Origin of the sequence: Bacillus sp. FSL H8-0516, from assembly GCF_038635285.1 — a bacterium.
Classification (GTDB): Bacteria; Bacillota; Bacilli; order Bacillales; family Bacillaceae; genus Bacillus; species Bacillus safensis.
Map to the genome: position 1 here is coordinate 170424 of NZ_CP152051.1, position 461373 is coordinate 631796.

At 42.5% G+C, this 461373-nt stretch carries 403 protein-coding genes, 18 tRNA genes, 6 rRNA genes, 5 pseudogenes, 6 riboswitches and 1 other annotated feature (2 of these 439 running past the window's edge); of the genes and pseudogenes, 304 read left to right on the top strand and 128 right to left on the bottom strand.

Translation table 11 applies throughout. The features are described 5' to 3' along the window. Positions 1-15: the 5' portion of a polysaccharide deacetylase family sporulation protein PdaB gene (gene pdaB / locus MHB67_RS00980; protein ID WP_024425619.1), read on the bottom strand. Its footprint begins 750 nt before the window's first position; 15 of the gene's 765 nt are visible here — the first part of the coding sequence; the start codon lies at positions 13-15; its stop codon lies off the left edge, out of view. 375 nt (positions 16-390) lie between these two features. Here pdaB and MHB67_RS00985 point away from each other — a divergent pair. The 7 genes from MHB67_RS00985 (at position 391) to MHB67_RS01015 (ending at position 8243) form a co-directional block, all read left to right on the top strand. Further along, positions 391-1939: ribosomal RNA gene (locus tag MHB67_RS00985) — 16S ribosomal RNA — on the top strand. 182 nt (positions 1940-2121) lie between these two features. Then, positions 2122-5052, top strand: a 23S ribosomal RNA gene (locus tag MHB67_RS00990). Positions 5053-5113: 61 nt separating this feature from the next. After that, positions 5114-5229, top strand: a 5S ribosomal RNA gene (gene rrf / locus MHB67_RS00995). Together the 16S, 23S and 5S rRNA genes with 2 tRNA genes alongside form the textbook arrangement of a ribosomal RNA operon. Before the next feature lie 42 nt (positions 5230-5271). Further along, positions 5272-5346, top strand: a tRNA-Asn gene (locus tag MHB67_RS01000). Position 5347: 1 nt separating this feature from the next. Next, a tRNA-Thr gene (locus tag MHB67_RS01005) sits at positions 5348-5420 on the top strand. 355 nt (positions 5421-5775) lie between these two features. Further along, on the top strand, positions 5776-7215 hold the full coding sequence (locus tag MHB67_RS01010) for a SulP family inorganic anion transporter (protein WP_268423631.1): 1440 nt from the start codon (positions 5776-5778) through the stop codon (positions 7213-7215). 62 nt (positions 7216-7277) lie between these two features. Continuing rightward, positions 7278-8243, top strand: coding sequence for a bile acid:sodium symporter family protein (locus MHB67_RS01015; RefSeq protein ID WP_024424456.1), 966 nt, complete (start codon positions 7278-7280; stop codon positions 8241-8243). 42 nt (positions 8244-8285) lie between these two features. On the opposite strand, the gene MHB67_RS01020 is transcribed toward MHB67_RS01015, so the two are convergent. Genes MHB67_RS01020 through murQ form a run of 6 tightly spaced genes read right to left on the bottom strand, consistent with a single transcriptional unit; the run spans position 8286 to position 16015 of the window. After that, positions 8286-9530 (bottom strand): DUF1343 domain-containing protein, encoded by a 1245-nt coding sequence (locus tag MHB67_RS01020; RefSeq protein ID WP_342492721.1) that lies wholly within the window; start codon positions 9528-9530, stop codon positions 8286-8288. An 11-nt stretch (positions 9531-9541) separates the two neighbouring features. Then, positions 9542-11461 (bottom strand): glycoside hydrolase family 3 protein, encoded by a 1920-nt coding sequence (locus tag MHB67_RS01025; protein WP_171463888.1) that lies wholly within the window; start codon positions 11459-11461, stop codon positions 9542-9544. Between the two features lie 13 nt (positions 11462-11474). Next, complete coding sequence (gene pbp4b / locus MHB67_RS01030; RefSeq protein WP_342492722.1) at positions 11475-12830, bottom strand: penicillin binding protein PBP4B; 1356 nt, start codon at positions 12828-12830, stop codon at positions 11475-11477. Positions 12831-12843: 13 nt separating this feature from the next. Beyond that, positions 12844-14223, bottom strand: a complete 1380-nt coding sequence (locus MHB67_RS01035; RefSeq protein WP_024424453.1) for a PTS transporter subunit EIIC — start codon at positions 14221-14223, stop codon at positions 12844-12846. Continuing rightward, positions 14220-15089 (bottom strand): MurR/RpiR family transcriptional regulator, encoded by an 870-nt coding sequence (locus MHB67_RS01040; protein WP_025093532.1) that lies wholly within the window; start codon positions 15087-15089, stop codon positions 14220-14222. Before MHB67_RS01040 ends, MHB67_RS01035 begins: the two co-directional genes overlap by 4 nt. A gap of 14 nt (positions 15090-15103) precedes the next feature. After that, positions 15104-16015 carry an N-acetylmuramic acid 6-phosphate etherase gene (gene murQ, locus MHB67_RS01045; RefSeq protein ID WP_342492723.1) on the bottom strand — a complete coding sequence of 304 codons (912 nt, stop codon included), beginning with the start codon at positions 16013-16015 and terminating at the stop codon, positions 15104-15106. A 220-nt stretch (positions 16016-16235) separates the two neighbouring features. On the opposite strand from murQ, the gene MHB67_RS01050 reads away from it, so the two are divergent. The 27 genes from MHB67_RS01050 (at position 16236) to MHB67_RS01180 (ending at position 36925) form a co-directional block, all read left to right on the top strand. Next, positions 16236-16310, top strand: a tRNA-Glu gene (locus MHB67_RS01050). A gap of 6 nt (positions 16311-16316) precedes the next feature. Continuing rightward, positions 16317-16392 (top strand) — tRNA-Val (locus MHB67_RS01055). Positions 16393-16395: 3 nt separating this feature from the next. Further along, a tRNA-Thr gene (locus tag MHB67_RS01060) sits at positions 16396-16468 on the top strand. A gap of 28 nt (positions 16469-16496) precedes the next feature. After that, a tRNA-Tyr gene (locus MHB67_RS01065) sits at positions 16497-16581 on the top strand. 4 nt (positions 16582-16585) lie between these two features. Beyond that, a tRNA-Gln gene (locus MHB67_RS01070) sits at positions 16586-16657 on the top strand. Between the two features lie 136 nt (positions 16658-16793). After that, the gene (rocF, locus tag MHB67_RS01075) at positions 16794-17705 is read left to right on the top strand and encodes an arginase (protein ID WP_024424450.1); all 912 of its coding nucleotides are present in this window, start codon (positions 16794-16796) and stop codon (positions 17703-17705) included. Positions 17706-17890: 185 nt separating this feature from the next. Continuing rightward, positions 17891-18454, top strand: a complete 564-nt coding sequence (sigW, locus tag MHB67_RS01080; RefSeq protein WP_024424449.1) for an RNA polymerase sigma factor SigW — start codon at positions 17891-17893, stop codon at positions 18452-18454. A gap of 14 nt (positions 18455-18468) precedes the next feature. Beyond that, on the top strand, positions 18469-19095 hold the full coding sequence (rsiW, locus tag MHB67_RS01085) for an anti-sigma-W factor RsiW (RefSeq protein WP_024424448.1): 627 nt from the start codon (positions 18469-18471) through the stop codon (positions 19093-19095). Between the two features lie 217 nt (positions 19096-19312). Further along, the gene (cdaA, locus tag MHB67_RS01090) at positions 19313-20134 is read left to right on the top strand and encodes a diadenylate cyclase CdaA (protein WP_008344027.1); all 822 of its coding nucleotides are present in this window, start codon (positions 19313-19315) and stop codon (positions 20132-20134) included. Then, on the top strand, positions 20127-21554 hold the full coding sequence (locus tag MHB67_RS01095; protein WP_185854041.1) for a YbbR-like domain-containing protein: 1428 nt from the start codon (positions 20127-20129) through the stop codon (positions 21552-21554). Before cdaA ends, MHB67_RS01095 begins: the two co-directional genes overlap by 8 nt. A gap of 24 nt (positions 21555-21578) precedes the next feature. Further along, a complete protein-coding gene (gene glmM, locus MHB67_RS01100; protein WP_342492724.1) occupies positions 21579-22925 on the top strand; it encodes a phosphoglucosamine mutase in 1347 nt (448 codons plus the stop codon). A 574-nt stretch (positions 22926-23499) separates the two neighbouring features. After that, positions 23500-25302 (top strand): glutamine--fructose-6-phosphate transaminase (isomerizing), encoded by a 1803-nt coding sequence (gene glmS, locus MHB67_RS01105; RefSeq protein WP_024424445.1) that lies wholly within the window; start codon positions 23500-23502, stop codon positions 25300-25302. Positions 25303-25363: 61 nt separating this feature from the next. Beyond that, positions 25364-25702, top strand: a complete 339-nt coding sequence (locus tag MHB67_RS01110) for a hypothetical protein (protein ID WP_234107534.1) — start codon at positions 25364-25366, stop codon at positions 25700-25702. 105 nt (positions 25703-25807) lie between these two features. Further along, a complete protein-coding gene (locus tag MHB67_RS01115) occupies positions 25808-26164 on the top strand; it encodes a DUF2200 domain-containing protein (RefSeq protein ID WP_234107535.1) in 357 nt (118 codons plus the stop codon). A 153-nt stretch (positions 26165-26317) separates the two neighbouring features. After that, the gene (locus MHB67_RS01120; RefSeq protein WP_103132661.1) at positions 26318-26509 is read left to right on the top strand and encodes a PLD nuclease N-terminal domain-containing protein; all 192 of its coding nucleotides are present in this window, start codon (positions 26318-26320) and stop codon (positions 26507-26509) included. 14 nt (positions 26510-26523) lie between these two features. Beyond that, on the top strand, positions 26524-27441 hold the full coding sequence (locus MHB67_RS01125; RefSeq protein WP_103132660.1) for an ABC transporter ATP-binding protein: 918 nt from the start codon (positions 26524-26526) through the stop codon (positions 27439-27441). Next, entirely contained in the window at positions 27438-28202 is a 765-nt protein-coding gene (locus MHB67_RS01130) for an ABC transporter permease subunit (RefSeq protein WP_103132659.1), read from the top strand. The genes MHB67_RS01125 and MHB67_RS01130 overlap by 4 nt, the downstream gene beginning before the upstream one ends. 102 nt (positions 28203-28304) lie before the next feature. Beyond that, positions 28305-28715, top strand: coding sequence for a RidA family protein (locus tag MHB67_RS01135; RefSeq protein WP_103132658.1), 411 nt, complete (start codon positions 28305-28307; stop codon positions 28713-28715). A 225-nt stretch (positions 28716-28940) separates the two neighbouring features. Then, positions 28941-29663 carry an ABC transporter ATP-binding protein gene (locus MHB67_RS01140; RefSeq protein WP_103132657.1) on the top strand — a complete coding sequence of 241 codons (723 nt, stop codon included), beginning with the start codon at positions 28941-28943 and terminating at the stop codon, positions 29661-29663. Further along, entirely contained in the window at positions 29656-31077 is a 1422-nt protein-coding gene (gene skfF, locus MHB67_RS01145; RefSeq protein ID WP_103132656.1) for a sporulation killing factor system integral membrane protein, read from the top strand. Before MHB67_RS01140 ends, skfF begins: the two co-directional genes overlap by 8 nt. Before the next feature lie 19 nt (positions 31078-31096). Then, entirely contained in the window at positions 31097-31612 is a 516-nt protein-coding gene (locus MHB67_RS01150) for a HEAT repeat domain-containing protein (RefSeq protein ID WP_103132655.1), read from the top strand. A gap of 76 nt (positions 31613-31688) precedes the next feature. Continuing rightward, a complete protein-coding gene (locus MHB67_RS01155) occupies positions 31689-31970 on the top strand; it encodes a hypothetical protein (protein ID WP_258011209.1) in 282 nt (93 codons plus the stop codon). 140 nt (positions 31971-32110) lie between these two features. Beyond that, positions 32111-33238 (top strand): DUF418 domain-containing protein, encoded by a 1128-nt coding sequence (locus MHB67_RS01160; RefSeq protein ID WP_342492725.1) that lies wholly within the window; start codon positions 32111-32113, stop codon positions 33236-33238. A gap of 170 nt (positions 33239-33408) precedes the next feature. Then, positions 33409-33780: a GntR family transcriptional regulator gene (locus MHB67_RS01165; RefSeq protein WP_003217079.1), complete on the top strand. Its 372-nt coding sequence runs from the start codon at positions 33409-33411 to the stop codon at positions 33778-33780. Between the two features lie 5 nt (positions 33781-33785). Continuing rightward, on the top strand, positions 33786-34661 hold the full coding sequence (locus MHB67_RS01170; RefSeq protein ID WP_151040754.1) for an ABC transporter ATP-binding protein: 876 nt from the start codon (positions 33786-33788) through the stop codon (positions 34659-34661). Beyond that, complete coding sequence (locus MHB67_RS01175; protein WP_122631567.1) at positions 34645-35250, top strand: ABC-2 transporter permease; 606 nt, start codon at positions 34645-34647, stop codon at positions 35248-35250. The genes MHB67_RS01170 and MHB67_RS01175 overlap by 17 nt, the downstream gene beginning before the upstream one ends. A gap of 286 nt (positions 35251-35536) precedes the next feature. Continuing rightward, positions 35537-36925 carry an amino acid permease gene (locus tag MHB67_RS01180; RefSeq protein WP_025092487.1) on the top strand — a complete coding sequence of 463 codons (1389 nt, stop codon included), beginning with the start codon at positions 35537-35539 and terminating at the stop codon, positions 36923-36925. A 39-nt stretch (positions 36926-36964) separates the two neighbouring features. Here the strand turns inward: MHB67_RS01180 and MHB67_RS01185 are convergent, their stop codons facing one another. The 5 genes from MHB67_RS01185 to fabF form a co-directional block, all read right to left on the bottom strand. Beyond that, the gene (locus MHB67_RS01185) at positions 36965-37846 is read right to left on the bottom strand and encodes a glycerophosphodiester phosphodiesterase (RefSeq protein WP_151040756.1); all 882 of its coding nucleotides are present in this window, start codon (positions 37844-37846) and stop codon (positions 36965-36967) included. A 92-nt stretch (positions 37847-37938) separates the two neighbouring features. Continuing rightward, complete coding sequence (gene glpT, locus MHB67_RS01190; protein ID WP_024424430.1) at positions 37939-39273, bottom strand: glycerol-3-phosphate transporter; 1335 nt, start codon at positions 39271-39273, stop codon at positions 37939-37941. 224 nt (positions 39274-39497) lie between these two features. Then, on the bottom strand, positions 39498-40268 hold the full coding sequence (locus tag MHB67_RS01195; RefSeq protein WP_103132648.1) for a SurA N-terminal domain-containing protein: 771 nt from the start codon (positions 40266-40268) through the stop codon (positions 39498-39500). Between the two features lie 152 nt (positions 40269-40420). Continuing rightward, positions 40421-42484 (bottom strand): thioredoxin domain-containing protein, encoded by a 2064-nt coding sequence (locus MHB67_RS01200; RefSeq protein WP_103132647.1) that lies wholly within the window; start codon positions 42482-42484, stop codon positions 40421-40423. A 139-nt stretch (positions 42485-42623) separates the two neighbouring features. Further along, positions 42624-43856 carry a beta-ketoacyl-ACP synthase II gene (gene fabF / locus MHB67_RS01205; protein ID WP_073203570.1) on the bottom strand — a complete coding sequence of 411 codons (1233 nt, stop codon included), beginning with the start codon at positions 43854-43856 and terminating at the stop codon, positions 42624-42626. Between the two features lie 103 nt (positions 43857-43959). Here fabF and MHB67_RS01210 point away from each other — a divergent pair, with 103 nt between their 5' ends. Further along, positions 43960-44796, top strand: coding sequence for a helix-turn-helix transcriptional regulator (locus tag MHB67_RS01210; RefSeq protein WP_073203573.1), 837 nt, complete (start codon positions 43960-43962; stop codon positions 44794-44796). A gap of 137 nt (positions 44797-44933) precedes the next feature. On the opposite strand, the gene MHB67_RS01215 is transcribed toward MHB67_RS01210, so the two are convergent. Both MHB67_RS01215 and MHB67_RS01220 read right to left on the bottom strand, forming a co-directional pair. Continuing rightward, positions 44934-45542: a transglutaminase family protein gene (locus MHB67_RS01215; RefSeq protein ID WP_073203576.1), complete on the bottom strand. Its 609-nt coding sequence runs from the start codon at positions 45540-45542 to the stop codon at positions 44934-44936. 40 nt (positions 45543-45582) lie between these two features. Continuing rightward, positions 45583-46089 (bottom strand): hypothetical protein, encoded by a 507-nt coding sequence (locus tag MHB67_RS01220; RefSeq protein ID WP_073203579.1) that lies wholly within the window; start codon positions 46087-46089, stop codon positions 45583-45585. Positions 46090-46272: 183 nt separating this feature from the next. Between MHB67_RS01220 and MHB67_RS01225 the strand changes: the two genes are divergently transcribed. From MHB67_RS01225 to MHB67_RS01255, 7 genes are all read left to right on the top strand, one after another. Then, positions 46273-46533 carry a metal-sensitive transcriptional regulator gene (locus MHB67_RS01225; RefSeq protein WP_003217059.1) on the top strand — a complete coding sequence of 87 codons (261 nt, stop codon included), beginning with the start codon at positions 46273-46275 and terminating at the stop codon, positions 46531-46533. Positions 46534-46656: 123 nt separating this feature from the next. Further along, entirely contained in the window at positions 46657-47139 is a 483-nt protein-coding gene (locus MHB67_RS01230; protein ID WP_103132646.1) for a DsrE/DsrF/DrsH-like family protein, read from the top strand. Positions 47140-47151: 12 nt separating this feature from the next. Beyond that, positions 47152-47505: a rhodanese-like domain-containing protein gene (locus MHB67_RS01235; RefSeq protein WP_103132645.1), complete on the top strand. Its 354-nt coding sequence runs from the start codon at positions 47152-47154 to the stop codon at positions 47503-47505. A 47-nt stretch (positions 47506-47552) separates the two neighbouring features. After that, on the top strand, positions 47553-48107 hold the full coding sequence (locus tag MHB67_RS01240; protein WP_024427454.1) for a sulfurtransferase TusA family protein: 555 nt from the start codon (positions 47553-47555) through the stop codon (positions 48105-48107). 14 nt (positions 48108-48121) lie between these two features. After that, a complete protein-coding gene (locus MHB67_RS01245; RefSeq protein ID WP_133744690.1) occupies positions 48122-49249 on the top strand; it encodes an MBL fold metallo-hydrolase in 1128 nt (375 codons plus the stop codon). Positions 49250-49282: 33 nt separating this feature from the next. Further along, positions 49283-49513 (top strand): sulfurtransferase TusA family protein, encoded by a 231-nt coding sequence (locus MHB67_RS01250; RefSeq protein WP_041106141.1) that lies wholly within the window; start codon positions 49283-49285, stop codon positions 49511-49513. 58 nt (positions 49514-49571) lie between these two features. Continuing rightward, entirely contained in the window at positions 49572-50348 is a 777-nt protein-coding gene (locus MHB67_RS01255) for a sulfite exporter TauE/SafE family protein (protein ID WP_342492726.1), read from the top strand. Between the two features lie 35 nt (positions 50349-50383). On the opposite strand, the gene MHB67_RS01260 is transcribed toward MHB67_RS01255, so the two are convergent. Further along, the gene (locus MHB67_RS01260; protein ID WP_162860209.1) at positions 50384-50560 is read right to left on the bottom strand and encodes a hypothetical protein; all 177 of its coding nucleotides are present in this window, start codon (positions 50558-50560) and stop codon (positions 50384-50386) included. A gap of 144 nt (positions 50561-50704) precedes the next feature. Then, entirely contained in the window at positions 50705-52138 is a 1434-nt protein-coding gene (gene proS, locus MHB67_RS01265) for a proline--tRNA ligase (protein ID WP_133744692.1), read from the bottom strand. Positions 52139-52525: 387 nt separating this feature from the next. Next, positions 52526-52625: riboswitch (purine riboswitch) on the top strand. Between the two features lie 77 nt (positions 52626-52702). On the opposite strand from proS, the gene MHB67_RS01270 reads away from it, so the two are divergent. Beyond that, positions 52703-53890, top strand: coding sequence for an MFS transporter (locus MHB67_RS01270; protein ID WP_103132640.1), 1188 nt, complete (start codon positions 52703-52705; stop codon positions 53888-53890). 96 nt (positions 53891-53986) lie between these two features. On the opposite strand, the gene MHB67_RS01275 is transcribed toward MHB67_RS01270, so the two are convergent. Then, positions 53987-54754 carry a GNAT family N-acetyltransferase gene (locus MHB67_RS01275; protein ID WP_103132639.1) on the bottom strand — a complete coding sequence of 256 codons (768 nt, stop codon included), beginning with the start codon at positions 54752-54754 and terminating at the stop codon, positions 53987-53989. A gap of 201 nt (positions 54755-54955) precedes the next feature. Here MHB67_RS01275 and MHB67_RS01280 point away from each other — a divergent pair, with 201 nt between their 5' ends. From MHB67_RS01280 to MHB67_RS01300, 5 genes are all read left to right on the top strand, one after another. Further along, positions 54956-55414, top strand: coding sequence for a MarR family transcriptional regulator (locus tag MHB67_RS01280; protein ID WP_041106150.1), 459 nt, complete (start codon positions 54956-54958; stop codon positions 55412-55414). Positions 55415-55524: 110 nt separating this feature from the next. Next, positions 55525-55755: a hypothetical protein gene (locus MHB67_RS01285; protein ID WP_125587565.1), complete on the top strand. Its 231-nt coding sequence runs from the start codon at positions 55525-55527 to the stop codon at positions 55753-55755. Continuing rightward, on the top strand, positions 55752-56195 hold the full coding sequence (locus MHB67_RS01290; RefSeq protein ID WP_283859797.1) for a DUF523 domain-containing protein: 444 nt from the start codon (positions 55752-55754) through the stop codon (positions 56193-56195). The genes MHB67_RS01285 and MHB67_RS01290 overlap by 4 nt, the downstream gene beginning before the upstream one ends. A 47-nt stretch (positions 56196-56242) precedes the next feature. After that, positions 56243-56659 (top strand): DUF5301 domain-containing protein, encoded by a 417-nt coding sequence (locus tag MHB67_RS01295; protein WP_185854053.1) that lies wholly within the window; start codon positions 56243-56245, stop codon positions 56657-56659. 81 nt (positions 56660-56740) lie between these two features. Beyond that, positions 56741-57568, top strand: coding sequence for an aldo/keto reductase (locus MHB67_RS01300; RefSeq protein WP_034283114.1), 828 nt, complete (start codon positions 56741-56743; stop codon positions 57566-57568). 35 nt (positions 57569-57603) lie between these two features. On the opposite strand, the gene MHB67_RS01305 is transcribed toward MHB67_RS01300, so the two are convergent. Beyond that, on the bottom strand, positions 57604-58701 hold the full coding sequence (locus MHB67_RS01305; RefSeq protein ID WP_103132637.1) for an iron-containing alcohol dehydrogenase family protein: 1098 nt from the start codon (positions 58699-58701) through the stop codon (positions 57604-57606). 191 nt (positions 58702-58892) lie between these two features. Between MHB67_RS01305 and MHB67_RS01310 the strand changes: the two genes are divergently transcribed. Both MHB67_RS01310 and MHB67_RS01315 read left to right on the top strand, forming a co-directional pair. Further along, the gene (locus MHB67_RS01310) at positions 58893-59861 is read left to right on the top strand and encodes a rhodanese-related sulfurtransferase (protein WP_039176148.1); all 969 of its coding nucleotides are present in this window, start codon (positions 58893-58895) and stop codon (positions 59859-59861) included. Positions 59862-60203: 342 nt separating this feature from the next. Beyond that, positions 60204-61823 (top strand): APC family permease, encoded by a 1620-nt coding sequence (locus MHB67_RS01315; RefSeq protein WP_163114449.1) that lies wholly within the window; start codon positions 60204-60206, stop codon positions 61821-61823. A 35-nt stretch (positions 61824-61858) separates the two neighbouring features. On the opposite strand, the gene MHB67_RS01320 is transcribed toward MHB67_RS01315, so the two are convergent. Then, complete coding sequence (locus tag MHB67_RS01320) at positions 61859-62059, bottom strand: hypothetical protein (protein WP_103132634.1); 201 nt, start codon at positions 62057-62059, stop codon at positions 61859-61861. 185 nt (positions 62060-62244) lie between these two features. Between MHB67_RS01320 and MHB67_RS01325 the strand changes: the two genes are divergently transcribed. The 4 genes from MHB67_RS01325 to MHB67_RS01340 all read left to right on the top strand — a co-directional run bounded on the left by MHB67_RS01325 (position 62245) and on the right by MHB67_RS01340 (position 67972). After that, on the top strand, positions 62245-63081 hold the full coding sequence (locus MHB67_RS01325) for a PRD domain-containing protein (RefSeq protein WP_024424409.1): 837 nt from the start codon (positions 62245-62247) through the stop codon (positions 63079-63081). Positions 63082-63315: 234 nt separating this feature from the next. Then, positions 63316-65175 carry a beta-glucoside-specific PTS transporter subunit IIABC gene (locus MHB67_RS01330; RefSeq protein ID WP_342492727.1) on the top strand — a complete coding sequence of 620 codons (1860 nt, stop codon included), beginning with the start codon at positions 63316-63318 and terminating at the stop codon, positions 65173-65175. A 19-nt stretch (positions 65176-65194) separates the two neighbouring features. Beyond that, positions 65195-66616 (top strand): glycoside hydrolase family 1 protein, encoded by a 1422-nt coding sequence (locus tag MHB67_RS01335; protein WP_024424407.1) that lies wholly within the window; start codon positions 65195-65197, stop codon positions 66614-66616. Positions 66617-67234: 618 nt separating this feature from the next. Further along, positions 67235-67972, top strand: coding sequence for a hypothetical protein (locus tag MHB67_RS01340; protein WP_103132631.1), 738 nt, complete (start codon positions 67235-67237; stop codon positions 67970-67972). 15 nt (positions 67973-67987) lie between these two features. Here MHB67_RS01340 and MHB67_RS01345 read toward each other — a convergent pair whose 3' ends face one another. Continuing rightward, a complete protein-coding gene (locus tag MHB67_RS01345) occupies positions 67988-68323 on the bottom strand; it encodes a hypothetical protein (protein ID WP_248351649.1) in 336 nt (111 codons plus the stop codon). A gap of 25 nt (positions 68324-68348) precedes the next feature. After that, positions 68349-68457 (bottom strand): annotated as a pseudogene (locus tag MHB67_RS01350) (replication protein); the annotation flags it as partial. A 272-nt stretch (positions 68458-68729) separates the two neighbouring features. Here MHB67_RS01350 and arr point away from each other — a divergent pair. Beyond that, on the top strand, positions 68730-69146 hold the full coding sequence (gene arr, locus MHB67_RS01355; protein ID WP_044333465.1) for an NAD(+)--rifampin ADP-ribosyltransferase: 417 nt from the start codon (positions 68730-68732) through the stop codon (positions 69144-69146). Positions 69147-69203: 57 nt separating this feature from the next. Here the strand turns inward: arr and MHB67_RS01360 are convergent, their stop codons facing one another. The 6 genes from MHB67_RS01360 to MHB67_RS01385 are packed head-to-tail and all read right to left on the bottom strand — an operon-like array spanning position 69204 to position 76754. Continuing rightward, positions 69204-71123 carry a PTS sugar transporter subunit IIA gene (locus MHB67_RS01360; RefSeq protein WP_342492728.1) on the bottom strand — a complete coding sequence of 640 codons (1920 nt, stop codon included), beginning with the start codon at positions 71121-71123 and terminating at the stop codon, positions 69204-69206. Next, a complete protein-coding gene (locus tag MHB67_RS01365) occupies positions 71120-72004 on the bottom strand; it encodes an ROK family protein (protein WP_342492729.1) in 885 nt (294 codons plus the stop codon). The genes MHB67_RS01360 and MHB67_RS01365 overlap by 4 nt, the downstream gene beginning before the upstream one ends. A gap of 56 nt (positions 72005-72060) precedes the next feature. After that, on the bottom strand, positions 72061-74724 hold the full coding sequence (gene mngB, locus MHB67_RS01370; RefSeq protein ID WP_342492730.1) for a mannosylglycerate hydrolase: 2664 nt from the start codon (positions 74722-74724) through the stop codon (positions 72061-72063). 28 nt (positions 74725-74752) lie between these two features. Continuing rightward, entirely contained in the window at positions 74753-75871 is a 1119-nt protein-coding gene (locus tag MHB67_RS01375; RefSeq protein ID WP_024424401.1) for a PTS fructose transporter subunit IIC, read from the bottom strand. Between the two features lie 35 nt (positions 75872-75906). Next, positions 75907-76236 (bottom strand): fructose PTS transporter subunit IIB, encoded by a 330-nt coding sequence (locus MHB67_RS01380; protein ID WP_024424400.1) that lies wholly within the window; start codon positions 76234-76236, stop codon positions 75907-75909. Continuing rightward, positions 76233-76754 carry a PTS sugar transporter subunit IIA gene (locus MHB67_RS01385; RefSeq protein WP_226340863.1) on the bottom strand — a complete coding sequence of 174 codons (522 nt, stop codon included), beginning with the start codon at positions 76752-76754 and terminating at the stop codon, positions 76233-76235. Before MHB67_RS01385 ends, MHB67_RS01380 begins: the two co-directional genes overlap by 4 nt. A gap of 179 nt (positions 76755-76933) precedes the next feature. Between MHB67_RS01385 and MHB67_RS01390 the strand changes: the two genes are divergently transcribed. Together MHB67_RS01390 and MHB67_RS01395 are read left to right on the top strand one after the other, a co-directional pair. Next, a complete protein-coding gene (locus MHB67_RS01390) occupies positions 76934-79600 on the top strand; it encodes a S8 family peptidase (RefSeq protein ID WP_122631545.1) in 2667 nt (888 codons plus the stop codon). Positions 79601-79708: 108 nt separating this feature from the next. Next, on the top strand, positions 79709-80191 hold the full coding sequence (locus MHB67_RS01395; RefSeq protein WP_044333477.1) for an Ig-like domain-containing protein: 483 nt from the start codon (positions 79709-79711) through the stop codon (positions 80189-80191). Between the two features lie 139 nt (positions 80192-80330). Here the strand turns inward: MHB67_RS01395 and mmuP are convergent, their stop codons facing one another. Together mmuP and mmuM are read right to left on the bottom strand one after the other, a co-directional pair. After that, complete coding sequence (gene mmuP, locus MHB67_RS01400; protein WP_133744700.1) at positions 80331-81734, bottom strand: S-methylmethionine permease; 1404 nt, start codon at positions 81732-81734, stop codon at positions 80331-80333. A gap of 46 nt (positions 81735-81780) precedes the next feature. After that, entirely contained in the window at positions 81781-82719 is a 939-nt protein-coding gene (gene mmuM, locus MHB67_RS01405; protein WP_034621712.1) for a homocysteine S-methyltransferase, read from the bottom strand. Positions 82720-83057: 338 nt separating this feature from the next. Here mmuM and MHB67_RS01410 point away from each other — a divergent pair, with 338 nt between their 5' ends. The 4 genes from MHB67_RS01410 to MHB67_RS01425 all read left to right on the top strand — a co-directional run bounded on the left by MHB67_RS01410 (position 83058) and on the right by MHB67_RS01425 (position 85050). Then, complete coding sequence (locus MHB67_RS01410; protein WP_024424393.1) at positions 83058-83888, top strand: YitT family protein; 831 nt, start codon at positions 83058-83060, stop codon at positions 83886-83888. A 97-nt stretch (positions 83889-83985) separates the two neighbouring features. After that, positions 83986-84303 (top strand): PadR family transcriptional regulator, encoded by a 318-nt coding sequence (locus tag MHB67_RS01415; protein WP_024424392.1) that lies wholly within the window; start codon positions 83986-83988, stop codon positions 84301-84303. Then, positions 84296-84883 (top strand): DUF1700 domain-containing protein, encoded by a 588-nt coding sequence (locus MHB67_RS01420; protein WP_234107546.1) that lies wholly within the window; start codon positions 84296-84298, stop codon positions 84881-84883. The genes MHB67_RS01415 and MHB67_RS01420 overlap by 8 nt, the downstream gene beginning before the upstream one ends. Further along, the gene (locus tag MHB67_RS01425) at positions 84880-85050 is read left to right on the top strand and encodes a hypothetical protein (RefSeq protein WP_165585035.1); all 171 of its coding nucleotides are present in this window, start codon (positions 84880-84882) and stop codon (positions 85048-85050) included. Before MHB67_RS01420 ends, MHB67_RS01425 begins: the two co-directional genes overlap by 4 nt. A gap of 213 nt (positions 85051-85263) precedes the next feature. On the opposite strand, the gene MHB67_RS01430 is transcribed toward MHB67_RS01425, so the two are convergent. Beyond that, the gene (locus tag MHB67_RS01430; protein ID WP_044333487.1) at positions 85264-86481 is read right to left on the bottom strand and encodes a multidrug effflux MFS transporter; all 1218 of its coding nucleotides are present in this window, start codon (positions 86479-86481) and stop codon (positions 85264-85266) included. A 213-nt stretch (positions 86482-86694) separates the two neighbouring features. Here MHB67_RS01430 and MHB67_RS01435 point away from each other — a divergent pair, with 213 nt between their 5' ends. Further along, the gene (locus tag MHB67_RS01435) at positions 86695-87231 is read left to right on the top strand and encodes a GNAT family N-acetyltransferase (RefSeq protein ID WP_024427428.1); all 537 of its coding nucleotides are present in this window, start codon (positions 86695-86697) and stop codon (positions 87229-87231) included. Between the two features lie 58 nt (positions 87232-87289). Here the strand turns inward: MHB67_RS01435 and MHB67_RS01440 are convergent, their stop codons facing one another. Then, positions 87290-87493, bottom strand: a complete 204-nt coding sequence (locus tag MHB67_RS01440) for a hypothetical protein (protein ID WP_034621634.1) — start codon at positions 87491-87493, stop codon at positions 87290-87292. Positions 87494-87604: 111 nt separating this feature from the next. On the opposite strand from MHB67_RS01440, the gene MHB67_RS01445 reads away from it, so the two are divergent. Then, positions 87605-88144: a DUF402 domain-containing protein gene (locus MHB67_RS01445; protein WP_073203632.1), complete on the top strand. Its 540-nt coding sequence runs from the start codon at positions 87605-87607 to the stop codon at positions 88142-88144. 40 nt (positions 88145-88184) lie between these two features. Here MHB67_RS01445 and MHB67_RS01450 read toward each other — a convergent pair whose 3' ends face one another. Next, positions 88185-89798, bottom strand: a complete 1614-nt coding sequence (locus MHB67_RS01450; RefSeq protein WP_073203635.1) for a S8 family peptidase — start codon at positions 89796-89798, stop codon at positions 88185-88187. A 187-nt stretch (positions 89799-89985) separates the two neighbouring features. Here MHB67_RS01450 and MHB67_RS01455 point away from each other — a divergent pair, with 187 nt between their 5' ends. The 4 genes from MHB67_RS01455 to MHB67_RS01470 all read left to right on the top strand — a co-directional run bounded on the left by MHB67_RS01455 (position 89986) and on the right by MHB67_RS01470 (position 94472). Next, positions 89986-91467, top strand: coding sequence for an amidase (locus tag MHB67_RS01455; protein ID WP_342492731.1), 1482 nt, complete (start codon positions 89986-89988; stop codon positions 91465-91467). Between the two features lie 37 nt (positions 91468-91504). After that, positions 91505-92077 (top strand): TetR/AcrR family transcriptional regulator, encoded by a 573-nt coding sequence (locus MHB67_RS01460; protein WP_024424384.1) that lies wholly within the window; start codon positions 91505-91507, stop codon positions 92075-92077. 80 nt (positions 92078-92157) lie between these two features. Beyond that, positions 92158-93180, top strand: coding sequence for a quercetin 2,3-dioxygenase (locus tag MHB67_RS01465; protein ID WP_073203637.1), 1023 nt, complete (start codon positions 92158-92160; stop codon positions 93178-93180). 158 nt (positions 93181-93338) lie between these two features. Beyond that, positions 93339-94472 (top strand): zinc-dependent alcohol dehydrogenase, encoded by a 1134-nt coding sequence (locus MHB67_RS01470; RefSeq protein WP_073203639.1) that lies wholly within the window; start codon positions 93339-93341, stop codon positions 94470-94472. 208 nt (positions 94473-94680) lie between these two features. Here MHB67_RS01470 and MHB67_RS01475 read toward each other — a convergent pair whose 3' ends face one another. After that, positions 94681-95118, bottom strand: coding sequence for a MarR family transcriptional regulator (locus tag MHB67_RS01475; protein WP_012008812.1), 438 nt, complete (start codon positions 95116-95118; stop codon positions 94681-94683). Positions 95119-95380: 262 nt separating this feature from the next. Here MHB67_RS01475 and MHB67_RS01480 point away from each other — a divergent pair, with 262 nt between their 5' ends. The 4 genes from MHB67_RS01480 to MHB67_RS01495 all read left to right on the top strand — a co-directional run bounded on the left by MHB67_RS01480 (position 95381) and on the right by MHB67_RS01495 (position 99777). Beyond that, positions 95381-96889, top strand: a complete 1509-nt coding sequence (locus MHB67_RS01480; protein WP_056764962.1) for an AMP-binding protein — start codon at positions 95381-95383, stop codon at positions 96887-96889. A gap of 66 nt (positions 96890-96955) precedes the next feature. Further along, positions 96956-98335 (top strand): amino acid permease, encoded by a 1380-nt coding sequence (locus MHB67_RS01485; RefSeq protein ID WP_122631538.1) that lies wholly within the window; start codon positions 96956-96958, stop codon positions 98333-98335. A 103-nt stretch (positions 98336-98438) separates the two neighbouring features. Then, positions 98439-98804, top strand: a complete 366-nt coding sequence (locus MHB67_RS01490; RefSeq protein ID WP_025092526.1) for a VOC family protein — start codon at positions 98439-98441, stop codon at positions 98802-98804. Positions 98805-98916: 112 nt separating this feature from the next. Beyond that, positions 98917-99777, top strand: coding sequence for an alpha/beta hydrolase (locus tag MHB67_RS01495; RefSeq protein WP_024427419.1), 861 nt, complete (start codon positions 98917-98919; stop codon positions 99775-99777). Positions 99778-99816: 39 nt separating this feature from the next. Here MHB67_RS01495 and MHB67_RS01500 read toward each other — a convergent pair whose 3' ends face one another. Together MHB67_RS01500 and MHB67_RS01505 are read right to left on the bottom strand one after the other, a co-directional pair. Next, positions 99817-101244, bottom strand: coding sequence for an alanine/glycine:cation symporter family protein (locus MHB67_RS01500; protein WP_044333604.1), 1428 nt, complete (start codon positions 101242-101244; stop codon positions 99817-99819). 33 nt (positions 101245-101277) lie between these two features. Next, on the bottom strand, positions 101278-102258 hold the full coding sequence (locus tag MHB67_RS01505; RefSeq protein ID WP_044333602.1) for a glutaminase: 981 nt from the start codon (positions 102256-102258) through the stop codon (positions 101278-101280). A gap of 517 nt (positions 102259-102775) precedes the next feature. Between MHB67_RS01505 and MHB67_RS01510 the strand changes: the two genes are divergently transcribed. The 3 genes from MHB67_RS01510 (at position 102776) to MHB67_RS01520 (ending at position 106282) form a co-directional block, all read left to right on the top strand. Further along, positions 102776-104062, top strand: coding sequence for a sensor histidine kinase (locus MHB67_RS01510; protein ID WP_342492732.1), 1287 nt, complete (start codon positions 102776-102778; stop codon positions 104060-104062). A 4-nt stretch (positions 104063-104066) separates the two neighbouring features. Continuing rightward, positions 104067-105005 (top strand): response regulator, encoded by a 939-nt coding sequence (locus tag MHB67_RS01515; protein WP_206534127.1) that lies wholly within the window; start codon positions 104067-104069, stop codon positions 105003-105005. A 191-nt stretch (positions 105006-105196) separates the two neighbouring features. Then, entirely contained in the window at positions 105197-106282 is a 1086-nt protein-coding gene (locus MHB67_RS01520) for an SEC-C metal-binding domain-containing protein (RefSeq protein ID WP_342492733.1), read from the top strand. A gap of 48 nt (positions 106283-106330) precedes the next feature. Here MHB67_RS01520 and MHB67_RS01525 read toward each other — a convergent pair whose 3' ends face one another. The 4 genes from MHB67_RS01525 to MHB67_RS01540 all read right to left on the bottom strand — a co-directional run bounded on the left by MHB67_RS01525 (position 106331) and on the right by MHB67_RS01540 (position 110035). Further along, a complete protein-coding gene (locus MHB67_RS01525) occupies positions 106331-107371 on the bottom strand; it encodes a DUF4352 domain-containing protein (protein ID WP_133744708.1) in 1041 nt (346 codons plus the stop codon). Between the two features lie 313 nt (positions 107372-107684). Beyond that, positions 107685-108341 (bottom strand): response regulator transcription factor, encoded by a 657-nt coding sequence (locus tag MHB67_RS01530; protein ID WP_044333593.1) that lies wholly within the window; start codon positions 108339-108341, stop codon positions 107685-107687. Continuing rightward, positions 108338-109552, bottom strand: coding sequence for a sensor histidine kinase (locus tag MHB67_RS01535; RefSeq protein WP_149126031.1), 1215 nt, complete (start codon positions 109550-109552; stop codon positions 108338-108340). Before MHB67_RS01535 ends, MHB67_RS01530 begins: the two co-directional genes overlap by 4 nt. A gap of 18 nt (positions 109553-109570) precedes the next feature. Next, positions 109571-110035, bottom strand: a complete 465-nt coding sequence (locus MHB67_RS01540; protein WP_225315555.1) for a DUF1453 domain-containing protein — start codon at positions 110033-110035, stop codon at positions 109571-109573. A gap of 158 nt (positions 110036-110193) precedes the next feature. Between MHB67_RS01540 and MHB67_RS01545 the strand changes: the two genes are divergently transcribed. Continuing rightward, a complete protein-coding gene (locus MHB67_RS01545; protein WP_342492734.1) occupies positions 110194-111123 on the top strand; it encodes an aldo/keto reductase in 930 nt (309 codons plus the stop codon). 33 nt (positions 111124-111156) lie between these two features. On the opposite strand, the gene MHB67_RS01550 is transcribed toward MHB67_RS01545, so the two are convergent. After that, entirely contained in the window at positions 111157-112122 is a 966-nt protein-coding gene (locus tag MHB67_RS01550; protein WP_342492735.1) for a GHKL domain-containing protein, read from the bottom strand. A gap of 11 nt (positions 112123-112133) precedes the next feature. Beyond that, positions 112134-112835 (bottom strand): LytTR family DNA-binding domain-containing protein, encoded by a 702-nt coding sequence (locus MHB67_RS01555; protein ID WP_206534124.1) that lies wholly within the window; start codon positions 112833-112835, stop codon positions 112134-112136. Between the two features lie 161 nt (positions 112836-112996). On the opposite strand from MHB67_RS01555, the gene MHB67_RS01560 reads away from it, so the two are divergent. The 3 genes from MHB67_RS01560 to MHB67_RS01570 all read left to right on the top strand — a co-directional run bounded on the left by MHB67_RS01560 (position 112997) and on the right by MHB67_RS01570 (position 115230). Then, positions 112997-113737, top strand: coding sequence for an ATP-binding cassette domain-containing protein (locus MHB67_RS01560; RefSeq protein WP_025092774.1), 741 nt, complete (start codon positions 112997-112999; stop codon positions 113735-113737). Next, on the top strand, positions 113737-114912 hold the full coding sequence (locus MHB67_RS01565; RefSeq protein ID WP_342492736.1) for an ABC transporter permease: 1176 nt from the start codon (positions 113737-113739) through the stop codon (positions 114910-114912). The genes MHB67_RS01560 and MHB67_RS01565 overlap by 1 nt, the downstream gene beginning before the upstream one ends. Before the next feature lie 129 nt (positions 114913-115041). After that, entirely contained in the window at positions 115042-115230 is a 189-nt protein-coding gene (locus tag MHB67_RS01570; protein ID WP_342492737.1) for a hypothetical protein, read from the top strand. A gap of 337 nt (positions 115231-115567) precedes the next feature. Here the strand turns inward: MHB67_RS01570 and MHB67_RS01575 are convergent, their stop codons facing one another. After that, complete coding sequence (locus MHB67_RS01575; RefSeq protein ID WP_024424362.1) at positions 115568-116629, bottom strand: DUF4352 domain-containing protein; 1062 nt, start codon at positions 116627-116629, stop codon at positions 115568-115570. Between the two features lie 527 nt (positions 116630-117156). Between MHB67_RS01575 and MHB67_RS01580 the strand changes: the two genes are divergently transcribed. Together MHB67_RS01580 and MHB67_RS01585 are read left to right on the top strand one after the other, a co-directional pair. Next, positions 117157-117585: a cell wall hydrolase gene (locus MHB67_RS01580; protein ID WP_024424361.1), complete on the top strand. Its 429-nt coding sequence runs from the start codon at positions 117157-117159 to the stop codon at positions 117583-117585. A 119-nt stretch (positions 117586-117704) separates the two neighbouring features. Continuing rightward, positions 117705-118484, top strand: a complete 780-nt coding sequence (locus MHB67_RS01585; RefSeq protein ID WP_133744713.1) for a glucose 1-dehydrogenase — start codon at positions 117705-117707, stop codon at positions 118482-118484. Positions 118485-118504: 20 nt separating this feature from the next. Here the strand turns inward: MHB67_RS01585 and MHB67_RS01590 are convergent, their stop codons facing one another. Together MHB67_RS01590 and MHB67_RS01595 are read right to left on the bottom strand one after the other, a co-directional pair. Continuing rightward, positions 118505-119545, bottom strand: a complete 1041-nt coding sequence (locus MHB67_RS01590; RefSeq protein ID WP_122631529.1) for an acyltransferase family protein — start codon at positions 119543-119545, stop codon at positions 118505-118507. A 210-nt stretch (positions 119546-119755) separates the two neighbouring features. Further along, positions 119756-120748 (bottom strand): LLM class flavin-dependent oxidoreductase, encoded by a 993-nt coding sequence (locus MHB67_RS01595; RefSeq protein WP_341080279.1) that lies wholly within the window; start codon positions 120746-120748, stop codon positions 119756-119758. Between the two features lie 405 nt (positions 120749-121153). On the opposite strand from MHB67_RS01595, the gene MHB67_RS01600 reads away from it, so the two are divergent. The 15 genes from MHB67_RS01600 to MHB67_RS01670 all read left to right on the top strand — a co-directional run bounded on the left by MHB67_RS01600 (position 121154) and on the right by MHB67_RS01670 (position 136311). Continuing rightward, entirely contained in the window at positions 121154-121756 is a 603-nt protein-coding gene (locus MHB67_RS01600; RefSeq protein WP_024427228.1) for a TerD family protein, read from the top strand. A gap of 20 nt (positions 121757-121776) precedes the next feature. Then, positions 121777-122358 carry a TerD family protein gene (locus MHB67_RS01605; protein WP_044333579.1) on the top strand — a complete coding sequence of 194 codons (582 nt, stop codon included), beginning with the start codon at positions 121777-121779 and terminating at the stop codon, positions 122356-122358. 41 nt (positions 122359-122399) lie between these two features. After that, the gene (locus tag MHB67_RS01610; protein WP_007498343.1) at positions 122400-122978 is read left to right on the top strand and encodes a TerD family protein; all 579 of its coding nucleotides are present in this window, start codon (positions 122400-122402) and stop codon (positions 122976-122978) included. A gap of 140 nt (positions 122979-123118) precedes the next feature. Continuing rightward, positions 123119-123898, top strand: coding sequence for a TerC family protein (locus tag MHB67_RS01615; RefSeq protein WP_024424355.1), 780 nt, complete (start codon positions 123119-123121; stop codon positions 123896-123898). Positions 123899-123997: 99 nt separating this feature from the next. Further along, positions 123998-125185 carry an HpcH/HpaI aldolase/citrate lyase family protein gene (locus MHB67_RS01620; RefSeq protein ID WP_025092779.1) on the top strand — a complete coding sequence of 396 codons (1188 nt, stop codon included), beginning with the start codon at positions 123998-124000 and terminating at the stop codon, positions 125183-125185. Then, entirely contained in the window at positions 125175-126506 is a 1332-nt protein-coding gene (locus MHB67_RS01625) for a phosphoribosyltransferase family protein (protein WP_342492915.1), read from the top strand. The genes MHB67_RS01620 and MHB67_RS01625 overlap by 11 nt, the downstream gene beginning before the upstream one ends. Then, a complete protein-coding gene (locus MHB67_RS01630) occupies positions 126499-127608 on the top strand; it encodes a cysteine protease StiP family protein (RefSeq protein WP_342492738.1) in 1110 nt (369 codons plus the stop codon). The genes MHB67_RS01625 and MHB67_RS01630 overlap by 8 nt, the downstream gene beginning before the upstream one ends. Further along, entirely contained in the window at positions 127605-128420 is an 816-nt protein-coding gene (locus MHB67_RS01635; RefSeq protein WP_342492739.1) for an HAD family hydrolase, read from the top strand. Before MHB67_RS01630 ends, MHB67_RS01635 begins: the two co-directional genes overlap by 4 nt. A 70-nt stretch (positions 128421-128490) precedes the next feature. Continuing rightward, entirely contained in the window at positions 128491-130107 is a 1617-nt protein-coding gene (locus MHB67_RS01640; RefSeq protein WP_342492740.1) for a YceG family protein, read from the top strand. Between the two features lie 14 nt (positions 130108-130121). Continuing rightward, the gene (locus MHB67_RS01645) at positions 130122-131216 is read left to right on the top strand and encodes a toxic anion resistance protein (RefSeq protein ID WP_024427234.1); all 1095 of its coding nucleotides are present in this window, start codon (positions 130122-130124) and stop codon (positions 131214-131216) included. Between the two features lie 399 nt (positions 131217-131615). Next, on the top strand, positions 131616-132881 hold the full coding sequence (gene opuAA, locus MHB67_RS01650; protein WP_024424349.1) for a glycine/proline betaine ABC transporter ATP-binding protein OpuAA: 1266 nt from the start codon (positions 131616-131618) through the stop codon (positions 132879-132881). Between the two features lie 10 nt (positions 132882-132891). Further along, positions 132892-133737 carry a glycine/proline betaine ABC transporter permease subunit OpuAB gene (gene opuAB, locus MHB67_RS01655; protein WP_024424348.1) on the top strand — a complete coding sequence of 282 codons (846 nt, stop codon included), beginning with the start codon at positions 132892-132894 and terminating at the stop codon, positions 133735-133737. Next, entirely contained in the window at positions 133737-134618 is an 882-nt protein-coding gene (locus tag MHB67_RS01660; RefSeq protein WP_341080285.1) for a glycine betaine ABC transporter substrate-binding protein, read from the top strand. Before opuAB ends, MHB67_RS01660 begins: the two co-directional genes overlap by 1 nt. A gap of 107 nt (positions 134619-134725) precedes the next feature. Next, the gene (locus MHB67_RS01665) at positions 134726-135478 is read left to right on the top strand and encodes an alpha/beta hydrolase (protein ID WP_024424346.1); all 753 of its coding nucleotides are present in this window, start codon (positions 134726-134728) and stop codon (positions 135476-135478) included. 110 nt (positions 135479-135588) lie between these two features. Continuing rightward, on the top strand, positions 135589-136311 hold the full coding sequence (locus MHB67_RS01670) for an SDR family oxidoreductase (RefSeq protein WP_044333557.1): 723 nt from the start codon (positions 135589-135591) through the stop codon (positions 136309-136311). A 47-nt stretch (positions 136312-136358) separates the two neighbouring features. On the opposite strand, the gene MHB67_RS01675 is transcribed toward MHB67_RS01670, so the two are convergent. Then, the gene (locus tag MHB67_RS01675; RefSeq protein ID WP_034623963.1) at positions 136359-137486 is read right to left on the bottom strand and encodes a M20 peptidase aminoacylase family protein; all 1128 of its coding nucleotides are present in this window, start codon (positions 137484-137486) and stop codon (positions 136359-136361) included. A gap of 153 nt (positions 137487-137639) precedes the next feature. Between MHB67_RS01675 and MHB67_RS01680 the strand changes: the two genes are divergently transcribed. The 3 genes from MHB67_RS01680 (at position 137640) to MHB67_RS01690 (ending at position 141901) form a co-directional block, all read left to right on the top strand. Further along, positions 137640-139070, top strand: a complete 1431-nt coding sequence (locus MHB67_RS01680; protein WP_024424344.1) for a YfcC family protein — start codon at positions 137640-137642, stop codon at positions 139068-139070. A 217-nt stretch (positions 139071-139287) separates the two neighbouring features. Next, the gene (locus tag MHB67_RS01685; RefSeq protein WP_122631524.1) at positions 139288-140235 is read left to right on the top strand and encodes an L-lactate dehydrogenase; all 948 of its coding nucleotides are present in this window, start codon (positions 139288-139290) and stop codon (positions 140233-140235) included. 43 nt (positions 140236-140278) lie between these two features. Beyond that, positions 140279-141901, top strand: a complete 1623-nt coding sequence (locus MHB67_RS01690) for an L-lactate permease (protein ID WP_103132604.1) — start codon at positions 140279-140281, stop codon at positions 141899-141901. Positions 141902-142150: 249 nt separating this feature from the next. Here MHB67_RS01690 and MHB67_RS01695 read toward each other — a convergent pair whose 3' ends face one another. Beyond that, positions 142151-143140, bottom strand: a complete 990-nt coding sequence (locus tag MHB67_RS01695) for a LacI family DNA-binding transcriptional regulator (protein WP_341080294.1) — start codon at positions 143138-143140, stop codon at positions 142151-142153. A 109-nt stretch (positions 143141-143249) separates the two neighbouring features. Here MHB67_RS01695 and MHB67_RS01700 point away from each other — a divergent pair, with 109 nt between their 5' ends. The 7 genes and pseudogenes from MHB67_RS01700 (at position 143250) to MHB67_RS01730 (ending at position 149822) form a co-directional block, all read left to right on the top strand. Further along, positions 143250-144575: a DegT/DnrJ/EryC1/StrS family aminotransferase gene (locus MHB67_RS01700; protein WP_341080296.1), complete on the top strand. Its 1326-nt coding sequence runs from the start codon at positions 143250-143252 to the stop codon at positions 144573-144575. After that, a complete protein-coding gene (locus MHB67_RS01705; RefSeq protein WP_073203693.1) occupies positions 144550-145416 on the top strand; it encodes an HAD-IIB family hydrolase in 867 nt (288 codons plus the stop codon). The genes MHB67_RS01700 and MHB67_RS01705 overlap by 26 nt, the downstream gene beginning before the upstream one ends. After that, positions 145413-146459 carry a Gfo/Idh/MocA family oxidoreductase gene (locus MHB67_RS01710; RefSeq protein WP_024424339.1) on the top strand — a complete coding sequence of 349 codons (1047 nt, stop codon included), beginning with the start codon at positions 145413-145415 and terminating at the stop codon, positions 146457-146459. The genes MHB67_RS01705 and MHB67_RS01710 overlap by 4 nt, the downstream gene beginning before the upstream one ends. Before the next feature lie 54 nt (positions 146460-146513). Then, positions 146514-147704, top strand: a complete 1191-nt coding sequence (locus tag MHB67_RS01715; RefSeq protein WP_268415553.1) for an MFS transporter — start codon at positions 146514-146516, stop codon at positions 147702-147704. 92 nt (positions 147705-147796) lie between these two features. Then, positions 147797-148426: a LysE family translocator gene (locus MHB67_RS01720; protein ID WP_024424337.1), complete on the top strand. Its 630-nt coding sequence runs from the start codon at positions 147797-147799 to the stop codon at positions 148424-148426. A gap of 104 nt (positions 148427-148530) precedes the next feature. Then, positions 148531-148915, top strand: a pseudogene (locus tag MHB67_RS01725) (UPF0715 family protein). 148 nt (positions 148916-149063) lie between these two features. Continuing rightward, a complete protein-coding gene (locus MHB67_RS01730; protein WP_133744721.1) occupies positions 149064-149822 on the top strand; it encodes a YqcI/YcgG family protein in 759 nt (252 codons plus the stop codon). Here MHB67_RS01730 and MHB67_RS01735 read toward each other — a convergent pair. Beyond that, on the bottom strand, positions 149817-151133 hold the full coding sequence (locus MHB67_RS01735; RefSeq protein ID WP_029706583.1) for an amino acid permease: 1317 nt from the start codon (positions 151131-151133) through the stop codon (positions 149817-149819). The two genes, MHB67_RS01730 and MHB67_RS01735, sit on opposite strands and share 6 nt — an antisense overlap. Before the next feature lie 112 nt (positions 151134-151245). On the opposite strand from MHB67_RS01735, the gene MHB67_RS01740 reads away from it, so the two are divergent. The 9 genes from MHB67_RS01740 to MHB67_RS01780 all read left to right on the top strand — a co-directional run bounded on the left by MHB67_RS01740 (position 151246) and on the right by MHB67_RS01780 (position 161135). Next, positions 151246-151842 carry an urea carboxylase-associated family protein gene (locus tag MHB67_RS01740; protein ID WP_247721740.1) on the top strand — a complete coding sequence of 199 codons (597 nt, stop codon included), beginning with the start codon at positions 151246-151248 and terminating at the stop codon, positions 151840-151842. A 198-nt stretch (positions 151843-152040) separates the two neighbouring features. After that, a complete protein-coding gene (gene nadE / locus MHB67_RS01745; RefSeq protein ID WP_024424335.1) occupies positions 152041-152862 on the top strand; it encodes an ammonia-dependent NAD(+) synthetase in 822 nt (273 codons plus the stop codon). A gap of 312 nt (positions 152863-153174) precedes the next feature. Beyond that, a complete protein-coding gene (locus tag MHB67_RS01750) occupies positions 153175-154032 on the top strand; it encodes a citryl-CoA lyase (RefSeq protein ID WP_197172468.1) in 858 nt (285 codons plus the stop codon). Beyond that, on the top strand, positions 154029-155462 hold the full coding sequence (locus MHB67_RS01755; protein ID WP_342492741.1) for an aldehyde dehydrogenase family protein: 1434 nt from the start codon (positions 154029-154031) through the stop codon (positions 155460-155462). The genes MHB67_RS01750 and MHB67_RS01755 overlap by 4 nt, the downstream gene beginning before the upstream one ends. A gap of 9 nt (positions 155463-155471) precedes the next feature. Beyond that, the gene (aroD, locus tag MHB67_RS01760; RefSeq protein ID WP_065215357.1) at positions 155472-156245 is read left to right on the top strand and encodes a type I 3-dehydroquinate dehydratase; all 774 of its coding nucleotides are present in this window, start codon (positions 155472-155474) and stop codon (positions 156243-156245) included. 38 nt (positions 156246-156283) lie between these two features. After that, on the top strand, positions 156284-158044 hold the full coding sequence (locus MHB67_RS01765; RefSeq protein ID WP_342492742.1) for a thiamine pyrophosphate-binding protein: 1761 nt from the start codon (positions 156284-156286) through the stop codon (positions 158042-158044). 23 nt (positions 158045-158067) lie between these two features. Further along, a complete protein-coding gene (locus MHB67_RS01770) occupies positions 158068-158448 on the top strand; it encodes a cupin domain-containing protein (protein WP_024424330.1) in 381 nt (126 codons plus the stop codon). 125 nt (positions 158449-158573) lie between these two features. Beyond that, positions 158574-159776 carry a CoA transferase gene (locus tag MHB67_RS01775; RefSeq protein WP_024427254.1) on the top strand — a complete coding sequence of 401 codons (1203 nt, stop codon included), beginning with the start codon at positions 158574-158576 and terminating at the stop codon, positions 159774-159776. 45 nt (positions 159777-159821) lie between these two features. Beyond that, complete coding sequence (locus MHB67_RS01780; RefSeq protein ID WP_025092799.1) at positions 159822-161135, top strand: MFS transporter; 1314 nt, start codon at positions 159822-159824, stop codon at positions 161133-161135. A 244-nt stretch (positions 161136-161379) separates the two neighbouring features. Here MHB67_RS01780 and MHB67_RS01785 read toward each other — a convergent pair whose 3' ends face one another. Further along, the gene (locus MHB67_RS01785) at positions 161380-162738 is read right to left on the bottom strand and encodes a hypothetical protein (RefSeq protein ID WP_342492743.1); all 1359 of its coding nucleotides are present in this window, start codon (positions 162736-162738) and stop codon (positions 161380-161382) included. 148 nt (positions 162739-162886) lie between these two features. Between MHB67_RS01785 and MHB67_RS01790 the strand changes: the two genes are divergently transcribed. Continuing rightward, positions 162887-163660 (top strand): IclR family transcriptional regulator, encoded by a 774-nt coding sequence (locus MHB67_RS01790; RefSeq protein ID WP_149126016.1) that lies wholly within the window; start codon positions 162887-162889, stop codon positions 163658-163660. Between the two features lie 85 nt (positions 163661-163745). After that, the gene (locus MHB67_RS01795) at positions 163746-164303 is read left to right on the top strand and encodes a shikimate kinase (protein WP_003214270.1); all 558 of its coding nucleotides are present in this window, start codon (positions 163746-163748) and stop codon (positions 164301-164303) included. A gap of 38 nt (positions 164304-164341) precedes the next feature. Here the strand turns inward: MHB67_RS01795 and MHB67_RS01800 are convergent, their stop codons facing one another. Then, positions 164342-165115, bottom strand: coding sequence for a class I SAM-dependent methyltransferase (locus tag MHB67_RS01800; protein WP_133744728.1), 774 nt, complete (start codon positions 165113-165115; stop codon positions 164342-164344). 116 nt (positions 165116-165231) lie between these two features. On the opposite strand from MHB67_RS01800, the gene MHB67_RS01805 reads away from it, so the two are divergent. Continuing rightward, positions 165232-166149 carry a LysR substrate-binding domain-containing protein gene (locus MHB67_RS01805; RefSeq protein WP_342492916.1) on the top strand — a complete coding sequence of 306 codons (918 nt, stop codon included), beginning with the start codon at positions 165232-165234 and terminating at the stop codon, positions 166147-166149. A 243-nt stretch (positions 166150-166392) separates the two neighbouring features. Here the strand turns inward: MHB67_RS01805 and MHB67_RS01810 are convergent, their stop codons facing one another. Further along, positions 166393-167178 carry a carbon-nitrogen family hydrolase gene (locus MHB67_RS01810; RefSeq protein WP_213404987.1) on the bottom strand — a complete coding sequence of 262 codons (786 nt, stop codon included), beginning with the start codon at positions 167176-167178 and terminating at the stop codon, positions 166393-166395. Positions 167179-167389: 211 nt separating this feature from the next. Between MHB67_RS01810 and MHB67_RS01815 the strand changes: the two genes are divergently transcribed. Beyond that, entirely contained in the window at positions 167390-168346 is a 957-nt protein-coding gene (locus MHB67_RS01815; RefSeq protein WP_133744729.1) for an acetylxylan esterase, read from the top strand. A gap of 35 nt (positions 168347-168381) precedes the next feature. On the opposite strand, the gene MHB67_RS01820 is transcribed toward MHB67_RS01815, so the two are convergent. Next, entirely contained in the window at positions 168382-168696 is a 315-nt protein-coding gene (locus MHB67_RS01820; RefSeq protein WP_024424319.1) for a hypothetical protein, read from the bottom strand. 92 nt (positions 168697-168788) lie between these two features. Here MHB67_RS01820 and MHB67_RS01825 point away from each other — a divergent pair, with 92 nt between their 5' ends. The 5 genes from MHB67_RS01825 (at position 168789) to MHB67_RS01845 (ending at position 174999) form a co-directional block, all read left to right on the top strand. After that, positions 168789-169559 carry a nucleotidyltransferase domain-containing protein gene (locus MHB67_RS01825; RefSeq protein WP_133744730.1) on the top strand — a complete coding sequence of 257 codons (771 nt, stop codon included), beginning with the start codon at positions 168789-168791 and terminating at the stop codon, positions 169557-169559. A gap of 161 nt (positions 169560-169720) precedes the next feature. Beyond that, positions 169721-170638: a proline dehydrogenase gene (locus MHB67_RS01830; RefSeq protein WP_133744731.1), complete on the top strand. Its 918-nt coding sequence runs from the start codon at positions 169721-169723 to the stop codon at positions 170636-170638. A gap of 23 nt (positions 170639-170661) precedes the next feature. Continuing rightward, positions 170662-172209, top strand: coding sequence for an L-glutamate gamma-semialdehyde dehydrogenase (gene pruA / locus MHB67_RS01835; RefSeq protein WP_024424316.1), 1548 nt, complete (start codon positions 170662-170664; stop codon positions 172207-172209). 126 nt (positions 172210-172335) lie between these two features. Then, a complete protein-coding gene (locus MHB67_RS01840) occupies positions 172336-173568 on the top strand; it encodes a helix-turn-helix domain-containing protein (RefSeq protein WP_024424315.1) in 1233 nt (410 codons plus the stop codon). Positions 173569-173700: 132 nt separating this feature from the next. Further along, positions 173701-174999 (top strand): arsenic transporter, encoded by a 1299-nt coding sequence (locus tag MHB67_RS01845; RefSeq protein ID WP_342492744.1) that lies wholly within the window; start codon positions 173701-173703, stop codon positions 174997-174999. 117 nt (positions 175000-175116) lie between these two features. Here the strand turns inward: MHB67_RS01845 and MHB67_RS01850 are convergent, their stop codons facing one another. Both MHB67_RS01850 and MHB67_RS01855 read right to left on the bottom strand, forming a co-directional pair. Continuing rightward, positions 175117-175794 carry an amino acid ABC transporter permease gene (locus MHB67_RS01850; protein WP_034283291.1) on the bottom strand — a complete coding sequence of 226 codons (678 nt, stop codon included), beginning with the start codon at positions 175792-175794 and terminating at the stop codon, positions 175117-175119. Between the two features lie 12 nt (positions 175795-175806). Continuing rightward, the gene (locus tag MHB67_RS01855) at positions 175807-176679 is read right to left on the bottom strand and encodes a transporter substrate-binding domain-containing protein (RefSeq protein WP_024424312.1); all 873 of its coding nucleotides are present in this window, start codon (positions 176677-176679) and stop codon (positions 175807-175809) included. Between the two features lie 182 nt (positions 176680-176861). On the opposite strand from MHB67_RS01855, the gene MHB67_RS01860 reads away from it, so the two are divergent. Next, on the top strand, positions 176862-177191 hold the full coding sequence (locus MHB67_RS01860; RefSeq protein WP_024424311.1) for a YckD family protein: 330 nt from the start codon (positions 176862-176864) through the stop codon (positions 177189-177191). A gap of 43 nt (positions 177192-177234) precedes the next feature. Here the strand turns inward: MHB67_RS01860 and MHB67_RS01865 are convergent, their stop codons facing one another. Then, on the bottom strand, positions 177235-177999 hold the full coding sequence (locus MHB67_RS01865) for an MBL fold metallo-hydrolase (RefSeq protein ID WP_213404990.1): 765 nt from the start codon (positions 177997-177999) through the stop codon (positions 177235-177237). 115 nt (positions 178000-178114) lie between these two features. Here MHB67_RS01865 and MHB67_RS01870 point away from each other — a divergent pair, with 115 nt between their 5' ends. Both MHB67_RS01870 and MHB67_RS01875 read left to right on the top strand, forming a co-directional pair. Next, positions 178115-178531, top strand: a complete 417-nt coding sequence (locus tag MHB67_RS01870; RefSeq protein ID WP_025092811.1) for an Lrp/AsnC family transcriptional regulator — start codon at positions 178115-178117, stop codon at positions 178529-178531. Between the two features lie 28 nt (positions 178532-178559). After that, positions 178560-179366 carry an AAC(3) family N-acetyltransferase gene (locus MHB67_RS01875; protein WP_024424308.1) on the top strand — a complete coding sequence of 269 codons (807 nt, stop codon included), beginning with the start codon at positions 178560-178562 and terminating at the stop codon, positions 179364-179366. Position 179367: 1 nt separating this feature from the next. On the opposite strand, the gene MHB67_RS01880 is transcribed toward MHB67_RS01875, so the two are convergent. From MHB67_RS01880 to MHB67_RS01890, 3 genes are all read right to left on the bottom strand, one after another. Then, on the bottom strand, positions 179368-179754 hold the full coding sequence (locus MHB67_RS01880; RefSeq protein ID WP_024424307.1) for a competence protein ComJ: 387 nt from the start codon (positions 179752-179754) through the stop codon (positions 179368-179370). A gap of 118 nt (positions 179755-179872) precedes the next feature. Further along, positions 179873-181570, bottom strand: a complete 1698-nt coding sequence (locus MHB67_RS01885) for a methyl-accepting chemotaxis protein (protein ID WP_342492745.1) — start codon at positions 181568-181570, stop codon at positions 179873-179875. Positions 181571-181697: 127 nt separating this feature from the next. Continuing rightward, positions 181698-182126: a NucA/NucB deoxyribonuclease domain-containing protein gene (locus MHB67_RS01890; protein WP_024424305.1), complete on the bottom strand. Its 429-nt coding sequence runs from the start codon at positions 182124-182126 to the stop codon at positions 181698-181700. 367 nt (positions 182127-182493) lie between these two features. On the opposite strand from MHB67_RS01890, the gene MHB67_RS01895 reads away from it, so the two are divergent. The 12 genes from MHB67_RS01895 to MHB67_RS01950 all read left to right on the top strand — a co-directional run bounded on the left by MHB67_RS01895 (position 182494) and on the right by MHB67_RS01950 (position 235455). Continuing rightward, positions 182494-184563: a hydantoinase/oxoprolinase family protein gene (locus tag MHB67_RS01895; protein ID WP_024427271.1), complete on the top strand. Its 2070-nt coding sequence runs from the start codon at positions 182494-182496 to the stop codon at positions 184561-184563. Next, positions 184553-186541 carry a hydantoinase B/oxoprolinase family protein gene (locus tag MHB67_RS01900; protein ID WP_044332682.1) on the top strand — a complete coding sequence of 663 codons (1989 nt, stop codon included), beginning with the start codon at positions 184553-184555 and terminating at the stop codon, positions 186539-186541. The genes MHB67_RS01895 and MHB67_RS01900 overlap by 11 nt, the downstream gene beginning before the upstream one ends. Beyond that, positions 186538-187623 (top strand): ABC transporter substrate-binding protein, encoded by a 1086-nt coding sequence (locus tag MHB67_RS01905; RefSeq protein WP_024427273.1) that lies wholly within the window; start codon positions 186538-186540, stop codon positions 187621-187623. The genes MHB67_RS01900 and MHB67_RS01905 overlap by 4 nt, the downstream gene beginning before the upstream one ends. Positions 187624-187631: 8 nt before the next feature. Beyond that, positions 187632-188723 carry an ABC transporter ATP-binding protein gene (locus MHB67_RS01910; RefSeq protein WP_342492746.1) on the top strand — a complete coding sequence of 364 codons (1092 nt, stop codon included), beginning with the start codon at positions 187632-187634 and terminating at the stop codon, positions 188721-188723. Beyond that, on the top strand, positions 188723-189592 hold the full coding sequence (locus MHB67_RS01915) for an ABC transporter permease (protein ID WP_342492747.1): 870 nt from the start codon (positions 188723-188725) through the stop codon (positions 189590-189592). Before MHB67_RS01910 ends, MHB67_RS01915 begins: the two co-directional genes overlap by 1 nt. Beyond that, a complete protein-coding gene (locus tag MHB67_RS01920; RefSeq protein WP_024424298.1) occupies positions 189585-190388 on the top strand; it encodes an ABC transporter permease in 804 nt (267 codons plus the stop codon). The genes MHB67_RS01915 and MHB67_RS01920 overlap by 8 nt, the downstream gene beginning before the upstream one ends. 368 nt (positions 190389-190756) lie before the next feature. Next, positions 190757-190850, top strand: a riboswitch (cyclic di-GMP riboswitch). Between the two features lie 145 nt (positions 190851-190995). After that, positions 190996-201702 (top strand): amino acid adenylation domain-containing protein, encoded by a 10707-nt coding sequence (locus MHB67_RS01925; RefSeq protein WP_342492748.1) that lies wholly within the window; start codon positions 190996-190998, stop codon positions 201700-201702. A gap of 22 nt (positions 201703-201724) precedes the next feature. Continuing rightward, on the top strand, positions 201725-212425 hold the full coding sequence (locus MHB67_RS01930; protein ID WP_342492749.1) for an amino acid adenylation domain-containing protein: 10701 nt from the start codon (positions 201725-201727) through the stop codon (positions 212423-212425). A gap of 43 nt (positions 212426-212468) precedes the next feature. Then, a complete protein-coding gene (locus MHB67_RS01935; protein ID WP_342492750.1) occupies positions 212469-216302 on the top strand; it encodes an amino acid adenylation domain-containing protein in 3834 nt (1277 codons plus the stop codon). A gap of 63 nt (positions 216303-216365) precedes the next feature. Continuing rightward, entirely contained in the window at positions 216366-226499 is a 10134-nt protein-coding gene (locus MHB67_RS01940) for an amino acid adenylation domain-containing protein (protein ID WP_342492751.1), read from the top strand. 13 nt (positions 226500-226512) lie between these two features. Beyond that, the gene (locus MHB67_RS01945; protein ID WP_257802898.1) at positions 226513-234708 is read left to right on the top strand and encodes a non-ribosomal peptide synthetase; all 8196 of its coding nucleotides are present in this window, start codon (positions 226513-226515) and stop codon (positions 234706-234708) included. 6 nt (positions 234709-234714) lie between these two features. Beyond that, entirely contained in the window at positions 234715-235455 is a 741-nt protein-coding gene (locus MHB67_RS01950; RefSeq protein WP_257802899.1) for an alpha/beta fold hydrolase, read from the top strand. Positions 235456-235492: 37 nt separating this feature from the next. Here MHB67_RS01950 and MHB67_RS01955 read toward each other — a convergent pair whose 3' ends face one another. After that, on the bottom strand, positions 235493-236407 hold the full coding sequence (locus tag MHB67_RS01955; RefSeq protein WP_044332660.1) for a DMT family transporter: 915 nt from the start codon (positions 236405-236407) through the stop codon (positions 235493-235495). 130 nt (positions 236408-236537) lie between these two features. Between MHB67_RS01955 and MHB67_RS01960 the strand changes: the two genes are divergently transcribed. Further along, positions 236538-237875 carry a PLP-dependent aminotransferase family protein gene (locus tag MHB67_RS01960; protein ID WP_073203760.1) on the top strand — a complete coding sequence of 446 codons (1338 nt, stop codon included), beginning with the start codon at positions 236538-236540 and terminating at the stop codon, positions 237873-237875. On the opposite strand, the gene MHB67_RS01965 is transcribed toward MHB67_RS01960, so the two are convergent. The 6 genes from MHB67_RS01965 to tcyA form a co-directional block, all read right to left on the bottom strand. Then, positions 237872-238564 carry a 4'-phosphopantetheinyl transferase superfamily protein gene (locus tag MHB67_RS01965; protein WP_073203763.1) on the bottom strand — a complete coding sequence of 231 codons (693 nt, stop codon included), beginning with the start codon at positions 238562-238564 and terminating at the stop codon, positions 237872-237874. The genes MHB67_RS01960 and MHB67_RS01965 overlap by 4 nt on opposite strands. Positions 238565-238656: 92 nt before the next feature. Next, positions 238657-239247, bottom strand: coding sequence for a hypothetical protein (locus MHB67_RS01970; protein ID WP_073203766.1), 591 nt, complete (start codon positions 239245-239247; stop codon positions 238657-238659). Between the two features lie 82 nt (positions 239248-239329). Further along, the gene (locus tag MHB67_RS01975; protein WP_024427289.1) at positions 239330-239974 is read right to left on the bottom strand and encodes a YitT family protein; all 645 of its coding nucleotides are present in this window, start codon (positions 239972-239974) and stop codon (positions 239330-239332) included. A 144-nt stretch (positions 239975-240118) separates the two neighbouring features. Next, the gene (locus MHB67_RS01980; RefSeq protein WP_024424287.1) at positions 240119-240862 is read right to left on the bottom strand and encodes an amino acid ABC transporter ATP-binding protein; all 744 of its coding nucleotides are present in this window, start codon (positions 240860-240862) and stop codon (positions 240119-240121) included. Between the two features lie 12 nt (positions 240863-240874). Then, positions 240875-241567 (bottom strand): amino acid ABC transporter permease, encoded by a 693-nt coding sequence (locus MHB67_RS01985; RefSeq protein ID WP_342492917.1) that lies wholly within the window; start codon positions 241565-241567, stop codon positions 240875-240877. Further along, positions 241554-242369 (bottom strand): cystine ABC transporter substrate-binding lipoprotein TcyA, encoded by an 816-nt coding sequence (gene tcyA / locus MHB67_RS01990; RefSeq protein WP_024424285.1) that lies wholly within the window; start codon positions 242367-242369, stop codon positions 241554-241556. The genes MHB67_RS01985 and tcyA overlap by 14 nt, the downstream gene beginning before the upstream one ends. A gap of 587 nt (positions 242370-242956) precedes the next feature. Between tcyA and MHB67_RS01995 the strand changes: the two genes are divergently transcribed. Further along, on the top strand, positions 242957-244348 hold the full coding sequence (locus tag MHB67_RS01995) for an amino acid permease (RefSeq protein ID WP_051149986.1): 1392 nt from the start codon (positions 242957-242959) through the stop codon (positions 244346-244348). 144 nt (positions 244349-244492) lie between these two features. On the opposite strand, the gene MHB67_RS02000 is transcribed toward MHB67_RS01995, so the two are convergent. From MHB67_RS02000 to MHB67_RS02015, 4 genes are all read right to left on the bottom strand, one after another. After that, positions 244493-246043, bottom strand: coding sequence for an MFS transporter (locus MHB67_RS02000; RefSeq protein WP_342492752.1), 1551 nt, complete (start codon positions 246041-246043; stop codon positions 244493-244495). A gap of 84 nt (positions 246044-246127) precedes the next feature. Next, positions 246128-246982, bottom strand: a complete 855-nt coding sequence (locus MHB67_RS02005; protein ID WP_342492753.1) for an SDR family oxidoreductase — start codon at positions 246980-246982, stop codon at positions 246128-246130. After that, complete coding sequence (uxuA, locus tag MHB67_RS02010; protein WP_198457093.1) at positions 246976-248073, bottom strand: mannonate dehydratase; 1098 nt, start codon at positions 248071-248073, stop codon at positions 246976-246978. Before uxuA ends, MHB67_RS02005 begins: the two co-directional genes overlap by 7 nt. Positions 248074-248091: 18 nt before the next feature. Next, positions 248092-248769, bottom strand: a complete 678-nt coding sequence (locus MHB67_RS02015; RefSeq protein WP_073203778.1) for a GntR family transcriptional regulator — start codon at positions 248767-248769, stop codon at positions 248092-248094. Positions 248770-249119: 350 nt separating this feature from the next. On the opposite strand from MHB67_RS02015, the gene MHB67_RS02020 reads away from it, so the two are divergent. The 3 genes from MHB67_RS02020 to uxaC all read left to right on the top strand — a co-directional run bounded on the left by MHB67_RS02020 (position 249120) and on the right by uxaC (position 252987). Further along, positions 249120-250286 carry a Gfo/Idh/MocA family oxidoreductase gene (locus MHB67_RS02020; protein WP_073203781.1) on the top strand — a complete coding sequence of 389 codons (1167 nt, stop codon included), beginning with the start codon at positions 249120-249122 and terminating at the stop codon, positions 250284-250286. Between the two features lie 58 nt (positions 250287-250344). Then, positions 250345-251442, top strand: coding sequence for a Gfo/Idh/MocA family oxidoreductase (locus MHB67_RS02025; RefSeq protein ID WP_073203784.1), 1098 nt, complete (start codon positions 250345-250347; stop codon positions 251440-251442). A gap of 108 nt (positions 251443-251550) precedes the next feature. Next, positions 251551-252987 (top strand): glucuronate isomerase, encoded by a 1437-nt coding sequence (gene uxaC, locus MHB67_RS02030; RefSeq protein WP_103132454.1) that lies wholly within the window; start codon positions 251551-251553, stop codon positions 252985-252987. Positions 252988-253054: 67 nt separating this feature from the next. Here uxaC and MHB67_RS02035 read toward each other — a convergent pair whose 3' ends face one another. Then, positions 253055-254548, bottom strand: a complete 1494-nt coding sequence (locus MHB67_RS02035) for a peptide MFS transporter (protein ID WP_024425520.1) — start codon at positions 254546-254548, stop codon at positions 253055-253057. Between the two features lie 262 nt (positions 254549-254810). Between MHB67_RS02035 and MHB67_RS02040 the strand changes: the two genes are divergently transcribed. From MHB67_RS02040 to MHB67_RS02085, 10 genes are all read left to right on the top strand, one after another. Further along, positions 254811-256598 (top strand): right-handed parallel beta-helix repeat-containing protein, encoded by a 1788-nt coding sequence (locus MHB67_RS02040; protein ID WP_103132453.1) that lies wholly within the window; start codon positions 254811-254813, stop codon positions 256596-256598. A gap of 198 nt (positions 256599-256796) precedes the next feature. Next, entirely contained in the window at positions 256797-258122 is a 1326-nt protein-coding gene (locus tag MHB67_RS02045; RefSeq protein ID WP_073203789.1) for an LLM class flavin-dependent oxidoreductase, read from the top strand. Between the two features lie 17 nt (positions 258123-258139). Beyond that, positions 258140-258643 carry a GNAT family N-acetyltransferase gene (locus MHB67_RS02050; RefSeq protein WP_024425523.1) on the top strand — a complete coding sequence of 168 codons (504 nt, stop codon included), beginning with the start codon at positions 258140-258142 and terminating at the stop codon, positions 258641-258643. A 21-nt stretch (positions 258644-258664) separates the two neighbouring features. Continuing rightward, positions 258665-259459 carry an amino acid ABC transporter substrate-binding protein gene (locus tag MHB67_RS02055; RefSeq protein WP_073203792.1) on the top strand — a complete coding sequence of 265 codons (795 nt, stop codon included), beginning with the start codon at positions 258665-258667 and terminating at the stop codon, positions 259457-259459. A gap of 24 nt (positions 259460-259483) precedes the next feature. Next, positions 259484-260158 carry an amino acid ABC transporter permease gene (locus tag MHB67_RS02060; protein ID WP_024425525.1) on the top strand — a complete coding sequence of 225 codons (675 nt, stop codon included), beginning with the start codon at positions 259484-259486 and terminating at the stop codon, positions 260156-260158. Positions 260159-260170: 12 nt separating this feature from the next. Then, a complete protein-coding gene (locus tag MHB67_RS02065; RefSeq protein WP_024425526.1) occupies positions 260171-260917 on the top strand; it encodes an amino acid ABC transporter ATP-binding protein in 747 nt (248 codons plus the stop codon). 34 nt (positions 260918-260951) lie between these two features. Further along, positions 260952-262109 (top strand): amidohydrolase, encoded by a 1158-nt coding sequence (locus tag MHB67_RS02070; protein WP_283859843.1) that lies wholly within the window; start codon positions 260952-260954, stop codon positions 262107-262109. Next, positions 262100-263434, top strand: a complete 1335-nt coding sequence (locus MHB67_RS02075; RefSeq protein WP_283859845.1) for an MmgE/PrpD family protein — start codon at positions 262100-262102, stop codon at positions 263432-263434. The genes MHB67_RS02070 and MHB67_RS02075 overlap by 10 nt, the downstream gene beginning before the upstream one ends. Before the next feature lie 312 nt (positions 263435-263746). Next, positions 263747-264439 (top strand): response regulator transcription factor, encoded by a 693-nt coding sequence (locus MHB67_RS02080; protein ID WP_024425529.1) that lies wholly within the window; start codon positions 263747-263749, stop codon positions 264437-264439. After that, complete coding sequence (locus MHB67_RS02085) at positions 264429-265856, top strand: HAMP domain-containing sensor histidine kinase (RefSeq protein ID WP_283859847.1); 1428 nt, start codon at positions 264429-264431, stop codon at positions 265854-265856. Before MHB67_RS02080 ends, MHB67_RS02085 begins: the two co-directional genes overlap by 11 nt. A 38-nt stretch (positions 265857-265894) precedes the next feature. On the opposite strand, the gene MHB67_RS02090 is transcribed toward MHB67_RS02085, so the two are convergent. The 5 genes from MHB67_RS02090 to MHB67_RS02110 form a co-directional block, all read right to left on the bottom strand. After that, a complete protein-coding gene (locus tag MHB67_RS02090) occupies positions 265895-266740 on the bottom strand; it encodes a GAF domain-containing protein (RefSeq protein WP_198457088.1) in 846 nt (281 codons plus the stop codon). Between the two features lie 164 nt (positions 266741-266904). Then, entirely contained in the window at positions 266905-268281 is a 1377-nt protein-coding gene (locus tag MHB67_RS02095) for an aspartate kinase (protein ID WP_024425532.1), read from the bottom strand. A gap of 174 nt (positions 268282-268455) precedes the next feature. Next, a complete protein-coding gene (locus MHB67_RS02100) occupies positions 268456-269892 on the bottom strand; it encodes an MDR family MFS transporter (RefSeq protein ID WP_024425533.1) in 1437 nt (478 codons plus the stop codon). A gap of 16 nt (positions 269893-269908) precedes the next feature. Further along, the gene (locus MHB67_RS02105) at positions 269909-270775 is read right to left on the bottom strand and encodes a TetR/AcrR family transcriptional regulator (protein WP_225315557.1); all 867 of its coding nucleotides are present in this window, start codon (positions 270773-270775) and stop codon (positions 269909-269911) included. A 139-nt stretch (positions 270776-270914) separates the two neighbouring features. Continuing rightward, the gene (locus MHB67_RS02110; protein ID WP_122631475.1) at positions 270915-271289 is read right to left on the bottom strand and encodes a hypothetical protein; all 375 of its coding nucleotides are present in this window, start codon (positions 271287-271289) and stop codon (positions 270915-270917) included. Positions 271290-271415: 126 nt separating this feature from the next. Between MHB67_RS02110 and MHB67_RS02115 the strand changes: the two genes are divergently transcribed. After that, positions 271416-271727: a metalloregulator ArsR/SmtB family transcription factor gene (locus MHB67_RS02115; protein ID WP_171463959.1), complete on the top strand. Its 312-nt coding sequence runs from the start codon at positions 271416-271418 to the stop codon at positions 271725-271727. Between the two features lie 31 nt (positions 271728-271758). Here MHB67_RS02115 and MHB67_RS02120 read toward each other — a convergent pair whose 3' ends face one another. Next, complete coding sequence (locus tag MHB67_RS02120; RefSeq protein ID WP_342492754.1) at positions 271759-273183, bottom strand: PLP-dependent aminotransferase family protein; 1425 nt, start codon at positions 273181-273183, stop codon at positions 271759-271761. Positions 273184-273292: 109 nt separating this feature from the next. On the opposite strand from MHB67_RS02120, the gene gabT reads away from it, so the two are divergent. From gabT to MHB67_RS02135, 3 genes are read left to right on the top strand one after another with little or no spacing between them, the layout of a single operon-like run. After that, positions 273293-274609: a 4-aminobutyrate--2-oxoglutarate transaminase gene (gene gabT, locus MHB67_RS02125; protein ID WP_171463961.1), complete on the top strand. Its 1317-nt coding sequence runs from the start codon at positions 273293-273295 to the stop codon at positions 274607-274609. Positions 274610-274630: 21 nt separating this feature from the next. Then, entirely contained in the window at positions 274631-276019 is a 1389-nt protein-coding gene (locus MHB67_RS02130) for an APC family permease (protein WP_044335515.1), read from the top strand. Continuing rightward, entirely contained in the window at positions 275994-277388 is a 1395-nt protein-coding gene (locus MHB67_RS02135; protein ID WP_342492755.1) for an NAD-dependent succinate-semialdehyde dehydrogenase, read from the top strand. The genes MHB67_RS02130 and MHB67_RS02135 overlap by 26 nt, the downstream gene beginning before the upstream one ends. A 44-nt stretch (positions 277389-277432) precedes the next feature. Here MHB67_RS02135 and MHB67_RS02140 read toward each other — a convergent pair whose 3' ends face one another. The 3 genes from MHB67_RS02140 to MHB67_RS02150 all read right to left on the bottom strand — a co-directional run bounded on the left by MHB67_RS02140 (position 277433) and on the right by MHB67_RS02150 (position 280473). Further along, positions 277433-278029 carry an NAD(P)H-dependent oxidoreductase gene (locus MHB67_RS02140; protein ID WP_342492756.1) on the bottom strand — a complete coding sequence of 199 codons (597 nt, stop codon included), beginning with the start codon at positions 278027-278029 and terminating at the stop codon, positions 277433-277435. Between the two features lie 178 nt (positions 278030-278207). After that, complete coding sequence (locus tag MHB67_RS02145; RefSeq protein ID WP_024425541.1) at positions 278208-278822, bottom strand: DUF1775 domain-containing protein; 615 nt, start codon at positions 278820-278822, stop codon at positions 278208-278210. Between the two features lie 16 nt (positions 278823-278838). After that, positions 278839-280473, bottom strand: coding sequence for a copper resistance CopC/CopD family protein (locus MHB67_RS02150; RefSeq protein WP_342492757.1), 1635 nt, complete (start codon positions 280471-280473; stop codon positions 278839-278841). A gap of 507 nt (positions 280474-280980) precedes the next feature. Between MHB67_RS02150 and MHB67_RS02155 the strand changes: the two genes are divergently transcribed. From MHB67_RS02155 to MHB67_RS02185, 7 genes and pseudogenes are all read left to right on the top strand, one after another. Next, entirely contained in the window at positions 280981-282423 is a 1443-nt protein-coding gene (locus MHB67_RS02155; protein ID WP_044335505.1) for a PTS mannitol transporter subunit IICB, read from the top strand. 94 nt (positions 282424-282517) lie between these two features. Further along, a complete protein-coding gene (locus tag MHB67_RS02160) occupies positions 282518-282952 on the top strand; it encodes a PTS sugar transporter subunit IIA (protein ID WP_012008933.1) in 435 nt (144 codons plus the stop codon). 1 nt (position 282953) lies between these two features. Further along, entirely contained in the window at positions 282954-284075 is a 1122-nt protein-coding gene (locus tag MHB67_RS02165) for a mannitol-1-phosphate 5-dehydrogenase (protein WP_342492758.1), read from the top strand. Positions 284076-284174: 99 nt separating this feature from the next. After that, positions 284175-285923: a methyl-accepting chemotaxis protein gene (locus MHB67_RS02170; protein ID WP_073203833.1), complete on the top strand. Its 1749-nt coding sequence runs from the start codon at positions 284175-284177 to the stop codon at positions 285921-285923. Between the two features lie 246 nt (positions 285924-286169). Then, positions 286170-286400 (top strand): annotated as a pseudogene (locus MHB67_RS02175) (RidA family protein); the annotation flags it as partial. A gap of 181 nt (positions 286401-286581) precedes the next feature. Further along, positions 286582-287424: an SDR family NAD(P)-dependent oxidoreductase gene (locus MHB67_RS02180; protein WP_024425546.1), complete on the top strand. Its 843-nt coding sequence runs from the start codon at positions 286582-286584 to the stop codon at positions 287422-287424. 43 nt (positions 287425-287467) lie between these two features. Continuing rightward, a complete protein-coding gene (locus MHB67_RS02185) occupies positions 287468-287863 on the top strand; it encodes a MerR family transcriptional regulator (protein WP_073203836.1) in 396 nt (131 codons plus the stop codon). Between the two features lie 322 nt (positions 287864-288185). On the opposite strand, the gene MHB67_RS02190 is transcribed toward MHB67_RS02185, so the two are convergent. The 3 genes from MHB67_RS02190 to MHB67_RS02200 are packed head-to-tail and all read right to left on the bottom strand — an operon-like array spanning position 288186 to position 289141. Further along, positions 288186-288419: a DUF2651 family protein gene (locus MHB67_RS02190; RefSeq protein ID WP_073203838.1), complete on the bottom strand. Its 234-nt coding sequence runs from the start codon at positions 288417-288419 to the stop codon at positions 288186-288188. A 25-nt stretch (positions 288420-288444) separates the two neighbouring features. Beyond that, positions 288445-288738, bottom strand: coding sequence for a DUF5316 family protein (locus MHB67_RS02195; protein WP_073203842.1), 294 nt, complete (start codon positions 288736-288738; stop codon positions 288445-288447). 25 nt (positions 288739-288763) lie between these two features. Continuing rightward, positions 288764-289141, bottom strand: a complete 378-nt coding sequence (locus MHB67_RS02200; protein ID WP_073203845.1) for a VOC family protein — start codon at positions 289139-289141, stop codon at positions 288764-288766. Positions 289142-289325: 184 nt separating this feature from the next. Here MHB67_RS02200 and MHB67_RS02205 point away from each other — a divergent pair, with 184 nt between their 5' ends. From MHB67_RS02205 to MHB67_RS02240, 8 genes are all read left to right on the top strand, one after another. Then, entirely contained in the window at positions 289326-289595 is a 270-nt protein-coding gene (locus MHB67_RS02205) for an excalibur calcium-binding domain-containing protein (RefSeq protein ID WP_080652949.1), read from the top strand. Between the two features lie 128 nt (positions 289596-289723). Beyond that, positions 289724-290479 carry a Cof-type HAD-IIB family hydrolase gene (locus tag MHB67_RS02210; RefSeq protein WP_024425552.1) on the top strand — a complete coding sequence of 252 codons (756 nt, stop codon included), beginning with the start codon at positions 289724-289726 and terminating at the stop codon, positions 290477-290479. A 181-nt stretch (positions 290480-290660) separates the two neighbouring features. Continuing rightward, positions 290661-291419 (top strand): 5-oxoprolinase subunit PxpA, encoded by a 759-nt coding sequence (locus tag MHB67_RS02215; protein ID WP_283859874.1) that lies wholly within the window; start codon positions 290661-290663, stop codon positions 291417-291419. A 26-nt stretch (positions 291420-291445) separates the two neighbouring features. Beyond that, a complete protein-coding gene (locus tag MHB67_RS02220) occupies positions 291446-292663 on the top strand; it encodes an NRAMP family divalent metal transporter (RefSeq protein WP_103132442.1) in 1218 nt (405 codons plus the stop codon). 5 nt (positions 292664-292668) lie between these two features. Continuing rightward, the gene (locus MHB67_RS02225) at positions 292669-293460 is read left to right on the top strand and encodes a putative hydro-lyase (protein ID WP_122631468.1); all 792 of its coding nucleotides are present in this window, start codon (positions 292669-292671) and stop codon (positions 293458-293460) included. Positions 293461-293478: 18 nt separating this feature from the next. Further along, a complete protein-coding gene (pxpB, locus tag MHB67_RS02230) occupies positions 293479-294225 on the top strand; it encodes a 5-oxoprolinase subunit PxpB (protein WP_212052575.1) in 747 nt (248 codons plus the stop codon). After that, a complete protein-coding gene (locus tag MHB67_RS02235) occupies positions 294222-295268 on the top strand; it encodes a biotin-dependent carboxyltransferase family protein (protein WP_103132440.1) in 1047 nt (348 codons plus the stop codon). The genes pxpB and MHB67_RS02235 overlap by 4 nt, the downstream gene beginning before the upstream one ends. Then, positions 295252-296022 carry an IclR family transcriptional regulator gene (locus MHB67_RS02240; RefSeq protein ID WP_342492759.1) on the top strand — a complete coding sequence of 257 codons (771 nt, stop codon included), beginning with the start codon at positions 295252-295254 and terminating at the stop codon, positions 296020-296022. The genes MHB67_RS02235 and MHB67_RS02240 overlap by 17 nt, the downstream gene beginning before the upstream one ends. 34 nt (positions 296023-296056) lie before the next feature. Here MHB67_RS02240 and MHB67_RS02245 read toward each other — a convergent pair whose 3' ends face one another. After that, on the bottom strand, positions 296057-296692 hold the full coding sequence (locus MHB67_RS02245; RefSeq protein ID WP_024425558.1) for an FMN-dependent NADH-azoreductase: 636 nt from the start codon (positions 296690-296692) through the stop codon (positions 296057-296059). A 406-nt stretch (positions 296693-297098) separates the two neighbouring features. Between MHB67_RS02245 and MHB67_RS02250 the strand changes: the two genes are divergently transcribed. The 3 genes from MHB67_RS02250 to MHB67_RS02260 all read left to right on the top strand — a co-directional run bounded on the left by MHB67_RS02250 (position 297099) and on the right by MHB67_RS02260 (position 301121). Then, a complete protein-coding gene (locus MHB67_RS02250; RefSeq protein ID WP_103132438.1) occupies positions 297099-297731 on the top strand; it encodes a GDSL-type esterase/lipase family protein in 633 nt (210 codons plus the stop codon). 89 nt (positions 297732-297820) lie between these two features. Continuing rightward, positions 297821-298903 carry a C45 family peptidase gene (locus tag MHB67_RS02255; RefSeq protein WP_342492760.1) on the top strand — a complete coding sequence of 361 codons (1083 nt, stop codon included), beginning with the start codon at positions 297821-297823 and terminating at the stop codon, positions 298901-298903. Positions 298904-299033: 130 nt separating this feature from the next. After that, entirely contained in the window at positions 299034-301121 is a 2088-nt protein-coding gene (locus tag MHB67_RS02260; protein WP_341080537.1) for a PRD domain-containing protein, read from the top strand. A gap of 16 nt (positions 301122-301137) precedes the next feature. Here MHB67_RS02260 and MHB67_RS02265 read toward each other — a convergent pair whose 3' ends face one another. Further along, positions 301138-301773 carry a class I SAM-dependent methyltransferase gene (locus tag MHB67_RS02265; protein WP_341080540.1) on the bottom strand — a complete coding sequence of 212 codons (636 nt, stop codon included), beginning with the start codon at positions 301771-301773 and terminating at the stop codon, positions 301138-301140. A gap of 129 nt (positions 301774-301902) precedes the next feature. Here MHB67_RS02265 and MHB67_RS02270 point away from each other — a divergent pair, with 129 nt between their 5' ends. Then, positions 301903-302772, top strand: coding sequence for an SDR family oxidoreductase (locus MHB67_RS02270; RefSeq protein ID WP_024425561.1), 870 nt, complete (start codon positions 301903-301905; stop codon positions 302770-302772). 294 nt (positions 302773-303066) lie between these two features. Then, positions 303067-303489, top strand: a complete 423-nt coding sequence (locus MHB67_RS02275; protein WP_073203869.1) for a pyridoxamine 5'-phosphate oxidase family protein — start codon at positions 303067-303069, stop codon at positions 303487-303489. Between the two features lie 612 nt (positions 303490-304101). Here the strand turns inward: MHB67_RS02275 and MHB67_RS02280 are convergent. Together MHB67_RS02280 and MHB67_RS02285 are read right to left on the bottom strand one after the other, a co-directional pair. Continuing rightward, the gene (locus tag MHB67_RS02280; protein WP_172881211.1) at positions 304102-304284 is read right to left on the bottom strand and encodes a hypothetical protein; all 183 of its coding nucleotides are present in this window, start codon (positions 304282-304284) and stop codon (positions 304102-304104) included. Between the two features lie 13 nt (positions 304285-304297). Beyond that, a complete protein-coding gene (locus MHB67_RS02285) occupies positions 304298-304516 on the bottom strand; it encodes a hypothetical protein (protein WP_034283837.1) in 219 nt (72 codons plus the stop codon). A 158-nt stretch (positions 304517-304674) separates the two neighbouring features. On the opposite strand from MHB67_RS02285, the gene MHB67_RS02290 reads away from it, so the two are divergent. Then, on the top strand, positions 304675-306927 hold the full coding sequence (locus MHB67_RS02290) for a hypothetical protein (protein WP_342492761.1): 2253 nt from the start codon (positions 304675-304677) through the stop codon (positions 306925-306927). Between the two features lie 176 nt (positions 306928-307103). On the opposite strand, the gene MHB67_RS02295 is transcribed toward MHB67_RS02290, so the two are convergent. After that, the gene (locus tag MHB67_RS02295) at positions 307104-307400 is read right to left on the bottom strand and encodes a DUF3817 domain-containing protein (protein WP_008347156.1); all 297 of its coding nucleotides are present in this window, start codon (positions 307398-307400) and stop codon (positions 307104-307106) included. A 108-nt stretch (positions 307401-307508) separates the two neighbouring features. After that, on the bottom strand, positions 307509-308690 hold the full coding sequence (locus tag MHB67_RS02300) for a hypothetical protein (protein WP_103132433.1): 1182 nt from the start codon (positions 308688-308690) through the stop codon (positions 307509-307511). A gap of 151 nt (positions 308691-308841) precedes the next feature. Between MHB67_RS02300 and MHB67_RS02305 the strand changes: the two genes are divergently transcribed. The 13 genes and pseudogenes from MHB67_RS02305 to MHB67_RS02365 all read left to right on the top strand — a co-directional run bounded on the left by MHB67_RS02305 (position 308842) and on the right by MHB67_RS02365 (position 326845). Continuing rightward, positions 308842-311028, top strand: a complete 2187-nt coding sequence (locus MHB67_RS02305; protein ID WP_103132432.1) for a DNA topoisomerase III — start codon at positions 308842-308844, stop codon at positions 311026-311028. A 197-nt stretch (positions 311029-311225) separates the two neighbouring features. Further along, positions 311226-312308 carry a glycosyl hydrolase family 8 gene (locus tag MHB67_RS02310; RefSeq protein WP_103132431.1) on the top strand — a complete coding sequence of 361 codons (1083 nt, stop codon included), beginning with the start codon at positions 311226-311228 and terminating at the stop codon, positions 312306-312308. Further along, positions 312289-313140 carry a GGDEF domain-containing protein gene (locus tag MHB67_RS02315; RefSeq protein ID WP_103132430.1) on the top strand — a complete coding sequence of 284 codons (852 nt, stop codon included), beginning with the start codon at positions 312289-312291 and terminating at the stop codon, positions 313138-313140. Before MHB67_RS02310 ends, MHB67_RS02315 begins: the two co-directional genes overlap by 20 nt. Next, positions 313130-314842, top strand: a complete 1713-nt coding sequence (locus MHB67_RS02320) for a DUF2334 domain-containing protein (protein WP_103132429.1) — start codon at positions 313130-313132, stop codon at positions 314840-314842. The genes MHB67_RS02315 and MHB67_RS02320 overlap by 11 nt, the downstream gene beginning before the upstream one ends. Then, positions 314835-316103 carry a glycosyltransferase gene (locus MHB67_RS02325; RefSeq protein ID WP_024427352.1) on the top strand — a complete coding sequence of 423 codons (1269 nt, stop codon included), beginning with the start codon at positions 314835-314837 and terminating at the stop codon, positions 316101-316103. Before MHB67_RS02320 ends, MHB67_RS02325 begins: the two co-directional genes overlap by 8 nt. A 4-nt stretch (positions 316104-316107) precedes the next feature. Continuing rightward, entirely contained in the window at positions 316108-318195 is a 2088-nt protein-coding gene (locus tag MHB67_RS02330; protein ID WP_103132428.1) for a cellulose biosynthesis cyclic di-GMP-binding regulatory protein BcsB, read from the top strand. Positions 318196-318264: 69 nt separating this feature from the next. Further along, positions 318265-318409, top strand: a riboswitch (cyclic di-AMP (ydaO/yuaA leader). 112 nt (positions 318410-318521) lie between these two features. Further along, a complete protein-coding gene (locus MHB67_RS02335) occupies positions 318522-320348 on the top strand; it encodes an APC family permease (RefSeq protein WP_103132427.1) in 1827 nt (608 codons plus the stop codon). Between the two features lie 67 nt (positions 320349-320415). Continuing rightward, positions 320416-322137, top strand: coding sequence for a pyruvate oxidase (locus MHB67_RS02340; protein ID WP_024425577.1), 1722 nt, complete (start codon positions 320416-320418; stop codon positions 322135-322137). A 192-nt stretch (positions 322138-322329) separates the two neighbouring features. After that, on the top strand, positions 322330-323922 hold the full coding sequence (locus tag MHB67_RS02345) for a T7SS effector LXG polymorphic toxin (protein ID WP_342492918.1): 1593 nt from the start codon (positions 322330-322332) through the stop codon (positions 323920-323922). Positions 323923-323943: 21 nt separating this feature from the next. Next, positions 323944-324261 carry a hypothetical protein gene (locus MHB67_RS02350; protein WP_025093598.1) on the top strand — a complete coding sequence of 106 codons (318 nt, stop codon included), beginning with the start codon at positions 323944-323946 and terminating at the stop codon, positions 324259-324261. A gap of 563 nt (positions 324262-324824) precedes the next feature. Beyond that, a pseudogene (locus MHB67_RS02355) lies at positions 324825-325787 on the top strand (pre-toxin TG domain-containing protein); the annotation flags it as partial. Between the two features lie 4 nt (positions 325788-325791). Next, complete coding sequence (locus MHB67_RS02360; protein WP_342492762.1) at positions 325792-326268, top strand: DUF2247 family protein; 477 nt, start codon at positions 325792-325794, stop codon at positions 326266-326268. Positions 326269-326620: 352 nt separating this feature from the next. Then, the gene (locus MHB67_RS02365; protein WP_073203917.1) at positions 326621-326845 is read left to right on the top strand and encodes a hypothetical protein; all 225 of its coding nucleotides are present in this window, start codon (positions 326621-326623) and stop codon (positions 326843-326845) included. Positions 326846-326885: 40 nt separating this feature from the next. On the opposite strand, the gene MHB67_RS02370 is transcribed toward MHB67_RS02365, so the two are convergent. From MHB67_RS02370 to MHB67_RS02385, 4 genes are all read right to left on the bottom strand, one after another. After that, positions 326886-327149 carry a hypothetical protein gene (locus MHB67_RS02370; RefSeq protein ID WP_008346966.1) on the bottom strand — a complete coding sequence of 88 codons (264 nt, stop codon included), beginning with the start codon at positions 327147-327149 and terminating at the stop codon, positions 326886-326888. Positions 327150-327247: 98 nt separating this feature from the next. Beyond that, complete coding sequence (locus tag MHB67_RS02375) at positions 327248-327817, bottom strand: GNAT family protein (protein WP_024427358.1); 570 nt, start codon at positions 327815-327817, stop codon at positions 327248-327250. 71 nt (positions 327818-327888) lie between these two features. Further along, complete coding sequence (locus MHB67_RS02380; RefSeq protein ID WP_122631451.1) at positions 327889-329166, bottom strand: Nramp family divalent metal transporter; 1278 nt, start codon at positions 329164-329166, stop codon at positions 327889-327891. A 222-nt stretch (positions 329167-329388) separates the two neighbouring features. After that, positions 329389-329649, bottom strand: coding sequence for a GlsB/YeaQ/YmgE family stress response membrane protein (locus MHB67_RS02385; protein WP_003214275.1), 261 nt, complete (start codon positions 329647-329649; stop codon positions 329389-329391). 156 nt (positions 329650-329805) lie between these two features. On the opposite strand from MHB67_RS02385, the gene MHB67_RS02390 reads away from it, so the two are divergent. Next, positions 329806-330636: an EcsC family protein gene (locus MHB67_RS02390; protein ID WP_073203922.1), complete on the top strand. Its 831-nt coding sequence runs from the start codon at positions 329806-329808 to the stop codon at positions 330634-330636. A gap of 25 nt (positions 330637-330661) precedes the next feature. Here the strand turns inward: MHB67_RS02390 and MHB67_RS02395 are convergent, their stop codons facing one another. Beyond that, a complete protein-coding gene (locus MHB67_RS02395; protein WP_133744979.1) occupies positions 330662-331759 on the bottom strand; it encodes a DctP family TRAP transporter solute-binding subunit in 1098 nt (365 codons plus the stop codon). Between the two features lie 82 nt (positions 331760-331841). Here MHB67_RS02395 and MHB67_RS02400 point away from each other — a divergent pair, with 82 nt between their 5' ends. The 8 genes from MHB67_RS02400 (at position 331842) to MHB67_RS02435 (ending at position 340505) form a co-directional block, all read left to right on the top strand. Further along, positions 331842-333446 (top strand): sensor histidine kinase, encoded by a 1605-nt coding sequence (locus MHB67_RS02400; RefSeq protein ID WP_342492919.1) that lies wholly within the window; start codon positions 331842-331844, stop codon positions 333444-333446. Continuing rightward, complete coding sequence (locus tag MHB67_RS02405; protein WP_341319916.1) at positions 333443-334126, top strand: response regulator; 684 nt, start codon at positions 333443-333445, stop codon at positions 334124-334126. Before MHB67_RS02400 ends, MHB67_RS02405 begins: the two co-directional genes overlap by 4 nt. Positions 334127-334249: 123 nt before the next feature. Continuing rightward, positions 334250-335518 (top strand): C4-dicarboxylate transporter DctP, encoded by a 1269-nt coding sequence (gene dctP / locus MHB67_RS02410; RefSeq protein ID WP_073203933.1) that lies wholly within the window; start codon positions 334250-334252, stop codon positions 335516-335518. A 197-nt stretch (positions 335519-335715) separates the two neighbouring features. Further along, positions 335716-336738, top strand: a complete 1023-nt coding sequence (locus tag MHB67_RS02415; protein WP_024425375.1) for an AI-2E family transporter — start codon at positions 335716-335718, stop codon at positions 336736-336738. A gap of 63 nt (positions 336739-336801) precedes the next feature. Further along, positions 336802-336935, top strand: a riboswitch (cyclic di-AMP (ydaO/yuaA leader). 77 nt (positions 336936-337012) lie between these two features. Beyond that, positions 337013-338254, top strand: a complete 1242-nt coding sequence (locus MHB67_RS02420; RefSeq protein ID WP_225315573.1) for a dicarboxylate/amino acid:cation symporter — start codon at positions 337013-337015, stop codon at positions 338252-338254. A gap of 126 nt (positions 338255-338380) precedes the next feature. After that, the gene (locus tag MHB67_RS02425; RefSeq protein WP_151040829.1) at positions 338381-339292 is read left to right on the top strand and encodes an ABC transporter ATP-binding protein; all 912 of its coding nucleotides are present in this window, start codon (positions 338381-338383) and stop codon (positions 339290-339292) included. After that, positions 339285-340052, top strand: coding sequence for an ABC transporter permease (locus MHB67_RS02430; protein ID WP_151040827.1), 768 nt, complete (start codon positions 339285-339287; stop codon positions 340050-340052). The genes MHB67_RS02425 and MHB67_RS02430 overlap by 8 nt, the downstream gene beginning before the upstream one ends. A gap of 117 nt (positions 340053-340169) precedes the next feature. Further along, positions 340170-340505 carry a hypothetical protein gene (locus MHB67_RS02435; RefSeq protein WP_017366657.1) on the top strand — a complete coding sequence of 112 codons (336 nt, stop codon included), beginning with the start codon at positions 340170-340172 and terminating at the stop codon, positions 340503-340505. Positions 340506-340602: 97 nt separating this feature from the next. On the opposite strand, the gene fbpB is transcribed toward MHB67_RS02435, so the two are convergent. Beyond that, positions 340603-340752, bottom strand: coding sequence for a Fur-regulated basic protein FbpB (gene fbpB, locus MHB67_RS02440; RefSeq protein WP_065215285.1), 150 nt, complete (start codon positions 340750-340752; stop codon positions 340603-340605). Between the two features lie 315 nt (positions 340753-341067). Beyond that, positions 341068-341388, bottom strand: a complete 321-nt coding sequence (locus tag MHB67_RS02445; RefSeq protein WP_012008983.1) for a thioredoxin family protein — start codon at positions 341386-341388, stop codon at positions 341068-341070. Positions 341389-341572: 184 nt separating this feature from the next. Here MHB67_RS02445 and MHB67_RS02450 point away from each other — a divergent pair, with 184 nt between their 5' ends. The 7 genes from MHB67_RS02450 to MHB67_RS02480 all read left to right on the top strand — a co-directional run bounded on the left by MHB67_RS02450 (position 341573) and on the right by MHB67_RS02480 (position 349023). Then, entirely contained in the window at positions 341573-342655 is a 1083-nt protein-coding gene (locus tag MHB67_RS02450) for a D-alanine--D-alanine ligase (RefSeq protein ID WP_024425379.1), read from the top strand. Positions 342656-342735: 80 nt separating this feature from the next. Next, positions 342736-344100, top strand: a complete 1365-nt coding sequence (murF, locus tag MHB67_RS02455) for a UDP-N-acetylmuramoyl-tripeptide--D-alanyl-D-alanine ligase (RefSeq protein ID WP_135033051.1) — start codon at positions 342736-342738, stop codon at positions 344098-344100. An 18-nt stretch (positions 344101-344118) separates the two neighbouring features. Beyond that, the gene (locus MHB67_RS02460; protein ID WP_268414709.1) at positions 344119-344811 is read left to right on the top strand and encodes an alpha/beta fold hydrolase; all 693 of its coding nucleotides are present in this window, start codon (positions 344119-344121) and stop codon (positions 344809-344811) included. 127 nt (positions 344812-344938) lie between these two features. After that, entirely contained in the window at positions 344939-345277 is a 339-nt protein-coding gene (locus tag MHB67_RS02465; RefSeq protein WP_103132678.1) for a n-acetylglutamate synthase, read from the top strand. 165 nt (positions 345278-345442) lie between these two features. Further along, the gene (locus MHB67_RS02470) at positions 345443-346942 is read left to right on the top strand and encodes a DEAD/DEAH box helicase (protein WP_024425382.1); all 1500 of its coding nucleotides are present in this window, start codon (positions 345443-345445) and stop codon (positions 346940-346942) included. Positions 346943-347057: 115 nt separating this feature from the next. Continuing rightward, positions 347058-347537 (top strand): PH domain-containing protein, encoded by a 480-nt coding sequence (locus MHB67_RS02475; RefSeq protein WP_024425383.1) that lies wholly within the window; start codon positions 347058-347060, stop codon positions 347535-347537. Beyond that, positions 347527-349023, top strand: a complete 1497-nt coding sequence (locus MHB67_RS02480; protein WP_034622599.1) for a PH domain-containing protein — start codon at positions 347527-347529, stop codon at positions 349021-349023. The genes MHB67_RS02475 and MHB67_RS02480 overlap by 11 nt, the downstream gene beginning before the upstream one ends. Before the next feature lie 53 nt (positions 349024-349076). Here MHB67_RS02480 and MHB67_RS02485 read toward each other — a convergent pair whose 3' ends face one another. Beyond that, entirely contained in the window at positions 349077-349682 is a 606-nt protein-coding gene (locus tag MHB67_RS02485; protein ID WP_024425384.1) for a rhomboid family intramembrane serine protease, read from the bottom strand. Between the two features lie 94 nt (positions 349683-349776). On the opposite strand from MHB67_RS02485, the gene acpS reads away from it, so the two are divergent. From acpS to MHB67_RS02555, 14 genes are all read left to right on the top strand, one after another. Beyond that, complete coding sequence (acpS, locus tag MHB67_RS02490; RefSeq protein ID WP_024425385.1) at positions 349777-350142, top strand: holo-ACP synthase; 366 nt, start codon at positions 349777-349779, stop codon at positions 350140-350142. 160 nt (positions 350143-350302) lie between these two features. After that, positions 350303-351319, top strand: coding sequence for an outer membrane lipoprotein-sorting protein (locus tag MHB67_RS02495; protein WP_087975235.1), 1017 nt, complete (start codon positions 350303-350305; stop codon positions 351317-351319). Between the two features lie 141 nt (positions 351320-351460). Next, a complete protein-coding gene (gene alr, locus MHB67_RS02500) occupies positions 351461-352642 on the top strand; it encodes an alanine racemase (RefSeq protein WP_342492763.1) in 1182 nt (393 codons plus the stop codon). 294 nt (positions 352643-352936) lie between these two features. Continuing rightward, on the top strand, positions 352937-353218 hold the full coding sequence (locus MHB67_RS02505) for a hypothetical protein (RefSeq protein WP_003214273.1): 282 nt from the start codon (positions 352937-352939) through the stop codon (positions 353216-353218). A gap of 4 nt (positions 353219-353222) precedes the next feature. After that, the gene (gene ndoA / locus MHB67_RS02510) at positions 353223-353573 is read left to right on the top strand and encodes a type II toxin-antitoxin system endoribonuclease NdoA (RefSeq protein WP_024425388.1); all 351 of its coding nucleotides are present in this window, start codon (positions 353223-353225) and stop codon (positions 353571-353573) included. 116 nt (positions 353574-353689) lie between these two features. Further along, positions 353690-354520 carry an RsbT co-antagonist protein RsbRA gene (locus MHB67_RS02515; RefSeq protein WP_044334717.1) on the top strand — a complete coding sequence of 277 codons (831 nt, stop codon included), beginning with the start codon at positions 353690-353692 and terminating at the stop codon, positions 354518-354520. A 4-nt stretch (positions 354521-354524) separates the two neighbouring features. Then, entirely contained in the window at positions 354525-354893 is a 369-nt protein-coding gene (rsbS, locus tag MHB67_RS02520) for an RsbT antagonist protein RsbS (RefSeq protein ID WP_003214235.1), read from the top strand. 2 nt (positions 354894-354895) lie between these two features. Continuing rightward, positions 354896-355297 carry an anti-sigma regulatory factor gene (locus tag MHB67_RS02525; protein WP_073203956.1) on the top strand — a complete coding sequence of 134 codons (402 nt, stop codon included), beginning with the start codon at positions 354896-354898 and terminating at the stop codon, positions 355295-355297. Positions 355298-355307: 10 nt separating this feature from the next. Then, positions 355308-356315, top strand: a complete 1008-nt coding sequence (locus tag MHB67_RS02530) for a PP2C family protein-serine/threonine phosphatase (protein WP_024425391.1) — start codon at positions 355308-355310, stop codon at positions 356313-356315. Between the two features lie 59 nt (positions 356316-356374). Further along, positions 356375-356704, top strand: a complete 330-nt coding sequence (locus MHB67_RS02535; RefSeq protein WP_024425392.1) for an anti-sigma factor antagonist — start codon at positions 356375-356377, stop codon at positions 356702-356704. Further along, on the top strand, positions 356701-357189 hold the full coding sequence (gene rsbW / locus MHB67_RS02540; RefSeq protein ID WP_024425393.1) for an anti-sigma B factor RsbW: 489 nt from the start codon (positions 356701-356703) through the stop codon (positions 357187-357189). The genes MHB67_RS02535 and rsbW overlap by 4 nt, the downstream gene beginning before the upstream one ends. Further along, positions 357155-357943 carry an RNA polymerase sigma factor SigB gene (gene sigB / locus MHB67_RS02545; RefSeq protein WP_024425394.1) on the top strand — a complete coding sequence of 263 codons (789 nt, stop codon included), beginning with the start codon at positions 357155-357157 and terminating at the stop codon, positions 357941-357943. Before rsbW ends, sigB begins: the two co-directional genes overlap by 35 nt. Continuing rightward, positions 357943-358542 (top strand): PP2C family serine/threonine-protein phosphatase, encoded by a 600-nt coding sequence (locus MHB67_RS02550; protein WP_024425395.1) that lies wholly within the window; start codon positions 357943-357945, stop codon positions 358540-358542. The genes sigB and MHB67_RS02550 overlap by 1 nt, the downstream gene beginning before the upstream one ends. A 76-nt stretch (positions 358543-358618) precedes the next feature. Then, the gene (locus tag MHB67_RS02555; protein WP_103132681.1) at positions 358619-360778 is read left to right on the top strand and encodes a Tex family protein; all 2160 of its coding nucleotides are present in this window, start codon (positions 358619-358621) and stop codon (positions 360776-360778) included. 19 nt (positions 360779-360797) lie between these two features. Here the strand turns inward: MHB67_RS02555 and cmpA are convergent, their stop codons facing one another. Beyond that, positions 360798-360932: a cortex morphogenetic protein CmpA gene (gene cmpA, locus MHB67_RS02560; RefSeq protein WP_008346893.1), complete on the bottom strand. Its 135-nt coding sequence runs from the start codon at positions 360930-360932 to the stop codon at positions 360798-360800. Positions 360933-361031: 99 nt separating this feature from the next. Here cmpA and MHB67_RS02565 point away from each other — a divergent pair, with 99 nt between their 5' ends. From MHB67_RS02565 to MHB67_RS02625, 13 genes are all read left to right on the top strand, one after another. Then, complete coding sequence (locus MHB67_RS02565; protein WP_073203962.1) at positions 361032-361505, top strand: SprT family protein; 474 nt, start codon at positions 361032-361034, stop codon at positions 361503-361505. A 199-nt stretch (positions 361506-361704) separates the two neighbouring features. After that, on the top strand, positions 361705-362682 hold the full coding sequence (locus MHB67_RS02570) for a thiamine pyrophosphate-dependent dehydrogenase E1 component subunit alpha (protein ID WP_073203964.1): 978 nt from the start codon (positions 361705-361707) through the stop codon (positions 362680-362682). 19 nt (positions 362683-362701) lie between these two features. Further along, a complete protein-coding gene (locus MHB67_RS02575; RefSeq protein WP_008346887.1) occupies positions 362702-363739 on the top strand; it encodes an alpha-ketoacid dehydrogenase subunit beta in 1038 nt (345 codons plus the stop codon). A gap of 17 nt (positions 363740-363756) precedes the next feature. Beyond that, the gene (locus tag MHB67_RS02580) at positions 363757-364887 is read left to right on the top strand and encodes a dihydrolipoamide acetyltransferase family protein (RefSeq protein WP_122631445.1); all 1131 of its coding nucleotides are present in this window, start codon (positions 363757-363759) and stop codon (positions 364885-364887) included. 16 nt (positions 364888-364903) lie between these two features. Further along, the gene (gene lpdA / locus MHB67_RS02585; RefSeq protein ID WP_122631444.1) at positions 364904-366283 is read left to right on the top strand and encodes a dihydrolipoyl dehydrogenase; all 1380 of its coding nucleotides are present in this window, start codon (positions 364904-364906) and stop codon (positions 366281-366283) included. Between the two features lie 103 nt (positions 366284-366386). After that, positions 366387-368234: a sigma-54-dependent Fis family transcriptional regulator gene (locus MHB67_RS02590; protein WP_073203975.1), complete on the top strand. Its 1848-nt coding sequence runs from the start codon at positions 366387-366389 to the stop codon at positions 368232-368234. 223 nt (positions 368235-368457) lie between these two features. Next, positions 368458-368532 (top strand) — tRNA-Asn (locus MHB67_RS02595). Positions 368533-368536: 4 nt separating this feature from the next. After that, positions 368537-368627, top strand: a tRNA-Ser gene (locus MHB67_RS02600). A 9-nt stretch (positions 368628-368636) separates the two neighbouring features. Continuing rightward, positions 368637-368708, top strand: a tRNA-Glu gene (locus tag MHB67_RS02605). A gap of 20 nt (positions 368709-368728) precedes the next feature. Next, positions 368729-368803 (top strand) — tRNA-Gln (locus tag MHB67_RS02610). 31 nt (positions 368804-368834) lie between these two features. Further along, positions 368835-368910 (top strand) — tRNA-Lys (locus tag MHB67_RS02615). A gap of 7 nt (positions 368911-368917) precedes the next feature. Beyond that, a tRNA-Leu gene (locus tag MHB67_RS02620) sits at positions 368918-369000 on the top strand. A 48-nt stretch (positions 369001-369048) separates the two neighbouring features. After that, positions 369049-369132 (top strand) — tRNA-Leu (locus MHB67_RS02625). 1272 nt (positions 369133-370404) lie between these two features. Here MHB67_RS02625 and MHB67_RS02630 read toward each other — a convergent pair. Next, positions 370405-371301 (bottom strand): DUF2935 domain-containing protein, encoded by an 897-nt coding sequence (locus MHB67_RS02630; protein ID WP_044335098.1) that lies wholly within the window; start codon positions 371299-371301, stop codon positions 370405-370407. A gap of 385 nt (positions 371302-371686) precedes the next feature. On the opposite strand from MHB67_RS02630, the gene MHB67_RS02635 reads away from it, so the two are divergent. The 5 genes from MHB67_RS02635 (at position 371687) to MHB67_RS02655 (ending at position 375986) form a co-directional block, all read left to right on the top strand. Further along, complete coding sequence (locus MHB67_RS02635) at positions 371687-372481, top strand: alpha/beta hydrolase (RefSeq protein ID WP_073203978.1); 795 nt, start codon at positions 371687-371689, stop codon at positions 372479-372481. A gap of 200 nt (positions 372482-372681) precedes the next feature. After that, positions 372682-373194, top strand: a complete 513-nt coding sequence (locus MHB67_RS02640) for a GrpB family protein (RefSeq protein ID WP_008346767.1) — start codon at positions 372682-372684, stop codon at positions 373192-373194. Between the two features lie 223 nt (positions 373195-373417). Further along, positions 373418-373621 carry a cold shock protein CspC gene (cspC, locus tag MHB67_RS02645; RefSeq protein WP_008346765.1) on the top strand — a complete coding sequence of 68 codons (204 nt, stop codon included), beginning with the start codon at positions 373418-373420 and terminating at the stop codon, positions 373619-373621. Between the two features lie 333 nt (positions 373622-373954). Next, positions 373955-375568 carry a PPC domain-containing protein gene (locus tag MHB67_RS02650; protein ID WP_240503411.1) on the top strand — a complete coding sequence of 538 codons (1614 nt, stop codon included), beginning with the start codon at positions 373955-373957 and terminating at the stop codon, positions 375566-375568. Positions 375569-375602: 34 nt separating this feature from the next. Continuing rightward, positions 375603-375986, top strand: a complete 384-nt coding sequence (locus MHB67_RS02655) for a hypothetical protein (RefSeq protein WP_073203983.1) — start codon at positions 375603-375605, stop codon at positions 375984-375986. Positions 375987-376107: 121 nt separating this feature from the next. Here MHB67_RS02655 and MHB67_RS02660 read toward each other — a convergent pair whose 3' ends face one another. Further along, the gene (locus MHB67_RS02660; protein ID WP_073203987.1) at positions 376108-377157 is read right to left on the bottom strand and encodes an NAD(P)-dependent alcohol dehydrogenase; all 1050 of its coding nucleotides are present in this window, start codon (positions 377155-377157) and stop codon (positions 376108-376110) included. Between the two features lie 195 nt (positions 377158-377352). On the opposite strand from MHB67_RS02660, the gene MHB67_RS02665 reads away from it, so the two are divergent. After that, positions 377353-377754 carry a MerR family transcriptional regulator gene (locus MHB67_RS02665; RefSeq protein ID WP_073203989.1) on the top strand — a complete coding sequence of 134 codons (402 nt, stop codon included), beginning with the start codon at positions 377353-377355 and terminating at the stop codon, positions 377752-377754. A gap of 43 nt (positions 377755-377797) precedes the next feature. Here the strand turns inward: MHB67_RS02665 and MHB67_RS02670 are convergent, their stop codons facing one another. Together MHB67_RS02670 and MHB67_RS02675 are read right to left on the bottom strand one after the other, a co-directional pair. After that, entirely contained in the window at positions 377798-378529 is a 732-nt protein-coding gene (locus MHB67_RS02670) for a glycoside hydrolase family 16 protein (RefSeq protein ID WP_073203991.1), read from the bottom strand. 252 nt (positions 378530-378781) lie between these two features. Continuing rightward, a complete protein-coding gene (locus MHB67_RS02675) occupies positions 378782-379492 on the bottom strand; it encodes an alpha/beta fold hydrolase (protein ID WP_103132686.1) in 711 nt (236 codons plus the stop codon). Between the two features lie 205 nt (positions 379493-379697). On the opposite strand from MHB67_RS02675, the gene MHB67_RS02680 reads away from it, so the two are divergent. The 7 genes and pseudogenes from MHB67_RS02680 to MHB67_RS02710 all read left to right on the top strand — a co-directional run bounded on the left by MHB67_RS02680 (position 379698) and on the right by MHB67_RS02710 (position 386059). Next, positions 379698-380270 carry a TetR/AcrR family transcriptional regulator gene (locus MHB67_RS02680; protein WP_103132703.1) on the top strand — a complete coding sequence of 191 codons (573 nt, stop codon included), beginning with the start codon at positions 379698-379700 and terminating at the stop codon, positions 380268-380270. Between the two features lie 79 nt (positions 380271-380349). Next, complete coding sequence (locus tag MHB67_RS02685; RefSeq protein ID WP_034622733.1) at positions 380350-381789, top strand: DHA2 family efflux MFS transporter permease subunit; 1440 nt, start codon at positions 380350-380352, stop codon at positions 381787-381789. A gap of 193 nt (positions 381790-381982) precedes the next feature. Next, positions 381983-382876: an alpha/beta hydrolase gene (locus MHB67_RS02690; protein ID WP_103132687.1), complete on the top strand. Its 894-nt coding sequence runs from the start codon at positions 381983-381985 to the stop codon at positions 382874-382876. Positions 382877-382978: 102 nt separating this feature from the next. Further along, positions 382979-383107, top strand: a pseudogene (locus MHB67_RS02695) (MmcQ/YjbR family DNA-binding protein); the annotation flags it as partial. Between the two features lie 167 nt (positions 383108-383274). Then, positions 383275-384036, top strand: a complete 762-nt coding sequence (locus MHB67_RS02700; RefSeq protein ID WP_103132688.1) for an SDR family NAD(P)-dependent oxidoreductase — start codon at positions 383275-383277, stop codon at positions 384034-384036. Positions 384037-384121: 85 nt separating this feature from the next. Next, positions 384122-384268, top strand: a complete 147-nt coding sequence (locus tag MHB67_RS02705) for a hypothetical protein (RefSeq protein ID WP_180992606.1) — start codon at positions 384122-384124, stop codon at positions 384266-384268. Between the two features lie 642 nt (positions 384269-384910). Next, positions 384911-386059 carry a type II asparaginase gene (locus tag MHB67_RS02710; RefSeq protein WP_044335118.1) on the top strand — a complete coding sequence of 383 codons (1149 nt, stop codon included), beginning with the start codon at positions 384911-384913 and terminating at the stop codon, positions 386057-386059. Between the two features lie 35 nt (positions 386060-386094). On the opposite strand, the gene MHB67_RS02715 is transcribed toward MHB67_RS02710, so the two are convergent. Together MHB67_RS02715 and MHB67_RS02720 are read right to left on the bottom strand one after the other, a co-directional pair. Further along, entirely contained in the window at positions 386095-386988 is an 894-nt protein-coding gene (locus MHB67_RS02715; RefSeq protein WP_044335120.1) for an alpha/beta hydrolase, read from the bottom strand. Positions 386989-387044: 56 nt separating this feature from the next. Beyond that, a complete protein-coding gene (locus MHB67_RS02720) occupies positions 387045-387497 on the bottom strand; it encodes a helix-turn-helix domain-containing protein (protein ID WP_044335122.1) in 453 nt (150 codons plus the stop codon). A 422-nt stretch (positions 387498-387919) separates the two neighbouring features. Here MHB67_RS02720 and MHB67_RS02725 point away from each other — a divergent pair, with 422 nt between their 5' ends. From MHB67_RS02725 to MHB67_RS02740, 4 genes are all read left to right on the top strand, one after another. After that, entirely contained in the window at positions 387920-388525 is a 606-nt protein-coding gene (locus tag MHB67_RS02725; RefSeq protein ID WP_024427803.1) for a TetR/AcrR family transcriptional regulator, read from the top strand. Between the two features lie 31 nt (positions 388526-388556). Continuing rightward, complete coding sequence (locus MHB67_RS02730) at positions 388557-389753, top strand: MFS transporter (protein WP_103132691.1); 1197 nt, start codon at positions 388557-388559, stop codon at positions 389751-389753. A gap of 138 nt (positions 389754-389891) precedes the next feature. Beyond that, entirely contained in the window at positions 389892-390920 is a 1029-nt protein-coding gene (locus tag MHB67_RS02735) for an acyltransferase family protein (RefSeq protein WP_103132692.1), read from the top strand. Positions 390921-391109: 189 nt separating this feature from the next. After that, a complete protein-coding gene (locus tag MHB67_RS02740) occupies positions 391110-391898 on the top strand; it encodes a GNAT family N-acetyltransferase (protein WP_342492764.1) in 789 nt (262 codons plus the stop codon). On the opposite strand, the gene MHB67_RS02745 is transcribed toward MHB67_RS02740, so the two are convergent. Further along, entirely contained in the window at positions 391890-392363 is a 474-nt protein-coding gene (locus tag MHB67_RS02745; RefSeq protein WP_024427799.1) for a GNAT family N-acetyltransferase, read from the bottom strand. The two genes, MHB67_RS02740 and MHB67_RS02745, sit on opposite strands and share 9 nt — an antisense overlap. Before the next feature lie 41 nt (positions 392364-392404). On the opposite strand from MHB67_RS02745, the gene MHB67_RS02750 reads away from it, so the two are divergent. Next, complete coding sequence (locus MHB67_RS02750; protein WP_024425418.1) at positions 392405-392674, top strand: YesK-like family protein; 270 nt, start codon at positions 392405-392407, stop codon at positions 392672-392674. Here the strand turns inward: MHB67_RS02750 and MHB67_RS02755 are convergent. From MHB67_RS02755 to MHB67_RS02765, 3 genes are all read right to left on the bottom strand, one after another. After that, a complete protein-coding gene (locus MHB67_RS02755) occupies positions 392671-393210 on the bottom strand; it encodes a GNAT family protein (RefSeq protein WP_342492765.1) in 540 nt (179 codons plus the stop codon). The two genes, MHB67_RS02750 and MHB67_RS02755, sit on opposite strands and share 4 nt — an antisense overlap. After that, the gene (locus MHB67_RS02760) at positions 393207-393602 is read right to left on the bottom strand and encodes a VOC family protein (RefSeq protein WP_342492766.1); all 396 of its coding nucleotides are present in this window, start codon (positions 393600-393602) and stop codon (positions 393207-393209) included. The genes MHB67_RS02755 and MHB67_RS02760 overlap by 4 nt, the downstream gene beginning before the upstream one ends. 68 nt (positions 393603-393670) lie before the next feature. Further along, on the bottom strand, positions 393671-394294 hold the full coding sequence (locus tag MHB67_RS02765) for a GNAT family N-acetyltransferase (RefSeq protein ID WP_073204022.1): 624 nt from the start codon (positions 394292-394294) through the stop codon (positions 393671-393673). 149 nt (positions 394295-394443) lie between these two features. Here MHB67_RS02765 and MHB67_RS02770 point away from each other — a divergent pair, with 149 nt between their 5' ends. From MHB67_RS02770 to MHB67_RS02795, 6 genes are all read left to right on the top strand, one after another. Beyond that, positions 394444-394995: a TetR/AcrR family transcriptional regulator gene (locus MHB67_RS02770; RefSeq protein ID WP_024425422.1), complete on the top strand. Its 552-nt coding sequence runs from the start codon at positions 394444-394446 to the stop codon at positions 394993-394995. Positions 394996-395072: 77 nt separating this feature from the next. Then, complete coding sequence (locus MHB67_RS02775) at positions 395073-395615, top strand: dihydrofolate reductase family protein (protein WP_024427796.1); 543 nt, start codon at positions 395073-395075, stop codon at positions 395613-395615. Positions 395616-395723: 108 nt separating this feature from the next. After that, on the top strand, positions 395724-396197 hold the full coding sequence (locus MHB67_RS02780) for a MarR family transcriptional regulator (protein ID WP_041116800.1): 474 nt from the start codon (positions 395724-395726) through the stop codon (positions 396195-396197). Then, positions 396181-396804: a nitroreductase family protein gene (locus MHB67_RS02785; RefSeq protein WP_283859901.1), complete on the top strand. Its 624-nt coding sequence runs from the start codon at positions 396181-396183 to the stop codon at positions 396802-396804. Before MHB67_RS02780 ends, MHB67_RS02785 begins: the two co-directional genes overlap by 17 nt. A gap of 17 nt (positions 396805-396821) precedes the next feature. Beyond that, positions 396822-397874: an LLM class flavin-dependent oxidoreductase gene (locus MHB67_RS02790; RefSeq protein WP_024425426.1), complete on the top strand. Its 1053-nt coding sequence runs from the start codon at positions 396822-396824 to the stop codon at positions 397872-397874. A 350-nt stretch (positions 397875-398224) separates the two neighbouring features. Then, a complete protein-coding gene (locus tag MHB67_RS02795; protein WP_270125915.1) occupies positions 398225-398518 on the top strand; it encodes a hypothetical protein in 294 nt (97 codons plus the stop codon). 32 nt (positions 398519-398550) lie between these two features. On the opposite strand, the gene MHB67_RS02800 is transcribed toward MHB67_RS02795, so the two are convergent. Next, complete coding sequence (locus MHB67_RS02800) at positions 398551-399114, bottom strand: XRE family transcriptional regulator (protein WP_024425428.1); 564 nt, start codon at positions 399112-399114, stop codon at positions 398551-398553. Positions 399115-399224: 110 nt separating this feature from the next. Between MHB67_RS02800 and MHB67_RS02805 the strand changes: the two genes are divergently transcribed. After that, positions 399225-399812 (top strand): LysE family transporter, encoded by a 588-nt coding sequence (locus tag MHB67_RS02805; protein ID WP_234107604.1) that lies wholly within the window; start codon positions 399225-399227, stop codon positions 399810-399812. A 4-nt stretch (positions 399813-399816) separates the two neighbouring features. On the opposite strand, the gene MHB67_RS02810 is transcribed toward MHB67_RS02805, so the two are convergent. Next, the gene (locus tag MHB67_RS02810; protein ID WP_342492767.1) at positions 399817-400368 is read right to left on the bottom strand and encodes a GNAT family N-acetyltransferase; all 552 of its coding nucleotides are present in this window, start codon (positions 400366-400368) and stop codon (positions 399817-399819) included. Positions 400369-400494: 126 nt separating this feature from the next. Between MHB67_RS02810 and MHB67_RS02815 the strand changes: the two genes are divergently transcribed. Then, on the top strand, positions 400495-400680 hold the full coding sequence (locus MHB67_RS02815) for a CsbD family protein (RefSeq protein ID WP_024427790.1): 186 nt from the start codon (positions 400495-400497) through the stop codon (positions 400678-400680). Between the two features lie 148 nt (positions 400681-400828). Continuing rightward, positions 400829-401491 carry an O-methyltransferase gene (locus MHB67_RS02820; protein WP_342492768.1) on the top strand — a complete coding sequence of 221 codons (663 nt, stop codon included), beginning with the start codon at positions 400829-400831 and terminating at the stop codon, positions 401489-401491. 36 nt (positions 401492-401527) lie between these two features. On the opposite strand, the gene MHB67_RS02825 is transcribed toward MHB67_RS02820, so the two are convergent. Then, positions 401528-401854, bottom strand: coding sequence for an AzlD domain-containing protein (locus MHB67_RS02825; protein ID WP_075610950.1), 327 nt, complete (start codon positions 401852-401854; stop codon positions 401528-401530). Beyond that, the gene (locus MHB67_RS02830) at positions 401851-402576 is read right to left on the bottom strand and encodes an AzlC family ABC transporter permease (protein ID WP_024427788.1); all 726 of its coding nucleotides are present in this window, start codon (positions 402574-402576) and stop codon (positions 401851-401853) included. The genes MHB67_RS02825 and MHB67_RS02830 overlap by 4 nt, the downstream gene beginning before the upstream one ends. A gap of 297 nt (positions 402577-402873) precedes the next feature. Here MHB67_RS02830 and MHB67_RS02835 point away from each other — a divergent pair, with 297 nt between their 5' ends. Both MHB67_RS02835 and MHB67_RS02840 read left to right on the top strand, forming a co-directional pair. Beyond that, positions 402874-403749 (top strand): DMT family transporter, encoded by an 876-nt coding sequence (locus tag MHB67_RS02835; RefSeq protein WP_024425435.1) that lies wholly within the window; start codon positions 402874-402876, stop codon positions 403747-403749. Positions 403750-403825: 76 nt separating this feature from the next. Beyond that, positions 403826-404845 (top strand): S66 peptidase family protein, encoded by a 1020-nt coding sequence (locus MHB67_RS02840; RefSeq protein ID WP_342492769.1) that lies wholly within the window; start codon positions 403826-403828, stop codon positions 404843-404845. A gap of 35 nt (positions 404846-404880) precedes the next feature. Here MHB67_RS02840 and gltP read toward each other — a convergent pair whose 3' ends face one another. Then, positions 404881-406131, bottom strand: a complete 1251-nt coding sequence (gltP, locus tag MHB67_RS02845; protein ID WP_133744981.1) for a glutamate-aspartate/proton symporter GltP — start codon at positions 406129-406131, stop codon at positions 404881-404883. Positions 406132-406500: 369 nt separating this feature from the next. On the opposite strand from gltP, the gene MHB67_RS02850 reads away from it, so the two are divergent. The 12 genes from MHB67_RS02850 (at position 406501) to tsaD (ending at position 415695) form a co-directional block, all read left to right on the top strand. Then, positions 406501-406577, top strand: a tRNA-Arg gene (locus MHB67_RS02850). An 11-nt stretch (positions 406578-406588) separates the two neighbouring features. Beyond that, positions 406589-406662: transfer RNA gene (locus MHB67_RS02855), tRNA-Gly, on the top strand. Positions 406663-406795: 133 nt separating this feature from the next. Further along, positions 406796-408344 (top strand): 16S ribosomal RNA (locus MHB67_RS02860). A gap of 182 nt (positions 408345-408526) precedes the next feature. After that, positions 408527-411457: ribosomal RNA gene (locus MHB67_RS02865) — 23S ribosomal RNA — on the top strand. Between the two features lie 61 nt (positions 411458-411518). Further along, positions 411519-411634, top strand: a 5S ribosomal RNA gene (gene rrf, locus MHB67_RS02870). Positions 411635-411652: 18 nt separating this feature from the next. Beyond that, positions 411653-411729, top strand: a tRNA-Met gene (locus MHB67_RS02875). 4 nt (positions 411730-411733) lie between these two features. Next, a tRNA-Asp gene (locus MHB67_RS02880) sits at positions 411734-411810 on the top strand. A 272-nt stretch (positions 411811-412082) separates the two neighbouring features. Then, positions 412083-413060, top strand: a complete 978-nt coding sequence (gene thiL / locus MHB67_RS02885; RefSeq protein ID WP_133744795.1) for a thiamine-phosphate kinase — start codon at positions 412083-412085, stop codon at positions 413058-413060. 13 nt (positions 413061-413073) lie between these two features. Then, positions 413074-413550 carry a tRNA (adenosine(37)-N6)-threonylcarbamoyltransferase complex ATPase subunit type 1 TsaE gene (gene tsaE / locus MHB67_RS02890; protein WP_034622161.1) on the top strand — a complete coding sequence of 159 codons (477 nt, stop codon included), beginning with the start codon at positions 413074-413076 and terminating at the stop codon, positions 413548-413550. Next, entirely contained in the window at positions 413531-414220 is a 690-nt protein-coding gene (gene tsaB / locus MHB67_RS02895) for a tRNA (adenosine(37)-N6)-threonylcarbamoyltransferase complex dimerization subunit type 1 TsaB (RefSeq protein ID WP_151040341.1), read from the top strand. Before tsaE ends, tsaB begins: the two co-directional genes overlap by 20 nt. A gap of 25 nt (positions 414221-414245) precedes the next feature. Next, on the top strand, positions 414246-414674 hold the full coding sequence (gene rimI, locus MHB67_RS02900; RefSeq protein ID WP_024424460.1) for a ribosomal protein S18-alanine N-acetyltransferase: 429 nt from the start codon (positions 414246-414248) through the stop codon (positions 414672-414674). Next, entirely contained in the window at positions 414667-415695 is a 1029-nt protein-coding gene (tsaD, locus tag MHB67_RS02905) for a tRNA (adenosine(37)-N6)-threonylcarbamoyltransferase complex transferase subunit TsaD (protein ID WP_151040339.1), read from the top strand. Before rimI ends, tsaD begins: the two co-directional genes overlap by 8 nt. Before the next feature lie 269 nt (positions 415696-415964). Here the strand turns inward: tsaD and MHB67_RS02910 are convergent, their stop codons facing one another. Next, positions 415965-417887 (bottom strand): ABC-F family ATP-binding cassette domain-containing protein, encoded by a 1923-nt coding sequence (locus MHB67_RS02910; RefSeq protein WP_151040337.1) that lies wholly within the window; start codon positions 417885-417887, stop codon positions 415965-415967. A gap of 138 nt (positions 417888-418025) precedes the next feature. Between MHB67_RS02910 and moaC the strand changes: the two genes are divergently transcribed. The 4 genes from moaC to tatC are packed head-to-tail and all read left to right on the top strand — an operon-like array spanning position 418026 to position 420158. After that, entirely contained in the window at positions 418026-418517 is a 492-nt protein-coding gene (gene moaC, locus MHB67_RS02915) for a cyclic pyranopterin monophosphate synthase MoaC (RefSeq protein ID WP_122631705.1), read from the top strand. A gap of 15 nt (positions 418518-418532) precedes the next feature. Then, complete coding sequence (locus tag MHB67_RS02920) at positions 418533-419186, top strand: redox-sensing transcriptional repressor Rex (protein WP_008355687.1); 654 nt, start codon at positions 418533-418535, stop codon at positions 419184-419186. A gap of 27 nt (positions 419187-419213) precedes the next feature. Further along, positions 419214-419393: a twin-arginine translocase TatA/TatE family subunit gene (locus MHB67_RS02925; protein WP_008355689.1), complete on the top strand. Its 180-nt coding sequence runs from the start codon at positions 419214-419216 to the stop codon at positions 419391-419393. Positions 419394-419399: 6 nt separating this feature from the next. Next, on the top strand, positions 419400-420158 hold the full coding sequence (gene tatC, locus MHB67_RS02930) for a twin-arginine translocase subunit TatC (RefSeq protein WP_073204051.1): 759 nt from the start codon (positions 419400-419402) through the stop codon (positions 420156-420158). 39 nt (positions 420159-420197) lie between these two features. Here tatC and MHB67_RS02935 read toward each other — a convergent pair whose 3' ends face one another. From MHB67_RS02935 to MHB67_RS02945, 3 genes are read right to left on the bottom strand one after another with little or no spacing between them, the layout of a single operon-like run. Then, positions 420198-420824, bottom strand: coding sequence for an NUDIX domain-containing protein (locus MHB67_RS02935; RefSeq protein WP_133744798.1), 627 nt, complete (start codon positions 420822-420824; stop codon positions 420198-420200). Between the two features lie 56 nt (positions 420825-420880). Then, positions 420881-421075, bottom strand: coding sequence for a YdiK family protein (locus MHB67_RS02940; RefSeq protein ID WP_003213897.1), 195 nt, complete (start codon positions 421073-421075; stop codon positions 420881-420883). Further along, positions 421072-421806 carry a CPBP family intramembrane glutamic endopeptidase gene (locus MHB67_RS02945; protein WP_283859907.1) on the bottom strand — a complete coding sequence of 245 codons (735 nt, stop codon included), beginning with the start codon at positions 421804-421806 and terminating at the stop codon, positions 421072-421074. Before MHB67_RS02945 ends, MHB67_RS02940 begins: the two co-directional genes overlap by 4 nt. Before the next feature lie 229 nt (positions 421807-422035). Here MHB67_RS02945 and groES point away from each other — a divergent pair, with 229 nt between their 5' ends. The 6 genes from groES to MHB67_RS02975 all read left to right on the top strand — a co-directional run bounded on the left by groES (position 422036) and on the right by MHB67_RS02975 (position 426627). Then, positions 422036-422320 (top strand): co-chaperone GroES, encoded by a 285-nt coding sequence (groES, locus tag MHB67_RS02950; protein WP_024426730.1) that lies wholly within the window; start codon positions 422036-422038, stop codon positions 422318-422320. A gap of 55 nt (positions 422321-422375) precedes the next feature. Continuing rightward, positions 422376-424010: a chaperonin GroEL gene (groL, locus tag MHB67_RS02955; protein WP_024424467.1), complete on the top strand. Its 1635-nt coding sequence runs from the start codon at positions 422376-422378 to the stop codon at positions 424008-424010. A 386-nt stretch (positions 424011-424396) separates the two neighbouring features. Continuing rightward, positions 424397-424849 (top strand): MarR family transcriptional regulator, encoded by a 453-nt coding sequence (locus tag MHB67_RS02960; RefSeq protein ID WP_073204057.1) that lies wholly within the window; start codon positions 424397-424399, stop codon positions 424847-424849. A 21-nt stretch (positions 424850-424870) separates the two neighbouring features. Next, on the top strand, positions 424871-425389 hold the full coding sequence (locus MHB67_RS02965) for a GNAT family N-acetyltransferase (protein ID WP_073204059.1): 519 nt from the start codon (positions 424871-424873) through the stop codon (positions 425387-425389). A 20-nt stretch (positions 425390-425409) separates the two neighbouring features. Continuing rightward, positions 425410-426012 (top strand): FMN-binding negative transcriptional regulator, encoded by a 603-nt coding sequence (locus MHB67_RS02970; protein ID WP_103132249.1) that lies wholly within the window; start codon positions 425410-425412, stop codon positions 426010-426012. 177 nt (positions 426013-426189) lie between these two features. Further along, positions 426190-426627 carry a hypothetical protein gene (locus MHB67_RS02975; protein WP_103132250.1) on the top strand — a complete coding sequence of 146 codons (438 nt, stop codon included), beginning with the start codon at positions 426190-426192 and terminating at the stop codon, positions 426625-426627. Between the two features lie 48 nt (positions 426628-426675). On the opposite strand, the gene MHB67_RS02980 is transcribed toward MHB67_RS02975, so the two are convergent. Then, the gene (locus MHB67_RS02980; protein WP_103132251.1) at positions 426676-427143 is read right to left on the bottom strand and encodes a hypothetical protein; all 468 of its coding nucleotides are present in this window, start codon (positions 427141-427143) and stop codon (positions 426676-426678) included. A gap of 124 nt (positions 427144-427267) precedes the next feature. Beyond that, a complete protein-coding gene (locus MHB67_RS02985; protein WP_103132252.1) occupies positions 427268-427942 on the bottom strand; it encodes a hypothetical protein in 675 nt (224 codons plus the stop codon). A gap of 209 nt (positions 427943-428151) precedes the next feature. On the opposite strand from MHB67_RS02985, the gene MHB67_RS02990 reads away from it, so the two are divergent. Both MHB67_RS02990 and MHB67_RS02995 read left to right on the top strand, forming a co-directional pair. After that, positions 428152-428520 (top strand): RlpA-like double-psi beta-barrel domain-containing protein, encoded by a 369-nt coding sequence (locus MHB67_RS02990; protein ID WP_024424478.1) that lies wholly within the window; start codon positions 428152-428154, stop codon positions 428518-428520. A gap of 73 nt (positions 428521-428593) precedes the next feature. Further along, a complete protein-coding gene (locus MHB67_RS02995; protein ID WP_263905533.1) occupies positions 428594-429643 on the top strand; it encodes a hypothetical protein in 1050 nt (349 codons plus the stop codon). A gap of 214 nt (positions 429644-429857) precedes the next feature. Here MHB67_RS02995 and MHB67_RS03000 read toward each other — a convergent pair whose 3' ends face one another. The 3 genes from MHB67_RS03000 to gabP all read right to left on the bottom strand — a co-directional run bounded on the left by MHB67_RS03000 (position 429858) and on the right by gabP (position 433517). Further along, positions 429858-430226 (bottom strand): carboxymuconolactone decarboxylase family protein, encoded by a 369-nt coding sequence (locus MHB67_RS03000; protein ID WP_206534047.1) that lies wholly within the window; start codon positions 430224-430226, stop codon positions 429858-429860. 272 nt (positions 430227-430498) lie between these two features. Beyond that, positions 430499-432031 (bottom strand): multicopper oxidase domain-containing protein, encoded by a 1533-nt coding sequence (locus tag MHB67_RS03005; RefSeq protein WP_216100125.1) that lies wholly within the window; start codon positions 432029-432031, stop codon positions 430499-430501. A 97-nt stretch (positions 432032-432128) separates the two neighbouring features. Then, entirely contained in the window at positions 432129-433517 is a 1389-nt protein-coding gene (gene gabP / locus MHB67_RS03010; protein ID WP_024424482.1) for a GABA permease, read from the bottom strand. Between the two features lie 482 nt (positions 433518-433999). Here gabP and MHB67_RS03015 point away from each other — a divergent pair, with 482 nt between their 5' ends. The 5 genes from MHB67_RS03015 (at position 434000) to guaA (ending at position 441093) form a co-directional block, all read left to right on the top strand. Next, complete coding sequence (locus MHB67_RS03015; protein ID WP_024426719.1) at positions 434000-434899, top strand: cation diffusion facilitator family transporter; 900 nt, start codon at positions 434000-434002, stop codon at positions 434897-434899. Between the two features lie 102 nt (positions 434900-435001). After that, positions 435002-435964: a MoxR family ATPase gene (locus MHB67_RS03020; protein WP_212048664.1), complete on the top strand. Its 963-nt coding sequence runs from the start codon at positions 435002-435004 to the stop codon at positions 435962-435964. A gap of 101 nt (positions 435965-436065) precedes the next feature. Beyond that, a complete protein-coding gene (locus MHB67_RS03025) occupies positions 436066-437151 on the top strand; it encodes a DUF58 domain-containing protein (protein ID WP_235566801.1) in 1086 nt (361 codons plus the stop codon). A 9-nt stretch (positions 437152-437160) separates the two neighbouring features. Beyond that, positions 437161-439365: a transglutaminase domain-containing protein gene (locus MHB67_RS03030; protein WP_342492770.1), complete on the top strand. Its 2205-nt coding sequence runs from the start codon at positions 437161-437163 to the stop codon at positions 439363-439365. Between the two features lie 186 nt (positions 439366-439551). Beyond that, positions 439552-441093 (top strand): glutamine-hydrolyzing GMP synthase, encoded by a 1542-nt coding sequence (guaA, locus tag MHB67_RS03035; protein WP_024426715.1) that lies wholly within the window; start codon positions 439552-439554, stop codon positions 441091-441093. Positions 441094-441172: 79 nt separating this feature from the next. Here guaA and MHB67_RS03040 read toward each other — a convergent pair whose 3' ends face one another. From MHB67_RS03040 to MHB67_RS03070, 7 genes are all read right to left on the bottom strand, one after another. Next, on the bottom strand, positions 441173-441658 hold the full coding sequence (locus MHB67_RS03040) for a YbaK/EbsC family protein (RefSeq protein WP_342492771.1): 486 nt from the start codon (positions 441656-441658) through the stop codon (positions 441173-441175). An 18-nt stretch (positions 441659-441676) separates the two neighbouring features. Then, positions 441677-442732, bottom strand: coding sequence for an AraC family transcriptional regulator (locus tag MHB67_RS03045; protein ID WP_342492772.1), 1056 nt, complete (start codon positions 442730-442732; stop codon positions 441677-441679). Next, positions 442733-444394 (bottom strand): 2-isopropylmalate synthase, encoded by a 1662-nt coding sequence (locus MHB67_RS03050; RefSeq protein ID WP_342492773.1) that lies wholly within the window; start codon positions 444392-444394, stop codon positions 442733-442735. A 55-nt stretch (positions 444395-444449) separates the two neighbouring features. Next, positions 444450-444713, bottom strand: a binding site (T-box leader). 224 nt (positions 444714-444937) lie between these two features. Continuing rightward, positions 444938-445825 carry an AraC family transcriptional regulator gene (locus MHB67_RS03055; RefSeq protein WP_103132260.1) on the bottom strand — a complete coding sequence of 296 codons (888 nt, stop codon included), beginning with the start codon at positions 445823-445825 and terminating at the stop codon, positions 444938-444940. A gap of 518 nt (positions 445826-446343) precedes the next feature. Beyond that, positions 446344-447429 (bottom strand): hypothetical protein, encoded by a 1086-nt coding sequence (locus MHB67_RS03060; RefSeq protein WP_103132261.1) that lies wholly within the window; start codon positions 447427-447429, stop codon positions 446344-446346. A 258-nt stretch (positions 447430-447687) separates the two neighbouring features. Then, entirely contained in the window at positions 447688-449091 is a 1404-nt protein-coding gene (locus MHB67_RS03065) for a reverse transcriptase domain-containing protein (protein ID WP_103132262.1), read from the bottom strand. Between the two features lie 439 nt (positions 449092-449530). After that, positions 449531-450103 carry a GNAT family N-acetyltransferase gene (locus tag MHB67_RS03070; protein ID WP_342492774.1) on the bottom strand — a complete coding sequence of 191 codons (573 nt, stop codon included), beginning with the start codon at positions 450101-450103 and terminating at the stop codon, positions 449531-449533. Positions 450104-450244: 141 nt separating this feature from the next. Between MHB67_RS03070 and MHB67_RS03075 the strand changes: the two genes are divergently transcribed. Continuing rightward, positions 450245-450814 (top strand): hypothetical protein, encoded by a 570-nt coding sequence (locus tag MHB67_RS03075; protein ID WP_103132264.1) that lies wholly within the window; start codon positions 450245-450247, stop codon positions 450812-450814. A 236-nt stretch (positions 450815-451050) separates the two neighbouring features. On the opposite strand, the gene MHB67_RS03080 is transcribed toward MHB67_RS03075, so the two are convergent. After that, positions 451051-452235 carry an MFS transporter gene (locus tag MHB67_RS03080; protein WP_342492775.1) on the bottom strand — a complete coding sequence of 395 codons (1185 nt, stop codon included), beginning with the start codon at positions 452233-452235 and terminating at the stop codon, positions 451051-451053. 100 nt (positions 452236-452335) lie between these two features. Here MHB67_RS03080 and MHB67_RS03085 point away from each other — a divergent pair, with 100 nt between their 5' ends. The 11 genes from MHB67_RS03085 to purC all read left to right on the top strand — a co-directional run. After that, positions 452336-453232: a LysR family transcriptional regulator gene (locus MHB67_RS03085; RefSeq protein ID WP_103132266.1), complete on the top strand. Its 897-nt coding sequence runs from the start codon at positions 452336-452338 to the stop codon at positions 453230-453232. Between the two features lie 115 nt (positions 453233-453347). Further along, positions 453348-453449: riboswitch (purine riboswitch) on the top strand. Positions 453450-453593: 144 nt separating this feature from the next. After that, positions 453594-454919, top strand: a complete 1326-nt coding sequence (locus MHB67_RS03090) for an NCS2 family permease (protein ID WP_056767517.1) — start codon at positions 453594-453596, stop codon at positions 454917-454919. Positions 454920-455126: 207 nt separating this feature from the next. Beyond that, positions 455127-455288 carry a hypothetical protein gene (locus MHB67_RS03095; RefSeq protein ID WP_166644707.1) on the top strand — a complete coding sequence of 54 codons (162 nt, stop codon included), beginning with the start codon at positions 455127-455129 and terminating at the stop codon, positions 455286-455288. Between the two features lie 11 nt (positions 455289-455299). Further along, a complete protein-coding gene (locus MHB67_RS03100) occupies positions 455300-455482 on the top strand; it encodes a YezD family protein (protein WP_234107621.1) in 183 nt (60 codons plus the stop codon). Positions 455483-455700: 218 nt separating this feature from the next. Then, positions 455701-456492, top strand: a complete 792-nt coding sequence (locus MHB67_RS03105; protein ID WP_103132267.1) for a hypothetical protein — start codon at positions 455701-455703, stop codon at positions 456490-456492. Positions 456493-456696: 204 nt separating this feature from the next. Further along, on the top strand, positions 456697-457251 hold the full coding sequence (locus MHB67_RS03110; RefSeq protein ID WP_024424505.1) for a DUF2179 domain-containing protein: 555 nt from the start codon (positions 456697-456699) through the stop codon (positions 457249-457251). Beyond that, positions 457248-457448: an NETI motif-containing protein gene (locus MHB67_RS03115; RefSeq protein ID WP_012009137.1), complete on the top strand. Its 201-nt coding sequence runs from the start codon at positions 457248-457250 to the stop codon at positions 457446-457448. Before MHB67_RS03110 ends, MHB67_RS03115 begins: the two co-directional genes overlap by 4 nt. A gap of 79 nt (positions 457449-457527) precedes the next feature. After that, a riboswitch (purine riboswitch) is annotated at positions 457528-457629 on the top strand. 169 nt (positions 457630-457798) lie between these two features. Further along, complete coding sequence (purE, locus tag MHB67_RS03120; RefSeq protein ID WP_073204107.1) at positions 457799-458287, top strand: 5-(carboxyamino)imidazole ribonucleotide mutase; 489 nt, start codon at positions 457799-457801, stop codon at positions 458285-458287. Next, positions 458280-459422, top strand: coding sequence for a 5-(carboxyamino)imidazole ribonucleotide synthase (gene purK, locus MHB67_RS03125; RefSeq protein ID WP_248351194.1), 1143 nt, complete (start codon positions 458280-458282; stop codon positions 459420-459422). The genes purE and purK overlap by 8 nt, the downstream gene beginning before the upstream one ends. Then, positions 459419-460714: an adenylosuccinate lyase gene (purB, locus tag MHB67_RS03130; RefSeq protein WP_024426701.1), complete on the top strand. Its 1296-nt coding sequence runs from the start codon at positions 459419-459421 to the stop codon at positions 460712-460714. Before purK ends, purB begins: the two co-directional genes overlap by 4 nt. A 72-nt stretch (positions 460715-460786) precedes the next feature. Next, a protein-coding gene (purC, locus tag MHB67_RS03135; RefSeq protein WP_073204110.1) for a phosphoribosylaminoimidazolesuccinocarboxamide synthase crosses the window boundary here: on the top strand, positions 460787-461373 show its 5' portion. Its footprint extends 136 nt past the window's final position; only the first 587 of its 723 coding nucleotides appear in the window; its start codon is at positions 460787-460789; the stop codon falls past the right edge of the window.

Consider the following 461373-nt stretch of genomic DNA (forward strand, 5'->3'; position numbering starts at 1 on the left):
ATATAATCGACTCAATTCAAACACTCCTGCCTTGTCCAAGATTGTTACTTGATTGTATGCAGGACAAGGATTTAAGATGCTTAATAAAACTATTTCAAAAAAAGTTTTGAAAAGACATTGACCAAGAGAATGTTTTCGTGATATATTATTAATCGTCGCTGACACACAGTGACAAACACAAAACGCTTCGGGAAATAAACTTGAAAAAAGTTGTTGACATAAGATGAAGCGAAATGTTATATTATTAAAGCCGCTAAGAACGGCGGAGATGATCTTTGAAAACTAAACAAGACAAAACGTACCTGTTAATTCGAGTTTTTATAAAAAATCCTATGATACTTCATAGGTAGTCAGTCAAACTGGCGAAAAGCAAAACTTCGGTTTTGTACTTTTTCGGAGAGTTTGATCCTGGCTCAGGACGAACGCTGGCGGCGTGCCTAATACATGCAAGTCGAGCGGACAGAAGGGAGCTTGCTCCCGGATGTTAGCGGCGGACGGGTGAGTAACACGTGGGTAACCTGCCTGTAAGACTGGGATAACTCCGGGAAACCGGAGCTAATACCGGATAGTTCCTTGAACCGCATGGTTCAAGGATGAAAGACGGTTTCGGCTGTCACTTACAGATGGACCCGCGGCGCATTAGCTAGTTGGTGGGGTAATGGCTCACCAAGGCGACGATGCGTAGCCGACCTGAGAGGGTGATCGGCCACACTGGGACTGAGACACGGCCCAGACTCCTACGGGAGGCAGCAGTAGGGAATCTTCCGCAATGGACGAAAGTCTGACGGAGCAACGCCGCGTGAGTGATGAAGGTTTTCGGATCGTAAAGCTCTGTTGTTAGGGAAGAACAAGTGCGAGAGTAACTGCTCGCACCTTGACGGTACCTAACCAGAAAGCCACGGCTAACTACGTGCCAGCAGCCGCGGTAATACGTAGGTGGCAAGCGTTGTCCGGAATTATTGGGCGTAAAGGGCTCGCAGGCGGTTTCTTAAGTCTGATGTGAAAGCCCCCGGCTCAACCGGGGAGGGTCATTGGAAACTGGGAAACTTGAGTGCAGAAGAGGAGAGTGGAATTCCACGTGTAGCGGTGAAATGCGTAGAGATGTGGAGGAACACCAGTGGCGAAGGCGACTCTCTGGTCTGTAACTGACGCTGAGGAGCGAAAGCGTGGGGAGCGAACAGGATTAGATACCCTGGTAGTCCACGCCGTAAACGATGAGTGCTAAGTGTTAGGGGGTTTCCGCCCCTTAGTGCTGCAGCTAACGCATTAAGCACTCCGCCTGGGGAGTACGGTCGCAAGACTGAAACTCAAAGGAATTGACGGGGGCCCGCACAAGCGGTGGAGCATGTGGTTTAATTCGAAGCAACGCGAAGAACCTTACCAGGTCTTGACATCCTCTGACAACCCTAGAGATAGGGCTTTCCCTTCGGGGACAGAGTGACAGGTGGTGCATGGTTGTCGTCAGCTCGTGTCGTGAGATGTTGGGTTAAGTCCCGCAACGAGCGCAACCCTTGATCTTAGTTGCCAGCATTCAGTTGGGCACTCTAAGGTGACTGCCGGTGACAAACCGGAGGAAGGTGGGGATGACGTCAAATCATCATGCCCCTTATGACCTGGGCTACACACGTGCTACAATGGACAGAACAAAGGGCTGCAAGACCGCAAGGTTTAGCCAATCCCATAAATCTGTTCTCAGTTCGGATCGCAGTCTGCAACTCGACTGCGTGAAGCTGGAATCGCTAGTAATCGCGGATCAGCATGCCGCGGTGAATACGTTCCCGGGCCTTGTACACACCGCCCGTCACACCACGAGAGTTTGCAACACCCGAAGTCGGTGAGGTAACCTTTATGGAGCCAGCCGCCGAAGGTGGGGCAGATGATTGGGGTGAAGTCGTAACAAGGTAGCCGTATCGGAAGGTGCGGCTGGATCACCTCCTTTCTAAGGATATATGGAGCAGCGTACGTTTTCGTCTTGTTTAGTTTTGAAGGATCATTCCTTCAAAACATGTCTCTAGCGAGACAGGATTGTTCTTTGAAAACTAGATAACAATAAGTAATACATTCACATTGAATGCAATGCAAAGTTCATCACACATAGTGATTCTTTCTAAAGTAAGAAATGGTTAAGTTAGAAAGGGCGCACGGTGGATGCCTTGGCACTAGGAGCCGATGAAGGACGGGACGAACACCGATATGCTTCGGGGAGCTGTAAGCAAGCTTTGATCCGGAGATTTCCGAATGGGGAAACCCACTGCTCGTAATGGAGTAGTATCCATACTTGAATACATAGAGTATGAGAAGGCATACCCGGGGAACTGAAACATCTAAGTACCCGGAGGAAGAGAAAGCAAATGCGATTCCCTGAGTAGCGGCGAGCGAAACGGGAACAGCCCAAACCAAGAGGCTTGCCTCTTGGGGTTGTAGGACACTCTATACGGAGTTACAAAGGAATGATATAAGCGAAGAGGTCTGGAAAGGCCCGCCAAAGAAGGTAACAGCCCTGTAACTGAAATGTCGTTCTCTCCAGAGTGGATCCTGAGTACGGCGGAACACGTGAAATTCCGTCGGAATCCGGGAGGACCATCTCCCAAGGCTAAATACTCCCTAGTGACCGATAGTGAACCAGTACCGTGAGGGAAAGGTGAAAAGCACCCCGGAAGGGGAGTGAAATAGATCCTGAAACCGTGTGCCTACAAGTAGTCAGAGCCCGTTAACGGGTGATGGCGTGCCTTTTGTAGAATGAACCGGCGAGTTACGATCCCGTGCAAGGTTAAGCAGAAGATGCGGAGCCGCAGCGAAAGCGAGTCTGAATAGGGCGCATGAGTACGTGGTCGTAGACCCGAAACCAGGTGATCTACCCATGTCCAGGGTGAAGTTCAGGTAACACTGAATGGAGGCCCGAACCCACGCACGTTGAAAAGTGCGGGGATGAGGTGTGGGTAGGGGTGAAATGCCAATCGAACCTGGAGATAGCTGGTTCTCTCCGAAATAGCTTTAGGGCTAGCCTCAAGGTAAGAGTCTCGGAGGTAGAGCACTGATTGGACTAGGGGCCCCTACCGGGTTACCGAATTCAGTCAAACTCCGAATGCCGATGACTTATCCTTGGGAGTCAGACTGCGAGTGATAAGATCCGTAGTCGAAAGGGAAACAGCCCAGACCGCCAGCTAAGGTCCCAAAGTATACGTTAAGTGGAAAAGGATGTGGAGTTGCTTAGACAACCAGGATGTTGGCTTAGAAGCAGCCACCATTTAAAGAGTGCGTAATAGCTCACTGGTCGAGTGACTCTGCGCCGAAAATGTACCGGGGCTAAACGTATCACCGAAGCTGCGGACTGTTCTTACGAACAGTGGTAGGAGAGCGTTCTAAGGGCTGTGAAGCCAGACCGGAAGGACTGGTGGAGCGCTTAGAAGTGAGAATGCCGGTATGAGTAGCGAAAGACGGGTGAGAATCCCGTCCACCGAATGCCTAAGGTTTCCTGAGGAAGGCTCGTCCGCTCAGGGTTAGTCGGGACCTAAGCCGAGGCCGAAAGGCGTAGGCGATGGACAACAGGTTGATATTCCTGTACCACCTCCTCACCATTTGAGCAATGGGGGGACGCAGGAGGATAGGGTAAGCGCGGTATTGGATATCCGCGTCCAAGCAGTTAGGCTGGGAAATAGGCAAATCCGTTTCCCGTGAAGGCTGAGCTGTGATGGCGAGCGAAATTTAGTAGCGAAGTTCCTGATTCCACACTGCCAAGAAAAGCCTCTAGCGAGGTGAGAGGTGCCCGTACCGCAAACCGACACAGGTAGGCGAGGAGAGAATCCTAAGGTGATCGAGAGAACTCTCGTTAAGGAACTCGGCAAAATGACCCCGTAACTTCGGGAGAAGGGGTGCTTCTTAGGGTGTTAAAGCCCCGAGAAGCCGCAGTGAATAGGCCCAGGCGACTGTTTAGCAAAAACACAGGTCTCTGCGAAGCCGTAAGGCGAAGTATAGGGGCTGACGCCTGCCCGGTGCTGGAAGGTTAAGAGGAGCGCTTAGCGTAAGCGAAGGTGCGAATTGAAGCCCCAGTAAACGGCGGCCGTAACTATAACGGTCCTAAGGTAGCGAAATTCCTTGTCGGGTAAGTTCCGACCCGCACGAAAGGCGCAACGATCTGGGCACTGTCTCAACGAGAGACTCGGTGAAATTATAGTACCTGTGAAGATGCAGGTTACCCGCGACAGGACGGAAAGACCCCGTGGAGCTTTACTGCAGCCTGATATTGAATGTTGGTACAGCTTGTACAGGATAGGTAGGAGCCTTGGAAACCGGAGCGCTAGCTTCGGTGGAGGCATCGGTGGGATACTACCCTGGCTGTATTGACCTTCTAACCCGCTGCCCTTATCGGGCAGGGAGACAGTGTCAGGTGGGCAGTTTGACTGGGGCGGTCGCCTCCTAAAATGTAACGGAGGCGCCCAAAGGTTCCCTCAGAATGGTTGGAAATCATTCGCAGAGTGTAAAGGCACAAGGGAGCTTGACTGCGAGACCTACAAGTCGAGCAGGGACGAAAGTCGGGCTTAGTGATCCGGTGGTTCCGCATGGAAGGGCCATCGCTCAACGGATAAAAGCTACCCCGGGGATAACAGGCTTATCTCCCCCAAGAGTCCACATCGACGGGGAGGTTTGGCACCTCGATGTCGGCTCATCGCATCCTGGGGCTGTAGTCGGTCCCAAGGGTTGGGCTGTTCGCCCATTAAAGCGGTACGCGAGCTGGGTTCAGAACGTCGTGAGACAGTTCGGTCCCTATCCGTCGCGGGCGCAGGAAATTTGAGAGGAGCTGTCCTTAGTACGAGAGGACCGGGATGGACGCACCGCTGGTGTACCAGTTGTTCTGCCAAGGGCATCGCTGGGTAGCTATGTGCGGACGGGATAAGTGCTGAAAGCATCTAAGCATGAAGCCCCCCTCAAGATGAGATTTCCCATTCCGCAAGGAAGTAAGATCCCTGAAAGATGATCAGGTTGATAGGTCTGAGGTGGAAGCGTGGTGACACGTGGAGCTGACAGATACTAATAGATCGAGGACTTAACCTATATTCTAATGTGAAGCATGAACATTGTTATCTAGTTTTGAGAGAACATTCTCTCCATCAGGTTTGGTGGCGATAGCGAAGAGGTCACACCCGTTCCCATACCGAACACGGAAGTTAAGCTCTTCAGCGCCGATGGTAGTTGGGGGTTTCCCCCTGTGAGAGTAGGACGCCGCCAAGCTTTTTGTTTATATCCTTCCAATGGAAGAAGTTACTTTATCATTCCGCAGTAGCTCAGTGGTAGAGCTATCGGCTGTTAACCGATCGGTCGTAGGTTCGAGTCCTACCTGCGGAGCCATGCTTCCATAGCTCAGTAGGTAGAGCACTTCCATGGTAAGGAAGAGGTCAGCGGTTCGAGCCCGCTTGGAAGCTTTCCTCTATATGTTGATATGACAAGGTTTCTCGATGATGAGAAGGCTTTTTTTGTTTGTTTACATATATATTGAACTGCTCGATGATCAGTAGACTGAAGACATTAGGAAAGAGAATAAAACGGCTTGCACAGAAGTGTTGCATCGATTTTTTACTTATCTCCTTCTTTTTGTTCTTGATTCTTCATTCTCTTTCTTTTATTCTTACTAAAGTGATATCCTCTATATTAAAAGACTCTGTACGTTCCTCTTTTCCCCCGAAAGTGAAGTATCGTTTGTTTTCCCTTTCTTTATCTCCAGGTATAGTTGATCTTCTTTTTCCATGTACGGTATGTATATAAAAAGGAGTAGATGGTTTGAAAGATTTATTTGTAAAGCAAGAATGGTTTGGACATGTACGTCAGGACGTGCTTGCGGGTATATTAGTCGCACTGGCTTTAATTCCTGAGGCAATTGCGTTTTCGATTATTGCGGGCGTTGATCCGAAGGTCGGCTTGTATGCATCATTTTGTATCGCGATTGTGATTTCGTTTGTTGGTGGACGCCCAGGCATGATTTCGGCTGCAACAGGGGCTATGGCTCTTGTCATGGTTAACTTGGTCGCTGATTATGGGTTGCAATATTTGTTTGCAGCTACGATTTTGACGGGTTTGATTCAAATTGTGTTTGGATTGTGCCGAGTGTCTCGTTTGATGAAATTTATTCCGAGGTCCGTCATGGTTGGCTTTGTCAATGCGTTGGCTATTATGATCTTCATGGCTCAGCTTCCACATTTCGTTGGGGAATCAATGGCTATGTATATGATGACAGGGGGCGCCTTGCTGATCATTTATTTATTGCCTATGGTGATAAAGGTGATACCTTCCCCACTCATTGCCATTATTGTAATGACGATATTGGCCGTATTTGGACATATTGATGTTAGAACAGTTGGAGATATGGGAGAGCTTCCTAGTTCTTTGCCTGTTTTTCTGATACCTCAAGTTCCGTTTAACTGGGAAACACTTGCTATCATTTTTCCTTATTCTTTAGCACTTGCGATGGTTGGTTTACTTGAGTCTCTTTTAACCGCACAGATTGTCGATGATATGACAGAGACGTCTAGTAATAAGAACAAAGAAGCGAGAGGTCAAGGGATTGCCAATGTGGTTGCTGGATTCTTTGGTGGTATGGCTGGCTGTGCGATGATTGGCCAATCTGTGATTAATACGAAGGCAGGAGGACGAGGCCGGCTTTCTACCTTTGTAACGGGTGCTTTTTTAATGGTGCTGATTTTTGTACTAGGTGATGTCGTGGTTCAAATTCCGATGGCTGCTCTAGTGGCTGTGATGTTCATGGTCTCCATTGGCACATTTGATTGGAGTTCCTTTCAGCAGCTAAAAAAGAATCCGAAAACAGATTCTATTGTGATGGTTGTCACGGTCGTGACGGTGGTGTTGACTCATGATTTATCAAAAGGCGTTTTTGCAGGTGTACTGCTTAGTGCGGTATTCTTTGTCGCGAAGATATCGAAGCTTCATATTACGTCTAAAGAAAGCCAGGCAGGTACTTGGGAATATCGAGTTAAAGGACAAATTTTTTTTGCTTCTGTCACTGATTTGATCCAAGCTTTCCATCAGGGGAAAGAACTCCAATCTGTTGTGATTGATTTGTCTGAAGCACGTATATGGGATGAATCAGGCGTAGCAGCGATAGAACGTATAAAGGAAAGGTATCAATCAAATGGCGTCCAGGTGGACGTAGTTGGAATGGATACATCAAGTCAAAAGCTTGTGAAACAAGTGAATGGTTCTTAAAAAGACCTTTCTGTCTGTTACAATAGAAAAGGTAAGAAAGTGAAGGGATGGAGGTGGCCGGCATGCTTGTGCGTTTGAATCAAGTGCTCGGCCGGATGATGCCGCTCATTACACCTTTTAGTGTGTTACTCGGTGTTTTGTTGGCGGCCTATTTAAAGGATTTTACGTTTTTGGTGCCATGGGTATTTGCTGTGATGACCTTTGCAGGGAGTTTGTCTTCTACTTTTTCGGCTTTAAAGCATACGGTGATGCACCCATTGCCTTTGATTTTATCGTTTATGATTTTACACGTATTGATGCCTCTTTATGCTTGGTCAGCGGGACATCTCATATTTGCGGGTGATGCCATGACGATCACCGGTTTGACACTTGCAATGGTGATTCCCACAGGAGTTTCTAGTTTAATATGGGCGGCAATGTATAAGGGGAATGTTGGGTTAACGTTATCCATTATTTTAATTGATACATTGCTTTCGCCATTGATTGTGCCAGCCAGTTTGTCACTTTTAGCCGGTACACAGGTTCATATGGACATGGTCGCGATCATGAAAGGACTGTTTGGGATGGTGGTGCTTCCATCTATTTTAGGGATGCTCGTTCGTCACTATGCAAAGCCTGCTGTGACGAAAATGATCAGTCAGACACTGTCACCTTTTTCAAAAATAGGCTTGTTTGTAGTGGTGTCGATTAACAGTTCTGTTGTTGCGCCATACTTGCGTGAACTGGATGCCGCATTTTTTAGCAAGGCAGCGACTGTGTTTCTCATTGCGATGAGCGGATATGCGTTTGCATGGTTGATTGGAAAGACGATGAAATGTACTCAAGGAGAGATTGTGGCCATCGTGTATACGGGCGGTATGAGAAACATTAGTGCGGGGGCTGTGCTTGCCATTAGCTTTTTCCCGCCAGCTGTCGCTGTTCCTGTGGTGATCGGCATGCTGTTTCAGCAAGTGCTTGCTGCCTTGTTTGGTTTCTTACTCAATCGTTTTGAGCTGAAAGCACCTGCTGTGACCAAATCTTTCTCATGAAAAAACCTCCATCCTTTGATAGATGGAGGTTTTTTCTGTGATTTAATAGATGAGATATTTTTTTCGCTTCTTTTCGAATGTTTTGAGGTCGTGATGATAGCGTTTCATAATGTGTTTGACGGAAGTTCCTTTATTGATCTCTTCTTTCATCCAGCCATTCCCAATGAGTTTGTCAAAGCTGCCTGTTTGAAGGAACTGAAAGTCATTAGGGTATAAATCATGTATTGCTTTGATAATGGATAACCCCGTTTTCACCGCTTCGAAGGATGAGCGGTCTGTGACGTATAACTGCACACCATGAGATAGTGTACCGGCATGTTTAGAAAATGTGGGGGTGAATGACACAGGTCTAAATTGAACGCCTTTTAGTTTTAGCTGATTTAAGTGATCTGCCAGCTCGCTGCTATTGATATATGGTGCACCAATGAGCTCAAATGGTTTAGTCGTTCCTCTGCCTTCAGAGACATTTGTGCCTTCAATTAATCCTGTGGCAGGATATACAAAGGTACTATCCACTGTTGGCATGTTAGGAGAAGGAAGGACGAACGGCAGCTTTGTGTCATCAAATGTCATGGACCGCTTCCAATTTTTCATTTTTACGACTGTTACATCAGCATTGATATGAAACTCTTTGTTAAACAGTTTTGCAAGTTCACCAGTGGTCATTCCATGTCTTAATGGGATTGGATAGAGCCCTACAAATGAGGCGTGTTCAGGCTCTAAAACAGGTCCTTCTACTTTTAGTCCGCTAATGGGATTTGGGCGGTCTAGGACAACAAAGGGAATGTTGTTTTCCTTAGCAGCTTCCATCGCATAGGCCATTGTGTAAATATAGGTGTAATAACGAGCACCAACGTCTTGAATATCAAACAGCAGGATATCTACATTTTTCAGCATTTCAGGAGTTGGTTTTCTTGTTTTTCCATAAAGAGAGTAAACAGGAAGACCTGTTTTTTCATCGGTATAGGATTCGACGCCTTCTCCTGCTTGTGCATCGCCGCGTACGCCGTGTTCAGGTCCATATAAAGCAGTGAGCTTGATATTTGGATGTTCAAATAGGAGATCGACACTGCTTTTCATATTTGCATCAATGCCAGTCGGGTTGGTAATGAGACCAACTCTTTTCCCTTTTAGCCATGAAAGGTTGCTTGAGAGAAGTGTTTCGATCCCTGTTTTGACTGTTGCTTTTTTTCCTTTTGTATCTGTTCGTTCTTCTGCGGGAGAGGCGGCGGTCAATGTGCTCATCATGAGAAAGCTTGCGAGTATGAAACTGACTGTTTTCTTCAAGAGAATCCCTCCTATTTGAACTGTTTCCCTTTCAAGTTGAGGCCATAGCCGAATGGGTAAAGGGTTTGATTTGGATGAGTGACAGATGGGATATCAACTGGCAGTTTCCCTTTAGGTGATGCAGCTCCAAATATCACTTCTAGTCCAGCAGGAATATTTGGCTGATTGAATTGTCCGTTTGAGTAGCCTTTAAAACCGTACACAGCTAGTAAGGCATCAGCTTCTTCAAAATTTGCCACATCATAAGGGTTTCTAAGACTCATGATGACCATTTTTTTGTTTTGTGCTGCTGCTTCTTTCATGACAGCACGAGGGAAGGCAGTTGCCCATTTTTTCGGGTCCTGGACATTGTCATCAATTACGCCGTCATTCACAGCTGGGTCATTTTGGACAACGTAAGAGCCCGTGATGACATAGTCAGCTTCTTGAATCAGTTTGGCTGTATCTTTGGTGAACGTTTTATCCGCAAAAGCATATGACTGGATGCGTACAGGCTTGATCTTTTTTTGTTTCATGAGAGATTCGACTGTGACAGACATTGCTTTAGTCTGATCTTCGTAAGGTGCCATGACCACGATTTTGTCATTCTTTTTAGGCTTGAAAGGTAAGGTCTTTTTGTTGTTTTTAAGCAGGGTGATTCCTTCACGTGCCATTTTTTGTTCTGCTTTAAGGTGCGACTTTTTCCCGACGACTTGAGTGGCTTTTTTGATTTTTTTCTCAAGACTGATTGGTTTTTTGGAGGAAATAATGCCGCGTTTGATTTTCAATTGAAGAATTTTTTCGACAGATTCGTTAATCTGCGACATCGGAATCTCTTTCTTTAAAATCGCTTGTTTGACAGCATTGAATACATTCTCTAGGTTTTTCTCTGTTTTTAATGAGGTGACTGGTGCTGGCATGAGAGCTATGTCGACCCCTGCTTTAATGGCCATCACTACGGCTTCTTCCTGTCCGAAATTATCTGCAATCGCTTTCATATTTAGAGCGTCTGTCACAACAACACCTTGAAAGCCCATCTCTTCTTTTAATAAGTTTGTGATAACTTTTTTTGATAAGGTTGCTGGAACCATGATGTCCTCGCCATCTTTTTTGCTTCGATACGTTGTGTCATCAATGGCAGGAAATTGCACATGAGCGGTCATGACCATATCTGCACCAGCATTGATCGCTTGTTGGAACGGATACAGCTCAACCTTTCTTAAACGATCTAGATCATGCTCTACGAGCGGCAAGCCGTAGTGACTATCGACGGCTGTATCACCATGTCCCGGGAAATGTTTTAGTGTGGAAATGGTCTTTTCCTTTTGAAGTCCTTTCATGGTTTGAAGGCCAAGTCTAGAGACAAGAGCAGGATCAGAGCTAAAGGAACGGACACCAATGACGGGGTTGTTTGGGTTATTATTCACATCAAGCACAGGAGAGAAGTTTGTATTGATGCCTAAGGCGTTTAATTCTTTTCCGATGATTTTTCCTGTGTCATATGCATTTTTTTTGCTTCTAGAGGCACCAATCGACATATTTCCTGGGAAATGTGTTCCCTTTTGTAACCTTGTGACGATTCCGCCTTCTTGATCAATGGAAATGAGTAAAGGAATGTTTGGTGATGCTTTTTGAAATTCATGGGTGAGTTTCACGGTTTGTTTTGTATCAACGACATTCTCAGCAAATAAGATGACACCGCCTAGATGATATTTTTCTACAAGATGAGATACTTCGTTATTCATCTTTGTGAAGCCTGTAGGTGCGGATTCATCTTTTGTTTGCCAATTGCGAAAGTCCGGCATGAGCATTTGACCTATCTTTTCATCCAGTGACATGTCTTGAACCATTTGTTTAGCAGTTGGCAGAGAGGCAGAGCTAACCTTTTCCGTTGGAATGGAAGAGGTTAGCAGAGCTAAAACCAGTGCAGCGGGGAAGAGAGCTTTCAACATCGAATTCCTCCTTTTACTGAAAAGATTCGTAGATTGCGGTCATGATGCTTCCATAAGTACCAGTTGGGAACAGGTCGCCTTCAAATTGATTAGGATTTGTTTCTGGTGAAACAACGGGTGAATGTTTCTTATTCGTCAGCAACACGACACCTAAATTGTGTTTAGGATCAATCAACGTCATTGTGCCGGTCCAGCCAGTATGCCCATAGGCTTCGTTACTTGCATATTTTCCAAACATCCATTCCATGTCAGTATGACCGTTTTTTCGCCAGCCTAGCCCGTAAGTTGGGTTCGTATCAGATGAGGCTGTAAAGAGATCGATAGAAGCCTGATCAAAAATGGTTGTTTTTCCATAGCCTCCTTTATTAAGCATCAGTTGAAGCAGCACGGCCATATCTGAGGTATTCGAGAAAAGTCCAGCGTGGCCGGAGATACCCGCCATTGAGTAATATGCTTTCTCGTCGTGTACTTCACCTAGCAGGGTGTACCGTCGGATGTTTTCAAAATCGATGACACCGTCTCGTGAATTGCCTAAACGTTCAGTTGCTGCAAAATGTTTCGGCTTGAACCCTTTTTGCAGCGGCTTGAACATTGTATGTTTGAGACCTAGCGGCCGATAAATCGTTGACTCGACATATTGATCAAGAGGCATGCCTGTTTTTTTCTCGATGATCATGCCTAGCAGCATGTAATCAATGTCACTATAAATGTGCTGGGTACCTGGCTTGTATTGCAGCGGTACCTTTGGCAGCCATTTCATCGTTGTTTTTCTGTCTTGAGAGAAAAAAGAGCCAGCTGATTCTTTGCTATAAAATAAGACACTGGAAGGGAGACCCGCAGAATGGGTGAGAAGATCTTTTACCCGAAGCTGGTCTTTACCGGTTACCTTTGCATCAGGTTCATCCTGAAAATCTGGAAGGATGGTCTGTATTTTTTCGCTGACATCAAGTTTTTTCTCGTAGACAAGCTTTTGCAGGGCATAGTTGGTCGCATACATTTTTGTATTGGATGCCAAATCGAATAGTGTATCTTTTTTCATTTTTTTATACGATTTGAGTTCTGTTGTGCCATCATATTTTTGCCGGTAGCCATAGGCTTTTTGATGAACGATCTTTCCGTCCTTGATAATGATGAGAGCGGCTCCTGGAAATCCTGCTTTGATGTCATTTTGAATCATTTGATCAACCTTCCTCAGCTGCCTGGAAGAAACACCTACTTGTTCCGGTCGTTTTGCTTTTTTTAAGACGGGATATTCTTCATGAGCTGTTTTAGACAAAGACGATACAGGATGGGAGCTAGTTGCAAATGTTTGTACTGGTAACCCAAGGAGCATGAGCAGACATGTGATCAAAAGAAAACATTTCTTCAAGGTCTAGACCTCCTTATTGATTGTGATCCTCGAATTCAACAGCCATATCATCATGAAACCCAAATAAGTATGTGAAGAAAAATCCAGCAACATATGCGATAAATAGTCCAATTAAGTAAAGAAGCATTTGATGTGTGTGAACAATAAAGGTTAATGGAAGACCGGATACCCCGATGGCTTTCGTCGCAATTTGGAAGTAAGCTTGAAATGCGCCGCCGATTCCTGCACCAAGACAAGCGGTGAGAAATGGTCGTCCCAGCGGGAGTGTGACACCAAAAATGAGTGGTTCGCCAATGCCCAGCATCCCTGAAGGAAGTCCACCAGCAATGGCTCTTTTGAGTTTTTTCTTTTTTGTTTTCATATAAATGGCGAATGCAGCGCCTACCTGTCCTGCACCGCCCATAGCGAGAATTGGCAGAAGCGGGTCATCTCCAATTGAATTGATGAGTTCCATATGAATCGGTGTCAGCCCTTGGTGAAGTCCTGTTACAACAAGTGGGAGGAAGGTAGCACCAAGAACAAATCCTGCGAAAATTCCGCCCATATTCAATAGATAAGTCAGTCCTGAGGTGATGGCATCAGATATAAATCCGCCGACTGGCATGAAGACAACGTACGTGAAAATGCCTGTAATGAGTAGTGTGATGGTTGGTGTGACGATGATATCAAGTGATTGCGGGACGAAGCGTCTAATTCGGGTTTCCACAAGTGCCATAAAGATGGCGGCTAGAAGAACACCGATGAGTCCGCCTCTGCCTGGTAGAATATTTGTGCCAAATAACATAATGTCTGCGGAGGCTGGGTTAATAATAAGGATACCAGCTAATGCGCCTAATGCAGGAGAGCCTCCAAATTCCTTTGCGGCATTTGTTCCGACTAATATCCCGAGATAAGCGAAAAGTCCAGAACCGATAACCGTTAAAATAATCGCAGCTTGAGATTTTTCGTCAAGCCAGCCTGCTTGCACGATTGCTTTTGTTATCCCGGTAATCAGACCTGAGGCAACTAGTGCCGGAATGATTGGAATGAAAATGCTGGCAATCCGACGTAAGAACAGCTTGAACGGGGTGCGGTTTTTTTGTGAAATGGCTTGCTTGTTTTTTTGTGCTTCGTTGTTTAAATCATAAGAGCCAGAGGCATTTAGTAGCTCTTCAAACGCACTTGATACTTGGTTGACAACGCCAGTGCCTAAAATGATTTGAAGCGTTTCTGCTTCGACGACGCCAATGACGCCATCGAGTTCTTTGATTGCTGTGACGTGAACTTTTTCATTGTCCATCGGTGTAATTCGGAGCCTTGTCATACAATGTGTATGGGAAGAGATATTTTCAGAACCACCACAGAGTGAAAGAATGTCTTTCGCCAACTGCTGATATTTCTTTTGATGACTCATGTTGAATCCCCCTTTGATTTTCGTTTCATGGAGCGGATGGCATGTCTTGTTTTGTCAATATATTGGGCTGTCTCTTCATATTGACGAGAAGCTAAACTGAGGAACAAGACATCAATTAAGTAGAGCTGTGCCATTCTAGAGGAAGTGGCAGCACTGCGAAAAGGTGCTTCATTGGAACCGGACGTCGATAGGTGAACATCACATAAGGCAGAAACGCTTGTATGACCTGGATGTGTTAAAGCAATGGTTTTCACTTGATTGTCTTTTGCGAGCTGAAGGGCTTGAATGATGTCTAACGTTTCTCCTGAAAAGGAGATACCAAACACAATGTCATTCTCTCCTGCATTTGCGATGACGGTGGAGGCAATGTGCATGTCAGTGAAGGCTGTTGCTGCATAGTTAATTCTGAGAAATTTCTGCTGGGCATCAGCTGCGACGATGCCAGATGCACCAACACCGATAAAATGAATTTGGTTTGCATGCAGGAGTAATTGAACAGCCTTTTCTAAAGCATCTGCATTTAAAATAGAAGCGGTGTCCTTAATCGATTGAATCGAGTTTCCTGCTGTTTTTTGAATAATGGATTGAAGCGGTTCATCTTGTTCGATATCTCTGTAGCCTTGTTTATCGTCATGCATCAAGTCTCCAGCGATCCGCATTTTTAAATCTTGATAGCCATCCAGCCCGAGAGATTTACAAAGACGGATGACTGCAGAGCTGCTTGCGCCAGCTGCCTGACTAATTTCATGTACTGTGCTTTTAATGACTTTGTCAGGATGGGCAAGGATATAGTCTGCAATGATTTTTTCAGATTGGGGAAGCTTTGATTTGATTGTGTGTAGTAGGGTAAGTCCACCTGCTGACATGAGCTCTGCCTCCTTTAGGATTGATAACGTGAGATCGCTTTGTCAATATGGCCATTCGTTTTGTTGAGTAAATCTTTGGCTGTTTTCTTATCTGTATTTGTTTGGAGCATGACGATGGCCGTTTTGACTTCTAAGTCTGCTGCTTCAAGAGTCTTCACGGCTTGTTCGTAGGAAGCATTTGTCACATGTTGAATGATGGTGATGGCGCGTTCTTTTAATTTATGATTGCTGACTTTTACATCAACCATCAGGTTTTCATATACTTTGCCTTGTCTGATCATGACTGAGGTGGAAAGCATATTTAAAATCATTTTATGAGCGGATGCTGCTTTCATTCTTGTTGACCCAGTGATGGCTTCTGGTCCTACAATAACCTCAATGGCGCAATCTGCAAGCTCGCTAATTTCTGCTTGTTCATTGCAGCTGAGTGCTACTGTTTTAGCTCCAATTGACTTTGCGTAGTTTAAAGCGCCGATGATATAAGGTGTCCTGCCGCTTGCGGCAATACCGACGACTGTATCTTTTGATGTCAGGTGGATGTGTACTAAATCCTGTTTGCCGGCATCTTCACTGTCTTCCACATCTTCGGCAGCTTGAGAAAAAGCTGAGTCTCCGCCTGCCATGATGCCAACAATGACATCAGGTGAGACGCTATAGGTTGGCGGACATTCGACAGCATCCATTACGCCAATTCTGCCGCTTGTTCCGGCGCCTAAATAAACGAGTCGGCCTCCATTTGAGATGGACTCATAAGCAAAGTCACTTGCTGTTTTGACATGTGGAAGTACAAGGTTGACTGCTTGAGCGACCTTCATATCTTCTTCATTGATCATCTGGAGTATTCCAAGCGGATCTGCTTGAGAAATTCCCATTGTGTTTGGGTTTCTTGATTCTGTTGTCAAAGAACGCAGTTGAGATGGCTGCATGTGACATACCTCCTTATTTCTTCATTTTCAGTATATTGAGTATGATATGAAATTTCAATATTATATTTGAATATTGAAATTATATTTCAGTCAAATTGTTGAACGAATAGGGAGTAAATAGTTAGAAAATAAAAAAAATAAAAATCCCCTTTACAAAAGGGGGACAACCTGTATATAATAACTTTTGTCAGCTTCACGGAAACAACAAACTTGACAAACTGGCCCGTTGGTCAAGCGGTTAAGACACCGCCCTTTCACGGCGGTAACACGGGTTCGAATCCCGTACGGGTCACCATGATGTGGAGGATTAGCTCAGCTGGGAGAGCATCTGCCTTACAAGCAGAGGGTCGGCGGTTCGAGCCCGTCATCCTCCACCATATGCCGGTGTAGCTCAACTGGTAGAGCAACTGACTTGTAATCAGTAGGTTGGGGGTTCAAGTCCTCTTGCCGGCACTGTTTTTTCTTTATCAATTCCATATGTGGAGGGGTAGCGAAGTGGCTAAACGCGGCGGACTGTAAATCCGCTCCCTCCGGGTTCGGCGGTTCGAATCCGTCCCCCTCCACCATTTTTGGGCTATAGCCAAGCGGTAAGGCAACGGACTTTGACTCCGTCATGCGTTGGTTCGAATCCAGCTAGCCCAGTTAAGACACCTTTTTGAAAAAGGTGTCTTTTTTTATGTTGGCAGAGGGACTGTATAACTATTCAAAATGTTGTCGAGTTGAGTCAGAAGGCATCAAGAAAGTAAAATATAAGCATGAACGGAAAGGGGATGTACATATGGGAGAGCAAAAGAAGGTCACGATTATTGGAGTTCCAATGGACTTGGGTCAAACGAGAAGGGGCGTCGATATGGGCCCGAGTGCGATTCGTTGTGCAGGCGTAAAAGAAAAATTGGAAACGCTCTCATTTGATGTAGAGGATCTTGGAGATATTCCAGTTGAACAAAGAGATGATGAGAAAGGTTTATATACAAGTGAAAAGCTAAAAAATTTGACGGAGAATGCTGGTGCAAATCAGCTGCTTGCTGAGAAGGTTGACAGTATTGTGCAATCTGGTTCGTTTCCGCTCATTTTAGGCGGTGATCACAGCATTGCGATTGGCACACTTGCTGGGGTAGCCAAGCATTATGAAAACTTAGGTGTCATTTGGTATGATGCACACGGGGATTTGAATACGGAGGAAACCTCTCCTTCTGGAAATATTCATGGCATGCCGCTTGCTGTCAGTCTCGGTTTTGGGCATGCTGATTTAACGAACATTGGCGGTTATTCGCCTAAATTGAAGCCTGAAAATGTCGTTATAATTGGTGCTCGATCTTTAGATGAAGGAGAGCGGGCATTGATTCGAGAGAAAGGCATTAAAGTGTATACGATGCATGAAATTGATCGTTTAGGGATGACAAGGGTGATGGAGGAAGCGATTGCGTATCTAAAGGAGAGAACCGATGGTGTCCATCTGTCGCTTGATTTAGATGGATTAGATCCAGCGGAATGCCCTGGTGTAGGTACTCCGGTAGCAGGCGGCATTAGTTACCGGGAGAGTCATCTCGCAATGGAGCTTTTAGAGGAGGCGGGTATTCTAACGTCTGCTGAATTTGTTGAAGTAAATCCGGTTTTAGATGAGAAAAACAAAACCGCTGAAGCGGCAGTTGCGTTAATTGGTTCATTAATGGGTGAAAAGCTATTGTAGAGCGGGACTTGTTCCCGTTCTTTTTTTTGTTTTGGGAAAATTTAAGGATATGTTAAGGTTTTTACCGGTTGATAAGCGTAACACACTGTCAAAAATTTGTTACACTATTTTTTAGAGGAGAATGAAACCTTTTGGAAAGAGGTTCGTATACATAAAGACCGGTGAAGGCAGAGGTTGAATATACTATGGACACAATGATTAAAAAGAGAATTAAGCAAGTGAAAAAAGGCGACCAGAACGCATTTGCAGACATCGTAGACCTGTATAAAGACAAAATTTATCAGCTGTGCTACCGTATGCTTGGGAATGCACATGAAGCGGAGGATATTGCGCAGGAGGCGTTTATTCGTGCTTATGTGAATATCGAAAGCTTTGATGTGAATCGCAAGTTTTCCACGTGGCTGTACCGCATTGCAACCAACCTGACCATCGACCGTATTCGCAAAAAAAAGCCGGATTATTATTTAGATGCAGAGGTGGCAGGAACAGAAGGATTAAATATGTATTCTCAAATTGCTGCTGATGGCATTTTGCCAGAGGATGAGGTGGTGTCTCTTGAATTATCGAGTACCATTCAGCAAAAAATTTTAAGATTACCCGACAAATATCGTTCGGTCATCGTATTAAAGTATATTGATGAACTCTCGTTAAAAGAAATTAGTGAGATTCTGAATATACCAGTTGGTACGGTGAAAACGAGAATACACAGGGGTAGAGAGGCTCTCCGGAAACAGTTGAGAGACCTTTGAGTGAGGTGATTTTGATGAGCTGTCAGGATAGAATCGTCCAGCTTATGCATCAGTATTTAGACGGGGACATTGAGCCCCAAGACGAAAAAGAATTAAAAAGCCATCTGCAATCGTGTGAGGAGTGCCGTACTCATTTTCAACAAATTGAGAAATCCATCGCGCTAGTGCAGAGTACATCTCATATAGAAGCACCATCTGATTTCACTGCAAAGGTGATGGCAGGTCTTCCAAAGGAGAAAAAGCGTGTGTCGGTTCAAAGATGGATCAAAGCTCACCCGCTGATGGTAGCCGCTGCCCTCTTTCTCATTTTAATGGGAGGCAGTCTGTTTACGAGCTGGAATACCGATCATAATTTCAGTGTGTCAAAGCAGCCGAATCTCGTCGTTGAAAATGATACAGTGACCGTACCTAAAGGGGAAACCGTAAAGGGTGATGTCACTGTCAAAAATGGCAAGCTGATTGTAGAAGGCAAGGTTGATGGAAATGTCACCGTCGTCAATGGGGAACAGTTGACTGCTTCTGCCGGACAAGTCACTGGTCAAATTAATGAAATTAATGAAGTATTTGATTGGATCTGGTACAAAATGAAATCAACAGCACAAAACGTAATGCGGGTCATTGGGCCAGAGGAGCAAAAGTAACTCAATCAGCTTAAAGAGCAGTCTCTAAGGGGGCTGCTCTTTTTCTATACATTGGCGGGATTCACGCATACTAGCAACTCAGCCAGATATGGCAACTATTTTCCTTGCTGAAACAAAATGTGGTATAATAGCCACGCTATGTATTGATACATAGGCTATTTTTATATTAAAAAATGCATCAAACGAAGAATAACTGAAAATTCTGGAGGACGAGGAAATGGCTTTAGGGGATATTCCTTTTTTGCAGTACCTCGGTAATGCTGTTGATATTCTCGTTGTTTGGTATGTGATATATAAATTAATGATGGTCATCCGCGGAACAAAAGCGGTTCAGCTTTTAAAGGGAATTGTGGTCATTGTTCTCGTCAGGATGGGAAGTGCGTATCTCGGTCTTAACACACTTCAATGGCTGATGGATCAAGCGATTACGTGGGGATTCCTTGCGATCATTATTATTTTTCAGCCAGAGCTAAGGAGAGCGCTTGAGCAGCTTGGGCGCGGCCGTTTCTTCTCAAGAAGCGGGACACCTGTAGAGGAACAGCAGCAGAAAACGATCGAGGCAATTACAAAAGCAATTAACTATATGGCGAAACGCAGAATCGGCGCGCTGCTGACAATTGAGCGCGATACCGGAATGAATGATTACATAGAGACAGGAATTCCTTTGAATGCAAAGGTGAGTTCAGAGCTGCTCATTAATATTTTCATTCCGAATACACCGCTTCATGACGGTGCTGTCATTATGAAGCGGGATGAGATTGCAGCTGCAGCTTGCTATTTACCGCTGTCAGAAAGCCCTTTTATCTCTAAGGAGCTGGGGACGCGTCATAGGGCGGCAGTCGGAATTAGTGAAGTGACAGACAGCTTAACTGTCATCGTTTCTGAGGAAACTGGCGGTATTTCTGTTGCAAGGAATGGTGATCTCCACCGAGAATTGACAGAAGAAGCGCTTGAAGAAATGCTGATTGCTGAATTTAGTAAGAACAGCAAAGATGCTTCCTCGACCAAATGGTATTGGAGGGGCAAGAAAAATGGATAAGATTTTGAATAATCGCTGGGCCGTTAAGCTTCTTGCATTGGTCTTCGCTTTATTGCTGTATGGTGCAGTCAATTCAGCGCAAGCGCCCACGCCGAAAAAAATCGGTGAATCCTTTTTCCCAACATCGACGACAGATGAAGCAACTTTAACCGACATTCCTGTTAAAGCGTATTATGATGACGAGAAGTACGTCGTCACTGGTGTGCCGCAGACAGTCAATGTCACGATTAAAGGATCAACTAGTGCTGTGAAAACAGCAAGACAAACAAAGAATTTTGAAATTTACGCAGACATGCAGAACTTATCGACAGGTACACATAAAGTGGAGCTGAAGGCAAGAGATGTATCGAAGGGACTCACACTATCGATTAATCCATCTGTGACGACTGTGACGATACAAGAAAAAACGACAGCTGAATTTCCTGTTGAAACCGAGTTTTATAATCAAAATAAAATCAAAGACGGCTATTCACCTGAACAGCCCATTGTGAATCCGAAAAAGGTCACAGTTACTGGATCAAAGGACGTCATCGACAAAATTTCTGTCATTAAAGCTTTTGTGAACTTAGAAGATGTCGATCAGCAAATTGAAAAAGAAGCGAAGCTCACTGTGTATGATAGCAGCGGGAATGAGCTGCCAGTTGAAGTAAGTCCGTCCGTGGTGGATATTACGGTCCCAATCTCGAGTCCAAGCAAAAAGGTTCCTTTTAAAATTGAGCGGACGGGCAGCTTGCCAGAAGGGATCAGCATCTCAAGCATTGAGACAAGCCCGAGTGAGGTCACAGTGTACGGCTCTCAAAAGGTGCTGGATGCCCTTGATTTTATTGATGGCGTCAAGCTGGACCTAAGCAAGATCAAAGATGATACGGAGATTGATGCCGATATTCCCCTGCCAGATGGTGTGAAAAAGGTATCACCCGAAACCGTTAAGATCAAAGTGAAGGTTGCAACAGCTGAAGAAAAAAAGATCGATAATGTACCGATTTCTATCGTGGGTTTGAGCAAGGATCTCACTTCTGATTTTGTGAGCCCCTCTTCTGGACGGCTCACGTTAACAGCAAAGGGATCAAAGAGTGCGATTGATAAACTAAAGGCTTCAGATGTTGAAGCCTATATCAATGCAGGGGACTTGAACGAAGGAACCCATGAGGTCAAAGTTCAAGTAAATGGTCCTCAAAATGTGACTTGGACATTATCGAGATCAAAGGTCAAAGTGAAACTCACTTCTACTGATACAGAGGATCAGCCGGCTTCGACGAATGATCGGAAGGATCAAAAAGATCAACAAGATCCATCAACTGATGATGATGATCAGGGTGAGAAGAGTAAAGAAGAATCCACGCAAGATAAAGCAAAGAAAGAATCGAGTCAAAGACAGCGGGTCAAAGAAGATAAAAAAGAGGACGAAGCGTCCTCTTGAATGGTAAAAAGGAGCGATTGAAACATGGGCAAGTACTTTGGAACTGATGGTGTAAGGGGTGTAGCGAATAGCCAATTAACGCCAGAGCTCGCATTTAAAGTTGGGAGATTTGGCGGCTATGTGCTCACGAAGGATAAAGAACGTCCAAAGGTACTCGTTGGTCGAGACACACGTGTATCTGGTCATATGTTAGAAGGAGCGCTTGTTGCAGGCTTACTTTCAATTGGAGCTGAAGTGATGCGTCTAGGTGTGATCTCAACACCTGGTGTGTCTTATTTAACGAAGGCAATGGATGCTGAAGCGGGTGTCATGATTTCTGCTTCACACAATCCAGTTCAAGACAACGGCATTAAATTCTTCGGCGGTGACGGCTTTAAGCTGTCAGATGAACAGGAAAACGAAATTGAGCAGCTGATGGATCAGCCAGTCGATCAATTACCACGCCCAGTTGGAGCCGATCTTGGAACGGTGAACGACTACTTTGAAGGCGGTCAGAAATACTTGCAATTCTTAAAGCAGACAGCGGATGAGGATTTCACAGGTATTCACGTGGCGCTTGACTGTGCACACGGTGCAACCTCTTCTCTAGCGACACATTTATTTGCAGATTTAGATGCTGATGTGTCCACAATGGGAACATCTCCAAACGGATTGAATATCAATGATGGTGTAGGCTCCACTCATCCAGAAGCACTTTCTGCTTTTGTGAAGGAGAAGGGTGCCGATATTGGTCTTGCGTTTGATGGTGACGGTGACCGTTTAATTGCAGTCGATGAAAAAGGTGATATCGTAGACGGCGATCAAATTATGTACATATGTGCACGTTATTTGAAGGATGAAGGCCGATTAAAGGATGACACCGTCGTGTCAACGGTTATGAGTAACCTTGGTTTCTATAAAGCGCTTGAGAAGCAAGGCATTAAGAGCATTCAAACTGCTGTTGGTGACCGCTATGTGGTCGAAGCGATGAAAAAGGACGGCTATAATGTCGGCGGCGAGCAGTCAGGTCATTTGATTTTCCTTGATTACAATACGACAGGTGATGGCATGCTTTCTGCGATCATGCTTGTGAATACGCTCAAAGCGACAGGAAAAACATTATCAGAGCTTGCAGCGGAAATGGAAAAGTTCCCGCAGCTTTTAGTGAATGTGAAAGTGTCTGATAAATATAAAGTAGAAGAAAATGAAAAAGTAAAAGCGGTGATCCAAGAGGTCGAAAAAGAGATGAATGGTGACGGCCGTATCCTGGTTCGTCCATCGGGGACAGAGCCGCTTGTACGTGTCATGGCAGAGGCGAAAACAAAAGAGCTGTGTAATGAATATGTGGCTCGAATTACAGCTGTTGTGAAAGAAGAAATGGGTATTGAGTAATAGATGAAAGCAAACCGCTGCCAGCGGTTTGCTTTTTTTCGAATAAACGACATAATTGGATGGATCTATACGAATGATATAAGCGAGGGCAATTTGAAGCTGCCTTCATACATAGGAGAGCACATCAAAGGTAGAACGTGACAAGCCTCATCGCATATAGTGTATGGAGGTCTCACTTTCTCAAATGAAGGGGATCACCCGCTAAATTGTGATTGACGGAGGTCAGACCTTATAGTACAATCATCCTTGTGTTACTGGATTTTTATTCTATCAGGAAAGGCAGGGTAGATGTTCAGAAACTCTCTTATAATTATAGCGCCCGAACTAAGCGATCGGACGAAAGATGCTTAGTTGACGAGGATGGAGGTTATCGAATTTTCGGCGGATGCCTCCCGGCTGATCAAAAAAGAGATCACAGCCGTAAGTGTTTCTTTAAAGCAAAGAGGTGACTCTTTGTACAAAGGGAATACACATGATCTCCCAAATTAAACATGTAGAGAGGGACGAAGAAATGTCCCTTCTATTTTAGTAGGCTTTCTTTGTCCCTTTCACATGATCGGGAGGAAGAATATTTATGTGTGGAATCGTAGGTTATATTGGTCAGAATGATGCGAAGGAAATCTTATTAAAAGGTTTAGAGAAGCTTGAGTACCGCGGGTATGATTCAGCAGGTATCGCTGTGGCAAACGAAGATGGCGTGCATGTGTTCAAAGAAAAAGGACGTATCGCTGAGCTTCGTGAAGTCGTAGATGCAAACGTAGCATCTTCAGCAGGAATCGGACATACACGCTGGGCAACTCACGGTGTACCAAGCCATTTAAATGCACATCCGCATCAAAGTGCTTCTGGCCGTTTTACGCTTGTTCATAACGGTGTCATTGAGAACTATGTACAATTGACACGCGAATATTTACAAGACGTCACACTAAAAAGCGACACAGATACAGAGGTTGTTGTTCAAGTCATCGAACAATTTGTCAGCAGAGGTCTTGATACAGAGGAAGCTTTCCGTCAAACGCTTCTTCAACTAAAAGGCTCTTACGCAATTGCCCTTTTCGATAACGAAAACAAAGAAACAATCTATGTGGCGAAAAACAAAAGCCCATTATTGGTTGGTTTCGGCGAAGATTTCAACGTTGTGGCTTCTGACGCAATGGCGATGCTTCAAGTAACAAACGAATATGCGGAATTAATGGATAAAGAAATGGTCATTGTCACAAAAGACGAGGTCATCATTAAAAACCTTGACGGTGATATCATGACACGTCCTTCTTATATCGCTGAGCTTGATGCAAGCGACATTGAGAAAGGCACATATCCTCACTACATGTTAAAAGAAACGGATGAACAGCCGCTTGTTATGCGCAAAATCATCCAAGAATATCAAGACGAAAACGGCAAACTGTCAGTCGCTGGCGATATCGCAAGCGCAGTAGCAGAAGCAGACCGCATTTACATTGTGGCTTGCGGAACGAGCTACCATGCTGGACTTGTCGGTAAACAATACATTGAAGACTGGGCGAAAGTACCTGTAGAAGTCCATGTAGCAAGTGAATTCTCTTACAACATGCCGCTTCTATCGAAAAAGCCGTTGTTCATCTTCCTTTCTCAATCTGGGGAGACTGCGGACAGCCGCGCTGTACTTGTTCAAGTTAAAGAGCTTGGTCATAAAGCATTAACGATCACAAACGTACCAGGATCTACGCTTTCTCGTGAAGCGGACTTCACATTGCTTCTTCATGCAGGACCAGAAATCGCAGTGGCTTCAACAAAAGCCTACACAGCACAAATCGCTGTACTTGCAATCCTTGCATCTGTTGCAGCTGAATTAAACGGTCAATCTCTTGACTTTGATCTTGTGAAAGAGCTTGGGATTGTAGCAAACGCAATGGAAGCCCTTGTCGATCAAAAGGATGAAATGGAACAAATCGCTCGTGACTTCTTCACAGTGACACGTAACGCATTCTTTATCGGAAGAGGACTTGACTACTATGTGTGCCTTGAAGGTTCACTGAAGCTAAAAGAGATCTCTTACATCCAAGCAGAAGGCTTTGCTGGCGGAGAACTCAAACACGGCACAATTGCTTTAATTGAAGAAGGCACACCGGTCATTGCCCTTGCAACACAAGAGCACGTGAACCTCAGCATTCGCGGGAACGTCAAAGAAGTCGTTGCACGCGGAGCAAACCCATGTGTCATCTCACTAAAAGGCCTAGAAGACGAAGGCGACCGTTTCGTCCTTCCAGCTGTACATCCAGCACTTGCACCACTTGCATCTGTTGTCCCATTACAGCTGATCGCTTACTACGCAGCCCTTCACCGCGGGTGTGATGTGGATAAACCACGTAACCTTGCGAAGAGTGTGACGGTGGAGTAGGAATTAAATAAAATCGGATTTTTGATACCCCTTTAGATATCGTTTCTAAAGGGGTGTTTTTGTGTCAAAAGAACTAGAAAATGATAGATTTGATCGTACGATGTTCTTTGATTCAGGGTACAATATTAGAAGGCTACAGTTTTCAGATTGTTTTCAAGGGGGAGATGTTATTTTTAATCGATACTTAAAAAAAGAAAAATGGGGAATTGTTTTTTTCTTGATTGGTTATATTGTATTGTTTATTAGCTCTTATTTGTTGATTGGCGGTCCTGCAACGATTGAAGGACCAATTTGTATTTTACTTGGATTTTGTATCGTTCAATTTCTTAGATATAGAGCTTTCAAAAAAGATGAAGAGAATAAAAAGGGAAATAGTAAAGGTTTATATCATCGTTTTTAAGTTGTATTAATAGCCTGATTATCATGTGTAAGTACATTGCTAAACAAACCTTGCGCAAGCAATACAACCTAATAGCTAATATATAAAAGGAAGAGAGAAGAAATCATGGCCAAACATAAAGTTTACACAATGAGCTTTGCAAAAGTCTATCCTCTCTATATCGCAAAGGCAGAGAGAAAGGGACGAACAAAGGCTGAAGTCGATACGATTATTTGTTGGTTAACAGGATACAGTCCAGAAGAGCTGCAGGAACAGATAGATAAACAGATAGACATTGAAACCTTTTTTGCTGAGGCTCCTGAGCTTCATCCTTCCCGCAGTTTAATCAAAGGCGTCATTTGTGGTGTTCGGGTAGAGGACATTGAGGAAGAAACCATGAAAAACATTCGGTATATGGATAAGCTGATTGATGAGTTAGCGAAAGGAAAGAAGATGGAAAAGATTTTAAGAGGTTCATCATGAGCAAGCCCAGTGAACTAACCTTCACTGGGCTTTTTTCTATCTTATAGATCAATCGATCGATAAAAATAAAATCCGTTTGAACGAATCCTTTCTTCATGTCGTCAAAAGAAGTGATATTAAAACAAATTGGCGTTTGAAAAAGGAGTGGCGTGGATGGATATGAAGATGTTATTACCTCTTATTTTGCTGCAAGCGATGTTGATGGTGATTGGTTTGTTTGATTTGCTGAAAAGAGATCCATCGAGGATCAGAGGAGAGGTGAAGTGGATTTGGGCGTTGGTGATTGTGTTTGTGGCGAGTGCCGGTCCTATTGCGTATTTCATTTTTGGTCGTAAACAATCTTAGTAGGGGTGATTCACTTGAATATGCTGGAGTGTCACGGGCTGACGAAATCGTATGGCCCGAATAAAGTGTTAAAAGATGTTTCGTTTTCTGTTGGGGAGGTTGGATGTGTTGGTTTTTTAGGAGCCAATGGAGCGGGGAAGACAACGACGATCCGGATTTTGACGGGGCTTGCTCGTCCTACGTCTGGCGTCGTGAAGGTGGCGGGTATGGATGTCACAAAGGACATGGATGACATTAGTCATGTGATAGGGTATTGTCCGCAGCATCCTGCATTTTATCAGGATATGACGGGGCAGGAGTGGATGCATTGGGTTGGCGGGTTATTTCACTTAGAGAAAAAAATCATTCGCTCCAAAACAGAGGAGCTGTTGAAGCTTTGTGGTGTGTATGAGGCGAAGGATCGTGCCATTGGCAGCTATAGCGGAGGCATGAAGCAGAGGCTGGCCATTGCGCAGGCGCTCATCAACAGCCCGAAGGTTCTGATCTTGGATGAACCTGTGTCCGCACTTGATCCAATGGGGAGAAAAGATGTTCTGACTTTGATTGAGCGTTTAAAGCATGAGATGTTGATCTTTATGTCGACCCATATTTTAGATGACATTGAACGTGTGGCAGATCATATTATCATGATCAACAGTGGCAAAATTGAGATGTCTTCTTCCATGAAACAGATCAAAGAAGACTATATCCAGCCAGTGATTGAATTTCAATTAGAACAACAGAATACAAAACTAGTGGCTTTGCTAAAAGAGCGGGATTGGGTGGAGGAATGCTTTGAGACAGGAGATGCTTATCAGGTGCGAGTGAACGATCAACAAATAGCATTGAAGGAGCTGCCTCGTCTCATCACTGAATCTGGCGGTGTTCTCCTCCATTATCGACTATCTAAGCTGACGCTTGAAGATATTTTCATGAAGGTTGTGAATGCATGATGATGTTGAAAAAGGAATTTAGGGAGTTATTTACTAGCTATAAAATCTTATTTGTTCCTATTATTTTTACGATTTTAATGATCACACAGCCTATTACGCTCAAAATGCTGCCGGATCTTCTATCGGAATCAGCTAATTTACCTGAAGGAGCTACATTTTACATACCAGAGCCTAGTGCAGGAGAGGCTTTGGCGAGTGCATTGAGTAAATTTGATTCGCTAGGTGTGTTTATCCTGATTATGATCGTGATGGGGACGATCGCTGGAGAGCGTGCCTCTGGAGTGACTGCGATGATTATGGTGAAACCGATCAGTCGAACGAGTTACTATGTCTCGAAAATATGCGCCTATGCCTGTTTGACTTTGTTTAGTTTGGTGGTGGCGGTGCTTGTCTCTGTTTATTATGTGGACATTCAATTTGGGCATGTGGATTGGGTCAATGTGTTAAAAGGAACACTTCTTTATTATCCAAATTTATTGCTGATTGTGGTATCGACCATTTGTGCTTCGGCGTTCTTTCAACGTTCTGTCACAGCTGGCGGTGTGTCGCTTTTAATCAACCTTATTCTGTTTACCGTACCTTCATTTTATGAAGAGACATTAGGGAAGTTTGCGCCTAAAGGCGTGACAAGTGCAGCCGAAGAGATGATTCATAAAGGGACTTATTTGGATCAGGCACTTACAAGTTTTCTAGGTGTATCGGTATTGATTGTTTTCTTTTTTCTCATCGGATGGTTTCTTTTTAGAAAACAAGAATTATAGCAGTATCTTCAGGTTTACTTTGAGCATAAAAATCTGAATACGGTTGAAAATTTGATATGATGATAAAAATTAACTGTATTTTCAGAAAAGGGGTTTTTATTTATGAGAACATCACGTAATCCTGAGGCCATTCACCCGCCACTTGCACCATATACCCATCAAATAGAAACAACTGGACCACAGCGGTGGTTAACTCTATCAGGTCAAGTGGGGATGGAGGCGGATGGAACAATTCCTGAGAGCCCGTTGGAGCAGCTAGAGCTAGCGTTAGAGAATGTGAAACGAAATGTAGAAGCGGCAGATATGGCTGTGGAAGATATAACGAAACTAGTATTTTATCTCGTGGGAGAGTTCGATGCTGAGAGCAGGAAACGAATCATGGGGCAGTTTTTAGGTGATCATTTGCCTTGTATGACGATGATTTATGTGGTGGCATTGGCTTCTCCTGCTTTTAAGGTAGAGGTGGATGCTTGGGCGTGTCAGGAGATCGTTTTAGTTGATGGAGCGGTTTAATAGATAAAAGATTGGGATACTGCAACCCAATCTTTTTTTATTTTGTACATAATATAATTTCTTTTTCCGTTGTTTATAGAATGGATTATCTCATTTCTATTACCTTGTTATTCTCTATATGGTAATATTAGGGTAATGGATTAGTGGGTCTAATGACATTTGTTTTTTGATTTTATAACACACCATAGATAAGCATACATCACTCTAATCAAAGGGAGAGATTTGATGCCATTCATGGAGGTTCAGAATGTAAGCAAACGATATAGCAATGGTGATGGGATAGAGGGTCTGTCATTTTCCATCGAAGCAGGAGAGATTGTGGCGCTGCTAGGGCCTAATGGCGCCGGGAAGACGACAACAATTCGGTGTGTAACAGGTCTATATAAACCAGATGGAGGGGAAATTCTCATAGAGGGTTTCCCGCCTGTTCATGCCCATGTCCAAAAACAAGTAGCTCTTATTCCAGATCAGCCATATTTGTATCCAGACTTAACGGCTGCTGAACATGTTCAATTCCGGGCACGTGGATATCATAAAGGCTTAAAACAGATCAAGGAAAAGGTATATGAAGCGTTGAAAGAAGTACATATGGAAGAGAAGATGAATGAACTGTGCGGAAGGCTGTCAAGAGGCCAAAAGCAGCGTGTTGTCTTAGCAGGAGCCATTGTTCAGGATGCCTCCCTTTTTATATTAGATGAACCGACTGTTGGGTTAGATATACCGTCAAAACAGTGGCTGTCGGATTGGCTGAGACAAAAAAGCAGTCAAGGGGGGGCGGTCTTTGTGTCGACTCATAGTCTGGAGTTCGTTCTCGATACGGCCAGCAGGGTGGTATTGATTCGAGAAGGTGCCATCATGAAGAGTATGGATGTTCCTCAATTAAAGGAAGAACAGAGTGAGTGGAGGGCAGAAGTTATTCAACTTTTGGGGGAGTGGTCAAGTGAATAACACACTCTCCCTACTATGGATGAAATCTCAAAGGCGCTTGATCAGTAAAAATCAAGAAAAGAAAATGCCTTTTCTGATCTTACTTCTTTTCATAGCGGCAATTGGTTTTCAGCTAAGCGCAGTTTCAAGTATGGGTGATTGGGATACAAGTGCAGCAGGATGGATCATTGTCTGTTTGTTTGTTCTTTATACGGGTTTTGGTTTGTTTACGAATCGGCTGCCTAGTCAGATGAACGATATCATTTGGTTATATGGAAATGGCGCTTCTTTATGGACGGTTGTTATCAGTGTGTGGATGTATCACATATTCTGGCGAGGGGCTCTTCTCATTATCTCTGCTTTGGCTGCGGACCTTCTTCTGTTTTTTATGACGCAGCAGTACCCGTTTCTGCTTGGCAAATCACTTATCCTGACAGGGCTGTTATGTTTGGTTGAAACTTGGATGATTGCGGTGTCTTGTGCTAGAACTATTAGAGTATACAAGCGACTGCTCTTACTCGGCTTTGTATTGATGTTTTTCAGCTATGCACTGCTTGTTTTGAATCAATTAATGATGAAACAGCCCTCGTTGATGAACATTGCTGATTCTTTGATGTTTCAAGTTGGACGTATGATCGAAGAGTTCTCCATTCTTTCTGTCTTCATTTTTATTGGAGTGATGTTTCTATCTTTCATGATGATGTACAGTGCTAGTCATCGTTTAGAGATGAAGGAGTCTTTAGTCAAGGAGGCAGTATTTTGGGAGGAATTTGAGGGGAAACATATTCATTCAAGTCCAATCGTTCAAAAAAAGGGCAAGACATGGTGGGGACTTCCGGCATTAACGGGCAGCTGGGCTTTTCTTTGGATTGAATTATTGCTGATAAAAAAGTATATGATTTTCCATGTACTATCTACTATGCTGTTAATTGGTACTTACTATGTCGTCCTTACTTATTTTTCAGATTGGCTGAATCTATTCTTGATCGTCATCGCGGCATCCGTTCTTTTTAGTTCATATTATGCAGGGATTGTAAGACACGCACAAACAGGAGTGCTCTACCTTTTTCCAGGTGCTTTATATCAAAAAATCATTCTGTTAGAGGTGTTTCAAACCTTTTGGCTGTATGCTTTCTACTTGATTTCTCTTTATTTAGTTGAGATTCAGGATGTTTTGTATTGGACCTTATTTGGTGGAGGAGTTTATATATGGTTTTTGGCCATACGACTCTTTGCCTTTATACAGCCTCTGAGACGAGAAATGAGTTTTGCTTTGGCTGCCTATTATCGATCATTGCTATTTGCGTCTGTGATCAGTGCTATGATCGTTATTAGCATTCATCTCATCACTGATGGCTTGTTGACTACAATTGTATCTCTAGTGGCTGGGGCTGGATTTTATGTGATTTGTTATCGATACCATGCGGTTCATTAAAAAGAGGAGTTGATTGTAAATGAAACCAGAAAATAAGCTGTCTCAATCCATTCAACAATTGGCCAATACAAATGAAGTAACGATCGTTCAAGCAATAGGAGATTTAAGAAAATGTGGAAAAGATGCAGTGCCCGTCCTTGTTGAGGCTTTAAAAGAAAAAGGCTCTCTGCGGAACATTGCAGCAGCTGTACTTGGTGAATTTGGAGCAGATGCGGGGGACGCAGCAGAACCGCTAGCTCGGCTATTAGAAAGTGACGAAGAAGATACAAGAATGGCCGCTGCCATGTCACTCATGAGGATTGGGCAGCCTAGCTTGCCATTCCTTCTGGCACTGGCTAAACGTTATGAGGGACCTACTTGTTTCTGGGCATCATGGTGTATCTCTTGGATTGATCCATCAAAAATTGAAAAAAACATGTACGAGTGCTTAAAACAAGAACAAGAAAATCCAACAGGCAGCGTTACTCCTTTTGCTGCTGAGGAAGCATTAGGAAAAATCATCGCCTTTCAGCTAAAAGATAAGGGGGATGAATAGTGGGGACGCAGAAACTCAACTGGCCTGAGCATCTTCCTTGGATTTGCCCTTAAGATCAAAGGAGTTTTTAGGGTCAATGAATAGCTTGGAAAAAGGGAGATATCGGCTGGTTAGAAAAACATTCATTTGGTTAGTAAGTATTAAGGAGGAGAGAGTGTTGTTTCAATCAAACAAAGAATTAAAAAGAAACGTCATTTTTTTCGCAGGTGTTGGAGCGGTTTTGCTGATTTTAATGATGCTGAAATGGTTGCCGATTTCTGCAGACTGGGAAATAGCGTTGATTTTATTCGGTTTGGGAATTTTGTTTTATTTGAAGCGTGTGCTGCGGGAAGAAGAAAGTCATAAGTATTCAGTATGATACCTAGAATGTATATTCTAGGTTTTTTTATTAAATTTACCTTAAAACACACTTTTTCACATGGGTATGGAAACCATTTTTTTAAAAGTGTGGTAGGATAAATACGCTTTATCTTTATATTGTCCGAAGGAGCTGTCGAGTTGAAGGGATCTAGGGTTGAGTTAATTGATAGTTTACGTGGTTTTAGTTTATTAGGTATTTTGATTGTGAATATGCTTAATTTCCAATATGATTATGATTTTGAGAAAATGTTTGATTCGAGTTTTTGGGGACAGGAATTCGGTGTATATCTGACGGAGATTTTGTTCCAAGGGTCTTTTTATCCGATCTTTTCCTTTTTGTTTGGGTATTCTTTTATCAAGCTGATTGAATCGACGAAGGCTAAGGGACTGAATACGAATGCCATTGTCGTTCGCCGTGGTTTTGGTTTGATTGTGCTTGGGATGCTGCATTACATCTTTATTTGGAACGGTGACATTCTTCTTTATTATGGAGCTTGTACGTTTTTCTTGATGATGTTTTTGAGCAGCCGGATTAAAACAATGCTTATTTGGTCGGGTGTGTTAGGTGCGTTGTCATTAGTCGTTTTGCCATACATGATGAAATTTGTTTATGGAACTGATGATTTATTAACCGATGTGTATGCGAAAGGTGATTATGGAGATATTTTGCTCAGCCGGATTACGGTTGAAGACGATATGATGATTGTAACCATGATTCTGGCGATCGTGACCATTACGCTTATGCCGATATTAGGTTTTCTTTTTGGTACGATCATGGTTGGCCCGTTTGCACTGCTTGGTATGGCGGTTGGGAAACTTGGACATCTGACAGAAAAAGATCGAGGCATGGCCTATCGAAAAGGCTGGGTGTGGATGATTGTGATCGGGCTTGTGCTTAAATGTGCGACGTTCATTGAGGCCCCTTGGAGTGAATTGGTGATTACGCTGGGTGCCTATGTGCTGACGATTGGGTATATTCAAGCCTTTATTGTTTTCTACTATTCGAAGGCAGCCCAAGGTTTAAAACGCCTGCTTGCAGGGCTTGGCCGTTTGTCTCTCTCAAACTATTTGGCGCAGTCGATTATTTGTACAACGATTTTCTATTCTTATGGACTTGGTCTATATGGACAATTGGGATCAATGTTTGGGCTGCTGCTTGCTGTCGGACTGTACACAGCACAGCTGTTCATCAGCTATCTCTATTTGAAAAAATGGAGAAGAGGTCCTGTGGAGTGGCTTATGGGAAAATGGGTATATTGGAAATAAAGCATTTTGTTAAAGAACCGCATGGCTTAAGGGCTGTGCGGTTTTTTTATTGCATTCTATTTTAAAAAAATGAGGAGAACATTTTTAAAATGGTTGAATATTCTTTCAGTGTGTATATAATGTATATATACAATGTTTCGTTCCAACTATCTGAAAAAAGAGGTTTTTATATGCAAATTACGATTTCAAACCATTCTAAGGAGCCTATCTATGAGCAAATTACGAATCAAATCAAATCGATGATTTTAACGGGTGAGCTTGCGGAAGGTGCAGCGCTGCCGTCTATTCGAAAGCTGGCGAAGGATTTACAAATTAGCGTGATTACAACAAAGCGAGCGTATGAAGAGTTAGAGAAGGCGGGATTTATTTATTCAATTGTAGGCAAGGGATCATTTGTTGCGGAACAAAACTTAGAAGTGATGAGAGAGAAGAAATTGAAGGTGATCGAGGAACAGCTTGGAGCCGTTGTCACAAACGGGAAAGAATTAGGCTTATCTTTTGATGAATTGCAGCAGTTATTAAAGTTCTTATATGAGGAGTGAGATGAATGGAGCATGTGATTGAATTCAAAGGAGTATCGAAACGATTCAAGGATTTTTCCGTTCAGGATATTGATTTACAGGTCAAGAAAGGCTTTGTCACAGGGTTTATTGGAGAGAATGGAGCGGGTAAGTCCACCACCATTAAAATGATCATGAATTTGTTAAAGCCCGATTCAGGTGACATCAAGGTTTTTGGATTGGATTATCATACTCATGAAAAAGAGATTAAGGAACGAATCGGATTTGTTTACGATGCCAATGTTTTTTTCCCAGGGTTGAATTTAAAAGACATCAAACGGATTGTGGCACCAGCCTATAAACGCTGGGATGATCAGCTTTTTGATCAATATATTGAACAGTTTGGTCTTCCGCTGAATAAAGCGATCAAAACATTTTCAAAAGGGATGCAGATGAAGGCGTCACTTGCGATTGCGCTGTCGCATCATGCAGAGCTGATTATTATGGATGAACCAACTGCTGGTTTGGATCCGGTTTTTAGAAGAGAGCTGCTCAGCACGTTACAAGAATTGATGATTGATGGAAATCGGACGATCTTTTTCTCGACGCATGTGACGACTGATTTAGACCGGATCGCGGATTATATTGCGTTTATACAAAATGGAAGATTGGTCTTTCAACAGTCGATTCATGAAGTGGCAGAAAGTTATGCGCTTGTGAAAGGAAGCCTGGAGTTATTGGATCGAGACACAGAAAAGGCGTTTATCCATATTCAGCGTACATCAGCAGGTTTTGAAGCATTATCAGATCGGATTGATGAGGTGAAACTTATTTTTGAGGATGCTGTTGTGATTGAACCGGCGTCGCTTGAGGATATCATGTTTTATTTGAAAGGCGGGGCTGCGCATGTTTCATTTAATTAAGCGTGATGTGATTTTGCAAAAGAAGCAGTTACTTATTTTTATTCCGTTTATCTTATTTTTTATTTTCATGGATGTACATCCAGTATTGACGTTTATAGTCGCTAGTGTCTTCATTCCATTTAACACATATGCGTATGATGAAAAGGCAGAAACGAATATCCTATTAAATTCTTTGCCTTATACCCGGAATGAAATTATTGCCTCCCGTTATCTTGGTGCCGTTTTTTATATGGTCATTGCGATCGGGCTGACAAGTGCTGCATTACTTGTGTTTGGGAAACTGTTTTCGCTGTCAGATATTGCGATTGGCAGCGGGTTGTTTTTATTGTTCGCGGCGTGTACGTTTCCATTGTTTTATATCTTAAAGCCTGGTTATATTACAATGGCAGTGATCATTGGCTTTATCGTATTATCTGCTATGGGACCGCCTGTTGTTCTCTATTTAGCAGAGCAATTTAGTGGGCTCACTAATTTTATTATGAATGTATCGATCCCTGTTTTATATACGGGGTCAGCTTTGCTGATTATGCTCTTCTACTTGTTGTCTTGGGGACTTTCTACTGTGATTTACCAGAGGAAAGTGTTTTAGGAAAGCATTTGCCGAAATTCCTATAAATTTACAATTTGAGCTTAGAAGACCGTGTGAACGGTCTTTTTTTGAAGATTTTTCTGATTATTGATTATATCAATATAAAATAATTTGAACTTACTTTTATGTCAGAATATTTTGTTAATAGTGTTTTCCTCAAAAAAACAATTGTTTTTTAAGGGTAGATTTATTATGATAATATACATCGAAAGATTGATGTTTCTCAATCAGAATGAAAATTCTGATTTTTATTTTTTATGTTGTTTGTTGATGAGGGGGAAGAAAAGTGGCTCAAAAGGAATTAAAGAGAGGGTTAAGTGCCCGCCATATTCAAATGATCGCTCTTGGCGGCACAATCGGTGTTGGCTTATTTATGGGGTCAGCGAAGGCCATTCAGTGGACAGGTCCATCGGTTCTTCTAGCTTACGCAGTGTGTGGTATTTTTATCTTTTTTATTATGCGTGCGATGGGAGAAATGTTATATCTTGAGCCGAGTACAGGGTCATTTGCTACATTCGGGCATCAATATATTCATCCGCTTGCAGGGTATATGACGGCTTGGAGTAACTGGTTCCAGTGGGTCATTGTCGGAATGTCTGAAATTATTGCGGTTGGGGCTTATATGAAATATTGGTTCCCAGAGCTGCCTGCGTGGATTCCAGGGTTAATTGCGATGATCATTTTAGGAGCGGCCAACTTGATTTCGGTTAAGTCGTTCGGTGAATTTGAATTTTGGTTTGCGATGATCAAAATTGTGACAATTATCTTGATGATTGTTGCAGGTTTAGGCATTATTTTCTTCGGTTTTGGAAATGGCGGAACTCCTATTGGGCTGTCTAATCTTTGGGCGCATGGCGGGTTCTTTACAGGTGGGTTTAGCGGATTCCTGTTTGCATTGTCTCTAGTTATTGCTGCTTATCAAGGTGTCGAGCTCATTGGGATTACAGCGGGTGAGGCGCAAAATCCGCAAAAGACGCTGACAAATGCCATCAAAAGTATCATCTGGCGTATTTTGATTTTCTATATCGGTGCGATCTTTGTCATTGTGACTGTGTATCCTTGGGATCAGCTGAATACCCTTGGCAGTCCATTTGTAGCGACGTTTGCGAAGATCGGGATTACAGCAGCAGCTGGTATTATTAACTTTGTTGTCATTACAGCAGCGATGTCCGGCTGTAATAGTGGTATTTTCAGTGCGGGCCGTATGCTTTATACATTAGGTGTGAATGGTCAGGCGCCTGCTTTCTTTACGAAAATTTCGAAGAACGGTGTACCGTATTTTGGAACATTCGCTGTGCTGATTGGTTTAGCGATAGGAGTGGTCCTGAATTATGTTTCTCCGCCAAACATTTTCGTCTATGTGTATAGTGCGAGCGTCCTTCCTGGGATGGTGCCTTGGTTTGTCATTTTGATTAGTCATATTGGCTTCAGAAAGGCAAAAGGGGCAGCACTTGATCAGCACCCGTTCAAGATGCCGCTAGCACCGTTTTCTAATTATCTTACAATCGGATTTTTATTGATGGTTCTTGTGTTTATGCTCATTAATCAGGATACTCGAATTTCTCTCATTGTGGGAATTGTGTTCTTGATTGTAGTGGCACTTAGCTTTTTTGTATTTGGGATTGGAAAACGGAAGCCGATTGAAACAGCTTCTTCTGATCAAACGGTAAAATAATCAAAGGCCTTGCGGGATGGACCGCAAGGCTTTTTTTATTTAGAGTGAAGCTTTTACACGGTTAAAGACATCTGGATAGTTGGTGAAAAGACCGGTGACGCCGTATTGCAGTAGACGGGTCATATCTGCTTCGCTGTTTACCGTATATGGATGAAGGAGGAGTCCATGGCTTCTGACCTGCTGGACGTTTTCAGGTGTTAATGCTCTAAAATTCGGTCCAACCCCTACAGCGTACGTTTTGATAAAGTCGAGCTGATCGTCTGTGATGGATGTCATTTGGTTTCTGTCTAATAGCTGTACTTTTGGCAGACGTGGGGCTAATTTTTGAAGCTTTAGCAGGCTGTCTTCACTAAAGGATTGTATGATGACCTGGCCTTTTCTTGTATGTTTCCCAAGAAGGTGATGTTTCTTTAAGGCGGCCAATAGTTTTTCTTCCATTTGCGGATAAAGGTCTGGTTTTTTTGTTTCAATATAATAATTCTCTCGTTTTCCGAAATAGCGCAGCACCTCATCTAATGTAAGGACTCTCTGTCCGATATAGTTGGCATTTTGTCTGTCGGGATTGGCTTCGTTAAACCAGGTACCAGCATCAAGCTGTTTGATTTCGGCAAGTGTGAGGTCTTTGACCCAGCCTCTTCCGTTTGTGGTTCGGTCAACGGTTTCATCATGCATCACGATGAGATGTCCATCCTTTGTCATTTGAAGGTCGAGTTCGAGGTAATCTGCATTCATCTTTGTGGCGAGCTTGTAGGAAGCCAGGGTATGCTCTGGTGCATACCCTGATGCTCCGCGGTGTGCAACGGTTAAGATGCGATCTGGAGATAAAAGGTTTTCATGTGCCGATACGGTGGCCGGCACCCACGCAAAAGACAGTAAAGCAAAAGAGAGCAACACGAAAGCAAGTAATCTACTTTTCTTCATATTTTATCCTCCTTTTACGGTAACTGCCTCCATCATAAGAAATAGATGTAAAGAGCATGTTGGGCGGATATGAATCTTTTATGTGATTTTCATTAAGCTTGCTCAACGCGTTTTCCTGTATTCCATGTCATCGCGAGGAAAACAATCGCAAGCACACAAGAACCAACCAGTAAAATGAAGCCTCCTGTCCAGTCATAGTGATCCACGACAACACCCATCATGGCATTGGCAAAGGCAGAGCCGCCAATGTAGCCGAAGAAGCCTGTCAGTCCGGCAGCAGTGCCAGCCGCTTTTTTCGGAGCGAGATCAATGGCTTGAAGTCCAATGAGCATGACCGGGCCGTAAATCAAAAAGCCGATGCTGATGAGGGCAATGTTATCGACCATTGGATTGCCTGCAGGGTTTAGCCAGTAAACAAGAACGGCAATTAACACCCCGGCCATAAAGATGACGCCAGCTGGTGCGCGGCGGCTTCTAAAGAAGCGGTCACTGATCCAGCCGCACAATAATGTACCGGGAATGCCTGCATATTCATAAAGAAAATAAGACCAGCGTGAATGCTCTGGTGAAAAGCCCTTTGCTTCTGTTAAGTAGGTCGGCGCCCAGTCAACGACACCGTAACGGACAAAGTACACAAACACGTTGGCAATGGCGATATACCATAGGAATTTATTGTTGAGTACATATTTAAATAAAATCTCTTTCACTGTTAATTCTTTTTCTTGATCCTCATAGTTTTGTGCCGGATAGTCATTTCGATATTCCTCGATTGGCGGAAGACCAGTGGATTGCGGGGTATCCCGTACGAGAAGAATGATCACGAAGGAGACGATAATGGCAATGATGGCAGGGAAGAAAAAGATACTTTTCCACGTCGCAAACAGCACAATTCCCAATGTGATAAGCGGTGCAAGAATCCCCCCGCCGATATTGTGAGCGACGTTCCAAATGGACATTTTCGTACCACGTTCACTAACCGAAAACCAGTGCGCCATCGTACGCCCGCATGGCGGCCACCCCATGCCTTGAAACCAGCCGTTTAAGAACATGAATAAAAACATGATCCATACACTGGATGTGACCCACGGAAATGAGACAAATAGGATATTGATAAGAGCTGATAAAAAGAGTCCGGCGGCTAAAAAGTATCTGGGGTTACAGCGGTCTGAGATCATCCCCATGATGAATTTACTAAAGCCATAAGCAATGGATACGGCTGCGAGTACAAAGCCTAATTCACTTTTCGTGAACCCCTCTTCCTGTAGATATGGAATGGCAAAAGCGAAATTTTTGCGCAGCAAATAGTAGCCCGCATACCCGATAAAGATGCCTAAAAAGACTTGCAGCCGCAGCCGCTTATACGTCTCATCTGTTTTGGCATCATCAAGCCTGTCGATATGTGGAGCAGGTTTAAACCATTTGAACATAAAGATCCTCCTTTTGTAGATGTCCGATTGACTGAAGCAAAAGTACGAGAATTGCTTTTGATCCTGTACCTTTTCAGAGACAAAAGAATTGTTAGCGCTTTCTTTTGTACTCCCATCATATCGGATGGAAGAGACGTTTATGATGAGGCTTTTGTCATAAATTTGGAAAAATGGTTCATGAAGTAACAAAAAAATCCGCACAATGGCGGATTTTTTCTTAGCAGTTATAGAGACACATTAATTTTCGCAGACTTCTTTAGTTTTTCAATTTCTTTTTGGACTTCTTTTTGCTTTTCTTGAGATTCTAGCTGTTTTTTAATTTGTGATTTAACCTCTTTGTATTCTGGTGCTTTTTGCTTTTGTTTTTTCATTTGGTCTGCGTATTGATCATAGTACGCTTTGACATCTTTCTCAGAGACGGAGGCTGATTTGATTTCTTTGTCGACATATTTGCTGTATTTGATGCTGTCGGCAATGTCGCTTTTCAGCTGATCCAATGTGAGTCCGCTCTTTTTCAGTGCTTCTTCGAATTGAGCGTTGTCTTTAAACTGTTTCTTTTCTTCCTTTAGCTGCTTATCTACCTCTTTGTCAGAGGCTTTGAAGCCCTTCTTCTCAGCATCTTGCAGGATGAGCTCTTGGCCTACGAGCGCATCAATGGTTTGTTTCTTGACTGCTTTTTCGCCTTCTTTAGAAGTGGGGTCTTGCCCGGACTGCTGAAGCTGGCCTTGAATGGTAGATAAAGCGCTATTGTATTCACTGCCTGTGATTTTGTCTTTGTTGACGGTCGCAACGACCTTTTGATCATCGATTTTTTGTGCGTCTAATTTCTTTTGCATTTCTTCCATTTGCTTTTGCTGCTCTTTTTGATCAGCCTGTGTTGTTTCCTTGTTTTTGGCTGAATCGTTTTGCTTATCTTGTTTGGCATCGTTTGACGAGCAGGCTGCAAGTCCAACAGATAACAAACAAGCGATGAGTGTGTATGATACCTTTTTCATCATTTTCTCTCCCTTCGGTATGAGAACGTCTAGTGCGCATTCTAACCGTTTTTTAGGAAAAATAAAACCGTACAGACAATTTGTTAGCGGATTGACATGTTTTTTATCTGTTTGTCCTCATTTTGTCTTCTCATAGTCATCTCATGACAAACTCAATTGTGGAATAATTGTTCCATCGCTTCGTCGATATCGGTGATTGGCTGGCGGCAGCTGTAGTTTTCACAAATATACACGGTGGTTTTTCCATCGATTGTTTTGTAATCTTTTGTAAAGGGCGCGAGCTTCGCTAATTCTTCCCCTGTTTCGGCAGTCAATATGATATCAAATGGCACGAAGCGTTTTTGAAGCGCCTGTAAAAGCTGTTCTTTTTGAGGGTCGCCGTTTTTTCCGAGAATGATGATTTCTCTTTTCGTTGCATATTGACTTAAGAGCCCTTGCAGAAACGCTGTATGACCGCTTGGATAGGACGAGACATCGACATAAAAGGCTTGGAACATCTGCTGTAATGTGTCTAGCCAATCCTGACGTCCGGTCAGTCTGCTAAGCATGAGAAGGTGCTTGAGTGCAGTGCTGTTGCCAGAAGGCATAGCGCCGTCGTACACTTCTTTTTCTCGAACGAGGAGCGATTCCGCATCTGATCCCGAGAAGAAAAAGCCCCCTTTTTCCTTGTCCCAAAATAGCTCAAACATGTTCTCAGCAATGGCTGTGGCTTTTTCCAGCCAATCTAATTCAAAGGTCGCTTCGTATAAAGACATATGGGCTTTTAGCATATGCGCATAATCCTCGATAAAGCCGAGATGCTTCACGTCACCTTCTCTGTAGCGGACCATCAGCCGCTCATGTTGAACAAGATGTGTTTCTAGAAAAGACATCGCCTGCTTCGCCATATGGATCGCTTCCTCTGCATCAAAGACCTTTCCTGCTTTGGCGAGAGCTGCGATCATCAGCGCATTCCAAGATGTAAGCACCTTGTCATCGACAAGCGGCGCGGGTCGCTGCTGTCTGACTGATTGTAAAATATGCCGGGCTTCTTGCAGCTTAGACTGAAGGGTTTTATCGTCGATCGAAAAAGAGGCCTTGATGTCCTCAAAAGAGGTGGAAATGGTATGAGGGATGTTTTCCCCTTCAAAGTTCCCCTCTTCTGTGATGTGATAGACTTCGCAAAATAAAGCGCCAAGCTCCTCCCCTAAATGGGTGATGATCTCATCTTTTGACCAGACGTAATATTGCCCTTCTTTCCCTTCGGAATCTGCATCTATCGCTGAATAAAAGGAGCCACTAGAATTCATCATATCTTGTTTAATAAATTGGATCAGGCGTTGGACGAGTTTTTCATACACAGGTTTTGAGGCGAGCTGATACGCTTCTGTGTAAGCTTCCATCAGCAAGGCATTATCATACAGCATTTTTTCAAAATGCGGCACAAGCCATTTTTCATCCGTCGAATAACGAGAAAAGCCCGACCCAATATGGTCGTATATACCGCCATTTGCCATTCCATCTAACGTTTTCGTGACTGCATACAGCGCATTCTCCTGCCCTGTCCATTCGTAATAGCGCATTAGAAATGAGAGCATATGAGGTGCAGGAAATTTTGGTGCGGAGCCGAATCCGCCATACAGCGTATCAAAGCTGCTCATGAGCTGATAATAGGCTTTGTGAACTGCCTCTTGAGACAGCGTGTTTTCTGTCTGCCCTGCTGCTTTAATCCGCAGATTATTTGTCGCTTTCTCTGCCAATGATTCAATATGATCTCGGTCGTTATGGTACGCATCCAGCAGTTGTGTCAGTGCCTCGATGAAGCCAGGACGCCCGTATGCATTTCTCTTTGGGAAATATGTCCCCGCATAAAAAGGCTTTTGATCCGGCGTGACAAACACGTTGAGCGGCCAGCCGCCTTGCCCCGTCATCATCTGACAAACAGACATATACATCGAGTCGATGTCTGGACGCTCCTCACGATCGACTTTGATGGAAATGAAATGCTCATTTAAGATGTCAGCGACTTGTTGATCTTCGAAGCTTTCGTGTGCCATGACGTGGCACCAGTGACAAGTGGCATAACCGATGCTGACAAGCACAGGTTTATTTTCACGTTTGGCTTTATCGAAAGCTTCTTGCCCCCACGGGTACCAGTGAACTGGGTTGTGGGCGTGCTGAAGGAGGTATGGTGATTTTTCATTGATGAGTGGGTTGGGTGTTTCGTTGTTTGACATGGGTCACCTGCTTTCTAAATGTTTTTAGTATTCTCTTTTCTCCATTTAATATATCAGATTGCTGAGGCTCGTCATCATTTGTCTGTGAGGTGTTCCCAAAATGAAAAAAATCAAGGGCTATAAACCCTTGATAGCTACATCAATCGTAATGCTTTAACAAGATGGCTGAATTATGTCCTCCAAAACCAAAAGAATTGGATAGCCCATATTTCAATGGAAGCTTTCTTGCTTCTAATACAACATCTAAGCTGCAATCTGGATCTTGATTCTCTACATTAATAGTGGGCGGAATCATACCTCGTCTCAAACTTTCCACTAAAGCAATTGCTTCTACTCCGCCGGCAGCACCAAACATGTGCCCAGTCATTGACTTGTTCGCCGTTGTTGGAATTTCACTTGAACGATCACCAAATAATTTCTTAATAGCTAGAACTTCTGAACGATCACCTACTTGTGTACTTGTTGCATGAGCACTAATAACATCGATGTCATCAGTTGATATATTTGCACTTTTCAATGCTTTTTTCATGGCTAAGTAGGCACCCTTACCTTCTGGGTGGGATGCTACCATATGATGAGCGTCTGAACTAGCTCCGTATCCCACTACTTCACATAGTATCGGCGCATCTCTAAGAATCGCGTTTTCTAATGATTCTAATACTAAGATACCTGCGCCTTCACTCATAACAAATCCATCTCTATCTGTGTCGAATGGACGGCTCGCTCGACTTGGGTCTTGGTTTCTAGTAGATAGTGCATGTGCGTTTCCAAAACTAGCCAAGGATATCTGTGAGACGGCAGCTTCTGCTCCTCCGGCAAATATAATATCTGCATCATCATTTCGGATCGCATTGAAAGCTTCGCCAATAGCGGTGTTCCCAATAGAACAAGCTGTGACTGGTGACAATGATGGTCCTTGTGCTCCTAATTTTATGCTGATTTGGGCCGCTGCTGCATTTGAAATCATCATGGGTACAAGGCTGGGGCTTACTCTTGAGGGACCTCGTTTATCTAATACATTGACATGATCAACAAGCGATTGGATTCCCCCGATTCCTGAACCAACATATACGCCTAAACGTTCAAGATCAACTTGATCTAACTGTAATTGCGAATTTTCTAATGCTTGTTCGGCTGCTGCTAAGGCAAACTGACTAAAACGGTCTAATCGTTTTGCTTCTTTTCTTCCCAATATTTCATCTGCATCGAAATCACGAACGATTCCAGCTATTTTTGTTTTATAATCAGTTGTATCAAAAGAATCAATGAGAGATATTCCCGATTGTCCTTTGATTAGTTGATTCCAAAAGCTATTTACATCATTTCCAAGTGGAGAAATAATTCCCATTCCAGTAATGACAACTCTTTTCATGATCATTCCCTCCTTGTTTTTATTAACTTTAGCCATTGTGTTATCCTATTACAAGTTGTTGTTTATCCTAGTATAATTAATAATATTTTAAAGGGAGATCTTCATGAAACCTGAAACAAGACTTCAAGCATTATCAGAATTTCTAAAAAACCAACGTTCGAAAATTACGCCTCAAATGGTTGGTTTACCTGTAGGAACCCGCAGAAGAACACCAGGACTGAGAAGAGAAGAAGTGGCTCAACTAGCCGGTGTGAGTCTTACTTGGTATACATGGTTAGAGCAAGGGAGAGATATAAAAGTATCGACTTCGGTATTAGATGCGATTTCTCGAGCATTACAATTAAATAACGATGAAAGGAGATATTTGTACGCTTTAGCGTTAGAGGAAGGAGTGAAACAATCCTTTATCATTGAGAATGAGAAGGAAATCAGTCCGGCTTTAGTGAAAATTTTGCAGGAACTTCGTTATTGCCCGACGATTGTATCGGATAGAAGAAGTCAGATTGTTGGCTGGAATCAAGCAGCTGCGAATGTATTTTTGGACTTTGAACAAATCAACCCGGCAGAAAGGAATATCATACGCTTACTATTCGCAAGAAAGGAATTTAAAAGTTTAGCGGTGAATTGGGAGCATTTTGTTAGAGGATATATTGCCATATTTAGAACGTATTATGGGCAATATGTGGCAGATGACTGGTATGAGCAATTTATAGAAAAAATGGAGCAGGCATATCCTGAGTTTCGTAAAATCTGGAATGAAAATGAGATCAGCTATGCACCTGAAGTATTAATTGAATTTCGTCATGCTAAGGCAGGTAAAATGTTGTTTAATCTCACTTCATTACAAGTGTATGGGGATACTGATCTAAGATGCAGCGTCTATACTCCAGTTGAGGATACTGAAACGGAGCTTAAGTTAAAACGTTTGATTGAAGGCTAGTTATCGTTTGGATGAAGTTATTGAGTGCATTTAATATAAAATAGATCCCAAGCCATCAGTGACAAGGAGCATAACCGATGCTAACAAGCACCGGTTTATTTTCACGTTTGGCTTTGTCGAAGGGCTTGGCCCCAAGCCTATATCTTTTCTGGTAAATGGTGTTGATACATCTCAATAGCGTCTGTATGTTCTTTTAAAATACTCATTGTTTTTGGATGGGGTCTTACATATATCAAAGGATAGTCGACTTCATCTAATTCTTGTTGGGTATGAAAAGCTAATCTTTCATGATCAAGTGAGAATTGAGCATCAATTCCTGTTTTGTTGCCGCGAGAGTCTAATCGACTCCATTTATTAAGTGATTGCAGAAATACTGCATTTAATGCGTGAATACAATATCCTTTATCTGGCGTATCGAACAACATTAATCGCTGGTAACAGAAACCTGTGGGTATTCCTTGTGAGCGCAATAGAGCAGCTAATAGGTTCGATTTTGCGTAGCAAATTCCCTCTTTATAAGTTAATACCTCTGATGCATGACAAGTCACTCGTTTGGATTGGATATCCCATGTATGGGGAATTTCATCTCGAACAAACTCATAGGCTGCTTTTGCTTTTTCTATTTCTGTCTGCAATGGATTGAAAAGTTCATTTGATTTTGCTCGAATAAGAGGATGAGAATAATCAACTTCAGCTAGTTCACATAAATAATCATCTAAATTTTTAGATTCACATGTCAAGTTCATGATAATGTCCCCTTTTCTCTATACTTTTACCGCAGGAGGTCTATTTCTTCACCAACACATATTGTAAGTTTTCTAATTCAAACATATCAATCAGTTCATCGATCTCTTTAAAATCGATATGTTTTCCAAACCGTTTTTTGCTTAGGTCAATTTCTACGTCCAATTGATCATCCTTTTCTTTCGTTTCGAGTCCATCTACACAAGAATAGATTTCGATGGTTTCTCCTTTTGACAGCTCTTTTTCAATGAATTTAAAAAGTGCACGAAGAGAATGAATGATGTCTAATTCATAAACAAAAGGATGCGTGAATTTGTTTCTTACCGCTTCATAGACGGGATCTAGATAATCAATGTGAATGCCTTCGAAATCCTCTTCTGTTTCAAATACTTCTATCAAAAGTTCTTCTTTTTGATAGGTTTTTGGCTTTTTTTGTTTTTTATCAAACATGTTGATATTGAGTTCAGAGAACGGTTTATAGGTAGGATTTTGACCAATGGTACCAAGTGGCAGTTCTTTGTTTGATCCAATATAATGATGTAAAGTCATGGGCTGTCCTCTTTTCTTCAATGATTTCTCGTTCGTTGATTATTTTCTTTTTATCAATAAATGGTGGAATGTGCAATTCTTTTCACATACGTTCTCTACAAAAGAGAAGGGCAAGTCGTTTGACTAAATACCTCTTAGGGTATACTATCTGTTCATAGAAACAATAGAAAGGGGTACTTGTGCATGGAATATAATCAACAGATGAAGAACCGTCTTCGCCGGATTGAGGGGCAGATTAAAGGGGTTCTTGCGATGATGGAGCAGGGAAAGGATTGCCGCGAGGTGGTGACGCAGCTGTCTGCATCACGCAATGCCATTGATCGTGCAATGGGTGTGATTGTAAGTACAAATCTTGAACAATGTGTCCGAGAAAGTCTTGAACAAGGCAAGGATACGGAGGGTCTTGTGAAAGAAGCAGTAGAGCTATTGGTGAAAAGCCGGTAAGAAATTCTTCAGCCTTTGAAGGTTGACGGATTTTTTTACTTGTTATAATATACCCTTACCGGTATGTGTATATATTTTTTATTTTGTATATACCCCCATGGGTAATTTTGAAGGAGGAGCAGGATGGCAGAACAGAAAAAACGCACGACGATTGTGCTATTTAGTGGAGATTATGATAAAGCAATGGCGGCTTACATTATTGCCAATGGTGCAGCAGCCTATGATCATGAAGTGACGATTTTTCATACCTTTTGGGGGCTGAATGCCTTGCGCAAGGATGAGATGGTGCCAACGAAAAAAGGTTTTTTAGAAAAAATGTTTGGCAAGATGATGCCGCGCGGGGCTGATCGAATGGGCATTTCAAAGATGAATTTTGCTGGAATGGGCCCAAAGATGATTAAGCACGTGATCAAAAAGCACAATGCCATGACCTTGCCGCAGCTCATTGATATGGCGAAGGAACAGGAGATTAATCTCGTAGCATGTACAATGACGATGGATCTTTTAGGGCTGCAGGAGAAAGAATTATTAGATGATATTCAATATGCTGGTGTCGCCGCTTATTTAGCAGAGGCTGAAATTGGGAATGTGAATTTATTTATTTAGTGAGGTGATGAAATGATTCAAACGATTTTGTTCATCCTGGTGATTGGCTTACTTGTGAGCCGTTTCCTGCCGGTTCGAGGTGTAAACCAAATGGATGCAGCTGATATGAAGAAAAGGCTGAAAAACAAAGGTCAACAGCTCATTGACGTACGATCTCCAGTAGAATTTCAAACAAACCATATTAAAGGGTTTCGAAACATTCCTTTACCTCAGTTAAAAGAACGAGCTTCTCAGCTTGAGAAAAATGAAGAGATCTACGTGATATGCCAAAGCGGAATGAGAAGTATGCAGGCAGCGAAAATATTGAAGAAGCAAGGATTTACTCATATTACAAACATCAAGGGTGGTATGAATGCTTGGCATTAAGCACGCATAAAAATATACCCCCACCCCTATATAAAGGAGGATATCACATGCAGCAACCAACAGTCATTTTAGATGCAAAAGGATTGGCATGCCCGATGCCGATTGTGAAAACAAAAAAACAAATGAATGAGCTTTTGCCAGGAGATGTACTTGAAGTGCAAGCTACCGATAAAGGATCAGCAGCGGATTTAGCGGCTTGGTCAAAAAGTGCCGGCCATGAGTTTTTAGGAACAAAAGTAGAGGGTCAGGTGCTCCATCATTTGATTCGTAAGGGCGGAGCGCAAGAGGAAGAGCCTATGATTTCGGAAATATCTTTGAATGCCTTTCAACAGAAGGTAAAAGAAGATCAATCTCTGTTTATTTTGGATGTACGAGAGCTGGATGAATACGAAGCGGGGCATATCCCAGGAGCTGTTCATATCCCGCTTGGTGAGGTGGAACATCGTGCAGAGGAGTTAACAAGAGAATCGGACATTTATCTCATCTGTCATTCAGGCAGAAGAAGTGAATTAGCTGCGCAAAAGCTAAAAGAGAAAGGATTTCAACAATTAATCAATGTGGTGCCAGGCATGAATAGCTGGACAGGAGCCATTGAAAAATAGGAGCTGAATAAAACATGACGGTAAAAGCCATGACTGCAGAGCAGTTAACAAAAAAGATCGTGGGCAAAGAGCCGCTCTTTTTGCTAGATGTGCGAAATCAAGCAGATGTGCAGGACTGGAAGATTGAAGGGGAAGCAATCGTTGATTTGAATGTGCCTTATTTTGATCTGCTTGACGGAGTAGAGGACCTTTTACAGCACATTCCTAGTGACCGTGAAGTATTGGTGGTTTGTGCTAAGGAAGGTTCCTCTATCCTGGTGGCGGAGATGCTGTCAGAGGCTGGCGTGCCTGTTCATTATTTGCAGGGCGGCATGAAGGCATGGAGTGAGCATCTAGAGCCAGTGAAAATAGGTGATTTAAGCGGCGGCGGAGAGCTGTATCAATTTGTACGGATGGGCAAAGGGTGTCTGTCCTATATGATCATGTCCAATGGAGAAGCCGCGGTTGTGGATGCAGCTCGAATGACGGAGGTCTATATCGATTTTGCGAAAAAGCATGATGTCTCTGTGACGCATGTGCTGGATACTCACCTTCATGCAGATCATATTTCTGGTGGGAAAAAGCTGGCTGAACTAACGGGTGCTACCTACTGGCTGCCGCCAAAAGATGCCGAAGAGGTAACCTTTGAATATGAACGTCTTGAAGAAGGACAGCGGATAACGATTGGAACAGCTTCTATTGATATTCAACCCATTTATTCCCCGGGACATACGATCGGCTCAACATCTTTTATCGTAGACAATCAATATCTTCTTTCAGGTGATATTTTGTTCATTGATTCGATTGGAAGACCTGATCTTGCTGGAATGGCGGAGGACTGGGTAGATGATTTGAGAGAGACGCTTTATGAACGGTATATGGCGCTTTCAAAGGAATACATCGTTCTGCCTGCGCACTTCATGACCATCGAAGAAATGAACGAAGACGGCAGTGTTTGGAAGGAGCTCGACTCACTTTTAAAAGAAAATCATGGGCTTCATATTGAAGATCAACATGTGTTTAGACAGATGGTGACGGAGGGATTGCCTGCACAGCCGCATGCCTTTCAAGAGATTCGTAAAACCAATATGGGGAAGCTGAACCCAGATGTGGAAGAGCAGCGTGAAATGGAAATGGGTCCAAACCGTTGTGCGATTCGGTAATGTCCAATAAAATAAGAGACGAGGAACAATCAAATGACATCAGATCAAATTTTAGACGTAACAGGGCTCGCATGCCCAATGCCGATTATTCGAACGAAGAAAAAAATGAACGACTTGGCGGAAGGTCAAGTTTTAGAAATACATGCAACAGATAAAGGGGCTAAAGCTGACTTAGCCGCATGGGCGAAGTCAAGCGGACATGAATTGATCACGCAGACAGAAGAAGGTCACGTGTTGAAGTTCTGGATGAGAAAAGGGTCCTAAAGGATGTAGGGGTATCTGCTGAAGATCCCCTTTTCCTTTTGCAAAGGAGGAGACCAGCGTGGATTTTGCATTTTTGATTACACTTTTTATCATCGGATGTATTGGTTCCTTCTTATCAGGAATGGTGGGGATCGGCGGATCGGTGATCAACTATCCCATGCTGCTTTATATCCCGCCTCTTTTCGGTGTGATGGCACTATCAGCACATGAGGTATCAGGGATTGGTGCCATTCAAGTGCTTTTTTCGACACTGGGTGGTGTACTTGCTTATCGGAAAAGCGGATTTTTACATCGCTCGCTGATTTTATATATGGGAAGCAGTATATTGGCGGGCAGCTTATTAGGCAGTTATGTATCACATTTTATGCCGGAGAAAGGGATGAATCTCGTCTATGGATTACTCGCCATTGTGGCGGTTATTCTCATGCTGATTCCGAAAAAAGGACAGCGTCCAGACGCAGAGGGAGAAGTCACTTTTCATAAAGGACTGGCATCAGGTATTGCCTTTGTGATTGGCAGTGTTTCCGGGGTATTAGGTGCAGGCGGCGCATTTATTTTAGTGCCTGTGATGCTGTCTATTTTAAAAATTCCTGTACGGATGACGATTGCGTCGTCACTTGCGATTACGTTTCTTTCTGCGATAGGCGCATCGACTGGAAAGGTATTGACGGGTCAGGTCATGCTTCTTCCTGCTGTTGTGCTGATGACGGCAAGTTTGATGGCAGCTCCGATTGGTGCGAAGGTCGGTCAGAAAATCAACGCCGTCTACTTGCAATGGGCACTTGCTGTGATGATTACGGCGACAGCGGTCAAAATTTGGCTGGATATTTTATAAAGAAAAGACCAACAAAGCAAGCATGTTGGTCTTTTTTATTGGACGTCATCGTGCTCGATATACGTTTCTAGTGCTGGGTGGTACTCTTTTTGATAATGAAGGTTGGGACATGTTTTCACGACTTTGCCTTGCAGGGCATTGGACTTTGAGACTTCTAATGCTGATTTACATTTAGGACAGCGTTCGGCAAAGAATGAGGGCCAGCGTTTCATGTATCACCACTCCAGTTAAAGTCTTAAAAACCGATTATATTAATATGAATTATAGGGGATCATGCAGGGAAGGTCAATGGGTGTTTGGGTCTTTTTAACAAAAAAAGAAGCATCATGAGAGATGCTTCTTTATCGTTCATATTCTTAATAGGCTTTCGCCCAGAACACCATATCAGATGCAGGCTTTCCGCAGCAGACACATGTGTCAGAAATGGTTTCCTGTTCGAATGGAATACAGCGTGAGGACGCGCCTGTTCTTTCTTTAATGTCGTTTTCACAGGCTTCATCACCGCACCACATGGCTTTAATCAATCGGTTTTCTTCGGCAAGAATTTGCTCGATGTCTTCGATTGTGTGGGCGTGTGATGTCTTTTCATGTAATCGTTCCTTCGCTTTTTCGTACATCGTCCGCTGGATGTCTTCAAGCGTTGCTGTGATGGTTTGTTCAAGGGCATCTAACGTGACAGATTGCTTTTCACCAGTGTCTCGTCTTGCAAGCATCACCTGTCCTTTTTCGATATCCTTTGGTCCTACTTCTACACGTAGCGGAATACCCTGCATTTCACACTCGTTGAATTTCCAGCCTGGCTGTTTATCGCTTGCGTCGATGTCAGCACGTGCGATGCGGGCGAGTCGATTCTTCAATTCGTAGGCATGATCCAGCACACCTTCTTTATGAGAAGCGATTGGGACGATACGCACTTGGGTTGGCGCAATATTTGGCGGGAGGACGAGCCCTCTGTCATCGCCATGAACCATGATCATAGCGCCAATGATTCTTGTTGTGAAACCCCAAGAGGTTTGCTGGACATGCTCTAGTTTTCCTTCACGGTTTAAGAATTCGATGCCAAATGCTTTGGCAAATCCGTTCCCGAAGAAATGAGAAGTGGCAGTTTGCAGCGCTTTTCCATCATGCATCAAGCTTTCAACCGTATAGGTGAAGCGAGCGCCGGCGAATTTTTCCTTCTCTGTTTTTCTCCCTTTAATGACAGGAATGGCAAGGAGATCTTCGCAAAGAGAAGCGTAAATGTGAAGCATTCTTTCTGTTTCTTCAATCGCTTCTTGCTCAGTCTCATGGCACGTATGCCCTTCCTGCCATAGGAATTCAAGGGTTCTGAGGAAGGGACGTGTTGTCTTTTCCCAGCGGACGACATTGGCCCATTGGTTATATAGCTTCGGTAAATCGCGGTAGGAATGAATAATGTTTTTGTAATGCTCAGCGAACAGCACTTCAGAGGTCGGTCTGACGCAGAGCCTTTCTTGTAATTCGGATTCACCGCCATGTGTCACCCACGCCACTTCAGGAGCAAAGCCTTCGATATGATCTTTTTCCTGCTGAAGCAGGCTCTCTGGGATAAAGAGCGGCATATAGACATTCTCATGACCCGTTTCTTTAATCTGGCGGTCAAGTTCGTCGCGAATATTCTCCCAGATTTTAAAGCCGTACGGCTGAATGATCATACTGCCTCTTACGCTTGAATAATCGACGAGCCGCGCCTTTGTGACAACATCTGTATACCACTGGGCAAAGTCGTCTTCCATGCTTGTAATTTTCTCAACAAATTGTTTCTTTGACATTGCAGGTTCCTCCTTTTTTAAAACAAAAAAGCTGTACTTTAAGTTAGGGACCATTCCTGGTGGTACCACCCTAATTTAAAGCACAGCTTTACACTCAATCATGATAACGGTATAAACCGCTGTATGAAACAGAACTAAATCGGCAGGTTCACTTGAAGATGTCAGTAGGAACTTCTCAGCACCGTTCCCTCTCTGTTAAAGATCGATTCAAGCTACTATTCCAGATCTACGTTGATCCTTGTTCGTTGATTTTTCATCAGTTTACCTGTAAACGGAGGAGAAAGCAAGTTGTTCTGATTCCTTTTACGGCGCCTTTTGTTTAGGTAACGGAATGGCAGTATTTTTCTATTTTTACAGCTTGCGAGTTATGAAAGGCTATGCTAATATATTTTAAGAAAAAAATAGACTTGTATAACCTCAATAATATGGTTTGAGGGTTTCTACCAGGATCCGATAAATCCTGATTACAAAAGCGCGCTTTCCTTTTTTGTAATCAGGGTTTTTTTGTTTGTCTGCACCCTGTATCAAAAGTGAAAGCGATGATATACAGAAGGGATGTTAGACATGAACTGGAGAGTATATTTATTAGCCGTTTCTACTTTTGCGGTTGGATTAGTTGAGCTTGTGGTCGGGGGCATTCTGCCAAGTCTTGCAGAGGATTTGAATGTGTCTCTTGCAACAGCCGGACAGCTCATTACGGTATTTGCGATTGTGTATGCCATTTCAGCACCCGTGCTGCTGACCGCTACAGCTAAAATCGAACGAAAGCGCCTTTATTTAATCGCGTTATTGGTGTTTACATTAGGGAATGTGTTCACTTATTTTAGTTCGACCTTTGCCCTTGTCATGATATCAAGGGTGTTGATTGCGATGAGCACAGCGCTTGTGGTGGTATTATCTTTGACGATCACTGCCAAATTAGTGGAACCAGCGCATCGTGCAAAGGCTTTAGGGCTGATCTTTATAGGAATTAGCTCCTCACTTGTTCTCGGTGTACCGATCGGTATTTTTATTACAGAGAGCTTTGGCTGGAGAGTGATGTTTTTAGGAATCAGTATTCTTTCTGCCATATCGATGGTGCTGATCTATTTTCTATTAGAAAAAATGCCTGTTGAAAAAGTGACGCCTCTTAGAGAGCAGATTCGTTCTTTAGGGCATCCGAAAATTTTTAGTGCACACTTGATCAGTTTGTTTATGCTTGCAGGCCATTATATGCTTTATTCTTATTTCACTCCATTTCTGATGGAAGTTCTGCATATGACCCCGTTTTGGATTAGTATTTGTTATTTGATCTTCGGACTTGCGTCGATAGGCGGGAATGGATTTGGCGGCTGGCTGAGTGACAAACTGGGTTCTGGGAAAGCCATTTTGCTTGTGACAATCGCGTTTGCGGTTGTCATGTTTACCATTCCTTATACAGCGGGGGTGTTCGCGCTCTTTATGGTCATGGTTGTCCTTTGGGGTGCGCTCAGCTGGGCACTGACGCCTGCTTTGCAGAGTTATTTGATTCAAACAGATCCTGTCACGTCTGATATTCAGCAGAGCTTAAATACATCGGCCTTGCAAATCGGTATTTCGATTGGATCTGCGGTTGGCGGAGTCATGTTTACGATGACCGGTTCATCTGTTGATCTGGCTAAATTCGGTGCTGTGTTTGTACTGATTGCCTTTAGCTGTGCGGTGATTTCGTTGAAGAGACCGCCGCTTTATATGGATCGTCAGCATCATGCTGAAATGAAGACAAAGAGCTAAAATAAAGATCATTTTAGCCCTTTGTCAACAATCTGTAGCTGCCTAACATTAGGCAGCTTTTTTATGTTCATTTCAAATTCACACGAAAAGTCCTTTCTATTCAAAGACAGCCATTTCGCTGATTGGTTGGAAGCCGGCGCGTTGGTAAATATTTTTGCCGTCCGCTGATGCTTGTAAGATGACACATTTTTGTTTATTCTCTGTCTGGGTTAGAAGGTAATGGAACATGTCACTGCCAAGTCCTTTTCCGCGGTGTTCTGCCTTTGTTATGACATCATAAATACCGTAGCTGTCGTTTGTCTCGAATAATAAGCCTGTTGTGACCGGCTTACGGTGTTCGTATCCCACAAACATGCGAGCTTTTGAGTGTAATGCTTCAATCGAAAAACGCTGGAAATAGTCTTCTAAGGCGGCGGCCTCAATCGATCCTTTGAATAGTTCAATAAAGATATGTTTGTAATCAAAGAGTGTCTGCTCATCAAGAACTTCCTTGATTGTAAGTGCTGAAGATGTGACTGGATCAATGTCACCTGTATGCTCAAGCATCATGATGGTATTGCGTTCGACCTCTTGAAGCTGATATTCCTTTAATAAATCAGCCCAATCAGGATGGAGTAAACGGTGATCGACCCATGTGCTGAAGATGAGTTTCTGTGACCGCATATGTTCAATGGCTGCTTTCACTTTTTTCGGATCTTGGATTTGAGCAGATGTTGGTAAGAGCAAATTGAACGTGTCAGTCGATATATGAGTATTTGATAGAACGAAATCGTCCGATGCAAGGAAGGTTCCGTTCACAGCAGAGGAAAACAGGTGTATCTTTTCTTCTAACTGGTGAATGGCCATTTGTTGTTCAGGTTTCATTTAGATCACCTTTTCATTATGATAAATTGGATGACATCCCCATGATTATAGCATGTGACATGATGAGGGGAATCTAGTATAAAAGTGCATATGCGATTTTCAGGTCTGATGTCCTATTATTTTACTTACATCGACATTTCTTTTGACTCCTTTCTTCATTATTAGTACCATTTTATTAACCAGTTAAGAGTGGAGGTTCAGATGGAAACAAAAGAGCAGATTGTATTAAAAGCGATTCAAGATCTGATTATGCATAGGGAAAAGAGACGGAATGATCCAACAGATCCACTGATTACCACGACTGATACACTCAAACAAGAATGGACACTCACACAGCTTCACATTTTATCGATGATTCAAGCCAATCCAAACGAATCAAATAATACATTTCTATCTCAACAACTAAAACTATCAAAGCCAGCTATTACAAAGGCTGTGAAAAAACTAATTGAAAAAGGCATGGTGGACTATTGCCACCGGCAAGGTGATAAGAAATCTGTCTATTATTCTTTGACAGAGGAAGGCAAGCAATTGGCGGCGCTGCATGATGAGTTACATGAAAATGCAGTCACGTCCTATTTAGAATTTCTTCAGCAGTTTCATGAAGATGAATTACAAGTCATTGAGCGTTTCTTAAAGGCTTGGAAAGAAAAGATATAGATAAAAAACCGAAACCATCGTACAAAGGGAGATGATGGTTTCGGTTTTTTTATGGTAAAATTAACATATATTGACGTTGTTCTTAGCCATGATGAAAGGGAGGGAGCTCATTGGAAAAAGAAATGATAGAAAATTATAAAAAATACGCATTCATCATGCCATTCGTGGGATTGTTTGTCAGCTTGCTATTATTTGTTTATTTTTTTGGTATTGCAGGACCTGGAGAGCCAATTTGGGCTGCTGCTTTGTATTGTGCTCTGCCCTTTTTGGTGAATACGATATGTTTCTTGCCTGTATGTATTTATTTTAAAGTCAGCAAAAAAAGTGAGGAACATACATGATTGTCGTCAGTGCTTGTCTTGCTGGGTTGAAGGTTCGTTATAATGGCAGCCATCGATTAGATCAGCGAATTGAGGAGCTTGTTCAGGAGGGAAAGGCGGTCACAGTTTGTCCTGAGTTGCTTGGCGGCCTTTCCACGCCAAGGCCTCCCGCAGAAATCATTGGCGGAGACGGACATGATGTATTACAGGGCCTCGCCTCCGTGATTGATGTACATGGAAATGATGTCACGGAGATGTATGTAAAAGGCGCGAAGGCCGCGCTGGAACAGGTTCAGTCTCTGAAAGCGACGGCGGTTGTGTTAAAAGAGTACAGCCCTTCCTGCGGCAGCCGGATGATTTATCGCGGAGATTTTAACGGGGGGACAAAAGCTGGGGATGGTGTGACATCCGCCTTGCTTAAACAGCACGGAATTCAGGTTTTCTCTGAGGATGATGATTAGACTTCGTTGTTTTTATAGGTGTGGTGTGAATAGAAGGAGGAGTTAGGTTGAAAAAGTGGATGATTGGTTTAGTCGTCATTATTTTATTAGGAATTGGTATTTATTTTCTAATCAATGCAAAAACATACTCTTTTGATGATGTGGCCTCAATTGATCAAAACAAGGTGACTTCGATTCAAATTGAGCATGATAATGAGCGTGTTATGGTTGAAAAGAAAGAGGATATTCAAAAGCTGCTGAAGGAATTTTCGGGTATGAAATTAAAGAAGGTGAATGACTCTAAAAAAGACACAAAAGAGTCTTATTGGATCAGGGTGTTAGAGGATGGCAAAGCGACATACGGATTCATCTTTTACGATCAAGCTTATTTAGAAACATATGATGGTTCTAAAACAAAAAATCGGATCAGCGAATATCAAATCGTTGACGCCAATCAAGTTGATATGGGAAAATATATCAAATAACTCAGTCAGAATGTCATGCATGATCAATCGAAAATTCGGGTATAGTGCTTGGTAAGTAAAAAGGAAGCGGAGGTTTGTTTGATGAGTGGATTAACAGATACAGTCACATTAGCAAACGGAGTAAAAATGCCGAAGCTAGGCTTTGGTGTATGGCAGGTAAAAGATGGGGATGAGGCTGTAAATGCCGTCAAAGACGCTCTTGAAGCGGGCTACCGCAGCATTGATACAGCAGCCGCCTATCAAAATGAAGAAGGGGTAGGCAAAGCCATTCAGCAATCAGGCATCTCTCGCGATGATCTATTCATTACGACAAAGGTCTGGAATAATGATCAAGGCTATGAATCAACACTCGAAGCCTTTGAAACAAGTATGAACAAGCTGGGGCTAGATGTATTAGACCTTTACTTAATTCATTGGCCAGTTGAAGGCAAATATAAAGAAACATGGAAAGCGCTAGAGAAACTATATAAGGATGGACGCGTTCGAGCGATCGGAGTGTGTAATTTCCATCAGCATCATTTAGAGGATTTATTGGAAGAGGCAGAAGTTGTGCCAATGGTGAATCAAATCGAGCTGCATCCGAAGCTGACGCAGGAGCCTTTACGAGACTACTGCAAATCGAAAGGAATTCATGTTGAGGCGTGGTCGCCATTAGGAAGCGGGAAGCTTCTAAACCATCCTGTTCTCCAGGATATCGCGAAAAAACATGACAAGTCAGTAGCGCAAGTGATTCTTCGCTGGGACTTGCAGCATGGCATTATCACCATTCCAAAATCTGTGACAAAGAGCCGAATCATCGAAAACACACAAGTCTTCGATTTCGAGCTGTCCGCACGTGAGATGGGTGTCATTGATCAGCTCAATGAAGATGAGCGCACAGGTCCAGATCCAGATAACTTTGATTTTTAATCGAAAGAGAAGCACAGGTGCGATGCCTGTGCTTTTTATTTGCCTTCATGTGTAGACATATTTTGAGATTGAAAGGTCTCAATGATTTGAATGGCGTCGATAATCTTTTCTTTAGTATAGTCTCCAATCAAACAAAAGGTTTCATCTTTACGTGCAGCATGGTTTGCCACTGTAAGTGCCGCCTCGTCCAGCTGAGTTGTAATACCAAGATCGCGCATATTTTTAGGTAATCCGAGTGTTTGGTAGAGTTCAAGTAATTCCTCTACCTCGGACATTCGGTTTTCTGCGGCAAGCTGGACAAGGATGCCATAAGCCACTTTTTGTCCATGTAACACATGATGCGTTTCTTCAATAAATGTCAATCCATTATGAACGGCATGGGCTCCTGCCATTCTTCCATAACGTCCCCCATAGCCTCCGACTGTTCCGGCTAACGTAATAATCGTATCTGTTACATCTGCAAATGCTTGTGAAAGCTGACCTGTTTTTAAGCTGTTAACCGCTTCTTCACTATGAGAAAGAAGAATGTCTCGAACATATACTGCCTGCTTTAATGCAGCATGCACCATGAGCGGCAAGGCGCCTTTTGTGTTACGAATAATCGCTTCCGCTTCATACCATTTTGCCAGCGTATCACCAATGCCGCTTTGAAGGTAGGAAAGAGGAGAGGAAAGCAAAAAAGTATGATCAATTACGGTGAGGTAGCTGGATCGTTTATGATAATCGACTCTCATGAAATTGCCCTTTTCATCATAAATGACGCTGAGTGGTGTAGAGGCAGCACATGTGCCGGGAATCGTTGGTACCATGATAACTTCGATTTGAAGAGCATCTGCAACTGATTTTGCGGTATCTAAAATCGTACCGCCTCCGATACCGATAATCACATCTGACCCGTTAAGCTCTTCTGCGATCCATGTGACCGCATTGGGTGAACTGTATCCTTTGTGCTGAATGACAGGCCACTCGGGCGGCAGCTTTGTGTATTGTGAAAAAGCTTGGTATGAATCATATCCTGTCACCACAGCAGGTGACTGAAAAGCAGATACAAGGGAATCTAGTTCATGATATATTCCCTTTTGAGAAATAAATTGGTTAGGACCGCTTCTGACAATATCTTCTGGCTGGATCATGATCATTGCTCCTTTACTACATCATATCATTCATAAATCATCTCATTTAACAGAAAGTTCTGTCAAATAAATATGAGAAGAAAGGCCCTTCCGTTTTATGGAATTAAGCCGCCGACATTGCCTTTAGGTATGTATTTCCTGTATGATAAAGAATGGTATGTTTTGATTAAATTTAAGAGGTGTTTATATAGATGGAAAAACAATATCGCGTTTTACTTTACTATCAATATGTCCCCATTGAGGACCCAGAGACGTTTACAGCAGAGCATTTAGCATTCTGTAAGGAGCTTGGTTTGTTAGGCCGTATCCTCGTATCAGCAGAAGGCTTGAACGGAACTGTTTCTGGAACCATTGAACAAACGGATAAGTACATGCAAGCGTTAAAAGAAGATCCACGCTTTGCGTCTATGCCGATCAAAATTGACGAAGCAGATGGTCATGCGTTTAAAAAAATGCACGTCCGTCATCGGAATGAACTAGTGAACCTTAGCCTAGAGGATGATGTGAATCCGTTAGAATTAACGGGGAAACATCTTAGCCCGGTCGAATTTTACGAGCAAATGCAATCACCTGATACGGTTGTGATTGATGCACGTAATGATTACGAGTTTGATGTTGGTCACTTCAGAGGGGCAGTCCGTCCTGATATTGAGACATTCCGTGAATTACCTGAGTGGATTCGTGACAATAAAGAGATTCTTGAAGGGAAAAAAATCCTGACGTATTGCACAGGCGGTGTACGCTGTGAGAAATTCTCAGGCTGGTTAAAGCGTGAAGGCTTTGAAGATGTCTCTCAGCTTGACGGCGGAATTGTCACTTACGGAAAAGACCCAGAAGTGCAAGGGAAGCTATGGGACGGTCAATGCTATGTGTTTGATAATCGCTTAACAGTACCAGTGAATCAAACAGAGCATGTGGTGGTCGGAAAAGATTTCTTCACTGGTGAGCCTTGCGAGCGTTATGTGAACTGTGCGAACCCTGCATGTAACCGTAAGATGATTGCCACTGAAGAGAGTGAGCATAAGTATATGCGCAGCTGCAGTCATGAATGCCGCACAAGCGAACGGAACCTGTATGTGAAACAACACAATTTATCTGAAGAAGAAGTTCAAGAAAGACTAGCTGTCATTGAAAAAGAACAAGCGATTTCACAAGGATAGAGGGAATCCCCTCTATCCTTTTTTTCTATACATGACGGGGGTTAGAAGATAGAGGAAGTCATTTCCTCTATCTTTTTTGTTTTGTTTTTTTCAAAATAAGGGTAAAGGTAGTTATTCAGTCTAATAGATTGAACAGGTGAAAAAGCGCTTTCTTTTGAAATAAGCATGTTCGACTATTTCAGAAAATGAAGAATTGAGAGATAATATAACAGGCAAAAAAATGAACAAAGGTAAAGGTTCATTAGAAGAAATATTTGCCAGTAAAATGAACAGTGAGCTGCTTTGAAAGAAAGACGCGTGCTTGACACATGCTCTGTATTTTAATCGAAAGGTGTTATGAACATGAATCATTTGCATCGTAGGATGGGAACTTTCGCTTTAATGATGGTAGGCCTTGGCTCAATCATTGGTTCAGGATGGCTCTTCGGTGCTTGGCGTGCAGCTCAAATCGCCGGTCCTGCTGCTATTTTATCCTGGTTGATTGGGATGGTTGTGATTTTATTTATCGCTTTGTCTTATAGTGAACTCGGATCGATGTTTCCTGAGGCAGGCGGAATGGTGAAATATACGCAATATTCACACGGATCTTTTATTGGGTTTATTGCAGCTTGGGCGAACTGGATCGCCATTGTCTCCGTGATACCAGTTGAGGCGGTTGCTTCCGTCCAGTACATGAGCTCTTGGCCTTGGGAATGGGCAAAGTGGACATCCCATTTGGTCACAAAAGGGGTATTGACGACAGAAGGTCTTATGGTTGCCAGTGTGCTTCTTGTGATTTACTTTCTGCTTAATTATTGGACAGTTGGGTTATTTTCAAAAGCAAATACATTCATTACCGTATTTAAAATTGTCATTCCAGGATTAACAATTGGTGCGCTCTTATTCATAGGTTTTCATAGTGAGAATTTTACTTCTGGAACAAGTATTGCCCCTAACGGCTGGGCGAGTGTGCTGACAGCTGTTGCGACATCTGGGATTGTGTTTGCCTTCAATGGCTTCCAAAGCCCGATTAATATGGCCGGTGAGGCAAAAAATCCAGGCCGGTCGATTCCAATTGCCATTGTCGGATCGATTTTCATTGCAACTGTGATTTATGTGCTTTTACAAGTCGCCTTTATCGGTGCTGTTGATCCATCTATGATTGTGAACGGATGGGGTCATTTGAATTTCAACTCGCCATTTGCGGACCTTGCCATTGCGCTTGGGATTAACTGGCTTGTTTTGATTTTATATGCGGATGCGTTTGTGTCACCTTCTGGTACAGGAATTACGTATACCGCAACGACGTCTCGGATGATTTATGGAATGGAAAAAAACAAATACATGCCAAGTGTGCTTGGCCGTCTGCACCCTATTTACGGCGTGCCTCGTCCAGCAATGTTTTTTAACTTAGCCGTATCGTTTATCTTTCTGTTTTTATTTAGAGGCTGGGGTGTACTTGCAGAAATTATCTCTGTCGCTACACTCATTTCTTATTTGACTGGACCAGTGACCGTCATGACGCTGAGAAAGACAGGGACAGATTTATATCGTCCGCTTCGAATAAAAGGACTCAGCATCATTGCTCCTCTCGGTTTTGTCTTTGCCTCATTGACGCTGTATTGGGCAAGATGGCCGTTAACAGGTCAGGTGCTGTTCATTATTCTCATCGGTCTACCTATCTATTTTTACTATCAAGCAAAAGCGAAGTGGAAAGGATTCGGCCGCAACTTTAAGGCGGGTGCTTGGATGGTTGTGTACCTGCTTGTGATGATGACGATTTCCTGTCTTGGCAGTGACAAATTCGGCGGTTATAACATCATTCATTATGGCTGGGACATGGCACTGATTACAGTGGTAGCTCTGCTATTTTATATGTGGGCACTCAAAAGTGGATATGAAACAGAGTTTTTAGAGGATGCGAAAAAAATCAATGATGAGCTGCGTGCTTCTCAGAAAGAAGCTGCAGCAACCAAAGAATAAAGAAACGGCTGCCTAAACACTCGGGGCAGCCGTTTTTATTTGGATGAAAGGTGCATCACATGCCGTTTCAGCCAAGTGGTGACGCCGCGCAAAACGGCCGATGTGACAAGTGAAATGAGCACATATCTCCAAAGCTGGCCTAAGCCTTGTCCACTCAGCCAGAACACGATGCCTAGAATGATGAGGGTGAACATGAGCAAGAATAAAAATGATGCAGACCAGAAAAAAGCCTTCACAGAAGGTCACCTCCTCAGGAGTATTGTATGCAGGCAATTGAAGGATCAGACCAGCTATGTAAGGGTAGAATCATGGTGAAATCTATTGCAAAAGTCAGATAAAAATGCCAAGTGATTTGACAATTGTGTTAAGATGAGAGCATATTTTGAGTAAAGTTGTTGGTCATAGACGGAGGTGTTTGGAAATGCAGATTCAAAAGGTTCTAAACAATAATGTCATTAGTGTCATAGATGAACATGGAAAAGAAATCGTTGTCATGGGCAGAGGCATCGCTTTCCAGCGACGTCCCGGGGACCCGGTGGACGAATCGTTAATTGATAAAGTCTTCCGCCTAGAGGATCATTCCGTTCACGAGCGGATGAAAATGCTGCTTCAAGAGGTTCCGTATGATGTGGTCAAGGTGACCGAAGAAATGATCCAATATGCACATACAAAGCTGAACCGAAGATTAAACGAAAGTCTGCATGTATCGCTGGCAGACCATATTCATTACGCCATCGAACGGCTGAAGAAAAATCATCTGATTGAGAATTCGCTTATTTGGGAGATTAAACGCTTATACAAAGATGAATTTCTTGTGGCAAAGGACTGTCTTGAGATGATTGAAGAGCGTCTTCATATTGAACTGCCTGAGGATGAAGCGGGCTTTATTGCCATGCATATCATTAATGCAGAGCTCAATGAGGATATGAATACGACGGTCAATATCACAAAGGAAGTCAATGCCATTCTCACCATTGTGAAATATCATCTCAACATGGAATTTGATGAAGACTCGCTTAACTTTTACCGTTTTCTCACGCATTTGCGCTTTTTCGTCCAGCGTCTGATTAACGAAACATTGCTTGTCAGCGAAGATCAGGACTTATATCAGCTGATCAAAGTGAAATATCCGAAAGCATACGATTGCGCAAAGAAAATCGCTGAATATGTCTATCAAACCTATCACCGGGATCTCACATCAGAGGAGATGCTGTATCTATCAATTCACTTGAATCGACTGATCAAACGAGAAAAATAAAGATAGATTTTAAAAGAAAGCGTTGACATGAGAAAAGGTGAGTGGTACTATTTGCTCATAAACATAAAAGAATACGGTTTCACAATGATCGTCTTAGAGGATTGTGACTGTTCGGCAGGCAAAACCTAAACGTTCACTGAAAAAGCGCAACAGCAAGCTGCGACTATTTTTGGTGCCCGTTTAGGTTTTTATTTTGCCCAAAAACGTATTTTTTTGAAAAAAAGGGGTTTTTGTATGAGTTATCGTCAATTAGCAGAAGACATTATCAAACACATTGGCACAGAGAAAAACGTTCATTCATTGGTTCATTGCGCCACAAGGCTTCGTTTCACCTTAAATGACAGATCAAAAGCAGATAAAGCGGCCATTGAAAAATTAAATGGCGTCGTTACCGTTATGGAAAGCGGCGGCCAATTTCAAGTGGTCATTGGCAATACCGTACCAGAGGTATATCGAGAAATTGGAGAGTTTACGAATCTATTAGAGGATTCCGCTGCTTCATCTGCAAAATCAGGTGAAGAGAGCACAAGCCTTTTCGGGAAATTCGTCGACATTGTATCGGGGATTTTCACACCACTTCTCGGTGTCATGGCGGGTGCAGGTATTTTAAAAGGTCTATTAGGCATCTGTATCAACGCGAAATGGTTATCTCCTGAAGATACGTCGTATCAAATTTTATTTGCTGCATCTGACAGCTTGTTCTACTTCCTGCCATTATTGCTCGCATTCACTTCTGCCAGAAAGTTTAAAGCGAATCCGTTTGTCGCTGTGACGATAGCAGGTGCACTGATTTACCCAACCATTCAAGAATTGTCAAAAGGCGGCGGAGATGTGACCTTCTTCGGGATTCCAGTCGTCTTAATGTCTTATACATCTACGGTCATCCCAATCATTTTGGCAGTGTTTGTCATGGGATATATCGAACGTTTCTTTAACAAAGTCATTCATGAAAGTGTCAAAAACTTTATTACACCACTCATTTTACTTGTTACGGTTGTTCCGCTGACACTCATCGTATTTGGACCATTTGGTGTGTATGCAGGGAATGGCATTGCAGCTGTTTTGCTGAAAGTATTCTCCTTTAGTCCTACACTTGCAGGTGCTTTAATTGCGATGGCTTGGCAGATTCTTGTCATCTTCGGAATCCACTGGGGACTTGTGCCAGTGATTTTAAATAATATCGCAGTCCATGGGAAAGATCATATCAAGCCGGCCACTGCGCCAGCTGTATTTTCACAAGCCGGTGCTTCCATCGGTGTTATGCTGAAAACAAAGAATAAAAAACTGAAATCACTGGCTGGATCAACAGCAGTTTCTGCTGTGTTTGGGATCACAGAGCCAGCTGTATACGGGGTCACACTTCGTTTGAAAAAACCATTTATTGCAGCCGTTATCTCTGCTGGGGTCGGCGGTGCGATTATCGGTTATTCACAAAGTATTGCAATTGCGTCAGGCCTTCCAAGTTTACTGACACTGCCGATTTTCTACGGTCAAGGATTTACAGGGTTCATCATCGGTATCTCGGTCTCGTTCGTCCTTTCGATCATCTTAACTTATTTGATTGGATTTAAAGATCCAGTAGATGAAGATGCAACGCCGGCAGCCGCTTCTGCTCCGGTAATTGAAAACGAACATGGGGTCAAAGCCGCTCATGTGAAAAGTCCTTTAAAGGGCGAGGTCATCAAGCTCGAGGAAGTGCAGGATAAGGCATTCTCATCTGGTGCACTAGGAAAGGGCGCGGCCATCATTCCATCAGAAGGAAAGCTGTTTGCACCAGTATCAGGAGTTGTGACAACGGTGTTCCCAACTGGACATGCGTATGGTCTAACCTCAGAAAGCGGAGCAGAGGTACTCATTCACATCGGACTGGATACCGTACAATTAGGCGGAAAGCATTTTACCCCGAAGGTTGTTCAGGGGCAAACCATCACAGAAGGCGAACTGCTTGCTGAGTTTGACATAGAAGCCATCAAAGCTTCAGGCCTGTCAGTCACAACACCCGTTATTATTACCAATTCAGGTGAGTTTAGCGATATCATTGAAACGGAAGAGAAACAAATCACACCAGGCCAATCATTTTTACATCTAGTTTAATCAAAAGGAGGAAGAAATCATGAGATATTCAACACTAGCATCATTTCCAAAAGACTTTTTCTGGGGCGGATCTACTTCCGCCTATCAGGTAGAGGGTGCGTGGAACGAGGATGGCAAGGGGCCTTCTGTCATTGACATGAGAGCAAGTTATCCTGAAGGGACAACGGATTTTAAAGTGGCAAGCGATCACTATCACCGTTATAAAGAGGATGTGAAGATGTTTGCGGAAATGGGCTTGAAGGCTTATCGCTTTTCCATTGCGTGGACACGGATCATTCCAGATGGAGACGGGGAGATCAATCAAAAGGGGATTGAATTCTATCATTCACTCATCGATGAATTGCGCCGCTATGGCATTGAACCAATCGTGACAATGTATCATTTTGATCTACCTCATGCGCTTCAAGTAAAGGGCGGATGGTCTAACCGCGGGACAGTGGATGCGTTTGAACGCTATGCAGAGGTGCTATTCAAGGAGTATGGTCAGAAGGTAAACTATTGGCTGACCATTAATGAACAAAACATGATGATCTTACATGGATCAGCGCTCGGTACACTTGATCCAAATTTGGAAAATCCGAAAAAAGAACTGTATCAGCAGAATCATCATATGCTCGTTGCACAGGCAAAAGCCATGACGCTTTGTCATCAAATGCTGCCTGAAGCGAAAATTGGTCCAGCGCCAAACATTGCGCTCATTTATCCGGCTTCTCCAAAGCCTGAAGATGTGCTTGCTGCGGCGAATTACAATGCGATCCGCAACTGGCTTTATCTTGATATGGCGGTGTTCGGGCGTTATAACAACCTTGCTTGGGCGTACATGAAAGAAAAAGACATTCTTCCTGTCATCGAAGAGGGAGATATGGATATTTTGAAAAGCGCGAAGCCAGACTTCATTGCCTTTAACTACTACACCTCACAAACGGTTGAAGCGAGTAAAGGAGATGGCAACGACGAATTTGCACGCGGCGGAGATCAGCATTTGAAATCAGGTGAAGATGGCGTCTACAAAGGCGGCAACAACCCATTCTTAAGTAAAAATGCGTTTGGCTGGGAGATTGATCCTGTCGGCTTCCGTTCAACGATGCGGGAGATTTATGACCGCTATCAGCTGCCGCTTATTATCACGGAAAACGGATTGGGTGCATTCGACAAGTTAGAAGAAGATGGATCAATTCAGGATGATTATCGAATTGATTATCTAGAAAAACATATCGAGCAAATCAAATGGGCGATCACAGACGGCGTTGAGGTATTCGGATACTGCCCGTGGTCAGCCATCGACTTAATCAGCACACATCAAGGATGCTCCAAGCGCTACGGGTTCATCTACGTCAATCGCGACGAATTTGACCTAAAAGACCTCAAAAGAATTCGCAAAAAGAGCTCTTATTGGTATGAAACCTTGATTCAGCAAAATGGAGACAACATCGGGAAATAACGATAAAAAAGCCAATCACCTTATGCGGGTGGCTGGCTTTTTTTCGTTCATTTTATTGGAAAGATCATATTGTTCGAGTTGTTCTAACATGATAGCTAGATTTTAACAGCCTAATAAACTGTTTTCTTTTATAATCCGAAGAATATCACAATCCATTTCGCTGTTTAGCCAGTTTGTATAAAAATTGCGGCTATTCTTTTTTATGTGCATTTTGAACTTTTTCGATATAATCTGCTACTTTGTAAAAACCTGATGTCGCTTTCTTTGCATATTTCTTGCCTATTACTTTCGATAAGGATTTTTCTAGATATGTGCCTGACTTGCGAAGAGCCTGAACAGCAAGTTTTTTTGCTATTGTAGTGACGATATTTTTAGTTGGGGCTTCTTTAGATTGTGGTGGGAATATCTTGCCCCATTGTTTAGGAACATATGCATTTCGGCTTGTGTCATTTGTCTACCACAGAAATTTTCACCAAAACGAAGTTCTAAAAAATGATTGCGGACACCGCAACCAAAAAAGGAATTTTCTTAAATCTATCTTAAATCCATTGATACACTCATTTTAATTCGATAACCTTGATTTTGGAATTTAATACAAAAGGAGGAAATATAAATAAGATGTTCAAAAAAACACTTTTAACCCTAATTACCCTAGCTCTTGTCATATCAATATGGACTCCATTTTCATCAGAAGCATCAGCAGAAACACACTTTATCAATTCACAAGAATTAGAAGCATTAGTAACACCAACAGTTCTACAAAATGAACAAATTACCAAAGAATTAGACGAACTTGAAATGAAAATGGGAGAATACATAGAAAACCTTCCATTTACAGAAAAAGAATTTGAAAGCATGTCAGAGTCAGAACAAAATAAAGTGATAGATCAATATTTCAACAATGAAGAATTTTTAGCTTTAGAAAACCGAATGAAACAACTTGATTCCAAAAGTAGTCAGAGTGAAATCACAACACAAGCACTACCAATATTCTTCGTACCAATCGCAATGACCGTAGGAAGAGTTGCTTTGTGGGCCATAAGATCAAAAGGCGCAAAAGTTGCACTGAAGTATTTGAAGAACAGAATAAAAGGTTTTGGGAAGAACTATCATATCGATTGGTATGTAAAAAATAGAAAAGGAAAAGTCGAGAGTCTCGTAAAAGTGTTCCATAAAAAAGGAAAAAAGAAAATACGAGTATTTGCAGTTGATAACGGAGTCATACCACTAAAACCAGGATCATCAAACTGGTACTGGCATTTTCATGTAGCTCCAAAAATTCAAATACACCATGCTCTTAGAGCATCAGTACCAAGTAAACACAAAGCTGTAAAAGGTAGAACAATACTCCACTAAAAAAGAAAAGCCCTTTTATAAGGGCTTTTCTTTTTTAGCATCGTAATCTTTAATAATTTCAATTGGATCAATTGCATCATCATCTTGTACATATTGCTCTACATAAGGAGTCATCAACTTCTCAAACTGATTTTCATCATCTACTAAAGCAATACAAGTTTCATATCCTTCAAAATCAGATGGGTATAAATTTGCAACAGCACTACCAGTTTTTAAAGCCTGATCTATCGCATTTTTTAATTCCAATAAACCCTTCCTGTTTCCTAAAATCAATGCTTCTCTATGATGAGTTTCTTGAGCATATATATTACACATCTCTAAAACATTATCATCATCCACTTGAATAGACATACAAAAATCACCTCTGAAGTAAAATTTAGTTAATTATATAATTATTGATGCCAGCATGCCAAGACCTCAAACGTCTCATTGGCTACTTTATCTTCATCTTCTTCAATCCTGATCAGATCTTCTTCCTAGGCATCAATACGCTATTTCCCAAACTGCCACCAATTTTTTCTTTCCTTTTCATCCTGTTCCGTTGCAGTTTTTCTTATGGCCTCTAACAGCTTTTTATCTCTTTCAAGAAGACTGATTTGTATGTATTCTTGCTGTTTTTTCAACTTGCTGGAGCTTACACATCTTACTCTCTACTATCATTATACCCCGAATTTATTGAAATTTATAGACTGTTTCTCGCCCATATCTAGCCGTATACTGTTATACGCAAGTCAAAAACGATAAGGGGTGTGGCTGTATGAATGACAAGAAACAGGTGTTAGATCCTGGGCCATTTTTTCATGGGACAAAAGCGGAATTGAAGATTGGAGATCTGCTTGAACCGCTGCATTTATCCAATTATCAGGATAAAAAATCAAACCATATTTATTTCACCGGAACACTAAACGCGGCCAAATGGGGTGCTGAATTAGCTAGGTCTGATGCGAAAGAAAGAATTTATATTGTAGAACCATTAGGCGAGTTTGAAAATGATCCAAATGTGACTGATAAAAGATTTCCCGGCAACCCAACACGTTCTTATCGATCGAAATCTCCGTTGAAAATAGTCGCAGAATTAGGTTCTTGGGAAAGACATTCCGATGAAGAAATCAATCATATGCTGAGCTCCTTAAAAAAATTAAGTGAAGAAGGAAAAAATGTCATCTACGATTGATGATGTATATCTAAATAAAAAGGCCGCCTCATGAATTGGGCGGCCTTTTGTTTGATCTTATTGAAACAACGCATCCATCAGCTCATCAAAAGTGTTGGCTTGCTTGAGGGCGCGAATGCGGTCTGGATTGTCTAGTAAATCGACGGCCTGTTCAAAGAATTGGTTCATGCAGGCAGCGTCATCCTTATGAATCGCTAATAAAAAGACAATTGATACTTGGTCTCCCTGCCAGTCAATCGGCTGTTTTAAATGTGCGATGGCTACAGAGGAGGTGCCTTCATTTGTGATGAGCGGGTGCGGCATGGCAATGCCGCTGCCCAGATAGGTAGACGACATTTGCTCCCGCTCAAGCACCGAGGGCCGAAAAGAAGACGATACTAGCTGATGCGCCTCTAAACGGTTGCATAGTATATCTAATACCTCCTCCTTGCTGCTTAGATCAGCATTCATGAAAGTCAATCGCTCTTGAAAAAACGCCATCAGCTCTTTTGAGGGTGCCCCGTGTCCATTTAATAAATGAATGACTTCATTTACACGCTGTATATCATGATGTTCAAAAAAGGCGCTGACCTGAATGATTGGTTTCCCCTTTGATGTGAGAGGCACGGTTGTGATGATGACGTCACACGGCAAAGAGGAGCTCATGAGATAATCCTGATAGGAATAGAGCTCAACAATGTCAAGCTCGTGCTGAAAGGCTGCCTTCAATTTAATTTCAAGCAGTCTGGCCGTCCCTAGTCCAGACCCGCACACGATAATCGCTTTCTTTTTTTGCGAGGTATCGAGCTGACTTCTTTCAAATGAAGCAGCGATATGCAAGGCAACATATGCCGCTTCATCTTCATTTGGCGTCCGCACCAGCTGTAAGGCATTCAGCCCGCTGACAGCCAAATCAAACGGGTAAGGATAGGACGTTTTGATCTCATGCAAAAGCGGATTTTGTAATGATACGCCATATTGGATGCGATTTAATAACGGCTTCATATGAAGCATCAAGTCTTGCTGCAGGATGCTGTCATCAGCAAAACGATGACCGCTTATTTTTTCAATGTGCTGTAGAAAGACTGTAACCGCCTGCTGAACTTCCACTGTCGTCTGATGCTGGGCGGCTTCTTTCCACGTTTGATTCGCCAATAGATGTATGACTAAGTAATCTGTTTCATCCTCTGATAAGGTCACACAAAAAGTGTCACTCACCTGCTGTATGATTTTTTGTGCAATTCTCATCAAAACGGGTGATCTTTGTGTACGTGCAGTACTAGCGGATATTCGCTGGTTTTTTCGTGTTTGCTGAATCGCAATGGCTAAGTGAATGACTAAATTTTTTAAGGCAATGTCTTTAATGAGCAATGATTCTTGATGCAGGTTCGTCAACACAATAGATCGAATGGTTTCAAGAGAAATATCAGGAAAATGGAGCTGCTCCCGCTCGGTGATATGAGAGAGAGCAGGCTCTTCTTCAAGAAGTAAGTCTGCATAGCACGTTCTTTTTTGCAGCTCATCTCCTTCAATCTTTAAGCCAAATCCAGGCTTTGATACAAGTGTCATGCCGTAACGGGCTAACAGCTCTCGTCCTTTTTTTAAATCGCTGCTGACCGTCATGCGGCTGATAAACAGTTCTTCAGCCAGCTGGTCAATTTTTAAGTAATCTGATTGAAGCAGCAGCTTTCTCATCATAAATCGTACACGCTCTTCTGGCATGACGGGGACAAGAGAGCGGGCAGGAAGTTTTTGTTGATGAAGCCAAAGTAAGAAAGCGTCTTGGTCACTCGTTAAAAGAGTATATCCCTTTCCGCGAATCGTTTTAATCATGGCCCCAGTTTCCTTTAAATACTCATTTGCTTCCTTGATTAAATTGCGGATAGAGCGGTCAGATAAGCGAAAAGAGGCAGTGAGCTCCTCCAGCTTCACGAACCCCTTCGTTTCAAAAAGCCGCTGAATCAGCTGATAGGTTCGAGGATCTGCCGTCATCATCATTGCGCGGCTCCTTGCGCCTGTAAGGCATCAGTTCCAAGAGCGATGGCGCCCATTAAACCAGATAGTCCATCAAAGGATGGTTTTGTGATAATTTCATGTAAAGGCTTTGGCAGCTGCAAATAGCCGTGAAGCCGTTTGTCTGTTTCATCAAGAATAAGCGGCAGTATAGCCGGCTGTTTCATTACGCCTCCACCTAGAATGATGCGTTCTGGTGAAAGGGTGAGCAGCAGGTTAGCAGTCATTTGCCCGAGATAGTAAGCATGAAGTGACCAGGCTGGATGATCCTCTGGCAGCATTTGTGCCAGTGTATGATAGCGTCCTTCTATGGCAGGTCCAGATGCCAGTCCCTCTAAACAGTCATGATGTATAGGGCAGCAACCTCCGTAGGTGTCATGAGGATGCCGCTGAACGGTGATATGACCCATTTCTGGATGCAGCAATCCGTGAATCAGGCGATGTTCAATATAGGCACCTCCGCCTATTCCAGTCCCAACAGTAATATAAACCAAGGAGGCAGGCTTTTCTGCTTCAGTTGAAAAACGGGCTTCTCCGAGTGCTGCACAGTTCACATCGGTATCAAGCTTCATCGGGACCCCGAGGGCTTGTTTTAAGGTAGAGAGGAAAGGGAATTGGCGCCATGCTGTTTTTGGTGTGTCTAAAATCGTCCCATAGCTTAGGCTTTGCTCTTTCACATCGACAGGCCCGAATGCCCCAATTCCAATGGCATCGACACGATGCTTTGTAAAGTAATCGATTACTTGCCGGCATGTTTCAACTGGATTCCCTGTTGCAAAGGAAGTCATGTGTTCAATCGTTCCATCTGTTGTTCCGTAGCCGCAGACAAATTTTGTTCCGCCTGCTTCAATGCCTCCAATTCGCATGATCAATGCCCTCCATTAAAGAGGGGCGGAATCCAATGGATCCCGCCCCTACATGTTCATTTTTTCTTTACAATGTAGGTTTGTACCTGACAAGGTGTAAGCGGTTCAATGTGTAATGATCCATGTTGTGCTTTGAGTATATGTCCTTCAGGTGTTTCTCCTAAATTCGCTGTTTCTCCGTGTTGTAGAGATGAACTATTGATTGAAGCGGCTGTTTGACGCGTTAAATATGGATTGAAGAGACGAATGACAATGCCTGTTCCATGCTCTTCTTTTTTCAGAGCGCTTAGAATGGCACCATCTGTCTCAATGTCAAGCAGGCTATAAGTAGATTGTAAGTCTTCTTTTTCATCTCGGAAAGAGAAAATTAAACGACCGTTTAAAAAGTCTGCCCGCTCGTAGCATTGAACAGGGGTGGTGTACCGTTTGGCAAGCTGTGCTAAGTGTCCCTCGCTGACTGCGTCCTTGCTATAGTGCATTCCAAATGAGAATGACAATGCACCTTGCAGCTGAGCGTCAGGTGTATCAACAATTTTTTCCCCAGATGCGCGTCCTGGACGGTAAAGAAGGTTTTCTTTCCCCATTTTTCCGAAACAGCGGAAGAGCGTATATGCAATCGTTGTATAGCCTTCTCCTGTGATCTGATATTCTCTCACGCAGTCGGTCAACAGAGCGGCACCATATGCTTCATCACGAAGTGCGACAAAGGATTGCATCGGTTCAATGGTGATCGGTTTTTCTTCCCAATGTTCATTGATCCACCATTCTAGCTCTTGCGTCAGCTCTGTTGGGCGTTCGATTGTACCAAACTGTTGATCGCTCAGTGATACGTTTGATGCGATGCCTGTATCAAAAAGAACGCGCAGGCGATGATCTAACGCATGGTTGTCCACATCTACATGAAAACGGATGACAGCATCGTCTTTGTTTAATGCTATCTTTGCTGTGATCGGAAGTGAAGTCGCAGCCAATTGCTTAGAGCGCTCCTCTAGGTCGTAAGGGACAGTGAGCTGAAGCTTGATGGTCAGCTCTTGCTGCAGGCCGCTTTTAGCCACAGAGATGTCGGCTGATGAAAGATCCTTGGATGACACATACAGATCCTCACGAGGGGGTGAATAGTTGTAGGAATCCCCATCATCTCCATTGTCTTCAAAGATCATTTGCTCAGAGAATGTCCGGCCAGTTTGTTTATCTGTGATGTCCAGTGATCCGTTGTCATTTGCCGCAATGCGGTAATACATATTTTCAATCACGCGTCCTTCAGTTTGTTCCCATGCCGATTTGCTTGATTCATCGAAGATCATGCTGACTTGTGTATAACCTACTGACGGTAAGTCGAGGGCTTCAATCAGCAGCACAGCTTTCCATACTTGCTTTGGCATGTACACTTCTTTACTTGGGTTAAGAGAAATTTGCTGTGCCAGCACATAATCTGTGACATCGGTTTTGCCTTTCACTGTGTACTGAAGCGTTCTTCCATTAGCATCCTTTAACGTAAATGGACGTTCTGTGATAAAGGTTTCGACTTCAATGACTTCAGAACGCTTTGAAGGCAGGGTATTGAACAAGGTGAATGTGATTTCCTGCTCTGTTTGCAGTCGAATAGCGATGAGACGCATGTGTAAGTCCACAAGATTCTCGGCGATTTCCTTTGCCTGTTTGTAGCGGAAGAAGACGTCTTGATTTGTCGTGTCGCTATTACAGCCGCCAATGCTGTCATGCGCTGCATTTTCAAACATGAGGTACCAAATATCGCGAACCGTATCATGCGGATAGTCGTGTCCGAGAGAATAGCTGATCGTTAGGATGGGCTCCATCACATTCACGAGATAGTTTTCAATTTGATTGTTTAAGATTTTTAAATCCGCTCGTGTTGAAAAGATCGATTTGTGAATCCTCATATGCTTCGCGTGAATGAGCTCTCCGTGTAATGTCTCAAAAGATGTCCGCTCTTTTTTCACGGCTGCAATATAATCTTCTAAACTGCTGATTTCATAGTGATGCTCGTCAAGTTCATTGGCTTTTTCTAATAAATCAGGCAGGTTTTTGCGAATCGGTGCTTGGTCAAAGCCATTCGGGAAATAGACATTCTTTGTGGTGGCCTTTGCTTGCAGTGCACCGATTTTTTCAGATAAAAAGGCTTGTAAGTCCTCATCCTTCTCAGGGATATTTCCACCATAGTAGTAGCCAAATGGCAGATTCACAGCAAAGACTTCACTGCCGTCAGTACCGCGCCAATTGAATTCAGTATGGTTCGTCATATGGTCAGAAACGCCGCGCCAAAATGCTGTATCGACAATACCGAATCCGCGATAAATTTGAGGCATTTGTGCGGATTGACCGAAGGAGTCAGGGACATAGCCGACTTTCATCACGTGGCCGAACTGTTGACAGCGTTCAATCCCATATTGTAGGTTCCGCACAATCGATTCACCTGAAATGACGAGCTGGTCGGTTTGGGTATACCATGGGCCGATGATGAGACGTTTCGCTGTGACAAGCTTTTTGATTCGATTCTCATCCTCTGGCCGCCATTTCAGATAATCATCTAATAAGGAAGCCTGGGCATCGAGCATGAAGTAATGGAACCTTTCATCTGTTTCAAGGGTATCTAAGATGTCCATTACGCTTTTCATTAAGTAAATACGGGAGCGGGAGGTGGTGAAATACCATTCCCGGTCCCAGTGAGTATGTGGAATCACATGTACATTGACAGTCATTGATCAACGACACCTTTCTTCGTTCAAATTATCCTTCTAGCACAAGGTCAAAATCGTCTTCTTCTTTCTGCTTCTGATCATGTTCCGGCGTTTTTGGCTCTTTTTTCTCAGAGAAATTCACAAGTAGGTTGGCGCCAATACCGATGACGAGTGCGCCAGTTAGAGCTCCAATTAAATAAGCCCACCAGTTTCCGACTGAGAAGAAGCCGTATAGCCCGCCAATTGGCGGCATGATGTCATGAACTCCTAATAATGCAGCGACCCCGCTTCCAACAGCACATGCGACAACATTGAGCGGAATCAATTTCAAAGGATTGACGAGGGTAAAAGGGATCGCCCCTTCCGTAATACCGATAATGCCCATGACAAGGCCGCCTCGTCCTGCTTCTCTAAAGGTTGGGGAGAAGTTGCGTTTTCGAATCAATGTCGCAAGCCCGTATCCAAGCGGTGGAATGACAATCGCAATATTGACGAGAATGGCAGGGAGGTAGACACCTGATAGAAAGAGGGCGTTACCAGCCATCCACGCTGATTTATTCACCGGTCCGCCAAGATCGAAGCCAATCATCGCACCTAAAATGAGAGCGAGTGCGAGTGTGCTTGTTCCATCAGCGACCATACCTTTGATCCATTCAATTAAGGCTGTGTTCAAAGCGCCTAATGGGCCGCCTAGCAGAACTGACATAAGAAGTCCGGTTAAGCCAACGGTAATAAGCGGCAGGATGAGCAGAGGGACGAGCCCAGCTGCAGAGCCTTGAATTTGAATTTTTCTTTTCACAAAAAGAGCAACATATCCTGCGAAGAAGCCTGCAATGACGGCACCAATAAAACCAGCATTGGTTGAGCTGGCGAGAGCACCGCCGATAAAACCGGCTGCAAGACCTGATTTATCCGCAATGGAATAGGCGATAAATCCAGCGAGCAGAACGTTCATTAAGCCAATACCTGTCCAGCCAACCTGCTCCATTAAATAGGCACCGTGCAGTATGCCGCCAGCATCCTTATAGGTGTTTAAATCTGAAACACCAAACCCTAACCCGACCAGTTTTGCTAAACCAACGATAAGTGAGGCACCGATGATTACAGGAAGAATATAAGAAATACCGGTCATGAGATGGCCTTCAATGACTTTTAATTTTGCTTTCATTTTCTTTGCTCCTTTCTATATGGCATTGCTCATGTTTATTGAGATTCAGACTTTTTCTTTTCAACAAGTGCTACAGCTTTAGTGATAATTTGCTCGGCATTTTTTAGGGCACGTCCGATTTCGACACGTACAGTGGGAATGCCTGAGAAGCGTTCCGCATCGTTGATATGCTGATTTGAAGCAATGATGCAGAGGTCTGCCTGCTGTGCTTCCTCTGCTGTAATGCCGTTCACCTGTCCCATAATCCCCTGCTGTTCGATTTTGATCTCGTGTCCGAGCTGTTTACCTGCATTTTCTAACGCTTTGGCTGCCATTGGAGTATGAGCTAACCCTGCTGGACATGAAGTGACACCGACAATTTTCATTGTGTAATCCCCTCTTTCAATTGTTGTTCAATGACTTCGTAATAGTAATCAGCTGTTTGACCTGGTTGAATCTTCTCGATAAAAGCAGGTTCCATTAGACTGGTCGCAATACCTGACAGTAATTTCAGATGTGTGACATTTGCTTCTTCTAATGGAACGAGCAGTGTAAATAAATAGCTTGTGGGCAAATCATCGAAGCTTCCCCATTCAATGGGTTGTTCAAGTTCTAAAAAAAGAAGTGAAGCCGTTTGTACAGCGGAGCTTTTTGTATGTGGAATGGCGAAGCCTTGCTGAAGTCCTGTTGAGACTTCGTCTTCGCGTGTCAACAAATCTGCTAATAGCCCCGCCTGATTGTTTGTAATCTGAAGGTCTTCAGCTTTCTCGGAAATGTATTGTAAAATCTCATTCTTTGATCGTCCGTTTACTTGTGTGAAAACATGATCTTTTTGGAACAAGCTGATCCCTTCTCTCTTGTTTGTTAAGCGCTTACAAGTTGATTGTAATGTACTTTTCAGCATGGTTAAATAGCATCATTTTCCGTTTGAAATGGCAAAAAGTTTATGAAGCTATCCGTCTTGCTGACTGAATATCTCAAATCCTAGCTTAAAACGAGTTTAATTATGTAAAAAACAGATTCTACTATATGTATTTCTGTGATATTCTTCCAAGGTATCATAAAAGATAAGGGGGTCTTTTCATGTTCAAAAAGCAGGTCAAATCCTGTGTGATCGTACTCATGGCCATCATTCTATGTATGGCAGCATTACCTGGATACGAGGCAGCAGCTGCCAGTCATGGAACAAGTGTCAATGAAGCCATTGGGTTAAAAAATGGTGAAGTCATTTCAGGGACATTACAGAATGAAAAGGAAGAGTCGTGGTATGAAATCACGCCATCTGCACAAGAGGTGGCAAAACATACACACATGCAAATTTCTGTGAAAAGTAAACAAGTGCTGTCCGTATCGGTCTATCCAAGCAAGGACAGAGCGATGAAGGATGACACATATTCAAGATATCGCGTGGACACAGCGAGCGGAGAGACAGAGATCAACTTCCCGCATGCATGGTCAGGTCCCTATTATGTCAAAGTGCTCTATTTAGGGTCAGAGGAAGACAGCCGTGATGAGGAAGAGGATGCGGCATATACAATCGGATATAAAGGAGCTAATCTTCCGCCTTCTGAACCTGTTTTTCCTGAAGAAGATGAGCCTGAAATCATCATTATTGAGAAAAAGTACGGGCGTGAAATTCTTCAATCGATTCGTACAATCGAAGATAAACGATTCAATGAAACGGCAGAAGGTCAAAAGCTTTCGCGTCTGCTCCAAAAGACAAAGCCGTTTCTCAAATCAAAGCTCATCAAACATCAAAAAGAGCAGCAAAAGGTTTACAACCATCTGCTCACATTAAAAACACTGCTAAGTGACGTAGAGAAAAATGGTGCATTTAGTGGTCATATCGTAACAGAAAAAGAACAACAGGCGATCGGCTCCCTTTTTGATATGCTCAAAGAAGCAAGTCCAGCATATTTAAAAAAGGAATTAGAAGCCGTCAGTCAAAAAATTGGCTTCGATCAGCTTGAAGGAAAGTCAGTTGGTTATGTATTAGAGAAACAAAAGCTTGTAAAAGAAGAGAAGGTTAAAACGAATAAGATCATTTTTAAATTAAAGGATGGCCAAACACTTCAATCTGCGAAAAAGAAAATGAAAAGCTACGGCATCCAAGAAAACCGTGTGACATCACAGTCAGTTAGTCCTTTATTCAAAGGAATGTATGTCTATGATGTGCCAGCAGGGCAAGAATCAGCTGGAAAGACACTAAAAGCAGGCAAAGCGGCGATCAAGAGCACGGCAAGAAAGCTTTCCAGCATGCCGAATGTTGAATTTGCAGAGCCTGTTCAAACGTATCGTGCGCTAAGCAACGACGCGCAGTATGGTTATCAGTGGCCGCTGAAAAACAGTGCGCAAAACAGCGGGAAAAAAGGCGCTGACGTCAAATTTGAACAAATGAATACACTGATTGGCACAAGCAAAATGAAGCAAACATTAATTGCTGTTGTGGATACAGGTGTAGACAGCCGTTTGACAGATTTAAACGGGACTGTTCGTACAGACTTAGGTGCGAATCTCATTGGACGAAACAAAGATGCGATTGATGACAATGGACACGGTACGCATGTGGCAGGCATCATTGCCGCAAAATCCGATAATCATTACTCAATGGCAGGTCTCAATCAACATACGGGCATCATTCCGGTGAAGGTGCTGGATGCCTATGGCTTTGGCGATACAGAGCATATTGCGCTTGGAATCAAGCATGCAGTGGACAAAGGCGCAAAGGTCATCAACATGAGCCTTGGCGGCTACTACAGCAGAGTGATTGAATATGCCATGAATTATGCTGCTCAAAGAAATGTACTAGTCGTCGTGGCAAGTGGAAATGATGGCGTACCAGAAATGGGCTACCCTGCGACATCAAAATACGCAATGGCGGTTGGTGCAAGCAACCGTATGGATATTGCCGCTGAGTTCTCAAGCTATGGCAAAGGACTGAGCATGTCAGCCCCAGGGTCGGATATTCCGAGCCTCATGCCTGATGGGAATGTCTCATACCTTAGCGGGACATCAATGGCGACACCATATGTAGCAGCAGCAGCAGGGTTACTGCTTTCTAAAAATCCATCCTTAAAGCCAAATCAAGTGAGAAATCTTTTGCAAAGTACAGCAGATGACATCTCATTTAAATCTATTGATGGAAAAGACGACGTTTTCTATGATGAAAACGAGGAGCCAATTGTCGATCCGAAAATCCCAGGAATTGATTGGATGACAGGACATGGTAGACTGAATGCATTTGCTGCATTAAGTGCTGTCGAATTGAATGCATCAGTGAACAAAGTGGAAGATCAGCATCAAAAGGTGACAGGTAAAGCAAAAGCCGGTGCTGCTATTGCTGTGTATAGAGGCAAAACGCTGCTTGGAAAAGGTACAGCAGGCAAAAAAGGAACCTTTAGTGTGAAGATTAAGCATCAGAACAAAAACAAGGTCCTTCACATTAAAATGTCAAAAGGAAAGGCCGCTACGACGCTCAAAACCGTCGTGAAAAAAGGCAAAGCACCAGCTAAGCCGAAAGTTAGCAAAGTAACAGTCAAAAGTAAAGCCGTCAAAGGGACTGCGGGTGCAGGTTTGACCATTAAAGTGAAAAACAAATCAAAGAAAGTCATCAAAACAGTCAAAACCAATAGCAAGGGCGCATTTACTGCCCAAATAAAACCACAAAAAGCCAAAACGGTTTTATATGTGACCGCATCAGATGTGAGAAAAAGAGAAAGCAAAGCGGTAAAAGTGGTTGTGAAAAAATAAAAAAAGGACTTCCCTTTCTAAAAAAAGGGAAGTTTTTTTGTTTTTAACTGGAAAAATACCAATTAATGTCGATAGTAAAATAGTAGGAAAAAAAAGGAGGATTTATCGATGAAAAAAATCATGTTTGCTTTCGTTCTATCATTGCTTCTCGTATTCCCAAGCTTTGCACATGCTGAAGAAACAGGTGCAGTACCAGCATCAGTAGAAGTAACAAGTGTCACAGCAGCCGATAGTGGAATAGTGAATTACGGCTATGGCAGTAAATATCGCGTGGGTTCTTATTATCCAGCTACGTTTAAAGGGACACTAAAAGATGCAAGCGGAAACCTCATGCCTAATCAGCCGATCAAGCTTTATTTTGAAGCAGCCATCAAATCATATGCTCAAACAGCGACAGGCACTACAGATGAGAATGGACAGTTTTCGCTGACGTTTCAAGTTCCTGCAGGTGCAGGCTACCAATCATACAATAATGCAGGCTGGTCAACACATTACTACGATGTCGTTCCAGTGACGTTCACGTCAAACGACATCAAACTATCTTCAAATGTCACAAGTGTGTACCATTTGGCATATACATCACGTTACTAATCTCATAGAAAAAAAGGATGTCATCAGGTGACATCCTTTTCTTTTTGTTAGCAAACCTGCTGGGCGGCAACCGAAAGAGTCGATAAACAAACACTTTTACTAGCGATATCCTTTTTTGTCAATGAAAAAACCCTGATGTTTATACACCAGGTTTTTCTCGTTTTTTCTGAATCCAAGCTGTTACGTAATAGGCAGCATAGCAGAGCGCAATGAAAGGAATGCCGCAGATGAGGGCAATCCGCTGATTTGGGTCAAAGGCAATGCCGATGACAGATGCAAGACATAGGAGGAAGGCTGCAATCGGAACTACTGGATAGAGCGGTGTTCGAAAGGATAAATCATGAAGCTGTCCGCCTTCCTGTAAAAATCTTTTCCGGAACATCAACTGTGAGGCAGCAATCCCCATCCATACGACCACAACGGCCAGTCCAGAGATTGACACAAGGACAAGGTATACCGTTTCTGGTGCGATCACGCTCGATAGCAAAGAAAGAATACCACCGATCATACTTAAAATGAGTGCATTCAAAGGAATGCCTTTTGACGTCAGCTTCGCCAGTTTTTTAGGAAGTGTCCGTTCCTCAGAAAGCGACCAAAGCATACGAGATGATGCGTATAATCCTGAGTTTGCGGCAGATAAGATCGCGGTCAGGATGACAAAATTCATGAAATCTGCGGCATAAGGAATCCCGATACGGTCAAATACCACGACAAATGGGCTTTTGATCACCCCGGCTTCTTCTACTGGAATCAAGCCAGCCAACACAACGATCGTTCCAACGAAAAACAGGACGAGACGCAGGACGGTTGTGCGAATGGCTCTTGGAATGGTCTCGTCAGGATTGACGCTCTCACCCGCAGCAATCCCAATCAACTCTGTACCTGAAAAAGCAAAATTGACAGCAAGCATCGTCATTAAAATCGGTAAAAAGCCGTTTGGGAAAAGTCCGCCTTCGCCAGTGAAATTAGAAAAGAACGGAGCGGCCTCACCGCCCTTTAATGGGATCAAACCAAACATTGCAGCTCCGCCAAGAATAATAAAGAGAATAATAGCCATCACTTTAATACTGGAAAACCAAAACTCTGATTCTGCAAAAAACTTGACTGTAAATGCATTCAGTAAAAAGATGAGAAGAGCAAAAACGCCACTCCACATCCAAACCGAAGTGTCTGGAAACCAGCGCTGCATTAATAGTCCTGCCGCTGTAAATTCCGAACCGAGTGCCACTGTCCATGTCAGCCAGTATAGCCAAGCGACCGTATAGCCTGTACCAGGTCCAATGTATTTTGTTGCATACGTATGAAAAGCCCCTGTGACCGGCATTGCGACAGACAGCTCGCCTAAACAAAGCATCACGAGGTAGACAATTAAAGCCCCGACAAGATAGGCAAGAATGGTCCCCGCAGGTCCGGCCTGATTGATGGTATACCCGGAGCTTAAAAAGAGCCCTGTTCCAATGACGCCGCCAAGAGAAAGCATGAACAGGTGCCGGCTCGTCATTTTTCGTTGATATTGTTGTGACTGATCTTTTGCTTGTTCCATGTCTTCCCGCCCTTTTGCTTAGAAGTATGTGTGATGATTCATGATGCTATGATGTGGTTCGTTTTAAGATGTCATTGATATCTTCTGGGGTCGTCCGGCAGCAGCCGCCGATGATATGCGCGCCGTCTTTGTACCATTGATGCGCACATTCCCCAAAAGTAAGATGAGACGTATCTCCGTTCCATACCTTTTCTTCAGGATCATATATTTCACCTGAGTTTGGATAAACCACAATCGGTTTGCTCGTTCCCTTTTTCATCTCTTGAATAAGAGAAGTAATAAATTGCGGCGGCGTACAGTTCACACCGACAGCAGCGATTTGTTCATAAGGCTCAAGCGCCTGTACACATTCTCGTATAGAATCACCTTCACTAATGTGCAGGCCATCCTTTGCGCTGAATGTGATCCAAGCAGATGTCCCGCTGAATTCATCTTGCAGCAGCTTTGCAATGGCAGTTGCTTCAATCAGACAAGGAATCGTTTCGCAGGCAAGAATATCTGCACCCGCTTCTACTAATGCCTGAATTCTTGGCCTGTGAAAATCAATGAGAGCCTGCTCTGAGAGTCCGTAATTTCCTTTATATTCTGAACCATCAGACAAATAAGCGCCGAATGGCCCCACAGATCCAGCGACAAATGGTTTTGTCCGTCCTTCACGACGCGCTTCATCCTGCCAAAAAAGATCGCGTGCCTCTTTCGCTAGAGTGACAGAGCGTTTCATAAGTTCAATTGCTTCTTCTTTTGTATAGCCTTTTTCAGCAAAGCCTTCAATCGTTGTTTGGTAACTGGCGGTTGTTGCGCAGTCAGCACCTGCTTGGAAGTAGTCCAAGTGTACTTGCTGAATCAATTGTGGCTGTTCAATAAGTATTTTGGCTGACCATAAACGATCGTTTAAGTTACAGCCCTTTCGTTCAAGCTCTGTTGCTAATGCACCGTCTAAAATCAAAGGTGCGTGAGCCTGTAAACGGCTTTGAATAGGATTCATTGGAATCAAACAGCCTCCTTTTTAGATCGGAAATAATGGATATGATATGAGGCAGTAGTTTAAATGACTAAAGTGTTTTTGTCAAGGAGAGGAAAAAGCATCGTAGGGCGGAAAAACCCTGAAAACATGCGGGTTTTGATGCATAAAAATGCAGTCAAAATAATAGAAAACCAAGTCATTGACAGCCTCTAAAAAGAGATATATATTATGGAAAGATTGATTTCAGAAAGCTTCATCAAAAGGCGCGCCGTCTTTTGATTTTTATGTTGTCCAACGACTGTCTTCTTTCGTGCAGAAAGAGGGTTTTTTATATTCTTAAAAAAGGAGGAAAGAAGAAATTGAAAAAATGTGTAAAAGATATAGCGATGATTCTAGTTGGTTCTTTTTTATTTGCCGCAGCAGTGAACATGTTTGTCATTCCGCTTGAATTTGGTGAAGGCGGTGTCACGGGGCTGTCCATCATTTTTTATTATTTGTTTGAAATAGCACCGTGGCTGACGAACCTTGTGTTGAATGCGATCTTATTACTTGTGGGATATAAATACTTGGACAAAAAGACCACGATTTATACGGTGGTTGCCGTTGCAAGTAACTCTCTATTTTTACACTTGACCACAACATGGGTCGTGAATGTACATGAATTGATCATTGGAGCGATTTTTGCAGGAATTATCATCGGAATTGGGATTGGTCTTGTGCTCAGAGCCGGTGGAACAACGGCGGGTTCTGCCATTCTCGGAAGAATTGCCAACAAGTATTTAGACTGGAACGTGAGCTATGCCATCTTGTTCTTTGATCTGATCGTTGTATTTGCTTCCTATTTTATTATTGGTGCGGAAAAATTAATGTTTACCATTGTGATGCTGTACGTGGCGACAAAGGTGATGGACTTTGTGATAGAAGGACTTAACACGAAAAAGGCAGTGACGATTATTTCTTCATGCAAAGATGATATTGCGGAAGAAATCAATCACACCCTGGACCGAGGCGTCACGATTTTAAACGGACGAGGTCATTATTCAAAGGAATCGAAGGAAATTCTGTACGCGGTCATTCAAAAGCAGGAGCTCATGCGCCTTAAGAAAATTATTAAGAAAATAGATCGAGACGCATTCGTTGTTGTCCATGACGTACGCGATGTGTTCGGAGAAGGATTTGTGAATATATAAAAATGAAAGACCCTAAAACGGGTCTTTTTTTATTCTCTATACCTCTTGTCACACAATACTATGTAATGTATAGTATAAAGAGTTAGGAGTTGTAAACATGAATGCACAATTAAAAAAAGGATTACTGGAATTTTGTGTACTGGCGGTATTAAAGAAAGGCGATTCCTATGGTTATCAAATCATTAAAGATATGTCCCATTGTATTGAGATTTCAGAATCGACATTGTATCCGATTTTAAAGCGTTTAGAGCAAAACAATTATGTGGAGACCTATTCCCAGGAACATAACAGTCGATTAAGAAAATACTACCGCATGACAGAAAGCGGGCGGGAGCATATGGCGCAGTTTTTAGAGGAATGGGATCAGGTGATGGCGATTTACGACTTTATTTCTGGAGGACAGGGCAATGAATAAAAAAGAATTTTTGAGCAGCCTAAAGAAGCATCTGCATCTTCTAGGCGACAAAGATAGTGATCGGTTTATCGAATACTACGATGAAATGATTGAGGATTATCAGGAAGATGGCTACAGTGAACAGGAAGCGGTTCATCAAGTCGGGCAGCCTGCTATGATCGCTGAAGGGATTATGAAGGAACAAGGAATAAAAACCGTTCAGGTGCCGACGTTTGGAGAAAAAGCCACAAGACTCTCCATTCTCATTTTAGGTTTTCCGTTATGGGGCAGTATTCTAGCAACAGTCTTTCTGCTGATTCTTTCTGTGTATATGGTGATTTGGTGCATTCCACTCGTGACAGGTACATTGACGCTTACTGGTCTGCTCGGCGGTTTTTGGAGTATCATTGGTTCTCCATTTATCTTTCAGGACGGTTTGCATGTGGTGGTGACGCAGATTGGTGTTGGTATTCTTCTATTAGGTGTCGGATTATTAAGCGGCATAGCCACGGCGTATTTGACAAAGCTATTTGTGCAAATAACTATTCAAACCACTAAGGCATTCATGGGAATGTTTAAAAAGAAGGTCGTGAGAGTATGAACGTGAACGATTTAAAAAAGCAAGTCATCAAATGGGGGATCATCTTCACCGTTGCCGGAGGAATTGTCATGGCAATTGGTTTTGGCATATCAGGCTTTGATCTAGATGCATATCACAACAATGACCAGAGCAACGTGTTCCGCACCATCAATTGGAGCAAACCATAATAAATGAAAAACCCGCTTATGTGTCTCAGCGTGTAGACAAACCCTCGCATTCTTTGTCAGTTCTGCGCTCCGATGCTCACGAATGTCAAATTCGCTCCGCTCCGATGCTCGTCCTTCCTAGGGCTGCAAAGGTTTTCTATCACGCTGAAAAGAAGACAAAGAGCTAAAATCAAGATCATTTTAGCCCTTTGTCAACAGTCTAAAAAAACCCGCTTATGCGGGTCTTTTTTTCGCCCGGGCCACAAAGAAGAAATAACAGCAAAGTGCGCCTAGATCACAAAGCATGATGATCAGACCCATTGGAAAGGCTGTTTGGCTTCCGGCTAGTCCGACAAGAGGTGTCATGCAAGCGCCTAGCAGCATTTGCGCAACACCGATCAGTGCAGCTGCACTTCCTGCATGCGCTCCGTGATGCTGCATCGCAAGAGACGGCGCAGAGGTGCCGACAATTCCAACACTTGAGACAACAAAAAACAGCGGAATCAGAATGCCGTACAATCCTGCATCAATCGAGATCATCAAAAATAAAGTGACTCCGCCTAATGCAGCTGTCAGCAATCCAATGCGAAGGACTTTCTCTTCGCCGATTTTCGCAGCGACTCGGGCAAATACTTGTCCAGCCGTGATGATTCCAAGACTATTTACCGCAAAGGCCGCACTAAATCCTTGTGGAGAAAGGTTGAAAATTTCCTGAAGCACAAACGGTGAACCAGAAATATAGGCAAACATCGCTGCGAATACAAGACCTTGTGAGAGAGCATATCCAACAAAGAGACGATCACTGGCTAAAATTTTCATCGCGCCTGCAATCTGTTGAAAGCCCCCCGTCTGTCTACGCTCTGCGGGTAAGCTTTCTTGCAGTGAAAAAATCGATCTCAGCAGCATCAATGCCCCGAGAATTCCGAGTAGGACAAATACACCCTGCCATGTCGTGAAGCGTAAAATCTGTCCGCCTGCAATAGGCGCGGCTGCCGGAGCAACCCCGTTGACTAACATCAGCAGTGCAAAGAATTTCGTCATTTCTGATCCTTCATAATGATCTCGGACAATGGCTCGTGCAATGACAATGCCAGCTGAACCAGCAAGTCCTTGAATCAATCTAAGAAGAATGAATGTCCAAATCGATGTGACCACTGTACAAAGAAGGGATGCAACAATAAAGATGACCAAACCAATCATCAGCGGCTTTCTTCTGCCGATCGTATCGCTGATCGGACCTGCAATCAGCTGGCCAAGCGCCAGTCCAATGAGACAAGCCATCAGACTTAATTGAGACAACGCCGTGCTCGCCTCAAAATCACGAGCAATATGAGGCAAAGCAGGTAAATACATATCCATTGCCAGCGGAGCAAGGGCTGTTAAAGATCCGAGCAATGCGGCTAGGAGAAATCGACTTTTTTTCGATTCTTGGGGATAAGATAAAGAACTCATATGATGACAACACTCCTCGTATACTTCCTCAACACAGCATAATGAATCAAGCGTTCCTTTTCAATGAAAAATTTTCAAAGATGATTCCGTGCAAAATGATTGATCTTTCGAATGAGACTCTTTACATTGAATGAGTAGAGAAAAGAGTAAGGTGATCGCATGCAGTGATTGTATGATGCGTATACCCACTAATAGAGAGCAGGAGGTGCTGACATGAAGCAGCAAGAGCTGATCATTCGTCAAGCAGTCAAAGAAGATCATGAGGCCATCACACGCGTGCTGATCAAATCCTATGCACAGTATGAGCCTCAATTTACAGAGGAAGGCTGGCAAAATTATTCTGCCGCGCTTGCAGCAGCTGTAGATAATCCGAACATGGAGCTGATGCTTGTGGCGGAACTTGACGGCAAGGTCGTGGGGACGCTTCAAATGTTCCGGTCATCAGAGCAAGCGTATGACAAACCTGAAATGGGCATTACATCAGCCATCGTCCGGTTTTTAGGAGTAGATCCCGATGTGAGGGGAAAAGGCATTGCAGAATCATTGCTGCGTAAAAGTATTGAACTGACGCAATCATGGGGCGAAAATGTCCTGTATCTTCATACATCTGATAAAATGCAGGCTGCCATTCGCCTATATGAAAGAATGGGCTTTGAGCGTGCGCTTGATAAAGAATTTGTGAACCAAAATGGGACACATGTCAAGAGCTATCAATATGTGATCAAGAAAGAACAGCCGGCAGGCTCATAATATAATGTGCAGCAAAAGGAAGAGCTTACCTCCATGGACAGCTCTTCCTTTTTTCAATTTACGCCCACAGTGCCAGCGCCCAATAGGATACCACCCACGAGATGAAACCGAACATGACAAAGAATTTTAACATGCGCTCGTAAGGAGACAGCTTTCGTTCTCTCTTCGTTTTCACCAGCTGCCAATAAAGGACATAGCCGCAAATCATGAGAATGATTTGTCCAAGCTGTGTAAAATTTTCAAGAATCGTGATTCCGTTCATTTATTTCACCTCATCATAGGTCTTCCATAAGTAAAAGAGGCAATCCTTTATTTCTTCAAAAAAAATCGGTGTATACTGGAAAGAAACGAGATGTTTAGAGGGAGTTGTGACATGTTGTTTTCGCTGCATGCGAATCGTTGGGATGAAGTCATCGAGAGAAAAATCAAATACGATCAGAAAGTTGTGGAACATACCTGTCAGCTGTTAGACACAAAGGAGCAGCAGGCTGTGCTGTTTCACAAGATTGAAGAACCGTTTACGATGAGGGCAGGTGAGGGTGCTCTAACCATTCCAAAAGGGAGCTATACGACCGCCTATTATTGGAAGGATCGTCCTTATAACATATATTTCTGGAGAGATGATCAAGGGAAGGAACTAGGATCTTATTTTAATATTGTGGGAGATACACAGTTCAACGGCCAGCTGGTCATGTTTGAAGACCTCATTATTGATCTTCTCGTTCTTCCGAATGGTGATGTCTTTGTGCTGGATGAAGATGAATTGCCGGAGAGTTTAGCGGATTTTGAACACGGTACAGTGCGGCGGGCATTAGAGAGCGTGACAGCTTCGTTAGAAAGCATTCTCAATCAAGTGAGGGCAGATGCCGAAGGGAAATATCATCACAGCTTGTTTGAGCCGATGTTGAGATAGAAAAAAACGATTCCTCGCTGAAAGGAATCGTTTTTTTCTGTTAAACCTTAATACGGTTTAATCGTTTTTGTAAATTGGTTTTTGTTTTGGAGGCTTTTAGCTGTTTGACAGCGCTTTGAGCCGCTGCTTTTGTTTTCTTTGTTCGTTTGGTTTCTGCTTTTTTGACCTTTTGTTTAGCGTCCGTCACTTTCTTTTGATAAGCGACTTGTTTTTTAACTTTGTCGAGCCGGTTTTGCAGGCTTGTTTTTTCTTTGCCTTTATTTAGTTTTTTGATGGCCGTTTGAGCACTTTTAATAGCGCCCTGTGTTTTGTTCTTTTCGGCTGTTTTGACCTTTGCACGTGCCGAGCGGATATCAATGGCTGCTTGGACTTTCTTCACCCGTTCTGTGAGTGCTGTTTTTTGCTTGCTTGCAGTGAGCCGGCCAATTCTCGTTTTGGCTTGATTGACATCTGCCTGCTTTTTAGATGTTTCGGCTGTTTTGACAGCACTGGCCGCAGCCTTTAAAAAGGTGGATTGCGGCACATATTGCACGCGGCCATAGCCGAATTGCGGATCCTTCCCTTTTGCGCCAAGATCCACTGTATAGCTGCGCAATAAAGTGCGAAGCTGTGCATTTGTTTTCTTCGGATGAAGCTGCTTTAACAGTGCCAGCATTCCTGTGACATGCGGCGTGGCTTGTGATGTCCCCGTTGCATACCAATATTCATTTTTTAAATAAGTGCTGATAACGTTCTCGCCAGGGGCAGAAAATTCAATCCCTTTCCCTGTATTCGAGATAGACGCGAGTTTATCTTTGGAAGTTGTTGCAGAAACGGCAATGACGCTATTGTAAGCGGCTGGATAGCTAATATGATTCTTTTTCCCATCATTTCCGCTTGCAGCAACCACGAGCAGTCCTTTTTTATATGCTTCATCTACTGCTGAATGCAAGATTGGGATATTGTCTTCAAAGCCTAAACTTAAATTAATAATGTCCATCTTGTTGGTAATCGCCCAATCGATGCCTCGAAGCAGACTATATAGGTCGCCTTCTCCCTTTTTATCTAACACTTTCACAGCATACAACTTCACACCAGAAGCGACGCCGACTGTTCCATAATCGTTATTAAGCGCACCAATCGTGCCGGCGACATGTGTGCCATGTCCTTCATCATCTTTATAAGAGGATGTGTAGTTCACGAATGATTTACCGCCGGATACCTTTAAATCCTCGTGTGAGAAAATACCAGTATCTAAAACGGCTACTTTTACATTTTTACCAGTGACGCCTTCTTTTATTGCTTGCTTTATATTTAGTTTTTGCAGATTGTAAGATTTTTGTACCAATGCATCCTGATTAGTAGCAGCGGCTGTTTTCTTCACAGTAGAAGCCGCGAGTTTGACCTTTACGTTTTTTGAGACGTAAGCGATGTTTGGGTCTTTTTTGAGTGAGGTGACCGCTTGTTCATCTGCTGTCACAGCGACAGCCGGAAGATGTATGTACTGTGCGTTCACTTTCTCACTTTCCTCAATAGCTGTTTGTTTTCCTTTTTGATTTTTATAGACGATGATGACATCTGTTTCTTTTGGCGGTGCAGCTGCCTGCGAATGGAAGGGCAAAGCAGTTGTCAACGCAAGAAGAAACGCAATGACGATAAGTAATTTCTTTTTCAATGCGTGGCTCCTCTCATCCGATGACCTCGGTCTTTTTTTCTCTATTATATCGGAGAAAGCAGAGGGATGGGATAGTAGAATTGTCGTCTTGTTCAGAAAGTTATTTTTACAAGTAACCTGAAATTGAAATTCATAGAATTCTAGTAGACAATAGAGACATCATGATAAGAGAAAGAAGGACATGCTGATGAACGTAAAAGAGTATATGACGTATGATGCGACTGGCTTGGCAGCACTTGTGCGGAATAAGCAGGTAACGCCCGAGGAGCTTATGCAGGCGGCATTTGATAGATTGAATGAGGTCAATCCAGAACTAAACGCTGTGATACGGACAAGACAAGAACAAGTTTTAAAAGATATCAAGGTGTTACATGAGTATCAGCCATTTGCGGGCGTTCCGTTTGTGCTGAAAAATATATCACAAGGGATTAAAAATGAACCGCTGACAGCAGGAGCTTTGCTGTTAAAGGATGTAAAAGCAAATTCGGATTCGCACTTTGTTGATCGGTTGAAGCAGGCTGGTTTTCTCATGATCGGACATACAAATACACCGGAATTCGGTTTAAGAAATGTGACGGAGCCTGCGTTACATGGTCCAACGAGAAATCCTTGGAATACGGACTATTCTCCGGGAGGCTCAAGCGGCGGTACAGCAGCAGCTGTTGCAAGCGGCATTGTACCTGCTGGCGGAGCAAGTGATGGCGGTGGTTCCATCCGGATTCCAGCATCCTTTACCGGTTTGTTCGGCCTTAAGCCTACGCGGGGAAGAACGCCAGTAGGCCCAGGCGCAGGAAGGCAGTGGCAAGGGGCTTCCATTGACTTTACACTCACAAAAACAGTGCGGGACAGTGCAGCCCTTCTTGATCTTCTTCAAGTCATTCAGCCTGAAGCTGCTTTCCAAACCCCATTATACGATGGCAGTTACCAAGAGGATCTGGTGAAACGTACATCTTCTATGCGAATTGCTTACAGCGTAGAATCTCCAGTTGGCACGAAGGTCAGTGAGGAGGCGAAGCAGGCGGTTCAGCAAACAGTGAAATGGCTGAGTGAGCAAGGTCATCAAGTAGAGGAAACCAAGCCGGAAATTGATGGGATTCATCTCATGCAGCAATATTACGTGATGAACAGCGGAGAAATGTCTGCGTTATTCACTTCCTTGGCTCGTTCGTTAGGGCGTCCAGTAAAGCCGGAGGAAACGGACATCGTGGCATGGGTGCTGGCGGAGGCTGGCAAGAATGTGACCGCTGCTGCTTATACAGAAAGTCTTGATGCGTGGGATCGGGCTGCTGCACAAATGGCATCATTTCATCAAACCTACGATCTCTATGTGACACCAGCTACTGCCTATTCAGCTCCAAAGGTTGGTGAGCTTATGCATTCAGATCAGGAAACAGCCGCACTTTTACGTGTGTCATCTCTTTCCATGCAAGCGCAGCAGGATCTTATTTATGACATGTTCCTCAAGAGCTTGACCTACACCCCATTTACACAGCTTGCCAACTTAACAGGTCAGCCATCAATGAGTGTTCCTGTTCATCTGACTAGCGCGGGCATGCCTTTAGGGGTACAAGTGACAGCACCTAAAGGAAAAGAGGACTGGCTGCTCAGGCTTGCGGCGGAAATGGAAACATCCTCGATTTGGAAAGGAACTAGTCAATTAAATCAATAACGCATGATAAGCGACTTTGGTCTATGGAGGGAAAAGAGTGTCACACGTGAGTACGAAGGATAAAATCATTCAAACGGCAGCACTTCTTTTACGTAAACAGGGATACCATGCGACAGGATTGAATCAAATTATCAGAGAGAGCGGCACACCTAAAGGCTCTCTTTATTATTACTTTCCAAATGGAAAAGAAGAGCTGGCCATTGCATCTGTTGAATACATTAGTCAAAAGGTCATCAATCAAATTGAAGAAGGCTTTGCCTATTCGGATGACCCATATATCGCTATCGATCGTTTTATGACAAAGATCATTCGAGGATTTATGGAGAAAGAAAGTGAAAGAGGGATTCCAATTGTCTTGCTTGCGGCAGAGTCCAAGCCTGAAAACGCGCAGCTTCATGCTGCATGCAAACAAGAAATGATCCGCTGGCAGGAGCTTGTAAAAGAAAAGCTAATGAACAGCGGGTATGAAGAAAACAAAGCGGATGAGCTGGCTTCTCTCCTTCACTCAATGGTCATCGGGGGTTTATCGATGACCACTGCACTCAAGCAAACGACCCCTTTAGAACACGTAAAAAGTTACCTTAGACACTTATTTATGCGGGAAGAGTAAAATCTCTCGCATATTGTCTATCTATTATATCAATTGGTCTATATAATATAGATAGTCAATTTGTCATGAGGAGTGATGGGATGTCGGAGCAACCGCAATCGATGAAGCAATCCGAAGGTACCCCTTTTTATACCGTGTCTGGTTCCGGAAAGATGTATGGGCTGGAGAATCAGCTTGTTCATATGCTGGCAGAAGCAAATCAAACGAATCAGCTGTTTGAGCTTGCCTTAATCACAGGTGGGAAAGGAGCATATTTCCCGCTGCACTGTCATGAGCACTTATTTGAAACCATTTTTGTGCTGGAAGGAAAGCTTGAAGTGATGCTGGACGGTAAAAAATACATGGTCACAGCCTTTGATTATATTCATATCCCGCCCAAAACGATTCATGGCTACAGAATGCATAGTCATAAAACAAGATTTATTTCATATACGCTGGGCGGAAAAATGACAGATGTCTATCAGCAAATTGGGAAGAGGCTTTTTCAGAATAAATGGTCTATGACTCATTATGCTTTCGATGCAACCAGTTTTCAGCAGGCTGAAAAAGAAAGCGATATCATCCTGATGCATGGAATCAGAGAACTGTCTAATACAACGAGGCCCTCCGTTTTATTTCATAGTCAGCTTCCTCACGAGGTACAGCCTTATGTATTAGAGGCTGGTGAAGGGAAGCAATACATCATTGATGGTCAGATTCATGAGCTGATTGCAACAGTAGAAACAACAGGAGGCGGATTCAGTCATTTTGTGGTTGAAGGAGCGAAGGAGAAATATTTCCCGCCGCATTATCATCAAGTTCATACAGAAGCAATCTATTGTGTTGAAGGGAAGATGAACCTTCATTTGAACGGAGAGGATATTTGCTTGATGCCGGGTGACTTTGTCTATATCCCGCCGGATACGATCCACTCTTATGAATTTGTGTCTCATTCAAATAAAATGTTGGTTTTGCTGCTTCCAGGAGAAATTGAGCAGGTGTATGAGCAGTTTGAAGAATCTCCAAGCCCAAATATATGCCCCTATTTTATTCAAGAAGGGAATTTCATGTTCAATCGGGAGACTTCAACTCAATATGATTTGTTTTTTGTCGAAAAGGAATAAGTGTGTAACGCGTTACACGACATCATGAGTCTGTCGAAACAATCGACAGGCTTTTTTTGTTTTTTGCCTCCTCCACATAAATTTCTCATTTGATGAATGAACCATTCATTCAAGGTGAAGCTATGTAAAGATGACTTGAGCTAAAGGAGGAAATCCATGTGAGAGCTGTTACTTATCAAGGGAAAAATAGCATTGCAGTGAAGAAAGTAGATGCACCGTGGATTCAAGATCGGGAAGATGTGATCATACGTATTACATCAACAGCAATTTGTGGATCAGATTTACATTTGTATCAGGGGAATTTCCCGCTTCCAATCGGCTATGTGATTGGGCATGAACCAATGGGGATTGTGGAGGAAGTTGGCCCGGATGTCACAGCCGTAAAAAAGGGAGACCGTGTCGTCATTCCATTTACAGTTGCATGTGGTAAATGCCAATATTGCGATCATCACTTAGAAAGCCAATGTGACAACTCAAACCCGCACTACGATTCGGGTGGACTTTTTGGCTATAGTGAGAAATATGGGAATTACCCCGGAGGACAGGCAGAGTATTTACGCGTACCTTTTGGCAACTATACACCGTTTAAGATCCCAGAAGATTGTGAGCTGGAGGATGAACAATTGCTGTTCTTATCAGATGTCCTGCCAACCGCCTATTGGAGTGTAGAGCACGCAGGTGTGAAAAAAGGCGATACGGTCATCGTGCTAGGCTGCGGACCTGTTGGGTTAATGGCACAGCAATTTGCTTGGCAAAAAGGAGCAGAACGTGTGATTGCCGTCGATTACATTGATTACCGCCTACGGCATGCAAAACGAATGAGCGGCGTTGAGGTCTTTGACTTTACAGAAGATCCCGACATGGGAGAAACGTTAAAGGAGCTCACCAAGGGCGGGGCCGATGTTGTGATTGATTGTGTGGGAATGGACGGGAAGAAGTCGCCGCTTGAAAAAATTGAGCAAAAGCTCAAGCTGCAAGGCGGAACGATCGGACCCATTCAAATTGCCACAAAAGCCGTTCGCAAATGTGGAACAGTGCAGATGACGGGTGTGTACGGCGGCCTGTACAACATGTTTCCATTAGGCGCTTTTTTCGCAAGAAACGTCACCCTGAAAATGGGCCAAGCCCCGGCGAGAGGATACATGTCAAAGCTCTATCAAAAAGTGACAAGCGGTGAAATTGATCCTAGAGCCATTATCACTCACAAATTACCATTAGATGAAGCTGCACATGCGTACCACATCTTCAATGACAAACAGGATGATTGTATAAAGGTCGTTTTAAAGCCATAAAAAGAAGGCTTAGGAGTATTCCTAAGCCTCAGCGTGTAGACAAACCTTCGCATTCGGTGTCAGGTCTGCGTGCCGGTGCTCACGAATGTTTAATTCGCTCCGCTCCAGTACTCGTCCTTCCTAGGGCTGCAAAGGTTTTCTATGACGCTGAAAAGAAGACAAAGGGCTTTTAGCCCTTTGTCAAAAATCTAAAGGCTTAGGAGTATTCCTAAGCCTTTAATGTGTGCTCGTCCATCATTTTTTCGATTAATTCAAAAAATGTTTTTTTATCTTCCTCTGAAAGGTGGTTGAACAATTGATTCACAAGCAGCTGGCGATTGTCGATCATTTGTTTAGCAATTTGTTCACCCGATTCAGAGAGTTCAATCCACACAGTACGGCGGTCATTATTATTTCGAGAGCGGATGATCAGCCCTTCGTCTTCTAAGTGATTGAGAGCGGTTGTTGTTGCAGAGGGAGATAATGAAACTTCCTGCAGAATATTTTTCACAGTACATGATTGATGGCGGTAGATGATACGTAAAATAAACCCTTTAACATTCGTCACGTTTTTCGGAATATTTTCTTCATCTATTTGTTTCGTCGCCTTTAAATACTTCGTCAGTGCATGGTCTAACAAACTTGCCTCTAGCTCGAAATGTTGCATTCTCCATACCTCTTTTCCTATTGCATTCGCATTTTCCGATCAATTACTAGGTCTATCTTATCATAATAATCATCATGATTTAAACCAAAATGGAAGACGGCTATAAAATTACCTATATTATCAATTAATATAAAGAACAATTCCAAAATGAAATGATTTTACTTTCAGCTGTTTTTATTTTAGAATGTGAATGAGATAAAATCTGCCAACCCAATTCGCTGGAAATTGGCTATTGGAAATCAAACGTTTGGAGATGAAGATATTGAATACTTTACAGGCATTACTAAACGACAGAATGGAACGCTCTTCACAAATTGAGGCGGTAACTGGCGGAGGGGTGTCTTATACATTTGAAGAATATGCAAAACGCATCGACCAGCTTGCTCATTACTTAAATCAAAAAGGAATTCGAAAAGGTGACCGCGTTTGCTTTATTTGTCAAAACCATCATCACTTTTCAACGATTATGCTGGCAGCCATTAAAGCAGGTGCAGTCGCAGTTCCGCTTAGCTGGCAGCTTACTTCATTTGAGCTGGAGGGTATTTTGAAAAAAGCAGAGCCAAAGGCTTTATTTTTTGACCGAGAATTCCGTGAGATTATTTCTGCGGTGAATGTGTCTTTAGACAACTGTCTCATGGTGGAATCTGGTGTAAATGCGAAAACAACGCAGCTGTTTGAAGACATATTGGCTTCAAATGATGGCAGTGATCTTGCGGAAGAGGTATCAGAAGAGGATCTAGCGATGATCTTATTTACCTCTGGGACAACGGGGAATCCAAAAGGCTGTATGGTCGGACATGGACGAATCTATCAATTTTTAACAAGACGCGGGAATCGAGGATTTGACTTGAAAGGGAAACGGTACTTGGCGAGTCACCCTCTCTATCATATGAGTTCAATTAATCATCTGATCGCTGCTGCCATTGAAGGGTATACACTTGTTTTCTTACATGATGCAACGCCGAAGCGCATTTTAGAAACGATCGAAAAAGAAAGAATAACGTTCATGATGGCTTTCCCATCAGCTTATACGTACATGCTGGAAGAAATGAAGCGCGGTTCGTATGACCTTTCATCCTTTGAAATTGCGATTTCTGGCGGTACGAAGGTGCCGGTCCGTTTGATTAAGGACTACAAAGAAGCAGGCATTCAGATGATGCATGGCTACGGAAGCACGGAAGCATGGGTTGTCAGTGCGTGGCATCCTGCGATGGGCGAGGATAAAATGGGCTCTGCTGGTAAAGTGGATCCAGATGTAGAAGTGAAAATCGTTCATCCTGAGACTGAGGAAACACTGCCAGCTGGAGAAATTGGCGAAGTTGTCATGAGAAGCCCATTTTATTTCTTAGGCTATTATCATCAGCCTGACGCTACTGCGAAGGTACTCAAAGATGGCTGGTTCCATATGGGAGATGCAGGCTATCTAGATGAAGATGGTTTTCTATTTATCACAGGCAGATACAAAGATGTCATTTTATACGGCGGAGACAATATCTATCCTGACCAAGTAGAAGAAGTCATTGAACAAATACCAGGTGTGATTGAATCAGCTGTCATCGGGGTGCCAGACGAATTATATGGTGAAGTGCCAAGTGCGTATATCGTAAAAGACGAATCCGCCGATTTCTGCGAAGAAGATGTGGTGAACTATTGTCAGGAACGTTTGGCAGATTACAAAGTGCCATCCATTCATTTCATCAGTGATCTGCCAAAAAACAAGCTTGGTAAAATTATGAAGAAAGATTTACGTGAATTGGTTGTGAATGCTTAGTACCTATTCTGCTATAATGAAATTTGAATGATTTTTTGTTTTTCTAACGTTTTGGAGGGAAAGGGTTTGCGACATATTCTTCGTAAGAAACACGTTCACGATTTGTTGGAACAGAGCAGACAGCAAAAGGTAAAGAAAACACTGGGCGGGCTAGATCTCACGCTTCTTGGTATAGGGGCAGTGATTGGTACAGGGGTTATGGTGTTAACTGGTATAACAGCGGCTAAGGATGCAGGACCGGCTGTTATTTTCTCCTTTGCGATTGCAGCCATTGTGTGCAGTTTGGCAGCACTTTGTTATGCAGAAATGGCTTCAGCGCTTCCTGTATTCGGCAGTGCGTACATTTATTCATATACGACCATGGGCGAGCTTGTAGGTCATTTAATGGGATGGACCTTATTATCCGTCTATATGCTGACTGCTTCAGCTGTTGCCAGTGGCTGGTCGAGTTATTTCAACAGCCTGCTCGAGGGATTTGGAATTTCGATTCCGCATCAATTCTTAGCGGGGCCGGAGCAAGGCGGATATATGAATCTGCCGGCGATTATCATTGCTTTACTGATTGCGTGGATCTTATCTAGAGGAACGAAGGAAAGTAAAAAATTTAATAATATCATGGTGTTTGTGAAACTCGGTATTATTGTTCTTTTCATTGTAGTAGGCGGCTTTTATGTTCAGCCATCCAATTGGCAGCCATTTATGCCGTTTGGCGCAGAAGGTGTCATTGCCGGTGCTGCTGCTGTGTTTTTTGCCTTTTTAGGGTTTGATGCAATTTCTGCTTCAGCAGAAGAGGTGAAAAATCCGCAGCGGAACCTGCCAATTGGGATCATAGGTTCATTACTTATTTGTACGATCATTTACATTGTCGTTTGTTTGGTCATGACAGGCATGGTGCACTATACACAGCTGAATGTCACAGAGGCTATGTCATATGTCCTGCAAAGTGTACATCAAAATAGCGTGGCTGGTATTATTTCCGTTGGTGCGGTCATTGGATTGATGGCTGTGATTTTCGCCAATAATTATGCAGCAACTCGAATTGCCTATGCGATGGGCCGAGACGGACTTTTGCCTAAAGTGTTTTCAAAAACAAACAAAAGCGATACGCCTGTTGCTAGCATATGGATGATTGGCGGAATGACAGCTGTTATTTCAGGCTTTATTGATTTGAAGGATCTGTCCAACTTAGCGAATATCGGTGCATTATTAACGTTTGCCATGGTCAGTTTATCTGTACTTATTTTGAGAAAGACACATCGGCAGCTTGAGAGGGGCTTCAGGGTTCCTTTTGTGCCTGTTTTGCCGATTATATCAATGGGCTGCTGCTTGTTCCTTATGCTCAACTTACCAGGCCGGACATGGCTTTACTTTGGGGTTTGGTTGTTAATCGGTGTCGTCATGTACGCAGCGTATTCAAACAAACACAGTGAATTAGCGAAATCTTAATGAGAAAAAGGTGCAAATCCGTTGACGATTTGTGCCTTTTTTCATACGATTTGGGATAAGCTATAAAAGAGATAATGGACGGAACAAGAGGAGGATGAGGGATATGATTAGTGTTAGTCCTTATATTGTTGTAGAAGATGTGAAAGAATCTCTTCAATATTATCAAGGGATTTTTGGTGGAGATATTCAGATCTTAAATGAACACCAGGACCGTGTCCTACATGCTGAATTGCATCTTGGGGAATCACTGCTTCATTTTTCAGATACATTTGGACGCACGCCAAAGCCAGAGAATCTCAGATTGATCATGCAGTTTGACAATGAAGAAGAACTAAAGGCTGTCTATGAAGCGCTGGAAGCTGATGGAGATGTACTGGTCGAATTACAGGATACCTTCTTTGGCGCACTTCACGGACAAGTACAGGACCGGAAAAATGGGTTGATTTGGGTTCTGAATTATATGAAATAGACGAAGACCTTCACGAGTGTGAAGGTTTTTTTGTGAGTGTTTTTATTTTCTGAAAAATGGAAAATATGCTATGTTGGAAGAATAAAAGGACAAGGAGAAGGGTGGCAAAGGAATGGAACAAATTGAGTTTCAATCAATCCAAACAAATGGTGTAACACTTCATACAGCAATGGCTGGACCGGAAAATGGCCCGCTGCTTGTGCTGCTCCACGGGTTTCCTGAGTTTTGGTACGGCTGGAAAAATCAAATCATCCCCTTGGCTGAGGCAGGCTATCGTGTTGTTGTTCCTGATCAAAGAGGCTACCATCTAAGTGACAAGCCAGAAGGAGTCGAATCCTACGTATTAGATAAACTGAGAGATGATATTGTGGGTTTGATCAAGACGCTGAGCCCGAACCAAAAGGCGATTGTCGGCGGACATGACTGGGGCGGAGCTGTTGCTTGGCATTTGGCTTCAACCCGATCTCAATATGTCGAGAAATTAATCATTGTCAATATGCCGCATCCGCGGGTGATGATGAAGGTTCTTCCTTTTTATCCGCCGCAATGGAAGAAAAGCTCCTATATCGCTTTTTTTCAGCTTCCGAATGCTCCAGAGGCAGCACTTCAAGAAAATCACTTTCAAAAGCTGGATGAAGCCATTGGGCTGACGGCAAGGCCGCATTTGTTCACGAAGGAAGATGTCTCAAGCTACAAGCTCGCTTGGACGCAGCCAGGCGCCTTGACCTCAATGCTGAATTGGTATCGAGCCATCAAAAAAGGCGGCTTTGAAAAGCCAATTTCCAAACGAATTCTCGTCCCTGTTCGCATGATCTGGGGGATGGAGGACAAATTTTTAAGCAGAAAGCTGGCGAAGGAAACGATAAAGATCTGTCCAAATGGCCAGCTGATCTTTGTCGATGATGCCTCTCATTGGATCAATCATGAGAAACCAGAGGTCGTCAACAAACTCATACTTGAATTTTTGACATAAAGAAAAAAGCTCTGATCAGTTGACCAGAGCTTTTTTGATTTATCCGATTTGATTCTTTTTCAATGCAGTAGGTTCGTCGTCCCAGCATTCAATTTTCTCATTGTTTGGAACGGCATTTTTATAGAAAACAGGATCTTTGCCTTCTTTTTTCTGTCTCGTGTAATCCTTCAGTGCTGCGAAGGCGACCTTAGACAGCATGGTAATGGCGATGAGGTTGACGATGACCATGAGTCCCATGAAGAGATCGGCTAGACCCCAAACGAGAGGAACAGTGGCAACTGAACCGAACAGAACCATTCCAATAACGGCAATTCGATAGATGTTTAGCCAAATTTTGTTCGCTCCTAGGAATTCAATGTTCGTTTCCCCATAGTAATAGTTACCGATCAATGTACTGAACGCGAATAGGAAAATCATGATGGCAAGGAAGCCAGAGGCCCATGGTCCAATATGCTGACTAAGAGAAGCCTGTGTTAATTCAATTCCTTGCAGGTTTGTTGTTTTATACGCATCAGAAAACAGAACAAGGAAGGCTGTGCTTGTACAAATAATTAACGTATCTGTTAACACGCCGAATGCTTGGATTAATCCTTGTTTAACAGGATGGCTTGTGACAGCCGTTGCTGCTGCGTTAGGTGCACTACCCATACCGGCTTCATTCGAGAAAAGACCGCGTTTAATCCCTTGTAATAAAGCACCGCCTAGCGTACCGCCAGCGAACTGTTCAAACCCGAAGGCGTGTTTCACAATCGTGCTGATGACACCAGGAAGTTCCGTGATATTTGTGACAATGACAAAGAACGCAATTCCGATATAAGCAACTGCAAGCACAACGACAATGTATTCAGAAGCCTTTGCGATCGCTTGGATGCCTTTGAAAATGATTGCTGCAATAATGACAGCCATCACAATACCGACGGTTAAACGGTCTAAACCAAAGGAGTTTTTAAAAGCGACAGAGATCGTATTTGATTGAACTGCGTTAAAGACGATTCCAAAAGAAATCGTAATCAGGATCGCAAATAAAATCCCCATCCAGCGCTTGTTTAACCCTTTTTCCATGTAATAAGCAGGTCCTCCGCGGAAGCCTGTTTTGTCTTTTACTTTATATACTTGAGCTAGTGTACTTTCAACGAAACTTGAAGCAGATCCGATAATGGCTACGATCCACATCCAAAAGATGGCGCCAGGGCCGCCAATGGCAATAGCGATAGCAATCCCTGTGATATTTCCTGTCCCTACACGTGCTGCCATACTGATGGCAAATGCTTGGAACGGTGATATTCCCTCTTTTTCTTTTCTTCCTTCTTTCAGGACACGCAGCATTTCTTTCATCATTCTCACTTGCATGAAGCGTGTTCTATATGTGAAGTAGAGTCCAACTCCAAGTAACAGAGCAATCACAATATAAGTCCAAATAAAATCATTTGTATGTGTTAAATAAGATAGCAAAGCTTTTTCGTTCATAACATCACCTCTTCGAATTCATCACTGTTCTTTTTAAAAAATACTGAGATCCCACTCTTTGGCGAGCTTTTTCAGCATCATGACACCGGTAATACTATTTCCGCAATCGTCAATGGCGGGACCGTAAATACCGATTCCACAGCCTGTCTGAAACGGAAATTCTCTTCTTGCGCTTGGCGGAACGCAAGCCATAATTCCTCCAGACACACCACTCTTCGCTGGTACCCCTACGAAAGCAGCAAAATTCCCAGACGCATTATACATGCCGCATGTCAGCATCAATGCCTTTGTTAGTCTGGCGATATCCTTTGGGATGACTTGGACTTGTTTAAAGGGATGATAGCCATCACTTGATATAATCAGTCCAATCAAGGCGATGTCCTCTGTTGTGACCTCGATGGAACATTGCTTTAAATACACTTCTAACGTGTCCTCGACATCCGATTCTAAATAATTGGTTTCTTTTAAATAATAAGCAAGTGCTCGATTTCGGTGCGCAGTTGCCCATTCTGATTGATAAACCTCTTCATTAACAGAAGGACGCTTACCTATTAAGTTTTCGATTAAATCGAAAATATATGCTAGCTTTTCTGTAGAAGTCTTTCCGGGAAGGATGGAGGATACGGTAATAGCTCCAGCATTAATCATTGGATTAAAGGGCTTCCCTGGTTTATGCATCTCAAGACGGTAGATGGAATTAAATGCATCACCAGTTGGCTCTACATCTACCCGATCCAAGACGTAAGGAACGCCTCTTCCTAAACAGGCAGCTATAAAGCTGATGACTTTTGAGATACTTTGCAGGGTAAAGGGAACGTCCCAATCACCATATCGTACAGATGATCCATCTGGGCCTATCACGCTGATACCAAGTTGAGAGGAATTCACTTTTCCAAGTGCTGGAATGTAGCCAGCATTCTGTCCGTTTATGTAATACGGACGTATTTCTTCTGCCCATTGATCAACAGAAGACTGGCATGCGTGTTGTGTATTATTAGAAATTGCTGTTTTCATACGATTCCTCCAATCAAAAATCAAAAAGTACCCTATTGAATTGGCGGATGACAAAAAATGCGATCAAATAGGCACGAAAACATGTTACACATCTTCAAAGAACTTGTCATGCGCTGCTTGCACCACTCCTTTACACCTAAATATATGTACAAATGAAGGCATTGTCGGCGGAAAAACAAAAAGGGTTTTTAGTGAAAATTAAGAAAACGCTTACATATAGTTTCACTAAAATTATTCATTCAATTTATCTTGGAAACTACACAATCTGACGTAAATCTACAGAAAAACTTACAAATAAAAATCAGTCTGTCGATGATTGTCTAAACAATTCCTATTATTGTCGTCAATGATCAAAACAGTGAATAGCTGAAAGGTCACCTTGCTGCCCCGGAGAATAGTCATAAAAAAGGATTTTGAGGATAAAAGGAGCAGTAAAAATTATTTTTTTGTACATTGTGGAGAAAAGAGTCTCCTTGTATACTGTGGCTATGCAAACAGGGGAAGGGATGTCAGTCATTTGAGTTTAAATCAGCTTGTCAAAAAGGACGCATTCATTTTAATTTTTATGATGGTCATTGTGCCGCTTGCAGGAGAGCTGAAGTTTTATCCTGTGAATGAGACGTTTCGCATCAGTTTTGGCGCACCTGCGTTTTTCTTTTGCTTATTACTCTTAAGAAAATCTAAACCGCTATTGCCGGGATTTTTAACAGGCGCAGCCATTGTGCTTTTTCGGGTAGGTTTAGATTTGATTCAGCAGAATGCTGATCTGGCTTCATCATTTTATCAGCAATTCCCAAGCTTCTTTTTCTATTTCACTTATGCTTTCCTGTTTTTTGCCGTCCGTACGGGACGCTTTAAACAGCGCTCTATTTTCATTGGGATCATCGGCCTGATGATCGAATTAGTTGCTGATTTTGTCGAGCTGTTTGTACAATTTCTAGTGTTTGATACAACGATGACCTTATCAAAGCTGAGCGATATGTTCCTCATTGCATTTGCTCACAGCTTTGTGGTGATCAGTTTTTTTAATATGATGAAGCTGTATGAGGCTCAATCAAGAGAAAAGCAGATCATGAAACAAAATGAGCATATGATGATGGTCATTTCGAATTTATATGAAGAAACGGTGCATTTAAAGAAAACGTTAAAACATACAGAGCATATTACACAAGAATCATACCGGCTTTACCGTCTGCTGCATGAACACGAAGCGGGGAAAAAAGTGAGTCAGGAGCTGTTAAAGCTCGCAGGAGAAATTCATGAAGTGAAAAAGGACAATCAGCGTATTTATGCTGGGCTTTCAAAGCTGATTTCGAAGGAAAATATGCAAGACTATATGATGGCGGAAGAGCTCGTCCAAATTGTCATCCGGATTCAAGAGAAGTATGCTTTATCTCTTGGGAAAAACATCTCCTTTACATCTGATATAAGGGGCATTCATCTGCATGATTATCATGTGTTTATTTTCTTATCGCTGATTAATAATTTAATGGCCAATGCAGTCGAAGCAATAAAAGATACCGGGATGATCTCACTCGAATTGAAAGGAAGTCATGATAAAATAGAGATTCGGATTGAAGATGACGGACCAGGGATTCCTAAAAAAATGAGAGAGATTGTGTTTGATCCAGGGTATACCTCCAAATTTGATGCATTTGGAACACCGTCTACAGGGATTGGCTTATCCTATGTGAGAGAGCTGGTTCAAGAGCTTGGCGGTCAGATTCAAATCGAACCAAAAGAAACAAAAGGTGCAGCTTTTCTGCTTGTCCTTCCTATACAAAATTTAATACAGAGAGGGTGAGTGTATGCGATTCTTCATTGCAGATGATGATCGTGCAATACGCTCGATTTTAGGTCAAATCATAGAGGATGAGGATTTGGGAGAGGTCGTAGATGAAGCGGGTGACGGAGTTGGATTAGAGGCACATTCACTGAACCTCAAGAAAGTAGACATCCTTTTGATTGATCTTTTAATGCCTGCTAGAGATGGCATTCAAACCATCCGCCATATTCACCCTGAATTCAAAGGCAAGGTCATTATGATTTCCCAAGTAGAGGCGAAAGAGATGATGGCAGAAGCCTATGAACTAGGGATTGAATATTATATCCATAAGCCTGTCAATCGCATTGAAATCGTCAGTGTGATTCGAAAAGTCATGGAGCGTATCAAACTGGAAAAATCGATTTACGATATACAAGCCTCCCTTCGCCACGTGCTGCCATTAGAGCCTGTCATTTCTCAAGGTACGGGCGCTGGGGCGAAGAGAAGAACGATGAAAGAAGCTGGGGAATTCCTCTTATCCGAGCTGGGAATTGTCGGTGAGAGCGGCTCTAAGGATTTACTGGAGATACTCATCTACTTACATGAAACACAGTCAGCCAATTCTCATGAGGTCAATTTCCCGCCGCTAAAGCAGCTGTTTATCAAAACAGCAGAAAGAAAGCTGGATCATGGTGCAACCGATGTAGAAGTGATGCGGGAAGTGAAGGCGGCGGAGCAGCGGATTAGACGAGCTATTCACCATTCTTTGAATCATTTTGCCTCACTAGGATTAACAGATTTCTCAAATCCTAAGTTTGAGCACTATGCGTCGAAGTTTTTTGATTTTACCGATGTCAGCCAAAGAATGAAAGAAATGCAGAAGACATCTTCACCTTCAGGATCAACGGGTAGAGTCAATACGAAGAAATTCGTTCAAATCTTTTATTTTGAGGCAAAGCAGTTATTCGAAGGAATGAGCTGAGGAAAATCTGTTGGTATGATTGGAGAAAATAAACAGAGAAAGTCTGTCTTTCCTATGATCTATTGTGATCTTCAGGTGTTTTTATAATTTAACTGATCATTCAGATTTTTCTTTTTTCTTGAAAATAAAACCCTCCTGTGCAATCGTTTGTTAAAATAGTGAGGTTAGACTAGAATGTCGGAGGTTTTATTTTGGGAAAAATTAAACGAAATGCGCTCTGCCCTTGCGGAAGCGGAAAAAAATATAAACATTGCTGTGGTCAAAAATCAGGCGGAGAACAAACGTCTGAGCTTGTGTTTAAGGAAGCTGTACAAGTTCAAAAGGATTTAATGAATTATGCTTTTTCTAAGCATCAGAGAGCGATCAATCAATTCATTAATGAGTTTTCTTTCCTTGCAGATATGGATAAAGAAACGCAACAAATCTCAGTTTTCCATTTGAGTGTATGGGGAATCTTCTTCCGTCCATTAACTGATCAGAAAGAGACCATTTTCCAAGAGTTCCTGACAAAGAAAGCAGAAGATATTACCCGTCCGAAAACAAGACAAGTGGTCCAATCTTGGACAGACATGGAGCCATCTTTGCTTTTTTTAAATGAAAAAACGGACGAGTCTCTTTACTTTGAGAATATGATAACAGCGGAGAAGGTTGAAGTAGATGTAAAACCTGATCAAACGGTACTGCCTGAAAAGGGAAGTCTCGTGCTTGGTTTTCCTGTTCAATTTGAAGAAAAGGCAGAGTTTTTCATTCAATATACGATGTTTGCGAAAGAGTTTACAGATACTCTTCTTCTTCAAGTTCGCCAGCTTGTTGACGCATATGAAGCAAATGGAGGGGCGCGCAGCACATTTATGAGAGAATCATTCCCTGACGTGCTGAAGTGTATGTTTGCGAAGCAAGAAGTAGAAGAATCAGAAACACCTGCTCAAACAGAAGGCGATGCAGGTCTATCAGCAGATCGTATGGACTGGGCAAGTGACGTCCAGCTGGAAACTGCTAAGCTGATTGAAGACGGAATGAAGGAGCACGGTGACCAAAGCCTGACAGATGGTGCTTTAACGGTTTGGAAAGCCTACTGTGATCAGAAATCACCTGTGATCCGTAAAGCAGCGTCATTTGCTGCCGGAATCGAATACTACATTCATTCACTTGCAAGCGATGCCCCGCTTTCTCAAGCACAAGTAGCGAAAAAGTATGGCATTAGTGCGTCGACTGTATCGAGCCGTTTTAAAGATATCGAAAAAGCGGTGAAAGAAGAGCAAGAGGCGACAGTATAATTAAAAAAAAAGACGCGGCTCCTTCAGAGGCCAGCGTCTTTTTTTAGATTATCTCGTTTTAATAAAACCGCTCATGTACTGCTCTGTATTATAATCATTGAGGTCAATTTTCCATTGACCATCCCCATTACGTTTCATTTTCACTTCATATTCAGCTGGGCTGGAAACGGGAGGAAGTTTTTCGAATTCAGATGCGTACATGTTTAAGCTTTTTTTATACAGTTCTTCTTTAGAACGGATTTTCCCGTTGTAAAACTCGTCTCTTTGCTTGTCTAGCTTGTCTTTTAAGTTAGAAGCATCAATGCCGGTTACTTGAGCGACAACCTTTGCTTCGTCATCAGAGATGGTTTTCACACTTGTTTCTACTTTCGCTTTATCCTTCATGGTGTTTTGAATGCGTTTGTACATCGACAGAATATCTCGGTCACTCACTTCATTTCCGTATATTCCTGCACTTCTTTTGAAGTCTTTTACAAACATCTCATGGTATTTATTGACGACATCCGATTGGTTGTCACCCGTTAAATCTGCGAATTCATCGTTCTTTTTATCAAAAACAATAATATCGGTATAAGCGGATAACGCTTTTGCTGGGTTATCCAGCTTTTTTGCTGAATCGAGTATTTTGTTTCCATCTAGGTCGATTTGGATGGAATCACTGTTTTTCTTGATGCTGTCCTGATAGACGAACTGATATTTTTTCCCTTTGTCTACTAGGAAATAAAGAGCTCCTGAAATTGACTTGCCTTTGTTCAATGAACCAAGGTCAAGACGGTCTTTGCTGCCGTAGAATTTTAAATCAGATACTTTGGCGTCGTCCTGATAAAGGGAGAAGTCAGAGTTATATAATGAAAGGGCTTTGTCACCTTTGTTTGTGATCGTCAGATTTACTTTTAGTACCAATTCATTGTCTCTCAGGGTAGTTGTTGAGTCTTCTGGTAACGTATATTCGTAGCTATTGACTTTTACCTCTGCTGTTTTTGTTGACTTTTGATCAGCGTCGGTTGATTTGGCTGAGCTCTGACATGCTGCAGAGATGATCATCACGAATGAAATCATGAGGAGTGCACTTATTTTTTTAAGATTCACAGTTGAAGCTCCTTTGCTTTTCTTTCGTCATTTCATTCCCGCTATCTGACTATGAAAAAAGAAACAGATAGATTGGTATATTCGGGTGTTAAAGGGGAAAATATCCTAATGACGATTTGCACTATTCATTCTATCGAAATTCATTCATGATGAGGAATAGGTTTTAGTCCCTATTTTTGATAGCTTTTAACACAATAACCTATAAAATAAGGAATTAAATAAGCACAATATACTAGTTAATAAGTATTAATTTATAGATTTATTTTAGGTTTTAAATGTTTTTTGTATAAAAATCTTGAAGTGAAGGTAGTTTTTATTTCACGAGGCGGTGCCGGATGGCGAAGACGACAGCCTGTGTACGGTCTTGTGCATTGAGCTTTTGTAAAATACGGTGCACATGCGTTTTTACCGTACTTTTGCTGATAAATAATTGATCAGCAATGTCTTCATTCTTTAAGCCATAGGCCATTTGCTGTAATACATCGCGTTCACGTTCTGTGAATGATTCGTGAAGCAGATGAGTGTGATGTGTATCATTTGCCTGCTGAAGAGCTCGTGCCATCATGTGCTCAGAGGCTGCCGTTCGAAAGACAGATTCACCAGCAAAGGCGGTACGGATGGCCTCAATTAATTCCTCAGGCATTGTATCCTTCAGCAAATAACCGACTGCCCCTGCACGAATTCCGTCAAAGACGTATTCTTCCGTATCAAAGGTCGTGAGAATCACAACTTTTACATCTGGATGCTTTTTTAAAATGTGCTCTGTTGCTGTGATGCCATCCATTCCAGGCATTTGTACATCCATCAGCAGTACGTCTGGTGTGTTGATCGAGCAAAGCTCAACCGCCTCCTGACCGTCTGACGCCTCCCATATGACGTCAATATCCTCTTGAGCGCTTGCAATATAACGAAATCCTTGGCGGATCAGCGGCTGATCATCAATAATGCCAATCTTAATAGGGTTTGTCATGTCTCGGAGTCCTCCTTGATAGGAATTTGAACATGGATACAAAAGCCGTGCGGCTCGCGTATGGACGTCTTGAGGGAACCGCCTGCTGCGTCACACCGTGCCTTCATGCCTGACAGTCCAAAGCCAAATGAAATATCTTTTTCGCTGGTCAAATATCCATCGTCTTCAATGTTCATCATCAGCTCATGCTGGTCGTTAGATAGTGTAATGGTCATCGCGGTGGCCTTGGCATGGCGAATTGTATTGGTGATGGCTTCTTGTAAAATGCGGTAAAGCAGTTCAGATACGGAGAGCGGCCATTTTTTATACGTAAGCTGCTCTGTATGAAAGTGAATGTCAAGCTCTCCCGATATCTCTCCTTGCTTGATGAGGCTGCGAAGTCCGGCAAGGCCGAGACCTGCATCATCTGACGCCATATGATGAACCACAGAACGAACTTCGGTGAGACAATTTTTAGAAATATGGATCAGCTCCTGAAACGTCTGCGTCATCTGCTCTGGTTCTTCCTGCTTTAAACGGTAGGGCAAAGACTGCAGCTGGACAATCATCGAGGTTAATTGGTGACCGATACTGTCATGCAGGTCACGTGCAATTCTGCTTCGCTCCTCCAGCACTGCAAATTGGAGTGACTGAACGGTCGCTTCTTCAAGCTCCATATGCGCCTTTTTCAATTGTTCATGGGCTTCTGATAATTCCTTGTGAACCAATTGCAGTTCTCCGAAGTGTTCTTCCTTTAATTCCTGTTCACGCCGACGCATTCTAGAAATCAAAACAAGTGTATACACAAGCAGCTGGAATAGCGGGAGAGTGATCACCATGTTCCAAGAAAAATCGTTTATATAATAGCTGATCCCACTGGTGAAAAAGATGATAGCAAATAGATAGGGATGATGCGCCTCTGAAAAACGAAAAGCGATAAAGCCGATCATAAAAAAGGTCAGTCCAATACTGTCTTGAATCTGACCTGTCACCAGCCACAAGAGATGTGTCAGAATCCACATCAAGAGGAGCATAGAAAATTGCTTTTTAGGTGACAGCTTGTTTTTTGGAAAAAGACAAAGGAGAAACACCAAATAGACGAAGGTGCGAAACACCAATTCGCCTAATGAAAGGGGCTCATACATTTGAATATACATATAGGTCAATACAAGGCCTAATACGAATTTCCGCCTTATTTGACCTAAAAGCTTGAGTGGCTGCTGAAGGTTCATATCAAAAACTCCTGTCTGTCAGTTAATAGCAGCAGATGCTTTGATGTTCATATATCTTTTTAAAAGAATAAAACGTAATCCGATCATACTGCCGATTGGAAGGAATGTCAGGCCATTTGCGAAAATGATCAGGGAATGACCGCCATCCTGTACAATTGAACCTACTGTCATCCGGATAAGGATGATTCCGATGAAAAAAAGTGTTCCATAAAGTGAGCTGGCGGCGGTGATACGCCCCGACTGTTGATCATATGTTACTTTGTATAGTTTACCTCTCCATAGCCCGATTGCAAAACCTGTGAGTGCAAAGACAATCATTGCAAGCAGGCTCATCGCCGTGATTTCAATATGCTGAGTAAAGGAATAAGAGAGTGTGCCTAATAAAATGAGCGGTCCTATGAGAAGCCTGATGGGGCGGATTTCTTTTTCCTTGCCTGTTCTTAAAAGCAGAATAATCATAATGATGACAATTTGAATGGTCATGACAAGATCTCCTTTTCGTTTTAGTCTATCTTCATCATACGCATCTTCTATTTTCGCGGCGTCCACCTGCAGGTTGATTTTAGAGAGCGGTATACTTGAATGTTGGAAATGATTCGTGGGAAAATAAGGATGATTATGTAGATAAGGGAGATGAGCTTTTGAAAAAGGTAACGCTTGGACGAACTGATTTGCAGGTAAATCCGATAGGGCTTGGTACGAATGCAGTAGGTGGACATAATTTATTCCCGAATCTTAGTGAGGATGCTGGACGGGAGCTTGTGGAGACGGCTCTTGATCAAGGTGTCAATTTCTTAGATTCTGCTTTTATTTATGGGCTGGGCCGTTCAGAGGAATTAATCGGTGAGATCATTGCCAAAAGAGGCGGCAGAGAAAAGCTTGTCCTTGCGACAAAAGGAGCTCATAAGGAAGTAAACGGGCAAATTGAACTTGATAACAGCCGTGATTTCTTAAGAGAGCAGGTTGAAAATAGCCTGAAACGACTGCAAACTGATTATATTGACTTGTACTATATGCATTTCCCGGATGGACGCACGCCGCTCGAAGAAGTAGCAGGCACATTAAAGGAATTGAAGGATGAAGGGAAAATCAGGGCAATCGGTGCATCAAACCTTGATTTTGAACAGCTTCAAGCCTTTAACCGAGATGGCTACTTAGACGTGCTTCAATCGGAGTATTCTCTGCTGAAACGTCAGGCAGAGCAGGATCTTCTTCCATACTGTGTCGAGCATGGGATCTCCTTTATTCCTTATTTCCCATTGGCATCAGGCTTGTTGACTGGGAAATTTACAAAAGATGCGACATTTGATGATATTCGAGCAAAGGACCCGCTTTTCCAAGGCGATGCATTCCTTTCAAATCTCGAAAAAGTAGACAAGCTGAAAGCCATTGCTCAATCAAAGAATGCAGAAACAGCACACGTCGCACTCGCTTGGCTCTTAGCGCAGGATGGCATTGATGCGATTATTCCAGGAGCAAAACGAGCAGACCAAGTGCTGAAAAACCTAAAAACAAACGATGTTCAATTAACAGAAGAGGAAATCAATCAAATCGATAAGATCTTCTCTTAACACTAAAAAAAGGTGCAGCTATGCACCTTTTTTTTATGACATGGTGAGAGGGATTTTGATGACGAGCCGCAAATTTGGAGAACGGTAAGTGAAATCAAGTGTACCGTCTGCCTTTTCTACAAGCTGTTGAATGATATACGTCCCCATGCCTTGATGATCGCCGCCTTTTGTCGAGCGGCCAAAAGTTTTGAACAAATGATCTAGCACGTGTTTTTCCATACCTTTTGTGCTGTTTTCACAATGGATTAAAAATAGCCCGCTCCGAATAGAGGTCTTGACCGAAATGCTGCCCTCTTTTCCGGCTTGCTTCGCTTCAATCGATGCATCTAGAGCATTATCAAGCAGGTTGCCAGTAAAACTAACCTGATCCGCCTTTGAAAAAGGAAGCGATGAAAAGGGTGCTTGAAGGTCTAGTGAAAGTGCAATGTCCTCTTTCTCAGCCCGCTCCAAAAAGGAATGTAGGGTTGAGGCTAAATATGCATTTTCTCCTTTAATCCATGGGAAATGTTTGACGTATTGCTGAATTAAATCTTTGATTTCATGTTCGTCGTTCGACGCGGAAAAGGCATTTAAATGTCTGGCTGTTTCATGATGTTTACTGCGCAGTTCAAGAAGTAATTCATTGGTTCTTGATTCTGCGTTTATGAGCTCTTGAAGCCGTCCATTTAACTGTTTCTCTGTCTGCATCACCTTCAACGAGAGGATATCGACAGTCACCATCATGATGAGCGCCAAAAGACAGCTCAGCTCATTCGGTTGCGTTAGAAAGAGCAAAAGGCCTGTGCAGGTAATGAGTATAAAAGCGCCTAATATCACATCACCACTCGTATGAGGCAAAAATCTTTTGTACATGAAAAATGTATAAACACATATCACACAAAAGGTAAGAAGCCACAACACAATGGATGAAAGCGGCAGAAAGGCTTCAGCAGCTGCATGAAACGCAAGACCTAACCATATGAGAGCATAAATGCGAAATCCAAGATAGAAAGCGTTCACGTTCGTTCTCCTTAAAAATAGTATTTCTTAAAGAATTCTAATTGCTGCTTGGTCATCATGGCTTTTTTATCTGTCCCTTCAAAAGACACGATATACGAATTTTTAGCATACGCCGAGAAATTCTTAATGTAATGAATATTGATAATAAACGATCGGTGGGAGCGGATAAAATCCTTTTCAGCCAGATCGCCCTTTAGCTCATTTAATGTCTGATAGGTCTGGATATCTCCTGTCGTTGTCACGATAGTTGTTGACCGGCCTGTTCGCTCAACAAAAATAACATCCTTTTTCTGCAGCACATGAATATCTGACTGCTGTTTAATGAGAAGCCGTCCATGAATGCTTTTCTCCTGCTTGGTGGACAGATAACGCTCTAAGCATTTGGCAATTCGATCAGCATGGTAGGGCTTCATAATATAATCATGTACATTCAAATCAAACGCATGGACCGCATATCCACTGTTTCCTGTCACAAAGACCACATCGACATTCAGTGCGTGAGAGTGAATGAGGTCCGCTAATTCATAGCCGGACATTCCAGGCATTTCAATGTCAGCGAACAACAGATCAATGTCTCCTTTTTTGACCTTCTCATATGCATCCTCTGCTGACTGCGTGACAAAGACGATGTCCACAGCCTCCATCCTGCCTACAATGGCGTGCAACTTTTCTAAATCTACTCGGTAATCGTCGACGAGACCTACTTTTATCATAAAAATCACCTATGACCATTCTTATTATTTGTCTATTTTACCATTTGTTTTTTTGAAATAGATCATTTCAAGACAGAAAAAGGACGTTTCGCGACATTTTTATATCAGGCAAGCGTTATTTTTTCTATCATAGACTTAGAAAGTTGAAAGGGGCGAACCACATGATTACTCTCAGCGATTGCAGCTGCTGGTTTAAAGATAAGAAAAAAGTCGTAAAAGCGATGAAACACATGACGTTCTCCGTGAAGGAAGGGGAAGTCGTTGGCATTCTAGGAGAAAATGGTGCAGGAAAAACAACATTATTGCGCGCTGTAGCCACATTATTAGAGCCTACACACGGAACAGTCACTGTCGCAGGCTTTGATACAGTGAAAGAAGCAACAGAAGTGAAAAAGCGAATTGGTGTCTTGTTTGGCGGAGAGACGGGGCTTTACGATCGTTTGACGGCAAGAGAAAACCTTGAATACTTTGGCAAATTATATGGCTTAGATCAGCATGAAATCAAAGCAAGAATAGAGGATTTAGCAAAGCGTTTTGGGATGAGACAATACATGGATCGCAAGGTGAAAGGATTCTCAAGAGGAATGAAACAAAAGGTGGCGATTGCCAGAACGTTAATTCATGATCCTGACATTATTTTATTTGATGAGCCGACAACAGGCTTAGATATCACGTCGAGTAATATTTTCAGAGATTTTATCCATCAGCTCAAGCAGCAAAATAAAACGATCCTCTTTTCAAGCCACATCATGGAAGAAGTCAGCCAGCTTTGTGACAGTGTGATGATGATTCATCAAGGAGAGCTTGTTTACAAAGGGACACTTCCAGAATTATATGCACAGGAACAAAGTGAAGACTTGAACTATATCTTTATGTCGAAGCTCGCTAGGGGGATTTCATAATGTGGAAAACCGTCTTTATGAAAGAAATGACAGATGCGCTAAGGGATCGAAAAACGTTGCTCTTAACCGTACTGATTCCTCTTTTGACCATGCTTGGGCTGGTGTTCTTTTATGAAAGCATGATTGCAGATCCAGGGGATAAAGCCTATACAGTCGCCATCAATGAACAGCTTCCAGCCGAAATGAACCAAATGATCAAAGAGGTCAAAAACCTAAACCTTGAAACATTTGATGATCCGCAGCAAGCTGTCAAAGATGGGGAGGCAAATGCTTACCTGGAAATGCCGAAAGAGGCTGGCGATATGCTCAAGCATCAAAAGCCATTCGCCATTAAAATTCATGGATATACGACAGATGATGATTCGGTGATCACCGTTCAAATGCTGCAATCGTTGCTGGAGCAGTATCAAAACCAGGTGGTCGAGAAGCGTTTAGCAGCGGATCAAATCGATACGTCCGTTATTCATCCGTTCGAAGTGCAGTCCGTTGATGTAGAAGAAGGTGATGAAGGGGAAAACGGAGTGACTGCTATGCTGTTGTCGATTCTCCTTCCAATGATTTTGGTGACCTCCGTGATCTCAGGTGCTTTGCCGGCAGCGCTTGATATTGTAGCAGGTGAAAAAGACCGAAAATCAATTGAAGCTTTATTCCTGACGCCGGCCAGCAGACTCCAGATTCTCATCGGAAAATGGCTCGCTGTCTCTATGTTCGGTATTTTAAGTGGGATTGTGGCGATCGGGATGCTGCTTCTATCCACTTTGCTCTTTACAGAAAAGCTGAAGCAAGCTCTGAACTTTGGTGATCAAATGTGGAGCATTATCGGCGTTATGTTTGCGGCGCTTATCATCTTCTCCTTCATGGTATCCATGATTGAATTGCTGCTCAGTGTGATGTCGGGCTCAGTCAAAGAAGCGCAATCGTACATGTCCATGATCATTACACTAGGTGTGCTCCCAATGTTCTTTACCATGAGAGCAGGTGCTACGCAGCTAGATACGTATTACTTTGCCATCCCATTTCTCAATATTCATGCGCTGTGTAAGCAATTGATGTTTGGTATCATCGATCCAATGTCCATCACCCTGACACTCGGCTCCTCAGCCTTGGCAGTCGTCATCCTGTTTGTCATCGTCAGAAGCTTGTTTATGAAAGAGAAATGGATGCTTGCGAAATAAAGAAAAACTTGCAGATATATTCTGCAAGTTTTTTATATTCAGAGATTCATATAAAAGAGGCTCGCGATAGCATGATGGAAGAGGAAATGATATGATTATCCTAATTTTACCAAGGAAAGGAGTTCGGGTATGTCTTATCAAACAGATGACGATGATGTGTTAGGACTATGTAATATATATGCTCAGCAAACACACCATTTTGAAGCCTTTATTTTGGGAAACAGGGTAGGTTTATTAGAATTAAAAAATGCAATAGACAAGGCTTTAGAAACCGGTAGTTCTACTGCAACGTTATTCCCTTCTGATTATGAGGGATAATGATGTCTATATTGCTTTAGTAGACGATGAGCAAAGGTTTGAAAAATTAACAACTCCTTATGTAGAGGAATACGCACAAGAGGAAGATGCGATTGATCCAATTGAGATCATTAAAGAATATGAAGCTGAAAAGAGGAATTCATCTTTATAAAATGTTTGCGATATGAAAAAAGCTCGATCTCACTATATTAATAGTAGCAGCCATTACTATATTTATGGTGGACATTCAGTGGGGTGGCTGGCGATTTTCTTGCTTTCTTGTATGTATTTCAGAATCAAATATAGGAAACAACCGAAATAAATTAAGGAAAAACCCCCGATTCCGGGGGTTTTTCCATTAGTTCTTGATGAATTTCTCAACTAATGAGCTTGTTTTGTAGTCGTTCAAATCAAGTTTCCATTGGTCGATATCATTTTTCTTCATGTTGACTTCTACTGTTTCTTCAGAAGATGATGGTCCTAATTTTTTAAACTCATCTGGGTAAATTGATAGTAAGTATTTTTGCGCTTCATCATAAGAAGCTGAACGGTTTTTGCTGTAGAACTCAGTCGCTTTCTCTTTCAAACGATCGACAAGCGGACTTGCATCGATTGGTGTCAGAGTCACAGTCACGACAGCTTTATCACCACTGATGGATTTTGTTTTTGTTGAAACTTTTGATTTTTCAGCTAATGTTTCTTTCACAGCTTTTAAAAGCTTATCAAGGTTTTCGTCCTTCGCTGAGCTAGAAGAAATACCTGATGAAGTGATGTAACCTTGTTTGAATGATTTATCAAATTCGTTCACAACAGTTGATTTGTTATCACCTGTTAGTTTTTCGAAATCATCGTTTTTCTTACCAAAAATCATCACATCAATATAAGAAGAAAGAGCTTTTGCAGATGCTTGTAGTGTATCTGCTTTTTTCATTAAGTCTTTTCCTTTAATATCGAATTCTAGTGTTTTGTCATCTTTTTTCGATCCGCTTCCTGGCTCTGTGTAAACAAGCTGATAGTCTTTGTCTTTGTCAACAACAAAGAAAAGACCGCCTTTTGTTACTTTGTCTGCATTTAAAGAGCTTGAAGATAATACTTCGTTGTAGTCATCTGGAGAGATCGTAGATACCTGTGCGTCATCTTGGTAAAGCGTGAAGTTGCTTTTATCAACATTGAGAGGCTCTTTGCTGATATTTTTTACAGATACATTCACTTTTAGTACATACTGATCATCCTGTACAGATGTATCGTATTGAGGTGGTAATGTGTACTCAGCACTTTCTACCTTTACCTCTGCTGCATCAAGAGATTTTTTGGTATCGTTTTCTTTCGCAGCTGTTTTGTCTTTTCCACCACTACAAGCAGCAGCGACAACAGTTACACACAAGATCAGAAGAAACAGGGATAATTTCTTTTTAAACATGGCGTGTTTTCCTCCTCGGGTTTATGGTGAATTTCATTGAAAAGCTGTAGTTCATATCATTCTTTTTGCACAAAAAGAAAAATACTGTATGTTTTTTACTGTAGAATGAAGCGAAAGTACTGTCAATACCTCAGTGCGTTTCCGAGGTTGATTGGCTTCAAGTAGTAAAAATGACACTAAGTTGAGAGGAGAAACTTGTAATTTATTATTTGATATCTCCTGTAGAAACTCAACATTTTATATTTTAAGGTTTTGAGTCGGATTATTGAATAGGTTCAAATGACTGTTTTTGAAGATGATGTCGCAATTAGAAGGATTTTTATGACTTGTAAATGAGTATATAGTAATGAATATTTCTTCCTGTTATGTATATGGTCACTTGGTTTGAGTGTTGTTGGCAGCGAGACACATGTCCAGCAAATTTAGACAGGCTGCCGACACTGAACGTGCTTTTTCATGTCAAAATGGCAGTCATCTACACAGAAACGCTACATAAAATAAAAGAGAAACGAACTGGAGGTGGATGTATGGCAGTGGTAAGAGCGACAAGCTCTGATATTGATTTAATGGCCAGACTGCTGAGAGCGGAGGCAGAAGGTGAAGGGAGGCGAGGGATGCTGCTCGTAGGAAACGTGGGCATCAATCGTTTGCGTGCCAACTGCTCTGACTTTAAAGGGCTGCGTACGATTCCACAAATGATTTATCAGGAGCATGCATTCGAAGCGGTCACGCATGGTTACTTCTATCAGCGAGCACGAGAAACGGAAAAAACACTTGCGCGGAGAAATATTAACGGAGAACGTTTTTGGCCGGCAAAATTCAGCCTTTGGTATTTTAAACCGCCTGGCGATTGTCCAGCGACTTGGTACAATCAGCCGTTTGTGGCAAGGTATAAGTCGCATTGCTTTTATCAGCCAACCGCCGAAACGTGTGAAAATGTTTATAACACCTTTTAGCTTGATGAAACGCACAACCCTCTTAGAGTACAAATGCAGAGGGTTGTGTTTTTGTTTTTTCCAAAATGGGTAACCATTGTGTATCAGCAAGATGAAGCACGTGAATGGAGGAAATAAAGATGTATCAAGATTTAAAAGGAAAAACAGCCATTGTCACAGGCTCTTCAAAAGGAATTGGACAAGCGATCGCATTACGGTTTGGACAAGAGGAAATGAATGTGGTTGTAAACTATAAAGGCGATGAAGATGGAGCTGAAGAGACCGTAAAAGCCATTCAGCAGCACGGAGGTGGGGCGGTGAAAGTACACGCAGATGTCTCCAAAGAGGAAGGCATCCAAGCCATCATGGATACAGCACTGGAGCATTTCGGTACAGTAGATGTATTCGTCAATAATTCAGGCTTCAACGGCGAAGAAGCGCTGCCGCATGAGATGACGCTGGAGCAATGGCAAAACGTCATCGATGTGAACATAACAGGTGCATTTTTAGGCGCAAAGGCTGCGCTCGCCTATATGATGGAGCATGACATCAAAGGATCTATTTTAAATATTTCCAGTGTCCATCAGGAAATTCCGCGCCCGTTCAACGTTCATTATTCCACTTCAAAGGGCGGAATGAATATGATGACGAAGACGCTGGCTCTTGATTATGCCGAAGCAGGTATTCGAATCAACGCGATTGCGCCGGGTACCATGGCAACCGAATCGAATGATGATTTACAGGATGAATTGAAAAAACAAAAGCAGCTTGAGAAAATTCCGATGAGAACCTTTGGTGAACCGAAGGAGATTGGGGCCGCTGCTGCATTCCTCGTTTCTAAGGAAGCGGCGTATATCACAGGCACCACCTTATTTGTAGATGGTGGAATGACACTTTATCCTTCTCAAATCAATGATTAATCCAAAAAACATCCGCCTGTTCAGCCGGCGGATGTTTTTTGTTCGTAGCGTTGAGCGGCTTTGGTCGGTTTGCCGAGCAGCATCGGGTATTTGCTCAGGAAGGAGATACATGGCACCATGAGCAGCAATGTGCCGATCGTATAAAAAAGTGTCCAAGAGAGCTGTGCTGTATCAGCAATATTGATACCGAGTCCATAAAAAACAAATGCTTTCATGATATCGATACCGGCAAACTGCAAGACAAGAATGACAATAGAATTACGTCCTAGATACGTCAAAATAGGGGATGTTTTCAATTTAAAGCTTAAATAAATCACGGCAGCTGAACCGAGCAGAGCACATGCATAGAAAATAAAGAGATCACCGTAGTCGTTGACGCGCATATCGATCCGTGAATTAAAGCTTTGCATGTAAGCCGTCAGCACAAGCAGACCTGTACATAAAAGAAGGGTTGGATCTGTTTTTAATTCCACAAACCATTGCTTTGCTAAAAATCCAATCGAATAAAACACAACAGCTGTCAAGGCGACATTGGCGTTCCAAGGAAGACTTTGATCTAAAAGCAAGGTAGAGGCATATCCAGCACCGCCGCAAAGAACAGTCAGCAAGATCACGGTAGCGGGTTTTCCTTTAGAAAGACGATGCATAAAGAGAAATAAAATTTCCACTAAAAAGAGCGTCGTTAAAAACCAAATCGCTGGGTTATGTGTCAGTCTTGCTTCATCTGCATTGGATATGAAAATACCTGTAAACGGAACGAAAGGATCAATATCCGTTTGTCCCTTGAATGCGAAAAAACGGGTAACGGAGAACCAAAATACATACGTAATGATGGAGAAATAGAGATAGGGCAAGAGTAAGCTTTTGGCTTTTTTCTGAATAAATGACAAAGCAGGGGATGAGGATGATCGAAACATCATGCCTGATAGTAAAAAGAAAAGCGGCATATGAAAAGAGTAAATGAATTGCTTGAGCGAATCTGGAATGGGCACATGCGCCATGACCACGAGCAGAATGCCAATCCCTTTAGCTGCATCAACCCAATCGAGTCTCTTTTTCATGTCTGTCATCTCCTTCTTTCTCAGCGTTGTAAACCGTTCATTGAATATGTACCTCTACTATATAAAAGGTACACCTCTTATGCGTTTACAGTTCGCTAACGATTAGAAGACACATTTGCGATCAGATGACAGACGGAAGGATTTTGACATCTTGATGTTACATTTCCCATTTTTTATGACAATGTAAAAAAGAAGCCTGGAAAGCTGGCTTCAAAATAATTCTGCTATTCGCTTGAAGGAACGTTGTTTTTCGATCGGATCAAAGGAATTGTTCAGAATCATGATGTCATCCGTTTGATAGCGGTCCATCAAGGTCTGTAATTGCTCTTTCACCGTTTTCTTCGAGCCGACAATCATCCGCTGGCGGTTTTGCAGCACTTTTTTCTTTTCCTGTATGGTGTAGTGATAGGCGCTTGCTTCTTCTATAGAAGGAACGCGGCTGTCCAGTCCCTTTTCAACACGAAGCAGCCATAAATCTGTACTGCTGGCGATCCTGTCTGCTTCTTCATCTGTTTCACCGCAGATGACAAAGACGGCAAACATAGATTGTGGCTGCCTAGAAAAGACAGATGGAGAAAAGTGTGATCGATACGTCTCAAATGCTTGTGTGCCGCGAGCAGGATGGATAAAGTGGCCAAAAATATAGTTGATTCCAAGCTCCGCCGCCTGCATGGCACTATTTTCTCCCAGCCCAAGCAGCCAAACCGGCGGATGAGCATCAACAAGCGGAGCAGCTTTCACGCCTGCATGCGGATGACCAGAAGGCAGGCTGTCTGATAAGTAAAAAAGAAGGTCCTTCAGCTGGCGGTCAAACTGAGACAGATCTTTAGGCACGCCGTCCGTCAAAGCGAGTCTCGTCCTTTCGATCCCGCCTGGAGATTTGCCGACACCAATCTCAATCCGTCCAGGATAAAGGGCTTCAAGTTGCCGCGTGACCTCTGCTACTTTAAAAGGACTGTACTGAGGAAGTAAAATACCGCCAGATCCGGTACGCAAGGTCGTTGTATGAGCCGCAATATGAGCCATTAATATTTCAGGCGCTGTACTAGCGAGCCCTCTTGTGCTGTGGTGTTCGGCGAACCAATAGCGCTCATACCCAAGCGTTTCAGCCAGCTGAGCCAGCTGCGTTGTATGAATCAATGTCTCCTGAGCAGACTGACCTTTAGGAATGGCGACTTGATCTAATATATGAAGTGATGGCATCATCAACATCCTTTCATCAACATGCTGAATATAAGTATAAAGAAATCCATAGGTGGAAGGAAACGAAAGGTTTTATCCTTTGCTTTTATCTTTTCTATATCAACATATGAAACCACATCAATACCCTCCTTATCAGCAAGAGCTGTTCATCGGGAACTTTCGACAATGTTTCACATGAAACACTTCATTAACGACATGAACCATTCCAATGTGCATCTTTCGTTAAAAAAATATAAAGAGTTTGAAACCTATCTTGAACATAGATCGTATATACTAGTAAATAGAAAAAAGAGTAAGAGGCTCCAATGTCATTTCATGAATTTTGTCGAATTTTCATGTATGATGATTTTAATAGGGTCCATCGCTTAATAAATAGATTTTTATTATGCTGGAGGAGTGATTGATTTGGCGATTACATTAGAAAAAGGTCAACGTATTGATTTAACAAAAGGGAAAACAGGGCTGACGAATATTCTTGTTGGACTTGGCTGGGACCCTGTATCACAAGGCGGCGGATTTTTAGGAAAGCTGTTTGGCGGCGGAGGCGGCGCTGATGTTGATTGTGATGCTTCAGTGCTCATGCTGAAAAATGATAAGTTTACGGAAAATAAAGATTTGATTTATTTTGGCAACCTAAAGAGCAAATGCGGCAGTGTTGAGCATACAGGTGACAACCTGACTGGCGAAGGAGACGGAGATGATGAACAAGTCCTTGTCAACTTGAGCAAGGTGCCGGGTAATGTGAATAAATTGGTGTTTGTCGTCAACATTTATGATGCCCTTAGAAGGAACCAACACTTTGGTATGATTCAAAATGCTTACATCCGTATCGTTGATCGTTCAAACAATCAAGAATTAGTGAAATATAATTTAAAAGATGATTATGCAGGAAAAACATCATTAATCGTCGGGGAGCTTTATCGTCACGAGAATGAGTGGAAGTTTGCGGCGCTTGGAAATGGTACAAATGATGCGAAGCTTGCAGATATTACGAGAAACTATATTTAAACAGAAGGGAGAGGTTCCTAGTGGGAATTTCTTTAGCGAAAGGTCAAAAAATTGATTTAACAAAAACGAATCCGGGTTTAACAAAAGTAGTCGTCGGTCTTGGCTGGGACGTCAATAAGTATGACGGCGGACATGACTTTGATCTAGACGCAAGTGTATTCCTTTTAGATGCGTCAGGTAAAGCAAGCTCTCCATCTGACTTTGTCTTTTACAACCAAACAACTGGCGGAGGCGGCAGTGTCGTACATACAGGCGATAACCGCACTGGCGAAGGGGACGGAGATGACGAGCAGGTCAATGTTGACCTTGCAGCTGTACCAGCAAGTATTGAGAAGATTTCATTTGTCATTACAATTCATGATGCAGAAGCGCGCAGTCAAAACTTCGGACAAGTGTCTAACGCATATGTACGTATTTTAAATGCGGCTTCGAATGAAGAACTCATTCGCTACGATTTGGCAGAGGATTTCTCAATTGAGACAGCCATTATTGTAGGTGAATTATACCGTCATGGCGGGGAATGGAAATTCTCAGCTGTCGGATCAGGCTATCAAGGCGGTCTTGCCCGCATTGCAACGGACTTTGGCTTAGATATCGGATAACGCAATAGTTTCCTATTTTCAAAGACAGGAGAGATACGAATATGGCGATTCAGCTTTCAAAAGGACAACGTGTCGATTTAACCAAAACCAACCCAGGGCTGACGAAAGTGATGATCGGTCTTGGCTGGGATACGAATAAATATTCTGGCGGAGCCGAATTTGATTTGGACGCTTCGGCTTTCTTGGTGGATGCAAACAATCGTTGTCAGCAAGATACAGATTTTGTGTTCTATAATAACCTTCAGCATCCGAGCGGCAGTGTCACTCATACAGGTGATAACCGTACGGGTGAAGGAGATGGAGATGACGAGCAAATTCTCGTTGATTTCTCGAAAATTCCTGCTAACATTGATCGTATCGGAATTACAGTTACGATTCATGATGCAGAAGCGCGCAGCCAGAATTTTGGACAAGTCTCTAATGCATTTGTTCGTGTTGTAAATGAAGAGGGCGGGGAAGAATTGATTCGCTTCGATTTAGGCGAAGACTTCTCAATTGAAACAGCTGTTGTGGTATGTGAATTGTACCGACACGGAAGTGATTGGAAGTTTAACGCGATCGGAAGCGGATTCTCTGGCGGACTTGCAGCTCTTTGTCAAAATTATGGGTTAGAAGTGTAAATAAGAGAAACAAATCAATTCAAGAGATGCTGTCAAAAGCTCATATGAGGGCCTTTTCCTAAGTGAGAAAGAAACAGCGATCAAGAATAGCAGCAGGCGAAAGCCTGCTGATGCTTCTACACTTATAGGAGGAAAACCAGTTGGACATTTTGAAACATATGTTGGATACATATGCCTCGTTTTTTGATTGGCATATGTGGGCAGAGGTATTAACAGACCCTGTCTCTTGGGGGCTTATTGGGACTCTTGTCGTGCTTGAAGGATTGTTATCAGCAGATAACGCACTTGTATTAGCTGTGATGGTGAAACATCTACCAGAAAAGCAGCGTAAAAAGGCATTAACCTACGGATTAATTGGCGCTTATTTCTTCCGTTTTCTATTCATTGGCGTAGGGATGCTGCTTATTAAGTTCTGGTGGATTAAGGTCCTCGGAGCTGCTTACTTAGCATGGCTTGTTATTAAGCACTTCTGGTTAGGTGACGGCGATGATGAAGCGAAGGAACTGAAAAAAGAAGGCTGGTTGATTCGAGTCTTTGGTGTGTTCTGGGCAACTGTTATTTCTGTAGAAATTATGGACCTTGCCTTCTCGGTTGATAGTATTCTTGCAGCATTCGCTGTATCTGAGGAAGTATGGATTCTACTATTAGGCGGAATGCTTGGAATTCTCATGATGCGTACAGTCGCACAGTTATTCCTTGTTCTCATTGACCGTATCCCAGAGCTTGAGAATACAGCGTTTATTCTCATCGGGATCATTGCGATCAAAATGGGCTTGAGTGCTGCTCACATTGAAATCCCGCATCTTGTATTCTTTGCGATTATTATCCTAGCATTTATCGGAACGTTTATCGTTCATAAAATCAATAAGAAGAAACATCAAGAAGTGACAAACGAAGCTGCGGCTTCAAAAGAAGAATAGGACGATCAAAAAGGAATGGAGTTGATTAGCGGCTCCATCCTTTTTTGAATCATCAAGTCATTTGTTCGATTTTCTCTCAACAACAGGAGGTGGCACAGCATGCGGTATTTTCAGTTTTTATCAGAGGCGAGGCAGCACGATATTTTTTTCAAACGGCCGGGGGCGATGCATTTGATGACGCCAAGGCACGTACTTGCGCATGCATTAGGTGCTACTTTGTATATGCCTGCGACAAGACAGGATATAGCAGACATGCTGCTGTCGCAGAAATATGAAGCGCTTTGCTCTGTTGTATTTTGTTTAGAGGATGCCATCGGTGATCAAGAAGTGGAAATGGCTGAACAGAATCTAGTGGTACAACTCGCCAAACTGTCGGACAAATTAACGCATACACCTGAAATGGCTGAACAAATGCCGCTTTTATTTATTCGGGTTCGTTCGCCGAAGCAGCTGCTCAAAATGGCAGATTTGCTTGGTCCATCTCTTCGTTTATTGACGGGTTTTGTATTTCCAAAGTGTTCTATTCATAATGCGAAGGATTATTTGGACAGCTTGAAACAGGCGTCCGCACAAACGAAGACAACGCTGTACGGTATGCCCATTTTGGAAACACCCGATTTATTAGAAAAAGAAACAAGATATACGGTGCTGTCTAAGTTAAAGCAGATCATGCTGAATGATGAAGAATATATTTTGAATATTCGTATTGGGGCAACGGATCTTTGCGGCTTATATGGCATTCGCCGTGATCGCGACACCACCATCTATGAAATCAGATTGATTGCTGATTTGATCACAGATATTATCAATTATTTTGGTCGTTCCTTTGTTGTATCAGGTGCTGTATGGGAGCATTTTGGTCCTGCACGAAAGGAACAAAAACCATTCATCCGTGCGCTTTCTAAGGGAGGTGAGCTGTCCTTATCTGAATTCGATGACGTACAAGGTTTACTCAAAGAGACAAGACTCGATGTAGCCAACGGCATACATGGAAAGACAGTGATCCATCCAACACATCTCAAGCCAGTGCAAAGCATGTACGTTGTGACAAAGGAAGAGTACTTGGATGCTTTAAGCATTCTGGAACATGCCGACGGCACAGTTGGCGTGATGAAGAGTGCTTTCTCTAATAAGATGAATGAAACAAAGCCGCATTACAGGTGGGCAGAGCACATTTTAATGAAGTCAGACATTTACGGGGTGTTTCATGAAAATAGAAGCTATATCGACATACTCACAGAATCAGAAGCGGCATACGCTGAACATCTTGGAACATATGGAGGTTGAGCTTGACCTCAAAGAAGGTGCGCTCCAGCTTGAAAAAGAGCATCTTTTTGAGATGGCGGCAAGGGTGAACAAAAAAAGAGCCTTTTTATTCGTGAGTAAGGTGCTTGGAAAGCATATTCCTGTTCATCCAGTAAAACCGCTCCTTGTCTCGGGTCTTTTAGCGATGGCATATGCCAAAGAGCAAACTGGAAAGATGCCCCCGCACCAAGATCTTCTTGTAGAGGCACTCAAGACGAATGATCACACGGTGTTAACGGCAGCCTATGAAACACTCAAAGAAGAAAAGCTTTCAGTAGGCAATGAGCCTGTCGTCATCGGCTTTGCGGAAACGGCAACAGCCCTTGGACATGGTGTGTATGATGTGATAGAAGGCGCATCATACATTCATACGACACGTGAACAGCTGCTGGATCTTGACCCGTCATTGGTATTTGAAGAAGAACATTCGCATGCAACAGATCAGCTTTGTTATGCAGACGAAGCATTCCTTCGCACAGACCGCCCCATCGTGTTAGTAGATGATGAAGTCACAACAGGTCGTACCAATATCAACATCATTCGTGACCTTCATGCAAAGTATCCAAGGCATTCTTATACCATTCTTTCCATTTTGGACTGGCGGACGGAGGAGCATGAGATAGCCATGTGCCAGCTTGAAGAGGAGCTTGGAATTCACATCACATCATTGTCTTTATTAAAAGGGCAGATGATTTTTCGAGGCAAAACGCTCGATGAGCCAGCTTATTCGTATGAGATTGCGGAGCAAGAGAAGCAGCCAAGTCTCTCTTTTCACTCTCTTCAACCTTTCTTTAAGCAAGTGTCCTATTCACTTTCTCATGCAGCAAATTCGGCTGGTCATTCGCCATATATACATGAAACGGGTCGTTTTGGTTTAAACGCAGCAGATACGGAAGCGCTCGACCAAGCAGCTGCTGAAGCGGGATTGAGGCTGCGGCAGGAACGCAAAGGAAAACAAACACTCTGCTTAGGGACAGGTGAGCTGATGTATGTCCCGATGAGACTGTCTGCACACATGGGGGAAGGCGTTCTCTTTCATTCAACAACGAGAAGCCCTATTCACCCAGTCGAAAAGGATGGATACGCTGTCCAAAATGGGTTTACCTTTATGAATCCAGAGGATGCCCGAATTCAGCACTACGTGTACAACATTCCAAAAGGTGAATATGATGATGTATTTCTCTTTTTTGAGAAAAAGGTCTCTCAGGAGGCATTGCTTCCGCTTGTTCACTTATTTGCTGAGCGGCATGTGAAGCATGTGCATATTGTGACTTTATCAGACGAGGTGAAGGTGAATGGCTAATGTGTATACAAAGATGGGGAGCTATCCAGAGCAGGATGTAACCTTCTTACTCAAAGATTTATCCTCTATTGAGATGGAGAAAAGTACAGAAGAGCGGGAGCGTTCGATTCAGAGCGGTGCGCATTATTCAGAAATGCTGCCAATTGAGTACAAACCAACGGCATCTTATATGACTTTATTCTATCAATCTCTTGAAGAAAGTAAGGAAAAGGTAGCAGAAGCAGTAGCTGTTGTAGCAGAACAGATTGTGAAGAAGCGAGGCTTCCAAACCGTGCTTTGCAGTTTGGCGCGTGCGGGGACACCGATCGGGGTGCTGATCAAACGATATATTCGAAAGACGTATGGTGTCGATCTGCCTCATTACAGCATCTCTATTATTCGCGACCGCGGAATAGACGAGAATGCACTGCATTATATGCTGAAAGAACATCCAGGTTTTGAAATTGCTTTTATCGATGGATGGACTGGAAAAGGGGCGATTTCGAAAGAGCTCCAAAAAGCTGTTCTTGATTTTGAAAAAAAGTATGGTGTGCGTCTCTCGAGTGAGCTGGCTGTGCTGGCAGACCCCGGCTATTGTACACATGTATACGGAACGAGGGAGGACTTTCTCATTCCAAGTGCCTGCCTGAATTCGACAGTATCAGGGCTTGTCAGTCGTACGGTATTAAACAACCGCTGGATTAATGCCGATGATTTCCATGGGGCAAAGTATTATAAAGAGCTACTTGATGAAGATGTGTCCAATCTATATGTGGATACAATTGAAGAAGCATTTTCCAGCCTCGGACCAAATGTACAAGAGAAAGCAGAAACCATACTTACGCAAGGAGCACCGGCAGATTGGCGGGGAATGGCATCCATTGAAGCAATCGGTCAGGAGTTTCAAATTGAAAATACCCACTTGATTAAGCCGGGTGTTGGTGAAACGACCCGCGTGCTGCTTAGAAGAATCCCTTGGAAAATCTTGATTCAGCCTGGATCTCAGGAGAAGCTGAAGCATATCTTGCTTTTGGCAGAGGACAGAGGTGTTCCTGTCATTGAATATGCCAATATGTCTTACACGTGCTGCGGGTTAATTCGTCCGCTGGAGCAAACGTCATGAAGACATTTGCATTTGCCAGTGATTTAGACAGGACGCTGATTTACTCACATCGAGTGCTTGACCAGTATGCGTATGAAGGAGAGTATGATTTAGTTGAGGTGCTGGACGAACGGCCGCTTTCCTATATGTCTGTTAAAACGAAAAAATCTTTGCAGACGATTCATCAATCAGGCTGGTTCATTCCAGTGACGACAAGAACAACCGCACAGTATGAACGAATCACCTTCTTTGAGCAAGAGCTTAAACCGGAGTATGCTGTCACAACAAATGGGGGCTGTATTCTTCATCATGGCAAGCCGCTTGAGGATTGGCAGGCCATTGTTGATGAGAGACTTAGGGAGTGTATGCCAGTCAGAGAGATGCTGAGGGCGATCTCGGAACTTCCGGTTGCGGCATGGGTGAAGCGTACCCGTACAGCAGAGGGAAGATTCCTTTATTTAATTATGAAAGAGGAGTATCTATCTCACATCCCGCTTGCTGAATTGAAGGTGTGGGGTGAGGAGAGAGGCTGGCAGGTTTCTCTTCAGGGACGGAAGCTTTATTTTATTCCACAGCCGCTTAATAAGTGGGATGCTGTTGCTTTTCTAAAGGACAGGCTGCAGCTTGAATACGTCTATGGTGCGGGTGATTCTCTGTTAGATGCAGGGCTCATTCGTCAATCAGATATGGGTTTTGCCCCAAGACATGGAGAAGTTCTCGGCTTTGCCCCAGAACTTGAGCCGACAGCAGCATCTGGCATGGCCGCAGCGGATGAAATCACCGCTTGTGTCATCGAGCAGATGATGAACGCAAAAAAGCCTTCGATTCGATAGCAGAAGTAGAAGGCTGAATGATATGATAGTAGTAGCTTTCGAGAAAATATAGGAGAAAGGAAGGAGCGGCGTGAGTTATAAAGAAATCAATGTCACCCATACACGGGCGGAGCAGGAAGCCTGGAAAAATGTGCTGAAAAAGCCGCTCCCTGAAAGAGACGGTTATATAAAGGACGAGCATACGTTGTCCTTGCCGCGTCTCGCCGCCCGGGTCCTTGGAACTCCGCATGATGCAACCGATTATTTTATTTATTTACATGAATTATACGAAACAGACGGCATGCATATTTTAAGTGAAACACTCAATCGTCATATTGAGCCGGAGCATTTTCAAGCGCTGCAGCGTATTCATTTGATTAACCAAGAAGAAAAGGGATTGTCCGTGAATCGCTTTGTGGCTTTTTTGGATGGTGAACAGCTGATTGTACGCCATCCAAACCCTGTGATGAACCGGCATATCCGTCTTTCATTGATCAAGGTATTTGAGCATTTCAAGCAGCTGCACGAGGGTGGATTTCAGCATCCTGATTTCCGCCGGGTCCTGCTGGATGTCGTGAAGTTTTCAAATAATCATCTAGGTCCATGGCTGAAGGAAGTCAATATCGAAGAAAAAATGCCGGCTGTCATTTGGTATGGAGAGGCGAATAAAAGTCAGCTTTATTTTCTTTACTACGTCATGCTGGTTGGCTGTGATGTTGTCCTATTTCATCCAGAAGGCAAGGATTCGTTCCGCGAATTAGATCCAGAAGAAAAGCTGACTTTTATTGATCAGTACCCGGGGACTTCAAAGCTTGAGCCGTTCCCTACTGAAAAGCCTGAGAGGAAATCAACGGTGGCGTACCGCTCGACAAGAGAGCTTGAAGAGGTGCTTCACACGGAAGATTCAATGCTGTATAAGCCGTGGCAATTCAGAGATCATACTCCTCATTCTATTACGCTGAAGACCACGTATGATGAGCTGTTTTTAATTGCAAAGGAACGATCCTTTATCCGCCCGAATTTCAAAGCAGACCGGGACACGATACAGATTCCGAATCTTTTTGCGAAAATGATGGGTGTCACACGAGACAAACGTGAATACTGGGATCGCATTCACACGTTAATGGAGGGGAAAGAGACGAAGACCATTCGCCATTTTCCTTTTACGAAAGAAGTGACATCGAATTATCAATTTCATTATCAGCATGCACTTTCTTCTAATGGAGAGATTGATCCTGACTTATTAATGAAAAGCAATGTGTGGCAGTTTTCTCATCTATATGAGGGCACGCAGCGTGCGATAGCAGAGGCGATATCTCGAATCTGTCAGCATCCGAAGCTATTAAAAGAAGGCAATGAGACCGAATTAGATGTCCGTATTTATTTATTCAAGCAGGTTCTGCATTTAAGCCAGGATCTCATTGAACTGATTCAAACCTTTGATTACGCACAAACCGTACCGAAAGTGATTTTATACCATACGGAATATAATGAGGAGCTGACTCGTTCTGATGCGGCCGCCCTGATTTTCCTAAATGAAATGGGTGTGGATCTCTTCGTATATCATCCAGCGGGATATCAGTGTATCGAACGGTATATCGATGACCAATTATTTGATACCCATTGGCTTGATGAGATGGTCATGAACCAGGAGTTTAAAGAGCCGTCCATCGTTAGAAAGTTATTTCAATCCATTAAAAACCGATAAGGAGATCAAAGCTTATGACAAATACAAACGGAAATGACATCATTTCAATTGATAAAGAGGAAATCACAATTGAGAAAGCAGACGATATTCGCGTTCAGCTTCGAAATGAACCAGAAGTGCAAAATATTGCGAGACAGATCGATGCGAAAAATCAGCTGGAATTGCTTGAATACGGAAAACAGCCGGCCGTTGAAATCTCTAAGTTCTCTGATCGTATCCTTTCAATGATGCGTTCAACAAGTGTCACTGACTCAGGAACAATGCTGACGCAGCTTGGTAAGATTATGGATCGTTTTGATAAAAATGATTTTGACGAACCGAAGGGTGGTTTGTTGTCAAAAATCTTTAAGCGCGGCGGCAGCATGATCGAAAAGATTTTTAGTAAATATCAAACGCTCGGTGCAGAAATTGAAAAAATTAATGTGGAAATTAGTAAATATAAAGATGAAATGACCAAATCGACTGTGACGCTTGAAGAAATGTATGAGCATAACATTCAATACTATTTGGAGCTGGAAAAGTATGTCGTAGCCGGTCAAATGAAAATCGAAGAATTAAAACAATTGGTTCCTTCATATGAAGAAAAAGCAGCTAGTGGAAACCAGCTGGCACAAATGGAGCTTGATACGCTTCGTAATGGCATTCAAGCGCTTGAAGAGCGTGTGTATGACCTTGATATGGCACGAATGGTGGCGCTTCAAACAGCACCGCAAATCCGTTTGCTTCAGCGTGGGAATACGAAATTAATCGGTAAAATCAACTCTGCCTTCATCATCACGATTCCAATTTTCAAAAATGGGATCATTCAAGCTGTTACAGCGAAGAGACAAAAGCTTGTGGCTGATTCTATGAGTGAGCTGGATAGAAGAACAAATGAAATGCTGAAACGAAATGCTGAAAACATTTCAAGTCAAAGTGTGGAGATTGCCAAATTATCTGGCCGTCCAAGCATCGACATTGAAACGATCGAATCTTCCTTTAATACAATTGTACAAGGGATGAAAGAGACGAAACAGATCGAAGAAGAGAACAAGCGATTACGCGAAGATGGAACAAAACGTATGCTTGAGCTTCAAGATAATATTAAGCGGGCTGCCCTAGAGTCCTAAAAAAACAAGCTGTCTGTAACTAAAGTTGCAGGCAGTTTTTTTATGAATTTAAATAAAATTTGAGGAAAAAGGTTTTTATGTGACCATTTTCGGGTAAATCCTGTTAAGGGGAATGGTTCGCCCATGATTCAAAAAACCGCTATGACGAGGATTCGACTTATTTTTTAGCACAATTAGGAATTTCCAGTAAAATATTGTCTGATGAGAGGAAATACCCCGTAAAATATGTAGTTTATGAAGCATTCTATAGGATTTACGAGTAATACGGCGTATAAACTCTAATGACCAGACCTCTATATGGAATTCATACATATTGTGGGGAAATAAGCGAATTCTAAAGATTGTTCGCATCATAACGCTTATGTTACGGTTATAAAGATGCTAATTTGGAGGGAAAATATGAATTCTGAAGAGAGAAATATCAAAATCAAGATAAATAATGTATCTAAAATTTTCGGTAAAAATGCTAAAAAAGCATCTCAAATGCTTGAAAAAGGGAAAACAAAAAGAGAGATCCTAAAAGAGACCGGCGCAACAGTTGGTGTCAATCGAGCAAATTTTGATGTGTATGACGGCGAGATATTTGTCATCATGGGGCTATCAGGGAGCGGAAAGTCCACACTTGTGCGGATGCTAAACAGGTTAATCGAACCAACCTCCGGTGAAATATATATTGATGGGGATATGATAACAAATATGTCAAAGGATCAATTGCGTGAAGTCAGACGGAAAAAGATCAGCATGGTTTTCCAAAACTTCGCATTGTTCCCGCACCGTACAATTCTTGAGAACACTGAGTATGGTCTTGAATTGCAAGGTGTCGATAAAGAAGAGCGCAGACCAAAAGCGCTTGAATCTTTAAAGCTTGTTGGACTTGAAGGCTTTGAAGAGCAATATCCAAATCAATTAAGTGGTGGTATGCAGCAGCGTGTTGGATTGGCACGTGCGTTAGCAAATGACCCTGACATTTTATTAATGGATGAAGCATTCAGCGCACTAGATCCATTAATTCGTAAAGATATGCAGGATGAATTGCTTGAGCTTCATACATCTGTAGGAAAAACGATCATTTTCATTACCCATGATTTAGATGAGGCGCTTCGTATTGGTGACCGCATTGTCCTCATGAAGGATGGAAATATCGTTCAAATCGGAACACCAGAAGAAATTCTGATGAACCCATCGAATGAATATGTTGAACGCTTCGTTGAAGATGTTGACCTTTCTAAAGTATTAACCGCTGGTCATATTATGAAACGTGCAGAAACAGTTCAGATCGATAAAGGGGCACGTGTTGCGCTTACGCTCATGAAAAACCTTGGGATTTCGTCTATCTATGCAGTAGATAAGAAAAAGCATTTATTAGGTGTCATTTCTGCCCAAGCAGCGAAAAAGGCAGCAGAAACGGGAGCGTCACTTGAAACGGTTCTCGATAAAGAATTTACGACAGTGTTGGAATCTACGTATTTGACAGAGATCTTTGATGCGGTGTCTGATGCGAATATTCCGATTGCCGTTGTCGATGAGAAAAACAGAATGAAGGGCATTGTGGTCAGAGGTGCATTGATTGGTGCATTATCAGGAAATGATGAGTATATCAACATGTCTTCTAACAAGCTAGAGGAAATTAAAGCACAAGAGCCTTCTGCACAGGAGGTAGAATAAGATGTTTAGTATGAGTGATTTACCTAGAATTCCGTTTGCGGAATATATCGATCAATTTGTTGACTGGTTAACATTAACGTTTGGTGGTTTCTTTGATGGCATCACAAATGGATTAGCAGGAACAGTAAATGGGATTGTGGCAGCACTTGGCGTCATTCCATCCATTATTTTAACCCTTATCTTTGCCGGCATTGCCTGGTGGATTAGTACAAGAGGAGTTGCTCTTTTCACACTTATTGGATTTTTACTGATCGACTATTTAGGCTACTGGCATCCAATGCTTCAAACACTTGCACTCGTTTTGACCGCTGTGGTCATTTCCATTGTGATCGGGGTTCCGATCGGTATTTGGGCATCACAGAAGGAAACTGTGCGTAAAATTGTGACACCTATTTTAGATTTAATGCAGACAATGCCTGCATTCGTTTATCTATTACCAGCGATCTTCTTCTTTAATATTGGGGTTGTTCCTGGGGTTGTGGCATCGGTTATTTTCTCCATGCCGCCAACGATTCGTATGACCATTCTCGGTATTAAACAAGTACCAGCTGATTTAATTGAAGCTACCGAAGCATTTGGTTCAACGACATTCCAGCGTTTATTCAAAGTTCAGCTTCCACTTGCAACAAAAACCATCTTAGCTGGTATTAACCAAAGTATCATGCTGGCTCTATCAATGGTCGTCATTGCGGCAATGGTAGGTGCACCAGGACTTGGTTCAGAAGTATATAGTGCGGTAACGCAGCTGAAAACAGGTATTGGTTTTGAAGCAGGTATTGCCATTGTGATTGTGGCGATTACACTTGACCGTATTACACAAAACATTAAAACGAAAAAATCCAGGGGGAATGCTTAATGTGGAAAAAGTCTCTCTACATTGGGATGACCGCCCTGCTTGTCTTTTTACTAGCCGCTTGCGGTGCGCAGACAGATTCAAATGCGAGTGCCGCACAGCAGGTGAATAAAACCATTATCGGAATCGATCCTGGTTCAGGGATTATGGCACTGACAGATCAAGCGAAAAAGGATTACGGCTTAGAGGATTGGACGGTTGTGTCTGCATCAAGTGCAGCCATGACGGCAACGCTTAAAAAATCTTACGACCGTAAAAAGCCAATCATCATCACTGGATGGAATCCACACTGGATGTTTTCCCGCTATGATTTAAAATATTTAGATGATCCAAAAAAATCTTACGGTGAAGCGGAAGAAATTCATACGATTTCACGTAAAGGCTTTGCAAAGGATCAGCCGGAAGCAGCCAAAATGCTTAGTCAGTTTAAATGGTCTCAAGATGACATGGGCGAAGTCATGATTGATATCCAAGATGGTGTGAAACCAAAGGATGCCGCCTTAAAATATGTGAAAAAACATAAAGACCAAGTAGCGAAATGGACAAAAGGCGTGAAAAAGTCGAATGGTGGAAAAGTCAATCTGGCCTATGTTGCATGGGATAGTGAGATTGCAAGTACCAATGTTGCGGCAGAAGTATTGCGTGAACTCGGGTTTACGGTGACTTTGACTCAGGTTGAAGCAGGTCCAATGTGGACAGCAATTGCAACCGGAAGTGCGGATGCATCATTATCCGCTTGGCTGCCAAATACGCATAAAACGTATGCAGCGAAGTTTAAAGGGAAATATGATGACCTTGGTACAAGTATGAAAGGTCTTCGAATGGGGCTAGTTGTTCCGAAATATATGAAGAACGTAAACTCCATTGAAGATTTGAAAAAATAGTCAATGATATAGTGGTTCCCTTATAATAGAAGGGAGCATGTTGAAAAAGCAGTCTGCTCAAAAAGCGGCTGCTTTTTTCTTATATAGAAGGATGGAGTTGTCGGACGATGGATAAGTCAATCATGATTTTTCTGCATGGTGGAGGAGTAAGCAGCTGGATGTGGCAGGAGCAGGTTGAAATATTGAAGGACACGTATGAATGCTTTGCTCCTGATCTCATTGGACACGGGACAAGAGCAAAAGAACAGATATTTTCAATGAATGAAAGCACCCGTGAAGTCATCTCATGGATCAAGGAAAATGCGAATGGGCGTCAAGTGATTCTGATTGGATTTTCTTTAGGTGCGCAGATTGCAGTTGATGTGTTATCAAGAGAGCCAGATATCGTAGACATAGCCGTCATCAATAGTGCCCTTGTGATGCCTTTGCCATGGCTCCATTTCATGGTGAGACCCCTCTTGCCACTGACGTATCCATTATTAAAGAAAGATTGGTTTATCCAGCTCCAAGCTGAAAAGATGGGGCTCTCGCAACATGTACTGCATCATTATGCGGCGGAATCGAAACATCTGCAAAAGAAAACCCTTCTTACGATGTTTCAAGAAAACCTTCATTACAAGCTCCCTGACACGTTTCAACAAGCGAAGGCACGCATTCTTGTCACAGTGGGAGAAAAAGAAAAAGGCATTATGAAACGGTCAGCAAAAAAAATAACGAATTCACATCCGAAGGCAACAGGCTTCATCGTTCCCGGTATTGGACATACATTTACTTTTGAGAAGAAAGAACTTTTTACAGAAATGATCAAATGCTTTATAGAGGCACGTGCATTACCAGTCGAATTAAAGGAAATCCAGTAGCCGCGCCAATCAATAAGTGAAGACGAGCATAAAAGGGGCGCCGGTCTCTTTGAATCTGTATGATATAGGTATAAAACGCTTACAGTATGTGTGCCATAGAAGGAGGAGCTATGAGTAAAAACTATATCATATTCGGTGCAAGTCAAGGATTAGGAGATGCTTTTGTAAAGGGTCTCCCTTCAAGTGGAGATACAGTTTGGATTGTGTCGCGTAGTGAACCAAGCAGTTTGAGCATAGATGACGGTGTACATAGAATTTGGCTGAAAATCGACTTATCAAGCCGAACGCATATCCCTTATATGCTTGAAGCCCTTGAGAACCAGACGATTGATGTACTCATCTATAACGTCGGTTTATGGGAAAAACGAGGCTTTGAAGGCGATTATTCCTTTGATCACGATCAGCCAGAGGATATTGCACATTTAATCAATGTGAATGTCACCTCAACCATTACATACATCCAGGCACTGCTTCCGCACGTAAGGAAATCAGAGAATGGGAAAATCATCGTGATTGGCTCAACGGCTGGACTCGACCATACAAACCTGCCGCAAGTCTCGTTTGTTGCATCTAAATTTGGCCTGCGCGGAATTGTGAATGCACTGAGAGAGCATGTGAGGAAAGATAAAATATCCGTCACCTGTATCAATCCAGGAGAGCTGGCGGCGGAGGTTCCGTATGAGGATGGAGCCGAAAAGGCCATCACTCTATATGATGAAACGAGAATCCCTGTCCAGGATATTGTGGAGCTTGCGAGATGTGTGATTCATTTATCAAGGGTATCTTGCGTAAAAGAAATCAACGTTCCAGCCATGGCAGATCTGAATGCATAATATAAAGCAGACCACCCGCTTGATGAGAAGGCGGGTGGCTTTTTCATTTATGATGAATGCTGCTGGAGTGTTTGATAGACAGCTTCGGTCAAAATCTCAATGCCGGTAAAGATTGCAGAGCGGTCGAAGGTCATATACGGATGATGAAGACCAGGCTTTAAATCACAGCCTAAACCGAGCATCGTGGATTTGATATGCGGAAGCTTTGCTGCATAAAAGTGAAAGTCCTCTCCACCTGTTGTGACAATCGGGGGATCAAGCTGCTCTTTACCTAAAACCTGTTCAATTGCATGAGACATGATCTGGACAGCTTCCTCATTTAAGGTGGCGGCAGGCAGACGATGGTCTGTTGAAAGTGTAATGGAAGCGCCAAAGGCATCCGCTACAGAATGAACCGCTCTTTCAATTTCTTTTTCTAGCTCATCCATTACTTCGTTTGTTTGCGCCCTTACATCTAATGTAAAAGAAGCTTTCCCTGGGATGATGTTTGAGCTGCCCCCGCCAGCATGTAAATTGGTCATTTTGACAGAATGCGCGACTCTTGGATCGACATGGATATGCGCGAGTCTCTGCACTAGAGTTGAAGCCACTTCTATTACGTTGACGCCAAGATGTGGGCGTGCGCCGTGCGCTTCCTCGCCAATAATGGTGCCGACGTAATGATTACTTGATCCGTGCAAAATAGCAGGAGCGCAGCGTCCGTTTAATGTTTCTTGAATTGGGCGCACATGTACGCCATATAAGTAATCGACATCTGCGAGCACACCTTTTTCAATCATTTTCAGCGCACCGCCGCCTCTTTCCTCAGCAGGCTGAAAGATGAAACGGATCGTGCCGTTCGGTCGTTCTTTTTCCTTTAATGCCATGAAGGTGCCAAGAGCCATTGTCATGTGTGCATCGTGGCCACATGAATGATTGGCTTGAAACTCACCATCTACTTCCTGCCAAAGTGCATCAATATCAGCTCTCACAGCGACCACTGGTGCGCCTTCTCCAATTTCACCGATCACCCCTGTACAGTCGTCAAATGTTTGAGTTTTGCAGCCCAATTTTTTCAATATATCTTCAATATAAGCGGTCGTTTCTGTTTCTTCCCAGCTGATTTCTGGGTGGGCATGCAAGTGTTCAAAGATGTCTGTCACGGTTTGTTTCATTTCGTTTGTCAAAGTTGTCATGAGAAGCCTCCTTGCTGACAGATAATCTGCCAAAACATTATTTTAGTGAAATAATATTGATCTTAAATATCAACAGTGTTTATAATATAACACATCATTTGATTATTCTGAAAATTAAGTGAAATTCCGATCGGGACAAAGGGGTTTTGACACATGAAAACAGCGACAGTATCAGCACCAGAGAAACAAAAACGAAAACTTCAAATGCCAGATGCGTATGTTCTCTTATTTATGATTGCACTGATTTGTACAATAGCAACGTATTTTGTACCAGCGGGTGAGTTTGACCGAAAGACATCTGGGGAGATCACAACAGCCGTTCCTGGCAGCTATCACCGTATTGATCAATCACCAGTAAGTCCAGTTGGCTTTTTTACAGCGATACAAGAAGGAATGGTAGGGTCCTCTTCTATTATTTTTCTGATTCTATTTACGGGCGGAACCATTGCCATTCTGGAGAAGACAGGTGCTATTAACGGGATGATTCACCATGTCATCAGCCGGTTTCAAACGAAGCAATTATTGTTTATTTGTATTGTTGGGGGATTATTTTCAGTCCTTGGAACGACCGGAATTGTCGTGAACTCTGTCATTGGGTTTATTCCAATCGGCATCATTGTAGCACGATCCTTGAAATGGGATGCTGTGGCAGGAGCTGCTGTCATATACATCGGCTGTTATGCAGGATTTAACGCAACGATTTTATCTCCATCTCCATTAGGTTTATCACAAACGATTGCAGAGCTGCCGATCTTTTCCGGCATTGGCCTGCGTGTCATTATTTATCTTTGTTTTCTTATTTCTAGTATTGTGTACATCTATTTATATACAAGACGTCTGAAGAATAAAGAAAAGGGAAGCATTCTTGGCGATCAATGGTTTCCTGCTAAGGGGCTTGGCGGAGCCGATGCGGAATCTGTGGACAAGCCTGCATTTACTGGCAGACATAAGCTGATTTTAGCAGTGTGCGGATTGTCACTTGGAGGTTTCTTATATGGCGCACTTCAGCTTGGCTGGACCGATAAGGAAATGGCGGGTGTGTTCATTTTTATGGCTATCGCTGCTGGACTGCTCGGCGGTTTAGCGGCGAATGATATTGCGAAAACGTTTATTATCGGGTGCCAAAGCCTTGTATACGGCGCACTTATTGTTGGGATGGCACGCTGTATTTCGGTCATTTTAGAAAACGGGAAGCTGCTTGATACAGTGGTTAATGGCTTGGCGAGTATGCTGACAGGCTTTAGTCCAATCGCTGGTGCGATCGGGATGTATATTGCGAGTGCGCTTCTTCACTTTTTGATTTCATCAGGATCAGGAGAAGCTGTTGTCTTTATCCCGATTCTTGCGCCGCTCGCTGATTTAATGGGTATCACAAGACAGGTAGCTGTAGAAGCAGTGATGCTTGGCGAAGGGGTAGTCAACTGTATCAATCCGACTTCTGGTGTATTGATGGCTGTGCTTGCTGCAAGTGGTATACCTTATGTAAAGTGGCTGCGTTTTATGGTGCCGCTTGCCCTTATTTGGTTTGTCATCGGTCTTGTATTTATTTGTATCGGGGTCATGATCAACTGGGGACCTTATTAAATATGTAGGAAGCTGCCGACGAGCGTTTGGCAGCTTTTTTCTTGTGGAAATATGTATGGAGCCAGCGCTTTGAAAGCACAATAAATGTGTTCACAAATTCGCTACATATTTTTTTTGAGCAGTCCCCTTGCAAAAGTTTGTGAAGTGTTGCACAATAAGAATGTGAAATACTTCACATAAGAAAAGCAGCCTAGTTTTACTCAGGAGGATGAGATAAATGACAAACGAAAAAGTAAACAAAGTAGCCCTTATTGGAGCAGGTTTCGTCGGCAGCAGTTATGCCTTTACATTAATAAATCAAGCAATCACAGATGAATTGGTTGTCATCGATTTGAATCAAGACAAAGCAATGGGTGACGTGATGGATTTAAACCATGGAAAAGCATTTGCCCCGCATCCTGTGAATACATGGTATGGAGATTATGAGGATTGTAAGGATGCAGATATCGTCTGTATCTGTGCTGGTGCAAACCAAAAGCCAGGTGAAACAAGACTTGACCTTGTTGAGAAAAATTTAAATATATTTAAAGGCATTGTAGAAAACGTAATGAAAAGTGGATTTGATGGTATTTTCTTAGTTGCCACAAACCCAGTGGATATTTTGACATATGCGACTTGGAAATTCAGTGGTCTTCCAAAAGAACGAGTGATTGGCAGTGGTACGACGCTTGATACGGCAAGATTTAGATACATGCTTAGTGAGTATTTTGAAGCAGCGGCACACAACGTGCATGCTTACATCATAGGCGAGCATGGAGATACAGAGCTTGCTGTTTGGAGTCATGCGAATATCGGAAGTGTACCAATTACAGAATTAATGAAGAGAAATGAGCAATACAAACAAGAAGACTTAGATGAAATCATGGAAAATGTTCGTCATGCCGCTTACCAAATCATTGAGAAAAAAGGCGCCACTTATTACGGCGTAGCAATGAGTTTAGCCCGCATTACAAGAGCGATCCTGCACAATGAAAACAGCATTTTAACTGTCAGCACTTACTTAGATGGAGAGTACGGAGCAGAAGATGTCTACATTGGTGTACCAGCCCTTGTGAATCGAAATGGTGCAACAGAAGTGATGGAGCTTGCTCTGGATGATACGGAGAAAGAAAAATTTGCACACAGTGTAAATGTGTTAAAAGAGATTTTGGCTCCTCATTTTTAATCAATCAAAAGCAACCTATCTGAGCAGAAAAGGATGAATCACTATGTGGCAGCAAATATATGATCCGTTTGGTAATGAATTCGTCAGTGCATTGGTGGCAATGCTCCCAATCTTGTTTTTCCTTCTTGCATTAACCGTTTTTAAGCTAAAAGGTGTTTTAGCCGCTTGTTTTACCTTAATCGTCAGTTTTGTAACAGCTGTTTTCTTCTTTCATATGCCAGTTGAAAAAGCATTATCTGCTGTGCTGCTCGGTATATCTAATGGGCTGTGGCCGATTGGATATATCGTCATCATGGCGGTATGGCTCTATAAAATTGCCGTGAAATCTGGTAAGTTCGATGTCATTCGATCTAGTATTGCAGGAATCTCTCAAGATCAACGTCTTCAGCTCTTATTAATTGGTTTTAGTTTTAACGCATTTTTAGAGGGCGCTGCTGGGTTTGGTGTACCGATTGCGATCAGTGCCGCTCTCTTAACAGAGCTTGGGTTTAAACCGCTGAAAGCTGCGATGCTCTGCTTAATTGCCAATGCTGCGTCTGGTGCATTTGGTGCTGTAGGCATTCCAGTGATTACAGGGGCGCAAATGGGCAATATGACGCCGCTTGCGTTATCTCAAACCCTTGTATATACGATCCCGTTTATTTCATTCTGTATTCCGTTTCTCCTTATTCTGATTGTAGATGGATTGAAAGGAATCAAAGAAACTCTGCCAGCCTTACTTGTTGTGAGTGGTACCTATGCCATTTTGCAAGCTGTCACAATGGTGACGATGGGTCCTGAGCTTGCCAATATTATTTCTGCCTTAGCAAGTATGGGAGTTTTGGCTTTATTTCTTCGGAAATGGCAGCCAAAACACATTTATCGTGAAGAAGGAGCGCCAGATATTGAACAGAAACAAACGTATCGCGGCGTTGAAATACTGAAAGCATGGTCTCCGTTCTATATTTTAACTGCTGTTATTACGGTATGGAGTCTGCCGGCATTTAAAGCATTGTTTGCTGTAGGAGGACCGCTTAACTGGACGACCATTTTAGTGAAAATGCCATTTTTACATCAGCAAATTGTGAAATTACCACCAATTGCACAAACGGAAACACCTATTGATGCGATCTTTAAAATTGATGTCATCAGTGCCACGGGTACTGCCATTCTGATTGCGGTGATGCTGACAGGGCTGTTTAGCAGACATATTACATTAACAGAAGGCGCTGTCTGCTTAAAAGCAGCGGTGAAAGAGCTTTGGGTTCCTGTTCTTACTATTTGTTTTGTTATGGGCTTTGCCAACCTTGCGAACTTTGCTGGACTAAGTTCAGCGATTGGACTTGCTCTTGCCAAAACGGGCGATTTGTTCCCGCTTGTCAGCCCGGTGCTTGGCTGGATCGGCGTGTTTATTACGGGGTCTGTCGTGAGTAACAACGCCTTATTCGGTAACCTTCAAGCGGTCACTGCTTCTCAAATCGGTTCACAGGCAGGTTTGTTAATTGGGGCGAATACGACCGGTGGTGTGATGGCGAAATTAATTTCTCCACAATCAATCGCTATCGCTACAGCAGCTGTTGGAGAAACAGGGAAAGAATCTGAGCTCTTCAAAAAGACCGTGAAGTACAGCTTCATCTTGCTCGGTATTGTATGTATATGGACATTCATTCTCGCTCAATTTGTATAGGTTGATAGATAGGTATAAAAAAGACTGAGATCTCTCTCAGTCTCAGCGTGTAGACAAACCCTCGCATTCTTTGTCAGGTCTGCGCTCCAGTGCTCACGAATGTTTCAATTCGCTCCGCTCAGGTGCTCGTCCTTCCTAGACTGCAAAGGTTTTCTATCACGCTGAAAAGAAGACAAAGGGCTAAAATAAAGATCATTTTAGCCCTTTGTCAACAATCTGAAGGACTGAGATCTCTCTCAGTCTTTTTCTTTATGTAGATTCTCTTGTCACGAGCCGGGTAGGCAGCTGGATATGTTCGCGCTGTAATGGTTTTTGATCTTGCAGGAGTGCGATCATTTGCTGTACAGACCGCTGGCCAAGCTCTACGATCGGTATGTCAATTGTGGTGATCGTTGGAGCTGTCACCTCACAAATGTCTTGGTTGTCATAGCCGATGACCGCTAGATCCCCGGGGATTTGATAGCCGTATGAAATAGCCTGTTTAATGAGTCCTGCTGCGACTTGATCATTGCCGGTGAAAATGGCATCAGGCGCTTCCTTCATATGATGGATGACCTCCATTAAGCGAAAGCCGTCTTCAATGGTAAAAGCCTCTCCAAACAGCCAATCATCCTGCAGCGGCAAACCGTGAGCTGAGAGTGCATCAAGATATCCCTGTTTCCTTTGTTTCTGCGCTTCACTGCTTTCTGTATCAAAGCAAAACCCAATCGATTTTCGCCCCGACCGAATCAAATAGTCCACCGCTTTATAGGCGGCTTCCCGTTCATCGTATCCAATAATCGGGATGTTTGCTGTTTGGTGATATTCATTTGCCATGACAATGGGGCCGTTCGTTAAAAATGGCTCAATTTCCTCCCACGTATTTTCTAACGCACCCAATATAAACCCATCTACTTCTTTTCTTTTTAATAATTGAAGCCCTTCAAGCTCTAATGCTTCTTGATAAAACGTCTGGAGCACGATGGCTTTATATCCTTGATCCAGTGCTTCCTTTGAAATGCCTTTAATCAATTGTGCAAAAAAAGGATGGTCCACAGCTGGAACAGACACAGCAATGGTTTTTGTCTGATGTGACCTTAGTGTGCGGGCTGCTGAACTCGGTGTATATTCCATTTCTTTCATCACCTGTAAAATGAGCTGCCGCTTTTCTTCTGACACATATGGGTGATGGTTTAGCACTCTAGAAACGGTGGTGGTTGAAACCCCGCAGCGTTTAGCAATTTCATAAATTGTACACATATTAACAAATCCTTTACACAAAGTTATTGTTCTGAAATCGATAACATCATTTACAATGTGAAACAAGTTAAATATTAACAAAAGGAATTGATTAATTGGAGGGAATGGAATGCAAATATTGACGAAGATATCAGGTAAAAGCAAGGATTATCTTCCTTTGCTAGATATGATCAATCAAGGTGTTCAAGTAAAGGCTGATTCAGTTGAAAAGCATCTAGCAAATGAAAAGCTGGTGACGTTCCTTGAGCAAGATATAGAGCGCACAGGTTTGGAAAAAATTCTCTTCCATTATAAACAAAATAAGGAAAAAAAGATACCGTTTCTGCCAGTTGACAAACTGATTTCAGAAGATGAAATCGATGATATTATGCTGGTGCTGAAGGAAGTATTGAGCTCTGGCCGTTTTACTTCAGGGCCATATATTCCGACATTTGAAAAGGCGATTGCTGAGTACTTAGGGAAAAAATATGTCATTGCCACGTCAAGTGGAACAGATGCATTGATGATCAGTCTCATATCAGCAGGCGTCTATCCAGGAGACGAGGTGATTTTGCCGGCCAATAGCTTTGCTGCAACAGAAAATGCAGTGCTTGCCATTGGGGCTGTTCCGGTATATACCGATATTGATCCTGAAACCTACTGCCTCTCACCGAGTGAAATAGAGAAGCATATCACAGATAAAACGGTATGCATTCTACCGGTTCATTTATATGGAAAGCAAGCGGATATGAAGGAGATTTCGGCGATTGCGAAACAGCATGGGCTGAAAATCATTGAAGACGGCTGCCAGGCGATTGGCAGCAGCGGCCTTGGCGCTTATGGAGATGGACTTGTTCTCAGCTTTAATCCATACAAAAACCTTGGGGTCTGCGGAAAGGCAGGAGCCATAGCTACAAATGATGAGGCCTTAGCGGAAAAATGCATGGAGATCAGCTATCACGGCTTTGCAGCTGGAAAGAAAAATGTCAAACGCAGTGACTACGGCTTTAATTCGAAAATTGATAATTTGCAGGCAGCGATTGGACTCGAACGAATGAAGTATTTAGGACTGCAAAATTTCAAACGTTTTTACTTAGCCAAGCGATACATTGACCAGCTGCAAACGCTTGAGAATGAAGGATATATGAAGCTCCCGACGCTGACAGATGATCATGTATGGCATCTATTCCCGATTAGAGTGCTGAAGGGAGAACGAGATGAACTGGCAGCGAAATTGCTGGAAATGGGCATAGAGACGGATGTCTATTACCCGGTTCTATCGCATCAGCATCAAACAAATCTTGTTTCTCAAAAATATAGACAAACGACACTTCCACACACGGAAAAAGCAGCGCAGCAATTACTTCACTTGCCGCTTTATCCAGGAATGCCGCTGCAAGATCAGGAGAAGGTCATCGAGGGGGTTCATCATGTTATCAAGTCTTCCATTCAATAAAAAACTGCTGAATCTGCCGAAGAATCCGCAGTGGATCGTCTTCTGTGATTTTGATGAAACGTATTATTCTCATGGAATGACAGAGGAGCAGAGAGAGGATGTCAAGCGGCTGGAAGCCTTTGTAGCAGAAAAGAGTGAAGCGGGACAGCTCTTGCTGGGCTGGGTGACGGGAAGCAGCCTCGATTCTGTCACGAGCAAAATGGAAAAAGGCGGGTTTCATCAATTCCCGCATTTCATTGCGTCGAACTTAGGGACTGAGATTGTATATACGTCGGATGCTCATTTTGGACAGCCAGATGCAGAGTGGATGAAGCGGCTGGATGCACAGGGCTTTTCAGATGAAAAAATCGAAGACATCCTGGAAACCATCCGAGAAAAGGGCATTTCCCTTAGACCGCAAACGCAGCTGGGCAGTTCAGGGTATAAGAAGAATTTCTATTATCAGGAGCAGGATGAACGGACAGATCTTCATCATCTATCATTTATCCAAACACTGGCTAAAGAGCGAGGCGTGGCAGTCAACATCAACAAATGCAACCCGCTTGCAGGAGATCCTGCGGATTGCTATGATGTCGACTTTTTACCAGTCGGAACAGGGAAGGATGAAATTGTCCGTTTTATGCTGAACCAATATGATTTATCGAAAGATCAAGGCTTTGCCTTTGGTGATAGCGGGAACGATTTGCGGATGCTTCAATCCGTCACACACGGTTTCCTTGTCCAAAATGCGACAGCCGAAGCCAAACGGCACCATCACCAAATTTGTCATCATGGGTATGCAAAAGGAATCTATGAAACACTGAAAACAGTGATGTATAAACATGAGGAGGCACATTCATGAAGAAAATTGGAATTGTTGGAGCAGGGAATATTGCAAAAGCACATGCAAGAGCATTATCAACGATCAAAGGTGCAGAATTATCCGGTGTCTATGATTTGCATGAGTCGGTCGCACAGGGATTCATTAAACAGTACGGCGGACGTGTGTATTCAAGTATCGAGACACTGGCAGATGCATCTGATGGATTGATCATTGCATCCCCTAATTTTTGTCACAAGGACCATGCCCTTCAGTCGCTAAGAGCAGGACAGCCGATTTTATGTGAAAAACCAATGGCTGTGTCGCTGAAGGAAGCGAAGGAAATGGTGGAGACAGCCAAACAGTTCCAAGTTCAAGCCAGTATGGGCTTTAACTATCGTTATTTATCCTTTGTGAATATATTGAAAAACTTGATTGCCAACGGTGAATTAGGCCGCATTTTAACCGTCAGAACTCATTTTAAGAAAAACAGTGCCCTTAGAAGAAAGACTTTTTCATGGAGAGACAGCGGCGAAAGTCTGCGTACGAGCGGTGCACTAGGGGATCTTGGCATTCATTTGATTGATATGCTGTGGTACTTATTTGGCAGTGAAATGAAGAAAGAATCACTTAACACCAAGATGCTGACACATGTAAAGGAAAAAGAAGAGAAAAAGGTTCAGGTGGATGATCATACCGAAATTTTCGGGCAGATGGAGAATCAAGTGTTCTTTCATTTGGTGACATCCAAAAGCACGCAGCCTGAGGAATGTGGATTTAGTGTAGAAGTCGTTGGTCATGACAAGGTATTCAAATACCATACGAACATGAAAAACGAATATGAGATCAGTGATGGATTGTGTGTGGAGCGTCATCAAATGCCGCAAACTTTGCTGACAGATCCGCCAAATGAATTTTACGGATGGTCCGATACATTCCGCGATCAGTTGATGCATTGGGTGAATACTGATCCATACCCATCTCATATGAAGGTCGCTGATTTTGAAGATGGTTATCGCGCTCAGGCTGCGCTCAATACATGCTTTGAAAGGGAAGAGGCAGTCGTCTCTGCCCAGGCATATTAAAGAGGTGGAGCGGAGGATATCATGACTCCGCTCCTTTTTAGAGGAAGTGAAAAGATGAAAAAGGTATTTTATTTTGGCTGTGTCTTTTATTTTTTTATTGGGACCATTCATGTGTTTTTTGGCAGCTTAACACCTTATTTGCTGTCTAGTTACGATAAAGGCCCCGGGGAATTATCATCTTTAATTTTTTTTCAGTTTATTGGTTTTTTGACTGGTGTTCTGTTATCCCCCATTCTAGTGAGAAAAAAAGGCTATGGCGCTGTGCTGACGATGGGTCTTTTGCTGATGATCGGCTCACTTCTGCTGGGGCTATTGGTGCCGGGCTGGACAACGCTTGTGCTGGCAGGTTTTTTTCTTGGGAGCGGCGCTGGCAGTCTTGAGACAACAGCCGGTGCGTATGTCATTTCGATGGCTAATAGTGCAAAGCGAATCAGTATTATGGAGGTCTTTTTTGGACTAGGTGCGCTGTTATTTCCGCTAGTGATTCTGCTGACTGTCACAGAACAGACATGGCAGTATGTGTTTTTATTTCAGGTGGGTGCGCTGACATTTTTCCTTATGCTCTGGCTGGTTTTTATGAACAAACTGCCTCATGGACAGATGGATGCTCCTTCTACAGGGGGGACGCGGAAACCGTCTTTACTTGTTGATCGAAATAATCGAATGATTGTGGTGATCATGATTTGCTTTGCCTTTTTCTACGCAGGGATTGAAACGAACTTTGCGAATTTTTTGCCGTCAATCATGCTGGAAAAAGGGGGAGAAAATTGGGGACTCTTCGCAGTCTCTACTTTCTGGACAGCGATCGTCATTGGCAGAACCGTGATCGCGAGAAAAGCTGATCAGCTGCATCCGCTGCGTTTTTTAAAGCTAAGTGCATCACTGATGATTTTGCTGCTTGTGATATTCGCTCTGACAACCCACATGACCGCGCAGCTGATTCTCATCTTTTTCATCGGCCTTTGCGCAGCTGGCATGTTCCCAATCGCACTGACAGCGTCTGCCTTAATGATTGAAAATGCCATCGATGAGGCGACAAGTTATTTTATTGCAGCTGCGAGCTTAGGCGGAGCCTGCTTGTCTTTTTTGATTGGATTTAGTCTGGAATGGGCAGGAGCGGCTAGTGCCGTCTTTGTATTTGCCTTCTTAGCTGTTCTTCTGTTCGCAGCTGCGATTCAAATGAATCGTTCTAAGAAAAAAGAAACGGTACACGCGCAGCAGTCAGCACTGAAAGCAGACCGCTAAGCCTCCACCTGAAATGATGACAAAGGACTTGTACTAAAACGCAGAAAGTTTGAATAACATGTACAAGTCAGCATCAAAAGGAGGACGTCTATGTGGCGGTGTTTTTTGGTTATATCTTTTTAGGGTTGTCACTTTCAGCGCCTGTTGGGCCAGTCAATGCAGCCCAAATCGACAGAGGGATTAAAAGTGGATTTTGGCATGCGTGGATTTTTGGTGTGGGGGCTATGGCTGCGGATATTGTCTATATGCTTCTCATCTATTTTGGTGTCGCCCAGCTTTTGACTGCACCTCTTGTCAAAACCTTTTTGTGGCTGTTCGGCTTTTTCGTTTTGACCTATACCGGCATTGAAAGTCTGCGTAAAATCAATTTACAGGAGAGTCCGAAAAAGGACAGCGAAAACACATCAATTGGCAAATCGTTCATGACCGGATTTTTCATTTCTCTATCTAATCCGCTCAGTATTTTGTTTTGGCTTGGCATCTATGGCAGCATCTTAGCCAATACGATCGAAAAGTATGGAGCTTCCCAAATGCTCATGTACAGTATGGCTATTTTTATCGGCATGCTGATCTGGGATTTCAGTATGGCGCTGCTTGCTAGTTCGTTTAGGCGTTATTTAAGTGAACGTGTGTTACATGGCTTATCTGTTCTTGCAGGTCTATCTTTACTTGGTTTCGGTGCCTATTTTGGGTATCAAGGGATTATGGCGTTGATTGGGTAGAAAAACAGACTGACACATTCAGTCTGTTTTTTTGTAAGGATTGACAGACATAACACATTCTTGAATAATGATGGAATAGAAAATGGATTGAAGGAGCTTCTGCTATGCGACTGTTTTTGCCAGTATTCAACTATGTGTGTATGTTGATTTTATCAGTCATCACAGCAACATTCGTTTATACGTTTTTATTCATGCCGCCTGAAGTGGGCTTTAGTTATGTGGAGATGACCAGTCTGTTCATTTTGCTCGCTTATGTCATTTTTGCTGCACCGATTCAGCTTGTTTTACACCGGCATCCTAAGAGGTTTTCGAAGCCGTGACTTATTGATTTATTTTATTGCGGCATGGGTAGTTTGTTCGGCTTTGGCTTTATGGATTGATTATGGGCTTGTTGTGTTCATCAGCTATAAAGTCTATTTGTTTAGCTTCTGCGCAGCCCTTATTTATTGGGTGCTGGATTCCGTCTTTTTGATGGAGAATCCATCGTAGGTATGACGAAAGGCTCTCTATTAACTTTCACTAGTCTGATCATAGGAAACCCATCTTGTCATACGCTAGGAAGTCGTGGAAGGACAGTCACCACAGCCATTTGCACCTCATAGGCTATGGAGAAGACACTAAAACGAGGTGTAAGGAAATGGCCCAGCTGTATGCGAAAAGTTGCCTTGATCAAAATCTACGATCACTAGAAGAATGGAAGCAGGATGCTTTCACACAATTTGGCGAGATGGTAGGAGATGAAGCCGATACATTCCCTTGTGTACCCGGAAGACAGGGATTTTTTCTCGATCATTTACGCTATGGGTTTGTTGGTGACCCGAGGGAAGAGGAAGCGGTGGATGAATTAGCCCAGCTGCTGAGAGAATATCAAGGCTGTGCGAAAGAAACCGGTCAATATGCTTCATTTATCTGTTTTTTTGAAACACCGCAGGATTTAAAGGAAAGCTCGCTTGAAGAGTTTGAGCAGCAGTTTTGGTCGCTGCTTCAACGGCTGCATCATAAAGATGAAGAACCGTGGCCTGAGGAGATTTCGCTAGATACTCATCATCATGAGTGGGAGTATTGCTTCCATGGGGAAGCGTATTTTATTTTGTGTTCCACTCCTGCTCACAAACTCAGAAAAAGCCGCCACTTCCCTTATCTCTTGATGGCATTTCAGCCTAGATGGGTGTTTGAGAAATTGAATGGATCGACCAAGTTTGGACAAAAAATGAGCCAGCTCGTTCGCAAGCGGCTCAAAGCATATGATGAGGTCAGTGTTCACCCATCATTAAAATGGTACGGGGACCCGACCAATCATGAATGGAAGCAATACTTTCTCCCAGATGAAGAGGCGGAGAAACCAGCCTCCGCCAAATGTCCATTTACTGCATTAAAAAACATGATGAAATTATGATGCGGTCTGATCCTGCTTCCACTTTTTCCTCATAAATAGCACCATGATGGCAATCACTGCAATGATCCCAAGGCTGATAAAAAAGCCAGGTCGTCCGCTTGCCTCTGTTAATGTGCCTGATACAGCGGCTCCAATTAAGAGCAGCGCAAGAATCATTTCGCACGTTTGGCGGGTGGATGGCTTGGATAGCTTTTTACTTGAGAACAGAATAAAAATCCATGTGTACAGCAAGGTAAGACCGGCTGCTGTTGTGAGATGCTCGTAGATGTGTTTGGACAAAAAGAGTGCAAGCAAAATCGAGACAATTAAGCCAGCAGCAGTTAAGATAATCGAAGACCATCTCACATGCGAAGGATCTTTTTGTTTAAAACAAGCAGGTGCATCCTGATGCTCTGACATTGTGCCGAGCAGCGTTGTGACCGCATAGAGAGAGGCAACCAATGTCGAAAAACCAGCAATAATGAAAATGCCATTAAAGATATGAAGAAAGATCGATAAATGAAACGGCTCTAATGAAGTAATAAATGGACTGCTGTTCTCATTAAAAGCTGTCACTGGGACAAGCAAGAGAGCAAGTCCGATCGAGACGATATAGATGACCGCTAGAATGATCAGCATGACACGTCCAGCTTTTGCCGCATCCTTCGGGTCCTTTAAATGAACCGCCATCAGCCCCATGACTTCAATTCCCCCAAATGCATAAAACGCATAAATCAATCCATTCCAAAGACCAAGCGGACCAAGAGGCATCCATTCGTGATCCTTGTTAGGCAGATGAAGGGTCGGTTTATGTTCTGTCAAAATGCCGAATAATACAAGCACCGCAAGAATCATAAATAGAAAAATCGCCGCTGTTTTCAGTACCGCAAGAACATTTTCTGTCTTTTGAAAAGAAGAAAGCCCAATGATAATCACGAGCAGGGCAAGAGCGGAATAAATCGCAGAAAACACCCAAAGCGGAACAGAAGGAAACCAGTGGCGGGTAAACAGAGAAATGGCGGTTAACTGACTTCCTGTAATCAGCATTTCTGCAAACCAATACACCCAGCCATTGCTAAACCCTGCCCAGCGTCCGTATGCTTTACGAGCATAGGAACAAAATGACCCTTTATCAGGATTATCGGCTGTCATCGCAGCTAAATGTTTAAAGACGAGATACGTTCCGGCCGCAGCAAGCAAAAAGGAGATGCAGACGGAATAACCGGATTTTGTAATGGCGATGCTGGAACCAAGGAAGAACCCAGTGCCAATTGTACAGCCGACTCCGATGAGAGAAAGCTGCCACCAAGATAAAGATTGTTCTTCTTTCAATGCAAGTGCAACACCTTTCTATTTCAATGACATTAGCTTGTGACCGCGTCTTTTTTTTATACATGATCAAGGGGACATTTTGGGCATACTGTCATGGAAAGGAGTGCATGTGATGAACGGAGAACACGTCATTTTACCAAAGGGTAGACTCGGCTTACGTTTAGGAAAAGGCCAATGTATGCGAGTGGTTGATGTCGAAGGCCAGCAAGTAGCAGATGTGATGGCCTATCATGAAAAGGATTTTTATGAAAAATTTGACCAAGGTGCGACGATGGACAGTTTGTTCTCGTCTAAAGTGAAAAAAGGCGATAAGCTCTATTCTAATTTATATAAACCGATGTTTACGATCATTGAAGATACAGTGGAATGCCATGATTTATACATGCCCGCCTGCCGGCAAGAGATGTATCAGCTTTTATACGGCCGGACGCACTTAGAGGTCATGCATACATGCTACGACAATTTGCGGACTGCCTTTGAGCCCTTTGGAATTCCAAAGGAGGATATGTACTATCCTTTTAACGCCTTTATGAATACAGTCATTGATGAAAAAGGAAAGCTGTCTGTGGAGGAGCCAAAATCGCTGCCCGGTGACTACATTCGCCTACGGGCTGAAATGGACCTCATTGTGGCCGTGTCCGCATGCCCTGCTGATATTGGGAAGTGTAATGGATCAAGCTGTACATCCATACGGGTAGAAATTGATTAAAAAAGAAAAGGACCAGTCCATAAAGACGTGGTCTTTTTCGCTTGTGAATGTTTGATCATCTAAGAAATAGGGGAACGTCTAACAAAATGTTCTTGATGAAAACATGGTATAATGGAGATTCAAAAAACGTTGTTAAATCAATGAATTGTGAGTAAAACCTGTTCTCTTCATGTAGAGGATGCTTAGGAGGAAAAGTGTATGAGTTTGCAAAAAAAGATCAGCCAAGAGTTGCATGTGCAGCCCTCAATTGACCCAAAGCAGGAGATCGAAAAACGGGTTGGATTTCTAAAGGAATACTTGAAAAAAACCGGGGCAAAAGGATTCGTTCTCGGCATTAGCGGCGGGCAGGATTCAACGCTTGCCGGCCGTCTTGCACAGCTTGCTGTCAGTGAGCTTCGTCAAGAAGGAAAAGAGGATGCGGTCTTTATTGCGGTACGCCTTCCGCATGGTGTGCAGCAGGATGAAGATGATGCACAGCTCGCCCTATCATTTATTCAGCCAGACAAGTCGTGGAAATATGATATTGCACCTGCCGTGTCAGCATTCAGTGATCAATATCAAAAGGAAACGGGCGGCCCATTGTCTGACTTTAATAAAGGGAATGTCAAAGCACGCATGAGAATGATCGCGCAATATGCTGTCGGTGGTGAGGAAGGATTGCTTGTCATCGGTACAGATCATGCAGCTGAAGCAGTAACCGGCTTCTTCACGAAGTATGGTGATGGCGGTGCAGATGTTCTTCCGCTTACAGGTTTGACAAAACGCCAAGGCCGTGCGCTACTCGAAGCGCTAGAAGCGCCGGAGCGCCTGTACTTAAAGAAACCAACAGCTGATCTGCTGGATGATAAACCTCAGCAAACGGATGAAACAGAGCTCGGCATTACGTACAATGAAATTGATGATTACTTAGAAGGAAAACCAGTGTCAGATCAAGCCGCCGAAGCGATTGAAAAGCGTTATGTTCAATCAGAGCATAAACGCCAAGTACCCGCTTCCATGTTTGATGACTGGTGGAAATAAAAAAGAAACCTCTCCAGAAGATGGAGAGGTTTTTTATGTTGAATTGAGTTTGACAAAATAACCAAAAATTCATTAAATTAGTAGAACGATATACTTAAGTCCATTTAACTAAATATTGATTTTTTTGAACAATAATAGCAAACATAATTAGTTCGATTCACTTAATTTCGCTCCTATTGACAGTATTTTCAGAAAAAATAATTGACGAATAAAAAGAATGCGCTTACAATGAAACCACATTCCGAAAAGTGAAATTAGATTCCACTGGATGGAATAAAGGAGTGGTTCACCTCCAAATAAGAAGCTAAAGGAATGATTCACACAATGAAAAATCGAAGTGCACTGGAAATTTACAAAGAGGGAGGCGCTTGGTGGGAGACTGAGATTAGTCATATTCAAAAAAATTCAATTGAAATTCGAGGGTATCCGATTGAAGAACTGATTGGTGAATTGTCTTATCCACAAATGCTCTATTTACTGCTTGTTGGTGAATTATTGGATGATTCAAAAGCAGCTCTTTTTGAAAGTGTTCTTGTCGCAGGTGCGGACCATGGACCAAGAGCACCATCTATTGCAGCAGCTAGAATGGCGGTGACTTGCGGCATTTCGTTTAATTCCTCTGTAGCAACAGGGGTGAATCTATTAGGTGACATTCATGGCGGAGCCGGAGAGAAGGCCATGCGTATGTTATACGAGGCCAAAGCGATCTACGATGATCAAAAGGATATACAGGCTGCGGCAAAGCAAGTGTGTCAAACATGGTTAAATCGCAAGGAAAAAATCCCGGGAATCGGCCATCAGCTTCATGATGATGATCCGAGGGTGAGACGTCTATATGAGCTGAGTCACAAACATGTCCAGCAAGGTCTTATCAGCGGCACATATTTACGGTTAGCCGAAGCGATTAGGCATGAGCTTGAACAACTGAAAGGGAAGAAAATCACGATGAATATAGATGGTGTATCTGCTGCCATCCAATGTGAATTAAACATTCCAGCAGAAGCAGCAAAAGGCATTTTTTCCTTATCCAGAGGAATGGGAATCGTGGCGCATGCATATGAGGAGCTGACAAAGGGAGCCCTCGTGAAAGGACCTTGTCCGAATGAAGAAAGATTGGTTCGTTATGCAGGACATGGAACGCGGCACTTGAAGGAGGGAGAGAAAATTTGAGTAGTTTGAGAGCGTTGTCATATATAAACGGCGAGTGGCTGGATACCGGTCGTGTGAAAACAGATATCATCAATCCTTACTCAGGAGAAAGGATCGGTACATCCTATCTCGCCTCATCAGAAGACATAGAACAGGCACTTTCTAGTGCGCAGCATGCTAAAAAACAAATAGCGGGAATATCGGCAATCGACCGCTCAAGGCTTCTAACAAAAGCAGCCACCTTGCTTGAAGAACAAAAAGACCATTTTGCAAAATTGATTTCGCTAGAATTAGGCAAACCGCTTAAAAATACAAGAGATGAAGTTTCGCGGTCAATCGAGACGCTGGCGCAATCGGCGGAAGAAGCGAATCGATTAATAGGTGAGACCATTCCTGGCAATGTATCATCGCGCGGACAGGGAGCAATGGCCATGACATTTAAAGTACCAGTCGGAGTTGTGCTGGCGATTACCCCTTTTAATGCACCGCTCAACTTAATTTGTCACAAAGTCGGTCCGGCCTTTGCGGGAGGGAATGTCATCATTTTGAAGCCTGCACCGCAAACATCAGCTGTTGCCACAGCGTTTGTCGAACTCCTTCTCGAAGCAGGATTTCCTGAGGCTGGTTTGCAGCTTGTGATTGGCGGGGTCGACGCCGGGAAACAGTTAGTCACTGATGATAGAACGAATCTCATCTCTTTTACCGGCGGGGCTGCCGGAGGCGAACACATTACAACCTCTGCGGGATTAAAAAAGGTACTGCTCGAACTCGGAGGGAATGGAGCGACGATTGTTCATCACGATGCAGATATTGAACAAGCCGCATCCATGTGTGCCAAAACAGGCTTTAGTAATTCCGGTCAAAGCTGTATTTCTGTTCAAAGAATTTATGTCCACCAGGAAATGATGCCGTCGTTTACTGATGTATTAAAACAAAAAGTAGAGCAGCTTGTTGTTGGAGATCCGCTGTCCAGTGAGAGTGATATCGGCTGTATGGTCGATGTACAGGCCGCACAGCGTGTTGAGGCATGGATACAAGAGGCAGAGAGCATGGGTGCCCAGCTTTTATGCGGGGGGAAAAGAAATGGAGCGAGCATCACACCGGCTATTTTGCTAAACCCTCCGAAACAGGCAAAGGTCGTCTGTGAGGAAGTGTTCGGCCCAGTTGTCAGCATTCTCCCTTATGAGGAGCTGGAGGAGGCAATTAAAGAAGCAAATGATAGTCGATATGGTTTGCAGGCAGGGATCTTTACGAATCAGCTGGATGTGGCATTACACGCAGCAAAAGAGCTTGAAGCTGGCGGGGTTGTCATCAATGGGACATCGAATTTTAGACTGGATCATTGGCCTTATGGCGGGATTAAACGAAGTGGCCTTGGAAGAGAAGGTCCGCGTTTCGCCATCGAGGAGATGACCGAAACCAAAATGGTCGTGCTTCCAAATGGTCTGTGAAAGGGGCGTATGGATGTGAATGCATTTCAGCAAAAGGTAAAAAGTGTGCAGGCAGGCGGTCAGCCAATGATTTGTACGCCGCTCATCGGACAAACAAAGGAAGAATTGTTTCATGAGGTCGAGGTGTTAACAGAGAAGAAGCCTGATGTGATCGAGTGGCGGGCGGATTTTTTTCATCACCTTCATGACAAGGATCAAGTGATAGAAACCCTTAAGGGAATGGTAGAAAAGGCAAAGGGTATCCCATTTTTATTCACCATTCGTTCTGAAAAGGAGGGAGGCGAAAGGATATCACTCTCAGAATCTGAGAAGGTTTCTCTGCTTGCCGAGCTTTGTTCCACACAGCTTGTGGACGCCGTTGATTATGAATTAATGCATGATGTGACACATATACAGCAAGTCAGTCAGGCAGCTAAAAGACATGGCGTTACCTTGATTGTGTCGTATCACGATTTCGATCGCACCCCTGAGGTGGATCGCCTCGTGCAGCTATTCGTCAATGCAGAATCAGTCGGCGCCGACATCGCAAAGATCGCAGTGATGCCGCATTCCTATGACGATGCATTAACACTGCTCTCGGCGACCAGCCATGCGAAAAAGCAGCTGTCAATTCCCGTTATTTCGATGGCAATGGCGGAATACGGTGCTTTTACAAGAATGATTGGCGGGCTTTTTGGTTCTGTGATGACCTTTGCTGTAGGGAAAGAAAGCTCAGCTCCCGGGCAAGTGGCGATACAGGATTTGAACAATGTTCTATCTATTGTGTTTTCAAAGAATAAGTGAGTAGCAGATTCATAGCTGCACCGTGAGAGGAGAGAAACATGAAGAAGAATATTTCTACACAGGTTATTCAGTACTTAGAAAATCGGGGAGTCGAGCATATTTTCGGCCTCTGTGGTCATACGAATATTGCTTTTTTATCAGCGCTTGAAAAAAGCTCGATTCAATTTGTAAATGTCAGACATGAACAGATAGCAGCACATGCAGCAGATGGTTATGCGCGGGCGAAGAAACAGACGGCTGTTGTTCTCAGTCATCTAGGACCTGGACTCACCAATGCCGCAACAGGGGTAGCGAATGCAGCACTTGATTCCATTCCAATGGTTGTCATTGCAGGAGATGTCCCAAGTCACTATTACGGAAAGCACCCACACCAAGAAATCAATCTTCATTCCGATGCCTCTCAATACGAAATTTACCGGCCGTTTGTGAAAAGAGCATGGCGAGTCGATATTCCAGAATTATTTCCAGAGATTTTATCAAAAGCATTTCAGTTAGCTGAAAGCGGCCGTCCTGGCCCGGTGCTTATTTCTGTTCCAATGGATGTGTTCTCAAAAGATTTAGATGTGTCCCTGTTTGAACAAATCAACCATCATACACACACCATTGAAAAACCTTCTATTGATGATCAAACGGCCAATCGGATATTAGATCGATTGCTGCAGGCAGAAAGACCGCTCTTATATGTTGGGGGAGGCATTTTATTAGCTGATGCCGCTGAAGAACTAAAGGCATTTTCTGACCATCTAAGTATCCCTGTCGCCCATTCTTTGATGGGGAAAGGAGCCATGCCGGATGATCACCCAATGACCCTTGGAATGACAGGGTTTTGGGGGACGAAATTTATCAATGATCAGTGCAAAGAGGCGGATTATATATTGGCTTTAGGCACTCGTTTTGCTGAAGCTGATGCGAGCTCGTGGGAATCAGATTATACGTTCCGCTTCCCATCAACCAAGCTCATTCATATTGACATTGACCCGAATGAAATTGGACGTAACTATCCTGTTGAAATTGGAGCAGTAGCCGATCTTAAGCAAGCCTTGACTGTACTCAATCGAGTGGCGAGAGAAAGGCTGCCAAAAGGACTGAATCGTCCTGAATTGAAAAAGGAAATTGCGGCATATCGTAAGGATTTTCAGGCTAGCAATCTGACGAATGTTCAAGATGAATCCTTCCCAATGAAGCCGCAGCGTATTTTGCAGGAAGTGCGGGAAGTATTGCCGCCAGATGCTTTCATTACAACGGATGTTGGCTGGAATAAAAATGGGGTCGGACAGCAATTTCCTGTGTTGACGCCAGGAACCATTTTAACGCCAGGCGGCTTTGCAACGATGGGATTTGGAGCCCCTGCCGCACTTGGGGCAAAGATTGCCCAGCCTGACCATGTTGTTGTGTCACTCGTTGGAGACGGCGGCTTCGGTCAAAATCCATCCGTTCTCGCAACAGCCGTTGAAGAGAACATTCCTGTTGTGTGGATTGTGATGAATAACAGTGCATTTGGCACAATAGCCGGCTTGCAAATGGCGCACTATGAAACGACGTACGGCACTGTTTTCAGTAAAGCTGGAGAAAGCTATTCACCGGATTTTGCTGCCATTGCGAGAGGTTATGGAATGAAGGGGATTAAAATCACCTCTGCTTCTGAATTCAAAGAAGCTTTAGCTGAAGCCATTGCTTCTCAGGAGCCTTGCGTTATTGATGTCGCAATGAAAAATGATCCTGTTCCTACGGATGGACATTGGAATATTAATGACATTTATTCACCAAATTCAAAGCGCTCACATGTCAGCGTGAATTAATCAGAACGAGGGAGGAATTAACAATGAAAATTAAAGTATTGAATCCGTTTCAAGATGGGAACCCATTATGGTTAGGCTTAGATCGTCCAGAGGAGCAAATGGTTCGAAAGGTATTTCAAACCATTACACCGGATACAGTTGGATCAGAACATATGATGGCGGGTCTCACCATTTTTGAACCAGGGGAAGCAAGTTCAGTGCACAATCACCCGGGTTCAGAGGAATTTGATTTTGTGATTAAAGGATCTGGCGAAGTCATTTGTGATGGAGAAAGGCAGTCCTTTAAACAAAATGATTTCATGTTCATTCCTGACGGTGTCCCGCACCAGCATGTCAATACAGGAGATGAACCTTTATGGCTCATTTGGCTCTACACACCGCAAGGGCAGCTTCCAAAGGATTAAAAACCTGCACCGGTAAGCCCTCTTTTTGAATCATCAAGGCTTTCCGGGTCAATCAGAAAGATGAAAAGGGCTAAAATTAGGAATGATTTTAGCCCTTCATCACTTGAATGAAAGGGAGTCAAGCAATGAATATGAATACACCGCTCGAAGGAATAAAAATATTAGACGTCTCTACGATGATTGCTGCACCCTATGGCGCGGTGCTTCTAGGGGATTTTGGAGCAGAGGTCATCAAAGTCGAGATTCCTGGCAAAGGCGATACGCTGCGGCATGTCGGCCCTTTTGCAGATGGGGAACCACTTAGATGGTCTGGTCTCTCACGGAATAAGAAATCCCTTACACTGGATCTGCACAAAGATGAAGCAAAAGACATTTTTAAAAAGCTTGCGGGTCAGGTCGATGTGCTGATTGAAAATTTCCGCCCTGGCACCCTCGAAAAATGGGGCGTTGGGTACGATGTGTTAAAAGAAATCAACCCTCGTTTAATCATGATTCGTGTATCGGGTTATGGTCAAACGGGCCCGTTTAAGGACAAAGCCGGATTTGGAACACCAGCGACGGCGTTTAGCGGCTTTACATATATTCAAGGGTTTCCAGACCGGCATCCAGTCAGCCCTTCCTTTTCTCTCACTGATTATATTGCTGGCATCTATGTGGCGTTTGCTACTGTGACAGCGATGTATTACAGGGATACACATCCAGAAGGAACTGGGCAAATGGTGGATTTAGCCCTCTATGAATCTGTGTTTCGTATGTTAGAGTTTTTGGTTGCAGAATATGACAAGCTTGGGAAGGTGCGTGAGCGTTCACCGGGGCTAAGTGGACATTCAAGCCCTGCCGGCACCTATGAGACAAAGGATGGTCATTATTTGGTTCTTGTGACGAGTACAGATTCGACCTTCAATCGATTGGCAGAGGCGATGAATCGATTAGATTTACTAGAGAATGAAAAATTCGCGGTCAATGCATCCAGGCTGAAGCATAACAAAGAAATGGATGCGATCGTCTCTGAATGGATCGCGTCGAAAACAAGGGATGACGTATTAGAAATTTTAGATACACACGGTGTTCCTGTGAGCCCAATCTTAAGTATTCGGGATATTTTTGAGCATCCGCAATTTAAAGCACGAGAGAATATCGTCGAGGTGCATCACCCTCGTCTTGGAAAAGTGAAGGTGCCTGGGATCATTCCAAAGTTTGAAAAAACACCTGGAAGTATCCGTCACATTGCACCTGATTTAGGCGAACATAATTATGAAATTTTAACAAATATGCTTGGCTTAACAGAAGAAGAGTGTAAGCAGTTAGAAGAAAAAGGGGTAATTTAATACGCTCAACCGAACCGCACGCTGCGGAAACAAAGGAGGATGGTTATGAAAGTGCATTCAGAACTGAAGGGGAATGAATTGCAGCCCGCATATGTGAAACCAACGAAAGCCCGTTTTGGCATATTGATTCTGTTGTTTTTTATTACCGCTATTAATTATATTGATCGAGCCAGTGTATCCATTGTTGCTCCTGCAATTCAATCTTCATTGCAATTAAATCCTGCCTTATTAGGCTTGATTTTTTCAGCATTTAGCTGGACATATACAGCGATGCAAATACCAGGCGGTTTTATTCTCGATAAATTTGGCTCAAAGGTAACGTATGGGATATCACTTGTTACTTGGTCTATTTTCACAGGCTTACAGGCGTTTGCGAACAGCTTTGCCTTTTTATTCGGCTGCCGTTTGTTTATTGGGATTACAGAATCTCCCGCTTTTCCTGCAAATAACCGTATTGTCACCACATGGTTTCCAAGGCGGGAACGGGCTTTTGCAACAGGTGTTTATACTGCTGGAGAGTATGTGGGTCTTGCATTTGCGACACCTCTTCTATTTTGGATCATGACGACTTTCGATTGGAGAACCGTCTTCATTACAGCAGGTGCGCTCGGTATCATATTTGCTTTCTTTTGGTACAAGTATTATCACGAACCGAAAGAGCATCCGAAGATAAATGAGGATGAGTTAGAATTAATCCGGCAAGGCGATGGGCTGACAGTCGCATCACAGGAGAAGCTGAAATGGGCAGACTTTGCCGCCCTTCTAAAATATCGTAAATTGATCGGGCTTTATATTGGCCAATTCTCTGTTGCGTCTACCCTTTTTTTCTTTTTAACATGGTTTCCGACCTATTTGGCAGAGGCGAAAAATATGGCGTTTCTCAAGGTAGGTTTTGCTGCGTCTCTTCCTTATATTGCTGCATTCTTTGGGGTCTTGTTTGGAGGTTATGTGTCTGATTGGCTGCTTAAAAAGGGCGTATCAGTGAATGTAGCGAGAAAGCTGCCAGTAGTGGTTGGCTTGCTGATGACGAGTACCATTGTTTTAGCAAACTTTACAACAAATATCCCGCTTGTGCTGACCATTTTATCCATCGCTTCATTTGCGCAAGGTCTGTCTAATATCTCTTGGACGATGCTGTCTGAGGTGGCACCGCGGGAAATGGTTGGGCTGGCTGGCGGCGTATTTAACTTTTTTGCTAATTTAGCTGGGATCATCACTCCGCTGATTATCGGATTCATCGTGTCGGCGACAGGCTCTTACAATGGAGGAATTTTATTCGTCAGTTTAGTTGCTTTAGGCGGGGCATTGTCGTACATCTTTATCGTAGGTAAAATTGAACGTATTCAATTAAAGCCATAGAGAGAAAGCAAAAGAGAACTCAAGGGTGAGTTCTCTTTTCAGCGTGTAGACAAACCCTTGCATTCGTTGTCAGTCCTGTGCGCTGGTGCTCACGAATGTTCAATTCGCTCCGCGCCCGTGCTCGTCCTTCCTAGACTTCAAAGGTTTTCTATCACGCTGAAAAGAAGACAAAGGGCTAAAATCAACATCATTTTAGCCCTTTGTCAACAATCTGAAAAGAGAACTCAAGGATGAGTTCTCTTTTTTATGTATAAAAGATAACGGTGATGATCGCTGCACATGCGATACCCATGCTGATATAAAAGCTGGCAAACCATATATTCCAGCGAGTGATACGGTAAGGGTTGACCTTCATCAAATCAGCTAATAGGGAGACAGAAACATTAAAAGGGCTAAACATAACAGTTGATGTGCCAGCAACGATCAGCATGATGGCAATGGGAAGAGCAGGCAGTTCATGGATGACTGGTGCCATCATACTCACTAACAAAGCAAGTGAGACGAGCGGATGAAAACCGCAAAGGGCGGTGATCAGAAAATACAACCCAATGACACAATAAACCCAAATGGCATGGTCTGATATACTGACAATAAATGCTTGAATCGGCTGCATACTGTTTGTCGCAAGGAGCATATCGACAAAGAAGCCTGCACTTAAAAATAGACACATATAGTTGGAGAGCTGACGGGTTCTTTCTTTCCAATGAGGCACAGAGACAGCGATATATTGTTTTCTTTTTTTGATAACAGAAGAGAATAATAGAGCAAATGGAATAATCGTCAGTACTACAGCGAATAAATACCCTTTCCCAATCCATGCATCGACAAGTGAGACGACTGTCATAAAACCTAGCAGCATGAAAGCGAGCTGAAGGGTTTTTCGCTTAATTCGATGAGGATTGGCGTTTGTTTCTGAAGACTGAATGATGTTTGGTAATCGTTTGCTTTGACGAGAAAAAAGCATCCAATCTATCGCCAGTACGACGACCATTAAACCAAAAGTAATAGGTGCAATTTGATAATATTTTAGTTTGGTTGCATCAATGGTGACGCTTACCAGCACTTCAACAGGACTCCAGCTTAAACATAATGCATATGACCTTAAGAGGTTGCGTGTATAAAGATGTTGTTTCACTTGTTCTTTTAGGGATTCAAGCGACGGTTTGAGCGATGTATAGAGTAAGGGAATCGTCGCGATATTTAAAAACATGCCGAGTATATGAGTGACAAATGAACTCTTGCGATAAAGCTGATTTGAGCTCGTTGTATGCAGTGTGAGCAGTTTATTTAATTGTGTATCGAAATGTCCAACATGTATGAGAGAATGAATAAAAGGCAGCATGAAAAAGAGAGAAAGCAAGCCCAGCATGGAATGAAAGTGAAGAAAAAACGTGTGCAATGGCTGGCCGGATAAGAAGAATAAGAACAACCCAATGATGAGAAATACAGCACCTGTTTTCAAATAAAGCCCGCTTGCTTTCTTAAAAGAAATGGTGAGCGAAGCAGCGGCCAGCAGACCAACAAAATAGGAGAGTATGAGAGCAGGAAATAGTTGATGAACTATATATAGACTGATAAGAAGTGTAAAAACGAGCAGGTACATTCAAATATCTCCTCCATCAAATATCTTCAATTGATTTTATTCCGTCTGGTGGAATTTGTTTTCTTTTAATGGAACGTTTAAAATGGATTATAGCAAAATCGATCGTTGATGTCGATAAGAAATCAAAGGGGAAAAGGAGAAAGTGAATATGGCTGATAAAAAGTCAAAAGAAGAATCAGGACTGCGTACAGTTCAGCGTGCTTTGGATATTCTTTATTGTTTTAGTGAAGAACGTCAAGAGCTAACGCTAACGGATATTTCAAAAGAGATGAATTTAGCAATGTCTACGACAACGAGACTGCTCAAGGCACTTGAAATGAATCATTTTGTGGAGAAGAATCAAGAAACAATGAAATACCGATTGGGTCAAAGGCTTTATCTCCTCGGATACATTGCAGGGAAGTCCATTAAATTGAGGGAACTGGCTAAGCCACTCATGTACTCACTTCGTGATGAAACAAAGGAAACCGTCAACCTGTATGTACTGGATTCAACAAGCAGGGTTTGTATTGAACAAGCGGAAGGGCTGCAATCGATTCGGCATCTTGTCAAGATTGGTGAAAAGCTGCCATTGTACGCAGGTGCAGGCGGAAAGGTATTATTGGCATTTCAAAGTGAAGAATTTCAACAAAAAGTATTAGCGTATGAGGCTGATCATGTGATGAAGGGTGACTGGCAAAAGGAACGTAAACATATTCTTGACACATATACTTCTTGCAGCATCGATGAACGCGAGGTAGGATCTGCGGCAGTAGCGGCACCAATCTTTAACATTCATGGTGAAGTGAAAGCCTGTTTATCCATATCTGGTCCAACCCATCGGTTTACTGAAGAAGTCATTCCTCAGCTGCAGCAAAAAGTGAAAGAACAGGCACAGCGGCTTTCTGAACAGCTCGGCTACGTCGTCAAACACAATTTTTAAGATTGCCTATCTTTTCGCGCTCCATTTATCATATAATAGAAACATTATGTAGCATTCCTTGTCGTAGGGAGGACGTGTCACGACCATGAAAATCAATAGAGAAATTCCTGTAAGACAGCGGAATATTGTCCTCATTGGCTTTATGGGTGTTGGGAAAACAACCATTGGGCAGCTGGTTGCCAAAAAGCTATATAGAGATTTTATTGATGTCGATCAGGAGATTGAGAAAAAGTACAACATGACGATTCCAGAGATGTTTCAGCAAAAAGGAGAAGCATTCTTCAGGCAGGCTGAAAAGGATTATATCGTCGATTTATGTGAACATACACAGCTCAAGATCGTTTCCCTTGGAGGCGGTGCATTCAAACAGGAAGAAATCAAACGCGCCTGCTTGAAGCATTGTACCGTTCTTTTCCTTGATCTATCGTGGGAGAATTGGAAGCAGCGGCTTGATATTTTAATCGAAAACCGCCCTGTTCTTCACAACCGGACACTTGATGAGATGAAAGAGCTGTTTGAAGAGCGCCGGGAGATTTATTCTCTTCATAACTCAAGAGTGGAAACAGATCATTTAGAGGCTGAGGAAGTCGCCAATTATATTGTGGACACACTCAAGCTTGGCTGGGATTTATATTCGAAATAAAAAAAGTCTACCGTTTAGGGTAGACTTTTTCTATAAGGTCAATTCTTAATTCCTTGAAGCAGTGCAGCTTTTAAACAGAAGGAAATAGGCTGATGCTGTGCATCGAATTGAAGCTGAAACAGCTGCTTTGTGTCAGAGTCTGCGGCTTGAAGGTGGGAAACGATCTCCTTTTGAATATTCTCTGGCGTGCGACCACGTATAATCCAGTCCTGATAATCAATATGCAGATCCCAGTAACGACTCTCTTTCTGAGTCAATTGGTTGTCATCGAAAAGCTCTTTCCATTCTGATAACGAGCTTTCCCGCACATGAGAAGGGTCTCTCAGTCTATTTAAGTGATTAATAAATGAATCCTGTGCAGGGTTTTCAGGTGCATAATGGTCGACGAGCAGAAATTGGCCGCCTTTTTTTAAGACTCGACTGATTTCCGACATGGCTGCCGGAAGGTTTGGAAAGTGGTGAGCAGCAAATCGGCACGTCACGAAATCAAATGATTCATCAGAGAAGGGCAATGCTTCTGCAGCTGCCTGTTCAAAAGTAATATGTTTTAGTTGGCGTTCTTCCGCGAGTGCTGCGGCCACCTCGATCATTTTTTGTGTGACATCAACGCCGACCCCTTTAGAGATAACGTCTGAAAAGGAAAAAACGGTATGTCCTGCCGCGCAGCCAATATCAAGTAAATGCTCATGTCCCTTCGCATTTGCTGTTGATTTCATCCATTCCAGCTCTTCTCCGGCTGCAAATATAGGTGAATCTCGATAGTTCTCGGCATTTTGTGAAAATTGGTTTTCGGCTTTAGCATATGGATTCATTTCTTTTCCCCCTTTGTGGTCTCTTTATCGTAGAATTCCTTCTGTTATTTGTCTAAGACATAAAAGATATGACATGGATAGTTAAAACCTATGAGGTGATGAAAGTGGATATACGAATGATGGAATATGTCATTGAAGTGTACCGGCAGCAAAGTTTTACAAAAGCAGCGGATCAACTTCATATTGCACAGCCTTCTTTAAGCCAGCAAATGAAGAAGCTGGAAGAGGAATTAGACACACCGCTATTTATTCGAAAGTATGGACAAGTAACGCCCACACCTCAAGGGAGACGATTCATTAAAAGGGCTGAGAATATTTTGAAGGAAAGAGATGATTTGCTGCGTGAAATGGGAGAAGCAGCTTATGAAATCGGGAAAGAGCTGAACATTGGAGCGCCAGCAGTGACTGGGGGATATGTCTTGCCCGGTTTATTAAAAACCTTTTGTCAAACGTATCCTCATGTTCACGTTCAACTGATAGAAGAGTCTCCTCGTGAGCTCGAAAAACGTCTATTGGCTGGAAAACTGGATTTGGCTATTTTATCTATGCCTGTCGAGCATGAATCATTGAAAACGAAACAAATGCTGACAGAGCCGCTCCTTCTTGCAGTTCCGCAAGCTGCTCAGCCATGGTTATCAGAGGAATTGAACGAGATCATCAAGCAAGCAGGGCAAAAAGCGTCCGGTCACGAAATCGTTCCCTTTCAACTTCTTGAAGGTATCCCATTTATTATGCTGAAAGAGGGATACGGTTTTCGGCAAGTGGTCATGGAACTGTGCCGTCATCACGGTTTTCAGCCAAAAGTGGCTTTTGAAACAAGCCATATTCAAACAGCACAGGCATTGGTCAAAAACGAACTAGGTGTGACCGTTGTGCCGAAAATGGTGGCACAAGAGGATAGGAACGGGGTCATTTATTTACACATTGATTCATGCCCAACCCGCACACTTGTGTTTGCATATGTGGAAGAAAGGTATTTAACGAAAGCCGCTCAAGCCTTCATGGACCTTTATCAGAATCAAGGGAAAGCTTAAACAAACGTTTAATTAAACGCAAAAAGCAGGGGAGCACCCTGCTTTAAGATTGTTGACAAAGGGCTAAAATGATCTTGATTTTAGCCCTTTGTCTTCTTTTCAGCGTGATAGAAAACCTTTGCAGTCTAGGAAGGGCGAGTACAGGAGCGGAGCGAATTTGACATTCGTGAGCACCGGAGCGCAGACCTGACACCGAATGCGAGGGTTTGTCTACACGCTGAAAGCAGGGGGGCACCCTGCTTTTTAATATAAGTCCAGACGCTGATCCGTCATAACCGGAATTTGCTGTCTGACTTCATCCACCAGCTGAAGATCAATTTCCGCATAATAAATATCTTCGTCATCTTTTGTTTCAAGCAGGATGCGGCCGAGTGGATCAATTACCATAGAGTGTCCAGGGAATGCCGTGTCTCTGCTTGTGCCTGTTCTGTTCACAGCAATCATAAATGACTGGTTTTCAATCGCTCTTGCGATGAGCAGGCTGCGCCAATGGTCCACTCTTGCTGACGGCCATTGTGCCGTATTGACGAGCACCTTCGCTCCTTTGTTCACAAGTGTTCTGGAAAGCTGCGGGAAGCGGAGGTCATAACAAATCATCGCACCAATTGTTACATCTTCACCATAGTCAAATAAACCAAGCTGATCACCAGCGGTTAAATAGTTGTGCTCATCCATTAAGCGGAATAAATGAATTTTATCATAATCTAACACAAGCTCACCTTGGCGGTTAAAAACATACATTGTGTTGGTAATGTGTTCATCTTCTGTCCGTTTATTTAATACACTGCCTGCGATGAGATACACTTGGTGCTTCCGTGCAAAGGAGGAAAAGAGCTGTTTTGTGCGTTCACCGTTTATATCCGCAAGCTGATCGGCTTGTTCAAGGGCGTAGCCGGTATTCCACATTTCGGGTAAAATGATCAGATCAGGCTGCTCGCGGACCGCATCTTCTAAAAACGCTTCTGCTTTTTTAAAATTCACTTCAGGTTCTCCAATTTGTACGTCCATTTGGACAAGGGCGATTTTCATATGGGTTCCTCCTTTATTCGCTATATGTCATGTGAAAATCATGAATGTATGTAATGGTTTATTCTAGTCTTCAAGGCCAGTTTCTTTATCATAAAGGTTTCCATCATCTTTGCCAATAGAAATGTCAGAAGGTTTTGTTAAATGACTTTCTCAATTAAGAAATGAGTGGTATGATACCTATAACTAATAAAACAAAGGGGAATAGTATGATATGCAATTGTTCGATTTATCACTAGAAGAGCTAAAAAAATATAAACCAAAGAAAACTGCACGTCCTGATTTCTCAGACTTTTGGAAGAAATCGCTCGAAGAACTGCGCCAAGTGGAGGCAAAGCCATCACTTGAACCGTATGACTATCCAGTGAAAGGCGTCAAGGTGTACCGCCTGACATATCAAAGCTTTGGACATTCTAAAATTGAAGGCTTTTATGCTGTACCTGATCAAACTGGCCCGCATCCAGCGCTCGTTCGTTTTCATGGCTATAATGCCAGCTATGACGGCGGCATTCACGACATCGTCAACTGGGCGCTCCACGGCTACGCCACATTTGGTATGCTCGTCCGCGGTCAAGGCGGCAGTGAAGATCAGACAGTGACACCAGGCGGTCACGCTTTAGGGTGGATGACAAAAGGCATTTTATCAAAAGAGACCTACTATTATCGCGGTGTTTATTTAGATGCGGTTCGTGCACTCGAAGTCATTCAGTCCTTCCCTGAAGTGGATAAACACCGGATCGGCGTAATTGGTGGAAGCCAGGGAGGCGCATTAGCGGTAGCAGCAGCAGCTCTTTCAGATATTCCGAAGGTCGTCGCGGCAGATTACCCTTATTTATCAAACTTCGAGCGTGCAGTGGACGTGGCATTGGAGCAGCCTTATTTAGAAATCAATTCATACTTTCGGAGAAATAGTGACCCGGAAGTGGAAGAAAAGGCATTTGAGACATTAAGCTATTTTGATTTAATCAATTTAGCTGGATGGGTGAAACAGCCAACATTGATGGCGATCGGTCTGATTGACAAAATTACCCCGCCATCTACTGTGTTTGCGGCATACAACCATTTAGAAACAGATAAAGACCTTAAGGTATATCGCTATTTTGGACACGAGTTTATCCCGGCTTTTCAAACAGAGAAGCTCTCCTTCTTACAAAAGCACTTACTCAAATAAAAGAACAAAGAGGCCGCTCTAGGAGGGCCTCTTTTTTAATAACTCGTATTTTGTCTCGTTTTTTCATCAGGCACTAACGCGGTGATAATAAGGGCAAGAGCTGTGATGATATGAAGGATGAATCCAAGTATCGGAATCCAGGCGAGGCAGGATGTGATAATCCCAATGATGCTGCCAATCATTGGTCCTTGGTCTCGCTTCGATAAGACGAGTGTGATAATATGCAGAATAAGCATGACCATGAGCGGTGAATAGCCATTGCTAATAATAAATAGGCCTCCGATGACAGGGATGGCAAGACAGGCTTCAAAAATTCCGGTGATCCATTTCATGATGCGAGATATAGACATGAGATCCAACTCCTTTTTCATATATGTCTTATTCGTATTTTACCAAAACGTGAAGAAGTCATGCAGATTTCTATAGAAAGAGTTGATGGATGATGAGAGAGAGAATCAAGGAAGAGCTGAAAATCATCGAAGAAACGTATGACGTGAAAATTTGCCTCGCGGTCGAGTCAGGCAGCAGAGCATGGGGATTCCCCTCGACTGATAGTGATTACGATGTTCGTTTTTTATATGTTCCTCGAAAAGAATGGTATTGGGCAATGGAAGAACATCGTGATGTCATTGAACGGCCGATTGATGATGCGCTTGATATCAGCGGCTGGGAGCTTAGAAAGGCACTTCGCTTATTCAATAAATCAAATCCGTCCATCATGGAATGGCTGTCGTCTGACATCATCTATGCTGAATCTTTCTCTTTGGCAAAGCAGCTAAGAGAATTAAAGGATCGAGCGTTTTATCCTCCAGCATTGATGTATCATTACCTCAATATGGCGAAGCGGAATGAAAGCGGGCATTTACGAGGAGAGCAGGTGCGAATCAAGAAGTATTTCTATGTGCTTCGTCCGCTGCTTGCCTGTCAGTGGATTGAACGATACCGGACGGTTCCGCCGATGGACTTTCATGAACTGCTCGAAGAACTAGTGGAGAAAGGTCCGCTTTTAGCGGAAATCCATGAGCTGCTCAAACGTAAAATGGACGGAGAAGAAATGGATGTAGAGAACCGCCTCGCTTATGTCCATCCATTTATCGACAAAGAGCTCGCGCGATTTGATGAATTGGTGAAAAGCTACAATCAGCCAAAAGACAACCTGATGCAAGAATTAAATGAGCTGCTGCAGTCTACCCTTGATGAGGTGTGGGCGTAAGTAGGAAAGAGCCAGCCGGATCACGGCAGGCTCTTTTTTATCTCTTATTGTGATAAAACCACAAAAAAAGTCAGAATTTTTGTCATCTTCAAATATTGTAGCGGACAGCTTATGAGCTTTACAATAAAGACATAGCTTACAAAGAGTGGGAGGTGCCCTTTATGGAGTCGGTCACAAGAAATTTCTTCTTGTTTTTGTCAAAGAGCAGTCTCTTGAACCATATTGCTCGTAATTGGGGAAGTGCTGTTGCATCTAAGAAAATCATCGGAGGGAAGGACTTTGAGAGTGCCATCCCTGTCATCAAACGATTAAATGAACAAGGAATGGCTGTGACAGTTGATCACCTTGGTGAGTTTGTCACAAAGGCAGAGATTGCCAATGAACGGACGACTGAGTGTATACAAACCATTCAGCGGATTGCAGAGGCGGGACTCAATTCTCACGTGTCACTCAAAATGACATCACTTGGCCTGGATATTGACGATGACCTTGTGTATCGCAATATGAAAAGGATTTTAGATACGGCAGAGAAACACCGTATCATGGTGACAATCGATATGGAGGATGAACAGCGCTGTCAAAAAACGCTGGACATTTTTAAAGAGATGAAATCTCAATATGAGTATGTTAGTACGGTCTTGCAGGCGTATTTGTACAGAACAGAAAAGGATCTTGATGACTTAAATAAGCTGCAGCCATTTTTAAGACTTGTAAAGGGTGCCTATAAGGAATCCGCCGAAGTGGCGTATCCAAACAAAAAAGACGTCGATCAGAATTATCAAAAGCTGATCGAAAAGCAATTGCTCTCAGGGAACTATACAGCCATTGCGACACATGACGATCGAATGATTGAGTTCACGAAAAATATTGTGAAAAAACACAATATACAGACAAGTCAGTTCGAATTTCAAATGCTGTACGGCATGAGATCAGAAACGCAGCAGGCACTCGTGAAAGAAGGCTATCAAATGAGGGTCTATACTCCGTATGGACGAGAGTGGTATGGCTACTACATGAGACGTCTTGCAGAACGGCCGGCAAACATTGCCTTTGCTCTAAAAGGGATGACGAAAAAATAATTTGAAACGGGAGCGTGACAAAAATGACAACACCTTACAAGCATGAACCATTCACGGATTTTAGCCAGGAAGAAAACCGCAAAGCGTTTGAACAAGCATTAGCTAAAGTAACAGAATCACTTGGTCAAACCTATCCGCTCGTGATTAATGGAGAAAGAATTGAAACGAAAGACAAGATTGTTTCGATCAATCCAGCGAAAAAGGATGAAGTGGTTGGAACCGTATCAAAGGCCGGGAAGGAAGAGGCAGAACAAGCGGTTCAAGCAGCAGCGAAAGCATTCGAAACATGGCGCTACACGTCTCCAGAAGAAAGAGCTGGCGTATTATTCAGAGCTGCGGCAAGCATTCGCCGTAAAAAGCATGAGTATTCAGCCCTTCTTGTCAAAGAAGCAGGTAAGCCTTGGAATGAAGCGGATGCAGATACAGCAGAAGCGATTGACTTCCTAGAATATTATGCCCGTCAAATGCTGGAGCTGGCGAAAGGCAAACCAGTGAACAGCCGAGAAGGCGAACGCAATCAATATGTTTACACACCAACTGGCGTGACGCTCGTGATTCCGCCGTGGAACTTCTTGTTTGCGATCATGGCAGGAACAACAGTAGCCCCAATCGTCACTGGGAATACAGTTGTTTTAAAACCAGCGAGTGCGACGCCTGTCATTGCAGCCCGTTTTGTGGAAGAGCTTGAGCAAGCTGGTCTTCCAAAGGGTGTTGTCAACTTTGTACCAGGAAGCGGAGCAGAGGTCGGGGATTACTTAGTAGATCATCCGAAAACAAGCCTGATTACATTCACTGGATCAAGAGAAGTAGGGACACGTATCTTTGAACGCGCAGCAAAGGTGCAGCCAGGCCAGCAGCATTTAAAACGTGTCATTGCTGAAATGGGCGGTAAGGATACAGTGGTTGTCGATGAGGATGCAGATGTTGAATTAGCGGCTAATGCCATTTTCACATCAGCCTTCGGATTTTCAGGTCAGAAATGTTCAGCTGGATCTCGGGCTGTCGTCCATGAGAAACTGTATGACCAAGTGGTTGAGAGAGTGAAGGAAATCACAGAAACGAAAACAACAGCCAATCCACTTTCTGCGGATGTTTACATGGGACCTGTCATTGATCAAGCGTCCTTTGACAAGATCACGGATTATATCGAGGTTGGCAAACAGGAAGGCCGCTTAGTCACTGGCGGAACGAGTGATGATTCGGAAGGATACTTTATCCACCCGACCATTTTTGCAGATCTTGAGCCAACTTCCCGTTTAATGCAAGAAGAAATCTTTGGACCAGTCTTGGCTTTCTCAAAAGTCTCTAGCTTTGATGAGGCACTTGAGGTAGCCAACAACACAGAATACGGTTTAACAGGTGCTGTCATTACGAATAATCGTGATCACATCAACCGTGCGAAGCAGGAGTTCCATGTAGGGAACCTTTACTTTAACCGTAACTGCACAGGTGCCATCGTTGGTTACCACCCATTCGGAGGCTTCAAAATGTCAGGAACGGACTCAAAAGCAGGCGGTCCAGATTACCTAGCTCTGCACATGCAGGCAAAAACAATTAGTGAAATGTTTTAAGATGGAAAAAGCATGAACCTGCACTGATGGGTTCATGCTTTTTTTGCCTGCCTGCGACTTGTTTCTATACAAATCTGACTGGAAAGAAGTATGATAAATGTATCACTTAATCAGGGAGCAATCGGGATGGAAGAGATATTAGAAAAGCTTCATACATTTTTTGATGTCGATAAATTAATTGCATTTATTAGCGGATATTTAAAAAAACCAGTCATTTTAGAAAGCACAGAGTGTCAGCTCCTTGCTTATAATTCTTACAGCATTCAGCAGTTTGACCCAGTCAATCAGCAAACGATTTTCTCAAAGGAATGTCCGGGGTCTGTGGTCGATTGGTTAAAGAAAACAGGGGTAATTGAGCGGCTTCACAAGGAGTCAAAGCCTTTTTATGTGAGCGGCCATGACGAGCTCGGATTTAATCGGCGGGTGGCTGTGAGCGCCAAGCATAAACAAGAGGTAGTAGGCTTTATTTGGGTGCAGGACATTGAGGACTCCCTCTCTCAGGAGGAGCTGCAATTTTTACACGAAGCTTCCTTTCAGGTTGGAAAAGTGATTTATAAGAATAAGAAACAGCTTGAGAAAAAGGAAGGCAAGATTGAAGAGTTTTTCAAAAAGGTCATGGATGATCATTTTTATACTGAAGAAGAGCTGAAATGGGAGGCTGAGAACTTAAGCATTCCACTGCCAGCCGTATTTACCGTTATGGTCGTGCACGCTGCCGATAACAAAAGTGAGACGGCAGAAGATGTGAAGGATGTCATTCGAACGTATTTGCAGCTAGAGGATAAAGTGAATCACGTCTATTCGGTTCAAGCAGATATTGTCGTTATATTAGGCAGCCTGTCAGACCGGCACTCACCGAAAGCGACTGCCGCTGATGTCATCGCACATCTGCAATCAAAAACGAATGCCCATCCTTCCCCTTTGTATATTGGGATGGGAAGAGAGTATCGTGATGTCATGAAAATGAGTACAAGTCGATTTGAAGCGATAGAGGTCGTCAAGGCAGTGAAAATTGTCGGAGGACAAGAACTGATTCCATATGATTATGAGAATTTAGGGGTCTTCCGGTTTTTAGACTCTATTTACAGCCATCAAAAAAAGAAAAACGACTTCAATCCAGATTTGTTACGCTTGAAGGAAAAAGACCGCGAGAGTCAAACTTCGTTTTTAAAAACGCTGGAAGTTTACTTATTGAATAACTGCAAGCTAAAGCCAGCGGCGGAGCAGTTGTTTATTCATCAAAATACATTAAACTATCGAATGAAACAAATTTTTGATATGACCTCGATCGACTTAAGTCATTTTAGCCAGCGGTGTGAGTTGTTTATTGAATTGATGCTGATGAAAAAAGATCAATAATCATGATGGAATCCGCAGGTGCATAGGATCACCTGCGGGTTTTCATGTGACATGCGAAAATGGCATACAACTGAAGCATTTCGTTGTATGATAGATAAAGATTTTATGAGAAAAGTGAAAGGGGGGCCACCTTTGGGATCAGTCACCTTAGCCATTTTGATTTTCATCATGACCCTCGTCCTTGTCATTTGGCAGCCAGGACGTGTCACCATAGGATGGTCAGCATGTGGAGGCGCCATTCTTGCACTTGCCTTTGGTGTCGTTCATCTGGGCGATGTGTGGGAAGTCACGCAAATTGTATGGAACGCTACCTTTGCCTTTATTGGCATTATTATCATTTCGTTAATTTTAGATGAGATCGGTTTTTTTGAATGGGCTGCCCTGCATATGGCAAAAGCCGCAAGAGGCAACGGTGTCCGCATGTTTATTTACTTAACATTGCTCGGCGCTGTTGTGGCTGCTTTTTTTGCCAACGATGGAGCGGCACTGATCTTGACCCCAATCGTTCTATCTGTGGTGAGAGCGTTGAAGCTGGATGAGCGCATGGTGCTTCCTTTTGTGATGGCAAGCGGTTTTATTGCAGACACAACCTCCTTGCCATTTGTCATTAGTAACCTGGTCAATATCGTATCAGCCGACTATTTTCATATTGGTTTTCTAGAATATACAGCGAATATGTTCGTGCCAAACCTTGTGTCGCTTGGAGCGAGCATGCTGGTTCTGTATGTATTTTACCGAAAGCTTATCCCAAAAACCTACGATCTGTCACAGGCAAAGGAACCGGCGTCAGCTATTCGAGATATCCGTATGTTCCGTTTGGCTTGGTATGTGCTCGGCTGTCTGCTTGTGGGTTATTTTGCGGGGGAGCTGATCGGTATTCCAGTGTCCATCATCGTAGGCGGGATTGCCCTTGCTTTCTTGTGGCTGGCGAGAAGAAGTCCGCAAGTGGCGACAAAGCGAGTGATCAAAGAAGCGCCGTGGTCCATTGTGTTTTTCTCGATCGGTATGTATGTCGTCGTATATGGACTGAAAAATGTCGGTCTTACAGAAATATTGGCGGCATGGATCCAGCAAGGGGCTTCACATGGCTTGCTTGCAGGAACGATGTTTATGGGCGTGCTTGCCGCAGTGCTGTCCTCTGTGATGAACAATCTGCCGACCGTTTTAATTGATGCGATTGCCATTGGACATACAGATACAGCAGGTGTCATGAGAGACGGACTGATTTATGCCAATGTCATCGGCTCCAACCTTGGACCGAAAATGACCCCAATCGGCTCATTGGCGACATTGCTGTGGCTTCATGTCTTAAAGAAAAAAGGCGTCCATATCTCTTGGGGGGCGTACATGAAAGCCGGAATCATCCTGACCATCCCAACCTTGATTCTCACATTACTCGGGTTATATGTATGGTTATGGCTTATTCATTAATTATCGTGTAGACAAATCCTCGCATTCGCCCGCAGGTCTGCGCTTCGGTGCTTAGGGCTGCAAAGGTTTTCTAACACGCTGAAAAAGAGCAGATCCATGAGATCTGCTCTTTTTTTGCTACAGATATTTCGCATAGCGTTTTTCTAAAAAGTCCTGAAGCAATGAGACGACACTACAAATGCCCCAGTAAATGAGTGCGACCAAAATATACATGGTCATATAATCGAATTCTCGTCCGCCTACAATTTTTGCTTGCTGGAAGAGCTCTGGTACAGTAATCATTGCTGCCAGTGAGGAAGCTTTGATTAAATCGAGCATGACATTGGTCAATGGAGGCAGGGCGATGCGGACGGATTGAGGCAAAATGACACCACGCATCGTTTGCCAATAGCTGAGACCTAATGATTTAGCAGCTTCCACCTGTCCACTTGGAACAGAGGAGAGGGCCGCCCGGTTAATTTCTGCAATATAGGCAGCACTATTAAAGCTGAACCCAATAATGGCGGCAGTGACCGCTGTGAACTCAATGCCGATATAGGGGAATCCAAAATAGAGAATAAACAAAATCACCAGAATGGGCACGCCTCGCATGAATGAGATATACAGTCGTGCAGGCAGCCGAAGAATCCATGAATTCGCCATCCTGGCAAGAGCGATAAAAAAGCCAAGAATGGTACCAAAAAACATGCTCACAAAGGAAATGAGCAGCGTCAGCCAGATGCCTTTCATAACAAACGGAAATGACGCCTTTGCCAGTGCAGGATTAAATATATATTCTAAATGAATATCTCCCACGATTGCGGCTCCTTATTTGGAAATGTCGACATCTTCGACATCAGCATCAATTTTCTTAGAGACGTCTGCATGATTAAAGAATTTCTCAGAAATCTTTTTCATTGTTCCGTCTTTTTTCATGTCGCCTAATACACGATTTAATTCTTTTTGAAGCTCTTTGTTGTCCTTCTTCATAACAAAACCTTGTTCATTCGGCATGTACTTCAAGTCAGGGTGAATCGTAATATTTAGTTTAGGAAATGCAGCAAGAGCCAGTGTCTGCAAGTAATAATCATTTAGAATGACATCTGTACGGCCGTTTGCAACATCCTTTAGGTATTGCTCGTTTGTCGCATTATCATAAATGACTTCCTTTGCACCGTACTTACGAGCAACATCCATATAAATCGTTGTGGCAGCCCCTGCTGCTTTCTTTCCTTTTAAATCTTTTAAAGTTTTAATGCCAGATAAATCATCTTTCCGAACGATAGCCGTTCCGTAGGAATATTTATAAGGTGTTGAAAAGGCAAACTTGTCTTTTCTGTCATCTGTGATGTCGATATCATTTGCAGCGGCATCCACTTGACCAGAATTAATGGCGCTCAGCATCCCATCATAGCCCATTTCTTTAAATTCTACTTTCACATCAAGACGTTTAAACGCTTCTTTGACGACTTCTACTTCATAGCCAGTTAATTGATCCTTGCCATTAGAAGTATCATGATAAGAAGTTGGATAAAGGGTGCCTGAAGTTGCAACCACGATTTTCCCTTTCTTTTTAATCTGATCCCACTTTGTGTCTTCAGATTGAGATGAACCTGATTGACTGCAAGCAGACATGATAAGGATGAAAGCAGATACAACAAGCATGATCCATATAGGTTTTTTATGATAAAAACGACTCATTTAAGAATCCTCCTCTATTTTTTATACAAAACAAAACATAGCACGCTTTCTCTATAAGGACAACGTTTTCAGAAGAAAAGTGAAAAAGTAAGAATATTATAAGCAATTTGCGTGTTAGAAATAATGTATAAAAAAGGAAAGCGAGCGCAAAATAAAGGCGAATAAAGGAGGGAACAACAATGATGAAAAAAATAAGTAGTTTGATCATCTTGTCGATGATGCTGTTATTTGGTTTTCATATAGAAACGGCTCATGGAGAAACACCTCAAATGGAAAAGCGCCCGGTGACACATCAAGTGAAATTAACAGCAGAACAACAAAAACAAATTGAAATCCTTGAGCAGCAAATTCTTTCTAAGCGAAAAGAAGTCATTGAGAAATATGTACAGTACGGCGTGTTAACAAAGGAACAAGGCACACACATCACGAAACGAATGGATGAGCATTACACTCATTTGAAAAAGAACGGATTTGTTCCATTGCTGAAAAAACCACAGCACCATCGCCCATGATAATGATGAAACCGGCAGCGAAGTGCCGGTTTTTTATTGTCGATCAGAAGGTGAGAGTTTCCCCATCTTGAGGGACAAAAATGGCTTGATCTGCATGATGCTCTTGAACGTAAGCTTCTAAAGCAGCTCTTGTTAACAGGCAATGATTCACAGCTTCAAGATGACAGGCGACAATTTGAGCTTTTGGCTGAGAACGGTGAATGTCTAGAATCTCTTCCTTGGTCATTGTAATGGGATCGCCTTCTAAAAATTGAGCAGCCCCGCTATTGACCACAATGACGTCTGGCTTGCTTGTATTCACAACCTCTTTCGGTTCATCACACCAAATGGTATCACCTGCAATATAAAGGGTAGGTTCATCAGGGTGAGAGAAAACAAAACCGCTCACCTGCCCCATCCGCTTCGCCGTTTCTCCCGTCCCATGCTGTCCGCCTGTACGTTTAATATGAACGCCGCAAATGTCCATTTCATCTTCAATGCATGTGACATGCTGAAATCCAGCTTCTTCAACTTCTTTTCGATCCTTCTCCGATTGAGTATAAATTGGTTGATCCTGAGCTAATTTCCTTTTGGCCTCGTCGTCAAAGTGGTCCACATGTAAATGAGAGAGTAAGACAGCATCTGGGTGTAACAGACTGTCTAAATCTATATTTACAGGAAGCTCCACAATAGGATTGTTCAAATGTTGATTGGCTGTATGAGGGAACGGTGGATATGTTCCTTTTGCTGCTAAAAAGGGATCGATTAAAAAAGTTGAATGACCATAGTGAAGGTATAAAGTCGCATTGCGAATGAGTGTAATTTTCATAAAAAGGCCTCCTTTTTTTCTGATTAAGTTTACAGTATATTAAAAGAGTTCTACGTGACAGAGGATTATGAAAGTCTTTTGGCAGAAGGGCTTGATTTTTGAAAGAGGTGAGCCAATGCTAGACCAAACAGATATGAATATTTTAAAAGAACTATCAAAGAACAGCCGATTAACGATGAAAGCTCTAGGTGAAAAAGTTCATTTAACCGGCCAAGCTGTTGCAAATCGGGTGTTAAAGCTAGAAGAAGAAGGCGTGATTGAAGCATATACCATTTCAATTGATTGGCAGACACAAAAGACGATTCAAACCTTTTTGCAGCTATATACCCGTAGTCATCATCATGAACCACTTTTGTCGTTTCTTTATAAAAAGGAAGAAATCAAGAATTTGTTCAAAATAAGTGGTGAAGGCTGTTATATGGCTGAAGGACATTTCTCCAGTCATGATGAACTTGATCAGTTTTTAACGGAGCTGACGAATTACGCCAATTACAAACTGTCTATTGCGGTTAAACGTCTCATTCATCAGTAATAGAAGAGACGCAGGAGGAAAAGGAACGATGCAAAAATTAATCGAAAATCAAGCTGAACCGATGACAAAGGAAAGAATCAAAGCAGACTTGGTTCAACTTGGTGTGAAAAAGGGCATGATTTTATGTGTTCATTCATCTTTATCATCAATCGGCTGGGTAAACGGAGGCGCTGTAGCCGTCATACAAGCATTGATGGAAACCTTAACAGAAGAAGGGACACTGATTATGCCGGCACAAACGTTAGAGCTTTCTGATCCCGCCGATTGGATCGATCCGCCTGTTCCTTATTCATGGTGGAAATCGATCAAAGAAACAATGCCCGCATTTGACCCAGCTTACACGACGCCAGCAGCAATGGGAAAGGTGGCGGAAACATTTTGGAAATACCCAGGCGTGGCGAGAAGCAATCATCCCCATTTTTCATTCACCGCCTGGGGGAAAAGAAAACATGAAATTCTGAAACACCATGCACTTTCCTTTGGATTAGGAGAGCAGTCGCCTCTTGGCCGCATGTATGATCTTCATGCTCAAGTGCTGCTGCTTGGTGCATCATTTGAGAGCATGACAGCTTTTCATCTAGCTGAATACCGAATCCCTCAGCAGGACCTCATGACAAGAGGAGCCCCTATTTTAGAGAATGGGTGGAGGGTATGGAAAGAGTACCAAGATATCATCACAAGAGAAGAACTATTTGAACAGATTGGCCGTGATTTTCTGCAATCAGGAGGCATTCATCAGCACAATCAAGTTGGACTTGCCAGTTCATATTTACTGCCCATGAGAGAATCGGTAGACTATGCGGAACAGTGGCTTGATCTATACGATCAGTCGTAATCTACACTGTTTGGAAATTTACATAATAAATGTCTTGATCAGGCTGCTGTGAGGTGTAGCAGGTAAGCTGATAGTTTCCTTTTGGAATGGAAAAAGACAGCACATTGGCCATGACGCTTGTGATATAAACTTGGTCACTTGTAAGCGTAAAGGGAACTGTTATGGCTCTATCAACCGAGACTTGGGGCTCATCGCTATTTAATGTCACAATAATAGACGCCTTTCCATTATTGATTCCTTCAAAGGAAACTCCTTGATCTCCTGTTGCAAATCCTTGAAGAATGTCCTCATCTGTCCAATCAATAACAGGTGGTGTTTCGCTTCCGGTGTATACCGTGATTTGGTGGTAGGAGATAGATAGGGAATAGGCTTGATTTAAGTGATTCATATAAAAAACTCCTTTATTTATGATTTTCGTTGGAACGTGAATGGTTAAAGAGTGATTCTTGAGGAGAAAGTTAGGCAGCAAGACGATTGTCGCCGTCTTGCGCTATTTGGTGTGGGATCTAGATGTGAAATTGCGAGACCATTGCTTTTAAATCTCCTGCTAAATGGGCAAGCGCTTCTGATGAAGCTGTTACTTCTTCCATTGCAGCAAATTGTTCTTCTGTTAAACCGGCTACTTGCTGTGAATGTTCACTCGTTCGTTTCACGCCTTCTGTAATAGACGCAAAAGACTGTTTCGCATCGTTTGTATAAACTGCGATTTTTTGTGATGCACTTGATAAATGCTTAATGCCATTCGCCATTTCTCTCATCGACTGCTGGATATCATGAAATGATTCCTCTGTATGAGAGATAAGTACAGCCCCTTGAGCCGCTTCCTCTCTTACTCGTTTGATGGCATTCGTCGAATGAGTCATCTCTTTTTGTATTTCAGAAATGAGATGGGAAATCATGTTTGATGATGCTTGAGATTCTTCTGCAAGCTTTCTCACTTCGTCTGCTACAACAGCAAATCCTTTTCCATGCTCACCTGCCCGTGCTGCTTCAATTGCTGCATTAAGAGCTAGCAGGTTTGTCTGGCTGGCGATATCTGTAATGACTTTGGAAATATGATCGATTTCAGCTGAACGTGTTTCCAATGCTTGAATCGCTGTACCATTTTCTTCAATTGATTTGGCAATAGACGTCATTTGTGAATGAACTTCACCGATATTGTGTACACCTTTTTGGGCCACTTCTTGTGCGGAGTGACTTCTTGAAGCCATTTGTCCTGCATTTTCAGTGATGTTTGCCAGCTCGTTTGATACTTGAATCATTTTGTGCTCACTAGCTGTCATTTGAGTGGACTGTTCTTCTGAAGATTGTGCCACTTCTTGAATCGTGTAGGTGATTTTTTCTGATGCTGCACTCGTTTCTTCTGCGCTAGCTGACAGCTGCTCAGAGGATGTGGCCACTAATTCAGACGTGTTCATGACATTTAGAATGGTTTGATTTAATTTTTCACGCATCTTATTGAAATGGCCAGCCAGATCAGACAATTCATCACCCGCAGTATCCGTCACATTGATGGTTAAATCACCTTCGCCTGCACTCTTAATGGCAGAAGCCATATGCTTGAGACGTGCCTGAATCCGTTTAGTGAAAATAGAAATAATGATGACCGAAACGATCAGACTTAACAAAAGGACGATGACAAATTGTATATAGAATGACTGAAGCATTTGTGAAATCATGCTTTGATTGGCGCCAGTATAAAAAATACCAATTGTTTCGCCTGCTTCATTTTTGATCGGCATATAAGCCGTTTGATAGTCTTTCCCGGCAACATTTGCAGTGCCGTAATAGTTTTCTCCTTTATCTAAAACAGTGGTCTTCACTTCAGGAGAGACTTCTGTACCTACAGCTCGTTTCCCGTTTAACATGACATTCGTAGCAACGCGGGTATTTCCTTGAAAAATCGTGATGGTATCACCGGTATATTCGGCTAATTGGTCAACCAATGTGTCATGATCATTCATTTGCGTATTTCCTTTGAATAGCTTGTTCTCTTTAATCTGCCACGAGCCTTCTACTTTTTCATTCAGGTAGGCGTAGCCTAGTTTTAAATCACCTTTTGCTTTTTCAGTTGCCATTTGCTTGATGTTTTCTGTCATCTCGCGATTCACCACATAACCAACAACTGCGGAAAAGATGATGAGGACACTTAAAAAGATCAGCAAAATTTTGGCGCCAAGCCTCAGTTTTCCCTTTTTCTTCATGCTTTTTAACTCCTTTAGGTATAAGGTAGGATATCCCTCCTTAAGGATTATCGGCATGAAAAAAGTGTTTAAAATACCTGCATGCAGTCATGTGAAAATTTTTTTAATATAGAAAAGGGAAAGGCTGCTAATCGATGATAAATTGAATTCTTGTGCCGTCAGGATCATCCGATAATTGATGACTTACCCACGAGCCTGCGCCTCTATTATCAGAAGGGCGTACATATTTGACAGAAGCTCCTGTGCCTCCTTCTTTGCACATTGCCATTGGCCATTCGTCACGATCATACCCGCGCTTTGTTGGAACGCCATGTAATGATCGATCCCTCTGCTCATCACTATGTTTACGGTCAATTGTACAAATGGATGAATGACCTTCATCAATGGCTTCTTCTATGTGCTTGGCTGTTTCGGGATAGCGGTCTGATGGAAAATGAATCGTTTTGTCATAAGATGAATTCGCTGTCTCTTGTTTCCCTTGCTCCAGCTGGATATAGCCTGTTGCTACACCAATAACAATCAATAAAAGCAAGAGAATCATTTTAAGAAGTTTCATAGGTGCTAGCTCTCTTTCTTGTTTGCGTATTTTGTAAACAGAAGTATAGCAGAATTACTTACCAATTTCTCCTGGTTTTGAAAAAACGCCTTTTAAAATTCAAAAAACAGATTTTACTTGATTTCTTGTTTTTCATTTTTGTAGAAATTCATAAAAATTTTAATTTTGTAGATCATAAAACGATTATGCTCATCCAAAATGGCTTTATCACTGCTTTTTGAGCTAATTTCAAGAATTTAACACACAGAAATTTCAAAAAAATAAAATTGACTAGACCGATCTGCTTTAATAATATGGAGTCAAATATCAAAAAATGTCGTAATTTATCAAAATATGATTCAAATTACATTGTAGGAGGGAAGTACAAATGGCGGATGTCTCATACCGGCTCGGAATAGACATAGGCGGAACATTTACTGATTTATCGTTGATAAATGAAGCAACAGGGGAGCTGACTGAACTCAAGACACCCACAGTGACTGATGACCCAGCCCAAGGTATTATCAATGGGTTAAATCTTCTAAAAAAAAGAGGTGTTGATTTATCCAACATCCAATACCTCGTTCACGGAATGACAATCGGTCTTAATACATTATTGCAGCGAAAAGGAGCAGATTTAGCTCTTTTTGTGACAGAAGGATTTCAAGATATATTGTCACTTCAACGTTTACGACTACCCATTCCTTATGACTTCAATTCTCGTTTGCCAGAACCATTGATACCTCGGAAGCATGTATATCCAATCTCTGAAAGGTTGATACACGATGGTACGATCAAAAACCCTCTCCATCTGCAGCAGTTAGATGATGCAGTCCAGCATGTTATATCTAAAAATCTAGCAGGTATCGTCATTTCTTTTTTACATAGTTATCAAAACCCAGTTCATGAATTACAGGCAAAAGCCTATATCAATCATCATTATCCACAGTTAGAAGTCCTTACCTCATCTGAATTATGGCCTCAAATGAGGGAATACGAGCGTACAGTGATGTCTGTTGTTAATTTGTACATTCAACCAAAGGTGAAACAGTATTTACAAACGCTGAAAAGTCGTTTGAAGGAAGAAGGTGTACCAATTTCTCCATACATTACACAATCAAATGGTGGTTTAATGGATGCAGAAAGTGCGGCAACCTCGCCTGTTAAGACTCTCTTTTCTGGTCCGGCAGCTGGTGTCATCGGTGCGGCGAGAATTGCAGCATCAGCTAGTGAACCCAACCTGATCACTTTTGATGTCGGGGGGACGAGTGCAGATATCTCGATTATTCAAAATGGACAGCCTACAATGGCGCAATCCAATCAGCTTTCAGGCTTCCCAATTATTCTTCCATCTGTTGCGATGTATTCAATAGGAGCAGGGGGAGGTTCGGTAGCATGGATTGATCAGGGCGGACTTCTAAAAGCGGGGCCAGAATCAGTTGGCTCAAATCCGGGACCAGCTTCGTATGGAAAGGGAGAAAAAGCAGCTTTAACTGATGCGTTTCTCATATGCGGTTATCTCAATCAAGAACGTTTTGCCGGAGGACATTTACAATTACAGTTGTCTGCGGCGAAAAAGGCCTTTCAGCCAATTGCTGATCAGCTCAACAAAACGGTTGAAGAGGCGGCTGACCAGCTCATTCAAGTAGCCGTAGCCAATATGTACACAGAATTAAGCAATGTGATGGAGCAGCAAGGATTTGACCCTAGAGATTTTAGTTTGCTGGCGTTTGGCGGAGCAGGGCCGGTTGTAGCGAATTTTCTTGCGAGAGAAATTCATGCGAAAAATGTGGTTGTTCCTCCGAGTCCGGGTACATTATGTGCATTAGGTGCTCTGACCGCTGACTTTATTCATGATGCGGTGCTGTCGAAGAAAATATGCTTACAAGACTATTCGATCAACCAACTAAAACAAGATTATGAGAAGCTGTCGCGAAAAGCGACTGATTGGGTCAGCCAGCAGGACATTCAGCATATCAATCAGACATCCATTCTATTATTAGCAGACGCACGTTATCAAGGACAGGCATTTGAGATTGAATTGCCATTATCGATTGATTGGCTAAAACAAGAACAAGACATCCACCAACTCATTGAAGCCTTTCACAAACTGCATCAGCGTCAATATGGTCATAGGGATGATCAGGCAAACATCGAGTTTACTCATTTACGCGTTCGAGTCATAGGCGAGACGCCTCCGCTGCCTTTTTCACCTGTTCATGAAAGCAGCGGACAGTCTTTGAAACCATATGAATATAGACGAATCTTTATAGAGGAAAAAGAATACGAAGCATCGGTTTATAACCGGGACACTCTGTCAGTAGGTTCTATTGTAAATGGACCAGCCGTTATTGAGCAGGATGATACAACAACATTAATTTTGCCAAACTGGGCAGGCAGCATTGATCCGTCAGGTAACTTAGTGATTTCAAAGGAGGCAGCTTTACATGAGAACTGATCCAGCAAAGCTTGAGATGATGCGCAGTTATTTTAATGCGATTGCATCAGGCATGGGACATGTCATTGAACGAACGTCATTTACGACCTTCGTCAAAGAATCTGCTGACTTTGCGACAGCATTAGCCACGCCTTCTGGAGATTTCTTTGTTTATCCGAAGACAGTGGGTGTGACGATCTTTTTAGGGCTGAGTCTAAAAAAAGCGATTGAAGAAAGCGGGCCGATGCAGCCAGGAGACATTATCATCACTAATGATCCTTATACGACAGATGGTTTGGCGACTCACCTGCCAGATGTCCATATCATTAAGCCGATTTTTGTAGATGATGAAATCGTAAGCTATGCTTGGTCTTTTGTTCATGTCAGTGATGTGGGTGGACTTGTGCCTTCGAGTATTTCACCGACAGCAACGGATGTTCATCAAGAAGGATTAAGAATTCCGCCAGTAAAAATTTATGAAGGCGGGAAAGAAAATCAGATCGTACGTACCTTTTTAAGAGCTAACAGCCGCGCTAGTCATCTAAATGATGGTGATATCAATGCGATGATTGCTGCAGTGAATACAGCAGATATTCGGTTAAAAGAAATGATTGAGAAATTCGGAAAAAACGAAGTGAAACAAGGAATGATAGACTTGCTGAAGCAAGCCGAGGATCGTGCTGGAAAGGTCATTGAAGCTATACCGGATGGAACGAGTGAATTTGCTGATTATTTAGATGATGATATGATCTCAGGCGTCCCGATTCGGTTGAAAATCAAGCTAACGATCAAAGGGAAACGGCTGACGCTCGATTTTTCTGAGTGTGATCCGCAAGTAAAAACAGCCTTTAACCTTGTTACCAATGGTCAGAAACATTCCTTTCTTTATCAAGGGTTGATTAATTACATCATTAGTAAGGATCCTTTTATACCGATTAATGGTGGAATAACGTATCCAATTGACGTGATCTCTCCTAAAGGAACGCTGGTGCATCCAGAATACCCGGCTTCTGTCGGGATTCGTCACTCGATTACGATGAGGCTGTACAATGTCGTGCTGGGCGCCATTGGTAAGCTGCTGCCTGAAGCAGTGCCGGCAGCAGGTGCAGGTCAATCTGCCATTGTGGTTCTCTCTGTACCTGATGATCAAACGGGTGGCAGGAAAATGTCCGTTGTCGAACCATTAGGCGGAGGCGGAGGTGCTCAAAATGGTACTGATGGAGTGGACGGTATTGATCATTCGTCAGGCTTTTTGAAGAATACCCCAATTGAGAGTTTAGAACAGCATATTGATATTCATGTTCACCGATATGAGCTTCTGCCGAATACAGGTGGAGCTGGTGAAAATCGAGGCGGACATGCGATTGGTTTGGAATTTGAAATGATAAAGCCTGAATCGATGGTGACAGCACGAGGAATGGAACGGATGAAGTTTCAGCCTTGGGGATTAATGGGCGGCCGAGCAGGAGCGGTTGGTGAGGTCAAGCTGATGACAGCTAATGGTGAGAAACAAGACCAGCCCAAAATAGATGTCTTGCGACTTGATAAAGGCGATATCGTTCAATTGATTTCACCAAGTGGAGGCGGCTGGGGGAATCCATTTGACAGGAAAAAAGAAAAAGTCCTTCAGGAAGTGGAAGCAGGTCTATTAAGTGAAGAAAGAGCGCTGCAGCAATATGGTGTGAAAGTATATTTAGACCAAAATGAATGGAAGATTGATGAGGAGCAGACGAGCAGGGTGCGTGAAAAGGTTAATCATTCTCCATCTACTGACGTGTGGGATTTCGGAGAACAAAGAGCAGCTTATGAGAAAGTATGGACGGACGAAGCCAGCAGTGAGCTTGCCGTTCAGCTTCGTTCCTATCCGGCTAATGAACGTACGCACTATAAACATGCAGTTCATCAACATTTCAGTCATAGAAATGAGCCGTTAACAAAGAAAGATATTACTCAAGCACTTCGTCAAATGAATGGACAAAAAGGGGGAAATGAATCATGAAAAGAAGATTAATCGCTATTTTTGCAGGCATCCTATCAATCGTTGTACTGCTGACCGCTTGTGGTGGAAATGGAAAGGATCAAGGCAAACAGCAGCAGACTGTGATTGTTGGCGTATATGGAGGCGATTGGGAAAAGAATATCAAACCAATCCTCGAAAAGTTTGAAAAAGATACAGGAATTAAAGTGCAAACCGTCTCTGGGGCGGATTCTGAATGGTTTACAAAATTAAAAGCGTCAAATGGGAAAAATCCACCATATGACTTACTAATCTTACAGCCTGATACGATTCAAAGAGGTATCGCGGCAAACGTTCTTGCGCCTATTGATGAAGATCAAGCGCCGAACGTCAAAAAGCTTTACCGTTCTGTCCAAAAGAAGCTTACTGTGAATGGAAAACAATATGCAGCAGGTTTTAGTATGGGGCAGCTTGGTATTGCTTATAGAAAAGACCTCGTCAAGCAGGAACCAAACAGCTGGACTGACCTATGGAGCAGTCAGCTGAAAGGGAAGGTAGCCATTTCATCTCCGACTTATTCAGCCGGTTTGCAATTTTTCTCTGCACTTGTTCATGCGCAAGGGGGGACAGAATCAAATCCTAAGGATATTGATAAAGCATTTAAAAGTCTCGCGCAGTTAAAAGGTCATGTTGCTGCTTTTCCAGATAACCCAGGATCGATTCAAACCTTGTTAGAACGTGGGGATGTTGCGGCTGTTCCATATTGGGACGGGCGAGTATTTGCACTTGAAGAAGAAGGCATGGATATTGGTTTTTCATATCCGAAAGAAGGTGCTGTTGCAGCTGTTGCGAGCTGGGCTTTAACGAAGGGAAGTCCGCATGAAGAAGCGGCGTACAAACTATTAAACTACTTAAGTGGAAAAGAAGCTCAGGAGGCTTTCTCGGAAAAATCTTATTATGGCATGTCGAATTCTGATGTGAAATACGATGACAAGATTAAGGGGAAAGTGAAAGTTGGAGAAAATTATTACAGCAAGCTGACTTGGGTAGATTATGAAACAGCGACCTCTGAGCTTGGCAATTGGACAAATCGATGGAACGAAGTATTAGGCGGAGGAAAATAGGTGATCGCATGAGTGGAATTCATTTAGAACACATCAGTCAGCACTTCGGTGAGCAGATTGCTCTCAACGATGTCAGTCTTACGGTGAATGAGGGAGAGTTTTTCTCCCTTCTTGGTCCTAGCGGCTGCGGAAAATCAACATTATTAAACATCATTGGCGGTTTTTTAGAACCAACAAAAGGCGTCGTCTATATTGGCGATCAGGATGTGACAGCTTTGCCGCCTTACCAAAGAAAAACAGGTATGGTTTTTCAAAGCTATGCACTTTTTCCACATCTGACTGTATTTGATAATGTGGCGTACGGGCTAAAGGTTCAAAAGAAAAAGAAGGCGGAAATTAAAGAGAAGGTGATGGAAAGCTTGTCTCTTGTTCAATTAGAGGCATTTGCGAAACGGATGCCCCACCAATTAAGCGGTGGTCAGCAGCAGCGGGTAGCGATTGCAAGAGCGCTGGCGATTCAGCCGTCTGTTCTCCTTCTTGATGAACCGCTCAGCAACCTAGATGCCAAACTAAGAAAAAACATGCAGACAGAGCTGCGAAATATTCAAAGGAATGTCGGGATTACAACCATTCTTGTGACACATGATCAAGAGGAAGCCTTAAGCCTTTCTGATCGGGTTGGAATTTTAGGAGAAGGAAGAATTCAGCAGATTGGGACGCCTTTAGAGGTGTACCGCCAGCCAAACAATCGATTTGTAGCTGAATTCATCGGACAGGTGAACATCTTTGAGGCCGTGTACAATGAAGCTGATGCGGCATTTACAGTTCCGCATGTCACCCATTCAAACGGTCAGCATCTTCAGCTGCAGGCTGCGGCACATCAAGAAAAGAGGGAAAAGCAACTGCTTATGCTGCGTCCTGAAAGAATTAGCATCTCTTCTGAGCGGGAGGAAGTAAAGCCGAACCATGTATCAGGCGTGCTGTCAGATGTGAGCTATATTGGGCATTCATTACGTTTGGTTGTGGGGCTTGATAAAGGTGAAATCATTGTCCATGCTTCTGATGCGGCATTTCCCGAGCTGCCTGAAGTTGGAGAAACCGTCCATATCCATTGGCAGCCTGAAGATATCGTTTTCTTAGATTCGAAGGTGCATACGTGATGCGAATCAAGAAAAAGAATCAACGATTTCATTGGTTTATGCTGCTGCCAGCCTGTTTGTTTCTTGTAGTATTTTTACTAGCTCCTCTGGTGATGATGCTCGTTCTCAGTTTTCGCGATGTCGATTCGATGATGAATACATTACAAACGTATAGCCTTTCTCAATATATTCATGTGTTCACGACAGATGCATATGTAAAGGCGATTGGAAGTACTGTGTGGGTGGCTTTGCAGACAACGGTGATTTGTTTATTGATGGCATACCCCGCAGCATACGTGCTCGTCAAAGCACCTAATCCGCGTCTGCGGGCATTTTTCTATATCCTACTTGTGTCGCCGCTTTTGACAAGTGTTGTGATTCGGACATTTGCATGGATTGTTCTTCTTTCGCAAAATGGTCTGATCAATGGCATGTTACTAGATTTACAGGTGATTGAGAAGCCGCTCTCGATGCTGTGGAATATGAATGCGGTCATTATTGCCTATGTCCAAGTCATGCTGCCATTTGCAGTACTGCCGATCGCAACAAGCTTAACCGATATGGATCGTCACTTAAGACCGGCTTCTATGAGTCTTGGAGCTGGCCGGATTCGAACCTTTTTTCATGTCACCTTACCACTGACCATTCCAGGCATGGTGACTGGCGCGATCATCGTCTTCTCACTGGCAGCAGGAAGTTATATCACCCCGCTGTTAGTCGGCGGACGGATGCAGCCGCTGCTGCCGCTGTCAATTTATCAGCAGGTCATGCAGGTGTATAATCTGCCTCTTGCTGCGGCTATGTCCTTTACATTATTGGTTTGTGTGCTTGTGGTAGTCAGTCTATTAAGCTATTTATTGAAGCGTTGGGAGGCGAGGATGCATGCGTAAAAAGTCAATAGGTGACCGCTTGCTTTCCATCCTGATTTGGACTGCTGGGTCATTGGTTTATCTTTTCTTAACCATACCTGTTCTTGTGATCGTCCTATCTGCTTTTAGTCCAAATGCCTTTCCTGAATTTCCACCGACTTCGTTCTCTGTGCGCTGGTTTCATGAGGTCGTGTCAAATCCAGAATGGATGGAATCTCTTCGGATCAGTGTGATTCTGCTGTTCATCGTGACGCCTCTCACGGTTCTTTTAGGGACAATGGCATCGTATGCTTTAGCAAGGCTTTCCTTTAAGGGAAAGGAGGCTGTCCAAGCTTTCATTCTGTCACCTCTCATGATTCCTCAGGTGGTGTTAGGGATTGCAATGCTTTACTTGTTTACGGCTATGGGCTTTACAGGGTCTTTGTGGGCGCTCGTCATTGGTCACGTCATCATTGGTTTTCCCTATGTGGTTCGAACGGTAGGCGTGAGTGTTTCGAATTTAGATCCGCGGCTTGAGCTGGCTTCAATGAATCTTGGCGCAGGACCCATTCGCACGTTTTTTCGAGTCACATTGCCTTTGATTAAGCCAGGAATCATTGCAGGAGGGGTGTTTTCAGCTGTGACGTCATTTGGGGAAATATCGATCAGTTTGTTCGTTTCCTCTCCTCAAACCATTACAATTCCTGTCAGGACCTTTAATTACATTGAGCAGACCTTTGATCCAAGTGTCAATGCGATATCTGTCATATTTATTATCATTTCTATCATTGCGCTGCTCATTATTGAAAAAACGATTGGTCTGTCTAAGGTGATGTAAATATAATGAAGAAACAAGGAGTTGTCATTTGAAATGACAGCTCTTTTTTTTGTTGTTTTTACAGTAAAAAAATTCATTTTTTTAGGGAATATAGTTCTTAAGATTTAAGAATTTGCGGGGAACGCAAGGAGACCTCTATCCTACATTTTCGGTCATATTTTCAAAATTTAAGGGAAAATATGAAATTTTTGCGGTATTTAGTCGATTATTTTCGGTTGAACGCAACTATTATTAGTTATTTTCGGTAAATATCGTCAATTCTCACAGGATCCCTTCGGTATAACGCATGAATCTTTACACCCATTTTTCGGTGAAAAAAACAATATTTTCATATAAAGTGGACGTAAATAGAAAATATCTAAAAGAAAAGAAGAAAAAGGCAAATCTATGGAAACATAGAGACGCAAAGCCATGTCCTAAGGTAAATGATTCTTTTTTTGCTAAGGTCGGCAGGCTACCGAATGAAAATGGGAGTCCCTCCGTTTTATTCGGGGTGGGCTCCTTTTCGGTTTAACCGTCTATTTTAATGAAATAGACTTGGTTCTTTTGATATAGAGGGTGCAGGGTGAAATTGGTGGAGAAAACATAGAAGAGGCGGAGGATGAGAATGAATACAGTTTATTACCCCTTAACACATGCGCAAAAGCGAGTATTCTACACGGAAAGATTTTATCCAGGTACAAGTATTTCTAATTTGGGTGGATTCGCCAGGTTGAGATCAGCATCTGGTCTCGATCCTTCTTTGGTCGTCGATGTGCTTCAAGCGTACATTCGACAAACTGACTCTCTTCGGCTGAGGCTTGTGTATCGAGATGAAGAAGAGGAGCCTGTTCAATATATCAAACCTTATGAAAAACAGCCGATTCGCATGGAAAAGGGCTGGAGTGAAGAGGAAGTAAGGGTTTGGGCAAACGAGCAGATTCGTGAGCCGATGCCATTGATTGACAGCCCTTTGATTGAATTTACGGTGTTTCAAATCAGTGATCAAGAGTGCTGGCTGTTCTGTAAAGCACATCATATTGTCGCGGATGGTATTTCCATCATTCTAATGGGAAATCGCATTATTGATTTATATCATAACATGCTGCAAGGAGTAGACATCTCGCCAGTTGAGGAGATTTCCTTCGTTGATCACATCATGAGTGAGCAGACCTATGAATCTTCTAAACGTTTTCAAAAAGACCAAGCTTTTTGGAATGAGCAATTTGCTCATATTCCAGACTTCGCATCTTTAAAACCGCATAAGGGATACGAGATGAGTTTGCATGCGGAGCGATTTTCAGGGGATGTTCCAGATTCTTTAAAGGAGAAGCTTCGTGTTTTTTGTGAAGAACAGAAAGTCAGTATGCTTTCGATGTTTATGTCCACTGTCTATATTTACTTACATCGCTTTAGCGGTATGGAGGATGTCGTTCTTGGAACCTTTATGGGCAACCGGACGAATGCCAAAGAAAAAAAGATGATTGGGATGTTTGTATCCACGATTCCAATGCGTGCATCTGTTCAAGGATCGCAATCGTTTCTTGATTTCGTAAAGAAGGTCATGGCAGATCAAATGAAGATCTTGCGACACCAAAAGTACCCTTACAATTTGCTCATGAATGATTTGCGGGAAAGAGAAGGCTTTACAGGACGCCTTTTTGATATTTCTTTAGAGTATCAGGTGATGCAGTGGCAGAAAAAAGAGAATCTGTCGTTCATTACTGAACCGATTTTTAGCGGGAGCGGAATGAATGATATTTCAATACATGTGAAAGACCGCTGGGATACTGATACATTGACCATTGATTTGGATTACCGTACAGATGTATTCACAGAAGAAGAAATGAGTAAGATGTTTGATCGATTCTTGATATTACTAGAAGCGGCCGTCTCTCAGCCTGATCAGCTGATCGGGACACTGCCTTTACTTTCAGCAGGTGAACAAAAGGAGCTGCTGCAATTATCTGAAGGAGAATCGTTTGAAAGGCCAGCAGCAAAACCGGTTCATCACCTGTTTGATGAGACAGCCAACAAATATGCAGACCGGACAGCCGTTGTAGCAGAAGATGGAACAATTACTTATGGAGAGCTGCAACAACAGGCAGAAAAGCTGGCACGTTTTTTACAAATGAAAGGTATCTCACGTGATGTGCCTGTTGCTGTTTTGATGGAGCGGAAGACAGATGCCATGGCAGCAGTCTTCGGCATACTAAAGGCTGGCGGGGCATATGTACCAATTGATCCGGCATTACCTGAGGAGCGCATTCAATTTATTGTGGAGGATTCAGGTGCTTCTATTGTGTTAACAGAGGAATCGTTCATTCAAGAGTACCCAGCCCTCTCGGAAAAATTGATCGTGCTGCAGCAAATATTATTAGATGATGGACGGCTGCCTGAGCTTGTAGATCAGACGGCGCCGGATGATTTAGCCTACATGATTTATACATCGGGTACGACTGGAAAGCCGAAGGGCGTCATGATTGAGCATCTTCAGCTTCATCATTTGGTCCATGCTTTGCATCATGAGATTTATCAAGGGGCGAATGAGCTACAAATGGCGCTTCTAGCCCCATTCCATTTCGATGCATCGGTCAAACAAATCTTTGCTGCCCTTTTATTTGGACAGACGCTTCATATCATCCCGCGAGAAACGACGAGAAATGGTATGCAGCTAGCGGCTTATTACAGAAAACATCAAATTGAAGCGGCAGATGGAACACCGGCGCATGTGCAGCTTTTACTTGCTGCGGATTTGGACGGGCTGTCATTGACGCACATGTTGATTGGGGGAGAAGCGCTGCCTGCGAAAGCAGCACGTTCACTCATTGAAGCAGTTCGTATGAGTCAGCCTGATTTTACTCTGTGGAATGTGTATGGTCCAACTGAGACGTGTGTGGATGCGGCGGTGCATCGTCTAGATCTCAGTGAGTTGAGCGAATCAACTGAACAGCGCTATGTGTCGATTGGAAAACCGCTTGGTCATCATCGCATTTATATTTTAAATGAACATGATCAATTGCAGCTGCATGGGGCAGCAGGAGAACTGTGCATTGCCGGTATAGGTGTTGGGCGAGGCTATGTGAATCAGCCTGAATTGACGGAGAAGGTATTCACAGCAGATCCGTTTTCTCCGCATGAGCGGATGTATCGAACGGGGGATCTAGTCAGATGGCTTCCAGATGGCACGATTGATTATCTTGGCAGAATGGACGATCAAGTGAAAATAAGGGGTTACCGGATAGAAACAGGCGAGATTGAAGCTGTGATGGAGCAGGTAGATGGAGTTGATAAGGCTGTCGTGCTAGTGGTTGACGAAGCGGATGGAGAAAAGGCGTTAAGTGCTTATTATCAAGCTCGTCATGAAGGTGTGTCTGTTGACATGCTGCAAGCGGCTATCAAACATCAGCTTCCAGCGTACATGATGCCTCTTTATTTCAAACAGCTCGATGCTTTTCCACTCACAGTCAGCGGCAAAGTCGACCGTCGTGCACTTGCTGCATTAAAAGGTGATAGAGCGGTACATGCTGTTTATACGGCACCTAGAAACGATATAGAAACGAAGCTTGTTCATTTGTGGGAAGACATTCTAGATCAAGAGAAGATCGGTGTGTATGATTCTTTCTTCGATCGAGGCGGGCATTCGCTCAAAGCGATGACCGTACTTACCAAGGTTCAGCGAGACTTTGAAGTGGAGGTGCCGCTCTCCGTTTTATTTGAACAGCAGACAATTGCTGCTCTAGCTGCTTATATTGAGAAAGCAGAAAGGTCTTCTGAAACGGTGATACCAAAAGCGCCGGCTGCTGATCATTATCCATTGTCGCCTCCACAGCAGCGCGTCTATATGGTGAGTCAATTGGAGCAAAGCACTGCATATCATATGCCTGCTGTTGTGAGGTTAAAAGGAACTCTGCAGCTTGAGAAGCTGACTGAAGCCTTTGACAGGCTGATTTCACGTCACGATATGCTGCGCACTTCTTTTCATACGATAAAAGGTGTTCCTCGTCAGCGGATCGTTTCATCAGTGTCCTTTCAAATAGAACAGCTGACAGGCGGTACGATGGAAGAAAACATGCAGCAATTTGTCAGACCTTTTGATCTTGAGTGTGCGCCGCTTCTTCGAATTGGTTTGCAGTCATTGCATGATCAGGAGCATTTGCTCTTTTTCGATATGCATCATTTGATTTCAGATGGTCTTTCGATCGATTTGATGCTGCGTGAGCTGTCAGATGCTTACGAGGGATCGGTTAAAGCACCATTGAAGCTTCAATATCAAGATTATGCAGTTTGGCAACAGCACCAAGGCTTTCAAAAAGAAGAGGCATTTTGGCTGCAAGAATTTTCGGGTGATATTCCGGCTTTACAGCTGCTGACTGATTATCAGCGTCCAGCTGTCCAGTCTTTCGCAGGTGATCGTGTCATCAAAGAAATAGATGAAGCGTTAAAGAATCAATTACAGGAGCTTGCAGCAAACCATCACACGACACTGTATACGGTCTTGCTTTCTGCTTACTATACATTGCTTGCCAAATATACAGGTCAAAAGGAATTTGTGGTCGGCACACCGGCGGCAGGGCGTGTGCATACAGATTTGAATGACATGATCGGTATGTTTGTCCAGACACTTGCTTTGCGGTCTGAGGTAGATCCGAATGGAACCATGTCTCAGCTGATTGAGCAAGTAAAGAAAAAGACAATGCAGGCATTTGAGCATCAGCAATACCCATTTGAACGGCTGCTTGAAAAGCTGAATGTGCCAAGAGATTTTAGCCGTCATCCATTGTTTGACACCGTCTTTACACTCGCGCCGGATCATGGAGCAGCCCAGCATATTGGAGACATGCTGGTCGAGGTTGAAGAAACCAATTTTCATATTGCGAAATTTGATTTAACACTGCAAGCGATGGAGTCCGATCAAGGTTTATCCTTTGTACTTGATTACAGTACGGCGCTATTTAAACGAAGTACGGCAGAGCAGATGATGAAACATTATGTTTATCTGCTGGAGCAGATGGTTCAAGCGCCGCAGGAAGCTATTCAATCCTATCGATTACTGTCTGAACAAGAAGCAGAAGCTCAGTTAAATAGGTGGAATCCGTTACCTTCGCCTTATCCAGCAGAAGAAACCATTGTGACGCAGTTTGAAAAACAGGTGCAGCAGCATGGTCATCAGCCTGCATTGCAATGTGAAGATAAGATTCTTTCTTATCAAGAGCTGAATGACCGAGTGAATCAGCTGGCTCATTATTTGCGTGAAAATGGTTTTGAAAAAGGGATGAAAGCGGCCTTATTCTTTGAACGTTCCAATGAAATGGTGCTCTCTGTTTTGGCTGTGCTTAAGGCTGGCGGTGTCTATGTACCAATTGACCCCGATTTCCCTGATGAGCGCGTGAAGCACTTTTTAACAGACAGCGGTGCGCAATTCTTACTGACACATCAAGTGCTGCGCCATCGCTCAGTGCTCACTGCATTTGAGGGAACCATCATAGAAACAGAAGATCAAGCGATTGCTCAGCAGTCAGACAGCCCTATAGATGCTCATATTTTACCTGAGGACTTGGCGAATTTGACCTATACATCAGGTACAACCGGTAAGCCTAAAGGAAATATGGTGACACACCGGAACATTTTGAGAACGGTGAAGCAATCGAATTATCTCACCATTCATCATGAAGACACGGTGATGAGCCTCTCAAACTATGTATTTGATGCCTTTATGTTTGATGTGTTTGGTGCATTATTAAACGGAGCGAAACTCATTGTTCTGCCAAAGGATCATATTTTAAACATGAATGAGCTTTCTGGAGTGATTGAGAAGGAAAATGTCAGTATTTTAATGATCACAACAGCTCTTTTTCACTTACTCATCGACATGAAAAAAGACAGCCTGAAAAACGTAAGAAAAGTGCTGTTTGGCGGAGAACGTGCTTCTGTGCCTCATGTAGTGACTGCACTTGAGACAGTTGGGAAAGACAAGCTTGTTCATATGTACGGACCTTCTGAGAGCACAATTTTCACCACATATTATCCTGTGAATCATATTGAGAAGCAGGCGTTATCCATCCCAATCGGAAAGCCAGTGAGTCAAACGGCTGTTTATATTGTAGATGAGTTTGGACATGTTCAGCCGCCGGGTGTGGCGGGAGAGCTATGTGTCGCTGGTGATGGACTGGTGAAAGGATATTATAAGCAGCCAGAACTAACAAGCGAAAAGTTTGTCAACAATCCTTTTCGCCCTGGAGAGACCATGTATAAAACGGGCGATCTTGCACGCTGGCTGCCGAATGGAAATATTGAATTCATTGGACGGATCGATCATCAAGTGAAGATTCGCGGACAGCGTATCGAGCTTGGTGAAATTGAACACCAGCTGCTGCAGCATCCTCAGGTGAAGGAAGCTGTCGTCATTGCTGCTTCGAATGACACCTTATGTGCGTATTTCACAGCAGAAGGATCTGTTTCATTATCTGATTTGCGCGAGCAAGCAGGGCGTGAACTGCCTGTATATATGATGCCGGCATTTTTCATGCAATTAGACGAGCTTCCTTTGACGAATAATGGCAAGGTCGATAGGCGGGCGCTGCCAGCACCTGATCTCAGTGAGCAGGGGGCAAATGAATACACCTCTCCTCAAACAGAAACAGAGCGTCTGCTGGCGAACATTTGGGAGGAAGTTCTTGAAGTGCCGCGAATCGGCAGGCACGATCATTTCTTTGAATGCGGGGGCCATTCGCTGCGCGGCATGAAAATGCTAAACAGGCTATATGAAGAGATGCAGGTGGAGCTCACTTTGAAGTCTTTATTTGAATCCCCAACATTAGAAGCGTTCGCCCTTGCGGTTGATCAAGCGGATCAAACGGAGATCAAGCGAGTAGAAGTTGCCAAAGAGGCGTCCTATTATCCAGTGACATCTGCTCAGAAAAGACTGTTTGTTTTGGAGAAAATGACTGATGCGGAGCAAAGCTATCATATGCCGGCTGCCTTAAAGATAGAAGGAGCCTTTGATGAAAAACGATTTGAAAAGGCAATTGATCAGCTAGTCCAACGTCATGAAGCTTTCCGAACGAGTTTTGATTTTGTTCAGAATGAACCTGTTCAACGGATTGAAACAAATGTCTCTGTAGACATTGAAAAAATTGAACAGAACGGCCGAGACATACAGGAATTAATGAATGACTTTATCAGGCCATTTGATGTAGAAAAAGCGCCTTTACTCAGAATAGGGCTGGTTTCCGTCTCCGTAAATGCCCATTATTTACTGATTGATATGCATCATATCATTTCAGATGGTGCGTCTGTTGGCATTTTAATTGAGGAGCTATCAGCCCTGTATCGAGGAGACAAACTAGAGGAATTACCTGTTCAATATAAGGATTATGCAGTTTGGTCAAAAAGTGAGGCATCTGCTGCGCAAAAAGCAGCTGAAGAGGCTTTCTGGCTGGATCAATTACAAGGGGAGCTGCCTGTACTGGCACTGCCAGAAGATCTGCCAAGGCCAAAAGTGCAAACATTCGCAGGAGATCGTGTCTCATTTACAATCGCAGGTTCGCTTAAAGCGAAATTGGACGAACTCGTTAGAGCGCTCAACAGTACGACCTATACAGTCCTGCTTGCTGGCTACAGTATTCTTTTGAGCAAGCTTTCAAGACAAGAAGATATCATCATTGGTTCTCCGGTTGTTGGCAGAACCCATCCTGATATTCAATCTGTGATCGGCATGTTTGTGAACACGCTGGCACTTAGAACAAGACCATCAGGACATCAGACAGCTGCTGAATTTGCTTCAAATGTTCATCAGCTTGTGTTAGAGGCAAATGAGCATCAGCTGTACCCATTTGAAGAATTGGTAGATCAGGTGCAAACGGTTCGCGACACAAGCCGTCATCCAATTTTTGACGTGGTATTCTCAATGGAAAATGCGGATATTCGTGATTTATCAATGGATGGGCTTCACATTGTTCCACAGCCATTCGAAGAGAATATTGCCAAATTTGATTTGATCTTAACTGGAAACGAATCCGCAGATCAAATTGAGCTCGTGTTTGATTTTAATTGTTCTATCTTTCAAAAGACATCAATTGAAAAGTGGAAAGAATATTTCCTTCATTTGCTGGAACAAATGGTGTCAGCACCAGATCAATCGTTAGATCAAATGCAATTATTGTCACCGCAGCAGCAGCAAAAACAGCTGAACGAATGGTTAGGTCCTGTTCTAGACGTCCCGTCAGATCAAACCGTCCATGCCTTGATTGAGGCTAAGGCTCAAGAAGCACCGCACCAAAAAGCAGCGACCTTCTGCGGAACGAGCTGGACGTATAAAGAGCTGAACAGCCGGGCGAATGTAGTCGCTTCAAGACTCATCGCAAACGGCACAAAACCAGGCGACCGCGTCGGTATTTTCACTCGTCCGTCCCTTGACATGACGGCAGCTGTTCTTGGCGTTCTCAAGGCAGGTGCGGCATTCGTTCCAATTGATGCAGACTATCCAGCGCAGCGTATTGCCTACATGCTGGAAGACTGCGGGGCAGAGGTGCTTCTGATGCAAAAAGGACTCACTGCACCATCTTCATTTACAGGTCAAGTGCTGTTCATAGAAGATGCCGTAGAAGGAGAAGCTCACGAGATTCAGGTTCATATCAAACCAACGGATCTCGCTTATATGATTTACACCTCTGGGACGACAGGACAGCCGAAGGGTGTCATGGTCGAGCACCAGTCCCTTGTGAATCTTGCATTCTGGCACAATGAAGCCTTCCAAGTGACGAAAGACGATCGAACCGCGAAATATGCCGGCTTTGGCTTTGACGCCTCCATTTGGGAGATGTTCCCAACGTGGATCGCCGGCGCAGAGCTGCACATTATTGACGAAGCGATTCGTCTCGATATGATCAAACTCAATGCGTATTTCAATAAAGAAAACATCACCATTGCTTTCCTGCCGACTCAGTTATGCGAGCAGTTTATGTCAATGGACAACCATTCTTTACGCTATTTACTAACAGGCGGAGACAAGCTGAAACAGGTAAAGCCAGTCCCATACAAACTAGTGAATAACTACGGTCCAACTGAAAATACAGTCGTAGCGACAAGTGGAGTCATCGATCCAGAACAAGGCACGATTCCGATAGGAACAGCCATTGCCAATACACGTTTTTACATCATGGGTTCGTTATACGACCTGTCGCCGCCAGGCGTACCGGGCGAGCTCGTCATTGCAGGAAAAGGACTGGCGAGGGGCTACTGGAATCTTCCAGAGGAAACCGATAAACGATTTGTCCCAGATCCATTTTATCCAGGCGAGCGCATGTACCGTACAGGCGATTTAGTGAAATGGACAGACGATGGTCAGCTGATCTATCTCGGCAGAATAGACCATCAGGTCAACATCCGCGGCTTCCGTATTGAGCTGTCAGAAATTGAAGCCCAGCTCCTGACGCTGGATTCGGTCAAAGAAGCTGTCGTGACCACGGTCAAAGATGCGAGTGATCAAGATGCACTTATCGCTTATGTCATCGCGGCTGAAGAAACAACAACCCTGAAAGAAAGCCTAAAACGAACGTTGCCTGAATACATGGTGCCATCATGGATCATAAAACTAGATCAATTTCCAATGACGGCCAATGGAAAGGTCGATCTCAAAGCATTGCCAGCTCCTGATATCGAAGCGAACCAAACGGTATACGAAGCACCAAGAGACGAAGTGGAAACACTGCTTTGCGGCATTTGGGAAGATGTCCTTGGCGTCAGCCAAGTCGGCATTCACGATCATTTCTTCTTCCTTGGCGGAGATTCGATTAAAGGTATCCAAATGGCAAGCCGACTCACGCAAGCAGGCTGGAAGCTCGATATGAAACTTCTATTCCAGTACCCAACGATTGCGGAGCTGCGCCCATATATTGAAGAAGCCGATCTTCTCACAGCCGATCAATCACCTGTCGAAGGAGAAGTCATTTTAACACCGATTCAGCGCTGGTTCTTTGAACGAAACTTTACGAATCAGCATCACTGGAACCAATCGATGATGCTTCATGCGCCAAATGGCTTGGATGAACAAATCGTTCAGCAAGTACTGGAGCAGCTCATGATTCATCATGATGCATTGCGAATGGTATATCCGCTCGAAGAAGGGCGCGTCATCCAGCGTCATCGAGGAATCGAGGAAAACAATGTGGCAATTGATGTGGTGGAAGTAAAAGGAGAGCTGTCGCAGCAGATCCAGCAAGTAGAAAAGCTGGCAAATGAAGTGCAGGCGAGTATGTCGTTAACGGAGGGACCACTAGTGAAACCTGCCATTTTCCGAACAGATCAAGGAGATCATTTATTGCTCGCTGTACACCATCTTGTCATTGATGGTGTGTCATGGCGCATTTTCCTTGAAGATTTCATGGCTCTTTATGAACAGTTGAAGCGTGGGGAAACTCTTACCCTCCCTGAAAAAACACACTCCTTCCAAGAATATGCCCAGAAGCTGACTGAATACGCTGTGTCAGATGAGCTGCTATCGGAAAGAGATTATTGGAAAAAGGTGCTTGCGCATTCCGTTCCTCCGCTTCAAAGGGAACATGTCACGGAGGATCAACGAATGCTTCATACACAGACCATTCGTTTTGCATTGTCTGAAGAGGAAACACGCAGTCTGCTAACGGATGTACATGAAGCCTATCAAACAGAAATCAATGATATTTTGCTGACGGCATTAGGGTTGTCCATGAAAGAGTGGACAGGTGAAGACAGGCACTTTATTCATCTTGAAGGGCACGGGAGAGAGGACATCCTCCCTGCGGTCAATGTATCACGGACCATTGGCTGGTTTACTAGTATGTATCCTGTGTTATTGGATATGTCGCATGCAGACGATCTTTCTTATCAGATCAAGTATTTAAAAGAGGAACTCAGACACATTCCGAACAAGGGCATCGGCTATGGCGTTTTAAAATACTTAACGCCTGACAAGATGAAGGACGATATCGATTTTCAAGTCACACCAGATATCAGCTTTAACTATCTTGGTCAATTTGATGAACAGATCGGTGGCGGTGAATTGAGGCGTTCTCCATGGCATGCAGGACAATCGCTGAGCCCTGAATCTGAGAAACCTCATGCGCTGGATATTGTTGGTTTCGTAGAACAAGCCATGCTCCATGTGACGATATCCTATCATCACCTTGAATTCGAAGAACGTACGATCGAACAGTTCAAGGAACTCTTAGAAAAGAATGTGAAGGCATTGATCTCACATTGTCTATCACAGGATGAGAGTCAGATCACACCTAGTGATGTGGGGGATGAGGATCTCACCATGGACGAACTTGAAAAGCTAATGGATCTATTTTAAGCAAAAATGAAGAGGTGGACTTATGAGCAAGCAGAAAATTCAAAAGGTATATCCTTTAACACCAATGCAAGAGGGCATGCTGTATCATGCCATGCTAGACCCTAATTCCTCCTCTTATTTCACACAGCTTGAGCTTGGAATAAGCGGAGATTTTGATCTCGATCTTTTTGAAAAGAGTCTCAATGAACTCGTACGGACATATGACATTCTGCGTACAGCCTTTGTCTATCAGCAATTACAAAAGCCTCGTCAGGTTGTACTGGCTGAACGTCATATAGATGTGTATAGAGAAGATCTATCTCATCTGAATCATCAAGAGCAGAAAAAGGTATTGGATCAATATAAAAAGCAAGTGAGAAAGCAAGGATTTCACTTAACGAATGATCTGTTGTTGAAAGTCGCTGTTTTTCAATTAAATGAAACAAACTGGCACCTGATTTGGAGCAACCATCACATTATTATGGATGGTTGGTCCATGGGTGTTTTGATGAAAAAACTGTTTCATTACTATGAATCTTATCGGAACGGCCGAACGCCGGATCGCTCACAAGGTAAGCCTTATGCGGACTATATCCAGTGGCTTGGAAAGCAAAACAAACAAGAAGCGGAAGACTATTGGACGGAGCGGCTGGATGGTGCTGTTCAGCACCAAGGGCTGCTGCAGCAAAAAGAAGCGAACGGACAATATGACCATCAGGAATGGACGTTTACATGGGACGCTCAAACCGTACAAGCCATTCAAGATGCGGCAAGACAATGCCAAGTGACAGCACCGAACCTTTTTCAGGCTGTCTGGTCCGTTCTTTTAGGCACCTATCATGCAGCAGATGATGTCACATTCGGAACAGTCGTATCAGGCAGACCTCCAAGTGTGTCTGGGATTGAGCGGATGGCAGGGCTGTTTATCAATACGATACCTGTTCGGGTGACATTAGATCAGGAGCAGACCTTTAAACAGCTGTTTCAAACGGTTCAGCAGCATGCATTGGAAGCGGAAAACTATGATTTTATGCCGCTTTATGACATTCAGCAGAAAACAGCTGCTGGAGGAAAACTCTTTGATCATTTGGTTGGGTTTGAAAACTATCCTTTAGATCAGGAGCTGTCTGGTGACACCATGTCTGCACGTCTCGGTTTTGCCATTGATGTAAAGGACGGATTTGAACAAACGAATTTCGATCTCAATGTCCTTGTCTATCCTGGTGAAACGTGGACATTGAAATTCAAATACAATGCGATGGCTTTTGAAGAAAAGGTCATTGAAAACATATCCAAACATCTGACCAACCTCATGAAGCAAATCATTCACAATCCTGACATACGTCTTCATGAAGTAACATGTATCACAGAAGAAGAAAAGCAGCAGATTGAAGCATGGAACCAGACGGAGCGAGATTATCCGAAGCATCTGTCCATTCCTGAGCTGCTCGATGAACGTATCAAGGCGCAGCCTGACCATCCGGCATTAGTCGAAGGCGAGCGAACATTCACATACGAAGAGCTTGGACAGGAAATCCGTCGTTTAGCGAGCAGTCTTGTAGAAAACGACGTTCAGCGGGGGGATGCTGTCGCGGTATATATGAACCGATCAGCAGATGCGGTGATCTCTATTTTAGCCATTTTACATGCAGGGGCTGCTTATGTACCGATTGATCCAGCTCAGCCTGAGGAGAGAATCCGTTGGATGCTTGAAGACAGCGGCGTATCCGTTTTGCTCTATGCTGACAGCCAGCCGCCAGTTGATGAAAGCATCAAAGCTGTTCATGTGACCGGCATGTCTCATCACTCACAAGCGGAGTTATCAGTCGAGACGTCTCCATCTCAATTGGCATATATCATGTTCACTTCGGGATCAACTGGACGGCCAAAAGGAGTTCAAATTGAGCATCAGCATATTGTGAGGTTAGCATGCTCTCAGGAGAAAATAGGATTGAACACGTCGGATCGTATGGCGCATACAGGAGCTGTCAGCTTTGATGCGATTACCCTTGAAATCTTCACTACGCTTCTGAATGGGGCGACGCTTTATCCTGTTGACCGTGATACTTTGTTGGATATTCACCGATTTGAACAATTTATCCAAACACATCAGATCACAGCGCTCTTTTTAACGACTGGTTTATTTAATCAGCTCGCTCAGCAGCGGCCGCAAATGTTCAAAGGGTTAAAAACATTATTCACGGGCGGTGATGTGATCAATGTGAAAAGTGCGGAGCTTGTGAAAAAGCATCATCCAGCACTTACCTTGCTGAATGTCTATGGCCCAACTGAAAATACAACCATCTCGACCATTTACGAAGTAAGAGGAGATGAAATGGGCCCGATCCCAATTGGTCAGCCGATCAATCATACGTCAGCTTATATTTTAGATGACTATCAAAGACTTCAGCCAATTGGAGCCCCAGGAGAGCTGTATGTGGGCGGAGATGGTGTTTCAAGAGGGTACATCAAACGTCCAGATTTGACTGATCAAGTATTCATGGCAGATCCTTTTAAGCCGTCAGGACGGATGTATCGAACGGGGGACTTGGCTAGATATGGTGCAGATGGTCAGATTGAATTCCTCGGCCGTGCCGATGATCAGGTGAAAATTCGTGGTTTCCGTATTGAGCTTGGTGAAATTGAATCAGTGCTTCACCAAGAAGTGGGCATAGATGAAGCAGTTGTACTTGTTCAGCAGCTTTCTTCAGATGAAAAGGAAATCATCGCTTACTTCACAGGGACACTGACAGAAGAAGAGGTACGAGATGTATTCAATCAAAAACTGCCAGCTTATATGGTGCCGCACCATGTGATGAAGCTGGATACCTTTGCACTTACATCGAACGGGAAGGTAGATCGAAAAGCTTTACCTAAGCCAGACGAAGTGCATCGCGAGGAAATCAAAATCATTCTGCCTGAGACTGAGACAGAAAAGGCACTCGCTGACATTTGGGAGGAGCTTCTTGGGAAAATGATTGGGATAGACGAGCATTTCTTTATGGCTGGCGGGCACTCGCTCAAGGCGATGATGATGTCTGCGAAGGTTCAAGAAGTGCTTCAAAAGGAAGTGCCGATTCAAGTGATTTTCGAGAAGCCGACGATTCGCTCATTAGCGGCTTACATCGATCAGGATGGTCAAGAAGAAGCCGGACATCCTATTTTGCCAGCAGAGCAGGCGGACGAATATCCGGTATCACCAGCTCAGCGCCGTTTATATATTTTGCAGACACTTGAACCTGACAGCACGAATTATCATATTCCGATCGTCTTAACGCTTGAAGGAACACTTGAATATCAGCGGCTCAAATCAGCATTTAATCAGTTAATCCAAACACATGAAATCTTAAGAACGAGCTTTCATATGAACGGAGAAGACATTGTCCAAAGGGTGCATGAATGGACTGAATTTGACCTTCCTGTTCATGACATCAAGGAAGAAGAGGCGGAGGCATTTCTTACTGAACGTCAATCGCCATTTGATTTAACAGCAGCACCCCTTTTGCGAGCTCAGCTGCTGAAAGTCAGTGAGAACAGTCATCTTCTCGTCTTAGAAGCACATCATCTCATTACAGATGGCAGCTCCATGAAGACATTCATTCAAGATTTGGCGAAGGCTTATGATGGAGAAGCTCTTGCTGAACGAGCCCTTCATTATAAAGATTACGCTGTCTGGCAGCTAAGTGAAGAAGAAACGGAGAAACAGAAGGAGCATGAAGCGTATTGGCTGAAGCAATTTGAAGGAGATTTACCGGTTTTAGAGCTGCCAACTGATTATCCTCGTCCAGCAGAACGTGATTTTACTGGAGAACGATTCATGTTTGGCTGTGATCAAGCAACGACTCAGCGAATTCAGGAACTGCTTCAGAAAACCGATACGACCATGTATATGTTCTTGTTATCCGCCTTTCAGGTGCTGCTTGCCTCCTATAGCGGGCAGGAAGATATCATTGTGGGTTCGCCTGTTGCTGGACGGACACACCCTGATATCCAGGACATGCCGGGAATGTTTATCAACACCATTGCGATGCGCGGAAAACCAGAACAAACCAAAACATTTTTACAGCTGCTTGAAGAAATAAAAGAAACAAGTGTTGATGCTTTTGCACATCAAAGCTATCCGCTCGAAGAGTTAATTGCACATCTTCCATTAGACCGTGATACAACTCGGAGCCCGCTTTTTAGCGTGTCATTTAACATGCAGAACATGGAGGTACCAGCGCTAAAGCTCGGCGATCTGCACATTTCGCCTTATGCCATTCAGCATCACTCGGTCAAATTTGATCTATCTTTAGAAGCATTTGAACGCGAGGGAGCATTAAAGCTGAGCTTTGACTATGCAGCGGCGTTATTTAAAGAAGAGACCGTCCGCCGGTTCGGAACTCATCTTCTGGCGATTATTCGGGAGGCGGTTCGTCATCCAGAGGAACAGATCGGCTTGCTCCATATACTGGATCAGCATGAACAAATAGAGCGTCTGGAGAAAAAAACCGAAGGGCAGACGAATCGTCATGAGCCATTCCATGTCCAATTTTCACGTCAGGCGAAGGAAACACCGGATGCTATCGCCGTCATGGATGATCAAAGAAAACTCACCTACCGCGAGCTTGAGGATAAGTCATATGCACTTAGCTGTGAGCTTAAGAAACGAGGCGTCGAGAAGGAACAAACTGTGGCACTGATCCTTGACCGCTCTGTCTATGTCATCGTCTCCATGCTTGGTGTGATGAAAGCAGGAGGAGCGTTTGTCCCGATTGATCCGGCCTTTCCGGCTGAACGAATCCGCTACACATTAGAGGATTCAGGTGCACAAGTCATCGTGACAAATGAGTCTCTAGCAGATTCCTATCAAAATCATAAGTCGATTCAAGTGGTGCAGGTTGAACAAGCAGTGCATCAAAGCCATCCACTAGAATTGCCGGAAGTATCGGTTGATCAGCTCGCTTATGTCATTTACACATCTGGAACAACGGGGAAGCCGAAGGGTGTACAGCTCACGCATCGTAATCTATCACACTATGTCAGCTGGCTGATAAATGAGGTGACATTGCAGGAATGTGATCAGACGGCACTGCTTTCTTCTTATGCGTATGATCTTGGTTACACAAGCATTTTCCCTGTTTTAAAAGCAGGGGGGACACTCTATGTTCCTCATGAAGACGTGTATACAGACCCTGTACGTTTGATGCGGTTGATTGATGAACAAGAGCTGACTTATATCAAAATGACACCATCCTTATTTCATATGATGGCAGATTCTAAGGAACATTCATTAAATGCTTTACGCCTGGTGGTACTTGGAGGAGAACCGGTGATCCCTGAGGATGTTGAAACATTTATGATGCAGCATCCATGCGTGGCAGTCATGAACCATTACGGTCCGACTGAGACAACCATTGGTACAGTGACCAAGCTGATCACATCGCAAGAGCTGGACGCTTTGAAGGAACGATCTTTGATCGGACAGCCAATTGCTCACACAAGAGCGCTCGTATGCAATCAGCAGCAGCGGCTTGTCCCTTATGGCGCGCCGGGAGAGCTTTATATATCTGGAGAAGGCGTGTCGAGAGGATATTTGAATCAGCCTGAGTTAACAGCAGAACGTTTTCTTGAAAATCCATATGATCCTCAAGAGAGAATGTATCGCACAGGGGATTTGGTCAGACAGCATGCAAATGGAGATATTGAGTTTCTTGGACGAGTCGACGATCAAGTAAAAATCCGCGGCTATCGCATTGAGAAACAGGAAATTGAGCATGCCGCACGTGCTCTGACATCTATTCAAGAAGTCTATGTAAAAGTCCTGCACCTGTCTGGGTTGCCGGAGCTTGCACTCTATTACACAGCGCCTGAACACATTGGAACACTGACGTTTAGAGAAAATCTTGCGGAGACACTGCCGGATTATATGATTCCAACGTACTTTGTGAAAGTCGATCACATTCCACTCACCCAAAACGGAAAGGTGGATGCGAAGTCTCTGCCGCTTCCGCATGAGGTGCATATGAACCATGCGACGCATGTGGCACCAGAAACGGAACTTGAGCGGGCACTGTGTGACATTTGGTCAGAAGTTCTTGGGGTGGAACAAATAGGAGTTCTTGACCACTTCTTTGAATTGGGAGGTCATTCCCTCAAGGGCATGGTGCTCATTTCGAAGGTGCAAGCAAAGCTGAACAAGCATGTGCCGCTCAAAGTCCTTTTTGAAAAACCAACCATACGGGCAATGGCAGCCTACTTGGAAGAAACAGATTCTTCGGTGGTGACATCCATTCAGCCAGCGGAAAAGCAAGATTTCTATCCCGTCTCTTCTGCTCAAAAGCGTATGTATGTACTGCAGCAGCTGCATCCAGAAGCAGTCACTTATCATATGCCAGCCGTTTTAATGATGGAAGGCAGTCTTGATGTGAAGCAGCTGGAAGCAGCGCTTCAAGCCTTGATCGACAGACATGAATCACTTCGGACAGCCTTTGTAGAAATTGACGGCGTACCCGTTCAAAAAGTCTATCGCCAAGTACCGTTTACGTTAGAATCGGTTGAAATAGAGGGCGATCAGGAGCAGCCTGTCATCGATTCATTCATTACACCATTCTCATTACATCAAGCACCATTAATGAGGGCAAAAGTGGCGAAGTTTTCTGATGAGAAATATGTATTCATGATGGATATGCACCATATCATTGCAGATGGTGTCACACGCAGCCTGCTCATTCAAGAACTCGCAGAGCTGTATGAGAAAAAGACGTTACCGCCAGTTCAGCTGCATTACAAGGATTTTGCGGTATGGCAGCAGGAAGAAAAGCAGCAGGCGCTGCTTGAGAAACAGCGGCAGTATTGGCTGGAGCAATATGCACAGCCGCCGGAAGACTTAGCGCTGCCTCTTGATTTTCCGCGCCCTCATGTTCAGTCATTTGAAGGGGGCCGAGTCGATAGATGGTTGTCTGCTGAAAAGGTGCAGTCCATCAAAACGCTCATGGCGGAAAAAGGTGTGAGCTTGAACATGGTGATGCAAACGGCATTTGCCATTTTCCTTTCCAAGTTAACTGGGCAGACAGATATCGTCATAGGCGCTGTGACCGCAGGACGTACGCATGCTTCGATCGAACGGGTTCCAGGCATGTTTGTCAATACACTGGCTCTTCGAAACGAAGTGCAGCCAGAAGAAACGACAGCGCAGCTGCTTGAAAAAATGAAAGATCGCAGCCTATCAGCCTATGAACATCAAGAATTCCCGTTTGAGGAATTGGTGGCTCAGTTAGATCTTCCGAAAGACACGAGCCGCAATCCATTGTTTAGTGTCATGCTGACAACAGATGACCGTGACCTGACGTTACCGGATTTGAATGGACTCAAGCTTTCGCAAAAGCAGCAAGATACCGTTCATGCAAAATTTGATATAACGCTCGGTGTATTTGAAGAAAATGACCAAGTGGGCTTGCGCTTTGAGTATGCAGCGGCCCTGTTTAAAAAGAGCACCATTCAGCGCTGGAGCAGGTATATTGAAAAAATCATAGACGATATGCTGGCTAAGCTGAATCAGCCAATTTCAGCGCTATCTCTCATAACTGAAGAGGAAAAACGAGAGCTGATCAATGAATGGTCAGGACCTGCCCTAGACGTCCCGTCAGATAAAACCGTTCATGCCTTGATTGAGGCTAAGGCACAAGAAGCACCTCATCAAAAAGCGGCAACCTTCTGCGGAACGAGCTGGACGTATAAAGAGCTGAACAGCCGGGCGAATGTAGTCGCTTCAAGACTCATCGCAAACGGCACAAAACCAGGCGACCGCGTCGGCATTCTCACCCGTCCGTCCCTTGATATGACAGCTGCTGTTCTTGGCGTTCTCAAGGCAGGTGCGGCATTCGTCCCAATTGATGCAGATTATCCGGCGCAGCGTATTGCGTACATGCTGGAAGACTGCGGGGCAGAAGTACTTCTAATGCAAAAAGGACTCACTGCGCCATCTTCATTCACAGGTCATGTCCTGTTCATAGAAGATGCGGTAGAAGGAGAAGCTCACGAGATTCAGGTTCATGTGAAACCAACAGATCTCGCCTATATGATTTACACATCGGGGACGACAGGAAAGCCGAAGGGTGTCATGGTCGAGCACCAGTCCCTTGTGAATCTTGCGTTCTGGCACAATGAAGCCTTCCAAGTGACGAAAGACGATCGAACTGCGAAATATGCCGGTTTTGGCTTTGACGCCTCCATTTGGGAGATGTTCCCAACGTGGATCGCCGGCGCAGAGCTGCACATTATCGACGAAGCGATTCGTCTCGATATGATCAAACTCAATGCGTATTTCAATGAAGAAGGGATCACTATTGCCTTCCTGCCAACGCAGTTATGCGAGCAGTTTATGTCAATGGACAACCATTCTTTACGCTATTTACTAACAGGCGGAGACAAGCTGAAACAAGTGAAGCCTGTTCCATACAAACTCGTCAATAACTACGGTCCAACTGAAAATACAGTCGTAGCGACAAGCGGAATGATCGATCCAGAAAAAGGCACGATTCCGATAGGAACAGCCATTGCCAATACACGTTTTTACATCATGGGTTCTTTATACGACCTGTCGCCCCCAGGCGTACCGGGTGAGCTCGTGATTGCAGGAAAAGGACTGGCGAGGGGCTATTGGAATCTCCCAGAAGAAACCGACAAACGATTTGTGCCAGATCCATTTTATCCAGGTGAGCGCATGTACCGCACAGGCGATCTAGTGAAATGGACAGACGATGGAGAGCTGATTTATCTCGGCAGAATAGACCATCAGGTCAATATCCGCGGTTTTCGTATTGAGCTGTCAGAAATTGAAGCGCAGCTCCTGACGCTGGATGTCATCAAAGAAGCCGTCGTGACCACGGTCAAAGATGCAAGTGATCAGGACGCCCTTGCCGCTTACGTGATCACGAAGAACGATACAGATACAGAGAACTTAAAAGAAAGCCTAAAACGCACGTTACCAGAATACATGGTGCCATCATGGATCATAAAACTAGACCAATTTCCAATGACGGCCAATGGAAAAGTCGATCTGAAAGCATTGCCAGCTCCTGATATGGAAGCGAACCAAACGGTATACGAAGCACCAAGAGATGAAGTGGAAACGCTGCTTTGCGGCATTTGGGAAGATGTCCTTGGCGTCAGCCAAGTCGGCATTCATGATCACTTCTTCTTCCTTGGCGGAGATTCCATTAAAGGCATCCAAATGGCAAGCAGACTCACGCAAGCAGGCTGGAAGCTCGATATGAAACTTTTATTCCAGTACCCAACGATTGCAGAGCTGCGCCCATATATTGAAGAAGCCGATCAAATGACAGCCGACCAATCACCTGTCGAAGGAGAAGTCATTTTAACACCGATTCAGCGCTGGTTCTTTGAACGAGCATTCAGCGATCAGCACCATTGGAATCTCTCGATGATGCTTCATGCACCAAATGGATTTGACCTTTCCATTACAGAACAAGTCATGCAAAAACTACTTTCACATCATGATGCACTGCGTATGGTATACAAGCAGGAACATGGCGGCATCCTGCAATACAACCAGCGGGAGCTCACGGAACCGCTGGCGATTATTTCTCATGATGTCTCAAAAGAGCACGACGTGAAAAAGGCTATTTCCACATATGCCAATGAGTATCAGCGTCAGCTGAATCTCGAAACAGGTCCGTTAATGAAAGTGATTTGTTTCCATGCAGAAGATGGCGATCATTTACTCATCGTGACACATCATTTAGTCATTGACGGTGTCTCATGCCGAATTTTACTAGAGGACTTTATGTCTCTATATCAGCAGGCAGCTCAGGGACAAAAGCTTGTCCTGCCGCTGAAAACTCATTCCTTTAAAGAATGGGCAGAGGCCATTGAACGTTATGCACAGTCACAGCCATTAAAAAATCAGCAGGAGTATTGGGCAGAAATTGAAAGCAAACCATTAACCGCATTACCTGTTGATCATGAAGTGACAAAAAGAAAAGTTGCCGAAACCAAATCCGTTCAAATGCAGCTGACAGAAACAGAAACTGAGCATCTTTTGACCGATATTCATCTGCCGTACACAACGGAAATGAACGATATTCTTTTATGTGCTCTCGGTCTTGCTGTTCAAGAGTGGACAGGTGAGTCCCATGTACATGTGCAGCTTGAAGGTCATGGTAGAGAGGATATTTTATCAGGGCTGGATGTCTCTCGCACGATTGGCTGGTTTACGAGTATGTATCCAGTTGTTCTTGAAGCAAAGCCGGAACAGACCATAGCTGATGCTATTAAAGGAACGAAAGAAATGCTGCGGCGTGTGCCAAATAAAGGAATCGGCTATGGGATCTTAAAATACATGACAGCCGCTGAACCGTCAGGGCAGCACGTACAGCCTGAAATCAGCTTGAACTATCTTGGACAGATTGATCAGGAAGTGACGACAGAACTCTTTGGGCCGTCGACTTATGATATGGGACGACAAGCAAGCCCTGATTCGGAAGCTGTTTATAAGCTGAACCTTAGTGGTCTTGTTCAACACAATCGATTCATTTTGTCTTGTTCCTATTGTGCAAGTGAATATGAAGAACAGACGATACAGCAGTTCATGGCATTGTTGAAGGGGAAAATTCAATCCATCATCACCCATTGCTTAGCGCAGCAAGAACGGGAATTTACGCCAAGTGACTTCTCTGCGGCTGACCTTGAAATGGATGAAATGGACGACATTTTTGACATGCTTGAGGAGAAATTGACTTAACAACACGAGATGAATCATAAAAAAGGAAGGGAGGATGAAATAGATGAGTCAATTTAAAAGGGATCAAGTTCAAGACATGTATTATCTGTCACCGATGCAAGAAGGAATGCTGTTTCATACCCTCCATCATCAGGAAAAGGGCTTTTATGTAGAGCAAATGGATATGAACGTTAAGGGCACACTGCGTTATGACTTACTTGAGAAAAGCATGAATATCATCGTGGAGCGGTACGATATTTTTCGTACCGTGTTTCTCCACGAAAAAGTAAAGCGCCCTGTCCAAGTTGTACTAAAAGAACGTCCTTTTACACTTGATGTTGTGGACTTGCAAGATCTTTCCGAAGACGAACAGCTTGAACGTATAGAGAAATTCAAACAACAGGATCAGCTGAGAGGATTTGACCTCTCGAAGGATTCTCTCATGCGGGCATCTGTTTTCCAAACGGGCCCTGCCAGCTATCGCTGGATATGGAGCTATCATCATATCCTTCTGGATGGCTGGTGCTTTGGACTTGTGGTGCAGGAGTTATTTGCGATTTATCATGCACTTTTACATGACGTCCCTTACAAGTTAGAGCCAGTCAAACCATATAAAGAATATATAAAGTGGCTGGAAAAACAAGATAAGCAAGCATCACTTCAATATTGGCAGCAATCATTAGCAGGGTTTGATGGACAATCGACCTTTAAAGAGCAGCGGAAACAAACGAATGAACATGAATTAGGCGAAATTGAATGGTCCATGAGCAAAGAAGAAACGGCCGCTTTATCAGAGTTAGCGCTGCAGCAAAATGCAACGTTAAGCAGTGCGCTTCAATCCGTCTGGTCGGTTCTGCTGAGCAGATATCAACGGTCAAATGATGTGCTGTTTGGAACAGTTGTGTCAGGACGTCCGGCAGACTTGGCTGGCGTTGACAGGATGGTTGGATTGTTCATCAATGTCATCCCAAGAAGAATTCAGCTGACAGATCACATGACATTTCGTGCACTCCTTTCAGAAACACAACAGCAGTCTCTTGCAGCCGAGCCGCACCAATATATTCCGATTTATGATATTCAGGCAAAGTCAGGTCAGCAGCAGCTCATTGATCATATTGTTGTGTTTGAAAATGTCCCAGCCGCAAAGAAGGACGAGCAAGAGGCACGATTAGGGTTCACGGTGGAGGACATGAATGTCTATGAAAAATCAAACTATGATCTGAATCTGCTCGCATCGCCTGGAGAAGAATTACTATTGAAGCTGGCCTTTAACCAAAGAGCGTTTGATCCTCAATTTGTTCATAAGTTAAAGGAACAGCTCAGCCTATTGATACATGAGGCGGTCAAGCATCCTGATCAATCGGTTCATACACTCCCATTCGTCACAAAACAGGAAAAACAGCTGATTCTTGAGGAATGGAATGCACCTGAGCTTGAGCATGACCAGCTGTATTTGTCGAAATGGTTTGAGCATAATGTCCGCAAACAGCCAAATGCAGTGGCACTATCAGCAGAAGAGCAAACGATGACATATGCTGAGCTGAATGAACAAGCCAATCGATTGGCACGACATTTGCAAAAAAATGGAGCCGAACATCAAACGGTCATCGCCATTTTAGCCGATCGAACGCCTGAACTCATTGTCAGTCTGCTTGCTGTCTTAAAAGCAGGCGCAGCCTATGTGCCAATTGATCCTGACTATCCAGAAAGCCGCATTCAATACATGCTTAAAGACAGCGGAGCGACGCATCTTCTGACTCACTCATCCTTTATTGGTCAGGCGAAGGGGCTCGGGTTTGCTGGCACGTATCTGTTTGCAGATGATCAGGAGATTTCACTAATGAGCTCAGAGAATCTGCCGCTGGAAGCAGGTTTACACGATACGGCATATATCATGTATACATCAGGCACAACGGGTCAGCCAAAAGGCATCATGACAACCCATTCCAATATTGCCCGGGTGGTCAAAAATACGAACTACTTAACCATTTCAGAAACAGATACACTGCTGTCGCTATCCAACAGCGTATTTGATGGCTTTACCTTTGATGTATACGGTGCACTTTTAAACGGAGCAAAGCTTGTCCTGCCGAAAAAAGAAACCATTTTAGATATGCATGAGCTGACGGAGCTGATTAAAAGAGAAAGCATTTCTGTCATGTTTGTTCCAACTGCTTTATTTAATCTTCTTATTGATGAAGAAACCGATTGGATGCGCAGTGTGCGCAAGGTGCTGTTCGGAGGTGAGCGTGCATCTGTACAGCATGTGAGAAAAGCCTTTGATGTCATGGGGAAAGGCAGACTAATCAATGTCTACGGCCCAACTGAATCAACGGTTTTCGCCACCTATTATCCTGTAGATGAAGCTCCTCCGATCGAAGCGCATTCTATTCCCATCGGAAAGCCGATTAACCAAACGGGTGCTTATATATTGAGCCAGCAAGGACAGCTTCAGCCGATTGGAATGGTTGGAGAACTTTGTCTCAGCGGCAAAGGACTTGCGAAGGGGTATTTGAATCGTCCTGATCTGACAAAAGAAGCCTTTATCACACATCCATTTGCTGCGGGAGAAAGGCTGTATCGTACGGGTGATTTGGCTTATTTTCGAGCTGACGGTCTGATTGAGTATGCAGGCAGAGTGGACGATCAGGTGAAAATTCGCGGCCACCGAATTGAGCTGACAGAAATTGAAGCCCACCTTCTCATGCATCCGGGCGTAAAGCAAGCTGCCCTTATGACGGATCAGCATGGCTCGCAGCATACAAGACTGCTCGCCTATATGACGTGTGAGGAGGAGTGGAAAGACAAAGTTGATGTGATCAAGTCAGGGCTGAAGGAGAAACTTCCTGCTTACATGCAGCCTCATGAGCTGATCAGACTTGAGAAAATGCCGCTGACACCAAACGGAAAGATTGATAAACGTCAGCTGCCAAAGCCGGAGACGCCTCAAGGAAACCGCCATGTGAAGCTTCCGGCCAATGAGATAGAACAAAAGCTGCTTGTCATGTGGCGTGAAGTACTTGAACGAAATGATATCAGTACAGATGACCATTTCTTTGAGCTTGGAGGACATTCTTTAAAAGCGATGTCACTTTTATCAAAGGTGTCGAAGGAATTCGATGTTCAGGTGCCTATTCACTTGCTGTTTGAGACGCCGACAATTGAAGCCATCAGCCGTTATATTCAACAGCAGGATGACGAAGCTGCCGGCTATCTTGTATTCAATGAATCTCAAACGCCAACAGTCTTTGCTCTTCCGCCATTACCAGGCTACGGCTTTATCTATCAGGAAGCTGCCAAAACGCTTGATAGCGTTCGTTTGATTGCCTTTGACTTTATTGAAGCTGATCAACGCATGACGCAATACGTTCAGCATATTCAGCACCTTCAGCCTGAAGGACCGCTGACTTTGATGGGCTACTCTGGCGGGTGCTATCTGGCCTTTGAGCTCGTTCAATCGCTTGAACAAGCAGGACGGACGGTGGAAAAGGTCATCATGATCGATTCCTATAAGAAAATTGGTGAAAGTGATTTAGAAGGACGATCCATTGATGACGATATCGCAGCGATTGTCCATCAATCAAAGCAAAGTGAACTTGCCCAAGAAGAGCTCGTTCAAGAAGCGCTTGCTCAAAAAACGCGGGCCTATTATGAAACATTTGTTAAGGGGGTGAATCAAGGAAAGATACAAGCAGATATTGATTTCATCCAATCAGAAGAGCAAATTGATATTCCAGACTGGATGGATCATTGGGAAGAAGCGACGACCGGTGCTTATCGTTATTATCAAGGCTATGGTCAGCATGCTGACATGTTCAAAAACAAAGAATGTGCAGCCCAAAATGCCCAGCTGATCCAAAAGATCGTCAATCAAAAAAATAGAGAAGCCGTTTTGTAAACTTTAGATCAGGCAGGGATGCACATTAGCAGTCCTGCCTGATAAAAAAGGAAAGGAACTCATATGAAACCATCAATTATGAACCAATCAAATGTACATGAATCAATGGATACGATTTTACAAGATGTACAGAGAACCATTTTACAAACCAACGAAATCGAACGCTTCGCTGTTTTTTCTCGTGAAAAAACCATTCGACCGCGGCCATATCACCTCTCTCATTTATTTCTCGACAATCACATGGAGCAGGAGGCCGCATCTGAATCGATACAGACGCAAACGGCTTCCCCTGCTTTAGCGGACATGCCGCCCGCCCTTTCCTATGGAGGGGATCTAGATGTTAAGGCAGGAGCCCAAACCTTGCAGGACGCCTTAACGGAGGCGGCAAAAACGAAAAATGGACTGACTTATATCGTCAATAGTGAAAATGAACTCACACAATCCTACGCGCAGTTAAAGGAGGATGCCGAGCGGGTTCTGACAGGTTTGAGGGCGCTCGGACTTGAACCAGGCGATCCTGTCTTCTTTCAGTTTTCATCTAATCATGCGATGGTAACCGCCTTTTGGGCGTGTGTGTTAGGCGGATTTGTTCCAACACTAGTGTCCGCTGCACCGACCTATCGTGAAATGAATGCCTCCGTGAAGAAGCTTTATCATGCGTGGAATCTGCTGGAGCATCCGCTCATTTTAACAGATGACTCGCTGATTGATGAGGTGCAAGGCTTAGCTTTATTGTGGCATACAGACAAGTTACGTGTCGCAGCCGTTGAGCCGATGCTTTCTTTAGCAAGAGATATAGAGGCTTATCCAGCGTCACCGGATGATTCAGTCTTTTTTATCTTAACGTCTGGAAGTACAGGGATGCCCAAATGCGTAGAGCATTCTCATCGAAGCGTGCTGGCGAATGTCAAAGGAACAGTGGCAGCCAATGGGTTTACACAAGAGGATGTGTCGTTAGACTGGATGCCTTTAGATCATATTGGCGGTATTGTGATGTTTCACCTTGTCAATGTGTACACGGGCTGTGAACAGGTTCGGGCAAGAACAGATGATTTTATCGCTCAGCCGCTGCGCTGGCTTGACTGGATGGACCGCTACCGTGCAACGAAGACATGGGCGCCTAACTTCGCATTTGCAATGATCAATGATTATGAGAAAGACATTTCGTCAGGATCTTGGGATCTTTCTGCTATGTCTTGTATGATCAATGGGGCAGAAGCGGTCGTACCGAAGACGATTCACCGATTTTTACACTTGCTGGCTCCGCACGGCTTAAAGGGAGACGTCATGAGACCAGCATTCGGCATGTCTGAAATCTCTTCAGCCGTTGTCTTCTCTTTTGCGATAGAGCGGGGAGATGAAAGCAGCGGGGTTCTAACCTTTGAGGAAACATCACTCACAGAGCAGCTAAGACCAGCGGAGGCACGTGAGACAGGAACCGTCAGCTTTACAGAGCTGGGAAGACCAATTCCTGGTATCACGATTCGTATCGTTAATCATCAGCATGAACTTCTTCCCGAAGATCATATTGGCAGTGTACAAATTAAAGGGCCGACGACAATGAAGGGCTATTACAAGAATGACGAAGCGAATCGAGAAGTCTTTCAAACAGACGGCTGGTTTCACACGGGGGATTTAGGTTTTCTACACGAAGGAAGGCTGACATTAACCGGAAGAGAAAAAGACATGATCATCATCAACGGGAAAAATTATCACAACTATGAAATAGAAGTCATTGCAGAGGAAGTACCCGGCGTCGAAACGAGCTTTGTAGCCGCTTGTTCTGCCCGGATGGAAGCATCTGCATCCGACGAGCTGATTCTCTTTTTTACACCGAAGCTGTATGAACCTTCTTATATCATGAGGGCAAGTCAGAATATCAAAACCCATATTGCAACAAAAATGGGGTTGACTGCATGGCGTGTGATCCCTGTCCAGAAGCACGCCTTTCCGAAAACAAGCTCTGGAAAAATAGAAAGGGCACAGCTCAAGAAGCGATGGCAGGAAGGCGAATTCGATGAAATCATCAAGGAGCTGGACATCAGACTTGAAAATGAGCACACCTTGCCTGATTGGAGTTTACAAAAGAAGTGGACACCTGCTCCGCTTCATGAAGCGGAAAAACAAACAGAAGGGGACACGGTGATCTTTGCAGACACATTAGGGCTGGCAGATCAATTGAGATCCCTTTCAAGCAATGAACAAACTTATATTACGGTTGAACCGGGGCAAGCATTCACACAACTCACACAAACACACTTCATCATCCACCCGAATCGGCCGTCTGACTACGAACAACTCTTTGAGACGCTCCGTTCGTATGGCGTTTCGGTGAAACAAATCATTCACCTTTGGAACTACACAACTCAAGAAGATACACTTCATGCAGCGTTGGCGAAAGAAGCCCAGAAAACAGGCAGTATGAGTGCACTATATGTAACTAAATCGGTCGCTGCCTATGATGAGCCGGTAGAGATCACCTTTGTCTCTGCCAATGCGATGAATTTGCCGGAAGATCAAACACATGATGTGGAGAAAGCAACGACAGCAGGACTGATGACAGCTGTTCAGCATGAATGGCCGTTTATCAAGGTGCGGTGTCTTGATTTTTCTCTGACAGAACCGGATGCTGGCCGTTCTCATGCATCATCGATCATGACAGAGCTCACACATGACACAAGCCATCATATCGCCGCTTATCGTGAAGGTGTTCGTTATACTCCTCTTTTGACACCGCTTCATCTGGAAAAAGAACAAAGGATGAAGACACCGCCATTTGAATCATCCGGGCTTTACGTGATGACAGGCGGGCTTGGCGGCATTGGGAGGATGCTTAGTGAGCACCTGCTGACATCCTATCAAGCGCAACTTGTGCTGGTTGGAAGAAAGGCGCGCGAGACTTTATCTGCGGAGCAGCAAGACGTATTGATTTCACTTGAGAAACTAGCGGAAAAGCGCGGCGGTACAGTTCTTTATGAAAAAGTAGACATTACTGACGCAAAAGCCATTGAAGCCCTGATCTCAAGAGAGGAGACGGCTTTAGGTAAAAGGCTGCATGGCGTTATTCATTTCGCTGGCATCATTCAAGAAGAGCTGCTTCGTGATATGACGTCTGTATCATTAGATGCGATGTACGAGGCGAAGGTATATGGCACGATTGCGCTACATGAAGCAGCCTCTAAACGGCAAAATGTCTTATTTCTTTCTAGCTCGTCAGCTCGAACGTTAAAGGGCGGGATGACCGTTGGCGCTTATTGTGCGGCCAATGAGTTCGTTGAACAATTTGCTCATTATCAGAGGCTGACATCTACAGTAAAACCGTATTGCTTTAGCTTTAGCATGTGGGATAAGACCGGAATGAGTGAAGGTTCGATGATCAAAGGCATGCTAAAAGAAAGGGGCTATCTCCCGATTCAAAAGCGGGCGGGCATTCAAACTATGCTGGCATGCTTGATGACAGATGCTCCCCTCACTTATATCGGGCTGGATCGGTCGAAGCAGGAAATTCAAGAGATGATACAGGGGGAGACCCAAACAGAGCAGGTCGTATATGTCTTTTTCAAAACCGATCAAACAAAGGCTGTTGAAGAAAGGCTGTATCAGTCCATTTATACGTGTTTACAGTCTCGTCTCTCTGGTGAATATTCCGTCCATCTATATCCTGAAGAATACTGGAAAGAAACAGAGGATGGGATGCCGGACGAAGTGCATTTCAATGAATTAATAGAGGAAAGCGGACATGCTTCAGAGGACAGAGCACCTCAAACCGAGACGGAGAAACTTTTGGCACACATTTGGTCCGAACTGCTTGATGTTTCAAACATCAGCTGTGGTGATCATTTCTTTCTACTCGGAGGTCATTCGCTTAAGGCAACGCAAATGCTGTCTGCTGTTAGACAGAAAACGGGATTTGACGTGCCGCTCGCTGTTCTTTTTGAGCATACGAGACTTGGAGAGTTAGCGGAGTGGATTGATTCACATGCCAAAGCCGATGAAGCGATTCTGATACGGAAAATAGAAAAGGGTCAGGAGCTTCCGATGTCCTATGCCCAGCAAAGACAGTGGTTTCTCTATCAATTACAGCCTGATCTGCCATTATACAATAATACGATTTCCTTTCGGATGAATGGACCTTTAGATGTAAAGGTGCTTCAGCGCAGCTTACAGCAAATGGTGCAAAGGCATGAATCGCTCAGAACATCCTTTGCGATGAACGGCGATGAACCGGTACAGATCATACATGAGCATATGACTCTTCCAGCGCTTGAGGTGGTCGATGTATCAAATTTGGCATCACAGAAAGAAAAAGAACAAAAAGCGGCTGAGTGGGCGAAAAAAGAAGCGGGCACGCCTTTCCGCTTAGAGCATGATGCACTTTTTCGCGCGAAATTAATTCGGCTGTCAGAAACAGATCATTTGCTGCTGATGTCTATTCACCACATCGTGTCAGATGGCTGGTCGATTGGCATTGCCGCAAAGGAGCTGTCCGAATGGTATACAGCGATCATCGAAGGGAGGGAGCCTGATCTCTCACCGCTGCCGATTCAATATGCAGATTACGCACTATGGCAGAAGGAGTATTTGACGGGAGAAACGCTTCAGAAGCAGCTTTCCTATTGGAAGGAGCAATTTGCGGTACCTGTGGAAGAGTTGCTGCTGCCGTATGACTATACGCGTCCAGCCGTCCAATCCTATAGGGGGAAAACGAAAAAATACCGCTTGTCGAAGCCGCTGTCTGACCAGCTGGCTGCTCTTTCTCAGAAAACAGACAGCACCCTCTATATGACATTACTTTCGGCTTTCTCTACCTTGCTGCATCGATTATCTTCACAGGATGAGTTTGTCATTGGCTCCGTCATTGCCGGAAGAAATCGGGCAGAGATGGAGCAGCTCATCGGATTTTTCGTGAATACACTGGCACTTCGGATCGATCATAGCGGGAATCCGGCTTTCACAGAGCTATTAGAGCGAGTGAAGGAAACAACAATGGGCGCCTATGCGCATCAGGATGTGCCGTTTGAGATGGTCGTAGATGAGCTGAATATTGTACGTGAGGCTGGCAAGCAGCCGCTGTTTCAGGTCATGTTCGTTCTGCAAAACCTGCCCCTTGAAGCTTCTCCAATGGGTGAGGCGACATCCGTTTTAGCCATTGAGGATAACGATACGGCTAAATTTGATCTATCTCTGTTTGTTTTTGAAGGAGCGGAGGGTCTTCAATTAAAACTGGAGTATGATGCAGACTTATTTTCTGACGACACGATGGATCGGTTCCTTTGTTACTACGAGCAGCTGCTTGCATGTATTTGTGAAAATCCAGCACAGCCGATCAGACAAATGAATTATCTGCCAGAGAAAGAGAGGCAGCAGCTGCTCTATGAATGGAGCGGCAAAACAGAACAACTAGCAGGCCCGCTTCTCATCACAGAACGGTTTGAAGCACAGGTGAAAAAGACACCTCATGCGATCGCCCTCGAATCTGGGGGAAAACAGTGGACGTATCAGGAGTTACAAGAGAAAGTCGACCGGCTTGCCGCTTATCTGCAGCAGCGAGGAGTGAAGCCGCATGAACCAGTAGGGCTTCTGATCGACAGGTCGCCTGAAATGATTTTTGGGGTGCTGGCGATTGTGAAAGCAGGCGGGGCCTACGTCCCAATTGATCCTGAATATCCAGATGCACGCATTGATTATATGCTGAGGGATACAGGTATTCAGCTGTTACTGACAAAAAATGAATGGCTGAAACAAGTCTCGATCAGTCAAACCGAGCTCATTTGTCTTGATCAGGGGTATGAAGAGTTTTTATCAGAGGCAGAATTCAAACCTGCTGCTTTAAAACCTGATGGACTCGCTTATATCAATTACACATCAGGATCAACCGGTCAGCCAAAAGGGGTTTTAATTCCACATCAAGCGGTCATCCGGCTTGTATGCGAAACAGATTATGTCACCCTTAATGAACAAACGCGTATTTTACAAATCGCGAGCTTTTCCTTTGATGCCTTTACGTATGAAATATGGGGAGCCCTGCTCAACGGGGGAAGGCTGATACTGACTGATCGAAATACGATCTTATCAATGGATACACTCGCTGACACGCTGACATCTTACAAGATCACAACAGGATTTCTGACAGTGCCGCTGTTTAACCGATTAACAGAGGAACATCCAGAAGCTTTATCTGGATTCGATGCCTTATTGGTCGGCGGTGATGCTTTGTCAGCTGCTCATATCCGTAAAGCGCTGCCGTATTTACCTGAAGGCCTTTTAAACGGCTATGGACCAACTGAGAATACGACGTTCTCCTGTGTGCATCACATTCGGGCACTGGATGAGGGGCAGGTGGCGGTTCCTATCGGTCAGCCAATTGCGTATTCTCAGGCCTATGTACTAGACGACCAGCTACAGCCGGTTCCGCAAGGTGTTATTGGAGAGATTTACGTAGGAGGTACAGGGCTTGCACTCGGATACCTTGGAGATGAAGAAAAAACATCGCAATCATTTATCCCGCATCCTTTCCAAGAAGGAGCGCGTTTATATAAAACAGGCGATATGGGCCGCTGGCTGCCAAACGGCATCATCGACTGCCTTGGAAGAATCGATCATCAAGTGAAAATTCGCGGGCACCGCGTCGAATGCGGAGAAATTGAAGCTGCTATGCTGCGCTTTGAAGACATCATAGAATGTGCGGTCATTCCGCATCAGCATGAGAGTGGTCATAAGCGATTGATCGGTTACTTTGTCCAAAAGGGCAGCATGACCACGCAAGACATTCGCCATCAATTAAAAGAAATACTGCCAGATTATATGGTGCCAAGCCTATTAATAGAGCTGGAGGAACTCCCGCTCACGGCAAATGGCAAGGTAGATCAAAAACGTCTCCCGCCGCCAGAGTGGAGACAGGAAGAAGTGGACAAACCGGCTGACAGGGCACTCAGTGAGGAAGAGCGTGTACTGGAAAAAGTATGGACTCAGCTGCTCGGTACGCCTTCGATTGGCGTACATGATAACTACTTTGAGCTTGGCGGAGATTCGATTATTGTCATACAAATGGTGGCGCGCTTAGCACAGGAAGGCTATGTCATTCAGCCGAGAGATGTATTTGAAAAACAGACGATTTCACAGCTGGCACTTGCTATGAAAAGGTCAGATGCTGCTGCGTTCTATGATCAGTCGCCTGTCACAGGAGATGTTCGTCTGCTTCCAATCCAATCATGGTTCTTTGAGCAATCAATGACAAACCAAGATTATTGGAATTTATCAGCACATATGGAATTCAAGCAATCCATACAGCTAAAGCAGCTGACACAGGTTCTCTCAAAAATTGTCGATCATCACGATATGCTGAGAGCGGTATATACAAAAGCGGCAGATGGCTCGTGGATTCAAACCATTCGTGCGCCTGGCATCCCCCCTTGTGTCACCTTCTTTGATTTGACGGGTGTTTCTCAGAAGGAAGCGCTGGAACAAATCCGCATGGAGACCGCCGCTTGTCAAGGAACGTTGTCATTAGAGCGGGGAGAAGTCATCAAAGCCATTCTTTTTCACACAAGTAATGGTACGTCAGAACTCTTTATCGCTGCCCATCATCTTGTGATGGATGGAATCTCATGGCGCATCATACAGGAAGACCTATTAAATGGACTGAAGCAGCTTGCGGCAGGGCAGGAAATCGAGCTTGCAAAGAAAACTGCGTCCTATCAGCAGTGGGCAGATGCTCTTTATGAATATGCACAAACCGATCAATTACAAGAGCAGGTTCCTTTTTGGCAAAATATCATCAGTCAAGAGGAAGAGGGTTCTCCTTTTCAAACACCTGCGCTTTTCAATATAGAAGAACATGCAGAGATCCTGTCTATTCAATTGACGAAGGATCAAACAGATATTTTACTAAGGCAGGCATCACAAGCGTACCGAACAGAGGTAAACGATTTACTCTTATCAGGACTCACACAAGCCGTTGGAAAGCCGCTGCTCATCACGTTAGAAGGGCACGGACGCGAGGATTTATTTGAACAGATGGATTTGTCACGAACAGTCGGATGGTTTACAAGCTCTTATCCTATTTTTATTCCTTTTATTCAAACCGATATTGAGAGACAAATCAAAGATGTCAAAGAAACCTTAAGAGCTGTGCCGCAAAAGGGAATCGGCTATGGCTTGCTTCAATACATGACAGCATCTCGTTTCCTCAAAAAGGCAGCGCCGCAAATGAGCTTTAATTATCTTGGACAGTTAGATCAAATAGACGGTGAAGCACATCTTTATTTAGCAGATGAACGAAATGGACTTGTACATGATCCAAAAGCAGAAAGACAGCATTTGATCGATGTGTACGGATATGTTGTGAACGGTCAGCTTCAGATGAATTTTATGATTAATCGTGAACTGCTTCAGTATGAAGAGATGCGCCTGTTACCTGAACGGTTCAAAGAAAAAATGGAGGATATTCTGACGCATTGTGTAGAGACAAAAGGCGGCTTTACGCCATCTGATTTTCCAATGGTTCAGCTGACGCAAGAGCAAATTGATGAGCTTCCAGACAATGTAGTGGATGTGTATCCACTATCTCCAATGCAGCAAGGGATGCTGTTTCATGCTCTATTAGATCAAGCGTCACAGGCGTATTTTGGTCAAGTGCATATGACGCTCGAAGGCTTAACGGACGGCGCAGCCTATGAAAAAGCCTGGAATCTGCTTGTGGAGCGTCATTCGATTTTGCGGACAACATTTGCTTGGGAAGGGCTAAAGGAGCCTGTTCAGTTGATTCAATCAGAAGGAAGCATTCATCTCACTCAGCACGATGTGCGCCACCTGAGTGAAACGGATCAGAAGGAAGCCATCCAGCAATATTTGCAAACGGATCGTTTAAAGGATTTCAAACTAGAAGATACGGATGAACCTCTGATTCGTATTGCTTTATTCCATCGGGATGAAAACACATGCACGTTTATTTTTAGCTTTCATCATATTTTAATCGATGGCTGGAGCTTGTTCAGCTTTATTGAAGAATCCTTTTCTTTGTACCGCTCTCTTGTGGATGAACGGGAGGTGGATCTTCCTGCTGTCCGTCCATATAAAGATTTTATCGAGTGGCTGCAAAAGCAGGATCAAGAGAAGGCGCTAGAGTTCTGGAAACGTTATATGACAGGAGTAGAGGAGGCTACACCGCTTCCAGGAGACGGCGGGCAGGCTTCGGATGAAGATGCAGGTGTTGATCAACTAAGTATCAAACTAACGCCCGAGATGCAGCAGAAACTCGAAGAGATGACAGGCAAGAAGAAGGTGACAATGAGCACTTTGATTCAAACAGCATGGGGACTGCTTTTGCATCTTCATTCAGGAGCAGAGGATGTTGTGTTCGGAGTGACAGTATCAGGACGGCCGGCGGACTTACCACAGGTTGAAAGCATGACAGGGCTCTTTATTAACACATTGCCGCTCCGTTTGCCGATCACGCCAGAGTGGACCATTTCCAAGCTGCTGGCACATACACAAGAAACAGTATTTCAGATGCGGGAATTCGAATATACCGTACTGCCAGATATTCAGCAGCTGACCCACATCCCGAATGGAGATTCATTGTTTAACAGCATTGTCGTGTTTGAAAACTATCCAATTGAATCTATCGAGCCATACGGAGTGCGCATTTTAGACATTGCGAGTCATGAAGAAACGAACTATGACCTGACCCTTGTGGCAGTTCCGGGAGATACGCTGGAGCTTCGGGTCACATATCGCTTTAATCAATATACAGAAAAGCAAATACAAGCGCTGATGCAGCAGCTGATCCATACACTTGAAGCGATGACAGAACAAATGGAGACACCCCTCTCTTCTTTCACGATCGTGACGAATGAAGAAAAAGAGCGGATGATCACCGATTGGGCGAAAAATGCACAAGTCAGCGTGCTGTACCCAGATCAAGAAGAGGTCTATTCAGGTGTGCATGATCCTTCCTGTGAGACGGAAATATATGTCCTGAGCGAAGAGCATCAGCTCATGCCGGTAGGATTTTCTGGAGATATTTTTATCGGCGCAAAGGATATTAAAGCAATTTGCGGGGAGCTTGCCGATTGGATGGAGACGCATAAAATTCCGCATCCATTCAAACATCAAACTGGCGAATACCTCTATCCGACAGGGGATGTCGGCGTTTGGACTGAAGAAAACAAGATTCAGATTTTGGATTGGATGTAGGAGGAGAAGAACGATGTTAGTGAGTAGACGAAAAGGACATGCAGCAAATCATATCGTCAGAATCAATGGAAAACGGATGGACCTCAAAGCATTAGAGCAAGTCATGATGCTTCATTTTCCGCTTAAGGAATGTGCCATCATTCCGAAGAAAAATCAAGAAGGCAGTCTATCGCTTGTGCTATTTGCACAGGCGAAGGACCCTTCGCTGACAAGGGAGGACCTGATGAAAGGTCCACTTCACCCTCATGAAGTACCAGCTGCTCTTGTCTTATTACCTTCTTTGCCAAAGACAGAAAGTGGAGCAGTCGACAAAGAGGTACTGCTTTCAATTGAAATCATAGATCAAGAGGAATTAAGAAAGATAGAAGAGCGCACCAAAGCTATAGATGGAGTAGCGGAAGCGGCCGCTTTCATTGAAAGTCAGTCAGAAAAACAAACGCCCTATCACCTAGATGACCTGTTTCCTGATCGACAGCGTACTCAAGGGAACGAACCGCTTTCGAAAAGTGAAGCGGGCAAAACAAAACCATCATCTCTAGATGAGAAGCCGCCCGCACTTGTGTATGGCGGAGATGTGATCAAAAAACCAGGCACACCTGTCACGCTGACAGAGGTGCTGATTCGATCAGCCTTTATGTCACCAGACCGCGGGGTGACTTATTTGAAAGAAGGCGGGCATACGTTGACCCAAACCTATCCTGAATTACTAACTAGCGCTGAACGGGTTCTGTCCGGTTTAAGGGCAGCAGGACTGTCAAACGGTGATCAAGTGTTACTTCAATTGAAAGACCATCAAGATTTTATCACGGTGTTCTGGGGCTGTATTCTCGGAGGAATCATTCCGACCCCAGTCTCTGTGCCGCCTGTTTATGATGAAGTGAATCAAGGTGTGAATAAGCTGAAGGGCGTGTTTCAGCTGCAAAATGAACCTTTCATTATTACGAATGAAGCAAGTGCTGAGGGCATTGCTGGGCTGCGTGAGACATTTGAAGCAAAGGTCGTGCCTATCTTAACAATTGAAGCATTGCTGGCGTATGAACCAGATGAACAGCATTATGAGCCAGAGCCGGATGAGCCTGTGCTGCAGCTGCTGTCTTCAGGAAGTACGGGTGTACCAAAGTGTATCCGTCATCATCATCAAAGCATTTTATCTAGAATTATGGCCTTTGAGCAGGTAAACGGCTTTACACATGAGGATGTGTCGCTTAACTGGATGCCGCTTGATCATGTTGGTGGAATTGTCATGTTTCATGTACATGACGTCTACCTTGGCTGCCAGCAGATAAGTCCATCCATCGATCAATTTATCGAGCGGCCGATGGTGTGGCTGGATTGGGTAGAAACATACGGGGTCACGAGGACATGGGCACCAAACTTTGCCTTTGCCATGATGAATGAATATGAAGACGACATTCGTAAGGGAAACTGGGATCTGTCCACTCTGACTTATATCATGAATGCAGCCGAAGCGGTTGTTCCGAAAGTCACGCAGCGCTTCATGCACATCATGGGGCAGCACGGATTAAGCCGTCATGCGATGGTACCTGCTTACGGTATGTCAGAAACATCCTCAGCCATTGTTCAGTCAAAGAAATTTATGCGGAACAGTGAACAGGATGGACAGCTGACGATTGATCAGACCTCGTTAACAAGTGAGATCGAATATGTGACGCACGATCATCCGAACAAGATGACGTTTACAGAAGTCGGCACGCCGATTCCGTCTGTATGGATTCGAATTGTAGATGAGCATCACGAGGTGCTGCCAGAAGATCAGGTTGGGCGCTTGCAGGTGAAGGGTCCAACAATTATGATGGGCTACTATCAAAATGAGGAAGCCAATCAAGAAGTATTTGCGGAAAACGGCTGGTTTCACACAGGGGATTTAGGGTTTATTCATGAAGGGCGTCTCGTTCTGACAGGTCGAGAAAAAGACATCATTGTTATCAACGGCGCTAACTATTTGAATTATGAAATTGAAGCGGTTGTAGAAGAGGTGGACGGGGTCGAAGTCACTTTTGCCGCTGCGTACGGCATTTATAATCCCGAATCAAGCAATGACACGCTTGCCGTCTTTTTTGTCTCACAAAGGGATTCAATAGAGGAACAAATCGCGATAATTCAACAGATAAGAGAGGCCATCATTCGAAAAATCGGCATAGAGCCTGATCACATCATTCCGGTGAAAAAAGACCAATTTCCAAAAACGGAGAGTGGGAAAATCCAGCGTGCCCAGTTAGGCGCAGCACTAAAAGATGGAGCCTTCCGTGACATTGAACAGGCACTGGATCTTGCTTCTGAAAATGAACAAACACTCCCAGACTGGTTTTTCAAACGCATTTGGGCTAAGGAGCATATCGGTCCAACTCAGCCTTTTACTGATCATGTACTCGTTTTCGAGGATGAAAAAGGGCTGTATCAATCGCTTTACACACAATTTGAGCAAAAGAAACAGCCATATATTTCTGTGAGAAAAGGTCATGAATTTTTGCGTCTGTCCAAAGGGATGTACCAGATAAATCCGAGAATCAAGGGGGATTACGTCAGGCTCATTGCCGCACTTGAAGCAGATGAACTAAAGATCGGGCGTATGCTCCATCTGTGGAATGTGTCAGACAAAGAAGACATCGTTGATCCTGCGCAGTTCAAAGAGCTGCATGCCAGTACCAATCAATCCATTTTGTACTTGTATCAAGCCTTGAGACAAGCAAATAAAGAGCCCATCCGTCTTGTCGTTGTGACAAAAGGTGGTCAATTTGTGAAGCCTGAAGATGATCTTCATGTGGAGAAAACGCCGCTTGCAGGTCTGCTAAAAACCATTCCCCAAGAATGGGAAGGAGCAGAGGTGTCTCATCTTGATATTGAAGCGGAGAATGTAGAACAGGATGCCAAGCATATTGCGGAAGAATTGTCTGCGATTCATATAAAAGCAGAGGTTTCTTACCGAAATGGGGACAGATTCGTACCAAAGCTGGAAAAAGTCAATATGATCGAAGCGCCTCAAACAGAAGGTTTTTTAGAATATGAAGGTCTTTATTTATTAACTGGAGGACTTGGCGGAATTGGGTTTGAGCTGTCTAAGCAAATGCTCCAATTTGGCTTGAAACTCGTATTGATCGGACGGACATCTCTGGAAGACAGCTTGGAAAAGAAAGAAGCCTTGTCACAGCTAAAAGATGCTGGTGACGTCATTTATATCCAAGCAGATGTGACCGATTTACGTGAAGTTGAACAGGCGATTTATGAAGCAGAAAAGCACTTTGGACAATCGATCCGGGGTGTGCTGCATTTGGCCGGTGCTGGTAATGTGTCTGAGCATTTTCAGCAGGCGGACAAGTATACACTGGCTCATACGTCAGAAGAGGATTTCACAAAAGAAATGTCAGGGAAAGCAGACGGAGCATGGGTCCTGCAGGAAGCCTTTAAGTATGATCCGACAGTACCGCTTGTCTTTTTTGGATCGGTCAATGGCTTTTTTGGCGGCACAACATTTGGGGCATACTCTGCGGCCAACAGCTTTTTAGATGGACTCGCGCACGCTCTCAGCTTTCAAGAAGGAAGACGAGCAATCTCTTTGAACTTCAGTATGTGGGATAATCTCGGTTTGTCTAAGGGGCATACCGGAGCAGCTCTCACCGTTCGCAAGGGATTTCAATTGATTGGAAAGAAGCAAGGTCTCCATTCATTATGTTTAGGTGTCCGGCTCAATGAAGCGCATCTATTTATCGGTCTGGACGAAGCAAATCCAGACATCGCCGGGTATCTTCAGCCAGCTCCAATACCGGTCTTTGAGAAAAAGCTTTTTTACACCGTTCAGCCGGGCAAAGAAGTGCATGTTGAAGGGATCACGAGCGTCTCAAAAGGCAAATGGGACATTCAGCAAGTACAGGAAATACCGAAAAAGCTAGATGGCTCTATTGATTATGAAGCACTCAAATTGAATCATGACAAAAACGGACAAAGCCTTGAAAAGCAATTGCCAGAAACGAAGACAGAGCAGCTTCTTGCCGCCATATGGGAGGACATTTTAGATGTAGATCGTGTGTATAAAGAGGATCAATTCTTCGACCTTGGCGGGCATTCACTAAAGGCAACTCAAACCATTTCCCGGATCAATCATGAATTTTCAATGAAGGCGCCTTTAAAAATATTATTTGAAAGCAAGCATCTGGCACATCTGGCGCAAATGGTTGATGACATCAAAGGGGCGCCAGTCGTTCAGGAAGCTAAAATTCCAAAGCTTGAAAAGCAAACAAGCTATGAGCTGTCACATGCCCAGAAGCGTATTTGGTTCTTATCCACATTAGAAAAGAGCCATCATTACAATATATTAGGTGCTTGGAAGCTGACAGGACCATTACACATTCAAGCATTAACAAAAGCGATTGGCCTTTTAACAAAGCGGCATGAAGCACTTCGGGCAGTATTTAAATCACTTGGCGGCAAGCCGGTTCAACTCATTCGTGAAGACCTTCCGCCATCTGTGACAGTGGCAAATTTCTCGTTATTTAATGAAAAAACAAGAGCGAGAAGGCTCAAGCAGCTCATTCAGCAAGAGGCAGACCGCGTTTATGATTTAGAAAGAGGACCTCTTGCGCAGTGGACGATAGTAGATATGGGCAAGGAGGAGTATTATCTCCTTTGCGCGCAGCACCACATCATTTCAGATGCATGGTCACTCAGCCTGCTCATTCAGGAATTAGAAGTGGCGTATGAAGCGCTGCTTGCAGATGAAACGCCGCAGCTCCCAGCCTTAGAAATCGAATGGACAGATTATGTACATTGGGAAAATGAACAATTAAAGCAGCATCAAGAAGATCAAACCTATTGGCTCAATACGTTACAAGATGAACTTCCAGTTCTGGAGCTGCCGTTTGACCGTCCTCGTCCGCCGGTTCAAACATTTAACGGTGCTACAGAGCAAATCGTACTGAATGAACCGCTTATTCGCCGCTTGCAGGCCTTGTCCAAGCAGCAGGGCACGACGCTGTTCATGACGATGCTGTCCGCATACTACGTCCTGCTTCACAAGCTGTCCGGACAGACAGATATTATCATTGGATCGCCTATTGCAGGGCGGGATGCCAAGCAATCAGAGCAGCTTGTTGGGATGTTTGTGAATACACTTGCGCTGAGACAGGACGTCTCAACAGCAGAGACGTTCACTGATCTCTTGGAAAATGTGAAAGAGATGACGTTAAAAGCCTTTGAGCATCAGCATTACCCATTTGACAAGCTTGTCGATGATCTTTCGTTAGATAGAGATTTAAGCCGATCACCTATTTTTCAGGCGGCCATGGGGTATGTCACCGATTCGCTCGATGTAAACCTTAAAGGGCTGACCAGTGAACATGTGATGGTCCATCATACAGTATCTAAATTTGATCTCACCCTGCACATATTTGAACAGGAAGAGCAGCTGTCAATTCATGTGGAATACAATACGGATTTATTTGAACAAGAGACCATCCAACGTTATATGAATTATTATCTCCATTTGTTAGATGGCATGACGGCTCAGCCTGAGCGTGCATTTGCTGATTATTGCTTAATGGACAAAGCGGAACAGGCGGCGATGATTCTAGGGAAAAATCAAACAGATACGCCATATCCAAAGCGTACGCTTCAAGAACTGTTTGAAGAGCAGGTGCAGCGTGATCCGCATCGTATTGCCTTGTCCTATATGGATGAGCACATGACGTATGAAGCCTTGGATGAGAAAGCGACAAAGCTTGCTGCTTACTTGCAGTCAAAAGGAATTGGACCAGGCTCCCTTGTACCGATGCTATTTGATCGCTCCTTTGACATGATTGTGTCGGTCCTAGGAATCGTCAAATCTGGTGCTGCGTATGTTCCGATGTCACCTGAATATCCTGATGCACGCATCCGTCTCATCGTTCGTGATACGCAAAGCGATGTGATCATCACCCAGTCTCATCTTGCAGATCGTCTAGTAGACTTTACAGGTACAAAGATTGTCATGGACAAGCCAATACCAGAAACAAATGCAGTGTATCAAAGAGAAGCATCGATCATAGGGGAAGACCAGATCGCCTATGTCAACTACACATCAGGCTCAACAGGTACACCAAAAGGCGTGATGCTCCCTCATGCAGGAGTTGTCCGCTTGGTTAGAGAAACAAATTATATCAAGCTCGGTCCAGATGATAAAATGCTTCAGCTCTCAAACTATGCTTTTGATGCCTTTACATTTGAATTATGGGGAATGCTGCTGAATGGCGGTCAGCTGATTCTGCTCCCAAAATATGCAGCACTGAATATGGACGAATTAACGCAGTTCATCAAAACGCATCAAGTCACAGCCAACTGTCTGCCAACCGCTTTATTTAATCGATTGGTGGAGCATGATCCAAAAAGTGTGGCAGGCTACCGCACATTACTCGTTGGCGGGGAAGCCATGTCTAGTGAGCATGCACGAAAGGCACTGCCGCATATGGAAGGTGTGCTCGTCAATGCTTACGGTCCAACAGAAAATACGACATTAGCCACAACACATCAAGTCACACACGTGCCAGCAGGCGCAAAATCAGTTCCAATTGGTGTGCCGGTGTCGAACTCAACTGTCGTCATACTGGACGATGCGCTGAATCCAGTACCAGCAGGCGTCAAAGGAGAAATTTATATCGGTGGAACTGGTCTTGCGAAAGGTTACCTTCATGATCCAGAGCAGACAAAGGAGCGGTTTATTGACAATCCTTTCCCTGAACTAAAGGGAGACAAGCTGTATCGTTCAGGCGACCTTGGTACATGGCGATCAGATGGCACCATTGAATATCTCGGCCGAAAAGATCATCTAGTGAAAATTAGAGGCTACCGAATTGAATGCGGAGAAATTGAGACAGCCCTGCTCAAGCATCCACAAGTCAAAGAATGTACAGTCATCGCCAAAACGTATGGCAGCTCAAAACGGCTGGCGGCCTACCTTGTAACAAACGGAGAAAACCCTGTTCCGGGCTGGAAAGCCTTTTTGCAGGAAAGCCTGCCAGGCTATATGATTCCAAGTTACTTTATCGTACTGGATGAAATGCCGGTGACAACGAACGGAAAGGTTGATCAAAAAGCATTGCCAGAGCCAACAGAAACAATTTCCCTTTCCCATGATGACGACAAACCGGTCACCGAAACGGAGGAGCGGATTGTCGCAGCTTTCAAGGAAGTGCTTGGTGTGAAGCAAGTAGGTATGCATGACTCCTTCTTTGATCTGGGCGGCGATTCCATTATGAGTATTCAGGCTGTGGCCAAATTAAAAGAAAAAGGTGTTCGTGTTGATCCAAAATGGATTTTCATGCACCCGGCGCCTGCGCAATTAGCCGCCCATTTGGACGCAGTGCCAGAAGCCGCTGAGAACGTCGAAAGGTCTCCGAAGGACTACGTGATCGAGCTGAAAAAAGGCGATCCAGCCGAACCGAGAATATTCTTTGCGCCGCCTGCGGGTGGAACGGTGATGGGCTATATTGATGTTGCTAAGCTCATGACACATCAAGGTGCTGTGTACGCCTTGCAGTCTCCTGGCCTATATGAGGATGAAGAGCCGCAATTCCTCCATTACACGGAGCTTGTGACCCTTTTTATAGAAGCCATTGAAACGTTCTACCGTCCGGGGATTGACTATCTCGCAGGGCATTCAATGGGCGGGCATCTTGCCTACGGAATGAATCAGCGGCTCTCTCATGCAGGAAAAGCACCGAAAGGACTCATCATTTTAGATACGGTTCCAGTGCTAAGAGATGAGGCAGATCAGGCACTTCATGCCGATATGAACGAAGAAGAAGTAAAAATGCTCGCGCTTGTCCTTGGAATGGGGAACCTGGTCGGCATTCAGCCAGAAGCTTTACAAGGATTGAGCTTCCAAGAAGTGAAGCAGAAAATTCTCAAAGAGGCAGAAAAGGATGAAGTTGTTCATCAATTCATGAATGATCAATATTTAGATAAATATTTGCAAATGCAAACGCATAATACGATCATGTCACAAGCCATTGAATTAGAAAAAGAACCATTTCCTGTGCCATTTTATATTGTCCAAAGCAGTGATCACGCAAGCGATTTCCAGAAGAAGTTCGCAGATTGGGAGGCTTATACGAAAGAGTCGTGCTCGTATTACCACATCAAAGGCGATCATGTCACCATGATGAAAAGACCGCAGGCAGATGAACTGGCACGGATTCTTCAAACGATTATAAAGGGGTAAAGACGTATGAATCAGTTATTGAAAACCTTTGAAAAAAAATCAGATCTCATTCAACTTATATGTTTTCCTTTTGCCGGCGGATATTCCGCCTCATACCGTCCGCTCTTTGAACAGCTAAAAGACGTGGCCGAAGTCACAGCAGCAGAGCCCCCAGGGCACGGCACCAATCTCATGCCGCTTGAATCAAGCATTGACCGGCTGGCAGAGCTGTATAAAGAAGGACTTACGGACAAATTGAACCGCTCATTTATTCTGTTTGGACATTCAATGGGAGGGCTTGTGGTATACAGACTAACCCAGCTGCTAGAAAAGGAAGGAATTTATCCTGCAGCAGTGGTGATCTCAGCCATTCAGCCTCCGCAAACAAAACGGCAGATGCTGACACATTTATCCAATGAAGCATTTGTACAGCATATTGCCGAAATGGGCGGGATTCCAAAGGAATTACTAGAGAACAAACCAATGATGGATTACTTTACGCCGTCATTGCGTGCAGACTACAAGGCACTAGAAACCTTCCAGCACACAGATCAATCGATTATCGACACACCTGTTCATTTATTCAATGGAAAGCAAGATGAGAAATGCATGCAGGATGCAAGCGGCTGGTTAAAATGGGCAAAAACGATCGAACGCACCAATTTCGATGGAGGCCACATGTACATCAACACACACCTTGAGCCATTTGCAGAGCAGATGAGACAGGTGATTGAGCTTACAGCCAAGCAGCAATTGATCAGACATTAAAAAAGAAAGCGGCTCTCTATAAAGAGGCCGCTTTTTCTTATGAATGCTGTTTCTTCACCACATTCCCGCCAATCACCCCGCCAATGACTAGCACCCCTCCGAGGAGATGGTACCAATCAATCGTTTCGTGTAAAATGAGAACTCCGGCGGCGACCGTGATAAACGCGGATAAATTGTTAAAGATGCTGACCTTTGCCGCTTCTAGCTGCGAGAGTGCATAGTTTGATAAATATGCGGTAAGAAGAGATGAAAGAATACCTAAAAAGAGCATCGACCATACAAAGGATGCTTCTGTAAATGGACTGAAAAACTGAGGCAATGATCCATTGATCGAATGCCGGATAAGCGCGGCGGCATTGAAAAAGACAAAGCCAAAGAAGGTCATCACAAAGGTGAGTTCGATCACATGGAATCGTTTTGTAATCACTCTGGCAAACACACTATATGCACTGGATGACAAGGCTGAAAGTAAAATCAGCACATAGCCGATGAAGTGAGAATGCTGGACATCAATTCCTTTCATGACAAAGAGAAGCATTACCCCGCACACAGAAAGGAAGGTAAACAGCACTTGTATCCATGTCGCACGTTCCTTTAAAAACCAGGCTGCCAGCAGCATCGTTAAAATGGGAATCGTCGCTTGAATGATGCCAGCCTCTGAAGAAGATGTATACATCAATCCCCACACTTGAAAAGCAAAGAACAAAACAGGGTAAAGCAAGGAAAACGGTACGATATAAATGAGATCACGCCATTGAATGGATATGCGATACTTTTTTCGTAGAAACGGATACAGCAATAGAGCGGCTGCAAAAGAAACGGTAAAGCGGTGTGCCAATAAATCGATTGGATTTGCTGATTCTAATGCGATTTTGACAAACAAAAAGGAAAAACCAATGATAGAGGCGTATGCGATCGCGGCAGCATACGCTTTTTGTTTTGACATATTCATAACGTGCCTCCTTACATGAGCATGCATGCTTCAAATGAATTGACCGGTTCTGTTCTTCTATCGTAATCGGATCATCTAACGTGTACAATAAGAGAACATGATATCTGTACCGGTACAAGGAGGAAATGGCGTGAGGAAATATGATCAGCTTGTCTTGAGCTTAAAAGAAAAAATGGATTCTGGTGAGTACAGTGCTGGGATGAAAATTCCATCCATTCGTCACTTAGCGGCTCAATATGCAGTGAGTAAAAGCACTGTCATCAAAGCGCTAGACACATTGGAGCGTGAACATCTGCTGTATTCTGTAGAAAGGAGCGGCTATTATGTCGTGAAAACGAAGCAATCAGCAGGTAAGCAGGACAGCACATGGATTGATTTTGCTTCATCTGCACCTGATCCCGTTGTGTTTCCATATGTCGATTTCCAGCACTGTATCAACCAAGCGATCGATTTGTATCAAAATGACTTATTTATTTATGGCACATCCAACGGTTTACCATCCCTGCTGCCAGTCATTTCAAAGCGATTAATGGATTATCAAGTGTTTGCTCATCCAGAACAGATCGTCATGACCTCTGGTATTCAGCTCGCTTTATCCATTTTAAGCACCATCCCTTTTCCGAATGGAAAACAAACCATACTAGTCGAACAGCCGGGGTATCACTTATATCTCCAATATTTAGAGAAAAACCAATTGCCTGTGCGTGGAATTCAACGGACGGAAAAAGGGATCGATCTGATCGAATTAGAACGTATCTTTCGAGAAGAGGAGATTCGTTTTTTCTATACGATGCCAAGATTTCAAAACCCGCTTGGAACGAGTTTATCAAAACGAGAAAAAAGAGCGATTGCAGCCCTTGCTGAGAAATATGATGTCTACATTGTTGAGGATGATTATCTAGCAGATTTAGAATTCGATACAAAAAGAGACCCGATCTATTCATACGATCAGGCAGGAAAGGTTATTTATTTGAAAAGCTTTTCTAAAATCATCTTTCCGGGGCTACGAACAGGAGCTGTCGTTTTACCTGAAGAACTGATTACACCTTTTAGCGAACACAAACGGCTGATTGATATCGACAGCTCCATGCTGTCCCAGGCAGCTTTAGAAATCTATTTAAAAAGCGGGATGTTTGAGCGGCATAGAGACAGGGTGCGGGCGAGCTATCGAAACCGCTCCAAGCAGCTCGTGGCAAGTTTAAAAAATGATCAGAGCGCTTATCAGCTGGGAGAACAGGAGCCGGCTACCCATACACATGTACGAGTCGATCGATCGATTCCTGTGAACCAGCTGATTCAGCAGCTGAAAAAGGCATCTGTTTCCATTCAGCCAATTGACCGTAATTATCTGCAGGCCTATCAAAAGGATCCCATTCTTCAGCTGAATATCTGGCAGGTGAAAGAAGAGCAGATCACACGGGGAGTCGATCTATTAAAGACGGTAATTCAGCAAAGTACGCGTTATTAAAGGCGGGACAGTATATCACTGCAAGTAAGTCTCTCAACGCTTTCAGCCGCAGCAGACTTTCGTGTGCATACCGCCATTTGGTAGGCAGGGTCAAGTGAATATGTTTGAACAAGGCAAGGCGCTTCATGATCAGGTAATGTCAACGCAGCCTGTCCATCCTTTGACAGACGGGCTGTAAAGGACGAAAGCCCATAGGATAATCCTTTTCCAGTCAGCTTGATAAAGGCCTCCTTCATTGACCATAAATGAAAGAAATAGGCTTCCTGTCGTTCTGCTGGCTGTGAGAGTAAATCCTGATATTCATCCGCTGAAAAAAATCGTTTGGCAATCGCCAGATCAATAGGTTTGATCTCCTCAATATCAATGCCCACAGGTGCATCATCTACTGCACAAACGACCCAATTGCCAGAATGAGAAAGATTAAAATGAAAAGAAGGAAGATGCCGGACGACAGGCTTTCCATTGCCCTCTGTTTCAAAAACGATCTGATCCATAGGCAGCTCGTACATATCATGGATCGTTTGACGAACCAGCACTTCACCTAATAAGGTTCTTCTTGCATCGATCAAAAAACGAAAGCGTTCAGCGGCAGCTCGCTTTTCAGATGACACAAAGGGTTTCAGACGCTCTATTTGTTGTCGTGCATTGATTTCATCTAAGTGTTGTAATTGGATAGCAAATATCTTCATAACGAACCTCTAATTTTTTACATTGATTGTACCATTGGAGAGCGCCGTGCAAAAGAGTCCATTAACGTAAAAAGGCAGCGAGCCTCGCTGCTTTACGTCTGTTTCACGATGTGGACACCATTCGGATCAATTGTATTCATTTCATCAACATTCGTCATGTTCACGTCAAGCAGGGAAAGCCGTTCTCCTTTTTGCCAGTGAATGGGCTGATGCAAAGGTGATAGCAGCTGATCTACTTTAGGTGTCTGTGACAAATCAGGAACAGCAATTGTCATAGCGTGCAGCGCATCGGTTCCCGTTTCAATGACATCTGTACGCCGCTGTAACTCAAGCCTTAAACGAAGAGGTGTCGAAAGAAACGTTCTTCGTTCCCCAGCTTGGATTGGCCAGTTTAGTTCTTTAGCTTGTGCAAGCAGTTGATCATATTCTTCGTCTGAGACAAGAAAGCCGATGTGATCAAAAAGGACTTTTTTGCTATAGCCAAATGTGATATTGATCTGGCCTTTTCTCATTTCGATGATTCGAAAGGTCGGCTGCTCTTCTCTAAAATCTTCCCAAGTGAGCGGGGGATGAAAGGAGCCATCTTTTGTGAAACGACCTTTTACCTCAAAGCCTAGCGAACGATACGCTTGTTCTGTCTCTTCAACAAATGGTGTCCAGTAATGATAGTGGAAAAGCTGCATAGTCTCCATCTCCTGTGCGTGAATATTCTGTTTATTTATTTTAGCACAAGAAAAGCCATTCTAATTATAGAATGGCTTGTTCTCATCTAGTCAGGGTTTGAACAGGTTTTTCGGCTGTTTTTGTAATGAGCAGCTCCAGAAGCCGTGTTGATTGCGGCAAGGAGAAACGAAGGACAAGACCTGTGAAGATCGCAGTCAAAATCGTTCCAATGCCAATCGGTCCACCGAGCATCCATGCAAACAAAAGCACTGTTAACTCAATGCCATTTCGAACCCACTGTACGTTCAGTCCCGTTTTCGCTGAGATGAGCAGCATTAATGAGTCCCGTGGCCCAGCGCCAAGATTAGCTGAAACATAAATGCCAACGCCATATCCAGAAACAACAACACCTGTAATAAATACATATAAGGCCGGTAAATATCCGTGTGGCGCAGGTAATATCGCATTAAAGAAATCAATAAACACCCCAATCAGCACCATATTCAGTAAAGCGCCGATCTTTGGAAATGATTTCGTAAAAATAGAAGTCAGTGTCACAATAAGTGCACCAATAATAATGGACCATTGTCCAATTGTGAGTCCAAAATGCTGAAACAGTCCGTAGTGGAAAGCGTCCCAAGGACCAATCCCAAGGATCTTCCCTTTCACTGTCAGCGATAGTCCAAAAGCTAGTACGATCAACCCAACAAAATAAAAAAACCAACGTAAAAGATGTTCCCGCTTCAAAAGCATTCCCTTCTTTCTTAAACACTCGAGTTCCATCGTAACATACTACCGCGCCCCTTTAAATGGCTTTGTTCAATTGTAATCGCTTACTTTTAAAAAGATAAAAAAAGGCTGTCCTCACCACGTGAGAACAGCCTTTTTTCATCATACTGGATTCAAAATCCGGTTTAAGAATTGTTTTGTTCGTTCTTCCTTTGGTCGTTTGAAGATTTCTTCTGGAGGACCTTGTTCGACGATGACACCGCCATCAATAAAAATCACTTCGTCTGCTACTTCTTGGGCAAACTTGATTTCATGTGTGACAACTGCCATGGTCCAGCCTTCCTTCGCTAGATCCTTCATGACCTTTAAGACTTCCCCGACAAGCTCAGGGTCAAGCGCAGAGGTTGGTTCATCAAAAAGCATAAGCTCTGGCTGAATGGCAAGTGCACGGGCAATCCCGACACGCTGCTTTTGACCGCCTGAGAGCTGGAATGGATACAGATCCTTTTTATCTTCCAGACCGACCTTTTGCAAGAGCTGAATGGCTTCTTTTCGAACTGTTTCCTTTGGACGGCGCTGCACCTGGACAGGACCTTCCATCACATTTTCAAGCACTGTACGGTGAGGAAACAGGTGATAATCCTGAAACACCATTCCTGATTTCCGGCGTAACTTCAGGAGATCAGCTGATTTATTTTTTTTCGAAAAATCAATCGAGAAATCATCGAAGGTAAAGGAGCCACCATTTGGTATTTCAAGTGCATTTAAACAGCGAAGCATCGTTGTTTTTCCTGAACCAGATGGACCGAGAATGGCCACAACCTGCCCTTTGTTGATCGAAAAATCAATCGACTTTAATATTTCGTTTTCACCAAAGGATTTCTTGAGACCTTTGACTGTTAGCATGTCGTTCCCTCCTTACCTTGCGACATATCGATCAAGTCGTTTTTCAATTTGATGCTGAATGAGCGATAGAATGAAGCAGAATACCCAATAGATGAGGGCTGCTTCCATATAAATAAACAAGATTTGATCCAAGTTCGCCGCAGCAATTTCCTGTGATTTACGGAACATCTCTGCCACGAGAATTTGGGAGGCAAGGGATGTATCCTTCACCAAACTAATAAATGAATTAGAGAGCGGTGGAATCGATACACGCACAGCCTGCGGTAAAATCACGCGGACGAGCGTTTTGCGATGTGTCATCCCAATGGAATAACCTGCTTCCCATTGTCCTTTTGGAACAGACAGGACAGATGCACGGATAATTTCAGACGCATACGCACCTACGTTTAAAGAAAAAGCAATAATGGCACTTGGATATGGATCCAGTGTGATATTAAATGTCGGAAAGAAATAGAAAATAATAAACAATTGCACAAAAAGCGGCGTTCCGCGAACGGCCGACACATAGATGGAGAAAATCCATCTGAGGGCTTTAATCTTAGACATTCTAGCAAGAGCTGTCACAAGCGCGATAAAAATACCAATAATAAAGGCAATGGTGGCGAGGGGAATTGTATAATAAATCCCCTGCATCACCATTGGCCAAAAAGATTGCTGAAGAAGATCCCAAGGAATGACGACTCCTAGGATATTATTTTGTAACATCTTCACCAAACCATTTCTTAGAAATCTTAGCAAGTGTACCGTCTTTCTTCATTTCTTTTAATGCGCCATTCACTTTGTCAACGACTTCGCCGCTGCCTTTTCTGAATGCGAAATACGTTTCTTGAGGATCTCCTGTTTCAAATGCAACTTTTAGGTTTTTGTTACCGCTTGTTTTCAAGTAATTCAATACAGCCAATTTGTCATTGAACGTTAGATCAGCACGTCCTTGCTGAATCAATTGAATGGATTGTGCAAGACCTTCAACGCCTTCAATCTTAGCGCCAGCATCTGTTGCTAATTTATTGTAGTTACTTGTTAACGATTGTGCTGCTTTTTTGCCTTTGACATCAGATAGTTTCTTGATGTCGTTGTTATCTGATTTTGTCACAACAATAGCTTGAGATGTCGTGTATTTATCAGAGAAATCGTATTGATTTTCACGTCCAGTTTTCCCCACTTGGTTCGCTACCACGTCAAAACGTTTTGCATTCAGTCCAGCAAACATACTGTCCCATTGTGTTTCTTTGAATTCAGGTTTTAAGTCAAGGCGTTTTGCTACTTCAGTGATGACTTCTACATCGTAGCCAGTCAATTTATCTGTCTTTTTGTCATGGAAGGTGAAAGGAGCATAAGTTCCCTCTGTTCCGATGGTTAATACACCTTTATCCTGAATGGATTTCCAAAGGTCGCCTGATTCCTTAGACCCAGATTGTTTATTCGCGTTGTCGCTTGCACCAGATCCACATGCCGTGATCAATGCAACACAAACGCCTAAAATAATGGCAAAGAACATTTTTTTCATTTTATTCCCCACTTTTCTTGTTGGTATTTACAACATATGATCTTACAGAGAAGCAACCTAAAAGTAAAGCATTTGAAACTAGCTTGAGCGAATCTCACCAACTTTATGCCCTCAAACGGTCGAACGGACAAACGATAGAACTATACCCAAGTTAAAAGGTGAATAAAACCATACACAAGTTCAAGATGATTAAGATGATTTGATTGGTGGAACGTGCTAAAAGCAGAATGACTTGTGACAAAAGTGATCATAAGAACTGTCTAAAATGAGACTCGAAAAGAATGAAACGAAACCAGTGTGCAACGATAAAGTTTCATGCTGGTTTTTTTGTGCAATATTTTAGATATATGGCATCCTATCAAATGGTTTGATTCACCACATAGTTGTGCGAACATTACTAAAATAAAGACTTTGAGACAGTGACCATAGAAGGAAGCATATTTATTATAAAAGATGTATAATTAGTAGGTTGTTTTGAAAATGGAATGAATCACATGGAGACATGTTTTGATAACAGAGCATCTTAGAAGAAGGAGGGCATCATTGTGGATGTTGGACAAAATCAGCCCGAACAATTGAAAAGGGCGATGACCTCCCGCCATTTATTTATGATTTCACTTGGCGGTGTCATTGGGACAGGCTTTTTCTTAGGAACGGGCTATACGATTGGACAAGCAGGGCCAGTCGGAGCTGTTCTTTCATATATTGTGGGCGGATTGATCATGTATTTAACCATGCTGTGTCTTGGTGAGCTGTCGGTTGCACTTCCTGTGTCGGGGTCGTTTCATACGTATGCGACGAAATTTGTCAGCCCTGCAGCAGGTTTTGCTGTCGGCTGGATTTATTGGCTCGGCTGGGCAGCAACGGTCGCCCTTGAGTTCTTATCAGCAGGGCAGCTGATGAGGCGCTGGCTCCCGCAAGTAGATGTGTGGATTTGGTGTCTCATATTCGGACTCTGTCTTTTCTTATTAAATGCCCGGTCAGCGAAAGCGTTCGGGGAGTCGGAGTTTTTCTTTTCTACCATTAAAATTATTGCAATTTTACTCTTTATTGGCGTAGGCGGAGCGGCGATGTTTGGGTTTATTGAAACAACGAGCGGTGAACCCGCCCCATACTTCAGCCATTTTGTGAGTGACGGGCTGTTTCCAAATGGCCTGCTCGCTGTTGTGGTTACGATGATCACGGTGAATTTTTCGTTTCAAGGAACAGAGCTGATCGGGATTGCGGCAGGAGAAAGTGAAAACCCTGAGAAAACCGTTCCCCGTTCGATACATCAAACCGTATGGCGTACACTTGTCTTTTTCGTCTTATCGATTTTCGTCTTAGCAGGTATGGTGCCTTGGAAGGAAGCTAGTGTGCTGCAAAGCCCATTTGTTACTGTGTTTGAGAGAACGGGCATCCCTTTTGCGGCAGACATCATGAACTTTGTCATTATCATTGCTTTATTATCTGTTGCGAACTCTGGCTTGTATGCATCAACGAGAATGCTGTATTCCTTATCGAAGGAAGGAATGGCAGGAAAAGCATTTAGACGCGTCAATCAGCGCGGTATTCCGATGAATGCCTTACTGCTCACCTTCCTATTTACAGGGATTTCGCTGTTATCCGGCTTCTTTGCAGAGAAAACGGTATTTGCCTGGATCGTGTCCATTGCCGGCATGAGTGCCCAGACAGGCTGGATCACGATTACATTATCACAGCTTCTTTTCCGTAGAAAATATTTGAAAGCAGGCGGAAAGCTGGAAAACTTAAAATTTAAAACGCCTCTTTATCCGGTGCTGCCAATCATTGCAATCACACTGAATACCATCGTGTTGGTCAGCCTTGCCTTTGATCAAGAGCAGCGCATCGGGCTATATGTTGGTGTACCGCTCATGATCATTGGGTATATTGTCTATCACCGCTATGTGAAAAAGCATCAGGCACAAAGTGAGCCACTGAAGCTGCAAATCCATGGAGATGATGAGATCCGGTTTTAAAATCAAAAAACACTAAATGTAAGATATTTAAAAACACCTCTGATATCAATCTGAAGGTGTTTTTTTCTTGAAGTGATTCTGGAACCTCTCATATCAATAGAAGTACTATTTAACTGAGCTGTAGTTCTCAACTAACAACAAAAGTTAGTTCATATCCTGTTTAAAATCTTGTTGTTCAAAATGTTGGTGCTTATTCTGATATCCTACGTTATTATGACCCCAAAGCTTCTCGTAATCCCATCCTGTTAGCGCTTTCAAAACACTTCTCGTTTCATCATCAGCCTGTTCCATTGAACCATTATTCTTTAACCTATTAATTTCATTAATCATAATGGAATGAGTTTTCTTAGATAATTTAAATTTAAATGAAATGACTAAACTAATACCGACTAGCCCTACAGTTCCGAAAAACAGAATACCTACAATCCCATTTATTGCTGTCGTAGACTGTGTCGTCGCGCTTGCAACGAATCCACTTTCCTGTAAAATAACTCCTACCAAAAATGTGGCTAAAGCTGTAGTACTTTTGCGTGTAAACGTCATAATACCTGCAAATATTCCTTCTCTTCTTTTACGAGTGACCATTTCATCTACATCAGGAATGAAAGTGTAAATATTCCATGGTATATAATATAATCCACTCTTTCCGATGCCTAAGATAACAGAGAAAGCATACAGCGCTATAATCATATAAGCTGGTTGTGTGAAGTATAAAAATATATAACCGCTGATACATGTAATAATCGCAATATAAGATATTTTCAAAGATGGCGCAGGACCTATTTTAATCACGAGCCAACCAAACAATATTGTACATACCATTTGAAGTAATGAACCAATAGATAATAAATCGGCTGCCAGCACTGCATCTTTATTTAAAGAAAACACAACAAAGTAGACAAAGACAGCGTTTAAAATATCCATGGCCGTAAACGAACAAATATACATCGTGAGGTGCTGACGGAAACTTCTTATTCTAAAAGTAGATGTCAAGTCAATGATGACTTTTTTGATGGATTCTATAGCAGGTACTTTTTCTACACCATCAGGTTCTATCATGTCTTCTTCTATTTTACGTTCCCATGTTGTTCTATGTGTAATTAATAATGCAGCCATAAAAATAAAGGTGAAGATAATCCCATTGTAAAGAAAAACTTGAGGTGAATCTTTTCCGAATATTTCGAATAATCTGCCTGGAATAAAGGTAGCTAAAAATGTTCCTAGTCCTGAATAGATTAATCTTATTGTTGAGAGCTTGGTCCGTGCATTAAAATCATTCGTCATTTCAGCTCCAAGTGTTTCAAATGGAATTAATACCATTGCGGCAAGGAATTCTAACAAAATATAAACCGTTAAATAGTACCAGTAATTCATATCAGAAATCCAAAGAAGGGAATAAATAATCATCAAAGGGCTTCCAACTAGCAAAAAGAACCTGCGTCTTCCAAATTTTTTCCCAAGTTTTGTACGACCAAAATTATCAGTGATATGGCCCATAATTGGGCTTGCTATCGCATCAATAATACGAGCAATTGCAATAATAGATCCTGCTTCAACAGGGGTAAGACCGCAGTATGTAATGAAAAAATATAACATCCATGCGCCTATTATAGCGAATGCTCCCCCTCCAAATAAATCCATTGTTCCATACCCAATGTAATTTTTGAGTGTTAGTTTCCTGTTCTCAGTCTGCATTCTTATGTCTCCTTTCCAAGCCTACTTATAAATTTAAAAAAACATATAAAATAAAGATGTATGACAAGGAAAAAAATAAAAATATTAAACACCTGAATACGCCATAAAACCTCCATCAACAGGAATTGTCACGCCGGTAACAAATGCTGACATATGATCATCAACAAGCCATAATAGGGTACCAAGAAGATCTTCTGGCGTACCAAACCTTCTCATTGGTGTGTTCGAAATAATCTTATGAGACCTCTCTGTATAATCTCCATCTTCATTTAGGAGAAGGTTTTTATTTTGTGAGGTTAAAAAGAAGCCCGGTGCAATAGCATTTACTCTAATTCCTGCCTCAGCCATATGAACAGCTAACCATTTGGTGAAATTTTCAATTGCTGCTTTTGCTGCGCTATAAGCAGGCACTTTGGTCATAGGAGAAGGGGCACTCATAGATGACATGTTGATGACAACTGCTCCCTTTTGATGAACCATATGTTTAGTGAAAATTTGTGTAGGAATGAACGTCCCCATAAAATTTAAATCAAATACATTTTGTACACTATCTGTACTTAAATGAAAAAAAGTATTTACCTTAGGATTAGTAAGATCTTCTGTTTGAAATATTTCGTTGGTTGTATTTGCACTGGAGTGGTTACCACCAGCTCCATTTATCAATATTGTACAATTGCCTAATTCCTCTGTTACAATCTTCTCGGCTTGTTCCACACTATCTTTATTCAGAACATCACATTTAATCGCAATCGCTTTCCCGCCCATAAGGTTAATTTCTTCGGCTACCTTTTCGCCCTTTTCGCCTGTTCTATTTAAAATAGCCACAGACACGCCATGTCTAGCAAGTTCCTTTGCCATGGCGCTGCAAAGTACGCCACTTCCTCCTGTGATGACAGCTACTTTACCAGCTAAATTTTTATTTTCTTGTATGTTTACCATGTAGCTTCCTCCTTTGCTTCTTTTCGTACAGACTGTTTATTTTTTAAAGCATCCCAAGCTCCCCACAAATACATAATTCCAAGTGCTCTATCATAAAGACCATATCCAGGCCTACATTGTTCATCCCAAATGTGTCTTCCATGATCGGGTCTGCAATAACCTTTGAATCCGCTTTCATAATAAGCGTGTATAATGGCTGAAACGTCTACTGATCCATCTTTTGATCGATGCGATGTTTCAACAAAGTCCCCGTTATCATATACACGTACATTTCTTATATGAGTAAATGGTATTCTATCAATAAATTCGTGAATCATAGAGACTAAATCATTTTCTAAATTTGCTCCTAAAGATCCTGTACAGAGCGTTATACAATGATATGGGCTGCTATTTAGTTGTAAAATTTTTCTGATGTTTTTTTGGTTAGTTACTATTCGCGGTAGACCAAAGACAGGCCAAGGTGGATCGTCAGGATGAATAGCCATCTTAATATCATGAAGTTCTGCAATTGGAATAATCTGATCTAAAAAATATTTCAAGTTGGCCCATAAATCATCTTCTGTTATATTTTTGTAGGCTTCAAAAAGGTGGTGGAGGTGATTTAACCGCTCTGGTTCCCAACCTGGCATGGTTAAACTGGAGTTCTCACTAATTTTATTTACTAATTCTTTCGGATCAATATCTTTAATTCGACTATGTTCATAAAATAGAGCTGTAGATCCATCAGAAAGTGTTTTATTTAAGTCTGTACGGATCCAATCAAAGACAGGCATAAAGTTATAACATATGACTTTAACACCCACCTTTGCTAGCTTCTGAATTGTTTTCTTATAATTTTCTATGTATCGATCTCTAGTTGGAAGTCCGAGCTTAATGTCTTCATGAACATTCACGCTTTCAACTACTTCAATATGAAGGTTATGTTTATCAGCTAATTTTTTCATTTCTAACATTCTTTCTATTGGCCACTCTTCTCCTACGGGCACATCATGCAGTGCCCAAACAATTCCTTCCACTCCTGGAATCTGCTTTATTTGTTCCAGTGTGATCGTATCGTTTCCTTCTCCAAACCATCTGAATGTCATCCTCATCTATCATCACCCCTAATGTTATTTAAAATAATTTGGATATTCTTTCTTCAATAATTCTTTATCAACAAGTGCAATTTTCAAATGCTCTTCCATGATTTTTTCAGCTTTATCAGCATCTTGATCTTGTATAGCTTTGAAGATATTTACATGTTGAGAAAGAATATTATCCCAATTGTAATCTGTTACTAGCCTTAACATGCGGCTCCTATTAAAGTGTACATTCATCTGTTGAATAACTAACCATGTTTTTTCTTTTTTACACCGTTTGAAAATCGTTCTATGAAACTCCTCATCTAATTCAAACATTTTTTTATAGTCTTTTTTCTTAACGCAAATTTTTTGCATACTTAAATTCATATCTAAATCATTAATCAGCTCTTCAGAAAATTCCTGACAGGCTAGTCTAATCACTGCCTTCTCGAGATGTTCTCGCATAAACCGTGCTTCCTCCACAAGGTTCAAATCAATTAAAGAAACAAAAGTACCTCGTTGAGGATAGATACTTAATAATCCTTCTTGAGATAATTTTAAAAAGCTTTCTCTTACAGGAGTTCGACTAACATTAAATTGAACGGATATTTCTTTTTCAGAAATATTTGTCCCAGGTGGAAGCTTCAGGCTTAATATTTGATCTTTTAGCATATTGTAAACTTGTTCCCTCGTAGAGAGGTTTTGGTTTTTAAAATCAATATTCATTATTCTAATCTCCTTTCTCTAACATACTACCATACAAGTAGATTAGAATGGTAGACATTAATTTCATTTTTCTGAATACTTTCACTGTGAGCATCTCTTGATGATTCCACTATGTAAGCCATAATCAATCATAAAAGTGTAGGATCTTAAAAAGAAAATTCAAAAAACTATACAAAATTCAAAAAGATTAAGTTATAATGTTTTTTGAGCTACCATACTAGTATAACTAGAATATTAATAAAACGAACGGTACTCTGATCTATCAGCTAGGTGAATCATTCAGTTTTTTGAAAGCGCTATCTCATTATTAGAAGTGAAAATTTATCTTATTGCAGAAGGGAAAGATTGATATGTCCAACATCGCCATTATAGGAACTGGATCTATTGCAACTGCCCATATCGAGGCTTATCTTGCAATGCCTGAAATCAGTAAAATTGTAGCTTTAGCTGATATTTATCCTGAAAAAGCAATGTCTGCAGCAACAAAATATAACCTGGAAGCACGAGTTGTCGCTAACTACCAAGAATTATTGAATGATCCTACGATTGATGCCGTTTCCATTTGTACACCTCCTTATATGCACGCAACCATTGCCATCGATTTTCTTAAAGCAGGCAAACATGTTTTAGTAGAAAAACCTATGGCTTCTTCTCTAAAAGAATGTGACGAAATGATAAAAGCATCTATTGAAAGCCAGAAGCTTTTATCCGTTGTTGCTCAAAACAGGTTTATGACGCCCATTATGAGATTAAAACATGTCCTTGATCAAAACCTAATTGGAAAAATCGCTCATACTCAAGTTGATTCTTTTTGGTGGCGTGGTCATAGTTATTATGATTTATGGTGGCGCGGTACATGGGAAAAAGAAGGTGGAGGTTGTACACTTAATCATGCTGTCCATCATATTGATATGTTGCAATGGATGTTAGGATTGCCGGTTGACATTTTTGCAGCAACTAGTAATACCTTGCATGATAATGCAGAGGTTGAAGACCTTTCTATTGCTGTACTTCGATATGGAAATGGCAGCTTAGCACAAGTAACCAGTTCTGTTGTTCATCATGGAGAAGAACAACAATTGATTTTTCAAGGTGAAAAAGCTAGAGTATCTGTCCCATGGAAAGTAAATGCTCAAATAGCTAAAGAAAATGGGTTTCCTCAAGAGAAAAATGATGAGGATTTAGAAAATCGTATTCAGGAAGCTTTTCATCAATATCCGGAATTACTATTTGAAGGGCATAAAGGACAAATAAATAATTTTTTAATGGCTATCAAGGGTAACCAGAAGCTTTTAATTGATGGAACAGAAGGAAGAAAAACACTAGAACTTATTACAGCCATCTATAAATCTGCAAACCAAGGTGTTCATGTGAAGCTTCCTCTTTCAGCAGACGATCCTTTTTATACACGTGAAGGAATGCTCGCGAACGTTAAGCATTTTTATGAAAAACAAAGCAGTGTAGAAAATTTTTCAGACGATACGATAACCGTTGGAGGAAATTACGAGAAACTATGAGTCTAACGTTATTAAATTATTAAAAATAAACTGGAAGCTAGCTAGAGGAGGAACAATCATGCAGAAAAGTGATGGAATGAATTATGCTCCTAAGGGAAAAAGTGCCCCTGTTGTTACAGAAGGACAATTCGTCATGGCGGCAATAGGTCTTGATCATGGACACATCTATGCAATGTGCAATGGATTAACTGAGGCTGGGGCTACATTAAAATGGGTTTATGATCATGATCAGAAAAAAGTACAAGAATTTTGTAAAGCTTATCCGGAGGTACAGGCAGCCAAAAGTGAGAAAGAAATCCTCGAAGATCCAGATGTCAGGCTCGTGGCAGGCGCAGCCATTACATCTAAACGCTGTGATTTAGGGCTGCGTGTTTTAGATCATGGTAAGCATTACTTTACGGATAAATCACCTTTTACAACGTTAGAACAATTGGAGCTTGCTCGTAAAAAAACAGCTGAAACGGGACTTAAATGGGCTGTTTATTATAGTGAACGTTTGCACGTGGAGAGTGCCGTATTTGCTGGTCAATTGATTGAACAAGGAGCCATTGGAAAAGTGGTACAAGTTCTTGGAACTGGCCCACATCGTAGTAATGTGGAAAGTAGACCAAGCTGGTTTTTTGAAAAGGAATATTATGGAGGTATTCTATGTGATATTGGCAGTCACCAAATTGAACAATTCCTTTTCTATTCTGGCGCAAAAGATGCAAAAGTTGTACATAGTAAAGTGGGCAATTATAAGCATCATCAATATCCAGAATTAGAAGACTTTGGTGATGCTACTTTGATTGCTGATAATGGGGCTACAAACTACTTTAGAGTAGACTGGCTGACTCCTGATGGCCTTAGCACTTGGGGGGATGGGCGCACATTCATTCTTGGAACAGATGGGTATATTGAAATTCGCAAATACGTAGACATCGCAAGGGATAAAACAGGAGACCATTTATACTTAGTAAATCAACAGACAGAGCAGCATTTTTCTGTAAATGGAGAAGTAGGATTCCCTTACTTTGGTGAACTTATTTTAGATTGTTTAAACGGTACTGAAAATGCTATGACTCAAGAACATACTTTTAAAGCCGCAGAACTTTGCTTAATTGCACAACGAGACGCAATCTACGTAAATACGGAGTTTGAATTAAGTAAGATCTAAAAAAGTGAGGTGTTATTTTTGTTAATAACACCTTATTTCATTTAATTGAGATTTTCTAAACTAAGTTTGAAGGATAAAGAAACGATAAAATGTATAGAGGTGACGATATTGTCTACATTCCTAAGCGAAGATATGATGCTTAATCATGAAAGTTCAAAAGTTCTTTATCATGATTACGCGAAAAATATGCCAATCTATGATTTTCATACGCATTTAATGGCTGATGACATTGCTGCTAACAAAAAATATGAAAATATGACTGATATTTGGCTTAATGGAGATCACTATAAATGGAGGGCGATGCGATGGTTAGGCGTAGAAGAAAGATTGATCACGGGGAATGCAAGTGACAAGGAAAAATTCTTAGCTTGGGCGCAAACGGTTCCATATACAATAGGAAACCCTCTTTATCATTGGTCACATTTAGAATTAAGTCGTTATTTCAATATAAATGAGTTGTTCTCAGAAAAAAATGCACATCAAGTTTGGGATATTTGTAATGAGAGATTAAATGAAAGTAACATGTCCACAAATGGAATTTTAGAAAAATTTAATGTAAAAGTTGTGTGTACGACTGATGATCCAATCGATACTTTAGAAATTCATCAAATCATACGTAAAGATGTAGGAATTAAAACTAGGGTCCTACCTACATTTAGACCGGATCATGCTTTAAATATTGAACAATCAAATTTTGTAAACTATATAGAAAAATTAGGTGATTCAATCAACGGCGCTGTTTTAACATATGAAAACTTTATCGCTTCATTACATTCACGAATTGATTATTTTCACGCGAATGGATGCAGAATTTCTGATCATGGTTTTGAAATATTTCCATTTTCACCAGCTACTGAACAAGAAGTGTCTTCTATATTTGTACGTGCTCTGCAAGGAAAAACACTATCCCTAGAGGATATCAATAAATTTAAAACAAACACTCTTCTTCACCTGAGTAAAAAATATCATTCTCTTCATTGGACCATGCAATTACACATAGGTGCTTTAAGGAATAATAACACACGAATGTTCAAGTTAACGGGGAAAGATAGTGGGTACGACTCTATGTCTGACTTCCACCTAGCAAGACATTTAAATGGTTTTTTGAATGAATTAGACAAAGATAACCTTTTACCTAAAACCATCATCTATAATTTAAATCCCGCTCATAATGCGATTGTGGCCTCTACTATAGGGAATTTTCAGTCTTCTGATGCCAGAGCAAAAATTCAATTTGGGTCTGGGTGGTGGTTTAATGATCAAAAAGACGGCATGCTAGATCAAATGAAAACATTATCTAATATAGGTTTGCTTAGCACTTTCGTAGGGATGCTTACAGACTCCAGAAGCTTTTTATCGTTCCCTCGCCATGAATATTTCAGAAGAATCTTATGTGATTTATTTGGGACTTGGATAGAAAATGGTGAGCTTCCAAGGGATTACGAATTTATAGGAAAAATAGTCAAAGATATTTGTTATCACAATGCCGTGAATTATTTTAATATTGAAATAAATGAGACAGTACCAATGAAAATGAATGAATAATGCAGTAAGATAATGATTATAATTAAAGTAAAAAACTGGACATGATGTACTCATGCCCAGTTTTTTATTAATGAACGCCTTTCATCGCTTTCTTAATCACTGGTGTCAGTAATAGCATCACAACGCATAAAACGATGGCCAGCAATCCGATGATACCGAAATAGACGGTTTCCGGCACTTTATCAAACAGTTTGACTACTTGCGCATTGATCGCCTGTGCCATTGCATTTGAAAGGAACCAAAGGCTCATCGTTTGCGCTGAGAAGGCAGCAGGGGCCAGCTTTGTTGTCGCTGACAGTCCAACTGGTGATAAGCAGAGCTCTCCGATCACGACGAGGAAGAAGCTCAGAACGAGCCATAATGGGCTCACAAGTGTGTTCGGACCGGACATGTATGCAGGAATGATCATGATGATGAAGGATAACCCTGCAAACAGAAGACCGAGTGAGAATTTAATCGGGGTAGACGGCTGTTTCTTCCCAAGTCTGACCCATAACCAAGCAAACACTGGAGACAGCAGCACAATAAAGATTGGGTTCAATGATTGGAACCATGAAGACGCTAGTGTCATCCCAAGGAAATTCAAGTTTGTTCGTTGATCTGCATATGTTGCTAAAATGTTTGAGCCCTGCTCTTGAATCGCCCAGAACATCACGGCAGCAAGGAACAATGGAATATAAGCGAGAACCCTGGATTGCTCCACTGCGCTCGTCTTTTTACTGAAATACATGACAATGAAATAAACAATCGGAATGAGTACACCAAGGGCACTAACAAACCAAGTGAATAGATTAATTGTGAGTGCGCCTGTTTGAATGCCAATGACAGCAAAAACTGCGAGCAAAATCACAACCAATGATCCGTAAATTTTGAAGTTCTTACGTTCGGCAGCTGATAATGGATTTGTCACATACGTGCCGGCAAGACCAAGGTTCGGTTTTTTTGTGACCACAAATGTAATGAGTCCAACAAGCATCCCGACGGCAGCGAGTGAGAACCCGAGGTGGAAATTCACTTTTTGACCGAGTGTTCCGACAATTAATGGGGAGATAAAGCCACCCATGTTGATCCCCATGTAGAAAATACTAAATCCAGAGTCCCTACGTGGATCTGTTTTTGTATACAGGTCGCCAACAATGTTTGAAACGTTTGGCTTAAGAAGACCTGTCCCAATAATAATCAGTCCCATACTAATAAAGAGCGCTGTTGCTCCACTTGGCAAAGCCAAAATCACGTGGCCAAGCATAATGAAAACTCCGCCATAAAACACCGTACTGGACGAACCAAATACCCGGTCGGCGAGCCATCCGCCAATCACTCCTGACATATAGACAAGCGCACCGTAGACAGACATGATCGAATTGGCTGTCGTCTGGTCAAAGCCTAGACCGCCTTTTGTCACCTCTGTGTACATATAATAAATAAGCAGTGCACGCATGCCATAATAGGAGAAACGCTCCCAAAATTCAGTGAAAAACAGTGTGTAAAGTCCTTTAGGATGTCCAAAAAACCCTTTTTGAGGAACACTTTTAACAATTTTATCGTGGTCAATTGTAGACATGGCATAGATCCTTTCTTAAAAAAAGAGATATGAGAAAAATGATATTCTTGTATAGTTCTTGTGTCAATATAAAACTATTCTAAAACAGGAAAATGTTAGTTCAATAGGCGTAAAGACTCAAAAAAATGAAAAATTCATTGAAGTGAAAATTATCGGAAAGTTATTTCAAAAGAATTTATTTAAAATTTGAAGCAATGTACAAGCAAACCTTTACCACATGCATAGGATGACGAGAGAACATGTGTGAAAAGGAGTGATTAGGTTGGGGGAATTGAATGAAGCTGATCTGAAAAAACCAGTTGTCAATGTACTAGATTTTGGCGTAATTGCTGATGGGAAAACGGATTGCACAGCTAAGCTCAATGAATGTTTAGAGTGGACAAAAGCACAGGGGTATTCCCATATCTGGCTGCCGAGCGGCACGTATTTAATCGATGCGGTGTACAGAGGTGATCCATTTTTTCCTTTCCGAGGTGCAGGTATACGGGTGCCAAGTCATATATGCATTGAGATGGCGTCAGACGCTGTAATAAAGGTGAAACCAAATGATTCATGGGGGTATGCAGCTTTTTATATAGGAAAGGTTGAGCATGTAACCATTCGAGGCGGGCGTATTGAAGGGGATCGACATGAGCATGTATACAAGCCGCTCCCCGCTGAACGAAGAACCCATGAATGGGGCTTTGGGATATGTATTGAAGGTGCCTCCCATGTAGAGGTCAATCATGTCCAAATAAAAAATTGTACGGGAGACGGCATCATTGTCAGTCCCCACGGTTTGTTGACAGAGGGGGAACCATACTCGCCTGCTGCATCTATTGAAATTTCTGGCTGCACCATCACAGATTCGAGACGCAACAATATTTCGATTACAGGCTGTGATGGGGTTATTGTGGAGGACTGTCTCTTGGAAAGAGCAGGAGTAAATGGGGTCGAGCCAAGAATGGGCATTGATATTGAAGGCTATGGAGAAAATGCCGTTAATATGGAGGAGCCTTTGAATATTCAGATTCGCAACAACATCGTCAGAGGAGGTGCTGCAAGCTCCATCTATAACTTTAACGGTTATGGTGTGATCATTGAAGGCAATCATACAGATAGCAGTATCTCCTATGGCTTCTCCACCGAAACGATCATTGCCAACAATATGATTCGTGCAGTGGGAGGAGGTGTGACAAAAGCAGGGATTACGAGTTTAGGCGTCTCACTTGGCCAAACGGAAAACAATGTGATGATTATTGGCAATATGATTGAGGGGTTTGAAAAAGGAATTGATGTGAGAGGAGACAGTGTTCACATTACAGGCAATAAGATTAGTCTTTTTGAAGATGCGGCTGTGTCCGTTTATATGGCGAATCGTATTCTAATAGAAGGAAACCATATTGAATCAGGAACGAATACCGGAAAAAGAAGCGCCTCGTTGCGTATCTATCAATCGGATAGTGTCGTCTTTTCAAACAATACGGTCTACTCTGTTATCGATGCGGCCGTGGTGAGAGGAACGAATATTCTCATCCAGCACAATCAATTCAAAGAATTCAGCAGAGGAATCTGGGTGCAGGAAGGGGAAGCTGGGCTCAACGGCAACCACTTTATTCAAGAAGGACACCCGGAGCTAGATTCTTCGTATACGATCAGTGTCACTGGAAATGCAAAGGCTTTCATCTGGCAGAATCGCTTTAAGCACTATCAAAACTACGCTGTATACAGCAGCACGACGGGGGCATTGGAAATTAAAGATAATTCCTTTGAAGAAACATCCTTATATGTGGTGATGTATATTAAAAATGGTTCACCACAAATTGGAGATAACCGTTTCTATTTAAATCGATCGATCGGACAGCCGACGGCGATCTTTATTGACCAGGCCGCCTCAGCCCGTGTGCTGCGCAATAACATCATCAATCTATCTCCTCAAAAAGCGATTGCTGTCCGCACCGCAAATTCCACTCATTCTGTCATCGCTCACAACATGCTGGAACGCAGTCAATTGGTGACACATACCACAGACCGGCTCATCGGAAATATTGAGATTGATACACCGTCATGAGCGTTTGAAATCCCTTATTTTGGAGGTTCAGAAGGCGGTTGACAATCCTGTAAAAAGGGCATATAGTAATAATTATTTTTCATTTTTCGCAACATTTGCCCTTTTTTTATTAATAAAACCGATTAATTCAATCAGAAAAATGTATCTTCTAAGGACTTCGGTTTGATACATTTAGGATATAGAAAGGATGAAGAACAAGTGTCACAGCCGAAAAGGAAGCTCAAGTTAGGCGTATTCATCGCAGGAACTGGACATCACGTTGCCTCTTGGAGACATCCGAATGCAGTACCAGATGCAGCCATGAACCTAGATTATTTTAAACAATTAGCGAAAAAGGCAGAGGAAGGAAAGCTGGATTTGCTCTTTTTAGCCGACAGTTTATCCATTAATCAAACCTCTCATCCGAACGTATTAACGAGATTTGAACCGCTCACGCTGCTTTCATCCATTGCTGAGTCTACTTCAACCATTGGTTTAGCAGCAACAGCTTCCACTACATACAGTGAGCCTTTCCATATTGCAAGGCAGTTTGCCTCCCTTGATCATTTATCAGGCGGAAGAGCGGCATGGAATGTGGTCACATCTTCTATTGAAGAAACAGCGAAAAATTTTAGCGGAGAAGAGCATTTAGCACACCATAAACGATATGAGCGGGCAGAAGAGTTCGTCGAAGTCGTCAAAGGTCTCTGGGATTCTTGGGAAGAAGACGCCCTTGTCAGAAACAAGGAAACGGGAGAATTCTTCGAATCTAGTAAGCTTCATGAGCTCCAGCATAAAGGTGAGTTCTTCTCAGTAAGAGGTCCTCTCAACGTATCACGGACGCCGCAAGGGCAGCCCGTGATCATTCAAGCAGGATCTTCTGAAGATGGCCAAAAGCTTGCAGCAAAAACAGCAGAGCTCATTTTCACTGCACAAAACGATCTCGATAAAGCGAAGGAATTTTATCAAAGCTTGAAGGGGAAAGTAGAAGCTGCTGGCCGTGCTAGAGAGGACGTCAGCATCATGCCGGGTATCTTCCCGATCATTGCTGATACAGAGGAAGAAGCCCAAGCGAAATATGAAGAATTACAGGAGCTGATTGTTCCTGAGATTGGACTGAGCATTCTGCAAAATTACTTAGGCGGGATTGATCTGTCTCAGTATCCTTTAGACGGACCGCTTCCAGAGATTGATCCGAGCACGTCAAATGCGGTGAAAAGCCGTTTTGATCTCGTGATGAATATGGCGAGAAAGGATAATCTGACCATTCGCCAGCTCTATCAATCAGTTGCCGGCTCACGCGGTCATAATATTTTCATTGGAACGCCGCAGCAGCTGGCAGACGTGATGGAAACATGGCTGGTTGAAGAAGCAGCAGACGGCTTTAATGTCATGCCGCCGCTCTTGCCAGAAGGGCTGGATGTGTTCGTAGACCGCGTCGTCCCAATCCTTCAGGAACGAGGCTTATTCAAAACCGATTACACAGGACAAACCTTGCGAGAAAATCTCGGATTAACAGAGCCAAAAAATCGCTACACGACATAAGGGTGAGGTGACTAACGTTGGGATACACGTTTCGTCTGGCAACAGAGGCAGATATAGAGGCGCTGCTTGAACTGACAACAAGAGCCTACGAGCCAATTCGTGAGCTAGGCATCCAGTTCCAAGCAGCACATGCTGATTTCGCTCTCGTTCAGAATAATGTACAAAAGAATCTTTGCTATGTGATGGAAGAAAACGGAGAGCTTCTATCCACCTTATCACTCCGTATGCCTTGGGGAGAGCAGCCAGGACCGTTCGGCGTCCCTCATATCTGGTGGTTTGCCTCAGAACCAGCCGCCAAAAAAGGCACAGGCTCAGCCTTGCTGGAATGGGTTGAAACCGAAGTGCTAAGGGATACACTGAAGGTGCCGTACGTGTCGCTCGGTACAGCTGATAAGCATCCATGGCTCATAGAGATGTATGAGCGTAAAGGCTATGTCAGAGCAGGTGAAAAGGATTTAGGCAAAGGTCATATCACGGTTTATTTCAAAAAACAATTAAGATCAGATATCACACAACCATAAGAGGAAGAAGGGTTTACAAACATGAAAAACAAAAAGTGGCTAGTCGTTCTATTTGCAGCAATGCTGGCAGTTTTAGCAGCTTGCGGCGGCAACAATCAGAGTGAAGGCAAAGACGAAAAAGTGTTAAAAGTAGGCGCTACAGGACAAAGCTATCCATTTGCTTATAAAGACAATGGCAAGCTTGTCGGATTCGATGTTGAAGTAACAGAAGCCATTGCGAAAAAGCTAGGCTACAAACTAGACTGGCAGCTGAGCGAATTCAGCGGACTAATGGGACAGCTGACATCTGGTAAGCTCGATACAGTGTCAAACCAAGTTGCCGTTACAGACGAGCGTAAACAAACATTTAACTTTACAGATACGTACGCTTACGCAGGAACACAAATCATCGTGAAAAAAGACAACAACCACATCAAAGGTCTTGACGATTTAAAAGGAAAAACAGTGGCGGCGGTTCTTGGCTCTAACCATGCTAAAAACTTAGAGAGCAAAGACCCTGACAAGAAAATTAAGATTAAAACATATGAAACGCAAGACGGCGTATTAAATGAAGTGGCAAATGGCCGCGTAGATGCTTATGTCAACGGACGCAGTGTATTACTTGCTCAAATTGAAAAAACAGGTCTGCCGCTGAAAATCGTAGGCAACCCAATTGTGTATGAAGAAGTAGGCTATCCATTTGCGAAAGATAAAAAGCATGACAAACTAAGAGAAGAATTTAACAAAGCCATCAAAGAATTAAGAGAAGACGGGACACTTAAGAAATTGTCTGAGAAATATTTCAAAGACGATGTGACAGTGCCAATTAAAAAATAACGACAGCGGCGGTGAAGAGCAGACATGAACAAAATTGATTGGCAGTATATGGTGACGGTGTTTCCGACATTGCTTCAATACTTGCCGATAACGATCTTCATGGCGATTGTCTCCATGGTATTTGCCATTATCATTGGTGTGGTATTCGCTCTCATTACGAAAAACCGGATACCTGTTTTATACCAATTTGCCAAGCTGTATATTTCTTTCTTCAGAGCGGTTCCAACCTTGGTTCAGCTCTTTCTCATTTATTTTGGTCTCCCGCAGCTATTCCCTGCGATGACCTCAATGGATGCTTTAACAGCGGTCATTATCGGATTAAGTATTAAGAACTCAGCATACTTAGCAGAAATTTTCAGAGCGGCTCTGAACTCAGTGGATGAAGGGCAGCTTGAGGCATGCTTATCTGTCGGTATGACAAGATGGCAGTCTTACGTTAGAATTATTTTCCCGCAGGCCGTCAGAAATGCAATTCCAGCGACAGGGAATACCTTTATCGGTCTTTTAAAAGAAACATCTCTTGCCTTTACGATTGGTGTGGCAGAAATGTTTGCACAAGGGAAGATGATTGCATCGGCGAACTATAAATACTTTGAAACCTATTTAGCCGTAGGGATTGTGTATTGGGTGCTGACGATCATTTATAGTTTCCTGCAGGACCTATTTGAACGAAAAATCAGCAAACCTTACCGGAATTAAGGAGGTGTGGACATGATCAAGCTCACCAATTTGAAGAAATCATTCGGCGACCTTGTCGTCTTAGACGGAATTAATCTCGACGTGAAAAAAGGGCAGGTTGTGGCCATTATCGGACCTTCTGGCTCCGGTAAATCCACCTTGCTGCGCTGTTTAAATTTATTAGAAACACCTGATGAAGGCACGATTGAAATTGGCGATGCGAAGCTCGATGCGTCCAAATATTCACGTAAAGAAGCCCATCACCTGCGTCAACAAACGGCCATGGTGTTTCAAAACTATAATTTATTTAAAAACAAGACAGCACTGCAAAACATAACAGAATCACTGCTTGTGACGAAAAAAATGACGAAGCAGCAGGCGGATGAAATCGGTATGAAACTGCTGAAGCAGGTAGGGTTAGAGCAAAAGGCTGACAGCTATCCAGTCACGTTATCTGGCGGACAGCAGCAGCGGATTGGGATTGCCCGCGCGTTAGCGGTTGATCCACATGCGATTTTGCTGGATGAACCAACGTCAGCGCTTGATCCAGAGCTTGTCTCAGGTGTGCTTCAAGTCATTAAATCCATTGCGATTCAAGAAACAACGATGATCATCGTCACACATGAAATGGCGTTTGCAAGAGAAGTGGCAGACCATGTGATTTTCATGGCGGATGGTCATATTATCGAGCAGGGGACGCCAACTGAGCTATTTGATGAAACAAAGAATGAACGAACGAAACGATTTATCCAAAAAGAAGCAGCGGCTGAAGAAGCATAAGCTGCTTTTTATTCTTTAGAGAGGTGAGTGTCTAGTGAAACCAATAGGAAATGAAGCTTTAAACAAACGTTTGATCAACATTCGCCGAGCGCTTCATGAGCATCCAGAGCTGGCGTTTGAAGAATATGAAACGACAAAGAAACTGCGCCGCTGGTTAGAAGAGGAAGGGATCACTGTACTTGATATCCCAGCCCTTCAAACAGGCATTGTCTGTGAAATCAAAGGAGAACAAGAGGGGCCGACAATTGCTTTGAGAGCCGATATTGATGCACTTCCGATTGAAGAAGCATCTGGCGAACCATTTTCTTCAAAGGTACCGGGTAAAATGCATGCATGCGGTCATGATTTCCATACAGCTTCTATTTTTGGCGCGGCTCTTTTATTAAAAGAGCGGAAACACGAGATCAAAGGAACGGTCCGTATTTTGTTCCAGCCGGCTGAGGAAGTTGCTCAAGGGGCGAAACACGTCATAGAGGCAGGCGTTTTAGATGGAGTCGATGCGATTTTCGGTATGCACAACAAGCCTGACCTGCCAGTTGGCACGATTGGCATTAGAGAAAAAGCATTGATGGCGAGTGTGGACCGGTTTGAAATCGATATTAAAGGAACGGGTGGCCACGCCGGTATTCCAAATCACACGGTAGACCCCATAGCCATCAGCGGGCAGATCACAAGCGCCCTTCAGCAAATCGTCAGCCGCCGCATCAGCTCCTTGCATCATGCGGTTGTCAGTATCACACGCATTCAAGGCGGTACGTCATGGAATGTGATTCCCGACCGTGTTGAGATGGAAGGAACTGTTCGGACATTTGAGCCTGAAGTAAGAGCGATGATTCCAGAGCTTATGAAACAAATCGTCAGCGGGATTGCAGAAGGATTTGGAGCAGAGACTGAAGTAAGATGGCATCCTTATTTGCCATCTGTCATGAATGATGAGCGTCTGACAAAGGTAGTAGAAGAAACGGCTGGCTCACTTGACTTACATGTCGTGCAGGCAGAGCAGTCACCGGGCGGAGAAGATTTTGCTCTTTATCAAGAACGCATTCCAGGCTTTTTTGTATGGATGGGGACTAGTGGTACGAAGGAGTGGCATCACCCTGCGTTTACATTAAATGAAGACGCACTTCCAGTTTCCGCTGCCTTCTTTGCTGAGCTTGCTGTTCGGGCATTGGAGTCTCGATCATGGAATTAACAAAACAACTGGCAGAAGTAGTGCTTTCTGCTGATCCGCTGCAGGATGAGCGGGCCATTCAAATGGCTAGAAATGGCCTGTTAGACGCTGCGGCATCAGCGTTTGCTGCGAAAGAGGATGAAGGGCTTCAGCAGCTGATGCAGCTTGTTGAACAGGAAGGCGGAGCCGCTCAGATTCCTGTCATTGGACGAGGAAAGAAGGTGAGCCGCCAATCTGCAGCAATGCTGAACGGCTACCTCATCCATGCCCTTGATTATGATGATGTGCACTCAGATGTGAGAGGACATCCGAGCGCGGTCATCATTCCAGCGCTGCTATCACAGCTGACAGAAGGCAAAGGGTATGGCGAGCGGTTTTTAGCTGCCTACATCACAGGTGTTGAAGTGATGGCAAGACTTGGCGAATCCATCGGCAAGGCGCATTATGAGCGGGGCTGGCATAATACAGGAACACTCGGAGCCATTGCGGCAGTGTGTGCGATTGGCTATTTGAAAAAAGTCTCCAAGGAAGAACTGACGAAAGCAATCGGCTTTGCCGGAGCGCAATCAGCCGGAATGCGAAAGCAGTTTGGCTCTGATATGAAACCATTACAAGCCGGCTTAGCTGCTAAAACAGCCGTTTGGTCTATGGATTTAGCTTGTTCAGGTTTTGGCGGGAATGACTCGGTTCTTGATGGCGCGCTTGGTTTCTTTTCACTCTATGGAGATCTGGAACTTGCGAAAAGCCGTTTGCTAGAGGGCTATGGTTCTACATGGCGTATCGTTTCGCCGGGGCTGTGGTTCAAAGTATATCCGTTCTGCTCAGCAGCCCACCATGCAGCAGATGCGATACAATCCTTAATAAAAGAGCGGTCTTTCTTGCCGGAGCAGGTAAAACAGGTCGATGTCATATTCCCGCCAGGCGGAGATGCAGCGCTTATTGAGCGGACACCTTTAACCGGGGAAGGAGGACGATTCAGTGTTGAATACGTCATCGCACTTGCAGTGTTTGGACAGACGCTTACACTGGATGCCTTTACGAAAAAACCCATTCCATCAGACATGCGGACATGGATGAAGCGGGTAAGCAGAGGATATGATCAAACGATAGAACCCCATCCCGATGCTGTTCCAAAAGGACGCTTTACGATTGTGAAGCTCACCTTATCTGACGGCACCACCATGAGCAAGCGGGTTGATATTCCTCAGGGAGCACCAGGCTGTGCGTTATCGAAAGAAGACATCATACAAAAGTTAAGCAGCGTCACAAGCGCATCACAGGCACAGCAGATTTTACAGGCAGTTGAAGAGGAAAACAACACTGCTTATTTGAAGTGGCTGGCATGATAAAAAAGCTCATCGATATAGTGATGAGCTTTTTTAAATAGATCTATCATATAACTGTCAGGAAGTTCTTTCTCTAAATATATGTAAATGACGCTGTCCTATTTCAACTAACATCTTGACCATCTTCTGCAATGCCATCATAAAAAAACCTCATGTGATTCACCGCAGTATTAGTTCTTTCAAAAAGTATGAATAAAAGATGACCAAACGATGATAAGTTCATAAAAACAGTGGAATCCAATTGAGATTTGAAAGGGAACATGTAAAATAAAGCTACATAAAGAAAAACAATGGTAGCAGCGGAGGCTGATCATGAAAATATTAATGATTGAAGATAATCAGAGCGTTTGTACAATGACGGATATGTTTTTTCAACGAGAGGGATTTCAAGCGGAATTCGTTCATGATGGATTAGAAGGATTGAATCGCTTTAAGCAAGAGGAGGATTGGGATCTGCTCATTTTAGATGTCATGCTTCCTTCGATGGATGGTCTGACCATTTGCCAAAAAGTGCGCCAGATCAGTGACATTCCGATTATCATGCTGACAGCCAAGGAAACCGAATCTGATCAGGTGCTTGGTTTTGATCTTGGGGCAGATGATTATGTGACCAAGCCCTTTAGTCCACTAACCTTGATGGCAAGAATTAAAGCGGTGAAACGACGCTTTGCTCATACAACCACTCAAGAAAAGGTAAATGAGGGCGAACGGCTGGAGACAGCACATTTTCAGTTGGATAAAAAAACGAGAGAAGTTTTCCTGGATGGAGAGCGAATAGAGAACCTCACACCGAAAGAATACGATCTGCTGTGCTTTTTTATTCAGCATCCTCGGCAAGTATTTTCACGAGAACAATTGCTTGAGCAAATTTGGGGATACCAATTTTATGGAGATGAACGAACGGTAGATGTTCATATTAAACGGCTGCGTCAAAAAATTGGGGACGGGCCTAAGCCCTTTTTGTATACAGTATGGGGCGTAGGGTATAAGTTCGATGAAGATTAAATATTTTTATCAGCTGCTGATCAGCCACCTTGGGTTATTGCTCATTGCCATTGTCATTATCAGCACCCTTTTATCTCATTTTGTGAAAGATATTGCCTATCAAAACAGAGTGAATGAAATGAGCTCCTATGGGAATGAAATCTTGCAAGATTATAAACGACTCCCTAAAAGCGAGATGACCTTTCGTCTGCGTCCATTTGAAGATATTCTTTCGACAAGGCAAATTCGTTTTTTCGTGTTTGATGAAAAAGGAGATATTCTGTCTCAGCAGCAAGAGATGCCGCCGCATGAAGTATTACTGACAAAGGATTTATGGGCCAAACTCTCAAAAGGAGAGCAAATCATTGTGAAACGAAGTGATTCACGCCGCCTTGATCAAGAGGCATCACTTGTGGCGCTCCCTGTCATGGAGGATGGAAAGCTAAAGGGCGGAGTTGTCCTTATTGCCCCGATTCAAGGCGCTGAACAGCTCATCGCCCAAATGAATCGTTATCTGTATATCATCGTATTTGTGGCGCTGACGATCACCTTTATTCTCAGCCTGTTCCTGTCTAAATTTCATGTGAACCGCATCAAAAAGCTGAGAGAGGCGACTGAAAAGATTGCGCAAGGTGATTACAACATCAAGCTTGAAAACAAACACCTTGATGAAATTGGCACACTTGGTGAGGATTTTAATATGATGGCCAAGCGTCTTCAGCAATCAAGAGAGGAAATTGACCGGCTCGAAAAGCGCAGACGTCAATTCATCGCAGATGTGTCTCACGAATTGAAAACACCGCTGACCACCATTCGAGGACTGGTAGAATGGCTGAACACTGCGGATGTGTCAGCAGAAGAGAAAGAGAAATGCTATGCCTTAATCACTGATGAGACAAAACGTATGCTGCGCCTCGTCAATGAAAATATGGATTATGAGAAAATTAGATCGAATCAAATTACCCTTCAGAAATTTCACTATCCACTCATTGACACATTTGAAGTGATGAAAGAGCAGCTGAGCCGAATCGCTGAAGAGAAAAACAATCAGCTGATCGTGGACGTTGATCCCGAGCTAAAGGTTTATGCAGATTATGACAGGCTCATTCAAATACTTGTCAATATCACAAAGAATGCGATTCAATTCACAGAAGACGGCCGTATTTACTTAAGAGGAAAACAAGAAAATCAAGAGACGATCATCGAAGTGGAAGACACAGGCATTGGCATTGCGCCAGACGAAATCAAACACATATGGGAACGTTTTTATAAAGCGGATATCTCAAGAACGAATACACCGTATGGAGAATACGGATTGGGCTTGTCTATCGTGAAGCAGCTTGTGGACCTGCATGAAGGGCATATTGATATGAAAAGTGAAAAAAACAATGGAACGACATTTACCATACGACTGCCGTTTCCAGAAGAAAAGGGCTAAAATGAAGTTCATTTTAGCCCTTTTTGGTGAATCACCACTTATTCATTTTTAGTAAACGTCAATCCAATATGAGCAAGTGCCTGCGGCAAGTCTTTCCGGATGGTGATGTCTTTAAACGATATATTGGATTGAATCGCACTTAAAGCAAGGTCTTGCTTAATACCTGTTAAAACTGCCGAAATTCCTAAAAGTCTCAGCGTTTGTGCGTAGCTGACCAAATATTGAATGCTTTGTTCATTCAGGCTTTTTGTTCCCGATACATCAATGACCAAATGAGAGAGCGACAGCCTGTAGCTTTCCTGTAAAATGGTTTCTAAAATATGCTGAGCACGTGTCTCTTCGATATCACCAAGCAGGGGAAGCACGGCGACACCGTCAACAACTGGTACGATCGGTACAGACAATTGCCGAATTTGCCGGTTGGCACGGTCTAGTTCGAGGACATAGCTTAATAATGAAGCCATCGTTTCAAACATATACACATGCTCTTCTGTGAACTGCTTCGGCCTCAAATCAAGTCCGCAAATCGTTCCGTAGTTCGTCCCATCGGTGAAATCAATGGGAACTCCAATAAACGAGCCGCCTTGAAGATTTTTCGTAACCTCTAAGTATTTAAAACGGTCATCCTTCGAAATGTCAGGAATCACAAGTGTATCCCGATGATCGACCGCAAGCTTGCAAAATGTCTTTTCGTAAGGAAGTTCTTCTCCTTCTTCAAGAAGCTGCTCGTCATGATTTAGCACCTTTACAATTTGATTGGTGTTTTGATCATTTTTAGCGATAAACAGTGTATTCACACCAATGAATTGACTCATCATGTTTAAAATACTAGTAGAAGCATCATGAAAATTGCGAAACTGTTTTAATAGTTGTTGACGAGGCATTGTTTTAGGACTCCTTGTAGCTCCGAACATAGGCCGGAACAGATAGTTGATTTGTCTCTATCATACAAAATCAAACAAGAAATAGATACACTTTAATGCGCAAAAACACTCTGATCGTCGAGATGAAAAAAGACTGCCGATCCAAAGATCTGGCAGCCTTCTGATTAAAGAGAGACAGGGACAGTAGACATAGAGAAAAATTCCTCATACAAGGCTTGAACAGCTTCTTTTTCTTGAGCCGCTTTGACGCCAAACATCATGCTGACCTCTGAAGAGCCTTGATTGATCATTTCAATATTGACCTTCGCTTTTGACAGCGCCTTTGCCGCTCTTGCTGTTGTGCCAACATTATGACGCATCGCTTCTCCTACAACCATAATCAGCGAGAGATTTCGCTCTAAAACGACCTCATCTGCATCAAGCACGACCTTCAAGCGGTCTAGCAGCTCCTCTTCAATATGCTGCTCCTCCAGCTGATCCTGACGTAAAATAATGGTCATATCATCAATGCCAGAAGGAACATGCTCATACGTAAGCCCATACTCTTCTAGTGTTTGCAGCACCTTTCGTCCAAAACCGACTTCTCTGTTCATCAAATATTTACTAATGTAAATACTGCAAAATCCATTGTCTGAGGCGATTCCAACAACAGGTCCATTTGTATGGTCCCGCTGATTTACGATTTTTGTCCCTTTTGCTGACGGGTTGTTGGTGTTTTTAATCTGAACCGGAATGCCTGCACGGAAGGCTGGAATAAGTGCTTCATCATGGAACACAGAAAAACCAGCATAGGACAGCTCGCGCATTTCCCGGTATGTCAGCTCTGTAATCTCTTTTGGTTCATGAACGATCGTTGGATTGACGGCATAGACAGCATCGACATCTGTAAAGTTTTCATATACATCTGCCTTCAAACCGTTCGCCAAAATGGAGCCGGTAATATCGGAGCCGCTTCGCGAAAAGGTGACGATGTCTCCTGCGAGACTAAAGCCAAAAAAGCCAGGGAATATAATAATGCCAGAGCGCTCTCTTAATTTGTACAAATGATCATAAGACTCCGGCAGAACTTGTGCTTGGCCAGGCTCATCGCTCACAAACAAACCAGCTTCCTTTGGATTCACATAATGAGCTTCCACACCTTGGTGGCGGAAATAGGCGGCAATGAGCTTAGCGTTATTGTCTTCACCGCTTGCTTTAATGGCATCAAGATAGCACTCAGGGCGGGATGAATCAGCCTGTAATAATGTGTCTAAATCTTGCCTGATGGTATCGATAATGTCTTGACCTAATCCGAGTTCATCCGCTATTGAGGCATACCTCTCAATGACTGCTTCCTTTAAATCATGTGCTTCGCCTAAACGTAAATATTGTTCACCGCAGCTAATTAATAGATCGGTGACCTTTGTATCCGTTGAATGCCGTTTTCCTGGTGCGGAAACAACGACTGCTTTTCGAGCTGGATCTGCTGTTACAATGTCAAATACCTTTTGCAGCTGCTTGCCAGATGCAAGTGAACTGCCACCAAATTTAACGACCTTCAATGCATACATCTCCTATAGTAAAAATTTTCTCACAAATTGAATAGTTCCTATTATCAACTCTTTTCTTTAAATTATCAAGGTTTTTCTTCACTAGAAATACAAATGTGTTTACAGAGAGGACGATATTGTATGAGTATATGAAAAAAGAGCCGGCCATATGCCGAGCTCTTTTTCTTATGAAGAAGACGAGGAGGAAGATAGCTCCTGCTTCATCACTTTATTCTCACGTTTTTTTTCCTTTAAGAAAAAGGAGAGGACGAGTCCAATGACCGCAATCAGACCAGAAATGAAGAATGACGTATTCATTCCATGAACGGCCGATTTTAATGGATTGGCCAATTCTGCATTTGCAGCAGAGCTGCTCATGATGGAAACAAGCACAGCCGTTCCAATGGAACCGCCTATTTGTCTCATCGTGTTATTCATCGCTGTCCCATGAGGGATCAAATGAGGCGGTAAAGAGTTAATACCTGCGGTTGTCAGCGGCATCATGATCATCCCAACCCCGATTAACCGAAGCGTGTAGGCGACCGTAATGAGGGCGATCGATGAATCAAGGGTGAGCAGCATAAATGGCAGGGTGGTAACGGTGAGTATCGTAAATCCGCCTAATGCCAGCCCTTTTCCGCCGACTTTATCAAAAATCCGTCCAATAATCGGTGACAGGAGTCCCATGAAGAGAGCACCTGGCAATAAGATAAGCCCTGTATCAAGTGCAGACAGTCCTCTGACATTCTGCGTATAAAGCGGCAGAATCGTCTCTGTCCCAATTAATAAAGCAAAGACAAGCATGCCGAGGAAGGTTGTTAAGCTAAAGATCGCAAATTTAAATACGCCAAACTCCAGCATCGGTCTTGTTAAGTTCGACTGGCGCAGGATAAAGAAGAACAAGCTCACGGCGCCGACAATCAGCGAAATGAGAACAGTCGCACTCGTCCATCCATACGTGCCGACACTAGAAAATCCGTAAAGCAGCCCGCCGAAACCGAACGACGACAAGATGACAGATAAAACATCAATACGTGTTTCTCTTTGCTGCGTCACATTTTTCATTAAGAAGAAAGCAAGAATGAGATCAATGATACCGATTGGCAGAACAATATAGAACAAGAACTTCCAGCTGAAGGAATCAACAATCCAGCCGCCAAGTGTTGGCCCAAGCGCAGGTGCGAACGAGATCACAAGTCCGACCATGCCCATTGCCTGCCCGCGTTTTTCTTTCGGGAAAATGGTTAAAAAGATCGTTTGCATCAGCGGCATTAAAATCCCTGCACCGGCTGCCTGTACGATACGCGCTGCAAGTAACACCGGGAAATTCGTTGCAAATGAAGCAAGAATTGTACCGGCTGTAAAGATGCTAAGTGCCGTTAAAACTAAAGAACGGCTTGAAAATTTCTCAATGAGGAAAGCCGTAATGGGGATGAGAATCCCGTTTGTCAGCATAAAGGCTGTTGTAAGCCACTGTCCTTTGCTGACCTCAATATTGAAATCTTCCATGATATGCGGGATCGCTGGAATGAGAAGCGTTTGGTTTAAAATCGCAACGAATGCCCCAACGAGGAAAATCCCAACAATCACAGATCGATTATACGATGTAGTTGATTGGTTCATGTTATCCCTTCTTTATCTATAAAATGATGTTTTTCAGCTGTGACACGTTTTGTGATAAAACGCTGTTTTTGCCTAAATAATCGAGCAGTGAGCTGACTAAAAAGGTTCTCGGTTCATCCTTTGATAATTCTTGATTGAGCAGCTCATAAGCAGAGAGGAGATCGTCTTTTTCTTCTCCGTTTGACAGTGCGTGAAGCTCTTGTTTGATCTTCGTTAAGTACGAGATGACAAGTTTTTCTTCATCATATCCGTCCTGTGAGGAAAACAAATAAGAGTCCATGAGCTGATCTGTTAACACAGGCTCAATTGAGCAAGGCTTTTTCGATACACGGTCCATCACACCGATAATCATCTCAGCAGCATTTTCTAATTTGATGTTCTTGTGCTCAATCGCCAGCATTAAGATGAATTCTCTCATTAATCCATTGAGAACAATCACAAGATCCCAGACATAAGGAGCGACAGATTCACCATAGGTGCTCAAAATAATGTCTTTGTGCCGCTGCATGATAATGGAGCGTGTCTCGCGTAAGTGTTTAATGACAATAGGCGAATGCTGAGAAAAAGCTTCAAAGGACAGCATGTTCAAAAATTTATGATTCTCTTTAAACTCTTCAAGCTCAAGCTTGATCTTCTTTGTGAATTTTTCCTTTTTGGACAGCGTCGTTTCTGAATGAATGATGCGGGAAATCTCTCTCATTTTGCGCTGATTGTATTTAATCAGTTCTAGTAGAAGAGCTTCCTTTGAATCAAACAGTTTATAAATAGACGCTTTTGATATTTTACAGGCATCGGCAATTGACTGCATGGAGACACTCATATAGCCTTTTTGAGAAAATAATTTCTTTGAAACCCGCAAAATCTCTTCTTGCTTTTCGTTCATCTTCATAAGTCCTTTCCGAATCGGCAAAACCATATGGTCACAATGGAAACCGAGTGGTCACTTTTGCTATGATAACAAAACCAATGACCCATGACAAGAAAATGAACTTAAAAAAATACCCGTCTGCATGACAGGTATTTTACCCTTCCGCATGTGCGGTATATATTTTTGTTTTGCCGTGAAGTTCGACGACCAACATGTCTTCTCTCTCCTTCACAGAGTAAATAGCGGTCCCTTTTTGCAGCCTAGAAGCTGTACCATGTTCAAAATTTTTGGCGGCTGTTTTCTGAATGACACCTACTTGCTGATGTTTTGTGACGTGTAAGGATGTCGTCCAATCTACATTTGTTTCATAGACCGTTCCTTCCCATTGAAATAAATCTGCCTGCTGATCGATAGCTAATAACTCTTCCGCACTAGGTGGTTTTGACTGAGAATATTGGACGGACTGGCAGGCGCAGAGGAAGATCGCGAGAATCATCATCAATAAACTAATCCATATATTATGTTTCAAAACGGGTTCCTTCCCTTCAGACAGTCTCATGAATAATGGACGTTTGTGAAGTCATATCGTTACTTGACTAGTCAGCTCCAGGTGAATGAGATTGTATGTTGGCACAAAATACGATACATTTATTGTATGACGAATCCAAACCATCCAAACCAAGAAGATATGAGATTGATTTCTGTGCTGCACGCATTGGCTGATCCAATCCGGTTAGAAATTGTCCGCTGCTTAGCAGAGGCGGGGGAGAGGACATGCGGCACGTATGAGATGAATATTGCCAAATCTACGCTTTCCCATCACTTCAAAGTGTTGAGGGAGGCAGGCATCGTGAAAGTGAGAATTGACGGGAAGCACCGTTACTATTCTTTAAGAAAAGAAGACATCGAGACTGCTTTTCCTGGACTCATGTCATCGATTCTAGCTGTAGATAAAGAACGGTGGTAAGCCAGCTGTCTATGAAGAGCAGCTGGCTGTTTTATTTCCCAAAAATGGCGTCATACAGCCGTTTCACTGCCGGCTGAATATCCTCTTGCTTCATATGTGAGAAGCCGAGGACGAGCGGGACAAAGCCTGGCTGATGCCCCGGCAATTGCTCATCAAGGGTAAAACGATCCATTCCGTACATTTTCAGCTTTCTTTCTTTCGCTCGCTGTAAAATCTCATGCTGCGTCCGATTTGAGCGGAACTCTGCAATAAAATGAAGACCGGCATTTTCTCCAATAATCCGCACATTGTCAGTAAAAACCGTATTGAGCTCTTCAATGAGCTGCTTCCGTTTTTCCTCATATAAACCATTCATTCTTTTAATATGCCGTTGATACGCCCCATCTTTTATAAAATGAAGAAGGGTGTATTGTGTAAAAAGATTAGCTGTTTGAATGAAAAAATGCTGTTCCTCCTTATAGCGTCTCAATAAATGCTGAGGCAGCACCATATAGCTTAGCCTCAAGCCGGGCAGCAATGATTTTGAAAAGGTGCCCATATAAATGACTTTGTCATATCGGTCAAGACTTTGCAGCGCCGGAATGCTGTCTGTGCCATATTTAAATTCACTGTCATAATCATCCTCAATGATATAACGGTCTGGCTGATCGGCTGCCCAGTTTAACAGCTGAATACGCCGGGAAATCGGCATAATCACCCCTGTTGGAAATTGATGTGAAGGGGTAATGATCAACACATTTGGCTGTTTCTTATGAATGTCGCTCATCCGCACACCTTTTTGGTCAATGCCAATCGTTTCAATTTGGTGATGATTGTTTTTCAGCATTTGATAGAGCCGGCGGTAGCCAGGGTTTTCTAACCCATATATTTGATCGGCCGGAAGAATGCTTGATAACGAATGGATCAGTGACTGTGTGCCTGCACTTAAAATGAGCTGTTCTGGATAGCATTTGACCCCTCGTGCAAGTCCGATCAACCGGGCAATCGTTTCCCGCAGTTCATACACACCTTGTGGATGCGGAAGCTCACCGAAGGCTTCTTGGTGGAGATGGATCGCCTTTTGTTCACTTTTCAGCCAGCTTTTAAATGGAAAGTTCGCTGTATCGACGGAGATATGTGAAAAGGAATACCAGTCGTCTCGTGCAATCGGTTCTTCCTTTAAATCTACAGGAAGAGAAGAGGGTTTCAGCTGACCAGATTCATGAAATGTTTCTAGTGATTCCACGAAAAAACCTTTGCGTTCAACCGAATATAAATATCCCTCAGCAAGCAGCTGCTGATAGGCGCCATTCACTGAATTAACGCTAACGTTTAATGTTTCGGCTAACTCTCGTTTAGATGGTAATTGATCATGCGGCTGCAGGTTGCGATTTAAGATTTCTTCTTTAATTTTCATATAAATTTGATGATAAATATATCCGTTTTGTCCTGTTTGGTCTAGTTGAATTGTCAGCATCTCACCATTCCACCCTCTCTGGTACCATGAAAAAAATGATATTGGTACTTTCTATCATACCAAAAAATATTCAGAATAATAAAAAAGGATATAAAGGGGATGGATGACAATGAGTCAAACGACAACAAACCGTTTTTCAACCGAAGAATGGCAGGGGAAAAGAGACCAATACGTCGCAAGAGGCGTGAGTAATGGCAACCGTCATCTTGCAGCGAAGGGGAAAGGAGCCGAGCTGTTCGATATTGATGGGAAACGATTTATCGATTTTGCAGGCGCCATTGGCACATTAAACGTAGGACATTCACATCCAAAGGTCGTGGAAGCGGTCAAAGCACAGGCAGATAGCCTGATTCACCCAGGATTCAACGTGATGATGTACGAATCATATATCGAATTGGCAGAGAAGCTGTGCCATCTCACACCAGGGGACCATGACAAGAAAGCCATTTTTCTTAATTCAGGTGCAGAAGCTGTTGAAAATGCGGTGAAAATTGCACGTAAATATACGAAAAGACAGGCTGTTGTGTCGTTTACAAGAGGTTTTCACGGCAGAACGAATATGACAATGAGCATGACGAGCAAGGTCAAGCCATATAAATTTGGCTTCGGGCCATTCGCATCTGAGGTGTACCAAGCACCGTACCCTTATTACTATCAAAAGCCTGAAGGATTAAGCGATGCAGCGTACGACGAGTACATCATTGATCAATTTAATCAATTCTTCGTCGCAGCCGTTGCACCAGAAACCGTTGCTTGTGTGGTCATGGAACCAGTCCAAGGGGAGGGCGGATTCATTGTGCCATCGAAGCGTTTCGTTCAGCATGTCGCTTCATTCTGTCAGCAGCACGGGATTGTCTTTGTTGCAGATGAAATCCAAACCGGTTTTGCGAGAACAGGGAAATACTTTGCGATTGAGCACTTTGATGTGGTGCCGGACTTAATCACCGTATCAAAATCTCTTGCTGCGGGGCTGCCGCTAAGCGGTGTCGTCGGCAGAAAAGAACTGCTTGATGCGGCAGATCCAGGGGAGCTTGGGGGAACATATGCAGGAAGTCCGTTAGGCTGTGTAGCTGCACTGGCTGTCCTTGATATCATTGAAACAGAACAACTGAATCAACGATCTGAACATATTGGGCAAGTCATTGAGGACAAAGCAAATGAATGGAGACAGGCGTATCCATTCATTGGGGAAGTCCGCCGGTTAGGGGCAATGGCGGCAATTGAAATTGTGGAAGATCAAACAACGCGTACACCGGATAAGAAAACAGCCGCAGCGATTGCAGCATATTCAAATGAGCACGGGCTGCTTCTTTTAACGGCAGGGATTAATGGGAATATCATTCGCTTCTTAACACCACTTGTCATCACAGATGAGCTGCTTCACGAAGGACTAGGGATTATCGAGGACGCCTTCAAAGCACGCTAAACAACAAAGGGGGATGGTTGTATGCAAAAACAACAAATGGCAAAAACGATGTCGCAGTCTGACGTGCTGTTTTTGTCCATTGGTGCAATGCTTGGCTGGGGCTGGGTTGTACTTTCGGGAGATTGGATTTTAACAGCTGGATTTTTAGGCAGTGTGATTGCTTTCGTTATAGGCGGTATTCTCGTCATCTTTATTGGACTTACGTATGCTGAGCTTTCGTCTGCGATTCCAGAGACAGGCGGAGGGCTTGTTTTTGTCCAGCGGGCATTTGGGATGAAAGCAGCGTTCGTCTCAGCATGGGGCGTATTATTTGGTTATGTGTCTGTGATTACGTTTGAAGCAGTCGCCTTGCCGACCGTCATTGATTATGTGATTCCAACACAGCATGCTGGCTTTTTATGGAATATAGGAGGATGGGACGTTTATTTCACATGGGTATTGATTGGATCTGGCGGGGCATTGTTTTTAACAGCGCTGAATTACATTGGAGCGAAGCCTGCTGCCATTTTTCAATCCGTGTTCACAGTGGCGATTATTCTGACAGGTTTTCTCCTTTTAGGCGGCGCAACATTTAATGGAGATTTTGCAAACCTTGAGCCGATGTTTCAAGGCGGGGTTGGCGGTCTTATGGCGGTGTTAGTCATGATTCCCTTTTTATTCGTTGGGTTTGATGTCATTCCGCAAGTAGCGGCGGAGATTAACGCACCAAAAAAAATCATTGGGAGAATCTTGATTATCTCCATCGTGAGCGCGGTCATTTTTTATCTGCTTATTGTCTTTGGGGTAGCAGCTGGGCTGTCAAAAGGACAGCTCGAAGCTTCTTCATTAGCAACAGCAGATGCGATGGTACAGCTTCTCGGTCATCAAGCGTTTGGAACAGTGCTGGTTATTGGCGGTGTAGCAGGAATTGTGACGAGCTGGAATGCTTTTATTATCGGTGCAAGCCGTATTCTATATGCTATGGCGGAAAGAGGTATGATTTCCAAATGGTTTGCGTATATTCATCCAAAGTATAAAACACCGACAAATGCCATTTTATTTCTTGGAGCTTTAGCTTTTTTCGCTCCATTATTAGGGCGTCCTGCCCTTGTATGGATTGTCAATGCAGGCGGTGTCGGAATCATCGTCGGGTACTTAATCGTGTCCATTGCCTTTATGAGACTTCGCAAAACAGAACCTGAGCTGGAGCGTCCATACAGCATTAAATATTGGCGGACGACAGGTGTTTTAGCCATCGGACTGAGTCTTCTTTTCCTTTCATTTTACTTTCCAGGAATGCCGGCTTCCTTATCGTGGCCAGCTGAATGGATATTGCTTTTAGGTTGGGTACTCATTGGGTATATACTATATGTAATGAATCCAAGAACGAAGGAGACGGTAGAGCATGACAAACGAACTCAAAGTATATAATCCTGCAACAGGAGAAGAAATTGCTTCAGTTGCTCAGCATACAAAAGAACAGATCGAAGACGCAATTTCTCGTTCACACAAAGCATTCAAATCATGGGCAAAAACGTCAGCGCATGAACGTGCCAATATCATTCGTAAGTGGTTTGATCTGATGATTGAGCATAAAGAAAGGCTTGCGAAAATCATCACAGAAGAAAACGGAAAGCCGTATCAAGAAGCATTAGGAGAAATCGTCTATGCGGCTGGTTATATTGAATGGTACGCAGAAGAAGCAAAGCGAATCTACGGCAGAACCATCCCGTCACATACGACAAGCAAACGCCTTTTCGTCACAAAACAGCCAGTTGGTCCTGTTGCTGCCATTACTCCGTGGAATTTCCCTGCGGCGATGATTACGAGAAAGGCAGCTCCTGCGCTTGCAGCAGGCTGTACGTTTATTGTAAAACCTGCTGAAGACACACCGCTGACAGCCATTGAACTAGTAAAATTAGGTCATGAAGCTGGCATTCCAAAGGATGTACTGCAATGGGTTGTGGGAGACGGCAAAGAAGTGGGTGAAATCTTCACAGATAGTCCATTGATTCGAAAAATCACGTTTACAGGCTCAACGCCCGTCGGAAAGCATTTGATCAAAAACAGTGCCAGCACAGTCAAACACGTATCAATGGAGCTTGGCGGTCATGCTCCGCTCATCGTAGACAAGGATGCGAATCTTGAACTAGCTGTCAAACAGGCAGTGGCATCTAAGTTCCGGAATGCAGGACAAACCTGTGTCTGTGCCAACCGCTTAATTGTGCATGAAGACATTCATGAAGCATTTGCGCAAAGCTTCAGCAAAGAAGTAGAAAAGCTGAAAGTAGGCAATGGCTTTGAAGAAGGCACATCTATCGGTCCAATTATCAACAAGCGCGGCTTTGATAAAATTGTCGGCCAAATTCAAGATGCTGTGGATAAAGGGGCGAAAGTTCTTGTCGGCGGCGATACGCATTTCGACGATGACAAATCATATTATTTTGTCCAGCCAACGGTTCTTACACATGTGGATCCTTCGATGAACATCATGCATGAAGAGACATTTGGTCCAGTGGCACCAATTACGACATTCAAAACGTTAGACGAGGCAATTGAATTAGCCAACGATACACCTTTTGGCCTTGCAGCTTATTTCTTTACAGAAAATTATCGGAACGGACTCTACATTTCAGAACATCTCGATTATGGGATTATTGGCTGGAATGATGGCGGTCCATCGGCTGTTCAAGCACCTTTTGGCGGTATGAAAGAGAGCGGAATTGGCCGAGAAGGCGGCATCGAAGGAATCGAACCTTATTTAGAAACAAAATATGTATCCATTGGTTTAGACGAATAAACGTGAAAAAGACTGTCAGAGGAATCTCGGCAGTCTTTTTTATGTTAAACAGCCGGCGGAAAAAGCTGATCCACCGTTTCTTTCGTTTCTTTCAAAATTTCATGTATGTAATCTGCAGGTGCCTGCTCCATGCTGCTGAACAAAAGCCGTTCGACAGGCTGAACGCCAATAAAATTGAAGACTTCAGTATCGGTTGTCATGTGATGAGAGGAGCTGAAGACCTTATTGGAATCAAGAAAAGTCCTCGGTGCATCGTGGGTGTTGATAATGACACCTTTTTTGTGCCGAAGCAAATTTTCAATCTCTCCATCCTCACTGACCTCATAAGCAAAACCTTCAGAAAACACGCGCTCTACATATCCTTTTAGCATGGCCGGCAAGCCTGTCCACCATATTGGAAAAATAAACGTCAGCACATCCGCTTGCTGAATCAGCGTCTGCTCTCTTTGAATAGCGATTGGGACATCACCGCATTTGATGGCAGCCTTTTCTGCAAAGGTGAGCTCTGGCGGAAAACCTAGGGCATAGACATCACGAACAGTCACTTTATGACCATTGTTCAATAGAGTGCTCACAACAAGATCTAATAAGGTTTGATTTAAGCTTTGCTGGGGATGAGCAAATATAATTACATGGTTCATCTCATAGCCTCCTATGTGGTCATCTGTCTCATTATGTCACGCGGCTTTATCCTATTCAATCCTATATTGGTAATAACAAGTTGGGAAAATGGAAAATAATTGATTTCTAATAAAAGTAAACAGTCTGTGGTGCAAGAAAAAGCGATCGTTTCCTAGAAAACGATCGCTCATACAGCTTTTATTTTTTTCTAAAAGCAAGTCCAAGTGCAATCAGTGCCACGACTAGAGCAGCAATGGACAGACCAAGGACAAGTGGTGAGGAAGAAGCAGAGGCTGTTTCAGAGGCCTTCTCTTCTTTTGGTTTTTCCTGACCATGTGAATCCGTTACGGTATTAGATGCCACAATGTTTGTGATGGAATGAGGTTTATCAGCATCTTTATCGCCAGTCCATTCAACGACCGTTCCATCCTTATAATATTGATATGCATCCCATGCAGCTTCACCAGCTTTTTCAGGGTTTTTCGCTACAAAAACGAATTGCTGGAATTGTCCAGCAAGCACACCTTTACCTGTTGCTTCCCAAGTCACTCTTGTTACCTTGCCATCTTTCTCTTCAGTTGACGTTTTCCAGCCAGGTACTGGCTCATATTGCTGGAATTCTACGCCTTTAGGTATTGACAAGACAACCTTTGTCGTCGGGCTGTCACTCTCAGAAGGAACCTTTAATGTATAGGTCTCCCAAGCATTTGTCGCAGATGTATCAGGCTTGACTGTTACGTGCGCACTCACAGGAATCGCTAATAAAAATGAAGCGAGAAGCATTGGTAATAAAGCTTTAACGTATTTTTTCATATGTGATGAACTCCTTTTAGTTTCTTCTAATAAATGTGGTATCGATATTCTTAAAAGAACCAGTTAACGCATGGATTTCAATTTTCCATGTGCCTTTTTCATTTAATAAGAGATTTTCAGCAGAGAAATGACCATTTTTTAATCGTTTCAGCTGAAATTCACTCGGTGTCTCATCACCGAATAAAGCCACCTTATGGATCTTGGCTGTTACAGATTGAATATCAGTGATCGTTTCGCCATTCTTCTTTGTAAATGCCACTTCGAATGAGTTTTTCCCCGGGGCATTCGGGGTAATGCTCAAGGACACAATATCACGATGCTCGACCTGATTTGCACCAAAGAAAGGCTCAGGTGCAGGCGGAGGAGGGCTCGGAATATTGGTAAAGACAGCTGTTAATAACAAAATGGCGATCCCGATCATCCATTCGGCTCGTAAGGAAATGCTGCGTTTCTGCTTCTTTTCCCATCTCAGCATCAAGTAATGCATAAGCCCAAGAAGGCCCATGATGATAAATAAACCAAGCTTGATTAAAAAGGTGCGTCCGTATGCTGATTGGAAAAGAGCGTCAAACGATTGCAAAATAAAGATGGCATTCACAAATCCTGAAAACACAATGAGTCCAACAGAGAGCAGTGCCCAAGGATGAAATGCTGCTAGCGTACTCCGAATGAGCGGCTGATCTTCATTTGGCAGTTTCTTCATCAATAGAAGGACAATGGCTGTTAAACCACCGACCCAAATCGAAGCAGAGACGAGATGGATGAAATCAAGTGATGTTGTGAGTATTTTATTGTCTGTTGCGGCTGGATGTCCGATTTGTGCCTTCAGCCAAAGAAGCACTGTGAAGAGGAGCAGTGGAAACAGCCAAACCCGAAAAGAAGAGAAATCCCCTTTTCTCACCGCCACAATCGTCCAGATGGTGAGAAGAACAAATGACGCCATAAGCATCATCCACAGACTACCGCCAGAAGTGGACGCAATCGTTTCTTGTAAAAGCGAAGGCTGAAATGCCCCCCAAAAGGACACATCTGCCGCTGATTTTGTCTGAATCGGCAGTTGGAACACAAGTGCTCCGCCCATCATCATCAATGACACGGTCAAAAGCCGCTTCATTCGTTTCGCCAATACAGGTGAAATCGCAGTCTTAAACCAAAGCAGTCCAAACAAAATGGTCCCAAGGAATAAGCTGAATGACGTATAAAGAAAGGCTTTATCAATAGTTGAGGCCACATCAATGGATTCATTCGTTTGACCTTGCTCTAATTGGTCAAAACCGCCATCCGCTTTTCCAATACTAAACGGAATCATGCCAGAGACAGAGTGTCCGTCCGCTGATACAGCATTCCACTGGATGGTGTAAATTCCTTTTGGTAAATTCTTTTTTAAAGCCGCTTCCATGATCTTTTGATCTTTAATGACCGTATCTCCTTTATCCACACGATCACCTTTTGCATTTAGCACCTTAATGGCATGAAATCCGCTTTCAATCCCTTCACTAAATGTGATCGAGACTGAAGGAGGCTGCTGATCCAGCTCTTCATTTGCCGCCGGGTTTGAGCTCACGACGTATGCGTGAGCAAATGCTTCCTTTGGAATGAAAAAAACGAACATGACCATAAGAAGCAGAAGCCACTTACTATTTTTAAACAAGGTGAATAACCGCCTTTCTACCTATGAAAATGTCTCATGTATCAGAAAGAAAGCGGCAGTAAACTGTGAGTCACAGAAAAAACCGCTCTTCCTATTGTACCGCCCTCTCTAAAAGGTAAACGAAACAAACAGCAAGATGGTTCACTTTTCCTGTGTCATGTCTGCGCAGACATTTCTTAATTGAATAGGTTTGATCAATTATAAGCCTATTCGATTTAAGAAGAGGAAACAAGAAGAGACCATTTGAAAGTTGTGAAATTCCCATGAATTTTGCTTCAAAACAACAGCAGATCAACCTTTTCTCCCTTTTTGTATTGGGATCTGAAGGTGATGTCACATCATTTTTCAATTTTGTCACACACTATGTGACAAAGTGATATTTAGTTTCAATTGAAGAGAAAGTGAAAGCGTTTTACGATAGGCATAAGGGTTTCACTGAATCTTGTTCTTATATCTTTTGACCTATAAAGCCCTAAATAAAGGGAAAGAAGAAAGGAGTTTTTATAGATGCAGGAAAAAAGCGGATTTCGCGTAAAAGTACAGCGCTTTGGAAGCTATTTAAGCGGTATGATCATGCCGAATATTGGAGCGTTTATCGCTTGGGGACTCATCACCGCATTGTTCATTCCAAGTGGTTATTTTCCAAATGAACAATTAAATACACTTGTTGGTCCAATGATCAACTACTTGCTGCCGCTCTTAATCGGTTACACAGGCGGGAAGCTCGTATATGACCATCGAGGCGGGGTACTCGGTGCAACTGCTACGATTGGGGTTATTGTCGGTTCGGACATCCCAATGTTTCTAGGCGCAATGATCATGGGCCCACTTGGCGGTTATCTCATTAAGAAAATCGACCAGCTGTTCAAAGACCGAATCAGATCAGGCTTTGAAATGCTGATTAATAACTTTAGTGCAGGTATTCTAGGTGCCATTTTAGTCGCCATTGCTTTCTACGCCATCGGTCCAGTGGTACTAGGTTTGAATAAAGCCCTTGCGGCAGGTGTAGATATCATTGTCAATGCACATTTACTTCCGCTGGCAAGTATCTTCATTGAACCAGCGAAAGTATTGTTCTTAAACAATGCCATTAACCAAGGGATTTTAGGTCCATTAGGAGTAGAGCAAGCGGCGAAGACAGGCCAGTCCGTTCTGTTCTTGCTTGAAACAAACCCAGGGCCAGGTCTCGGTGTTCTTCTAGCTTACATGTTCTTTGGAAGAGGGACGGCAAAGCAGTCTGCACCGGGTGCGATTGTCATTCAATTCTTAGGGGGAATTCATGAGATTTACTTCCCATACATCTTAATGAAGCCAAAGCTCATTTTAGCGGTAATTGCTGGGGGAGCAAGCGGCGTTCTGACCTTTACACTGTTAAATGCAGGCTTAAAGGCTGTGCCGTCACCAGGAAGTATTATTGCTCTTATGCTCATGTCACCAAAAGGCGGTCACCTTGCCGTTCTAGCAGGTGTTGTCGTGGCAGCGGTCGTATCGTTCCTTGTCGCTTCTGTCATTTTGAAAGCGTCTAAAGAAGTGGACGAAGACTTAACAGCAGCAACAGAAAAAATGCAAGACATGAAGGGTAAGAAAAGTGCAGCAGCAGCAGCTCTTACAGCACAAAAAGAAGGTGCTGAAGCAAGCGAGCAAGCAGCATCTCCAGATGAAATCAATCCAGATAACGTGAACAAAATCATCTTTGCCTGTGATGCAGGAATGGGCTCAAGTGCGATGGGCGCATCCGTCTTAAAGAATAAAGTCAAAAAGGCAGAGCTTGATATTGATGTGACAAATACATCCATCAGCAACATCCCAGATGATGCCGATGTGGTCTTTACTCATAAAGATTTAACAGATAGAGCCAAGGCAAAACTGCCAGGAGCTGTCCATATCTCAGTTGATAATTTCTTAAACAGCCCGAAATACGATGAGCTGATTGAGAAATTGAAAAAATAACATGACGAAACGGGTTGAGTCCAATTTTTCCAAATTGAACTCCCCGTTTTGGTTGTTTTCTGATTTCTATTCTAAAAAAGGTGTGTGATCTTTCATGAAACAAGTACTTTCAAAAGACAATATTTTTCTAAACGAACAAGCGGGCTCTAAAGAAGAAGCCATTAAAAAAGCAGGCGAAGTCTTAGTAGCAAACGGTTATGTCACAAGTGATTATGTGGACAAAATGTTTGAAAGAGAAAACATTTCTTCTACATTTATGGGCAACGGAATTGCCATTCCTCATGGAACAGAGGATGCGAAAGCGGCTGTCCTTCATTCAGGAATTTCTATTATCCAAATTCCAGATGGCGTTGAATATGGCGAGGGGAATATTGCTAAAGTTGTTTTTGGTATCGCTGGTAAAAACAATGAACATCTCGATATTCTTTCTCAAATTGCGATTGTCTGTTCAGAGGAAGAAAACGTAGAGCGTATCATTCATGCAAAGGATCAGGATGAACTGATCGCCATCTTTAACGAGGTGAACTAACATGAAGGCACTTCATTTTGGAGCAGGAAATATTGGCAGAGGGTTTATCGGATCTTTGTTAAAAGCATCAGGCTTTGAGCTCGTTTTTACCGATGTAAATGAAGCGGTGATCAACGAGCTGAATGAAAAAGGAGAATACACGGTTGAACTCGCAGCACCAGGGCAGCAGCAAGAAATGGTTGGTCCTGTGTCAGCCATCAATTCCGCAAAAGATCCAGCCGCATTAACAGAGGCAGTTGCAACAGCTGACCTCATTACAACAGCTGTTGGACCAGCTGTTTTGAACATCATTGCTTCATCGATTGCCGAAGGTTTAAAACAGAAAAAGCCTGATCATATGATCAACATTGTGGCGTGTGAAAATATGATTGGCGGCAGCTCTCATTTAAAGGAAGCTGTTTTCTCTCACCTAACAGCTGATGAACAAGAAGCGCTGTCACACACAGTTGGTTTTCCAAACGCTGCGGTTGACCGCATTGTCCCCATTCAGCACCATGAGGACATTTTGAAAGTATCAGTCGAGCCATTTTTCGAGTGGGTCATTGATGAGACAGGCTTTATTGGAGACGTTCCTCAGATCGATGGAGCGACCTTTGTACAAGATTTGACGCCTTATATTGAGCGTAAGCTCTTTACTGTCAACACAGGACATGCATTAGCTGCTTATGTCGGGTACGAGAAGGGCGTTCAAACGATTAAAGAAGCCGTCGATACACCAGAGATTCGTCAAGTGGTCGAAGGTGCACTTCACGAAACGGGCAGTTATTTAATCGACACATATGGTTTTCAAAAAGAAGAACATGATGCGTATATCCAAAAAATCATCAAACGATTTGAAAATGCCTTTATCTCTGATGAAGTCACGCGCGTCGCACGTTCCCCGCTTAGAAAGCTTGGAGCAGATGATCGTTTAATCGGTCCAGCGAAAAAGATCAAACAGCCAGAGTATTTAATTAAAGGCATAGTGGCAGCTTTGGCTTACGACTTTACTGGAGACGAAGAAGCTGTTCGTCTGCAGGCATTACGAAAAGAAAAAGGCATTGAAGGTGTGCTGGAAGAGGTATGTGGACTCTCGCCAGCAGACGATCTTTATCAAGCCATTCTTAAAGAAGCAGCTCATTAATCAGAAAATCCCTTTCCAACGTGCGAAAGGGATTTTTTCTGTGACTTTTTTAATACTTTTCCCTGCTTGACGATATATAAAATAAGGGGGAATTTGTACATGAAAAAGAAAGCGTTTGCGTCAAGAAGTGTCTTTTTTCAATTAATGTCTGCCATTATCGTGATCACGATTTTAACAGGCGGACTAGTTGGAACAACGGGATATTTGTTAGCGAAACATGTATTAATTGATGCAGGGAAAGCAGATTTAAAGCACATCGTCAGCGGAGCAATGGCCACACTTGAACAGTTGAATGACCGTGTGGAGAAAAAAGAACTGACGCTTGAGCAGGCGCAAGAACAAGCCCGGCTTTACTTGAGCGGACCCAAAAATGACAACGGGAAGGGATACCAATCTCAAAAATCAGATTTTATCTATAAAAATAAAGGCTATCTGATCGCATATGGCACTGACTATTCAACCCAGGTCCATCCGGTCAACGACATCGGCGTCATTCCAGATAACACGACCAATCGTCAAAAAATGGTCGCTGGTGCCAATGCAAAAGGCGAGGATGCACACTATGTGACCTATATGGATAAGGACGATGCAACCGGCGAAGAAAAAGAAAAGCTCGCCTATATGAGCCAGTTTACACCGTGGAATTGGAGTGTAGGTATCGCTGTCTTCCAGGACGAATTTTATAAAGAATTAGAGCAGATGAAGCTCTATATTATTCTCATTACAGCAGGTGTCGCCCTTCTGAGTCTAGGCGTCTTTTATTTAGCTGCTCGAGGAAAAGTCAGACTGCTGAAGCAAGTCACTGCTGCTTCAAAGGAAATTGCAGCGGGGAATATTGAACGCACGAACTTAAAGGAAACAACGGATGAAATCGGCCAGCTGGCAAAAGGCTTTAACCATATGTCAGGAGAGCTCAGAACACTGGTGAGCGGTTTACAGGAAACGAGCAGTCAGCTTGTTGAATCAGCGACAGATTTATCGGCGATATCTGAAGAAACCTCAGCCAGCAGTGAAGAAATTGGACGAGCCATTGGAGACATTTCGACTGGAACACTTCATCAAGCATCCGATCTTGAAGTAGCCAATCAACAAATGACCCAGTTTAATCAATCTATTGAGAATGTCAAAGAACAGAGTGATCACATTAAACGGATTTCCGACCAATCAAGTCAATCATCACAGCAGGGCCAGCAAATCGTACAGCAATTAAAACAATCGAATGAACAATCGATTCAGGCATCTCAAGGCATTAGAGCAGGAATCGAGCAGTTAACTACAAAAGTACAGGATATTTCTCAAATCACAGATACGATTGAAAGCATTTCAAATGAGACGAATTTACTGGCGCTGAATGCAAGTATTGAGGCAGCACGTGCAGGAGAGCATGGCAAAGGCTTCTCAGTTGTGGCGAGTGAAGTGCGGAATTTAGCTGAACAGACAAAACAATCAGCCGTTCAAATTCAGCAAATGATTCAAGGCATTAAAGAAGAAACGACGGCAACAGCCGGCATCATGTCGAGCACAATGGATCGTTTTGCCGAGCTGGATGAAGCGGTGCATGCAACAGAACATGAATTCAATGCCATCTCTACATTGATTTCACAAACCATCGTTGAAACAAACGCGATGGCAAAAGAGCTGAATACACTGCTGGAGCAAAACGACCTCATCACAAAAGCCATGCACGGCGCAGCACATGTTTCTCAAGAAAATGCTGCGGCGATCGAAGAAATCACTGCGTCCACAGACGAACAAGTGACAGCCATCTCTAATGTGGCTAAAGCAGCAGAAAGGCTCAATGAACTAAGCATGCGATTGAATCAGGACATTGCACGTTATCGTCTATAAATCATTTTGACGATGTATCACTTGTCAGGTACGATGAAGTTAATCAAAACCTTGCTCACGCAAACAAAAGGAGTGTTCCGGTCATGAAAAAGAAGATATTGATGTTCTTACCTTGTGGCTATGGATACTCCACTGCTGTTTTCTTTTAGGATAGATAGAAATTGGTGAAGTCTGTCTACAAAACGAAGAAACTAGCAGAAAAATAAACGTGAGTGAGGGATATCACATGGAAAAAAACCAGAAAGTATGCCGAAACCTGTTGGTCACTACAGTCATATCACAATGGTGCCAAAGGGTGCGGGATTATTTGTGACATCGGGTCAGGTAGGGACAGATATAGATGGGCAGATCCCATCAAGCTTAAACGCCCAAGTAACGAATACGTTTGAAAACATTAAAAAAATCCTTGAATCAGAAGGATTGAATGAAGAACATGTGATCAAGGTCAATATATGGGCAACAGAAGAAATCGACTGGGTGTAAATTTTGGTTTTATTTTTCATTAATACAAAAAGCTATCCATAATAAAGGATAGCTTTTTTTAAGGATACGAATATCAATCGCTTATGGAAATATATTAAAAAATTTCTCTTGACTTGGTGTTCACTCCAAGTAGTAATCTGTGTTTACTATCGGAACCACAGAAAGGAAGAATAAAATGAACGAACAAAATAAAGTGGTATTGATTACAGGAGCCAACTCTGGGATTGGATTGGAACTGACGAAAAAGATTCTATCTCAAGGATGGGAAGTAATTGCTGTAATTCGTTCTGACTTTCCAAATGATCAACCAATAATTATTGATGCTCTTAAAAAGAAGCTATTAAGAGTATATAAAGCTGATTTAGCCGAATTCTCCAGCCTTAGAAACGTACTTAGCCAGATTAAGAAAAGCGAGACCAAAATTGACTTGATTTTTAACAATGCAGGAGTCAGTTTTGCTGAATACAAATATTCCAAACAAGGGCGTGAAATTCATTTTGAAGTTAATACATTAGTGCCTTATATCGTTACAATGGAACTTAAAGAACTGTTACTACATGGGCAGGAGAAAACGATCATCAATACGTCTTCCAATTCTTTATTATTTTTGAAGCAATTTGACTTAAATACAGTAATCGATCCTAAGACAATTCCATTTAAAAAGATTATAGGTCCATATGCGAATAGTAAATTAGCCCTTTCCCTGTGGACGAATGGAATTGCTCCGAAGCTATTGACCGAGGGAATAAAAATTCGCAGTGTCTGCCCAGGACCAAACAGGACGAAGTTGACCAAAGGAAAAAGAATGCCCAGTTATATTCTTCCCATAAGGAACCTTATTTTTTCTCCGCCAAGCAAAGGGGCATCTCGCTTATATGAAGCTGCTTTCAATTTCAACAACGAAATTACCGGGATTTTTGTAAACAAGGGCAAAGAAACTGCAATCAAATTCTCTGGTTATGAGGCACAAGTACTTAATCAACTGATTGATATTTACCAAAACGAGTTTCTCGTTTAGATTTTAATTAATCTATCTGTAAACAAAATTAGTAGGTGATGATGTGAATGCTTATTCTATCAAGCAAGCTTCCAAGAAAACCGGATTAACTGAAGATGCGATCCGCTATTATGAAAAAATCGGATTGCTTCCTTATGCAAAAAGAAAACGAAATGGACATCGAATATACGATGAAGAAGACATAGAGCTAATGGAACTGATCATTTGTCTGAAAAAAACAGGAATGTCATTAAATGAAATGAAAAATATTTTACAATATCCTGTAAAATATAAACTTAGTTCTGTTCCCGAATTAAAAAGAACCCTTTTAGAATATAAAGAAAAAGTGATGAATCAAATACACGATCTTCAACGTATTGTGGAGTTTATTGATTCTAAGCTAGAAAACGATGAGACCCTTTTTCGGCCTCAAAAAAATAAAGGTAACAAAAACGGTTAGTGTATGATTGGTATTTTAACTGTAGTTTAGGTATGAAGCTACCCTTATGGGCTATTACTTAATATTTTGTTTAAATCAATAAGATGCTTCAATATAAGAGTATTTTAGTGCAAATTAGCACTTAAATGAAATGAAAAATAGCTCCTAAAGTGATAGACTGGGACCATCTATATCCTCAGTGGGATACGATCTTCAAAACAGCTTACCCATCAATGACGGTTGCTTATGTATCAGCTTTAGGATGGCCTGAGCTGAAAATTGAAATTGAACTATGGTGTGCGGATATATGATTCAAAAAAAGAACAGTGGAAACTGTTCTTTTTTACTTGAGCCGCTTTGTGATCCATCCAGCAAGGAACGTAAAGACGGTATAGACAATCACCCAAATGAGAAAGGATTCATTCCCGTCAATATAAGTGAACATGAAGATCATGCTCGCTAACAGCACAATCAAAGTAGGCATCCATACATTCTTCAAAAAGAGCGTGCCAAAAATGCCAATCAGCACAGAGAGAATAGGAAAGCCAAATACAATGAATAGAATAAAAACAGCCATAAGACTAACTCCTTTTAACAAGTGTTTACATCAAAACATAAAAGACCGACGCAGCCATGTGTGGAAGTGCAAAAATCATCACAAGAAAAGCCGTATCAAGGCGCCACATGCGGTGTTCTTTTGTTTCAGAATGATAGGCTGCTCGTGTCTCTTCTCCACTTGTCCAAGCACCCATTAGCACCCCAGACATCACGACCCCAATAATTGAGATGCCGCCACTGACAAACCCAATCCATTCAAGGTGCTGCAACAGGATAGCGGCGCTGCAAATCACAATCATTGAGCAAACACCGGCGAAAAAAGCATGTTTTTTTCTCATTCTGGTTCACTCCCTTCAAAGACAATTAGGAGACCGCATCACATATTTCAATGAAATGACCATCAGGATCAGACACATAAGCGACTGTTTGACCCCATGGTTTTTTTGCAGGTTCTTTGATGATCGGTACCCCTTTTTCTTTCATTGATGCAATCGTTTGCTCCACATCATCCACAACAAAGCCAATTTCAAACGTTTGAGATGTTTGATTTGTTTCAGGGACAGGCAATCCGAGTGCTTCTTTGACATCCTGGCGTGAATTAATCGATAACGTCACGTCTCCAGTGTCAAACTCAACATAGGATTCAACCCTCAATTTTATTGGGAAACCAAGTACATGCTGATAGAAATGAATACTCGCCTCCACAGCGTTTACATATAAAATGGTATATTTCATTTTCATGTGAAAAACTCCTCTCTTCATATACGTGTCAAAAACGGAAAGGTTTCCCACTCATTGTACCATATAGGATATAAGGTGTATTTCATGCCAAAAAAACCAAAATATTTAGCTCAATAGTCTTGAAAAACAAAAAGTGGTGACATATGATAAAAATGTAAAATTAGAAAAAATAGGGGGATTTTACATGTTGAAAAAAATCATGGTGGCTGTCCTGTCTTTAGGTCTTTTGCTAAGCTTTACACAAGTCGACACCCACACAGCAGATGCAAAAACGGTCAAGTCTTACAAAAACTGCAAAGCGCTGAACAAAGTGTATAAAGGCGGCGTAGCAAAAAGCAAAAACACGAAAAACAAAGGTGGAAAAACAAAGTACAAGCCTTATGTATCTAAAGCACTTTATCAAAAAAATAAGCACCTTGACCGCGATAAAGACGGCATTGCGTGTGAACGCTAAGCACATGTGAAAAAGACCTGCAACAAGGTCTTTTTTCTATGGGATCAAACTCGTCCCTTTGTACCTTCTTCCTCTTTATATTAAAATAAAGATAGTTTCAAAAATCGATACAAAGTGGGGTACTCAATTTGTCAACACAAGCTCATAAGAAAGACATCCGATTGATTGCCATTGATATGGATGGCACGCTGTTAAACAGTGAGCACATCATTCCAGAGGAAAATAAACAAGCCATTAAAGAGGCTGAAGCAAAAGGGGTCCATGTGGTCATTAGCACAGGGCGGACACTGATGACATGCCGAGAGCTGGTTGAGCCGCTCAAGTTATCGTCTTACCTTGTGACAGCAAACGGAAGTGAAATCTGGGATTCAAACTTCCAGCTGATCGAACGGGATCTGCTGCATCCTGATCACGTCCAAATGATGTGGGATTTAAAAAATAGGTACGAAACCGATTACTGGGCTTCGACTGTGGATAAGGTGTGGAGAGGTGAATTCCCTGAACGAATTCATGACCATGAATGGCTGAAATTTGGCTTTGATATTCATGATGATGACGTTCGTGAGGAAGTCCTCAATACATTGAAAACAAATAAGCACCTAGAGATCACAAACTCAAGTCCAACGAATATTGAAGTCAATGCAGCCGGCATTAACAAAGCGGCAGCTCTTGCAAAAGTAGCTGAACGCATTGGCTGTACGATGGATAACGTCATGTCACTTGGCGACAGCCTCAATGATATGGCCATGATTCAAGAAGCCGGATTAGGCATTGCGATGGGAAATGCCCAGGAAGTGGTGAAAGAGGCCGCTGATTGGATTACGGCTCCTAACACAGAACACGGCGTGGCAAAAGCCATCCAACATTGGGTGCTGTCTAAATAAGGTGCATTTCATTACAGAAAAAGTGAGAGGACTTTGCCTCTCGCTTTTTTGTTTTCTCCTAGTTCAATTGTTATGTTTTCTAACAATGTCATGTGCAATCTAAGCAAAATTGATATAATTAATATAAATTCGAATATTCGGACTTTATATTCCGTATTTCGGAACAACAAGGAGGAATTCTATGTATCAAGTGGATATCAACTGTGATTTGGGAGAAAGCTTTGGTCAATACACAATCGGTGCAGACGAACAAATCTTAGAATATGTCACCTCAGCCAACATTGCTTGCGGTTTTCATGCAGGAGATCCAACGGTTATGAGAAAGACGGTCAGAATGGCACTGGATAAAGGGGTCAAAATTGGTGCACATCCTGGTTTGCAAGATTTGGCCGGCTTTGGCAGACGTCCAATGGCTATCTCCGCAGAGGAAGCCTATGATCTTGTCATCTATCAAATTGGCGCTCTATCAGCCTTTCTCAAGGCCGAGGGCGGTACGATGCAGCATGTCAAACCACACGGCGCCCTCTACAACATGGCGGCTGAAAATACTGAATTATCTGAATCGATTGCGCAGGCTGTGTATGATGTGGACCCAAACCTTGTGTTATTTGGTCTGTCAGGCAGTGAACTTGCGTTAGCAGGTGAACGAATAGGTTTGCAAGTGGCACATGAAGTGTTTTCTGATCGGACGTATCAAACAGACGGGACGCTGACATCGCGCCGCGAACCACATGCACTCATTGAAGAGGATGAACGGGCCGTCCAGCAGGTTGTTCGTATGGTGAGAGAAGGCAAGGTTCGTACAGTTCAAGGAGAAGATATCGAGCTCAAAGCAGATACGGTCTGCATTCACGGAGACGGCAGCCATGCGCTTCAATTTGCGAAGACCATTACAGCGAAGCTAAAAGAAGCCGGCATCCATCTCAAGGCCTTTCAATAAAAATCGTCATCAAAGGGGGAAACAGCATGAAAACAGAGAAAGTCAAACACATGAAGGCTCCAAAGGGGAATCGGTCTATGCTGATGGGCGCTGCCTTTTTAATGGCGACGTCCGCGATCGGACCGGGATTTTTAACACAAACAACCGTCTTCACACAGCAGCTTGCGGCTAGCTTTGGGTTTGTGATTTTGATCTCCATTTTATTAGATATTTTTGCACAAACAAATGTATGGCGCATCATTGCCGTTTCAGAAAAACGAGGTCAGGATATAGCGAATATGGTGCTCCCGGGTCTTGGCTATGTGCTGGCCTTTTTGATTGTCATTGGAGGACTTGCCTTTAACATCGGAAATATCGCAGGAGCTGGTCTCGGTTTCCAGGTGATCTTCGGCGTCGATCCGCGAATCGGTGCAGCCATCAGTGCTGTCATTGCCATTTTGATCTTTGTGATTAAAGAAGCTGGGAAAGCAATGGACCGTTTCACACAAATAGCAGGTTTTGTGATGATTGGCCTGATGCTGTATGTGGCGGTTTCAACAGCACCGCCCGTTGGAGAAGCAACGCTCAGAACATTTGTCCCAGAAGAAATTGATATTTTATCAATAGTGACACTTGTCGGGGGGACAGTTGGCGGCTATATCGTTTTTGCTGGTGGGCATCGTCTATTGGATGCTGGCATTAAAGGAAGGGATGCACTTCCTCAAGTGACAAAAAGCTCTGTTTTCGGCATTCTTATTACATCTGTGATGCGTGTCGCTTTATTTTTAGCCGTTCTAGGAGTGGTCTCAAAGGGCTTACAGATTGATCCAGCCAATCCGCCTGCTTCTGTATTCCAATTGGCGTCTGGAAATGTTGGATATAAAATGTTCGGCATCATTATGTGGGCTGCGGCCATTACATCAGTTATTGGCGCGGCTTACACGTCTGTTTCCTTCTTTAAAACCTTCTCGCCAAAAATTGAACAAAATCAGCGCGGGATTATCATCGGCTTTATTGCTCTCTCGACTATTTGTTTTATTACGATCGGACGACCAGTGAACATCTTGATATTAGTTGGAGCAATCAATGCATTGATTTTGCCGCTCGCCCTTGGCACATTACTCGTTGCGGCGTATAAGAAAGACATTGTCGGAGATTATCGTCATCCATTCTTTTTGACAGTGACTGGTGCATTTGTTGTGGTCATTATGGCGATGATGGGCGGCTATACCATCATTAATGAAATCCCGAAACTATGGAGCTGATTCAGATGAATACTTATCAAACATATGAGCCATCACAGATGAGAGAATTGATTCGCGAAAAAAAGATCACAGGACCAACGGCTGGCTTTGCAGAAGGGTTTGCTCAAGCCAATTTAATGATTGTCAAAAAGGAACTTGCCTTTGATTTTCTTTTATTTTGCCAGCGGAATCCGGCTGCCTGTCCATTGCTTGATGTATTGGACCCAGGTGATCCAGTACCAAGACGGTCGGCGCCTCAAGCGGATATTCGTACGGACTTTCCTAAGTACCGTATTTACCGAAAAGGGATTCTTGAAGAAGAGGTGACAGATATCACTGCTTATTGGGAGGATGATATGGTTGCCTTTCTCATTGGATGCAGTTTTACGTTTGAGCACGCGCTTATGCTGAATGACATTCCTGTCCGCCATATTGAAGACGGTCATAACGTACCCATGTATCAAACGAATATAGCTTGTGAAAAAGCAGGAGTCTTTCATGGCCCGATGGTGGTCAGCATGAGACCCATTCCGGCGCATCAAGTCACAAGAAGTGTTCAAGTGACGTCTCGATTTCCATCAGTCCATGGCGGTCCAATTCATATAGGGGACCCAGCGGTGATTGGCATTTCCGATGTGAATCAGCCTGATTTTGGAGAACCATCTGTGATCAAAGAAGGAGAAGTCCCGGTGTTTTGGGCATGTGGTGTGACGCCGCAAGTCATTGTCATGCATACAAAACCCGACATTGCGATCACTCATGCACCCGGGCATATGTTCATCACAGATCGAAGAGATCAAAAGCTAGGTGTACTGTAGAAAGAGAGGTGTCCTCAAGTGGCTTTTTTAACGATAAAAGATTCCATCACCTACCACCCGTTGGGAGATGCAGCGATCGTCATCCAAGCTGGAGCTGACATACGTGAGGAGATTCATGCACGTGTTGAGCAGCTGTTTGCATGTATTGAACAGCACCCATTTGAAGGATATGTAGAAGCGGTTCAAGCCTTTACAAACGTGACTGTTTTTTACGAGCCTTATACTGTTCATCAATCGGCCCGACTTCAACAACATGACCTGTCTCCGTATGAATGGGTCAAAGGCTATATTGAACAACTTCTTGAAGACAAATGGCAGGAGGGAGTTCAGGTAAAGCGCCGCATCGTTGACATTCCAGTCTGTTACGGGGGAGCGCTGGGCCCTGATTTAGAAGAGGTTGCCCGTATCAATGGTTTAACGCCAGAAGAAGTCGTGCGTATTCACACTGCCGGCACGTACCTTGTCTATATGATTGGATTTGCCCCAGGGTTTCCGTTTTTAGGCGGGCTGTCTGAAAAGATCGCAGCACCACGCAGAGAAACACCAAGGATGTCCATTCCAAAAGGCTCTGTTGGTATTGCAGGAAAGCAGACAGGCGTTTATCCAATTTCCACACCCGGGGGCTGGCAGCTCATTGGACAAACCCCGCTGCCGCTTTTTCGCCCAGACGAGGAAATTCCGAGTCTATTGAAAGCAGGGGACGAGGTCAGATTTGTCCAAATGTCTGAAAAGGAATTTTTCAGCATGAAGGAGGCAGAACGTTGAGTATTCATGTCATCAAGCCAGGAATCTACACAACCATTCAAGATAAAGGGCGGCAAGGCTATCAAAAGTATGGCGTCTTAACGAGCGGCGGCATGGACCCGCTCTCACTTAGAATTGCCAACATTCTCACCGGCAACCAAGAAAATGAAGCAGTGCTGGAAGTGACGTTGATGGGGCCGGGGCCTGTGCTCACATGTGAGAGGGATCAGCTCATTGCATTCACTGGTGCTGATGTTGAGATTGATATTGATGGAGAGCGGGCACCATTATGGAAGCCGCTCTTTGTTCGATCAGGAAGCACGATCACTTTTGGTCTTTGTAAGAGAGGCTGCCGCGTTTATCTTGCTGTGGCAGGTGGATTTGATGTGGAACCAGTCATGCAGAGCAAAAGCACCTATGTCAGAGCAGGGATCGGTGGACTGAAAGGACGATCGCTTGAAAAAGGCGACGTTCTGCCTGTTGGAGAGCCGTCTATCGTAGCGGATCATTTGTTTGATAGGCTGAAAAATAAAGTGAAACAGGCGGGATACAGCGCACCCGATTGGACAGTGAGTCATGATCATTTTTTACCGCTGCGGAAATCACCAGTGATTCGTGTGCTGGCAGGCAGGCATCTTTCTCATTTTCAAGAAACATCTCAAACCGCGTTTTTTGAGCAGCCTTATCAGGTCACACCCCAATCAGATCGCATGGGCTGCCGGCTAAAGGGAGAGCCGGTTCATTTAAAAGAAAAGCTGGAATTGATCTCAGAAGCTGTCGCCTTTGGATCTATTCAAATTCCACCCGATGGCCAGCCGATTATTCTGCTGGCAGATCGGCAGACGACAGGCGGATACCCGCGTATAGGAGAAGTAGCGACTGTTGATTTGCCGCTTATTGCACAGGCGATGCCTGGGGCAAAGCTGTATTTTGAACAAATAGATCATCGGGATGCAGAGCAGGCGTTATTTAAGCAAGAAGCAGAACTGAGGGAGCTGGCCGCAAGAATCAAGCTGGAAGCATTCTCGTTTAGAAAAGGTGAAGAAGATGCAAAACACAAATAAAACGGTTGTGAAATCAATGGAGATTTTGCGGCTGTTTATCGCTCACGATCAATTAACATTAAATGAAATGATCGAGCTTTCCGGTATGCCGAAAACATCTGTCCATCGCATGGCGACCTCTTTAGCCGATATGGGGCTGTTAGAAAAGCAAGAAACAGGTGCTTATCGATTAGGCTTGATGTTCCTTGAATATGGTCAGCTTGTGGCGGACCGCCTTGATATTCGGAGGATTGCGAGACCATTTATGGAAAGCTTACGTGATGAAGTGGGAGAAGCTGTACAGCTCATTGTTCGTGAAGGTGACGAAGCCATTTATGTGGAAAAGATAGAAGGTACGCAGCCTGTTCGTCTCTACACCGCCGTCGGTAGACGCTCCCCCCTATATGCAGGTGCCTGTGCGAGAAGTATTCTTTCCTTTTTGCCAGAGAGCGAAAGACTTGCCTATATTGACTCAATTGAGCTGGGGAAGATCGGAATTGGGACTATTACAGATAAAGAGGTTCTAAGAAACATGCTGGAAGAATCAAATGCGAGGGGATATACGCTAAGCTATTCTGAGCTTGAAAACTATACAGCTGCGATTGGAGCTCCTATTTTCAATCATCTGGGGGAAGTGGCAGCAGGTATTAGCATTGCAGGATTTGAAGCGGGATATCAAAAAGAACGCTTACCTTACTTAATTAAACAGGTGAAAAAAGCCGCCAGTGATATTTCGAGAGAATTAGGCTTTTCTGAACAAATAAAAAGCCAATGACCGTCAAGATCATTGGCTTTTTGCATGCAGTTGATTAGAAAGTTTTTCCTAAAGCTTTCGCACGTTCGATTGCATCTGCTTTAATTTGCTCTGCTTTCGCAGGCTCAGCATTGTGGCCTTCAACGATAAGACCTTCGAAAGAAGGAATTCCGAAGAAGTTAGCGATTGTACCAAGGTAACGGTGACCTGCTTCAAGTTCAGCAGCAGGACCTTCAGAGTAGTATCCGCCACGTGCTTGGATGTGAAGAGCTTTTTTGTCTGTTAATAATCCAACAGGACCTTGCTCAGTGTATTTGAATGTTTTACCAGCTACAGCAACAGAGTCGATGTATGCTTTAAGAACTGGTGGGAATGAGAAGTTCCAAAGTGGTGAAACAAATACATATTTGTCAGCAGAAACGAATTGATCACTTAATTCGTTTAGGCGAGCAACTTTCGCTTGCTCTTCAGCTGAAAGTGTATCGAAACCAGCGCCAGATTGAAGTTTGCCCCAGCCAGCGAATACATCTGCATCAATGTGAGGGATGTTTTCTTTGTACAAATCGATATGTACAACCTCGTCACTTGGATTTGCTTCCTTATAAGATTCGATAAATGCCTTAGCAGTAGCCATACTGTAAGAAACTGTTTCATCATGCGGATGTGCAGTGATGTATAAAACTTTTGCCATGTTCATTCAATCCTTTCTGTTTCGGTTATTTTTTTAGCGTATCCCAAAGGTACACTGAATATGTGGCATCTTTAATCATATTGGAATGCTATGAAAAAGATGTAACAAGCACAGTTACATGAAAACTGATATTTTCATTGTAATCACTATGTAGTTTGAAGTCAAGGTAAAAAGTCTCGAAATCAAGATAAAAAGTTTGTAAATTTTTCTAGAACGCGTAAACACGCAGTTTTCAGCGCAAAAAGCCTACTCTTATTGAACAAAAAATTGATCGATATCGCAAGTAAAGAGTTTGTAAAGGCGCTGCATCTCAAAAAAAGATGGATGCCTCTAAGTCATCTGCTACAAGCATCTGTTCTCCGGTTTCGTATATATAAGAGAAGGCAGGAGAGAGTGAGGGATAAGAGTGGGACGATCCTATGTTGCGATTGGAGATTCCTTAACAGTTGGGGTGGGGGCACGTTTATTTGGCGGAGGATTTGTTCAGCGGTTTTGGTGGATGCTTGAAAAAAAGACGCATGCACCAGTTGAGCTGTCCGTATTTGCAAAATCAGGGTTAACGACTGAGCAGATTTTACAGCTCTTCAAACGGTCAGAGGTGAGACGTTCGATTGCGGCAGCTGACATCATCACCATCACAGGCTGTGGGAATGACCTTGTTCAAGCTGTTCAGCAGTATGAAGAAGGTGAAGATGAAAAGAAACTGCTGCAAGCAGTCATACATTGTCAGGCGAATTTTAGCAAGATGATTCAAGAAATCGCTCAGATCAAAAGAGGGCAGCATCAGCCCTACTACGTGTATTTCATGAATTTATATAATCCATTTCCGCAAATACCAATAGCCGGTCGGTGGCTTCAGCAATATAATCAACAGCTTCGTTTGCTTGCTGCGAATCCACATGTAGAAGTTGTGGATGTGTACCGGGCGTTTGAAGGACATGAAAGAGCCTACTTATCGATTGATCAATTTCACCCGAATCCTAAGGGGTATGAAGCGATGGCAGAAGCATTGTTTAAGGCATACTGTAAACAGCTGTAATCCGGTGGGATTGCAGTTTTTTTCATCCTTTTCAATATATGACGGTTTCGATATGATAAAAGAAACGAAGGCGAAAGAGGTGTGCAGGCATGGAGGAAATCAGTGCGTTTTTTCAAAAGATGTCAGGAACGGCTTATGAAGTAGGAAAACAGCAGGCTGTCTGGCTTAAGGAGAACCCGTTGCTAAAGACACAATATATTCGAACAGAACCGGTAACACAACAGGCTGTGAAAGAAACGAAGCAGTTGATCCGTCCCTTTCTTCCTCAATTAGATGAAGAGATTACTGGATTTTGTGATGAACTGCAATTAGATGAGCGTTATTTGACCTTTTTCTATTCATCTCATCTTCAGCCAGGCTGTTCCCACTGTGTGAGGCAGGGGAATATGGCGGCCGGTCAACAAACGGTCATGCTGCGTAACTATGATTTCTCCCCGATTTTTGATGATATGCGTCTTGTGACGACACATGTAAAAGAATCGGTATGTCATACAGGCTCGTCACTGCTCTTGTTTGGCAGATCTGATGGAATGAATGAGCATGGTCTTGCTGTGACTTTCTCTGCTTGCGGTCCGCCGGTTGGCAATGAACCCGGTTTAAAGCCTCCAGCCGTCGCCGGTTTGCAGGTGTATCATGTGATTCGCTCTGTTCTAGAATCCTGTCCAACGGTCGAGGAAGCCATTCGCTCTATCGAGGAAATGCCCGTTGCCTCAAATGTTCTTATCATGCTTGCCGATCGAAAAGGAAAGGCGGCTGTGATTGAAATCATTGATGGTCAAAAAAGGGTGAGGATACCGGAGAGAGGTTATATTGCTGCAACGAATCATCCGGTAGCTGATCAAACAGCAAAAGGGATGACCAAACATCATTCTGTTGTCAGATACGATATGTTAATGGAAGCTTTAAAAGAGCAACGATCAAGTGATTCTCTTGTGAAACTGTTCCAGACAGAATATCCTGATGGTCTGGCTGTGCACAATTATGAGGAGCTGTTTGGAACGATGCGAACCGTCATGTTCCGTCCAGAAGAAGGCACAATCGATTATTGCTTTGGCTCTCCCGTATACAATCCGACTTATTCTTTAAAAGCCGGAGGTTCACTGCCTTTTCAAGAACAAAAGGTTCAATTTCATCAAAAGGATTATGGACCGTCATTTTGGAGAAGTGTCTGATGATCCCTTGTTTTTAATTTTGTCATAGCCGCTGTGCCAAAGTCAGATCAACTTAAGATTGCATCGCTTGTTGAAAGCGTTTTATATTAAGGTGTGACAATAGACCTATTTATGCAGAAGGAGGCATTTCATGTACATAACGGCACGAGAACAGAAAGTCATTAAATACATCATTCAGCAAAATCGTTATGTCACCATTCGTGAGATAGCCGATTCTGTTCAGGTAAGTACTAGAACGATCCATAGAGAACTAAAATCCATTAAACCAATATTGAAAGATTATCATCTTTCGTTAGATAAACAGCCGGGGAAAGGCTTGAAGGCAGTCGGCGAACAGGAGGATAAACAGCGGCTTCTTGCTCATATGTCAAATGAGGATCAAATCGAATATAGCTCAGATGAACGAAAGCTCTTAATTCTATGTGCGCTGCTTGAAGCGAAGGAACCGGTGAAATTATACACACTCGCAGCTGACTTGCAGGTCACAAATGCGACGATCAGCTATGATTTAGATGAACTAACGGAGTGGATTGCTCCATACGGTTTGCAGCTTATCCGCAAGCGCGGGTACGGCATTGAATTAAAAGGGCCGGAGGAAGCAAAACGAAAAATTGTCGGCAATCTCATTGTTGACCGGCTCGATATTCAATTATTTTTAGAAACGATTGAAATGAATATCAAACATCGAACGAAAGCAACGGAAAAGGTGTTTGGCGTTGTCAGCAGAGGACAGCTGCTAAAGGTAGAAAGGCTGCTCTTTCATTTGAAAGATCGACTGTCACTCTCATTATCTGATAGTGCCTATATTGCACTTGTTGTTCACTTAACCTATGCTATCGAACGTATTCAGCTTGGGGAAACCATTCGAATGGAAGAGGAAGAGCTGCTGGAATTAAAGCGGACGAAGGAATTTGAATCATCACTTCGAATGGCAAGGGCGCTTGAACGCATGTTTAATGTGGAGATTCCTGAAGCGGAGGTCGGATATATGACCATCCATCTTCGCAGTGCAAATCGCAGCTTTGGGGCAGAATACCGTATTGATGAAATTGAGCTGGATATAGCGCTGAGAACGAAAAAGCTCATTGATTTTATTTCAAATAAAACCGGCTATCATCTCAATGAAAATGATTCATTGTATGAGGGGCTCGTGTCTCATCTTGAGCCTGCCATGAACCGTCTAAAGGAAAAGATGAGAATCTATAATCCGCTCACACAACAAATAAAAAAAGACTACTTTTTGCTGTTTATGGCGATAGAAGAGGGAGTCGAGCGTTTCTTTCCTGAGATTGAATTTCCAGAGGATGAAATCGCCTTTATTGTGCTTCACTTTGGCTCAGTGCTTGAAATCAAAAAAGAAGAAACAAAAATTCATGCGCTGGTTGTGTGCTCAAGCGGCATCGGTTCCTCGAAAATGCTCGCCTCTCGGTTGAAAAAAGAATTGCCGGAGATCGCCAAATTCGATCTATCCTCCTTGATGGAGCTAAAGGAAATCGATGCATCGAGCTATGACATGATTGTCTCGACCGTTCCGATTCCCTATGAGCATATCGATTACATCATGGTCAGCCCCCTTTTAAACGAGGATGATGCCATGCGTGTGAAGGCTCATATTAAACGGAAGATTCCTTATATCATCGAGAAAAAAAGAACAAAAGAATCTCCCAAAGAATTGGTGCAAGAAACCATTGATATGATGGCGGTTGCAGAGCAGGTGACGAATTATATGTTTGTGATTCGCAGCATCCTGTCCCATTTTACCATCGAAAAAAGAAAGACGATGCCGCAGCATGATGAAACCATCAGGCAGCTGCTTCGTCAGCTTGAAGAGGAAGGGTTTATCATACATGCGGATGATGTGGCGGGCGGCCTTCTGGAACGTGAACAGCAAGGCGGCTTAGGCATACCTGGCACTGAGTTTGCTCTTTATCATTTAAAGCATACATTCATCAAGGAACCAATCTTCCATATTTATGATCTTGATCAGGCATACGAGGTTAAAAGCATGGATGGCGGGCAGCAGCAGATGTCACGAATGCTCATGATGCTTGCGCCGCAAGAGCTTGGCAAGGAAGGATCAGAAATGTTTAGTCTAATCAGTTCATCCATCATTGAAAGTGAAGAAAGCATGGCGCTTTATGGACAGGGGACAAAGGAAGACATTGAACAGAAATTACATCAGCTTTTCTATCAATTTGTCAAAGAGGCAAAGTGGTAAGAAAAAGGCCGAGAGCTTATTCGCTTCTCGGCTTTTTTGCTGTGACACAGACAGCAAGGGTAGGACGAATTTGTTCATACTCAATAGAAAATTGGTCAAACCCGGCAAACTGCAAGTCGTTTAATATGTTTTCACCCATCTCTTTTGTCCGCTTGGCGTCAGCTCCTTTTTCTCTTGGCTGCATCACAATAACGAGTGTTCCGCCTGGTTTCAAGGTGTGATAAAGATTGAGTAATCCCGTTTTTGGATCATCCCAAATCGTAAAATTGTTAACAGACAGCACTTTGTCATACTGCTCTCCGGGAAGACGTGTTTTCTCGATTTTTCCGACATACAGCCGAACTTGTTTGTCTTTTGCCCGTTTGCTGACGCGTGACTGTGCTTGCTCCTGCATGGTGGAAGAAGCATCAAGCCCATCAATGTGAAGATCTTCATAATGCTTGAGCATATGTTTAATGCTGTAGCCAGGTCCATAGCCAATTTCTAAAATGTTTTCACCATCTGTCAAATCTAAGTGGCGGATGGCCCACTGATTCAATGCTTTATTTTCATTTGCCATAATGAGTCCAGCAATGCTTCCGAGCCAGCCTTTTGGTCTGCTAAAGGTTTTCGAAATAGACAGCATGTGAGAACGCTCCTTTTTGATGATCATGTAACCGATTTTTCCCCTCTTCAAACATGCTGATTTTCGGGAACACATCTGTACAGCTTCATGATGTTTGAGTGGAAAAATGAGGTGGTAATGAAAGGATACATCAACAAATCAAGGAGGAGCTTACACATGGATTTACGTGAATATTTAACAAATGGCATTCCGCGCCAAACGCAGGATCAGCAGCCAGGCAGTGAAAGAGAAATGAATCCAGCGCCGATCTTTGAGGATGAATCATATCAAGGTTCTGGCAAGCTAAAAGGAAAAGTGGCACTGATTACAGGTGGAGATAGTGGAATTGGACGGGCAGTATCTGTTGCCTATGCAAAGGAAGGTGCACATGTTGCCATTGTGTACTTAAATGAACATGAGGATGCAGAGGATACGCAAAAACGTGTAGAACAGGAAGGCGTTAAATGCTTAACGATTGCAGGAGATGTCGGTGACGAAGCCTTTTGTGAGAAAGCAGTAGAAAAAACAGTTGAAGCCTTTGGTCAATTAGACATTTTAGTAAATAATGCGGCTGAACAGCATCCGCAAGAACGTATTCAAGATATTTCGAGTGAACAGCTTCACCAAACCTTTAGAACCAACTTCTATTCCTATTTCTATTTTACGAAAAAGGCACTGGATTATTTAAAACCGGGAAGCTCCATCATTAATACAACATCAATTAACCCATATCGAGGAAACCCAGTGCTGATTGATTATACGGCGACAAAAGGAGCCATTAACGGCTTTACGCGTTCTATGGCACAATCGCTTGTGAAAGATGGGATTCGGGTGAACGGTGTAGCGCCAGGTCCAATTTGGACGCCGCTCATTCCATCTACATTTGATGAAGACAGTGTGGAAAGCTTCGGGGCAGAAACCCCAATGGGAAGACCAGGACAGCCTGTTGAGCATGTCGGCTGCTTTGTCCTGCTGGCTTCTGATGAATCGTCTTATATGACAGGACAAACACTTCATGTCAACGGCGGTTCCTTTATGAATACATGATCTACCGCGGCACCGCCCAGCTTTGATTGGGCGGTGTTTTTAGTATTTCTTGCGATTTTTCTGCACAGATATGACAGACCATACGATAATGCCTACAACAACTGCCGCAATGACAAGTGAACTCAAATGGAACATCGTTTCATGATGCATGTTCAATTTCTCCCTTCATTGAACCTGTTTTCTATAGCATCAGCCAGAAGGTCTCTTTTTATGAAAAACACATTTCTTTGTTTAATGAATGGGCTGTCGTGGAAACCTACGTATACGGATGAAATTTTGAAGGAGTGAAACGATATGTCTCAAGAAGAATTAAAACAGAAGGTATTAAACCTATTAGATGAACAAAAGGTCGGGACACTAGCGACTGTTGAACAGGATAAGCCGCATACTCGCTACATGACGTTTTTCCATGAAGGTCTGACGTTATATACACCAACGAGTAAAGAAACACATAAAGCAGATGAAATTGAAAAAAATCCGAATGTTCATATTCTTATTGGATATTCAGGCGAAGGATTCGGTGATACTTATGCAGAAATTGCAGGTACCGCAACATTAACCGATGATCGGGAACTGATCGACCGTCTTTGGTCTGATGAGATGGAGAAATGGTTTAAAGGAAAAGAGGATCCGAATTTAGTGATTCTGAAGATTGAGCCAACCTCCATTCGTTATATGAATGAAGGAAGCCGTACACCAGCAGAATTATCACTTTAACACTTGCGTAAGCAGGGGGAATGTGTTATAGTTTTATATTAGTGTTGAAATAAGCAAATAAATAAAGAAAGTAAACTTTCTTTTTTCTATGACATAATGAGAAGCAATAGAGCTTCTACTTGATAAGAACGAGACGCTGTCAAAGCGAACAAACTTATTCTTTTCCTTCTGCACCCGCCCCCTATAAAAGCGGAAGAATGGAAAAAAGACGTTTTGATTTACAATTCACACTGGCACGGCTTCGGAGCCGTAAGGACGAATGAGAGGTAGGGCTTTCGTTGTCTTGTTATCCAGAACTTCCATGGCGTTTACTTTCAAACGTAGGTTCACTCGGAACACATATGACACACTGATATGATCGAATCTTAATTCATACACTCCGTAACGGAGATTAAACATTGATTATTTATTTGCATGAAAAGAGTAAGGAACAGGCTGTCATCTATTTGGCAGCCTTTTTCATTAGGTCAAACAATAGAACCCCGAAACCAATGAGCACAAGAAAAGGAAAAACAAAGGTCGCAACCATTCGCATAGCGTCCGCTCCAAAAGGGTTGGACACTAACAGCAGGCCGATAAATGCACAGGTCATCAGAGTGAATAAGATGAGTTTCATTTACTTTGTCCTTTCTTCTGATACTGCCAAATTCGCTCAATAAAAAAGAACATAACCGCAAACAAAATAGAAAACATGAACATATCCAGCAGGGTCACGCCTCTATTTGGGTGCACAAGACCAAACCAAACGAATTGCAGAACAAAAGAGATCACAAAATATAGAATCGATTTTTTCATCATTGTCCTCTTTTCACTTATTTTTTTGTCCCTTAAGCCACATCAGCCAAATGATAAAGGAACCAATCACACATGAGAGCAAAGTGACAGGCGGCAAGGTGTGCCAGCTAGTCAGCCCCTTTACAAAACACATATAAAAAAAGAAAATGGAAATGGATACGAGTACCCATTGCTTGAACCAGCGAGGGACACGCAGCCAAGCTGCTAGAATGATTGATGATAGCTTATCCAATGAGATAACTCCTTTTTTGAATCTGATTGGATTTTATCGTAAACAACAAAGTTTGTAAAATATGGATTTTAGGGGCTTTGATGGTATTCTTCTAGCATGAAACATTTTCGCTGTACTGACGTATAAGTGAAAGGAACCTCATGAAAGGAAGCGATCAAGTGAAAAGAATACCAGTGATTTTCCTCAGGTATATTGTCTTCTTTATTCCAGCAATCATTCTTAGTTTCTTGGTGTGGAACCACTACCAAGATGATTTGTCAGCAGGGAAAGCGACGCAATATGACGTCAGACGAATATTTACATTTGATGAAGGGAAACGAGTGGTGAGTGCTGTATCAAAAGACCAGCAACTCCATTTTGTAATGTATGATCCTCAATCAGGAAAAATAATCAGTGAATGGTCCACGGAAAGCGATACGTTTAATGAAATGGTGCCATCCATTCAAGGTAAAAATCTCTTACTTGCTTTAAAAAATAAAGAGGGGCAGCTTTTGATCGAGAAACTAACGCCTAGCGGAGAAAAGAAAGAGCTCATTAAACAAAACTTGCAGATTCCCTCATTTTTAAAAACGAATACATACCAATGGAATGGACGGCTCGTATTTACAGGAGAAATGGAAGGTGCCGCTACAGTCCTAGGTGAGCTAAAGAATGGTCAGTTTTTTCATGTGCACAATCTCAACAAACTGAAGCTGCCAGCAAGACCCGTTTCCATCGATGCCGTCATGAACTCCTTTAGAGGCCAGACGCCTATACCTATATTTGAATTGACTTTAAAAAATGACCAGAAAGCATATGTCAGCGGAGTCTCAAACGATAAGCATCAGCTTGGGGTCTATGTCTCCAAAAACGCTGAACCGTTTAGCCTCATTAAAGATAAAGTGGAGAAGCAGCTAGCAAAAACAATCGGAACATCCCAAAACTTTGCCGTCGCTGTCGAATCTAACTATCCAAAAAGACCAAGGAAAGTGAATGCAGATGGAGGGCTTGGTGAAGTCGTCCCAACACCAAAACCGATTTATCAAACCTTTATCTACCAGCTTAATGAAGAAGAAGTTCTTCTTGTAGGCTCTACAGCAAAGGACGAAGCAAAAGGCAAGCTGACTGGTTATATTTACAACCACCGCACGAATAAGACGACGTCTGTCAGCAAGCTTTTTCAGTCGTTTTCATATGAAATTTTAAACAGAGAAGGACTATTTTTTCATAAAAATGTGAATAGTGATTGGATCTATTATTCATTCGAAAATCAATTAACGGGTGCATTTGAGACGAAAAGCAAACAGCTAAAGGAATTTCCTTTGCAAAAAGTCATCTCAATCGAAAACGCAAGCCCTGCTCACCAAACATCATTTGACACCTTTATGCAATATGTCATGAAAGGCGGACCGCTCATTCTCAACTGGGCAATATGGCTGTTTATTCCATTGCTGTTATTTGTACTAGCCATCTTCCTGCCGCCGATTTTGAGATTGGTAAGAAACAACAAAATCAAAGACAGTGTCACATTAGAAGCCAATATTGTATCTGTCAAAGAAACAGGCACCTACCTCAACGAACAGCCGATTATCAAAATGCAGCTGCAATTTCAATATGATGGGCAAAATATCGAGAAGACGGTTAAAACGGTTGTATCCTACACCCAGATACCGCAGCCAGGCCAGCGTATTGTCATTCACTATGATCCGAAGAAGAAAAAGGCAATGCTCTTAAAAGAAGGTGACTTCTCACAGCCAAGTCAGCCAAAGTTCATCAAAGGCGCTGTTTTAAGAAATATAGAATCATATGGAACAGTAGGACGAGGCACTGTCTTATCACTCACATTTGAATTGGATCAGAAAACGTATATCATTCCAATGATTCAAGCCGCTGGTTTTGAATTTACAACAGGAGAAAAAGCCGATCTTGTCGACATCAACGGCCAGCTCAAAATGGCAGCCTATGGCCATGAAGTGCGGAATCGATCGGGGAAAGATGTGACGTTAACAGGAACGATCCAGCGGGTGAAGCAGTATCCAGTCACGATTCATAATCAGAAACCTATTATGCTGGATGTGATGGTTTCTAGCGGAGATCAGTCCATTACTAAAACGGTCAGTCAATTCATCCCTGACCATATGGAGGTTGCGCCAGGAACTCAAATCACGATGCAGACAAAACAAGAAGAGCTGGATAAAGAAATCAGTCTTATGCAAGAGAAACAAGGAAGTGCAAAAGTGACCCATGTCGCATTTTCTGGTGTCATCGGCAACCAGCCGTTAGCGACCATTCAGATTGAGAGAGATGGCGTGATGTATGAAGTGAAACAGCCAATCGATCCAATCACTAGCGTACTGCCAGGTGATGAATTGTGGGTGGCATATCACGAAATGACACGTCAAGCAGCCATTGTGAAATATGCATCAATTTAAAAAATACTTTAGCGTGTAGATAAACCCTCGCATTCGGTTTCAGTCCTGCGTGCTGGTGCTTGCGAATGTCAAATTCGCTCCGCTTCAGTACTCGTCCTTCCTAGGTCTGCAAAGGTTTCTATCACGCTGAAAAGGAGAAAAAGGGCTAAAACGAATTTCGTTTTAGCCCTTTTTGATTAAGCTTTTGTATCATACTGGCGAAGCACCTTATCGTAGGCGAAGTTACCGAAAGGAATGAAAGCCGCAAAAAAGCCGGCGATGGACCATTTCAAATGCCAGCGAACTTTAAAAGTCACATATGCCAAAATGAGCATATAGATGACAAACAATGCGCCATGAAGAGAGCCTACAATAGTGACTGCCATCGGAATATCCGCAAAATATTTTAGAGGCATGGCAATTAAAAGAAGGGTTAAAAGAGACATACCCTCAATAAAACCCGCCTGTCGAAGACGGCTAATACTTGTATGCATATACAAATCCTCCTGTATAAAAGCTAGTTTCTCATCTTCTAATATAAACGAAAGATCGTCTGGACATGCTGAAATCTACGAAAAATTCAAAATATGTTCATGTTATTTTTAAAAAATGTCTTTTTTTGTGCTGGATTTATTCAGATTGTTCCTTTTTAAAGTGTTTAAATCATTATGCATTTTCCATAGGTTTTTATCGCCATTGTAGTAAAAGTATTTTTTCGTCATAAAGTGCTCATTTTTATAAGAAAGATCTAATACCATGGATTTTTCTAAGATATTTGCAGAAACTTTTTTTGTTTGCTTTAACCTGAGATCAAGTAAAAAAGATGTAATTAAAATTCCCACTACATATGGTGCAAAAAAAATTGTACCAACACTTATAATATTCGCTTTGGAAAAATTACTTAAATATGTTTTAAAGTTAGAGAAATTATTCTGAATCACTGCGATATCAGTATCCTTGTAGTATTCCAAATTTTTAAGTTCGTTTAATAAAGAAATTGGTGTAAAACTTATACTTACAAAGAAAAAGATTGCTAAAGAGCTTAAGGTTAAAGTGATATTGCTTATTTTAAAAGCTGTACTTAATTGCTCAAGTTGATATGCTGGATGGATAAGTACAGTTATGCATAAAAATACAGTTGAGTAGATAGATAGTGTTATAAACTCGTATGTGTGGTTTTCAACTACATAGGAAAGAATAATTAAAGTTTTTGGCGAAAATAAATTATAAAGTTCTGTAAAAAATTTTTGATTACTATTACTAGCTTCTAAGGGTAAAAAACTTAAAAGTAAAGAGAACAAAGAGAACAAAGATACAACAACTAAAAGCAATGTGAATAATCCTAAAAATGTAACACTAATAATACAACAAAATCTGAAAATATAACTATTTTTAATTATTGCAAGCCCACTAAAAAACAAACAGATAATAAAGCAGAAGAAAGAAATCGTATGAAAATTGCTAAAATAATTATAACCAAGATATTTAAATGTTATAAATCCTAAAATCAAAGTTAATACAGAAATATATATATAGGTTTTCCCTCTAGCTACACGATCTGATTTAAACCCTGGTTCACTAATGTCTATATTTTTGAAATTCTTGAATGAATTAATTATACTAACTATTTTTAATATCCATGTAAAAGGGATTAATAGTATAGAGATAAGTAATAAATATTCATTTTCAGAAAATAATATTAGAGTAGTAATAAAATAGAGAAGAGATGCCCAGCAGAGATCAAAAAAAGATACGTTGTGTATGTAATCATTAAATATTTTCATAAATTACTCCTAATTTGTAAAATAATTTAATTAAATATAACATTATCTGAATTTATTTTCTAGAAGATCATTGAATTTTTTAGTCATTAGAACCACATCTCCACGTCTGCTATAATAAAAGGATGGATAGAAGAAAGAGATGTGAAATCTAGTGTCAAAAACAGTTGTATTAGCAGAGAAACCTTCAGTAGGACGTGACTTAGCACGTGTACTGAAGTGTCATAAAAAAGGAAATGGTTTTTTAGAAGGAGATCAATACATTGTAACGTGGGCCCTTGGCCATTTGGTTACACTGGCTGATCCAGAAGGCTACGGAAAAGAATTTCAATCCTGGCGTTTAGAGGATTTGCCGATCATTCCAGAGCCGCTAAAGCTTGTCGTCATGAAAAAGACAGGTAAACAATTTCAAGCAGTAAAAGCACAGCTTGCAAGAAAAGATGTAAAAGACATTGTCATCGCAACAGATGCTGGACGTGAAGGGGAGCTTGTCGCAAGATGGATTCTTGAAAAAGCACATGTGAAAAAGCCCCTAAAACGACTATGGATCTCATCTGTTACGGACAAAGCCATTCAAGAAGGCTTCAAACGACTAAAAGACGGCAGAGAATATGATAATCTGTATCGCTCAGCGGTTGCACGTGCAGAGGCAGACTGGATTGTAGGGATCAACGCAACAAGGGCGCTGACGACCAAATTCAATGCACAGCTTTCCTGCGGACGGGTACAAACACCAACGATTGCCATGATCGCCAAACGAGAAGAAGACATTCAGCAATTCCAGCCGAAGCCGTTTTATGGAATGACTGCACAAGTAGATGGACTCACCTTGACGTGGCAGGATGCCAAAACAAAGCAAAACCGCACATTCCAAGAGAATGTCATAAAAGAGCGTTTGGCAGGCTGCAAAGGAAAACCAGCAGTGATCGATGCATTGAAAAAAACAGCGAAAAAAGCTTTTGCTCCAGGGCTGTACGACCTCACTGAATTGCAGCGTGATGCGCATAAACGCTACGGCTTCTCGGCGAAAGAAACCTTGTCTACACTTCAACGGTTGTATGAGCAGCATAAGCTTGTGACATATCCGCGTACAGATTCACGATTTATTTCAGCGGATATCGTTCCTACATTAAAAGATCGTTTAAAAGGAATGAACGTCAGACCGTACGCACAGCATGTGAACCGCATTTTACAATCAGGCGTGAAAGCGCACAAAGGCTTCGTCAACGATGCAAAAGTGTCAGATCACCATGCGATCATTCCAACCGAGGAAGAGCTGTATCCTGGTGCATTAAGTGATAAAGAGCGTAAATTGTATGATCTTATTGCCAAACGATTCCTTGCTGTACTCATGAATCCTTTTGAATACGAGGAAACAACGGTGATCGCCAAAATAGGCAGTGAAACGTTCACAGCAAAAGGAAAAACTGTGCAATCAGCCGGCTGGAAAGCCGTGTATGATGAATCCTATGAAGACGAGGAATCAGCCGAAGCAGATCAGCATCTGCCGGTACTTTCCGAAGGGCAATCACTTGAAGTGCGCCAGCTGAAAGAAACAAAAGGAGAAACGAAACCTCCTGCCCGTTTTAATGAAGCCACCCTGCTATCTGCTATGGAGAACCCTGCGGCATTTATGCAGAATCAGGAAAAGGACTTAGTGAAAACCCTTGGTGAAACAGGCGGACTAGGGACAGTAGCCACAAGAGCCGATATCATTGAAAAACTGTTCAACAGCTTCTTAATCGAGAAAAAGGGCAAAGATATTTTCATCACATCGAAAGGGAAGCAGCTGCTCTCCTTAGTGCCTGAAGACTTAAAGTCTCCAGCATTAACAGCGGAGTGGGAACAAAAGCTCTCTAAAATCGCAAAAGGACAGCTGAAGGCTTCTCAATTCATGAGTGAAATGAAGTCCTATGCAAAACAAGCCGTATCTGAAATCAAACAGACGAACCAAACCTTTAAGCATGACAATGTCACTGGCACCCATTGTCCGGACTGCGGAAAACTTATGCTGAAAGTGAATGGAAAACATAGCATAATGCTCGTGTGCCAGGACCGAGAATGCGGCCACCGTAAAAATGTGGCGAAGAAAACAAACGCACGCTGCCCGAACTGCCATAAAAAGCTCGAGCTGCGCGGAGAAGGCGATGGCAAAATCTTCGCTTGTGTGTGCGGCCATAGAGAAAAACTGTCTGTTTTCGAAAAACGCAAATCACAATCCAATCAAAAGAGAGCCAGTAAGCATGATGTGTCTAAATATATGAAGAAACAAAAGAAAGTGGAAGAACCAATCAATAACGCACTGGCTGAGCAATTAAAGAAATTAAAATTAGATCAATAGTATTATAAAAACCCATGCGGAAACGCATGGGTTTTCCAATGTAATCAAGCATATCGACATATTGTTTTTCTGAAAATGGGAATGTCTATGCGAAAAGACTCGTAATTTGGTATAAAATATTTATTTAAATTTAAACAGAAACAATCTATAATAAATCGTTGGAATGCTAAGAGAACGGGAGTTGAAAGGGGACACGAATGGATACACCCATACATCGCATAGGTATTGTTTTACTCATTGTCATTCTACTAGGCGGATGTACCTGGAAGCAGCAGAAGGAATCAGCTGATCCAGTATCACCACAGCCTGTATTGCCTGGAGAATATTTTATTACTCATCACCTCATGACAGATCAAGGCATGATTCGCACTTCATTTGCAGAGCAGCATATCTACTTATCTGAATCGCTTGGGCTTTGGATGGATTATCTTGTTCGAAAAAAAGACCAAAATTCTTTTGACCAACAATTTGGTGTCCTGCAAGATGAATTTTTACTAGACCATCATCTTCTCAGCTGGCAAATCGAATCTGATCAAAAAAGTAAGGCTAATGCTCTAGTTGATGATTTACGGGTAGTGGCGGCACTTCAAAAGGCAGATCGTTTATGGAAGAATGCAGCGTATCAAACCACAGCAAAAGAAATCGCACAAGCGTTAAAAGACAAAAATATGTATAGAGGCATCTTGTCCGATTATTATGATGCATCAACAAATCGAACTTCACACACAATCACACTCTCATATTTAGACCCAAAAGCAATCAAAGAATTGGAATCCCTCAAAATATTCACGAAACAAATGACGAGTAACCAATTGACCATTCTAAAACAAGCACCGAGAAAAAAAGGATTCTTTCCTAAATCCTATGACATAAAGAAAAAAGCCTATTCATTTGATCGAGAAATCAATATGATTGATCAAATCTATACGGCTCTACATGCCGATCGTGCAAAGGTGAATACGTCCGCGATCATGAAATGGCTTAAAACGACTTTTAAAAAAGAGGGAAAGCTGTACGGTAGATATAAACTGAGCACATTGCAGCCATCAGTGACGTATGAATCTCCTTCTGTATATGCGCTGGTCATCTTGTATGCTCTTAAACGAAACGAACCGGAATTCGCAAAAGAGGTGTATGACCGCATGAAAGAATTACAAATTCAAGATCCTCTCGAGGATTATTATGGAGGGTACATGAACGAAAAAGACACACACTCATTTGACAACTTATTGCCCCTCATTGCAGAAAGGGAGCTTTTTAATGAATCGGTTATTCAGTAGTACGTATCGTTTATATTATTCTCTGCTCCTCACATTTGCAGGTCTTATTTTGTTTATGGGCTACCTTGGTGTACATGATGCAGAGAGCTTTTTGATGATCACACTGACTTTTGTCGTGTTAGGATGCGGGATTTTATTTGGCATCTTACCAGCATTAATATTTACCTTGCTGATGCTGTTCTTTATAGGAAGTGCTATGTTCTTTACAGAGCTTGGTCACACAAATCCCTTCTTTTCCAATCAAACATTGCAGGATGTGGTGGTTTGGGGCGCAGCTCTTCTCTTTTTCGCGATTTCAGCAGGAAGCTTGCATGAGCGAATCAAGACGATGCGTCACACCATAGAACAACAAAAGCAGGCGATGAAACAATTTGTGGCGATTGACTCGACAACTGGATTTGACAATGCAGATCGGATGAAGCTGGAATTATCCGAGGAAATGAAACGGGCAGAACGCTACAAACAGCCATTCGTTTTTATCCTTCTTCATATCCATTATGCAGCGGAATTTAAATCGTTATATGGAGAAAAAGAAATGCAGCACCTATTTCAGCAATTAAGTATCAAGATTCGCGAAAGTGTCAGAGAAACTGATAAGAAATTTCGATTATCCGAAGAACGAATAGGATTGCTGCTTACTCACACACCAGAAGAGAATGTCTCTGTCGTCCTTGAGAAGCTAAAAGATAAATTGCAAAAGCATGTGCTGTTAAACGGTCGTGAAGTCACCCTGACTTTTCATGTCTGTCATTTAACAAGCAGTTCGGATTATCGTACGCCAGAGCAATTTTTAGAAGAACTAGAAAAAGAGATGATGATGAATGAACTTTAATTCTTTGATGAAATGCTGTTTGATGATGGCTCTTTTTTTCATTCTTTCGTTTCAATACATGGCTTCAGCCGACGCTCTTGCCAAGCCAGATACCCTGATCGTTTATTCAACAGAATCGGGAGAAGCGACTCCAGCAGTGCATATGCTGGATCTACTCGCCGGACATTTTTCCAAACAGACGACGATTGTATCTGATGAACATTTGGCTGAAAAGAAGATCAGCGAATTTCAGCAAGTCATCTATCTAGGGGAAATAAAGAGAACCTTACCAAAACAGACCATTCGTGTAATGAACGACGCACAGAAGATCATAGCCATTGGATACAATGCGGACCAGCTGCGCCCATTTTCCAAGCTTACTTTTCATAAACAAGAACACACGAGTCAAATCAAATATACAGATGATCCCACTTACCGTCAGCTAGAGAAAAGGATCATTGCGTTAACGGTTCAAGGGGCAGACTTGCAAAGGGAATTTCTATTGAAGAAGCATGAAGCTGATCTTCCATTTGTGATTCAAACAAAGGAAGGTGCGGCCTATATTGGAATCTTAAATGTCGTGCAGCACAGCGAGCTTCTTGCAGAAGTGCTAGAAAAAAAACTGCCTTCTTCTAATCAGCTGACCACAAAGTACTTAAGGCTTGGGAACATTAGTCCTGTCACTGACGAAAAGAAGCTGCTTGAGCTTGGACAATATGCATCCACTCGGCATATCCCGTTTCTGATAGCGGTAACCCCTGTTTGGGTGGATCGAACAACAGGCGATGAAGTGACACTGAGTGACCGCCCGAAGCTCGTAAAAGTGTTAAAACAATTGCAAAGCGATGGAGCCAGCATTATTCTTCATGGATTTAGCCGTACGTATCGAACAGAGAATTCTGGTCAGGACTTTGAGTTCTGGGATGCAAAGAATGATCAGTCCATTACGTCAAATGACCCAAAAAAAGCCGAGAAGAAGCAAAGTGCAAGTCATTTCTCGAATGAAAAAGACTTCCATGCTTATACGAATTCGATTAAGCAGCAAGAAATCATCTACACAGAAGAAAAACTGACAAAAGGCATTGAGCTTCTTGCGCAGCAAGGTCTCTATCCACTGGCATTCGAGGTGCCGCATGATGCCATATCTCAACAAGGCTATGAAGTGATATCAAGGCATGTGTCCAGTCTGTTTGGACAGGTACAGCTGTCGGACCATACGTGGAAAACAGCCGGTGCTCCGCCGCTCGTGACGAAGCCCGCTATGCTTCATGGCATGACCTTATATCCTCAGCAATCAGTAGAGCCAGCGTCTGACCAAGAAGGTTCAAATATTTTAACAGAGCAAAAGATTCAATCCATCCAGCATCTTCAATCACCCGCAATCGGGCTGTCCTATGATGTGGAATCCGGAATAACTGGATTGCAGAATCTGATGACGCTGATGGATGCAATTCCTTCTAGTGAATGGCTGGATTTAAAGAAAACAAAACAAACAGTCCAAACACCACATGTACAAATCAAAACATCAGGAAATGGACATATTCAAGTAGAACAATCCAATAGAGCAGAAACCAAAACAGTTAAACGAAGCGGCATGGAAAATATGCTGCGAATTCTCACCGTCGTGGTGATGCTGTTTATTGCGGCATTTGCTTTTTACACATTGTATTTAAGGCTGACAATGAAAAAACGAATTTTTAAGGAGAGAAAATTAGGTGGCTGATGTCTTATTTTATCTTTCATTAATATTGATTTGGATCATGCTCCTATACCACATGTTTCTCATGCAGGGCGGCTTTCAGCACTACCTGACCTACGAAAAAGTGCTGCCTGAATGGACGAAACAAGGGAAAGAGCTGCCAACTGTCAGCATTCTAATTCCTGCTCATAATGAAGAAGTTGTCATCCGGCAAACGCTAAAAGCAATGGTCCAGCTATCCTATCCTAAACATCTTCTTGAAATCATTGTGATTAATGACAATTCCTCTGATGGCACAGGGGACATCGTGCAGTCATTCAGTGAGCAATATGATCATGTCCATATGATTGAAACGAAGCCGCCATTTGCAGGAAAGGGAAAATCCACTGCACTGAATGAAGGCTTAAAGGCTTCAACAGGAGAAGTCATCTGCGTATACGATGCAGATAACATGCCTGAACAAAAGGCCGTCTATCATTTGGTTCTTGGTTTATTGAATGATCCGAAGGCAGGCGCTGTTGTCGGGAAATTTAGGGTTATCAATGCAGCCAAAAATCTCCTGACCAAATTTATTAATATTGAGACCATCTGCTTCCAATGGATGGCGCAGGGCGGAAGATGGAAGTGGTTTGGTATTGCGACAATACCAGGCACCAACTTCGCCATCCGCCGGCACATTTTAGAAGAACTTGGCGGCTGGGATGTTCATGCGTTGGCTGAGGACACCGAATTAACGATTCGTGTCTATAACCTTGGCTATGTCATTCGATTTTTCCCGGCTGCGATTACATGGGAACAAGAGCCTGAGACGTGGAAGGTCTGGTGGCGGCAAAGAACGCGCTGGGCACGAGGCAATCAATATGTTGTACTCAAATTTTTAAAACAGTTTATGAAGCTGAAACGAAAACGAATGATTTTTGATTTGTTTTATTTCTTCTTTACGTATTTCTTATTTTTCTTCGGTGTCCTGCTCTCAAATGGGATATTTATCGTGAACCTATTTGTTGACCTTCACTTATCTGTAGGAGCTGTTGCACTGATCCTGTGGGGATTGGCCTTCTTCCTCTTTCTAACAGAAGTGATGATTACACTAAGTATTGAGAAAACAGAGCTCACCAAACAAAATATACTCATTGTGGCGCTCATGTACTTCACATATTCTCAAGTATGGATTGCGCTAGTCGTGTACTCCTTATGTGTAGAGGCAAAGAGCCGATTATTCAAACAAGAAGTAAAATGGTACAAAACTGAGCGTTACGATCAACAACAAAAGAAAAGCGGGTGACAAATTGAAATCGGTAAAATGGATGATTTTTATATTGGTGATATCCCTTGCCATTCAGCCTTTTTTCATGGCAGGTCTAGCAATGGCGCAATCAAATCGAGTACAAGTGAAAGATGACTGGATTCGCTCATCTAAAGGAAGCCAGACAGAAACGCAGCACTTATCAGAAGATGTAGTGACCTTGTATGGACAAGAAGACCGCACTGAATTTTCTTATCAAATAGAAAAAGAAAAAGTAGAGTCTAGCACCCTTACATTGAATATAGAGGCTTCACCATTACTCATTTCGCCATCTTCGTTCACAGTCATGATCGATGGAGAGATTGAAAAGACCATTCCTCTAACAGGGAAAAAACAAAAGAAGTCGATTCAAATCAAACTGAACAAATCGCAATTGAAAAAAGGTTCTCATCAAATTCAGCTCGCATTTTATGGCGTGTTAAAAGAAGGTGTGTGTATCAACCAAGAGACACCTGCCAACTGGCTGAAAGTATATCCTGAAAGTGAGCTGGCTTTCAAAGGAACTCAAACGAAAGACGTGACGTTAGACAGCTTCCCTTCACCCTTCATTCAAACAGGTGATCAGAAAGAACAAACAGATATTGTGATTCCAAATTCACCGGAAGCAGCTGAATTAGAAGCGGCTATGAAAATATACCGTACGTTGAAAAACAAAGACCGCCAAGCAAACCTCAAACTCGTCCAAGAAAAGGACCTCAAGCAAATTGCGCATCCAACCATTGCTGTTGGAGCAAAAGGAAACTGGGATGGACGAGTGAAATCGATCGAGCAAGCTGCGAAAATGAAAACCGCAAGCAACCAGCTCACGTTAGCAGTGAGAACACTGACTGGGAAGAAAAAAGAACAGCCCATTTTATTTGTCACTGCTGAACAGCCGAAGACAATTGCTGAAAAAATCAATGTCCTGACTCAACCAGAACTGACCGATCAGCTCACTGGGACAGATTTGCTGCTTCAAAAGGTTACTGCTAAATCATCAAAACCATCTCATCAAATTCGTTTAAAAGATTTTGGTGGTGATGATGTAACGGTTGGAACCAAAAAGACGGCATCGGATCATTACTATTATCCGAAGGCATTGATCGCTAATCAAAAATCAGGTGCAAAGCTAAATCTATCATTTAAAAAATCTGATATAGCGAACAAAGCGGAACGCTTAACAGTCATGATCAATAACGAACCACACGATGTACCGTTAACAAAACTAGGAAACAAAGATGAGAATGGATTCTATCATGTGTCAATTCCAGTAGATTCACAAGTACTCCAAAAGAACGAATATATTGATTTGCAATTTGTTACTACAGGCTTTAAAAACATGGAATCCTGCAGACATACGGATGAAGAAGGCTGGATTTACATTGATAAGAACAGCTCTCTTCAAATACCAGAAGGTACGACTAGTGATACACCGGATTTAGCCGCATGGCCGCTTCCTTTCACATCAAAAACGCAGCAAGGAAAAACATTGATCGTCATTCCAGATCAAATCAAGCAAGAAACGATCAATCAAATGGCGATGCTGACAGAATCATTTAGTCAGCCGGAAGCTGCCCAATATCATTTAATCAAAGCTTCAAATGTGACAAATGATCAATTGAAAGATCACTCTCTCATTTTCATCGGGGGCATTCAAACGTTCTCTCTTTTAAAAGAAAAGGCAGACGATCTCATCGTTCCAGTGAAAAAGGATCAGTATGATGTATCCTCCTTTGGCATGATCAACGAAACGACTGCTCGTATTGTATGGACGCAGCCATCTATATGGAATAAAGAACAGACAATGACCGTCTTTTCAGGAATGAATGCAGCTGACGCTGATCTTTCACATGAAGTGCTTCGTTTCCTGCAAACAAATACGGAAACGGCAACAGTCGCAATCGAGAGCAAAAACAAAGACATGTTCTCTAATCATCAAACGGTCAGCAGCACAACAAATGATCTCCAAAAAGATGAAAAGCAAGGCATCGATGATTCTTGGATTTACTTTGCATGTATCGCTGCGCTAATTATTTTTGTGGTCGGGCTGATTATTTATTTCGTGCGAAAAAACCGCAAAAAGACTGATTGATAAACGATCAAAAGACCTTGAAAAAATGTCTTTACTTTGGTGTCAAACGGGAGTATGATCTCTTTTATAAAAGACCAATCGCTGAATCATTTCAATGAGCGGGGGAACCATTAGTGGTGCAGGACACCACGTGGGGTGAATCCTTTTTAGGTAGGGCAAAGTCTCATGCGCCCGAATCCGTCAGCTAACCTCGTAAGCGTTAAAGAGAGCAAAGACCAACCTGTGATCTAAACAATAGACGCAGGGGCATTCTATTGCCTCTGTGTCTTTTTGGCGATCCATCTTTTGTAACTTAAATCGTTTGACACTAAAGGAGCGGGCATCACATGTACAGTTTGATGAAGCGTATTTTAATTGGGAAACCATTAAAATCACAGGCAGCAGGAGAACAAAAACTATCAAAAATCAAAGCGTTGGCATTATTGTCATCAGACGCATTGTCATCCGTTGCATATGGTACAGAACAAATCTTGATTGTTCTTTCCGTTGTTAGTGCAGCAGCATTTTGGTACTCACTCCCGATTGCAGGTTGTGTATTAATTCTTTTAATGGCGTTAATTTTATCTTACCGCCAAATTATTTATGCTTATCCAGAAGGCGGAGGGGCTTATGTCGTCTCTAGCAGAAACTTAGGTGAAAAGCCAGGACTGGTCGCTGGCGGATCATTGCTTGTAGATTATATTCTGACTGTAGCAGTGAGTATATCAGCGGGTACCGATGCCATCACATCGGCTTTTCCGGCACTATACCCATATCATGTGCTGATTTCAATTATATTGGTCATTTTGATCATGGTGCTTAACCTTCGTGGATTGACAGAATCGGCATCTATATTGGCCTATCCCGTATACTTGTTTGTATTATCACTCCTTATACTAATTGGAGTCGGAGGCTTTAAATTATTAACAGGAGGCATCCCGCCAGCACCTGAGCATACAGCGATCGGCACACATGTACCTGGCATTACATTATTTCTTTTATTAAAAGCATTTTCGTCTGGCTGTTCAGCACTGACTGGGGTAGAAGCCATTTCAAATACCATTCCTTCCTTTAAAAAACCAGCTGCACAAAATGCAGCGAGAACATTATTGATGATGGGTGGATTACTAGCCGTATTATTTGTTGGCGTAACATTGCTTGCGTTTGGTTTTGGCATCTCACCAAAGCCAGAAGAAACGGTTGTATCACAAATTGCATCAGATACATTTGGACGTACATTTTTCTATTATGTCATTCAGGCTGTCACAGCTTTAATCTTGATATTAGCGGCAAACACCGGCTTTTCCGCCTTTCCTTTATTGGCGGTCAACTTAGCAAAGGATAAATATATGCCGCGCATGTTTACAGTAAGAGGGGATCGACTTGGTTATTCTAATGGCATTATCTTTTTGGGTGTAGCTTCCATGCTGCTCATTTGGTTGTTTGATGGGAAAACGGAACACCTCATTCCGCTATATGCTGTCGGTGTATTTATTCCATTTACCTTGTCACAGACCGGCATGTGTGTGAAGTGGATTCGTGAAAAACCGCAGGGCTGGAAAACGAAAATGCCTATCAATATAGTCGGAGCACTGATTTCTTTCACGGTTCTCATGATTCTTATTTTGACCAAGTTCCATCTTGTATGGCCAGTATTTGTTTTCATGCCAATTGTGCTATTGATCTTTCATTCCATAAAAAAGCATTATCTGTCTGTCGGAGAACAACTGCGTTTAATGAATGAAACAGAGCCTGTTGAGATTAAAGGAAATGTGGTCATCGTGCCAATAGCAGGAGTAACACGTGTCGTTGAGCAATCTGTTCAATATGCAAAATCCTTATCAGAGCAAGTCATAGCAGTTCATGTATCTTTTGATAAAGAAAAAGATAAGAAAATTGAAGCGGATTGGGAAAAACTGAACAGCGGTGTGCGGCTTGTGATATTGCATTCGTCTTATCGAAGTCTTATTCATCCGCTTGATAAATTTCTTGAAACGGTTGAGGCTAAAGCAAATGCGCATCAATATAAAGTGATGGTGCTTGTGCCTCAATTTATCCCGAAAAAAAGATGGCATACGATCTTGCATAACCAATCTGCCTTTTTATTAAGATTCCGTCTATTATGGAAACGGGATATTGTGGTCGCCACCCTTCCATATCATTTTAAAAAGTAGCAGCAAGTTGAAACGTTTGATCAAAAGGGTGCGGTGGTATGGAGTAAGAAAAAAGGAGTTTTCTCACATGCCGCAAAGAACCGCAGGAAAAGAAGTAACAGCGCTACTGGAAGAGTGGGGCGTAAAACATATTTATGGAATGCCCGGCGACAGCATAAACGAATTGATTGAAGAGCTTAGGCATGAATCAAGCCAAATACAATTTATACAAACGAGACATGAAGAAGTGGCGGCACTCTCAGCGGCGGCTGATGCCAAACTAACAGGTAAGCTCGGTGTCTGCTTATCCATCGCTGGACCGGGTGCTGTTCACTTATTAAATGGACTATACGATGCAAAAGCAGATGGCGCACCCGTTTTAGCAATTGCAGGGCAGGTTGCGTCGAATGAAGTAGGAAGAGACACATTTCAAGAAATCAAATTAGAGCGGATGTTTGACGACGTCGCTGTCTTTAATCAGCAGGTACAAACAGCAGAAGCTCTGCCTGATTTATTGAATCAAGCCATTAAAGCAGCTTATACCCATAAAGGGGTGGCTGTTCTCACCGTATCAGATGACTTATTTTCTCAAAAAATTAAGCGTAAGCCAGTTTATACATCTCCTCTTTATGTTGAGGGAGAGGTACGGCCAAAGAAAGATCAACTGCTAAAGGCAGCACAGCTAATTAACAATGCGAAGAAGCCAGTCATCTTAGCAGGTAAAGGATTACGAAATGCAAAAGAAGAGCTTCTTTTATTTGCAGAAAAGGCTGCTGCACCTATCGTCATCACACTTCCTGCAAAAGGGGTTGTGCCAGACAGGCATCCATACTTTTTAGGAAACCTAGGTCAAATTGGAACGAAGCCAGCTTATGAAGCGATGGAAGAGTGTGATCTCTTAATTATGCTTGGAACTTCCTTTCCATATAGAGACTACTTACCAGAGGACACACCTGCCATTCAACTGGATATTAAACCAGATCAAATCGGTAAAAGATATCCAGTAGACGTAGGAATCGTGAGTGACAGCAAGAGTGGTTTGCAGGAACTGACCTCCTACATTGAATATAAAGAGCAGCGTGGTTTCCTTGAAGCTTGTACAGAGCATATGATGAAATGGCGAGAAGAAATGGATAAGGAAAAATCCGTTGCCACATCACCACTTAAACCGCAGCAAGTCATTGCTAGACTAGAAGAAGCAGTTGAAGACGACGCCATTCTTTCTGTTGATGTAGGAAATGTAACCGTATGGATGGCCCGCCATTTCGAAATGAAACAGCAGGATTTCATCATCTCCAGCTGGCTTGCCACAATGGGCTGTGGTTTGCCTGGAGCGATTTCTGCTAAGTTAAATGAACCGAATCGTCAAGCGGTTGCTGTCTGCGGCGATGGTGGCTTCACAATGGTCATGCAAGACTTTGTGACAGCGGTAAAATATAAACTGCCGATCGTTGTTGTGATCTTAAACAACAACAACCTTGGAATGATTGAATATGAACAACAGGTAAAAGGAAACATCAATTATGGTATAGAGCTGGAAGATATTGATTTTGCTAAGTTCGCAGAAGCATGTGGCGGCAAAGGAATCTCCGTGTCATCACATGAAGAACTAGCTCCAGCCTTTGATACAGCCCTTCAATCAGATAAACCCGTCATTATTGATGTTGCTGTCACCAATGAACCGCCGTTACCTGGGAAAATTACGTACACACAAGCAGCTGGTTTTAGTAAGTACTTACTGAAAAAATTCTTTGAAAAAGGCGAGCTGGATATCCCTCCACTCAAGAAAAGTTTAAAACGCTTTTTCTAAACAAAATGTAGTCGGTCCTCTCAAAAGAGGACTGACTTTTTTGTAATGAAAGAAAAAATATTTCAATTATCACTTGTTTTATTTCCTCTAAAAATATATGGAAATTATTTTTGTAACTTAAAGCCTATTTTTCCAATTCGCTGAGAAAGGTAAAATAGACTTTATGATCAATAATGGAGGGAGTGAATTCTTCTGGGCAAGATACTTGATGCAAAAGCACTAACAAGTGCCATGGACACAAGGGCAAAACACTATCAGGAACTCCGCGAACAAATGGTAGATTTAAAAAAGGCATTACAAGGTGTTGCCAATCTCGGTGATGATTTCACTGGGAAAGGTGCAGATAACATTAAAAGCTTTTATAAAGAGCTCGCCAGAAATGTAGACATGTTTATCAGCTTCATTGATAAGCAAAAAGCCTTTCATGAAGGTGTTTCTGGGACACTGGATGATACGAGCTTTGGCGGCGATACTTTTATAGAGGAACACTTTTTAGACAACGCAGTACATATGGGCATCAAAAACGCCAAAAGCATTGTAAAGGATCAAAAAAAGGCACTCAAAACCATTTTTCAAGACATTGATGACCTCATTTCCCTAGAGGTATTTGATAGCCAAACCTTTGATGAAAAAATAGAAGATGCGGAAGATGAACGAAAAAAGACGGTCAAAGAACTAAGAGAGCTTGATCAAAATTTAAAAGATGAATATGCTTTGTCAGAGACGGAACAGCAAGCTACAATGGCATTGTACGCTGAAATGATGAATGCGACAAATGACGGAAAAGCGATTTCGCCTATGAATTTTGACAAGAAAGCGTATCAAAATAGCGAAATCTACAAGGCAAAAAGCGATATTGAAAAACAAACTTCTGAATATCTGAAAATCAAAAAAGAACAAGAAGAAGCCCGCAAGATCGCAAAGGAACAAGAAGCCCTCGCCAACCGCCCTTGGTATGAAAAAGCCCTCGATTATGGTGGAAACATCGTGAATGAACTAACAGGTGTGAACGATGCAAAACGTGCCGCAACAGGCGTTGATCCAATCACAGGCGAGGAACTCACTGCAGGCCAGCGAGTCGCGGCAGGCGGCATGGCAGCAGCAGGCTACATCCCAATCGTCGGCTGGGCAGGCCGCATTTTCAAAGGCGGAAAAGCTGTCTATAAAACCACCCAAGCCACATCAGCCGCAGTCAGGGCAGTCGACATTTACAAGACAACACAAAAATCCTTTGACGCCTTAAAAACATCTCAAAAAGGTTTATATGGTCTCACCGCCACCAACGGCTTCAGCGAAGCGATCACAGGCCGAGACATGTTTGGAAACAAGATCTCAAAAGAACAGCAGGAAGCAAGTATGAACGCGGCGCTTGGAATGCTTTTGCCGTTTGGAGCGAAAGGGTTTCATGGTAAAATGGGGATTAAGGGTACGGGTGAAATTGGTTGGAATATGTCAAAAGGTGGAGGAGAAATAAATGGAAGAAAGTATTCTCAGCATGCTTTGGAAAGAATGGCACCTGATATTCCTGAAGTACAAGCTACTTTAACAAGTAGAGCAATTAAAAAAGCTGAAGAATTAGGATTTAAACCACAAACAAAAGAATTTAGTGATTTCATCAAAAAATATGTTGATCCAAGAAATATTCCACCTTCAGTTATTGAAGACGCTATAATGAATACGAAAAAGATACCTGGTAATAGAAGCGGAACGTTTGTTCATGAAACAATGGATGTCAAAGTAATTATAAATGAAGCTGGCGATGTTATCACAGTTATACCGAAATAATTAATAAAAGGATGAATACGAATGTTTATCAAGTATGATGAATATGATCTATTAGAACTTTTTCAAAGTGAGCCGGTGAGTATAACAGGCAATATAGATGATGGAGAATTAATCTATACTTACAAAGATGACCAAAATTTCAAGGTGATTTTAACTTTAGATGTATATAAGCAAACGAGTAGTCTAAGTATTACATTTAATGATTCTATAGTATTTACAGGTGATTTTAATAATGTAACAAGTATAAAAAAAGATGACAATGCTATGGTAATGAACGTGGGCGAAGAAGAGAAGCTAAAAGTTAAATTTTATAAACAAGTTGGAGTGGAGTTACTTTAAAATAGCCTTATTATATTAGAAAGAAATATAAAACAATTATGATATTCTCTCAGATAAATCAGTAGGTGAAGTAGTTGATACTTCTAAATATAATGTTATTGTTATCATACCTTGACTGGCTATATGCCTTTCAAGGTTTTTGTGTTTATTGGCTTTCATACCGAGAAAAACCGTTAAAATGGGAATCTTTTTCCTGAGTGGTTCATCGTATGATAGAGACAAGCAAAACGAACGTATTGAGCACTCTAAGTGCCTTGGTTGGTGTCCCCTTGGAGACGCGCCTCTCCCTTATCAATGGCGTATCTGGATACGGAACAAAAGTGTTGAGGAATGTGGCTATACGAGAGGGACATTCTGAGCCTGAATAGCAGCTGGTCTGCGGCAGCCGTATCGAGGACAGTTTTTCATTTCAATTGATGATTGACTGTAATTGGCATCCTCTCGGAGTGTAGTCATCATTTCAAAATCTATTTAAGCGAATAGCGTAAGGTGGTGTTTATTCAGCTAACAGTGTTCTGTTTCGAAAGAGACAATAAAGCAATCGAAAAGCATTGCAGCTTGATCAAAATAGCGAAATCTACAAGGCAAAAAGCGATATTGAAAAACAAACTTCTGAATATCTGAAAATCAAAAAAGAACAAGAAGAAGCCCGCGAAATCGCAAAGGAACAAGAAGCACTCGCCAACCGCCCTTGGTATGAAAAAGCGCTCGATTATGGTGGAAACATCGTCAATGAACTGACTGGTGTTAACGATGCAAAACGTGCCGCAACAGGCGTTGATCCAATCACAGGGGAAGAACTCACCGCAGGACAGCGAGTCGCGGCAGGTGGCATGGCAGCAGCCGGTTACATCCCTATCGTGGGTTGGGCAGGCCGCATTTTCAAAGGCGGGAAGGCTGTCTATAAAACGACCCAAGCCACATCAGCCGCAGTCAGGGCAGTTGACATCTATAAGACATCACAAAAATCCTTTGACGCCCTGAAAACATCGCAAAAAGGTTTATATGGACTCACCGCCACCAACGGCTTCAGCGAAGCAATTACAGGCCGAGACATGTTTGGAAACAAGATCTCAAAAGAACAGCAGGAAGCGAGTATGAATGCGGCTCTTGGAATGCTTTTGCCGTTTGGGGCTAAAGGGTTTCATGGGAAGATGGGGATTAGGAGTACGAGAGAACTTAAGCATCCAGTTTTAGATAATCCACGAGTAGGTAGTGCTTTAAAAGATGATTTTTATCATAGCTTTAATGATATAATTGACAACTACGCAGTTCATTCTAAGAGATTTGATTTACCAAATAGAAAAGGCCATATGGATTCGTTGTATCAAATAGAGGGCTCGGTGGTTAAGTACGAAACCAAATATGTAAAAGTAAAGAACAACGCCCCAGAAATGTTACAGTCGAAAGAAATAAGGAATGGCGTGTTTGAATGGGTGGTAGATCCAACAACGAATACAGTAACCCATAGAACTTTTATACCTGGTGGCAAAGTTACAGGAAAAATAAATCAATGGGGGAAATAGAAAATTGTATAAAACGGATATAATCACGAAAAATGGTTTTGATTGTAACTGGTCTACACTGTTTGTTGGTAGACAGTTTAATTTAATTTCGGCATTAGAAGTAACAAACTATGCTGTTAAATATCTAGAAAACAACCCTAATGCTAACAATGAATTAATCCTTGAATTAGCTTGGGAACAAGAAGAAGTTAAAGTAGATCATATACTTGAAAGCATAGTCTCTGACAAATCATCGGAAGACATGAAGAGAGAGTATCATAAGTGGCTATATAGCACTATGAAAGAAGTTTATACTAATTCAACTGATGAAAACATATTTGAAGAAATTGAAAATATTTTTTCAATCTTTAATACACCCGAAAATATGTATGATTTTTTTAGAAAAGTTTCAGACGCATTTTATTACCCTCACGATTCACAAAATACAATTAAAGAACTTGTAGAAGAGTTTTTAGAAGATGAAAAGGAATTGATTTTATAACTAGAGAGTTTAATAGAACGATGGACTAATGGTCCATCGTTTTCTTTCATTCTTTGCTGGTAAAGAGATTGGTATGATAAAAAATAAAGTAGATTTGTTAGATCTCGAAAGCAATTGAGGAGAAAACAATGAGTGACCATAAAATAAGCATCCTGTCTGAGAAGTTTGAAAATGAAAATACTGGTGAACTCGTAGAAGGAATTACGATTATGATAGACGATAAATTAAAAAGATGCTAAAAAATACAACAAACCTGAATGAAACAGTCACCTTGATTTTTACCTGCACAAGCCATTCCATTCCCGTCAGAAATTAATGTGTTAAAATAAACCAATAAAAAGGAGCTAAAACCATGCTATGGATTTTCACACAAAACCAGCAAAGTTTCGTTCATGTCCACGAAATCACAGTAGCCGGCAAAAAGATTGAAGGGATGATCGCAGGAAGCGATACTTGGGTCAAGACGCTCGGTAAGTATGACTCAAACGATCGTGCAGCAGAGATCCTTGAAGACATTGTGAAAACAATTGAAGCCAATCAAGATGCCACCGCGACTTACAGAATGCCAAATCAATAAAAAAGAAACCACCTTTCCATTGCGAAAAGGTGGTTTTTGTTTATGATGGTGTTTTTGTAAAGGCTAAAAATAAAGGGATGCCTGTGCCGACAAGGGTGGTGGCAAATAGGAACATACCGCAAATGAATAGAAAATGACTGGCTGAAAAGACAAGTGCCAGAATAAGAAAAACGATGCTGAGTCCTGCCATGCTATATGATGGGACAAAGCGGCGTTTGTATGTGGCTTTCTTTGTTAAGAATGAGAAGAAAATGCCAAATAATAATGGGACAATCCATAAGTAAAATAAAATAATAAGAGACATACTTCATACCTCGATTTTTCCTTCTATTTTATCAGATGCTGATCGCAATCGATACTACAAAGCTTCACTTTGTAAAATAATTCATGCAATCGACACAATTACGTGGGCTGATTCATAGAATGCGTTTTTTCTTTCATATATTCAGGCTGCAAAAGGGCGTATACACAATGATCCGTAAAGCGGTCGCCCAGCCATTCACATTGTCTCAAAATGCCTTCAAGCGAAAAGGATAATCGCTCTGCGATGCGTCTGCTCTTCAGGTTATCGACAGCAGCCCTGATTTCAATGCGGTGCAGTCCACAATCTTCAAATAAATAATGAATGACTGCTTTGCACGCTTTTGTCATAATGCCTTTTCCTTGATAGCCTTCTCCGAGCCAATAGCCAATTGAAACAGTTCTGTCGATCCAATGAATTTGGTGGGTGCCGATGATCCCGACAAGTTCTCCATGTGACCAGATGCCCGCTTGAAAACCGTTGTTCTGCATGGCTTGCTGCATTGCGCCTTGAATGAACGCCATGCTGTCTTCTTCTGTTTTCGTTGAATCCACCCAAAGCATCCATTCACGTAAATGCTCTCTTGACCGCTGAATGAGCAAATATAGACTTCGTGCGTCTCTTGGCTCAAGCAGCCGCATGGATATCTCTTGATCTTGATAAAAAAACATGTGCCCACATCCTCTCAGGGGAATTTTACCATAACCATATGAAAAGAAAAAGACAGCATCACTACTGTCTTTTACATAAATGTATCCACAATTAAAAAGAGATTGAGTGCGACAACAAGAGCTGCTATCACCCAAGATATTCCTGTTACCCAGCGGGCATTCGTTAATTCGCCCATAATTCGTTTTTTACTTGTAAATAAAATGAGCGGAATTAAAGCAAAGGCAATACCAAAGGATAAGACCACCTGACTCATCACAAGTGCGGATGTCGGATTCACCCCAGATGCAATGATCACAATAGGGGGAATAATAGTAATCAGCCGGCGGACATACAGTGGAATGCGGTATTGAATAAAACCCTGCATAATGATATCGCCTGACAATGTACCGACAGAAGAGCTGGATAGTCCGGCTACAAGCAGGCCTACACCAAATAAGATAGCTGATACAGGACCTGCGAGTGTGCTAAAATGCTGGAACGCAACATCCAGATCTTCAACAAAGAGACCATTTTTATAAAATAGAGCGGCTGCCACAATCAACATACTGGCATTGATGGCTCCAGCGACTAGCATCGCAATGAGGATATCTAAAAACTCAAAGCGGAAAATCTGTTTTTTCTCCTTTTCCGTTCTGCCGACGACTCTTCTTTGGGTTAATGCTGAATGTAAATAGATCGCGTGCGGCATCACAGTGGCACCTAAAATTCCAGCTGCAAGCAGTACACTATCTGTGCCTTCAAATTTTGGAATGAAAAGCCCGCCTGCGACACTTCCTATATCAGGCTTGGCGACAAAGGTTTGCACAGCGAAAGCGATCACGACAACGAACAGCATGCCGGTGATGCCGGCTTCTAATGCTCGATATCCACGTCTTTGCAATTCTAAAATCGCAAATGATCCGATGGCTGCAATAATAGATGCTTCAAGCAAAGGAATCCGAAAGAGCAAGTATAAACCAAGTGCCGCTCCAATAAACTCAGCTAAATCTGTGGCAATAATAACGAGTTCTCCCTGAATCCATAAACCGATGGAGACGGGTTTTGGAAACTCTTCACGTGCGATTTCAGGTAAGTTTTTCCCTGTCGCTATTCCAAGCTTTGCGGATAAGGATTGGATGAGCAGCGCCATGAGATTTGATATGAGAATGACCCATAAGAGAAGATATCCATATTTAGAGCCAGCCGCAATGTTGGTGGCAAAATTCCCTGGATCAATATATGCAATGGCTGCGATAAAAGCAGGGCCTAGAAAAGGAAGAAGCCTTCTAAATCCTTTGACCTTACCTTCAAGTGCACGCTCAGCTGCCGCTGACATGTGTGCCTGTGCCTCGATGTATTTGTTTGTCATATGTCATCACCTAGATTCTACAAAGTTTTGCTTGGGCACAAAAAGTTTCCTTCATGCAATTTTTAATCATCATATGCCCATCTTCATGAAAAGTCAACTATCTGAACTAATAGGTTTGTTTATCATATGTAAGTGAAAAAAATAGATACCTTGTCAACGCGCAACATAAAAAACACCGTCCCTTAGACGGTGTCCCTACTGCTTCCTCTTTTATTTGTTTTTTTAAGATACCCTTGATCCCACGCTGCGGAAGATCAGGCTTAAAATAATGACAAAGATGGCTGCTCCTAAGATCGCTGGAATGATCGCAAAGCCTGCCAGACTAGGACCCCACGTTCCAAGCAATCCATGACCAATCCAAGCACCTGCAAGTCCTGCAATCATTGAACCGATCCATCCTCCTGGTACACTACCTCCAGCGAGTGCACTCCCAATGAGACCAATGACAATCGCCACAACTAATGAAATTAGAAATCCTAACATGTTGATCACTCCTCTTTTGTTTGTTTATTAAGCAATAACCGTTTTGAAAAAGATTAAAACCTTTCGGAACCGCTTCAATGTTCTATACGTATGATGGACAAGGATTGTGTATAATAACAGACAAATACTTCAGCGGCATCTAAGGAGGCATATGGCATGGAGGAAAGAGAATGGCTAAAAGCACAATTAAAGGAGATCGAAAAGTGGGAGAAAGACCAGCAAAAGGTATGGTTTTGGGAGAAACTCAGCCGCCTTCCATTTCAAATGCTGGACAAGCTGACGCCTGCTTTTATTCAGAAAAAAATCGGTGTGCTACTTGATGAAATGGGTCATTACATTCAATCTGGCGGTGCCTATTTGACATCGGAAAAAGGCATCATTCATCAATTTCAAAAGAAGTGTGAGGGCGAATCCATTCAGCGCATAGAGGATATTGGAAAGGCCCCAATCGAAATGATGGATGCCATTAGTGAACATATGGGGAAAAACAGAACGAATCTCGCGACTGTGCAAGGGGCGACAACTGGTGTCGGCGGAATGTTTACGCTAGCTGCTGATATTCCTGCGGTCCTGGGCCTCTCTCTGAAAACATTACAGGATATTGCCGTCACCTATGGCTATGATCCTAAAAACAAAGAGGAGCGGGTCTTCATCATTAAATGCTTGCAGCTGAACTCTGCGGATGTCGTTGGAAAGAAATCGATTCTAAAAGAACTCAAAAGCTATCATGCATCCGAAGGGAAGCATGAAAACATGATTTCCCAAATCCAAGGGTGGCGTGAGGTCGTCTATAATTACCGGGATTCGTTCGGCTGGAAGAAACTATTTCAGCTTGTTCCCATCGCTGGGATTTTGTTTGGTGCCGTTTCGAACCGCTCACAATTAAAAGGAATTGCCGAAACCGGCATGATGCAATACCGAAAGCGAAGAATTTTAACAAGATTAGAAGAGCTCACGCAGCAAGAACAGAGTGAGTCCGGCGCATAAAAAAATCCCATATCAAAGGGATTTTTTATTTGCTCTCATCCTCTTCCTGAAAAGCATGAATAGGTGAGTGTTCATAACGTGCACGCAGTTCGCGGATCTGTTTGATGAGGGTGGAGCCGATCGTTTTTTCGGCTTCATCATACAAAGGATCCAGGGCTTTCATCCATTTTTGTCTTTCAGCTGGCGTCAATTCATGAATGGCAATCGGCGATTCACGTTTAATGTCCTCCAGCTGATCTTTGTTCATCTGTTCTGCATGCTTTTCATTCCAAGCCGTAGTTTCTTCCATGGCCTCAAGTAAAATCCGTTTCGTTTCGGGTGTCTGGCGGTCAAAGAAGGATTGATCTGTTAAGACCACATAGCCTAAATACCCGTGATTGCTGATCGTCATATAGTCTTGTATATGATAGAATTTTTTTGAATAAATATTTGAAATGGTATTTTCTTCACCGTCTACTTTTTTTGATTCTAATAGCTGAAACGTTGAATTAAATGATTCCTGATAGGGCTTTGCGCCAAGAAGTTTGAATTGTTTTTCAATCATGTCGCTTTGCATAATGCGGAGAGACTGGTTTTTTAAATCAGCCGGCTGTTTGATGGGCCCTTTATTAGAGGTAATTTGCTTAAAGCCATTTGTCCAATAAGCCATTCCCTTTAACCCATCTTTTTGCAGCGTGCCAAACAACCTTTGTCCAATTGCACCTTGCAGGCCTTCTTGAACCGCATTGTAATTTGAAAAAGCAAAGGGAAGATCAAGTGCCAGCCACTCAGGGGACAGCATGCCGAGCTTCGAGGTAGACGGAGCAATAAATTGAACTTGATTCTCTTTGAGTGCATTTATTTCTTCAATATCAGAATAAAGGCTTCCGTTGGAGAAAATTTGAATGCTGATCTTTCCATCGGATTTTTCGTGCACGAGCTCAGCAAATTTCTTTGCGGCAAGTCCTTTAGGTGTATTGTCTGCCACGACATGGCTGAATTTGAACACAAGCTGGTCCTTCAGTCCAGTCTGTTCATCATCAAAGGTTGTCGCTGATTTTGGCATCATATGATAAAAACCAAAGTATAAAGCGGTTACAAAACCGATCATGAGCAATAGTGTATAAGCGAGTAAATTCTTCATGCGTCAGATCCCCCTTATGTCAAGCATACTTGACAGAGGAAGAATCCGTAAAGATACAGGTGAAAAAATGATGAGAAATCGATTGAAATTACAACAATTATCTATTAGATGGAAGCTTACCATCCTCACATATTTCGTTGTCATTTTCGCCCTTTTAATCGGAGGGATTATCCTTGTTGGGGGAATTCAGCAAACAGAGGAACGGGAGCTTCGAAAAAGACTCATGAACACGGCGAGAACCGTGGCTGAGATGAATGAGGTGAAGCAGGCGTTAGCTGATCAGACAAAGGATCGTGATCAATTACAGCATGCAATCGAAGAGATTCGGATTATTCAAGACGCTGACTATATTGTCGTGATGGATATGGATCATGTGAGATTAACGCATCCAGTGAAAACGAGGATTGGCCAGCGCTCAGAAGGAACTGATGAAGAGCCGGCTTTTGCAGAGCATATTTATTTCTCAGAAGCAGAGGGAGAGCTTGGAACAGCCATCAGAGCTTTTTATCCAGTCAAGGATGATCAATTTAATCAAACAGGGGTTGTGCTTGTAGGAAGAACTCTGCCAAGTATGGCAGATATATTAGGAGAAATGAAGCAGGATATCCTTATGATTCTCCTGCTGACGCTCAGCTTTGGGCTTGTGGGTTCATTTTTGCTCGCCCGTCATATTAAACAGCAAATGTTTAAGCTGGAGCCGCATGAGATTGTCAGAATGCTAGAGGAACGCACTGCAACCTTTCACTCTATTAATGAAGGGGTCATCGCCATTGATAATCAGCACATGATCACCATTTTTAATGAGAAGGCGAAGCAGATTTTTGGCGTAACAGGTGATGTCGTGGGCCGGAATATTTGGGGTGTGCTGTCTGATACGAGACTTCCTGAGATTATTGATCGCGCAGAACCTGTCTACAATGAAGAAATCCATATGAGCGGAAAGCGGATCATGAGCAGCCGGATTCCGATAGTCATGAAAAAGAAGATCATCGGAGCGGTCGCCATTTTTCAAGACCGGACAGAAGCAGCGAAATTGGCGGAGGAGCTCACAGGGGTTAAGAACTTTGTGGACGGTTTGCGGGTGCAAAACCATGAACATATGAATAAGCTTCATACGATTGCCGGGCTGATTCAGCTCGGTAAAGCCGATCAGGCGCTCGATCTAGCCTTTCAAACAACAGAGGAGCAGGAACATGTGACGGACTTTCTTCATCGCGTCATAGAGCATAATGCTGTCGCAGGGTTATTGATGAGCAAAATCAGAAGAGGCAAGGAGCTTGGCATCATGGTCGAAGTAGATGAACATAGCTGTCTGCGTGATTTCCCTGAACGGCTTGATCAGCATGATATGACAAAGCTGCTCGGAAATCTCATTGAGAACGCCTTTGCTTCGTATGATACTGTAGAAAGAGACACAAAAGTCATTTCCATTAGTATCGATCAAACGGAGGATGTCCTCGCGATTTTAATTGAAGACAATGGCTCCGGGATCGAAGAAGAAATGATTCCTTCTATTTTCGATAAAGGCTTCACACATGGCAAAGAGGGCGGAACAGGCTATGGCCTGTACATTGTAAAAACGATTATCGACAAAGGGATGGGAAATGTAGAGGTCACATCAAGCATCGGTATTGGTACCACCTTCTCAATCGAATTCCCAATGACCATAGAGGAGAGAGACAGATGACTCAGATTAAGGTGCTGTTAATTGAAGATGACCCAATGGTGCAAGAAGTGAATAAAGAGTTCATTATGAGTGTCCCTGGCTTTCAAGTCGCAGCTGTCGCTGGAAATGGGGAGCAGGGCATCCAGCTGATCAAAGAGATTCGTCCAGACCTCGTGGTACTTGATGTATATATGCCAAAAAAGGATGGCGTCAAAACGCTGCAAGACATCAGAAAACAGAAGATGAAAGTGGACGTAATTGTCATTTCAGCAGCGAAGGACAAAGAGACCATCGGCATCATGCTTCAAAATGGTGCGCGGGATTATATTATTAAACCATTCAAATTTGAACGAATGAAAGAATCACTTGAAAGCTATAAGGCGTTTAAATCAAAAATTCGAACAGCAGCAGAATTTTCTCAAGAGATGCTCGATGATATCATACGAAAGCCTGCTGTTAAGCAGGAAGATACTTGGCTTCCTAAAGGGCTGAATGTGCATACGATGAACGAAATTAAAGCGTATATGGGCTTGCAGGAAGGCGCGCAGTCTGCAGAAGAAGTCGCCAATGCACTTGGCATTGCCCGCGTCACGGCACGCCGCTATTTAGACTTTCTCGTTAAAGAAGGCGAGCTGAAATTAGATATGCAATATGGCGGGGTAGGACGGCCTGTGAATAAATATATCGTACATTCTGACTAAAGACCAAAAAGACCAAAATGTACGATATGTCCATAAGCTTCACAGCCTTTGATGAAATCGCTATCATTTATCTACAGATAATAGTTAAGCGTTTACATCAAAGGGTGAGGGAGTTGATTTTTTATGAAAAGGATTTTGAAGAACCTGACATTTCAGGTAATTGCAGCTGTCATTATCGGGATCATTGTCGGGATGGTTTGGCCAAACGTCGGAAAAGAAATGAAGCCGCTTGGTGACACCTTTATCAATGCCGTTAAAATGGTCATTGCACCAATTATTTTCTTAACCATTGTTCTTGGTATTGCCAAGATGGGTGATATGAAAAAGGTTGGGAAAGTTGGGGGAAAAGCATTTATTTATTTTGAAGTTGTCACGACACTTGCTCTAGTCATCGGTCTTTTTGTGGTGAATATCATGAAGCCAGGTGCAGGTCTTGACTATAGCAAGCTTGAAAAAGGGGACGTTTCACAGTATACCCAAAATGGGGGACAGGGTATCGACTGGATGGAATTTGTTACACACATCGTGCCATCTAACATGGTTGATGCTTTCGCAAAGGGTGATATTTTACAGGTCTTATTCTTCTCTATTTTATTCGGTGTTGCGCTCGCTGCTCTTGGCGAGAAGGGGAAAGGCATTATCGAATGGCTTGATAAGCTGTCACTTGTTTTCTTTAAAATCATTGGTTATATCATGCGTGCTGCGCCTCTTGGTGCATTTGGGGCGATGGCTTATACGATCGGACACTTTGGTTTGGCATCGATTAAACCGCTGGCGAGTCTGATGCTCTCCGTTTATATGACAATGTTCTTGTTCATCTTCATTGTACTGAACATCATTTGTAAAATGTATGGCTTCAGCTTGTTTAGCTATCTGCGATTTATCAAAGATGAAATTTTAATTGTACTTGGCACAAGTTCTTCAGAATCCGTGCTGCCAAGAATGATGGATAAAATGGAACGCTACGGGTGTTCTAAGTCTGTTGTCGGTCTTGTCATTCCAACAGGTTATTCCTTTAACCTAGACGGAACTTCCATCTATTTATCAATGGCCGTCGTCTTCTTGGCGCAAGTGTTTGGTGTAGACCTATCGATCGGTCAGCAGATCACCATTATCCTTGTGCTGATGCTTACATCAAAGGGAGCAGCTGGGGTGACAGGAAGCGGATTTATCGTGCTTGCATCTACACTTGCAGCACTTCAGGTCATTCCGTTAGAGGGTCTAGCACTGCTGCTTGGGGTTGACCGCTTCATGAGTGAAGGAAGAGCGATTACAAACCTCATTGGAAATGGAATCGCAACAATTGTTGTCGCGAAGAGTGAAGGTGAATTTGACGAAGCGAAGAGCAAAACAGCACTTCAGGAAATGCGGAATATGAAGCAGGCTGTTTAGTATAAAAACAACCAAAAACCGAAACCTTATGTTCTACATGGGTTCGGTTTTTTTGTGTAAAAAAGAAAAACCGATAAAATTAATACAAATCGTAAGACCTCTTTGACCTTTTATTATATAATTTACAGAAAGATCCGATATAATGTATATCAGATACGATGAAAAATAGACTTTAGTCCTGGCAGGTGTGTAACGTAATGACGGCATTTTTAAAATTGTTCGAAAAACCCGGTGTTAAGCGGTTTTCAGTATTTGTAGTATTAGCCACAGCATTATATCTATTAAGAGGAATGATGAATTTAATTCTTTTGACCTTCATTTTCACCTTTTTGATGAATCGGTTGGAAGAGGTCATTAGAGGCTTTTTAAATCGCTTCCTGAAAATAGGACAGAAATCGGTCATTACCATTTTGTATATTCTTCTGGCTGGTGGATTAACATTTGGCGGATTCGTTTTTGTACCAATCATCGCCAAACAGGTAGAGCAGCTATTCCATTTAGGAAAGAAAATTGCAGATCACCCACAAGATTTACCCTTCTTTGACGTCATCACGAACGTATTCGGAGATTTCAAAATATCAGCTTTCTTTGAGAAAGGGTTTAATTTCCTCTATACATACATAACCGATTTCAGCACGTTCAGTATCCAGGTCATTATGTCCTTAATATTAAGCATGTTCTTCCTGTTCGAAAAAGAACGCCTCATTCAATTCATGAACAAGTTCAAAACGAGTAAAATCTCCGTATTCTATCATGAAATTGCCTTCTTTGGACGCAAATTTTCCCGAACGTTTGGAAAAGTACTCGAAGCACAGTTTATTATTGCAACCGTTAATTGTGTGCTAACGACCATTGCGCTAGGCATTATGGGCTTCCCGCAGTTATTTGGATTAGCGGTCATGGTCTTTTTGCTAGGCTTAATCCCAGTAGCGGGTGTGGTTATCTCTCTTATTCCACTCAGCATCATTGCGTATACACTCGGAGGCGGAATGTATGTCCTGTATATTGTGCTGGTGATTGTGATTATCCATGCTATTGAAGCATACTTCTTGAATCCGAAGCTCATGTCAGCTAAAACAGAACTCCCTATTTTCTTCACATTTATTGTGCTGATCTTCTCTGAACACTATATTGGCATTTGGGGACTTATTATCGGTATCCCAATCTTTGTGTTTATTTTAGATATTCTTGAAGTGACAAATAGGGAAGAAAGTAATTAAAAAGTTCATATGAACCTGTTTACAATTTTCTAAAAATAAGGTATAAATGGTATGAAAATATCATATATCCACACGCTTAATCCTTCTAAAGGAATGGGGGACCCATGTTTTTGGGGTGAATTTTTCTTATCTGAGAAAAAAGGACATCTCTTCGTCCTAACCCGTCAGCTAACCTCATCAGCGTGAAGAGAGTAGACAGTGGTACACGTATGGACACGCAGGCCCACGAGAAAACTCTCTCGTGGGTCTTTTTGACGAGGAAGGGGAGATTTTATTGAAGCTGGCGACAAAAATTATTATTGCCTTGTTTGTAGGTGCAATCACAGGATTGCTGCTTAACCTTTTTGCTCCAAATGTATTCAAAGTGTTAGACCCTTATTTATTTACACCTCTAGGTCAAATCTTCTTAAACCTGATTAAAATGCTGGTTGTACCCATTGTATTCTTTTCGATCACGCTCGGTGTAGCAGGCCTTGGCGATCCGAAGAAGCTAGGCAGAATCGGCGTAAAAACCATTACTTATTTCCTGCTCACTACGACTTTCGCCATTATCATTGGCATTTCATTAGCCTTATTGATTAAGCCCGGAGCCTTCGGTAATTTTGATACAAAAGCGGCTGATTATTCCGCAGAGGAAGCCCCATCAATAGCAGAAACACTACTCAACATTATTCCAACCAATCCAGTCCAATCGTTAGTTGAAGGAAACATGCTTCAAATTATCGTCTTCTGCGTATTTTTAGGTCTTGGCATAGCCATGCTTGGTAAAAAAACGGAAGGCTTGCTGAAGCTGTTTGAACAAGGAAATGAATTAATGATGTATCTTGTCGGTGTTGTAATGAAATTTGCACCGTACGGGACATTCGGTTTGATTGCAACCGCGATCGGCAGTCAGGGACTGGATGCCATGAAAGCGATGGGACTTTACTTCTCGGTCGTGTTAATTGCGCTTATCCTGCATTTCTTCCTGACATATGGATCAACCATTGCTATCTTAGCTAAACGAAATCCAATGGCATTCTTTAAAGGATTTTCACCAGCGATGGTTGTTGCGTTTAGTACATCAAGCAGTAACGCAGTACTGCCGGTATCAATGGAAACAGCGCAAAAGCGTTTAAAGGTGCCAGAGCCGATTTCAAGCTTTGTGCAGCCGCTGGGTGCAACCATTAATATGGATGGCACAGCCATTATGCAAGGTGTTGCGACCATTTTTATCGCTCAAGTGTATGGGGTTGAACTGACGCTTGTTCAAATGCTGACGGTTGTCTTAACAGCTGTTTTAGCAAGTGTCGGTACAGCAGGTGTCCCAGGGGTAGGGCTCATCATGCTGGCCATGGTGTTAAATTCCGTGAATCTTCCTGTTGAGGGAATAGCGCTGATCCTTGGCATAGACCGCTTATTAGATATGGCAAGAACCGTAGTGAATATTACAGGTGACGCAGCATGTGCGGTGATTGTTTCTGAAACCGAAAAGAAACACGAAAAAGAAGCGCCGACACCTAACTTATCACTGTAATAAGCAAGAAGGGCTGGCTGGGTCAGTCCTTTTTTTCATGGATTGATTTGTCTTGCGTGATATACTTTTAACAGAATGAGCGGCCATACATGCCGCCATAGGTTTACATCAGAAGGAGGAACCACTTTGCAGTCTGCTGTTTTAAAAGTAGAGAAAGTCGATAAACTAATTGGCCGGAAAATGATCTTGCAGGATATTTCTATAGACATTGGGCAAGGAGAAATTGTTGGATTACTTGGACCCAATGGGTCTGGAAAAACAACTTTGATTCGATTGATCGTTGGCTTGATGAAAAAAAACAATGGCAACATCATGATCAATGGATATTCACAAGATGAGGATTTTCTTAAAGCGATGTCATCTGTTGGTGCGATCATAGAAAACCCAGAATTTTATTCGTATTTAACAGGCTTTGAAAACCTTGAAATGTATGCAGCGATGCACGATGGCGTGACGGAGGAACGCATTCAGGAAGTGGTGGAAAGAGTTCGTCTTGAGGATGCCATTCATCAAAAGGTCAAGACGTATTCACTAGGGATGAAACAAAGGCTTGGGATTGCACAAGCTATTTTGCATCGTCCGAACCTGCTCATTTTAGACGAACCGACAAATGGACTGGACCCTGCAGGAATGAAGGAATTCCGGGAGCACTTACAAATGCTTGTAAAGGAAGAAGGAACCTCGGTGTTATTTGCGACGCATTTATTGCATGAGGTTGAGGAGCTATGTGACCGAATGATTATCATTCAAAAGGGACAGATCAAAGCTAGTACTCATCTCCGGGATATGGAGGGGAAAGAGCAGGTGCTGATGAATATTCAGCCAGTAGAAAAGGCGGTCTCATGGCTTGATGCACACGACTATACATATGAACGAAATGGAGCGCGTGTACTGCTTCAACTGAACAAAGAACGTGTGCCAGAGCTGAACAAACAGCTTGTGCTGGCGGGGTTTGATGTACTTGAAATGATGCCTCAAAAGCAGTCAATTGAAGAGGCATTTATGAAATGGACGGAAGGCGGGACGACAGATGTTTAACCTCATCAAGAATGAGCATAAGAAAATCATGAAGAAAAAGATCACATTCATTGCTCTTGGGTTGATCGTTGTATTTCAACTAGCAATGGCTCTCACCTTGAAACGAGTCATATCAAGCTTTGGTGGACAAGACACAGTCGCAAACTATTTTGCTTATTCCACGAATGTCGTGTTTATTTTACAGGTGCTTGCTGTCGTTATTGGCGCAACCTTGATCTCAACAGAGTTTCAAAAAAGGACAATCAAATTTTTATTGATCCGTCCAAAAACAAGACTGCACATTTTTCTGTCAAAATACATCACACTTGTGCTGACAGTCATTTATTTGTTTGTTTTTTATTATGTTTTGGCTTTTCTATTTGGTCTTATTTTCTTCGGTACTGATTTTGATGAAAGAACGGGGCAATTATTTCAGCATACGTTTGCCGTCATTGGATCTCAGTGGGTGGAAGTGATTATGATGGCAAGCTTTGCTTTTATGTGTTCCAGTTTGTTTAGAAACAGTCTTGTTGCCCTTGTGACCTCGTTTTTTGTTTTATATGCGGCGAAATCACTTGTACCGATCATGTCTCTCTTAGAAAATCAGTGGGGGAAAATCCTCCTTTTTGCGAATACGGACTTTACTCAGTACAGCTTTCAAGGACCGCCGCCTTTTCATGGGATGAGCATTTTGTTTTCTCTATTTATAGTAGGGGCGCATTTTGTTTTCTTTATTGGATCGGCTTGGATTCTTTTTTGGAAACGTGATGTAAATGTGTAAAAATTGTGTCAAATAACAAGAAAAATTCGTGACATCTTTGTGAAAACGAGTCTGTATTTCACGATAACCGGCTGATTTTGTCTTATAATAAGAAGGAGTCATGGAGGTGGCACTATCGTGAAAAATTTCATTACGGCTTTACCAATTTTGTTGCTGCTGTCGTTTTCGTTTGTGTCTTTTGCCTTCCAGTTTGATCACCTTGTTTATTTCAGACTAGCGCTGGGGATCTTTTCGTTAGCGGGTCTTTTCTTTCTGTATACACTTAAAAGAAACATGAAATGGTTCATGGTCTATTTATATGCGAGCTGGATCGTTCTTGCTGCCGTCACAACATTTGAGGAACCAGTCTTTTCTCAATTTTTCTTCGGTGGTTTAACGATGACAATGGGTTATCTCACATATATGCTCATTTATTTAGGAATGAAGCAGGACCGTGTAGCGAAATCACATTAAAACAAAAGCCGATAAAATCGAATAACAGATTTTATCGGCTTTTTTATTTTGTTGAAGCAGACAATAGAGCAGTCAGTGTTGACTGCTCCTCTAATAGTTATGATTCACGCCCAGCAGCTGCAAGCTGCTTCTGGTGTTTTTTGTCGATGGTTTCGTAAATACTTTCCATCATTTGAGGATCGCGCATGATGGCCTTTTTGTTCTCTTCAATCAATTGCTGGTAGGTTTTAATTTTCTTCTTAGACATGTGACTCATCGCTCCTTAATAAGAATGGACGTCTATAGGATTTCACATAGATGAAATTGATAATCATTTTCAATTAGCAACTCCATTATACAAAGACAAATGTCAGAAGTAAAGATTCAATTCAGAAAATTCACGTAACCGACATATTCCAAGCTGGTTCGACGCTGCATTCTTTCCCAGGAAATAATTTTGTCATGACTTGTCGTAAGTGAAACATCAATTTGAAACGTTTTGGCTGTGCAGCTCGTCTTATGAAGAGATTTAAAAAGAAAAAAGACATCAGCAAGAGTTTGCTGATGTCCTTCGTTTCATCAATTAAGAAACGTGCTCTTGAAGAAATTCTGTCACTTCTTCAGGCGATTTTGCATTTGCACTGTGTAAATGACCTGTTTTTTCACCATTTTTGAAAATTAACAGGCTTGGAATGCCCATTACCTGATACGTTTCAGCTAATTCAGGGAAATCATCTTTATTTATTTCAAACCATTCATGGTGAGCATAAGCTTCTAGGATGTCTGGAATGAACATGTCCATTCTTGTGCAGTCAGGACACCATGTTGCAAAGAATTTAACGATAACTTCTTTGTCTGATTGAATAATTTCATTGAATTGTTCAGTACTTGTGATTTTTTTCAATTTGTCACAACTCCTTTTCAATGTCATTTTAATATAAAATAAAGGCGAATGACATACAAATGCTCGGGAGGCGCTTACAACCTTTACAAATCATTTCAATTACGTAACAACAAAAATTAATTAGAGCATTTTTGCTTGAAAGTGATAAGATAGTAAAGATGAATTTTAGTGGGGGGAGTATCCATTGAAAATAAGTTTAGGATTGATTTACGGCGGAAAGTCAGCCGAACATAATGTATCACTGCAAACAGCCCTTGCAGTTACAAAAGCACTTAACACTGAGAAGTTCGATATACATCCAATTTATATTACAGAAGAGGGTGAATGGTTAAGAGGAGAAAAACTCACTGAACCAGTATCAAACGTCAAAATGCTTCAATTTGAACAGACCGCAAAGACGTTTTTACCAACTTCTTTAAATGAAAGCATGTTTCCACAGCCTGCATCGGCTGATGAGAAAATTGATGTTGTCTTCCCGTTGCTGCACGGACCAAATGGAGAAGATGGCACAATGCAAGGATTACTTGAACTGTTAAATATCCCGTATGTCGGCAACGGCGTTCTCGCGTCTGCCGCGGGTATGGATAAAGTCATGATGAAAGATGTTTTTGCACAAGCAGGACTTGCACAAGCAAAGCACCTTTCTTTCAATAAAAAAGACTACGAGAAAGCGACACCAGACAGCTTAGAACAGGTTGAAAAAGTACTGGGCTACCCATGCTTTGTGAAACCTGCCAACATGGGATCAAGTGTTGGAATTAGCAAATGCCGCAGCAAAGAAGAACTGCAGACTGCATTTGACCTCGCTTTCCAATATGATCGTCGTGTGGTCGTAGAAGAAGGCGTCGTTGGAAGAGAAATCGAGATTGGTGTATTAGGCAATGATGAGCCGAAATGCTCTGTCGTTGGTGAGATTGCACCTAAAACAGATTTTTATGATTACAAAGCAAAATATGAAGATGGCGATACAGATTTGATCATTCCGGCGAGTGTGTCAGAGGATGAATATAAGACGATTCATGACATGGCAATTAAGGCATTTAAAGCCCTCGATGGATCTGGTCTCGTACGTGCAGACTTCTTCCTTACAGAAAAAGGTGAAGTGTTGATCAATGAAGTGAATACAATGCCTGGATTCACACCATTTAGTATGTTCCCATTACTTTGGAAGCACACTGGTGTAGAGTATCCAGAGTTAATTGAAAAGCTGGTGTCACTTGCAATTGAACGCCATCGAGAAAAACAAACCATTAAAACAACTTTTTAATGTGAGCAGCAAGCAGACACTATCCTTAGGTAGTGTCTCTTTTCCTTCAAACGTGAAATGAGAAAGAGAGGCGAAAAATCATGATCAAACGTACAGTGAAACAAATCGCCCAAATGGCTGGTGGAACCCTATCTAATCAAGCTTTTGGCGAGGAACAGATTCACGGAGTGACAACAGATACACGAAAAGTATCAAACGGCGCCCTGTTTATCCCGCTTATCGGAGAACATTTTAACGGTCACACATTTGCTTCAAAAGCAGTGGAGCTAGGAGCCTCAGCTGTTCTTTGGAATCAAAAAGAAGCCAATCCGCCAGAAGGCGTTCCAGTAATTCTTGTAGAGGATACACTAGCTGCGCTTCAACAGCTGGCGAAATCATACTTAAAAGAAGAAAACCCTCGTGTTGTCGGTATTACAGGAAGTAATGGGAAAACCACAACGAAAGACATGATTCATTCCGTCTTGCAAACAGCGTATCAAGTTCATAAAACAGACGGTAACTTTAATAATCATATCGGTCTTCCGCTCACCATTCTTGCAATGCCAGAAGGAACCGATATTGCAGTTTTGGAGATGGGCATGAGTGCAAAAGGCGAAATCGAATTTTTATCAGATCTCGCCGAGCCGGATGCGGCAGTTATCACAAATATCGGGGAATCACATATGCAAGATTTAGGATCAAGAGAAGCCATTGCTGATGCAAAATGTGAGATCGTCAAAGGGTTAAAAGAAGACGGTATCTTTTATTACTTAGGTGATGAACCTTTGCTTCGCGAAAGAGCAAGTTCACTCTCTCAGCGTGTAAAAACCTTTGGAGAAGCAGAGGACTGTGATATTAAGGTAACGCACATCAACCAGCTTGCAGAAGGAACAGAATTTCAGGTCGAAGGGTATGCCCAAGGTTTTCTCATTCCTGTATTAGGGAAACATAATGTGAAGAATGCACTTGCTGCTATTGCTATAGGCCAGCATTTTGGGCTGAATGAAAGACAAATAGCCCAGGGACTGATGCAAACGAAGTTGACGGGGATGCGTCTTGAGCTGTTTAAAACAGATAAAGGAATCACTGTCATTAATGATGCGTATAATGCAAGTCCTACTTCTATGAAAGCAGCCATTGATCTAGTGGGTGATATGGACGGCTTCGCCAATCGTATTCTTGTACTTGGAGATATGCTCGAAATGGGCAGCGAAGAAGAAACGTATCATTATGAACTTGGCCGTTACATCAAGCCGGAATTTATTGATCATGTCATGACGTATGGCCGTCTAGGTGCATTCATTGCTGAAGGAGCGAAAAAATCATTCGGGGCTGAGCACGTATTCTCCTTTATGGACAAAGAGGACCTGAAGAAAAAACTAGCTGAAGTGGCAGGGCCTGACGATGTTGTGCTTGTCAAAGCCTCACGCGGTATGAAATTGGAAGAAGTCATTACTGCACTATAAAAGTGAGAAGGTGACAGAATGATTGGCTGTTTATGTATCCACGGTTTTACGGGTGCCCCTTATGAAGTAGAACCGCTGGCGCAATATTTAAAACAGACGGCAGATTGGGAAGTGCAGTCTGTCACGCTTCCGGGGCATGGGGATGAGCTTCAGTTAAAAGGCATTCTTTATCAAGAATGGATAGCGACAGCTGAACTCGAACTTCTATCCCTTTATCGAACTTGTGACACCGTGTATTTGATCGGCTTTTCTATGGGCGGAATGATTGCTTCTTACTTAGCAGCGAAGTACCCAGTTGCCCGTCTCGTCCTATTAAGTGCTGCGGCTAAATATGTGAACCCAAAACAAATGATGCAAGACACAAGGCAGATGGTGAAGGAGTCCCTGTTAGGGATCATTGATACTAACCCTTTATATGATCGATATCGCCATAAGCTCACAAGCACGCCGCTGTCAGCCGCGATAGAATTTATGAAGCTGGTAAAGCAAACGAAGAATTCGCTTGAGAAGCTTCATCTGCCTGTGTTAATTGTTCAAGGTGAAAGCGACGGAATTGTACCTGCTTCAAGTGCAGAATTTATTTATCATAAAGTCCCGTCTCGCCAGAAAGAAATGTTTTATTTGCCCGATTGTAAACATCATGTTTGTCATGAGCCATGTGCCCAGCAATTGTTTGAGAAAGTAGAACATTTTCTAAAAAAAGCAATTTAATATATAGAAAAGCTAAATTGTGGCTAAACTAATATAAATTGAATCCCACTTGTTAAAATTTGCATCATTTTTGTCGAATGAGTGACAGGCATATGGTACAATAGGAAAGAAAAGGTGGTTGATTCGGTTGTTTCAATATGACGGAAAAACCTTTATCCCGCAGTCTAATTCGAGTAACGGAGAAGTATCAGCAGGAACCATATTTCAATATCGTCAGGACGGGAATATATTAACGGGCACATATCAAGGCGGCAGTATCATATCTGGTGTACTTGTAGGAACTGTGAATGAGGATGGAACACTTCATTTTAGATACCACCATGTCAGCAAGGACGGCAGTATGAGAAGCGGGACTTGCAATTCCACTCCAAAGCAGCTGGATAACGGAAAAATTCAACTGTTAGAAAAGTGGAAATGGATGGACGGAGATCAAAGTGAAGGTGAATCTGTCATTGTAGAACAGTAGATATATCCATTTCTGTCTTGTTGAAAAACAAATAGTGTAATGGTAAGATATAAGGTAGGGTAATTCGGGCTTTGTATATAATGGACCTGTCCTTTCAGAAAAGGGCAGTTTTTAATGATCATTCACGAGATTACTGAAACAGCAATTAGAAGGAGTTTGAATAAATTGACTATAACGTTTCAAGATTTTCAATTAAGCGAAAGTCTCATGAAGGCTATTAACCGCATGGGATTTGAAGAAGCAACACCGATTCAAGCAGAAACGATTCCTCTCGGTCTTCAAAATAAAGATGTCATCGGACAAGCACAAACAGGAACAGGAAAAACTGCAGCATTTGGTATTCCTCTGGTTGAAAAAATCGACCCAGCGTCTCCAAATATCCAAGCGATTATCATTGCGCCAACAAGAGAATTAGCGATTCAAGTATCTGAAGAGCTATATAAAATCGGCCAAGACAAGCGTGCACGCGTACTTCCTATTTACGGTGGACAAGATATCGGCCGTCAAATCCGTTCGCTCAAGAAAAATCCTCATATCATCGTAGGGACTCCAGGACGTTTACTCGATCACATTAACCGTCGTACAATGCGTCTTCAAAACGTTGAAACAGTTGTGCTAGATGAAGCAGACGAAATGCTAAACATGGGTTTCATCGAAGACATTGAAGCGATCCTTTCAAATGTACCAAGTGAACACCAAACACTTTTATTCTCTGCGACAATGCCTGCACCAATTAAGCGCATTGCAGAGCGTTTCATGACAAACCCAGAACACGTAAAAGTAAAAGCGAAAGAAATGACTGTATCTAACATCCAACAGTTCTATTTGGATATTCACGAACGTAAAAAGTTTGATACATTGACTCGTCTTCTTGACATTCAATCACCTGAGCTTTCAATTGTCTTCGGCCGTACGAAACGCCGTGTTGACGAATTGACTGAAGCACTTAACCTTAGAGGGTATACAGCTGAAGGAATTCATGGTGACCTGACTCAAGCAAAACGTATGGTTGCGCTTCGTAAATTCAAAGAGGGTTCAATCGATGTGCTTGTCGCAACAGACGTAGCTGCACGTGGACTTGATATCTCAGGCGTAACACACGTGTATAACTTTGACGTACCGCAAGATCCAGAAAGCTACGTGCACCGTATTGGACGTACAGGACGTGCTGGACGTACAGGTATGGCGATGACATTCATCACACCACGTGAAAAAGATATGCTTCGTGCGATTGAGCAAACGACTAAACGTAAAATGGATCGTATGAAAGAACCTACACTTGATGAGGCGATTGAAGGACAACAGCAAGTAACAGTTGACCGTCTACGCACAATCATCAGTGAAAACAACTTGAACTTCTACATGACAGCTGCTGCTGAATTGTTGGAAGATCATGATTCTGTAACAGTGGTTGCAGCTGCGATCAAAATGATGACAAAAGAGCCGGATGCAACGCCTGTTCGTTTAACAGATGAAGCACCGATGATTTCTAAACGTCATCGTAACAACCGCAGCTCTTCTAAACGCAGAGACGGCGGCGGTGGCGGAGGCTACCGTGGAAAAGGCAAGAACAGCCGTTCATCTTATGGTGATAAAAAACGTTCTTCAAATGACCGCAATCGTTCTTCTAGCGATCGTCGTCAAAAGAAATCTTATAACAACTAACATACAAGAGCGAATCCTTTGCAGGGTTCGCTTTTTTTTAACAGGCTGAAATTGAAACTTTTTAGGCTTTGTTACGTAATATATTGATAGAAAAGTAAGAGAATGGGGGAAGAATGTGAGAAAACAGCCGCAACGTCAAATTAGTTTAAATGGTTTAAAGGTATGGCGTCTTCAAAATGGAATTATCTCATTGATTTTCTTACTCATCATCATTGGGGTATTTGTTGCCAGCTACTATTTTCAATGGCCATATTGGATTGGAGCGATCCTTTCTGGTTTATGGGTCTTACAGGTCATTTTTGGCATTTGGCTCATACCAAAAATCCGCCACCACATCTGGCGCTACGAAGTATTCGAAAATGAAATTGAAATACAGCATGGACTCATTCGCGTCACACGTGTCATTGTGCCAATGGTTCGTGTTCAGCATGTTGATACATCGCAAGGGCCGCTTTTAAGGCGCTACCGTTTGGCCTCTGTTCAAATTTCGACTGCTGCCACAGTTCATGATATACCGGCGCTAGAATTAGAAGAGGCAGATGAGCTTCGTGATTACATATCTCGTTTAGCAAGGGTGACGGAAGATGATGTCTGAACCAAAACGTGTACATCCCATTTCGATGTTCATTGATTTTATATCAGATGCTGTATCCATGATCAAAAACTTCATTATCCCTTTTTTCGTGTTGATTTTTGTGAACTCGAATTCGAGCATTCGCTTTTATGCATTTATCATTCTTGGTGTGCTTCTTTTGTGGAAAGCCGTTTTTACCATTTTAGAATGGAGACGATTCACTTACCGGATGGAAGACGATGAATTTCGTGTGGAATCGGGTGTGATTACGAAAAAGAAAAAATATATCTCGTTAGAACGAATTCAAACGGTTAATACAAGTGAAGGCATTTTCCAGCGGATTTTCGGTTTAGTGCGGGTTCAAATCGAAACGGCAGGCGGAACGGATGGTCCAGAAGTGAGCCTGACCGCGATTACAAAAGCAGAAGCGGAACAATTAAAGCAGTCGATTTTCAACCGGAAGAAAAGCTTGCAGGAAGAAGAAATGACGGATGAAGCAGGTGATCTGAATGGCCATTTGACTGCGCAAAAACCTATGCAGGAAGAAATCAATGTCTCCTATCGTATGGGTGTGCCAGAATTGCTTTTGGCTGCGACCACTTCAAGCGGTATCGGTGTCATTATCTCAGGGTGTCTCGCCATCTACACGCAAATAGATGAAATTCTCCCTTTGGACGGGTTCTTCAAGCAGTTCTCTTTTTTAAGCCATGCGAGCATTGAAATCTATGCGATTTTAATATTTCTTGCCGTATTGATCGCTTGGATCTTGAGTGTTGGGGTAACAGCCCTTCAGTATGCGAATTTTGCTGCAAAACGAAAAGGGAATGACATCATCATTACAAGAGGGCTCATCGAGAGACATCAAATGACCATTCCACTTGCGAGAATTCAAGCAGTGAAAATCAAAGAGAATATTATCCGTGAGCCTTTTGGCTTTGCGACAGTGATGCTTGTTAGTGCAGGAGGTTCGATTACAGAGAAAGAAACCTCTTCCGTCTTATTTCCGCTCATTCGGAAGAAAAAAATAAATGAATTGCTGTCACAATTCACCGATCATTATCATGTAGCACCAGAAACAGAGCTGAAAAAGGTGCCAAAGCGTTCACTCAAACGCTACCTGATCTCATATGGCTTTGTGCCGTTACTTGCAGGTGTCATCCTGTCGGTACGCTTTCCGCCATGGGGGTATTTGGGACTCATTCCGTTACCGCTTGCTCTATTCTTCGGCTACTTAGCTTATAAACAATCAGGATATACAATCAAAGATTCATTGATTCAAATGACATCAAGAGGCATTGGCAAGACCACTGGCATTGTCCTTAGAAAACGAATGCAAAACTATACGATGACGCAATCTTTTTTCCAAAAGAAAGGCCGGGTCGCAAGTATTCACACCTTTGTGAAATCCTCTGCGCTGCTTGATTCCTTTGGTGTGCATCACCTTGAGGAAGAAGATGCGGCACGTGTATTTGATTGGTATTCATATGAAAAAAATCAATCGTCTTAAACGAAAAATGTCGATCAGCTCCAGCTTAAGGAGGATCGACATTTTTTATGAGATTAATAGCGTCTTTTTTTCGAATGGAAAAGCAGCGTAATCGGTGCTAGAAGCATACCGCCGATCAATCCAAATAAGTGAGCCATGATATTGATGTTCGAATTGACGAACGTCATGATAACAGAAACAGCAAGAATCGTTAAAATCACTTGTGAATTGCCGCGGTCCATCATGTGCGGTTTAAATAGGACAAGGTATAAATAAACCCCAAACAAACCGAAAATCGCACCAGAAGCGCCAACATGTACATACTCTAAAGGCTCCACCCAATAGGTTCCGAGATTGCCAATGAATCCTGCACCAAGATAAATGATCAGAAATCGAACCTTCCCAAGCAAATGTTCAAGCGCTGGGGCGAATAAGAAAAGGGACATGGAATTAAATAAAATATGCGTGAGACTTCCGTGAAGAAAAATAGGTGTAACGAGACGCCACCATTCCCCAGCCGCTACACCATAATTGAAACCGACGAGATGATCCTGTCCAAGCTGTATAATAGGGATAGGAACCGCAAATATAAGCCACAGGCCAATTTGTAAAGCAAGGATCGCTGTTACGATTGGATACGATCTAATAAATTGTTGAAAGCTCTCCGTTCGAATAAACATAACAAACCCCTTTTGACTAGATAATGGTAAGTTTATAGTAACACGTTTATGAAGCGAACACTTAAATTAGTACGAGTATCATAGGAGGTACCTCATGATTAAAGGAATAGGCATTGATATTGTAGAGATCGACCGTCTTTCGCGAGTGCTCAGCAGACAGCCTCGTTTACCGGAACGCATTTTGACTTTAAGTGAACAGGACGTCTTTCGTACACTGAGTGAAAAAAGACAGCTGGAATTTTTGGCAGGCCGCTTTGCGGCAAAGGAAGCTTTCGCTAAAGCATACGGAACAGGAATCGGTCAGCATTTAAGCTTTCATGACATAGACATTCTAAAAGACGATAATGGAAAACCCTTCATCAAAAGCGAGAAAGCGGAGGGAGATCAGGTTCATGTGTCCATTACCCATACAAAGGAATATGCTGCTGCACAAGTTTTAATTGAAAGGTTGTCAAGCTAGTCTGCATATTGTTTGTCCCCCCTTCATATATTGGGTAGTGCGATAAGGAAGGGCGAGTTGCTAACAGGCTTTGATGGTTCGCGGTACGCAGTTAACTCTTGAGGCGTACTGTTAAAGTCAAACAAGCGGTTTCTTCCTTTTAACACAATTAACGAAGGGGTTGAAAAGGGTGAGAAAAAGCTTTGTTTTGCTTGTAACGGGAATCCTTTTTGTACTGATTCTCTCCGCATGCGGTCAAAAATCTCAGCAAGATATCGTTGGAGATCTAAACAAAAAGGCAGAGGAAATGACATCATACAAAGCCAAAGCAAAAATGACCATTGAGACAGGAAATGACCCGCAGGAGTACCAGGTAGAAATTTGGTACAAGAAGCCGGAGCTTTACCGTGTCTATTTAGAAAATCCGAAAAAGGATCAGAGTCAAGTCATTTTAAGAAATGGCAATGGTGTGTTTGTGCTGACACCTTCATTGAACAAGAGCTTCCGTTTCCATAGTGATTGGCCGAATAATAGCAGTCAGGTCTATTTATTCGAATCACTTGTGAAGGATATTAAAAATGACAGCGCAGCTCAGTTCAAAGCGAAAGAGTCCAAGTATGTGTTCGAAACGAAGACCAATTATCAGCACAACCAAATGCTGCCTACCCAAGAGATTACCTTTCATAAGAAAACAATGGCGCCTGCCAGTGTGAAAGTGCTGGATAGCGACAAAAAGCCAATGGTGAAAGTGGAATTCTCTCACTTTGAATTCAATAAATCCTTTGACAAAGATGCATTTGATGAGAAGAAAAACATGACACTCTCTCAAATGGATGTTGCCACAAGTGCAGACCCATCTGACAGCTTTGCGGTGAAAACACCAGTTGATATGCCAGAAGGCGTGAAGAAGATGGAAGAGAAAGAAATGACGACAGATGCTGGGAAGCGTTATGTGATTACGTACGGCGGCAAGAAATCCTTCACACTCATTCAGGAAAAAGCGCGAGTAGCTGAAGCATCTACGCCTGTCACGATGAACGGCGAGCCGGTCGATCTTGGTATGACAGTAGGGGTTCTGACAGATCAATCCCTCTCATGGACATCTGACGGAGTTGACTACTTAATTTCCTCAAGTGATCTATCGAAAGAAGAGCTGTTGATGGTCGCAAAGAGTGTAGAAGGCCAGTCAGCTAAATAAATGAGATTCTCAGGCGGAAAGCCTTGATAAATGAAGCATCAGCCCTGTGCAAGGGCTGATTTTCTTTGATTTGTTTCACATTATTCTTGATTTTTAGTATCATATGAAGGGATTGAATCATTCAATAGGGAAGTGTGACTGATGGACACAAATGCCTTTTATAGAGACACATGGGCAGAGATTAATTTAACAGCAATCAAGCACAATGTTTCACATATGAAAGATCATATCGGTCAAAATGTTCAATTGATGGCCGTTGTGAAAGCCAATGCATATGGACATGGAGATATAGAAGTGGCAAGAGCTGCCCTCAAAGCAGGAGCAGACTTGTTAGCTGTCGCCTTTTTAGATGAGGCCATTTCTTTAAGAAATCAAGGCATTAAAGCACCGATTCTTGTACTCGGCGCAGTACCGCCGGAGTATGTCAAAACCGCTGTTCGATACAATGTGATCATGACCGCTTACTCCATAGAGTGGCTGAGGGAAGTCGACGCTATGGTGAAAGGGCAGATGGGACAACCCATTCGTTTTCATTTGAAAATAGACAGCGGAATGAACCGTTTAGGTGTGAAAACGTTGGAGCAAGTCAGCGAAGTAAAGAAGCTTGTCAGCGAGCATTCTTATTTACAGCTGGAAGGTGTATTTACTCACTTTGCGACCGCGGATGAAAAGGATGAGAACTATTTTGATCGGCAGGTCGACACCTTTCAAACCCTGCTTCAGCCGCTTCATACGGAGAAGCTGCTCGTTCATTGTGCCAATAGTGCAGCGGGTTTAAGGTTTAAAGAAGTGTTGTTTAATATGGTTCGCTTCGGCATCAGTATGTACGGGCTGTCACCATCAGAGGAAATCAAAGATGAACTTCCTTTCAAGCTGGAAGAAGCCATGTCTCTTCATACAAAGCTTGCCCATGTGAAGCTCATTCAAAAGGGTGAGAGTGTCAGCTATGGGGCGACGTATACCGCTAATCAAGATACATGGATCGGTACGGTACCAGTCGGCTATGCAGACGGGTGGATCCGGAAGCTGGCAGGCACGGAAGTACTTGTTGGCGGAAAGCGCCGGAAGATTGCCGGAAGGGTATGTATGGATCAATTCATGGTTGAACTGAAAGAGAACTTTCCAGCAGGGGAGCCAGTCGTTTTGATTGGTGGACAAGGTGAAGAAATGGTATCAGTCGATGAAATTGCAAAAAGGCTTGAAACCATTAACTATGAAGTCACTTGCTCCATTGGCCACCGCGTCCCAAGAGTATATATAGAGGATGGCAAAAGGGTGCATGTGCGGAATCCGCTGCTTCAAGGCGGGTCAAGCTTTTTCTAAGCAGCTTTCACAGGAACGATCGTCAAACTGACATCGTTCCTTTTTATTCTACAAAGAAGGGGTAAACATTCTCCCTTTTTTAGAGATTTTGGAAATACCGTATGATTTTCGGAAAAAAGCGTATAATGTGAAAGAGGAACTCCATTATCATCTTTGATTTACGGGTGAACAGCCGCTTCATGTTCTAATAAGAAATCATGAAAAAACAGCTTTGCTTGCGCATTGAATAATGGTATGATTAGTCTTGGAATGGATCGAAACGGTATCCGTAAGTTTTGTGGAGGTGTATGTTTTTTGTCTGAATCCAGCGCAACAAACGAAATGAAGATTCGACTACCGGAGGCTTTGATGTCTGAAATCGAACGAGTAGCAGAGCAGGATAAGGTAACAAGAAATGAATTGATCTACCGAGCGACAAAAACGTATATTCGTGAACGTAATATTCGACAAAATCGTGAATCGATGAGACGCGGCTACATGGAGATGGCGAAAATTAATCTGAATATCTCTTCAGAGGCACAATACGCAGAATTTGAGGCTGAGAATACAGTTGAGCGATTAGTCAGCGGGGGTTAAACATTTGATTGTTAAACGCGGTGATGTTTACTTTGCTGATTTATCTCCTGTTGTTGGCTCCGAGCAGGGCGGGGTTCGCCCAGTATTGGTGATTCAAAATGACATTGGAAATCGCTTCAGCCCGACTGCTATCGTTGCAGCCATAACAGCCCAAATACAAAAAGCGAAATTACCGACTCACGTCGAAATTGATGCAAAGCGCTACGGCTTTGAGCGAGATTCTGTCATTCTCTTGGAGCAGATTCGTACAATCGATAAACAAAGATTGACAGATAAAATCACACATCTTGATGATGAGATGATGGAGAAGGTTGATGAAGCCTTACAAGTTAGTTTGGCTCTTATTGATTTTTAATATGGTGAGATTTGGTTGCTCTCTTGGGAGCAACTTTTTTTTGTGTTCAATTTTTATTAACGTTATAATGAAGAAAGACTAAAAGAAGTGCTGTTTATGTACGTAGGGGGTAAAACATGTCGAATCATATCGTGTTAGCTTTTGCAAGAGAGCATCGAGAGGAATTACAAAAAGAGTGGACGGACATTTTTAGACAACTCGGAGAAAAAGAAACGGACATGATGCTGAACGACAATATGTATGAAACCATCTGTTCGGAATATGTTCAATTAATCATTACATCTCTTTCAGAAGGGTATGCTGAAGATTTTGAAGAAAAAGTGCAAACTTTTGCTTTAAAAATTGTTCAAATGGGTATATCACTTAAGTTACTGGCAAATGGTCTAACAGAAATCCGTTCACATTTATATCAAAAAATGAACGATGACAAAGATACAACAGAAGAAAGTCATGACCTCATCTGGCAAATTGATCGATTCATCACACCTATTCATAACGAGATCTTAAACCAGTATTCCATCTCATGGGAGAAAACAGTCAACCTTCAAAAAATCGCGCTGCAGGAACTTTCTGCCCCGCTGATCCCAGTATTTGAGCACATTACCGTCATGCCGCTTGTTGGAACAATTGACACAGAACGTGCCAAAAAAATTATGGAGAATCTGCTCAACGGTGTCGTTAAACATCGCTCACAAGTCGTCTTAATTGATATTACGGGTGTACCTGTCGTTGACACAATGGTGGCGCATCATATCATTCAAGCATCAGAGGCTGTGAGATTAGTAGGTGCGAAGTGCTTGCTTGTCGGTATTCGTCCAGAAATAGCCCAAACCATTGTGAACCTTGGAATTGATTTATCTCAAGTTACAACAAAGAATACCCTTCAAAAAGGAATTCAAACTGCTTTGGAAATGACAAATCGAAAAATTGTTTCATTGGAGGGATAACCCAGTGAGAAATCACCCGAAGATTCCAATCTTAAAACTATATAACTGTCTTCTGATTTCGATACAGTGGGAGCTTGATGATCAAACAGCTCTCCACTTTCAAGAAGACTTGCTGAATAAAATTCATGAAACAGGAGCAAACGGTGTTGTCATTGACCTCACATCCGTTGACATGATTGATTCCTTTATTGCAAAGGTATTAGGTGATGTGATCACGATGTCCAAGCTCATGGGGGCAAAAGTTGTATTAACAGGAATACAGCCGGCAGTCGCTGTGACGCTGATTGAACTTGGAATATCGCTTGAAGAAATTCAGACAGCACTAGATCTTGAACAAGGGCTTGAGACACTGAAGCGGGAATTGGGGGAATAGATATGAAAGACCAATCCTGTGTAAGAATATTGACGGAATGGGACATAGTCGCAGCAAGACAATTGGGGCGGAATGTTGCAAAAGAACTTGGATTTGGAACAGTTGACCAAGCAAGAATTACGACGGCCATTTCAGAATTAGCTCGAAACATTTATTTATACGCTGGTAAAGGTCAGATTTGTATAGATGAAGTGATGGAGCGCGGAAAGCGTGGACTCAAAGTCATCGCAGCCGATGAGGGGCCAGGTATCATGGATATACGTAAAGTAATGGAAGACGGATTTTCAACATCAGGCGGACTCGGAGCAGGTCTTCCGGGCGTCAGACGACTGATGGATGAATTTAAATTAGATTCTACACCAGAACAAGGAACGGAGATACAAGCTGTTAAGTGGCTTCGCTAGGAGGGAAACCATGGATTTTAAGGAGGTAATGGAGCAGCGGTACCATCAGCTGCTCAGTCGTTATATCAGTGATTTAACTGAAACATCGCTTTATCAAGCTCAAAAATTTAGCCGTAAAACCATTGAGCATCAAATACCTCCTGAAGAAATAGTGAGTGTTCACCGAAAAGTGATTCAGGAGCTTTACCCTGATTTGCCGGAAGATGTTTTTCATTCACTAGACTTCTTAATTGAAGTCATGATTGGGTACGGACTTGCCTACCAAGAACATTTAACACTCAGAGGCATCCAGCAAGAAATAAAATCTGAAATCGAAATTGCTGCAAATGTTCAGCAAACCCTTTTGGAAACGAAAATTCCAGAAGGAGATACCTTTGATATTGGTGCGATTAGTGTACCGGCAAAACAGATGAGTGGAGATTATTACCACTTCGTGACGGATCACGATACAATCAATATCGCGATCGCAGATGTCATTGGAAAGGGAATCCCGGCTGCGCTCTGTATGTCGATGATTAAATATGCGATGGATTCCTTGCCAGAGTCAGGGAGCGGCCCAACAAAGGTGCTGAAAACCCTGAATCGTGTAGTCGAGCAAAACGTAGACCCAAGTATGTTTATCACAATGTTCTATGGCAGCTATAATAAAGAAACGCATGAGTTTAAATACGCATCGGCTGGTCATGAGCCGGGCTTTTTCTATTGCAAAAAAGAGAACACATTTTACGATTTAGATGCAAAAGGGCTTGTCCTTGGGATCGCACCAGACTTTGACTACAGACAGTACGAGAAGCATTTGGACGCAGGAGACATGGTGATCTTATTCTCTGATGGGGTCACAGAATCCAAGTCAGAGGATGGTTTCTTAGAGCGGGAGGACATCAAAACACTCATATCTGAGCACCTATCCTACTCAGCTCAAGAAATGGTGGATGCCATCTACGCCAGCTTACTCAAACTGCAGGATTTTCAGCTGCACGATGACTTTACTTTACTTGTTCTCAAAAGAAAGGTTTAGAAAGTGAACATGCGGGTATATAAAACTTTAGGAAACAAGAATTTCGAGGTGAATGCATAATGAATATGTCTGTAAAAGAGCATCAAATAGATCAAAAAACGAAAATCAGTGTCAGCGGAGAAATTGATGTGTACTCCGCTCCTGAGCTAAGAGAAACGCTCATGCCTAAAGCTGAGGCGGGAGAGCATCTTGAAATCTGTCTGAAGGATGTTACGTATATGGATAGTACAGGTTTAGGTGTATTCGTTGGGCTGTTTAAAGCGGCTCAAAAAGCAGGTGGCACATTAAAGCTTGAGAACTTGTCAGAACGGCTTGTAAGGTTGTTTGAAATCACTGGATTAAAGGACATCATTGACATTTCTGCAAAGTCAGAGGGTGGGGTACAATGAACGAATCAGTAGATCTAATCGAGATGAAAATACCGGCGAAACCAGAATATGTAGGCATCATTCGTTTGACTCTGTCAGGCGTAGCGAGCCGGATGGGCTATGCCTATGAAGAGATTGAGGACTTAAAAATTGCCGTCAGTGAGGCCTGTACAAATGCAGTTCAGCATGCCTACAAAGGTGAAGACGGCGAAGATGGAGAGGTGGCTGTTCGCTTTCTTGTCTACGAGGATCGTCTAGAAATCATTGTCGCTGACAAAGGCGGTAGCTTTGACTTTAAGCAAAAACAGGAAGACCTCGGACCGTACACATCTGCTCATACGGTGGATCAATTGGCAGAAGGAGGTCTTGGTTTATACTTAATGCAAACATTGATGGATGAAGTCGAGGTGCAAGCAAACTCCGGAGTTACCGTAGCGATGACAAAGTTTTTAAACAGGGAGCGAGTTGACCATGACACAACCATCCAAAACTATGAAACTAACTAAAGATGAAGTAGACCGCCTCATCCAAAGCTATCAAACCAATCAAGACGAGCAGGCGCAGCTCACGCTGGTCGAATGCTATACAAACTTGGTTGATATGCTGGCGAAAAAATATTCTAAAGGAAAAAGCTTTCATGAGGACCTTAGACAAGTTGGAATGATAGGTTTACTTGGCGCTATTAAACGATACGACCCGCTCGTCGGTAAATCATTTGAAGCCTTTGCCATTCCAACCATCATCGGGGAAATCAAACGCTTTTTACGAGATAAGACATGGAGTGTCCATGTACCAAGGCGGATTAAAGAGCTTGGACCGAGAATCAAAATGGCAGTTGATCATTTGACAACAGAGACACAGAAATCACCTAAAGTCCAAGAAATTGCAGAATACTTAGATGTAACAGAAGAAGAAGTACTTGAAACCATGGAGATGGGCAAAAGCTATCAAGCACTGTCTGTTGACCAAGGCGTAGAGGCTGATTCTGAAGGAAGTACTGTGACGATTTTAGACGTTGTCGGCTCACAGGAAGAGGGCTACGAACGTGTGAACCAAAAATTGATGCTTGAGAGTGTGCTTCATGTGCTGTCGGATAGAGAAAAAGAGATTATCAATCTGACTTACTTGCAAAATAAGAGTCAGAAAGAGACAGGCGATTTACTTGGTATATCCCAAATGCATGTATCGAGACTGCAGCGGAAGGCAGTGAAAAAACTGCGAGATGCATTATCAGAAGATGCGTCTATGGAGCTAGGGTAATGAAGCAGATTGAACAGCATGAGCATGTAAACGCCATTATCTATCAATCGAATAAAGAAGGGAAGTCATGTTGCGGGGACAGTTTTTTTATTAAAGCAGATGATGAAGAACTAATTTGTGCTGTAGCAGACGGATTAGGCAGCGGCCAGTACGCCAATGAATCATCTTCTTTAGTCAGCGAAATTGTCGAAGAATATGGACATGAGGATGTGGCGGCCCTCATCGACAGATGCAATCAGGCTATGAAAAATAAACGCGGGGCCACTGTGGCCATATTAAAGGTGAATTTTTCCCAGCAGCAATTTACCTATTGTTCGGTTGGTAATATTCGGTTTATCTTGAATGCACCTTCTGGCGATTATATTTATCCATTTCCGACATCAGGATACTTATCAGGGAAACCTAGAAAATATAAAACATACACCTATTCCTACGAAAAAGGATCGATATTCATTATGTATTCAGACGGACTGAATGTGCCAAACATGCGCATGTGTTTAAAGCATGGACATTCAGTTGAAGACATCGCCAAACAGCTTGAAACATACACACAAGACAAAAAGGACGATCTCACCTATGTACTTGGTCAGCTTACGTAAAATAGCTGACCTTTTTTCTGTTTTGCCGGTTTTTTTGATACACTAAAAGAGAAGACACAGTGAGAGGATGCAAAGTATGAAGACATCTGACTTTTTATTGAAACAAATTGCGACAGAATTAAAGCTTTCAACAAAACAAATTGAAAGTGTGATCAAGCTTTTAGAGGATGGCAACACCGTCCCGTTTATTGCCCGTTATCGGAAAGAGCAGACAGGCTCACTGGATGAGGTGCAAATTCAAACCATTTCAGAGCGCTATACATATATCCAAAATGTCACGAACCGAAAAGAAGAAGTCATTCGCTTAATTGCTGAACAAGACAAACTGACTGATGAATTAAAACAGAAAATTGAACAAGCTCATAAACTGCAAGAGGTCGAAGATTTATACCGGCCATTCAAACAAAAGCGCAAAACAAAGGCGAATGTAGCCAAAGCAAAAGGGCTGGAGCCGCTGGCGGAATATTTACTCACGCTGCCAAGCGATCAGATCGAGAAGAAAGCAGCTACTTTTATTAACGAAGAAAAAGAAGTGGCAAATGTAGAAGAGGCACTTGAGGGTGCGCAGCACATCATTGCTGAACAGCTGGCAGATGATCCTGATATGCGAAAATGGATTCGCAGTGAAACGTACCAAAAGGGCAGTCTGGTCACATCAGGAAAAGACGTCGAAAGCGATGAGAAAAACGTCTATGAAATGTATTACGATTATCAAGAGCCAATCAAAAAGATTGTTCCGCACCGTGTACTAGCGGTCAACCGCGGTGAGAAAGAGGGCATTTTAAAGGCAGCCATCGAACCCCCTGCTGAAAATATTCGTTTCTATCTCGACAAACAAGTTCTAAAAGGCAAACAGACGACGGCGAGACCGTTTATTGAAGCGGCAATCGATGATGCGTATAAACGCCTCATTCAGCCTTCCATCGAACGAGAAATACGAAAAGAGCTGACTGAAAAAGCAGAGGAACAAGCGATTCATATTTTTGCTGAAAACTTAAGAAAACTGCTGCTTCAGCCGCCTATGAAAGGGAAGCGTGTACTTGGAGTCGATCCCGCATTTCGGACAGGCTGTAAATTAGCTGTCGTGGATGATACAGGCAAAGTCCATCATATTGGCGTCATTTACCCGCATCCGCCCGTGCAGAAAAAAGCGGAAGCGAAACAAAAAGTCAAAGAGATCATTCAATCATCAAACATCGAAGTCATTGCGATTGGAAACGGAACAGCCTCAAGAGAGACAGAACAATTCATTGCAGACTTGATTCAAGAGCTAGATCAGCCGGTGTCTTATTTGATCGTGAATGAAGCTGGTGCAAGTGTTTACTCCGCATCAGCGCTGGCACGAGAAGAGTTTCCAGATCTGCAAGTCGAAGAGCGAAGCGCCATCTCAATCGCTAGAAGATTACAAGATCCTTTAGCAGAACTTGTGAAAATTGATCCGAAGTCTGTCGGTGTGGGCCAGTACCAGCATGATGTCAGCCAGAAGCAATTAAACAGCTCATTAACCTTTGTGGTAGAAACAGTCGTCAACCAAGTTGGTGTAAACGTCAATACCGCCTCACAGGCGCTGCTGCAATATGTATCAGGCCTTTCAAAAGCCGTCGCAGGGAATATCATTAAACGACGCGAAGAGATTGGGAGATTCACAAGCAGAAAAGAATTGAAGGATATCCCAAGGCTCGGTGCTAAGACATATGAGCAGTGTATCGGTTTCCTTCGCATTACAGATGGACAAGATCCGCTTGACCGTACAGGCATTCACCCTGAGAGCTATAAAGAAACAAAACAGTTTTTACGCATGATCAACATGACACCAGACGATCTTGGCACAGAGCAGTTAAAAGAGAAAATTGCTGAAGTGAAACTGGACGATGCAGCCCAGCAGCTGAACATTGGGACAATTACACTTCAAGATATCATTGATCAGCTGACAAGACCTGAGCGTGATCCGCGGGATGAAGTGCCAAAACCGCTGCTCAAAACAGATGTGTTGAAATTGGAAGACTTGAAGCAAGGAATGGAGCTGCAAGGAACGGTGAGAAACGTTGTGGACTTCGGTGCATTCATTGATATTGGTGTAAAGCAGGATGGGCTTGTGCATATTTCCAAGCTAAGCAATCGTTTTGTGAAGCATCCGCTTGACGTTGTATCAGTTGGTGACATTGTGACCGTATGGGTGGACTCCGTTGACCAGACAAAAGGCCGCGTTGCCCTCTCCATGCTGAAACCAGAGTAACAAAAAAACGAGGCGCACCTTAGGATGGGGTGTGCCTTGATGTGACTGAATGTTTTTTTCTATAAAAGTACCAGCATTGATTCAGCAATTTGATTTGATAATGATTTTTCTCATAAAATGCCTTCTGCATCTGATTTTTCAGCCAGTTGGGCATCGCCCATTCCTCCTTTGATCGAAACAGTGGATGTACCTTCAATGTATGCATAGGGGAAATTGTCCCGTTCGAGGTTTTTATAGAAAGGAACGATCTTGATTGAACGAGAGAGAGTTACAGCAGTTAACAGAGCACATTTCCCAGCAGTTCTTTGGCAAGGCATTCCGCCATCAGGCTGTTTTTAATGACCGTCTAAAAACGACAGGCGGACGATATTTACTTGGTACACACAACATCGAACTGAACCGCCGATACCTAGAGGAGCATGGACGAGAAGAATTAATCGGGATCATCAAGCATGAGCTGTGTCATTATCATCTGCACCTTGAGGGAAAGGGCTATCAGCACCGTGACCGTGATTTTAAAGCGTTATTAAAACAAGTAGGAGCCCCGCGTTTTTGTACACCGCTAAAAACCATACAAAATAAGCGCCGTGCGGAGAAACGCCATGAATATATTTGCACAGGATGCGGCCGGTCTTTTATAAGGAAAAGACGGTTTGATACCTCTCGTTATGTATGCGGCGTCTGCAAAGGGAAATTAAAGTGGCTGCGCACAACCAATTCATTGTGAAAAGCATTCCTCTATGGGGATGCTTTTTTTGTTTCTATAGATGTGTGGACATATTGAGACAAAAAGAGACGCATGTCTCATTTTGTCTCTTTTTTTATCGGTATGATTCGTTCAAAACCTAAGTGTTCATGCGTCGTCATGTTGGCACGATTTTTGCTTGTATAGAAGTGCAAGCAAAAAAGATAGGAGGTTTTACTAAATGGAAATGGCATTGACTAAAGAAAAAGCCGTATGGATGTATCAAAAGATGCAGGAAATCCGCCAATTTGAAGACCGAGTGCACACGCTTTTTACAAAAGGAATCTTGCCGGGGTTTGTCCATCTTTATGCTGGCGAAGAAGCTGTTGCCGTAGGAGTCTGTGCTCATCTGAATGAAAAAGACAGTATTACAAGTACACACCGGGGCCACGGCCACTGTATAGCGAAGGGCTGTGATCTAAAAGGAATGATGGCAGAAATCTATGGGAAAGCAACAGGTCTCTGTAAAGGCAAAGGCGGATCCATGCACATTGCAGATTTTGATAAAGGAATGCTTGGTGCTAACGGAATTGTTGGAGGGGGCTTTCCTCTTGCGTGCGGGGCAGCCCTCACAGCTAAATATAAAAAGACAGAAAATGTAAGCGTTTGCTTTTTTGGGGATGGTGCAAACAATCAAGGGACTTTCCACGAAGGAATCAATCTCGCGGCCATCTGGAAACTGCCCGTCATTTTCATTGCAGAAAACAATGGGTACGGGGAGGCGACACCATTTTCTTATGCTTCAAGCTGCAAATCAATCGTAGATCGAGCCGCCGGTTATGACATTCCTGGGATTCAAGTAGATGGAAAAGATGTGATGGCCGTTTATCAAGCCGCAGAGCAAGCAATTGAACGAGCAAAAAATGGAGAAGGTCCGACATTGATAGAATGCATGACATATCGAAATTATGGCCATTTCGAAGGAGACGCCCAGCGTTACAAAACCAATCAAGAAAAAGCAGAACACCAAGAAGAGAGAGATGCGATCGCTCTTTTTAAAAATGAATTGATCAAGCAGCAGCTGCTGACGAATGGGGAGCTATCAAATATTGAAGCGGCTGTAGCAGAAGCGATAGATGAAGCCGTTACATTCAGTGAAGAAAGTGAATATCCAGATCAGGCCGAATTATTGACCGACGTGTATGTTTCGTATCAATAAATCAAAGGGGGAGAGGAAAATGACAAGAGAAATCAGCATGTCTAGTGCATTAAATGAAGCGATTAAACTTGCCATGAGAAGAGATGAGGATGTCATTTTAATGGGGGAAGATGTTGCTGGAGGTGCTCATGTCGATCACTTACAAGATGATGAAGCATGGGGCGGTGTGCTTGGTGTAACGAAAGGAATCGTTCAGGAGTTTGGACGTGAGCGAGTTCTTGACACACCGATTAGTGAAGCTGGCTATGTAGGTGCGGCCATGGCAGCAGCTTCCACAGGGCTAAGACCAATTGCAGAACTCATGTTTAATGATTTTATCGGCACCTGTCTGGATCAAGTGCTGAATCAAGGAGCAAAATTCCGATATATGTTTGGCGGAAAAGCAGAGGTACCGATCACGATCAGAACGACACATGGGGCGGGTTTTAGAGCAGCTGCTCAGCATTCGCAAAGCTTGTATGCGCTATTTACAAGCATCCCTGGATTGAAAGTAGTGGTGCCTTCCTCACCATACGATGCCAAAGGATTGCTGCTGGCAGCCATCGAGGATCAGGACCCTGTCATCTTTTTTGAAGACAAAACGCTTTACAATATCACAGGAGATGTTCCAGAGCGATACTACACGCTGCCGCTTGGCAAAGCAGATGTGAAAAGAGAAGGCTCAGATGTGACCATTTTTGCAGTAGGCAAACAAGTTCATACCGCACTCGAAGCGGCCGAGCAATTAGCTGCCCAAGGAATTGAAGCAGAGGTGATTGATCCAAGAAGCTTGTCACCGCTCGATGAAGAGGCCATTCTAACTTCAGTAGAAAAAACAAATCGGCTTGTCATTGTAGATGAAGCAAATCCAAGGTGCGGAATTGCCGCAGATATTTCTTCTCTGGTGGCGGATAAAGGATTCGATTTACTTGACGCTCCAATCAAAAAAGTGACGGCTCCTCATACACCGGTTCCGTTTTCACCACCGCTTGAAGATATCTATTTGCCGACACCTGATAAGGTTGTGAACACCGTATTAGAGATGGTTGGAAAGAGTCATGACAAGATCTTGAACTAAAGAAAGGAGAGAGGGAGATGGCTGTCGAGGTTGTGATGCCGAAATTGGGCATGTCAATGAAAGAAGGAACGGTATCTGTCTGGAATAAAGAGGTCGGAGAAACCGTAAATAAAGGGGAAAGCATTGCAAGCATCAACTCTGAAAAAATTGAAATGGAGATCGAATCACCTGCAGAAGGAACCATATTGGATATAAAAGTGCCTGAGGGAGAAGGTGTACCGCCTGGCACGGTCATCTGCTATATCGGTGAAGGAAATGAACAGGTCGAGGAAAAGAAAGAAAAAGACCTGCCGCCAAAACAAAGGAAAGAGAGAAAGAAAATCTCCCCTGTGGCACGTAAGATTGCTCAAAGCGCTAATCTGGATATTCATACACTAGTGGGAACAGGTCCAGATGGGAGAATCACGAAAGCGGATGTGCTTCGGGCACTTCCTGATGAAAAAGAAAACCAACAAAATGAACCAAAGCATCAGCCAGTCAGCATGATGCGGAAAACCATTGCTTCGCGAATGATGGAAAGCCTGCAAACAAGCGCACAATTAACAATAACGATGAAAGCGAATGTGACAAAGCTGACAGCATTACAGTCTGAGTTGAACGAAACAGCCGCAGCACGACACGATATGAAATTAACCCTGACCGATTTTGTAGCCAAAGCAGTAGTTCTTTCCCTGCTAGAGCATCCTGCAATGAACAGTCAATATCAGAATGATAGAGTCGAAACTTTTGAGTATGTTCATCTTGGAATCGCTGCTGCTTTAGATCACGGTCTGGCAGTGCCTGTTATTCGGCACGCGGAAAAACTTTCACTTATTGAGCTGGCGAAGAGCATCAAATCGTATGGCAAAAAAGCACGTGAAGGCAGACTTCTCCACGATGAAATTGAAGGCTCTACCTTTACCATCACTAACCTAGGCGCCTATGGTGTGGAACATTTTACACCGATTTTGAATCCGCCGGAAACAGGTATTCTTGGCGTTGGCAAAGCGGATCACATGCCTGTATATCATGGGAATGAATTATGTAAAGGGACGATCCTGCCACTCAGTCTGACATTTGACCATCGCGTGCTGGACGGGGCGCCGGCATCACAATTTTTATCAACTGTTAAAGCGTATTTAGAAAATCCAGTATCCATTCTTTTATAGGAAGAAGGTGAAATGAATGACGCTTGTCATTATAGGAGGCGGGCCAGCAGGATATGTGGCGGCAATAACAGCCGCCCGTTTTGACAGAGAGGTTGTACTAATCGACCAAGGCCTGTTAGGAGGTACCTGCCTGAATGAAGGCTGTATTCCAACGAAAGCACTTTTGCAAAGCGCTGATATGTACGAGCATGTGAAATCAGCTGGACACTTTGGAATTGAGCTTCCAGAGAAGGAGCCTGTCATTCATTGGGATGCCATTCAAAAGCGGAAGCGGTCAGTCGTCAAGCAGCTGACTGATGGCGTTCGTTATTTGATGAATAAAAACAAAATCAGCGTGTTAAATGGGAAGGCATCATTTCTTTCAGCACATGAGCTATTGATAGAAAGTGAAGGGAAATCTGAAATCATCCAGGCAAAACAAATCATTATTGCTTCAGGATCAGAACCTGCTGCTTTACCTTTCGCCCCATTTGACAGAGAGTGGATCATTGATAGTAAGGATGCGATGACGCTCCCTTCAATACCAGATTCGCTTTGTATCATTGGTGGAGGGGTGATCGGCTGTGAGTTTGCAAGCATCTTTAGCCGAATGGGATCAAAGGTTGTCATGGTGGAACAGGCAGCACACATTTTACCTGAAGAAGATCACGATACGGCTAAATGTCTTCACGATCAGCTTCAAAAAGCAGGTGTGGAGATTTTGACATCAACTGCAGTCAAACAGCTTGATGCAATTTCAAAAAAAGTGGTCATTGAGAAGGATCATGGGGAGCGCTGTGACATCCAGTCTGATCATTGTTTAGTCGCCATTGGCAGAAAGCCGAGGCTGGGAGAGCTGAATCTTGAGCAGATCGGCATTGAATTTGACAGGAACGGCATCTGCGTGAATGAACATATGCAAACCAATCTCCCGCATATCTATGCGTGCGGTGATGTGACAGGCGGCGTTCAGCTTGCTCATGCTGCTTTTCATGAAGGAACGATTGCGGCATCACATGCATCAGGTGAAGATGTAAAGGTCAATGAACAAGTGATTCCAAGGTGCATCTATACGTCTCCAGAAATCGCGAGTGTCGGTTTAAATGAAGAGAGTGCTAGAAAACAATATGGGGAGATTCGGATAGGGACATTTGCATTCTCTGCAAATGGAAAAGCACTAATTTTAAATCAGCCAGCTGGTCAAGTAAAGGTCATTGTCGAACCGCAATATCAAGAAATTTTAGGTGTATCCATCATCGGGCCGAATGCAACAGAACTGATTGGACAAGCGGCGGTGATGATGCATACAGAGTTGACAGCTGATACATTAGAGCAGTTTATTGCGGCACATCCGACACTCTCTGAGGCGATACACGAAGCCTTGCTGCAAACAAATGGGCGAGCGGTGCACTGCTGATAGAGAAACTTTCTATCCGAATGACTTCCTGGGTCAGCCAATAATTGAAAGCGCTTTTATAATTATCTATAATGGATAAAAAGCCCCCAGAGGAGAGGATGGAATGAATCCGACGCCTTGTTATTTAAATACTTGGAAACGTTTTGTTCATGAAGGTTTGCTTGATAGGTCTCGTCTGGATAAGAGAGTGATGGAGTCATGGCACAGATGTAAACAGGCAAATGTGAACCCGTATTTAGATAAAGGACAGTCGTTGTTAGAAAAGGAGTTATTCAGTGTTCAAAAAAAGAAGTACTCACTATTCCTAAATGCAGCTCTTCCTTACTTAAATAAAATCAGTCAGCAATTAAAAGAATCGGACATGATGGCATTACTTATCGATGCAGATGGTTATGTGCTAAGTCTGACAGGAAGCCAAAGGACGCTGGTAGAAGCGAAAAAAATAAATTTTATGGAGGGCGCGCGCTGGACCGAAGCCGATGTGGGAACGAACGCTATTGGAACGGCACTGGTCATTGGGGAAGCCGTAGCGATCAACGGAACTGAGCATTTTTCAGTCGCTTCCCACCATTGGAGTTGTTCAGCGGCCCCTATTCGTGATGCAGACGGCACGATCATAGGAGTCATTGATATCTCCTGTATGGCGGATCAAAGTCATCCTTTTACGCTTGGAATGGCTTCAACAGTTGCATATGCCATAGAGAGAGAAATTCAGGTCCAGCAAAAAAGGAAAGAGATGGAGCTGATCAGTCATTGTCTCCAGCAGGTAGAAGCGGACGAGCCGTATGTTGTCTGTAATGAGAAAAAGCAGATTGTTTTGGCAAGTAAGCCGATTAGAGACCGGTTTTCAGACTGGTACGGAATGGATGTTGAGCTGCTCATGGACGATACATTTGTTACACGGGACAAGCAGATCATTCAGTCAGAACAAGACGGAAAGCTGCTTGGGATGTCTTTTTCTCTTGAAGAAGCAGCGAAGAGCAATATAACCGTTTCTTTTGCTCAATTTCCCGGGGAATCTGGAACAAGTACGGCATTTCAGCAGACGCTCAGCGAATTGAAACGAGCGGCACAAACAGATGCAAATGTCTATATTTGGGGAGAAACAGGTACAGGGAAAGAACTGGCCGCTCGAGCGATTCATTTAGCTAGTGAAAGACATAAAGGACCGTTTATTGCCGTGAATTGTGGAGCCATACCTGAAAGCCTGTTAGAAAGCGAACTATTTGGTTATGCTGAAGGTGCTTTTACAGGGGCAAAACGTCATGGAGCAAAGGGGAAATTTGAACAGGCGCAAAAAGGAACGCTCTTTTTAGACGAAATTGGCGAAATCCCTTATGCGATGCAAGTGGCGCTTCTTAGGGTCATTGAAGAAAGGAAAGTCGTACCGCTCGGCGGGACACACGAAATCCCTTTGGATATTAGAATCATTACAGCGACACATCGGAATATGAACGAACTGCTGAAAGAAGGAAAAATACGTGAAGATTTGTATTACCGTCTTCATGTTTATCCAATCAACATCCCGCCGCTTAGAGAAAGAAAAGAAGACATTGTTGATTTATATCGTTATTACCAAAAGAAACACCAATGGAATGCGACATTTCCTGAATCATTTTTTCGTAAACTAGAAGCGTACCATTGGCCTGGAAACATACGAGAGCTTTTTAATCTGTTTGAACATATAAGGGTACTGTTTCCTAAAGGAGGATGGATTGGTGAATCGCAATATGCGGAGGTATTAGAGACGATGGATCAGAAAAAGCAGAAGCTCCATCTACCAGAGTATACCGAGAATCCAAAAGAACTCACGCTAAGGGAACGCATTCAAAAGCAAACGGTGATAGACGCACTGCATAAAACGAAAGGTCATGTGACAGAAGCAGCGAGGCTGGCAGAGGTGCCAAGAAGCACCTTTTATAAGTGGATGCGGAAGTATAAGCTGTCATGAACTCATAGGGAGCGCAGCAGCAAGGAGACCTTGGTCTTTCAATTAGAGGTCGGGGTCTTTCTGGCATGTCTAAACAGAAAACAAAAAGGAAGGAAGAAAGGCTTGACTGTTATATTAGTATATGTTAAATTATAAAAGCCGTCGCTAATGAGACAGGAATGAAACACTTAAAAATTCTTGACACATTTTTCTGGCATAGATATAATGAAACATGTCTTATTATTCCGCAGTAGCTCAGTGGTAGAGCTATCGGCTGTTAACCGATCGGTCGTAGGTTCGAGTCCTACCTGCGGAGCCATAATGGAGAAGTACTCAAGTGGCTGAAGAGGCGCCCCTGCTAAGGGTGTAGGTCGCGCGAGCGGCGCGAGGGTTCAAATCCCTCCTTCTCCGCCATTATTGTATGGCCCGTTGGTCAAGCGGTTAAGACACCGCCCTTTCACGGCGGTAACACGGGTTCGAATCCCGTACGGGTCATGTTTTGTTTTTTGATTCGTTGGGCTATAGCCAAGCGGTAAGGCAACGGACTTTGACTCCGTCATGCGTTGGTTCGAATCCAGCTAGCCCAGCCATTTTTTATATATGTTTTTCTGCATAGCAGATGAGCCATTAGCTCAGTTGGTAGAGCATCTGACTTTTAATCAGAGGGTCGAAGGTTCGAGTCCTTCATGGCTCACCATTGTCACGCGGGTGTGGCGGAATTGGCAGACGCGCTAGACTTAGGATCTAGTGTCTTTATGACGTGGGGGTTCAAGTCCCTTCACCCGCATTGTTTTTCCAAACAGTGCACTTATGAATATATGAGCACATCATACACGCGGTCGTGGCGGAATGGCAGACGCGCTAGGTTGAGGGCCTAGTGGGTGAATAACCCGTGGAGGTTCAAGTCCTCTCGGCCGCATCTAAGAAACCAAAGGTTGTAGACCTTTGGTTTTTTTATTTTTTTATAGGGTTTCAGATGAATGCCCAAAATGTTCCAGCCTACTTTATATAAGTGGGCTTATTTTGGTTGTATTTGATATTTTTTAGATAATGTCATCTAATTTCTCAGCCATAGGTTTTTGTTTGTTTGGTAATAAGTACCGTATCTATTGCTGTCCGAATAGATGCACGTATCCCCCATTGAAGCGCCAATTTCACTAAGCTTCCTCAGTCAGATAATCTGTTCTTTTTTGTTTTGTTTCTGGTAGGAGGGATGCTCCTGTTTAGATCAGTCGGTTTTTTTTACAGTGTGGTATAAAAATGTAGTGGCAACTTCATGAGGACTCGAAATAAAAAAGGTACCGCAGCACAAGGATACCTTTTTAAGATCAGCTTTTATTTTTAAAGACTACATACAAGCATTTTAATTGGCAAAGGTTGATTTCATGGAAATTTCATATCGTATCGACTGATTAATATGAAGATCCCTGGCTCACTGATTGTGAAACAATCTGCCGTACTTCCCGAGCTAAATGTGTAGCTTGTAAGGTAGCCTGCCAAATAACCGGACTAACTGTAGATTGACTGATGGATAATGCCTGTTGTGTGGATGGAACCATTGGACTTAGTAGTCTTTCTGCCTCGTCTACTGAAGATGCATATTGTTGACCGGCTGCTCTTCGAAGGTCAGCTATCGCTGCAGGAAAGTTTGACCATAGGCGAAGTATTGAATTCATACAGCCAATCATAAGAGCAAAATGAGGAGCTCGACCTTGTCCTGTGGCAAGAAGCTCAGCTGCACCTAAGGCAGAATAAACGTGATAACTCAATGGAGTAAGGTATTTCGCGTGTACAATATGAAGCTCACGTAATCCCCAAGTATCTGGAAGGAATCAGAATTCTGAACTCATACCGCATCCAAGAGCAAGTGCTTTGCTGACAACTTGCAGATGTTTCACTACGGTAGCCATCGAGCTTTGGAAAGAGGATGAGTGTACAGGGATATGTTGAATGGTAGATAGAAGGCTACGCATTTTTTGATTTGCCTGACTCAAATCAGGTTGTTGTCTAAAATTATAGGGATAATACGGATCAAAATAATAATACATATCTAAACTCCTTTTATTAAATGTCTTTTAGGAGTAGGTTATGCACCTAGATCATTTTTTGATAAGGGTATTCGCCTAATTTATTGATCATGCAGTCGGGGAAGACGGATCAATAAAAAAATGCCTTCATTGAAATGAAAGGCTTAATAAGAAGATTCCATAGATTGTTTTTCTTTTAAACGCTTTTCTAATACATCTGTCATATATAGAAAGTGATTTGCTTCACGCAAAACATGATCTGCTAGTAGAGGATTGATCACATTTTTAATTTGACATGATTTAATCATCTCTAATCCTGCTTTTTTGAAGTTTCTAAGCTCTGTCGTAGCGTCCTCGCTATCATCATTGAGTTTAGCAATAATAGGGTATGTTGGTTTTTTTCTAAACAACATGGATTCAACATCTCTAGCCTGATTAAGCAAAACCTCGAAATTATCTCCAAATTCACTGGCTTTATGAACAAGTTTACGTTCGGATTGGTCTAATAGTGAGGCAATAAATCTAGAATGTTCCATCATAATTCTCAGCCAGAAAACATTTTCACTAATAATGGCGTCTTGAATAGGGTCAAGTATGCCTTTGTTAAATTTTTGAAGTGTTCGCACGAAATATTCTGCTTCACGAGCAATATGATCAACCAGCAATGGAAAGTTAAACCCTGAAACCTTGCAGTTAATAATCAATATAAGTAAATTTCTTTTGAAATTTCGAAAACCATATGCTAGATCAATACTATCTTCATTCAGTTTACGTACAGCTTGAACATTGTTAGGCGTTTTATAGGCTCGTTGTTCTTGTTGTTCAAAATAATAATGAAAACGGTCTGTTTGTTGGATAAACTGTTTATCTTTACGATTAAAACCTTCACCAAGAAATAAAGCATGTTCTTTCATAATTCTCAGCCAGAACTTATTTTCAATTAATGAACGTTCAATAAATGTTTGTTCTGTTAAGGATTCAGATGGTGCTGCTAATCTTTCTGGTGGTTCCAACATAGGATTATTCGATTGATACTCCTGATCTAGAAATTGATTGTTCATGTCATCCCCCTATAACTTATACTTTTCTAGAAATATATGAGGTATTGAATCTAAGTATGTGGGGTGGTGGAAAATAAAGACTTTTAAATTCGGGTTTATGTGAATGGGAAAGAAAAGGTGAAAACGGAATTTAGAGAGTTCAATGAAAGGAAGATTGGTATCGGTGCACAAAGTTGAGGGCCTAGTGGGTGAATAACCCGTGGAGGTTCAAGTCCTCTCGGCCGCATCAATTATACCAAGGGTTGTAGACCTTTGGTTTTTTTGTGCTTTCTATTAGTTTGAACAGTTATATATGACAGTTTAGGATGATAACAAGTTCAGTGAAAAAAGAATTTTTCTAAAATTGTGATAAAATATTGAAGAGTAGGAAAGGGGAAATAAATACATGTCAATTTACCATAAAGTCATTGGAGAAGGGCATCCTATCGTGATATTGCATGGTTGGACACTTGACCATCAAGTAATGTTACATGCATTGGAACCGGTATTCGAAAAACGAAGCGGTTGGAAGAGAATTTACATAGATTTACCAGGTATGGGACGTTCAAAGCCACATTCGTCTATCCAAAACTCTGATGATATGCTAGAAGCGATATTGCGTCTTTTGGACGAGATTATCCCTGATGAACAGTTTATTGTTTGTGGTTATTCATATGGAGGGTACATAGCCAGAGGTATCGTTCGTTCACGTCAGGAAACTGTTCGTGGATTACTGCTCGTGGCGCCAATGACTATACCAGAATTCGATGAAAGAGTCGTACCAGAGGCGACTGTTTTAAAAAGTGACAGCAGCTTTATATCGCAATTGTCTTCAGAGGAGGCAGATGAATTTTGCTCTATGATAGTTGTGCAAGGAAAAACGGAATGGGAGAGGTTTCGAGATGAAATTTTACTTCCTTCTAAACAAACAAATCATGACTTCATCAACAACATTCATCAAAATGGTTATGGTTTTACCTTCGATATTTCAACTGAACTTAAGTATCCTACGCTCATTATCACAGGGCGTCAGGACAATGTAGTCGGATACCATGATGCATGGCGGCTCATCAAAGATTATCCAAGAGCCACTTTTGCGGTGCTTGATATGGCTGGTCACAACCTGCAGATTGAACAACCCGATGTATTTAACTCATTAGTCCATAATTGGTTAAATAGAATTGAGTTGGAAAATGCTTAGCAAGTTTTATCTAGATGAAAGTCCACTCATTTTAAGTGAGTGGACTTTTTGTTTGAGAATAATATTTTTATATAATGCAGTCCAATCATACTAATACCTTTTAAAAGGGAATATTGTTAAATCCGACGAAATCTCTACCAATGTGACGTATAATGAAAATTTCCATATAAACAACAAAATCATAAAGTGGGGTTGAGTAAATGCTTGGATTACCAAGAGGGGAAGTTTTTTTAGTTCCTTGGTTTGCTGAATGGGTCAAAGAATTTGATATGGAAAAGAAACGAATAGTAGAAGTTATCGGTCAGTACATAGTGAATGTCCACCATATAGGAAGTACAGCAGTAAATGGTTTGAGTGCGAAACCCATTATTGATATAGCGATCGAAATCAATCATTTTCTTGACGGAGAACAGTGCGTAACAGCTTTGCAAGGGCTGGGTTATTCTTATAGAGGGATCAATGTGTTACCTGAAAGACACTATTTCAGTAAAGGAGAACCACGTACACATCAAATCCATATGTATCAAACGGGCAATAGATATCTACTCGAACAAATAAATTTTAGGGATTACCTGAGAAGTAACGAACTAGCAAGAAGTGAGTACCAACAGCTTAAACTTAACCTAGCAAATGTAAATAAAAATGACAAACACAAATATGCAGAGGGAAAAACAGAATTTGTTAAGTCGATTTTAGATAAAGGTTCTCTTTAGGTGCTGAAAAAATTGATTTTATGCACAAGAAAAATCGCTGCAAAGAAGAGTTTCTTCTTTCTAATCAACAAATTGCAATTATTACCGATTCATGCTATAATGAAAAGTAATTATTTTTGTTCGGCGTAAAGGATAGTATGAAGATTGACTTTTCGTCTTGAGGGTACTTTGGGCAAGGATAGTATAATACATTGTGTGGTAAACGCACGAGGAGGCAACAATCATGGAACAAGGTACAGTAAAATGGTTTAACGCAGAAAAAGGTTTTGGATTTATCGAACGTGAAGAAGGCGACGATGTATTCGTACATTTCTCAGCTATCCAAGGCGACGGATTCAAATCTTTAGACGAAGGTCAAAAAGTATCATTTGACGTAGAGCAAGGTTCTCGTGGAGCTCAAGCTGCTAACGTTCAAAAAATTGCTTAATCTTCATTCTTAAAACAGGTTCTCTACGGAGAGCCTGTTTTTTTTGCATGAAAAAACCCTACTCAACGTACAAGTAGGGAGATGGTACAAGGTATTCGTAAAAATTTCATGCTTCAAAGGTTAGTTTAGTATAACATACTGGATTGACAATATGCGGAATTTCCATAAATTAATTTCTTTTATTTTCTTTATAAAGCGGACTGTTCAGTCATTCTGTTATTAAGAAAGATTGAAATGAAGTCATAATTTACTTATTAATCAATTAAATGAATATTTTTCCGGAGTGGAATATGGTAAAATCATTATGTTCTTTCTATAAAAATTGGAAATGTGGTGAATATATTGAAACGTATTTTGGGATCTTTTGTTTTTATATTTATCTTCAGTTTTTCTTTTGTTTTATTCGTAAGTGCAGAAGAGGTGAACATGTCATCTGGAGTCTCCATAAATGGAGAATTGAAATCCAAAAGTTCAATGAACCGATACAATTTTACAACGAATGCTGATGGAGAAGTATACATCAGGCTAGATAAGGCATCTGCCTCTTTTAGTATTACTCTATATGATTCGAAAGGGAATAAGATAGATTCTAATGAATCTTCATTTCCTGGTGAAACTCTGGTTATCGATAATAAATTGAAAAAAGGGAATTATTATATTGAAGTTATGCCCAGTGAATGGGAAGGCGTAACTAAAGGTACATATCAACTAAAGGCGACATATCCAGGTGCTTTTAAGCGTAATTTAACAACCTTTGAACCAAACGACACTTTTCAAACAAGCATGAAGGTATCTAATGGTACCTATTATAAATCAACGATTGATAGTGAAATTGATAAGGATGTTTATCAGTTCACTTCCAACAAAGATGGTGAGTTATATCTTACTTTAGATCAGGAAACATCTGAATTAGAAGTCACTGTCTATAATGAGAACAAAAATGAAATTGTATCTGACTATACGTGGAATGCTGGAGAGAATATTGTCATTCACGAAAATATAAAAAAAGGAACCTATTATGTCAAAATAAAACCATACACTTCTAATTGGGAAGGAATATCAAATGCTAAGTACCGACTTAAAGTGACGTATCCAGGTTCTTTTAAAAGAGATTTAAATACTTACGAACCAAACGACACGTTTGAAACAGCAATTCCGCTCATCTCAAATCAATATTACAAATCAAAGCACGAATCGGATTTGGATAGAGACGTATATCAATTTTCAACAGTGAAAGATGGAAAAGTAAAGATTAATCTAGATAAAATAACAGAAGGAGCCTCTATCGCTTTATACGACAAGAACGGTAATGAAATCACTAGGGAATATTTACCTGATATCTTTGGGACAAGTCCAGTTATTGATTTAAATCTAAAAAAGGGCAAATACTATATTGTTGTTGAGCCTAGACATTGGGATGGTGTATCCAGTCAAACATATCGTTTAAAAGCATCTTATCCAGATAAAACACCAAGCATAAACACAGTAACTGATCAATCAACAAATATCGTAGGTAATGCGGAAACGAATGCCAAAGTTTTCGCATATATTGGTCAAAAAAAATTAGGCTCTACAAATGCAAAAAAAGGGAAATATTCAATCAAAATTCCTAAACAAAAAGCTGGAACTTTAATCACTGTGTATTTAGTAGATTCTAATGGAGCGAGAAGTGGCAGTAAAACAATAAAAGTGTTAGATAGAACGCCTCCCGCTATACCAAGTGTTAATAAAATCACAAAAAATACAACGGTTATAACAGGTAAAGGTGAAAAATATGCTACAGTGTACGTTTATCATAAAAACAAGAAGTTAGGAACTGCAAAATTAAATAAAAATGGACAATTTAAAGTGAAAATAAAAAAACAGAAGAAAAATGCATTGATAACCGTTTATTTAAAGGATGCTGCCGGAAATAAGAGCAAATCTAAAGTGGTAAAGGTTTATTAGTGGACTATGTAAGACAACTTAAGGAGATATTGAAATGCTAAAACGATTCTTATTTATTTTTTCAACGCTCCTCATGGCGATTGCAGTATTGTTTATCGCCGCAAAGGATTCACCGGGTAGGAACACGATTTCATTAGATGACCCATTACCATTTATGCTGTCAGTAGGGGTGGTGGTTTTCTTATTTATTCCTCCTTTGGTGATGTCGTTTTTTGACCATATTGTGGTTAGGGTGATATCTGGAATCTATCAATGTTTTATTGTGTTCTCATTCCTTGTCTTAATCCCTATAGGCTTTTTTATTCCAAACGGGGGAATGACTATTTTGATTTCCATTTTAGGTTTTTTGGTTAGCTTGTCCAGTATGGTTGTTACATTTATGCGAGGTCATCATAAAGAAAAAGAAGTTAGCATATAGCGATCCATAAAAAAGCCACGACTCAATAGAGAAGTGGCTTTTTTACGTTTGATCAAAAATCATAGAATTCCCTTCGGTCAGTCATAAAGTAATAAAATACTGCCATTTCAAAGAATATCAATCACAACGTCGAAATATCAATCACAAACCGGTAACGAACATCACTTTTCAGCACTCGTTCATACGCTTCATCAACTTGATTCGCATTGATGACTTCAATTTGTGGTGCGATGTTGTGAGCAGCTGCGAAATCGAGCATTTCTTGTGTTTCTTGGATGCCGCCAACGAGTGAACCAGCAATGCTGCGGCGGCCGGAAATTAATGAAAAGACGTGGAATTGATCCGGCTTAGGCGGTGCACCGACGTTCACCAAGGTTCCATCTACACGGAGTAAGGACAAATAGGCATCCACATTAATGTTGGCAGAGACCGTATTGAGAATAAGGTCGTACTGACCGGCTAGTGTCTGAAACGTTTCAGGATCACTTGTAGCAAAATAGTCTTTTGCACCAAATGACAGGGCCTCTTCTTTTTTATTCAAAGAGCGGCTCAATACCGTCACTTCAGCGCCTAGAGCACTCGCGAATTGAATAGCAACATGGCCGAGCCCGCCCATTCCGACGATAGCAACTTTTTTGCCAGGGCCTGCCTTCCAGTGCTTTAATGGAGAATAAGTTGTAATGCCAGCACAGAGAAGAGGGCTTGCGGCATCAAGGGGCAGTTGATCAGGAATGCTGACGACAAATCGTTCAGTCACGACAATTTTTTGACTGTAGCCGCCATAAGTCGGGTTCCCGTCATAGTCACGGCTGTTATACGTTTGGACGACCCCTTTTGTGCAATACTGCTCGTCTCCATTTTGACAATATTCACAGGTGCCGCAGGAATCCACAAAGCAGCCAACGCCTACACGGTCTCCGATCTGAAACTTCGTCACATCATCTCCTACAGCTGCAACGACCCCAGTAATCTCATGACCTGGAACCATCGGGAAAATGCCGCCGCCCCATTCATCAAAAGCGCTGTGGATATCTGAATGACAGATCCCGCTAAATTGAATATCAATTAAAATATCATGTGGACGAAGCGCTCTTCGTTCAATGGTCGTTCGTTCAAAGTTTGCTTTGGCGTGTGATACACTTAAAACGTTTGATTGGTGCGTCTGACACATTCTTGATCATCCTTTCAAAAATAAGATACGATTCTTTCCTCTATACTGTACGTCTTAAAGTGAACTCTAAGTCAATAGAACACCCTCTTCAGGCTTTTAATAAAAGAATTGAGCCAAAAGCATCTTGCTTTCTTTTTTATAATGGAGATGATGAGGAAAGGGAGATCGGAAGGTAAGAGAAAGAGGGAGGGCACAATGAAAATAGCACAAGCAGCCAAACAGCTCGATTTATCCACTGCGACACTGAGATATTACGAAAATATTGGTTTGATTAGGGAAATCAAACGTGACGATCATGGGATTCGTGATTATACAGAGGATGATCTTCAATGGATTGAATTTATCAAGTGTATGAGAAATGCAGGGCTCTCAATTGATGCGCTTAGAGAATATACAGCCTTATTTTTTGAGGATAATGATCATACGTTATCTTCGCGAAAAAACATTTTGGTCAATGAACGAGAAAGACTCGTCCAAAAACAAAAGGAAATCGAAGAGACCATTAAACGATTGGATTTCAAAATAGAAAGTTATGAAGATATTATCCACAATCATGAGAAAAAACTCGCTCATCGGCTGAAAACTCATTCTAATTAAACGAAGAAAAACCTGTGACAAGTCACAGGTTTTTTTGATAGAGTTATCTTTTTGTGTAACGCACCCAGTTATAATGTGCGTGGAGCGGGGTAACACCGTTGTAGGAGCCGAGCCATTCATCGACACCTGCACCATTCCACAGGTTCATCATAATTTTCCCTGGTGTTTGAGGAATTTGAGTGGTGGCGGTATGTTTTAATTGTCCATCGACATACCATTTGATAGAGTTTGGCTGCCAGTCAAATGCATACGTGTGATAAGAGTTCGCTGCATCGAAACCAAGGTTGACGATCTTTTCATGATTTCCTACACCATTGGTATAGTAGTTAAACTGTACCTTTGTCGTGTCTTTTCCTAGAAATTCAATGTCAATCTCATCCCAAGGCGTGCCATCAGTCGGTCCCGTATAAGTGAAGAAAGAAGAGACGATCCCCACATTTTTGGCGGGCTTCATGTTGACTTCATATAGCCCATAGCCGTACGTTTGAACGGAGCGGTTTTCTCCGCAGTCAAACTTGTTATAGGCGGGACTTGTGAGTGATAAACGCATTTCACCTGATGAGGTCATCGACACGTTATTTGCACGCCACGTACAGTTAAACATGTTTCCATTCGAGTATCCATCGGCTTTTTGCCATAACCCCGTATTATAGTTGTTAAAAGGTTCATAAAACGATCCACCCGTTTGTGCCGAGGCACCCGCAGTAAATGTGGTTAAACTCAAGACTAATCCAGTGACAACCAGCATCAACATTCGTTTTACATGATAAGACATATAAGCATTCTCCTCTCCTTTTTGGAAGCGCTTTCTTAATAGATCATACATGATTCTGTTAAAATGGAAAATCGGTCTAATTTCTGATATTAAGCAGGAGAGGTTGCTAGAATCTTCCCTTATTCTTGGGAAATGAAGTATCAATAGAAAAGGATCAAAAAACACCAGTAGTGATGGTTGGGTTTTTAATCCTTTATATATGTGTTTTCTTTTTTGATCAGCTACCGAAAAAATCTTTTCGTATGCTGTTTACTATTTTTCTGTAGCTGCAATATCTAATAAACAGCCCACGAGTTCTTTTTTCCTAGAATAGAACGGAAAATGATCAGCATCAAGGGTATAAATACGCTCAAAAGATCTAGTGGCATACATCTGTCTTTGCAAGTCAATCGGAATGGAGCGGTCTTTTGTTGTTTCAATATATACGCTAGGCACATGTCTAAAGCGTATATTTGTTAGAGAGACCTTATCTTCAAAAGGCTGAACAGGCTGTGGGCGTATATTCCTTTTGAACAATCGCAGATCTTCCTCCGAACTTTCGTTGAGCATATTCTCTGCAATGAATTCTTCTATTAATGTAAGGGTCTGATCCTTTTCGTTCAACGCTGCTTTAGGACCACCTGATGCAATATCACTGACGGCTTGTCCATTCTCTGGGACAAAGGCGCAGACATATACAAGTTTTTTGATCTTCTCTGGTATTTCCTCTGCTGCTTGTGATATGACCATTCCGCTCATACTGTGTCCTACTAAAATGACAGGCTGGTCTATTTTTTCAATTGCTGAAACAACTTTTTTTACATAGCTTTTTAGTGATACGTCCTGTGGAGGCGTAACATCTTCGCCGCTGCCAGGTAAATCAATAGCAACTACTTTATGACCTTTTTGTTGAAGAGCAGGTGTTATTTGGTCCCAGCACCAGCCACCTTGAAATGCACCATGAACGAATAGGAATGTATTCAATGAGATCACCTCTATTGTTTGATGTAACTATTATAGTTACACTTAGAGATCCAGTCAAATGATATCGATTAAAAAAGAATGATTGACAAAGCGGACAGTTGTCCGTAAGATAATACCGTTACAATTGTCCTAAAGAGAAGCAAAGAAATTTGATTTACACATAGAGATACGTGCAATGTGGATGAAGGTAAAGAAGGTGAGCATGGTGGAAAAGGATATTGGGGAGGAAATTGAAGAGATCGCATTCTCCTTGTTTCAAGAATTTGGTGTAGAAAATGTTAGCATGCATAAAATTGCGAAAACAGCTGGTGTTGGGCAGGGCACTTTATACCGCCGCTACGCCAATAAAAGTGATTTGTGCCTTTCTATCCTTGGGGAGAGATTTGAACAGCTGATCCCAGCTTTGTATCTTTACTTGAGCAAAATAAGTGATCAGCCGGTTCGTGAACGTTTGCGCTATGTTCTCGAAGAAATTCATCTGATCGTCGGTCACCATCTAGACTGGATTCGGATGCTCACAATCTCTGGGAATTTAGAGCAGACAAGTAAAGTATATGAGAGTCATTACAGTCAATCACTTAGACAAATCATTCGTGATTTGCTTGAGGAAGCGAGAGAAAAGGGAGAAGCAAACATACAGGATATAGAACTGACAACGTTATGTATGTCCTCTCCAATGACGCCTGAGCTCATGTTTTATATACATGAATCTGGCTATTCAATCGAAAAAATTGCTCAATTTGCTGCAGAAAAACAGATTTTATCCGTCTTTCAATAGACATGAAAGTGGCTCATTTCTGACCACCCTGACTTCCTAAGGTTCATCTAAATTGAAAAAGAAAAGGAGCCAACTTAATATGAACAAACAGAAAGCAGCAGCTTCTGAAATTCGAACGCTGCCCATTATTATTTCTTTTATCACGGCTGGATTTATTGGCCTGTTCAGTGAAACGGCATTAAACATGGCGCTGAGAAGTTTAACGTTAGACTTTGGAATTGAAGCGACGACTGCTCAGTGGCTGACAACAGGATATTTATTAACACTTGGTATTCTCGTACCGATTTCAGGACTCATTCTTCAATGGTTTACGACAAGACAGCTTTTCATTACATCGCTCGTCTTTTCAATTATCGGAACATTTATTGCGGCGGTTGCGCCGGTCTTTAGTATTTTAATGGTAGCACGTGTTGTGCAGGCAGTCGGCACAGCATTGCTTCTGCCATTGATGTTTAATACGATTTTGGTCATCATCCCGCCTCATAAACGAGGCCGATCAATGGGGATTATTGGTCTTGTGATCATGTTTGCACCAGCTGTCGGTCCAACCGTCTCTGGTCTTATTCTGAAATCGCTGACGTGGCATTGGATTTTCTGGATTTCACTTCCTTTATTGATTGCTGCACTCGTATTTGGTTATATCTTTATGCAAAATATTACAGAACCAACAAGACCGAAAATCGACATCTTATCAATTGTGCTTTCAACCATTGGTTTCGGCGGAATTGTGTATGGCTTTAGCAGTGCCGGAGAAGGCGGCGGCTGGAGCAGTATGCATGTCATCGTTGCAATCGTAGTTGGTGTCATAGGGATTCTCGTGTTCTCCTTAAGACAGTTGAACATGAAAGAACCAATGCTGAACTTAAGCCCGTTTAAATATCCGATGTTTGTCATTGGGTTACTTTTGATTTTAGTGTGTATGATGGTGATGCTGTCTGCTATGATGATTTTGCCATTGTATCTGCAAACGTCCTTGGCGCTTTCTACATTTACAGCAGGTTTAATGCTATTGCCAGGTGGAATTATCAACGGACTGCTATCCCCAATCATGGGTGGTCTATTTGATAAGTTTGGTCCAAAATGGCTTGTCATTCCAGGTCTTGTCATTGTCGCAGCGACGATGTTTGGCTTTACGAATCTAAGTGTGAATACGTCGATTGGATTCATTGTAACCCTTCATATTACATTAATGATCGGAATTGCGATGATCATGATGCCTGCTCAAACAAATGGATTGAATCAGCTGCCGCCAGAGCTATATCCGCATGGTACAGCGATTATGAATACATTGCAGCAGGTGGCAGGAGCCATTGGTACTGCGATCGGTATCTCGATCCTTTCATCAGGAGCCCGCAGCTTTATGGAAAATGTGTCTGATCCCGCAAATCCGATGAATCAGCTGCTCGCCTTTACAAATGGCGTCCAGCATGCATTTATCTTTGCGGTGATCATGACGATCATCGGTTTGATTATTGCCTTCTTCATTAAACGAGTGAAGGTAGAACAGCAAGTATCATAAGAGAAATGAAAAGCACTGTGGACATAGCGCCACAGTGCTTTTTTATTTGCTCAATGCTTGTTTCAAAGAGAGAGAAAACGGGGAGATAGGTAAAAAGTGAACCAATGAAAATTGCTGCTGATTCAGTAGGAGGAAAAGAGGAAAAGGAAACGAATGAGTAACTAAGAAATGAATAAGATAGGAGTCTGAGATCATGAACTTAGAAGAACAAATCAAAATCGCTGCTTCATTACGCCAGCCATCTGAAGATTCATTAGCGAGTCAATCGGAACTAAAGCCAGTACATCCTCCTGAAGTGAACAAAATGGAATATGATATTCCAACAAGTGCTGGCGAAACAAAGGTGTGGGTATTTAAGCCAGTGAACGCATCCAAACAGCTTCTTCCTGTTTTTGTGAATTTACATGGCGGCGGATTTATCATGGGCAGTGCTGAAATGGATAATCCATGGTGTCCAGTCATTGCAGACCGAGCGCAATGTATCGTTGTCAATGTCGAGTATCAGCTTGCACCCGAGCACCCTTTCCCAGCCGCTCTTCATGAATGCTACGATGTACTGAAGTGGCTGTATGAACATCCTGATGAGCTTCAAATCGATCGGAATGCATTAGCCATTGGTGGACATAGCGCAGGAGGAAATTTGGCAACGGCTGCTTGTCTATTGAATATTCAAAAAGGAAATACACTCCCAATTGCCTATCAAGTGCTTGATTATCCGCCGCTTGATCTTGCCACTGATCCAGCACAAAAACCAGCGTTTGAAGAAGCGATCCCAGTTGAATTGGCGAGACTCTTTAATTCCTTCTATCTGCAAGGCCAAGATCCGCACAATCCGCTCGTTTCTCCGGTTTTTGCAGATCGTTCATCCTTAGCACAAATGCCTCCAGCTCTCGTCATCACAGCAGAGAGGGATTCGCTGGCTGAAGAAGCCGAGCAATATGCTGCCAAGTTAAAAGAAGCTGGAGTAGACGTCACGTCCAGACAATTTAAAGGCGTTCCACACGGCTTCACGCACGCCGGAGATTTAGCCATAGCTGAAGAGGCTTGGCATCTGATGGGGGATCAATTAAAGAAAGCGTTTGAATAAAAAAGCAGAGTGATTCAAAAGCACAGGAGACAATGGGCCTGTGCTTTTATTACTGTTTCTGAAAAAGAAAAGTGAATGTAAAAAGGGTCAGATATCTTTCCTCAAGGAATTATCCCTGGCTACTATATGAATAAGACTCATTGAAATTCCATTTACCTTGATGCAGACATTCCATCCTCATTTGTAGTGGAGTTAATTGAACATTCCTATCAATTGGTTTTTCAAAAATGAACAAAAAAATCTCAGCATGACATCCTCCAAAATCATTCAAAAGGAAGTGACTGAGGAGCTGTATCTCAGTTAGACATAATGCCCTTTGACTCTCTTCAAAATTGACTTGAGCGAAACGCTGTCGTTATAATTTAACCAGTTAGAAGACACGAATAGGGGGATATAAAATGGGCTATACAGTCATTACAGGAGCAAGCTCAGGTATTGGATATGAGGCGGCTCTCGCCTTTGCAGCACGAGGGAAAAATCTTATATTAGCTGCACGCCGGCTTGATAAACTCCAAGAATTGAAGAAGAAGATTCATGATCAATATCCCGATATCAAAGTAGTCATACAGTCAGTCGATTTAACAAACATAGAGCAAGTGTATTCATTTTATGAGTCATTGTCAGATTATGAGCTGGATACGTTTATAAATAATGCAGGGTTTGGTCACTTTGGCTCTATAGGAGAACAAGATTTAAGTAAAATTGGGGATATGCTTCATCTGAATATCGAAGCATTAACGATTCTATCCACCCTATTTGTTCGTGATTATGAGCAAGTAGAGGGAGCGCAGCTCATTAACATTTCTTCACGAGCCGGCTATACAGTCGTCGGCAATGCGGTCACCTATTCAGCAACGAAGTTTTACGTGAGCGCCTTTACAGAAGGGCTGGCCCTAGAGTTGAAAGGAAAAGGAGCCAAATTACAGGCAAAAGTATTAGCGCCATCCGCGACAGAATCAGAATTTGCAAAGCGTTCATTGGATGTTGACGAATTTGAATATGAAGGCAATTTCAAGAAATATCATACATCCAAAGAAATGGCAGCTTGTATGCTTGAGCTTTATGACAGTGAAAAAACAGTCGGTATTGTGGACGGAAAGACATTCGAATTTGAATTAAAAGATCCGATCTTTTCACATGCTGGTACAGTTATGAAATAAAGATTCCATCACTGAGGGAGATATCCTCAGTGATTTTTTTATGGTGTGATTGACTGTGTGGTCAAGCATAGGAGGAATGTAACAAGTGAAGGCGATGAAGCATCACAAAATTGCCCTTCATTACTATACAGAACAGGATTTTGTACGTCCTAGGAAGATCGCTCAAAATGGATACCGATTAGATGAGAAAAATGCTTTAAAGAAACTAATGAAAAAAACACCTTCGCGTTAGGTGTTTTTTTCATGCATTCTTTGATAAAACAAAGAATCACAAGTCCAGTAGATAAGACTGCTCATGATGATGATGGGTAAAGACGCCTTACTCCCAATTCCATCAATAAAAAAGAGCATAACAACCATTGCTATCAGTAAATACGCAGCTAAATAAAGAGGATGGAAAGCCTTTGGCTGCAAAGAAAACAATAACTGCAAAGGAACCGCAAAGACGAAATAAAAAACAAAAAAGATAGGAATATAAAATATCAGAAACGCAGGCTCAGCTTGAATAGGTGGAAATAAGCAGACAAACAAGCCGAGTAAAATAGAGCTGATGAATAGTGTGATTAGGATTTTGTAAAAGGGTTGAAGCGAATGCAAAATGTATACTCCTTTTTTGTAAAATTTACTATATTTTATCATAAATTCATTATCAAGCGTCGGTTATTTTTAAAATACGCCACCTTCAATACTCAACTTAATTACAGCAAAATTAGGTAATAAGAATTGAATAAATCATTAATATAACGCCCTTTTTACCTTTATTTGGTTCTATATCTTTGGCCTCATGTCGATGAATGAAGGTATGGTATAAAGTAAAGCCTATAGAAAGAGATTTAGCCATGAAATCCATCAAATGAGGAAAAGAGATGATCCAATGAACATGACAAAATGGTTAGGTGCTGTCCTTCTTTCTGTTTTATTACTGGTGACAGCAGCCTGTGCGAACACAGGCACTCAAGAGAATACTCAAAGCGAAAAAGAAAACGTATCCAATGAAACAAAAGAGAAAAACAAAGCAGTTGAAACAGGGAATAAGTCCTTATCAAATATTAAGGTATTAGCCACAGGGGGGACGATTGCTGGCAGTTCAGACAGTGATACAGATACGACGGGCTATAAATCTGGTGCACTTGGCATCGATAAAGTCATCGCTTCAGTTCCACAGCTGAAGGATATTGCAAATGTCACGGGTGAGCAGGTAGCGAATGTTGGAAGTGAAAATGTTGATGATGCTCTTCTTTTAAAATTAGCCAAGCGAGTGAATGAACTATTAAAAGATGATCAAGTAGATGGCATTGTCATCACGCATGGAACAGATACACTTGAAGAAACAGCTTACTTTTTACATCTGGTTGTCAAAAGTGATAAGCCTGTTGTGGTCGTTGGCTCAATGAGACCGGCATCGGCTATCAGTGCAGATGGCCCGCTTAACTTGTATCATGCGGTGAAAATTGCATCTACCAAAGAAGCAAAGGGCAAGGGGGTCATGGTCACATTAAATGATCGAATTGCTTCGGCTCGATTTATTACGAAAGCAAACACGACCACAACCGATGCCTTCAAGTCACTTGAGCAAGGATACATCGGAGTAGTTACTGGTGAAGTGGTGTCCTTTTATAACGAACCGACAAGAAAACATACAACTGAAAGCGATTTTGATGTATCGAAGATAAAAGAATTGCCACAAGTCGATATTTTATACGGCTATCAAAATGATCAAAAATATATGTATGATGCAGCAGTAAAAGCAGGTGCGAAAGGGATTGTTGTAGCCGCAGCAGGAAATGGAACGATGTCAACAGAAGCCATCAAAGGAGCAGCAGATGCAGTGAAAAAAGATGTGGTTCTCGTGCGATCAAGCCGTACAGGTAATGGGATTGTCACCCACGAAAAAACGGATGATGAACATCACTTTGTGTCGTCTGATTCATTAAACCCGCAAAAAGCACGTATTCTGCTCATGCTGGCACTAACGAAGACAAAAGATCCAGATAAAGTGCAGAGGTATTATGAACAATATTAATGAAGAAAAAGACCCAAGTCATATTGGGTCTTTTTTTATGCATGTTCCTGATGTTCAGCACGCTCCTTTAAAGAGAGTAAAATATGTCGCCAAATATCGTCTACATCAATAAGAAAGTGCCCTGCTTGATCTATATAATGGGTTTTGACGTTTGGAATCGCCTGAGCTATTTTTTCTATTTCTACAAATGGAGCCATTGAATCTTCTTTTCCGTGCCAGACATCAACAGGGATTTGAATATCTTTCATAGCGAATGCCCATGGTTTCGAGAGTAAAATGGGTTCACGAATACATTCATCCACCGATTGACGAGTCGCTTCGTATAAATGTGTCATCATCATCTCTAACTGCTCATCGGTTTGAAGGAATTGCCGATCCCACGGATGTAAATGCTTGTTCCCGTTTTTGGCCAGATTCTTAAATTTCTCTGGTTTGTTCTCAATCATTTTCTTCTGGGAACGATAGCTTGCTTTCAATAGCCAAGGAAACTTCTTACTAAGGAAAAAAGCCAATTTGTTTTCTTTCAGCATAGCTTTAGGAGTTTTCCCGTTCTGAAAAGGGGTTGTACTTGAGATCAGAGCGGCTGAAAGGATGCGATTCGGCAATTGATAGGCACAACCAGCTGCGAATGCACCGCCTCCAGATACACCCATCACTGAAAAATGTTGAATGCCAAGATCATCTGCCACTTCCAGCACGTCTTTTGCCCAATCTAAAATTGTACGGTCAGGTAGAGGGGTGGATAAACCAAATCCAGGTCGATCCAAACAGATGAGACGAATGCCGAGTTCTTGAGAGATTGGATCATCATCTAAAAACATCACTCTTGATCCAGGTGTCCCATGAAAAAAGAATACTGGAAACCCTTCAAGATCACCGTATTGAGTCAAACCGATGTACCGGCCATCTTGTAAATGAATGCTTTGCATATTTTCATCCCCTTAATAGTTTAGATAACTTAAATGATGATGAGAGAAACACCGTATTAAGGCGCTTCTTTTGCAATCTGATAGATTTTTTCGTGTAGAGATAGTAATGTTTTTAAATCTTCTTTTGGAAGTTTTGCATAATATTTTTGTATAAGGTGCAGTTGAATGTCTTCCGTATTCTTGTGATAGTCATGGCCCTTTTGAGCAAAATCAACAATGATTTCTCTTCGGTTATGTGGATTAATTTCTCGTTTGACATAGCCGAGCTTCTCAAGCTTTGATACAAGCTGGCTAGCTGCGCTGGCAGAAATCGAAAAGTAATCAGCTAATTCATTGATTGTTCTCGTTTTCGTGCGCAGCAGCTCAAGTGTCAGCTCTTGTTTGGCTGATAAATCTGCATACTCATGTTTTAAAAATCGCTGATACTCTTCTACATAAATTGAGCCTAGTGCATTCGAGTATTCAATGATCTTTTTACCGTAATGAATGATTTCCTCATCCAATGACATCACCTCTCTTCTATTATAGGCAATCTTGATATTTAAGTGAAGTTAAATATAAAGAAAAGTTAAATGAATGACGGATATACTTGAAAGGGAGATCACCGGTATATCCACTTTTTCATCAAAAAGGGACAAAGAATACTTCCCATGATTCCCGCACATTCATAAAATGTCGTTGGCTTGAATTTGAACACGTAGTACGCCAAAGTAGCCATGAAAAGGTCGCAGAAGAAAAATACGTATAAGTCCTTTTTGGTGATAGCACAAATGACTGTTCTGTTAGTTTTCACATGAATCACTCCTTATGAAGTCCAATGCCTTTTTCATTGTATTATGAGGAAAAACCATTTATAATAAAAAAATAAACCAACTGGTCGGTTTTATTTTGTTCGTATGAAGAAATGCAGGGTAGAAAGGGATTGTGACACATGACAAGTACACAAAGCGGGGCTGGAAAGAGTGAGAAGACGAAGCAAAAAATCGTCACCGCTTCTCGTGATTTATTTGCGAAAAAAGGATATTCAGAAACATCCGTGCGCGATATTTTAGAGGCTGCTGAGGTGAGTAAAGGCAATCTCTATCATCATTTCAAAGGAAAAGAGTTTTTGTTTCTTCATATTATGGAAGAGGATCACCGTTTGATGATGGAAACATGGCATGAGGAGAAAAAAACACAGCACCGGGCTGTCGATAAGCTCGCTGCATTTGCAGAGATGCTCAGTCAAATGGGCATTAACTACCCATTAATGAGAGCGAGTGAGGAATTTTGTGCCAGTGCTTTTACATCAGACGAAGTCATGGAGCGGCTGAACAAGATTGATGTCGATTTTGATGATGTGATGAGAGATATCTTACTTGAAGGAAACAAAGATGGCAGCTGGTCGATCCAGCATGTGGAGTCAAAAGTGAAAATATTACTTTCCGTTTTTTATGGATTAGACGTGTTATATAAAAATGACACCATTGAGCAGAAGAAAGAGTTACAAAAAGAGGCGATCTCATTGTTTATTCACGGAATCAACCATCATGAGTAACAAGTGAGTCAGTAAAGGGGAAACAAACATCATGCAAAAACCGATTCGTGAGCAAAAAGCAGTACTCGTGATTTTATTAAGTAATATATTTATTGCGTTTTTAGGCATTGGTCTCATTATTCCTGTCATGCCGCTATTCATGAATGTCATGCATCTAACAGGGAGTACGATGGGATACCTTGTGGCGGCGTTTGCCGTTGCCCAGCTCATCGCATCACCTATTGCAGGGAGATGGGTAGACCGCTACGGAAGAAAGATTATGATTGTGTCTGGGCTGTTTCTATTCGCGTTATCAGAACTCGTTTTTGGTCTTGGAACACACGTGTACGTCCTGTATGTTGCAAGGCTTCTAGGCGGTATTAGTGCGGCATTTATTATGCCGGCTGTCACTGCATATGTCGCAGATATTACGACCGTTCAAGAAAGATCAAAGGCGATGGGCTATGTCTCTGCGGCCATTAGTACCGGTTTTATCATCGGCCCGGGAATTGGCGGGTTTATAGCAGAATACGGCGTACGCCTGCCATTCTTCTTTGCGGCAGGAATTGCGTTTATTGCCGTCATTTCGTCTATGTTTATGCTGAAGGAGCCTTTAACAAAAGAAGAGCGAGAGAAGCAAATGAATGAAGTGAAAGAATCGACTTTCTTTAAAGATTTGAAAAAATCAATTCATCCAAGCTACCTCATCGCCTTTATCATTGTGTTTGTCCTCGCATTTGGACTATCTGCATATGAAACAGTCTTTAGCTTGTTCACAAATCATAAGTTTGGATTTGGTCCAAAAGATATTGCCGTCATCATTACCGTCAGTTCGATTGTGGCAGTCATCATCCAAGTACTTGTGTTTGGTAAACTGGTAAATACCCTAGGAGAAAAAAGAGTCATTCAGCTATGTCTGATTATCGGGGCTGTCCTTGCTTTCGTTTCAACCGTTGTTTCAGGCTTTTTGGTTGTTCTGATTGTCACATGTGTCATTTTCCTTGCGTTTGATTTATTGCGTCCAGCATTAACGACCTTCTTATCCAAAATCGCTGGCAACCAGCAAGGATTTGTCGCAGGGATGAACTCTACCTACACAAGCCTAGGTACGATTTTCGGGCCGGCACTTGGCGGCATTTTATTCGATCAAAATATTCATTTCCCATTTTTATTCGCAGGTGTTGTCTTATTTCTTGGATTAGGCTTAACCCTTATTTGGAAAGGGAAGGCAACGGTTGAATCTGATTAGATTAGGGGCTCTAACTAGGGCTCTTTTTTTTGTTCCTTTTGGATAGATTTTTGAAAATAATCACAAGGGCCCTGTTGATAAGGTGTTATTCATGTTAATCTAATACATGTTTTACCAAATACAGGAGGAGGATTTTCAATGCAAATTAAAGAGATTTTTTTTATTCGGTGTATCTCGTGTTTGAGTGTTGTGCTCATTCATGCAATAGCCATTTTATCTAGTCCTCAATCATCATCGATTCTTGTAGCACTACTCATGTTCAGTACACCGAGTTTTATTTTCATTTCTGAGTTTTTATTGGCGCATGCTTATCCAAATCGTACACCTAAAGGATTTATGTGGAAGAGAGTGAAAGCCATCTTTTTCCCATTTGTATTTATTGGGATTGTCGATGGATTTATGCATTCGGCATCGTTAAATGGAGGGGCAGCTGACTTTTTTAAAAGAGCTTCAGCAAATGTCTTATTGGGAAATTATATTGGTTATTTTGTTCTGATTATTTTTCAATTTTACTTTTTGCATATGTTTTTTCACAAAATTGCTAAGCGTACCTCAGCCAAATGGGTATTGCCGATCTCCTTTATCATCACAGTTGGTTATTTAAGTGTCATGAACCTCGTCAAAATCCCACAACCTCAATTACCTAATCCAATGTTTGGCTTAGAATGGATTCCATTTCCAGGGTGGTTATTCTATTTTTGTTTAGCCTATTATTGTGGAGTGAATTATCAGCAGTTTATCACAAGACTTCATCGTTTTAAGTATGCCGTGTATGGACTTGTTTTGATTTCCGCAGCGACCCTTCTAAGCAATTCATATGTAGGCTTTTTCGAGCCTTCTTCTAAGAGGCCAGACGTTGTTCTTTATACAATCAGTATTGTCTTCTTATGTTTTCTCTTGTTTTCTAAAGTGAAAAGCGTTCCACCTTTCGTAGCTGTCATTAGTCAATATTCATTCACCATCTATTTGCTTCACGGGTATTTTCTAGGTATCTCTGTGTTGCTATGGGGACAATTAAAAGATTATCCATTCTTTGTAGGGACAATCATAATATCAGCACTAGCAATTGCTGGATCTATCCTATTGTCATGGTTAGCGAATCATTATAAATATGGCTATATGTTTGTCGGTAAAATCAACAGAACGAGACGAAAAACAGTCGCTTAACCCTGATATGGAAGGGGAAAGTGACAGAAGAAGCATGAGTAGAATAATATCATCCAGAATGTAAGAGACCTTTTAAATGAGGTCTCTTTTTTAAAAAAATTACGCCTTTGATGCAAAATCCCTTTTTTGGCAAAGAATTCTCTATGTCAGCTGCTTTTTCTTTATAATGGAAGGATAGGAGGGAGCATCGTGCATCTATTGAGGCAGCAAAAGACACCATCAATGAAAAAAGGAATTCGGCAGATCGATCCGGCATATCCAGTGTTTGTAGATGCGGTCATGGATGGTTTTATCCAAGGAAATCTTTATGTAGATAATGCAGAGCAGCCGCTTGTTTATTTTCTCGAAGCTTCATGCGGCATTTATTATGTTGCAGGAAGAAGTGAAGTGGAGCTGTTACGCTGCTCAGTCTTCATTGTGGATGTGTACGAAAGGCAGAAAAGACAAAACGGCCGATTTACCATATTTTCAGCAAATCCATTAACAGATGCGATGATGAAAAAATGTCTTGGGTCACATCTGAATGAGATGGAAAGACATGCGTACGTTTATCCACAGGCACATTCTCATGCCACTCAGCCTCATCCAGGCTATAGAGTAGAGCGGACAAATGAGCAGGTGATGACTGCAAGCAGGACTTTTCCTCCTAGCTATTACGAAGCCTATTGGGGAGAAACAGCTCGTTTTCTATCAAAGGGAATCGGGATTGCCATTTTAGATAGAGAGAACGTGGTCAGTGAATGCGTCTCTATTTTTTCAAGTATGGATCGTGCGGAGATAGATATTTGGACAGATGAGTCTTATCGCGGAAAAGGTTTGGCGCTGCTGGCAGCTCAGCATATGATCAGCACCTGTCTTGAAAAAAAGAGGACACCGCATTGGGATTGCGATGTCCATCACCTAGCTTCAATCAAACTGGCAGAGAAGTTAGGCTTTCAGAGGCTCAAAACCTATCGATTGTTTTATGGTTCAAGATGAGAAGGTTTTGAGATACCAAGCATCCATTGCAGAATGCTCAGAGCCTTCAAGCGGTTCTGAAAGAAGAGAAAAGCCATATCGCTGATAAAGGCCTATAGCTGCTGTTAATTCCCGGCGGGTTTCTAAATAACACGCTTCGTAGTATGTAGAGGCATATTCCAGCGCCGTATCCATCAGTTTTTTGCCCGCACCTTTTCCTTGTGCTTTTGGACTTAAATAAAGCTTTTGTAATTCACATACTCCCTTTGTAAATGGAGCAATCCCTACACCGCCCACAATCTCACCCTGCTCTTCAGCAATCCAATAGGCTGCATGAGTCAATGATTGATAGTATTCGAAAAGCTGGTCAAGTTGGGGATCAGTGTAGGCTGTTCCTTCAATCGCTAGATTCGCTGATTCTAGTGACTGGCGGATAATCGCTGCGATATACGGGTTGTCTTTTTGCTCAATGGGTCTAATGTTCATTTGAAGTACCTCCATTGTTATGGGTTAGGAGTTGATATCACATGTTCTGGCTGCAAACCGCCTTTTTTACGATCGTTGTCTTGTGTCTCTCATGGTGGGCAGGGAAAAGACGCCGGCAGCGCCATGCGGGGTTCATTGTCCCAATATGCTTGATTTTATTTGGTTTGGTTTTATTGATTGTTAGTTTTTTTATTGGCAGATGGGAAGGCATGGTGCTTAGTCTAGCGAGTATCTCTATCGTTCTCTCTTCCATCATTTGTTTAATCATCGTCACTGGGATTCAATTTTTTAAAAAAGATGACCCTTCTTAAGCAGGAGCATCTGTATTCATCATGTTTTTATATTCTTCACGAAGGATGCCCATGATGATGACATCTGAGTATGTACCGTTGAAATAGAGCGCTTGGCGTCTTTTTCCTTCATATTGAAATCCGGCTTTCTCATAGCTTCGAAAGGCTCTTGGATTGTGGGAAAAGACTTCAAGCTCTAGACGGTTGAGTTCTAATGTGTCAAAGGCAAATGCTTGAACCATCCGAACAGCTTCAGTGCCATAGCCTTTTTGAAAATACTCTGGCCCGTGAAGCGCAATGCGGAAGCTTGCCGTATGATTGATTGGATCAATGTCCACAATCGCCGCATCTCCAATCATCTCTTTCGTGTCTAGTAGACAAATGGCGAAATCTCGTCTGCTGTCATCCTGCAAAAAGCGAGTATAGGCGGAGCGAATTTCTTCTAGTGTGAACGTTTTTCGTGTACCAGTCATATGAAGTGTTTCTGCATGCTGACACCCTCTTTGAATACCAGGATAATCTTGCTCTTCAATCGGTCTCAAAAATATACGAGTCATGACGGATCACCCTCCTCTATATATCGAGAGATTTCAACTAAATTCAGATCAGGATCACGGATATAAACAGATTCAATGGGACCTAATGTACCGGTGCGTCTGACCGGTCCCTCTTCAATCGGGACCACTTGCTTCCGGAGGTGAAGCAGCAAACTGTCCATGTCTAAATCGGTGATAAAGCACAAATCATGAGATCCAGGAAGAGGATGAGCCGCTTTTGGCTCAAATTCATGACCAGCTTCATGAAGGTTGATCTTCTGTAAACCAAAACGAAGCGCTTTACGGCCTTCACCAAAAGTTTCTTCCTTCATTCCTAATACGTTCGTATAAAAGCGAATGGTGTCCTCCATATGTTGTACAGTCAACACGATATGATCAAGTCGTCGTATCATCAGTCTCTCCTCCAAGTATGATCATTGATTGAACTGACTCTATTATATCATCACCTGAAGAGGATACCTTATTTAATCACGGTTTTATAGCTCCAGCTTTCCAAGGACATTTCCTTTCCGCGCAGTACCCTTTCATCAAACTCCATCCAGCCATTTTTTCGGTAGAAATGACGATTGGCCTCGTTGTGCGTCATCAGTGTGAACAGTCCGCCGCCTTGCCGGGCGATAAAGGGAAAAAGGCATTGCTTTAACATGCGGCTTCCGAGTTTTTTTCCTTGCTGGTCTTTTGCCACGACAAGTGCTTCTAAATACCAGTAAGGCTGCTTTAAGGAAGAACATGCTTTTTTGGCCTCCTTTAACACACGGAACACATGCTGAACCGCCGATATACCGCCAATGAAGAGCAGCTTTAACCCACCTGATAACACATAATCCATGACGCTTGGTTCAGGAAGACGCGGATGCTTTAAAAGGGCAGCAGACACAATGTTCTCGTTTTCAACCCCGACCAAACAGATTTGATGCTGAAAATACACCTTTGTATTGACCAAATGCAGCTGACGAGCGAAAGCAGACCGGTTTGAGACCTTTTCACATAATAGGTCAAAAAATGAATAGTCCTGAAACGAATCATCTAACAACTCTGCCACTTGAGGCAGTTCATCCTCTCTAGCAAGTCTAAAATGAAACATATAATGGTCCTCCTTTACTGAACACATATAGATTATTGAACATGTGTTGAGTATAATAAGAAGTAAACCAATCGAACATCGGCAATGGATGAGATCCTGTTCATAAATAGACATTTGGCGCCTGATTGTTCAACAATGGAGGGGATGTCATGAAGGACAGACGAACAATCAAAACAAAAAGAGCCATTCGGGAAAGCTTCCTTGAGCTGTTAAAGGAAAAGGAAGTGCAGCAGATTACGGTATCAGAGCTATCAAGGAAAGCGGATTTAGGCAGGGGAACCTTTTATTTGCACTATCAAGATGTGTTTGATTTATATGAACAGCTTGAGAAAGAACTATTCGATCAGCTCGGGGGGTTATATGATGAAACCTTTCCAAGTCAGGACCCTCTTGATATGCTTTCCTTTTTAAACAAAACGACGGAGTATTTGAAAGAGAATCAATATATGTTGACGTTATTTGTAAAACCAAATGGTCCAACGACAAACCAATTCAAAGCATTTTTCAAAGAAAAAATCATGAAAGAGTGGCAGCTTGATCAGCGGCCGATTACAGAGAATGAGCAAATAGAGGCCTCTTTTGTCGTGTCTGGTGTCGTGGGTGTACTCGAGGAATGGATTCACGAAGAAATGACCATTGATGCCGGCAAGCTCGCGCATAAATTATACGAACTTCTTCTCAAGGTGGAACAGGAATCGTAAAAAGTTATGTAGCCTTTGTCTTTCCTTTTTGATAAAATAGAATATATGTTCTTATTTGAAGTAAGGGAGTGGTGGGAGTGAGTGAGAAAAGGAAGCTGCTTTTTTATGGGGCGATGAGTATCGATGGATATTTAGCGAGAGAGGATCACCGGCTCGATTGGCTGATAGGGACAGAGGGCGAAGAAGAAACGAGCTACGACACCTTTTATGCGTCAGTCGATACGCTGATCATGGGGCGCAATACATATGAACAAGTGCTTCAGCTGTCACCAGATGAGTTTCCTTATGAAGGAAAGACATGTTATATCATGTCACGTACGTTACAAGACAGTCTGGAAGGAACCCATATCATTCGCGAAGATGTCTTATCATTTGTGAAAAAATTAAAGAATGAAACAGGTCGGAATATTTGGATTGTCGGCGGCGGGGGACTGCTTCAATCTTTCATAAAAGAAAGATTGGTTGATGAGCTTTTTCTTCAAATCGTACCTGTCATCATTGGAAGAGGAATTCCTCTCTTTTCGCCGGCGGATCTTGAATCCAAGTTTTCATTACAGGAAGTAAATCAATATAAACAAATTGCTGAAATGCATTTTATCTTAAAAGAAGAGGATCACTGAACCAAGGTGGTCTTTTTTTTATGAAATAAACTCGTTGACAAGAAAATATCCTAGTGTTAGGATAAATTTATCCTAGTTTTAGGATTTCTTGAAAAAGGAGTAGTTGCCATGGTGCAGCATGATCATGAATTAGATTTAAGGCTATTCCGCGTGTGGATGAAAGCCTATCAAGCCCTTTTTACAAATATCCAAAAAGACATTGAACGTTATGATATCGGATTTGAAAACTTTCAGATCCTTGAATTGCTCTACAGTAAAGGGCCTCAGCCTGTTCAAAAAATTAGCGATATCCTCTCAATCCCAAGTGGAAGCATGACATATGTCGTGAACAAACTAGAAAAACAAGAACTGGTGAAAAGGCAATGTGCGCCTTCAGATAAGCGGGTATTTCATGTACGGCTGACGGAAAAAGGGAAGCAATTGTTTGACGATATTTTCCCTAAACACACAGAGGTCATTTCGCAAAATCTAGCCTTTATTGAAAAAGAAGAAAAAGAGCAGCTCATTGAATTACTAAAAAAAATCGGTTTAGGTGCAAAACAACTTCGCGAAAAGGGGAAACAAGATGACACTCAGCTTTGATACATTGGTACGTGAAAGACGATCTGCATCAAATTTTTTGCCAAATATCTCGATTTCGAGACAAGAGCTTAACAGCATATTTGAAGAGGTCAAGTTGGCACCATCTGCTTTTAACTTACAGCATACACAATATGTTGTCGTCCAAACAGAAGAGCTGAAAGAACAAGTAAGAGAAGCGGCATTTGGACAATATAAAGTGCACTCTGCTTCAGCAGCGATCATCGTACTCGGAGATCCAAATGCTTATGAGCACGCAGGGAACATATATGAAGGCCTGAAAATGCTAGGCATTTTAAATACGCAGCAATATGAAGAAATGGTCAGAGAGACCGTGAATTTTTATGAGCAGAGAGGAGCAGATTTCCAGAAGGAAGAGGCGATCCGCAATGCTTCCTTATCTGCCATGCTGTTTATGCTTGCGGCTAAAAATAAAGGCTGGGATACTTGCCCGATGATCGGTTTTGATCCCGAAGCATTGAAAAAGGTATTAAACATTCAATCAGATTTGGTTCCTGTGTTAATGATTACACTTGGAAAAGAAAAAGTAGAGAGCAGACAAGCGAGAGGCTACAGAAAGCCAGTTTCTGAATTTGTGACATATTTATAAGATAGGGGGTTCCAATCATGGAACTAGGAATTAGTACATTTGTCGAAACAACACCTGATTTTCAGACAGGAAAAACAGTCAGTCACGCACAGCGTATTCGAGAAGTAGTAGAAGAAATTATTTTAGCAGATCAAGTCGGTCTCGATGTATTTGGCGTAGGTGAGCATCACCGTGAGGATTTCGCCGCATCGAATCCAGCAGTCGTCTTAGCGGCTGCAGCCACACAAACAAAAAATATTCGTCTGACAAGTGCAGTGACAGTCCTTTCATCAGCAGATCCTGTTCGTGTATTTCAGGATTTTGCAACCTTAGACGGACTATCAAACGGACGTGCAGAAATTATGGCAGGCCGTGGTTCATTTATTGAATCATTCCCGCTCTTTGGCTATGACCTGGACGACTATGAAGAATTATTTGAAGAAAAGCTTGATTTGCTGCTGAAATTACAGCAGTCAGAGCGTGTAACATGGAGCGGAAAGCATCGCCCATCCATTCAGGATGTTGGGGTGTACCCAAGACCTGTTCAAGATCCGCTTCCAATCTGGATCGGCAGTGGAGGAAACCGTGAATCGGTCGTACGTGCTGGATTACTAGGGTTACCCCTTGTACTTGCCATCATTGGCGGAAGTCCTAGACAGTTCGCACCGCTCGTTCAGCTGTACAAGCAAGCGGCAGTGCACGCTGGACATGATCCTGAAAAATTAACTGTAGCATCACATTCTCATGGATTTGTTGCGGCAGAAACAGACCTGGCAGCAGATCAATTTTTCCCATCCACACAGCATGTGATGAACACATTAGCGAGAGAGCGAGGCTGGGGACCTTATACTCGTTCTACGTTTGACGCAGCGAGAACTTTAGAAGGGGCGCTGTATGTAGGAGATCCAGATACCGTGGCAGAGAAAGTCATTCACCTTAGAAAAAATGTAGGCATCACACGTTTTATGCTTCATGTACCGGTTGGTTCAATGCCGCATGATCAAGTGCTGAAAGCCATTGAGCTATTTGGAAAAGAAGTGGCTCCTAAAGTAAGAGAAGAAGTTGCCCGCTGGGAAGCAGAGCAAAAATAAATAAAAAGGCCGATCAAGAGAATAGGCTTGATCGGCCTTTTCTTATGCTTAAGGATCAGTGATACATGGTTTTACTGTAGGGCATTTGGCAGCAGAAGCAAATGGTGTGATTGCCAAGGAGAAGAGGAAAACAAGTTGAAAACAGATGAGCCATTTTTTCATGAAAACACCTCCGTTCACAATTGTTTCACTAGATTGAGATGAGGATAAATGCATAGAAGTATGTAACGCACTCTATCCAGCATAAGACAATGATATCATAATTTTCAAAAAAATGAAAAAATAAACTTACAAAAGTTCTAAATTATGGTATAGTTTATACGTTCAACAAAAAAGGGAGGGATTTTTTTGTGAAAAAGGTCATGTCTTCTGTTTTGGTTGGAGTAATTGTCTTAACGGGTGCTGGGGTCACAACTGCTCCAGTGGAAGCAAAGGAGCAAACAAACAGTGAAGTAACGGCTCAGGCCAGTCGAACTGTTTCAGTAACAAGAACATATACGACATCAAACATCCCAGAAAGTATTGTATATGCAGAGGATGGCTGGGTAGGGATTTTAAAACAAACCTCTATTGAAGAATTAGGATTAGGAAAATATAGAGTCACATTTACTGGAACAGTGGTACGCGATCCGGCATTTAATTAAATAAACGTAAAGCTGACAGGTGGACAAGCCTGTCAGCTTTTTTCATGAGGATAATAAAGAATCATTTGCATCCGTACCATTTGTTCTCCGGTTTGTTTATACGTGTGCGTCCGGTCCGCTTTAAAACGAATAGAGTCTCCGGCTTTTAAGGTGTATTGTTCATCACCAATGGATAAATCAAGGACTCCCTCAAAAACAGTGATCAATTCCTCTGTTCCCCCAATGTGTTCACTCGCACGAAGCGACCCGCCTCGATCAATTTCCACTCGGTACATTTCAAATTTCCCCCGGTCATCGAAAGGGAAAGTCGTGTATACACGATATTTTCCATCATCTTCAGTTAAAACCTGTGCATCTTCCTTGCGTACTACCTTGATTTCAGGCTGTGGTGCGTGAATGAGCTCACTAAAAGATACCTTTAATCCGTTGGCGATTTTCCACAAAGTCGTGATGGTAGGGGTCGATTCTCCTCTTTCAATTTGTCCAATCATCGTCTTGCTGACACCAGTTAATTCTGCCATCTTTTCGAGGCTTAATTTTTTTTGATCTCTAAGAAGCCTCACATTTTTCGAAATAATCGATTGTACGTCTTCCATGAAAAAAGCTCCTTTCTCTATTTACTTTATAAAGACCGAACGTTACAATAAAACGTAATATACGCAATAAAGTAATTAAAGTCTAAATAACGTATAAGGGAGGCGGCATTTTGATTGTATCCATGTTGATTTATGCTTTTGTTAGCAGCTTTACCCCAGGGCCCAACAACATCATGGCCATGGTCTTTACGAATAAATATGGGGTCAAGCAAACATTTCGATTTTGTTTAGGTGTAGGTATCGGATTTCTCGTCATTTTGTGTTTGAGCTGCTTCTTTAATCTCATTCTTTATCAAGTGATGCCGAAAATAGGCTGGGTCATGGCGTTCATCGGAGCTGCATACATGATTTATTTAGCGGTCAAAATCATGAAAAGTAAAGGCGGGAATGACGAAACACTTGATCGCTACAATCATTTTATCCCTGGTATGATGCTGCAATTTATCAACCCAAAAGCGATCTTGTATGGATTGACTGTGATTTCAACATTTGTTTTGCCATATGGACAATCTAATATGCAGTATGTCATATGGACGCTGATTCTCGCACTCATTGGCTTTCTCGGTACATTCAGCTGGAGCTTATTTGGCTCTTTGTATAAGCGTTTTTTGACTGCTTACGAAAAACCGTTCCAGTATGTGATGGGGCTGCTTCTGATATACAGTGCGATTTCGATGATATGGGGCTATGTGATGTAAGTAGTCAGGAGCTTGGCAGCTGTCTGCCCATCACAACAGTATCATAATATAATCCGTCACTCAGCCGTTTATCGTTTTTTAATACGCCTTCAATCAAAAAGCCGTGGTTCTCATATAACCGAATGGCTTTTTGGTTCGTTTCCAGCACTTGAAGTGACATCTTCTGAATACCCTGCTGATCTGCCCAGTCGATTGAAGCAGCTAAAAGCTCTTTCCCGATGTGATAGCCCCAAGCATCTTTCTGGATGGCGACGCCAAATGTCACTTTGTGAGCAGAGCGCTTGAGTGAATGGCCCTCGCATCTTGAAAAACCAACAATTTTTCCTTCAATAGCAGCGACCAAAAATAAATGCCGGCTTTGCTTGCTATCCTCTTGAATCAAAGCCTCAAATGCTTTTTCATCAAGAAAGGCTTCGCCTGGTTCACGGTCTAAATATTCTGTTTCACCATCGATTTTCAGTCTGAGAGATGATAACTGCTTGGCATCAGCCGCTGAAGCGGACCGAATATGATAGGTCAACCCACGAACTGTGAATATTTTTTCAGAGATGATCATGAAATAGAACACCAACCCTTCTTTCTAATATGTCTATCATACCTGAAACGTGTACATCGCACACTCAGATGTTTTGTATCTTTCAAAAAGGCTAAATGAATAGTATCAAATGTGGAGGTGGAACAAATGAGTAAAGAAAAAGGACATATGGATAAAGCGAAAGGAAAAACAAATCAAGTCAAAGGTCAAGTCAAAGAAAAGCTTGGTGAAGCAACCGATCATCAAAACCTGAAAGCAGAAGGGAAAAAGGATCAAGCAAAAGGAAAGCTTCAAGATAAAAAAGGGGATGTCAAAAATAAGCTGAACGAGTAGAACCGAAACCAGTGCGTTGCTTCATGTATTCCTCATCACGTGTCTTTCATCAAAAAAATGAATAGATGTGTGAAAAGAATTGATTATACGCTCTCACGATCATCATGTAGACTTGAGAGAGAAGACATAATCAAGGGAGATGGATGAAATGGAGCAAGTGTGGGGAAAAGTTGACGAGTATATCACAGACAAGTTGATTCCTAAAGATGACGTATTGGAGCAAACCCTTACTCATAATAAGCAAGCGGGTCTGCCAGAAATTGATGTGTCACCAGTCCAAGGGAAAATGCTTTATTTATTAGCAAAAACGAAGAATGCAAAGCGCATTTTAGAAATCGGGACACTCGGTGGATACAGTACTATTTGGCTGGCGCGTGCTCTTGAAGAGGATGGAGAACTCATCACATTAGAGGCTGTCAGCCATCATGTACAGATCGCACAGCAAAACATCAGCAGAGCGGGCTTATCGGAACGGGTGAGCATTTTGGAAGGAAAGGCATTAGATACGTTATCTCAGTTAAAAGAGAAGGCTGCGCTTCCATTCGATTTGATTTTCATTGATGCAGATAAACCGAACAATCCGAAATATCTGAAGTGGGCGTTACATTTCTCGAAAAAAGGAACAGTCATTATTGCAGACAATGTCGTCAGAAATGGTGCAGTCCTTCATGACTCTGATGAGGATGAACGAGTACAAGGAACTCGTGAATTTTTCGATTTACTCAAACAAGAACCGAGAATAGAGGCAACAGCGATTCAAACTGTTGGGGAAAAAGGTTATGATGGATTTGTATACGGAATCGTCAAATGAAACAAAGCTTAACCACATGTGGTTAAGCTTTTTCTTTTAGAAAAACCATCTAGCAGTGCCCATCAGCATGACGCCGACAAGAACAGTAAGTGACAGGCTTTTTGTCCAAACAGCAATGAGTACAGTAGGAGTCAAGACAGCAAGATACATCCAGTGAATGGTGACGCCTGTGCCTGTTGATGTATGGATGAAGAGATGCTCTGCAATCAAAGCTGTAAAGATACAAATAGGAATAAACGATAACCATTTCAGCACCACTTCAGGCAGCTGAATACTCCGTACAAATATAAAGGGTACGACTCTCGGAATGACGGTGACGATCATACAACCAACAATGAGCCATAACATAAAGCTGCTAATCATTTATCTGTCACCACCCCAATAGTTGCGACAAGTACAGTTGCTATGAGAACAGCCACATGTGATGGAACAAAATGAAGCAGAACAAACATAGCAATGACCATATACAACACAAGCGACAGGCGATGAGTTAACTTATTTTTGGGTACTGTCTGTAACGAAAGGACTAACAGTGCAGCAAACATCGCTGATAAAGCAAAATCAAGACCAAGCGCTTCAGGATTTGAAATCCAATGTCCAAAAATGCCGCCAAGTATGCAGGCCGCAATCCAGCATAAATACGCCGTTAAGTTCAGTCCGTGCATCCACCTGTTATTCAGCTTTCCTTGCTGCGCTAATTTATTTATCGCTACACCGAAGGATTCATCAGTCAGCAATAGACCGAATCCTATATTTTGTTTCACAGAGTAGCGTGTGAAATGAGGAGCAAGCGTCAGGCTGAGCAATAAATGCCGCAGATTGACAATAAATGTGGTGAAAATAATAGCGGAAAGGGGACTCCCTGTCACAAGCAGTGCACAGATAATAAACTGTGAAGCACCTGCGTAAATAAAAATTGATAAAAGCGCAATATCCCATATACTTAACTGTGCGCTAATTCCAACAATTCCGAAGGCAAACCCAATACTCATATAACCGAGCAGGGTTGGCACACAGTCTTTTATTCCCTCGAGAAACGGTTCATGTTCCGTGCTGGGAATGTGTTTCCTCGCTTCAATATCCAACGTCCTCTACTCCTTTTCTCCGTGGCCACCTATAGTTTTACTTACTATATGAAAACGAATTCAGCATGTCAATACCCGTTTATCTTCTATTATATGAAGAAAAATGATGACAAAAAAGGATTGAAGTCAACCAGAATTTGTTATAAAGTAGTCTGAAAATAAAAATAAATGAGGTGACGACAATGCTATGGAAGCCTTTATTTGAACATGATGTACCAAACACCCTCCGTCCATAACGGAGAGTGATCTCCGTTTGTGGATATGGCGATCAATATATCCAGTAACGGAGGGGAAAAGATGAAGGAAAAATATATAGGCGCCCTTTACCTAGCAATCGCTGCAAGTATTTGGGGCGGCATGTACGTTGTTGTCAAAGTAACAGTAGCGGTGGTTCCGCCGCTTGAGCTTGTATGGATGAGATATGCTGTAGCAGGAATCGTGCTGGTATGCACCATTTGGCGCTTGGGCTATTCCTTTCGATTAGATAAAAAAGATATCCCGCTTGTTGTCATGATCGGATTGATCGGAAATTTCCTATCAATTGTGACCCAAGAAATTGGCACCATGTATACGTCGGCACAAATGGGGGCTGTGATTACATCTGCGACCCCTGCTTTTATGGTGCTGTTTGCGTTCTTTCTATTAAAAGAAGCCATGACTGTTCGAAAGTGCGCATCCATCCTGCTTGCTACAGCAGGTGTATGGCTCATGATTGGACCAGTCGCAGTGCACTCAGATGAATTTGTTGGCGGTCTTTCATTAGTTTTCGCTGCTTTAACTTGGGCACTGATGTCTGTTTTGCTGAAACGAGTTCCAGGAAAATACCCTCAAGTCGTGACGACCACATATGCGATCATCATTGCATTCATTGTCTTAACACCAGCTGTTTTATTTCGCTTACCTCATCTAGATGTGGAGCAGATGGCAAGGCCAGAGATTTGGGGCGGCATTCTCTATCTAGGCATCATCTCAACAGCTCTAGCATTCTTTTTGTGGAATAGAGGGCTTCAATTGATGGATGCCTCGAGCGGCGGTCTGTTCTTTTTCTTTCAACCGATCGTAGGGGCAGCTCTCGGCTGGCTGCTTTTAGGTGAAGAGATGGGGATACGCTCATTCATTGGGATTTTATGTATCTTTGCAGGAGTCTATACTGTACTGCGTCAAAAGGAATAAGAAGAGATGTCCCTTATAAAAGGGGCATTTTCTTTAAAATGGATAGGGAAGAGAGTAGAGGTTGGGGGGAAGCAGAATGATACAATTTCCGCATTTGCAAAAAGGACAAACAATTGGCGTCACAGCACCTTCCTCAGGTGTACAGCCATCTTTGCATGACATGTTTCAGCTTTCATGTGAACGAATGAAACATAGAGGATACGATGTCATATGTGGAGAGACGGTCTGGCAGCAGGAAAAGGCAAAATCTGCGCCTGCGATAGAACGAGCAAACGAACTTCAGTACATGATGACATGTGAGGAGATTGATCACATCATCCCGCCATGGGGAGGACAGCTGCTTTTGGAAGTATTAGAGCACCTTGATTTCTCATCGATGAAAAAAAAGTGGATTCTTGGTTACTCAGATACGAGTGCACTTCTGCTGGCGTTAACATTAAAAACAGGCATTGCCACAGCGCATGGACCGAACTTAGTCGATCTTCAGGGAGAAGAGCTTGATCAAATGACTGTTATGTGGGAAGAAGTACTTTCAACAAAAGAAGAAATGGACATAAGCCAGTTTTCTTCATCTATGTATCAAAGGGAATGGCAGCGTGACGATCCGATTAAACATGTCTTTCATTTAACAGAACCTACTGCATGGCATACGGTTGATCCACAAGAAAAGATGGTAAAGGGCAGACTGCTGGGTGGCTGCATTGATGTCATACGTCATTTAGCAGGGACACCTTATGGGGACGTCAAAGCTTTTCAGAAAACATTCATAAAAGATGAACCAATTCTTTGGTATTTCGAAAACTGCGAATTAAATGCTGCAAGCGTGAAGAGATCGCTTGTTCAATTAAAACTAGCAGGTTGGTTTGATCACTGTTCAGGTATGATGTTTGGGCGTAGTGCAGTAAATGTGCCTGTTGAAGGGTATCAGTATCAGGATGTATATGAAGAATTACAAAAGGAATTACAAATCCCCATTTTTTACGACATAGATTGTGGGCATGTCCCGCCGCAAATGACGCTGATTAATGGGGCATATGCAGAAGTACAGCTGCATCCTCAAGGAAAAGCCGTACTAAAGCAAACATTTTTAGCATAAAAAAGGAAAGGGCGAACCCTTTCCTTCATATCACATTACATCCCTTTTGTTTCTTCACCTGCTTTTGGAACTTCCCACGCCGACTCACGGAATACTTTTTCCCATTTAGATACCACAATACATGCAACGGCATGCCCTGGAACATTCACGCCTGTTCGTGCCATATCCATAATTCGGTCAACACCGGCTATGATGGCAACGCCTTCTGCGGGAAGACCGACTGCATGAGCGGTAGCCAAAAGAACAACGAGTGAACCGGATGGCACAGCTGCAATACCTTTACTCGTTAACACAAGAACAAGCATCATTAAAAGCTGCTGTGACAGACTCATGTCGACACCAAACGCTTGTGCAAGAAATACGCAGGCAACCGATAAATATAAACTTGATCCGTCACAATTGAGAGAAAGACCAGATGGAATGACAAAAGAAACGATTCTTTTTGGACACCCGTATTTCTCCATTCGTTCCATCAATTGAGGAAGGACAGTTTCAGTACTCGTAGTAGAGAAGGCAACAAGGAACAAATCCCAAATCATTTTTAATACTTCGAAGTAGTTAAAACGGAAGATCAGTGCGACCAGAGGGAATAAAGCAAAGAGAATAATGAATAATCCTAAAAATACTGTTCCGACAAGCTTCATCATTGGGATTAATAAAACAATGCCATATTGGCCGACAGAAGCAGCCATTAATGCAAGAACCCCAATAGGTGCTGTCACCATCACCATCTGTGTGAGCTTAAACATAATTTGTGCCACTGATTCAAAGAAGGTGAGAACAGGAGCAGAAGCTTTACCGATGCCGCTTGCCGCTACACCAAATAAGATGGCGAAGAAAATGACAGCAAGTAAATCATTCTGAGCCATAACATCGACGATATTGGTTGGAATGATATCTAATACCATTTGTTTAAAGTCAACGACCTTCTCCGTATAACCATCTAATTCCCCAATATCTTTCTTAGCTAATTTAGAGAAATCGAGGCCAACGCCAGGCTTTAGCCCATTTGCCAATAATAGCCCGATCCCAAGAACAATGGTTGTGATGACCTCAAACCAAATGATCGTCTTTAATCCAAGGCTGCCCATTTTCTTCATGCCGCCGCTGCCGGCTGCACCAATAACAATGGTAGAGAACACGATTGGAACAACGATCATTTTAATCAGCCTGATGAATCCATCTCCAATTGGTCTGAGGCCCATTCCGAAGTCAGGGAAGAAATGGCCGATAAGAGCTCCTATCACCAAAGCGATCATGATTTGAAAAGCGATAAACTTTTTCATCATCTCCTACCTCCTTTAAATGCTTGGAAAAATATTAAGAATTTTCCAATAAATAAAAATTCTATGTGGCCATGTTTTGTCCTCCTTTGTATTTAGAAAGATTTTATTTAAGAATCATTGGAATTATGAAGAAAGAGAAGAAAATAGGGCTATTACATGTCTATTGATCTAAGAAAAAATCAATTTTAAAAAACATGAAACTTTTTTAGAAAAATGTATTGACCCTTTTATATGATTCATGGTATATTTTTATTCGTCGCTGATGACGTATTTGAAACACAGACGTTCACACACATGCGGCAAACAAATTTTAAAAAGATGTTGACTTAAGAAAAACGATATGTTAAGATAATTAAGTCGCCTGATTAAGCGCCCGTAGCTCAATTGGATAGAGCGTTTGACTACGGATCAAAAGGTTAGGGGTTCGACTCCTCTCGGGCGCGCCAATACAAACCACGCGGGTGTAGTTTAGTGGTAAAACCTCAGCCTTCCAAGCTGATGTCGTGAGTTCGATTCTCATCACCCGCTCCATTTTTGAACATGATCTTTGAAAACTAAACAAGACAAAACGTACCTGTTAATTCGAGTTTTTATAAAAAATCCTATGATACTTCATAGGTAGTCAGTCAAACGCTGATGAAAAACAAAACTTCGGTTTTGTACTTTTTCGGAGAGTTTGATCCTGGCTCAGGACGAACGCTGGCGGCGTGCCTAATACATGCAAGTCGAGCGGACAGAAGGGAGCTTGCTCCCGGATGTTAGCGGCGGACGGGTGAGTAACACGTGGGTAACCTGCCTGTAAGACTGGGATAACTCCGGGAAACCGGAGCTAATACCGGATAGTTCCTTGAACCGCATGGTTCAAGGATGAAAGACGGTTTCGGCTGTCACTTACAGATGGACCCGCGGCGCATTAGCTAGTTGGTGGGGTAATGGCTCACCAAGGCGACGATGCGTAGCCGACCTGAGAGGGTGATCGGCCACACTGGGACTGAGACACGGCCCAGACTCCTACGGGAGGCAGCAGTAGGGAATCTTCCGCAATGGACGAAAGTCTGACGGAGCAACGCCGCGTGAGTGATGAAGGTTTTCGGATCGTAAAGCTCTGTTGTTAGGGAAGAACAAGTGCGAGAGTAACTGCTCGCACCTTGACGGTACCTAACCAGAAAGCCACGGCTAACTACGTGCCAGCAGCCGCGGTAATACGTAGGTGGCAAGCGTTGTCCGGAATTATTGGGCGTAAAGGGCTCGCAGGCGGTTTCTTAAGTCTGATGTGAAAGCCCCCGGCTCAACCGGGGAGGGTCATTGGAAACTGGGAAACTTGAGTGCAGAAGAGGAGAGTGGAATTCCACGTGTAGCGGTGAAATGCGTAGAGATGTGGAGGAACACCAGTGGCGAAGGCGACTCTCTGGTCTGTAACTGACGCTGAGGAGCGAAAGCGTGGGGAGCGAACAGGATTAGATACCCTGGTAGTCCACGCCGTAAACGATGAGTGCTAAGTGTTAGGGGGTTTCCGCCCCTTAGTGCTGCAGCTAACGCATTAAGCACTCCGCCTGGGGAGTACGGTCGCAAGACTGAAACTCAAAGGAATTGACGGGGGCCCGCACAAGCGGTGGAGCATGTGGTTTAATTCGAAGCAACGCGAAGAACCTTACCAGGTCTTGACATCCTCTGACAACCCTAGAGATAGGGCTTTCCCTTCGGGGACAGAGTGACAGGTGGTGCATGGTTGTCGTCAGCTCGTGTCGTGAGATGTTGGGTTAAGTCCCGCAACGAGCGCAACCCTTGATCTTAGTTGCCAGCATTCAGTTGGGCACTCTAAGGTGACTGCCGGTGACAAACCGGAGGAAGGTGGGGATGACGTCAAATCATCATGCCCCTTATGACCTGGGCTACACACGTGCTACAATGGACAGAACAAAGGGCTGCAAGACCGCAAGGTTTAGCCAATCCCATAAATCTGTTCTCAGTTCGGATCGCAGTCTGCAACTCGACTGCGTGAAGCTGGAATCGCTAGTAATCGCGGATCAGCATGCCGCGGTGAATACGTTCCCGGGCCTTGTACACACCGCCCGTCACACCACGAGAGTTTGCAACACCCGAAGTCGGTGAGGTAACCTTTATGGAGCCAGCCGCCGAAGGTGGGGCAGATGATTGGGGTGAAGTCGTAACAAGGTAGCCGTATCGGAAGGTGCGGCTGGATCACCTCCTTTCTAAGGATATATGGAGCAGCGTACGTTTTCGTCTTGTTTAGTTTTGAAGGATCATTCCTTCAAAACATGTCTCTAGCGAGACAGGATTGTTCTTTGAAAACTAGATAACAATAAGTAATACATTCACATTGAATGCAATGCAAAGTTCATCACACATAGTGATTCTTTCTAAAGTAAGAAATGGTTAAGTTAGAAAGGGCGCACGGTGGATGCCTTGGCACTAGGAGCCGATGAAGGACGGGACGAACACCGATATGCTTCGGGGAGCTGTAAGCAAGCTTTGATCCGGAGATTTCCGAATGGGGAAACCCACTGCTCGTAATGGAGTAGTATCCATACTTGAATACATAGAGTATGAGAAGGCATACCCGGGGAACTGAAACATCTAAGTACCCGGAGGAAGAGAAAGCAAATGCGATTCCCTGAGTAGCGGCGAGCGAAACGGGAACAGCCCAAACCAAGAGGCTTGCCTCTTGGGGTTGTAGGACACTCTATACGGAGTTACAAAGGAATGATATAAGCGAAGAGGTCTGGAAAGGCCCGCCAAAGAAGGTAACAGCCCTGTAACTGAAATGTCATTCTCTCCAGAGTGGATCCTGAGTACGGCGGAACACGTGAAATTCCGTCGGAATCCGGGAGGACCATCTCCCAAGGCTAAATACTCCCTAGTGACCGATAGTGAACCAGTACCGTGAGGGAAAGGTGAAAAGCACCCCGGAAGGGGAGTGAAATAGATCCTGAAACCGTGTGCCTACAAGTAGTCAGAGCCCGTTAACGGGTGATGGCGTGCCTTTTGTAGAATGAACCGGCGAGTTACGATCCCGTGCAAGGTTAAGCAGAAGATGCGGAGCCGCAGCGAAAGCGAGTCTGAATAGGGCGCATGAGTACGTGGTCGTAGACCCGAAACCAGGTGATCTACCCATGTCCAGGGTGAAGTTCAGGTAACACTGAATGGAGGCCCGAACCCACGCACGTTGAAAAGTGCGGGGATGAGGTGTGGGTAGGGGTGAAATGCCAATCGAACCTGGAGATAGCTGGTTCTCTCCGAAATAGCTTTAGGGCTAGCCTCAAGGTAAGAGTCTCGGAGGTAGAGCACTGATTGGACTAGGGGCCCCTACCGGGTTACCGAATTCAGTCAAACTCCGAATGCCGATGACTTATCCTTGGGAGTCAGACTGCGAGTGATAAGATCCGTAGTCGAAAGGGAAACAGCCCAGACCGCCAGCTAAGGTCCCAAAGTATACGTTAAGTGGAAAAGGATGTGGAGTTGCTTAGACAACCAGGATGTTGGCTTAGAAGCAGCCACCATTTAAAGAGTGCGTAATAGCTCACTGGTCGAGTGACTCTGCGCCGAAAATGTACCGGGGCTAAACGTATCACCGAAGCTGCGGACTGTTCTTACGAACAGTGGTAGGAGAGCGTTCTAAGGGCTGTGAAGCCAGACCGGAAGGACTGGTGGAGCGCTTAGAAGTGAGAATGCCGGTATGAGTAGCGAAAGACGGGTGAGAATCCCGTCCACCGAATGCCTAAGGTTTCCTGAGGAAGGCTCGTCCGCTCAGGGTTAGTCGGGACCTAAGCCGAGGCCGAAAGGCGTAGGCGATGGACAACAGGTTGATATTCCTGTACCACCTCCTCACCATTTGAGCAATGGGGGGACGCAGGAGGATAGGGTAAGCGCGGTATTGGATATCCGCGTCCAAGCAGTTAGGCTGGGAAATAGGCAAATCCGTTTCCCGTGAAGGCTGAGCTGTGATGGCGAGCGAAATTTAGTAGCGAAGTTCCTGATTCCACACTGCCAAGAAAAGCCTCTAGCGAGGTGAGAGGTGCCCGTACCGCAAACCGACACAGGTAGGCGAGGAGAGAATCCTAAGGTGATCGAGAGAACTCTCGTTAAGGAACTCGGCAAAATGACCCCGTAACTTCGGGAGAAGGGGTGCTTCTTAGGGTGTTAAAGCCCCGAGAAGCCGCAGTGAATAGGCCCAGGCGACTGTTTAGCAAAAACACAGGTCTCTGCGAAGCCGTAAGGCGAAGTATAGGGGCTGACGCCTGCCCGGTGCTGGAAGGTTAAGAGGAGCGCTTAGCGTAAGCGAAGGTGCGAATTGAAGCCCCAGTAAACGGCGGCCGTAACTATAACGGTCCTAAGGTAGCGAAATTCCTTGTCGGGTAAGTTCCGACCCGCACGAAAGGCGCAACGATCTGGGCACTGTCTCAACGAGAGACTCGGTGAAATTATAGTACCTGTGAAGATGCAGGTTACCCGCGACAGGACGGAAAGACCCCGTGGAGCTTTACTGCAGCCTGATATTGAATGTTGGTACAGCTTGTACAGGATAGGTAGGAGCCTTGGAAACCGGAGCGCTAGCTTCGGTGGAGGCATCGGTGGGATACTACCCTGGCTGTATTGACCTTCTAACCCGCTGCCCTTATCGGGCAGGGAGACAGTGTCAGGTGGGCAGTTTGACTGGGGCGGTCGCCTCCTAAAATGTAACGGAGGCGCCCAAAGGTTCCCTCAGAATGGTTGGAAATCATTCGCAGAGTGTAAAGGCACAAGGGAGCTTGACTGCGAGACCTACAAGTCGAGCAGGGACGAAAGTCGGGCTTAGTGATCCGGTGGTTCCGCATGGAAGGGCCATCGCTCAACGGATAAAAGCTACCCCGGGGATAACAGGCTTATCTCCCCCAAGAGTCCACATCGACGGGGAGGTTTGGCACCTCGATGTCGGCTCATCGCATCCTGGGGCTGTAGTCGGTCCCAAGGGTTGGGCTGTTCGCCCATTAAAGCGGTACGCGAGCTGGGTTCAGAACGTCGTGAGACAGTTCGGTCCCTATCCGTCGCGGGCGCAGGAAATTTGAGAGGAGCTGTCCTTAGTACGAGAGGACCGGGATGGACGCACCGCTGGTGTACCAGTTGTTCTGCCAAGGGCATCGCTGGGTAGCTATGTGCGGACGGGATAAGTGCTGAAAGCATCTAAGCATGAAGCCCCCCTCAAGATGAGATTTCCCATTCCGCAAGGAAGTAAGATCCCTGAAAGATGATCAGGTTGATAGGTCTGAGGTGGAAGCGTGGTGACACGTGGAGCTGACAGATACTAATAGATCGAGGACTTAACCTATATTCTATTGTGAAGCATGAACATTGTTATCTAGTTTTGAGAGAACATTCTCTCCATCAGGTTTGGTGGCGATAGCGAAGAGGTCACACCCGTTCCCATACCGAACACGGAAGTTAAGCTCTTCAGCGCCGATGGTAGTTGGGGGTTTCCCCCTGTGAGAGTAGGACGCCGCCAAGCTTGTTATCTTTATATCATCGCGGGGTGGAGCAGTTCGGTAGCTCGTCGGGCTCATAACCCGAAGGTCGCAGGTTCAAATCCTGCCCCCGCAACCAAAATGGTCCGGTAGTTCAGTTGGTTAGAATGCCTGCCTGTCACGCAGGAGGTCGCGGGTTCGAGTCCCGTCCGGACCGCCATTTTTATGACTTGTAAACGAAAACGTATAGTTTCGTTTTTTTTTATGTCTTTTTCTTTCTACAAGTACTCACGATGCAATGAAATGATTTGTATTTGGCTACACTATATGAAAGAATAGATAGATTACTTCAACCCAGCCTGGTTTTTACACACCAGGCTTTCTTTATATCATTTTTGTTGGAACTGAGACTTATATTCGCTACACTAATACTAACTGTGTTTGACCTCATGTCTACTTAACCAATTGATTGCAAGAAGGGGCTGTCTTTTTATGGATGAATTTGATCTTATTCGCCGAATCACACCAAAAGATACATATCAGCGCTCTTTGATCATGGGCATCGGTGATGATGCAAGTGTTTATCAACCTCATTCACATTGTGAAGAGGTCGTTTGTGTTGATACAATGGTGGAGCATGTTCATTTTCGTTTTGACTTTTCAACACCATTTGAAGTTGGCTTTAAAGCACTGGCAGTCAATGTCAGTGACATCGCTGCAATGGGAGGGACCCCAAAATATTATCTTGTTTCAATTGCGATCCCGCCTCATGGTGATGAGACAATTGTTACGGAGCTTTATGAGGGAATGAAAGCGTTGGCTGACTCCTATCATATGGATTTGATTGGTGGAGATACAGTGGCCACCCGCAGTGACTTTGTCATTACCGTGACGGTCATTGGTGAGGTTTCAAAGGGAACAGCTTGTTATCGTCACAGTGCTCAGACTGGAGACGTTGTCTTTGTCACAGGTGAACTCGGTTCATCAGCTGCTGGGTTATCAATCTTAATGAACGAAGCAGCCCCTTCTAAGGCGGTCGATGCTGATTTTTTTCTTAAGCGTCATAAAATGCCTCAGCCTCATATTGCTGCTGGACACATTTGTTCAAGTTTCCCGCGTGTTACCTTGAATGATGTGAGTGATGGATTAGCGAGTGAGTTAAATGAGATAGCCGAAGCGAGCTGTGTGATGATCGAGATAGAAGCTGATAAGCTTCCAATTCATCCGGATTTACAGGTGCTGTGCAAAGACTGGCTTGAATGGGTGTTGTTTGGGGGAGAAGATTTTGTTTTAACTGGTACGATACCAGAATGTGATTGGGAAAGCTTTGAATTGCAATGTCAAAAAGAAGGCATTCAGATCACACGTATTGGACAAGTCAAAGATAATCAAGCAGCCAGTGTTATGTTAAAAGACAATGATCAACAAACAATGTTAATGAAAAAAGGATATAATCATTTTAAGAAATGAGGTGACATCAACGGTGAAATTAACATGGACGACAAAAGGTGCGGATGAGACGAAACGAATTGCCGCTGCATTGGCCAAACTTGTGATGCCAGGCGATGTATTGACATTAGAAGGAGATTTAGGTGCAGGTAAAACCACTTTTTCAAAAGGTTTTGCGGAAGGCTTAGGAATTACCCGTATCGTCAACAGCCCCACCTTTACAATTATTAAAGAATATACCGATGGCAGACTGCCACTATATCATATGGACGTGTACCGCATGGAAGATGCAGAAGAAGAGATCGGACTCGAAGAATATTTTGAGGGTGAAGGTGTATGCTTGGTTGAATGGGCACATCTTATTGAACCTCAATTGCCTTCTTCCTATTTAAAAATTGAAATGCTGAGAACAGAACGTGAAGAAGAACGGCATCTCACGTTTGATGCAAAAGGGGAGCGTTATGAGACCCTTTGTAAGGAGATGAAAAAATTTGACCATACTGGCCATTGATACATCAAACCATACACTAGGAATTGCTCTTGTAAGAGATTTCACTGTAATTGGCGAGAGCATCACATACTTAAAAAAGAACCATTCCGTCCGAGCGATGCCCACTGTTGAAACATTGATGAAAGAATGTGGTGTATCACCAAGCGAACTAAGCAAAATCGTTGTGGCAAAAGGACCTGGTTCTTACACTGGCGTCAGAATCGGGGTCACCATAGCAAAAACACTTTCTTGGACGCTGTCTATCCCGATATCGGCTGTTTCGAGTTTAGAAACACTTGCGGCAAATGGTCAATATTTTGATGGGTATATTTCACCTCTATTTGATGCGAGAAGAGGACAAGTTTATACCGGACTATATACGTTTGAAAAAGGGTTGATCAAAGAGGTCGAATCAGATCAAAATATCCTGCTCACGGATTGGCTTCATGAACTGAAGCAGACAGGAAAGCCTGTTCTATTTCTTGGACAAGATGTGCACCTTCATGAAGAGAGCATTCGCTCCATTTTAGGAGAAACGGCTGTACTGGCAGAGGGAACATTTCATAACCCAAGACCTTCAGTGCTTGCATTTTTAGGCGCAGATCGTCCTGCTGAAGATGTCCATCAGCTTGTTCCTAACTATATTCGTTTGGCAGAAGCGGAAGTGAAATGGCTTGAAGGACAAAAATAATCTTCACATAGCAGAAATACGACAAATGACAGTAGCGGACATTCCAGAGGTGTATACGATTGAAGTGCATTCGTTTACAGCGCCTTGGAAAAAGGAATCGTTTGTCTATGAGATTCTTCATAACCAATACAGCCATTATTTCCTCATTGAAGAAGATAAGCAGCCTGTTGGATATTGCGGGGTCTGGATTGTCATGGACGATGCACAAATTACGAACATTGCGATTCTCCCTGAGCATAGAGGAAAAGGCTACGGGGAAGCATTGCTTCGATATGTCATGGAATTTTGCAAAGAAAAAAAGACAGATCATCTTTCTTTAGAGGTGCGGGTTTCGAATACACCAGCACAATCCCTCTATGAAAAGCTCGGTTTCAGACCAGCTTCTATTCGAAAGAATTATTATACGGATAATGGAGAAGATGCATTAGTCATGTGGGTGAATATAAATGAGTGAACAAACAGATCGATTCATATTAGGTATAGAAACAAGCTGCGATGAAACAGCTGCGTCCATTGTCAAAAATGGACAGGAAATCATAGCGAATGTGGTGGCCTCGCAAATAGACAGTCATAAACGATTTGGCGGAGTTGTACCCGAAATTGCTTCAAGGCATCACGTGGAGCAAGTCACCATCGTATTAGAAGAAGTGATGGCACAGGCGGGTATGAGCTTTAAGGATTTAGATGCGATTGCTGTCACAGAAGGACCTGGCCTCGTCGGTGCCCTGCTGATTGGTGTCAATGCAGCAAAGGCACTGAGCTTTGCCCATCAAATTCCTCTTGTTGGAGTTCATCATATTGCAGGGCATATTTATGCAAACCAGCTTGTTGATGAATTGGAGTTCCCATGTTTAGCTCTTGTTGTCTCCGGCGGACATACTGAGCTTGTTTTAATGAAGGAGCACGGATCTTTTGAGGTCATCGGAGAAACTTTAGATGATGCAGCTGGAGAAGCATACGATAAAGTGGCCCGGACGATGGGTCTCCCGTACCCAGGCGGACCTCATATTGATCGGTTAGCGCATGAAGGAGAGCCGACAATTAAGCTTCCTCGTGCATGGCTTGAAGAAGGATCCTATCACTTTAGCTTCAGTGGTTTAAAATCAGCTGTGATCAACACCTTACACAATGCGTCACAAAAGGGAGAAACGATTGCCCCAGAGAATCTGGCCGCAAGTTTTCAAGCAAGCGTCATTGAGGTGCTTGTTGGGAAAACATTGAAAGCAGCTGAAGCCTATGGCGTGAAGCAGGTCGTTCTAGCTGGAGGAGTCGCTGCCAATAAAGGACTAAGAAAAGCTTTAACCTCAGCATTTACGAAGCTGCCAGACGTGAAGGTCATTATTCCGCCATTATCTCTTTGCACAGACAATGCAGCCATGATCGCTGCCGCTGGAACCATTGCGTTTGAAAAAGGAATCAGAGGCGATATGGCGATGAATGGGCAGCCAGGGCTGCCGCTAGTCTCATATGAATGAAAACTCCTGTGGATTACAGGGGTTTTTATTTTCTATGAAAGCGATTTATTCACATGTAAACGTTATATATCCACAATTGTTAGAAAATTTTGTTTTAATATGAAGAGGGTGTGTATAAACATGATCTTTTTTGTGGATATGTGATTAAAATTCTGTGGATAAAGTGGATAAGTCTAAAGTATTTAAGAATAATCAAGAAGTTATTGTGGGTATCATTGTGGATAATAAATTTTCTTTGAAAGAAAAAAGAGTACCTTTTAGGGCACTCTTTAAGCTTCTGACAGCTCTTCCCACTCTGCAAAAAGTGATTCCAGCTCTTGATTGAGCGTATCATTTTCTGTTTGAATGGCTTGGACCTTCTCGTGATCTTGAAAAATATCAGGATCACATAGCAGCTGTTCATTTTCACCGAGCTTGTCTTCGACGACAGCAATGCGTTCTTCAATTTCTTCGATTCTGCGCTGCTTTTGTCTTTCTTTCTTTTTCAGTTCCTTTTCTTCCGCATAAGAAAGCTTTGCCTTTTCTGCTGGCTGTGCAGCCTGTTTTTTAAGCGGCTCATTTTCTTGAAGTGCTTCCAGCTCTAATTGTTCATTTTTCTTTTCAAGATAGTAGTCATAATCACCGAGATATTCTCTTGTTTCTGTAGGCGAAAGCTCAAATACTTTCGTGGCGAGACGATTGATAAAATAACGATCATGCGAGACAAATAAGATGGTTCCTGGATAATCAATTAGTGCATTCTCTAAAATTTCCTTACTATCTAAATCCAGATGGTTTGTCGGCTCATCGAGAATAAGAAAATTGGCTTTTTGGAGCATCAGCTTTGCCAGTGCAAGGCGTGCTTTTTCTCCACCGCTTAATGCATGGACAGGCTTTAAAACATCATCACCGGAAAAAAGGAAGTTTCCTAAACATGTCCGAATTTCTTTTTCATTCATATGAGGATAGTCATCCCAAAGCTCATTGAGCACTTTTTTCGAGGATGTCAGTTTGGCTTGCTCTTGGTCATAGTAGCCGATCGTGACATGAGATCCAAAAGTGATGTCGCCTTTTACTGGTGTTAATGTGTTCGTTAACGTTTTTAAAAGGGTTGATTTCCCGATCCCGTTAGGACCAATGAGTGCCACACTATCCTCGCGTTTAATCTGAAAAGAAAGAGAGGATAGGAGCGGTGTTTTTTCATCATAACTAATATCGAGATCATGCACCTTCAGCACATCATTGCCACTTTGTCTCGTAATATCAAAATGAAAGTTTGCGGATTTTTCGTCACCTAAAGGCTTATCTAAACGATCCATCCGTTCGAGCTGCTTGCGTCTGCTTTGAGCGCGCTTTGTGGTCGAGGCTCTTGCCAGGTTGCGATCCACGAAATCTTGAAGCTTTGAGATCTCTTCTTGCTGCTTTTCGTAGAGTTTCATATCACGCTCTAGCTGCTCTGCTTTCAGCTCAAGATACTTACTATAGTTCCCTGCAAACTTTTTCATCGAAGTTCTTGAGACTTCATAGACGTGGTTTACGACTTTGTCTAAGAAATAGCGGTCATGGGACACGATAAGAATAGCGCCTGTATAATTTTGCAAATACTGCTCCAGCCATGATAAGGTATCAATATCTAAATGGTTGGTCGGCTCATCCAGAATTAAGAGTTCTGGTTTCATTAACAAGAGCTTTCCAAGCGCTAGACGTGTTTTCTGGCCGCCGCTTAAGGATTGGACGGTTGTCTCATCTTCAAAATGACTAAAGCCGAGTCCATGAAGAATGGAGCGGACATCTGCTTCATATTGATAGCCGCCTTGGTCTTTAAATTCCTGTTGAAGCCTGTCATAGGTTTTCATAAGGGCATCCAGCTCAGAACCTGTGGAGGAAGCCATTTTCTCCTCAATGGTTCTCATCTCTTGTTCCATCTCTTTTAAATGATCAAAAACCGATAATAATTCGTCTTTTAACGTACGTGTAGACGTCACATCGGTATGCTGTGCTAAATAGCCGATCGATAGGTCTTTTGGTTTGATGATCTCACCTTGCTCGTAAGACATTTGACCGGCAATGATTTTCAAAAGCGTGGATTTGCCTGCACCGTTACGCCCTACAATGGCAATTCGATCCCTTGCCTTGACTTCCAATTTTATATTCGTTAAAACGGTATCAGCGCCAAACGATTTGGACAGCTGATTCACTTGTAGAATCATCATGTAACTTCACCTCTGCTATAATATGTTAAGTGTAGCTTATCAGCAGTAAACCGGCAAATGTTACATACAATCGCCATATTCAAATGAAAGACAGATAGGAAAAAATAGTGTATCATTTGAGTGAGGGAGCGTTGAAAGATGAGTCAATTTAGCCACTTTAACGAACAGGGAAGAGCAAAGATGGTCGACATTAGTGACAAATCGTCTACAGTGAGAACCGCCGTTGCTGCTTCAAGTGTTCGTATGATAAAAGAAGTGTTTCATAAAATAGAGCAACGTGAAATTGGAAAAGGGGATGTGCTGTCTGTTGCACAGGTTGCTGGCATCATGGCAGCAAAGCAAACATCTACTATCATTCCAATGTGTCATCCGCTTGCACTAAAAGGCGTGGATATCTCCTTTAATTGGGAGGAAGACGGAAATGCGCACATCCTGAACATACAAGTACAGGTAAAAACAAAAGGAAGTACGGGTGTGGAGATGGAAGCGCTCACTTCTGCTTCAGTATGTGCACTGACCGTTTACGATATGTGCAAAGCGATTGATAAAGGCATGATCATCGGTCCTACCTATCTAATTGAAAAGACAGGCGGGAAAAATGGTGATTTTCACAGAGCATCTGATATTTAAGTTGGAGGACCTTATATGAATATAGATCAGTCAAAAATTCCACAAGCGACAGCCAAACGTTTGCCGCTATATTACCGTTTTTTAAAAAATCTGCATGCATCAGGAAAACAAAGGGTGTCATCAGCTGAGCTTAGTGATGCAGTCAAAGTGGATTCTGCCACCATTCGCCGAGATTTTTCGTACTTTGGTGCACTTGGGAAGAAAGGGTATGGCTATAATGTCGATTATCTCTTGACCTTCTTCAGAAAGACCCTTGACCAAGATGAAATGACCAATGTCATGCTCATCGGTGTCGGGAATTTAGGGACTGCTTTTTTACACTATAATTTCATCAAAAATAATAATACAAAAATTTCAATGGCTTTTGACGTCAATGAGAGTAAAATAGGAAGTGAGATAGGCGGCGTGCCTGTCTATGATTTGGATAAGCTTGAAGAGCATGTTCAAGAGGTAGGAGATATCCCTGTTGCGATTTTGACAGTACCTGCCGTAGCAGCTCAATCCATTACAGATCGTTTGATTGCCCTTGGCATCAAAGGAATCCTTAACTTTACGCCGGCTCGATTGAATGTGCCGGAACACATTCGAATTCATCATATAGATTTGGCGGTTGAACTTCAGTCTCTTGTGTATTTCTTAAAGCATTACTCTGTTACGCAGGAGGACTGACGAAAAGGGGTAAAGGGGGTGGAGCAAATGGGTCCGATCGGTCCTGGGAGTTTGATTCTGATTGCGATTGTAGCGCTCATTATTTTTGGGCCGAAAAAGCTTCCTGAATTAGGAAGAGCAGCAGGAGATACATTACGTGAATTCAAAAATGCCACAAAAGGCTTAGCTGATGATCAGGAAGAAAAAAAGAAAAAAGAAGATCAGTAGAATAGGATGAGCTTCATGAATGTCAAAGATATGCCGCTTATGGAGCATATTGTGGAACTGCGAAAACGTTTAGTGATCATTGCGATGTTTTTTGTCGCCTTTATGGTGGCTGGTTTTTTTCTCGCTAAGCCGGTCATTGTGTATTTACAAAATACCGATGAAGCGGCAACACTCACGCTGAACGCATTTAAGCTTACAGATCCACTGTACGTGTTTATGCAGTTCGCATTTGTCATTGCTTTGGTTTTGACGTGTCCCGTTATTTTATATCAGCTGTGGGCGTTTGTGAGTCCTGGCTTATATGAGAAAGAAAGAAAGGTGACACTTGCTTACATTCCGATTGCACTGCTTTTATTTTTGAGCGGTGTGGCTTTCTCTTATTTTATTTTGTTTCCGTTTGTCGTCGACTTTATGATGCGAATGTCGAATGATTTAAATGTAGAGCAAGTCATTGGGATTCATGAGTATTTTACATTTCTGATGCAGTTAACACTTCCATTTGGCTTTTTGTTTCAGATGCCCGTCGTGTTGATGTTTCTCACAAGACTTGGCATCATCACACCGATGTTTTTATCAAAAATACGAAAGTATGCCTATTTTGTCCTCCTTGTCATTGCCGCACTCATTACACCGCCAGAGCTTGTTTCTCACCTCATGGTCACCTTGCCAATGCTCGTTTTATACGAAGTGAGCATTATCATTTCAAGAGTGACCTACCGCAAAATGCAGCAAACAGAGGAGAAAGAAAGTCACTATGTCTCATAAAAAAGCATCATGATCCAATGAGGGATCACGATGCTTTTTCTATTGCGTAAGAAATTGATTGATCGCATGAAAGAGGTGCTCATAATAGGCGGGCTCATGCTGGACAAAATCATGAACACCCACTTCGATGCTTTCCTCACGTCGTTCTTCGTTTGCATCAACTTGAAAGCCCTTGATTCGAATTCTTTCACATGTTCCTGTTAACAGCTGCTGTGCATCAAGCAGCTTGGCTCTGTACAGACCAGCGACTTCTTCTTTCTGTAGATAAACTTCCATGTGCTCTTCTTGATTCATATAAAGGTACACATGGCAGAACTCACGGTCGATGAACGAAGGCATATGGATTTCATCCTGTATGAGACCTGCAAAGGTGAGGTCCTCAAAAGGGATAGAAAGACCAAGTTCTTCCTCTACCTCTCTCAAGCCATCAGAAGGCTGTTCATCTGCGAGAAGATGGCCCGCTGCGGTGATATCAAACATAGAAGGAAAATCCTTTTTTGCGGGACTTCTTAGCTGAAAATAGAGATATACGGTGCCATGCTCTTTTTTAAGAAGCCAAAAATGAAATGTTTCATGCCAAAGACCTTGGGAGTGGACATCTGAACGAGCGGCAGTTCCAATCGTTTCATGTTGATCATTGAAGATGCGAAGTTTTTCATGTTCCATGAAGACACGTCCTCCATAAAAAAACCATTTTCCAAACGCGGAAAATGGTTTTTGATTTATTTTTGCTGCTGTTTTTTGAGTTTGACAGAGAAGGCAAACATTTTAAGCGCGATATTGATATTATAGGCCGCAAACACCATCAGCAAAATGCTGTAAAATGACCACATGTCACCTGGGTTTTGAATGGCCATATAGGTGAAAGCGACACCTACGGCAAAATAAATGATGCCCCATACGACTGGGTTTCTCATGAGAAAAAGCCTCCAATAATCATTTGCATGGTTTGAGATTGTTCTTCAATCATTTTTTTCACTGGCTCAATCTGCACAAGAACAACAAGTGAATTCATCAGCATATGAGCGCCGATTGGAACAATGATTCGTTTTGTTTTCGCATATAAAAAGGCAAAGGTAAAGCCCATTGCGGTATAGAGCAAGATATGGGGAAAATCATAGTGTACAGCAGCGAAAACCACTGAACTGGCAAGTGCTCCAAAGAAGAAATTTGTTTTTTCATAAATCACACCAAAGATGATTTTACGGAAAATGATTTCCTCTAAGATTGGACCAATCAGGGCGATGACGATCACAAGCCAAGGAACGGCATCCATAATGGATAAAATGGTTTGCGTATTTTCTGACTCACGGCCAATGCCGAATGCATATTGTTCAATCGCCCCCGCAATCGATTGTGCAAAGAGAGAAAGAAAGAAACCGCCAATGATCCATGCGATAGCAGAACCGATTGAAACTGGCGCTTCATTTCGCAGTGAAGCTTTTGGGACGGTTCGAAGGATGAGCAGAATAATGATCAATCCGATACAAAAACTGATGATTGTCCACGTTCCTGATAATTTTGAAAGCTCTGTTTGAGTCATCGGTGATTGAATGAATCCCAGCCATTTCATAATGAGCACATAAGGAAACGCAGAAACCTGCACCAATATATACGTTAAGATGATGTACCAATATTGTTTTTTCAAGTAACGAAAACCCCTTTACTAAAAGAACTAGATTTATTGTAACACAAGTCTCCTTTTTCGATGAAAAGGAAAGAATCTGAGACCAAAAAAGATCGTGAAAGCGTAAAAATTTTTAAAGGTTTTCACTTGAAATTGCAGAAGACATTCTTTATTATAATAAATGTGTTAGCACTCGCTGGTGATGAGTGCTAAAAAAGACTACATATAAAAATTGAGGAGGTTGTTTCTTATGTTAAAGCCATTAGGCGATCGCGTAATCATTGAACTCGTTGAATCTGAGGAAAAAACCGCTAGCGGTATTGTTTTACCGGATTCTGCAAAAGAAAAACCGCAAGAAGGTAAAATTGTTGCAGCAGGTTCAGGGCGTGTACTTGAAAGTGGTGAGCGCGTTGCGTTAGAAGTAAGCACAGGCGACCGCATTATCTTCTCAAAATATGCAGGCACTGAAGTGAAATATGAAGGCAAAGAATATTTAATCCTTCGTGAGAGCGACATTTTAGCTGTTATTGGTTAATCACATAAAAAACATTGAGATAAATTTTTAAAAAGACTGAGGAGGTTTCGTTATTATGGCAAAAGATATTAAGTTCAGTGAAGAAGCACGTCGCGCGATGTTACGCGGTGTAGATGCACTTGCAGATGCTGTAAAAGTAACTTTAGGACCTAAAGGACGTAACGTGGTTCTTGAGAAAAAATTCGGTTCTCCACTTATCACAAATGATGGTGTAACGATCGCAAAAGAAATTGAATTAGAAGATGCATTTGAAAACATGGGTGCAAAACTTGTGGCTGAAGTTGCAAGCAAAACAAACGACGTAGCTGGTGACGGTACTACGACTGCAACAGTTCTAGCTCAAGCGATGATCCGTGAAGGTCTGAAAAACGTAACAGCTGGTGCAAACCCTGTTGGCGTTCGTAAAGGGATCGAAGAAGCAGTGAAAGTAGCACTTGAAGGCTTGCACGAGATTTCTAAACCAATCGAAGGCAAAGAATCAATTGCTCAAGTTGCGGCTATTTCTGCAGCAGACGAAGAAGTCGGCAGCCTAATCGCAGAAGCAATGGAACGCGTAGGTAACGACGGAGTTATCACAATTGAAGAATCTAAAGGATTCACAACTGAGCTAGAAGTGGTTGAAGGTATGCAATTTGACCGCGGATATGCTTCACCATACATGGTGACCGATTCTGATAAGATGGAAGCGGTTCTTGAAAATCCTTACATCTTAATCACTGATAAAAAAATCACAAACATTCAAGAAATCCTTCCTGTACTTGAGCAAGTTGTACAACAAGGAAAACCATTATTGCTTATTGCTGAAGATGTAGAAGGCGAAGCACTTGCAACTCTTGTTGTGAACAAACTTCGTGGTACATTCAACGCAGTAGCAGTAAAAGCTCCTGGATTCGGTGATCGTCGTAAAGCAATGCTTGAAGACATCTCTGTTCTAACTGGCGGAGAATTGATCACAGAAGACCTAGGACTTGACCTGAAATCAACTGAAATCGGTCAGCTTGGCCGTGCGTCTAAAGTCGTTGTGACAAAAGAAAACACAACAATCGTAGAGGGCTCAGGAGATTCTGCTCAAATCGCAGCACGTGTGAACCAAATCCGTGCTCAAGTAGAAGAAACAACTTCTGAATTCGATAAAGAAAAATTACAAGAACGTCTTGCAAAACTAGCTGGCGGCGTCGCTGTCATCAAAGTTGGTGCTGCAACTGAAACAGAACTAAAAGAGCGTAAACTACGCATCGAGGATGCACTGAACTCAACTCGTGCAGCAGTTGAAGAAGGTATCGTATCCGGTGGTGGTACAGCACTTGTGAATGTATACAACAAAGTCGCTTCAATCGAAGCAGATGGTGACGTTCAAACAGGTGTAAACATCGTTCTACGTTCTCTTGAAGAGCCAATTCGTCAAATCGCTCACAACGCTGGTCTTGAAGGATCCGTTATCGTTGAGCGCTTGAAAAACGAAGAAATTGGCGTAGGCTTCAACGCAGCAACAAACGAATGGGTAAACATGATCGAAAAAGGAATCGTTGACCCAACAAAAGTAACTCGCTCTGCACTTCAAAACGCAGCTTCTGTAGCAGCAATGCTTCTAACAACTGAAGCAGTCGTAGCTGACAAACCAGAAGAAGGCGGCTCAGGCGGCGGAATGCCAGATATGGGCGGAATGGGTGGAATGGGCGGAATGATGTAACACCCTCGAAAACCCCTTGAAATATAGGGGTTTTTGTTATGTCTTCATGATTTTGGTCACATGCAATAAAAAGTATCAGGGATGATGAATTGAAACCCTTACTGTTTCTCAATCGTTAAAATATGATCAAGTGATTTCATGGGTCTTTACCGATATGGTATTTTAAAAAGAAAGCGGTGATCATATGGGCTTCACTACGTGGGTGGCGATTATTGTTGCACTGGCTGTCGTGTTTGGATTGTTTGGATCGAAGAAGCGTGATAAATAAGGAAAGAGTTGAAAACCCACTTCCAATTAAGGAGTGGGTTTTTGTTGCAAATACAACTTTTATCAGTTATATTAGCTATAATTAATTGTTGTAAATACAATAAAAGGAGTTGGAATACATGAAAGAAATATTGCGGGAGATCGGTGTGATAGCTCGCGCGCTTGATTCCATAAGTAATATTGAATTTAAAGAGTACGATTTAACGAAGGGGCAGTATTTGTATCTTGTGCGTATTTGTGAGGAGCCTGGTATCATTCAGGAAAAGCTGGCGGAAATGATTAAAGTGGATCGAACTACGGCGGCTCGGGCTATCAAAAAATTAGAACTGAATGGGTTTATTGAGAAAAAAGATGATCGTGTGAATAAAAAAATCAAAAAGCTGTTTCCCACTGAAAAAGGGGAAGCAGTCTACCCAATGATTAAACGAGAACATGATTATTCGAATCAAGTGGCGCTGGATGGGTTTTCTAAGGAAGAAGCGGAACAGATTTATGAGTATCTTCTCAGGGTGCGAAAGAATATAGAAAAGGACTGGGAAGGTGTGAAAAAAGGGATAAAGAGAGACTATTAATTAATAAGGAGGGACGACTTTATGACCGTCACTTTCATTCGGTGCAATGAACAACATGTAAAGGAGCTTCAGAAAATTGGAACCGATACATTTAAAGAAACCTTTCTGGATCAAAACAAAGTAGAACATATCGAAGCGTACGTGAAGACAGCTTTTCACCTAAACCAGCTGTTAAAGGAATTACAGCACCCTTCTTCACAGTTTTATTTTGTTCAAGTGAATGGGGAAGTAGCTGGTTATTTGAAGATCAATATGGATGATGCCCAATCAGAAGAGATGGGGAGTGACGCGTTAGAGATTGAAAGAATTTATATTAAGCAGTCCTTTCAAAAGCAAGGATTAGGCAGATATTTAATCGATCAAGCCATTGAAATTGCGAAAAATCATCATAAACTGGATGTTTGGCTTGGGGTGTGGGAGCACAATAGAGCGGCCATCGCTTTCTATCAAAAGCTTGGGTTTGTTCGAACAGGGGTGCACGCCTTTCTCATGGGGGACGAAGAGCAAATGGATTTCATTATGACCAAAACATTGAGCTGATCAAAAAGGAGGAAGGGTACATGCATATCCCATCATTTTTTCGAGTGAAAGATATGGAGAAAATCAAATCATTTATTCAATCTCATTCATTTGCTACAGTTGTGACAACAATGAATGAAAAGCCCATTGCGACACATATTCCAGTGAGTTTTCATCAAGTTGGAGACTCGTATGTGATCTCAGGGCATATGGCGATTGGGAATCCTCAGTGGAAAACGTTTGAAGAGAGCGAGAAGACGCTCGTCATTTTTCAAGGGCCACATGCCTACATATCTTCTTCATGGTATGAAAAAGAAGCAGTACCAACATGGAATTACCAGGCTGTTCATGTTTATGGAAAGGCGGAACTGCTTGAAAAATCGGAACTGGTTAAGGAATTAACCACAATGCTGGAGACATACGAAAGTCACAGAGAACAGCCGGTGCTATGGGATACGTTGTCTGAGGAACTGTTAGAGAAGCAAATGAAAGGCATTGTAGGCTTTAAGATCATCATTGATGAAGTTCAGGCTGCTTTCAAATTAAGCCAAAATCGCCACGAAAGGGATTATATCCGCATCATTGAACAGCTGGAAGCAGAGGGTGAAGTGGAAATGGCTGAGGCGATGAAAGAAAGATTATAGGAAGTATGAGAAAAAGCACTCTTATGATCAAGAGTGTTTTTTGTTTGAGAGATATGAGATATCTTGGCTTATAAAGTCACATTTTCTTTAAAATTACATAAAAAAATCCACTATTTCCATAAAAGATCAGATCAATTCCTTATAATAAAGGTATCTGAGAATGGGGAGTGAGTCGAGATGGACCAAAACTTGCTGCAAATGAATCAAGTAAGATCAGAGGACGAATTAACGGTTGTGAATATTTCTTCTACAGAGATTGGTGCGCTATCAAAAGAAACAGCGGAGCGGATTTTACAAGCGAAGGATACGGATTATATTCATCAGCTGATGTATGTTCCGATTGAAAAGAAAGAAGATTTGAATTGGTTGATTCAAAGTGTCGGAGAGGCGTTAGACGATGAGGATGAAGATGACGCTGCACTTGAATTCGCTGATTTGCTCTATTTCTTTGTCATTCCGTTATATGAGGAGTATATAATGAGAGATCATCATTTGTATGAGTATTTAGAGGATTTGCTGGTACGTTTAGCATCAAGGGCTCACTCAGATATTCACGCACTGGTCGATGTTATGAGAGACGATTTAACCGAGATGAACATTAAAAAAAGCTTGTAGATTGCTTCTCTACAAGCTTTTTTAGTTATAAAAAAATTCATCAAACAGTTATTGGGCTCTTTCCCAAGTAATTTTTGTTTCATTTGTTTTTTTCGTTCCCTTTGCCAGCATCTTGCCGTTTTCTTGTTTCACGGTGATGTTTAGGTCATAAAAGGAATAGAGGGCACCGAGGCTGTCATTTTCCGGTTTATGCAGATTGTTTTCTTTTTCAGTTGATGCTCCAATGGCCAGCGTTTTTGCAAAGTTTAAACCGATGACTTCAGCATAATCACTATTGGTATCAGAAGAAGCTGTTACGTTTAAAGAAATGATTTTTTTCTTTTGATCCACGGTGATGTCAGTGTCTTTGATGAGTTTAGACTGCTCCATCACTTCTTTCGTTTCCTTTTGAATGCGTTCATTAATCGTTGGAAGTGCTTTAGATTCTGGTTTTTGTTCTTTTGTCGTATTTGAGCAAGCTGCTAGAATGGAGAGACTTGCAACTAGACTCATGAAAACAAGTAGACTTTTTTTCACGTTCGTTCTCCTTTTTTCGTCGAATGTTGTATGTTTATGTTACCACGAATCTTTGTTTTGATTAAAAGAGAAGTGTTGATAAGCTGTGAACAATAAAAAGCACCCAATGGAGGGTGCTTTTTTCTTATTGTGCTGAAAGGCTTGTACTTAATGGGATAGAAGAAATGACGGTGAATTTAGGAGCTGCGGCACCGGATTCTAAATTTTTACGTAAAAGTGACGATTTGATTGACCCGTCCCAATTTTTATAGACACTTCCTGATGTATTTGCACGAAGCTGTACATTCGAAAAGCTTGCTTGTGAATAGCTGTTTGTTCCATTATCCTGTACGCCATGTACCATTTTGACAACATCAAGGTTTTTCAGACGGCTAGGGTTGTAAACAGGCTGCTTATAGCGCAATTTCCCATTGACATATAGTGACACCGTGCCATCACCATTGTTGATGAGCTTTAAGTTGATACGTGCGCCATCTTTAATACTTGTATCGTATTCGCTGTTCCAGTATTTACTGCCGCCTTGTGAGCCGCTGCCCAGAAAAACTTTATAGCCAGAAGACGTTTTTGAAATACCGCTCTCTACAACAGCAGAGCCGAGACCGAGATACCAGTCCGCATAGCCGTTTTTAATGGTGGCTGTTTTCGGCAGGACAATATCAGCAGAGATACCTGACCATTTGGCTTCATCTGTTTGCGTCACAATAGCGCCGTGACGAGGACTAGCCGCTGAGGCAGGAAGACTTGAAAACATCAAAACGAAGGCCAAACTTACAATCAAAACGGTGAAACACTTTTTCATGAAAATTCCCCCTTAAATTTGATTCACTTTTATTATATAAAATGAAAGAGGGGGGCTGCTTACAATGTTCTGACTGTTTATGGTAGTATTTATGAACTTTATCGGTCATAAAGTGGTCAACTTGTATTTGAATTGTAATGTGTCTGTAAAATAACTGGGTTCATCTTCATGTATAATGAGTGCAGAAACCAAAAACGGAGGATTTCTTAATGAATAAAAAGCTTATCACGACAATCGTAACAGTAGCTAGTTTATTTTTAGCATTCAGTTTCTCACATGGAGCAAGTGCAAAAAAAGTAAGCGGCAATATTACTTGGTATAATGGTGTCGGCAAAAAAGGCGCAGATGGAAAAAAACTCGGTCATTGGGATGCAGCAACTAAAATGGGCTTTGACGTACCGAAAAAAGGTACAAAACTAAGAGTGACAACAAAAGCGAAACCACATAAAGTGATTACAGTATATAAATATGATGTAGGCAGAATGCCAAATGCTGTATTAGACGTAAGTCCAAAAGCATTCAAAGCACTTGGGTATAAAACAAGTAAAGGTGTCGTAAAAGGGCATTACACTTATTAATACATAGGCATGCAAAGAAGCGGGAAAAGTTCATTTTCTGGCTTCTTTTCTTGTAGAGAGGGTCTGAAAGGCAATGAAAAAATCAACATGGTGGATCATCACAGTCATTGGCGTCGCAGTGATTGCGGCAGTTATTTTCTTCATGATGAAGCCGGAGCAAGAGGCGAAACATACAGGAAAAGTCAAAACAAACCAAGATGCAAAAGACGAATTGCTCGTTTCATTTACAGATCAAAAGTTAAACAATACTTATTATTTGCACGATCGGGCGCTTCATACGGAGAAACTGACAGCATATCCTTCAATTGCTTATGATTCTACGAAACAGGTTTTATATTACACGTATACGGATGAAGACACGCAAAAGGTGAGTATTCGGGAATTAAATGTGAAATCTGACGAAGAAAAAACACTGTTTACGAGTGATGATTCTATCGACAGTATGAGGCTGTCTGGTGACGGAAAGAAGTTATTTCTAAGGTATAACAAGGATTCTGGAGAGCAATTTTATGTCGCATCTTTTGATTTGAAAACACACAAAATGAAAGAGCTGTATCCGGAAAAAAGCAAGGATGATACGGTGAGTTCTTTTGCATATGATCCGACTTCAAATGATTTGGCGATCCAGCATTATTCTTTAAAAGAAGATTATCAAAAAACCGATGAAGCGAATGAAAAGGGCAGAGATCCTGAACCAACAACCATGAAGATCACCCTTCAAACAGGTGAGAAGGGGAAACGCATTGCACGTATCTCACAAACGATCAATGATATTTCATTTTCTCCAGATCATAAGAAATTGATTTATACAGAAGTAAAGGTTCGTAAAGAAAAAGAAATATCCTCGATTAAGTTGCTTGATGTAGAAACAGGAAAAACGACGACACTCGTTAAAAACAGCCAGGATGTTCATATTTTAAGTGCTGCACAGCCGCAATTTTCTACGGACGGGTCGTCTGTTTATTTCTTAGGTGTTGCAAAAGACGCAGAAGAATTAAAGGATGACACCGGACGAAAGGCGAAAGTAAGAACGATTTTTGAATACAATATGAAGAAGAAAACAGTGGAAGCCGCTTGGGAGAAGGATGGCGGAATCGTTAATAATTTCACTGTCAATCGATAAAGGAAACGTTCAGTTATTTATATAACTGGACGTTTTTTTATTTTGTCACTTGATATGCTGGAGAAATGGTGGATTTATAGAAGGAAAATCAGTTTTTATGCAGGGATACGAGTGCTATTTTCGTATTTTGCTTATGTGACAGAGGAAAAGAAAAAGAGTAATATGAGTGAACATAAAAAAACGAGAGGACTGATGACATCTCGTTTTCTCTGTTTTATTTGTTTTCATCTAATAAGTTTTGAAAGATAAACAGGGCATTAATGGAGTGAGGGAAGCCAGCAACCTTTGTACAGTGTTTAATAATCTCCATAATCTCTATAACAGAAAGTCCGATATGTAATGCTTGTTCAAAATGAGTCTTTAAGTCTTCATCACAATTGCCTTTTGTGATGAGGGAAGATAATGTGCTGATTGCCTTTTGTTTTTCATCTAATATGAAGTGATTGAATTCTTTTTGTTCACTGAGTTCAATGGTTAGTTGTTCAATGTTTGACCGAATGCTCTCGTTTTCATAAATTGAAAGCTTCTCTCTGTTACCTGCCGCTGTTTCTTGTTCCTGGCAAGTCTCTTTTTCTTCATTCAAATTGAACTCCTCCGTTTTTTATCGCAATTTTCCATTTGTTCGTTCATTATGGCTTATGTGCCTTTTGATAGATGTAATGGGTATATAGTAGTATTATCGGTTGCTGCGTCAACTTTTTAAGTATGGAACGCTCTTCAAAGGAATGATTCATGCGATTTATTTTTCCATTTTGAAATGGATCATAAAAGGGCTAATGACTGGATGTCCGTTAGCCCCTTTGTAATCAGCAGTTTCATAAGTTCTACGCATTTGGCGGAAGAGTGGTTTCATTTTTACTGAATGATATCCATCGGCCTCATCATGTCATAATCTTCATGTTCTAAAATATGACAATGCCACACATACCGGCCGCTGTATGGAACAAATCGAGCAACGATCCGAATGACTTCACCTGCATGCGCCTGAATGGTGTCCTTGTAGCCTTGTTCATGTAAAGGAGGCGCTTCGTTTGGTCCTGTATACACGATTTCTCCTGTCGATTGATAGACTTCTGTATCAAATGGCCTTCTGTCTAAAACCCTAAATTGAACAAGGTGCAAATGAATAGGGTGTGTCCCTCTGGTTGGATTGACGATAGACCATACCTCTAGACTGCCAAGACGAGGATTTTCAGTGACAGGATCATTCCAAAAATGGTTATCGAGCAATAGGATAGGGCGGCCGTATTTATCCTGTGTGCCGGTAAGTGTGAGTGTACGCTCTCTATCAGCTCGACTTGGCCGAAGCGTTGGCAGCGGTTTAAAAATCGGACGTAATGTTTTAGGTACTCTCCCTTTTAGTGGACGTGTGACTTTGAATTGCATAATGTTCGCATCTGTTTCAGGATTCACATCCTGTCCGCAGCCGGCTGTATTTTTGAGAGTGATCGTTTTGTTTTCGTAAGCTGAAAAGTCGATGATGACATCGAAACGTTCAGCAGGCGCGATGCTAAAGGATTGATGGCGAACGGGTCTTGGCAAAAAGCCCCCATCGGAACCAATTTGCAAGATTGTAGCGTCATTATCTAGATGCAGCTCGTAAGTTCTAGTATTGGACGCATTTAAAATACGAAAACGGTATTTTCGCGGCTCTACTTCTAAATAGGGCCATACTTTTCCATTGACTAAGATCGTTTCTCCACAAAAAAAGGGCACGATGGATGGGTCTGGTATGTCACTGTCCTCTGGCGTATCGTTTGGTCTGCTAGGATAAAACAGTGAGCCATCCTCCTGAAACGTCCGGTCCATAATCATTAAAGGAATGTCATAGTCATCTTTCGGAAGCTCTAAAGACTTTTCAAATGCATCTGAGATCAAATAAAACCCAGCTAAACCGGCGTACACATTTAGTCGTGTCAATGCCATCGCATGATCGTGATACCACAATGTGCAGGCTTGCTGATGATTTGGGTAGACGTAAGTCTCTCTTTCAAAAAAAGGGCCGGTTGCTTCAAAGTCCCGTGAAAACCAGGCCTCTGGGTAGCCGTCACTGCTTGCTGGCGTGACGCCGCCATGCAGATGAACGACTGTTTTGACCTCTGGTTCATCGTGATGACCGGAGTGGATGGTGTGATCGACAGGCAGAAAATGTTTCAATGGCAATTTGTTCATCCATTTCACTTTGACCTTTTCATTTCGATTGGCTTTAATGGTTGGTCCAGGCAAGCTGCCATTATAGGTCCATAGCTTGGTTGGGGGCAGGTCTCTATGAACTTTTAAGAATACCTCCTCCATAGCAATTTCATAATACGTTTGTCTTGGGTTCTTTTTGACGGGCTCCGCGACTTCTGGAATTGGAAGCTCGTCAACAAATTTTTCTAGGTTCATGTTGACTAATCCTCACTTAAATTCAATTTGATACAGTATAAGTGCGGACATCCAAATAGGTGAATAAAATAAAAAAACCCGCTTTTCAGCGGGAGAATTACGGGTGTTTATTTTCAAGCGCCGCATTTGCAGGCACTTTTTTATTCGGTTTAAAGATGAAATAAGCAGCCAGTACGCCAAAGGTAATGATACTCGTCAAAATGAGCTGTGGCCGCATGGATTCGATAAACAGCATCGATGCCAAGATGGCGCAAATGACCAAAATGGTAAAGTACGTGAGGTATGGGAACAGCCACATTTTGATTTTGAGCTGTTCTGGATTTTCTTTTTCGATTTTGCGTCGCATTCTTAATTGTGAAACGGCAATGACCAAGTAAACAAGAAGGGCAATGGCACCAGATGCGTTGACTAAGAACAAAAAGATGGTTTCAGGATAAAAGTAGTTCATCATGACGGCAATGTAGGAAAAGAAGGTACCTGCGACTGTAGCCGCTACAGGAACACCACGTTTGCTGATTTTCATAAAGCGTTTTGGCGCTTCGCCTCTTTCTGCTAATGAATAAAGCATTCTGGACGTTGTGTACAAACCGGAGTTTAAACAAGATAGAACAGCTGTTAAGACAATGACGTTCATGACTTGAGCGGCTGATGGAACACCAATGTATTCTAATACCGCAACGAACGGGCTTGTTAAAATACTTGCGGAATTCCAAGGAAGCAAGGTGACAACGACAGCAATTGATCCAACATAGAATACGATAATACGCCATACAACAGAGCGGGTGGCTGTCGTCACAGATTTGACTGGGTCTGCTGATTCACCGGCCGCTATGGCCACAATCTCCGTTCCCATGAAGGAAAAGATGACGACGACGATTCCGAGTAACACAGAGCTGAATCCATTTGGAAGAAAACCGCCGTTCCCTGTTAGATTGGCAAGACCTGAAGTATGATGACCGCCAAAACCAAAGATAAATGCAAAACCAATGAGTAGAAAGAGAATGATGCTGACGACTTTAATTAATGAAAACCAATATTCAAATTCGCCAAAAGATTTAACAGAAAAGATATTTGTTAATGTTAAGAGGATTGTGAGGATAAGACTTGTGAGCCAAACAGGTGCATCTCCATACCAATATTGAATAATGGCAGCACCGGCAATGGCTTCAATGGCGATGACGATCACCCAGAAGAACCAGTAAAGCCAGCCGATTGTAAACCCGGCCCATGGACCGATGGCATCGCTCGCATATTGTGAGAAAGAACCGCTTGTCGGATAGGCACATGCCATTTCTCCAAGCATTCTCATAATAAAGATCACCAGAAGTCCGGCAAAAGAATAGGAAAGAATGGATCCAGGCCCTGCAGAATGAATGACAGCGCCACTACCAACAAATAGCCCTGCCCCAATGACCCCAGCAATGGAGATCATCGAAATATGTCTTGTTTTAAGGTTTTTTTGAAGACCGTTTGTCATGTTGGACATTTCTTTACCTCCAAACATTTCTCATGAATAGAGAATTTGTTTTTAGAATATTTTAAATTTTATCATACTGAATTGTCATTCAGCATTGGACAGGTTATCAAACTGACATTTCAAACCTCTTAACATGATGTTAAAAAGTAGAAAGGATTTGAGAGATTATGTTCCCTCTTTTCCCTCTGTTTATTTTTAAAATAGCATAAAAAAGGAAGGAGGGAAGTTGTGTCTCAAAATAAAATTATTCTGATAATTTACCAGAGAAGAGTGATTTGACGATATGTCCATTTCGAAGAGAATTGGAAAAAGGTTGATGGGAGTAGGTCTTGAGGTCATTTGACCTTGTAAAAATAAGTTTACTTAGGTCAACACATTTCTATTTATCCTATTTTGCTGACATAAGCGAATCATGTTGCTGTAGACCCACACGGGCTTTGCTTTGTAAGATAAATAATAGAAAAGTGATGTGTGAGGAGGCGCGGTTCAACATGGAGCGCTATAACGAATTAAGACAAGGTGAAACAGGTGCTTGGGTCAGCATCATTGCCTATGTGATCTTATCTGCGGTCAAACTCATTATTGGGTATGTGTTTCATTCAGAGGCTCTTTCAGCAGATGGATTGAATAACACGACGGATATTATTGCATCCCTTGCTGTGTTGATTGGGCTGCGTATTTCTCAAAAGCCGCCTGATGAAGATCATCCGTATGGTCATTTTAGAGCGGAAAATATTGCGTCTCTTGTGGCTTCCTTTATCATGATGCTTGTTGGACTTCAGGTTTTGCTGAGTGCAGGCCAGTCGTTCTTCTCATCTGAGCATCAAACGCCGGATATGATCGCGGCTTGGACAGCAGCAGGAAGTGCTGTTGTGATGTACGGTGTGTATATTTATAACCGCAATCTGTCCAAACGAATTAATAGCCAGGCTCTCCATGCGGCAGCTGCTGATAATAAATCAGATGCGTATGTGAGTATTGGAACATTTGTAGGAATTATGGCCTCTCAATTTCAGCTGGCATGGATTGATACGCTAGCAGCCTTTGTCATTGGCTTAATTATTTGTAAAACTGCGTGGGAGATTTTCAGAGATGCCTCTCATTCGTTAACAGACGGTTTTCATATCAAAGATATGTCTAAATATAAAGAGACCATTGAAGCAACACCAGGAGTAGGCGATTTAAAGGATATAAAAGCGCGTTATCTTGGAAGTACAGTCCATGTGGATGTAGTGGTTGAGGTCGAGCCTAACTTGAACATAGCAGAAAGCCATGATATTGCAGATGAAATTGAACGCAGAATGAAACAGGAGCATGATATTTTACACTCTCATGTTCATATGGAGCCAGCAAGTAAGTCAAAAGAAGAGAAGAAGTCTTTCCCATCGTGAGAAGGCTTCTTTTTTATACGTGCTGATGTTATATGCAAATGCGCGTTGTATGGTAAAGTTAGACTATATGAAATTTGACAGAAACGTGATAGGAGGATCAGGATGGCATTTGATGAACCGATGCATTCAGATTTACAAAAAATCGTAGATAACATCAATAAAGTCATGGTTGGGAAAAAAGACATTGCGATATTAAGCCTTGTTGCGATTTTGGCGAAGGGGCATGTGCTGCTCGAGGATGTGCCTGGTGTAGGGAAGACGATGATGGTTCGTGCTTTGGCAAAATCCATTGGCTGTGAGTTTAAGAGAATCCAATTCACTCCTGACCTTTTGCCTTCAGATGTAACAGGCGTGTCGATTTACAATAAAAAGACGAATGAATTTGAATTTAGGCAAGGACCGATCATGGGGCAGATTATTTTAGCTGATGAGATCAACCGGACTTCTCCTAAAACACAATCAGCATTGCTTGAAGCGATGGAGGAAGGCAGTGTCACAGTGGACGGAGAAACGATGCCGCTTGCGGATCCTTTTTTCGTCATGGCGACACAAAACCCAGTGGAATATGAAGGGACTTATCCGCTGCCAGAAGCGCAAATGGACCGGTTTTTATTCAAACTGCAGATGGGATATCCGACCATGCTCGAGGAGCTGGAGGTGCTCAACTTGCAGGAGAAGCAATCCCCGATTGATACGCTCCAAGCTGTCATGACAAAGGAACATATCCATGCGTTGCAGCAGGCAGTTCAGACCATACATGTGGATGCATCCATTAAAGAATATATTGTTGAAATTGCTCAAGCGACGCGTAAACACCCATCTGTTTATCTAGGTGTCAGTCCAAGGGGGTCGATCGCCTTGATGAAAGCGGCACAGGCGTATGCGCTTTTGAATCAGCGTGATTATGTGATTCCTGATGATGTACAGTATTTGGCGCCTTATACATTACCGCATCGTATGATTTTGACATCAGAAGCGACATATGAAGGGAAGAAGGCGGAGACACTGCTGCGGCAAATGTTTGAGCAAATTGGCGTGCCAGTTCAAAAGTCGATGACTCAATGAAGTCACGTAATCGTTTAGCCGTTTCATTATGGTTACGGGTGATGATGCTCATCATTCTCACTGCGGCAGCCTTTTGTTATGCCATGTTTCAGGGAGGGTTTGTGAGTTGGTTCCTTTTTTATGCATTTTTACCATATGCTTTGTATGCATTGCTGTTTGCACTTATTCCGCTTCGCGCGACAGCCAAGAGGACAATACAGCAAACAAGCTTAAAGGCGGGGGATGTGCTGTCCGTTGACCTTGAAATCAAGCGGACACATCCATTTCCGTACGTTTACGTCATGATAGAGGATGCTCCGCCAGATACCTTTCACTTACAGGAACAGATTGAAATGAAGCAAATGCTTTTTCCTTGGTTTCGGAAAACTTGGCGATTTTCCTATCAATTGAATGATGTCATGCGGGGAGAGCATCATTTGACAGCGGTTAGAATCAAAACGGGTGATATGTTTGGGTTTGTTGAAAAAGAAATCATCATTCCGTTAGAGAAAAAGCTGCTTGTCTACCCAAAAGTGCTGGATATCCCTGTAGAGCCTGCTGAGTCAGTGAGTGAAAATGGAGGCAAAGCGGTTCACTCGTGGTTCAATGAACCGGCCCATGTGACAACAGGCGTACGGGAATATCAGCAAGGAGACCGTTTTGCTTGGGTGGACTGGAAGACGACGGCCAGGAGAGGCCAGCTGATGACGAAGGAATTTGAACAGAATCAAGCAAAGGACCTTGTTGTGTTTGCTGATTTTACTGATCAAGCTGTTTTTGAAACAGTCGTCTCTATTGCGGCATCTGTTCTTCAAACGGCTGTGAAAAAAGGCGTGCCGTCAGGTCTTGTCCCTCTAGGAGATCAGCATGCCTTTCGAGTCGATCAAGGAGAACTTCATTTACAGGACATGCTTTATTATTTAACAAGGGTGCAGCATCAGCCTTCTCGCGCACTAGAATATAAACCGTTAGCAGCGAGTGAGTACCAGCACTCAGGAAAATATGTCGTCACGGGTCAGTTGCAAGAGGAGCTTGCGGCAAGTCTCTTTGGAAATCGAAACAGAAAGAACATCACCGTGCTTTTAGTGAAGAAAGCCGTTGACCATTTCACGACAAAAGAAAAACAGCTTGTAGACCGGCTCAAGGCCTCTGGAATACGCATCACCCTTTTATTTGAAGACCGGCTGCACGAAAGAACTGTGAGGTGACAAACATTTATGCTGCATTCGCATCTGCGGCAAAGCCGTTTTGAATTGTTCATCTATTATGCTGTAGCTTTTCTGCTGCTATGGGAGTGGCTGCGTCCACTTCAGGATTTTACAGAGACGAGCCATACGTCTTATTTCATCATTTTTATCGGGCTTACGTGTTTGTTTACGTTCTTTCGTCTGAAGTGGTATGTGACGTTTCCTATTTGTGCTGGACTGATTTTGCTCGCCTTATATTTGATCTTTTATCAATCAGCGCCAGGCTATCCGGCAGCTTTGTTTGCTGATATCAAGGATAATATCACCTTAATGAGCATGGGCATGTGGAGTGACATGTATCCGTCTTTCCGCACATTGTTGTTTTATATTTTGCTGTGGCTGCTTGTCTACTTGCTTCATTATTGGGTGGTCTATCAGCAGCGTATCTTTTTCTTTTTACTGATGACGATTGTCTATGTCACGATTCTTGATACGTTTACGCCATATGATGCGACCTTTGCGATTGTTCGTATTATGGTATTTGGCTTTTGTTTGCTTGGATTGCTGTATTTCGATCGACTGCGTTCAGCTGAGGGTGTTCGGGTGTCACAGAAAGCGCGTCTAAAGTGGTTTTTGCCCATGCTGGCGCTTGTCCTTCTATCAGCGTCACTGGGTGCTTCTTTGCCAAAGTCTGATCCGAAATGGCCCGATCCTGTCCCGTTTTTTAAGGCGGTTACGAATCAAGATGGGACAGTCGGGCAGAATAAAGTGGGATATAGTGCAGATGATTCGGCGCTTGGCGGACCGTTTAGTGAGGACCGCACACCTGTTTTTAAATGGAGCGGAAAGGAGCCATCATACTTTCGTGTAGAGACAAAAAGCATTTACACAGGAAAGGGCTGGGAGGATGCATCAAATGATACAAAGCCTACTCGGTTAAAGGACGAATCTGTGCCGAATCGGTGGTTTACCGAGCGTGTGAAAACAGAGGTGCATGAAACGAGAGTCGATATAGAATCGGACTATCGATTTAATCATGCCGTCTATCCAATTGGGATGATTTCATTGACGCCAATGGAAAACATTCCGCTGCAAATCATGGGCAAAACGGAGAAAATTGTGCCGTCTATGCAAAACCCACCCAAAAATTTAGGGAACTATCAAGTCAGCTTTTTATCTCCTACATTTATCCTGGAGGATTTGCAGAAAATCAAAGTACCGACAAAGAAGCAGGTGAATCAGCAGGTTGGCCGTGAATACTTACAGCTTCCATCGTCACTTCCAGAGCGTGTGAAAACTTTGGCAAACAGCTTAACGGAAACGAAAGATAATATGTATGATAAAGCGAAAGCCATCGAGGATTATTTAGGATCTGCGAAGTTTTCATATGAAACGCAGAATGTCGCTGTGCCTGGTCGTAATGAAGATTATGTGGATCAATTTTTATTTGATACGATGATCGGCTATTGTGATAATTTTTCAACCTCTATGATTGTAATGCTTCGTTCGATTGGGATTCCGGCGAGATGGGTGAAAGGGTATACGTCTGGCCAGTTATATGAAACACAAATGGATGGAAACAATGTGTATGAAGTGACCAATAACAATGCGCATTCATGGGTAGAGGTTTATTTTCCAAACAGGGGCTGGGTCACCTTTGAACCGACAAAAGGATTTACAAACCCAGAGACTTTTACGAATGAAGCTGTTTCAAGCGATCAAACGGATGATCAAAAGGAAGAAGAAGATCAGTCTAGTTCTGATGCAAGTGAAGAAAAGCAGCAAGACCAGCCGAAGCAGCAGGAGACAGAGCAGCCGGCACAACCAAAGGAACAAACAGCGCAGGCAAAGCCAAATATGGTGCATGTTGGTTGGGTTATAGGTTATGCGGCAGGAGCTATTGTCCTGCTTGGATTCATCAGCTGGATGCTTTATCGATTTAGAACAAGATGGCTGCCATTCTTTATTGTAAGAAAGGTGAAACGTCTGCCAGAGGATGAAGCATTCTTCTATGCGTATGCAGCTCTATTAAAGCAGCTAGGGCGCAGAGGAATCGAGAAAAAGCCAGGTATGACACTAAGAGAATTCGCTTCGTTGATTGATGAGAAGAATGGAGATCATCATATGTCAGAGCTGACGCAGTTTTATGAACGTGCGCTCTACCGGCGAGAGGATGCCTCGGCGCTTTGGCAACAATCGGCAAAGTTATGGGAAAATTTAATAAACAGGAGATAGTCTTGACCGCGTACCTTCCTGTTGTTAGAATAGGTGAATATTAAAACCTTCTAAAATACATGAAATTGAAGCGTTCGGATGTGAGTCTGGGCGCTTCAAAAGCGTGATTCACACTGAGAGCAGGTTTTCTCCTCTCATTTTTTCTGTGCGTTTATAAAAAACTATATTGGACATAGAGGTGACACCATGACAAATTTAGTAAATGAAATGATTTTGGTTCTCGATTTCGGCAGTCAGTACAATCAGCTGATCACACGCCGTATTCGTGAATTTGGTGTGTACAGTGAGCTTCATCCGCACACTTTAACTGCTGAAGAAATTAAAGAAATGGCACCTAAAGGAATCATCCTTTCTGGTGGACCAAACAGTGTTTATGATGAAGGATCTTTCCGCTGTGATGAAAAGATCTTTGAACTAGACATTCCGGTTCTAGGCATTTGCTACGGCATGCAGCTCATGACTCACTATTTAGGCGGGAAAGTAGAAGCGGCCAGCCAGCGTGAATATGGAAAAGCAGATATCCATATTAACGGAACACCTGCTTTATTCAAAGACCTTCCAACTGATCAAGTCGTTTGGATGAGCCATGGTGACCTCGTTGTTGAAGTACCAGAAGGCTTTACAGTCGATGCAACAAGTGCACATTGTCCAAACTCAGCCATGAGCTTAGCTGAGAAGAATTTCTATGGCGTTCAATTCCACCCAGAGGTTCGTCACTCTGAGTACGGAAATGACCTATTGAAAAACTTTGTCTTCGGCGTGTGTGATTGCGATGGCAAATGGTCAATGGAGAACTTCATTGAAATCGAAATGCAGAAAATCCGTGAAACAGTAGGCGACAAGCAAGTATTGTGCGCACTAAGCGGCGGTGTGGATTCATCTGTTGTGGCGGTATTGATCCACAAAGCCATCGGCGATCAGCTGACATGTATTTTCGTTGACCACGGTCTTCTTCGCAAAGGCGAAGCAGAAGGGGTTATGAAAACATTTAGCGAAGGTTTCAACATGAACGTGATTAAAGTAGATGCGAAAGATCGTTTCTTAAACAAGCTAAAAGGTGTGTCTGATCCTGAGCAAAAACGTAAAATCATCGGTAACGAATTCATCTATGTATTCGATGACGAAGCGGACAAGCTAAAAGGAATCGACTATTTAGCACAAGGAACACTTTACACAGACATCATTGAGAGCGGAACAGCAACGGCACAAACAATCAAATCTCACCACAACGTAGGCGGTCTTCCAGAAGACATGCAGTTCGAATTGATTGAGCCACTCAATACGCTATTCAAGGATGAAGTCCGTGCCCTAGGTTCAGAGCTTGGCATTCCTGATGACATCGTCTGGAGACAGCCATTCCCAGGTCCAGGACTAGGTATCCGTGTACTAGGTGAAATTTCTGAAGAAAAACTAGAAATCGTCCGTGAATCTGATGCGATTCTACGCGAAGAAATTGCCAACTTCGGCCTTGAGCGCGACATCTGGCAATACTTCACGGTTCTCCCAGACATCCGCAGCGTAGGTGTCATGGGTGACGCAAGAACATACGACTACACAATCGGCATCCGTGCTGTTACATCTATTGATGGTATGACGAGTGACTGGGCAAGAATCCCTTGGGACGTGCTTGAAAAGATCTCAACTCGTATTGTCAATGAAGTGAAGCATATTAACCGCGTGGTGTATGATATTACGAGTAAGCCGCCTGCTACGATCGAGTGGGAATAATTGTAAAAGAGCTAGAAACCTTTGTGTATCAAGGGTTTCTAGCTCTTTTTTATTTTTAACTGCACTTTTCCCTTCCATTTTAATGTGTTAATGAATCATTCCATCCCTTACACACATCAATCCATTGTGAATAACCAGAGTGTTTTTCTAATTGTTTTATCGTGAGTTCAATGGCACTGTTACTGCTCCCGCAGGCTGGATAGACTGTCTCAAAACGTTTGAGTGAAATATCTAAATAAACAGAAACGCCATTCTTTATAGCAAAAGGACATACTCCGCCAATTTCATGACCGACCAAGTCAACGACCTCATGAGGAGAAAGCATTTTAGCTTTTGTTTTAAAATATTCCTTGAATTTTTTGTTATCAACTTTTGCATCGCCAGAGGTCACAATTAAAATAGCTTGTCCATTTATTAGAAAGGAGAGTGTTTTTGCGATTCTTTCAGGTTCACAGCCCAATGCAGAAGCAGCCAAGTCTACAGTTGCACTAGATACTGAAAATTCTTGGATTCGAGTATCCATATCATATTGTTTAAAATAATCTTTTACTTGTTTGATGGACATTATCATTTCTCCTCTTTATTATCTATTATTTAATCGATATTGATGTGGTGTTAGGTGATACTTTCTCTTAAATAAACGAATGAAATGCTCTACATTTTGATAACCTACGGCTGCCGCAATATGATCTACTTGTGAATTGCTGCCAGTGAGCATTTCGCAGGCTTTTTCTAATCTTATTTCTTGTCGAATCTCACTAAATGATTTGCCAAGCTTACGAGCTATATATTTTGACAGGTAAGACTGTGAAAGGTTAAATTTCTCTGCCATCTCCTGAATGGTGATATGCTCACAACATTGCTGAATATATTGGAGCATTTCAATAATACGTATATCACGATATTGTTTGACCTGATTGACGTTCATATGACTTGGTTTGAATCTTAATAAGAGACATAATAATATCTCGAACAAATTATTCATAATCAACTGGTAACTAGGAAACCGATTATAATTTTCTGTAAATAGTTGAAGAGAGCAGTCTAGCAAATGTTTATCTAAGTGACTATGGAAAATAAGAATATTTTTATTTTCTTTTATATACAATGCATTCAAAAAGAACTCTGAAATGACATTGTTTCCTTTTAACATTTTAAAAAACACTTTTTGAAAAGTACTCTTACGGATCATGATTTGCATGGCGATTGTATTCTCCATTACAATTGGCTTGTGTATGGTGTCAGGTGGAATAAAGGCAATATCTCCTGATTTTAAAGTCATTTTTTTATCTTCCACTTCTACATACATCTCATTTTCCAGAACATAGATCATTTCAAAGAAATCATGGATAGCCGACAATTGAGGCATAAAACGGCTATACTTTCTCACTTCGATATCTTTCTCCTGACCTAACCACATAGTATCTTCCTTTTCAAATTCGTTCTGCCCTTTTTGCAAAAATTCTTCTATATATATTTGTTTATGCATTAAATTGTGTTTATCATAATCCTTCAAAAATGATTGCAATGATTGATTGTCATGCTTTTTCTGTTGGTATTGTTGATAAAAGATTTCTTGTTCGTTATATTCTCTTAAATATTGCATCACTTCATGTTTTTCAAGTTTATCTTTTTCCATCTACATCCAAACCTCTAGTTTATTTACTGCAACCACCAGGGCCTTCACTGTTGCTTCTATAATATCTTTATCAATTCCAGCACCCCAATGCATGTTTCCTTGATATGAAATTCCAATTTGTGCACAGGCTTTTGCTTGGGAATCCTTGCCCAAAGAATTCTGTTCATAGACTTCCAAAACATATTCGAGATGAAAATATGCTTTTAACGCATTACTAATTGCATCTAAACTTCCAGTGCCAGTTCCTTGTATTTCAATTTGTTGATCATCTCTCAGCAAAGTTAAGGTGACTTCCTGCTTCTCTCCTTTATGAAATTGATAATCAAGCAGCTGGAAATGAGGGTGATAATCAACATACTGTTCTTTAAAAACATGATATATTTCTTCGACAGACAATTCCTTACTTGCCTGATCAGATACTTTCTTCGCTTCATATCCCATGGCTTCATTCATTTGATAAGGAAGTTGAATGCCATAATTTGTTTCTAGTATATAGCCTATGCCGCCTTTTCCAGACTGGCTATTGATTCGAATCACATCCGTTTGATAATTCCTTCCCAAGTCAACTGGATCTACTGGGATATACGGAACGTCCCATTTATCAACTTTATTTTCTTTTCTATATTTCATACCTTTAGATATCGCATCTTGATGTGACCCAGAGAATGCGGTGAAAACCATTTCCCCAGAATAGGGCTGCCTCTCAGGAACAGTGATTTTTGTTAGTTTTTCATATTTTTTACGAATAGCTTCTAGGTTATTGAAATTCAATTTTGGATCATAACCTTGTGAATACATATTCATCGCCAAGGTAATCAAGTCAACGTTCCCTGTACGTTCACCGATACCAAATAATGTACCTTCGACTCTTTCTGCGCCAGCCAGAACACCAAATTCTGCATCACTCACCCCAGAGCCACGGTCATTATGAGGATGAACAGATAATGTCACACTGTCTCGGTAAGACAGATTTTTGTGTATATACTCAATCTGACTTGCAAAGATATGAGGCATTGAATATTCAACTGTTGTCGGAATATTGATGATTGCTTTATGATTTGGTGTCGGTTTCCAAATATCTAAAACACTATTACAAATATCTAACGCATAATCAACTTCTGTTCCTGGAAAGCTTTCTGGACTATATTGAAAATAAATATCACTTGTTGTTTTTTCGGCAAGTTCTTTTACTAAAATAGCTCCATCAATGGCAATTTGTTTAATTTCATCTTTTGTTTTCTTAAATACTTGTCTGCGCTGCGCTTCTGAAGTCGAATTATATAAATGAACAATCGCTTTCGGTACCCCCTTAATGGCTTCGAACGTTCGGCGGATAATATGCTCTCTCGCTTGCGTGATCACCATAATCGTGACATCGTCTGGAATCATATGATGATCAATCAGTGTCCGCAAAAACCTAAACTCTGTATCAGAAGCAGCTGGAAATGCGATTTCAATTTCTTTAAAACCGATCTCTACTAGTAACTGAAACATTTCCAATTTTTCTTCTAAGTTCATAGGAATAGGTAATGCTTGATTTCCATCCCGTAAGTCCACACTGCACCATATCGGAGCACTTTCTAATGTTTCTTTCTTCACCCAATCATAAGTAAGGTTCGGTGGCAAAAAGTATTTCTTTTCGTATTTTTTGTGGTTAAACATGATCGATTCCTCCTGTAATTGGAATATAAAAAAGCCTTTCATCCCCAAGATTTAACTTGGAGACGAAAGACTTCTTCTTACGCGGTACCACCCCTGTTTCATGATAAACAAACATTATCATGCCCTTATTCGGATACAGATTGTTTGATCTTATATCCTTCCCATATAACGGTGGGGTGCCGACCTTAACTACATCAATCCTTTTCATTTCACTAAGGCTACTCTAAGGTGAGTTCCTTGCCTTTTGTTATTGCTTCTCATCAGCCAGCAACTTTCTGAAAACATTTCGGCAAGTACTATTCCTTATCATTGCATTTGAATTTTCTGATTTTTTCTATTATACCAAGTTTACAAAAAAGAGATAGGGATAGAGATATCTTTTTTGATTGATTTTTTTTGTTCTATGGGTGCCTATCTTCATTTTTAATCCTCTTCACCAAATAAAATTCCAAGGCCACAAATAAAGGTGAGTGAATTCATAGCGAACAATAAAATCGCACCAATTTTTTTCATGGCAATGAACCTCCTCTTAAATTCAGTCTGCTAGCCTTCAAAATTTAAATTCACTGGTTCATCCTCTAAATCATCCACAATATTTTGTTCTGTCACTGGCACACTTTCATCTACCGTTTTAAAACTAAGTTCGTCCATCCAAATTTGACCTTGACCATGCAGCAATATGCCAAACGCAATCACTTCACTTTTTACTGGAACATCTAGAACTACACTAAAATGATTCCAGCCGTTTGTTCCTGTAATGGGACGGTTCATCATGTTGTCAAACGCAAGAACTTCACCTGAAGAATGGTCAATCCTCATCCATAAACCAGCTGAACCTTTCACATTTTCGCTTTTGACAAAGGCAGAAAATTGAAGGCGTTCCCCTCGGTAACGATCAGACTTAATTTGCTGCATTAAGGTCGCGAATCCTCGTGCTTTTTCATCTTTTGATTTTAAATAAGCGGAGTTAGTACCACTGTGTACAATTCTGTTATCCAAACCTGTTTCATAGTCAGATGGGGTGTCCCCCGTCATAATCCAGCCAGTAGGTGTGTTCTGATTTGCAGCCATATTCGTTTCCTCCTTATCAATGACATTCCTTAGTAATTTCCGATAACGTGCGGGTGACATGTCATATATCTTCTTAAAGGCTCTAGTGAAGGATTCCTGTGAACCAAAACGATACTGCAATGCGATATCAATCGCCCGTTGGTCCGTATGAATTAAATCCTTCGCCGCTTGGGTCATTCGACGTTCCCGTATATAATCAACAACTGACTTCTTAATCACTTTTTTGAACATACGGTGAAAGTGAAACCTAGAATAACCAGCATGTTTCGCTAGAGTTTGGAGCGGTAAATCATCTTTCAGATGCTGTTCAATATAATTTAATGTTTCTTGAACCGTTTTCTCATGTTCTTGATAGGACAACCGAGCACCTCCTTGCCTTGTGAGTTTAGTATAGCGGAAATGCTTTTTAGGAAACTTGACTTTTTGTGCTGTGTTGCAATATCAGAGGGAGAATTTCCTAACCTAGGTTTAGAGACTGGTATTCATGACGACATCGTCTAGAGACATCCAAACTCAGGTCCAGGACTAGGTATCCGTGCTGTTACTACAATTGATAGAATGAAGAGTGACTGGGCAAGAATCTCTTGAAGAAGTGCTTTAGAACATCACAACCCGTTTCGTGAATGAAGTTAAGTGTGTTAACCACAGGTATATGATATTACATTATGAGTAAGCTACCTGCTACGACTTAGTCCGAATAACTTTAATAAGGATAAAAAATCTTAACCAATAAGAAACCGAACTATTTAGGAACCACTTTAAAGTGTGTTTCCAATAGTTCGGTTTCTTCTTTTATATTGCTATGCTCATTTTAAATTTTTTCGATTTTATAATTTGTAAATAAAGAATTATGATTTTGATTTTAAAGTTATATGTGATTAACTAATTTTTTTAATTATTTTCCTCTTCATCCATTTCAAAAATGATTCGTTATCAAGTTTGTTTACATTGTTCTTGAGGATATCATTTTCTTTCTTTAATTCTTCAATTTGTTGTTCTTTTTGTTTCAATTTTGAGACTAATTCATTATTTTCTTGAGAAGCTAATAGTAATTCTTGATTAACTTCAACTTTTTCTTTGAGAGTGTATAAATCTTTTTTTAGATTATGAATAATTTCAGATAAATGTAGCTTATGTTCTTCATATTTCTGTATTTCTTCAGATAATTTCTTTTTTCTTTTTTTGTATTTATCTAGTTCAATTTCAGCTTGGGATAACAATAGATAATTCTCCTTATTTTCATCTTCTACTTTAGAGTTTACAATAAAGTCTCCAAATAAAGTCCAATTGTTTTTGCTATAAATTTTAGTTAGTTTGTCAATTTCTTTTTGCCTAAGCTTTTTATTCTTTAATATTTCGTGAGCTTTTGGAATCAATTTTTTAATAACATTAGGAACAGGCGCTTCGTAAGTTGAAATATTATTATCAAGTAATATACGCTTTTTCTTTGGATCAACAGCATGAGTTACTTTAATTTCAATTGCCAACTTTTTATTCCATAGATACTTGTAAGAGTATGGATCAGTTTGTTTGACGCACAATAAGATATCAATTAATATACCTTTTTTATCATTATATTTAATATAAGATTCTATTTCTGCTGATTCAATAGCTACTCTGATTCTCCCTTTTTCTTTGTCTTCAATATTGAATTGAGTTAGTTGTGAAAACATCATTTGAAAAAGGAAATGAGCATTTGTCATTTTTTTTGAATAAAGAATCTGTTTCATGTTTTCTTTATGATAATATCGGAAAAATGGGTCTTTAATCTTTTTTCCCCCTTTAAAAGAAGGGGCAACTGGTAATACTCCGCTTCGAATAGAGAGATTTTTGAAGTCAAAAAATACAGGATTTTCTCCATTCATTTCAATTTCACCTTGATTTCTCAGCCAAAGTGCTTCTAATATATGTATTTGTCTATCCTGAAATGGAAAATAAGCAAAATTTTTTGTTTGTTCATTCATATGTAACCACCTAATATTCAATCTTTTTTGAAGTTATGCTCGTTCATTGTTACTTTTAGATCATGCAAAGCAAATTAATACAGTTACCTACTTCTCATTAATACGAATTTAGCAAAGTTACTAAATGATATTTGTAAATGGACTTAATCTATTTGTTGTGTGAAAGTCTCTACGTGCCACGACTTGTGTGAAACTACTATTGGTTGATTTGACATGAGATAAAAGTTACTTTTTCTTTAGGTAATGAATCCATTAACATCAATCCATTAGAGTATTTAAAGACTTCTGGATTTTTTTGTTGATTTTCTTTTGGTGGTTTTTAATTTGTTCTTTCATTAAATTCGTAGTAAGCGGCGAAATCTCATTAAATATTTTATTGCACTTATTTGCGTATGTGATAAATGTTCCGAATTCTCTTTTCCTATAGTTATATTTTATGTCAGTTCTTTCTCCTAACTGATGATAATGTTGATATATTTTTCTTTTATAAGTTAAGCGTATTCGATCTTTAGTAAAGCCCTTTTTTCTTGAAACAATTTCTCCTTTCTTTATTAACTTATAAACAGTTCTATAGTATTTATAAATGCTTTTTTCTCTTATTCTAACTTCATTACCATCAAAAATGAATCCTAGATAATCAATTTTAGAAAGGCTTTGAGATTTAATATCGAAAATTTTTCTCCCGTCAAAAGTTAAGATTTGCGTTTTTTGGGGATGAATTAATAATTTGTATTTTTTGATTTGATTCTCTATTTGATTTTTAATAGTATAAAAATTTTTTTCGTTTATATTAGTTAAAACCAATATGAAATCATCAGAATATCTTCTATATAAACCTCCTAAGCTATCTAATAAATTAGTAATATATTCATCGATCTTAATCATATATATATTAGAATAAATAGCACTCATAGCTGTTCCTTGAGGAATGCCTTTTATATCCGTATTTACTTTTAGAATTTTGCTGTTATCATTTGTAAGTAAGCTTCTCCCATTTTTGAATTTTCTAAACTCTTTAAATGAAGTGAAATAACTGGTTTGGTTAGTTCTAAATATTTCTTTATCTTCACCCAATCTTAAATTTATCTCTTTTTTATTAATGTATGAATATTTAGTGAGACTCTTGAAGATTTTATATTGATGCGTTGGCATTTTACTTCCGTAAATCAAGTTAATCATTTCTTTAAGTAATTTATGATCTAAAGTGTCGAAAAAATTTTGGTAATCTCCTATGTATATATAGCAATCTGGATTCTTCGCAATGAAGTTAATTACTTCAGCTGCAAAATGTATATTGTTTTGTCTTTTTTTGTTGTTTCTATAGGCAGTTACAGATTCATCAATTTGTTTATCTTTAACATACCTATTATATAAGTCATTTAACTCTAAACTGTAATGTTTGTATATAAAGTTATCTATATGAGCAGCATACATAATCGGTCTTTTTTTTTCTTTAATAGGTACTAATTGACCGTTTCTCTTTATAGCAGTTTCATCTTTAATATCGTTAAACTTCTCAAAGGTTAACTCACTAAAAATTAAAGGTAGAAAACTATGGGATGGGTTTTGTTTAAAACCCAGGACGTAGTTTTCTACCTTTTTATTAAAAGACGCAATTTTATCAAAATGCAAGTAAGGTTTAGATGGATATTTATGTACCATTTAAAACTCACATCCCCTTTTTATTGTTGGAGCAAGTACAGACCTAGTCCCGCTACTATATTTCTTCTGACTTGCACTCTGCCTAAAGCGCCGCGATCCTTAGGCTCTACTATACCACGCGGCATATTATATGGTATGGCGGGGTGAGTTAATACTCACAAATACAAATAATGTATAATATAACAAGAAGACAAGTTCTGATGGTGAGGTGTTCTATGATGATAGATATAACTTTGGTATGCTACTTATCTAGTATGCTGATCTTAAGATTAGCATACGGTATACAAGTTTCAGCTTTCACAGTAATATCTCTTGACATTGTTATACAACATACCTAGTACTCTTGTAAATGATAATAGTACTAGCAATTTAATATTAACATAAATTACTTAGGAAGGAAAACAATAACTTTTAACTTGTAATTAAGAAAAGTAATAGTCTATTTTTTCTCGTAATCCCTCTTCAAAATCGAATACATAAACACATCATCAAACCCATTCTGACCAAGATCATACTCCCTTAATAAACCCTCTCGAACAAAATCAACATTCTCCAATAATTGAACAGAGGACGTATTTGCTGGATCAATAATCGCTTCAATCCGATTCAGATACATTTCCTGAAACCCATATCGTAACACCGCAGCAATTGCTTCGCTCATGATGCCTTTTCTCCAATGATCGTGGTGTAATTCATAGCCGATTTCCGTGCGGCAGTGCTGTTTTTCTAGGTTGAGAAAGCCGCAGCTGCCGATGATCGCAGGATCATCTTTTAGAGAAATGCCCCAGCGGATGCCTGTTTGTTCTTTGAAGATGTCGTGATACCACTTGATTTCTCCTTTTGTGTCTTCAATCGTTTCATGAGCATCAATGCCCATGTAGCGGCACACGGTTTCATTGGATAAGTAGATGTGCATATCCTCAGCGTCTTCGATTGTTGCTTGTTTTAAGATTAGTCTTTCGGTATGTATGGTTGGAAATGATTGCGGGAATATCAGTTTATGTCTATACATATTTTTCTCCTCGTGCAATTTTATTTAAATTATACCTGTACTGGTCGATTTTGTGTAATGCTTTGGTATAATATGTGAGAATGTGATTGCGGGGATAATTCACAAACAGAATTCGATTAAAAGCAAAAGAGGATAATTGAAATGGGTATTTTTCTAATTATGATCGTCATCGTGATGATCATCGTATCTTTAGCGATCTATTTGTTTAAAAAGGGAATCATCCATTCTAAAGTGTTAGTGATTGTAGGTTCTGTTTTAGGAGGAACCGCACTATTTGTTTGGGTGGCTATGTTTTTTAATTTTCACTCTGTATCTTTAACAAATGAATCGCTAGGTCATTTTAAGATTGGTGAAAAATTTGAGAGAGATCATACTTTTGTGGAGAATACTCAATTCTCCCATCCTAAACAGAGGGTCTATATGGAAAAAGAAAATCAAGATTTTGTAGTATCAGTTGATCAACATCATCGAGTTACATCTATTTACAATCAGTCAAAACAGAAAAAACTCAAAACATCTAAGGGAGTCACTATTGGAGACGATTATTCATCTGTGATACAAACATATGGAGATCAATTCAAGAAGCTCTGGTTTGTCGAGGGGTATAGCAAAGGTATACAATATCAAGATCAATCAAACGGTATCATTCTAGAGTTCTTTTTCAATGACAATAAACTAGCACTCATTGAACTTCGTAGTAAACGGAAATAAAAAAGTAGAAAGTAAAAACAAGCATTTCAATTGAAATGCTTGTTTTTATGTTGCTTTTCCATAACATGTCTTACAATAAAAACCCTCTTTTCTTCATTCCTCAGCCAAGCCTTCACCTCTGTCATTCCTTCTATCTTTTTATTACAGCTAGCACACGCGGGTTCTTTGAATAGAAACAAGGGGAAAACTCCTTTTTAATTCAGTTTCTTCCATCATACCAAAAATTGAAATGTTTTCTATTGGTTTTCCGGTGTCTTTCGTTGGGCACGTTTGTGTAAATAAAAAGAATACCGAATCAACATCAACGCCACAAAACTAGCTAATCCGCCAATCCAACTTAAATTTGTTACATTTGTATACTGTATAATCACACCGCCCATAGACGATCCGAGCATCATGCCGATGTTCATAATCGCTGTATTAAAGCTCAGCACGGTTTCTGATGCTTGGGGTTTAAGGGAGATCAGATAGTATTGCTTCGCTGGTGTTGTTGTCCATGTGGCGATGCCCCAAATGGCGAGTGTGATCAAGACGCTAATTGTAGAGAATTGCGTAAAGAATAAGGCAAAGAGAGCGAACATCTGGATCATGATGCTGATCGAGATGGTTCGGTTTGGTCCCCATTGATCGACGGCGAATCCGCCAAAGCGTGAGCCAATAAAAGCAGAAATGCCTAAGACGAGCAAGGCCATGCTTGTCATTTCAAGTGAAAAGCCGGCGGTCTGTCGTAATAAAGGAGAGATATAAGCAAAGACCATCGTGTAGCCTAAGATCCAAAAGACCGTCGTGGCTAATCCGCTGATCACTCTGCGGTCTTGAAGGATGTGTAATTGCTGCTTCAATGGCAGATGAGAGTGTCCCTCTATGCGTGGCAGCAATTGATAAAGAAGCAAGAAGAGACAAGCAGTACCTAGTGCAATGATGAGAAAAATATAGTGCCAATCCACATGGCCTGATAGAAATGTTCCAATCGGCACACCAAATACGAGTGAAACAGTGAATCCAGTGATGACAGTCGCCATTGCGCTTCCCCTTTTTTCTGGCGGGGCGATCTGCGCTGCATAATTCGTGGCGACGACAATATATAAGCCGCCGCTCATGGCCATGATGACCCGAGAGAGCAGGAGCAGTACAAAATGATGGCTGAAAAAGGCGAGCATATTGCCTAAAATAAACACAAAAATAGCTGATAACAAAACCTTTTTTCGGTTCAGCTTCGACGTTGCCATGACTAAAAAGAGAGCGCCTACTGCATAAAAAAGAGAATAGACGGTGATGAGCTGTCCGGCAGCAGGAATAGAGATGTGTAAATCAACAGCAATGATATCTAGAATGCCTGACACGACGAATTCTGACGTGCCTGTGACAAATGAACCGACAGCTAAAAGAACAATCAATAGCTGATGAGATGTGTTTTTCATTTTGAACCCTTCCTTCATATTGATACGTTGTCTTTAGTTTAAATTCCGTGCTAACATAAGTAAAATTGATGTTTTTCATGAAGGAGATGAGTAAATACTCATGAGCTTTGTTCGCTTTGATATTATCGCAAAAGTGGTGGAGCTTGGCAGTTTTACAGCAGCAGCTGAAGCATTAAATATGACGCAGTCAGCTGTGAGTCATGCAGTGGCAAATTTAGAGTCAGAGTGGGGTGTGTCTTTATTCATTCGTGACCGAAAAAAGGGCATTATGCTGACGGACATTGGTCAAACGCTTCTCCCGCATATTAGAGAAGTGTTAAATAGATTGGAGAAAATTCAGCAAGAAATTGCGTTAACGAAAAATATTGAAACAGGTATGATTCGTATCGGCACATTTGCCAGTGCCTCTGCTTGTTTATTGCCTAAACTGCTTGTGAGCTATCAGAAAAAACATCCAAAAATCGAATTTAAATTTTATGAGGGAACGTATGAAGAAATATTGGAGTGGCTGGATTCAGGCATCATTGATGTTGGATTTGTTGTGAAAGGCCATGCGGATGAAGCCTTTGATTTACTGCCGCTTATGAAAGATGAGATGGTGGTCGCCTATCACCCAAATCATCGGTATGAGCAGCAGCCCATTGTAGATATAACAGATTTGGCAGATGAACCATTTATTATGCCGACTGGCATGTATCAATCACATGTAGAGGATATTTTTTCGGAGGCGCAAATGAAGCCAGCTGTTTTATTTGAAGTTCATGATTGTACGACCATTGCCCGTATGGTCGGGGAAGGACTCGGCGTCACGATTGGTCCGGAGTTGTTTTTAAAAACGCAGCAGCTTGTGCATATTCGTCACCTGAATGTCTCTCATCATCGTGAGGTTGCGCTTGCCTGTCCGTCGCTCTCTCAAGCTTCTCCGGCAGTGAAAGAGTTTTTCCATGTAGCCGAAGCGGTTTTTGCAAAAGAGAAGGATTTGGAGAAGGGTGTATAAAGAACTAGATATGAATTTCCAAATTCGTGTAATAAGCCGAATGAAGCGGACATTTCTTTGAAAAATGTTCGCTTTTCGTATTGTGTTTTAAAAATGAAGTTGGTACAATAGACACAGAAATCAAATAGATAGAAGTCGTATAATCGCGGGGATATGGCCCGCAAGTTTCTACCAAGCTACCGTAAATGGCTTGACTACGTCAATTCACACTCGTTTGATATAAATCATGCATTGTTCTTGTTTTATGTCACAGTCTGAATTCACATATGTAGTCAAGCGTCCCAAAATTGTTGGGGCGTTTTTTATTTGACTAGTGAATGGGACAGACTAAAGCAAAAGGACATGAAGGGAGTCAGTTGGCTTGAAACAGTTTTTTCAGTTTGATGAGTTAGGTACGAATTACCGCAGAGAGATCATCGGTGGTTTAACCACATTTTTGTCGATGGCTTACATTCTGTTTGTTAATCCGATCACACTTGCATTAGTGTCTGTGCCGGATTTTCCAGATAAATTACGAATTGATCAGGGGGCAGTCTTTACAGCAACGGCGTTAGCTTCTGCTGCAGGGTGTATTCTGATGGGATTGATCGCCAGGTATCCGATTGCGATTGCACCCGGTATGGGTCTGAATGCGTTCTTCGCCTTTTCGGTTGTGCTTGGCATGGGCATCAAATGGGAAGCTGCACTTTCAGGTGTGTTTGTTTCAGGATTGATTTTCGTTGCTCTTTCTTTAACAGGTTTCCGTGAAAAAATCATCAATGCCATTCCGGCTGAGCTGAAGCTGGCAGTTGGTGCAGGTATTGGTTTGTTCATTACGTTTGTCGGTCTTCAAGGCTCTGGCATTATCGCCAATAATGATAATACACTCGTTTCGATTGGAAATATTCATAGTGGTCCGGTTCTGTTAACGGTGTTTGGTATCGTAGTGACTGTTATATTAATGGTTCTTCGTGTGAATTCAGGTGTCTTCATTGGGATGCTTGTGACTGCTATTGCCGGGATGATTTTTGGTCTTATACCAGTACCGTCTCAAATTGTGGGAAGTATTCCAAGCTTGTCTCCAACCTTTGGTCAAGCCTTGATTCACTTACCAGAAATATTCTCCATTCAAATGCTTATTGTGATTTTAACGTTCCTTTTCGTTGGATTCTTTGATACAGCTGGTACGCTTGTAGCTGTGGCAACACAGGCTGGTTTAATGAAAAATAATGAGCTGCCACGTGCAGGAAGAGCACTCTTGGCGGATTCTTCTTCAATCGTTGTAGGTTCTATTCTTGGTACATCTACAACAACGTCTTATGTTGAATCTAGCTCAGGTGTTGCTGCTGGTGCGCGTTCTGGTTTTGCAGCTGTCGTCACAGGGATTTTCTTCTTGCTGGCGATGTTCTTCTCACCGCTTTTATCCATTGTTACACCTAATGTGACAGCACCTGCTTTGATTATTGTTGGTGCACTGATGGTCGCTCCGCTGGCGAAGATTGCATGGGATCGTTTTGAAATTGCGGTACCAGCTTTCTTAACGATGATTATGATGCCACTGACATACAGTATTGCAACAGGGATTGCGGTTGGCTTTATTTTCTACCCGATTACGATGATCTTTAAAGGGAAAGCGAAAGAAGTACATCCAATTATGTACGGATTGTTTGTCATCTTTATTCTATATTTTGCTTTCTTAAATCATTAATTGAACATTTGAAACAGCGGCTCATGGAAGCTGCTGTTTTTTGTTAAAAAAATCAAAACATAGTTGACTTATAGGAATTATGTGTTTATGATAAAAAGACATAATTCGCTGATTGGATCACCAAAGGCGCTTTGATTTCCTTTTTTAATAGAAGGTTTCAGGGTGCCTTTTTTTCTTGCAGACATTCAAAAGGGGAGGAGATGTCTTTTGTCACGCTGGCTTCGACAGGTGATTGAACGAAAAAAGCAGGTGCTGATTCAAAAGCTCCTTTTATGGGGGCATGAAGAAAAACAGGAAGCGCTCATGCATTATACAATTCATGAGCTGGAAAACGAGGTTCTCTATTTAAAAGAGCGAAAACAAAAATAGGGGGATGAGCGATGGATGAACAAAAGCTGAATTATATTTTATCTGCCTTAAAAGGGATCGACTATGGATCAGTGGTCATCACCATTCATAATGGACATATTACACAGGTTGATACGACCAAAAAGACTCGGTTCCCCGCTCATCAGGAGAATCTCCGGGTCCAGCAAGGAAAGCGGAGTCAATATCGTTCTTGACGGATTTCAACATGATAAAAAGCTGATGGAGGCCGTCAGCTTTTTTGTTTTGTCTTATTTTCTCTCCATTTTAAAACCTCTGCTGCCTTTTATCCGTCTATTCGTATGAACGTCAAGGAATCTTGACTGAATAGAGAGACTCCGCTACTTTAAGAGGAGTCATCCGAACAGTTCATGCACTTTTAGCACTGTAAGGATTGGATAGGAGTTGATATGAGATGTTAGAGAAAGATCAAGATCAGGGGACATCTGAAAAGAAAAACGAAGAGTCATCAATAGATCAAGAAACAAGGCAATCCCGCCTCAGCCGCAGCGCTGCAAAACGAGGAAGAACCTCAAAAACAGCGGATGATGAGCGCTCAGCTATACAGCGTATACTGCAAGGTGTAGGAGGCGCGTTTAAGCGTTATGGTTCATATGGACTGGCGATGTTAAAATCACCGAGCCGGGCCATTAATCAAGCGGAAACATTGCGTATGAAGTACGCCTGGATCTCGATTGTGTTATTCAGCGTGTTTTTTGCTTTAGGCAACTATGTTCAATTAAAGGCGTCAAAGACCCGTTTATTAGGCTTTGGCATTCATTATTCTTTTGGTGACGCCTTTTTGAGGATTGCGGTCTTTACACTCATTTTGTTGACATTGATGATGCTTACCGTCTGGCTGCTCGGAAAGTACATGCTAAAAGGAAACATATCACTGAAAGAAGTGATCATGAAGTTTGGCGCTGCGCTTGTGCCGGTGTTGGTTTTATCCATCCTTTGGCTTGTATTTGCCATGCTGAATATTCCATATGTGACCGTCATATTATCCGTGATGATGTTTGTCGGTCTTCAGTTGATTGCGGTCGTGCTCTTTCGCTCGATTCAATCGGAGCATGATGCCGTACGTGGAGATTTGATGTATGCAGGCTGGATCTTTTTATTGATTGAGCTTGTCATCATTGCGTTGCTCTGGGGCATAGTCGGGGAGTATTTGATTCCATCACTTGTTCCTGTTCGATTCGGATAAAACACACTGAAAACCTCCTTTTTTGAAAAAGGGGGTTTTCATGTTGAGAAGAGAAAAAAACGGGTAAACTCTTGGTAACAAACACCACCCTTGTTGTCGAAAGATATATGTGTTTTGATCGCGTAAATTTGATTGTATCAAGGTATGTTCTCTAGTAGAATATGGGGTGCTTTATTTGATTTTTTAGTGCAGGGGGTTCGAATCGTGCTTCAACAACTTTTATCCAATGCGTTCACCATGGTTTTAATCATTTTAGTGATTAATATTGTTTATGTTTCTTTTTCCACCATGCGTTTAATTTTAACGATGAAAGGCAGACGGTACGCAGCTGCTTTTGCGGGTACGATCGAAATGCTCATTTATGTCATTGGGTTAAGTATCGTTTTAGATAACTTAGATCAAATACAAAATGTCATTGCGTATGCGCTAGGTTATGGGATGGGGATCATTGTCGGGATGAAAATTGAAGAGAAGCTGGCACTTGGCTACACAACTGTTAACGTGATCACAAAAGAATTGGATGTCGATCTCCCAAGACAATTGAGAGAAAAAGGATATGGTGTCACCAGCTGGGTAGCAGGCGGTCTTGAAGGAGACCGGACAGCATTGCAAATTTTAACACCGAGAAAATATGAACTGCAATTATATGAAACGATTAAGACGCTGGATTCAAAGGCGTTTATCATTTCATATGAGCCCAAATCGATTCACGGCGGCTTCTGGGTGAAGGCTGTGAAGAAAAGGAGAATTAAAGAATGACCGCAAAACCAAAGAAGAAAAAATTCTATGTGGAAGACAACATGACGATTGATCAAGTGTTGTCCCAGATGGCAGCGGAAGGCTACTCGCCTGTCCGACGAATGGAGGAACCGATTTTTCAGGAAAAGAAGGAAAATGGGTCGATTCAGATCATTCCGATTGGGAAAAAAATCGTATTTGAAGGAAAAATAGTCTAAATCCGAACATTAAAACGACGACTTCATAGATTGTTCGATAAATCCGTTGACATCATGAACATCCGTTGTTAAGATAAACATGAAATCAAAACACGAGCCTCATATAATCTTGGGAATATGGCCCATAAGTTTCTACCCAGTTACCGTAAATGACTGGACTATGCAGGATAGTGAACAAAACTGACATGGCAATTCAAAAGCGAACAGCGCTTACCATGGCCCGGTTTGTGTTGCTTCCTAACAATGCAATGCAAATCGGGCCTTTTTGTTCGGCGTTTGACAAGCTGCTTAGGTTTGGGAAGCGTGTCAAACGATACAAAATCGAATAACAGCTTAAAGGTGGGGACAAAATGAAGCCGCTTGTAGGTGTCATCATGGGAAGTACATCTGATTGGGAAACAATGAAAAATGCGTGCGACATCTTAGAGGAATTAGACATTCCGTATGAAAAACAGGTAGTATCCGCACACCGGACACCTGACTTGATGTTTGAATATGCGACTGAAGCAAGAGGTAAAGGACTAAAGGTCATCATTGCCGGTGCTGGAGGCGCAGCACATTTACCGGGGATGGTCGCAGCAAAAACGACACTGCCGGTCATTGGTGTGCCTGTACAATCAAAGGCACTAAACGGGCTGGATTCCTTATTATCCATCGTTCAAATGCCAGGCGGTGTACCAGTTGCTACAGTAGCCATTGGCAAAGCCGGTGCAACAAATGCAGGCCTTCTTGCCGCACAAATGATTTCAGCATTTGATGAAAAGGTCGCAGCTCGCCTTGAAGAAAGAAGAGAGCAGACAAAACAGACTGTACTAGAAAGCAGTGATCAGCTTGGCTAAGCAGACCATTTTTCCAAACGCAACCATCGGGATCATTGGCGGCGGACAGCTTGGCAGATATATGGCTGTCAGCGCAAAGCAAATGGGGTACCGGGCAGCAGTTCTAGACCCAGTCGCACAATCTCCTTGCGGACAGGTTGCCGATAAAGAAATCACAGCCGCATATAGTGACCTTGAAGCGATTCGAAAGCTGGCAGACATCAGCGATGTGGTGACTTATGAGTTTGAAAATATTGATTATGATGCACTCAATCAGCTGAAGGAAGAAGCCTATTTACCACAAGGAAGCGACCTTCTCCTTTTAACTCAAAATCGTGAGACCGAGAAAAAAGGAATTGTAGACGCAGGCTGTGAAGTAGCGCCTTACCGCATCATTCATGATGAAAAAGAGCTGGAAGACGCAGTGGACGTGCTCGGTTTGCCAGCCGTGCTGAAAACATGCAGAGGCGGCTACGACGGAAAAGGACAGTACGTCATTAAAGAAAAAGGACAACTTCAGGAAGCAGCTGCACTGCTCACACATGGAACTTGTATTTTAGAAAGCTGGGTTCCATTCCAAATGGAGCTCTCAGTGATCGTCACTCGTTCTGTTCATGGAGAGATTGCAGTATTCCCAGTCGCTGAGAACATTCATAAGCATAATATTTTGTTCCAAAGCATTGTACCTGCAAGGGTAGAGGACCGCATTCAGGAGAAGGCGAAAGAACTGGCAACAACACTTGCTGAAAAGCTGGGGCTGGTTGGTACTCTTGCTGTAGAACTGTTCCTGACAAATGACGGAAAGCTGCTCGTCAATGAACTGGCACCACGACCGCATAATTCTGGTCATTATACACTCGATTTATGTGAGACAAGTCAGTTTGAACAGCACGTCCGCGCTATATGTGGTTTGCCGCTTGGCGGTACAGCCCTTTTATCAGAGGGAATGATGGTGAATTTATTAGGCGATGAAGTGGACATTCCAAAAGAGCATCCTGAGCTTCTCAAAGAAGCGAAGCTTTATCTATATGGAAAGCATGAAGTAAAAGCCGGCCGCAAAATGGGGCATATGACGTTTATGAAACAGCTCGATGATGAATGGATGACAAACATCACAAAGATATGGACTGAAAGAGATGGAGGAAACGGGAAATGATCGAACGTTACGCACGACCAGAAATGTCAGCAATCTGGACAGAGGAAAACAAATTTAATGCATGGCTTGAAGTAGAAATTCTCGCTTGTGAAGCTTGGGCAGAGCTTGGCGTCATTCCGAAAGAAGACGTTGTGACAATGCGCAAAAATGCAAGCTTTGATATTGGACGTATTCTGGAGATTGAACAAGACACGCGCCACGACGTGGTTGCCTTTACGCGTGCTGTATCTGAATCTCTAGGAGAAGAAAGAAAGTGGGTTCATTACGGATTAACATCGACAGACGTAGTGGATACGGCGCTTTCATATCTATTAAAACAGGCGAATGATATCTTGCTCAAGGACATTGAGAGATTTGTTGACATACTAAAAGAAAAAGCAAAAGAGCACAAATATACCGTCATGATGGGCCGTACACACGGTGTACACGCTGAACCGACAACATTTGGCCTGAAGCTTGGTCTTTGGTACGAAGAAATGAAGCGTAACCTAGAACGTTTTAAACAAGCAAAAGCTGGCATTGAATACGGCAAAATCTCTGGAGCTGTTGGCACATATGCGAACATCGACCCGTTTGTTGAGCAATATGTATGTGAGAAGCTTGGCATCAAAGCTGCACCAATTTCAACCCAAACCTTGCAGCGTGACCGCCATGCAGATTACATGGCTACTCTAGCTTTAGTCGCAACGAGCATTGAGAAATTTGCTGTTGAAATTCGTGGTCTTCAAAAGAGTGAAACACGTGAAGTAGAAGAGTTCTTTGCCAAAGGACAAAAAGGATCATCAGCGATGCCGCATAAGCGTAACCCAATCGGTTCTGAGAATATGACGGGAATTGCCCGCGTGATTCGTGGATATATGCTGACAGCTTATGAAAATGTACCACTTTGGCATGAGCGTGATATTTCTCATTCATCTGCTGAGCGCATCATTTTACCAGATGCAACAATTGCACTGAACTATATGCTCAACCGTTTCTCAAACATCGTGAAAAACTTAACGGTTTTCCCTGAAAACATGAAACGCAACATGGACCGCACACTTGGCTTAATTTACTCACAGCGCGTTCTTCTTGCATTAATCGATACAGGCATGGCACGTGAAGAGGCATATGACACGGTTCAGCCAAAGGCAATGGAAGCGTGGGAGAAGCAAGTGCCGTTCCGTTCATTAGTAGAAGCAGAAGAAAAAATCACGTCACGTTTAACACCGGAACAAATCGCTGACTGCTTCGATTACAACTATCATTTGAAAAATGTTGATATGATTTTCGAACGTCTAGGTCTTGCGTAAGAAATGGGCCGCCTGCTTGCCAGGCGCCCAATCCTGAAAATTGCCAACATTCAAATTAGGAGGCCAACCTGAATGACTGTGAAACAAGAACTTCTCTACGAAGGCAAAGCGAAAAAAATCTATCAGACCGATGACGAGCATATTTTATATGTCGAATATAAAGACTCAGCTACAGCATTTAACGGCGAAAAGAAAGCCGAAATCGAAGGCAAAGGCAGACTGAACAACGAAATTTCGAGCTTAATCTTTCAAATGCTGCATGAGAAAGGAATCAACAATCACTTTGTGAAACGCCTTTCTGAAACAGAGCAGCTCATTCAAAAGGTACAGATTGTTCCGCTTGAAGTGGTTGTACGAAATGTGGTGGCAGGCAGTATGTCAAAACGCCTTGGCATTCCAGAGGGAACGAAACTGGACACACCTTTGATTGAGTTCTACTACAAAGATGATGCACTCGGCGATCCGCTCATTACAGAAGATCATATTCGCATCTTACATGCAGCGACACCTGAGCAGGTCGAGGAAATGAAACAGATCACAAGACAAGTGAATGAAGTATTAAAGCAAATCTTCTCAGAATGTCATGTGAATTTAATTGATTTCAAGCTTGAATTCGGAATAGATCACGAGAATCGTATTTTGCTAGCTGATGAGATTTC

Coding starts and splice junctions, on each gene's coding strand:
- MHB67_RS01015 (WP_024424456.1), top strand. CDS start 7,278: ATGCTTGTGCGTTTGAATCAAGTGCTCGGCCGGATGATGCCGCTCATT.
- MHB67_RS01025 (WP_171463888.1), bottom strand. CDS start 11,461: ATGTTGAAAGCTCTCTTCCCCGCTGCACTGGTTTTAGCTCTGCTAACC.
- MHB67_RS01035 (WP_024424453.1), bottom strand. CDS start 14,223: ATGAGTCATCAAAAGAAATATCAGCAGTTGGCGAAAGACATTCTTTCA.
- MHB67_RS01040 (WP_025093532.1), bottom strand. CDS start 15,089: ATGTCAGCAGGTGGACTTACCCTACTACACACAATCAAATCAAAGCTT.
- murQ (WP_342492723.1), bottom strand. CDS start 16,015: ATGCAGCCATCTCAACTGCGTTCTTTGACAACAGAATCAAGAAACCCA.
- rocF (WP_024424450.1), top strand. CDS start 16,794: ATGGGAGAGCAAAAGAAGGTCACGATTATTGGAGTTCCAATGGACTTG.
- sigW (WP_024424449.1), top strand. CDS start 17,891: ATGGACACAATGATTAAAAAGAGAATTAAGCAAGTGAAAAAAGGCGAC.
- rsiW (WP_024424448.1), top strand. CDS start 18,469: ATGAGCTGTCAGGATAGAATCGTCCAGCTTATGCATCAGTATTTAGAC.
- cdaA (WP_008344027.1), top strand. CDS start 19,313: ATGGCTTTAGGGGATATTCCTTTTTTGCAGTACCTCGGTAATGCTGTT.
- MHB67_RS01095 (WP_185854041.1), top strand. CDS start 20,127: ATGGATAAGATTTTGAATAATCGCTGGGCCGTTAAGCTTCTTGCATTG.
- glmM (WP_342492724.1), top strand. CDS start 21,579: ATGGGCAAGTACTTTGGAACTGATGGTGTAAGGGGTGTAGCGAATAGC.
- glmS (WP_024424445.1), top strand. CDS start 23,500: ATGTGTGGAATCGTAGGTTATATTGGTCAGAATGATGCGAAGGAAATC.
- MHB67_RS01115 (WP_234107535.1), top strand. CDS start 25,808: ATGGCCAAACATAAAGTTTACACAATGAGCTTTGCAAAAGTCTATCCT.
- MHB67_RS01120 (WP_103132661.1), top strand. CDS start 26,318: ATGGATATGAAGATGTTATTACCTCTTATTTTGCTGCAAGCGATGTTG.
- MHB67_RS01130 (WP_103132659.1), top strand. CDS start 27,438: ATGATGATGTTGAAAAAGGAATTTAGGGAGTTATTTACTAGCTATAAA.
- MHB67_RS01135 (WP_103132658.1), top strand. CDS start 28,305: ATGAGAACATCACGTAATCCTGAGGCCATTCACCCGCCACTTGCACCA.
- MHB67_RS01140 (WP_103132657.1), top strand. CDS start 28,941: ATGCCATTCATGGAGGTTCAGAATGTAAGCAAACGATATAGCAATGGT.
- MHB67_RS01150 (WP_103132655.1), top strand. CDS start 31,097: ATGAAACCAGAAAATAAGCTGTCTCAATCCATTCAACAATTGGCCAAT.
- MHB67_RS01155 (WP_258011209.1), top strand. CDS start 31,689: ATGAATAGCTTGGAAAAAGGGAGATATCGGCTGGTTAGAAAAACATTC.
- MHB67_RS01165 (WP_003217079.1), top strand. CDS start 33,409: ATGCAAATTACGATTTCAAACCATTCTAAGGAGCCTATCTATGAGCAA.
- MHB67_RS01170 (WP_151040754.1), top strand. CDS start 33,786: ATGGAGCATGTGATTGAATTCAAAGGAGTATCGAAACGATTCAAGGAT.
- MHB67_RS01175 (WP_122631567.1), top strand. CDS start 34,645: ATGTTTCATTTAATTAAGCGTGATGTGATTTTGCAAAAGAAGCAGTTA.
- MHB67_RS01185 (WP_151040756.1), bottom strand. CDS start 37,846: ATGAAGAAAAGTAGATTACTTGCTTTCGTGTTGCTCTCTTTTGCTTTA.
- glpT (WP_024424430.1), bottom strand. CDS start 39,273: ATGTTCAAATGGTTTAAACCTGCTCCACATATCGACAGGCTTGATGAT.
- MHB67_RS01195 (WP_103132648.1), bottom strand. CDS start 40,268: ATGAAAAAGGTATCATACACACTCATCGCTTGTTTGTTATCTGTTGGA.
- MHB67_RS01200 (WP_103132647.1), bottom strand. CDS start 42,484: ATGTCAAACAACGAAACACCCAACCCACTCATCAATGAAAAATCACCA.
- fabF (WP_073203570.1), bottom strand. CDS start 43,856: ATGAAAAGAGTTGTCATTACTGGAATGGGAATTATTTCTCCACTTGGA.
- MHB67_RS01210 (WP_073203573.1), top strand. CDS start 43,960: ATGAAACCTGAAACAAGACTTCAAGCATTATCAGAATTTCTAAAAAAC.
- MHB67_RS01215 (WP_073203576.1), bottom strand. CDS start 45,542: ATGAACTTGACATGTGAATCTAAAAATTTAGATGATTATTTATGTGAA.
- MHB67_RS01220 (WP_073203579.1), bottom strand. CDS start 46,089: ATGACTTTACATCATTATATTGGATCAAACAAAGAACTGCCACTTGGT.
- MHB67_RS01225 (WP_003217059.1), top strand. CDS start 46,273: ATGGAATATAATCAACAGATGAAGAACCGTCTTCGCCGGATTGAGGGG.
- MHB67_RS01230 (WP_103132646.1), top strand. CDS start 46,657: ATGGCAGAACAGAAAAAACGCACGACGATTGTGCTATTTAGTGGAGAT.
- MHB67_RS01235 (WP_103132645.1), top strand. CDS start 47,152: ATGATTCAAACGATTTTGTTCATCCTGGTGATTGGCTTACTTGTGAGC.
- MHB67_RS01240 (WP_024427454.1), top strand. CDS start 47,553: ATGCAGCAACCAACAGTCATTTTAGATGCAAAAGGATTGGCATGCCCG.
- MHB67_RS01245 (WP_133744690.1), top strand. CDS start 48,122: ATGACGGTAAAAGCCATGACTGCAGAGCAGTTAACAAAAAAGATCGTG.
- MHB67_RS01250 (WP_041106141.1), top strand. CDS start 49,283: ATGACATCAGATCAAATTTTAGACGTAACAGGGCTCGCATGCCCAATG.
- MHB67_RS01260 (WP_162860209.1), bottom strand. CDS start 50,560: ATGAAACGCTGGCCCTCATTCTTTGCCGAACGCTGTCCTAAATGTAAA.
- proS (WP_133744692.1), bottom strand. CDS start 52,138: ATGTCAAAGAAACAATTTGTTGAGAAAATTACAAGCATGGAAGACGAC.
- MHB67_RS01270 (WP_103132640.1), top strand. CDS start 52,703: ATGAACTGGAGAGTATATTTATTAGCCGTTTCTACTTTTGCGGTTGGA.
- MHB67_RS01275 (WP_103132639.1), bottom strand. CDS start 54,754: ATGAAACCTGAACAACAAATGGCCATTCACCAGTTAGAAGAAAAGATA.
- MHB67_RS01280 (WP_041106150.1), top strand. CDS start 54,956: ATGGAAACAAAAGAGCAGATTGTATTAAAAGCGATTCAAGATCTGATT.
- MHB67_RS01290 (WP_283859797.1), top strand. CDS start 55,752: ATGATTGTCGTCAGTGCTTGTCTTGCTGGGTTGAAGGTTCGTTATAAT.
- MHB67_RS01300 (WP_034283114.1), top strand. CDS start 56,741: ATGAGTGGATTAACAGATACAGTCACATTAGCAAACGGAGTAAAAATG.
- MHB67_RS01305 (WP_103132637.1), bottom strand. CDS start 58,701: ATGATCCAGCCAGAAGATATTGTCAGAAGCGGTCCTAACCAATTTATT.
- MHB67_RS01310 (WP_039176148.1), top strand. CDS start 58,893: ATGGAAAAACAATATCGCGTTTTACTTTACTATCAATATGTCCCCATT.
- MHB67_RS01315 (WP_163114449.1), top strand. CDS start 60,204: ATGAATCATTTGCATCGTAGGATGGGAACTTTCGCTTTAATGATGGTA.
- MHB67_RS01325 (WP_024424409.1), top strand. CDS start 62,245: ATGCAGATTCAAAAGGTTCTAAACAATAATGTCATTAGTGTCATAGAT.
- MHB67_RS01330 (WP_342492727.1), top strand. CDS start 63,316: ATGAGTTATCGTCAATTAGCAGAAGACATTATCAAACACATTGGCACA.
- MHB67_RS01335 (WP_024424407.1), top strand. CDS start 65,195: ATGAGATATTCAACACTAGCATCATTTCCAAAAGACTTTTTCTGGGGC.
- MHB67_RS01340 (WP_103132631.1), top strand. CDS start 67,235: ATGTTCAAAAAAACACTTTTAACCCTAATTACCCTAGCTCTTGTCATA.
- MHB67_RS01345 (WP_248351649.1), bottom strand. CDS start 68,323: ATGTCTATTCAAGTGGATGATGATAATGTTTTAGAGATGTGTAATATA.
- arr (WP_044333465.1), top strand. CDS start 68,730: ATGAATGACAAGAAACAGGTGTTAGATCCTGGGCCATTTTTTCATGGG.
- MHB67_RS01360 (WP_342492728.1), bottom strand. CDS start 71,123: ATGATGATGACGGCAGATCCTCGAACCTATCAGCTGATTCAGCGGCTT.
- MHB67_RS01365 (WP_342492729.1), bottom strand. CDS start 72,004: ATGCGAATTGGAGGCATTGAAGCAGGCGGAACAAAATTTGTCTGCGGC.
- mngB (WP_342492730.1), bottom strand. CDS start 74,724: ATGACTGTCAATGTACATGTGATTCCACATACTCACTGGGACCGGGAA.
- MHB67_RS01375 (WP_024424401.1), bottom strand. CDS start 75,871: ATGAAAGCAAAATTAAAAGTCATTGAAGGCCATCTCATGACCGGTATT.
- MHB67_RS01380 (WP_024424400.1), bottom strand. CDS start 76,236: ATGAAAATTGTCGGTGTCACTTCATGTCCAGCAGGGTTAGCTCATACT.
- MHB67_RS01385 (WP_226340863.1), bottom strand. CDS start 76,754: ATGCTGAAAAGTACATTACAATCAACTTGTAAGCGCTTAACAAACAAG.
- MHB67_RS01390 (WP_122631545.1), top strand. CDS start 76,934: ATGTTCAAAAAGCAGGTCAAATCCTGTGTGATCGTACTCATGGCCATC.
- MHB67_RS01395 (WP_044333477.1), top strand. CDS start 79,709: ATGAAAAAAATCATGTTTGCTTTCGTTCTATCATTGCTTCTCGTATTC.
- mmuP (WP_133744700.1), bottom strand. CDS start 81,734: ATGGAACAAGCAAAAGATCAGTCACAACAATATCAACGAAAAATGACG.
- mmuM (WP_034621712.1), bottom strand. CDS start 82,719: ATGAATCCTATTCAAAGCCGTTTACAGGCTCACGCACCTTTGATTTTA.
- MHB67_RS01415 (WP_024424392.1), top strand. CDS start 83,986: ATGAATGCACAATTAAAAAAAGGATTACTGGAATTTTGTGTACTGGCG.
- MHB67_RS01420 (WP_234107546.1), top strand. CDS start 84,296: ATGAATAAAAAAGAATTTTTGAGCAGCCTAAAGAAGCATCTGCATCTT.
- MHB67_RS01425 (WP_165585035.1), top strand. CDS start 84,880: ATGAACGTGAACGATTTAAAAAAGCAAGTCATCAAATGGGGGATCATC.
- MHB67_RS01430 (WP_044333487.1), bottom strand. CDS start 86,481: ATGAGTTCTTTATCTTATCCCCAAGAATCGAAAAAAAGTCGATTTCTC.
- MHB67_RS01435 (WP_024427428.1), top strand. CDS start 86,695: ATGAAGCAGCAAGAGCTGATCATTCGTCAAGCAGTCAAAGAAGATCAT.
- MHB67_RS01440 (WP_034621634.1), bottom strand. CDS start 87,493: ATGAACGGAATCACGATTCTTGAAAATTTTACACAGCTTGGACAAATC.
- MHB67_RS01445 (WP_073203632.1), top strand. CDS start 87,605: ATGTTGTTTTCGCTGCATGCGAATCGTTGGGATGAAGTCATCGAGAGA.
- MHB67_RS01455 (WP_342492731.1), top strand. CDS start 89,986: ATGAACGTAAAAGAGTATATGACGTATGATGCGACTGGCTTGGCAGCA.
- MHB67_RS01465 (WP_073203637.1), top strand. CDS start 92,158: ATGTCGGAGCAACCGCAATCGATGAAGCAATCCGAAGGTACCCCTTTT.
- MHB67_RS01475 (WP_012008812.1), bottom strand. CDS start 95,118: ATGCAACATTTCGAGCTAGAGGCAAGTTTGTTAGACCATGCACTGACG.
- MHB67_RS01490 (WP_025092526.1), top strand. CDS start 98,439: ATGATTAGTGTTAGTCCTTATATTGTTGTAGAAGATGTGAAAGAATCT.
- MHB67_RS01495 (WP_024427419.1), top strand. CDS start 98,917: ATGGAACAAATTGAGTTTCAATCAATCCAAACAAATGGTGTAACACTT.
- MHB67_RS01500 (WP_044333604.1), bottom strand. CDS start 101,244: ATGAACGAAAAAGCTTTGCTATCTTATTTAACACATACAAATGATTTT.
- MHB67_RS01505 (WP_044333602.1), bottom strand. CDS start 102,258: ATGAAAACAGCAATTTCTAATAATACACAACACGCATGCCAGTCTTCT.
- MHB67_RS01515 (WP_206534127.1), top strand. CDS start 104,067: ATGCGATTCTTCATTGCAGATGATGATCGTGCAATACGCTCGATTTTA.
- MHB67_RS01530 (WP_044333593.1), bottom strand. CDS start 108,341: ATGACAAACCCTATTAAGATTGGCATTATTGATGATCAGCCGCTGATC.
- MHB67_RS01535 (WP_149126031.1), bottom strand. CDS start 109,552: ATGAACCTTCAGCAGCCACTCAAGCTTTTAGGTCAAATAAGGCGGAAA.
- MHB67_RS01540 (WP_225315555.1), bottom strand. CDS start 110,035: ATGACCATTCAAATTGTCATCATTATGATTATTCTGCTTTTAAGAACA.
- MHB67_RS01555 (WP_206534124.1), bottom strand. CDS start 112,835: ATGATAAAAGTAGGTCTCGTCGACGATTACCGAGTAGATTTAGAAAAG.
- MHB67_RS01560 (WP_025092774.1), top strand. CDS start 112,997: ATGATTACTCTCAGCGATTGCAGCTGCTGGTTTAAAGATAAGAAAAAA.
- MHB67_RS01565 (WP_342492736.1), top strand. CDS start 113,737: ATGTGGAAAACCGTCTTTATGAAAGAAATGACAGATGCGCTAAGGGAT.
- MHB67_RS01570 (WP_342492737.1), top strand. CDS start 115,042: ATGTCTTATCAAACAGATGACGATGATGTGTTAGGACTATGTAATATA.
- MHB67_RS01575 (WP_024424362.1), bottom strand. CDS start 116,629: ATGTTTAAAAAGAAATTATCCCTGTTTCTTCTGATCTTGTGTGTAACT.
- MHB67_RS01580 (WP_024424361.1), top strand. CDS start 117,157: ATGGCAGTGGTAAGAGCGACAAGCTCTGATATTGATTTAATGGCCAGA.
- MHB67_RS01585 (WP_133744713.1), top strand. CDS start 117,705: ATGTATCAAGATTTAAAAGGAAAAACAGCCATTGTCACAGGCTCTTCA.
- MHB67_RS01590 (WP_122631529.1), bottom strand. CDS start 119,545: ATGAAAAAGAGACTCGATTGGGTTGATGCAGCTAAAGGGATTGGCATT.
- MHB67_RS01595 (WP_341080279.1), bottom strand. CDS start 120,748: ATGCCATCACTTCATATATTAGATCAAGTCGCCATTCCTAAAGGTCAG.
- MHB67_RS01610 (WP_007498343.1), top strand. CDS start 122,400: ATGGCGATTCAGCTTTCAAAAGGACAACGTGTCGATTTAACCAAAACC.
- MHB67_RS01620 (WP_025092779.1), top strand. CDS start 123,998: ATGCGGTATTTTCAGTTTTTATCAGAGGCGAGGCAGCACGATATTTTT.
- MHB67_RS01625 (WP_342492915.1), top strand. CDS start 125,175: ATGGAGGTTGAGCTTGACCTCAAAGAAGGTGCGCTCCAGCTTGAAAAA.
- MHB67_RS01630 (WP_342492738.1), top strand. CDS start 126,499: ATGGCTAATGTGTATACAAAGATGGGGAGCTATCCAGAGCAGGATGTA.
- MHB67_RS01635 (WP_342492739.1), top strand. CDS start 127,605: ATGAAGACATTTGCATTTGCCAGTGATTTAGACAGGACGCTGATTTAC.
- MHB67_RS01645 (WP_024427234.1), top strand. CDS start 130,122: ATGACAAATACAAACGGAAATGACATCATTTCAATTGATAAAGAGGAA.
- opuAA (WP_024424349.1), top strand. CDS start 131,616: ATGAATTCTGAAGAGAGAAATATCAAAATCAAGATAAATAATGTATCT.
- opuAB (WP_024424348.1), top strand. CDS start 132,892: ATGAGTGATTTACCTAGAATTCCGTTTGCGGAATATATCGATCAATTT.
- MHB67_RS01660 (WP_341080285.1), top strand. CDS start 133,737: ATGTGGAAAAAGTCTCTCTACATTGGGATGACCGCCCTGCTTGTCTTT.
- MHB67_RS01665 (WP_024424346.1), top strand. CDS start 134,726: ATGGATAAGTCAATCATGATTTTTCTGCATGGTGGAGGAGTAAGCAGC.
- MHB67_RS01670 (WP_044333557.1), top strand. CDS start 135,589: ATGAGTAAAAACTATATCATATTCGGTGCAAGTCAAGGATTAGGAGAT.
- MHB67_RS01675 (WP_034623963.1), bottom strand. CDS start 137,486: ATGACAACTTTGACAAACGAAATGAAACAAACCGTGACAGACATCTTT.
- MHB67_RS01680 (WP_024424344.1), top strand. CDS start 137,640: ATGAAAACAGCGACAGTATCAGCACCAGAGAAACAAAAACGAAAACTT.
- MHB67_RS01685 (WP_122631524.1), top strand. CDS start 139,288: ATGACAAACGAAAAAGTAAACAAAGTAGCCCTTATTGGAGCAGGTTTC.
- MHB67_RS01690 (WP_103132604.1), top strand. CDS start 140,279: ATGTGGCAGCAAATATATGATCCGTTTGGTAATGAATTCGTCAGTGCA.
- MHB67_RS01695 (WP_341080294.1), bottom strand. CDS start 143,140: ATGTGTACAATTTATGAAATTGCTAAACGCTGCGGGGTTTCAACCACC.
- MHB67_RS01700 (WP_341080296.1), top strand. CDS start 143,250: ATGCAAATATTGACGAAGATATCAGGTAAAAGCAAGGATTATCTTCCT.
- MHB67_RS01705 (WP_073203693.1), top strand. CDS start 144,550: ATGTTATCAAGTCTTCCATTCAATAAAAAACTGCTGAATCTGCCGAAG.
- MHB67_RS01710 (WP_024424339.1), top strand. CDS start 145,413: ATGAAGAAAATTGGAATTGTTGGAGCAGGGAATATTGCAAAAGCACAT.
- MHB67_RS01715 (WP_268415553.1), top strand. CDS start 146,514: ATGAAAAAGGTATTTTATTTTGGCTGTGTCTTTTATTTTTTTATTGGG.
- MHB67_RS01730 (WP_133744721.1), top strand. CDS start 149,064: ATGGCCCAGCTGTATGCGAAAAGTTGCCTTGATCAAAATCTACGATCA.
- MHB67_RS01740 (WP_247721740.1), top strand. CDS start 151,246: ATGAACGGAGAACACGTCATTTTACCAAAGGGTAGACTCGGCTTACGT.
- nadE (WP_024424335.1), top strand. CDS start 152,041: ATGAGTTTGCAAAAAAAGATCAGCCAAGAGTTGCATGTGCAGCCCTCA.
- MHB67_RS01750 (WP_197172468.1), top strand. CDS start 153,175: ATGATTCACACAATGAAAAATCGAAGTGCACTGGAAATTTACAAAGAG.
- aroD (WP_065215357.1), top strand. CDS start 155,472: ATGGATGTGAATGCATTTCAGCAAAAGGTAAAAAGTGTGCAGGCAGGC.
- MHB67_RS01765 (WP_342492742.1), top strand. CDS start 156,284: ATGAAGAAGAATATTTCTACACAGGTTATTCAGTACTTAGAAAATCGG.
- MHB67_RS01770 (WP_024424330.1), top strand. CDS start 158,068: ATGAAAATTAAAGTATTGAATCCGTTTCAAGATGGGAACCCATTATGG.
- MHB67_RS01775 (WP_024427254.1), top strand. CDS start 158,574: ATGAATATGAATACACCGCTCGAAGGAATAAAAATATTAGACGTCTCT.
- MHB67_RS01780 (WP_025092799.1), top strand. CDS start 159,822: ATGAAAGTGCATTCAGAACTGAAGGGGAATGAATTGCAGCCCGCATAT.
- MHB67_RS01785 (WP_342492743.1), bottom strand. CDS start 162,738: ATGTACCTGCTCGTTTTTACACTTCTTATCAGTCTATATATAGTTCAT.
- MHB67_RS01790 (WP_149126016.1), top strand. CDS start 162,887: ATGGCTGATAAAAAGTCAAAAGAAGAATCAGGACTGCGTACAGTTCAG.
- MHB67_RS01795 (WP_003214270.1), top strand. CDS start 163,746: ATGAAAATCAATAGAGAAATTCCTGTAAGACAGCGGAATATTGTCCTC.
- MHB67_RS01800 (WP_133744728.1), bottom strand. CDS start 165,115: ATGAATCCATATGCTAAAGCCGAAAACCAATTTTCACAAAATGCCGAG.
- MHB67_RS01805 (WP_342492916.1), top strand. CDS start 165,232: ATGATGGAATATGTCATTGAAGTGTACCGGCAGCAAAGTTTTACAAAA.
- MHB67_RS01810 (WP_213404987.1), bottom strand. CDS start 167,178: ATGAAAATCGCCCTTGTCCAAATGGACGTACAAATTGGAGAACCTGAA.
- MHB67_RS01815 (WP_133744729.1), top strand. CDS start 167,390: ATGCAATTGTTCGATTTATCACTAGAAGAGCTAAAAAAATATAAACCA.
- MHB67_RS01820 (WP_024424319.1), bottom strand. CDS start 168,696: ATGTCTATATCTCGCATCATGAAATGGATCACCGGAATTTTTGAAGCC.
- MHB67_RS01825 (WP_133744730.1), top strand. CDS start 168,789: ATGAGAGAGAGAATCAAGGAAGAGCTGAAAATCATCGAAGAAACGTAT.
- MHB67_RS01830 (WP_133744731.1), top strand. CDS start 169,721: ATGGAGTCGGTCACAAGAAATTTCTTCTTGTTTTTGTCAAAGAGCAGT.
- pruA (WP_024424316.1), top strand. CDS start 170,662: ATGACAACACCTTACAAGCATGAACCATTCACGGATTTTAGCCAGGAA.
- MHB67_RS01840 (WP_024424315.1), top strand. CDS start 172,336: ATGGAAGAGATATTAGAAAAGCTTCATACATTTTTTGATGTCGATAAA.
- MHB67_RS01855 (WP_024424312.1), bottom strand. CDS start 176,679: ATGAGTCGTTTTTATCATAAAAAACCTATATGGATCATGCTTGTTGTA.
- MHB67_RS01860 (WP_024424311.1), top strand. CDS start 176,862: ATGAAAAAAATAAGTAGTTTGATCATCTTGTCGATGATGCTGTTATTT.
- MHB67_RS01865 (WP_213404990.1), bottom strand. CDS start 177,999: ATGAAAATTACACTCATTCGCAATGCGACTTTATACCTTCACTATGGT.
- MHB67_RS01870 (WP_025092811.1), top strand. CDS start 178,115: ATGCTAGACCAAACAGATATGAATATTTTAAAAGAACTATCAAAGAAC.
- MHB67_RS01875 (WP_024424308.1), top strand. CDS start 178,560: ATGCAAAAATTAATCGAAAATCAAGCTGAACCGATGACAAAGGAAAGA.
- MHB67_RS01880 (WP_024424307.1), bottom strand. CDS start 179,754: ATGAATCACTTAAATCAAGCCTATTCCCTATCTATCTCCTACCACCAA.
- MHB67_RS01885 (WP_342492745.1), bottom strand. CDS start 181,570: ATGAAGAAAAAGGGAAAACTGAGGCTTGGCGCCAAAATTTTGCTGATC.
- MHB67_RS01890 (WP_024424305.1), bottom strand. CDS start 182,126: ATGAAACTTCTTAAAATGATTCTCTTGCTTTTATTGATTGTTATTGGT.
- MHB67_RS01895 (WP_024427271.1), top strand. CDS start 182,494: ATGGCGGATGTCTCATACCGGCTCGGAATAGACATAGGCGGAACATTT.
- MHB67_RS01900 (WP_044332682.1), top strand. CDS start 184,553: ATGAGAACTGATCCAGCAAAGCTTGAGATGATGCGCAGTTATTTTAAT.
- MHB67_RS01905 (WP_024427273.1), top strand. CDS start 186,538: ATGAAAAGAAGATTAATCGCTATTTTTGCAGGCATCCTATCAATCGTT.
- MHB67_RS01910 (WP_342492746.1), top strand. CDS start 187,632: ATGAGTGGAATTCATTTAGAACACATCAGTCAGCACTTCGGTGAGCAG.
- MHB67_RS01915 (WP_342492747.1), top strand. CDS start 188,723: ATGCGAATCAAGAAAAAGAATCAACGATTTCATTGGTTTATGCTGCTG.
- MHB67_RS01920 (WP_024424298.1), top strand. CDS start 189,585: ATGCGTAAAAAGTCAATAGGTGACCGCTTGCTTTCCATCCTGATTTGG.
- MHB67_RS01925 (WP_342492748.1), top strand. CDS start 190,996: ATGAATACAGTTTATTACCCCTTAACACATGCGCAAAAGCGAGTATTC.
- MHB67_RS01930 (WP_342492749.1), top strand. CDS start 201,725: ATGAGCAAGCAGAAAATTCAAAAGGTATATCCTTTAACACCAATGCAA.
- MHB67_RS01935 (WP_342492750.1), top strand. CDS start 212,469: ATGAGTCAATTTAAAAGGGATCAAGTTCAAGACATGTATTATCTGTCA.
- MHB67_RS01940 (WP_342492751.1), top strand. CDS start 216,366: ATGAAACCATCAATTATGAACCAATCAAATGTACATGAATCAATGGAT.
- MHB67_RS01945 (WP_257802898.1), top strand. CDS start 226,513: ATGTTAGTGAGTAGACGAAAAGGACATGCAGCAAATCATATCGTCAGA.
- MHB67_RS01950 (WP_257802899.1), top strand. CDS start 234,715: ATGAATCAGTTATTGAAAACCTTTGAAAAAAAATCAGATCTCATTCAA.
- MHB67_RS01955 (WP_044332660.1), bottom strand. CDS start 236,407: ATGAATATGTCAAAACAAAAAGCGTATGCTGCCGCGATCGCATACGCC.
- MHB67_RS01965 (WP_073203763.1), bottom strand. CDS start 238,564: ATGAAGATATTTGCTATCCAATTACAACACTTAGATGAAATCAATGCA.
- MHB67_RS01970 (WP_073203766.1), bottom strand. CDS start 239,247: ATGCAGCTTTTCCACTATCATTACTGGACACCATTTGTTGAAGAGACA.
- MHB67_RS01980 (WP_024424287.1), bottom strand. CDS start 240,862: ATGCTAACAGTCAAAGGTCTCAAGAAATCCTTTGGTGAAAACGAAATA.
- MHB67_RS01985 (WP_342492917.1), bottom strand. CDS start 241,567: ATGTTACAAAATAATATCCTAGGAGTCGTCATTCCTTGGGATCTTCTT.
- tcyA (WP_024424285.1), bottom strand. CDS start 242,369: ATGAAAAAAATGTTCTTTGCCATTATTTTAGGCGTTTGTGTTGCATTG.
- MHB67_RS01995 (WP_051149986.1), top strand. CDS start 242,957: ATGACCTCCCGCCATTTATTTATGATTTCACTTGGCGGTGTCATTGGG.
- MHB67_RS02000 (WP_342492752.1), bottom strand. CDS start 246,043: ATGCAGACTGAGAACAGGAAACTAACACTCAAAAATTACATTGGGTAT.
- MHB67_RS02005 (WP_342492753.1), bottom strand. CDS start 246,982: ATGGTAAACATACAAGAAAATAAAAATTTAGCTGGTAAAGTAGCTGTC.
- uxuA (WP_198457093.1), bottom strand. CDS start 248,073: ATGAGGATGACATTCAGATGGTTTGGAGAAGGAAACGATACGATCACA.
- MHB67_RS02015 (WP_073203778.1), bottom strand. CDS start 248,769: ATGAATATTGATTTTAAAAACCAAAACCTCTCTACGAGGGAACAAGTT.
- MHB67_RS02020 (WP_073203781.1), top strand. CDS start 249,120: ATGTCCAACATCGCCATTATAGGAACTGGATCTATTGCAACTGCCCAT.
- MHB67_RS02025 (WP_073203784.1), top strand. CDS start 250,345: ATGCAGAAAAGTGATGGAATGAATTATGCTCCTAAGGGAAAAAGTGCC.
- MHB67_RS02035 (WP_024425520.1), bottom strand. CDS start 254,548: ATGTCTACAATTGACCACGATAAAATTGTTAAAAGTGTTCCTCAAAAA.
- MHB67_RS02055 (WP_073203792.1), top strand. CDS start 258,665: ATGAAAAACAAAAAGTGGCTAGTCGTTCTATTTGCAGCAATGCTGGCA.
- MHB67_RS02060 (WP_024425525.1), top strand. CDS start 259,484: ATGAACAAAATTGATTGGCAGTATATGGTGACGGTGTTTCCGACATTG.
- MHB67_RS02065 (WP_024425526.1), top strand. CDS start 260,171: ATGATCAAGCTCACCAATTTGAAGAAATCATTCGGCGACCTTGTCGTC.
- MHB67_RS02075 (WP_283859845.1), top strand. CDS start 262,100: ATGGAATTAACAAAACAACTGGCAGAAGTAGTGCTTTCTGCTGATCCG.
- MHB67_RS02080 (WP_024425529.1), top strand. CDS start 263,747: ATGAAAATATTAATGATTGAAGATAATCAGAGCGTTTGTACAATGACG.
- MHB67_RS02085 (WP_283859847.1), top strand. CDS start 264,429: ATGAAGATTAAATATTTTTATCAGCTGCTGATCAGCCACCTTGGGTTA.
- MHB67_RS02090 (WP_198457088.1), bottom strand. CDS start 266,740: ATGCCTCGTCAACAACTATTAAAACAGTTTCGCAATTTTCATGATGCT.
- MHB67_RS02100 (WP_024425533.1), bottom strand. CDS start 269,892: ATGAACCAATCAACTACATCGTATAATCGATCTGTGATTGTTGGGATT.
- MHB67_RS02105 (WP_225315557.1), bottom strand. CDS start 270,775: ATGAACGAAAAGCAAGAAGAGATTTTGCGGGTTTCAAAGAAATTATTT.
- MHB67_RS02115 (WP_171463959.1), top strand. CDS start 271,416: ATGACGAATCCAAACCATCCAAACCAAGAAGATATGAGATTGATTTCT.
- MHB67_RS02120 (WP_342492754.1), bottom strand. CDS start 273,183: ATGCTGACAATTCAACTAGACCAAACAGGACAAAACGGATATATTTAT.
- gabT (WP_171463961.1), top strand. CDS start 273,293: ATGAGTCAAACGACAACAAACCGTTTTTCAACCGAAGAATGGCAGGGG.
- MHB67_RS02130 (WP_044335515.1), top strand. CDS start 274,631: ATGCAAAAACAACAAATGGCAAAAACGATGTCGCAGTCTGACGTGCTG.
- MHB67_RS02135 (WP_342492755.1), top strand. CDS start 275,994: ATGACAAACGAACTCAAAGTATATAATCCTGCAACAGGAGAAGAAATT.
- MHB67_RS02140 (WP_342492756.1), bottom strand. CDS start 278,029: ATGAACCATGTAATTATATTTGCTCATCCCCAGCAAAGCTTAAATCAA.
- MHB67_RS02145 (WP_024425541.1), bottom strand. CDS start 278,822: ATGAAAAAATACGTTAAAGCTTTATTACCAATGCTTCTCGCTTCATTT.
- MHB67_RS02155 (WP_044335505.1), top strand. CDS start 280,981: ATGCAGGAAAAAAGCGGATTTCGCGTAAAAGTACAGCGCTTTGGAAGC.
- MHB67_RS02160 (WP_012008933.1), top strand. CDS start 282,518: ATGAAACAAGTACTTTCAAAAGACAATATTTTTCTAAACGAACAAGCG.
- MHB67_RS02165 (WP_342492758.1), top strand. CDS start 282,954: ATGAAGGCACTTCATTTTGGAGCAGGAAATATTGGCAGAGGGTTTATC.
- MHB67_RS02170 (WP_073203833.1), top strand. CDS start 284,175: ATGAAAAAGAAAGCGTTTGCGTCAAGAAGTGTCTTTTTTCAATTAATG.
- MHB67_RS02180 (WP_024425546.1), top strand. CDS start 286,582: ATGAACGAACAAAATAAAGTGGTATTGATTACAGGAGCCAACTCTGGG.
- MHB67_RS02190 (WP_073203838.1), bottom strand. CDS start 288,419: ATGGCTGTTTTTATTCTATTCATTGTATTTGGCTTTCCTATTCTCTCT.
- MHB67_RS02195 (WP_073203842.1), bottom strand. CDS start 288,738: ATGAGAAAAAAACATGCTTTTTTCGCCGGTGTTTGCTCAATGATTGTG.
- MHB67_RS02200 (WP_073203845.1), bottom strand. CDS start 289,141: ATGAAAATGAAATATACCATTTTATATGTAAACGCTGTGGAGGCGAGT.
- MHB67_RS02205 (WP_080652949.1), top strand. CDS start 289,326: ATGTTGAAAAAAATCATGGTGGCTGTCCTGTCTTTAGGTCTTTTGCTA.
- MHB67_RS02215 (WP_283859874.1), top strand. CDS start 290,661: ATGTATCAAGTGGATATCAACTGTGATTTGGGAGAAAGCTTTGGTCAA.
- MHB67_RS02220 (WP_103132442.1), top strand. CDS start 291,446: ATGAAAACAGAGAAAGTCAAACACATGAAGGCTCCAAAGGGGAATCGG.
- MHB67_RS02225 (WP_122631468.1), top strand. CDS start 292,669: ATGAATACTTATCAAACATATGAGCCATCACAGATGAGAGAATTGATT.
- MHB67_RS02240 (WP_342492759.1), top strand. CDS start 295,252: ATGCAAAACACAAATAAAACGGTTGTGAAATCAATGGAGATTTTGCGG.
- MHB67_RS02245 (WP_024425558.1), bottom strand. CDS start 296,692: ATGGCAAAAGTTTTATACATCACTGCACATCCGCATGATGAAACAGTT.
- MHB67_RS02255 (WP_342492760.1), top strand. CDS start 297,821: ATGGAGGAAATCAGTGCGTTTTTTCAAAAGATGTCAGGAACGGCTTAT.
- MHB67_RS02260 (WP_341080537.1), top strand. CDS start 299,034: ATGTACATAACGGCACGAGAACAGAAAGTCATTAAATACATCATTCAG.
- MHB67_RS02265 (WP_341080540.1), bottom strand. CDS start 301,773: ATGATCATCAAAAAGGAGCGTTCTCACATGCTGTCTATTTCGAAAACC.
- MHB67_RS02270 (WP_024425561.1), top strand. CDS start 301,903: ATGGATTTACGTGAATATTTAACAAATGGCATTCCGCGCCAAACGCAG.
- MHB67_RS02275 (WP_073203869.1), top strand. CDS start 303,067: ATGTCTCAAGAAGAATTAAAACAGAAGGTATTAAACCTATTAGATGAA.
- MHB67_RS02280 (WP_172881211.1), bottom strand. CDS start 304,284: ATGAAAAAATCGATTCTATATTTTGTGATCTCTTTTGTTCTGCAATTC.
- MHB67_RS02295 (WP_008347156.1), bottom strand. CDS start 307,400: ATGCATACAAGTATTAGCCGTCTTCGACAGGCGGGTTTTATTGAGGGT.
- MHB67_RS02300 (WP_103132433.1), bottom strand. CDS start 308,690: ATGAAAATATTTAATGATTACATACACAACGTATCTTTTTTTGATCTC.
- MHB67_RS02310 (WP_103132431.1), top strand. CDS start 311,226: ATGGATACACCCATACATCGCATAGGTATTGTTTTACTCATTGTCATT.
- MHB67_RS02315 (WP_103132430.1), top strand. CDS start 312,289: ATGAATCGGTTATTCAGTAGTACGTATCGTTTATATTATTCTCTGCTC.
- MHB67_RS02320 (WP_103132429.1), top strand. CDS start 313,130: ATGAACTTTAATTCTTTGATGAAATGCTGTTTGATGATGGCTCTTTTT.
- MHB67_RS02335 (WP_103132427.1), top strand. CDS start 318,522: ATGTACAGTTTGATGAAGCGTATTTTAATTGGGAAACCATTAAAATCA.
- MHB67_RS02340 (WP_024425577.1), top strand. CDS start 320,416: ATGCCGCAAAGAACCGCAGGAAAAGAAGTAACAGCGCTACTGGAAGAG.
- MHB67_RS02350 (WP_025093598.1), top strand. CDS start 323,944: ATGTTTATCAAGTATGATGAATATGATCTATTAGAACTTTTTCAAAGT.
- MHB67_RS02365 (WP_073203917.1), top strand. CDS start 326,621: ATGCTATGGATTTTCACACAAAACCAGCAAAGTTTCGTTCATGTCCAC.
- MHB67_RS02370 (WP_008346966.1), bottom strand. CDS start 327,149: ATGTCTCTTATTATTTTATTTTACTTATGGATTGTCCCATTATTATTT.
- MHB67_RS02375 (WP_024427358.1), bottom strand. CDS start 327,817: ATGTTTTTTTATCAAGATCAAGAGATATCCATGCGGCTGCTTGAGCCA.
- MHB67_RS02380 (WP_122631451.1), bottom strand. CDS start 329,166: ATGACAAACAAATACATCGAGGCACAGGCACACATGTCAGCGGCAGCT.
- MHB67_RS02385 (WP_003214275.1), bottom strand. CDS start 329,649: ATGTTAGGATTTCTAATTTCATTAGTTGTGGCGATTGTCATTGGTCTC.
- MHB67_RS02390 (WP_073203922.1), top strand. CDS start 329,806: ATGGAGGAAAGAGAATGGCTAAAAGCACAATTAAAGGAGATCGAAAAG.
- MHB67_RS02395 (WP_133744979.1), bottom strand. CDS start 331,759: ATGAAGAATTTACTCGCTTATACACTATTGCTCATGATCGGTTTTGTA.
- MHB67_RS02405 (WP_341319916.1), top strand. CDS start 333,443: ATGACTCAGATTAAGGTGCTGTTAATTGAAGATGACCCAATGGTGCAA.
- dctP (WP_073203933.1), top strand. CDS start 334,250: ATGAAAAGGATTTTGAAGAACCTGACATTTCAGGTAATTGCAGCTGTC.
- MHB67_RS02415 (WP_024425375.1), top strand. CDS start 335,716: ATGACGGCATTTTTAAAATTGTTCGAAAAACCCGGTGTTAAGCGGTTT.
- MHB67_RS02430 (WP_151040827.1), top strand. CDS start 339,285: ATGTTTAACCTCATCAAGAATGAGCATAAGAAAATCATGAAGAAAAAG.
- fbpB (WP_065215285.1), bottom strand. CDS start 340,752: ATGTCTAAGAAGAAAATTAAAACCTACCAGCAATTGATTGAAGAGAAC.
- murF (WP_135033051.1), top strand. CDS start 342,736: ATGATCAAACGTACAGTGAAACAAATCGCCCAAATGGCTGGTGGAACC.
- MHB67_RS02460 (WP_268414709.1), top strand. CDS start 344,119: ATGATTGGCTGTTTATGTATCCACGGTTTTACGGGTGCCCCTTATGAA.
- MHB67_RS02480 (WP_034622599.1), top strand. CDS start 347,527: ATGATGTCTGAACCAAAACGTGTACATCCCATTTCGATGTTCATTGAT.
- MHB67_RS02485 (WP_024425384.1), bottom strand. CDS start 349,682: ATGTTTATTCGAACGGAGAGCTTTCAACAATTTATTAGATCGTATCCA.
- acpS (WP_024425385.1), top strand. CDS start 349,777: ATGATTAAAGGAATAGGCATTGATATTGTAGAGATCGACCGTCTTTCG.
- alr (WP_342492763.1), top strand. CDS start 351,461: ATGGACACAAATGCCTTTTATAGAGACACATGGGCAGAGATTAATTTA.
- MHB67_RS02515 (WP_044334717.1), top strand. CDS start 353,690: ATGTCGAATCATATCGTGTTAGCTTTTGCAAGAGAGCATCGAGAGGAA.
- MHB67_RS02525 (WP_073203956.1), top strand. CDS start 354,896: ATGAAAGACCAATCCTGTGTAAGAATATTGACGGAATGGGACATAGTC.
- MHB67_RS02530 (WP_024425391.1), top strand. CDS start 355,308: ATGGATTTTAAGGAGGTAATGGAGCAGCGGTACCATCAGCTGCTCAGT.
- MHB67_RS02535 (WP_024425392.1), top strand. CDS start 356,375: ATGAATATGTCTGTAAAAGAGCATCAAATAGATCAAAAAACGAAAATC.
- rsbW (WP_024425393.1), top strand. CDS start 356,701: ATGAACGAATCAGTAGATCTAATCGAGATGAAAATACCGGCGAAACCA.
- sigB (WP_024425394.1), top strand. CDS start 357,155: ATGACACAACCATCCAAAACTATGAAACTAACTAAAGATGAAGTAGAC.
- MHB67_RS02550 (WP_024425395.1), top strand. CDS start 357,943: ATGAAGCAGATTGAACAGCATGAGCATGTAAACGCCATTATCTATCAA.
- MHB67_RS02555 (WP_103132681.1), top strand. CDS start 358,619: ATGAAGACATCTGACTTTTTATTGAAACAAATTGCGACAGAATTAAAG.
- cmpA (WP_008346893.1), bottom strand. CDS start 360,932: ATGCCCAACTGGCTGAAAAATCAGATGCAGAAGGCATTTTATGAGAAA.
- MHB67_RS02570 (WP_073203964.1), top strand. CDS start 361,705: ATGGAAATGGCATTGACTAAAGAAAAAGCCGTATGGATGTATCAAAAG.
- MHB67_RS02575 (WP_008346887.1), top strand. CDS start 362,702: ATGACAAGAGAAATCAGCATGTCTAGTGCATTAAATGAAGCGATTAAA.
- MHB67_RS02580 (WP_122631445.1), top strand. CDS start 363,757: ATGGCTGTCGAGGTTGTGATGCCGAAATTGGGCATGTCAATGAAAGAA.
- lpdA (WP_122631444.1), top strand. CDS start 364,904: ATGACGCTTGTCATTATAGGAGGCGGGCCAGCAGGATATGTGGCGGCA.
- MHB67_RS02590 (WP_073203975.1), top strand. CDS start 366,387: ATGAATCCGACGCCTTGTTATTTAAATACTTGGAAACGTTTTGTTCAT.
- MHB67_RS02630 (WP_044335098.1), bottom strand. CDS start 371,301: ATGAACAATCAATTTCTAGATCAGGAGTATCAATCGAATAATCCTATG.
- MHB67_RS02635 (WP_073203978.1), top strand. CDS start 371,687: ATGTCAATTTACCATAAAGTCATTGGAGAAGGGCATCCTATCGTGATA.
- MHB67_RS02640 (WP_008346767.1), top strand. CDS start 372,682: ATGCTTGGATTACCAAGAGGGGAAGTTTTTTTAGTTCCTTGGTTTGCT.
- cspC (WP_008346765.1), top strand. CDS start 373,418: ATGGAACAAGGTACAGTAAAATGGTTTAACGCAGAAAAAGGTTTTGGA.
- MHB67_RS02655 (WP_073203983.1), top strand. CDS start 375,603: ATGCTAAAACGATTCTTATTTATTTTTTCAACGCTCCTCATGGCGATT.
- MHB67_RS02660 (WP_073203987.1), bottom strand. CDS start 377,157: ATGTGTCAGACGCACCAATCAAACGTTTTAAGTGTATCACACGCCAAA.
- MHB67_RS02665 (WP_073203989.1), top strand. CDS start 377,353: ATGAAAATAGCACAAGCAGCCAAACAGCTCGATTTATCCACTGCGACA.
- MHB67_RS02670 (WP_073203991.1), bottom strand. CDS start 378,529: ATGTCTTATCATGTAAAACGAATGTTGATGCTGGTTGTCACTGGATTA.
- MHB67_RS02685 (WP_034622733.1), top strand. CDS start 380,350: ATGAACAAACAGAAAGCAGCAGCTTCTGAAATTCGAACGCTGCCCATT.
- MHB67_RS02690 (WP_103132687.1), top strand. CDS start 381,983: ATGAACTTAGAAGAACAAATCAAAATCGCTGCTTCATTACGCCAGCCA.
- MHB67_RS02700 (WP_103132688.1), top strand. CDS start 383,275: ATGGGCTATACAGTCATTACAGGAGCAAGCTCAGGTATTGGATATGAG.
- MHB67_RS02710 (WP_044335118.1), top strand. CDS start 384,911: ATGAACATGACAAAATGGTTAGGTGCTGTCCTTCTTTCTGTTTTATTA.
- MHB67_RS02715 (WP_044335120.1), bottom strand. CDS start 386,988: ATGCAAAGCATTCATTTACAAGATGGCCGGTACATCGGTTTGACTCAA.
- MHB67_RS02720 (WP_044335122.1), bottom strand. CDS start 387,497: ATGTCATTGGATGAGGAAATCATTCATTACGGTAAAAAGATCATTGAA.
- MHB67_RS02725 (WP_024427803.1), top strand. CDS start 387,920: ATGACAAGTACACAAAGCGGGGCTGGAAAGAGTGAGAAGACGAAGCAA.
- MHB67_RS02730 (WP_103132691.1), top strand. CDS start 388,557: ATGCAAAAACCGATTCGTGAGCAAAAAGCAGTACTCGTGATTTTATTA.
- MHB67_RS02735 (WP_103132692.1), top strand. CDS start 389,892: ATGCAAATTAAAGAGATTTTTTTTATTCGGTGTATCTCGTGTTTGAGT.
- MHB67_RS02745 (WP_024427799.1), bottom strand. CDS start 392,363: ATGAACATTAGACCCATTGAGCAAAAAGACAACCCGTATATCGCAGCG.
- MHB67_RS02750 (WP_024425418.1), top strand. CDS start 392,405: ATGTTCTGGCTGCAAACCGCCTTTTTTACGATCGTTGTCTTGTGTCTC.
- MHB67_RS02755 (WP_342492765.1), bottom strand. CDS start 393,210: ATGACTCGTATATTTTTGAGACCGATTGAAGAGCAAGATTATCCTGGT.
- MHB67_RS02760 (WP_342492766.1), bottom strand. CDS start 393,602: ATGATACGACGACTTGATCATATCGTGTTGACTGTACAACATATGGAG.
- MHB67_RS02765 (WP_073204022.1), bottom strand. CDS start 394,294: ATGTTTCATTTTAGACTTGCTAGAGAGGATGAACTGCCTCAAGTGGCA.
- MHB67_RS02770 (WP_024425422.1), top strand. CDS start 394,444: ATGAAGGACAGACGAACAATCAAAACAAAAAGAGCCATTCGGGAAAGC.
- MHB67_RS02780 (WP_041116800.1), top strand. CDS start 395,724: ATGGTGCAGCATGATCATGAATTAGATTTAAGGCTATTCCGCGTGTGG.
- MHB67_RS02785 (WP_283859901.1), top strand. CDS start 396,181: ATGACACTCAGCTTTGATACATTGGTACGTGAAAGACGATCTGCATCA.
- MHB67_RS02790 (WP_024425426.1), top strand. CDS start 396,822: ATGGAACTAGGAATTAGTACATTTGTCGAAACAACACCTGATTTTCAG.
- MHB67_RS02800 (WP_024425428.1), bottom strand. CDS start 399,114: ATGGAAGACGTACAATCGATTATTTCGAAAAATGTGAGGCTTCTTAGA.
- MHB67_RS02810 (WP_342492767.1), bottom strand. CDS start 400,368: ATGATCATCTCTGAAAAAATATTCACAGTTCGTGGGTTGACCTATCAT.
- MHB67_RS02815 (WP_024427790.1), top strand. CDS start 400,495: ATGAGTAAAGAAAAAGGACATATGGATAAAGCGAAAGGAAAAACAAAT.
- MHB67_RS02820 (WP_342492768.1), top strand. CDS start 400,829: ATGGAGCAAGTGTGGGGAAAAGTTGACGAGTATATCACAGACAAGTTG.
- MHB67_RS02825 (WP_075610950.1), bottom strand. CDS start 401,854: ATGATTAGCAGCTTTATGTTATGGCTCATTGTTGGTTGTATGATCGTC.
- MHB67_RS02835 (WP_024425435.1), top strand. CDS start 402,874: ATGAAGGAAAAATATATAGGCGCCCTTTACCTAGCAATCGCTGCAAGT.
- MHB67_RS02840 (WP_342492769.1), top strand. CDS start 403,826: ATGATACAATTTCCGCATTTGCAAAAAGGACAAACAATTGGCGTCACA.
- gltP (WP_133744981.1), bottom strand. CDS start 406,131: ATGAAAAAGTTTATCGCTTTTCAAATCATGATCGCTTTGGTGATAGGA.
- thiL (WP_133744795.1), top strand. CDS start 412,083: ATGGATGAATTTGATCTTATTCGCCGAATCACACCAAAAGATACATAT.
- rimI (WP_024424460.1), top strand. CDS start 414,246: ATGACAGTAGCGGACATTCCAGAGGTGTATACGATTGAAGTGCATTCG.
- tsaD (WP_151040339.1), top strand. CDS start 414,667: ATGAGTGAACAAACAGATCGATTCATATTAGGTATAGAAACAAGCTGC.
- MHB67_RS02910 (WP_151040337.1), bottom strand. CDS start 417,887: ATGATGATTCTACAAGTGAATCAGCTGTCCAAATCGTTTGGCGCTGAT.
- moaC (WP_122631705.1), top strand. CDS start 418,026: ATGAGTCAATTTAGCCACTTTAACGAACAGGGAAGAGCAAAGATGGTC.
- MHB67_RS02920 (WP_008355687.1), top strand. CDS start 418,533: ATGAATATAGATCAGTCAAAAATTCCACAAGCGACAGCCAAACGTTTG.
- MHB67_RS02925 (WP_008355689.1), top strand. CDS start 419,214: ATGGGTCCGATCGGTCCTGGGAGTTTGATTCTGATTGCGATTGTAGCG.
- tatC (WP_073204051.1), top strand. CDS start 419,400: ATGAGCTTCATGAATGTCAAAGATATGCCGCTTATGGAGCATATTGTG.
- MHB67_RS02935 (WP_133744798.1), bottom strand. CDS start 420,824: ATGGAACATGAAAAACTTCGCATCTTCAATGATCAACATGAAACGATT.
- MHB67_RS02940 (WP_003213897.1), bottom strand. CDS start 421,075: ATGAGAAACCCAGTCGTATGGGGCATCATTTATTTTGCCGTAGGTGTC.
- groES (WP_024426730.1), top strand. CDS start 422,036: ATGTTAAAGCCATTAGGCGATCGCGTAATCATTGAACTCGTTGAATCT.
- groL (WP_024424467.1), top strand. CDS start 422,376: ATGGCAAAAGATATTAAGTTCAGTGAAGAAGCACGTCGCGCGATGTTA.
- MHB67_RS02960 (WP_073204057.1), top strand. CDS start 424,397: ATGAAAGAAATATTGCGGGAGATCGGTGTGATAGCTCGCGCGCTTGAT.
- MHB67_RS02965 (WP_073204059.1), top strand. CDS start 424,871: ATGACCGTCACTTTCATTCGGTGCAATGAACAACATGTAAAGGAGCTT.
- MHB67_RS02970 (WP_103132249.1), top strand. CDS start 425,410: ATGCATATCCCATCATTTTTTCGAGTGAAAGATATGGAGAAAATCAAA.
- MHB67_RS02975 (WP_103132250.1), top strand. CDS start 426,190: ATGGACCAAAACTTGCTGCAAATGAATCAAGTAAGATCAGAGGACGAA.
- MHB67_RS02985 (WP_103132252.1), bottom strand. CDS start 427,942: ATGAAAAAGTGTTTCACCGTTTTGATTGTAAGTTTGGCCTTCGTTTTG.
- MHB67_RS02990 (WP_024424478.1), top strand. CDS start 428,152: ATGAATAAAAAGCTTATCACGACAATCGTAACAGTAGCTAGTTTATTT.
- MHB67_RS02995 (WP_263905533.1), top strand. CDS start 428,594: ATGAAAAAATCAACATGGTGGATCATCACAGTCATTGGCGTCGCAGTG.
- MHB67_RS03005 (WP_216100125.1), bottom strand. CDS start 432,031: ATGAACCTAGAAAAATTTGTTGACGAGCTTCCAATTCCAGAAGTCGCG.
- gabP (WP_024424482.1), bottom strand. CDS start 433,517: ATGTCCAACATGACAAACGGTCTTCAAAAAAACCTTAAAACAAGACAT.
- MHB67_RS03015 (WP_024426719.1), top strand. CDS start 434,000: ATGGAGCGCTATAACGAATTAAGACAAGGTGAAACAGGTGCTTGGGTC.
- MHB67_RS03020 (WP_212048664.1), top strand. CDS start 435,002: ATGGCATTTGATGAACCGATGCATTCAGATTTACAAAAAATCGTAGAT.
- MHB67_RS03030 (WP_342492770.1), top strand. CDS start 437,161: ATGCTGCATTCGCATCTGCGGCAAAGCCGTTTTGAATTGTTCATCTAT.
- guaA (WP_024426715.1), top strand. CDS start 439,552: ATGACAAATTTAGTAAATGAAATGATTTTGGTTCTCGATTTCGGCAGT.
- MHB67_RS03040 (WP_342492771.1), bottom strand. CDS start 441,658: ATGTCCATCAAACAAGTAAAAGATTATTTTAAACAATATGATATGGAT.
- MHB67_RS03045 (WP_342492772.1), bottom strand. CDS start 442,732: ATGGAAAAAGATAAACTTGAAAAACATGAAGTGATGCAATATTTAAGA.
- MHB67_RS03050 (WP_342492773.1), bottom strand. CDS start 444,394: ATGTTTAACCACAAAAAATACGAAAAGAAATACTTTTTGCCACCGAAC.
- MHB67_RS03060 (WP_103132261.1), bottom strand. CDS start 447,429: ATGAATGAACAAACAAAAAATTTTGCTTATTTTCCATTTCAGGATAGA.
- MHB67_RS03065 (WP_103132262.1), bottom strand. CDS start 449,091: ATGGTACATAAATATCCATCTAAACCTTACTTGCATTTTGATAAAATT.
- MHB67_RS03070 (WP_342492774.1), bottom strand. CDS start 450,103: ATGTATAGACATAAACTGATATTCCCGCAATCATTTCCAACCATACAT.
- MHB67_RS03075 (WP_103132264.1), top strand. CDS start 450,245: ATGGGTATTTTTCTAATTATGATCGTCATCGTGATGATCATCGTATCT.
- MHB67_RS03080 (WP_342492775.1), bottom strand. CDS start 452,235: ATGAAAAACACATCTCATCAGCTATTGATTGTTCTTTTAGCTGTCGGT.
- MHB67_RS03085 (WP_103132266.1), top strand. CDS start 452,336: ATGAGCTTTGTTCGCTTTGATATTATCGCAAAAGTGGTGGAGCTTGGC.
- MHB67_RS03100 (WP_234107621.1), top strand. CDS start 455,300: ATGGATGAACAAAAGCTGAATTATATTTTATCTGCCTTAAAAGGGATC.
- MHB67_RS03105 (WP_103132267.1), top strand. CDS start 455,701: ATGTTAGAGAAAGATCAAGATCAGGGGACATCTGAAAAGAAAAACGAA.
- MHB67_RS03115 (WP_012009137.1), top strand. CDS start 457,248: ATGACCGCAAAACCAAAGAAGAAAAAATTCTATGTGGAAGACAACATG.
- purE (WP_073204107.1), top strand. CDS start 457,799: ATGAAGCCGCTTGTAGGTGTCATCATGGGAAGTACATCTGATTGGGAA.
- purB (WP_024426701.1), top strand. CDS start 459,419: ATGATCGAACGTTACGCACGACCAGAAATGTCAGCAATCTGGACAGAG.